Source organism: Bacillus sp. CPT56D-587-MTF, from assembly GCF_058792335.1.
In genome coordinates, this window is sequence record NZ_JBYTEF010000001.1 from 3656163 (window position 1) to 4117535 (window position 461373).

Annotated in this window: 469 protein-coding genes, 1 tRNA gene, 35 pseudogenes, 5 riboswitches and 7 other annotated features (2 of these 517 running past the window's edge); of the genes and pseudogenes, 127 read left to right on the forward strand and 378 right to left on the reverse strand. The window is 36.1% G+C overall.

The genetic code is table 11. The annotated features are described in order from the left end of the window. A pseudogene (locus tag AC3WVZ_RS18700) lies at nt 1-1075 on the forward strand (IS1182-like element ISBth7 family transposase) (its annotated part extends 295 nt beyond the left edge of the window); the annotation flags it as partial. Nucleotides 1076-1198: 123 nt separating this feature from the next. On the opposite strand, the gene AC3WVZ_RS18705 reads toward AC3WVZ_RS18700, so the two are convergent. The 3 genes from AC3WVZ_RS18705 to AC3WVZ_RS18715 all read right to left on the reverse strand — a co-directional run bounded on the left by AC3WVZ_RS18705 (nt 1199) and on the right by AC3WVZ_RS18715 (nt 3364). Beyond that, complete coding sequence (locus AC3WVZ_RS18705; protein WP_000552081.1) at nt 1199-2374, reverse strand: acetyl-CoA C-acetyltransferase; 1176 nt, start codon at nt 2372-2374, stop codon at nt 1199-1201. Nucleotides 2375-2513: 139 nt separating this feature from the next. Then, nucleotides 2514-2963, reverse strand: a complete 450-nt coding sequence (locus AC3WVZ_RS18710; RefSeq protein ID WP_000540529.1) for an NUDIX hydrolase — start codon at nt 2961-2963, stop codon at nt 2514-2516. A gap of 107 nt (nt 2964-3070) precedes the next feature. After that, nucleotides 3071-3364, reverse strand: a complete 294-nt coding sequence (locus AC3WVZ_RS18715; protein ID WP_088350511.1) for a DUF3928 family protein — start codon at nt 3362-3364, stop codon at nt 3071-3073. Between the two features lie 175 nt (nt 3365-3539). Between AC3WVZ_RS18715 and AC3WVZ_RS18720 the strand changes: the two genes are divergently transcribed. Beyond that, on the forward strand, nt 3540-4157 hold the full coding sequence (locus AC3WVZ_RS18720) for an ImmA/IrrE family metallo-endopeptidase (protein ID WP_000371608.1): 618 nt from the start codon (nt 3540-3542) through the stop codon (nt 4155-4157). Between the two features lie 15 nt (nt 4158-4172). Here the strand turns inward: AC3WVZ_RS18720 and AC3WVZ_RS18725 are convergent. The 4 genes and pseudogenes from AC3WVZ_RS18725 to AC3WVZ_RS18740 all read right to left on the reverse strand — a co-directional run bounded on the left by AC3WVZ_RS18725 (nt 4173) and on the right by AC3WVZ_RS18740 (nt 6328). Then, nucleotides 4173-4432: pseudogene (locus AC3WVZ_RS18725) on the reverse strand (DNA-binding protein). Nucleotides 4433-4453: 21 nt separating this feature from the next. Continuing rightward, a complete protein-coding gene (locus AC3WVZ_RS18730; RefSeq protein WP_002183912.1) occupies nt 4454-5212 on the reverse strand; it encodes a DUF1129 domain-containing protein in 759 nt (252 codons plus the stop codon). A 19-nt stretch (nt 5213-5231) separates the two neighbouring features. Further along, complete coding sequence (locus AC3WVZ_RS18735; protein WP_000952885.1) at nt 5232-5996, reverse strand: DUF1129 domain-containing protein; 765 nt, start codon at nt 5994-5996, stop codon at nt 5232-5234. Further along, nucleotides 5996-6328, reverse strand: a complete 333-nt coding sequence (locus tag AC3WVZ_RS18740) for a PadR family transcriptional regulator (protein ID WP_000107982.1) — start codon at nt 6326-6328, stop codon at nt 5996-5998. Before AC3WVZ_RS18740 ends, AC3WVZ_RS18735 begins: the two co-directional genes overlap by 1 nt. Before the next feature lie 196 nt (nt 6329-6524). On the opposite strand from AC3WVZ_RS18740, the gene AC3WVZ_RS18745 reads away from it, so the two are divergent. Next, complete coding sequence (locus AC3WVZ_RS18745) at nt 6525-7301, forward strand: 3-hydroxybutyrate dehydrogenase (protein ID WP_000258428.1); 777 nt, start codon at nt 6525-6527, stop codon at nt 7299-7301. Nucleotides 7302-7330: 29 nt separating this feature from the next. Here the strand turns inward: AC3WVZ_RS18745 and AC3WVZ_RS18750 are convergent, their stop codons facing one another. The 4 genes from AC3WVZ_RS18750 to AC3WVZ_RS18765 all read right to left on the reverse strand — a co-directional run bounded on the left by AC3WVZ_RS18750 (nt 7331) and on the right by AC3WVZ_RS18765 (nt 10966). Then, nucleotides 7331-7492, reverse strand: coding sequence for a YvrJ family protein (locus tag AC3WVZ_RS18750; RefSeq protein WP_000393335.1), 162 nt, complete (start codon nt 7490-7492; stop codon nt 7331-7333). Nucleotides 7493-7559: 67 nt separating this feature from the next. Continuing rightward, nucleotides 7560-8621, reverse strand: a complete 1062-nt coding sequence (gene mtnA, locus AC3WVZ_RS18755) for an S-methyl-5-thioribose-1-phosphate isomerase (RefSeq protein ID WP_000104604.1) — start codon at nt 8619-8621, stop codon at nt 7560-7562. Further along, the gene (gene mtnK, locus AC3WVZ_RS18760; RefSeq protein WP_000542687.1) at nt 8618-9799 is read right to left on the reverse strand and encodes an S-methyl-5-thioribose kinase; all 1182 of its coding nucleotides are present in this window, start codon (nt 9797-9799) and stop codon (nt 8618-8620) included. Before mtnK ends, mtnA begins: the two co-directional genes overlap by 4 nt. A 90-nt stretch (nt 9800-9889) precedes the next feature. Further along, nucleotides 9890-10031, reverse strand: a riboswitch (SAM riboswitch). Nucleotides 10032-10102: 71 nt separating this feature from the next. After that, nucleotides 10103-10966, reverse strand: coding sequence for a carbon-nitrogen family hydrolase (locus AC3WVZ_RS18765; RefSeq protein WP_002204714.1), 864 nt, complete (start codon nt 10964-10966; stop codon nt 10103-10105). Nucleotides 10967-10980: 14 nt separating this feature from the next. Between AC3WVZ_RS18765 and AC3WVZ_RS18770 the strand changes: the two genes are divergently transcribed. The 6 genes from AC3WVZ_RS18770 to AC3WVZ_RS18795 all read left to right on the forward strand — a co-directional run bounded on the left by AC3WVZ_RS18770 (nt 10981) and on the right by AC3WVZ_RS18795 (nt 15981). Next, a complete protein-coding gene (locus AC3WVZ_RS18770) occupies nt 10981-12159 on the forward strand; it encodes a pyridoxal phosphate-dependent aminotransferase (RefSeq protein ID WP_229173946.1) in 1179 nt (392 codons plus the stop codon). A gap of 64 nt (nt 12160-12223) precedes the next feature. After that, nucleotides 12224-12329, forward strand: a riboswitch (SAM riboswitch). A gap of 64 nt (nt 12330-12393) precedes the next feature. Next, entirely contained in the window at nt 12394-13638 is a 1245-nt protein-coding gene (gene mtnW / locus AC3WVZ_RS18775) for a 2,3-diketo-5-methylthiopentyl-1-phosphate enolase (protein WP_000014181.1), read from the forward strand. After that, complete coding sequence (locus AC3WVZ_RS18780; protein WP_000027461.1) at nt 13635-14294, forward strand: 2-hydroxy-3-keto-5-methylthiopentenyl-1-phosphate phosphatase; 660 nt, start codon at nt 13635-13637, stop codon at nt 14292-14294. The genes mtnW and AC3WVZ_RS18780 overlap by 4 nt, the downstream gene beginning before the upstream one ends. After that, nucleotides 14291-14929, forward strand: coding sequence for a methylthioribulose 1-phosphate dehydratase (locus AC3WVZ_RS18785; RefSeq protein WP_000811341.1), 639 nt, complete (start codon nt 14291-14293; stop codon nt 14927-14929). Before AC3WVZ_RS18780 ends, AC3WVZ_RS18785 begins: the two co-directional genes overlap by 4 nt. Further along, on the forward strand, nt 14907-15419 hold the full coding sequence (locus AC3WVZ_RS18790) for a 1,2-dihydroxy-3-keto-5-methylthiopentene dioxygenase (RefSeq protein ID WP_000057314.1): 513 nt from the start codon (nt 14907-14909) through the stop codon (nt 15417-15419). The genes AC3WVZ_RS18785 and AC3WVZ_RS18790 overlap by 23 nt, the downstream gene beginning before the upstream one ends. A 286-nt stretch (nt 15420-15705) precedes the next feature. Next, on the forward strand, nt 15706-15981 hold the full coding sequence (locus AC3WVZ_RS18795) for a hypothetical protein (protein WP_000054659.1): 276 nt from the start codon (nt 15706-15708) through the stop codon (nt 15979-15981). Between the two features lie 144 nt (nt 15982-16125). Here the strand turns inward: AC3WVZ_RS18795 and AC3WVZ_RS18800 are convergent. The 5 genes and pseudogenes from AC3WVZ_RS18800 to AC3WVZ_RS18820 all read right to left on the reverse strand — a co-directional run. Further along, a pseudogene (locus AC3WVZ_RS18800) lies at nt 16126-17495 on the reverse strand (IS1182-like element ISBth7 family transposase); the annotation flags it as partial. Nucleotides 17496-17618: 123 nt separating this feature from the next. Further along, nucleotides 17619-17951 carry a DUF3909 family protein gene (locus tag AC3WVZ_RS18805; protein WP_000365619.1) on the reverse strand — a complete coding sequence of 111 codons (333 nt, stop codon included), beginning with the start codon at nt 17949-17951 and terminating at the stop codon, nt 17619-17621. A gap of 5 nt (nt 17952-17956) precedes the next feature. After that, nucleotides 17957-18835 carry an NAD(P)-dependent oxidoreductase gene (locus tag AC3WVZ_RS18810; RefSeq protein ID WP_000400431.1) on the reverse strand — a complete coding sequence of 293 codons (879 nt, stop codon included), beginning with the start codon at nt 18833-18835 and terminating at the stop codon, nt 17957-17959. A gap of 4 nt (nt 18836-18839) precedes the next feature. Beyond that, a complete protein-coding gene (locus AC3WVZ_RS18815) occupies nt 18840-19976 on the reverse strand; it encodes a serine hydrolase (protein ID WP_142408325.1) in 1137 nt (378 codons plus the stop codon). Between the two features lie 90 nt (nt 19977-20066). Further along, nucleotides 20067-21359, reverse strand: a complete 1293-nt coding sequence (locus tag AC3WVZ_RS18820) for a GGDEF domain-containing protein (protein ID WP_001023185.1) — start codon at nt 21357-21359, stop codon at nt 20067-20069. Between the two features lie 327 nt (nt 21360-21686). Here AC3WVZ_RS18820 and AC3WVZ_RS18825 point away from each other — a divergent pair, with 327 nt between their 5' ends. The 3 genes from AC3WVZ_RS18825 to AC3WVZ_RS18835 all read left to right on the forward strand — a co-directional run bounded on the left by AC3WVZ_RS18825 (nt 21687) and on the right by AC3WVZ_RS18835 (nt 23316). Further along, complete coding sequence (locus AC3WVZ_RS18825) at nt 21687-22304, forward strand: nitroreductase family protein (RefSeq protein ID WP_233935247.1); 618 nt, start codon at nt 21687-21689, stop codon at nt 22302-22304. A gap of 234 nt (nt 22305-22538) precedes the next feature. Then, entirely contained in the window at nt 22539-22757 is a 219-nt protein-coding gene (locus AC3WVZ_RS18830; protein ID WP_000100485.1) for a hypothetical protein, read from the forward strand. A gap of 196 nt (nt 22758-22953) precedes the next feature. Then, a complete protein-coding gene (locus tag AC3WVZ_RS18835; protein ID WP_000468041.1) occupies nt 22954-23316 on the forward strand; it encodes a DUF3915 domain-containing protein in 363 nt (120 codons plus the stop codon). Between the two features lie 97 nt (nt 23317-23413). Here AC3WVZ_RS18835 and ptsP read toward each other — a convergent pair whose 3' ends face one another. The 4 genes from ptsP to glcT all read right to left on the reverse strand — a co-directional run bounded on the left by ptsP (nt 23414) and on the right by glcT (nt 28776). Beyond that, entirely contained in the window at nt 23414-25126 is a 1713-nt protein-coding gene (gene ptsP / locus AC3WVZ_RS18840; RefSeq protein WP_233935248.1) for a phosphoenolpyruvate--protein phosphotransferase, read from the reverse strand. Next, the gene (gene ptsH, locus AC3WVZ_RS18845) at nt 25126-25389 is read right to left on the reverse strand and encodes a phosphocarrier protein HPr (RefSeq protein ID WP_000411080.1); all 264 of its coding nucleotides are present in this window, start codon (nt 25387-25389) and stop codon (nt 25126-25128) included. The genes ptsP and ptsH overlap by 1 nt, the downstream gene beginning before the upstream one ends. A gap of 135 nt (nt 25390-25524) precedes the next feature. Then, nucleotides 25525-27588 carry a PTS glucose transporter subunit IIABC gene (ptsG, locus tag AC3WVZ_RS18850; RefSeq protein WP_000473178.1) on the reverse strand — a complete coding sequence of 688 codons (2064 nt, stop codon included), beginning with the start codon at nt 27586-27588 and terminating at the stop codon, nt 25525-25527. A gap of 339 nt (nt 27589-27927) precedes the next feature. Further along, entirely contained in the window at nt 27928-28776 is an 849-nt protein-coding gene (gene glcT / locus AC3WVZ_RS18855) for a glucose PTS transporter transcription antiterminator GlcT (RefSeq protein ID WP_233935249.1), read from the reverse strand. A gap of 165 nt (nt 28777-28941) precedes the next feature. Here glcT and AC3WVZ_RS18860 point away from each other — a divergent pair, with 165 nt between their 5' ends. Then, the gene (locus AC3WVZ_RS18860) at nt 28942-29748 is read left to right on the forward strand and encodes a Cof-type HAD-IIB family hydrolase (RefSeq protein ID WP_000594243.1); all 807 of its coding nucleotides are present in this window, start codon (nt 28942-28944) and stop codon (nt 29746-29748) included. Between the two features lie 73 nt (nt 29749-29821). Here AC3WVZ_RS18860 and AC3WVZ_RS18865 read toward each other — a convergent pair whose 3' ends face one another. The 6 genes from AC3WVZ_RS18865 to AC3WVZ_RS18890 all read right to left on the reverse strand — a co-directional run bounded on the left by AC3WVZ_RS18865 (nt 29822) and on the right by AC3WVZ_RS18890 (nt 35085). Further along, nucleotides 29822-30553 carry a GntR family transcriptional regulator gene (locus AC3WVZ_RS18865; protein ID WP_014894892.1) on the reverse strand — a complete coding sequence of 244 codons (732 nt, stop codon included), beginning with the start codon at nt 30551-30553 and terminating at the stop codon, nt 29822-29824. Beyond that, nucleotides 30483-31271 (reverse strand): glucosamine-6-phosphate deaminase, encoded by a 789-nt coding sequence (gene nagB, locus AC3WVZ_RS18870; protein WP_001024210.1) that lies wholly within the window; start codon nt 31269-31271, stop codon nt 30483-30485. Before nagB ends, AC3WVZ_RS18865 begins: the two co-directional genes overlap by 71 nt. Nucleotides 31272-31275: 4 nt before the next feature. After that, complete coding sequence (gene nagA, locus AC3WVZ_RS18875) at nt 31276-32418, reverse strand: N-acetylglucosamine-6-phosphate deacetylase (protein ID WP_002179749.1); 1143 nt, start codon at nt 32416-32418, stop codon at nt 31276-31278. Nucleotides 32419-32629: 211 nt separating this feature from the next. Further along, a complete protein-coding gene (locus AC3WVZ_RS18880) occupies nt 32630-33532 on the reverse strand; it encodes a ComEC/Rec2 family competence protein (protein WP_001214826.1) in 903 nt (300 codons plus the stop codon). Between the two features lie 78 nt (nt 33533-33610). Continuing rightward, on the reverse strand, nt 33611-34183 hold the full coding sequence (scpB, locus tag AC3WVZ_RS18885; protein WP_000375168.1) for a segregation/condensation protein ScpB: 573 nt from the start codon (nt 34181-34183) through the stop codon (nt 33611-33613). Between the two features lie 158 nt (nt 34184-34341). Next, nucleotides 34342-35085, reverse strand: a complete 744-nt coding sequence (locus tag AC3WVZ_RS18890) for a segregation/condensation protein A (protein WP_001199753.1) — start codon at nt 35083-35085, stop codon at nt 34342-34344. Nucleotides 35086-35254: 169 nt separating this feature from the next. Here AC3WVZ_RS18890 and AC3WVZ_RS18895 point away from each other — a divergent pair, with 169 nt between their 5' ends. After that, the gene (locus AC3WVZ_RS18895) at nt 35255-35350 is read left to right on the forward strand and encodes a YjcZ family sporulation protein (protein WP_000510194.1); all 96 of its coding nucleotides are present in this window, start codon (nt 35255-35257) and stop codon (nt 35348-35350) included. A 99-nt stretch (nt 35351-35449) separates the two neighbouring features. Next, a complete protein-coding gene (locus AC3WVZ_RS18900) occupies nt 35450-35968 on the forward strand; it encodes a DUF309 domain-containing protein (protein ID WP_000283597.1) in 519 nt (172 codons plus the stop codon). Between the two features lie 20 nt (nt 35969-35988). On the opposite strand, the gene ribT is transcribed toward AC3WVZ_RS18900, so the two are convergent. Beyond that, entirely contained in the window at nt 35989-36357 is a 369-nt protein-coding gene (gene ribT / locus AC3WVZ_RS18905) for a GNAT family N-acetyltransferase RibT (RefSeq protein WP_000908401.1), read from the reverse strand. Nucleotides 36358-36909: 552 nt separating this feature from the next. Between ribT and AC3WVZ_RS18910 the strand changes: the two are divergent. Then, nucleotides 36910-38279: pseudogene (locus AC3WVZ_RS18910) on the forward strand (IS1182-like element ISBth7 family transposase); the annotation flags it as partial. Nucleotides 38280-38405: 126 nt separating this feature from the next. Here the strand turns inward: AC3WVZ_RS18910 and AC3WVZ_RS18915 are convergent. Then, complete coding sequence (locus AC3WVZ_RS18915; protein WP_000853782.1) at nt 38406-38843, reverse strand: peptidylprolyl isomerase; 438 nt, start codon at nt 38841-38843, stop codon at nt 38406-38408. Nucleotides 38844-39030: 187 nt separating this feature from the next. Between AC3WVZ_RS18915 and AC3WVZ_RS18920 the strand changes: the two genes are divergently transcribed. After that, a complete protein-coding gene (locus AC3WVZ_RS18920) occupies nt 39031-39897 on the forward strand; it encodes a DUF1002 domain-containing protein (RefSeq protein ID WP_000850515.1) in 867 nt (288 codons plus the stop codon). Nucleotides 39898-39928: 31 nt separating this feature from the next. Here the strand turns inward: AC3WVZ_RS18920 and AC3WVZ_RS18925 are convergent, their stop codons facing one another. The 14 genes from AC3WVZ_RS18925 to dacF all read right to left on the reverse strand — a co-directional run bounded on the left by AC3WVZ_RS18925 (nt 39929) and on the right by dacF (nt 50547). Next, the gene (locus AC3WVZ_RS18925; RefSeq protein WP_002026273.1) at nt 39929-40732 is read right to left on the reverse strand and encodes a Cof-type HAD-IIB family hydrolase; all 804 of its coding nucleotides are present in this window, start codon (nt 40730-40732) and stop codon (nt 39929-39931) included. A gap of 97 nt (nt 40733-40829) precedes the next feature. Further along, entirely contained in the window at nt 40830-42302 is a 1473-nt protein-coding gene (spoVAF, locus tag AC3WVZ_RS18930; protein ID WP_000165595.1) for a spore germination protein SpoVAF, read from the reverse strand. Then, on the reverse strand, nt 42289-42858 hold the full coding sequence (spoVAEA, locus tag AC3WVZ_RS18935; RefSeq protein WP_001254415.1) for a stage V sporulation protein SpoVABEA: 570 nt from the start codon (nt 42856-42858) through the stop codon (nt 42289-42291). Before spoVAEA ends, spoVAF begins: the two co-directional genes overlap by 14 nt. Before the next feature lie 5 nt (nt 42859-42863). Beyond that, nucleotides 42864-43214, reverse strand: coding sequence for a stage V sporulation protein AE (gene spoVAE / locus AC3WVZ_RS18940; RefSeq protein WP_233935251.1), 351 nt, complete (start codon nt 43212-43214; stop codon nt 42864-42866). A 3-nt stretch (nt 43215-43217) separates the two neighbouring features. Further along, the gene (spoVAD, locus tag AC3WVZ_RS18945; protein WP_233935253.1) at nt 43218-44234 is read right to left on the reverse strand and encodes a stage V sporulation protein AD; all 1017 of its coding nucleotides are present in this window, start codon (nt 44232-44234) and stop codon (nt 43218-43220) included. Nucleotides 44235-44246: 12 nt separating this feature from the next. Further along, nucleotides 44247-44705, reverse strand: coding sequence for a stage V sporulation protein AC (gene spoVAC / locus AC3WVZ_RS18950; protein WP_233935256.1), 459 nt, complete (start codon nt 44703-44705; stop codon nt 44247-44249). A 14-nt stretch (nt 44706-44719) separates the two neighbouring features. Further along, nucleotides 44720-45136 carry a stage V sporulation protein SpoVAB gene (spoVAB, locus tag AC3WVZ_RS18955; RefSeq protein WP_000572936.1) on the reverse strand — a complete coding sequence of 139 codons (417 nt, stop codon included), beginning with the start codon at nt 45134-45136 and terminating at the stop codon, nt 44720-44722. Beyond that, nucleotides 45129-45749, reverse strand: coding sequence for a stage V sporulation protein AA (locus AC3WVZ_RS18960; protein WP_492310906.1), 621 nt, complete (start codon nt 45747-45749; stop codon nt 45129-45131). The genes spoVAB and AC3WVZ_RS18960 overlap by 8 nt, the downstream gene beginning before the upstream one ends. A gap of 115 nt (nt 45750-45864) precedes the next feature. After that, on the reverse strand, nt 45865-45963 hold the full coding sequence (locus AC3WVZ_RS18965; RefSeq protein ID WP_000016828.1) for a methionine/alanine import family NSS transporter small subunit: 99 nt from the start codon (nt 45961-45963) through the stop codon (nt 45865-45867). Then, the gene (locus tag AC3WVZ_RS18970; RefSeq protein WP_233935257.1) at nt 45963-47489 is read right to left on the reverse strand and encodes a sodium-dependent transporter; all 1527 of its coding nucleotides are present in this window, start codon (nt 47487-47489) and stop codon (nt 45963-45965) included. Before AC3WVZ_RS18970 ends, AC3WVZ_RS18965 begins: the two co-directional genes overlap by 1 nt. A gap of 135 nt (nt 47490-47624) precedes the next feature. Next, a complete protein-coding gene (sigF, locus tag AC3WVZ_RS18975) occupies nt 47625-48383 on the reverse strand; it encodes an RNA polymerase sporulation sigma factor SigF (protein WP_000350729.1) in 759 nt (252 codons plus the stop codon). 12 nt (nt 48384-48395) lie between these two features. Further along, nucleotides 48396-48836 (reverse strand): anti-sigma F factor, encoded by a 441-nt coding sequence (gene spoIIAB, locus AC3WVZ_RS18980; protein WP_001243398.1) that lies wholly within the window; start codon nt 48834-48836, stop codon nt 48396-48398. Beyond that, the gene (spoIIAA, locus tag AC3WVZ_RS18985) at nt 48837-49187 is read right to left on the reverse strand and encodes an anti-sigma F factor antagonist (protein WP_000059135.1); all 351 of its coding nucleotides are present in this window, start codon (nt 49185-49187) and stop codon (nt 48837-48839) included. It abuts the gene before it with no gap. 169 nt (nt 49188-49356) lie between these two features. After that, nucleotides 49357-50547: a serine-type D-Ala-D-Ala carboxypeptidase DacF gene (dacF, locus tag AC3WVZ_RS18990; RefSeq protein WP_000831998.1), complete on the reverse strand. Its 1191-nt coding sequence runs from the start codon at nt 50545-50547 to the stop codon at nt 49357-49359. 166 nt (nt 50548-50713) lie between these two features. On the opposite strand from dacF, the gene AC3WVZ_RS18995 reads away from it, so the two are divergent. The 5 genes and pseudogenes from AC3WVZ_RS18995 to AC3WVZ_RS19015 form a co-directional block, all read left to right on the forward strand. Further along, entirely contained in the window at nt 50714-51133 is a 420-nt protein-coding gene (locus AC3WVZ_RS18995) for a GntR family transcriptional regulator (RefSeq protein ID WP_000548045.1), read from the forward strand. Continuing rightward, nucleotides 51099-51980 (forward strand): ABC transporter ATP-binding protein, encoded by an 882-nt coding sequence (locus AC3WVZ_RS19000; RefSeq protein ID WP_000922164.1) that lies wholly within the window; start codon nt 51099-51101, stop codon nt 51978-51980. The genes AC3WVZ_RS18995 and AC3WVZ_RS19000 overlap by 35 nt, the downstream gene beginning before the upstream one ends. Beyond that, entirely contained in the window at nt 51970-53037 is a 1068-nt protein-coding gene (locus AC3WVZ_RS19005) for an ABC transporter permease (protein WP_233935259.1), read from the forward strand. Before AC3WVZ_RS19000 ends, AC3WVZ_RS19005 begins: the two co-directional genes overlap by 11 nt. Nucleotides 53038-53049: 12 nt before the next feature. Then, entirely contained in the window at nt 53050-54135 is a 1086-nt protein-coding gene (locus AC3WVZ_RS19010; protein ID WP_233935260.1) for an ABC-2 transporter permease, read from the forward strand. Nucleotides 54136-54259: 124 nt separating this feature from the next. After that, nucleotides 54260-55629: pseudogene (locus AC3WVZ_RS19015) on the forward strand (IS1182-like element ISBth7 family transposase); the annotation flags it as partial. A 118-nt stretch (nt 55630-55747) separates the two neighbouring features. Here the strand turns inward: AC3WVZ_RS19015 and AC3WVZ_RS19020 are convergent. Continuing rightward, complete coding sequence (locus AC3WVZ_RS19020) at nt 55748-56293, reverse strand: hypothetical protein (protein ID WP_074047448.1); 546 nt, start codon at nt 56291-56293, stop codon at nt 55748-55750. Nucleotides 56294-56392: 99 nt separating this feature from the next. Next, nucleotides 56393-56812, reverse strand: a complete 420-nt coding sequence (locus AC3WVZ_RS19025; protein ID WP_001003307.1) for a MarR family winged helix-turn-helix transcriptional regulator — start codon at nt 56810-56812, stop codon at nt 56393-56395. Nucleotides 56813-56971: 159 nt separating this feature from the next. On the opposite strand from AC3WVZ_RS19025, the gene AC3WVZ_RS19030 reads away from it, so the two are divergent. Beyond that, on the forward strand, nt 56972-57643 hold the full coding sequence (locus tag AC3WVZ_RS19030; RefSeq protein WP_001161449.1) for an SIMPL domain-containing protein: 672 nt from the start codon (nt 56972-56974) through the stop codon (nt 57641-57643). 134 nt (nt 57644-57777) lie between these two features. Further along, on the forward strand, nt 57778-59067 hold the full coding sequence (locus AC3WVZ_RS19035; protein WP_233935262.1) for an NCS2 family permease: 1290 nt from the start codon (nt 57778-57780) through the stop codon (nt 59065-59067). Between the two features lie 32 nt (nt 59068-59099). Here AC3WVZ_RS19035 and corA read toward each other — a convergent pair whose 3' ends face one another. The 10 genes and pseudogenes from corA to spoIIM all read right to left on the reverse strand — a co-directional run bounded on the left by corA (nt 59100) and on the right by spoIIM (nt 68699). Further along, nucleotides 59100-60062, reverse strand: coding sequence for a magnesium/cobalt transporter CorA (corA, locus tag AC3WVZ_RS19040; protein ID WP_002026281.1), 963 nt, complete (start codon nt 60060-60062; stop codon nt 59100-59102). A gap of 60 nt (nt 60063-60122) precedes the next feature. Then, nucleotides 60123-61427: a pyrimidine-nucleoside phosphorylase gene (locus AC3WVZ_RS19045; RefSeq protein ID WP_001243069.1), complete on the reverse strand. Its 1305-nt coding sequence runs from the start codon at nt 61425-61427 to the stop codon at nt 60123-60125. 7 nt (nt 61428-61434) lie between these two features. Beyond that, entirely contained in the window at nt 61435-62256 is an 822-nt protein-coding gene (locus tag AC3WVZ_RS19050; RefSeq protein WP_001078446.1) for a purine-nucleoside phosphorylase, read from the reverse strand. A 12-nt stretch (nt 62257-62268) separates the two neighbouring features. Then, a complete protein-coding gene (gene deoB, locus AC3WVZ_RS19055) occupies nt 62269-63453 on the reverse strand; it encodes a phosphopentomutase (RefSeq protein ID WP_001046079.1) in 1185 nt (394 codons plus the stop codon). A gap of 450 nt (nt 63454-63903) precedes the next feature. Next, a pseudogene (locus AC3WVZ_RS19060) lies at nt 63904-65273 on the reverse strand (IS1182-like element ISBth7 family transposase); the annotation flags it as partial. Nucleotides 65274-65399: 126 nt separating this feature from the next. Continuing rightward, nucleotides 65400-66140, reverse strand: coding sequence for a FixH family protein (locus tag AC3WVZ_RS19065; RefSeq protein ID WP_233935263.1), 741 nt, complete (start codon nt 66138-66140; stop codon nt 65400-65402). Between the two features lie 147 nt (nt 66141-66287). After that, nucleotides 66288-67178, reverse strand: a complete 891-nt coding sequence (xerD, locus tag AC3WVZ_RS19070) for a site-specific tyrosine recombinase XerD (RefSeq protein ID WP_000390088.1) — start codon at nt 67176-67178, stop codon at nt 66288-66290. Between the two features lie 6 nt (nt 67179-67184). After that, nucleotides 67185-67415: a YqzK family protein gene (locus tag AC3WVZ_RS19075; RefSeq protein ID WP_001250432.1), complete on the reverse strand. Its 231-nt coding sequence runs from the start codon at nt 67413-67415 to the stop codon at nt 67185-67187. A 103-nt stretch (nt 67416-67518) separates the two neighbouring features. Then, on the reverse strand, nt 67519-67974 hold the full coding sequence (gene fur / locus AC3WVZ_RS19080) for a ferric iron uptake transcriptional regulator (protein ID WP_000392657.1): 456 nt from the start codon (nt 67972-67974) through the stop codon (nt 67519-67521). A gap of 107 nt (nt 67975-68081) precedes the next feature. Next, nucleotides 68082-68699 (reverse strand): stage II sporulation protein M, encoded by a 618-nt coding sequence (gene spoIIM, locus AC3WVZ_RS19085; protein ID WP_013142149.1) that lies wholly within the window; start codon nt 68697-68699, stop codon nt 68082-68084. A 155-nt stretch (nt 68700-68854) separates the two neighbouring features. On the opposite strand from spoIIM, the gene AC3WVZ_RS19090 reads away from it, so the two are divergent. Then, on the forward strand, nt 68855-69406 hold the full coding sequence (locus tag AC3WVZ_RS19090; RefSeq protein WP_000803479.1) for a GNAT family N-acetyltransferase: 552 nt from the start codon (nt 68855-68857) through the stop codon (nt 69404-69406). Between the two features lie 121 nt (nt 69407-69527). Here the strand turns inward: AC3WVZ_RS19090 and AC3WVZ_RS19095 are convergent. Together AC3WVZ_RS19095 and AC3WVZ_RS19100 are read right to left on the reverse strand one after the other, a co-directional pair. Next, a pseudogene (locus AC3WVZ_RS19095) lies at nt 69528-70897 on the reverse strand (IS1182-like element ISBth7 family transposase); the annotation flags it as partial. Nucleotides 70898-71021: 124 nt separating this feature from the next. After that, nucleotides 71022-71561, reverse strand: coding sequence for an NUDIX hydrolase (locus AC3WVZ_RS19100; RefSeq protein ID WP_000067042.1), 540 nt, complete (start codon nt 71559-71561; stop codon nt 71022-71024). Between the two features lie 74 nt (nt 71562-71635). On the opposite strand from AC3WVZ_RS19100, the gene mciZ reads away from it, so the two are divergent. Together mciZ and AC3WVZ_RS19110 are read left to right on the forward strand one after the other, a co-directional pair. Further along, nucleotides 71636-71770, forward strand: coding sequence for a Z-ring formation inhibitor MciZ (gene mciZ / locus AC3WVZ_RS19105; RefSeq protein WP_000870302.1), 135 nt, complete (start codon nt 71636-71638; stop codon nt 71768-71770). A 92-nt stretch (nt 71771-71862) separates the two neighbouring features. Next, the gene (locus AC3WVZ_RS19110; RefSeq protein ID WP_000747210.1) at nt 71863-72777 is read left to right on the forward strand and encodes an aldo/keto reductase; all 915 of its coding nucleotides are present in this window, start codon (nt 71863-71865) and stop codon (nt 72775-72777) included. A gap of 58 nt (nt 72778-72835) precedes the next feature. Here the strand turns inward: AC3WVZ_RS19110 and AC3WVZ_RS19115 are convergent, their stop codons facing one another. The 3 genes and pseudogenes from AC3WVZ_RS19115 to AC3WVZ_RS19125 form a co-directional block, all read right to left on the reverse strand. Then, the gene (locus tag AC3WVZ_RS19115) at nt 72836-73663 is read right to left on the reverse strand and encodes an aldo/keto reductase (RefSeq protein WP_000547993.1); all 828 of its coding nucleotides are present in this window, start codon (nt 73661-73663) and stop codon (nt 72836-72838) included. A gap of 127 nt (nt 73664-73790) precedes the next feature. Next, nucleotides 73791-74245 (reverse strand): annotated as a pseudogene (locus tag AC3WVZ_RS19120) (GrpB family protein). Nucleotides 74246-74312: 67 nt separating this feature from the next. After that, complete coding sequence (locus tag AC3WVZ_RS19125; RefSeq protein WP_000727561.1) at nt 74313-74576, reverse strand: YqkE family protein; 264 nt, start codon at nt 74574-74576, stop codon at nt 74313-74315. Nucleotides 74577-74776: 200 nt separating this feature from the next. Between AC3WVZ_RS19125 and AC3WVZ_RS19130 the strand changes: the two genes are divergently transcribed. Continuing rightward, entirely contained in the window at nt 74777-76366 is a 1590-nt protein-coding gene (locus tag AC3WVZ_RS19130) for a bifunctional metallophosphatase/5'-nucleotidase (RefSeq protein ID WP_000265551.1), read from the forward strand. 124 nt (nt 76367-76490) lie between these two features. Here the strand turns inward: AC3WVZ_RS19130 and AC3WVZ_RS19135 are convergent, their stop codons facing one another. Then, a complete protein-coding gene (locus tag AC3WVZ_RS19135; protein ID WP_000151931.1) occupies nt 76491-76967 on the reverse strand; it encodes a ribbon-helix-helix domain-containing protein in 477 nt (158 codons plus the stop codon). 121 nt (nt 76968-77088) lie between these two features. Here AC3WVZ_RS19135 and AC3WVZ_RS19140 point away from each other — a divergent pair, with 121 nt between their 5' ends. From AC3WVZ_RS19140 to AC3WVZ_RS19150, 3 genes and pseudogenes are all read left to right on the forward strand, one after another. After that, the gene (locus tag AC3WVZ_RS19140; RefSeq protein ID WP_000898969.1) at nt 77089-78087 is read left to right on the forward strand and encodes an alpha/beta fold hydrolase; all 999 of its coding nucleotides are present in this window, start codon (nt 77089-77091) and stop codon (nt 78085-78087) included. A gap of 131 nt (nt 78088-78218) precedes the next feature. Beyond that, nucleotides 78219-79538, forward strand: a complete 1320-nt coding sequence (locus AC3WVZ_RS19145; RefSeq protein ID WP_000994817.1) for a Na+/H+ antiporter family protein — start codon at nt 78219-78221, stop codon at nt 79536-79538. 125 nt (nt 79539-79663) lie between these two features. Beyond that, nucleotides 79664-81033 (forward strand): annotated as a pseudogene (locus tag AC3WVZ_RS19150) (IS1182-like element ISBth7 family transposase); the annotation flags it as partial. A 118-nt stretch (nt 81034-81151) separates the two neighbouring features. Here the strand turns inward: AC3WVZ_RS19150 and AC3WVZ_RS19155 are convergent. Together AC3WVZ_RS19155 and AC3WVZ_RS19160 are read right to left on the reverse strand one after the other, a co-directional pair. Then, nucleotides 81152-82015 carry a LacI family DNA-binding transcriptional regulator gene (locus tag AC3WVZ_RS19155; protein WP_233935265.1) on the reverse strand — a complete coding sequence of 288 codons (864 nt, stop codon included), beginning with the start codon at nt 82013-82015 and terminating at the stop codon, nt 81152-81154. 99 nt (nt 82016-82114) lie between these two features. Continuing rightward, the gene (locus AC3WVZ_RS19160; protein WP_000902429.1) at nt 82115-82597 is read right to left on the reverse strand and encodes a GNAT family N-acetyltransferase; all 483 of its coding nucleotides are present in this window, start codon (nt 82595-82597) and stop codon (nt 82115-82117) included. A gap of 81 nt (nt 82598-82678) precedes the next feature. Between AC3WVZ_RS19160 and AC3WVZ_RS19165 the strand changes: the two genes are divergently transcribed. Further along, complete coding sequence (locus AC3WVZ_RS19165) at nt 82679-83605, forward strand: alpha/beta hydrolase (protein ID WP_000819235.1); 927 nt, start codon at nt 82679-82681, stop codon at nt 83603-83605. Between the two features lie 9 nt (nt 83606-83614). Here the strand turns inward: AC3WVZ_RS19165 and AC3WVZ_RS19170 are convergent, their stop codons facing one another. After that, the gene (locus tag AC3WVZ_RS19170) at nt 83615-83860 is read right to left on the reverse strand and encodes a DUF2552 family protein (RefSeq protein ID WP_000360793.1); all 246 of its coding nucleotides are present in this window, start codon (nt 83858-83860) and stop codon (nt 83615-83617) included. Nucleotides 83861-83999: 139 nt separating this feature from the next. On the opposite strand from AC3WVZ_RS19170, the gene AC3WVZ_RS19175 reads away from it, so the two are divergent. The 5 genes from AC3WVZ_RS19175 to ribH all read left to right on the forward strand — a co-directional run bounded on the left by AC3WVZ_RS19175 (nt 84000) and on the right by ribH (nt 88270). Next, nucleotides 84000-84206: a CDGSH iron-sulfur domain-containing protein gene (locus AC3WVZ_RS19175; protein WP_001151582.1), complete on the forward strand. Its 207-nt coding sequence runs from the start codon at nt 84000-84002 to the stop codon at nt 84204-84206. Nucleotides 84207-84396: 190 nt separating this feature from the next. Then, nucleotides 84397-84540: riboswitch (FMN riboswitch) on the forward strand. Between the two features lie 305 nt (nt 84541-84845). Continuing rightward, nucleotides 84846-85958 (forward strand): bifunctional diaminohydroxyphosphoribosylaminopyrimidine deaminase/5-amino-6-(5-phosphoribosylamino)uracil reductase RibD, encoded by a 1113-nt coding sequence (gene ribD / locus AC3WVZ_RS19180; protein WP_000131986.1) that lies wholly within the window; start codon nt 84846-84848, stop codon nt 85956-85958. Further along, nucleotides 85940-86584, forward strand: a complete 645-nt coding sequence (gene ribE, locus AC3WVZ_RS19185) for a riboflavin synthase subunit alpha (RefSeq protein ID WP_000493908.1) — start codon at nt 85940-85942, stop codon at nt 86582-86584. The genes ribD and ribE overlap by 19 nt, the downstream gene beginning before the upstream one ends. A 12-nt stretch (nt 86585-86596) precedes the next feature. Beyond that, complete coding sequence (gene ribBA / locus AC3WVZ_RS19190) at nt 86597-87790, forward strand: bifunctional 3,4-dihydroxy-2-butanone 4-phosphate synthase/GTP cyclohydrolase II (protein ID WP_000468976.1); 1194 nt, start codon at nt 86597-86599, stop codon at nt 87788-87790. An 18-nt stretch (nt 87791-87808) separates the two neighbouring features. Further along, nucleotides 87809-88270 carry a 6,7-dimethyl-8-ribityllumazine synthase gene (ribH, locus tag AC3WVZ_RS19195; protein WP_233935266.1) on the forward strand — a complete coding sequence of 154 codons (462 nt, stop codon included), beginning with the start codon at nt 87809-87811 and terminating at the stop codon, nt 88268-88270. A 22-nt stretch (nt 88271-88292) separates the two neighbouring features. Here the strand turns inward: ribH and AC3WVZ_RS19200 are convergent, their stop codons facing one another. From AC3WVZ_RS19200 to AC3WVZ_RS19235, 8 genes are all read right to left on the reverse strand, one after another. Continuing rightward, nucleotides 88293-88613: a hypothetical protein gene (locus tag AC3WVZ_RS19200; protein WP_000280032.1), complete on the reverse strand. Its 321-nt coding sequence runs from the start codon at nt 88611-88613 to the stop codon at nt 88293-88295. Nucleotides 88614-88795: 182 nt separating this feature from the next. Beyond that, a complete protein-coding gene (gene bioB / locus AC3WVZ_RS19205; protein ID WP_000815856.1) occupies nt 88796-89794 on the reverse strand; it encodes a biotin synthase in 999 nt (332 codons plus the stop codon). 1 nt (nt 89795) lies between these two features. Next, the gene (bioC, locus tag AC3WVZ_RS19210; protein ID WP_088343911.1) at nt 89796-90605 is read right to left on the reverse strand and encodes a malonyl-ACP O-methyltransferase BioC; all 810 of its coding nucleotides are present in this window, start codon (nt 90603-90605) and stop codon (nt 89796-89798) included. Further along, complete coding sequence (locus AC3WVZ_RS19215) at nt 90571-91311, reverse strand: alpha/beta fold hydrolase (RefSeq protein ID WP_001004172.1); 741 nt, start codon at nt 91309-91311, stop codon at nt 90571-90573. Before AC3WVZ_RS19215 ends, bioC begins: the two co-directional genes overlap by 35 nt. Continuing rightward, nucleotides 91308-92495, reverse strand: coding sequence for an 8-amino-7-oxononanoate synthase (gene bioF, locus AC3WVZ_RS19220; RefSeq protein WP_001077294.1), 1188 nt, complete (start codon nt 92493-92495; stop codon nt 91308-91310). The genes AC3WVZ_RS19215 and bioF overlap by 4 nt, the downstream gene beginning before the upstream one ends. Then, nucleotides 92461-93189, reverse strand: coding sequence for a dethiobiotin synthase (gene bioD, locus AC3WVZ_RS19225; protein WP_233935268.1), 729 nt, complete (start codon nt 93187-93189; stop codon nt 92461-92463). Before bioD ends, bioF begins: the two co-directional genes overlap by 35 nt. Beyond that, entirely contained in the window at nt 93189-94622 is a 1434-nt protein-coding gene (gene bioA, locus AC3WVZ_RS19230; protein WP_233935270.1) for an adenosylmethionine--8-amino-7-oxononanoate transaminase, read from the reverse strand. Before bioA ends, bioD begins: the two co-directional genes overlap by 1 nt. A gap of 77 nt (nt 94623-94699) precedes the next feature. Next, entirely contained in the window at nt 94700-95056 is a 357-nt protein-coding gene (locus tag AC3WVZ_RS19235; RefSeq protein ID WP_233935271.1) for a hypothetical protein, read from the reverse strand. 143 nt (nt 95057-95199) lie between these two features. Further along, nucleotides 95200-95420 (forward strand) — a binding site (T-box leader). 278 nt (nt 95421-95698) lie between these two features. Here AC3WVZ_RS19235 and nhaC point away from each other — a divergent pair. Then, a complete protein-coding gene (nhaC, locus tag AC3WVZ_RS19240; RefSeq protein ID WP_000253736.1) occupies nt 95699-97072 on the forward strand; it encodes a Na+/H+ antiporter NhaC in 1374 nt (457 codons plus the stop codon). 48 nt (nt 97073-97120) lie between these two features. Here nhaC and cpdB read toward each other — a convergent pair whose 3' ends face one another. Then, nucleotides 97121-99382, reverse strand: coding sequence for a bifunctional 2',3'-cyclic-nucleotide 2'-phosphodiesterase/3'-nucleotidase (cpdB, locus tag AC3WVZ_RS19245; protein WP_233935273.1), 2262 nt, complete (start codon nt 99380-99382; stop codon nt 97121-97123). Nucleotides 99383-99747: 365 nt separating this feature from the next. On the opposite strand from cpdB, the gene AC3WVZ_RS19250 reads away from it, so the two are divergent. Together AC3WVZ_RS19250 and AC3WVZ_RS19255 are read left to right on the forward strand one after the other, a co-directional pair. After that, nucleotides 99748-100527, forward strand: a complete 780-nt coding sequence (locus AC3WVZ_RS19250) for a GDSL-type esterase/lipase family protein (RefSeq protein WP_233935274.1) — start codon at nt 99748-99750, stop codon at nt 100525-100527. A 72-nt stretch (nt 100528-100599) separates the two neighbouring features. Next, complete coding sequence (locus tag AC3WVZ_RS19255; RefSeq protein ID WP_233935276.1) at nt 100600-101046, forward strand: MarR family winged helix-turn-helix transcriptional regulator; 447 nt, start codon at nt 100600-100602, stop codon at nt 101044-101046. Between the two features lie 24 nt (nt 101047-101070). On the opposite strand, the gene AC3WVZ_RS19260 is transcribed toward AC3WVZ_RS19255, so the two are convergent. From AC3WVZ_RS19260 to argC, 7 genes are all read right to left on the reverse strand, one after another. After that, nucleotides 101071-101286 (reverse strand): hypothetical protein, encoded by a 216-nt coding sequence (locus tag AC3WVZ_RS19260; RefSeq protein ID WP_000291956.1) that lies wholly within the window; start codon nt 101284-101286, stop codon nt 101071-101073. Between the two features lie 57 nt (nt 101287-101343). Then, the gene (locus tag AC3WVZ_RS19265) at nt 101344-101904 is read right to left on the reverse strand and encodes a DUF2062 domain-containing protein (protein ID WP_002005691.1); all 561 of its coding nucleotides are present in this window, start codon (nt 101902-101904) and stop codon (nt 101344-101346) included. A 138-nt stretch (nt 101905-102042) separates the two neighbouring features. Continuing rightward, nucleotides 102043-102993: an ornithine carbamoyltransferase gene (gene argF / locus AC3WVZ_RS19270; protein ID WP_233935277.1), complete on the reverse strand. Its 951-nt coding sequence runs from the start codon at nt 102991-102993 to the stop codon at nt 102043-102045. Nucleotides 102994-103005: 12 nt separating this feature from the next. Continuing rightward, nucleotides 103006-104166 carry an acetylornithine transaminase gene (gene argD, locus AC3WVZ_RS19275; protein WP_233935278.1) on the reverse strand — a complete coding sequence of 387 codons (1161 nt, stop codon included), beginning with the start codon at nt 104164-104166 and terminating at the stop codon, nt 103006-103008. Continuing rightward, nucleotides 104163-104930 carry an acetylglutamate kinase gene (argB, locus tag AC3WVZ_RS19280; protein ID WP_233935280.1) on the reverse strand — a complete coding sequence of 256 codons (768 nt, stop codon included), beginning with the start codon at nt 104928-104930 and terminating at the stop codon, nt 104163-104165. Before argB ends, argD begins: the two co-directional genes overlap by 4 nt. A gap of 11 nt (nt 104931-104941) precedes the next feature. Further along, on the reverse strand, nt 104942-106165 hold the full coding sequence (gene argJ, locus AC3WVZ_RS19285; protein ID WP_233935281.1) for a bifunctional glutamate N-acetyltransferase/amino-acid acetyltransferase ArgJ: 1224 nt from the start codon (nt 106163-106165) through the stop codon (nt 104942-104944). A gap of 10 nt (nt 106166-106175) precedes the next feature. After that, nucleotides 106176-107213: an N-acetyl-gamma-glutamyl-phosphate reductase gene (gene argC, locus AC3WVZ_RS19290; RefSeq protein ID WP_063220771.1), complete on the reverse strand. Its 1038-nt coding sequence runs from the start codon at nt 107211-107213 to the stop codon at nt 106176-106178. Nucleotides 107214-107437: 224 nt separating this feature from the next. Here argC and AC3WVZ_RS19295 point away from each other — a divergent pair, with 224 nt between their 5' ends. Then, the gene (locus AC3WVZ_RS19295) at nt 107438-107626 is read left to right on the forward strand and encodes a YqzH family protein (RefSeq protein ID WP_167316589.1); all 189 of its coding nucleotides are present in this window, start codon (nt 107438-107440) and stop codon (nt 107624-107626) included. A gap of 29 nt (nt 107627-107655) precedes the next feature. Here AC3WVZ_RS19295 and AC3WVZ_RS19300 read toward each other — a convergent pair whose 3' ends face one another. Beyond that, complete coding sequence (locus AC3WVZ_RS19300; RefSeq protein WP_233935283.1) at nt 107656-108450, reverse strand: SDR family NAD(P)-dependent oxidoreductase; 795 nt, start codon at nt 108448-108450, stop codon at nt 107656-107658. 9 nt (nt 108451-108459) lie between these two features. Next, entirely contained in the window at nt 108460-109413 is a 954-nt protein-coding gene (locus tag AC3WVZ_RS19305; RefSeq protein ID WP_000125119.1) for an MBL fold metallo-hydrolase, read from the reverse strand. Nucleotides 109414-109578: 165 nt separating this feature from the next. Here AC3WVZ_RS19305 and proI point away from each other — a divergent pair, with 165 nt between their 5' ends. Then, complete coding sequence (proI, locus tag AC3WVZ_RS19310) at nt 109579-110418, forward strand: pyrroline-5-carboxylate reductase ProI (protein ID WP_000027249.1); 840 nt, start codon at nt 109579-109581, stop codon at nt 110416-110418. Between the two features lie 46 nt (nt 110419-110464). On the opposite strand, the gene sdaAA is transcribed toward proI, so the two are convergent. From sdaAA to rnz, 3 genes are all read right to left on the reverse strand, one after another. Beyond that, nucleotides 110465-111343 carry an L-serine ammonia-lyase, iron-sulfur-dependent, subunit alpha gene (gene sdaAA / locus AC3WVZ_RS19315; RefSeq protein WP_000489461.1) on the reverse strand — a complete coding sequence of 293 codons (879 nt, stop codon included), beginning with the start codon at nt 111341-111343 and terminating at the stop codon, nt 110465-110467. Nucleotides 111344-111361: 18 nt separating this feature from the next. After that, nucleotides 111362-112021: an L-serine ammonia-lyase, iron-sulfur-dependent subunit beta gene (sdaAB, locus tag AC3WVZ_RS19320; protein WP_000877445.1), complete on the reverse strand. Its 660-nt coding sequence runs from the start codon at nt 112019-112021 to the stop codon at nt 111362-111364. A 745-nt stretch (nt 112022-112766) separates the two neighbouring features. After that, the gene (gene rnz, locus AC3WVZ_RS19325) at nt 112767-113690 is read right to left on the reverse strand and encodes a ribonuclease Z (RefSeq protein ID WP_059303462.1); all 924 of its coding nucleotides are present in this window, start codon (nt 113688-113690) and stop codon (nt 112767-112769) included. Between the two features lie 189 nt (nt 113691-113879). Between rnz and AC3WVZ_RS19330 the strand changes: the two genes are divergently transcribed. Further along, on the forward strand, nt 113880-114131 hold the full coding sequence (locus AC3WVZ_RS19330) for a DUF3932 family protein (RefSeq protein WP_000656490.1): 252 nt from the start codon (nt 113880-113882) through the stop codon (nt 114129-114131). 32 nt (nt 114132-114163) lie between these two features. Here the strand turns inward: AC3WVZ_RS19330 and AC3WVZ_RS19335 are convergent. The 4 genes and pseudogenes from AC3WVZ_RS19335 to AC3WVZ_RS19350 all read right to left on the reverse strand — a co-directional run. Further along, a pseudogene (locus AC3WVZ_RS19335) lies at nt 114164-114298 on the reverse strand (DNA polymerase IV); the annotation flags it as partial. A gap of 58 nt (nt 114299-114356) precedes the next feature. After that, a complete protein-coding gene (locus AC3WVZ_RS19340) occupies nt 114357-115595 on the reverse strand; it encodes a DNA polymerase IV (protein ID WP_001208858.1) in 1239 nt (412 codons plus the stop codon). Nucleotides 115596-116042: 447 nt separating this feature from the next. Next, complete coding sequence (locus tag AC3WVZ_RS19345; RefSeq protein ID WP_000609803.1) at nt 116043-117161, reverse strand: tripeptidase T; 1119 nt, start codon at nt 117159-117161, stop codon at nt 116043-116045. Between the two features lie 127 nt (nt 117162-117288). Then, on the reverse strand, nt 117289-117834 hold the full coding sequence (locus AC3WVZ_RS19350) for a GNAT family N-acetyltransferase (RefSeq protein ID WP_233935284.1): 546 nt from the start codon (nt 117832-117834) through the stop codon (nt 117289-117291). 189 nt (nt 117835-118023) lie between these two features. On the opposite strand from AC3WVZ_RS19350, the gene prli42 reads away from it, so the two are divergent. Continuing rightward, nucleotides 118024-118116, forward strand: coding sequence for a stressosome-associated protein Prli42 (gene prli42, locus AC3WVZ_RS19355; protein ID WP_000549040.1), 93 nt, complete (start codon nt 118024-118026; stop codon nt 118114-118116). A gap of 72 nt (nt 118117-118188) precedes the next feature. Here prli42 and AC3WVZ_RS19360 read toward each other — a convergent pair whose 3' ends face one another. The 20 genes and pseudogenes from AC3WVZ_RS19360 to AC3WVZ_RS19455 all read right to left on the reverse strand — a co-directional run bounded on the left by AC3WVZ_RS19360 (nt 118189) and on the right by AC3WVZ_RS19455 (nt 138412). After that, complete coding sequence (locus AC3WVZ_RS19360; RefSeq protein WP_000281167.1) at nt 118189-118428, reverse strand: DUF3894 domain-containing protein; 240 nt, start codon at nt 118426-118428, stop codon at nt 118189-118191. A 66-nt stretch (nt 118429-118494) separates the two neighbouring features. Beyond that, a complete protein-coding gene (locus AC3WVZ_RS19365; RefSeq protein WP_001146566.1) occupies nt 118495-119055 on the reverse strand; it encodes a L,D-transpeptidase in 561 nt (186 codons plus the stop codon). 16 nt (nt 119056-119071) lie between these two features. Next, complete coding sequence (locus tag AC3WVZ_RS19370; protein WP_000472671.1) at nt 119072-120040, reverse strand: aromatic acid exporter family protein; 969 nt, start codon at nt 120038-120040, stop codon at nt 119072-119074. 100 nt (nt 120041-120140) lie between these two features. Then, nucleotides 120141-120863 carry an amino acid ABC transporter ATP-binding protein gene (locus AC3WVZ_RS19375; RefSeq protein WP_233935286.1) on the reverse strand — a complete coding sequence of 241 codons (723 nt, stop codon included), beginning with the start codon at nt 120861-120863 and terminating at the stop codon, nt 120141-120143. Continuing rightward, nucleotides 120856-121515, reverse strand: coding sequence for an amino acid ABC transporter permease (locus AC3WVZ_RS19380; RefSeq protein ID WP_001046916.1), 660 nt, complete (start codon nt 121513-121515; stop codon nt 120856-120858). Before AC3WVZ_RS19380 ends, AC3WVZ_RS19375 begins: the two co-directional genes overlap by 8 nt. A 36-nt stretch (nt 121516-121551) precedes the next feature. Continuing rightward, nucleotides 121552-122331 carry a transporter substrate-binding domain-containing protein gene (locus AC3WVZ_RS19385; RefSeq protein ID WP_233935287.1) on the reverse strand — a complete coding sequence of 260 codons (780 nt, stop codon included), beginning with the start codon at nt 122329-122331 and terminating at the stop codon, nt 121552-121554. Nucleotides 122332-122583: 252 nt separating this feature from the next. Continuing rightward, nucleotides 122584-122997 carry a BrxA/BrxB family bacilliredoxin gene (locus AC3WVZ_RS19390; RefSeq protein WP_001979317.1) on the reverse strand — a complete coding sequence of 138 codons (414 nt, stop codon included), beginning with the start codon at nt 122995-122997 and terminating at the stop codon, nt 122584-122586. A 147-nt stretch (nt 122998-123144) separates the two neighbouring features. Beyond that, nucleotides 123145-123549, reverse strand: a pseudogene (locus AC3WVZ_RS19395) (YjdF family protein); the annotation flags it as partial. Nucleotides 123550-123670: 121 nt separating this feature from the next. Next, a complete protein-coding gene (locus AC3WVZ_RS19400; RefSeq protein WP_000542536.1) occupies nt 123671-124135 on the reverse strand; it encodes an NUDIX hydrolase in 465 nt (154 codons plus the stop codon). A 70-nt stretch (nt 124136-124205) separates the two neighbouring features. Next, nucleotides 124206-124910, reverse strand: a complete 705-nt coding sequence (locus AC3WVZ_RS19405) for a DUF421 domain-containing protein (RefSeq protein ID WP_000550974.1) — start codon at nt 124908-124910, stop codon at nt 124206-124208. Nucleotides 124911-125018: 108 nt separating this feature from the next. Then, a complete protein-coding gene (locus tag AC3WVZ_RS19410; RefSeq protein WP_000831181.1) occupies nt 125019-126197 on the reverse strand; it encodes an FtsW/RodA/SpoVE family cell cycle protein in 1179 nt (392 codons plus the stop codon). A gap of 436 nt (nt 126198-126633) precedes the next feature. After that, nucleotides 126634-128003: pseudogene (locus AC3WVZ_RS19415) on the reverse strand (IS1182-like element ISBth7 family transposase); the annotation flags it as partial. A gap of 128 nt (nt 128004-128131) precedes the next feature. After that, nucleotides 128132-129451 (reverse strand): dihydrolipoamide acetyltransferase family protein, encoded by a 1320-nt coding sequence (locus tag AC3WVZ_RS19420; RefSeq protein WP_000257660.1) that lies wholly within the window; start codon nt 129449-129451, stop codon nt 128132-128134. 15 nt (nt 129452-129466) lie between these two features. Next, nucleotides 129467-130450, reverse strand: a complete 984-nt coding sequence (gene bfmBAB, locus AC3WVZ_RS19425; RefSeq protein ID WP_000290071.1) for a 3-methyl-2-oxobutanoate dehydrogenase subunit beta — start codon at nt 130448-130450, stop codon at nt 129467-129469. Nucleotides 130451-130463: 13 nt separating this feature from the next. Beyond that, nucleotides 130464-131465, reverse strand: a complete 1002-nt coding sequence (bfmBAA, locus tag AC3WVZ_RS19430; RefSeq protein WP_000852551.1) for a 3-methyl-2-oxobutanoate dehydrogenase subunit alpha — start codon at nt 131463-131465, stop codon at nt 130464-130466. 27 nt (nt 131466-131492) lie between these two features. Then, a complete protein-coding gene (lpdA, locus tag AC3WVZ_RS19435; protein ID WP_001051289.1) occupies nt 131493-132914 on the reverse strand; it encodes a dihydrolipoyl dehydrogenase in 1422 nt (473 codons plus the stop codon). Between the two features lie 4 nt (nt 132915-132918). Next, nucleotides 132919-134022, reverse strand: coding sequence for a butyrate kinase (gene buk / locus AC3WVZ_RS19440; RefSeq protein ID WP_000115781.1), 1104 nt, complete (start codon nt 134020-134022; stop codon nt 132919-132921). Between the two features lie 87 nt (nt 134023-134109). Further along, a complete protein-coding gene (locus AC3WVZ_RS19445; RefSeq protein WP_000171355.1) occupies nt 134110-135210 on the reverse strand; it encodes a leucine dehydrogenase in 1101 nt (366 codons plus the stop codon). A gap of 34 nt (nt 135211-135244) precedes the next feature. Further along, a complete protein-coding gene (gene yqiS / locus AC3WVZ_RS19450) occupies nt 135245-136144 on the reverse strand; it encodes a phosphate butyryltransferase (protein ID WP_000764678.1) in 900 nt (299 codons plus the stop codon). 195 nt (nt 136145-136339) lie between these two features. Then, nucleotides 136340-138412 (reverse strand): sigma-54 interaction domain-containing protein, encoded by a 2073-nt coding sequence (locus AC3WVZ_RS19455; RefSeq protein ID WP_233935289.1) that lies wholly within the window; start codon nt 138410-138412, stop codon nt 136340-136342. A gap of 137 nt (nt 138413-138549) precedes the next feature. Between AC3WVZ_RS19455 and AC3WVZ_RS19460 the strand changes: the two genes are divergently transcribed. Then, a complete protein-coding gene (locus tag AC3WVZ_RS19460; protein ID WP_001190211.1) occupies nt 138550-138783 on the forward strand; it encodes a DUF2627 domain-containing protein in 234 nt (77 codons plus the stop codon). Nucleotides 138784-138832: 49 nt separating this feature from the next. Here the strand turns inward: AC3WVZ_RS19460 and AC3WVZ_RS19465 are convergent, their stop codons facing one another. Further along, nucleotides 138833-139561 carry a glycerophosphodiester phosphodiesterase gene (locus AC3WVZ_RS19465; RefSeq protein ID WP_000172575.1) on the reverse strand — a complete coding sequence of 243 codons (729 nt, stop codon included), beginning with the start codon at nt 139559-139561 and terminating at the stop codon, nt 138833-138835. A 50-nt stretch (nt 139562-139611) separates the two neighbouring features. Here AC3WVZ_RS19465 and AC3WVZ_RS19470 point away from each other — a divergent pair, with 50 nt between their 5' ends. Continuing rightward, entirely contained in the window at nt 139612-139758 is a 147-nt protein-coding gene (locus AC3WVZ_RS19470; RefSeq protein ID WP_001247671.1) for a YycC family protein, read from the forward strand. A 241-nt stretch (nt 139759-139999) separates the two neighbouring features. On the opposite strand, the gene AC3WVZ_RS19475 is transcribed toward AC3WVZ_RS19470, so the two are convergent. From AC3WVZ_RS19475 to accB, 15 genes are all read right to left on the reverse strand, one after another. After that, the gene (locus AC3WVZ_RS19475) at nt 140000-140563 is read right to left on the reverse strand and encodes a PRK06770 family protein (protein ID WP_233935290.1); all 564 of its coding nucleotides are present in this window, start codon (nt 140561-140563) and stop codon (nt 140000-140002) included. A gap of 252 nt (nt 140564-140815) precedes the next feature. Beyond that, entirely contained in the window at nt 140816-141610 is a 795-nt protein-coding gene (spo0A, locus tag AC3WVZ_RS19480) for a sporulation transcription factor Spo0A (protein ID WP_011110369.1), read from the reverse strand. Nucleotides 141611-141900: 290 nt separating this feature from the next. Continuing rightward, the gene (spoIVB, locus tag AC3WVZ_RS19485) at nt 141901-143199 is read right to left on the reverse strand and encodes a SpoIVB peptidase (protein ID WP_002000940.1); all 1299 of its coding nucleotides are present in this window, start codon (nt 143197-143199) and stop codon (nt 141901-141903) included. Between the two features lie 118 nt (nt 143200-143317). Then, entirely contained in the window at nt 143318-145057 is a 1740-nt protein-coding gene (gene recN / locus AC3WVZ_RS19490) for a DNA repair protein RecN (protein WP_000947768.1), read from the reverse strand. A gap of 264 nt (nt 145058-145321) precedes the next feature. Next, nucleotides 145322-145771, reverse strand: a complete 450-nt coding sequence (argR, locus tag AC3WVZ_RS19495; protein ID WP_001032580.1) for an arginine repressor ArgR — start codon at nt 145769-145771, stop codon at nt 145322-145324. Nucleotides 145772-145913: 142 nt separating this feature from the next. Next, nucleotides 145914-146753, reverse strand: a complete 840-nt coding sequence (locus tag AC3WVZ_RS19500; RefSeq protein ID WP_000111875.1) for a TlyA family rRNA (cytidine-2'-O)-methyltransferase — start codon at nt 146751-146753, stop codon at nt 145914-145916. 3 nt (nt 146754-146756) lie between these two features. Beyond that, nucleotides 146757-148649 (reverse strand): 1-deoxy-D-xylulose-5-phosphate synthase, encoded by a 1893-nt coding sequence (gene dxs, locus AC3WVZ_RS19505; protein ID WP_233935292.1) that lies wholly within the window; start codon nt 148647-148649, stop codon nt 146757-146759. A gap of 301 nt (nt 148650-148950) precedes the next feature. Next, a complete protein-coding gene (ispA, locus tag AC3WVZ_RS19510) occupies nt 148951-149841 on the reverse strand; it encodes a (2E,6E)-farnesyl diphosphate synthase (protein ID WP_233935294.1) in 891 nt (296 codons plus the stop codon). Beyond that, nucleotides 149841-150071 (reverse strand): exodeoxyribonuclease VII small subunit, encoded by a 231-nt coding sequence (gene xseB / locus AC3WVZ_RS19515; RefSeq protein ID WP_000428423.1) that lies wholly within the window; start codon nt 150069-150071, stop codon nt 149841-149843. The genes ispA and xseB overlap by 1 nt, the downstream gene beginning before the upstream one ends. Next, the gene (xseA, locus tag AC3WVZ_RS19520) at nt 150061-151419 is read right to left on the reverse strand and encodes an exodeoxyribonuclease VII large subunit (protein WP_233935296.1); all 1359 of its coding nucleotides are present in this window, start codon (nt 151417-151419) and stop codon (nt 150061-150063) included. Before xseA ends, xseB begins: the two co-directional genes overlap by 11 nt. Nucleotides 151420-151445: 26 nt before the next feature. Continuing rightward, complete coding sequence (folD, locus tag AC3WVZ_RS19525) at nt 151446-152306, reverse strand: bifunctional methylenetetrahydrofolate dehydrogenase/methenyltetrahydrofolate cyclohydrolase FolD (protein WP_000226732.1); 861 nt, start codon at nt 152304-152306, stop codon at nt 151446-151448. Nucleotides 152307-152329: 23 nt separating this feature from the next. Next, on the reverse strand, nt 152330-152722 hold the full coding sequence (gene nusB, locus AC3WVZ_RS19530) for a N utilization substance protein NusB (protein WP_000830247.1): 393 nt from the start codon (nt 152720-152722) through the stop codon (nt 152330-152332). Between the two features lie 346 nt (nt 152723-153068). Next, on the reverse strand, nt 153069-153461 hold the full coding sequence (locus AC3WVZ_RS19535) for an Asp23/Gls24 family envelope stress response protein (protein WP_000807630.1): 393 nt from the start codon (nt 153459-153461) through the stop codon (nt 153069-153071). Nucleotides 153462-153483: 22 nt separating this feature from the next. After that, a complete protein-coding gene (gene accC, locus AC3WVZ_RS19540; RefSeq protein ID WP_000592871.1) occupies nt 153484-154836 on the reverse strand; it encodes an acetyl-CoA carboxylase biotin carboxylase subunit in 1353 nt (450 codons plus the stop codon). Nucleotides 154837-154852: 16 nt separating this feature from the next. Then, nucleotides 154853-155341, reverse strand: coding sequence for an acetyl-CoA carboxylase biotin carboxyl carrier protein (gene accB, locus AC3WVZ_RS19545; protein WP_000472866.1), 489 nt, complete (start codon nt 155339-155341; stop codon nt 154853-154855). A 469-nt stretch (nt 155342-155810) separates the two neighbouring features. Here accB and AC3WVZ_RS19550 point away from each other — a divergent pair, with 469 nt between their 5' ends. Continuing rightward, nucleotides 155811-156005, forward strand: coding sequence for a hypothetical protein (locus tag AC3WVZ_RS19550; protein WP_002179810.1), 195 nt, complete (start codon nt 155811-155813; stop codon nt 156003-156005). A 113-nt stretch (nt 156006-156118) separates the two neighbouring features. On the opposite strand, the gene AC3WVZ_RS19555 is transcribed toward AC3WVZ_RS19550, so the two are convergent. Genes AC3WVZ_RS19555 through AC3WVZ_RS19595 form a run of 9 tightly spaced genes read right to left on the reverse strand, consistent with a single transcriptional unit; the run spans nt 156119 to nt 161628 of the window. Continuing rightward, nucleotides 156119-156763, reverse strand: a complete 645-nt coding sequence (locus AC3WVZ_RS19555; RefSeq protein ID WP_000914710.1) for a SpoIIIAH-like family protein — start codon at nt 156761-156763, stop codon at nt 156119-156121. 15 nt (nt 156764-156778) lie between these two features. Continuing rightward, entirely contained in the window at nt 156779-157441 is a 663-nt protein-coding gene (gene spoIIIAG, locus AC3WVZ_RS19560) for a stage III sporulation protein AG (protein WP_000368880.1), read from the reverse strand. Then, nucleotides 157431-158063, reverse strand: coding sequence for a stage III sporulation protein AF (gene spoIIIAF / locus AC3WVZ_RS19565; RefSeq protein ID WP_001161052.1), 633 nt, complete (start codon nt 158061-158063; stop codon nt 157431-157433). The genes spoIIIAG and spoIIIAF overlap by 11 nt, the downstream gene beginning before the upstream one ends. Before the next feature lie 12 nt (nt 158064-158075). Beyond that, nucleotides 158076-159248, reverse strand: coding sequence for a stage III sporulation protein AE (spoIIIAE, locus tag AC3WVZ_RS19570; protein WP_000946110.1), 1173 nt, complete (start codon nt 159246-159248; stop codon nt 158076-158078). A 10-nt stretch (nt 159249-159258) separates the two neighbouring features. Continuing rightward, nucleotides 159259-159642, reverse strand: coding sequence for a stage III sporulation protein AD (spoIIIAD, locus tag AC3WVZ_RS19575; RefSeq protein WP_077393170.1), 384 nt, complete (start codon nt 159640-159642; stop codon nt 159259-159261). A gap of 23 nt (nt 159643-159665) precedes the next feature. Then, nucleotides 159666-159869, reverse strand: coding sequence for a stage III sporulation protein AC (spoIIIAC, locus tag AC3WVZ_RS19580; protein ID WP_000020914.1), 204 nt, complete (start codon nt 159867-159869; stop codon nt 159666-159668). Between the two features lie 14 nt (nt 159870-159883). Beyond that, on the reverse strand, nt 159884-160399 hold the full coding sequence (spoIIIAB, locus tag AC3WVZ_RS19585; protein ID WP_000238702.1) for a stage III sporulation protein SpoIIIAB: 516 nt from the start codon (nt 160397-160399) through the stop codon (nt 159884-159886). Then, nucleotides 160393-161319, reverse strand: coding sequence for a stage III sporulation protein AA (spoIIIAA, locus tag AC3WVZ_RS19590; RefSeq protein WP_000665905.1), 927 nt, complete (start codon nt 161317-161319; stop codon nt 160393-160395). The genes spoIIIAB and spoIIIAA overlap by 7 nt, the downstream gene beginning before the upstream one ends. A 27-nt stretch (nt 161320-161346) precedes the next feature. Further along, nucleotides 161347-161628 (reverse strand): YqhV family protein, encoded by a 282-nt coding sequence (locus AC3WVZ_RS19595; protein ID WP_000816050.1) that lies wholly within the window; start codon nt 161626-161628, stop codon nt 161347-161349. Nucleotides 161629-161819: 191 nt separating this feature from the next. Between AC3WVZ_RS19595 and AC3WVZ_RS19600 the strand changes: the two are divergent. The 4 genes and pseudogenes from AC3WVZ_RS19600 to AC3WVZ_RS19615 form a co-directional block, all read left to right on the forward strand. Beyond that, nucleotides 161820-162140, forward strand: a pseudogene (locus AC3WVZ_RS19600) (GNAT family N-acetyltransferase); the annotation flags it as partial. Between the two features lie 102 nt (nt 162141-162242). Further along, nucleotides 162243-163646, forward strand: coding sequence for an IS66 family transposase (gene tnpC, locus AC3WVZ_RS19605; protein WP_100910632.1), 1404 nt, complete (start codon nt 162243-162245; stop codon nt 163644-163646). Nucleotides 163647-163762: 116 nt separating this feature from the next. Continuing rightward, nucleotides 163763-164029, forward strand: a pseudogene (locus tag AC3WVZ_RS19610) (GNAT family N-acetyltransferase); the annotation flags it as partial. Continuing rightward, nucleotides 164010-164330 carry a hypothetical protein gene (locus tag AC3WVZ_RS19615; protein ID WP_000645569.1) on the forward strand — a complete coding sequence of 107 codons (321 nt, stop codon included), beginning with the start codon at nt 164010-164012 and terminating at the stop codon, nt 164328-164330. The pseudogene AC3WVZ_RS19610 and the gene AC3WVZ_RS19615, both read left to right, overlap by 20 nt. A gap of 35 nt (nt 164331-164365) precedes the next feature. On the opposite strand, the gene efp is transcribed toward AC3WVZ_RS19615, so the two are convergent. The 4 genes and pseudogenes from efp to AC3WVZ_RS19635 all read right to left on the reverse strand — a co-directional run bounded on the left by efp (nt 164366) and on the right by AC3WVZ_RS19635 (nt 166963). Continuing rightward, nucleotides 164366-164923, reverse strand: a complete 558-nt coding sequence (efp, locus tag AC3WVZ_RS19620) for an elongation factor P (RefSeq protein ID WP_000626516.1) — start codon at nt 164921-164923, stop codon at nt 164366-164368. Between the two features lie 21 nt (nt 164924-164944). Then, nucleotides 164945-165977: pseudogene (pepQ, locus tag AC3WVZ_RS19625) on the reverse strand (Xaa-Pro dipeptidase). Between the two features lie 4 nt (nt 165978-165981). Further along, nucleotides 165982-166422 carry a type II 3-dehydroquinate dehydratase gene (gene aroQ / locus AC3WVZ_RS19630; protein WP_000735140.1) on the reverse strand — a complete coding sequence of 147 codons (441 nt, stop codon included), beginning with the start codon at nt 166420-166422 and terminating at the stop codon, nt 165982-165984. Nucleotides 166423-166474: 52 nt separating this feature from the next. Continuing rightward, complete coding sequence (locus tag AC3WVZ_RS19635; protein ID WP_000076881.1) at nt 166475-166963, reverse strand: YqhR family membrane protein; 489 nt, start codon at nt 166961-166963, stop codon at nt 166475-166477. Nucleotides 166964-167207: 244 nt separating this feature from the next. On the opposite strand from AC3WVZ_RS19635, the gene AC3WVZ_RS19640 reads away from it, so the two are divergent. After that, nucleotides 167208-168128, forward strand: coding sequence for a DUF1385 domain-containing protein (locus tag AC3WVZ_RS19640; RefSeq protein WP_000807121.1), 921 nt, complete (start codon nt 167208-167210; stop codon nt 168126-168128). Between the two features lie 79 nt (nt 168129-168207). Further along, on the forward strand, nt 168208-168609 hold the full coding sequence (locus tag AC3WVZ_RS19645; protein WP_001014463.1) for an SA1362 family protein: 402 nt from the start codon (nt 168208-168210) through the stop codon (nt 168607-168609). On the opposite strand, the gene AC3WVZ_RS19650 is transcribed toward AC3WVZ_RS19645, so the two are convergent. From AC3WVZ_RS19650 to splB, 3 genes are all read right to left on the reverse strand, one after another. After that, a complete protein-coding gene (locus AC3WVZ_RS19650; RefSeq protein ID WP_025687934.1) occupies nt 168606-169268 on the reverse strand; it encodes an HAD family hydrolase in 663 nt (220 codons plus the stop codon). The two genes, AC3WVZ_RS19645 and AC3WVZ_RS19650, sit on opposite strands and share 4 nt — an antisense overlap. Before the next feature lie 54 nt (nt 169269-169322). Then, on the reverse strand, nt 169323-169751 hold the full coding sequence (gene mntR, locus AC3WVZ_RS19655) for a transcriptional regulator MntR (RefSeq protein WP_001143085.1): 429 nt from the start codon (nt 169749-169751) through the stop codon (nt 169323-169325). Nucleotides 169752-169895: 144 nt separating this feature from the next. Beyond that, entirely contained in the window at nt 169896-170921 is a 1026-nt protein-coding gene (splB, locus tag AC3WVZ_RS19660; protein ID WP_000802107.1) for a spore photoproduct lyase, read from the reverse strand. Between the two features lie 157 nt (nt 170922-171078). Here splB and AC3WVZ_RS19665 point away from each other — a divergent pair, with 157 nt between their 5' ends. From AC3WVZ_RS19665 to AC3WVZ_RS19675, 3 genes are all read left to right on the forward strand, one after another. Next, the gene (locus AC3WVZ_RS19665; RefSeq protein WP_000556078.1) at nt 171079-171396 is read left to right on the forward strand and encodes a PadR family transcriptional regulator; all 318 of its coding nucleotides are present in this window, start codon (nt 171079-171081) and stop codon (nt 171394-171396) included. A 5-nt stretch (nt 171397-171401) separates the two neighbouring features. Next, nucleotides 171402-172073, forward strand: a complete 672-nt coding sequence (locus AC3WVZ_RS19670; RefSeq protein WP_000993581.1) for a DUF1129 family protein — start codon at nt 171402-171404, stop codon at nt 172071-172073. 201 nt (nt 172074-172274) lie between these two features. Next, nucleotides 172275-173117, forward strand: coding sequence for a hypothetical protein (locus tag AC3WVZ_RS19675; protein ID WP_000111898.1), 843 nt, complete (start codon nt 172275-172277; stop codon nt 173115-173117). 28 nt (nt 173118-173145) lie between these two features. Here AC3WVZ_RS19675 and AC3WVZ_RS19680 read toward each other — a convergent pair whose 3' ends face one another. Continuing rightward, nucleotides 173146-173982 carry a lipoate--protein ligase family protein gene (locus tag AC3WVZ_RS19680; RefSeq protein WP_233935298.1) on the reverse strand — a complete coding sequence of 279 codons (837 nt, stop codon included), beginning with the start codon at nt 173980-173982 and terminating at the stop codon, nt 173146-173148. Nucleotides 173983-174152: 170 nt separating this feature from the next. Between AC3WVZ_RS19680 and AC3WVZ_RS19685 the strand changes: the two genes are divergently transcribed. Further along, nucleotides 174153-174536: a rhodanese-like domain-containing protein gene (locus AC3WVZ_RS19685; protein ID WP_000108653.1), complete on the forward strand. Its 384-nt coding sequence runs from the start codon at nt 174153-174155 to the stop codon at nt 174534-174536. A 40-nt stretch (nt 174537-174576) separates the two neighbouring features. On the opposite strand, the gene AC3WVZ_RS19690 is transcribed toward AC3WVZ_RS19685, so the two are convergent. Continuing rightward, entirely contained in the window at nt 174577-175113 is a 537-nt protein-coding gene (locus AC3WVZ_RS19690; RefSeq protein ID WP_033666640.1) for a hypothetical protein, read from the reverse strand. Nucleotides 175114-175427: 314 nt separating this feature from the next. Here AC3WVZ_RS19690 and AC3WVZ_RS19695 point away from each other — a divergent pair, with 314 nt between their 5' ends. The 5 genes from AC3WVZ_RS19695 to AC3WVZ_RS19715 all read left to right on the forward strand — a co-directional run bounded on the left by AC3WVZ_RS19695 (nt 175428) and on the right by AC3WVZ_RS19715 (nt 178076). Next, nucleotides 175428-176405: a LacI family DNA-binding transcriptional regulator gene (locus AC3WVZ_RS19695; RefSeq protein WP_001273985.1), complete on the forward strand. Its 978-nt coding sequence runs from the start codon at nt 175428-175430 to the stop codon at nt 176403-176405. Between the two features lie 96 nt (nt 176406-176501). Continuing rightward, nucleotides 176502-177083, forward strand: a complete 582-nt coding sequence (locus AC3WVZ_RS19700; protein ID WP_233935299.1) for a TetR/AcrR family transcriptional regulator — start codon at nt 176502-176504, stop codon at nt 177081-177083. A gap of 71 nt (nt 177084-177154) precedes the next feature. Further along, entirely contained in the window at nt 177155-177487 is a 333-nt protein-coding gene (locus AC3WVZ_RS19705) for a DMT family transporter (RefSeq protein WP_000312339.1), read from the forward strand. Nucleotide 177488: 1 nt separating this feature from the next. Beyond that, nucleotides 177489-177803 carry a DMT family transporter gene (locus AC3WVZ_RS19710; protein WP_000312623.1) on the forward strand — a complete coding sequence of 105 codons (315 nt, stop codon included), beginning with the start codon at nt 177489-177491 and terminating at the stop codon, nt 177801-177803. Between the two features lie 15 nt (nt 177804-177818). Next, nucleotides 177819-178076 (forward strand): DUF3975 family protein, encoded by a 258-nt coding sequence (locus tag AC3WVZ_RS19715; RefSeq protein WP_000265429.1) that lies wholly within the window; start codon nt 177819-177821, stop codon nt 178074-178076. 16 nt (nt 178077-178092) lie between these two features. Here AC3WVZ_RS19715 and AC3WVZ_RS19720 read toward each other — a convergent pair. The 6 genes and pseudogenes from AC3WVZ_RS19720 to gcvT form a co-directional block, all read right to left on the reverse strand. Beyond that, a pseudogene (locus AC3WVZ_RS19720) lies at nt 178093-178280 on the reverse strand (hypothetical protein). A 291-nt stretch (nt 178281-178571) separates the two neighbouring features. Then, on the reverse strand, nt 178572-178763 hold the full coding sequence (locus tag AC3WVZ_RS19725) for a hypothetical protein (protein WP_000535933.1): 192 nt from the start codon (nt 178761-178763) through the stop codon (nt 178572-178574). A 70-nt stretch (nt 178764-178833) separates the two neighbouring features. Then, nucleotides 178834-179037 carry a DUF3929 family protein gene (locus AC3WVZ_RS19730; RefSeq protein ID WP_000262496.1) on the reverse strand — a complete coding sequence of 68 codons (204 nt, stop codon included), beginning with the start codon at nt 179035-179037 and terminating at the stop codon, nt 178834-178836. 442 nt (nt 179038-179479) lie between these two features. Beyond that, on the reverse strand, nt 179480-180955 hold the full coding sequence (gene gcvPB / locus AC3WVZ_RS19735) for an aminomethyl-transferring glycine dehydrogenase subunit 2 (RefSeq protein WP_000795703.1): 1476 nt from the start codon (nt 180953-180955) through the stop codon (nt 179480-179482). Further along, the gene (gene gcvPA / locus AC3WVZ_RS19740; protein ID WP_000903229.1) at nt 180952-182295 is read right to left on the reverse strand and encodes an aminomethyl-transferring glycine dehydrogenase subunit 1; all 1344 of its coding nucleotides are present in this window, start codon (nt 182293-182295) and stop codon (nt 180952-180954) included. Before gcvPA ends, gcvPB begins: the two co-directional genes overlap by 4 nt. 20 nt (nt 182296-182315) lie before the next feature. Continuing rightward, nucleotides 182316-183416: a glycine cleavage system aminomethyltransferase GcvT gene (gcvT, locus tag AC3WVZ_RS19745; RefSeq protein WP_000631769.1), complete on the reverse strand. Its 1101-nt coding sequence runs from the start codon at nt 183414-183416 to the stop codon at nt 182316-182318. Between the two features lie 390 nt (nt 183417-183806). Between gcvT and AC3WVZ_RS19750 the strand changes: the two genes are divergently transcribed. Further along, nucleotides 183807-185489, forward strand: coding sequence for a DEAD/DEAH box helicase (locus AC3WVZ_RS19750; protein ID WP_001100040.1), 1683 nt, complete (start codon nt 183807-183809; stop codon nt 185487-185489). Beyond that, nucleotides 185476-186273: a YqhG family protein gene (locus AC3WVZ_RS19755; RefSeq protein WP_001183964.1), complete on the forward strand. Its 798-nt coding sequence runs from the start codon at nt 185476-185478 to the stop codon at nt 186271-186273. The genes AC3WVZ_RS19750 and AC3WVZ_RS19755 overlap by 14 nt, the downstream gene beginning before the upstream one ends. 35 nt (nt 186274-186308) lie before the next feature. On the opposite strand, the gene AC3WVZ_RS19760 is transcribed toward AC3WVZ_RS19755, so the two are convergent. Both AC3WVZ_RS19760 and AC3WVZ_RS19765 read right to left on the reverse strand, forming a co-directional pair. Further along, entirely contained in the window at nt 186309-186440 is a 132-nt protein-coding gene (locus AC3WVZ_RS19760) for a hypothetical protein (protein WP_000064668.1), read from the reverse strand. Nucleotides 186441-186537: 97 nt separating this feature from the next. Next, nucleotides 186538-186765, reverse strand: a complete 228-nt coding sequence (locus tag AC3WVZ_RS19765; RefSeq protein ID WP_000032702.1) for a hypothetical protein — start codon at nt 186763-186765, stop codon at nt 186538-186540. 73 nt (nt 186766-186838) lie between these two features. Here AC3WVZ_RS19765 and AC3WVZ_RS19770 point away from each other — a divergent pair, with 73 nt between their 5' ends. Beyond that, entirely contained in the window at nt 186839-186955 is a 117-nt protein-coding gene (locus AC3WVZ_RS19770) for a hypothetical protein (protein ID WP_001987222.1), read from the forward strand. A gap of 140 nt (nt 186956-187095) precedes the next feature. Continuing rightward, nucleotides 187096-187728, forward strand: coding sequence for a VC0807 family protein (locus AC3WVZ_RS19775; RefSeq protein WP_233935300.1), 633 nt, complete (start codon nt 187096-187098; stop codon nt 187726-187728). 445 nt (nt 187729-188173) lie between these two features. Here the strand turns inward: AC3WVZ_RS19775 and AC3WVZ_RS19780 are convergent, their stop codons facing one another. The 4 genes and pseudogenes from AC3WVZ_RS19780 to AC3WVZ_RS19795 all read right to left on the reverse strand — a co-directional run. Next, nucleotides 188174-188767: a hypothetical protein gene (locus AC3WVZ_RS19780; RefSeq protein WP_000034918.1), complete on the reverse strand. Its 594-nt coding sequence runs from the start codon at nt 188765-188767 to the stop codon at nt 188174-188176. 5 nt (nt 188768-188772) lie between these two features. Next, nucleotides 188773-189045, reverse strand: a complete 273-nt coding sequence (locus AC3WVZ_RS19785) for an Ada metal-binding domain-containing protein (RefSeq protein WP_000335142.1) — start codon at nt 189043-189045, stop codon at nt 188773-188775. A 139-nt stretch (nt 189046-189184) separates the two neighbouring features. After that, complete coding sequence (locus tag AC3WVZ_RS19790) at nt 189185-189289, reverse strand: MGMT family protein (protein WP_077393201.1); 105 nt, start codon at nt 189287-189289, stop codon at nt 189185-189187. A 169-nt stretch (nt 189290-189458) separates the two neighbouring features. Beyond that, nucleotides 189459-189632 (reverse strand): annotated as a pseudogene (locus AC3WVZ_RS19795) (Ada metal-binding domain-containing protein); the annotation flags it as partial. Between the two features lie 148 nt (nt 189633-189780). Here AC3WVZ_RS19795 and AC3WVZ_RS19800 point away from each other — a divergent pair. Both AC3WVZ_RS19800 and AC3WVZ_RS19805 read left to right on the forward strand, forming a co-directional pair. Then, nucleotides 189781-190887: a DNA glycosylase gene (locus AC3WVZ_RS19800; RefSeq protein WP_142408060.1), complete on the forward strand. Its 1107-nt coding sequence runs from the start codon at nt 189781-189783 to the stop codon at nt 190885-190887. Nucleotides 190888-190928: 41 nt separating this feature from the next. After that, entirely contained in the window at nt 190929-191621 is a 693-nt protein-coding gene (locus tag AC3WVZ_RS19805) for a DNA alkylation repair protein (RefSeq protein WP_233935302.1), read from the forward strand. Between the two features lie 64 nt (nt 191622-191685). Here the strand turns inward: AC3WVZ_RS19805 and AC3WVZ_RS19810 are convergent, their stop codons facing one another. From AC3WVZ_RS19810 to AC3WVZ_RS19855, 10 genes are all read right to left on the reverse strand, one after another. Further along, on the reverse strand, nt 191686-192957 hold the full coding sequence (locus AC3WVZ_RS19810; protein ID WP_000278929.1) for an ATP-grasp domain-containing protein: 1272 nt from the start codon (nt 192955-192957) through the stop codon (nt 191686-191688). Nucleotides 192958-192971: 14 nt separating this feature from the next. Beyond that, on the reverse strand, nt 192972-194216 hold the full coding sequence (locus AC3WVZ_RS19815; protein WP_000655288.1) for an MFS transporter: 1245 nt from the start codon (nt 194214-194216) through the stop codon (nt 192972-192974). Between the two features lie 119 nt (nt 194217-194335). Then, nucleotides 194336-195154, reverse strand: coding sequence for an SPL family radical SAM protein (locus AC3WVZ_RS19820; protein ID WP_000151596.1), 819 nt, complete (start codon nt 195152-195154; stop codon nt 194336-194338). Nucleotides 195155-195253: 99 nt separating this feature from the next. Then, entirely contained in the window at nt 195254-195967 is a 714-nt protein-coding gene (locus tag AC3WVZ_RS19825; RefSeq protein ID WP_001283443.1) for a 2OG-Fe(II) oxygenase, read from the reverse strand. Continuing rightward, a complete protein-coding gene (locus AC3WVZ_RS19830; RefSeq protein WP_233935303.1) occupies nt 195960-196508 on the reverse strand; it encodes a methylated-DNA--[protein]-cysteine S-methyltransferase in 549 nt (182 codons plus the stop codon). The genes AC3WVZ_RS19825 and AC3WVZ_RS19830 overlap by 8 nt, the downstream gene beginning before the upstream one ends. Beyond that, complete coding sequence (locus AC3WVZ_RS19835; protein ID WP_000876844.1) at nt 196498-197148, reverse strand: bifunctional transcriptional activator/DNA repair enzyme AdaA; 651 nt, start codon at nt 197146-197148, stop codon at nt 196498-196500. The genes AC3WVZ_RS19830 and AC3WVZ_RS19835 overlap by 11 nt, the downstream gene beginning before the upstream one ends. A gap of 254 nt (nt 197149-197402) precedes the next feature. Continuing rightward, a complete protein-coding gene (locus AC3WVZ_RS19840; RefSeq protein ID WP_142408063.1) occupies nt 197403-198650 on the reverse strand; it encodes an ATP-grasp domain-containing protein in 1248 nt (415 codons plus the stop codon). After that, nucleotides 198644-199579, reverse strand: coding sequence for an alpha/beta hydrolase (locus AC3WVZ_RS19845; protein WP_000687286.1), 936 nt, complete (start codon nt 199577-199579; stop codon nt 198644-198646). Before AC3WVZ_RS19845 ends, AC3WVZ_RS19840 begins: the two co-directional genes overlap by 7 nt. A gap of 413 nt (nt 199580-199992) precedes the next feature. Continuing rightward, nucleotides 199993-201423 (reverse strand): iron-containing redox enzyme family protein, encoded by a 1431-nt coding sequence (locus AC3WVZ_RS19850; RefSeq protein WP_100650930.1) that lies wholly within the window; start codon nt 201421-201423, stop codon nt 199993-199995. A 10-nt stretch (nt 201424-201433) separates the two neighbouring features. Then, nucleotides 201434-202309, reverse strand: coding sequence for a 50S ribosomal protein L11 methyltransferase (locus tag AC3WVZ_RS19855; RefSeq protein WP_000562119.1), 876 nt, complete (start codon nt 202307-202309; stop codon nt 201434-201436). Between the two features lie 525 nt (nt 202310-202834). Between AC3WVZ_RS19855 and AC3WVZ_RS19860 the strand changes: the two genes are divergently transcribed. Together AC3WVZ_RS19860 and AC3WVZ_RS19865 are read left to right on the forward strand one after the other, a co-directional pair. Then, nucleotides 202835-203698, forward strand: a complete 864-nt coding sequence (locus tag AC3WVZ_RS19860) for a helix-turn-helix domain-containing protein (protein WP_233935304.1) — start codon at nt 202835-202837, stop codon at nt 203696-203698. A gap of 247 nt (nt 203699-203945) precedes the next feature. Continuing rightward, a pseudogene (locus tag AC3WVZ_RS19865) lies at nt 203946-204050 on the forward strand (IS3 family transposase); the annotation flags it as partial. Nucleotides 204051-204313: 263 nt separating this feature from the next. On the opposite strand, the gene AC3WVZ_RS19870 reads toward AC3WVZ_RS19865, so the two are convergent. The 10 genes from AC3WVZ_RS19870 to comGA form a co-directional block, all read right to left on the reverse strand. Continuing rightward, entirely contained in the window at nt 204314-204514 is a 201-nt protein-coding gene (locus AC3WVZ_RS19870) for a YqzE family protein (protein WP_000106083.1), read from the reverse strand. 38 nt (nt 204515-204552) lie between these two features. After that, complete coding sequence (locus AC3WVZ_RS19875; RefSeq protein WP_000836646.1) at nt 204553-205050, reverse strand: shikimate kinase; 498 nt, start codon at nt 205048-205050, stop codon at nt 204553-204555. Between the two features lie 115 nt (nt 205051-205165). After that, entirely contained in the window at nt 205166-205816 is a 651-nt protein-coding gene (locus tag AC3WVZ_RS19880) for a 2OG-Fe(II) oxygenase (RefSeq protein WP_000183857.1), read from the reverse strand. A gap of 174 nt (nt 205817-205990) precedes the next feature. Then, a complete protein-coding gene (comGG, locus tag AC3WVZ_RS19885; RefSeq protein WP_001231316.1) occupies nt 205991-206362 on the reverse strand; it encodes a competence type IV pilus minor pilin ComGG in 372 nt (123 codons plus the stop codon). Continuing rightward, nucleotides 206359-206829 carry a competence type IV pilus minor pilin ComGF gene (gene comGF / locus AC3WVZ_RS19890; RefSeq protein WP_000923096.1) on the reverse strand — a complete coding sequence of 157 codons (471 nt, stop codon included), beginning with the start codon at nt 206827-206829 and terminating at the stop codon, nt 206359-206361. Before comGF ends, comGG begins: the two co-directional genes overlap by 4 nt. Then, a complete protein-coding gene (locus tag AC3WVZ_RS19895; RefSeq protein WP_000829469.1) occupies nt 206799-207101 on the reverse strand; it encodes a hypothetical protein in 303 nt (100 codons plus the stop codon). Before AC3WVZ_RS19895 ends, comGF begins: the two co-directional genes overlap by 31 nt. After that, complete coding sequence (comGD, locus tag AC3WVZ_RS19900) at nt 207094-207549, reverse strand: competence type IV pilus minor pilin ComGD (RefSeq protein WP_233935305.1); 456 nt, start codon at nt 207547-207549, stop codon at nt 207094-207096. The genes AC3WVZ_RS19895 and comGD overlap by 8 nt, the downstream gene beginning before the upstream one ends. Continuing rightward, on the reverse strand, nt 207546-207845 hold the full coding sequence (gene comGC / locus AC3WVZ_RS19905; protein ID WP_001178687.1) for a competence type IV pilus major pilin ComGC: 300 nt from the start codon (nt 207843-207845) through the stop codon (nt 207546-207548). Before comGC ends, comGD begins: the two co-directional genes overlap by 4 nt. A gap of 11 nt (nt 207846-207856) precedes the next feature. After that, a complete protein-coding gene (gene comGB, locus AC3WVZ_RS19910; RefSeq protein ID WP_282082057.1) occupies nt 207857-208894 on the reverse strand; it encodes a competence type IV pilus assembly protein ComGB in 1038 nt (345 codons plus the stop codon). Further along, nucleotides 208881-209924: a competence type IV pilus ATPase ComGA gene (gene comGA / locus AC3WVZ_RS19915; RefSeq protein ID WP_001013170.1), complete on the reverse strand. Its 1044-nt coding sequence runs from the start codon at nt 209922-209924 to the stop codon at nt 208881-208883. Before comGA ends, comGB begins: the two co-directional genes overlap by 14 nt. A gap of 205 nt (nt 209925-210129) precedes the next feature. Here comGA and AC3WVZ_RS19920 point away from each other — a divergent pair, with 205 nt between their 5' ends. The 3 genes from AC3WVZ_RS19920 to AC3WVZ_RS19930 all read left to right on the forward strand — a co-directional run bounded on the left by AC3WVZ_RS19920 (nt 210130) and on the right by AC3WVZ_RS19930 (nt 212695). Then, nucleotides 210130-210825, forward strand: a complete 696-nt coding sequence (locus AC3WVZ_RS19920; protein ID WP_000434125.1) for a helix-turn-helix transcriptional regulator — start codon at nt 210130-210132, stop codon at nt 210823-210825. Between the two features lie 125 nt (nt 210826-210950). Further along, a complete protein-coding gene (locus AC3WVZ_RS19925) occupies nt 210951-211193 on the forward strand; it encodes a DUF2626 domain-containing protein (RefSeq protein WP_000440716.1) in 243 nt (80 codons plus the stop codon). Nucleotides 211194-211300: 107 nt separating this feature from the next. After that, nucleotides 211301-212695, forward strand: coding sequence for an L-cystine transporter (locus AC3WVZ_RS19930; protein WP_233935307.1), 1395 nt, complete (start codon nt 211301-211303; stop codon nt 212693-212695). 78 nt (nt 212696-212773) lie between these two features. On the opposite strand, the gene AC3WVZ_RS19935 is transcribed toward AC3WVZ_RS19930, so the two are convergent. Beyond that, on the reverse strand, nt 212774-213166 hold the full coding sequence (locus AC3WVZ_RS19935; protein WP_065211831.1) for a hypothetical protein: 393 nt from the start codon (nt 213164-213166) through the stop codon (nt 212774-212776). A gap of 87 nt (nt 213167-213253) precedes the next feature. After that, on the reverse strand, nt 213254-213469 hold the full coding sequence (locus AC3WVZ_RS19940) for a DUF3912 family protein (protein WP_001008327.1): 216 nt from the start codon (nt 213467-213469) through the stop codon (nt 213254-213256). Between the two features lie 252 nt (nt 213470-213721). Between AC3WVZ_RS19940 and AC3WVZ_RS19945 the strand changes: the two genes are divergently transcribed. Further along, nucleotides 213722-214033, forward strand: coding sequence for a hypothetical protein (locus AC3WVZ_RS19945; RefSeq protein WP_001093237.1), 312 nt, complete (start codon nt 213722-213724; stop codon nt 214031-214033). Nucleotides 214034-214067: 34 nt separating this feature from the next. Here the strand turns inward: AC3WVZ_RS19945 and AC3WVZ_RS19950 are convergent, their stop codons facing one another. The 6 genes from AC3WVZ_RS19950 to AC3WVZ_RS19975 all read right to left on the reverse strand — a co-directional run bounded on the left by AC3WVZ_RS19950 (nt 214068) and on the right by AC3WVZ_RS19975 (nt 221868). Then, the gene (locus AC3WVZ_RS19950) at nt 214068-214556 is read right to left on the reverse strand and encodes a hypothetical protein (RefSeq protein ID WP_000764267.1); all 489 of its coding nucleotides are present in this window, start codon (nt 214554-214556) and stop codon (nt 214068-214070) included. Nucleotides 214557-214635: 79 nt separating this feature from the next. After that, the gene (locus AC3WVZ_RS19955; protein ID WP_001012342.1) at nt 214636-215010 is read right to left on the reverse strand and encodes a nucleoside 2-deoxyribosyltransferase; all 375 of its coding nucleotides are present in this window, start codon (nt 215008-215010) and stop codon (nt 214636-214638) included. 95 nt (nt 215011-215105) lie between these two features. Continuing rightward, nucleotides 215106-215366 (reverse strand): DUF3966 domain-containing protein, encoded by a 261-nt coding sequence (locus tag AC3WVZ_RS19960; protein WP_001250699.1) that lies wholly within the window; start codon nt 215364-215366, stop codon nt 215106-215108. Between the two features lie 194 nt (nt 215367-215560). After that, nucleotides 215561-216619, reverse strand: coding sequence for an undecaprenyldiphospho-muramoylpentapeptide beta-N-acetylglucosaminyltransferase (murG, locus tag AC3WVZ_RS19965; RefSeq protein WP_000724775.1), 1059 nt, complete (start codon nt 216617-216619; stop codon nt 215561-215563). An 18-nt stretch (nt 216620-216637) separates the two neighbouring features. Then, on the reverse strand, nt 216638-220036 hold the full coding sequence (gene metH / locus AC3WVZ_RS19970; protein ID WP_063220087.1) for a methionine synthase: 3399 nt from the start codon (nt 220034-220036) through the stop codon (nt 216638-216640). Next, on the reverse strand, nt 220036-221868 hold the full coding sequence (locus AC3WVZ_RS19975; protein WP_233935308.1) for a bifunctional homocysteine S-methyltransferase/methylenetetrahydrofolate reductase: 1833 nt from the start codon (nt 221866-221868) through the stop codon (nt 220036-220038). Before AC3WVZ_RS19975 ends, metH begins: the two co-directional genes overlap by 1 nt. 70 nt (nt 221869-221938) lie before the next feature. After that, nucleotides 221939-222048, reverse strand: a riboswitch (SAM riboswitch). Between the two features lie 203 nt (nt 222049-222251). Then, a riboswitch (SAM riboswitch) is annotated at nt 222252-222362 on the forward strand. A 94-nt stretch (nt 222363-222456) separates the two neighbouring features. Between AC3WVZ_RS19975 and metI the strand changes: the two genes are divergently transcribed. The 5 genes and pseudogenes from metI to AC3WVZ_RS20000 all read left to right on the forward strand — a co-directional run. Further along, on the forward strand, nt 222457-223569 hold the full coding sequence (metI, locus tag AC3WVZ_RS19980; protein WP_000103897.1) for a cystathionine gamma-synthase/O-acetylhomoserine thiolyase: 1113 nt from the start codon (nt 222457-222459) through the stop codon (nt 223567-223569). Further along, nucleotides 223566-224729 (forward strand): cystathionine beta-lyase, encoded by a 1164-nt coding sequence (gene metC, locus AC3WVZ_RS19985; RefSeq protein WP_000122299.1) that lies wholly within the window; start codon nt 223566-223568, stop codon nt 224727-224729. The genes metI and metC overlap by 4 nt, the downstream gene beginning before the upstream one ends. Before the next feature lie 167 nt (nt 224730-224896). Continuing rightward, nucleotides 224897-225409, forward strand: coding sequence for a cysteine hydrolase family protein (locus AC3WVZ_RS19990; protein WP_000379155.1), 513 nt, complete (start codon nt 224897-224899; stop codon nt 225407-225409). A 433-nt stretch (nt 225410-225842) separates the two neighbouring features. Then, nucleotides 225843-226133: an ArsR/SmtB family transcription factor gene (locus AC3WVZ_RS19995; RefSeq protein WP_000894377.1), complete on the forward strand. Its 291-nt coding sequence runs from the start codon at nt 225843-225845 to the stop codon at nt 226131-226133. Nucleotides 226134-226378: 245 nt separating this feature from the next. After that, nucleotides 226379-227748 (forward strand): annotated as a pseudogene (locus AC3WVZ_RS20000) (IS1182-like element ISBth7 family transposase); the annotation flags it as partial. 131 nt (nt 227749-227879) lie between these two features. Here the strand turns inward: AC3WVZ_RS20000 and AC3WVZ_RS20005 are convergent. Then, nucleotides 227880-228992, reverse strand: a complete 1113-nt coding sequence (locus tag AC3WVZ_RS20005; RefSeq protein ID WP_000525153.1) for a class I SAM-dependent methyltransferase — start codon at nt 228990-228992, stop codon at nt 227880-227882. A gap of 9 nt (nt 228993-229001) precedes the next feature. Further along, nucleotides 229002-229631, reverse strand: a complete 630-nt coding sequence (locus tag AC3WVZ_RS20010) for an MBL fold metallo-hydrolase (RefSeq protein ID WP_199669653.1) — start codon at nt 229629-229631, stop codon at nt 229002-229004. 170 nt (nt 229632-229801) lie between these two features. Between AC3WVZ_RS20010 and AC3WVZ_RS20015 the strand changes: the two genes are divergently transcribed. Further along, nucleotides 229802-229975 carry a DUF2759 domain-containing protein gene (locus AC3WVZ_RS20015; RefSeq protein ID WP_000524852.1) on the forward strand — a complete coding sequence of 58 codons (174 nt, stop codon included), beginning with the start codon at nt 229802-229804 and terminating at the stop codon, nt 229973-229975. Between the two features lie 80 nt (nt 229976-230055). On the opposite strand, the gene glcK is transcribed toward AC3WVZ_RS20015, so the two are convergent. The 14 genes from glcK to AC3WVZ_RS20085 form a co-directional block, all read right to left on the reverse strand. Further along, nucleotides 230056-231039 (reverse strand): glucokinase, encoded by a 984-nt coding sequence (glcK, locus tag AC3WVZ_RS20020; protein ID WP_000391701.1) that lies wholly within the window; start codon nt 231037-231039, stop codon nt 230056-230058. Between the two features lie 19 nt (nt 231040-231058). Further along, nucleotides 231059-231259: a YqgQ family protein gene (locus tag AC3WVZ_RS20025; protein ID WP_000253699.1), complete on the reverse strand. Its 201-nt coding sequence runs from the start codon at nt 231257-231259 to the stop codon at nt 231059-231061. Between the two features lie 103 nt (nt 231260-231362). Next, nucleotides 231363-231941: a 5-formyltetrahydrofolate cyclo-ligase gene (locus AC3WVZ_RS20030; protein WP_000642751.1), complete on the reverse strand. Its 579-nt coding sequence runs from the start codon at nt 231939-231941 to the stop codon at nt 231363-231365. Between the two features lie 104 nt (nt 231942-232045). Beyond that, the gene (gene rpmG / locus AC3WVZ_RS20035; protein ID WP_001265616.1) at nt 232046-232195 is read right to left on the reverse strand and encodes a 50S ribosomal protein L33; all 150 of its coding nucleotides are present in this window, start codon (nt 232193-232195) and stop codon (nt 232046-232048) included. 69 nt (nt 232196-232264) lie between these two features. Further along, nucleotides 232265-234619 (reverse strand): sugar phosphate nucleotidyltransferase, encoded by a 2355-nt coding sequence (locus AC3WVZ_RS20040; protein ID WP_233935309.1) that lies wholly within the window; start codon nt 234617-234619, stop codon nt 232265-232267. 340 nt (nt 234620-234959) lie between these two features. Further along, nucleotides 234960-235616, reverse strand: a complete 657-nt coding sequence (phoU, locus tag AC3WVZ_RS20045) for a phosphate signaling complex protein PhoU (RefSeq protein ID WP_000251240.1) — start codon at nt 235614-235616, stop codon at nt 234960-234962. A 291-nt stretch (nt 235617-235907) separates the two neighbouring features. Continuing rightward, entirely contained in the window at nt 235908-236723 is an 816-nt protein-coding gene (pstB, locus tag AC3WVZ_RS20050) for a phosphate ABC transporter ATP-binding protein (RefSeq protein ID WP_000226686.1), read from the reverse strand. A gap of 28 nt (nt 236724-236751) precedes the next feature. Further along, on the reverse strand, nt 236752-237618 hold the full coding sequence (pstA, locus tag AC3WVZ_RS20055; RefSeq protein WP_001242555.1) for a phosphate ABC transporter permease PstA: 867 nt from the start codon (nt 237616-237618) through the stop codon (nt 236752-236754). A 1-nt stretch (nt 237619) separates the two neighbouring features. Next, a complete protein-coding gene (gene pstC / locus AC3WVZ_RS20060) occupies nt 237620-238570 on the reverse strand; it encodes a phosphate ABC transporter permease subunit PstC (RefSeq protein WP_000940918.1) in 951 nt (316 codons plus the stop codon). A gap of 27 nt (nt 238571-238597) precedes the next feature. Further along, nucleotides 238598-239515: a PstS family phosphate ABC transporter substrate-binding protein gene (locus tag AC3WVZ_RS20065; protein WP_233935310.1), complete on the reverse strand. Its 918-nt coding sequence runs from the start codon at nt 239513-239515 to the stop codon at nt 238598-238600. A gap of 332 nt (nt 239516-239847) precedes the next feature. After that, on the reverse strand, nt 239848-241974 hold the full coding sequence (locus tag AC3WVZ_RS20070; RefSeq protein WP_000038975.1) for a peptidoglycan D,D-transpeptidase FtsI family protein: 2127 nt from the start codon (nt 241972-241974) through the stop codon (nt 239848-239850). 109 nt (nt 241975-242083) lie between these two features. Next, nucleotides 242084-243361 (reverse strand): MFS transporter, encoded by a 1278-nt coding sequence (locus AC3WVZ_RS20075; protein ID WP_000871380.1) that lies wholly within the window; start codon nt 243359-243361, stop codon nt 242084-242086. A gap of 116 nt (nt 243362-243477) precedes the next feature. Then, entirely contained in the window at nt 243478-244089 is a 612-nt protein-coding gene (gene sodA / locus AC3WVZ_RS20080) for a superoxide dismutase [Mn] (protein WP_001052031.1), read from the reverse strand. A 221-nt stretch (nt 244090-244310) separates the two neighbouring features. Then, nucleotides 244311-244384: transfer RNA gene (locus tag AC3WVZ_RS20085), tRNA-Ile, on the reverse strand. A gap of 241 nt (nt 244385-244625) precedes the next feature. Between AC3WVZ_RS20085 and yqgB the strand changes: the two genes are divergently transcribed. From yqgB to ispG, 3 genes are all read left to right on the forward strand, one after another. After that, nucleotides 244626-245384 (forward strand): protein YqgB, encoded by a 759-nt coding sequence (gene yqgB, locus AC3WVZ_RS20090; protein WP_000021898.1) that lies wholly within the window; start codon nt 244626-244628, stop codon nt 245382-245384. Nucleotides 245385-245448: 64 nt separating this feature from the next. Further along, nucleotides 245449-245814 carry a protein YqfZ gene (gene yqfZ, locus AC3WVZ_RS20095; RefSeq protein WP_000825414.1) on the forward strand — a complete coding sequence of 122 codons (366 nt, stop codon included), beginning with the start codon at nt 245449-245451 and terminating at the stop codon, nt 245812-245814. Nucleotides 245815-245978: 164 nt separating this feature from the next. Next, entirely contained in the window at nt 245979-247082 is a 1104-nt protein-coding gene (gene ispG, locus AC3WVZ_RS20100) for a flavodoxin-dependent (E)-4-hydroxy-3-methylbut-2-enyl-diphosphate synthase (RefSeq protein WP_153577907.1), read from the forward strand. A 79-nt stretch (nt 247083-247161) separates the two neighbouring features. Here ispG and AC3WVZ_RS20105 read toward each other — a convergent pair whose 3' ends face one another. The 4 genes from AC3WVZ_RS20105 to AC3WVZ_RS20120 all read right to left on the reverse strand — a co-directional run bounded on the left by AC3WVZ_RS20105 (nt 247162) and on the right by AC3WVZ_RS20120 (nt 250251). After that, a complete protein-coding gene (locus AC3WVZ_RS20105; protein ID WP_001054516.1) occupies nt 247162-247575 on the reverse strand; it encodes a Fur family transcriptional regulator in 414 nt (137 codons plus the stop codon). Between the two features lie 13 nt (nt 247576-247588). Next, nucleotides 247589-248422 (reverse strand): metal ABC transporter permease, encoded by an 834-nt coding sequence (locus AC3WVZ_RS20110; RefSeq protein ID WP_000613815.1) that lies wholly within the window; start codon nt 248420-248422, stop codon nt 247589-247591. Then, a complete protein-coding gene (locus AC3WVZ_RS20115) occupies nt 248422-249192 on the reverse strand; it encodes a metal ABC transporter ATP-binding protein (protein WP_001059662.1) in 771 nt (256 codons plus the stop codon). Before AC3WVZ_RS20115 ends, AC3WVZ_RS20110 begins: the two co-directional genes overlap by 1 nt. Before the next feature lie 180 nt (nt 249193-249372). Next, entirely contained in the window at nt 249373-250251 is an 879-nt protein-coding gene (locus AC3WVZ_RS20120; RefSeq protein WP_142408071.1) for a YitT family protein, read from the reverse strand. 149 nt (nt 250252-250400) lie between these two features. Between AC3WVZ_RS20120 and AC3WVZ_RS20125 the strand changes: the two genes are divergently transcribed. Continuing rightward, on the forward strand, nt 250401-250655 hold the full coding sequence (locus AC3WVZ_RS20125; RefSeq protein ID WP_001048954.1) for a DUF2624 domain-containing protein: 255 nt from the start codon (nt 250401-250403) through the stop codon (nt 250653-250655). Between the two features lie 18 nt (nt 250656-250673). On the opposite strand, the gene AC3WVZ_RS20130 is transcribed toward AC3WVZ_RS20125, so the two are convergent. Together AC3WVZ_RS20130 and AC3WVZ_RS20135 are read right to left on the reverse strand one after the other, a co-directional pair. Continuing rightward, on the reverse strand, nt 250674-251570 hold the full coding sequence (locus AC3WVZ_RS20130) for a deoxyribonuclease IV (RefSeq protein ID WP_000912460.1): 897 nt from the start codon (nt 251568-251570) through the stop codon (nt 250674-250676). A 168-nt stretch (nt 251571-251738) separates the two neighbouring features. After that, nucleotides 251739-253049: a DEAD/DEAH box helicase gene (locus AC3WVZ_RS20135; RefSeq protein ID WP_000194017.1), complete on the reverse strand. Its 1311-nt coding sequence runs from the start codon at nt 253047-253049 to the stop codon at nt 251739-251741. Between the two features lie 181 nt (nt 253050-253230). Between AC3WVZ_RS20135 and AC3WVZ_RS20140 the strand changes: the two genes are divergently transcribed. Then, nucleotides 253231-253965, forward strand: coding sequence for a YqfQ family protein (locus AC3WVZ_RS20140; protein WP_233935311.1), 735 nt, complete (start codon nt 253231-253233; stop codon nt 253963-253965). An 89-nt stretch (nt 253966-254054) separates the two neighbouring features. Beyond that, complete coding sequence (locus tag AC3WVZ_RS20145) at nt 254055-255005, forward strand: 4-hydroxy-3-methylbut-2-enyl diphosphate reductase (protein ID WP_000706662.1); 951 nt, start codon at nt 254055-254057, stop codon at nt 255003-255005. 40 nt (nt 255006-255045) lie between these two features. Here AC3WVZ_RS20145 and AC3WVZ_RS20150 read toward each other — a convergent pair whose 3' ends face one another. The 26 genes from AC3WVZ_RS20150 to grpE all read right to left on the reverse strand — a co-directional run bounded on the left by AC3WVZ_RS20150 (nt 255046) and on the right by grpE (nt 280307). After that, entirely contained in the window at nt 255046-256167 is a 1122-nt protein-coding gene (locus AC3WVZ_RS20150; RefSeq protein WP_000036244.1) for a Nif3-like dinuclear metal center hexameric protein, read from the reverse strand. Continuing rightward, entirely contained in the window at nt 256164-256871 is a 708-nt protein-coding gene (locus AC3WVZ_RS20155; protein WP_001006542.1) for a tRNA (adenine(22)-N(1))-methyltransferase, read from the reverse strand. Before AC3WVZ_RS20155 ends, AC3WVZ_RS20150 begins: the two co-directional genes overlap by 4 nt. A gap of 165 nt (nt 256872-257036) precedes the next feature. After that, complete coding sequence (cccA, locus tag AC3WVZ_RS20160) at nt 257037-257393, reverse strand: cytochrome c550 (RefSeq protein WP_000828141.1); 357 nt, start codon at nt 257391-257393, stop codon at nt 257037-257039. A 386-nt stretch (nt 257394-257779) separates the two neighbouring features. Beyond that, complete coding sequence (rpoD, locus tag AC3WVZ_RS20165) at nt 257780-258907, reverse strand: RNA polymerase sigma factor RpoD (protein ID WP_000764065.1); 1128 nt, start codon at nt 258905-258907, stop codon at nt 257780-257782. 59 nt (nt 258908-258966) lie between these two features. Then, on the reverse strand, nt 258967-260763 hold the full coding sequence (gene dnaG / locus AC3WVZ_RS20170) for a DNA primase (RefSeq protein WP_000528221.1): 1797 nt from the start codon (nt 260761-260763) through the stop codon (nt 258967-258969). Nucleotides 260764-260844: 81 nt separating this feature from the next. Further along, complete coding sequence (locus tag AC3WVZ_RS20175) at nt 260845-260988, reverse strand: hypothetical protein (RefSeq protein WP_233935312.1); 144 nt, start codon at nt 260986-260988, stop codon at nt 260845-260847. Nucleotides 260989-261623: 635 nt separating this feature from the next. Then, nucleotides 261624-262436, reverse strand: coding sequence for a pyruvate, water dikinase regulatory protein (locus AC3WVZ_RS20180; RefSeq protein WP_000368944.1), 813 nt, complete (start codon nt 262434-262436; stop codon nt 261624-261626). A gap of 29 nt (nt 262437-262465) precedes the next feature. After that, nucleotides 262466-263098 (reverse strand): transcriptional regulator CcpN, encoded by a 633-nt coding sequence (gene ccpN, locus AC3WVZ_RS20185; RefSeq protein WP_233936593.1) that lies wholly within the window; start codon nt 263096-263098, stop codon nt 262466-262468. A gap of 107 nt (nt 263099-263205) precedes the next feature. Then, nucleotides 263206-263952, reverse strand: a complete 747-nt coding sequence (gene recO / locus AC3WVZ_RS20190) for a DNA repair protein RecO (RefSeq protein ID WP_000487009.1) — start codon at nt 263950-263952, stop codon at nt 263206-263208. 33 nt (nt 263953-263985) lie between these two features. Then, a complete protein-coding gene (locus AC3WVZ_RS20195) occupies nt 263986-264129 on the reverse strand; it encodes a YqzL family protein (RefSeq protein ID WP_000883924.1) in 144 nt (47 codons plus the stop codon). Between the two features lie 176 nt (nt 264130-264305). Further along, the gene (era, locus tag AC3WVZ_RS20200) at nt 264306-265211 is read right to left on the reverse strand and encodes a GTPase Era (RefSeq protein WP_001080230.1); all 906 of its coding nucleotides are present in this window, start codon (nt 265209-265211) and stop codon (nt 264306-264308) included. Continuing rightward, nucleotides 265204-265602 (reverse strand): cytidine deaminase, encoded by a 399-nt coding sequence (locus AC3WVZ_RS20205; RefSeq protein ID WP_001086283.1) that lies wholly within the window; start codon nt 265600-265602, stop codon nt 265204-265206. The genes era and AC3WVZ_RS20205 overlap by 8 nt, the downstream gene beginning before the upstream one ends. A 99-nt stretch (nt 265603-265701) precedes the next feature. Then, a complete protein-coding gene (locus AC3WVZ_RS20210; RefSeq protein ID WP_000715464.1) occupies nt 265702-266055 on the reverse strand; it encodes a diacylglycerol kinase family protein in 354 nt (117 codons plus the stop codon). Beyond that, the gene (ybeY, locus tag AC3WVZ_RS20215; protein ID WP_001050397.1) at nt 266052-266522 is read right to left on the reverse strand and encodes an rRNA maturation RNase YbeY; all 471 of its coding nucleotides are present in this window, start codon (nt 266520-266522) and stop codon (nt 266052-266054) included. Before ybeY ends, AC3WVZ_RS20210 begins: the two co-directional genes overlap by 4 nt. Next, on the reverse strand, nt 266519-268663 hold the full coding sequence (locus AC3WVZ_RS20220; RefSeq protein ID WP_000091510.1) for an HD family phosphohydrolase: 2145 nt from the start codon (nt 268661-268663) through the stop codon (nt 266519-266521). The genes ybeY and AC3WVZ_RS20220 overlap by 4 nt, the downstream gene beginning before the upstream one ends. A gap of 194 nt (nt 268664-268857) precedes the next feature. After that, the gene (locus tag AC3WVZ_RS20225; protein WP_000840501.1) at nt 268858-269817 is read right to left on the reverse strand and encodes a PhoH family protein; all 960 of its coding nucleotides are present in this window, start codon (nt 269815-269817) and stop codon (nt 268858-268860) included. A 3-nt stretch (nt 269818-269820) separates the two neighbouring features. Continuing rightward, nucleotides 269821-271020: a sporulation protein YqfD gene (gene yqfD, locus AC3WVZ_RS20230; protein ID WP_000792498.1), complete on the reverse strand. Its 1200-nt coding sequence runs from the start codon at nt 271018-271020 to the stop codon at nt 269821-269823. Between the two features lie 161 nt (nt 271021-271181). After that, complete coding sequence (yqfC, locus tag AC3WVZ_RS20235) at nt 271182-271475, reverse strand: sporulation protein YqfC (RefSeq protein ID WP_000732269.1); 294 nt, start codon at nt 271473-271475, stop codon at nt 271182-271184. 919 nt (nt 271476-272394) lie between these two features. Then, nucleotides 272395-272838, reverse strand: coding sequence for a GatB/YqeY domain-containing protein (locus AC3WVZ_RS20240; RefSeq protein WP_000054562.1), 444 nt, complete (start codon nt 272836-272838; stop codon nt 272395-272397). A 15-nt stretch (nt 272839-272853) separates the two neighbouring features. After that, nucleotides 272854-273027 carry a 30S ribosomal protein S21 gene (gene rpsU, locus AC3WVZ_RS20245; protein WP_000048061.1) on the reverse strand — a complete coding sequence of 58 codons (174 nt, stop codon included), beginning with the start codon at nt 273025-273027 and terminating at the stop codon, nt 272854-272856. 320 nt (nt 273028-273347) lie between these two features. Next, nucleotides 273348-274700 (reverse strand): tRNA (N(6)-L-threonylcarbamoyladenosine(37)-C(2))-methylthiotransferase MtaB, encoded by a 1353-nt coding sequence (gene mtaB, locus AC3WVZ_RS20250; RefSeq protein WP_000108680.1) that lies wholly within the window; start codon nt 274698-274700, stop codon nt 273348-273350. A gap of 6 nt (nt 274701-274706) precedes the next feature. Beyond that, complete coding sequence (locus AC3WVZ_RS20255) at nt 274707-275456, reverse strand: 16S rRNA (uracil(1498)-N(3))-methyltransferase (RefSeq protein WP_001190154.1); 750 nt, start codon at nt 275454-275456, stop codon at nt 274707-274709. Between the two features lie 144 nt (nt 275457-275600). Further along, nucleotides 275601-276539: a 50S ribosomal protein L11 methyltransferase gene (gene prmA / locus AC3WVZ_RS20260; protein WP_233935313.1), complete on the reverse strand. Its 939-nt coding sequence runs from the start codon at nt 276537-276539 to the stop codon at nt 275601-275603. A 28-nt stretch (nt 276540-276567) separates the two neighbouring features. After that, entirely contained in the window at nt 276568-277683 is a 1116-nt protein-coding gene (gene dnaJ, locus AC3WVZ_RS20265; RefSeq protein ID WP_000043946.1) for a molecular chaperone DnaJ, read from the reverse strand. Nucleotides 277684-277887: 204 nt separating this feature from the next. Then, on the reverse strand, nt 277888-279714 hold the full coding sequence (dnaK, locus tag AC3WVZ_RS20270) for a chaperone protein DnaK (RefSeq protein ID WP_233935314.1): 1827 nt from the start codon (nt 279712-279714) through the stop codon (nt 277888-277890). A gap of 26 nt (nt 279715-279740) precedes the next feature. Then, the gene (grpE, locus tag AC3WVZ_RS20275) at nt 279741-280307 is read right to left on the reverse strand and encodes a nucleotide exchange factor GrpE (protein ID WP_000392711.1); all 567 of its coding nucleotides are present in this window, start codon (nt 280305-280307) and stop codon (nt 279741-279743) included. 296 nt (nt 280308-280603) lie between these two features. Here grpE and AC3WVZ_RS20280 point away from each other — a divergent pair, with 296 nt between their 5' ends. Beyond that, nucleotides 280604-281791: an IS110 family RNA-guided transposase gene (locus tag AC3WVZ_RS20280; protein ID WP_078187060.1), complete on the forward strand. Its 1188-nt coding sequence runs from the start codon at nt 280604-280606 to the stop codon at nt 281789-281791. A 216-nt stretch (nt 281792-282007) separates the two neighbouring features. Here the strand turns inward: AC3WVZ_RS20280 and hrcA are convergent, their stop codons facing one another. The 6 genes from hrcA to gpr all read right to left on the reverse strand — a co-directional run bounded on the left by hrcA (nt 282008) and on the right by gpr (nt 288353). Further along, nucleotides 282008-283024, reverse strand: a complete 1017-nt coding sequence (hrcA, locus tag AC3WVZ_RS20285; protein WP_000954941.1) for a heat-inducible transcriptional repressor HrcA — start codon at nt 283022-283024, stop codon at nt 282008-282010. A 133-nt stretch (nt 283025-283157) separates the two neighbouring features. Then, nucleotides 283158-284297, reverse strand: a complete 1140-nt coding sequence (hemW, locus tag AC3WVZ_RS20290) for a radical SAM family heme chaperone HemW (RefSeq protein ID WP_233935316.1) — start codon at nt 284295-284297, stop codon at nt 283158-283160. Between the two features lie 51 nt (nt 284298-284348). Then, on the reverse strand, nt 284349-284723 hold the full coding sequence (locus tag AC3WVZ_RS20295; RefSeq protein WP_001293539.1) for a winged helix-turn-helix transcriptional regulator: 375 nt from the start codon (nt 284721-284723) through the stop codon (nt 284349-284351). A gap of 130 nt (nt 284724-284853) precedes the next feature. Further along, on the reverse strand, nt 284854-286677 hold the full coding sequence (gene lepA, locus AC3WVZ_RS20300; RefSeq protein ID WP_001030951.1) for an elongation factor 4: 1824 nt from the start codon (nt 286675-286677) through the stop codon (nt 284854-284856). A 210-nt stretch (nt 286678-286887) separates the two neighbouring features. Continuing rightward, a complete protein-coding gene (locus tag AC3WVZ_RS20305) occupies nt 286888-287253 on the reverse strand; it encodes a YqxA family protein (RefSeq protein ID WP_001215037.1) in 366 nt (121 codons plus the stop codon). Next, nucleotides 287250-288353 carry a GPR endopeptidase gene (gpr, locus tag AC3WVZ_RS20310; protein ID WP_000662618.1) on the reverse strand — a complete coding sequence of 368 codons (1104 nt, stop codon included), beginning with the start codon at nt 288351-288353 and terminating at the stop codon, nt 287250-287252. Before gpr ends, AC3WVZ_RS20305 begins: the two co-directional genes overlap by 4 nt. A 180-nt stretch (nt 288354-288533) precedes the next feature. Between gpr and rpsT the strand changes: the two genes are divergently transcribed. After that, complete coding sequence (gene rpsT, locus AC3WVZ_RS20315; RefSeq protein WP_001274011.1) at nt 288534-288791, forward strand: 30S ribosomal protein S20; 258 nt, start codon at nt 288534-288536, stop codon at nt 288789-288791. A 42-nt stretch (nt 288792-288833) separates the two neighbouring features. On the opposite strand, the gene holA is transcribed toward rpsT, so the two are convergent. Further along, nucleotides 288834-289841: a DNA polymerase III subunit delta gene (gene holA, locus AC3WVZ_RS20320; RefSeq protein WP_233935317.1), complete on the reverse strand. Its 1008-nt coding sequence runs from the start codon at nt 289839-289841 to the stop codon at nt 288834-288836. A 346-nt stretch (nt 289842-290187) separates the two neighbouring features. On the opposite strand from holA, the gene AC3WVZ_RS20325 reads away from it, so the two are divergent. Next, nucleotides 290188-290322 carry a YqzM family protein gene (locus AC3WVZ_RS20325; RefSeq protein ID WP_000997609.1) on the forward strand — a complete coding sequence of 45 codons (135 nt, stop codon included), beginning with the start codon at nt 290188-290190 and terminating at the stop codon, nt 290320-290322. 31 nt (nt 290323-290353) lie between these two features. Here AC3WVZ_RS20325 and AC3WVZ_RS20330 read toward each other — a convergent pair whose 3' ends face one another. The 3 genes from AC3WVZ_RS20330 to AC3WVZ_RS20340 all read right to left on the reverse strand — a co-directional run bounded on the left by AC3WVZ_RS20330 (nt 290354) and on the right by AC3WVZ_RS20340 (nt 293910). After that, nucleotides 290354-292675, reverse strand: coding sequence for a DNA internalization-related competence protein ComEC/Rec2 (locus AC3WVZ_RS20330; RefSeq protein ID WP_065382139.1), 2322 nt, complete (start codon nt 292673-292675; stop codon nt 290354-290356). A 14-nt stretch (nt 292676-292689) separates the two neighbouring features. Continuing rightward, entirely contained in the window at nt 292690-293247 is a 558-nt protein-coding gene (locus AC3WVZ_RS20335) for a ComE operon protein 2 (RefSeq protein ID WP_000439770.1), read from the reverse strand. Nucleotides 293248-293310: 63 nt separating this feature from the next. Further along, complete coding sequence (locus AC3WVZ_RS20340; RefSeq protein WP_000989932.1) at nt 293311-293910, reverse strand: helix-hairpin-helix domain-containing protein; 600 nt, start codon at nt 293908-293910, stop codon at nt 293311-293313. A gap of 77 nt (nt 293911-293987) precedes the next feature. On the opposite strand from AC3WVZ_RS20340, the gene comER reads away from it, so the two are divergent. Then, nucleotides 293988-294815 (forward strand): late competence protein ComER, encoded by an 828-nt coding sequence (gene comER / locus AC3WVZ_RS20345; protein ID WP_001020554.1) that lies wholly within the window; start codon nt 293988-293990, stop codon nt 294813-294815. 171 nt (nt 294816-294986) lie between these two features. Here the strand turns inward: comER and AC3WVZ_RS20350 are convergent, their stop codons facing one another. From AC3WVZ_RS20350 to AC3WVZ_RS20385, 8 genes are all read right to left on the reverse strand, one after another. Beyond that, nucleotides 294987-295736 (reverse strand): class I SAM-dependent DNA methyltransferase, encoded by a 750-nt coding sequence (locus AC3WVZ_RS20350; protein ID WP_233935319.1) that lies wholly within the window; start codon nt 295734-295736, stop codon nt 294987-294989. After that, entirely contained in the window at nt 295733-296089 is a 357-nt protein-coding gene (gene rsfS, locus AC3WVZ_RS20355; RefSeq protein WP_000998173.1) for a ribosome silencing factor, read from the reverse strand. The genes AC3WVZ_RS20350 and rsfS overlap by 4 nt, the downstream gene beginning before the upstream one ends. Continuing rightward, nucleotides 296086-296655: a bis(5'-nucleosyl)-tetraphosphatase (symmetrical) YqeK gene (gene yqeK / locus AC3WVZ_RS20360; RefSeq protein ID WP_001078477.1), complete on the reverse strand. Its 570-nt coding sequence runs from the start codon at nt 296653-296655 to the stop codon at nt 296086-296088. Before yqeK ends, rsfS begins: the two co-directional genes overlap by 4 nt. Continuing rightward, nucleotides 296645-297214: a nicotinate-nucleotide adenylyltransferase gene (nadD, locus tag AC3WVZ_RS20365; protein WP_001226046.1), complete on the reverse strand. Its 570-nt coding sequence runs from the start codon at nt 297212-297214 to the stop codon at nt 296645-296647. The genes yqeK and nadD overlap by 11 nt, the downstream gene beginning before the upstream one ends. A gap of 137 nt (nt 297215-297351) precedes the next feature. Beyond that, nucleotides 297352-297645, reverse strand: coding sequence for a ribosome assembly RNA-binding protein YhbY (gene yhbY, locus AC3WVZ_RS20370; RefSeq protein WP_142408075.1), 294 nt, complete (start codon nt 297643-297645; stop codon nt 297352-297354). A 5-nt stretch (nt 297646-297650) separates the two neighbouring features. Further along, nucleotides 297651-298484: a shikimate dehydrogenase gene (gene aroE, locus AC3WVZ_RS20375; RefSeq protein ID WP_000812076.1), complete on the reverse strand. Its 834-nt coding sequence runs from the start codon at nt 298482-298484 to the stop codon at nt 297651-297653. Between the two features lie 15 nt (nt 298485-298499). After that, nucleotides 298500-299606 carry a ribosome biogenesis GTPase YqeH gene (yqeH, locus tag AC3WVZ_RS20380; protein ID WP_000140799.1) on the reverse strand — a complete coding sequence of 369 codons (1107 nt, stop codon included), beginning with the start codon at nt 299604-299606 and terminating at the stop codon, nt 298500-298502. 3 nt (nt 299607-299609) lie between these two features. Continuing rightward, nucleotides 299610-300122: a YqeG family HAD IIIA-type phosphatase gene (locus AC3WVZ_RS20385; protein WP_000765314.1), complete on the reverse strand. Its 513-nt coding sequence runs from the start codon at nt 300120-300122 to the stop codon at nt 299610-299612. A gap of 246 nt (nt 300123-300368) precedes the next feature. Here AC3WVZ_RS20385 and AC3WVZ_RS20390 point away from each other — a divergent pair, with 246 nt between their 5' ends. Continuing rightward, entirely contained in the window at nt 300369-300524 is a 156-nt protein-coding gene (locus tag AC3WVZ_RS20390) for a sporulation histidine kinase inhibitor Sda (protein ID WP_000850094.1), read from the forward strand. A gap of 185 nt (nt 300525-300709) precedes the next feature. Here the strand turns inward: AC3WVZ_RS20390 and AC3WVZ_RS20395 are convergent, their stop codons facing one another. Both AC3WVZ_RS20395 and sigK read right to left on the reverse strand, forming a co-directional pair. After that, complete coding sequence (locus AC3WVZ_RS20395) at nt 300710-301498, reverse strand: phosphatidylserine decarboxylase (RefSeq protein ID WP_001255003.1); 789 nt, start codon at nt 301496-301498, stop codon at nt 300710-300712. A gap of 289 nt (nt 301499-301787) precedes the next feature. Next, entirely contained in the window at nt 301788-302501 is a 714-nt protein-coding gene (gene sigK / locus AC3WVZ_RS20400; RefSeq protein WP_000051382.1) for an RNA polymerase sporulation sigma factor SigK, read from the reverse strand. Between the two features lie 152 nt (nt 302502-302653). Between sigK and AC3WVZ_RS20405 the strand changes: the two genes are divergently transcribed. Next, nucleotides 302654-303574, forward strand: coding sequence for a hypothetical protein (locus AC3WVZ_RS20405; protein WP_233935320.1), 921 nt, complete (start codon nt 302654-302656; stop codon nt 303572-303574). Between the two features lie 43 nt (nt 303575-303617). Here AC3WVZ_RS20405 and AC3WVZ_RS20410 read toward each other — a convergent pair. The 4 genes and pseudogenes from AC3WVZ_RS20410 to AC3WVZ_RS20425 all read right to left on the reverse strand — a co-directional run bounded on the left by AC3WVZ_RS20410 (nt 303618) and on the right by AC3WVZ_RS20425 (nt 307760). Continuing rightward, nucleotides 303618-305114: pseudogene (locus AC3WVZ_RS20410) on the reverse strand (YcdB/YcdC domain-containing protein). Nucleotides 305115-305201: 87 nt separating this feature from the next. Continuing rightward, a protein-coding gene (locus AC3WVZ_RS20415) for an IS1182-like element ISBth7 family transposase (protein WP_425594305.1) occupies nt 305202-306664 on the reverse strand; the annotation gives its coding sequence in 2 pieces (ribosomal slippage) (nt 305202-306103 and nt 306103-306664; 1464 coding nt in all). A gap of 124 nt (nt 306665-306788) precedes the next feature. Next, nucleotides 306789-306938: a 50S ribosomal protein L33 gene (gene rpmG / locus AC3WVZ_RS20420; protein ID WP_001265617.1), complete on the reverse strand. Its 150-nt coding sequence runs from the start codon at nt 306936-306938 to the stop codon at nt 306789-306791. A gap of 195 nt (nt 306939-307133) precedes the next feature. Further along, nucleotides 307134-307760 (reverse strand): nitroreductase family protein, encoded by a 627-nt coding sequence (locus tag AC3WVZ_RS20425; RefSeq protein ID WP_000245983.1) that lies wholly within the window; start codon nt 307758-307760, stop codon nt 307134-307136. Nucleotides 307761-308109: 349 nt separating this feature from the next. Between AC3WVZ_RS20425 and AC3WVZ_RS20430 the strand changes: the two genes are divergently transcribed. After that, nucleotides 308110-308760: a GTP pyrophosphokinase gene (locus AC3WVZ_RS20430; RefSeq protein ID WP_000456230.1), complete on the forward strand. Its 651-nt coding sequence runs from the start codon at nt 308110-308112 to the stop codon at nt 308758-308760. A gap of 77 nt (nt 308761-308837) precedes the next feature. On the opposite strand, the gene AC3WVZ_RS20435 is transcribed toward AC3WVZ_RS20430, so the two are convergent. Then, nucleotides 308838-309305, reverse strand: a complete 468-nt coding sequence (locus AC3WVZ_RS20435; protein ID WP_000792894.1) for a hypothetical protein — start codon at nt 309303-309305, stop codon at nt 308838-308840. 54 nt (nt 309306-309359) lie between these two features. Then, nucleotides 309360-310740: pseudogene (locus tag AC3WVZ_RS20440) on the reverse strand (alkaline phosphatase). A gap of 261 nt (nt 310741-311001) precedes the next feature. Here AC3WVZ_RS20440 and AC3WVZ_RS20445 point away from each other — a divergent pair. Continuing rightward, on the forward strand, nt 311002-311835 hold the full coding sequence (locus AC3WVZ_RS20445; RefSeq protein ID WP_000706687.1) for a GNAT family N-acetyltransferase: 834 nt from the start codon (nt 311002-311004) through the stop codon (nt 311833-311835). Between the two features lie 15 nt (nt 311836-311850). Continuing rightward, nucleotides 311851-312726, forward strand: coding sequence for an alpha/beta fold hydrolase (locus AC3WVZ_RS20450; protein WP_233935322.1), 876 nt, complete (start codon nt 311851-311853; stop codon nt 312724-312726). Nucleotides 312727-312767: 41 nt separating this feature from the next. Here AC3WVZ_RS20450 and AC3WVZ_RS20455 read toward each other — a convergent pair whose 3' ends face one another. Beyond that, nucleotides 312768-313268 carry a DoxX family protein gene (locus tag AC3WVZ_RS20455; protein ID WP_000236592.1) on the reverse strand — a complete coding sequence of 167 codons (501 nt, stop codon included), beginning with the start codon at nt 313266-313268 and terminating at the stop codon, nt 312768-312770. Between the two features lie 263 nt (nt 313269-313531). Next, nucleotides 313532-313717, reverse strand: a pseudogene (locus AC3WVZ_RS20460) (delta-aminolevulinic acid dehydratase); the annotation flags it as partial. Nucleotides 313718-313820: 103 nt separating this feature from the next. Between AC3WVZ_RS20460 and tnpC (AC3WVZ_RS20465) the strand changes: the two are divergent. Continuing rightward, a complete protein-coding gene (gene tnpC, locus AC3WVZ_RS20465) occupies nt 313821-315224 on the forward strand; it encodes an IS66 family transposase (protein WP_100910632.1) in 1404 nt (467 codons plus the stop codon). Between the two features lie 97 nt (nt 315225-315321). Here the strand turns inward: tnpC (AC3WVZ_RS20465) and AC3WVZ_RS20470 are convergent. Together AC3WVZ_RS20470 and AC3WVZ_RS20475 are read right to left on the reverse strand one after the other, a co-directional pair. After that, nucleotides 315322-315699 (reverse strand): annotated as a pseudogene (locus AC3WVZ_RS20470) (delta-aminolevulinic acid dehydratase); the annotation flags it as partial. 18 nt (nt 315700-315717) lie between these two features. Then, the gene (locus AC3WVZ_RS20475) at nt 315718-316320 is read right to left on the reverse strand and encodes a histidine phosphatase family protein (protein ID WP_000706238.1); all 603 of its coding nucleotides are present in this window, start codon (nt 316318-316320) and stop codon (nt 315718-315720) included. A 168-nt stretch (nt 316321-316488) separates the two neighbouring features. Between AC3WVZ_RS20475 and AC3WVZ_RS20480 the strand changes: the two genes are divergently transcribed. Both AC3WVZ_RS20480 and AC3WVZ_RS20485 read left to right on the forward strand, forming a co-directional pair. Continuing rightward, nucleotides 316489-316827: a hypothetical protein gene (locus AC3WVZ_RS20480; RefSeq protein ID WP_000871150.1), complete on the forward strand. Its 339-nt coding sequence runs from the start codon at nt 316489-316491 to the stop codon at nt 316825-316827. 69 nt (nt 316828-316896) lie between these two features. Further along, complete coding sequence (locus AC3WVZ_RS20485) at nt 316897-317019, forward strand: DUF4023 domain-containing protein (protein WP_000071866.1); 123 nt, start codon at nt 316897-316899, stop codon at nt 317017-317019. 39 nt (nt 317020-317058) lie between these two features. Here the strand turns inward: AC3WVZ_RS20485 and AC3WVZ_RS20490 are convergent, their stop codons facing one another. Then, entirely contained in the window at nt 317059-318297 is a 1239-nt protein-coding gene (locus AC3WVZ_RS20490) for an eIF2A-related protein (RefSeq protein ID WP_000825713.1), read from the reverse strand. Nucleotides 318298-318525: 228 nt separating this feature from the next. Here AC3WVZ_RS20490 and AC3WVZ_RS20495 point away from each other — a divergent pair. The 3 genes and pseudogenes from AC3WVZ_RS20495 to AC3WVZ_RS20505 all read left to right on the forward strand — a co-directional run bounded on the left by AC3WVZ_RS20495 (nt 318526) and on the right by AC3WVZ_RS20505 (nt 324225). Further along, nucleotides 318526-321285, forward strand: a pseudogene (locus AC3WVZ_RS20495) (S8 family serine peptidase). A 220-nt stretch (nt 321286-321505) separates the two neighbouring features. Then, nucleotides 321506-321734, forward strand: a binding site (T-box leader). Nucleotides 321735-321784: 50 nt separating this feature from the next. After that, nucleotides 321785-322012: a binding site (T-box leader), on the forward strand. A 163-nt stretch (nt 322013-322175) separates the two neighbouring features. Next, the gene (locus AC3WVZ_RS20500) at nt 322176-323930 is read left to right on the forward strand and encodes an aromatic amino acid hydroxylase (protein WP_000163188.1); all 1755 of its coding nucleotides are present in this window, start codon (nt 322176-322178) and stop codon (nt 323928-323930) included. Further along, the gene (locus AC3WVZ_RS20505; protein ID WP_000979553.1) at nt 323911-324225 is read left to right on the forward strand and encodes a 4a-hydroxytetrahydrobiopterin dehydratase; all 315 of its coding nucleotides are present in this window, start codon (nt 323911-323913) and stop codon (nt 324223-324225) included. The genes AC3WVZ_RS20500 and AC3WVZ_RS20505 overlap by 20 nt, the downstream gene beginning before the upstream one ends. 122 nt (nt 324226-324347) lie before the next feature. On the opposite strand, the pseudogene AC3WVZ_RS20510 reads toward AC3WVZ_RS20505, so the two are convergent. From AC3WVZ_RS20510 to AC3WVZ_RS20520, 3 genes and pseudogenes are all read right to left on the reverse strand, one after another. After that, nucleotides 324348-325717: pseudogene (locus AC3WVZ_RS20510) on the reverse strand (IS1182-like element ISBth7 family transposase); the annotation flags it as partial. 28 nt (nt 325718-325745) lie between these two features. Further along, nucleotides 325746-326651, reverse strand: coding sequence for a VOC family protein (locus AC3WVZ_RS20515; protein WP_233935324.1), 906 nt, complete (start codon nt 326649-326651; stop codon nt 325746-325748). Nucleotides 326652-326673: 22 nt separating this feature from the next. Further along, nucleotides 326674-327078: a DoxX family protein gene (locus AC3WVZ_RS20520; protein WP_001071553.1), complete on the reverse strand. Its 405-nt coding sequence runs from the start codon at nt 327076-327078 to the stop codon at nt 326674-326676. 156 nt (nt 327079-327234) lie between these two features. Between AC3WVZ_RS20520 and AC3WVZ_RS20525 the strand changes: the two genes are divergently transcribed. Further along, nucleotides 327235-327780, forward strand: a complete 546-nt coding sequence (locus tag AC3WVZ_RS20525; RefSeq protein ID WP_233935325.1) for a helix-turn-helix domain-containing protein — start codon at nt 327235-327237, stop codon at nt 327778-327780. A gap of 140 nt (nt 327781-327920) precedes the next feature. After that, nucleotides 327921-329290, forward strand: a pseudogene (locus tag AC3WVZ_RS20530) (IS1182-like element ISBth7 family transposase); the annotation flags it as partial. Between the two features lie 125 nt (nt 329291-329415). On the opposite strand, the gene AC3WVZ_RS20535 reads toward AC3WVZ_RS20530, so the two are convergent. The 13 genes from AC3WVZ_RS20535 to AC3WVZ_RS20595 all read right to left on the reverse strand — a co-directional run bounded on the left by AC3WVZ_RS20535 (nt 329416) and on the right by AC3WVZ_RS20595 (nt 341431). Beyond that, on the reverse strand, nt 329416-329793 hold the full coding sequence (locus AC3WVZ_RS20535; protein WP_000111564.1) for a hotdog family protein: 378 nt from the start codon (nt 329791-329793) through the stop codon (nt 329416-329418). Nucleotides 329794-329914: 121 nt separating this feature from the next. Continuing rightward, nucleotides 329915-330373: a GNAT family N-acetyltransferase gene (locus tag AC3WVZ_RS20540; RefSeq protein WP_000276127.1), complete on the reverse strand. Its 459-nt coding sequence runs from the start codon at nt 330371-330373 to the stop codon at nt 329915-329917. Between the two features lie 70 nt (nt 330374-330443). Next, nucleotides 330444-330983, reverse strand: coding sequence for a GNAT family N-acetyltransferase (locus tag AC3WVZ_RS20545; RefSeq protein WP_002024815.1), 540 nt, complete (start codon nt 330981-330983; stop codon nt 330444-330446). 428 nt (nt 330984-331411) lie between these two features. After that, nucleotides 331412-331807, reverse strand: a complete 396-nt coding sequence (locus AC3WVZ_RS20550; RefSeq protein ID WP_001192766.1) for an ankyrin repeat domain-containing protein — start codon at nt 331805-331807, stop codon at nt 331412-331414. After that, on the reverse strand, nt 331774-332592 hold the full coding sequence (locus tag AC3WVZ_RS20555; protein ID WP_000626552.1) for an ABC transporter ATP-binding protein: 819 nt from the start codon (nt 332590-332592) through the stop codon (nt 331774-331776). The genes AC3WVZ_RS20550 and AC3WVZ_RS20555 overlap by 34 nt, the downstream gene beginning before the upstream one ends. Further along, nucleotides 332579-333607, reverse strand: a complete 1029-nt coding sequence (locus AC3WVZ_RS20560; protein ID WP_233935326.1) for a FecCD family ABC transporter permease — start codon at nt 333605-333607, stop codon at nt 332579-332581. The genes AC3WVZ_RS20555 and AC3WVZ_RS20560 overlap by 14 nt, the downstream gene beginning before the upstream one ends. Before the next feature lie 5 nt (nt 333608-333612). Then, a complete protein-coding gene (locus AC3WVZ_RS20565; protein WP_142408079.1) occupies nt 333613-334560 on the reverse strand; it encodes an ABC transporter substrate-binding protein in 948 nt (315 codons plus the stop codon). A 157-nt stretch (nt 334561-334717) separates the two neighbouring features. Beyond that, the gene (locus AC3WVZ_RS20570) at nt 334718-334945 is read right to left on the reverse strand and encodes a YrhC family protein (protein WP_000661263.1); all 228 of its coding nucleotides are present in this window, start codon (nt 334943-334945) and stop codon (nt 334718-334720) included. Between the two features lie 126 nt (nt 334946-335071). Further along, nucleotides 335072-337675 (reverse strand): bifunctional acetaldehyde-CoA/alcohol dehydrogenase, encoded by a 2604-nt coding sequence (adhE, locus tag AC3WVZ_RS20575; RefSeq protein ID WP_233935328.1) that lies wholly within the window; start codon nt 337673-337675, stop codon nt 335072-335074. Nucleotides 337676-337939: 264 nt separating this feature from the next. Next, nucleotides 337940-339073, reverse strand: coding sequence for a bifunctional cystathionine gamma-lyase/homocysteine desulfhydrase (locus AC3WVZ_RS20580; RefSeq protein ID WP_065211819.1), 1134 nt, complete (start codon nt 339071-339073; stop codon nt 337940-337942). A 3-nt stretch (nt 339074-339076) separates the two neighbouring features. Further along, the gene (locus tag AC3WVZ_RS20585; protein WP_001103874.1) at nt 339077-340000 is read right to left on the reverse strand and encodes an O-acetylserine dependent cystathionine beta-synthase; all 924 of its coding nucleotides are present in this window, start codon (nt 339998-340000) and stop codon (nt 339077-339079) included. 82 nt (nt 340001-340082) lie between these two features. Then, nucleotides 340083-340778 (reverse strand): 5'-methylthioadenosine/S-adenosylhomocysteine nucleosidase, encoded by a 696-nt coding sequence (mtnN, locus tag AC3WVZ_RS20590; protein ID WP_001217024.1) that lies wholly within the window; start codon nt 340776-340778, stop codon nt 340083-340085. 14 nt (nt 340779-340792) lie between these two features. Further along, nucleotides 340793-341431 (reverse strand): class I SAM-dependent DNA methyltransferase, encoded by a 639-nt coding sequence (locus tag AC3WVZ_RS20595; protein WP_000536320.1) that lies wholly within the window; start codon nt 341429-341431, stop codon nt 340793-340795. A gap of 136 nt (nt 341432-341567) precedes the next feature. Between AC3WVZ_RS20595 and AC3WVZ_RS20600 the strand changes: the two genes are divergently transcribed. Both AC3WVZ_RS20600 and AC3WVZ_RS20605 read left to right on the forward strand, forming a co-directional pair. Further along, on the forward strand, nt 341568-341783 hold the full coding sequence (locus tag AC3WVZ_RS20600; RefSeq protein WP_000010984.1) for a YrzA family protein: 216 nt from the start codon (nt 341568-341570) through the stop codon (nt 341781-341783). Between the two features lie 134 nt (nt 341784-341917). Beyond that, nucleotides 341918-343287 (forward strand): annotated as a pseudogene (locus AC3WVZ_RS20605) (IS1182-like element ISBth7 family transposase); the annotation flags it as partial. A gap of 125 nt (nt 343288-343412) precedes the next feature. Here AC3WVZ_RS20605 and AC3WVZ_RS20610 read toward each other — a convergent pair. The 3 genes from AC3WVZ_RS20610 to AC3WVZ_RS20620 form a co-directional block, all read right to left on the reverse strand. Further along, complete coding sequence (locus AC3WVZ_RS20610; RefSeq protein WP_233935330.1) at nt 343413-344054, reverse strand: YrrS family protein; 642 nt, start codon at nt 344052-344054, stop codon at nt 343413-343415. Between the two features lie 116 nt (nt 344055-344170). Then, complete coding sequence (locus AC3WVZ_RS20615; protein ID WP_000695148.1) at nt 344171-345925, reverse strand: peptidoglycan D,D-transpeptidase FtsI family protein; 1755 nt, start codon at nt 345923-345925, stop codon at nt 344171-344173. Between the two features lie 87 nt (nt 345926-346012). Beyond that, entirely contained in the window at nt 346013-346693 is a 681-nt protein-coding gene (locus AC3WVZ_RS20620) for a hypothetical protein (RefSeq protein ID WP_000680871.1), read from the reverse strand. Nucleotides 346694-347074: 381 nt separating this feature from the next. On the opposite strand from AC3WVZ_RS20620, the pseudogene AC3WVZ_RS20625 reads away from it, so the two are divergent. Next, nucleotides 347075-348443: pseudogene (locus AC3WVZ_RS20625) on the forward strand (IS1182-like element ISBth7 family transposase); the annotation flags it as partial. A gap of 127 nt (nt 348444-348570) precedes the next feature. Here the strand turns inward: AC3WVZ_RS20625 and greA are convergent. The 10 genes from greA to alaS all read right to left on the reverse strand — a co-directional run bounded on the left by greA (nt 348571) and on the right by alaS (nt 358050). Continuing rightward, nucleotides 348571-349047, reverse strand: a complete 477-nt coding sequence (gene greA / locus AC3WVZ_RS20630) for a transcription elongation factor GreA (protein WP_000102591.1) — start codon at nt 349045-349047, stop codon at nt 348571-348573. A gap of 278 nt (nt 349048-349325) precedes the next feature. Further along, nucleotides 349326-349964 (reverse strand): uridine kinase, encoded by a 639-nt coding sequence (gene udk / locus AC3WVZ_RS20635; protein ID WP_000537078.1) that lies wholly within the window; start codon nt 349962-349964, stop codon nt 349326-349328. Nucleotides 349965-349981: 17 nt separating this feature from the next. After that, on the reverse strand, nt 349982-351262 hold the full coding sequence (locus tag AC3WVZ_RS20640; RefSeq protein ID WP_000217974.1) for a peptidase U32 family protein: 1281 nt from the start codon (nt 351260-351262) through the stop codon (nt 349982-349984). Nucleotides 351263-351280: 18 nt separating this feature from the next. Beyond that, a complete protein-coding gene (locus tag AC3WVZ_RS20645) occupies nt 351281-352210 on the reverse strand; it encodes a peptidase U32 family protein (protein ID WP_000742801.1) in 930 nt (309 codons plus the stop codon). 7 nt (nt 352211-352217) lie between these two features. Next, entirely contained in the window at nt 352218-352859 is a 642-nt protein-coding gene (locus AC3WVZ_RS20650; RefSeq protein ID WP_000389102.1) for an O-methyltransferase, read from the reverse strand. Between the two features lie 203 nt (nt 352860-353062). Continuing rightward, complete coding sequence (mltG, locus tag AC3WVZ_RS20655; RefSeq protein ID WP_000572139.1) at nt 353063-354133, reverse strand: endolytic transglycosylase MltG; 1071 nt, start codon at nt 354131-354133, stop codon at nt 353063-353065. 223 nt (nt 354134-354356) lie between these two features. Continuing rightward, nucleotides 354357-354635, reverse strand: coding sequence for a DUF1292 domain-containing protein (locus tag AC3WVZ_RS20660; RefSeq protein ID WP_000392730.1), 279 nt, complete (start codon nt 354633-354635; stop codon nt 354357-354359). A 12-nt stretch (nt 354636-354647) separates the two neighbouring features. Beyond that, complete coding sequence (ruvX, locus tag AC3WVZ_RS20665) at nt 354648-355061, reverse strand: Holliday junction resolvase RuvX (protein ID WP_001221192.1); 414 nt, start codon at nt 355059-355061, stop codon at nt 354648-354650. 3 nt (nt 355062-355064) lie between these two features. Continuing rightward, nucleotides 355065-355331, reverse strand: a complete 267-nt coding sequence (locus AC3WVZ_RS20670; RefSeq protein WP_000348590.1) for an IreB family regulatory phosphoprotein — start codon at nt 355329-355331, stop codon at nt 355065-355067. A gap of 76 nt (nt 355332-355407) precedes the next feature. Beyond that, nucleotides 355408-358050, reverse strand: a complete 2643-nt coding sequence (alaS, locus tag AC3WVZ_RS20675; RefSeq protein WP_000811825.1) for an alanine--tRNA ligase — start codon at nt 358048-358050, stop codon at nt 355408-355410. A 40-nt stretch (nt 358051-358090) separates the two neighbouring features. Continuing rightward, nucleotides 358091-358310, reverse strand: a binding site (T-box leader). A 241-nt stretch (nt 358311-358551) separates the two neighbouring features. Between alaS and AC3WVZ_RS20680 the strand changes: the two genes are divergently transcribed. Then, nucleotides 358552-358896 carry a PH domain-containing protein gene (locus AC3WVZ_RS20680; protein WP_000209577.1) on the forward strand — a complete coding sequence of 115 codons (345 nt, stop codon included), beginning with the start codon at nt 358552-358554 and terminating at the stop codon, nt 358894-358896. A gap of 44 nt (nt 358897-358940) precedes the next feature. On the opposite strand, the gene AC3WVZ_RS20685 is transcribed toward AC3WVZ_RS20680, so the two are convergent. Continuing rightward, nucleotides 358941-360008 (reverse strand): AI-2E family transporter, encoded by a 1068-nt coding sequence (locus AC3WVZ_RS20685; protein ID WP_000793128.1) that lies wholly within the window; start codon nt 360006-360008, stop codon nt 358941-358943. 176 nt (nt 360009-360184) lie between these two features. Between AC3WVZ_RS20685 and AC3WVZ_RS20690 the strand changes: the two genes are divergently transcribed. After that, a complete protein-coding gene (locus AC3WVZ_RS20690) occupies nt 360185-360397 on the forward strand; it encodes a hypothetical protein (RefSeq protein ID WP_000242535.1) in 213 nt (70 codons plus the stop codon). A gap of 46 nt (nt 360398-360443) precedes the next feature. On the opposite strand, the gene AC3WVZ_RS20695 is transcribed toward AC3WVZ_RS20690, so the two are convergent. From AC3WVZ_RS20695 to cymR, 7 genes are all read right to left on the reverse strand, one after another. Continuing rightward, nucleotides 360444-360572, reverse strand: a complete 129-nt coding sequence (locus tag AC3WVZ_RS20695; protein ID WP_001053553.1) for a YrzQ family protein — start codon at nt 360570-360572, stop codon at nt 360444-360446. Between the two features lie 18 nt (nt 360573-360590). Further along, nucleotides 360591-360779 carry a YrzR-like zinc ribbon domain gene (locus AC3WVZ_RS20700; protein ID WP_000469281.1) on the reverse strand — a complete coding sequence of 63 codons (189 nt, stop codon included), beginning with the start codon at nt 360777-360779 and terminating at the stop codon, nt 360591-360593. Nucleotides 360780-360906: 127 nt separating this feature from the next. Further along, nucleotides 360907-363243: an SF1B family DNA helicase RecD2 gene (recD2, locus tag AC3WVZ_RS20705; RefSeq protein WP_000528082.1), complete on the reverse strand. Its 2337-nt coding sequence runs from the start codon at nt 363241-363243 to the stop codon at nt 360907-360909. Nucleotides 363244-363338: 95 nt separating this feature from the next. Next, the gene (locus AC3WVZ_RS20710) at nt 363339-363998 is read right to left on the reverse strand and encodes a tetratricopeptide repeat protein (RefSeq protein WP_233935331.1); all 660 of its coding nucleotides are present in this window, start codon (nt 363996-363998) and stop codon (nt 363339-363341) included. Nucleotides 363999-364107: 109 nt separating this feature from the next. After that, nucleotides 364108-365223, reverse strand: coding sequence for a tRNA 2-thiouridine(34) synthase MnmA (mnmA, locus tag AC3WVZ_RS20715; RefSeq protein WP_001038010.1), 1116 nt, complete (start codon nt 365221-365223; stop codon nt 364108-364110). Nucleotides 365224-365239: 16 nt separating this feature from the next. Beyond that, a complete protein-coding gene (locus AC3WVZ_RS20720) occupies nt 365240-366385 on the reverse strand; it encodes a cysteine desulfurase family protein (RefSeq protein WP_000439897.1) in 1146 nt (381 codons plus the stop codon). A gap of 35 nt (nt 366386-366420) precedes the next feature. Further along, nucleotides 366421-366837: a cysteine metabolism transcriptional regulator CymR gene (gene cymR, locus AC3WVZ_RS20725; RefSeq protein WP_000704116.1), complete on the reverse strand. Its 417-nt coding sequence runs from the start codon at nt 366835-366837 to the stop codon at nt 366421-366423. A gap of 293 nt (nt 366838-367130) precedes the next feature. On the opposite strand from cymR, the gene AC3WVZ_RS20730 reads away from it, so the two are divergent. Both AC3WVZ_RS20730 and AC3WVZ_RS20735 read left to right on the forward strand, forming a co-directional pair. Next, nucleotides 367131-368417 carry a replication-associated recombination protein A gene (locus AC3WVZ_RS20730; RefSeq protein WP_000812943.1) on the forward strand — a complete coding sequence of 429 codons (1287 nt, stop codon included), beginning with the start codon at nt 367131-367133 and terminating at the stop codon, nt 368415-368417. Nucleotides 368418-368454: 37 nt separating this feature from the next. Continuing rightward, nucleotides 368455-369096: an RsfA family transcriptional regulator gene (locus AC3WVZ_RS20735; RefSeq protein ID WP_000857713.1), complete on the forward strand. Its 642-nt coding sequence runs from the start codon at nt 368455-368457 to the stop codon at nt 369094-369096. Nucleotides 369097-369759: 663 nt separating this feature from the next. Here AC3WVZ_RS20735 and AC3WVZ_RS20740 read toward each other — a convergent pair. From AC3WVZ_RS20740 to AC3WVZ_RS20800, 13 genes and pseudogenes are all read right to left on the reverse strand, one after another. Beyond that, nucleotides 369760-371129: pseudogene (locus AC3WVZ_RS20740) on the reverse strand (IS1182-like element ISBth7 family transposase); the annotation flags it as partial. Between the two features lie 134 nt (nt 371130-371263). Then, on the reverse strand, nt 371264-372031 hold the full coding sequence (locus AC3WVZ_RS20745; RefSeq protein WP_000903177.1) for a tRNA threonylcarbamoyladenosine dehydratase: 768 nt from the start codon (nt 372029-372031) through the stop codon (nt 371264-371266). A gap of 496 nt (nt 372032-372527) precedes the next feature. Then, nucleotides 372528-374303: an aspartate--tRNA ligase gene (gene aspS, locus AC3WVZ_RS20750; RefSeq protein ID WP_000840892.1), complete on the reverse strand. Its 1776-nt coding sequence runs from the start codon at nt 374301-374303 to the stop codon at nt 372528-372530. Nucleotides 374304-374315: 12 nt separating this feature from the next. Continuing rightward, nucleotides 374316-375587 (reverse strand): histidine--tRNA ligase, encoded by a 1272-nt coding sequence (hisS, locus tag AC3WVZ_RS20755; RefSeq protein ID WP_000027084.1) that lies wholly within the window; start codon nt 375585-375587, stop codon nt 374316-374318. Between the two features lie 69 nt (nt 375588-375656). Then, nucleotides 375657-375887: a binding site (T-box leader), on the reverse strand. A 54-nt stretch (nt 375888-375941) separates the two neighbouring features. Further along, complete coding sequence (locus AC3WVZ_RS20760; RefSeq protein ID WP_001242605.1) at nt 375942-376118, reverse strand: hypothetical protein; 177 nt, start codon at nt 376116-376118, stop codon at nt 375942-375944. Nucleotides 376119-376368: 250 nt separating this feature from the next. After that, nucleotides 376369-377738 (reverse strand): annotated as a pseudogene (locus AC3WVZ_RS20765) (IS1182-like element ISBth7 family transposase); the annotation flags it as partial. Nucleotides 377739-377877: 139 nt separating this feature from the next. Continuing rightward, nucleotides 377878-378318 (reverse strand): D-tyrosyl-tRNA(Tyr) deacylase, encoded by a 441-nt coding sequence (locus tag AC3WVZ_RS20770; protein ID WP_001266965.1) that lies wholly within the window; start codon nt 378316-378318, stop codon nt 377878-377880. Nucleotides 378319-378334: 16 nt separating this feature from the next. Continuing rightward, nucleotides 378335-380518: a GTP diphosphokinase gene (gene relA / locus AC3WVZ_RS20775; RefSeq protein ID WP_001262795.1), complete on the reverse strand. Its 2184-nt coding sequence runs from the start codon at nt 380516-380518 to the stop codon at nt 378335-378337. A gap of 210 nt (nt 380519-380728) precedes the next feature. After that, a complete protein-coding gene (locus AC3WVZ_RS20780) occupies nt 380729-381241 on the reverse strand; it encodes an adenine phosphoribosyltransferase (RefSeq protein ID WP_000346215.1) in 513 nt (170 codons plus the stop codon). A 47-nt stretch (nt 381242-381288) separates the two neighbouring features. Next, nucleotides 381289-383628, reverse strand: a complete 2340-nt coding sequence (recJ, locus tag AC3WVZ_RS20785; RefSeq protein ID WP_000941229.1) for a single-stranded-DNA-specific exonuclease RecJ — start codon at nt 383626-383628, stop codon at nt 381289-381291. Nucleotides 383629-383729: 101 nt separating this feature from the next. Further along, the gene (locus tag AC3WVZ_RS20790; protein ID WP_233935332.1) at nt 383730-384623 is read right to left on the reverse strand and encodes a cation diffusion facilitator family transporter; all 894 of its coding nucleotides are present in this window, start codon (nt 384621-384623) and stop codon (nt 383730-383732) included. A gap of 156 nt (nt 384624-384779) precedes the next feature. Next, nucleotides 384780-387044 (reverse strand): protein translocase subunit SecDF, encoded by a 2265-nt coding sequence (secDF, locus tag AC3WVZ_RS20795; protein WP_001119067.1) that lies wholly within the window; start codon nt 387042-387044, stop codon nt 384780-384782. A 269-nt stretch (nt 387045-387313) separates the two neighbouring features. Next, nucleotides 387314-387598 (reverse strand): post-transcriptional regulator, encoded by a 285-nt coding sequence (locus tag AC3WVZ_RS20800; protein WP_000886980.1) that lies wholly within the window; start codon nt 387596-387598, stop codon nt 387314-387316. Nucleotides 387599-387784: 186 nt separating this feature from the next. On the opposite strand from AC3WVZ_RS20800, the gene spoVB reads away from it, so the two are divergent. Then, nucleotides 387785-389344 carry a stage V sporulation protein B gene (gene spoVB, locus AC3WVZ_RS20805; protein WP_000198301.1) on the forward strand — a complete coding sequence of 520 codons (1560 nt, stop codon included), beginning with the start codon at nt 387785-387787 and terminating at the stop codon, nt 389342-389344. Between the two features lie 80 nt (nt 389345-389424). Here the strand turns inward: spoVB and AC3WVZ_RS20810 are convergent, their stop codons facing one another. Continuing rightward, a complete protein-coding gene (locus AC3WVZ_RS20810) occupies nt 389425-390072 on the reverse strand; it encodes a DUF421 domain-containing protein (RefSeq protein ID WP_000454833.1) in 648 nt (215 codons plus the stop codon). A gap of 103 nt (nt 390073-390175) precedes the next feature. Between AC3WVZ_RS20810 and AC3WVZ_RS20815 the strand changes: the two genes are divergently transcribed. Continuing rightward, nucleotides 390176-390559, forward strand: coding sequence for a TIGR04086 family membrane protein (locus AC3WVZ_RS20815; protein WP_000349148.1), 384 nt, complete (start codon nt 390176-390178; stop codon nt 390557-390559). Nucleotides 390560-390595: 36 nt separating this feature from the next. Here the strand turns inward: AC3WVZ_RS20815 and yajC are convergent, their stop codons facing one another. The 6 genes from yajC to ruvA are packed head-to-tail and all read right to left on the reverse strand — an operon-like array spanning nt 390596 to nt 394929. Further along, nucleotides 390596-390856 carry a preprotein translocase subunit YajC gene (gene yajC, locus AC3WVZ_RS20820; protein WP_000991115.1) on the reverse strand — a complete coding sequence of 87 codons (261 nt, stop codon included), beginning with the start codon at nt 390854-390856 and terminating at the stop codon, nt 390596-390598. Nucleotides 390857-390883: 27 nt separating this feature from the next. Further along, nucleotides 390884-392023, reverse strand: coding sequence for a tRNA guanosine(34) transglycosylase Tgt (tgt, locus tag AC3WVZ_RS20825; RefSeq protein ID WP_000125365.1), 1140 nt, complete (start codon nt 392021-392023; stop codon nt 390884-390886). A 12-nt stretch (nt 392024-392035) separates the two neighbouring features. Continuing rightward, complete coding sequence (gene queA, locus AC3WVZ_RS20830) at nt 392036-393088, reverse strand: tRNA preQ1(34) S-adenosylmethionine ribosyltransferase-isomerase QueA (RefSeq protein WP_000354014.1); 1053 nt, start codon at nt 393086-393088, stop codon at nt 392036-392038. Between the two features lie 19 nt (nt 393089-393107). After that, a complete protein-coding gene (locus AC3WVZ_RS20835; protein WP_000138162.1) occupies nt 393108-393308 on the reverse strand; it encodes a DUF2905 domain-containing protein in 201 nt (66 codons plus the stop codon). Next, the gene (ruvB, locus tag AC3WVZ_RS20840; RefSeq protein WP_000344449.1) at nt 393305-394306 is read right to left on the reverse strand and encodes a Holliday junction branch migration DNA helicase RuvB; all 1002 of its coding nucleotides are present in this window, start codon (nt 394304-394306) and stop codon (nt 393305-393307) included. The genes AC3WVZ_RS20835 and ruvB overlap by 4 nt, the downstream gene beginning before the upstream one ends. Nucleotides 394307-394311: 5 nt before the next feature. Then, nucleotides 394312-394929 carry a Holliday junction DNA helicase RuvA gene (gene ruvA, locus AC3WVZ_RS20845; RefSeq protein ID WP_000464511.1) on the reverse strand — a complete coding sequence of 206 codons (618 nt, stop codon included), beginning with the start codon at nt 394927-394929 and terminating at the stop codon, nt 394312-394314. Nucleotides 394930-395117: 188 nt separating this feature from the next. Between ruvA and AC3WVZ_RS20850 the strand changes: the two genes are divergently transcribed. Further along, nucleotides 395118-396029 carry an ABC transporter substrate-binding protein gene (locus AC3WVZ_RS20850; RefSeq protein ID WP_233935334.1) on the forward strand — a complete coding sequence of 304 codons (912 nt, stop codon included), beginning with the start codon at nt 395118-395120 and terminating at the stop codon, nt 396027-396029. 14 nt (nt 396030-396043) lie between these two features. Here AC3WVZ_RS20850 and AC3WVZ_RS20855 read toward each other — a convergent pair whose 3' ends face one another. Further along, the gene (locus AC3WVZ_RS20855) at nt 396044-396574 is read right to left on the reverse strand and encodes a BofC C-terminal domain-containing protein (protein ID WP_000871192.1); all 531 of its coding nucleotides are present in this window, start codon (nt 396572-396574) and stop codon (nt 396044-396046) included. 429 nt (nt 396575-397003) lie between these two features. On the opposite strand from AC3WVZ_RS20855, the gene AC3WVZ_RS20860 reads away from it, so the two are divergent. Then, nucleotides 397004-397438 carry a branched-chain amino acid ABC transporter substrate-binding protein gene (locus AC3WVZ_RS20860; protein WP_065211818.1) on the forward strand — a complete coding sequence of 145 codons (435 nt, stop codon included), beginning with the start codon at nt 397004-397006 and terminating at the stop codon, nt 397436-397438. Between the two features lie 33 nt (nt 397439-397471). Here the strand turns inward: AC3WVZ_RS20860 and AC3WVZ_RS20865 are convergent, their stop codons facing one another. Beyond that, nucleotides 397472-398116, reverse strand: a complete 645-nt coding sequence (locus AC3WVZ_RS20865) for a YhcN/YlaJ family sporulation lipoprotein (RefSeq protein ID WP_001093536.1) — start codon at nt 398114-398116, stop codon at nt 397472-397474. Between the two features lie 240 nt (nt 398117-398356). On the opposite strand from AC3WVZ_RS20865, the pseudogene AC3WVZ_RS20870 reads away from it, so the two are divergent. Then, nucleotides 398357-399726 (forward strand): annotated as a pseudogene (locus AC3WVZ_RS20870) (IS1182-like element ISBth7 family transposase); the annotation flags it as partial. Nucleotides 399727-401510: 1784 nt separating this feature from the next. On the opposite strand, the pseudogene safA reads toward AC3WVZ_RS20870, so the two are convergent. From safA to nadB, 4 genes and pseudogenes are all read right to left on the reverse strand, one after another. Beyond that, nucleotides 401511-401667: pseudogene (gene safA / locus AC3WVZ_RS20875) on the reverse strand (SafA/ExsA family spore coat assembly protein); the annotation flags it as partial. 225 nt (nt 401668-401892) lie between these two features. Beyond that, a complete protein-coding gene (gene nadA / locus AC3WVZ_RS20880; protein WP_100650950.1) occupies nt 401893-402999 on the reverse strand; it encodes a quinolinate synthase NadA in 1107 nt (368 codons plus the stop codon). A gap of 29 nt (nt 403000-403028) precedes the next feature. Then, nucleotides 403029-403862: a carboxylating nicotinate-nucleotide diphosphorylase gene (gene nadC, locus AC3WVZ_RS20885; RefSeq protein WP_017673424.1), complete on the reverse strand. Its 834-nt coding sequence runs from the start codon at nt 403860-403862 to the stop codon at nt 403029-403031. Between the two features lie 19 nt (nt 403863-403881). Further along, a complete protein-coding gene (nadB, locus tag AC3WVZ_RS20890) occupies nt 403882-405411 on the reverse strand; it encodes an L-aspartate oxidase (RefSeq protein ID WP_233935337.1) in 1530 nt (509 codons plus the stop codon). 151 nt (nt 405412-405562) lie between these two features. On the opposite strand from nadB, the gene AC3WVZ_RS20895 reads away from it, so the two are divergent. The 3 genes from AC3WVZ_RS20895 (at nt 405563) to AC3WVZ_RS20905 (ending at nt 407974) form a co-directional block, all read left to right on the forward strand. Continuing rightward, nucleotides 405563-406705 carry an IscS subfamily cysteine desulfurase gene (locus AC3WVZ_RS20895; RefSeq protein WP_000973778.1) on the forward strand — a complete coding sequence of 381 codons (1143 nt, stop codon included), beginning with the start codon at nt 405563-405565 and terminating at the stop codon, nt 406703-406705. Beyond that, nucleotides 406705-407247: a transcription repressor NadR gene (locus AC3WVZ_RS20900; RefSeq protein WP_000812275.1), complete on the forward strand. Its 543-nt coding sequence runs from the start codon at nt 406705-406707 to the stop codon at nt 407245-407247. The genes AC3WVZ_RS20895 and AC3WVZ_RS20900 overlap by 1 nt, the downstream gene beginning before the upstream one ends. A gap of 79 nt (nt 407248-407326) precedes the next feature. Continuing rightward, nucleotides 407327-407974 (forward strand): MOSC domain-containing protein, encoded by a 648-nt coding sequence (locus tag AC3WVZ_RS20905; RefSeq protein WP_000510677.1) that lies wholly within the window; start codon nt 407327-407329, stop codon nt 407972-407974. A gap of 104 nt (nt 407975-408078) precedes the next feature. Here the strand turns inward: AC3WVZ_RS20905 and pheA are convergent, their stop codons facing one another. The 20 genes and pseudogenes from pheA to radC form a co-directional block, all read right to left on the reverse strand. Further along, nucleotides 408079-408930: a prephenate dehydratase gene (gene pheA / locus AC3WVZ_RS20910; RefSeq protein ID WP_000621705.1), complete on the reverse strand. Its 852-nt coding sequence runs from the start codon at nt 408928-408930 to the stop codon at nt 408079-408081. Between the two features lie 96 nt (nt 408931-409026). Then, on the reverse strand, nt 409027-410940 hold the full coding sequence (locus AC3WVZ_RS20915; RefSeq protein ID WP_065211816.1) for an ABC transporter permease: 1914 nt from the start codon (nt 410938-410940) through the stop codon (nt 409027-409029). Nucleotides 410941-410989: 49 nt separating this feature from the next. Continuing rightward, nucleotides 410990-412912, reverse strand: coding sequence for an ABC transporter permease (locus AC3WVZ_RS20920; protein WP_233935338.1), 1923 nt, complete (start codon nt 412910-412912; stop codon nt 410990-410992). Beyond that, nucleotides 412887-413663, reverse strand: coding sequence for an ABC transporter ATP-binding protein (locus AC3WVZ_RS20925; protein ID WP_233935339.1), 777 nt, complete (start codon nt 413661-413663; stop codon nt 412887-412889). The genes AC3WVZ_RS20920 and AC3WVZ_RS20925 overlap by 26 nt, the downstream gene beginning before the upstream one ends. A 93-nt stretch (nt 413664-413756) precedes the next feature. Next, nucleotides 413757-414839, reverse strand: coding sequence for a HAMP domain-containing histidine kinase (locus AC3WVZ_RS20930; protein ID WP_000865411.1), 1083 nt, complete (start codon nt 414837-414839; stop codon nt 413757-413759). Then, nucleotides 414829-415536 carry a response regulator transcription factor gene (locus AC3WVZ_RS20935; protein ID WP_000276723.1) on the reverse strand — a complete coding sequence of 236 codons (708 nt, stop codon included), beginning with the start codon at nt 415534-415536 and terminating at the stop codon, nt 414829-414831. Before AC3WVZ_RS20935 ends, AC3WVZ_RS20930 begins: the two co-directional genes overlap by 11 nt. A gap of 139 nt (nt 415537-415675) precedes the next feature. Continuing rightward, nucleotides 415676-416962, reverse strand: a complete 1287-nt coding sequence (gene obgE / locus AC3WVZ_RS20940; RefSeq protein ID WP_000497128.1) for a GTPase ObgE — start codon at nt 416960-416962, stop codon at nt 415676-415678. Then, nucleotides 416962-417510, reverse strand: a complete 549-nt coding sequence (locus tag AC3WVZ_RS20945) for a sporulation initiation phosphotransferase B (protein WP_001003584.1) — start codon at nt 417508-417510, stop codon at nt 416962-416964. Before AC3WVZ_RS20945 ends, obgE begins: the two co-directional genes overlap by 1 nt. Before the next feature lie 63 nt (nt 417511-417573). Further along, complete coding sequence (gene rpmA, locus AC3WVZ_RS20950; protein WP_000944958.1) at nt 417574-417864, reverse strand: 50S ribosomal protein L27; 291 nt, start codon at nt 417862-417864, stop codon at nt 417574-417576. Nucleotides 417865-417867: 3 nt separating this feature from the next. Next, nucleotides 417868-418212 (reverse strand): ribosomal-processing cysteine protease Prp, encoded by a 345-nt coding sequence (locus AC3WVZ_RS20955; protein WP_001973720.1) that lies wholly within the window; start codon nt 418210-418212, stop codon nt 417868-417870. 11 nt (nt 418213-418223) lie between these two features. Beyond that, nucleotides 418224-418532: a 50S ribosomal protein L21 gene (rplU, locus tag AC3WVZ_RS20960; RefSeq protein WP_000270907.1), complete on the reverse strand. Its 309-nt coding sequence runs from the start codon at nt 418530-418532 to the stop codon at nt 418224-418226. Between the two features lie 14 nt (nt 418533-418546). Then, nucleotides 418547-418624, reverse strand: a sequence feature (ribosomal protein L21 leader region). Nucleotides 418625-418701: 77 nt separating this feature from the next. Next, nucleotides 418702-420090 (reverse strand): Rne/Rng family ribonuclease, encoded by a 1389-nt coding sequence (locus AC3WVZ_RS20965; RefSeq protein WP_065211815.1) that lies wholly within the window; start codon nt 420088-420090, stop codon nt 418702-418704. Between the two features lie 67 nt (nt 420091-420157). After that, the gene (gene spoIVFB, locus AC3WVZ_RS20970) at nt 420158-421018 is read right to left on the reverse strand and encodes a stage IV sporulation intramembrane metalloprotease SpoIVFB (protein WP_000599058.1); all 861 of its coding nucleotides are present in this window, start codon (nt 421016-421018) and stop codon (nt 420158-420160) included. Beyond that, entirely contained in the window at nt 421011-421757 is a 747-nt protein-coding gene (gene spoIVFA, locus AC3WVZ_RS20975; RefSeq protein WP_000797471.1) for a stage IV sporulation protein SpoIVFA, read from the reverse strand. The genes spoIVFB and spoIVFA overlap by 8 nt, the downstream gene beginning before the upstream one ends. A gap of 133 nt (nt 421758-421890) precedes the next feature. Then, nucleotides 421891-422688: a septum site-determining protein MinD gene (minD, locus tag AC3WVZ_RS20980; RefSeq protein ID WP_000503309.1), complete on the reverse strand. Its 798-nt coding sequence runs from the start codon at nt 422686-422688 to the stop codon at nt 421891-421893. 2 nt (nt 422689-422690) lie between these two features. Continuing rightward, nucleotides 422691-423377 (reverse strand): septum site-determining protein MinC, encoded by a 687-nt coding sequence (gene minC / locus AC3WVZ_RS20985; RefSeq protein ID WP_000391521.1) that lies wholly within the window; start codon nt 423375-423377, stop codon nt 422691-422693. Nucleotides 423378-423412: 35 nt separating this feature from the next. Beyond that, nucleotides 423413-423958 carry a rod shape-determining protein MreD gene (mreD, locus tag AC3WVZ_RS20990; protein WP_233935340.1) on the reverse strand — a complete coding sequence of 182 codons (546 nt, stop codon included), beginning with the start codon at nt 423956-423958 and terminating at the stop codon, nt 423413-423415. Between the two features lie 14 nt (nt 423959-423972). Beyond that, nucleotides 423973-424824 carry a rod shape-determining protein MreC gene (gene mreC, locus AC3WVZ_RS20995; RefSeq protein WP_001135488.1) on the reverse strand — a complete coding sequence of 284 codons (852 nt, stop codon included), beginning with the start codon at nt 424822-424824 and terminating at the stop codon, nt 423973-423975. Nucleotides 424825-424865: 41 nt separating this feature from the next. Further along, nucleotides 424866-425885, reverse strand: coding sequence for a cell shape-determining protein MreB (mreB, locus tag AC3WVZ_RS21000; RefSeq protein ID WP_000466736.1), 1020 nt, complete (start codon nt 425883-425885; stop codon nt 424866-424868). Nucleotides 425886-426042: 157 nt separating this feature from the next. Further along, nucleotides 426043-426348, reverse strand: a pseudogene (radC, locus tag AC3WVZ_RS21005) (RadC family protein); the annotation flags it as partial. A gap of 206 nt (nt 426349-426554) precedes the next feature. Here radC and AC3WVZ_RS21010 point away from each other — a divergent pair. Next, nucleotides 426555-427388 carry a helix-turn-helix domain-containing protein gene (locus AC3WVZ_RS21010; protein ID WP_233935341.1) on the forward strand — a complete coding sequence of 278 codons (834 nt, stop codon included), beginning with the start codon at nt 426555-426557 and terminating at the stop codon, nt 427386-427388. Between the two features lie 16 nt (nt 427389-427404). Here AC3WVZ_RS21010 and AC3WVZ_RS21015 read toward each other — a convergent pair whose 3' ends face one another. Both AC3WVZ_RS21015 and AC3WVZ_RS21020 read right to left on the reverse strand, forming a co-directional pair. Then, nucleotides 427405-427698, reverse strand: a complete 294-nt coding sequence (locus tag AC3WVZ_RS21015) for a YolD-like family protein (protein WP_000100793.1) — start codon at nt 427696-427698, stop codon at nt 427405-427407. Between the two features lie 23 nt (nt 427699-427721). Beyond that, nucleotides 427722-427940 (reverse strand): hypothetical protein, encoded by a 219-nt coding sequence (locus AC3WVZ_RS21020; protein ID WP_001108466.1) that lies wholly within the window; start codon nt 427938-427940, stop codon nt 427722-427724. Nucleotides 427941-428080: 140 nt separating this feature from the next. On the opposite strand from AC3WVZ_RS21020, the gene AC3WVZ_RS21025 reads away from it, so the two are divergent. Further along, nucleotides 428081-429664, forward strand: coding sequence for an HNH endonuclease (locus AC3WVZ_RS21025; RefSeq protein ID WP_233935342.1), 1584 nt, complete (start codon nt 428081-428083; stop codon nt 429662-429664). A 12-nt stretch (nt 429665-429676) separates the two neighbouring features. Further along, nucleotides 429677-430135, forward strand: coding sequence for an SMI1/KNR4 family protein (locus tag AC3WVZ_RS21030; protein ID WP_001060041.1), 459 nt, complete (start codon nt 429677-429679; stop codon nt 430133-430135). 158 nt (nt 430136-430293) lie between these two features. Here AC3WVZ_RS21030 and AC3WVZ_RS21035 read toward each other — a convergent pair whose 3' ends face one another. Beyond that, complete coding sequence (locus AC3WVZ_RS21035) at nt 430294-430425, reverse strand: hypothetical protein (protein ID WP_000724416.1); 132 nt, start codon at nt 430423-430425, stop codon at nt 430294-430296. Further along, nucleotides 430422-431534 (reverse strand): response regulator aspartate phosphatase, encoded by a 1113-nt coding sequence (locus AC3WVZ_RS21040; protein ID WP_233935343.1) that lies wholly within the window; start codon nt 431532-431534, stop codon nt 430422-430424. Before AC3WVZ_RS21040 ends, AC3WVZ_RS21035 begins: the two co-directional genes overlap by 4 nt. A gap of 951 nt (nt 431535-432485) precedes the next feature. Here AC3WVZ_RS21040 and AC3WVZ_RS21045 point away from each other — a divergent pair. Then, nucleotides 432486-432767 (forward strand): annotated as a pseudogene (locus tag AC3WVZ_RS21045) (glycosyltransferase family 2 protein); the annotation flags it as partial. Nucleotides 432768-432960: 193 nt separating this feature from the next. Beyond that, nucleotides 432961-433425, forward strand: coding sequence for a hypothetical protein (locus AC3WVZ_RS21050; RefSeq protein WP_001010967.1), 465 nt, complete (start codon nt 432961-432963; stop codon nt 433423-433425). A 187-nt stretch (nt 433426-433612) separates the two neighbouring features. On the opposite strand, the gene AC3WVZ_RS21055 is transcribed toward AC3WVZ_RS21050, so the two are convergent. From AC3WVZ_RS21055 to AC3WVZ_RS21125, 15 genes are all read right to left on the reverse strand, one after another. Next, nucleotides 433613-433873, reverse strand: coding sequence for a hypothetical protein (locus AC3WVZ_RS21055; protein WP_233935344.1), 261 nt, complete (start codon nt 433871-433873; stop codon nt 433613-433615). 37 nt (nt 433874-433910) lie between these two features. Then, a complete protein-coding gene (locus AC3WVZ_RS21060) occupies nt 433911-434447 on the reverse strand; it encodes a dUTP diphosphatase (protein ID WP_233935346.1) in 537 nt (178 codons plus the stop codon). Between the two features lie 124 nt (nt 434448-434571). Then, entirely contained in the window at nt 434572-435006 is a 435-nt protein-coding gene (locus AC3WVZ_RS21065) for a hypothetical protein (RefSeq protein ID WP_233935347.1), read from the reverse strand. Between the two features lie 38 nt (nt 435007-435044). Next, nucleotides 435045-435599, reverse strand: coding sequence for a hypothetical protein (locus AC3WVZ_RS21070; RefSeq protein ID WP_233935349.1), 555 nt, complete (start codon nt 435597-435599; stop codon nt 435045-435047). A gap of 23 nt (nt 435600-435622) precedes the next feature. Next, the gene (locus AC3WVZ_RS21075; RefSeq protein WP_162279778.1) at nt 435623-435853 is read right to left on the reverse strand and encodes a hypothetical protein; all 231 of its coding nucleotides are present in this window, start codon (nt 435851-435853) and stop codon (nt 435623-435625) included. Continuing rightward, complete coding sequence (locus AC3WVZ_RS21080; RefSeq protein ID WP_233935350.1) at nt 435846-436325, reverse strand: hypothetical protein; 480 nt, start codon at nt 436323-436325, stop codon at nt 435846-435848. Before AC3WVZ_RS21080 ends, AC3WVZ_RS21075 begins: the two co-directional genes overlap by 8 nt. 11 nt (nt 436326-436336) lie before the next feature. Further along, the gene (locus tag AC3WVZ_RS21085; protein WP_233935352.1) at nt 436337-437257 is read right to left on the reverse strand and encodes a DnaD domain protein; all 921 of its coding nucleotides are present in this window, start codon (nt 437255-437257) and stop codon (nt 436337-436339) included. A gap of 94 nt (nt 437258-437351) precedes the next feature. Beyond that, on the reverse strand, nt 437352-437690 hold the full coding sequence (locus tag AC3WVZ_RS21090) for a hypothetical protein (protein ID WP_000536404.1): 339 nt from the start codon (nt 437688-437690) through the stop codon (nt 437352-437354). Nucleotides 437691-437837: 147 nt separating this feature from the next. After that, a complete protein-coding gene (locus AC3WVZ_RS21095; protein WP_233935353.1) occupies nt 437838-438551 on the reverse strand; it encodes a hypothetical protein in 714 nt (237 codons plus the stop codon). An 18-nt stretch (nt 438552-438569) separates the two neighbouring features. Continuing rightward, on the reverse strand, nt 438570-438995 hold the full coding sequence (locus AC3WVZ_RS21100) for a replication terminator protein (protein ID WP_233935355.1): 426 nt from the start codon (nt 438993-438995) through the stop codon (nt 438570-438572). Nucleotides 438996-439021: 26 nt separating this feature from the next. Next, nucleotides 439022-439210: a hypothetical protein gene (locus AC3WVZ_RS21105; protein ID WP_001187283.1), complete on the reverse strand. Its 189-nt coding sequence runs from the start codon at nt 439208-439210 to the stop codon at nt 439022-439024. A gap of 11 nt (nt 439211-439221) precedes the next feature. After that, nucleotides 439222-439977 carry a Rha family transcriptional regulator gene (locus tag AC3WVZ_RS21110; protein WP_233935356.1) on the reverse strand — a complete coding sequence of 252 codons (756 nt, stop codon included), beginning with the start codon at nt 439975-439977 and terminating at the stop codon, nt 439222-439224. Nucleotides 439978-439993: 16 nt separating this feature from the next. Continuing rightward, nucleotides 439994-440152: a DUF6906 family protein gene (locus AC3WVZ_RS21115; RefSeq protein WP_000788391.1), complete on the reverse strand. Its 159-nt coding sequence runs from the start codon at nt 440150-440152 to the stop codon at nt 439994-439996. Nucleotides 440153-440154: 2 nt separating this feature from the next. Beyond that, on the reverse strand, nt 440155-440289 hold the full coding sequence (locus tag AC3WVZ_RS21120; protein ID WP_256703125.1) for a hypothetical protein: 135 nt from the start codon (nt 440287-440289) through the stop codon (nt 440155-440157). Then, nucleotides 440267-440521, reverse strand: coding sequence for a helix-turn-helix transcriptional regulator (locus tag AC3WVZ_RS21125; RefSeq protein WP_098424648.1), 255 nt, complete (start codon nt 440519-440521; stop codon nt 440267-440269). Before AC3WVZ_RS21125 ends, AC3WVZ_RS21120 begins: the two co-directional genes overlap by 23 nt. A 170-nt stretch (nt 440522-440691) precedes the next feature. Between AC3WVZ_RS21125 and AC3WVZ_RS21130 the strand changes: the two genes are divergently transcribed. Together AC3WVZ_RS21130 and AC3WVZ_RS21135 are read left to right on the forward strand one after the other, a co-directional pair. Next, a complete protein-coding gene (locus AC3WVZ_RS21130; protein WP_000806799.1) occupies nt 440692-441378 on the forward strand; it encodes a helix-turn-helix domain-containing protein in 687 nt (228 codons plus the stop codon). 84 nt (nt 441379-441462) lie between these two features. Next, nucleotides 441463-442860 carry a recombinase family protein gene (locus tag AC3WVZ_RS21135; RefSeq protein WP_233935357.1) on the forward strand — a complete coding sequence of 466 codons (1398 nt, stop codon included), beginning with the start codon at nt 441463-441465 and terminating at the stop codon, nt 442858-442860. 15 nt (nt 442861-442875) lie between these two features. On the opposite strand, the pseudogene AC3WVZ_RS21140 reads toward AC3WVZ_RS21135, so the two are convergent. From AC3WVZ_RS21140 to hemA, 13 genes and pseudogenes are all read right to left on the reverse strand, one after another. Next, a pseudogene (locus AC3WVZ_RS21140) lies at nt 442876-443262 on the reverse strand (UPF0758 domain-containing protein); the annotation flags it as partial. Nucleotides 443263-443308: 46 nt separating this feature from the next. Continuing rightward, complete coding sequence (locus AC3WVZ_RS21145) at nt 443309-443884, reverse strand: Maf family protein (protein ID WP_001226290.1); 576 nt, start codon at nt 443882-443884, stop codon at nt 443309-443311. 232 nt (nt 443885-444116) lie between these two features. Beyond that, nucleotides 444117-445067: a stage II sporulation protein B gene (locus tag AC3WVZ_RS21150; protein ID WP_000361009.1), complete on the reverse strand. Its 951-nt coding sequence runs from the start codon at nt 445065-445067 to the stop codon at nt 444117-444119. A 165-nt stretch (nt 445068-445232) separates the two neighbouring features. Beyond that, nucleotides 445233-446534: a bifunctional folylpolyglutamate synthase/dihydrofolate synthase gene (locus AC3WVZ_RS21155; protein WP_065211814.1), complete on the reverse strand. Its 1302-nt coding sequence runs from the start codon at nt 446532-446534 to the stop codon at nt 445233-445235. A gap of 93 nt (nt 446535-446627) precedes the next feature. Next, nucleotides 446628-449273, reverse strand: coding sequence for a valine--tRNA ligase (locus AC3WVZ_RS21160; RefSeq protein WP_000072244.1), 2646 nt, complete (start codon nt 449271-449273; stop codon nt 446628-446630). A 37-nt stretch (nt 449274-449310) separates the two neighbouring features. Further along, nucleotides 449311-449542, reverse strand: a binding site (T-box leader). Nucleotides 449543-449792: 250 nt separating this feature from the next. Beyond that, complete coding sequence (gene ysxE / locus AC3WVZ_RS21165; protein ID WP_000350658.1) at nt 449793-450818, reverse strand: spore coat protein YsxE; 1026 nt, start codon at nt 450816-450818, stop codon at nt 449793-449795. A 66-nt stretch (nt 450819-450884) separates the two neighbouring features. Next, a complete protein-coding gene (gene spoVID, locus AC3WVZ_RS21170) occupies nt 450885-451895 on the reverse strand; it encodes a stage VI sporulation protein D (RefSeq protein ID WP_233935359.1) in 1011 nt (336 codons plus the stop codon). 80 nt (nt 451896-451975) lie between these two features. Then, entirely contained in the window at nt 451976-453262 is a 1287-nt protein-coding gene (gene hemL, locus AC3WVZ_RS21175) for a glutamate-1-semialdehyde 2,1-aminomutase (RefSeq protein ID WP_000712942.1), read from the reverse strand. Further along, entirely contained in the window at nt 453262-454251 is a 990-nt protein-coding gene (gene hemB, locus AC3WVZ_RS21180; RefSeq protein WP_233935360.1) for a porphobilinogen synthase, read from the reverse strand. The genes hemL and hemB overlap by 1 nt, the downstream gene beginning before the upstream one ends. A 20-nt stretch (nt 454252-454271) precedes the next feature. Continuing rightward, on the reverse strand, nt 454272-455024 hold the full coding sequence (hemD, locus tag AC3WVZ_RS21185) for a uroporphyrinogen-III synthase (RefSeq protein WP_233935362.1): 753 nt from the start codon (nt 455022-455024) through the stop codon (nt 454272-454274). Nucleotides 455025-455026: 2 nt separating this feature from the next. Beyond that, the gene (gene hemC / locus AC3WVZ_RS21190) at nt 455027-455956 is read right to left on the reverse strand and encodes a hydroxymethylbilane synthase (RefSeq protein ID WP_001226407.1); all 930 of its coding nucleotides are present in this window, start codon (nt 455954-455956) and stop codon (nt 455027-455029) included. A 15-nt stretch (nt 455957-455971) separates the two neighbouring features. Continuing rightward, a complete protein-coding gene (locus AC3WVZ_RS21195) occupies nt 455972-456805 on the reverse strand; it encodes a cytochrome c biogenesis protein (RefSeq protein WP_000007721.1) in 834 nt (277 codons plus the stop codon). A gap of 17 nt (nt 456806-456822) precedes the next feature. Next, the gene (gene hemA / locus AC3WVZ_RS21200; protein ID WP_233935363.1) at nt 456823-458157 is read right to left on the reverse strand and encodes a glutamyl-tRNA reductase; all 1335 of its coding nucleotides are present in this window, start codon (nt 458155-458157) and stop codon (nt 456823-456825) included. A gap of 416 nt (nt 458158-458573) precedes the next feature. On the opposite strand from hemA, the gene AC3WVZ_RS21205 reads away from it, so the two are divergent. Further along, nucleotides 458574-459023, forward strand: a complete 450-nt coding sequence (locus AC3WVZ_RS21205) for a MarR family winged helix-turn-helix transcriptional regulator (protein WP_233935365.1) — start codon at nt 458574-458576, stop codon at nt 459021-459023. Nucleotides 459024-459025: 2 nt separating this feature from the next. Then, nucleotides 459026-459442 carry an organic hydroperoxide resistance protein gene (locus AC3WVZ_RS21210; protein ID WP_000359781.1) on the forward strand — a complete coding sequence of 139 codons (417 nt, stop codon included), beginning with the start codon at nt 459026-459028 and terminating at the stop codon, nt 459440-459442. Between the two features lie 33 nt (nt 459443-459475). Here the strand turns inward: AC3WVZ_RS21210 and ysxC are convergent, their stop codons facing one another. Together ysxC and lon are read right to left on the reverse strand one after the other, a co-directional pair. Continuing rightward, nucleotides 459476-460072, reverse strand: a complete 597-nt coding sequence (ysxC, locus tag AC3WVZ_RS21215) for a ribosome biogenesis GTP-binding protein YsxC (protein WP_000869116.1) — start codon at nt 460070-460072, stop codon at nt 459476-459478. Then, nucleotides 460069-461373, reverse strand: partial view of an endopeptidase La gene (gene lon, locus AC3WVZ_RS21220; RefSeq protein ID WP_233935366.1) — the 3' portion only. The gene runs 1026 nt beyond the window's last position; 1305 of the gene's 2331 nt are visible here — the last part of the coding sequence; its start codon lies off the right edge, out of view; the stop codon is at nt 460069-460071. Before lon ends, ysxC begins: the two co-directional genes overlap by 4 nt.

A 461373-nucleotide genomic window follows, 5' to 3' on the forward strand; every position in this document is an offset into this window, starting at 1 on the left:
ATACTATTCCGGATCACTCTACAATCAGTTGGAATCGTCGTACTCGTTTTATTCATACAAATATTTTCGAAGAAATTTTTGATGAGATTGTGAGACAAGCGACGGAGCACCGGATGGTAGGAGGACGTGCACTGATGACAGATTCTACACATATTAAGGCCAATGCCAATAAAAATAAATTTGTACATAAATATAAAAAAGAAAAAGCAAAGTTTTATATAGACGAGCTAGAAGCTGCGGTAATCGAAGATCGTGAGGTACATGGAAAAAAGAATTAAAACCTAGAAAGGAAAGTGATACCCCTACCAAAAAAACTCGTATAAGTACAACGGATCCAGATAGTGGATTTTTAATGAGAGATGGAAAACCAAATGGTTTTCATTTCTTGGATCATCGTACGACTGATGCGAAGTACAATATTATTACAGATACCTATGTAACGGCTGGAAATATGGCAGATTCCGAGCCGTATTTAGCACGCCTCCAAGCTCAGATTGATAAATTCGACTTCAAAGTAGAAGCTGTTGCCCTTGATGCTGGCTATTTTACAGGATATATCTGTAAGAAACTATCAGAACGGAATATATTTATGGTGATGGGGTATCGCCGATTTGGAAAACGGAATAAAGAAGTACCGAAAAGCCAATTTAAATATGTAGAAGAAATGAATGTTTTCGCTTGTCCGATGGGATGTATTCTAGAATATGTAACAACTGATCGTGAAGGATACCGTCAATACAAATCGAATCCAGAAGACTGCGCTGTTTGTCCGTTACGTGAGGTGTGCTTTTCAAAGAAACAAAAACAAAAAGTTATCACTCATCATGTGTGGGAGAAATATAAGGATATTGCTAGAAAAAACAAGCTAACAGCTACAGGGAAAAGGTTGTATAAAGTACGCTGTTCCACTATAGAGCGAAGCTTTGCAGACGCCAAAGAACTACATGGCTACCGCTATGCCCGGTTTCGAGGGCTGAAGTCTGTCCAAATGCAAGCTTATCTCACCGCAGCTTGTCAAAACATGAAAAAAATAGCCCTCCACCTGACCAAAAAGGGTCAGGTGGAGGGCTATTTTTTAAAATTCTATTATTTTATGTTGTTTTTATTCGCTAAAATCAAAAAAGATTCCAGAGTGTTGGGAACCCTAAAGGGTTTCCCAACACTCTGAAAAAAAGAAGCAGCAATAGCTGCTTCTTTTTTATAGTGCTTCTATAAATAAGGCAACCCCGATACCGCCACCGACGCATAAAGAGGCAATTCCTTTTTCTAACCCACGTCTTTTTAATTCGTGAATTAAACTTACTGTAATACGAGCCCCTGTACAACCAATTGGATGCCCAAGTCCTACGCCACTACCGTTTACGTTCACTTTTTCACGGTCTAAGCCTAACTCTTTCTCTACAGCTAAATATTGAGCCGCGAAAGCTTCATTAATTTCAAGTAAATCTGCATCTTCCAATGACCAATCTACTTTTTCTAAACCTTTACGAATTGCTGGTGCTGGTCCAATACCCATAATTTTTGGATCTACTCCAGCTACTGAATATCCAACAATTCTAGCTAACGGTTGTAAACCTTTTTCTTTCGCTTTTTCTTCGCTCATTAATACTAGAACTGCACTCCCGTCATTAAGGCCAGATGCATTTCCAGCAGTCACTGATCCATCTTTACGGAACGCCGGCTTCAATCCAGCTAATTTTTCAGCTGTAATATCTGCACGTGGATGTTCATCCTTCGAAAATACAACTTCTTTTCTACGCTCTTTTATTGTAATAGGAACAATTTGATCGTCAAAGTATCCAGACTCGATTGCCTTCAGTGCCAATGTATGACTGCGAAGAGCAACTTCATCTTGTTCCTCTCTTGTAATTTCATATTGTTTAACTAAATTTTCCGCTGTTTCACCCATCATAATATGGTGAATCGGATCTTCTAACACTTCCCACACCGTATCACGAATTTCTCCGTGCTGTAGACGTTGTCCCCAGCGGTGCTGTTTCAATGCATAAGGGCTCGAACTCATCGCTTCTACCCCACCTGCAACAACAACATCACTTACACCTAATTGGATTTGCATTGCAGCTGACATAATTGCTTGCATACCTGAAGAACATTGACGTTGGATTGTATATCCCGTAACTGTGTCAGGAAATCCTGCCGCTAATGCAGCTGTTCTCGCCGTATTTGCTTCATCAGTTCTTTGAATACAATGACCTAAAATTACTTCATCAACTTCATGTGGTTCTACCCCGCCTCGTTTTACAGCTTCCTGAAGTACAGGAACAGCTAATTCTACTGGCGTTACATTTTTTAGCGCTCCTCCAAAAGTTCCAATTGGCGAACGAACTGCAGCTGTAATAACAACATTATGCATTTTGCACTTGCCCCTCTCTTATGTACCCTAGTCAGTTTTTAGGTGAAATTCCATAAGATGTATATCTATAACTATCATACTATAAACATACTAAAAAATCAAAATATTTAATATAATAAAAATAGAAGGAATTAACCTTCTATTCTGTCAGCGCATATAAAAACTTTTGTAAAATTTTCTCTGTCGTTTCATTCAATTTTGGCAACTTATCTACTGGAAAATATTGAAGTTTTAACCCTTCATGATCGAGCTTTAATTCCCCGCTCACATGATGTGCCTGATACAGATGAATAACATTGAAAATTTCATCGCCATTCGGATAACGGAAATATACTTCTTTTCCTGATAGAACACCAAGAAATTGCATTATTTTTGCAGTTAACCCCGTTTCCTCAAATAACTCTCTACGTGCAGTTTCTTCTGTCGTTTCGCCCAGTTCCATCGCCCCACCAGGTACACCCCAATCATATGTATCTGAACGATATTGAAGCAATACTTCTTGATTATCGTTTAATATAATAATTGCTGATCCTACGAGAATAAGCGGCCTTGTACCAACGACTTTTCGTAACTCTTCAATATACCCCATATGTAAATTCCCCTTTCCCTAACCTCCCTTATCATAACAAAATTTTGCTCTTTTTGTTCATGTAATTTTAAAGAAAAAAAGAAGCTTTCGCCTCCTTTTTTTCACCTTTATTTCTTAAAACTTTCATATTTTACAGCTTCAAAAGCTTCCTCAATTTCATCATTACGATAATGGACATATGTAAAACGCCCCAATTCTACTAATCTTGCTATTTCCTGTAACGCTTTATGCTGCTCATATGTTTCTTTCAGCTTAATATGTACATAAAACTTCATTAACGGATGTTCATATAAAGATTCTCCCACCTCTACATATACATCTTCCACCCCTTGTACAACTCTTACATAACTTGCAAATTGATAAAGAGCTTCTCTGTCTGAAACGATTTTTAATGTATACATATATTCTCCCCCTTTTCTTTACTATATCAAAAAGATGATCACACTACGTTATAGAACTATGAAATTTTTTCGACTTGTCATCTATATATTCAATAAAAAAGGCGTTTATCCATACATGACATCTTTTCCCCACATATATTATAGGAAGAACTTTTTTTCAGTTGAGGTGTTCCTTATGGATCCATACGTCAATATATGTATTTGTATTACTCCCGGCGCCGATATTTCTGATGACCGCATCGCAAAAGATTTAGCTGTTGCAGAATCAATTTGGCACCCCATTACATTTCAAATTCAAGAAGTAATTGTATTAAATGAACTTTTCCGTTTTTTTGACCGTGAAATCAGTTATAAAAATTCCATTCAAAGTCAAGAAAAGCTGGCATCCTTTTTCCAAACATGTGTAAATGAAGCTCCTGAATGCGACCTTTATATTTGTTATATTGGCAGTGATTATTTCAAAGAAACAGCAGTAATTGCCTGCGCTTACTCTTTAGCAAAACAGCAGCAACTTACCGGATATATCGTTTTAACAAACTCGGCTGCTCCTATGAAAAATATATATACGCTTGCTCACGAAATCGGTCATATTTTATTTACAAGACGTGTTCACGGAAAACTTACTCACGCAGATCCTCATTCCCCAACTGGCTCGGAGCACCATCCTTCTCCAACCAATCTTATGTATCCGATAGTCCCGCGCCCTGAAAATGTTCCTATTCAGTCTCTATTGACGAACGAACAAAAAACACTCTCTTTACAAAGCTCTTTATTGCAAAGAAAAAAACAGTAACCCTCATGTTACTGTTTAAAAGAACTTATTCCAATCAACAAAACAAATCCCGGCTGCTAGAAATAAAAATAGACAACTAAATGTAAATGTAATCCCTCTAAAAATCCCTATATAATATTTCTTTGGAAATAATTTTTGGTATATCCAGAGCAGCCTTTTTCCTATTAAACTAAAAAGATAGATATAAACTTATCACCTAATAAAATATTAAAATAGGCATCATGTATTTCTTTTGATAAAAACAGTATGGTTGATCTGAGAAATCCCCTCCTCATATACATAACTCTCCTACTTGTTTATTTGTATACTTCTCTTTTTTCTAATTTTATCTGAATTTGTAAAAGCATATAAATAGCAATGAAAAGAATTATTTGTTGTACATACATTCCGATAACGCTTGATACATCTATCATTCCAAATGCATATTCTAATGCAATTGGAACTAGTAAATATGACAAAGTAAACCAACCACCAAATTTAATATTTATAACAGCCGCTAAAAGAACTACTCCACCAACAAGGATGAAACTGTCTGTACTAGTAAACTTAATAAATGTTGTACCATAAAACTTATTTAATAATGCAATACTAAAAATTGATAAGAACCATACCGCACCACTTATATATATAATTAAAAATTCAATTCTTTTACGCTTAAATGATGCTGTTCTCATCCCCCATATTAATACAATAATTCCTGCAAAAATCATAATCGGATAGCCAATTAACTCAATTAAAGAATAAGACAAACGATGGTCGGTTTCACTAAAGAATACGCTCTTCATCATCGTAAAAGCCAATAAATTTACAATAAAGTAAAGCAATAATTTATAATTACCTTTTCTATCTATACCCATCTCTTTTGCAAGTTGATTAGCATACTCTTTTGGCGAATCACCAAATATATCACTTACCGTTTTTCCTTCTTTCTCACCTTCAATTAAATGAAGTTCTGCATCTTCTAAAAAAGCGTCAACATCTTCTTCTTTAATTCCTTTCGTTATTAAATACACTTTCGTATCAATTAAAAACTTTTCTCCTTCTTTAGAAATCATCATGATAATCCCTCCCTTATTAAACCGTCTCTCTTCTATTCGTCTTCATCATAATTTCAAGGAAAATTAAAATAAACAAACTTCCGTATAAACATATAATTTGAAATAACATTGGAACAAGGTCTTCCGTTGTAAATGTTTTAAACACTAACATAATTGAAAGTGGAATGATTAAATATAAGTTTTTAAACCATCCTTCAAAATATATATTTATAGCTACTGTGATGATAAAAATCCCACCAGCCACTATATAACTTTGCACTTCGGTGAATGTGAGCATTTTTGTCGGATATATCACGTCTAATATCGTAACAGCTCCTAATAAAAACATTGGAGCGATCATAACTAAAGACCACATAGAAAACCATGTTTTTGTAAAACTTGTTACGAAGGCCATTTTGCGAAGTAGAAAATTAGGACCTATAACAACTAAAATCAATGAAAAACTATAACCGATACACTGAATAAGTGAAATCTGTAACATTCCATGATTCACTATTAAGATAGAAGCAATAATCCAAAACGATACGATATTCATTACTGTAAAACCAATTTGCTTCCACGTTTCCTGTCTATCTCTTTCCATTACTTTGACAAGTTCATTTGCATATTCTTTCGGTGAGCTTCCGAAAATATCTTCTACACTTTTCCCATCACTCTCACCCTCAATTAAATGGAGTTCCGCATCTTCTATAAAATTTTCAATATCGCTTTCTTTCACACTCTTTGCCGTCAAAAATAATCTCATATCTAACAAAAACTTTCGCGCTTCACTTGATAGCATTATTTTCTCCTTCCCTTCCCTTCAAGTAGACGTTCTACACTACTTTGCATCGTTTCCCAGCGATCCATAAATTCATCAAGTGCTTCCTCGCCTTTTTCTGTTAATGTATAATATTTTCTCTTTGGACCAGATGGAGATTCCTTCATTACGCTTGTTATTAGTCCTTCTTTTTGCATTCGTATTAATAACGGATAAATACTTCCCTCACTCGCCATTGTAAAACCATACTTCGCTAGCTTTTCACTCATTTCATAACCGTATATTTCGCCTTCAGAAATAATAGCAAGTAAGCATCCTTCTAAAATCCCTTTCAGCATTTGACTTGTCGACATAATTCAAATCCTCCTACTATCTTGCTTTACAAGATAGATAAGCGTAAGTATCTTGCTTTACAAAATAGTATAGCAAAGACTATTTTGCAAAACAAGATAGCTAACGATATTTTTTCCAAATGTTTGCAGGAATTTCATTATAGCTTCTCTAAATAGAGCACTATGAAAACTTTATTATGAAGGGATGTTTTTCATCATGGTTACAAATCGAGTTGTCTTTTTAACAGGTGCTGCAAGTGGCATTGGTTATGAAATGGGAAAGGCTTTTGCAAAAGAAGGTGCAAAAGTTGTGATTACCGATCGGCTTGAAGAACGTGCAAAAGAAGCTGCTGAACAATTACAAAATGAAGGTTTTCAAGCTATCGGTTTAAAATGTGACGTTACATCTGAAGAGGAAATTACAGCAGCAATTTCTCAAACAGTTGATCATTTCGGTTCATTACATATATTAATTAACAACGCAGGAATGCAACACGTTTCACCCATTGAAGACTTTCCAACTGAAAAGTTCGAGCTACTAATTCAAATTATGCAAATTGCTCCGTTTATTGCAATTAAGCATGCCTTTCCGATTATGAAACAACAAAAATATGGTCGTATTATTAATGTCGCTTCCATTAACGGCCTTGTCGGGTTTGCTGGAAAAGCTGCCTACAATAGTGCAAAACATGGCGTAATTGGATTAACAAAAGTTGCCGCTTTAGAAGGTGCTACGCATGGTATTACTGTTAATGCCCTTTGCCCTGGTTATGTTGATACCCCCCTTGTACGTAATCAACTACAAGACTTAGCTACTACACGAAATGTACCACTTGAAAATGTTTTAGAAGATGTTATTTATCCACTCGTTCCACAAAAGCGCTTATTACAAGTACAAGAAATTGCAGATTATGCGATGTTTTTAGCGAGTGAAAAAGCTAAAGGTATAACTGGTCAAGCTGTCGTTATCGATGGTGGTTATACCGCTCAATAAAAATAAAGTTTGCTCAAGAAGAGCAAACTTTATTTTTTATCCCGAGGATCTTCGTACTTTATTAATTGCCGCGGGAGCTTCTCAATTGCAACAATTACCCCCTCTAATTTACTTTCAATACGGTGGAGTAAATATAATGTTACAACAATCGGAAACCCTACATTACCTATCATCTTGATCCACTCTTCCACCCTCTTCCCCTCCTTTCATTATATAAGTAAGAGAAAACACTGCATTTAGGCATAAAAAAACAAGCTATTATGTATTAGCTTGTTTTTCAAATAATGATGCAATTTCTCGTTTATAGTCCCCGCGTATAATACCTTTCTCAGTAATAATTCCTGTAATTAATTCATTCGGTGTTATGTCAAATGCTGGATTATAAACATCCGTTCCAATTGGTGCTACTTGTTTTCCAAAGATTTTCGTAACTTCTGTTTCATCTCTTTCTTCAATAATAATTTCGGCTCCAGTTTCTTTCGTAACATCAAATGTTGACAGTGGCGCAGCAACGTAAAATGGGATATTAAAGTACTTTGCTAAAATAGCTAAATTCATTGTCCCTATTTTATTGGCTGTATCTCCATTTGCGACAATTCGATCCGCCCCCACAATAATTGCGTTTATTTCTTTCGTTTGAATAGCATGAGCTGCAGTATTATCTGTTATAAGGGTCACATCAATATTTGCTTGCTTCAATTCCCACGTCGTTAAGCGACCACCTTGTAAAACTGGTCTCGTTTCACACGCATATGCATGTAAACGCACACCTTTCTCTTTTCCAATATAAAAGGGAGCTAATGCAGTTCCATATCTGGCAGTTGCGATACTTCCAGCGTTACAGATTGTTAAAATATTATCGCCATCTTTAAAACATGTTAACGCATATTCCCCAATATTTCGACACACCTCTTCATCTTCCTGTTGAATGCGAAGCGCTTCTTCTTCTAATATTTTTTGCGCTTCTTTTATTGTAGTAATCTCTCGAATAGATTCTCTCATACGATCAATTGCCCAAAATAAATTTACTGCCGTTGGGCGTGATGTCCCTAAATAGTTACAGTCTCTATTAAACTTCTTTTGAAATTCTTCGATATGTAAAGTATTATATTTTTTCGCTGCAAGCGCCAAGCCAAATGCAGCTACAATTCCAATTGCAGGCGCTCCGCGTACTTCTAACATTATGATACTTTTCCAAACCTCTTCAATAGTCGTTAATGTTTTGTATTCTGTGCTATGTGGCAATTTCGTTTGATTTAATACCGCAATTGCATCCCCTTTCCAACTTACAGATCTCGGAACCGTAACGATTGTACTCATGCTTTTACACCCCTTGAAACTGTCTGTTGAAATAATGTTCGAAACAGTTGAATATCAGCACTTTTAGATTCATATTTTATTAGTTCTTTTCCTAAGGATAGCGCTTGTTTCTTAGCTTGAATTCTTGTTTCTTTATTTTCTATTTCATCTAAATCTGCTACATGAGCTAAACCAATTGTTCTACGAATTAGTTCACATCCGGCAAATCCAACAGCATCAGTAAAGATATTTTGCAAAATAATTGGTAACCATTGTTTTTCTTTCGTATATGCTTCTACACCTTCTCCAATCCATAACTTTGTAAAAGTCTCTACAAAATAACTCCACGTCTTTTCTATATGGAAAAATAGTACACTTCTCTTTTCTTCTTCTCTAGATAACGCATTTAATAATAGATTTGCAATAAATTGACCTATGTCAAACCCAAATGGGCCATATGTCGCAAATTCTGGATCAATCACTTTCGTTTCAGAAGGTGACGAAAAAATACTACCAGTATGTAAATCACCATGAATAAGAGTTTCTTTTCTTGTTAAGAACTTATATTTATATTGTGCTACTTTTAGTTTTAAAGTTTTATCACTCCAAAGTTCATCAACCACGAGCTGTAAATCTGGCTCATAATCATTTGTATCATAATGCCCAAACGGATCTGTAAACACTAAATCCTCTGTAATTTTACATAGGTCCGGATTTACAAAGGTACCTTCTAGTATCCTCTTCTCTTCTGACTGTAAACCAAAATCTGAAGTGTAAAATAAAACATGTGCTAGAAAACGACCAATATGCTGGGATAAAAGCGGATATTCTTCTCCGTCTATTAATCCTTTTCTTGTAATTGTTAGTCTTGATAAGTCTTCTATTACCGTTATCGCTAACTCTTCGTCATGACTGTACACTACTGGAACATAATCCGGTACATACTGCGCAAAAATTTGTAATGCCTTGCTTTCAATCGTTGCTCTTTTTATAGACAATGGCCAGCTTTCACCAACTACTTTCGCATAAGGCAGTGCTTGTTTTATTATAATGGATTTCTCTCCATCATCTAATTTGAACACGTAATTTAAGTTTCCATCTCCAATTTCATGACAAATGACATTTGCCTTCTCTTCAAAATAGCCATAATCTTTCGCATATTGTACAGCTGTTATTTCTGTTAATGAATAATATCCCATCTTCTTCTCCCCCTTTTTAAATTCAGAGGTTTTTCTAACATAGAAAAACCTCTTTCCACTAAGAAAGAGGTTTGAAGTTTATCTTCTCTCCTCTTATCTGCCAGAAAGTTTTACTTTCTGCTGGAATTAGCACCGTGCCTTTTGGCGTAATAAACGCCCCATTTCACAATGGTATTACGGTCGGTTGCTGGGCTTCATCGGGCCAAATCCCTCCACCTGCTCTTGATAAGAGTTGTATAATTTTTTGAATTTTTAACTTTATGTTGAAGACTATACCAAGAATAAAAATCACTTGTCAACATTTTATTTGTATAATTCTGGACGGCGATCCGCAAAAACTGGAATTCCTTTACGTACTTCTTTAATTTTCTCGAATTCAAGCTCTCCAAATAAAATTGATTCCTCTTCATTCGCCTCTACTACAACTTCACCCCAAGGATCCACAATTAAAGAATGACCTGCAAACACATTATTCGGATCCTTCCCTGCTCTATTACACGCAACAACATAACACTGATTTTCAACTGCTCTTGCTTGCAATAGCAAACGCCAATGTGCTAAACGAACTAATGGCCATTCAGCTACAACAAATAATACTTTTGCCCCTTTAGCAGTATGAACACGCATCCACTCTGGAAAACGAATATCATAACAAATTGTTCCAGCGCATTCAACATCATCTAGCTTAAATTCGCCCGTACCATTACCAGCTATTAAATATTTATGTTCATCCATAAGCTGAAATAAATGTACTTTACTATATTCGTTGACTAACTGTCCTTCATTATTTACAACATACATCGTATTTGTAACGCCTTGCTCTGTTTGCTTTGCTATGGACCCACCAACAATATGTACATCATATCGCTTCGCCCATTCTATTAACTTTTCTTTCGTTTCCACTCCATCCCTATCTGCAATTTCAGAAAGTCTCGTTAAATCATATCCTGTTGTCCATAGTTCTGGTAAGACGATAACATCTGGCCTTTCCTTCATAGCTTCACTTATTTTATTTTTAGCATTCTCAATATTTTTTTCTACATCTCCAAAAACAATATCCATTTGAATACATGCGACTTTCATTTTTTCAGCCCCATTCTTATTTTTCTCTTTACAAAATACTGGAAAGATTATATCATTTGTCACTAGAATTGTAACAACTTTCAAAAGAGGTGGAAAGTATGAAATTATTTCAACCTTCTGAGATAGTAACATCATTGCCAACACAATTTTTCGCTTCACTTGTTGCAAAAGTTAACAAAGTCGTTGCAGCTGGTCACGATGTTATTAATCTAGGTCAAGGTAATCCAGATCAACCAACACCGCAGCATATCGTAAAAGCTTTACAAGATGCTGCCGAAAAGACCATTCATCATAAATATCCGCCATTTCGCGGACATGAAAGCTTAAAGGAAGCCGTGGCTACATTCTATAAACGTGAATATGGCGTCGAATTAAACCCAAAAACTGAAGTTGCTATTTTGTTTGGTGGGAAGGCTGGACTAGTAGAATTACCGATTTGTTTTACAAATCCTGGTGATACGATTCTCGTTCCGGATCCAGGTTATCCAGATTATTTATCAGGGGTTGCTTTAGCAAAAGCACACTTTGAAAGAATGCCACTTATTGCAGAAAATAACTTTTTACCAGATTATACGAACATTGATGCCTCTATTGCAGAGCGTGCAAAATTAATGTTTTTAAACTATCCAAATAATCCTACCGGTGCTACTGCATCAAAAGATTTTTTTGATGAAACCATTCACTTTGCTAATAAACATAATATATTAGTTGTTCACGATTTTGCTTATGGCGCTATCGGATTTGATGGTCAAAAACCTGTTAGTTTCTTGCAAGCAGATGGTGCGAAAGATATAGGAATTGAAATTTACACATTATCAAAAACTTTCAATATGGCTGGCTGGCGCATCGCTTTTGCTGTAGGGAATGAAAGTGTGATTGAAACAATTAACCTATTACAAGATCATATGTATGTTAGTATATTCGGTGCAGTTCAAGATGCCGCTCGAGAAGCGCTATTAAGTTCACATTCTTGTGTAATAGACCTTGTAAATAGTTACGAATCTCGAAGAAACGCTCTTATTTCAGCCTGTCACTCAATTGGTTGGAATGTAGACATTCCAACAGGATCGTTCTTTGCATGGCTTCCCGTTCCAAAAGGATACACCTCTGAGCAATTTTCTGATATTTTACTAGAAAAAGCACATGTCGCAGTTGCTCCTGGTGTCGGATTTGGTGAGCATGGCGAAGGGTATGTCCGTGTTGGTCTCTTGCATACAGAAGATAGATTACGAGAAGCCATTAATCGAATTGATAAATTAAATTTTTTCAAAAAGTAATTGACAACACGAAAAATATCTGACAAAATTCAGTTATCTTAAAAATTTAAACATTTCTAAATACTTCTTATCAAGAGCAGGTGGAGGGACGAGCCCGACGAAACCCGGCAACCGATCTACAATTGTAGACACGGTGCTAATTCTCGCAGCATTACGCTGACAGATAAGGAGCTGGTTGTAAAAAAACCTCTCCTTAGCTGAGAGGTTTTTTTATTTAACTAGGAGGTTATAACAATGAGCGGAATTATAGCGACGTATTTAATCCATGATGATTCACATAACTTAGAAAAAAAAGCTGAGCAAATTGCACTCGGTTTAACAATTGGCTCTTGGACTCATTTGCCACACTTATTGCAAGAACAATTAAAGCAGCATAAAGGCAACGTCATTCATGTTGAGGAATTAGCTGAACATGAACATACCAATTCGTATTTACGTAAAAAAGTAAAACGCGGAATTATTAAAATCGAATATCCGCTATTAAACTTCAGTCCAGATTTACCAGCGATTTTAACGACTACATTTGGAAAGCTATCACTTGATGGCGAAGTAAAATTAATTGACTTAACTTTTTCAGACGAGTTAAAAAAACATTTTCCTGGTCCAAAATTCGGGATAGATGGTATTCGAAATCTTTTACAAGTGCATGATCGTCCCCTTTTAATGAGTATTTTTAAAGGAATGATTGGACGAAACATTGGGTATTTAAAAACGCAATTACGCGATCAAGCAATTGGTGGTGTAGATATAGTAAAAGATGATGAAATATTATTTGAAAATGCATTAACACCACTTACGAAACGCATTGTATCTGGAAAAGAAGTTTTACAATCCGTATATGAAACATACGGACATAAAACGTTATATGCCGTAAATTTAACAGGACGAACTTTTGATTTAAAAGAAAATGCTAAACGTGCAGTGCAAGCTGGAGCTGATATTCTATTATTTAACGTATTTGCTTACGGACTAGATGTACTACAATCACTTGCAGAAGATGATGAAATCCCAGTTCCTATTATGGCACATCCTGCTGTAAGTGGTGCTTATTCAGCATCCAAGTTATATGGAGTTTCATCTCCATTATTACTTGGAAAGCTACTACGTTATGCTGGGGCTGACTTTTCATTATTCCCATCTCCATACGGAAGTGTTGCGCTAGAAAAAGAGGAGGCTCTTGCTATCTCAAAATATTTAACTGAAGACGATGCATCTTTCAAGAAGAGCTTTTCTGTTCCGTCTGCTGGTATTCATCCTGGTTTCGTTCCCTTTATTGTACGAGATTTCGGTAAAGATGTTGTTATTAATGCTGGCGGCGGGATACACGGACATCCAAATGGAGCGCAAGGCGGCGGTAAAGCTTTCCGTACTGCAATTGATGCTACTTTGCAAAATAAACCACTCCATGAAGTAGACGACATAAATTTGCATAGTGCACTACAAATATGGGGAAATCCCTCTTATGAGGTGAAATTATGAGTATTCAAGTATTTTGTGATTTCGATGGCACGATTACAAATAATGATAACATTATGTCCATTATGGAAAAATTCGCACCACCAGAAGCCGAAGAAGTAAAGAATAAAATTTTATCACAAGAACTATCCATTCAAGAAGGTGTTTCTCAATTATTTCAATTAATACCTACTAATCTGCACGATGATATTATTCAATTTTTAATAGAAACTGCTGAAATCCGTAGTGGTTTTCATGAGTTTATACAATTCGTAAAGGAAAATAACATTTCTTTTTACGTGATATCAGGTGGAATGGATTTCTTCGTCTATCCACTCTTACAAGGAATCATTCCAAAAGAGCAAATTTATTGTAATGAAACAGACTTTTCAGCAGAGTTTATTACAGTTAAATGGCCTCATTCTTGTGATGATCATTGTCAAAATCATTGCGGATTATGTAAATCATCATTAATCCGTAAATTAAGTGATACAGATGACTTTCATATTGTAATTGGAGATTCTATTACTGATTTACAAGCCGCGAAACAAGCTGATAAAGTATTCGCTCGCGATTTTCTTATTACAAAGTGTGAAGAAAATCATATTGCTTATACACCGTTTGAAACATTTCAAGATGTGCAAGCTGAATTAAAACTTTTGTTGGAGGTGAAGGCATGAAACAACTTTTTCGTCAATGGTATGACTTAAGCGAGATAAAAAAAGAGTTAACAACACGAAATTGGTTCCCAGCAACAAGTGGTAATATTTCTATAAAGGTTAGTCATGAACCACTTACTTTTCTTATTACGGCAAGCGGTAAAGATAAAACAAAAACCACTCCAGATGATTTTCTATTAGTAGATCATGTAGGAGTTCCCGTTTTAGAGACTGAATTACGCCCTTCAGCAGAAACAATATTGCATACACACATTTATAACAATACGAATGCCGGTTGCGTACTTCATGTTCATACAACCGATAATAATGTCATCACAAATTTATATAGTGATGCAGTCACCCTTCAAAATCAAGAAATTATTAAAGCTCTCGATATTTGGGAAGAAGGTGCAACCATTCACATTCCTATTATCGAAAACCATGCCCATATCCCAACACTTGGAGAAAACTTCCGAAAGCATATACAAGGAGATTCGGGTGCAGTATTAATCCGTAACCACGGTATTACCGTATGGGGCCGAGATAGCTTTGATGCAAAGAAGAGATTAGAAGCTTATGAGTTTTTATTCCAATTTCATATAAAACTATTATCAATTCAAGGAGGCGTTTCTAATGGCGCAAATTCGTATTCATGAAGTAAATACTCGTATTGAAAATGAAGTGGAAGTATCTAAATTTCTACAAGAGGAAGGCGTTTTATATGAGAAATGGAATATTTCTAAACTTCCTACTCATTTAAATGAAAATTATTCGTTAACAGATGAAAACAAAGCTGAAATATTAGCTATTTTTTCAAAAGAAATCGCTGATGTTTCAGCACGTCGAGGTTATAAAGCACATGATGTAATCTCACTTTCAAGTAGCACACCTAACCTTGACGAATTATTAATTAATTTCCAAAAGGAACACCATCATACAGATGACGAAGTTCGCTTTATCGTCAGTGGTCACGGCATTTTCGCTATTGAAGGTAAAGATGGGAAATTCTTTGATGTTGAACTTGAGCCAGGCGATTTAATATCTGTTCCTGAAAATGCAAGACATTATTTTACCTTGCAAGATGATCGCCAAGTTGTAGCTATTCGTATTTTTGTGACAACTGAAGGCTGGGTTCCAATCTATTAAGGTAGTTAGTTGAATAAAAGGACTTGGACCCCCTTTTCCAAACTTTTATTCACTCTACATATATACATCCTCCTATGGAACAGACTTATTTCATTTTGAAATAAGTCTGATTTTTTATTTACTTGAAAGTACCATTTCATCACAAATTTACACCTTAATTTTTCAAGTGCATTTTTCGAACATTTTTTGAACATTTATTGAATTTTTTCTGAAAATTCTGTTTTATATGTGATATACTACAATTAACTTAGAAGGAAAATAATATCGCAAACAGAGGGGGATAATCATGAGCTTACTTATCGCACTTATACTTGGAGTTACATGTGGAGCATTTCCTGTTATTTTAGGAGCTATTATGGAAGAGTTAGAAATTGGTGTTTTAGGATTTGTCGCATCTTGTGTAAGCGCTTTATTATTTGGTTTATTCGGCGCTATTCCTGTTTCAATTCTGTGTGCTTTTTATATAATACGCCATGCTCGTACAAAACAATTTGGTCCTAATCACATCGCACAAATTATCCCGTTCCCGGTTGAACGATGCCGACGCGCTTCTAACTTATAATTATAAAAATTAAAGATGACTAAATAAAAGTCCTCAAATGAGGACTTTTATTCAGAGTGTTGGGAAACCCTTTAGGGTTCCCAACACTCTGGAATCTTTTTTGATTTTAGCGAATAAAAACAACATAAAATAATAGAATTTTAAAAAATAGCCCTCCACCTGACCCTTTTTGGTCAGGTGGAGGGCTATTTTTTTCATGTTTTGACAAGCTGCGGTGAGATAAGCTTGCATTTGGACAGACTTCAGCCCTCGAAACCGGGCATAGCGGTAGCCATGTAGTTCTTTGGCGTCTGCAAAGCTTCGCTCTATAGTGGAACAGCGTACTTTATACAACCTTTTCCCTGTAGCTGTTAGCTTGTTTTTTCTAGCAATATCCTTATATTTCTCCCACACATGATGAGTGATAACTTTTTGTTTTTGTTTCTTTGAAAAGCACACCTCACGTAACGGACAAACAGCGCAGTCTTCTGGATTCGATTTGTATTGACGGTATCCTTCACGATCAGTTGTTACATATTCTAGAATACATCCCATCGGACAAGCGAAAACATTCATTTCTTCTACATATTTAAATTGGCTTTTCGGTACTTCTTTATTCCGTTTTCCAAATCGGCGATACCCCATCACCATAAATATATTCCGTTCTGATAGTTTCTTACAGATATATCCTGTAAAATAGCCAGCATCAAGGGCAACAGCTTCTACTTTGAAGTCGAATTTATCAATCTGAGCTTGGAGGCGTGCTAAATACGGCTCGGAATCTGCCATATTTCCAGCCGTTACATAGGTATCTGTAATAATATTGTACTTCGCATCAGTCGTACGATGATCCAAGAAATGAAAACCATTTGGTTTTCCATCTCTCATTAAAAATCCACTATCTGGATCCGTTGTACTTATACGAGTTTTTTTGGTAGGGGTATCACTTTCCTTTCTAGGTTTTAATTCTTTTTTCCATGTACCTCACGATCTTCGATTACCGCAGCTTCTAGCTCGTCTATATAAAACTTTGCTTTTTCTTTTTTATATTTATGTACAAATTTATTTTTATTGGCATTGGCCTTAATATGTGTAGAATCTGTCATCAGTGCACGTCCTCCTACCATCCGGTGCTCCGTCGCTTGTCTCACAATCTCATCAAAAATTTCTTCGAAAATATTTGTATGAATAAAACGAGTACGACGATTCCAACTGATTGTAGAGTGATCCGGAATAGTATCCGATAGAGAAAACCCTAAAAACCAACGGTAGGCAATATTCGTTTTAATTTCCTTTTCCAATTGACGCTCAGAACGAATACCGTAAAAATATCCAATAAACATCATCTTAAATAAAACAATAGGATGAATGGACGGGCGTCCATTGTTTTCACAGTAATAAGGGCGTAACTTCTCTTCAATAAAATCAAAACTAATTGTCGCTTCAATTGCACGAAGGAAATGATCTTGTGGAACCAACTCTTCTACAGAAACAGATACACGCTCATCACGATGATTTTTTAAAGCACCCATCATAAAAAATCTCTCCTTTTCCTCTTTTTTATCAGTGTTGACACATAAAAAGAGGTTCAGACACAAAAACAGGCTGTGGAGAAGACTTTCTCCACAGCCTGAATAAAAGTCCTCAAATGAGGACTTTTATTTATTTTCTTCTAGAAATTGAAACAATTCTTGTAGATGTAGGGCATCTTCGCCATAGCTAACAGATACATGAAATATACCATCAATCTCAGCTTGCATATAAAGATCCACTCCATCACGATCATATTTCAATGCCAAATAAAACTCCATTTCTTCTAACATCTTTTTTGAGGTTCGAATTACATAATGTCCCTTCTCATCTCTTCCATATTCAAATTCTGGTTCAAAATCATATTTTTGTTTAAAAGCTTCTTTTTGTTTTTCATTAATTTGCATACAAGTAGCTCGCTGTACAGTATCAATCATCTCATCAAACTTTTGAAGGTCCACCTCGTTTACCCCCTTATATATTTTTTATATAATACTTGTGTTCCACTATTTTCTTCGCCATCCTTAATTAACTCTTCATACAATTCTTTCGCCAAACTTAAGCCTGGGACTGGTAATTGTAATTTTTCTGCTTCCTCTAAAGCAATTTTCATATCTTTCATAAAATGCTTTACATAAAATCCTGGCTCAAAGTCTCCTTTTAACATTCGAGGAGCTAAATTACTTAATGACCAGCTACCTGCTGCCCCTGTTGAAATACTCTCTAACACTTTATCTGGATTCAGTCCAGCCTTCTTCGCGTAAGCGACAGCCTCACATACTCCAATCATATTGGAAGCAATCGCAATTTGATTGCACATTTTTGTATGTTGTCCACTCCCAGCTGGTCCTTGTAATTGAATGTTTGTTCCTAACTTTTCAAGTAAAGGTAAGCATCTATCATATATTTCTTTCTCCCCACCTACCATAATTGCGAGTTTTGCTTCTTTCGCACCAACATCTCCTCCTGAGACAGGTGCATCTAACGTATATATATTTTTGCTTTTTGCAACTTCATTAATCCGTTTTGCTAAAGTAGGTGTAGATGTCGTAAAGTCAATTGCTATCGTACCTTCTTTTGCATGTTCTATAATTCCTTCTATACCAAAATACACTTCTTCTACATCATGTGGATATCCAACCATTGTCATTACAATATCAACTTGCTTCACTAACTCTTTTGGCGTATTACACCAATTTGCACCATCTTGCACTAAAGAATCTGTTTTTGCTTTCGTTCTATTATATACATATACTTTATGACCATCTTGCATTAAGTGATAAACCATACTTTTTCCCATTACGCCAATACCAATGAAACCTATTGATAAAGTTTTATGTTCCATTTTCTCATCCCCTTTGTCCTAATAAATCATTTACCATCTTTCGGAACTCTTTATTAAAGTCATCATCCATACTATTTTTCACATTTGAAAATAAAATAACAAAAGTTCCTTTTTCTTTATTAAAATTATTGAAAGTGTTCCAACCAGATAATACACCATGATTATGAAAATAATCTGGATATATATAAAAACTAAATGCATATTTCCGTTCTGCTGAAGGTGAAAACATTGCTTGTATACTTTGTTCAGAAAGAAGTTTTCCATTTATAATTGCTTCGTCTAATTTCTTCATATCTCCAACTGTCGTATACATCTCACCACAACCATATAGCCAATCCATGCCTAACTTCTGCGCTGGTACAAGCTCTTGATCTTTTTTCACATAACCCTTTGTAAAATTTTTATCTCCAGGTACCATATTTCCCATACCGGATTCATGCATATCTGCTTTTACAAATATGTTTTCTTTTATGTAATCTCCTAAAGGTTTTTTCGATATATGTTCTATTATATAAGCAAGCACCATATAATTATAATCTGTATATCTCCAACCTGTTCCTGCAGGAAATTCTAAATTTTGACGTCCAATCCAATTAATTAATTGTAAGCGGGAAGCCGCATTAATATTGCCTTTTGCGTGTTCAGGTAAACCAGAGGTATGCGTTAATAAATGATATAGCGTAATATTTTTATTCTCCGGAAATGAAGGAATATATTTATTTACATTATCTTGAATATTCAATTTCCCTTGTTCTTGCAGCTGTAAAATAGATGTGGCAACGACTGTTTTCGTAATAGAACCGATACGATATTTTGTTTGAGGCGTATTTTCTATTTTATTTTGAACATCAGCATACCCATATCCTTTATTCAATATAACATGCTCTTTATCTGTTACCAAAACTGTTCCATTGAATTGCTTTCCGACTAAATATTGATCTAATTTTTGAGATATGCTAGCATAATCAATTTGTTGCTCTTCTTTTTCTTCTATATTCCCTTGTACTTCCGATTCAATAGTAGGATTCACTTTAGTTGTTAATACAGTGTTTTCCTTTATATTGGGGCTAACAAGAAAATAGTATACTCCGCCGCCAACTATAGCAGACAGTGAAGCCACCACCATTACTTTTTTTATCATATTGATCCTCCATAATTCCTTCGCTAAAAATTGTCCCCCTATTCTATTATCAAACAATAAAAAAAAATCGCAACAATTTGTTGCGAAAAATCACATTTTTTCTTTTCTATACACACATACTTGATTCTTTCCATTTTTTTTCGCTTCATATAATGCAATATCCGCTCGTTGCATTAATTCTTCTCTTGTAGTTCCTTGTTCATATAACGCAACCCCAAAGCTAGCTGTTAACTTCGAAATTCCAGTGAATTGCTTTGTTTCAATGAAGAATCGTAATGATTCCGCAACTTGAAATGCTTCCTTTTCTACTGTATTTGTCACTAATATAATGAATTCTTCCCCTCCCCATCTTGCAAATACATGTTGCTGCTCCACTTTAGATTTCATAAGCTCTGCAAGTTGTATTAATGCCAAATCGCCAAAATCATGACCATATGTGTCATTAACTGTTTTAAAATTATCTATATCAAATAAAATAATTGCTATTTTCTCATCATTACGTATTACCTTTTCCCATTCTACCTCTAGTATTTGTTGAAACTTTAAACGATTATAAATCTCTGTCAATGAATCTATCATAGCAAGTCTTTCTTGTTCTTGATAGATTTCATCTAATTCTGTAATTTCCGTGCACTTTACAATAAATCTTGATAAATCTTCTGGCAATGGTGTCGCACGTAATAGAAAAGTAGATACTGCCCCTTCATAATTTGACATCTTAATTCTTCTACCGCTTGATAAAGTATCGTCTAACCATGTTATATCATGCGTCGTCGAGTAGTATCCATTTTCTCTAATAAAATGTTCAGCAAATACTAAATGTTGCTCGCGATAGGCAAACAAATTTTCATATCCGAAAAACGTTAAAAAATTTGTATTACAATCAACAATTTCATCATCTTCTACTATAAATAATAAATCATTTTGAAAATCAAACATCGTTTGAAGCAGTTCCTGTTGTAAACTAACTTGCCTTACTAAAGAAAGTTGATACAAACTCTTATTCACTTCTTCTAACACTGCTTGCGGAGTTACAGGGGCTATTACAATATTACGTATTCCTAATGCAAGTACATCTGTAAATTCCTTTGTTATTTGTTGATCCCAAATGACAATGAATGTACTTTGCGAGGTATACATATTCTTTATATATTTTATTTGAGAATAATCTGTTACATACATAATTATAATGTGCGGTTTCGTTCTTTGAAATAATAGTTCGCCCTCTTCAAAACTATTTGCTATAAACATACATTTTGGATGGATATTTTCTATCGTTTGTTGATGTTTACATCCATTTTCTATATAAAGGACATTTAACTGCAGATCTTGTAACACATTTTGGAAAACCGTATTCTCTAATAAAAAATGTAGTATGTTCATCACTAGTCTTCACTCACTTCATATATCTTGTTCTACTGAATTCCTCACAAACATTTCTAAAAGACTGTTCTCCAATAAACTTTAATTTATGAGAAATACATATTAACAAGCTAATTGAGAATGTTATCTTCCCTTTTCACTCTATAAATTCCTTTTTTAGTGTATGATTATAGGAATTATATCGTTTGTATGAATGCCCTAGCTTATTTCTTAAAACTTGACAATTAAAATAAAGATATTATATTCTTAAATTCGATAACTTACAAAATGTAAGTAATATACATTGCGTTTTCCCGATAATTTTATATACAATTTGGAGGATATATTATGACAAACGACAACTTTATTAACGTTCTATATGAACGCACATCTACACGTGCATTCAACCCAAATAAAGAAATCTCATCTACAGAATTACATGAGATTTTAAAAGCAGCAGCACAAGCACCTTCCGCTTGGAACTTACAACACTGGAAATTCCTTGTTTTTCAAGGTGAAGATGTACAAAAACGATTACACCCAATAGCTTATAACCAACAACAAATTCTTGATGCTTCTGCAGTAGTCGCTATTTTAGGTGATTTAGAAGCTTATAAAAATGTTGAGCCAGTATATGGTCCAATTGTAGAACAAGGATTTATGAAAGAAGAAGCAAAAGAACGCTTAGCTAAAAATATTGAATCTGCATATGCTCGTGAACAATTCCCAAGAGATGCTGCCTTTTCAAATGCATCTTTAGCAGCAATGCAACTTATGCTTGCAGCTAAAGCAACTGGTTGGGATACTTGTGCTATTGGTGGCTTCAATCCACAAGCACTGACAGACGAATTTAACGTTTCATCTCGTTACGTTCCAATTATGCTTATTACAATTGGGGAATCAACTTTAAAAGGCCACCCTGCACCTCGCATGAGCGTAGAGCAAGTAAGCGAGTGGGCAAAATAATAAAAAACGAAGGCAACTACATTGCCTTCGTTTTTTTATTCCCTGTCATATTTTTGTAATATTACTACAAATCATTCGACATTTATACTTATGGAAAAGTATATTCTATTCCCTTCTCATAAATAAACATGACGTTTCATGTCGAATTTTGTTAAGACGTTGAAATATACCCGTGTATTTTTGTTACAATTTTGATACAATGATAACAAATAGATAACAAGAGAGGGATTTTCATTGAGTTCATACGGAAGCTTTATCGCACTTTTATGTTACATAGTAACTGTACTGCTTCTATATTTTATTGGTGATGCCGCAAACATCTCCATTTTACAATTTCCAAAAGAAGAAGCATTCCAATTAGAATCAGAAAAACATACTGCTCGATCCATTGTACCACTACTCCTAGCTCTTCCTGTATATATCATCGTTTTATATAAAAGTAAAAAAGTGTAAAGGCTACCCATTTCATTTATTTCAGTGGTTTTTACATTTTTTTGTTATATTCCCCCTATTTTAAACATCATTCCATACTAAACACCCAGCTAGTCATTTAAAATGAGAAAATCCCCTAGAAAAAATTCCACTCTCTGTCCAGTCACTAACTACCGAACTTACATAGATTATAAGTGTGAAGGGGGTGATGAGGATTATGTTTGGATCATTTGGATGCTGTGATAACTTTAGAGAATGTCATCATCATGAAAGAGAGCGCGACCATCGCGAGAAAGAGAGAGAGAGAGAGGTTAGACCACAACAACCAGCTGTATGTAACGTACTTGCTAGCATTTCAGTTGGAACAGAACTTTCTCTTTTAAGCATTAGAGGTAATGGTACTTTCAACAATGTAATTTTTGAAGGTTTCGCTAACGGTGTTGCTCTTTTCTCTGCTTTAGCTCGTAATGACAAAGACAACAAAGATAACAATAAAGACGATAAGAACAATCAAAATCGAAATACTTTTACTGGTATTTTACGTGTATGCCCAACTGATATCGTTGCAATCGCTATCTAATTCTGTCTCTTATCCTCGATAGTAAGCAAATAAGATTTACTTTTCTCATAGAAAAAACCTGAGACCGATTTCAAATCGACTCAGGTTTTTTTATTAATTATATGCTTTTAACTAGTTCAACAACTTCTTCAGCAGTTGACAGCATTAATGCTTTTTCTGCTAATGTTTCCATTTCTGCTTTTGACAACTTGCTTAGCTGTGTTCTTGCAGGAAGAATAGATGTTGCACTCATACTGAACTCATCTAAACCTAATCCTAATAATAATGGGATAGCAAGTGAATCGCCCGCCATCTCACCACACATACCAGCCCATTTGCCTTCTTTATGAGCAGCATCGATAACCATTTTTACAAGACGTAAAATAGATGGGTTATATGGTTGGTATAAGTATGATACTTGTTCGTTCATACGGTCTGCAGCCATTGTGTATTGGATTAAATCATTTGTTCCGATAGAGAAGAAGTCAACTTCTTTCGCGAATTGATCTGCTAATACTGCTGAAGCTGGGATTTCAACCATCATACCAACTTCAATAGAATCAGAAACAGTTGTACCCGCTTCTACAAGTTTCGCTTTCTCTTCTAATAAAATCGCTTTCGCTTGACGGAACTCATCAAGAGTTGCAATCATTGGGAACATAATTTTTAAGTTACCGTATACGCTAGCACGAAGTAATGCACGAAGTTGTGTACGGAACACATCTTGCTCATCAAGACATAAGCGAATTGCACGGTATCCTAAGAATGGGTTCATTTCTTTTGGTAAATGTAAGTATGGAAGCTCTTTATCTCCACCGATGTCAAGTGTACGAACAACGACTGGTTGCCCTTCTTTTACACCTTCAAGAACTGCTTTATACGCTTCGAACTGCTCTTCTTCTGTTGGAAGATTGTCACGGCCCATGTATAAGAATTCTGTACGGTATAAGCCAACGCCTTCTCCGCCATTATCGATAATACCTTGTACATCATTTGGTGTTCCGATATTTGCAACAAGCTCAACGTGATGTCCGTCACTTGTTACAGTAGCTTGGTCTTTTAATTTAGCCCATTCAGCTTTTTGCTCTTCAAATTTCGCTTTCTTTTCTTCAAACGAACGAAGAGTTTCTTCTGATGGGTTTACAATTACTTCTCCATCTAAACCGTCAATGATAACGATATCGCCGTTTTGGATTTTCTCCATAACAACTTTCGTACCAACAACAGCTGGAATTTCCATAGAACGAGCCATAATTGCAGAGTGAGATGTACGTCCACCGATATCAGTAGTGAAACCTTTTGCATACTTACGGTTTAACTGAGCTGTATCAGATGGTGTTAAATCTTCAGCAATGATGATTACCTCTTCAGAAATTGTACCAGGATTTGAGAAGTTAATTCCTAGTAAATGTGCAAGAACGCGTTTTGTTACGTCACGAATGTCCGCAGCACGTTCTTTCATATATTCGTTATCCATGTTTTCAAACATAGAAATAAACATTGATGCAACTTCATCCATTGCAAATTCAGCATTTACTTTTTCGCTATTTACTTTATCTTTTACTGGGTTTACTAGTTCTGGATCATTTAACACTAATAAATGTGCTTCAAAGATCGCAGCTTTGTCAGCACCTAGCTCAGCAAATGCGTGGTCCTTAATAGCTTCTAATTCAGTTTTTGCTTTCTCAAGCGCAGCGTCTAAGCGTGCAATTTCTGCAGCTTCGTTTGTAATTGATTTTTTTTCGATGTTAAATTCAGGATTTTCAAGTCTGAAAGCCTTTGCAATAGCAATCCCACTTGATGCAGCGATCCCTTGAATGTTAAGAGTCATTATTCTCCTAATCCTTCGTTTTTCATAGTTTCTTCGATAGCTGCTAGTGCTTGAGCTGCATCATCACCATTTGCAGTGATTTTAATTTCTGCGTTTTGTTGAATGCCTAAAGACATAACGCCCATGATTGATTTTAAGTTAACGTTCTTTCCGTTATACTCTAAGTTAATGTCAGAACCGAATTTGCTTGCAGTGTTTACAAGTAGAGTCGCTGGACGAGCATGAATTCCTGAGTCGCTAGTTACTTTAAAGATTTTTTCCATGATAATTTATCTCCTTTAAATTACAGTATTTTTTAGTTGTATAGACGTGAGTACTACATCATCTATTGTATATAATAGGCGATGTTCGGTCAACCACATCGCCTATTATAATTATAAACATTTTGCGTCAAATTCCTACTGAATGTCAATAATAGCGGTTTCGCCCTTCTTAACATTTCCATCTTTTTTCAATTCGACTTGTTGCCCTTGTTGTAAGTTTGTAAAGACAATTGGTGTAATGATAGATGGTGCATTTTCTTTTACAAATGCAAGATCTACTTTTAATAATGGTTGGCCTTGTTTCACCTTGTCGCCTTGTGCTACAAGCGCTTCAAAACCTTCACCATTTAATTTTACAGTATCAATACCGAAGTGAATTAAAATTTCTTTTCCGCCTTCTGATTGAATACCAATCGCATGTTTTGTAGGGAATACATTGACAATCTCACCGTTCACTGGAGAAACTACTGTTCCTTCAGTTGGCTCAATTGCAAATCCGTCTCCCATCATTTTTCCTGAGAATACTTGGTCAGGTACTTCTGTAATTGGTAAGATTTTCCCTTCGATTGGTGATACAATTGTTTCATTTTCATCAACTTTTTGAGGAGTTTCTTCCACTTTTACAGGTTCTTCTTTTTCAACATGAGGTGTACGACCTGACATAATATCATGAATTTGTGATTTTAATGTGTCAGATTTCGGTCCGAAAATAGCTTGAATGTTATTTCCAACTTCAAGTACACCAGCTGCTCCAAGTTCTTTTAAGCGGTCTTTGTTTACATTCTTTTGTTCGTTAACTTGAACACGTAAACGAGTAATACAAGCATCTAAAGAAGCAATGTTTTCTTTACCACCAAGTGCTACTAATACTTCACGAGGGAGTTCGCCTGCTTCTGCTTTTCCTGCGCCGTCATTTGCATTTGCCACTTCACGACCAGGTGTTTTTAGATTCCATTTACGAATTGCAAAGCGGAATCCGAAGTAGTAAATAACTGCTAGTACAAGACCAACAATAATTACCCACCACCATGCTGTACGGCCTGGTAGTACACCGAATAATAGGAAGTCAATTAAACCACCAGAGAATGTCATACCAATTTTAACACCTAAAATTTGCATTGTCATAAATGATAGACCAGCAAATACAGCGTGAATTCCGAATAATACTGGCGCTACGAATAAGAATGAAAATTCAAGTGGCTCTGTAATACCTGTTAAGAAAGATGTTAATGCTGCAGAACCTAAAATACCTGCTGCTAATTTTTTATTTTCTGGACGTGCTTCATGGTACATTGCTAAAGCTGCTGCTGGAAGACCGAACATCATGAACGGATACTTACCAGTTGTAAATGTCCCTGCTGTTAATTCTACACCGTCTTTTAACTGTGCCATAAAGATTTTTTGGTCACCACGGATTAATTCGCCAGCTGCATTTGTATACTGACCGAATTCGAACCAGAACGGTGAATAGAAAATGTGATGTAATCCAAATGGAATTAATGAACGTTCAATTAAACCGAATATAAATGCTGCAATTGTTCTATTTGCATCAATCATTTGATGTGAGAACGTGTTTAAGCCACCTTGAATGTATGGCCAAACGAAGCACATGATAATACCTACTATTAAAGAGAATGTTGCAGTTGCGATCGGTACGAAACGCTTACCTGCAAAGAAACCTAAGTATGATGGTAATTCAATGTTGAAGTATTTATTATAGCAATATGCCGCTACTATACCGACGATAATACCACCAAATACCCCTGTTTGTAGCGTTGGAATACCTAATACGTTTGCATACGCTGGATCTGCAAATCCAATTTTTACTGGGTCTGCTCCAGAACTTGTTACTTTCACTAGCTTATCTACTTCTAAGAACACACTCATCGTTTTGTTCATAATTAAGTAGCCGACGAATGCTGCTAAACCAGCTACTCCGTCTCCACCAGCTAAACCAATTGCTACCCCAACTGCGAATAATAATGCAAGGTTAGCGAAAATAATATCACCAGATTGTTCCATAATTTTTGCAACCATTACGAACCAATCTGCTTTTAAAGCAGGAATAACATTTGTTAACTGTGGATTTTGAAATGCATTACCAAATCCAAGTAAAATACCTGCCGCCGGTAAAATCGCTACTGGAAGCATTAACGCTTTTCCGACTTTTTGAAGAACACCAAAGATCTTCTTAAACATGGAAACCCTTCCTCTCTTATCTATATTGATACCTTCCGACAAACGCCAAAAAGACATGAGGAAAAAAAGATAGAACGATAGCTATACAAAGGGTAGTATATCCCTTTCTCTAGCTTACATTCCTTACTTTTCTCCACTCATGCCTGATCGAATCAGTAACACGTGTCAAAAATAGGTTTACGTATAAGTTCACTATAATTAAGGCAAACGTTTTCGTTACTCACCTTAATGTGTTTGTCGAAATTTGTATAACTTTGCAATAGTTATTATACATAACTATTGTAAGCGATTCAATCATTTTTTTTAACGTTTTCATTTTAGACAAAAATATATGGCTTTTTACACATGCTCTGCCTTTACTAAGCGTTGCAAGTGCATCGTTAAATAAATACTTTCAGCTTCATATACAGGTAGTTGCAACTCTTTTTGCATGACCTTAACTAGCTTCCAAGCCAAGTTATAGCAAGCTGGATACTCCGCCTTTAATAAATCAGCAAAACTTTGCGATTCCTCTACTTTTTCTCCTTTTTTCACCCTCTCAATAGCATATTGAAGATGACGAATAAGACGTAAATAATGAATGCTCTCTTGATCTAATGTAATTTGTAAGTTTGTCTCAATTAAAGATACAAGTTGTGCAATGAGACGGGAGTTTTGATTAACTGAAGATAAATCAGAATTTGTAAGCGAACTGTAAATGTGAAGTGCAATAAAACCAATTTCTCCTTCTGGCAATGTAATTTGCAAACGAGAATTTAAAAGTTCTACAACACCTTTCGCAATTTCATATTCCTTTGGATAGAGCATTTTTGTTTCAACTAAAAAAGGGTTATCAATTGTAAGTCCTTGTTTTAACCTTTTAATCGCAAATGAAATATGATCTGTTAACGCAATATGAATATGTTCATTTAGTGGCGATTTCGCTTTCCCTTGAATGTACAGCATAATATCGTTCATCAATTCAATTAATTTTTCACTAATATGCGGCACTAATAATTTGTATTGTTCACGATCACGTTCATTTTTTAAGACAAACATCTTTTCGATTTGTTCTTGCTCCAATACATCTTTCGCTTTTTTCCCAAATCCAATTCCTTTACCAATCACTACTACTTCCTCGTGTTCCGGATGGCTAGCAATGATGACATTATTATTTAAAACTTTTTTAATTTCTAGATAATTACTCATATAACACCACCCTCGTACTTAAATAGCCTACTTTTATGTTACAGAATATTCTTCTTTGTCGTCAATGTAAAACATCTGCCATTTAATAAAAATTCATTTTTTAGACATGTTTATATATGATGCGTATAATGTAAGAGCAACTGTACATAGAAAGGAGATAACAGCATGATTAAAATGTTTGTAAGTGATATCGATGGTACAATGATGCAACACGGAGGTCTTATTGACGAACAAGATGTTGCGGCACTGCGCAGCCTTGCCGAGCAAAATGTTATTCTTTGCTTCGCTTCCGGAAGACTTGATAATGAAATTGCAGACTTAATGAAAGCTGTAAATACAAATTTTCATCGCATTAGTGTAAATGGTGTTTTTGTATATACACATGAAAATAAACAACTATTATCTGCAACTTTTGATTCCAGCATACTTCCCGATTTGTTAGCTATGACGAATGAAGATCCTTATTTCCGTTATGTAAGTGATGAGCATAATTATTACATTGAAGAGAAAACACCTTTCATTCAAGAACTTGAACAACAAGTAACTATGACTTCTGTTGAAGAACCAAACTTACTACAGAAGATTGATGATACAATTTTCCCAAATAAAATTTCTGTCGGTGGAACAAAGGAGAGCTTACAACTCCTTCAGAAAAAAATTGATGAAAAATTCCACGGGAAAGTTAGTACTTTCATCTCAGCAGAACAATGTTTAGATGTAATGCCACCGAATGTTAGTAAAGGCTCTGCCATTTCTGTTTTATTAAATGAGTTTCAAATAAAACCTGAGGAAATTGCTTGTATAGGGGATTCTTATAATGACATTCCTATGTTTTCTTTAACTCCTCACAGTTTTGCTATGTCGCAAGCAGATGATGCAGTAAAAAAACACGCTCACTATGTAGTAAATCACGTCAAAGATGCTGTTAACCACGTAATTGCTCATAATAAAAATACGACTCATTCCTTATAAGGATGAGTCGTATTTTTATTTCTTTACATGTTAACCATTTTCAATTCCACTGTACTTCACAAACTGAAATATACTATTTGTTACGTGCGATATTCGTAATAAATTTATAACGATCTCCACGATAAATACATTTCACGTACTCTAGCGGTATCTCACCTTCTGAATATGACCATTGACGCATTACAAGTACAGGCGCCTTTTTAGGAATATGCAGATGTTCAGCTTCATTTTCCGTCGCAACGGAAGCTTCAATTGACTGAGTAGCGCTAACAAGTTTAAAGCCCAGTTTTTTCTCTAAATGTTCATATAAAGATTGTTGCAATATCTCTTCGTTAATATCTTTTACAAGAGCTGGCGACAAATATGTCGTCTCAAAAGCAATCGGTTCATCATCAGCTAAGCGAATACGCCTCACTTCATAAACCGATTCCCCCTCCTGTATTCTCAACCGGTCTGCTATTTTAGCAGTAGCTGGAACTAGGCGGAAACTAAGTAATTGACTACTTGGGTTCATCCCACGAGAAATCATGTCTTCTGTGAATCCCGTCATTCCTTGCAATTTTTGTTCCACTTTCGGAAGTTGGACAAATGTTCCAATTCCACGCTTCCGATATAAATAGCCTTGTTCCACTAAATTATTAATCGCCTGTCTGATTGTCATTCGACTCACTTCGAACTTATCACAAAGTTCATTCTCAGATGGGATTTTATCTCCCGGCTTCCATTCGCCGTCCTCAATTAGCTGTTTCACCCACTCTTGAATCTGATAATAGATCGGAAATGGTGAATACTTGTCGATGTTCATCAGCAATCGCCTCACTGCATAAAGATAGAGCTTCTTGATCAGCGATTACGGTTACATTCGGATGACGTTGTAAAACTGTAGCCGGACACTCTTCACTATATTCACCTTGCAATAATTCTTTAACAGCTTCTGCCTTTTTAGAACCCATAGCAACAAGTAGAACTTGTTTCGCTTTCATAATGCTTCCAATTCCCATTGTAATCGCATGAGTTGGCACATCTTCTTCTTTTTCGAAGAATCGAAGGTTTGCTTGGCGTGTAGATTCTGTTAATTCAACAATGTTTGTTGGAGAATTAAACGGTGTTCCTGGCTCATTAAATCCGATGTGACCGTTTTCACCGATTCCAAGAATCTGTAGGTCAACTGGGTTAGCAGCTAGAATGCTCTCGTAACGTTTGCACTCTTCCTCTAAATCACTTGCCATCCCGTTTGGTACATAAGTTTGTTTAAATGGAAGATGATCAAACAACTGTTCTTGCATGAAATAGTGATAGCTGTTTTTATCTTCATGTGGTAAATTTACGTACTCATCTAAGTTTACAGTGGTTACACGGCTTGTATCAAGTTTATTTTTTCGCATTTCTGCATAAATACCTAATGGAGAGCTTCCTGTAGCCATTCCTAATGTTGGATTTTCTTTTGTTTTTACAACTTCTTCAATTAATTTATAACCTGCTTCTGCTAATTCTTCTGGAGTTTTTACAACAAGAATATTCATTTAATTACTTCCCTTCCTTCATATGAATTCCTAAACGAACCGTATCATATACATGTAAATCTTCATTCATCACAACAAAGTCTGCATCTTTTCCTACCGCTAATGCACCTTTATTATTTAATCCAAACTCTTCTGCTTGGTTAACTGATGTCATAAGTACTGCATCTTCGATTGAACAACCTGTAAATTCAATTACATTTCGGAAAGCTTGATCCATTTTTAGAATACTACCAGCTAACGTTCCATCTTCTAATCGAGCACTACCATCTTTTACATGTACTGGCTGTCCGCCAAGCTCATATAATCCATCTTCAAGACCTTTTGCACGCATTGCGTCAGTAATAACACTTACTTTTTTCGGTCCTTTTAACTTATATGCTAATTTCACCATGTCAGGGTGAATATGAATACCATCTGTAATTACTTCAACCATTACATCTGGATTTAATAACACATGACCCACAACTCCTGGTTCACGGTGATGTAATCCACGCATTTGATTGTATAAATGTGTCGCATGTGTAATCTTTCTATTTTTTAGTTGCGCATCAATTGCATCTGTATGTCCCATTGTGCCAACTACACCAGTTTCAGCAAGATATTGTTCAAACTCTAATGCTCCCTCTTCTTCTGGTGCATATGTTACTAATTTAATTAAGTTCCCACTTGCTTCTTGCCATTGTTTAAATTGCTCAATATTTGCAGGAACGATATGTTCAAGTGGCTGTGCACCTGCACGTTTCTTTGAAACATAAGGTCCTTCTAAATGAATATATTCGAAATGCGCTCCTTTTTCTTTTGCTTCTTTCGCAGCAGTTAACGCTGCTTCAATTGCCTCTGGAGCTTGTGTCATTGTTGTTGGGAAGTAAGTTGTAACCCCTTCTTTTAACATTTCTTTACCTAGAGTTACTAACCCATCGCTATTTGCATCCATCGCATCAATATCGTATCCACCATGAATATGAACATCGATCATACCTGGAATTATAATCTTCCCTGTAGCATCAAAAACAGTTTCATTTTCTTGTGGTACATATTGAGCCATCAAACCAATTTCTTTAATGGTTTCTGCGTAACGAATAAATCCGTTTTCCACTATTTCTTGACCTGTGTAAATTTTGGCATTGATGACAATTTGCGTTTTCATTTTCATCGATCCTTTCCCATGAATTACCTACTTGTTATTATTACCTTATTCGCCTAGTTCCATCTTAATATACGCACGAGTAGTTGTCTATACATTCTAATGAAATTTCCTTTTTATTCAACAGAAAAGGAAATTTCTTACGTCTCTTATAATTATAATATATATTATTCATTTTTCCAAAAAGGGACAGTATCGCCCCCTAATATAGAAATCACTTCAACAATGGCATTAATCCGCTAGATTCTAACATAATATGTTCACCATCTGTTTCCATTTCTACTGTACGTTTATTCGTTCTATATACCATTATACCGTGCCTTTTTAAGCGTTTCACTACACTTTGGTGAGGATGTCCATACGGATTATTACTCCCGTACGATAGAATAGCAAACTGCGGTTCCACTTTTTTTATAAACGTTTCACTTGTTGAAGTATATGAGCCATGATGCCCCACTTTTAACACATCTGCATGGACATCAAATTGTTTTAATATTTCATGTTCTGTCCGTACATCCGCGTCACCCATTAATAAAAAATCCGCTTTTCCATATCGCACCTTTAAAACAATTGAGGATTCATTATTTTCATCTTTTGATTTCCCGTTGTTTAATACTTGTATAGAAACATGTGGATCCAGCGGTATATATTGTCCTTCCTTTACTGAAACGAAAGGTATCCCTCTTTTTTTTATATTATTCCGATACGTATGATAAGTAAGAGAACTATATGTTTTTCCGCTATCTAGTATAAGCGATACCGGCATTTGCTCTACAATTGGAATTAACCCCCCTATATGATCCATATCGGGATGCGTACTGACAATTACATCTAAATGATTAATCCCTTTCTCAATTAATTTCTGAATAATAACCTCTCCTGCTTCATAAGGTCCTCCATCAATTAACATTGTTTGTCCATTTGGCATTATAATAAGTGTTGCGTCACCTTGCCCCACTTTTAAAAAGCTCACTTTCATTTTACTAAGATGTTGCCGATGCATATGTAAAGGAGACGTAGTATGAATGGACATCATATACCTTTTAGCTGATGCGCTATTTAAAGAAAAACATAATAAAACAGAAACTAATAATAAAATAATCCGCATACCTCTCATAACTCGTCTCCTTTTTTCATTTAGTATGGCACTGTAAATAATTGATATACAAAAAAAGCTTAGCAAAATGCTAAGCTTTTATTTCGATATCTCTTGTAAGGAACCGAAGAATAAATCTGCTTCATTCATTTGTTCATTCTCTTCAGAAAGCGGTGGTAAATCATCTAATGTTTTCAATCCAAATGTGTCTAAAAATTCTTTTGTTGTTCCGTATAAAATAGGACGCCCTGGTCCTTCTGCTCTTCCCATTTCTTTTATAAGTAAATGTGAAACCAACGTTTGTAACGCCTTATCAGTTTTAACTCCTCTAATCTCTTCCATTTCAGTCCTTGTGATTGGTTGGCGATATGCAACAATCGCTAACGTTTCGAGGGCAGCTTGTGAGAGTGAAGCAGCTGTTGGTGTATCTATTAATTTTTGATAATATGAAGCATGTTCTTTCTTTGTAGCAAAACGATATACTTTTGCATACTGTACAATTTGCAAACCACGGTTTGCACCTTCACATTCTTGTTGCATTTCTTCTAAAATATTAATTGCTTCATTCATTTCAATTTCAAGAACTTTCGCTATTTGTTCTGGATAAATCCCTTCATCACCAGAAACAAATAAAAGGCCTTCAATAATTGACTTTTGTTCTTTCCTATCCATTTCACGAGCTCCTTCCTTCTATTTTCTCATAAAAATACACATCAAAAAACCGAATCACAATTAATGCGTTCGGTTCAATATTTTTTCTCTTGTTCCAAACGATACATTAAAACATAGCATGAGATAAAATGTTGCTATCCCATTTTCACATACTGGCTCTATGCAGATTTATTAGAGCTTGATACGAAAATTTCATCAAAATTATGTTCTTGCTCAATTATGATTTGTTGGTTTTTCATAAGTTCCAGAACTGCTAAAAATGTTACAACCATTATTTCACGTTCATCATCAACAAACAAATCATAAAAACTTTGGCGACCACCCTTTATTTTTAACTGTTTTAAAATATCAGTCATTCGCTGTTCAATTGGTATTTCTTGACGAGTAATACGTGTTGTTACAGGTTTTTTTGCCTTTTTACGGCGCATTAATTTTTGAAATGCTGCTAGCATATCATATAACGTAACATCAAGAGGTAAGCTTGTCTCCTCTTCTTGTTGCAACGATGTAAAGTCAATTGGTGGACGTGTATATAGCTGTGCTCTTTCTTGTTCTCTTTCTTTTAACTCAGTAGCAACTTGCTTATATTTCTTATATTCAATTAACCTCTCCATCAATTCTTGACGAGGATCATCTATAAAATCATCACCGTTATCAAGTACATCTTCTTCATGTTTCGGCAACAACATCTTACTTTTAATTTGTAATAACGTTGCAGCCATTACTAAATACTCACTTGCAACATCTAATTGAAGTTCTTTCATCGTATGCACATAAGATAAATATTGCTCTGTAATATCTGCTACAGGAATATTATATATATCAATTTCATAACGATGTATTAAATGTAACAATAGATCTAACGGCCCTTCAAAAGCCTCTACTTTAAAATTATATTGCACAAAGCATCCCACCACATTTTTTCTATAACAACATAAGTATAGAGCATACTCATGTTCTATCCAACCTTTTTAAGAAATTTAATTAAAAATAGACCGATGCCTATGTCATCATGCCCACCACTTCATATGATAACAGTGTAGTAAGAACAATGTAGGAGGTCAAAAAACTATGGGTCACGTTGATTGTGGTTTTAGCGGTGGGTTCGCATTACTTGTTGTACTGTTTATTTTACTAATTATTGTAGGAGCAGCTTGCTTCTGCTAATATGAACAATAACGGCTAGGGGGAAACCTCCTAGTCGTTTATTGTTCATATTTCTATGATACACTTATATGTATAACCGTTAGATAGGAGCGAGAAAACATGTATCCTACCGAATACATACAATTTTTAATTCATTTCCATGGAGATTATGACTATTTTGAATGCCACGAAATACTAGAAGAGTATTGGAAGACAAAACCAAGAGGTAATCGTGATCATTACTTAGTTGGTCTCATTCAAATTGCAGTTTCTTTATACCACCAAAGACGTGCTAATTGGAATGGTTCTACAAAAATGATGAAAAGCGCAATTACAATTTTAGAAAAAAGCGGTGTGCCTTTACAACGTTTAGGAATTAATCAAGTACAACTTCTTTCCTTGCTCAATGAAAGATTGCAATCTATCCATAAAAAAGAACGTTTTGTACCTTTATTTTTACCCTTATCAGATTCATCGTTAGAGAAGCAGTGCATAGAGTTATGTCAAAAACAAAACCTCTCTTGGAAAGACTTGAATGCTATCCCAGGTGAATATATTATAAACAAGCACACTTTGCGTGATCGCACAGAGGTCATTACTGAACGAAACGAACAATTACAAAAAAGAAAGCAGAGATAATAAACTACTTATCTCTGCTTTCACGAATGTATATTTTGTTCTAGCCCTTTACATTTTTCGCAAAAACTTGCTGTTTGCTCATTTCCGCAAATTGTAAACTCAAGAAATTTACTCTTTAACTCTTGAACCATCTTCGTCCCAATCCCCACATGACGATGAGACGGGTTCACACTCAAATGCTGAATTTCTAATACTTGATTCTCTTTTTTTACAATCCCCATTATTCCAACAAAATCTTCATTTTCTTTCCACAAATACAATTGCCAATCATCTTTTGCTTCATATTCTTTCATTGTCAATTGTAATGTTTTCACATCTTTTTCAGTTGGCATAAACGAAAGAAGCCCCATTGCAATTTTTTCATAACTTTTTTTAAAACGAATTAACATAACCCTTATCCCTTCTTACAAAAGTTACAAACTAGTAATCCCCTCAATCACTCTTTTCATATCACATTCATTTTACAATATTTTCAACAGAGTGAGAAGAGTCTAAAACAACTTGATAATCATACAAAGCGAAAAGAAGAAAGTCAAATCTATGTTTCAGCACTATTCCTTTAATAAATAGAGTTAAAAAAAGAAAATTTTATATGGAATGGAAAGAAACATATCATTCAACAGCACTTCATTTATAGTTACTCTAAAGCAGCACAATTCTAGCAAAATTAATATAACAAAAAATATTTATTGAAACATATAATGTAATGTATTCTATGTAATTGGTTAAAGGTTTGTTCTCACAAACAATATATTTTAGCAACAATACTACTTGTATGATGAGCTGTAGAAGTAGTACTCAATCTCATTAAAAATAAAAAAGAGAGCAAAAGCTCTCTTTTTCCAGGCTGTGGAGAAAGTCTTCTCCACAGCCTGTTTTTGTGTCTGAACCTCTTTTTATGTGTCAACACTGATAAAAAAGAGGAAAAGGAGAGATTTTTTATGATGGGTGCTTTAAAAAATCATCGTGATGAGCGTGTATCTGTTTCTGTAGAAGAGTTGGTTCCACAAGATCATTTCCTTCGTGCAATTGAAGCGACAATTAGTTTTGATTTTATTGAAGAGAAGTTACGCCCTTATTACTGTGAAAACAATGGACGCCCGTCCATTCATCCTATTGTTTTATTTAAGATGATGTTTATTGGATATTTTTACGGTATTCGTTCTGAGCGTCAATTGGAAAAGGAAATTAAAACGAATATTGCCTACCGTTGGTTTTTAGGGTTTTCTCTATCGGATACTATTCCGGATCACTCTACAATCAGTTGGAATCGTCGTACTCGTTTTATTCATACAAATATTTTCGAAGAAATTTTTGATGAGATTGTGAGACAAGCGACGGAGCACCGGATGGTAGGAGGACGTGCACTGATGACAGATTCTACACATATTAAGGCCAATGCCAATAAAAATAAATTTGTACATAAATATAAAAAAGAAAAAGCAAAGTTTTATATAGACGAGCTAGAAGCTGCGGTAATCGAAGATCGTGAGGTACATGGAAAAAAGAATTAAAACCTAGAAAGGAAAGTGATACCCCTACCAAAAAAACTCGTATAAGTACAACGGATCCAGATAGTGGATTTTTAATGAGAGATGGAAAACCAAATGGTTTTCATTTCTTGGATCATCGTACGACTGATGCGAAGTACAATATTATTACAGATACCTATGTAACGGCTGGAAATATGGCAGATTCCGAGCCGTATTTAGCACGCCTCCAAGCTCAGATTGATAAATTCGACTTCAAAGTAGAAGCTGTTGCCCTTGATGCTGGCTATTTTACAGGATATATCTGTAAGAAACTATCAGAACGGAATATATTTATGGTGATGGGGTATCGCCGATTTGGAAAACGGAATAAAGAAGTACCGAAAAGCCAATTTAAATATGTAGAAGAAATGAATGTTTTCGCTTGTCCGATGGGATGTATTCTAGAATATGTAACAACTGATCGTGAAGGATACCGTCAATACAAATCGAATCCAGAAGACTGCGCTGTTTGTCCGTTACGTGAGGTGTGCTTTTCAAAGAAACAAAAACAAAAAGTTATCACTCATCATGTGTGGGAGAAATATAAGGATATTGCTAGAAAAAACAAGCTAACAGCTACAGGGAAAAGGTTGTATAAAGTACGCTGTTCCACTATAGAGCGAAGCTTTGCAGACGCCAAAGAACTACATGGCTACCGCTATGCCCGGTTTCGAGGGCTGAAGTCTGTCCAAATGCAAGCTTATCTCACCGCAGCTTGTCAAAACATGAAAAAAATAGCCCTCCACCTGACCAAAAAGGGTCAGGTGGAGGGCTATTTTTTAAAATTCTATTATTTTATGTTGTTTTTATTCGCTAAAATCAAAAAAGATTCCAGAGTGTTGGGAACCCTAAAGGGTTTCCCAACACTCTGAAAAAAGAGAGCAAAAGCTCTCTTTTTCCTTACCTTATTCTTCCCAAACTTTAACTTCTTTCATTACATCGCCTTGACGCATTTTTAATACTGTTTCAATACCGCTTGTTGCTTTACCGAATACAGTATGAACACCATCTAAATGCGGCTGTGGCTCATGAACGATAAAGAATTGGCTACCGCCTGTGTTACGGCCAGCGTGAGCCATAGAAAGTGATCCTACAAGGTGTCTATGAGGGTTTCCATCAGTTTCACATGGAATAGAGTAACCTGGACCACCTGCACCTGTACCTGTTGGGTCTCCACCTTGGCTTACGAAGCCAGGAATAACACGGTGGAATGTAACACCGTCATAAAATCCTTGCTCTGCTAATTTTTTAAAGTTTTCTACTGTTTTCGGTGCTTCTTCTGGGAAAAATTCCAAGTCGATTTTTTCACCGTTTTCCATTAATATGTATCCTAAAGTTTTCATACGTATATGTCTCCTTTCAACTATCTCAGCACTATATTACCACATTCATGACTAGAAACAAAAAGAATCCGACAATCTAGATACTTCTTTTTTGAAATGTGGAAAAAGCTAGGTGACAAATAAGAAATATATACTATAATAACTTTGTTGCCCGAAAATTTTAGAAAGAGAAAGGGAGCGATTTTTCGTGAAAACGAAATTATTAGCTCTGCTATTAGCTGTAACGGTATTTATGATGCCAACAGCTTCATTTGCAGACATCATTGAGGGAGAATCAATTGTTACATTAGGAGAGAACTTATCCGAACAACAAAAACAAGATCTGTTAAAAGAAATGAAAGCACCAAAAGATGCTACAATTATCACTGTATCTAATGCGGAAGAACATAAATTTCTAGAAGGCATTGTTCCAAAAGCACAAATTGGTACGAGAGCAATTTCTTCTTCTATGATTACATACACAAAACCAGGATCTGGTCTTATTGTACGATCAAAGAACATTAACTGGGTAACAGATGCAATGTACACTAACGCTTTGATTACAGCAGGTGTAAAAGATGCAGAAATTCAAATTACTGCACCTTTTAAAGTTTCAGGAACTGCAGCTTTAACTGGATTAATGAAAGCATACGAAACTGCGTCCAATAAACAAATTCCTGAAGAAGTTAAAAAAGTAGCGAATGAAGAAATGGTACAAACAGCCCAGCTTGGTGATAAAATTGGTGAAGAAAAAGCAGTTCAACTTGTTGCAAAAATTAAAGAAGAAATTGCAAAAGAACAGCCAAAAACAACAGAAGATTTACGTTCATTAATTAAAAAAATTGCTGATCAACTCGGCATTACATTGACAGATGAACAGTTAGATAACTTAGTATCGTTATTTGATAAAATGAAAAATCTTAATATCGATTGGAATCAAGTTGGTAGTCAATTAAACAAAGCAAAAGAACACGTTTCTGCCTTCTTAGGTTCTGAAGAAGGACAAAGTTTTCTAGATAAAGTGAAAGATTTCTTCTCAAGTATCATTGATTTTGTTAAATCTTTATTCAAGTAAAAAAGAAGCCCGCCAGTGACGGGCTTCTTTTTTATACAAGTAACGGTAATTTCATAACAGCCTCTTCAACCGAACGCACTATATGATTTGCTTTCTCCTTTACATATGGATGGGCATGATGAAGAGTAAATGAATGCGGGGTTACTTCAAACATAGAAATATCATTGAAAGAATCTCCAATACAAGCAACTTCATTTGCTTCAATTTGCAAATGATCCATTAGTCGCTTTAGAGCACTCCCCTTACTCACGCCTCTTGGCATAATATCAACATAGCGTTTACCTGATATAAAAACTTCCGCTTCGCCTTGAAACGTATCTCGTAGCTCTTGATCTAACGTCACAATTTTCTCTTCTTCTCCAAAAACAAACAATTTTGCAGGGTGTACAGTCTTACCAAACTCTTCTTCTAACGCTTCAATTTCAGCGATATGCACGCCCATATACGCTTCAAAATTATGGTGATGTTCATTCTTCCTTTTTGTATATCGCTGCTCGTTTGCACAAACAATATCCGCTAGTCCTTTTTTATGTATATATCGATATATTTCCTGGGCAACCACATTTTCAAAACTCGATTCATGAAATAAATTTCCATCCGGAAGCAACATTGTCGCTCCATTTAAGCCAGTTGTGTAATATGGGAATGAAAACCTTTTTACAACTTCATCAATTCTGTGTGTAAAGCGGCCAGAGGCAAAACAAATATTTGTCCCTTTCTCAGCTAACCAACACAGCGCACGTTCATCTTCTTTTTGCATATGATTCACATCGTAAACGAGCGTGTCATCTAAATCACTTACAAATAATTTAATCATGTCCTCTTCCCCTTCCATACACAATATCTACTCTAAGTGTACACAAAAAATGTTTGATTTTTGTTAAAAAATAATAAATTTTTGCTAAAAAAAATAAACGGGTGTATAATCCCGTTTATTTTTGTCTTTTTACATTTTGAGGTCTTACAATACTTGGTCGTACTTTTAAACTAGACATCGTTGGACGGAGTAAAATTTTTGTTAATGCGCCCCAATCAAATGGTAAAAACGGCCATAAATAAGGTGTTTGTAAACTTTTTATAGACGTTAAAAATAAAATTAATATCGTCATACCAATTACAAATCCCATCTCATGGAAGAGGCCTGTTAAAATAATAACAAACAATTTCCCAACCTTATTCCCTAATCCTAATTCATAACTCGGTGTTGCATATGCACCAATCATCGAAACTGCTACATACAAAATTACTTCTGGCACAAACAAACCTACATCAATTGCAATTTGACCAATTAATATAGCGGAAATCAACCCTGCTGCAGACGATAACGGCGTTGGAGTATGAATGGCTGCCATCCTTAAAAACTCAAGTCCGACCTCTGCCATTAACACCTGTAATAAAATTGGTAAATGCGTCATCTTAGTCGGTCCAATAAAAGCAAGATTTGCTGGCAAAAGAGTTGGATCAAATACAAACACTAACCAAAATGGTAATAAAAATAACGAGAATATAACACCTAAAAAGCGCACCCAGCGTAAAAATGTACCGACAGCTGGATTTTGTCTAAACTCTTCCGCGTGCTGTAAATGATGAAAATATGTTGTCGGTGTAATCATAGCACTTGGCGATGTGTCAACAAGTACTAACACATGTCCTTCTAGTAGATGATTTGCTGCTACATCTGGCCTTTCTGTATATCGAATAAGTGGAAATGGGTTATAGCTTTGCTTTACAACAAATTCTTCTACTGTTTTATCCGCCATCGTAATTCCATCTACATCGATGTTATTTAATTCTTGTTTTATAATCTTTACTAAATCTGGATTTGCAACATCTTGAACGTATGTAATGCAAATATCCGTTTGTGATCTATCTCCTACTCGAACCATTTCATTTCGAAGACGTGGATCTCGAATTCTTCTACGGATTAATGCTGTATTTACAACGATATTTTCAACAAATCCATCCCTTGCACCGCGTACTACCTTTTCGGTATCTGGTTCTGTCGGCGTTCGCCCTGGATAACTACGAACATCGATTGCAAACGCTTCCGTTTCACCTTCCACAAATATCACGATGAGTCCTGATAATACTTGGAGCATTACCTCATCCATCGTTTTCACTTTACTTACTTGTTGATGGATTAAGCGATTCTCTAAAAGCTTCACTGTATCTTCTTCTACATCCCTTATCTCATTTGTATCCACCGCTTCTTCTAAAATAGGGATAATATAATTTGTATCACAAAGTCCGTTTACAAATAACACACCAATTTCTTTATTCAAAATTTGAAATTTACGAATGCCAACATCGTATGTAACGCCTAGCCCAACTGTCTGCTTTAAATAATTTTCATTGTCACTTATGAAAGTTGATATAGGGATATCCACTTTTTTAGGCTTCGTCATAAAAACCACTCCTTTCCAAAATTAATTGAATTGCTTTCTTCGTAATAGGTGATCCCCTCTCCCATTCATCATTTCCACACATCTTACCAATGTCACCGACTCCAACGATGACAGGAACATTCAAGTCATCTAAACAATAAATTGTATCTCCGCTAATTCTGCCAATTTCGCCATCTGGAAGTCCAAATTTATCAACACCGTATTCGGTTAAATTCCCATTCCGATCTACACTTACATCTACACGTGCCCATTCCCAATGATGCGTATTAGACGCTACCGCTAAAATACCGAGCACATCAATTTGTTTATGGGTAGCCACATATTTTAAAGCCTTTTCACCAGATCCTTCTCCAATAAATCCACTGTCATCAAACATGACAAATACAGGGTCATATGGCGTTTGCATAATAAGCTCAACAACTTTTTTCCCTGTCAATTTGGTTGGATTACTTTGTGATGCTGAAATACACCTTCCCCCAAATTCCTTCGTTAAAAGCTCAATTGTCCGCTTTGCATATTCATCTCCATCTGTGACCAAAACAACCCTTCGTCTCATTTGATTTATCCTTTCGGTTTACATATAAGTGCTATAAAAAACGAAAACAATATCGCTGCGGAAATGCCCGCAGACGTTAAACTAAACATGCCAATACCAATTCCTAAATATCCATGTTTTTCTGCTGCATGCATTGCTCCGTGCAATAGTGAATGTCCAAAACTTGTAATAGGGACTGTTGCTCCAGCACCTGCAAACTTTATTAGTTTATCGTACAATCCAAATCCATCTAAAATTGCTCCGATGACTACAAAAGTTGCCATTAAATGAGCTGGTGTTAACTTTACGAAATCTATCAATAGTTGCCCAATTAAACAAATAACTCCACCTACAAGAAATGCATATATAAAATCCACAATTCACTCTCCTTTAACTCTCTCAAATACGACACCATGTGCAATTGTTGGAATCGTTTCCTTCTGTTGCATCATCATCGGGCTTAATAATGCACCAGTCGCAACGACAAAAATTCGTTGTAAATCCCCTTTTTGCATCTCGTGTAATAAATGACCATATGTGACAACTGCTGAACAAGCGCAACCACTACCACCTGCAAACACTTCTTCTTGACTTGATTCATAAATCATCAATCCACAATCATTGTATATATGCCCAAGATCATAACCTTCCTCAAGTAAAAGTTGTTTCGCAATTGGCGTCCCAACAGCTGATAAATCACCCGTAACAATCAAATCATAATCATCGGCACTTCTTCTTAAATCTTCAAAATGTTGTTGAATTGTATGAGCTGCTGCTGGAGCCATCGCTGCCCCCATATCCAAAGGATTTGTAATTCCTAAATCTTGCACTTTTCCAATTGTAGCCGACGTAATTTTAATTGCACTTTTTTCATTGCTAATTAATATAGATCCTGCACCAGTCACAGTTGAATTTGCTGTCCCTGGCTTTTGTCCACCGTACTCTGTTGGATAGCGAAATTGTCTTTCAGCCGTTGCATTATGACTACTTACTGTGGCTAAGACACGATTTGCAAATCCACCGTCTATAAAAGCTGAGCCAACTGCTAAAGTCTCCATAGACGTCGCACAAGCGCTAAACATTCCTAAAAAAGGAATGCCCCACTTACGCGCAACATAATTTGCTGTCACTGTTTGATTTAATAAATCTCCCGCTAAAAAGAAATCAATTTGCGATGTTTTTATATTCCCTTTTTGCACTGCTTGTTGAATTGAGTCTGACATTAATCTTCGTTCGGCAAGCTCCCAATTTTCTTCTCCACAATGCAAGTCACCATATGAAATATCAAATTTTTTCCCGAGAGGGCCCTCAGCTTCTTTCGGACCGACAGCAGTACCCGTTGCATTCACATATATATCATTTTGAAATACCCACGTTTGTTTTCCGGTCAACCTCATACTAGCCCTCCTTTAAGACATAAAAATTTTAAAGGTATACCTTATTAACCCAATGATATATGCACCAACAACCCCAAATACAATCACACTTCCTGCCAGTTTAAACATATTTGTAGCAATCCCTAGAACAACCCCTTCGCTCTTATGTTCTAAGGCAGCGCTCGCCATAGAATTTGCAAATCCTGTTACCGGTACCGCTGATCCTGCTCCAGCAAATTGACCGATTTTATCATATACACCACACCCTGTTAAAATCGCGGATAATAAAACAAGGGTTGCAACAGTTGGGTTTCCTGCCTCTTGTTCACTGAAGTGAAAATAATGTATATAAAATTTCATCAATACTTCTCCAACTGTGCAAATGAGTCCACCTACAAGAAATGCTTTGATACAATTTAGTAAATAGTTTGGCTTTGGATGATACTCCTTCACTTTATTTATGTAACCATCCTTCAATTTCTGACTTGTCATTTATATACTGCCTCCTACTTTACGAAATAAATCCAGTGAAACAACGATCCTATTACTTTTCCAAGTACAAGAGCAACGAGTAAAACAATAATCTTCCCCTCTACCCCTACTCGTTTCGCTAAAATAGGCAGAACATTTAACACCTCTGTTAATGCCGCAGCAAGCATTCCGATGAATGTGCCACAAAATATCCCTAATATAACGAGCCAATACTGCGACGTTTGAAATGTAATGTTTTTCAAACTGCACCAAGCCCCTGTTAAAGTACCTGCAATGACTGCCCACTCAAAATATTGAATATGCTTTCCACTTCTCGTTAATTGGGCTAAACGGGGGATTATACCAAGTACAGCTAAAAATGCGACATATCCGCTACCTACCGCAATCCCTCCAGCTAAACCAATTAAAATAACAAATCCAGACTCAATCATCGGCAAGTTGTTTCATATTATCCTTGTTTTCATTAACGATTACATACTGATCAAGTGACTGTTGGTATTGAAACATCTCAACTTCTAACGGACTCGGCTCTTCATTAATTCGCTTTTGAAATACATGATTAAAAAATAAAACCATCCCTAAGCCAAGACCTAAAGAATAAGGGATTTGAAATAAAAGTGGTTGCGCATTAAATTCTCCAGTAATCATGTAATATAACCGTTGATGTACTTGTTGCATACTTACATCTTCATGGAAATAAATAATCGCAAGGGCCGCTCCAATGAACAGTAACAGCCATACAAGCCCGAAAAAAATTGAGTGTGTCTTCTTTTTTTCGTATATAATTTCAACAAGAGTTTGTCCAGAACCGAGTAAATTAATTTGTACATGAGATGCTTTCTGTTGAATAATCTCAATTACTTTCATAACATCAATTACAACATGCGTCTTATCATGCGCTGTTATTTTGTAAACTATCTCATTTTGTAACAACTCAACTACGGAAGAATCTCCGGCAAGTTGAGCAACATCGCCCAGCTTTACTTCATAAGTAGGAGAAACTTTTAAACGATTGCGCATTTTAATATAAATCGTTTGTTCCAACTTTCATTCACCCCTTCACTCTTCCTCGTAGTTATAGTATGGTTATTGAATTTTTTTCTAATACAATTTTTTCATAAAAAAACATCTGCACCATTTCGGTACAGATGTTTTTTACTTATGCCTTTTTCTTAAATAAGTTTACAATACTTAATGCAAGCCCTCCCCAAATGACTACTATTCCAATAACCATCATCATAATCGCTGATCCACTCATTATGAAACACCTCGATCTTTCCATTCTTTTTCAAGCTTGGCAGAATCCGAATGAATTTGTGCATCCCATTTTTTCAGGCCAATGATTATTGCAACTATGAGGAATGCTGCTGCTATCGACCAACCATACGTTACAACAAACTCAGTCGGATAATCTCCGTAGTTCTTTTTAATATTTTGGATTGTACCATCAATTAGCATATACCCTAACATAAGCGGAGTAATAACGAGTAAACTCACTCTCCAAAACGTTCCTAATTTAATATCAGATACAAAGTTTGCATGATTTTGATAAACTGGTAAACGGCGTAAAATGAGCCCTATCGTAACTACTTCCGCAAGTGCAATTGTAATTAATCCGAAATTATTAGCGAAATAGTCGACAACATCTAAGAACATAAGTCCACCACGTGTTGCAAAAACAAGAGAAACTAACACGAGAAGGGTTCCCATAATTCCAATAGTTTTTTCCCGACTTAAACTGAATTTTTCAGATACAGCGGCAAAGCATACTTCCGCGAGTGAAATAAGTGATGTAATTCCAGCAACCGTTAACGATAAGAAAAATAAAACACCAAACAACGGTGACATCGGCAATTCATTAATAATTTGGGGAAATACTACGAACGCAAGCCCAACGCCAGCACTTGCTACTTTATCAACCGGTACTCCCATATTATTTGCCATAAATCCAAGAGCTGCAAAGACCCCAATACCTGCTAATAATTCAAATCCTGAGTTTGCAAATCCAGTAATAAAGGCATTATTTGTTGTATCCGAGTTTTTCGGTAAATAACTAGAATACGTAATCATAATTCCAAATGCTAAAGATAAACTAAAGAATATTTGACCGTAAGCAGCAAGCCATACTTTCCCATCAAAAATACGACTCCAATCTGGTTTAAAGAATGCATCTAGTCCTTGCATAGCACCTTCCATCGTCACTGCACGAACAACGATAATAAGGAACATAACAACTAATAAAGGAATAAATATACGGTTAACAACTTCGATTCTTTTTTTAACTCCTTTAAATGCAACGCCAAGCACAATAATCCAAACGAGAGCTAACGGAATTAATACTTCTGGTACAAGTCCTCCAAATTGTCCTGGCTTATCTGCAACATGTAAGTACTCTTTAAATAAAAATGATTGCGTGTCTTTTCCCCATGCTCCAGTAATTGCAAAGTATGTATACGATATAGACCAAGCAATAATCACTGCATAATATGTTGAAACAATAAATGTTACGCACATTTGCCACCATCCAATAAATTCTGCACGCGGGCTAATACGGAAAAATGTAAGTGGTGCTGAGCCACGATGACGATGACCAAGGGCAAACTCAAACGCTAACAATGAAATACCAGTCGTTAATAATGCAAATAAATACGGTAAAAAGAATGCTCCTCCTCCATTTTCATACGCTGTATAAGGAAAACGCCATATGTTTCCTAATCCAACGGCAGATCCGACCGCTGCGAAAATAAATCCAGCTCTCGTTCCCCATTGTTGCCTCGTTTCCATGTTTCCTTCCCCCTTTATGACAAGTTCATACTTGGATTATATTTTAAATTGACTAAATTATCAATAAATTCTGTTAATTTTTGCGAAAATTAACATCTCTCTCCTATTAACGGCATAAAAAAATCGAATAGACAATTATTCGTCTATTCGATCTTTCATCTGTTTTAATATTTTCTTTTCAAGTCTTGAAACTTGTACTTGCGAAATGCCTATGCGCTCGGCTACTTCTGACTGTGTTTGATCTTTATAGTAACGCAAGTATACAATTAAGCGCTCTCGTTCATCTAGTTCTCTAATCGCTTCTTTTAAAGCAATTTTATCGAACCATTTCGTTTCAGATTGATCTGCAATTTGATCTAAAATAGTGATTGGATCTCCATCGTTTTCATATACAGTTTCATGTATAGATGAAGGGGCCCGGCTCGCTTCTTGTGCTAGAACAACTTCCTCTGGCGTTAGTTCTAGTGCCTCTGCCACTTCATTAATCGTTGGAGCCCTTCCGAATTCTTTCGAAAGCTCATCTCTCATCTTTCGAATTTTGTTTCCTGTTTCTTTTAAAGACCTACTAACTTTCACTGATCCATCATCGCGTAAGAAACGTTGTATTTCACCAATAATCATTGGAACTGCATATGTTGAAAATTTCACGTCGAAAGATAAATCAAATTTATCTACCGATTTCAAGAGCCCAATACATCCAATTTGAAATAGGTCGTCTGGTTCGTATCCTCGATTAAGAAACCGCTGTACAACCGACCAAACGAGGCGCATATTACTTTGAACGATTGTATCTCTCGCTTGTTGATCTCCATCTTGACTTTTTTGAATTAACGCTTTTAGCTCGTGGTCCTTTAACTGAGGTTTCTTCTTCTCATTTTTGACCTCTATGTCCATAGGCTATTCTCCTTAATTGCATAGAGCGTTACTATTTGATAAGTATTTTGTCAAATGGATTGTTGTCCCGAAAGATTCGTTTGAAATAACTTCTACTTCATCCATAAAATTTTCCATGATAGTAAATCCCATTCCGGAACGCTCTAATTCAGGTTTAGTTGTAAAAAGGGGTTGTCTCGCTTCATCTAAGTTAAAGATTCCAATCCCTTCATCTCGAATCGTGAGTTTCACCATTGCTTCTTCCAAAATTACAGAAATATAAACAATACCTTCTGCATTTCCTTCGTATCCATGAATAATTGCATTTGTAACCGCTTCTGACACAACTGTTTTAATCTCCGTTAATTCTTCCATCGTTGGATCTAGTTGTGCAATGAAAGCCGCCACTGTAACGCGAGCGAATGATTCATTTTGACTTAATGCTGAAAATTGAAGGTTCATTTCATTTCTCATCTATGCCACCCCCAACGTCGCGAGCGCGTGCGCTTCACTTTCTTCTAAGCGAACGATTTTGAATAAGCCCGACATTTCAAATAAACGCTTAACAGGCGGTGAAATTGCACAAACAACCATTTCTCCACCTAATCCCTTTACGTGTTTATATCGGCCTAATATAACACCTAGACCAGAACTATCCATAAACGATAAGTTCTCTAGGCTCAAAACAATATGATGAACACCATGTGTCTCAATCATATCTGTTACTTTCGTTCGCAACTCTTCAGCCGTATGATGATCTAATTCACCCTCTAGTCTCACACATAGGACGTCACGTTTTACTTCTAATTGCATGGAAAGACTCACACGATTTCCTCCTTATGCTCAAACTTTACTTATTCACATACATAAAGATTTTCGTGATACAAAATAAGAATCCTTCCTGCTGACAAAAGAAGAACTATTTCGTCATAAAGTGAAACCTTTCAGCATTATTCACTTACATACGAATAGAAAAGCGGCAAAATATTTGCCGCTATTTTGATGTTGAAAACATCCCAAAACTTCTTTTAAATAACTCCCACCAGCTCGCTGCAGCAACATCTTCTTTTGCTACAATTGTTTGTTTTAATAAAACATCTTTATCTTTTTTAATAACAAGTGTACCAAGCGCGTCACCTTTTTTAATCGGTGCTTTTACTTTCTTTTCAGCAATTACTTCTTGTTTTACCTTGTCCATATTCTCGCCCTTCTTCATAAGAAGAGAAACATTATCTGACGCAACTAAATCTACTTTTTCTTTTTTCCCTTTTCCTACTTGAACTGTCTTAATTTTTTCGCCGCGCGTATACAATTTCTTTGTCATATATTGTCCAAATGCATAGTCAAGAAGCTTCGTCACTTGGTTGTTCCGTTCTTTTGATGTTGGTGCTCCCATGACAACTGAAATGACACGCATGCCATTTTTTTCAGCCGATGCTGTTAAACAATATTTCGCTTCTGTCGTAAAACCTGTTTTTACTCCATCTACGCCAGGATAAAAACGTACTAGTTTATTCGTATTAACGAGCCAAAACTTTTTATCCGTATCTTCACGTAAATAATCTTCGTACTTACCTGTGTATTTACGAATAAGTGGATACTTCATCAATTCTCTCGCCATTATAGCCATATCATTTGCTGTCGAATAATGGTCTTTGGCCGGAAGACCTGTTGGATTTTGAAAATGTGTATTTTTCAGCCCTAAATCTTTCGCCTTTTTGTTCATCATATTTACAAATCCTTCTTCTGAACCTGCGATGTGCTCGGCTACTGCAACAGATGCGTCATTTCCAGATGCAATTGCAATACCCTTTAACATCTCATTTACAGTCATCTCTTCCCCAGGTTCTAAAAAGATTTGCGATCCACCCATTGAAGCTGCATGTTCACTCGCTCTAACTTTATCGGTCAGTTTTAGTTTTCCTTTTTCAACTTGTTCCATAATTAAAAGCATTGTCATAATCTTTGTCATACTAGCAGGTGGTAATTTTTCATTTGGGTTTTTATCAAATAAAACTTTACCTGTATCTTGCTCAATTACGATTGCTGACGACGCTTGTTCCGCTAACTTCGGCGTTGTTTCTTCTGTTTTCTCCTGCTTCGTTTTTTCAGATTGCGCAAAACTCACTGAAGTTCCAGAAAGCAATAACATGAAACAAACAAGTATTCCAAAAACTCGCTTCATGACTAACCCTCCATTCTATATCAGACCTATTTTTTCCAATTCTCCTTTTTTTAATACCAATTTTTTCTATTATTTTCAGTTGACAAATACATTCGTCCCCTATATTCTATTAAGTGTATTACATATAGTAGTACACTTAATACATATGAGGAAGGAGACATTGCTCTTGCATATTCAACTTGACCCAAGAAGCAACACTCCGATATGGGAACAAATTGTTCAAAATATAAAAGAACTCGTATTGAAAAGCATGTTGGCTCCCAGTGATAAACTTCCTTCTGTACGCGAACTCGCTTCTTTACTCGTTATAAATCCAAATACAGTGAGTAAAGCGTATCAAGAGTTAGAGCGACAAGGAATTATTGAAACGTTACGAGGAAAAGGAACATTTGTATCCCAATCGATTACCCCAACATTAGACGAAAGGAAAATCGCTATGGTTGAAAAGCAATTTCATCAATTACTATTAGAAGCCTCTTATCTTGGTGTTACGAAAGATAAAATTCATGATTGGATAGATTCATACTATAAAGAGATTGGAGGAAATACGGATGCTGAAAGTGACAAGCTTGAAGAAAACAATTGATACTCAAACAATTTTAGACGATGTTTCTTTCACATTACAAAAAGGTAGTATCATCGGGTTACTTGGAAGAAACGGCGCGGGAAAAACAACTTTATTACGAACGATGGTCGGCATTTTAGACCCAGACGAGGGAACTGTTACATATGAGGATATCGACATTCATAAGAATCCTGAAACGAAACAAAAAATCGTATATGTTCCGGATTCTACTAACATACTGAACGGTTATACAGTAAAAGAAATCGTGAAGTTTTATAAAGCAGTTTATACAGCTTTTGATGAACCATATTTCTATGAACTACTAGAACATTTCAACTTACCAAATAAACGAATTCGTAGTTATTCAAAAGGAATGAAAGCACTGCTTGCCATCATTTTAGCTGTTGCTGCAAAAGCAGAATATATTATTTTAGATGAACCAACAAACGGACTTGATCCTATCGTTAAAAGACAGATTTTACAGTTTCTCGTTGGAGAAGTTGCAGAAAAAGAAATTACCATTTTCATCTCTACCCATCATTTAGATGAAGTGGAACAAATTGCAGATACAATCATTATGTTAAAAGGACATACTGTAGCATCTATTACGTCACTAGACGATGCAAAATCACAATTTGCAAAAATACAAGTAGCTTACGAGCGTTCATTACCTCAAAAACTAGAAAACTTAAGCAATATTAAAATATTAAATCAAACAGGAAAAGTATATACAATCTTAATTGAAGGAAATGTGGCTACAACACTCGAGAAGTTTTATAAAGAACAACCACTGCTCATTGAAGAATTAACAATGTCACTTGAAGATGTCTTCGTTACGACACTGGAGGAGGATGGATATGTTTCATAAAGCGTTATGGATGTGGAATTGGAAGCGTGGGAAATATGCTGCGTTACTTTTTCTCTTCAGTTCACTTTATTTTTTATCTTTCGAATACTATCAAGCAGCAGAAACTCAACAGTCTCTCTTTCTCCATCCAGAAAAAATAGGTGAAGAAAAGTTCTACTATCATTATTCTTTTTATTCTTCTAATAGCTTTTGGTTAAGTATTATTACAATTATCCTATCCTGTATATTAATTGGCTGGGAGCGAAGTAATCAAAATGGAGATTCACTTATGACATTTCCATTTAAAAGACGTGATATGTTCTTATCGAAGTGGGTTTTCGGTGGATTTTTCATTGTACTATCATTTCTAATCAATTGGGGTCTTATGTATTTTATTTATAAATCTACGATTCACTTTGAATATCAATCTTTCGAACCGTTTCATCGATATTTCTTGTATGCAATTTTCACATATATCGCTATCTATACTGTCTCTTTATGTATAGGTACATTTACTGGCAGTATTATTTCACAAAGCATCTTCAGCATTACTTTTTGCATAATGGGAATGGGAATCTTTTCACTCTTACTCCTTTTCTTTACAGCTCATGCTGAGGCAATACAAGGGAATAAAAGTTATACGAATTTCGAAAACATTTATAAATTCAATAAAAAGACCAACATTTCAAGCGCTATATTAGACTTTTCAATTAGTTATAATTACCACCCTACTGTCCAATCAGATGAAGATCATGGAAAAGTAATACAAAGGGGACCCACTTTTCATAGTTACTACTCTGCAAAAGTAATACTTGTTCCTATCTTCTATACTATTTCCAGCTTACTAATTGGTATGTTTCTTTATGCACGATCACCTAATGAACATAATAAGAAAATTTTCCTTTTCCCAAAATACAACTCACTCTGGATGTGGGGTACTACCTTGTATTTTGCATTAATAGGTGGGCAAATGTTAAAACGTTTTGATTTATTATTTAGTTACTATGTTGGGTTCTTTTTATTTGGAATCGTCACTTATTTTATATTATCACGTCTTACAAACTATAAAGTTTTTTAAAGGAGAGATCCTATGTTTCAAAAAGCATTATGGGTGCATACCTACAAACAAAGTAAATATATTATTTGGCTATTTTGGTTAGTAAGTTTTTATGTACTATCATATAAATACTATTTAGCAGCTGCCGAGCAATTAAAATATTTTCATGAACATAATGAATGGAAATATATATACCGATATAATTATCAACTTTCACTTCCCGATGCTATTATGGTTCAAGGAGGACTCCTTATTATATTAGCCTGCATTCTTATTGGATGGGAACGTCAAAATCAATCAAGTGACATTTTATGGTCTATGCCATTTAAACGAACACATCTCTTCATAACGAAATGGCTTTTTGGTGTGTGTAATATTGTAGCTATCGTTATACTAAATTGGGGACTTTTTGCTATTATGAAAAAGACAACCTTTCATAATAAGTATCAAATATTTTCACCATTTCATACTTACTTCTTGTACATGGTTATCATCTTAGTTGCTATATATACACTTGCATTATGCATAGGAACAATTGCTGGTAATATGATTTCACAAGGATTCTTCAGTGTTGCTATACTTGGATTCCCTTTTATTTTGCCGACTCTAATTGCCGGAGCTATTTCTATTCATACGGTTGGACTTACTTCCAATCATACCGTCTATACGGAGGAAAATGTAGATCGTTACGGTTCAGGAATAGAAAAAGTGAGTATTTTAGCGCCAGTTCGCGGATTCAATATTAATTTTAATTACGATCCTCAACGTGCTTATACTGATCAACAAGGCGTACGTCATGATGAACCTAATTTTACATATATTCCTTCAGCAACAAAACTTACCGGTCCAATCGCAAATATGCTTATTCTATTCCCTTTAGGAATGTACTTATATACAAGATTACCTAATGAACAAAATGGAAACTTTCTATTATATCCGAAGCTTAAAACACTATGTATGATATGTTGTGTAATCTTTATTGGAATGTTTGGAGGAATGGCAGCGGGCGGAAGTCATTCTATCGTAAATTATTATATTGGTTTTATAGGGACCAGTACGATAGTCTACCTACTATTATCTCGCTTATTAAAATTAAAATTTTCTTGGCGTGTAAAATAACCTCCTCTTTAAGAGGAGGTTATTTTCAGGCTGTGGAGAAAGTCTTCTCCACAGCCTGTTTTTGTGTCTGAACCTCTTTTTATGTGTCAACACTGATAAAAAAGAGGAAAAGGAGAGATTTTTTATGATGGGTGCTTTAAAAAATCATCGTGATGAGCGTGTATCTGTTTCTGTAGAAGAGTTGGTTCCACAAGATCATTTCCTTCGTGCAATTGAAGCGACAATTAGTTTTGATTTTATTGAAGAGAAGTTACGCCCTTATTACTGTGAAAACAATGGACGCCCGTCCATTCATCCTATTGTTTTATTTAAGATGATGTTTATTGGATATTTTTACGGTATTCGTTCTGAGCGTCAATTGGAAAAGGAAATTAAAACGAATATTGCCTACCGTTGGTTTTTAGGGTTTTCTCTATCGGATACTATTCCGGATCACTCTACAATCAGTTGGAATCGTCGTACTCGTTTTATTCATACAAATATTTTCGAAGAAATTTTTGATGAGATTGTGAGACAAGCGACGGAGCACCGGATGGTAGGAGGACGTGCACTGATGACAGATTCTACACATATTAAGGCCAATGCCAATAAAAATAAATTTGTACATAAATATAAAAAAGAAAAAGCAAAGTTTTATATAGACGAGCTAGAAGCTGCGGTAATCGAAGATCGTGAGGTACATGGAAAAAAGAATTAAAACCTAGAAAGGAAAGTGATACCCCTACCAAAAAAACTCGTATAAGTACAACGGATCCAGATAGTGGATTTTTAATGAGAGATGGAAAACCAAATGGTTTTCATTTCTTGGATCATCGTACGACTGATGCGAAGTACAATATTATTACAGATACCTATGTAACGGCTGGAAATATGGCAGATTCCGAGCCGTATTTAGCACGCCTCCAAGCTCAGATTGATAAATTCGACTTCAAAGTAGAAGCTGTTGCCCTTGATGCTGGCTATTTTACAGGATATATCTGTAAGAAACTATCAGAACGGAATATATTTATGGTGATGGGGTATCGCCGATTTGGAAAACGGAATAAAGAAGTACCGAAAAGCCAATTTAAATATGTAGAAGAAATGAATGTTTTCGCTTGTCCGATGGGATGTATTCTAGAATATGTAACAACTGATCGTGAAGGATACCGTCAATACAAATCGAATCCAGAAGACTGCGCTGTTTGTCCGTTACGTGAGGTGTGCTTTTCAAAGAAACAAAAACAAAAAGTTATCACTCATCATGTGTGGGAGAAATATAAGGATATTGCTAGAAAAAACAAGCTAACAGCTACAGGGAAAAGGTTGTATAAAGTACGCTGTTCCACTATAGAGCGAAGCTTTGCAGACGCCAAAGAACTACATGGCTACCGCTATGCCCGGTTTCGAGGGCTGAAGTCTGTCCAAATGCAAGCTTATCTCACCGCAGCTTGTCAAAACATGAAAAAAATAGCCCTCCACCTGACCAAAAAGGGTCAGGTGGAGGGCTATTTTTTAAAATTCTATTATTTTATGTTGTTTTTATTCGCTAAAATCAAAAAAGATTCCAGAGTGTTGGGAACCCTAAAGGGTTTCCCAACACTCTGAAAATAACCTCCTCTTTAAGAGGAGGTTATTTTAAATTCTCTCTCCTATCCCCATACACCATCTCTTCTTTCATTCCAAATCCATCACCATTTTGCACAATTTGCTCTGTCGGGGCAACTACACTTTCGGCAATTTTCCATTCCCCACGCTCTTTTACGAATACTTGTAGAAAATAGTTCATGCCATCTAATTGATATGCATTTTCTTTTTTCACATTATAGTGAATCGCAATGTAGTACACTTGAATGTTTTCTTTCCCTATTTTTGATACGTATTGCGATAGTCTCGGTATATAAAGTGCTGCTTTCAGAAAAGATAGTTGCTTCGCTTTAACAAGCGATGAACTTGTTACATTACGTAATGTGTCCCGATTACGAATATTATCGCTATGGTGGAATAATACTGCGTTTTGCATAGAACGAACCCATAATTTCGAATATAAGACTGTATTATCATTTTCAATGTACTTCACTTCTTTTCGCACTACTTGGATAGGCGTATCTGCGTACGTGAATGTTTGAAAACAGAAAAAACCACCAAATAAAATGGTAAGTGCAGCAATATATTTCATAATCTTTCCTCCGATCTTTTAATTAAAGTATCGGAGTTTCAAAATATTTTTATTCAAAAGAAAAAGGATAGGAATGCTTTCGCTTCCTATCCTCATTTATTATAATACGCGGCCAAATAGTTCTAAGACCATTTCTATTTCTTGGTCGCTCCAACCTTTAAATCTCTCTTTATAATATTCTTTACGCACAGCTTCAAGTTTTTCAGTTACTTCTCTTCCGTGCTCTGTAATTTCTAAGTACACGATTCGACGATCTGAATTAGAACGTTTTCTTTCTACTAATCCTTTTCGTACGAGACGATCTGTAACAGCTGTAATATGACTGGAGGTTACGTTTACTTCACTCGCAATTTGCGAAGCCATCTGTGGACTGTTTAAAAATAACGCACGTAATACAGAAAATTCATTATATGGCATATGTTCTGCAAAACGTGTATTAATATCATTTTGTAATAAACGTATCATTTTTCGAAATGATGCAGATAAATCTAAAATCAGCGTTTCTCTTTTTTCGTTCAATAGCCTCGTCCCTTTTTTATCATATTTACACATATTATAATCTATAAATACCTATGTTGTATATGCTTTCTTTCCTCAACATTCTCATTTATGTAACTTTTTTCATATAAATTTCTTTTTTGTTCACACATATACATATAAAAAGGATGGTGATGGAAAATGCAGGGTGGAATGAATCCTTATTTACACAACGTACGCACTGCTAATACTGGTAAAGAAGCTACTATTACTGTACAAGGAGAAGGTGTTGTAAAAGCAAAACCGAATGTTGTTATATTAACACTCGGCATTCGAACAGATGATAAAAATGTAAAACAGGCTCAAGAAGAAAATGCAGTGCAATCCAAACAATTGCTGGATGCACTTAAACAGCTTGGTATTGCCGATAAAGATATAGAGACGATTTCTTATACAATTACTCCTCAATACGAATATGTAAATGATAAAGCCTTGCTGCAAGGATACCGCGTGGAGCATTTGTATGAAATTACCGTTTTAAATGTACAAAAAGCTGGGGAAGTATATGATATAGCCGTTTCAAATGGTGCAAATGTAGCAAAAGGTTTACGTTTCCGAGTATCTCATCCAAATAAATATTATGAGCAAGCTCTCATTCAAGCTCTGCACCAAGCAGTAGAAAAAGCTCGTGCTATTGCGAGTACATATAATTTAAATATTAATCCTGTTCCCCTCTCATTCGTTGAAGAATCTGCCCAATTACCAAGGGAGGTTACGTCTTATGCTACTTTACATGCGCAAGCAGCCCCGCCTATTCAATCGGGAGAGTTAGAAATTATTTCAACAATACGGGCAATTTTTACGTATTTATAAATAATTTCATTTATAAGTAAACGTTATCATTTTCCTTGTTGTAAAAACATGATGTTCTGATATAATAAAGGACGGTGAGCTCTTACGAAAGAGATATCACGGGTGGGAGAGGGATATGAAAAAGAAGGTTTAACATGAAAGGAATACTTGAAAGAACATTTAAATTAGGTTTACACGAAACATCACCAAAACAAGAAGTTTTAGCTGGAGTTACGTCATTTTTCACGATCGTATATATTATGATTGTAAATGCATCAATTTTATCCGATGCTGGCATTCCTCTTGAAGCTGGAATTTTAGCAACTGTTTTCAGTTCATTTGTCGGATGTCTACTCATGGCATTTTGGGCAAATGCACCTGCTATTCTTGTCCCTGGTATGGGTGTAAATGCATTCTTCACGTACACAGCTGTGCATACGCTTGGACTAACTTGGCAAGAAGCATTGGCTGCTGTCTTTATCTCTGGTATTATTTTTGCAATTGCCGCTTTTACACCAATCGCTCGCGTGCTATCAGTATCAATTCCAAAGTCATTAAAGGAAGCAATTACTGTCGGCATCGGATTATTTTTAGCGTTTATCGGATTGCAAAAAGGTGGCTTAGTCGTTTCGAACCCAAATACTGCTGTTGCAATGGGTAAATTAAGTAACCCTGTCGTTCTTGCGACCGTGCTTACTCTTATCATTGCACTTGTACTATTTATTCGTAACGTACGTGGAAACTTTTTATGGACGATTGCAATAGGAACTGGTATTGCATGGCTATTTGGCCTTGTTGATACAAGTCAAATCGGAAATAGTTCATTCTCATTCGCTAATTACGGGGATGTGTTTGGAGCTATGTCATTTGGCAAACTTTCTTCCTTACCGTTTTGGATTGCAACATTCTCCTTAAGCATGGTGCTTATTTTTGAGAACATGGGACTTCTGCACGGTTTATTAGAAGATGACCGTAAATTCCCACGTGCTTACCAAGCCAATGCAATTTCAGCAATGACATGTGGTCTATTTGGCACAAGCCCTACCGTATCAACAGTAGAGAGTGCCGCAGGTATTACTGCAGGCGGAAAGACAGGTCTGACGTCTATCGTTACGGGGTTGTTATTCTTTGCATCATTGTTTGCACTTCCGTTTGTCAAACTAATTCCTGATAGTGCCATTGCACCAATCTTAATTATTATTGGCAGCCTGATGATTACAAGCATTCAGCAAATTCCTCTGAACGATTTTTCAGAAGGATTTCCAGCGTTCTTAATTATCGTCATGATCCCGCTCACATATAGTATCGCTGATGGCATTGCGTTCGGATTTATTGCTTACCCTATCTTAAAAGTTGCTCTTGGAAAGCGTAAAGAAGTCGCACCATCTATGTATATCATTACATGCTTATTCTTAGCTATGTTTGTATTACATGCTATTGGTTGAAAAAAAACACCGAGGAAATCCTCGGTGTTTTTTTACTTAAACCATCCTTTTTTATAAAACCAGGCCATCATTCCGCCGCCAATTAATGCCATTAGAAGAAGACAAATAAAATAACTATATTGTCCACCAAGCTCTGGCATATGCGTAAAGTTCATTCCATATACTCCCGCAATAAATGTTAATGGCATGAAAATAGTCGAGAATACAGTTAATGTTTTCATAATGTTATTCATATGATGTGAGTTTAATGAAAAATAACTATCCCGAATATCCGCCGTTAACTCTCGACTTGCCTCAATCATTTCCGTAAGTTTAAGTAAATGATCATGTATATCTTTAAAATAAATCTCATGATCACTTATACCGTAAAAACGAGTGGAATTCAAAATACGATACAATAAATCACGCATTGGAATAATTGTACGTCTTAACTTAGATAAATCTGCCCTAATATCAAATACTTCTTCTAGTACGGCTCCTGCTGTCTCACCTGTTAAATTATCATCAATCGCATTTAAATGATCTTCAATGTAATATACAGGTGCGAAATAATCATCTACAATTTGATCAGTGATCGTATGTGCTACATGTAAAGGTCCTTTCTTAATCCGCCTCTTCTCACCAAGTGTTTTCCATACTCTTTCAATTGCATTATTATGAGAAAAATGGAAAGAAACAATATAGCGATCACTAACAAACAAATCAATTTCATGTGGTTCTAGCCCATCTTCTCCAAACGCGTGAAGAACTAAAAAGTTATATCCATCATAAAAATCAACTTTTGGCCTCTGTACGTATTCTAGACAGTCTTCAATTGCAAGGGGATGGAACTTAAAATGGTCTTGCAGAATATATGTATACTCTTCTTTCGTTGGCTTATATAAATCTAGCCAATACCATACAATATGGTCTTTCTTTGTTTCTTCTAAAGAAACATCATATAATACTTCATCTGTTTTTGTTACTGCACAAATTCTAATCATAATTTCACCCATTATTATTATAAACAAAAAATAGTAAAAAAAGCCAAGGAGAAATCTCCTCAGCTTTTTTTATTACTTCGTTACGATACCGTGTACTAAAGTTGGTGCATCTACGTGTTCTTTAGAGATCTTCATGTTCTCATAAATTTTCGCTTTTACATCTTCAACATTTTCGCGGTTTGCGTAAATTGTAACGAGAGATTCACCTTGCTTCACGCTATCGCCTACTTTTTTGCGCAGCATTAGACCAACTGCTAAATCAATTTCAGACTCTTTCGTTGCACGTCCTGCTCCTAAAAGCATTGCTGCTGTTCCGATTTCGTCTGCAACGATTTCTGATACATATCCGTCTTCTTTCGCTTCCACTTCAATTTTAAATTGTGCTTGTGGCAATTTAGAAGGGTCATCAACAACAGATGCGTCACCGCCTTGCGCTGATAAGAACGTTTTAAATGATTCTAGCGCTTTTCCGTTGTTCATTACTTCAATTAGCTTTTCACGTGCATCTTCTAAAGATGAAGCTTGTCCAGCAAGGTACACCATTTGACTTCCAAGTGTTAAACATAGCTCTTCTAAATCTTTCGGCCCTTTACCTTGTAATGTATCAATTGCTTCTTGAACTTCTAATGCGTTACCGATAGCTTCACCGAGTGGTTGACTCATATCAGAAATAACTGCCATCGTATTACGACCAACGTTATTACCGATACGTACCATTGCTTCTGCTAAACGTTTTGCATCTTCATCCGTTTTCATAAATGCACCTGCTCCAGTTTTTACATCAAGAACAATTGCATCTGCACCAGCAGCAATTTTTTTACTCATAATCGAACTTGCAATAAGCGGAATTGAGTTTACTGTTGCTGTTACATCACGAAGTGCATATAGCTTTTTATCAGCAGGTGTTAAGTTACCACTTTGGCCGATAACAGCGATTTTGTTTTCATTTACAAGACGCATGAATTCATCGTTTTCAATTTCCACATGGAATCCTGGAACTGCTTCTAATTTATCAATTGTACCACCAGTATGTCCTAAACCGCGTCCAGACATTTTCGCTACTGGTACATCTAAAGCAGCTACTAATGGACCTAATACAAGTGTCGTTGTATCACCAACACCACCTGTTGAATGCTTATCTACTTTTACACCTTCAATAGCCGATAAGTCGATTGTATCACCGCTATTTACCATTGCCATCGTTAAATCAGCACGCTCTTGATCGTTCATATCTTGGAAGAAAATTGCCATTGCAAGTGAACTTACTTGATAATCAGGAATATCACCATTCGTATATCCTTCAACAATAAAGTTAATTTCTTCTGTCGTTAATGCATGTCCGTCACGTTTTTTTGCAATTAGGTCCACCATTCTCATCGTGAAGTCACCCCTTCATTTGTTTTACGATTGCTTTTACTAATGCTAAGAAGTTAGCTTTAACACGTTCTGTCGTTTCAATTACTTCATCGTGGTGAAGTGGTTGATCTAAAATACCAGCTGCCATATTTGAAATACAAGAAATACCTAATACTTTCATACCAGCGTGACGCGCTACAATTACTTCAGGTACTGTTGACATACCAACTGCATCTCCGCCAAGTGTACGAAGCATACGAATTTCAGCAGGTGTTTCATATACAGGACCTGTCATTCCTACGTATACACCTTCTTGTACTTTAATATTTAAGTCTGCTGCAACTTGTTTCGCCATTTCGCGAAGTTCTACTGTATATGATGTAGACATATCAGGGAAACGTACGCCCATTTCAGAATCATTCGGTCCGATTAATGGATTCGTACCCATGAAGTTAATGTGGTCTGAAATTAACATAAGATCGCCTGGCTCAAATGATGTATTTACACCACCAGCTGCGTTTGTTACAACTACTGTTTCTACACCTAGTTCTTTCATAACACGAACTGGGAATGTTACTTTTTGCATGTCGTATCCTTCATAGAAGTGGAAACGTCCTTGCATTGCTACTACTGTTACACCTTGAAGTGTACCAAATACTAGTTGACCTGCATGGCCTTCTACAGTTGATACTGGGAATTCAGGGATTTCACTGTAAGGTACTGTTACTGCATTCTCAATTTCGTCTGCTAATACACCTAGTCCTGATCCAAGGATTAGTCCTACTTGTGGTGTCTCTTGAAATTTCTCTTTTAAGTATGAAGCTGATTTTGTAATAAGTTCACGATTCATTTGTTTATCCCCCTATTTCTTTAGCTCGTTTAAGAAGCTTGTTCCGTATTCTGGCATTTTCACACCGAAGTTTTCTGCTACTGTTGCACCAATATCAGCAAATGTTTGACGAAGTGGTAACTCTTGTCCGCCTTCTTTCATGCTTGGGCTATATGCTAATAATGGTACATATTCACGTGTATGGTCAGTACCAGGGTGAATTGGATCATTACCGTGGTCTGCTGTAATTAATAATAGATCATCTTCTTTTAGTTTTGCGAATACTTCTGGAAGACGTGCATCATATTCTTGCAGAGCTTCTCCGTATCCTTGTGGATCACGGCGGTGGCCGAATAATGCATCAAAGTCAACTAAGTTTAAGAAGCTAAGACCTGTAAAGTCCATATTTAATGTATCTACAAGCTTATCCATTCCATCCATGTTAGACTTCGTACGAAGTGATTCAGTTACCCCTTCACCATCATAAATATCAGAGATTTTACCAATAGCAATTACATCGTAGTCACTATCTTTTAATTCGTTCATTACTGTACGGCCGAATGGTTTTAATGCATAGTCATGACGATTTGGTGTACGTGTAAAGTTTCCAGGTTCACCAACGAATGGACGAGCAATAACACGACCTACCATGTATTTCTCATCTAATGTTAATTCACGTGCAATTTTACAGATTTTATATAACTCATCAAGTGGCACTACTTCTTCGTGTGCTGCAATTTGCAATACGCTATCAGCAGAAGTATAAACGATTAAAGAGCCTGTTTCCATTTGCTCTTGACCAAGTTCATCAAGAATCTCAGTTCCAGAAGCTGGCTTATTACCGATAATTTTACGGCCTGTTTTTTCTTCTAATTCATCAAGTAATTCTTTCGGAAATCCTTCTGGGAACACTTGGAATGGTGTATCAATGTAAAGGCCCATGATTTCCCAGTGACCTGTCATTGTATCTTTACCAGTAGATTTCTCTTGCATTTTTGTGTAATATCCAAGTGGTTTCTCTACTTTAGAGATACCTTTCATTTCTCGAATGTTACCAAGACCTAATTTCACCATGTTAGGCATTTGTAACCCATTCATATGTTCAGCAATGTGACCAATTGTGTCAGATCCTAGATCACCAAATTGCTCAGCATCTGGTGCTTCACCGATTCCCACAGAGTCCATTACGACTAGGAATATACGTTTATATTTATTCATAACTGCGACCTCCTATAAGTTCAGTTCTACTTCTTGTAGTATGTTCAAAACGCTATAAAGTGAAACTGTTATCCAAAAGAATTCTCATTGTCAAACAGTACTTCTTTAAATCATTTTCTAACCTATTTCGTTTACTTGAAACGATTCAAAAACATTTCTAGTTTTTTCTAAGTCAGATGTCAGACATCTGATACTGATATCATAACATGTTTACGCTTTCTTTTTAATACATTTTCGTAGAATTTCTCATTTTCTTCACACTTCTATTGTAATCCATTCTGCAACGAAGTGCTAATTTTTTTATGATTTATTTCTTCATATTAAAAATAAAAAGTAGCTCTAAAGAGCTACTTTTTATCAGAGTGTTGGGAAACCCTTTAGGGTTCCCAACACTCTGGAATCTTTTTTGATTTTAGCGAATAAAAACAACATAAAATAATAGAATTTTAAAAAATAGCCCTCCACCTGACCCTTTTTGGTCAGGTGGAGGGCTATTTTTTTCATGTTTTGACAAGCTGCGGTGAGATAAGCTTGCATTTGGACAGACTTCAGCCCTCGAAACCGGGCATAGCGGTAGCCATGTAGTTCTTTGGCGTCTGCAAAGCTTCGCTCTATAGTGGAACAGCGTACTTTATACAACCTTTTCCCTGTAGCTGTTAGCTTGTTTTTTCTAGCAATATCCTTATATTTCTCCCACACATGATGAGTGATAACTTTTTGTTTTTGTTTCTTTGAAAAGCACACCTCACGTAACGGACAAACAGCGCAGTCTTCTGGATTCGATTTGTATTGACGGTATCCTTCACGATCAGTTGTTACATATTCTAGAATACATCCCATCGGACAAGCGAAAACATTCATTTCTTCTACATATTTAAATTGGCTTTTCGGTACTTCTTTATTCCGTTTTCCAAATCGGCGATACCCCATCACCATAAATATATTCCGTTCTGATAGTTTCTTACAGATATATCCTGTAAAATAGCCAGCATCAAGGGCAACAGCTTCTACTTTGAAGTCGAATTTATCAATCTGAGCTTGGAGGCGTGCTAAATACGGCTCGGAATCTGCCATATTTCCAGCCGTTACATAGGTATCTGTAATAATATTGTACTTCGCATCAGTCGTACGATGATCCAAGAAATGAAAACCATTTGGTTTTCCATCTCTCATTAAAAATCCACTATCTGGATCCGTTGTACTTATACGAGTTTTTTTGGTAGGGGTATCACTTTCCTTTCTAGGTTTTAATTCTTTTTTCCATGTACCTCACGATCTTCGATTACCGCAGCTTCTAGCTCGTCTATATAAAACTTTGCTTTTTCTTTTTTATATTTATGTACAAATTTATTTTTATTGGCATTGGCCTTAATATGTGTAGAATCTGTCATCAGTGCACGTCCTCCTACCATCCGGTGCTCCGTCGCTTGTCTCACAATCTCATCAAAAATTTCTTCGAAAATATTTGTATGAATAAAACGAGTACGACGATTCCAACTGATTGTAGAGTGATCCGGAATAGTATCCGATAGAGAAAACCCTAAAAACCAACGGTAGGCAATATTCGTTTTAATTTCCTTTTCCAATTGACGCTCAGAACGAATACCGTAAAAATATCCAATAAACATCATCTTAAATAAAACAATAGGATGAATGGACGGGCGTCCATTGTTTTCACAGTAATAAGGGCGTAACTTCTCTTCAATAAAATCAAAACTAATTGTCGCTTCAATTGCACGAAGGAAATGATCTTGTGGAACCAACTCTTCTACAGAAACAGATACACGCTCATCACGATGATTTTTTAAAGCACCCATCATAAAAAATCTCTCCTTTTCCTCTTTTTTATCAGTGTTGACACATAAAAAGAGGTTCAGACACAAAAACAGGCTGTGGAGAAGACTTTCTCCACAGCCTGATAAAAAGTAGCTCTAAAGAGCTACTTTTTATTTTACTTCTATTGTTTCTTCTTTATGTTCATGCAATTCGCCTTTTCTTACATGTACTTTCACTTTGTAAGCACCGTTCTCTTTGAAAGTATGTTTCGTTTCATACTCTCCTTTATTCCCTTCTTTCGCTGGAATAAATTCGTGTTTTTCAACACCATCTTTCCAAATCTCTAGTTGTACTTCAGCACCAGTTAATGCTTCTTCTTTTTGCTTTAAATGAACTTTCATTGTAGATTCAGCATTTGCCTTTATGTCTCCAGCCATAAGATGGATTATTGTGTCACTTTTATGATCTCCATGTCCTGCACTGTGATCACTATTTTCTTTTTTCGCATCTTCTACTTTCGCATTTCCTACAGCAACTTTCACTTCTGGCATAACGTGCATTTCACGTGCATTTGTGTGAGCAATAATATGGTATACTCCATCCGTTTCGAATGTTTTCTCTACTGCATAAACACCTTTTCCTTTATGCTTACCATCTAACATCTCGTGCTTTTCGTCGCCATCTTTCCAAATTTCAAACTTTACATCATCGGCATCCGTTACTTTTTCTTTCCCTTGTGTAACAAGTGCTTGTACTTCTGTTTTTTCACCTGGTTTAATTTCTTTCGGATTTGTTTGGACTGCTACTTTTACAGCTTCAAGTTTCTGTTCTTTTTTCGGTTCTTCTTTGTTTGTATTACAGCCAGCCAACGCTAGCATCGCGATAAATAAAGTTATAATCAGTTTTTTCATCATCATTTCCTCCTTTATACTTTATTTAGTATAGAGGAAATACATTGTAATATTCTAGTCTTCTGCTGAAAACAATATACGAAATGTTTGTGAAGTTTCTGTGAAACGGTCTTCCCCTCTTAATCTATGAAAAAAAGAGCATAGTAACTATGCTCTCGGATGAAACTGTTTATATACATCTTTTAATCTAGTTTTTGAAACGTGCGTATAGATTTGCGTAGTTGAAATATCTGCATGTCCAAGCATTTCTTGTACAGCACGTAAATCTGCTCCATTTTCTAATAAGTGCGTAGCAAACGAGTGACGCAACGTATGAGGTGTAAGTTCTTTTTCAATATTTGCCTCTTTCGCTAATCGTTTTAATATTTTCCAAAATCCTTGTCTTGATAATCGATTACCATGATGGTTTAAAAAGAGTGCATCTACTACTTTTTTCCCCATTAATTCTCTTCTTCCTTTTTCAATATACTTTTGAATCGCTTCCGTTGCTAAACTTCCTAGTGGAATAATTCTTTCTTTATTCCCTTTCCCTATGCAACGAACAAATCCCATCGTTAAATGTACATCTTCTAAATTGAGTGCAATCAATTCTGAAACACGAAGTCCTGTCGCATACAGTAACTCTAGCATCGCCTTATCACGAATACCAAAAGCACTTGTCATTTTTGGTGTTTGAAGTAACGCCTCTACTTCATCAACTGATAATACCTTTGGTAATTTCCGTTCCCCTTGTGGCGTTTCAATATGTACGGATGGATCATGTTCTACCGCTCGTTCACGAAGTAAAAATTGGTGGAACGAACGAATTGATGCGATATGACGCGCCAATGTTTTCGAAGATTTTCCGTTCTCTTTTAAATACTGCAAAAAGTTAACAATGTGTAAACGGGTCACTTCATGAAAAGTTTTCGTCTGTTCCACATTTTGCAAATACTTTACGTAGCTTTTTAAATCCCGTTCATAAGATACTACTGTATTCTTTGCTAATCCTTTTTCGACAACCATATAATGAATAAAATCTTTTAATTGATCTTCCACTCTACACTACTCCCCATTTTCATAGAAAAACATCATTCTATTTACGAAAGCATCCTTTGCCGGTTCTTCATTCCCTGATACTTTTTCTACAGTCTCTTCTTTAGGTTTTTCATAACGATGATAGCTTTCATATTCTTCATTTATCCATAGTATAGCGAAATAAAACAAAATCGTACAACTTGTAAATAATAAAAATACTTTTATTCCATCAAAAGTTAATTTTAAAGCTCGGCGCATTGTAAATTCCTCCAAAATATAAGTTATTACAACATATGCCAAGCTTTCACCAATTTATACCTTATTCAAATAAAAAACCTCTTCCTAGATAAATAGGAAAAGGTTATTTTTCATCCGTTTCATTTTCTTGACAATTTTTACAAATCCCATGGAATGTTAAACGATGATCTTTCACCTTAAAGCTCCAGTCTCGTTCTACTTTCCTTTCCACTTCACCAAGTAAATCTTCTTGTATTTCTTGTACAGCACCACATTGTGTACAAATCAAATGATGGTGGAAACGCTGCGCACCTTCTTGGCGTAAGTCATAGCGTGAAACACCGTCTCCGAAGTTAATCTTATCGACAACTTTTAACTCAGATAATAGTTCTAAAGTTCGATAGACGGTTGCTAATCCGATCTCTGGCGACTTTTCTTTTACAAGGAGGTAAACATCTTCTGCGCTTAAATGATCTTCTTCATTTTCTAGCAGCACACGAACTGTTGCTTCACGTTGCGGTGTTAATTTGTAGCTCGCTGCATGTAATTGCTTCTTAATTCGTTCAATTCTTTCTTCCATTCGGTACTACTCCCTCCTCGCCACTCTTACACCATTATATCAGAAGAAGGGCTTCTGTCAAAAGAAAAAACAATAAAAACAAATTGATAATTATTCTCAAAAAGTATTTATTTTTTATTAATAGCCTCAACGACTTCTTTCATTAAAACTGGTGATGCGTAAGCCTCCACACTAGAAGCAAGTGCTAACACCACTCCAATTACGAGAAAGAAGCATGTATAACGGATTAATAATGGTAATAGTGGCTCGGTTATTTTTCTAATAAATTGATGCCTAATCATCCGTAAAGAAAAACTTGCAGCAATGGTTGTCATAACGAGAAAGACTGGAATGATAATTAAATTTTGTGGCAAAACAGATACAAATGCTAATAATAGTCCATTCCATCCATGCTGACTTACTAAAAAACCAACTGTAAATCCAACGACAACTCCTTTTACAAATAATAAAATAAAAATAAGTGGTAATCCAATAATTGAAATTCCTAAAATCCAAATAAATCCGATGTATTTTAATTGCGAAAAGTAACTTTCTCGAAACATTTCGCCCGCAATGGCAAATTCTCCTTTAGAGACTTGTCCAAAAAAACGTTGTAAATAAAATGATAAATCTTGTTTTTGATTGATTTGTAAACTATTCACGAGAATGGCTCCGAATATTACTCCCATCAATAATAAAACAGCGTTAAATATATATAATGAAGAGTTTTCCTGTATGTGAGACATTACACGGTCTTGCCAATTTTTTCGCCACATTTTTCTTCCCTCCGTTCACACTCTTATTAAAAATGTATGAAAGAAAGAAAAAAGTATGACGAATTAACATTGAAATTCCGCTCTACTTTGCTAAACTAAAAAGTAGAGAATAGGAGGGATTTCTCTTGAAACCATTATTATTAGATTTTCCAACATTATTTCAAACTGAACGCTTGCAAGTTCGTAAACCATTTCCAGGTGATGGTGCAGAAGTATATGAAGCAATCCAAGCTTCTCTAGAAGACTTAGTACCGTGGATACCAATTAACGCTGAAACAGAAGAGAGTGCTGAAGAAATTGTTCGCGAAGCTCACGGACAGTTTTTACTTCGTGAAACACTTGATTTTCACTTATACGATAAAGTATCTGGTACATTCATCGGAGCAATTACACTAAAGCCTGAAAACTGGGATATTCCAAAGTTTTCACTTCACTTCTGGCTACATAGTGCCTATACAAAACAAGGCTATATGACCGAAGCGGTTAAAGGTGCAATTCAGTTCGCCTTTGATAAACTAGGCGCTAGAAGAATTGAAATTCGTACTGATGCAACAAATATAAATGCATGTAGCTTAGCAGAACGTCTAGAATTCATTCTAGAAGGGACAATGGAAAATGATTTCCTAGCACCAGATGGTAGCTTACGTGATGCACGTGTATATGCAAAAATCAATTAAAAAACACTCGCCTTTGGCGAGTGTTTATTCAGAGTGTTGGGAAACCCTTTAGGGTTCCCAACACTCTGGAATCTTTTTTGATTTTAGCGAATAAAAACAACATAAAATAATAGAATTTTAAAAAATAGCCCTCCACCTGACCCTTTTTGGTCAGGTGGAGGGCTATTTTTTTCATGTTTTGACAAGCTGCGGTGAGATAAGCTTGCATTTGGACAGACTTCAGCCCTCGAAACCGGGCATAGCGGTAGCCATGTAGTTCTTTGGCGTCTGCAAAGCTTCGCTCTATAGTGGAACAGCGTACTTTATACAACCTTTTCCCTGTAGCTGTTAGCTTGTTTTTTCTAGCAATATCCTTATATTTCTCCCACACATGATGAGTGATAACTTTTTGTTTTTGTTTCTTTGAAAAGCACACCTCACGTAACGGACAAACAGCGCAGTCTTCTGGATTCGATTTGTATTGACGGTATCCTTCACGATCAGTTGTTACATATTCTAGAATACATCCCATCGGACAAGCGAAAACATTCATTTCTTCTACATATTTAAATTGGCTTTTCGGTACTTCTTTATTCCGTTTTCCAAATCGGCGATACCCCATCACCATAAATATATTCCGTTCTGATAGTTTCTTACAGATATATCCTGTAAAATAGCCAGCATCAAGGGCAACAGCTTCTACTTTGAAGTCGAATTTATCAATCTGAGCTTGGAGGCGTGCTAAATACGGCTCGGAATCTGCCATATTTCCAGCCGTTACATAGGTATCTGTAATAATATTGTACTTCGCATCAGTCGTACGATGATCCAAGAAATGAAAACCATTTGGTTTTCCATCTCTCATTAAAAATCCACTATCTGGATCCGTTGTACTTATACGAGTTTTTTTGGTAGGGGTATCACTTTCCTTTCTAGGTTTTAATTCTTTTTTCCATGTACCTCACGATCTTCGATTACCGCAGCTTCTAGCTCGTCTATATAAAACTTTGCTTTTTCTTTTTTATATTTATGTACAAATTTATTTTTATTGGCATTGGCCTTAATATGTGTAGAATCTGTCATCAGTGCACGTCCTCCTACCATCCGGTGCTCCGTCGCTTGTCTCACAATCTCATCAAAAATTTCTTCGAAAATATTTGTATGAATAAAACGAGTACGACGATTCCAACTGATTGTAGAGTGATCCGGAATAGTATCCGATAGAGAAAACCCTAAAAACCAACGGTAGGCAATATTCGTTTTAATTTCCTTTTCCAATTGACGCTCAGAACGAATACCGTAAAAATATCCAATAAACATCATCTTAAATAAAACAATAGGATGAATGGACGGGCGTCCATTGTTTTCACAGTAATAAGGGCGTAACTTCTCTTCAATAAAATCAAAACTAATTGTCGCTTCAATTGCACGAAGGAAATGTTCTTGTGGAACCAACTCTTCTACAGAAACAGATACACGCTCATCACGATGATTTTTTAAAGCACCCATCATAAAAAATCTCTCCTTTTCCTCTTTTTTATCAGTGTTGACACATAAAAAGAGGTTCAGACACAAAAACAGGCTGTGGAGAAGACTTTCTCCACAGCCTGAAAAAACACTCGCCTTTGGCGAGTGTTTATTTTTGTAGTTGTAAATATTGTACTGCAAACATCGTCTTCGCATCATGAATACGAAGATCTTTCATAAGAGTAATCGCTTCTTCTAACGATACTTCCATTAATTCCACAAACTCATCTTCATCTAACTCAGCTTTATTTTCTTTTCTTGTCAAACCTGTCGCTTTATATACATATAAAATTTCATCTGCGAATCCTGGAGATGTATAGAAAGAAGTAATGAGCTCCATATTTTCACATACATATCCTGTTTCCTCTTCTAGTTCACGAACTGCTGTTACCTCAGGTTTTTCACCAGGTTCTAACTTGCCAGCCGGAATTTCTATAATCGCCTTTTCAAGTGCTTTACGATACTGCTCAACAAGCACAATTTTCCCCTCATCAGTAATAGCAATAATAGCAACTGCACCAGGGTGATTTACAATTTCACGTTTACTCATTGCTCCATTTGGTAATACTACATCATCAACACGAACTTTTATAACTCTACCATCAAAAATTGGCTCAGTTTTTACTGTTCTCTCTGCAAGATTACTCATACTACTTCATCTCCCTGTTCTATTTCCTATTCTTTCCTCATACATTTTACCACATTGAAAGGAGCGTGATAGAAATGAAAGTTTATATTTTACCAAATCGCGTCACTTTAGTCGGAAAAGCATGGCAAATTCGCCATAAGCTAAAGCAATATAGCAAAGAGTATACAACTGTACAAGAGTGGATTACAGCAAATAAAGTGAAACATTAATCATGCTTTTACGGGCAGTTAATGCGAAGCGGAAAGTAAACGTTTGTCAACCTCTTTTCCCTCTCGTACAATAAAGGTAAGGAGGTTGACCTATGAAAAAACGTCAATTAGGAAACTCAGATTTGTTTGTTACAGAAATGGGCCTTGGCTGTATGTCTCTCGGTACATCTGAAACAGAAGCTATGCATATTATCGATGAAGCGATCGATTTAGGAATTAATTTTTTTGATACAGCAGATTTATATGATTACGGATTAAATGAAGAATTTGTTGGAAAAGCCTTGAAGGGAAGAAGAGACCAAATTGTACTTACAACGAAGGTTGGAAATCGTTGGACAGAAGAAAAAAATGGCTGGTCTTGGGATCCTTCTAAAGCTTACATAAAGACTGAAGTAAAGGAAAGTTTACGTAGACTTCAAACTGATTATATTGACCTTTACCAACTTCATGGCGGAACAATTGAAGATCCAATAGATGAAACAATTGAAGCTTTTGAAGAATTGAAAAAGGAAGGTATTATTCGCCATTACGGTATTTCTTCTATACGCCCAAATGTCGTTCGTGAATATGCAAAACGCTCAAACATCGTTAGTGTACTAATGGAATATAACCTTTTAAATCGTCGTCCAGAAGAATGGTTCCCCCTTCTAAATGAACACCAAATTAGCGTCATTGCCCGCGGGCCACTTGCAAAAGGAATTTTAACTGACAATAATGCAAGAAAGATAGAAAGAGTAAAGGAAAAGGATTATCTCTCTTATTCTTACGATGAATTACATGCAACTCTAGCAAGTGTAAAAGAAATGATTGGAGAACGCTCTTTAACAGGAACAGCTATTCAATATTGCTTACATAATAAGACTGTTGCAGCTGTTATACCTGGTGCAAGCTCTCTTCAACAATTACAGGAAAATATACGAGCTAGTCAACAGTTACCTTTAACGAAAGAAGAATATATACAACTTCAAAAGATTGTTAAATATGACACATATGCTTTGCATCGTTAAAAATATCGAATTACCGATAAAACAGAAGACTGTCTCCAGTATTAGGAGACAGTCTTTTTTATAACGTATCATATTTATCAGGATTCGTTCCTACATGTAAATCACGATTCAACGTGTTAATTTGACGTATCTCTTCTTCAGTTAGTGCAAAATCAGAAATAGTAAAGTTTTCTTTAATACGAGATGGTGTAACAGATTTAGGAATTGTAACAATCCCGCTTTGAATATCCCACCTTAATATAACTTGTGCAGGTGTTTTTTCATATTTGTTAGCAATAGCCTGAATGATTGGATGCTGGAATACTTCTCCGCCCCTCATTAACGGACTCCATGCTTCCATTTGAATTTGCTCATCTTGACAATAATTTCGCAACTCAAATTGCGTCAACATCGGATGAAGTTCCACTTGGTTTACCATCGGCTTCACTTTGCAATTTGGTAATAATAGTTCTAAATGATGTTTATGAAAATTAGAAACACCAATCGCACGCACTTTACCTTCTTCATACAATTTCTCTAAAGCTCGGTACGTATCAACATACTTCCCTCTTACCGGCCAATGTATTAAATATAAATCTACATAGTCCATTTGTAATTTTTTCAAACTCTTTTCAAACGCCTCGAGTGTCTCCTCATATCCTTGATCGTCGTTCCATACTTTTGTTGTAATAAATATATCTTCTCTTGGAATTCCTGATTCACGTATCGCCTCTCCGACACCGCTTTCATTTTCATATACAGTTGCTGTATCAATCGAACGGTATCCAACTTCTAACGCTGTTTTTACTGCTTGCTTTACTTCGTCTCCTTCTTTCGCTTTATATACGCCTAGACCAATCATCGGCATTTTCACGCCATTATGAAGTGTAGTTGTTGGAATATGCACAGTCGTCTCCCTTTCATTGTTACATTTTTTATAAGCCACAATTTTATTTCAACAAGATTCATCCCAAAAGTCAAAACATACGTACAGTTTACATAACACTTTTATATAGCTAAAAAATAGCGTGAACTCATTCATTCACGTTATTTTTTCTCCATTCTTTCGCTTTTTCATCCACATTGCGCACAAACTCATTTTTTCCTTCCGTATATAACTCGCCATCATATAATCACGAAATGCTAAATGCCTTACTATCTCTGGATTTCCTTTTTCAAACACGTGTAAATGATACGAACGTTTTTCTTCAGTTCCATGAATAAAATATCGGCGTCTTGAAATACCATTTTCCCCTTTTACGATGTAACCAAGCTCTATAAATCGTTCATTCCACCCATCTACTCTTTCGATATTTTCTACTTCCATGATCATATCAATAATAGGTTTAGCTGCCAGTCCGGGAACTGACGTACTTCCAATATGATAAATTTTTACCGTTTCTGGCATCGCTGATTTTAATCTTTTAGCCTCCATTTGAAATTTTTCACTCCAATGGTTTTCATGTGGAACAACGACAATTTTTCTCATTCTAACTCCCCTTTTCTTACAAGCTCGTCAAAAAATGATCAGTGGTATTTCACTGATCATTTTTTTATTATTTAAAGTCTTTCCAAGTAAGGTTACTTTCACTTAGCAGTTCTTCAAATGATTTATTCTTTTCACGTTCTTTTTGTTCTTGGCGCTTTCTTTCCAGTTCAGCTGCCTCTTTTTCCTCTTCCCTCACTTGCAACTCTTTCTTCTTACTCTTTAATTGTTGCATGAGTGAATCATTTAATTGATCGCCTAATGTAAGTGTTTCTTTCTTTGGTTGATTCACTTGTGATTGTCTTTGCATTTGTCTTTGTTTCTTTTTCTTCATGCTACTCACCTTTTACTTTTTTCTCCATTATAGTAGATACACAATGAAATCGACAATAAAAAAGGGTCTTTACTCTATTATTCACTTTTTGTAAATATGTTAATTTTTCGAAAAGACTAAATTTTTATGTAGCTATAATCCTATGAATCTATTAAAATTATGTCGTATGATGTCAGATTATAAAAAAGGAGAATTATATTATGTGGAAAAAAATTATTCCTGCCGTTGCTGTTTTAAGCACCATTACTTTTTCAAGCGTATTTGCCGCTCCCCCATCTCAGAATCCAGCTGAACAAAACCGCTACATAGACGTACAAATGCTTGGTATTAATGATCTCCATGGACAACTAGATACTGTTAAAAAAATCAATAATAAAGAAGCTGGTGGCGCTGATTACTTAGCTACTTATTTAAAAGAACATAAAAAACAAAACCCTAATACACTTCTCGTACATGCTGGTGATATCGTCGGAGCTAGTCCACCAGTTTCAGCATTATTACAAGATGAACCGACGATTGAATTTTTAAATGACTTAAAATTTGATGTCGGTACAATCGGGAACCATGAATTTGATGAAGGCATTGATGAAATGAAACGTCTCATTTACGGTGGATATCATGAAAAAACAGGAAATTTCAAAGGGGCTAACTTCCCCTATGTAGCTGCTAATTTCTATAACAAATCAACTGGCCGCTTATTTTTACCACCATTTACTGTAAAAATGGTAGATGGTGTTCCTGTAGGATTCATTGGGGTTGTTACAACTGATACACCAAATGTCGTTATGCCTACGATGCTTAACAATGTACAAATTACTGATGAAGTAGAAGCAATTAATAAATCAACACAACAATTAAAACGCCTCGGCGTTAAATCTATCGTCGTTCTTGCTCATGTCGGTGGAACAACCGATGAGTCTGGGGTAACAAATGGCGATCTTACTCGAATTGCAAATGAAACAGACCCAGAAGTTGATGTTATTTTCGGTGGACATAGTCATACGTATGTAAATGGTACAGTAAACAATAAACTAATTGTCCAAGCAAATTCATACGGAATGGCTTTCTCAGACGTCGATGTAACAATTGATCGTAAAACAAAGGATATTGTAAAGAAAAAAGCTGAAGTTGTTACAACGTATCATGAAGGTGTAGAACCTGATAAACAAGTAAAGAAAAAACTAGATCAATATAAAGAAAAAATCGCACCACTTGTAAATGAAGTGGTCGGAAAATCTACAGCACCTATCGACCGTAAACAAAATGATGCTGGTGAGTCCACTCTTGGAAATTTAGTTGCCGATGCTCAGCGTCAAACGATGCAAACTCAAATCTCCCTCATGAATCCTGGTGGCATTCGTAATGACTTAGATGCTGGTGATATTACGTGGGGTGAGTTATACGGCATTCAACCTTTTGGAAATCAATTGATTAAAGTAGATTTAACAGGTCAAGACATTCGCGATATTTTAAATCAGCAATGGCAAAAAGGAACAACAAGAATGCTTCAAATTTCAGGTATTCAATATACGTGGGATGCAAATAAACCAAACGGTGAAAAAGTTACAAATATACGTTTAACAAACGGAGAAGAATTATCTCCATCTACAACGTATAGCGTAGTTGCAAATGCCTTCTTAGCTTCTGGCGGTGATGGATTCGTATCATTTAAAAATGGTAAAAATGCAGAAACTGGGCCAAACGACTTTGAAGCGTTAGTCAATTACGTAAAACAATTAAAAGAACCAATTCAGCCAGTTATTGATGGAAGAATTCAAAAAGTAAATTAAGTGTTTCTCTAATAATAAATTTCATTTTTCACGTATAAAGGATTTGTACTGATTCTCTATTTTATACGTAATATACATCATAAAAAGGATACTCGTTCTTCTAATGAACATAGTATCCTTTTCTTTAGTTATCAAAATGTGATGTTTTGTCAACTTCATATTGCTGTAAAAATTGTTGCAACGCCTCTTCTACAAGTTTAGATTTTTGAATTCCTTTCGATTCTGATATAAGGTCCAATCTTGCTAATATTTCTGTATTAATAGAAAAGGTTCGTCTCTTTTTCTCTGTACTTTTACTCACAATTGGTGCAATTACTTCTTCTCTTTTTCTTAATAACTCATAAATGCTTTGTAATTGCTCATAAATTAATAATTGATAATCTGTTTTCTCATATTGAAGGGCGGTCGCTTCTTGGAGTTGTAAGTGACGTGGTTCTTCTCCATCTCCTACAAAAATACGTTTCTTCTGCTCTCCATCATATTCGTATCCAATCAATCTTAATTTCTTCGATAATGTATACGGGCTTATTTCAAGACGTTTTGCTATAATAGCGATGGATTCACGTCTATTTAAACCATCTATAATTTCTCCAATCGTCACAATTTCCCTCCTCCCGTGTTGAAATGACACTAGTATGGTATGTTACAATGATTTTCTAACAGTATATGCAAAATGAATAGCCTGTGCGATTCATACGATTTCACAAAAGGAGGTTTTCAATATGCTTTTTCGTAGCTACACCCCTCAGTTCTATAACGAAAACAAACAACTCATTCCTAATAGTATCGCTACGATAGAAAGCGTTATGATTAATAATCGAAAACAAACTCTCCTTATGCGTGGACAAAACGTAGAGCAACCTATTTTATTATGCTGTCATGGCGGACCTGGGATGGCACAAATCGGATTTATTCGCCATTTTCAAAAAGAATTAGAGAAGCAATTTATTGTTATTAATTGGGATCAGCGCGGAGCTGGTAAATCCTTTTCAATGAAAGATTTCGGAGCAAATTTCACAATCGAACAATTCGTTTCCGATGCAAAAGAAGTGATTCAATATGTACTTAAAAAGTTCAACAAACAAAAACTATTTCTCGCTGGTCATTCTTGGGGAAGTATTATTGGGCTTAACATAGCACATCAATATCCAAAGTATATCGAGGCTTACATCGGTATTGGGCAAATTGTACATATGAAACAAAATGAAGAATTGCTATATCAACATTTAATTCATTCTGCAAAAAAACATGATCATAAAAAAGCATTAGCTTCCCTTTTAAAATTAGGCAAACCACCATTTTTAGATACGAGACGTCTCATTATTCAAAGAAAGTGGCTTGGCACATTTGGAGGCGCAATCCAAAACGGATCTTCCTTTTCTTTCATACGAAAAGGTTTCTTTTCTCCCGAATATACGCTATTAGATTGGTTCAAGTTTCTCGCAGGAAATTTAAAATCTGGAATTTTATGGGAAGAAATGCTGACAATCGATTTCTTTTCTTCTATCTCAAGTTTATCTATTCCAGTTTATTTTTGTTCTGGTCGCTATGATTATCAAACTCCTTATGCACTCGTTCAGGAATATTGCGATATTATTGAAGCGCCTATAAAAAAGATGATTTGGTTCCCAAATTCAGCACATTCTCCTGATTTAGAAGAACCAGAATTATTCGCTAATTCTTTACAATCAATTAAACAAGAGCTAGCTTTTCAGCATTAGTAACAAAAGGCTCTTTTACATTTCATAGAAAACATTTTATAATAATATGTCGCAAGTATGTATAAACATAGCAAAATGTTTCATATTTACTTGTCTTAACAGAATAAAAATTTAGGGAGATTACATTTATTATGAACGCTGTACTCGTCGCAGTAGCAATTATGCTATTGCTTAGTTTGTTACGTGTCCAGGTCATTGTCGCCATCATTGTTGGAGCTTTAACAGGCGGACTTATCGGCGGACTCGGTATTTCAGAAACGATTAACACTTTTACAACTGGTCTTGGAAACAGTGCTCCAATCGCTTTAAGTTATGCAATGCTTGGTGGTTTCGCTATTTCCCTTTCCAAAACAGGACTTCCAGATGCTATGATTCAAACTGCATTAAAATGGATTGGCAATGAACAAGACACGAAAAAACAAGTTTATTCTAAAATACTTATTTTATTCATTATTTTAACGATGGCTTGTTTCTCACAAAATGTGATTCCTGTTCACATTGCTTTCATCCCCATCTTAATTCCAGCACTTTTAAAAGTATTAAATGAGCTGAGAGTGGATCGCAGACTTGTCACATGTATTATTACATTTGGATTGATTACTCCTTATATGTGGATCCCTGCAGGGTTCGGAAAAATTTATCATGACGTATTGCAAACCAACGCTGCGCAAAGCGGCCTTACATTTGATGTCACACTTATTCCAAAAGCAATGACTATTCCAGCAATCGGTATGATTATTGGATTATGTGTAGCGGTATTCATTACGTACCGAAAACCTCGTACGTATGAAACAGAACAAATTCATACTACCGAAAATGAAATCGTTCCCTATACAAAACGTAGCATTACTTTCGGGTTATTATCTATCATTGCTACATTAACTGTTCAATTAACAACAGAATCAATGATTTTCGGTGCTTTAGCAGGTATTATCGTCTTATCAGTTAGTGGCAGTCTACCACTTAAAGAAGCAGATGCGATATTAACAAGCGGAATGCGTATGATGTCCTTTATTGGCTTTGTTATGATTGCTGCCGCTGGATTCGGCGCTGTTCTTCGAAAAACAGGACATGTTGAATCTCTAGTGCAAACGAGTGCACATATAATCGGAAATAACAAACCACTCGCTGCATTTCTTATGCTCGTTATTGGACTTCTCGTTACGATGGGAATTGGTTCATCCTTTTCAACCATCCCTATCTTAACAACCATTTTTGTACCTCTTTGCATTCAGCTTGGATTTAGTCCAATGGCCACAATTGCAATTATCGGTACAGCCGGAGCACTAGGTGACGCAGGATCTCCAGCATCGGATAGTACCCTTGGACCAACATCCGGTTTAAATGCTGATGGTCAGCACCATCATATATGGGATACATGTGTACCCACTTTTCTACATTACAATATACCGTTACTTATATTTGGCTTTATTGCCGCAATTACATTATAAAAAGGTGCGTATAAAACGCACCTTTTACAGGCTGTGGAGAAAGTCTTCTCCACAGCCTGTTTTTGTGTCTGAACCTCTTTTTATGTGTCAACACTGATAAAAAAGAGGAAAAGGAGAGATTTTTTATGATGGGTGCTTTAAAAAATCATCGTGATGAGCGTGTATCTGTTTCTGTAGAAGAGTTGGTTCCACAAGATCATTTCCTTCGTGCAATTGAAGCGACAATTAGTTTTGATTTTATTGAAGAGAAGTTACGCCCTTATTACTGTGAAAACAATGGACGCCCGTCCATTCATCCTATTGTTTTATTTAAGATGATGTTTATTGGATATTTTTACGGTATTCGTTCTGAGCGTCAATTGGAAAAGGAAATTAAAACGAATATTGCCTACCGTTGGTTTTTAGGGTTTTCTCTATCGGATACTATTCCGGATCACTCTACAATCAGTTGGAATCGTCGTACTCGTTTTATTCATACAAATATTTTCGAAGAAATTTTTGATGAGATTGTGAGACAAGCGACGGAGCACCGGATGGTAGGAGGACGTGCACTGATGACAGATTCTACACATATTAAGGCCAATGCCAATAAAAATAAATTTGTACATAAATATAAAAAAGAAAAAGCAAAGTTTTATATAGACGAGCTAGAAGCTGCGGTAATCGAAGATCGTGAGGTACATGGAAAAAAGAATTAAAACCTAGAAAGGAAAGTGATACCCCTACCAAAAAAACTCGTATAAGTACAACGGATCCAGATAGTGGATTTTTAATGAGAGATGGAAAACCAAATGGTTTTCATTTCTTGGATCATCGTACGACTGATGCGAAGTACAATATTATTACAGATACCTATGTAACGGCTGGAAATATGGCAGATTCCGAGCCGTATTTAGCACGCCTCCAAGCTCAGATTGATAAATTCGACTTCAAAGTAGAAGCTGTTGCCCTTGATGCTGGCTATTTTACAGGATATATCTGTAAGAAACTATCAGAACGGAATATATTTATGGTGATGGGGTATCGCCGATTTGGAAAACGGAATAAAGAAGTACCGAAAAGCCAATTTAAATATGTAGAAGAAATGAATGTTTTCGCTTGTCCGATGGGATGTATTCTAGAATATGTAACAACTGATCGTGAAGGATACCGTCAATACAAATCGAATCCAGAAGACTGCGCTGTTTGTCCGTTACGTGAGGTGTGCTTTTCAAAGAAACAAAAACAAAAAGTTATCACTCATCATGTGTGGGAGAAATATAAGGATATTGCTAGAAAAAACAAGCTAACAGCTACAGGGAAAAGGTTGTATAAAGTACGCTGTTCCACTATAGAGCGAAGCTTTGCAGACGCCAAAGAACTACATGGCTACCGCTATGCCCGGTTTCGAGGGCTGAAGTCTGTCCAAATGCAAGCTTATCTCACCGCAGCTTGTCAAAACATGAAAAAAATAGCCCTCCACCTGACCAAAAAGGGTCAGGTGGAGGGCTATTTTTTAAAATTCTATTATTTTATGTTGTTTTTATTCGCTAAAATCAAAAAAGATTCCAGAGTGTTGGGAACCCTAAAGGGTTTCCCAACACTCTGAAAAAGGTGCGTATAAAACGCACCTTTTACTTTTTTATTTTTCCTTTTAATTGTTGAAAAGCTACTTTTCCGTTATCTTTGACATAGCTTTCAATTGTCGGTAGTGATGAACCTATCCATTCACACTCTATACTCCCATTCGGTCCAACAATTTTTAATTTATCTGGTATATGTATATTTAGAAATCTCGCTGACCGAATTAACTCAATAGCAACCTGATCACTTGAGGCTACAATTCCATCTATATACGGATTGTTTTGCAATAATGTAATAAATTGTTTATTTGTATACCCTTGTACACATTCTTCTCGATAAGAGATTCCTTCATCCCAAACAGTGTCTAAAAACCCTGCTATATGATCTTCCATTTCTTCACTTTCTTCTCCCTCACCGAAATATGCAAGAAAGTGACACCCTTTCTCTTTTAATAAAGAAACAGCTCTCTGTCCACTTTCATAATAATTTCCATGTGATTGTTGCTCATCGATCACAACAAATGGAAATGGAATTTCTCCTACACTTTTAAAAACTGCTCTCGTCAAAATAACACCTGCAATGTTATTTTGCTTCAGCATATGTATGTATCTATCTTTATTCTCTATATTACAAATAATGATTTGATAGCCTTCTTTATATGCTATTTCCTCAATACAATGTAGCAAAGTGATGTTTGATTGGTTACATAAATTATCTACAAGTAATGCAATTATCGTTGAACTCTCTTTAAATAGTGGCTTCGCTGCACTGTTTGGCCTATAACGTAATTCTTCAATTGCTTCCTTTACTTGTTTTACTGTGTCCTCATGAACGTATCCTTTTTCATTAATAACTCGTGAAACGGTTGCGACTGAAACACCTGCCAATTTTGCAACATCACGTATAGTTGCCACATCGTCACCCCTTAATATGGTAATAGATTACAATTTTACGGTAACCTAAATTACACTATCCGTCAAGATTAATAACTCATATTTCTGAAAATTGTTACATCATTTCACTAAACGATACTCCAACTGAATTTCATGTAAAATTGGGATATTATCATATCCCATACGTGGAATTTCTTTCTTTATTTTTCGTGCCTCCTCTACCGCATTCACATATAAATTAGTCATTACAAAATTACGTTTTTGGTAAAATCGTAACGCATTCATATTATCATTTGTTGTAATAAGCCAAACCTGTCTGCACCGTTCTTCTTCTGCAACTTGTAATACACAATCCACAAGTTTCGTCCCTATTCCTTTTCTTTCTTCAAAGCTATCTAGCGATACAATTTCGCATATATTTCCGGTCACTTCATACGTTATAATTCCGATTATTCTGTCATCTGAGAGCGCAACAAATCCTGGCAACTCTTCTAACTGATGTTCCTTACCACGTGAAACCATCAATGAACTTCCCCAGTTCTCACACATGAACATTCGGATTGTTTCTTTCATCGCTGGCGTAATTTTTTGTATATGCAGCATTTCCTATTTCTCCCCTTTTATATCATTGTGATACAATATAAGTGTATCACATGTAACGGTATTTGGAGGATGAGGTAAAGTATGAAACGTTTTTTTGCAGCACTGTTTACTATACTAGGTGCAATAACTGCCCTTGGGATTTTCTTTACAAATAAAGTGATGTACTTAAAGAAAAAAACAGAGGAAGAAGTACTCGAAAGAGAAACGAAAAAACATTTTCGTATAGAGGATTTTGATGCTCTTCATAAAGAAGAAATTCATATCCCTTCACAATTCGGATACGACCTTCACGGATATTACATTCCTGCTGGTCATTCCACCAATAAGTTTATGGTTTTTTGCCACGGTGTAACTGTAAATAAAATAAACTCTGTAAAATATGCAAACTTATTCTTAAAAAGGGGATATAACGTCCTCATTTACGATCATCGTCGTCATGGTAAAACTGGCGGAAAAACAACAAGCTATGGATACTATGAAAAACATGATTTAAAATCCGTAGTTGACTGGCTAAAAAACCGTTTTGGCACCAATATTACACTTGGTATTCATGGTGAATCTATGGGAGCTGCAACACTTCTTCAATACGCAGGACTTGTAGAAGATGGTGCTGATTTCTATATTGCAGATTGTCCTTTCTCTGATTTTCAAGGACAATTACAGCACCGTTTAAAGGTTGAATTCCATTTACCAAAATGGCCTTTATTACCTTTAGCAAACGCATTTTTGAAAGTTCGTGACGGTTATACAATTCGTGAAGTTTCACCAATCGACTGTATAAAAAACATTAACAATCCCGTTCTCTTTATTCATAGTAAAGATGACGACTATATTTTAGCTGATATGACAAAAGCATTATATGAAGCGAAAGAAAATAATAAGCAGCTTTATATTGCAGAACACGGTGCACACGCTTGCTCTTATAACGAAAATAAAGAAGAGTACGAAGCAGCCGTCGATCAATTTTTAAACACATATGTGAAAGAAACAAAAAACAGGCTTGCATAAGCCTGTTTTTTATTGCGCTAAAACGTCTGTAACTTGTTCCATATTTTCAGAAATCCATTGCATTGCATCATCTAACGTTGGGAATTCTGTCGTTTGAAATGTTACTTCATCTTGAAGTAACCAAACATCCTTTGCCTCTTGCCCTACACCTGCAATGGACCAATGTAACAAACTATATGGATGATTATCATTCAAAAATGATGCCCACGTGCGCTCATTTGCAATGTTTCGTAATGTATGTAATTGTTTATCCATCTCTCGTCACCTTACTCTAGTCAGTTATGAAAACTATTATAACACTCTCTTCTTTCTCAAACAAAGTGCTCTTTTTATATTGTCAAGCACTTCCCTTGATTATATGATGAAATTAAGCGTTTGGAAAGGAGGGATAACGTTGGCAAAAGTACAAATTAAAGTAAATGATAATGGCTCTTTTCGCGTTACAGGGGACGTGGAATTAGTCGACTCACAAGGGAATGTATTCCCAGCAAAACCGGCATTTTCTTTATGCCGTTGTGGTTTATCAAAAAATATGCCTTATTGCGACGCTTCGCATAAAGGTAAATTCGAATCTGTTGTTAGAGCACCAGAGGCAGAATAATTTTACATGTGACATGCACATTTTTTTGTGCATGTTTTTTCTTTTTAGCAACTCCGTTATATCCCTTCTCCTTACAACATTTCTAATACTTTTATTTCCATTCCAGCCTGCATATATTTTCACACAATTCTTCACATTCGAATATTTTTTACTAGCCTTTTATTTTTTTTGTGCTATAATTTGAGCAAACAGCATCCTTCGGGGTCGGGTGAAATTCCCAACCGGCGGTGATGAAGTGAAAACTTCTAAGTCCGTGACCCGTTTTCAACTCGAAAACGGTGGATCTAGTGAAACTCTAGGGCCGACAGTATAGTCTGGATGGGAGAAGGATATGTTTCTAGTTTTTTATATAGTGAATACACTTTTATTTCAGTATGCATATTTTTAAAGATTCATTTTGATTCTTTATATATGTTTAATTTTCTATACTTATTTTTTATGCTGAAATAAAAAGAGACAACTAGCGTTTAAAAATTTGATATTTTGCTAGGTTTTTTCCTTATGCAGAAATATCAATTATCGTTAGGTTTCTTTCCTATGCTTTCGTATTCAAACTATATTTCTAGAAATCACGTCTCCCAAACCCCAAGGATATTAAATCCTTGGGGTTTTTTGATTTTTTTAGGAGAGGTGAAGAAAATGACAGATCAAGAATATATGAGGATTGCCCTGCAGTTAGCAGAAGGGACATCAGGACAAACAAGTCCAAATCCTATGGTTGGTGCTGTTGTTGTAAAAGATGGAAACATTGTTGGTATGGGGGCTCATTTACGAGCTGGTGAAGAACACGCAGAAGTTCATGCCCTTCAAATGGCTGGTCAGAACGCCAAAGACGCTACCGTTTATGTAACACTGGAACCGTGTAGCCACTTTGGAAAAACACCACCTTGTTGTGAATTGCTCATCGAAAAAGGAGTTAAGCGTGTTGTAATTGCTACTCTCGATTGTAATCCGCTCGTTTCTGGTAACGGAAAAAGAAGATTAGAGGAAGCTAGAATTGAAGTAACGACCGGTGTTCTTGAAGCAGAAGCAGTTTTATTAAATCGCTACTTTTTTCACTACATGAAAACGAAGCGCCCTTTTGTAACAATCAAAACAGCGATGAGCTTAGATGGAAAAACAGCAACTGTAACTGGTGAAAGTAAGTGGATTACAGGTGAAGAAGCACGTGCTGATGTTCACCAATATCGCCATACACATGATGCAATTCTTGTTGGAGTGAATACAGTTATAGCTGATAATCCTCATTTAACAACAAGAATTCCAAATGGTGGGAAACATCCTATTCGCGTTGTTTTAGATACCCATTTACGAACGCCACCATCTTCTCATGTTATAACAGATGGTTTAGCACCGACATGGATTATTGTCGGTAAGGATGTAAAGGAAGAGAAGATATCTTCTTATGAATCTAAAAATATAGCTATATTCCAAATGGAAACGAAACATATAGAAATCGAGGACCTTCTTTCCTTTCTTGGAGAGAAACAAATTCTTTCTCTATTCGTTGAAGGTGGCCAATCGATTCATGCAAGTTTCTTAAAAACAAACAATTTTAATGAAATTGTAACCTATATAAGTCCGAAATTAATTGGTGGGAAAGATGCTCCTACTTTATTTGGAGGAAATGGTTTTTCAAAATTACAAAATGCGCTTTCCTTGAAAATTCAAGAGATGAAACAAATTGGTGATGATATAAAAATCGTTGCGAATGCCCGAAACGAGGTGACGAAATGTTTACAGGAATTGTAGAAGAATTAGGAACGATAGCAAACATGCAACAAAGCGGAGAAGCGATGAAATTAACGATTCATGCAAAAAAAATTTTATCAGATGTTCACTTAGGTGATAGTATCGCGGTTAACGGTATTTGCTTAACTGTAACAAGCTTTACAACTACTTCATTTACAGTTGATGCAATGCCTGAAACGATGCAGTCGACATCACTTCGCATGCTTAAACCGCACTCTAAAGTAAATTTAGAGCGCGCAATGGCTGCAAACGGACGATTCGGTGGACATTTCGTTTCAGGACATATTGATGGAATCGGAACGATTTTAAATAAAAAACAACATTACAATGCCGTCTATTACAAAATAGCAATTTCTGATGAACTACTGCGCTATTGTTTGCAGAAAGGGTCCATTGCTGTTGATGGAACGAGTTTAACGATATTTGATATAGACGAATCTTCCATAACGATTTCACTCATCCCGCACACAGTAAGCGAATCTGTCATTGGAGCAAAAAATGCCGGAGATATCGTAAACATTGAGTGTGACATGATTGGTAAATATATTGAACGCTTTATTACTAAACCTACAAAACGAGTAGGTTCAATGACCGAAAGCTTTTTACAAGAAAACGGATTTCTATAAGGGGGAAGCACAATGTTTCATCGTATTGAAGAAGCTCTAGAAGATTTAAAAAAAGGTAAAGTCGTTATCGTATGTGATGATGAAAACCGAGAAAATGAAGGCGATTTTATTGCTTTAGCAGAGTACATTACACCAGAAACAATTAATTTTATGATTACACATGGCCGTGGTCTCGTTTGTGTACCGATTACGGAAGGGTACGCAGAACGTCTACAATTAGAACCAATGGTATCTCATAATACAGATTCACATCATACTGCGTTTACAGTGAGCATTGACCATGTCTCTACAACAACAGGGATTAGCGCTCACGAACGTGCAACTACGATACAAGAATTGTTAAACCCCGCATCAAAAGGTGCTGATTTCAATCGACCTGGACATATCTTTCCATTAATTGCGAAAGAAGGCGGTGTCCTGCGTCGTGCAGGTCATACAGAAGCTGCTGTTGATTTAGCAAAGCTATGCGGTGCCGAACCAGCTGGAGTTATTTGCGAGATTATAAATGAGGACGGCACGATGGCACGTGTACCTGATTTAATAGAATGCGCAAAACAATTTGATATAAAAATGATTACAATAGAAGATTTAATTGCTTACCGCCGCCATCATGAAACACTTGTGACGAGAGAAGTGGAAATTACATTACCTACAGATTTCGGTACTTTCCACGCAATTGGCTATTCTAACTCATTAGATACGAAAGAACATATCGCACTTGTAAAAGGTGATATTTCAACAGGTGAACCGGTACTTGTACGTGTTCATTCTGAATGCTTAACAGGAGATGTATTCGGTTCACATCGCTGCGATTGCGGACCACAACTCCATGCAGCACTTGCTCAAATTGAGCGTGAAGGAAAAGGTGTTCTTCTTTATATGAGGCAAGAAGGAAGAGGCATTGGGCTTCTTAATAAGCTTCGTGCTTATAAATTACAAGAAGAAGGATTTGATACTGTAGAAGCAAATGAAAAACTCGGCTTCCCTGCTGATCTTCGTGATTACGGTATCGGTGCTCAAATATTAAAAGATTTAGGTTTACAGAGTTTACGATTATTAACGAATAACCCAAGAAAAATTGCTGGCTTACAAGGTTACGATTTAGAAGTAGTCGAGCGTGTACCGTTGCAAATGCCAGCAAAAGAAGAGAATAAATCGTATTTACAAACGAAAGTAAACAAATTAGGACACTTACTAAACTTATAATTAAAGGAGAGATTTATTATGGTATTCGAAGGTCATTTAGTTGGTACAGGATTAAAAGTTGGAGTTGTTGTTGGACGTTTTAACGAATTTATTACAAGTAAGTTACTTGGCGGCGCTTTAGACGGATTAAAGCGTCACGGTGTAGAAGAAAATGATATTGATGTTGCTTGGGTTCCTGGTGCATTTGAAATTCCTTTAATCGCTAAAAAGATGGCTAGTAGCGGAAAGTATGATGCTGTTATTACATTAGGTACTGTAATCCGAGGTGCTACAACTCACTACGATTACGTTTGTACTGAAGTAGCAAAAGGTGTTGCGTCTTTATCACTACAAATGGACATCCCAGTTATTTTCGGCGTATTAACGACAGAAACAATTGAACAAGCGATTGAACGCGCAGGTACGAAAGCTGGTAATAAAGGATATGAATCAGCTGTTGCTGCAATTGAAATGGCTCACTTATCAAAACAATGGGCATAAAAAAAGAGGCTGCGGCCTCTTTTTATTTTTTCACCTTTTTTTGTACATCTTTTATTAATTCATTCATCGTTTTTCCTTCTGTTTTTATATGAAGAGCTTGTGCCGTTCTCCATACATTCTCTCTTTTTTTCGCTTCTTCTATAATAGTAATTTCTTTTCTAACTTCCTTTAAATCTTTTCCTTCCGTTTTCAATCCAAAATGTTCAGCTTTCGTTCGAAAGTGTTGTTCGATTCTTTGTTGCATTTCTTTTTGTTCAGGATTTTCAGCAGCCTTAACTGGATCAGAACTTATTGCTTTTATTAAAATTAAACAAGTCATAATCGCTAATATGTATTTGTACATGTAAAATCCTCCAACCCAATATAAATTACATATTTACTATGTACAACTAGGGCTTGGAAAATTCGTCCACAAAAATTCTTTTTTTCGCTTAAAAACCAATAATATCAAGCGTTTACAACTATTTATTACATTTTATTTACAAAAAAAGCAAACCCTTTTACAAGTTTGCTTTTTCATCTATCTTATAATGCACATTCTTCAATCTCAAATCCTAAATCTGCAATCATACCCCAGTCCGCAGTCGGCTCTTGTCCAGCTGTCGTTAAGTAGTCCCCGACAAAAATAGAGTTTGCTGCAAATAAACCGATTGGCTGTACAGAACGTAAATTGATTTCACGTCCTCCTGAAATACGAATTTCTTTTGTTGGGTTTACAAAACGCATCATTGCCAGTACTTTTAAACATTCTACTGGAGTTAACTCTTTTTGTCCTTCAAGAGGTGTCCCCTTTACAGCAACAAGGAAATTACAAGGGATAGAATCTGCATCTATACGTTGTAATTCAAATGCAATTTCAGCACGCTCTTCAATTGTTTCTCCCATGCCAAAAATCGCTCCCGAGCATGGGGAAATGCCCGCTTGTTTTGCTTTTTGAACTGTATCAACACGATCATCATACGTATGAGTTGAACAAATACTATCGTAATTATTTGCATGTGTATTTAAGTTGTGGTTATAACGATGCACGCCTGCTTCCGCTAAACGTCCTGCTTGATCTTCATTTAAGAAACCTAAACAACAACAAATCTTCAAGTCTGTCGTTTCACGAATTTCCTTAACTGCTCCAATTACGTGATTTACCTCTTTATCCGTCGGACGACGACCAGACGCTACAATACAATATGTACCTGCTTTACGGCGTATTGCTTCATGTGCCCCTTCTACAATCTTCTCCTGCGTTAACCATGCATATTTATCAATCGGTGCTTCTGAAATAATAGACTGTGAGCAATATCCACAATCTTCAGGACATAATCCAGATTTCGTATTAATAATCATATTCAATTTTACTTTCTTACCAAAGTGATGATGGCGAATAATGTAAGCCGCATTCATAATTTCTAAAACTTCGGTATCATCAGCTTCTAATATCGCTATTGCATCTTCTTTCGTAATCATCTTCTCTTCCACTACGTCGTATGCAAGCTTTTTCCAATCCCTTTTTGTTTGTACTTGTTTCATTTCATCTCTTCCCCTCTTTTGTTATATGTATAAATAAAGCATGATACGTTGCCATTATCCCTTCATTTCCCGTGAAGTCTCTTTCGTATATGCGTAGCATCGCACGAAAGAGTGAGGGACTTTGACAATATGATCCTTCATTGCTATTAGTTGCTCCTACTTTTCGAATAGAATGCAGAAACTCCTTAACTTCTGTAAAACTCTCTATGTAACATGTTTCAGAAACATGCACATCCCCTGTTTCTATCTTACATATATGAAGCAACTGATTTTTTGAATAAAAACGTTGACCAATCGATGTTTCATTTTTTATATTTCTTTCTTCTTTCGCACGTTGGAACGAAGCATGCAATTCTTGAAACGTTTCATGTCCAAACGTTGAAAAGAGTAATATCCCATCTATAGACAAATGTTGAAATAAATTTCTTAACACTTGTTGTAAATTATTTAACCATTGAAATGTAGCATTTGAAATAATGACATCATATGATTCTTCTAATCGTAATCGCTCAATATCTTCACAGTGAAACGTTACATTTTTTACATTTTGTCTAGTTTGCGCAATCGCAATCATACTTTCAGCAAAATCAACTGCTGTAATATGTGCTTTCGGAAATAACTTTGATAATTGCTCTGTTACATACCCCGTCCCGCATCCCAGTTCTAAAATGCGTATTGATGCCGTTTCACTATATCGTTCCTTTAAGATTGAAAGTAATGAATGTGCCATCTTTTTTTGTACATTTGCATATCGATCGTAAGATACGGCTGCCCCATTAAACCGTTTTTGTAGTAACGTTTTGTTGATCATGTCGTATCCCCTCTACAAATTGAATTATCTCATTTGCGCAATATTCAAAATTTGTCACACATAATGCATGCCCTGCTTCACTTACTACTTTCAGCTCGCTGCTGCTATTTTCCGTCATACTACGTGCCGCAGACAATGGGCATATTACATCCTGTTCTCCGTGAATAAGTAGTATAGGTACTTTAATTTCTTTTAGTTCTTCTCTCATATCTGTTTCTATTAAATAATCCAAACCTAGTTGTAAAGACTGAATAGAATCACCTTTAAAACGGTCTACAATGTCTTCAAAGTTTTTATTCTCTTTTAGCTCATCTTTCGTAAACATATTTTCATAAAACCGCTTGAGCGTATCTTCTTTCCTTCTCGCCAAATTCCTTTTCAGCCGTTCTACATGCAAAGCATTCCATCCGTTACTGTAATCGCTCGTATTTGTAAATTTAGCAGTACCACCAATTAATACGATGCCTTTTGCCTGAATCTTTTTATAAGCTTCAACTGCTGCTAACGCTCCTAGTGACCATCCAACCAATATTACGTTGTCATTATGCGCTACATCTATAATTCGTTCCGCAAATTCACTTCGTTCTTTCACATTACGCCAATCTATGCATTGAACAGAATATCCTTTAAAATACGGAAGTACTAAATCCCAAATATTCTCTTCCATTCCCCATCCGGGGATAAAAATAATCTTTAGCTCATTCATACGAAAAGCTCCTCTTCTTTCGCAATGTGGATAATTCGGTCAATAGCCCATTTTAAATCAGCTATTGTATGTTGCGATGTAACTGCAAAGCGAATTCGAGAACTATGAACCGGCACAGTTGGCGGACGAATTGCAATAGCCGCAATCCCTGCCTCTTGCAACCTTTTACTAAACCGTAAAGCATGTTCATTTGAACCGACTACAATCGGTACAATATGAGTTGAACTATTCCCAATATCAAAACCAGCATCCCTTAATTTAGTTCTGAAGTATTCTCCGTTTGCTATAAGGTTCTCTCTTCTTTCGTTATCTTCTTTTACAATTTCAATTGCTTTTTGCACCGCTCCTAACGTACTTGGTGGTAAAGCTGTAGTAAAAATAAAGCTTCTCATCATATTTTGTAAATACTCTATATAAATTTCATCACCTGTCAAATACGCACCATAACACCCTAAAGCCTTGCTAAACGTCCCCATATGTATATCAATTTTTTGAGCAAGATTTTTTTCTATATGAGATAACCCAGCTCCGCCGATTCCATATATTCCACTCGCATGTGCTTCATCGACTATAATGATTGCCCCGTATTTCTCTTTCAGCTGTACTAAATCTCTCAAATACGCAGTATCACCATCCATACTAAAAACGGTATCTGTTACGATTAATTTCCTTTTTTCAGGCGAAGCCATTTTCAACAACTTCTCTAAATGATCCAAATCATTATGACGATACCTTTTATGCTCTGCCCCGCTTAATATGATTCCATCAACAATACTTGCGTGATTTAACTTATCACTAAAAACAATATCGTGCCGAGAGGCTAAAGAAGATATGGCACCTATATTTGCCGTATATCCACTATTTACAATTAAAGCTCTTTCAGTACCTTTCCAGTCACATATGCTTCTCTCAACCTCTTCATATAATGGATGATTTCCTACAACGAGACGAGAGGCAGTCGCTCCAGTTCCATATCTTTTTGTACAGGCAATAGCAGCTTCTTTTAACCTTTCATCTCCAGCTAACCCTAAATAATTATTTGACGCTAAATTTAACATCCTTTTTTTATCTCGAATAAGCCAAGTCTCTTCTGCCTTCTCTGTTACATATAAATCACGATACTGCCCTTGCTCATGTAATTGTTGTAATTTAGATTGAAGGTGCGCCCGCCACGTTTGATTCATTTTGGATAAACTCCTCTAATTTTGAAATCATAGTATGTTCTTTTGCAGATTCTAATACTTCTTCTTTCGTAAACTCACCTGCAAAGAATGGCAATAATCCTAAAACTGGTACCCCGCTCAGCTCTTCAATCATCTCTTTATTTTCTTGCACTCTTTCCATTTCACATTCTTTGCAACCTGATAAAATGACACCCACTACGGTTAAACCATGCGCCTTTGCGTAAGCAATCGTTAACACTGTATGATTTACTGTTCCTAATGTAGGACGAGCTACTACAATAAGAGGCAACTGTAATTCTTTTGCAAAATCAATTACTAAAGCATCTTCTGTATATGGGACAGCAAGCCCACCTGCCCCTTCTACAAATAAGCTATTAAACTCTTTTAATAGTTCATTATAGTAATCAGTAATTTCTTTTAACTTTACTACTCTTCCAGCTCTTTTCATGGCAAGTCTCGGAGCAAGTGGTTCTTCAATAGAATAAGGGCAAATTTCATTTTCTGGTGTCGGTACACCTGATAATGCTTTTAACCTTGCCGCATCTCCCTCAGGGTTTGATGCAACATGCCCACTTTGCAACGGTTTATATACTCCGATGTTATATCCCAATTCTCTAAATACACCGGCTAATGCACCGGCAACGACAGTTTTCCCCACTTCAGTATCTGTTGCTGTTATAAAAAAACCACTCATTATTCTCCCTCCGTAACATCCGAGATTGCCTTATATAAAATGCGTAACATATCATCAATCTCTTCAAAAGTAGAAGCAAGTGGTGGCATAAATACAATCGTGTTACCTAGCGGTCGTAAAATCATACCCAGCTCTCTTGAGCGTTTACATACTTGAACACCGACTCTTTCTGTCCAGTCAAACGCTTCTTTCGTTTTCTTATTCTTCACAAGCTCAATACCAACCATTAATCCGCACTGACGAATATCACCTACATGTTTATACGCAAAGAGCTTTTCTAATTGCGCTGTCACATAATCCGTTTTACGTGCCACTTCTTCTATTAAATTTGTTTTTTCATATAGTTCTAGATTCGCGATTGCTACGGTACACCCTAACGGATTACCTGTGTAGCTATGTCCATGGAAAAATGTTTTTTGTTCTTCATATTCTCCTAAGAAGGCATTATATATTTCATCTGTCGTTACCGTAACTGCAATTGGTAAATATCCACCTGTTAAACCTTTCCCAGCAGTTAAAATGTCTGGCGTCACATTTTCATGTTCACACGCAAACATTTTCCCTGTACGCCCAAATCCAGTCGCTACCTCATCTGTAATAAATAATACATTGTACTTTGTACATAAATCGCGCAGTCCTTTTAAATATCCTTTTGGCATTGTAATCATTCCGCCAGCACCTTGCATTAATGGCTCTACAATGATGGCAGCTACTTCTTCATGCTTTTCTTTCAACAATTCTTCCATTTCTTCTAAATGTATTTTTACAATTTCCTCCTTATTATTTCCGTAAGGAGAACGATATGTATATGGATACGGCATTTTAATCGCATCAAATAAGAGCGAACTATACACTTGGTGAAACAAGTCTATTGCTCCTACTGAAACAGCTCCAATTGTATCACCATGATATGCTTCTTTTAATGTAACGAATCTTTGTTTCTTTGGTTTCCCTTTATGCTGCCAATATTGGAAAGCCATCTTAATTGCAATTTCAACAGCGGTAGAACCTGAATCAGAATAGAATACCTTCTTCAATCCATCTGGTACAACCTCAATAATTTTTTCTGCTAATAAAATAGATGGAACGTTAGCAAGTCCTAACATAGTAGAATGAGCAATTTTATTTAATTGCTCACGAATTGCTTCATCTAATTCCGGTACTTGATGTCCGTGAACATTTAACCATATAGATGAAACACCATCCCAATATTCATTACCATTTACATCGTATAGTTTTCTTCCCTCTCCACGTTCAATAATGACAGGATCTTCTTCTAAATAATCTTTCATTTGTGTAAATGGGTGCCATACGTAAGCTTTATTTTTCTCTGCTAATTCTTCATATGTATAAGATGATTTTTCAATCGTTCTACTATTTATTGTCACAATTGTCACCCCTAATGTTAACTTGTTTATAAATATAGTTAACATTAAATCCGAATGACTGTCAATTATTTTAAAATCAAATAGTTCTTAAAAAAGAACAACTTATCCTACGATAAGTTGTTCTACTTTCCATGCTGTATCTTTCCAATTTCTAAAATAATTTCTTCATCTTTTTTCCCCTCTGTATCAATTCCAAGTTGCTTAGCGTGCTCAGTTAATAAATCATGACGCTTCTCAAATCTAGCGGTATTTACTTCTTTCGTAACCTCTTCTTTTGTTTTCCCCTCAGTAGAAACTCCTAGTTTTTCTGCTGCTTTTTCCATTGATTTCTTCTCTTCTATTTCTTTTACTTTCTTCACTTCTGACTGTTGTATTTGCTTTTGTTTCAACTGCTCTGATTCAGCCGCAAAAACTGTGTAAATTCCAGCACTTCCTCCAATAACTAATAAAGTGGTAAAAAGAATTATTTTTTTCTTCACTCTTTCCTCCCCCTTTCAAATTCATTATAACGTACATTTTTACAGCGTTAAAAACAATTATCCTTTATTTCCCTAAAAAAACATTTAATATTTTTATTGACATGTAAGATGAAAATATGATAAAAATTTAACTAACATCATATGAATCGGCGTTGATAGGATTTAGTAGTATTTCGATTTCTGATTTCAGAGAGCTGGTGGTCGGTGCGAACCAGTACAGAGCGAATTATGAATTACCCCCTGGAGCTTCTTTTACGAAACGTGAGGAGTAGTGAAAGACGGTTATAGACCGTTATGTCTAAAGAGTGGTGAAACGACACTGTTTCACAATTTAGGGTGGTACCGCGAATTTTTCGTCCCTGCATATATTGCAGGGGCGTTTTTTATTTTATAAGCGCATATCATATGACCCTTTATTTTGTGACGCATTCATTTCACAAGCTAGGGTGGTACCGCGATTTCTTCGTCCCTGCATAATTATATGCAGGGACGTTTTTTTATCCAATCATTTCCGTATCATATAGAAGGACTAACAATTACCGGTAATTTGTCACAAAATTCTAAATTTTAGAAGGAAATATACAATATTGGCGAATTTTATATAAAAAAGAGCTATTTCACATTACTTAGGAGGGGAAAACAATGGTTTCAAAAATTGAGTCTGTTCTTTTAACAATTTTTATCTTTTTCTGTATTGGTTTTAGTGTTATTCAATTAGAAGTTTCACCACACATTCCAATTTTATTTGGTATCGTTCTTTTATTAGCATTTGGATTCCTGAAGAGAATCTCTTGGTCTACTATGGAGAAAGGGATGATTAGTAGTATTTCAGCTGGTATTCCATCTATATTTATTTTCTTACTTGTAGGCGTATTAATTAGCGTTTGGATTGCAGCTGGAACTATTCCCACTTTAATGGTATACGGCTTCCAACTTGTATCTCCAAAAATTTTCGTTCCAACTGTTTTTGTTGTTTGTGCAATTGTTGGAACGAGTATCGGTAGTGCTTTTACAACTGCTGCAACTGTAGGACTTGCCTTTATGGGAATGGGTACTGCCCTTGGATACGATCCAGCTCTTATTGCTGGTGCAATTATTTCTGGTGCATTCTTCGGAGATAAAATGTCTCCTTTATCTGATACAACAAACTTAGCGCCTGCTGTAACAGGTGTAGATTTATTTGAACATATTCGTAACATGCTTTGGACAACAGTGCCAGCTTTCATTATTGCTTTTATCGCATTTTTCATTTTAGGAAGCGGATCTGGTGGAAACGTTGATTTCTCAGCATTTATTAACACACTAGAAAAAAATGCAACGATTTCTATCGTTACACTGATTCCTATTTTATTACTGTTCCTATTCGCATTTAAAAAGGTACCCGCAGTTCCAACATTACTTGCAGGAATTGTGGTAGGGATTATTATTCTCTTTATTTTTAAACCTAGCACTTCTTTAGCTGATTTAATAAAAATTATGCAAGACGGTTACGTTTCTAAAACTGGTATCAAAGACATTGACAGCTTATTATCTCGCGGTGGCCTGCAAAGTATGATGATGTCAATTGCTCTTATTTTCCTAGCTCTTTGTATGGGAGGATTATTACAAGGAATGGGTATTATAGCGCAGCTGATGAATATTATCTCTAGCTTCGTAAAAACTAGTACACGCTTAATTATTTCTACTGCTTCAACTGCAATTGGTGTAAACTTCTTACTTGGTGAGCAGTACTTATCCATCGTTTTAACAGGACAAGCATTTGCTAATAAATACGATGAAGTCGGTTTAGAACGTCGTAATTTATCACGAGTATTAGAAGATGCTGGTACAGTAATTAATCCACTCGTACCATGGGGTGTAAGTGGCGTATTCTTAACAAACGTTCTTAGCGTTCCAACATTCGATTACCTGCCATACGCAATCTTCTGTTTAGCATGTCCAGTCGTAACCATTATTGTCGGCTTTACTGGATTCGGTCTTTCATGGAAAAAAGAAAAAGCAGTACCAGTTTCATAATATAACAAAAAGGATTACCAAATCGGTAATCCTTTTTATATTTCTTGACTATCTATTCGCTTTCTTTCTTCTAAATAACAGAAGTAATCCCGCTCCAACAAACGCAAGACCAGCTCCAATTGTAGAAGCAATACTTGCACCTGTTTTCGGTAAATCACGTTCATCTTTTTCAGCTTCTTTATTTTCACTTACAGTTGTTGTTTCTTTTGTATTTTGATCATCTGTTGTAGTTTGTCCAGATCCAGTATTGTTTCCATCTTGCTTTGGTTCATTACCATTATTACCTTCTTCTGTTGGCGGTGTTGTTGGGTTTCCTTCACCAGTTTCTTTATCATCATTTTTCTTCGTTATATCAATTGCATATTTCGCAAATTCATTTTCAGATGGTCCAACATATGAAATCTTTCCATCTTTCTTTATATACTTTTGTGCATTTGGTGAAGAATCAAATGTTGTATTTAATTTATCTGCAACAATCGGTTTAAATGTCCAATTTTGATCAGCTGCTGGATCAATATCTTTTATTTTTTGCATATACTTCACAATGATTTGACGTGTTTCATCTTGTGATTGGTATACAACTTCCCCTTTACTTACACCCGGGAACGTCTGGCTACTTCCACGATAGTTATTTGTAGCAACGATGAACTCTTGATTGTCAGCTACTGGCTTACCTTCATATGTCATATTTACAATACGATTCGCATTTGCATTTACAACTTTTCCATCTTTATCGTATTTCGCCGGTTGTGTTACATCAATTTCGTATTTTAAGCCATCTAAAATATCGAAATTATATGTAGGATAGCCTATATTTACTAACGGCTGTTCTTCTGTTTTCTTTGGATTAATTTGATTAAACTGACCTGCAGACATTTCAAGCCATTCTTTCACTTGTGCCCCATTTACTTTTACAGCATATAACGTATTTGGATATACATATAAATCTGCAACGTTTTTAATTGCTAACGTTCCAGCTGGAATATCAGTATAATATGTCGCACCGTTTCGGCCACCTGCTTTAAATGGTGCGCCTGCAGATAAAACCGGAATATCTTTAATCTTTTCGTACTCTGGTTTTTTAAGTTCTTGTTCTACATACCATTTTTGCGCATTTGTCACAATTTGTACAGAAGGATCATCTTGTACTAATGAAAAATAACTATTAATTGGTGCTTTCGTTTCACCTACATGTGTATTTACATATTCGATTGTCTTTTCATGTTCATCTTTAATTTCATTAACTAATTTTTGATCAGATTCTACTAATGGGGTACCTTTACTATTAGCAATCGGGCGAAGTTGTGGCTTAGATTGATCTTTTTGCACTTCCCATTTTCCGTTTACCTTTTTCAATTGCATATCAATAATACCTAAGTTACTACCAAAAACACCCGGCATTACAACTGGAACACCATTAAATACATCCTGCACTTCAGTATGTGAATGTCCCATTAATACTGCATCTACGCCAGGAACTTGTGTTGCTAAATGATATGATGCATTTTCCATTTTATTCGCTTCTTTATATTCGCTCTTATCGACGCCTGAATGAGCCAATGCAACGATAATATCTGCACCCTCATCTTGCATTTTTTTCACCATTATTTTTGCTGTTGCGACGATGTCTTTCGCTTTTACTTTTCCTTCTAAATTCGCTTTATCCCAGTTCATGATTTGTGGTGGAACAAATCCCATTACACCAATTTTCACTATTTGTTTTTGGCCTGCTTCATCCACTACTTCTTTCTTTAAAATATGATATGGTTTAAAATAATTTTCATCGTTCTCTTCCTTATCATCATGGTCATCTTTATATACATTGGAGTTAATAACCGGGAAATCCGTTTTTTCAATCACTTTGTTTAAATAGTCTAAACCGTAGTTAAATTCATGATTCCCAAGAGAGATGACGTCATACTTCATTAAATTCATTACACGATATAATGGATGTGTATAACTAGGATCCACAGGATTCTTCGGATCTTTTATTTTATTTGCTACATAATCTCCAAGCGGTGTCCCTTGTAATGCATCTCCATCATCAAATAGGACAGAGTTTTTCGCTTCTTCACGTGCTTTATTAACGAGTGTTGCCGTTTGTACGAGACCTACTTTATTATCTGTTTTCGTTTGATAATAATCGTAATTCATTAAGTTAACGTGAATATCTGATGTTTCTAGAATTCGTAAGTTAACTGTACTCTCCCCAGCGTTCTCATCTGCATGAGCTGTTGTTGGCATTACTTGCGGTGCTATAACACCAATCGCAAGAGTTGCTCCAGCTAGCATTTTTTTTGACTTTTTCACAAAAAATCCCCCTTATACAATTACCAGAAATAATGAAATGAATCCCTATCTGTCTCTAACCACATACCTTTTTTCTTCTATTAGAGACACAATTTTCATTTCACCCTGCGCTAACGAGTAGTCCCCTTAAACGCCCGATTGATGAAGACTAACAATTAATAGGACATAAAGCTCCCACTAATTAAAATTTCACCTTATCTGACATTATCATATATAAAGTTCTTTCCTATCGTCAATATTTTTTGACAAACTTCAACAAATTTTCTGTAAAGTTATTATAAACTTTTCATAAACATATAATATGCCCTTACATTGCTAATACTGCTGAATATGATACAATTACCAATTACAAGGAGGATGAATTTATGAAAAAAGTCATCTTAACAATTGTTTGTCTCCTCCTTCTGATCATTTCTTATTCTTATTTTGAAAAGAACGACGAGACAAAACAAAATGAACCCGAAGAAAAAACAGAAAAAACATCTACTCCAAGTTGGATTGATAAGCAAACAAACGATTCCTTTTATCATCTCGTACTAGGTGATTCGCTCGCCAAAGGATATGGATCAACACAAGGTGGATTTGCTGAATTAGCCTCTAAACAAATAGAAGCACAAATTCATAAACCAATTACTGTAGAAAACCTTGGGATAAACGGTCTTACAACAGATCGTCTCGCTAAAAAAGTTCAATCAGAAGATGTAAAGCAAAAAATTAGAGCAGCAAATATCATTACAATTAATATTGGGGGAAATAATTTATTTCGCTTAAATCGTGATGTCGGTGTTATAGACGGTATTAAAATGTTAAATAAAGAAAAAGCTCATTTTGAAGCGGATGTAAAAAATATTGTAAAGACAGTCCGAGATCAAAATCCGGATGCTTTACTCATTCTTTCTGAACTCTATAACCCGTTACAACTCGATGACTCCATCGCAAGTTATGCAGATATGTTTTTAGATGGCTGGAATGAATCTGTTTATTCCATTTCCAAAACAAATCAACCATCTATCGTTTTACCAATTCGCAAATTAATATCGAATGATAAAAAAGAGTTATTATTTGACCAAGTACACCCAAATGATAACGGCTATGCAATTATTGCCAATACATTTACAAAGCAAGTGTTATCCTACAAATATTAAAGCGACCATGAAACAATTCTATTTTTATAACATGTCTTTTTTGTTACAATGATAGTGGAAGGGGGCCTTTATATGGAATCACGCGAGTGGGAACGTATTGTTGATCATCTTCTTTCGCTAGTGCCTCTTTTTTATCGCAAATTTATGCTTCCTGGAGAATTTTCTTCTCAAAGACATATGCCGCCATCACATACACAAGTATTACTGCTTTTGCATGAAAACGGCACATTAGCAGTTTCCGAAATCGGCAAGCGGCTAGCGATTTCACGGCCTAACATGACACCTCTATTAAACAAACTTATTCAAGAAGAACTAATAGAGCGTCATTATAGCGAAAAAGATCGACGGGTCATTTTAATTTCCCTAACAGCTGAAGGGAAATTATTAGTAAATCAGTATCAGCAATTCATTTTAGACAAACTAAAAGAAAATTTCCAAACATTATCTGAGGAAGAGCGCGAAAGGCTCATTCATTCTCTTCAAACCATTCAAAATTTAATTTTGAAAACAAACGTATAAAGCTGCTTCTAAATAGAAGCAGCTTTATGATTCGTAATAGTTACCATAGTACACATTGGAATATGGCCATGTTGTTAAATATGGTTTTTTTTCCTGTGTAGGCTGTTGTTGTGGTAATTGTGGTATTTGTGATAATTGCTGTAATTGTTGTTGCCGATATAATTCGTATTGTCTACTCGTATCATAAACCGGATAGTAATTTACATATGGATATACTTGAGGTACGTAATAATAATACATTATCCTCTCCTCCTTTTTCTTAAACATATTCAAAGGAGAAAATGGATGTGACATTGTTTATAATTGTACAAGTGGTTCTCTCACTCGTTTCTTCCTTTTCTTCAAGCGTAACTTACGGTTCTTTTCGTATAAATAATGCACAACGAAATACGAAATGAGACCAAACACAACTCCTAAAATCGTCATTCCAATTAATACATACACTTCACTTTGTAATAAGCTCTTTAATATCGTAAAAATGTGACTTGAAAACAAGTCCGATATCGTAAATGGTTCATGATGAATTTTCTGTACATGAAATGGATAAATCATTTTTCCTAGCGCATACGCAAGCGGAAATAAAAATACTGGGAGAAACGATATTTTCCCAATAATATTGCCAATAACTGCCGCAGGAAAAGATCCCTTTGCTAACCTGACGATTGGATAAAATATTACATATACGAGCGATGCCGTATAAATGACTAACATTTCTAAGCCGAATCCTATAGCAAACCCTAACGATACTTTCTTTGCGCCTTCTGGCGATCGAAGCAACTTATAATATTGAAACTTTAATATTCTCCACATCCGCTGAAAAAACGAATATGTTTTCTTAGTTGTTTTCACCCTCATCATCTCTTTAACTATATTTTTATATGTAGTATGTCCTTACACACTCTGAAAAACAAATTTAGTTTTCTCTTTTATTATAAATGATATCGAAATGGTTAACTAAATATACATATGACATTTTAATATAAAAAAACCTCCCTTTTAGGAATGCTCTTCTACATTTTTAAATAAACTCACTAATAACGCTTTTTGAGCATGCAATCGATTACCAGCTTGCTCAAAGACGATAGACTGCGGTCCATCTATAATTTCTCCTGTTACTTCTTCTTCACGATGGGCAGGTAAACAGTGTAAGAAACGATATGTTTGCTTCGCATGCTTAGCAAGTTCGTTATTGATTTGGTATGGCTGAAATAAAGTATATTTCTCTTCTTCGCCCTCTTGCCCCATGCTCATCCAAACGTCAGTATAAATGAAATCAGCTTCATTCACTGCTAATTCAGGATCATGCAAAACTTCAATTTCAGCTCCTGTTTTCTTGGCAATCGCTAACGCTTTTTTTACAATCTCTTCATTAGGTTCATATCCTACAGGCGTTGCAACAGTCATATGCATTCCGACTTTTGCACTCGCTAGCAACAATGAATGACATACATTATTTCCGTCACCTACGTAAGCCAATTTTATTCCTTTAAATGTATTTGTTTCTTCATATATCGTCATGAGGTCTGCCAATGCTTGACAAGGATGATGATCATCCGTTAAACCGTTAATAACAGGAATACTTGATTCTTTTGCAAGCTCTTCTACATCCGCGTGCGAGAATGTACGTATCATAATCCCGTCAATATACTGCGATAATACTTTCGCAGTATCTGAAACAGTTTCTCCTCTTCCCATTTGCATCTCTTTTCCACTTAAAAACATACCATGTCCCCCGAGTTGTACCATTCCCGCTTCAAAAGATACACGAGTACGAGTTGAATGCTTATCAAAAATAAGCCCTAATATTTTGCCTTGTAATAAAGGCTCTTGCTTATTCTTTTTTAAATATATAGCGAACTCAATTAAAGAAATAATTTCTTCTTTCGTTAATTCTTCTAGTGTTAAAAGATCTTTCGTATTTAATTTCGGTACTTGTACAGTTGACATGAAACTTCCCCCTTATATGATTGATACGTTTTTTGTACAAACTACTTTTTTTATTATATATACTGCCTGTTCTAACTCTTCATTCGTGACAATGAGTGGCGGTAATAGTCTTATAACATTAGGGCCTGCTTGTAATACGAGAAGCCCTTCGTTTTCTAGTTGTTCTATAAAACTTGCAACTTCATGCTTACACTCAATCCCAATCATAAGCCCCTTACCACGTATATTTTGAATACATTCGACATGCTGTAATTCCTCTTGCAACTTCTCTAATACGTACTCGCCCTTTTCTTGTACTTCTTTTAAAAACGATGGTTTTTTACTCACTTGCAATACTTCTTTCGCTGCAGCCATCGCGATGTAATTCCCGCCAAAAGTTGAACCGTGTGATCCTGCAGTAAACGACGTTCCGAGCTCTTTCCGGCCAATCATCGCTCCGACAGGAACCCCATTCCCAAGTGCCTTTGCAACGGTAACGATATCAGGCTCTATTCGCACTTGTTCATAAGCGAATAGTGTTCCAGTTCTTCCTATCCCCGTTTGTACTTCGTCTATAATAAATAAGGAACCGAACTTATTACATAATGCTTCAATCTCTTTCAAAAAAGATAGATCGGCAGGTATTACTCCTCCCTCTCCTTGAACAACTTCTACCATTACCGCCGCAACTTCTTCATTCATTACTTCCTCTAATGCTTTAATATCATTAAAAGGGATATGTAAAAAAGATGGAAGTAATGGACCAAATCCTTCTTTTACCTTATCTTGGCCTGTTGCACTCATCGTTCCAAATGTTCTACCGTGAAAAGACTGCTGGCATGTTACGACGAGAGATTTTCCAGTATGCTTACGTGCTAACTTTAAAGCCGCTTCATTTGCCTCTGCCCCACTATTACAGAAAAACACATAATCTAATGCTCTATTTTCTGTTAATAATGACGCAACTTCTTCTTGTAAGCTGTTTGTAAACAGGTTAGATATATGCCATATATCATCAAGTTGCTCTTGTACACCTTTGAGAACAGTAGGGTGACAATGTCCTAAATTACATACGCCAATTCCTGATGTGAAATCTAAATATTCCTTACCGTTATTATCAATAACTTTCGTTCCAGTTCCCTTTACAAACTCAATAGTTCTTCTGCCATACGTTTGAAAAAGATGACTCGTCATGCAATACTCACGCCTTTCGTTACCGTCGTTCCAATACACTCTCCCGTAACCTCAGTAAAATCTTTTGTACCATTCACAATACTTATCTTTTGCACTCCCATTTTTAATGATGCTAGTGCCGCCTGTACTTTCGGAATCATCCCACCTGTAATAACACCTGTTTCTATAAAAGTTGCAATTTCAGATTCATCCGTTTCCTTTACCAAATTCCCTTCATGTAATATTCCATCTACATCCGTAATAAAAACAAGCTCTTTTGCCCCTAACGCGGCCGCAATCCCAGCCGCAGCATTGTCCGCATTTATGTTATAAATTTCATTACCATTTACCCCGATTGGAGCAATAACAGGAATATACTCCATATTTATTAATCCTTTTAATAAAGCTGTTTCTACATAACTTACTTCCCCTACATATCCTATCTCTTCGCTGACAGGTTGAACTTGAAGTAAATTGCCGTCACACCCTGAACAACCTACCGCAATTAAATTATGCTTTTGTAAATTCATTACGAGTTTTCTATTCGTACTTCCGCATAGCACCATTTGAACAACATCCATAACTTCTTTTGGTGTTACGCGTAATCCATCTCTTTTTTCTACGTTGATGTTACAATCTTTTAATTTGGCATCAATTTCTGGCCCACCACCATGAACAATCACTACTTTATACTTCTGTTGCAATTTCTTTATACATTCAAAAAACACATCATTTAATTGATTCAACATACTACCGCCGCATTTCACTACCATATAATCGCTCATCTTCTCTCTCCTTATGTACGATAACAAGCATTTATTTTCACATATTCATAGCTTAAGTCACAGCCCCAAGCTGATCCTGTCTCTTCACCTAAGTGTAAGTACACATTAATCACTATTTCATCTTCTTGTAATCTCTCTTTCATTTCTTCTTCAGAAAATATTTGAGGCTCACTATTTTTTAATACCGATATAGATTGAAGAGTAATGTCAATTGTGTTCGTATTAATAACTACTTCACTTTGTCCAATACTGCTAATAATTCGCCCCCAGTTTGGGTCTTCACCATGTATTGCTGTTTTCACAAGACTCGAACCGACTATTTGCTTTGCAATTTTTTTTGCCTCTTTATTCGTTTGAGCTCCTAGCACATTTACTTCTATTAACTTCGTAGCGCCTTCACCATCTTGCGCAATTTTTTTTGCTAAATCTTCACATACCTTCTGTAAAGTACATACGAAAGTTTCCCAATCTGTATGTTCCATATTTATCGGGCTTGTTTCTGATAATCCACTTGCCATAACGATGACCATATCATTCGTAGAAGTATCTCCATCTACCGTAATTTGATTAAATGTATGATTCGTAATTTGGGATAATGCTGTTTGCAATACGTCATGCTCTATATGAGCATCTGTCGTAATAAAACTAAGCATCGTTGCCATATTCGGATGAATCATCCCTGAACCCTTTGCAACACCCGCAATCGCCACTTTCTTCCCATCAATAATCATTTCATAGCAAGTTTCTTTCGTGATAAGATCCGTCGTTAAAATTGCTTCAGAAAAAGAATACGCTCCACTTTCTTCCTTCGTCGGTATAAGAGTTGCAATCCCCTTTCGAATTATATCCATCGGCAGTGGAACACCAATTACACCTGTTGAAGCTACTGCAACGTAATTTTCTTTCACTCCAAAATGTTCCGCCCCTAACGCGCGCATCTCGTATGCGTCTTGTAATCCTTGCATTCCAGTACAAGCATTTGCATTTCCACTATTAACGATAATTGCTTGTAACTTCCCTTCTGCCGTTATACTATCCTTCGTTACTTGCAAAGGGGCTGCTTGTATTTGATTCGTTGTATACACAGCGGCACATGATGCTGGTACGTCACAAACGATTGCCCCTAAATCCTTTTTCTCCTTTTTCAGACCATTTACAGTACCAATTGCCGAAAAGCCTTTAGGCGTTACAATTGAACCATTTTCTAATTTTGTAATAGACGCTACTTTAATCATCATGTCCCCCTTATAGATAAAGCGGCATATGTTGTAAACCTGTTGTCTCTTCTAGTCCCGCTATTATGTTTGCATTTTGAATCGCTTGCCCAGCCGCGCCTTTCATCATATTGTCTATAACAGAAACGACTGTAACTCTTTCAGTTCTTTCATCGTAAGCTATGCCAATATCACAATAATTTGAGCCTCTCACTTCTTTTGGACTTGGAAATTTCCCTTGCGTACAAATTCGGATGAAAGGCGATTGTTCATACGTTTCTTCATACAATTTTTGAAGTTGCTTTATTTCCATCTTTTGTTTTACTTTTGCATAAAGTGTAATCATAATTCCTCGTGATATCGGTATTAAATGTGTGCTAAATGTAATTGGCTGTGATCCATTATTCCATTCTGTAAGCATTTGCTCAATCTCTGGAACGTGCTGATGCTCATTCACTTTATAAATGTGCAAGTTATCATATAGCTCAGGAAAGTGAGTCATTGTTGTTGGTGTTTTACCTGCTCCTGATACCCCTGATTTCGCATCAATAATAATCGAATCTTCTTCAATCATGCCGCTACGTACTAACGGCGCTATCGCTAGCAATGTGGCTGTAGCAAAACATCCTGGGTTTGCAATTAAATTTGCCTTTTGAATCTCAGTCCTTTTCCATTCACTTAACCCATACACTGCTTTTCTAAGAATTTCTTCTTTCGCTGCTGGCCTTTTATACCACAGTTCATATGACGAAGGATCTATCATACGAAAGTCTCCAGATAGGTCAATTACTTTTAAACCTTCTGCTACTAACTTGGGAGTTAACTCCGCTGATACTCCTGCTGGTGTTGCTAGAAATACGATTTCTGCTTCTTTCCCTATTGTCTTCACATCAATTTCTTGTAACGTATGAAAAAGGACATTTCGAAGATGCGGATATACATTTGTTATACACTCACCAACTTGCGAAAAAGAATGAAGAGATGCTATAGAAAAATATGGATGTTGTTCTAATAAACGAATTAATTCAATGCCCCCATATCCAGTGGCTCCAATAATTGCGACTTTCATAAGTTCCTCCTCAAATCGATTCTTTAAATTAAGTATGATTATAATATTGTATATTTATAGAGTCAATTAAATATTTATAAATTTTTAAATCTAAAAAAACTTAATTTTATTAGAAAAATAATATACTCAACCGAATTTTTATACAAAAATAGTGCATAGTAGTTTTTTTATTTCACTTCAAGTACAATAAAACAATACATACGTACATACAGGCGGGAAAAAATATGAACGAAAAATTAATTGAGAAAATGATTATAAAAAGTTTTCAGCAATATCAATGCAGTCCAATATCAAAAGAAGATCAGGAAATGCTAGTGAAACATATTCAAACGGTGGCTCATTCAAATATTGAAATTGATTTATACGAGGAGATTGAGGATATTGTTTATGATTATGTGACTGGAAAACAATAAAAAATAGGAGATTTCCATGTGGAAATCTCCTATTTTTTACTTAATGATTTACCTGCTACACGTTCAAATAAACCTGGGAATAAAGCATAAAGTTTTGGACCAATTCCCATCCACTTCGGTAAGTTTACTTCACGTTTTTTCGTGTGCATCGACTTTACGATTTGTTCTGCTACGTATGTTGGTTTTAACATGTAACGTCCCATATTCTTTACATATGTACCAGATTGATCCGCTATTTCAAAAAAGTTTGTATCTATCGGACCTGGATTAATTGCTGTAACATAAATATCTGTATTCGCTAATTCCATGCGTAAACTATTCGTAAATCCTAATACAGCATGTTTCGTTGCTGCATACGCACTTGATTTCGGAGTTGCAATTTTTCCGGCAAGTGAAGCAATATTAATAATATGTCCTTCGTTCTTGTTTACCATATAAGGTAGTACCGCTTTCGTACATGCTACTAATCCAAATACATTTACTTGGAACATATCTTTTACTTCACCCATTGACGCATCTTCAAACGTTTTAAAAATACCAAATCCCGCATTGTTTACTAATATATCAATACGTCCCACTTCTTGTAATACCTTTGAAAAAACAGACTGTGCTTCCATCTCTTCACTTACATCTAATACATAATAATAGCAAGGCGTATTATAAGTTTCTTTAATTTTGTCTACTAACGCTTGTAGTTTCTCTTCTGTTCGAGCCATTAATACTGGAGTCGCTCCCTGTGCTGCAACTTGCATTGCAACTTGCTCACCAATCCCACTAGAAGCACCTGTAATGACGATTACTTTATTTTGTAAACGTCCTGTCATTGCTGCCACCTACTTTGCATAATAAATCAATTGTTGCGATGACTCATCAATCATCACTTGTTGATTATATGCTAAATAGTCCAATTGTCCAACCGTTTCTGAAATAGTAAGTGGTAATTGTTCTTTATATAATACCGGAAATAGTTTTACACATACTTCAAATGCTGTCATTGGTTTTTCCTTTAATAATTCAAGCACTTTAAAAGCACGTGTTTCTTGCTTTTGTAATCTCGTTTCAATAAGTTGTTTCACATTTAGAACATCTTCCCCATGCCCTGATAAAATGCGTGAAATATTCATTTCGCTTAAACGCTGTAATGTTTGATTATATTGTAGTAATGGGCGTGCCCGCTCTGTTTGCCCTTCATATGGCGGTTCTAGTATTGGATTCGAAGAAATATGACTAATGAGAGCATCTCCACCAATTAATATTCCATCAGATTCTCTATATAAAGAAATATGAGTAGAAGCATGACCTGGTGTTTCAAGTACTGTAAATCCAGGCAAAGAATCAATACGATCTCCTTCTCTCACAGTATGCGTTAACGATCTATTACAAGAATATTTAAGTGTCCTCGTCGTCAATAACGACTCGTCTTTCAAAAATGCTGCTGGCACACCAAACTGTAAGGCCGTCTCTCTAAAAAATTCATGATACCGCTTTAAAAATTCTGGATTTTGTGTAATCCAAGGCTCATTCCAAGGATGTCCAATAATATTCGTCTTCTCAGAAAATATATTTAAAAGTCCACAATGATCTGCATGATGATGCGTAATGACTACTGTTTCAATATCTTCTATCGTATGTCCTAATGCACCTAATTGACTTTCTAACGCATTCCTTGCCTCTTCTGTATTCGTCCCTGTATCAATTAATGTTAATGTCTCCCCCTCAACTAAAAACACATTCACAGTTTCCACTGCAAATGGTACAGGAATCTCCATTCGGTGAATCGCCGTCATGCTTAGCCCCCCTGTCTCTTTCCGGTTCAAAAATGAATACTTCTTCAGTTTACAACTTCTATATATATTTGTCATTATTTTCAGATAAAAAGAGGTGTTTCCTATAAAAAAACGAATGTATGTACATTTATAAGAATTTCTAACCAAAATTAAAGGAGGAACATCATGTCTATTCAAAACATTTCCTTTCTCGGTGCAGGCTCTATTGCCGAAGCTATTATTGGTGGCTTGTTACATGCAAATGTCGTTAAAGGTGAACAAATTACTGTAAGTAATCGTTCTAACGAGACAAGATTACAAGAGCTACATAAAAAATACGGTGTCAAAGGTACTCATAATAAAAAAGAATTACTTACTGATGCAAATATTCTTTTTCTAGCAATGAAACCAAAGGATGTTGCAGAGGCGCTTACCCCTTTTAAAGAATACATAAATAATAACGTGCTTATTATTTCATTACTAGCAGGTGTTTCTACTGACTCAATTAGAAAACTACTTCAAAAAGACGTTCCAATTATTCGTGCAATGCCAAATACATCCGCAGCCATTTTAAAATCAGCTACCGCTATCTCCCCTTCAAAACATGCAACAGCGGAGCATATTCGCACTGCAACATCTTTATTTGAAACAATTGGTCTCGTCTCTGTTGTAGAGGAAGAAGATATGCATGCTGTCACTGCATTATCCGGAAGTGGACCTGCTTATATTTATTACGTAGTGGAAGCTATGGAAGAAGCTGCAAAAAAAATTGGTTTAAAAGAAGATGTTGCAAAATCACTTATTCTTCAAACGATGATTGGTGCTGCTGAAATGCTAAAAGCAAGTGACAAACACCCTTCTATTTTGAGAAAGGAAATTACTTCTCCTGGTGGAACTACCGAAGCAGGTATTGAAGTATTACAAGAACATAAATTTCAACAAGCACTTATTTCTTGTATTACACAGGCAACGAAACGATCACATAATCTTGGAAAAACATTAGAACAACTAACAAAAGAAAAATAGAAAAAGGAGCTCAAGTTTATTTGAGCTCCTTTTTCTATAATTACACTTAGTTATTGTTCTTCCCAAAAATCTCTTCTTGCAGGCGACGACCAGTCGGCGTTGCTGCAAGTCCACCTTCTGCTGTTTCACGAAGTGCTACTGGCATCGTTTGTCCGATTCTAAACATTGCCTCAATTACTTCATCACATGGAATTGTACTCGTTACACCAGCTAATGCTAAATCTGCTGAAATCATCGCATTCGCAGCTCCTGCTGCATTACGTTTTACACAAGGTACTTCTACAAGTCCTGCAACAGGATCACACACTAAACCAAGCATGTTCTTTAATGAAATTGCCATCGCTGTAGCTGCTTGATCTTGTGTTCCACCAGCCATCTCAACTGCGGCTGCAGCCGCCATTCCACTTGCTGAACCAACTTCAGCTTGGCATCCTCCCGCTGCACCAGAAATACAAGCGTTATTCGCAACAACCATACCGAAAGCTCCTGCTGTAAATAAGAATTCAATCATTTCTTCACGTGTAGGCTGCAATTTTTCTCTTAGTGCAAATAGTACACCTGGCACTGTTCCAGCAGACCCTGCTGTTGGTGTTGCACAAATAATTCCCATCGCCGCGTTTACTTCATTTGTTGCAACAGCTTTGCTTACTGCGTCCAAAATCGTATCTCCTGATAAGCCTTTTCCACTCTTCATATACGCTTGAACTTTTACAGCATCTCCACCAGTTAAACCAGTTGGTGATTTCACGCCGCGAATACCACGTTCTACTGCTTGCTCCATCACTACTAAGTTCTTTTCCATACCAGCAATTACTTCTTCACGTGAAATACTTCTTGTTTCCATTTCACATTGAATCATAATTTCTGCGATTTTTACATTTTGTTCTTTAGCTTGCGCCACTAGTTCCGCTGCGTTCCGAAACATGGTGTGTCCCCCCTGCAATTATTCCATAATAGTTACTTGACAAATATTTTGTTGCGCTTTTATTTCTTCAATCACTTCATCTGCTAATAATTCATCTGTTTCAATGACCATAAGCGCTCTTCTTCCTTTTTCTTTACGAGAAACACTCATTGTACTAATGTTAATCTCATGTTTCGCAAGGATTGAAGCTACCGCTGCAATAGCACCGAAGCGATCGTTATTTACAATAAGTAGTGCTGGGCTCGTGCCTGATAATTGAAGATCGAATCCGTTTAATTCTACAACTTCAATTTTACCGCCACCAATTGAGCAAGCAACAACTTCAATTTCATCTTCACCTTTATACAAACGAATTCTCGCTGTATTTGGGTGAGGTGCATTGGCATCTTCTTCAATGAATTCCACTTCAATTTCGCGCTCTTTTGCTATTTCTAGCGCCTCTGGAATACGTAAGTCATCTGTTTCAAATCCTAATATTCCACCGATTAGTGCTACATCCGTACCATGCCCTCGATACGTCTTTGCAAATGATCCATATAACGAAATGCTTACTCTTTCTGGTTCATGACGAAACAGCTGGCGAGCAACTTGCCCCATTCTTGCTGCGCCTGCTGTATGTGAACTTGATGGTCCAATCATAACTGGACCGATAATATCAAATACTGAGCGATACTTCATCATAACTCCCCCTAAACCTCTATGAAAAAATTTTTTACTATTCTATTAAGCTACCGAATTGGTTGCTTTTCCAGTTGCATCACGAATTTGTTCCGATGTACGAATTGAATCGTTTTTAAATAACAGTGAAGCAATATATCCTGAAATAATACTAGTTATCATAATAAATAAGAAACTTAGCATTATCTTCATTTAAAAATAATATAAGCTAATCCACAATAAAGTCTGGTAGCAATCCAAAGTTTAACATAGAACCTCTTACAAGGATAGCATAAACAAGTGAAACCCCCATTGCTTTCATACCCTTTGATACTTTAAAGCTGAAAGGTGAAAAAAGACTTAGTATAAATAATAGTAATATCCTTCTTATTTATAATTTCCATATTGCTCTCTCACAATTTACTCAACTTCATTCGTTACGACAAATGGCTAAATCGCATGTGACCTTAAAATAAATTATTATCTGCCCTCATTATAGCTTGTTTTTAATAAAACGCTTACTTTTAATGAATTTTAAAAGTTCTGAATAACAATCTGTTTTTGCTATTTGTACTACTCGTATGTCGTCTGACTTATATAACAGTTTTTCTAAACAATCGATACTATGTTGTTTCATCTTATATCTTTACATCATTAAAACTTTCTGTTTCATCCTATATAAGCATAAAATGATAACAGTTTTATTTTATTTTTTTTTAGAAATAAAAAAAACAGCAACCTTTCGTCGCCATTTTTTATATCATTATTATCTTTCTACCGGAAATGATTTCAAATCCGTAGCTATTTCTGTATTAGAAAATAGCTCTCTTGCCTCTTTCAATAATTCCTTATATGTATCCCCTTGATAACGAGAACTAATATGAGTCAATATTAATCGTTTTGCATTTGCCTGAAGTGCAATACTCGCAGCTTGCTTAGATGTGGAATGAAAATAATCATAAGCTTGTTGTTCATCTTCTGCCGCAAAAGTGGCTTCATGAACAAGTACGTCAGCGTCTTGTGCCAGCTCTCTACTCGCTTCACAAAATCTTGTATCACCTAAAATGGTAATAATTCTTCCTTTTTGAGGTGGGCCGATAAAATCTTTTCCGTTTAGTATCGCACCATTTTCCAATTCTACCACTTCTCCATCTTTTAAACGTTTAAAGAGTGGACCTGGTTTCACACCCATCTCCAGCAATTTATCGACTAAAAGGGCGCCTTGTATATCTTTCTCTATAATACGATACCCAAAACATTCAATACCGTGTGACAATCTTTTCGTTTCCACATGAAATTCATTATCTTCAAACACAGTACCTTCTTCTGTTATCTCAACAATTTCAAGCGGATATTTTACATGTGTCGTACTTACTGATAATGCTACTTCAATAAATTGTTTAATTCCTTTTGGTCCATACACTGTTAGAGGTGTAGTCCCTCCTTGGAACGAACGGCTTCCTAATAAACCAGGCAATCCAAAAATATGATCACCATGTAAATGCGTAATAAATATTTTTTCAATGCGGCGTGGACGTACTGATGTATGTAATATTTGATGTTGCGTCGCCTCGCCACAATCAAATAACCAAGTCTGTCCTCGTTCTTCTAACAATTGCAAAGCAATTGCTGAAACGTTCCTTCCTTTCGAAGGAACACCTGCACCAGTTCCTAAAAATACAAATTCCACTTTCTTTCCTCCAGCTCTTTATATAATCTACCTTTCATCTTACGGAATGTTATTTCAAATGGCAAATCGAATTTACATAACCAATCATCTAGACAACTATATATCACGAACGTTATACTCAAAAAACTTAGCAATCGTTCGTGTTTTATGTTAAAATGCTTATACTACATTTTAAGGGAGCGTTTTATTATGAAAGAAGCATTTCGTTTACAAACTGATTTTTCATCTTCATTTGATCGCTGGGTAAGTTCTTTCGTGTCTGATCACCCAGCACAATTAGAATGGACGACTTTGAAAGAATTAATCCATGAATATACAACAACACATACAAATGACTCGTTACCAACATATATTTCTTCAGCTTTCACATATTACGCACAACGCGTTTCAACAGCAAATAACTCAGAGATTGTTATTTTTGAAAATCATACAATCTCTTAATCTATCGTAAAAAGCACTGGTTACAGTGCTTTTTATTTATACTTATTTAGCAAATCGGCATATTCCGTCAAAAAATTTGTATACATACTTAAATCAAATTCATCTAAAATTATCTTTTTACTTGAGTTATTATTAAATAATTGTTTTGCTTGTAGTGCAAAAACGACACTTTCTATTTTTATAAAAATAGAAAGTGTCATGATATTTACAGCTTCATGACACCTTCTACATAAACTTATTTTCTAATTTTTGCTGAAACGACTTCTCTTGCTTACGTAGTAGTTGACTACCTCGTTGTAAAATCGGTGTTCCATACTTATCGTTAATTTGATCAATGACAGCAAGTAGTGGTTCTTTTTTCGCATCCTCTTCAAATGAAAATAAATCTAATTGTTTCACCGATTCTGTCTTCCACTCTATTTCAGTAGCTGTAACACCTAGTAAACGAACGGAATCACCATCCCAATGTTGCTTCCATAAACGGGATGCTGCTTGAAAAATATCGCGTTCTTCCCAAATTGCATTTTTCAATTGCTTACTCCGTGTTACTGTTCGCCTATCATGGTATTTAATCATAATTTGAATATTATAGCTGACAAGGGTTCGCTTTTGTAATCTTTTACTCACTGATTTTGATAACCGTTCTAACATATCAAGTAATTCTTTCTCTTCATCCATATCCTTTGAAAAAGTCATCGAGTTACCGACACTTTTATGTTGGCCCATTTGACTCGGATCCACTTCCCTATCATCCGTACCTTTTGCACGCTTTTGTAAATCAATACCGTGCTTGCCAATTTTAGCGCGAATGATATGCTCGTCTCCCTTCGCTAACTGTTCAATTGTATGTATATGAATTTCATTTAATTTTTCAGCTGTTTTTTCTCCAATCCCATGCATTGCTTCAACTGAAAGTGGCCAAATCATTTCTGGAATATCACGTTTTCGAAGTACGGTAATACCGAGAGGTTTTTTCATATCAGAAGCTGTTTTTGCTAGGAAAAGATTTGGAGCGATTCCGATACTACACGGAAGCTGCAACTCTGTTAATAGTGCTTGTTGAATCATCTTTGCTATTTCAAGAGGCGAACCAAGTGCGTAGCAATCTGTAATATCTAAATATCCTTCATCTATTGAGACTGGTTGTATCTTTTCTGTAAAACGAGAAAGGACTTGAAACATTTGAAATGAAGCTTCGCGATATAATGTGAAATTAGGACGCCTTACAACTAATTGCGGGCATAACCTTTTCGCTTCCCAAAGGGGCATCGTCGTACGTATTCCGTATTCTCTCGCCTCATAACTACATGTTATAATAATTCCTTTTCTCTCTTTTTCATTTCCAGCAACCGCTAATGGCTTTCCTTGTAATGATGGATCATGAGCAATTTCAACAGATGCGAAAAAGCAATTCATATCTACATGTAAAATAACACGACCATTTTTCGGATACATTTCTCGCATAGTACTCACTCCCTAATCAGAACGTTCGTTCTTTTATTATATCAAATTTTGCACAATAGTTATAATAATTACTTGTTCTTTTTTATAATCGATATAAATCGAAACTTTAATCAACTCTCACTAATCGGACTTTTACGGGCAGCAGGGCCCCCACCTAACTTCTTTACTTTCGCTGAATTTTGAGGTAGTGGTCTTACTGTCCGGCAAATAGCGGGATAAACTCAACTATACATTCCCTGTAGTTATATTAATCATTGCAATTAATTATTTACTACTTCCGATTTTCAATATGAATACGTTAAGGTTATTCCCTCGTCTAGTACATATAGCAACAACGTATATACTTCCATAGTTTTTCTTATATTCGCTTATACGTCTTGTCAAAGCAATCGAATCAAAATAAAAAGCGTGTAAATCATAATTGATTTACACGCTTTTTCTATTCCATTACTTCGCTACTTCTTCAATAATTGCAACAACTAATTCTGCTGTTTTTGCTAATTCTTCAACAGGAATCTTCTCGTTTGTTGTATGAATTTCTTCATAACCAACCGCTAAGTTAACTGTTGGGATACCATGTCCTGCAATTACGTTTGCATCACTTCCGCCACCACTTTGATGAAGAGAAGGTGTACGACCAATTTTTTCAGCTGCACGTTTTGCAACTTCTACAACGTGATCGCCATCAGCAAATTTAAATCCTGGGTACATAACGTTTACTTCGACGTCTGCATGACCGCCCATTTCTTTTGCAGTTGTTTCAAATGCTTCTTTCATTTTCGCAACTTGTGCTTCCATTTTCTCATTAATTAAAGAACGAGCTTCTGCAAAGATTTGTACATGATCGCAAACGATATTCGTTTGTGTACCACCTTCAAAACGTCCAATATTTGCAGTCGTTTCAGAGTCAATGCGACCAAGTGGCATCTTCGCAATTGCTTTCGCTGCGATAGTAATTGCAGATACACCTTTCTCCGGCGCTACACCAGCGTGAGCTGTTTTCCCGCGAATAATTGCGTTCACTTTCGCTTGTGTTGGAGCTGCAACAACGATTTCACCAACTTTTCCATCGCTATCTAATGCGTAGCCATATTTCGCTGTAATACGCTCACGGTCTAATGCTTTTGCACCAACAAGACCTGATTCTTCTCCGACTGTAATAATAAATTCTATTTTACCATGAGGGATATTTTTCTCTTTTAAAACACGGATTGCTTCGAACATTGATGCTAATCCAGCTTTATCATCCGCACCTAAAATTGTTGTACCATCTGATACGATATATCCATCTTTAATAGAAGGCTTAATTCCATTACCAGGAACTACTGTATCCATATGAGAAGTAAAGTAAATTGTATCAACACCATCTTTTGTTGCTGGTAAAGTACAAATTAAGTTACCTGCACCATGACCAGTTACAGCCATTGTGTCATCTTCAAATACTTCTACACCTAAATCTGTAAATTTCTTCGTTAATACTTTGCAGATTTCTGCTTCAAATTTCGTTTCAGAATCTACTTGTACTAATTCCATAAATTCATTTACTAAACGTTCTTGATTAATCATAAGACTGCGCCTCCTGCACTACCATTATGTATGTAACACTATTAATTATAACAGAATTTCGCAAAAGTTTCGAAATACAAGACAAAAAACAGATGGTTTACATGTCTAGATAACCATCTGCTTTCTATTACTCATTTAACAATACCCAGCGCATATGATCTTCCCACACGCCATTTACCATTAACATCTTCCTAGACACGCCTTCATATTGAAAACCTATCTTTGTTACTACTTGTATAGATGCTAAATTACGAGGCATAATCGGAGCTTCTATACGATGTAACTGAAATTCCCCAAAAGCAACTTGAATTGCTTTTCTAAGCGCTTCTGTCGTATACCCTTTGTTTAACTCTGCTTTATCTAATTTATAACTGAGTACACAAGATTGATAAATGCCACGAACGATTAAATTAAATGAAATACACCCAATTATTTTCGTATCATCACCCTTTTTAAAAATCCATAGTCTGATGATTTTCCCTTCTTCGAACTCTTTTCTATCCTTTTGCAACTTTTTCTTTTGATAATCTAGCGTAAAAAAATCATCCGGTCTATACTCTCCCCAAGCTTTTAAAAATTCACGATTTCTGTCGTAATATTGAAGAACTGTTTCAGCATACGACTCATCAATTTCCCTTAAGTATAAACGATCTGTTTCGTATATTTTCATCATCGTATCTCCATTCTTCAGCTTGCCCAACTAAAAATTAACAATATACCCTTTTACTATATTCTCTATACACACTCAAATTTCCTGTTATATTTTGCAATCCCCTCCCGAATTTTGTCCTCACTCTCCCCTTGTCCATAATTTCATTTCTCGTTACAATGAAATTGTACTGATTTGCAAGGAGGTATAACGATGCATAAAAAAGCTCAAAAAGTTATGGTTTATGTGATGCTGATTTCTATGCTTGTAACAACATTACTTGCTGGCGCGAGTATGTTTTGGTAAAAAGGGCGATGTGTTCGTCCTTTTTTTACTTTTTACACATGACAAAATAAACCATCTCGACATCGAGATGGTTTATTTTATATAAAACACAATCGCTACAATACTAAAGGAAAATGACATTACAAGTGCTATTACAAAACTTGTATATTGTTTCTGCTGAAATGCTCCAATAACAAAAGTTAGATTAAGTAATGCCATACATACAATCGCTACAAGATAAGAACATATATTAAAAGTTGCCAATATGAATGTAATAACAAATAGAAATCCCATAAAAAACTGCATATACGAAAGTTTTGGATTCAAGTACATATGAGCAACCCCTTTATCTAATTTTATCTTTCTATATTCTCATTAACGCACGGTTATGTACACATGTCAAGACAACTTATTATAATAGAAAAAGCCAACCTTTTCGTTGGCTTTTTCATATGCAACGGCTCCTTTTTCTTTTGCCAATTGCTGAAATGATTTTTTCGATTTCACAATCCATACTTTCGTTCCAATTGGAATGCGATCAAACAAATATTCCACATCGTTTTTCTTCATTCTTATACACCCTTGTGAAATATACTTTCCAATTGAACTCGGTTGGTTTGTTCCATGTATTCCATATTTACTTCCATCAGTTCCTCTTGCATTAAATCCAATCCACCTTGACCCAAGTGGATTTTTTGGCGACCCACCTGGAATATCCTTCGCAATATAATACGGATCCTTCGCTTTCATTACAACATCAAAAGTTCCTTCTGGAGTTAATTCATTCGTTTTCCCTGTCGCTACTGGAAAAACCTTTTGAATCTTTCCATCGTCAATGTAAGCTAATTTATTCGTTGCTTTATTTACAATAATAAAAGGATCTCCGGCACGTGGATTATCCCCAAGAGGCCAAATCGGCGATAAAGAAAGACATAATATGATAGAGAGAAGATACGGCATAGATAATTCCTACCTTCTATATAAGTTCTTTTATATTATCCTTTCCCTTAAAGCGACTTTTAATGAGTAAATATTGTTCCATTTCATACACAAGTTGAACAAGTTTCGCACGTATCTCAAATTCTTCGCGTGTAGCTGGTAATGGCATGTCTCTAAATAATTCCCTCATTTCTTGAAGCTGCCTTAAGGAAATAACGCCAGTACTCTCAGGGCTAATAGCATTACCAATGTTTTCAACAACATCTGCAATCATATCAGCTTGTTCATATGTCCATGATAAAGAAGCTGCTAGTGGTATCATTCGCTCTAAAATTTCGAATTGTTGCATACGCATATTAAAATAACGATAGTAATAATCATCTTCTCGCATAAATGCATTCTCAAGTTTTTTAAACGATAAATCTCTTGCTTCATTTAACATATTCTCGGTTTCAATGAGTTCTGCCCCACTCCAACTACTTTCTCGATTTCGTAAATACACAACCATTTCAAACAAAATCGTTTTAAAATTGCTCTCTATTTTATCCTGATACTCTTTTAGCTTATTTTCACTACTCGGCATATACATATTTACTAATAACGCCACGCTAATCCCTATCGTTAATATAGCAATTTCATTTCCAACTATAAGCCATGTAATTTGCTTCAATGAATATAGATGCATAACAATAACTGAACTCGTGACAATGCCTTCTTGAATTTTAAGCATTACTGCAGTCGGAATAAATGTAAGTAACAATATGCTAATTGCAAGTGGTGTATAGCCGATCGTTTCAAAAATACAAAACGCGAATACCATTGATAATACACAAGCTAGAAAACGATGTAACGACACTTGAAGCGATTTGCGCTTCGTATTTTGTACACATAAAATAACTAAAATACCTGCTGAACTATAAAATTCCAACCCTAATAACTGAGCAATAAAAACTGCCGCGCCTGTCCCTATTGCTGTTTTTACTGTACGGTATCCAATTTTAAACATATCATTACTCCTATATGTATAAACGTATTTACAGCTAGTATAAAAAAAGGATGACACAATGTCATCCTTTTCTACTTATTATTCACATAACCTTTTCATATTACAATATTTTTTGTAAAAATTGTTGCGCACGTTCACTTTTCGGCGCTGCAAAAAATTCTTCTGGCGCACTATCTTCTACAAGCTTTCCTCCGTCCAAGAAAAGAACACGATCTGCCACTTCTTTTGCAAAGCCCATTTCATGTGTAACGATAGCCATCGTCATTCCTGTCGTAACTAACGATTTCATGACTTCTAACACTTCTTTCACCATCTCTGGATCTAGCGCCGATGTCGGTTCATCAAATAACATAACTTCGGGTTCCATTGCTAACGCTCTTGCAATTGCTACACGTTGCTTTTGTCCTCCCGAAAGACGATTTGGATACGTATCTTTTTTATCTACTAGTCCAACCTTTTCTAAAAATTTCTCAGCTTTCTTTTCAGCTTCTTGCTTCGTTACCCCTTTTACATTGGTAGGAGCATACGTAATATTTTCTAATACAGTCATATGAGGAAATAAGTGAAAATGTTGAAATACCATACCGACATTTTCACGAACATGCATAACATTCGTTTTCGGATTCGTTACTTCTTCCGTTCCAATCCAAATGTGACCATCCGTTGGTGCTTCTAACATATTCATACAACGTAAAAATGTTGATTTTCCTGATCCAGAAGGTCCTATAATTGCAACTACTTCCCCTTTTTCAATCGTTGTTGTAATTCCTTTTAATACTTCGTTTTTACCAAATGATTTATGAAGGTTTTCAATTTTAATCACTTTTCTTCATTCTCCCTTCAATTGCCTTCCCGACTAATGTAAGAATAATGACTAACATATAATAAATCAGTCCAACAAAAAGTAATGGTTCAAGATATTTAAATGTCTCACCGCCTACGATGTAAGCACGACGCATTAAATCAGTCGCGCCTATTACTGTTACTACAGCCGATTCTTTCGTAAGTGTCGCAAATTCGTTCACAAGCGCTGGTAATATATTTTTTAATGCTTGAGGGAAAATAATATTTCTCATCATTTTTCCGTATGGTACCCCTAAAGCCATTGCTGCTTCTGTTTGTCCTTTATCCACCGCTTGAATACCAGCACGAATTACTTCTGACATGTATGCACCTGAATTCAAGCTAAATGCAAGTACAGCAGCTAAGAATGCTGGTATTTCATAACCAATTATTTGCGGGACACCGAAATAAATAATCATTAATTGCAATACAAGGGGTGTACCACGAAAAATTGATGTATAAAAATCTGCTGCTATATTTAATGCTCGTATTCTAGCAATTTTACAAAGTGCTAATAGCGTTCCTAAAATAAATCCTGCTAAAGCTGATACTGCTACAATTTTCAAAGTAACTTCTAAACCTTTTAGTATATATGGTATCGAAGGCGTAATCGCCGAAAAATCTAAGTTCATTCTTTTCATTCCTCTCACAGAAAAGTGAAAGGCAGCTTATTTTCCGCTGCCAAACCATTTCTTCACTAATTTATCCATTTCTCCATTTTCTTGCATTTTTTTAATTACTTTATTAAATTCAGCTGTTTTATCACTGTTTTTCGGAAGGGCAATTGCTGCTCCAACTTCTTCTGGCGCTTCTTTAATTTCAACTCCTTGTAAATCTTTCATTTTCTCTAAATAATTTTTAGCAACTGTGTCTTCTATAATTGCAGCGTCAAAACGACCAGCTTTAATTTCTTGTACGATTTCTGGTATACGGTCACGTCCCTCAACCTGGAAATCTACTTGTTTTTTAAATTCTGCTGCTTTCTCTTCTTGAATAGACCCTGTTTGTACTCCTACTTTTTTCCCTTTTAAATCCTCTACAGATTTAATGTTAGAATCCTTTTTAGAAACGACCATATTTTTCGCAACAAAATAAATATCTGTAAAATCAACATTATTTTTACGCTCTGCAGTTGGCGTCATGCCTGCCATTACGAAATCAACTTTTCCTGAACTAAGAGATGCTAATAAACCACCAAAATCCATATCTTTCACTTTCACTTCATACCCAAGTTCTTTTCCGATATATTTAGCAACATCAACATCAAAGCCGATAATTTCATCGCTCTTTGACGCATCTACATATTCATAAGGTTTATAATCTGCTGAAGTTCCCATTACGAGTACTTTTTTATTTCCTTTTGTTTCTTTCGATTCCCCATTACTACAAGCGCTGAATATACTTACAATTAAAATAAGTGCAAACAATATTGATACTAACTTCTTCATCTTTCTTCCCCCTAATGATGTATATTTAAAAGTTTAATAGAATATTTATTCGATGTTTGTATTGTATCAGCACTTTTATTTTTATGCAATATATAAAATAAAAATAAATAACAAAACAATATAAATGCTATTTTTTATGTATAAAATGGTGCATAAAATAACACAACTATGCATATTCCATAAATTTTAATAATAAATAAAAAAGGCGGCACATCCACTTGATTGTGGACGTGCCGCCTTTTCTCTTATTTTTTATAGTTCTTCACAATTCTCTTCAAAATATGATTGTAGTTTCGCAATAACTTGCATCGGTTCATGACCTTCAATTTCATGACGCTCTACCATCGTTACAATTTTTCCATCTTTTAATAAAGCAAATGATGGAGAAGAAGGTGGGTACCCTTCGAAATATTCACGCGCTCTTGCTGTCGCTTCTTTATCTTGACCTGCAAACACCGTTACAAGGTGGTTAGGACGTTTATCATAATGTACGGAATGCGCAGCAGCAGGACGAGCAATACCACCTGCACAACCACATACAGAGTTTACCATTACAAGTGTTGTTCCATTTCTTTTAAACGCTTCTTCTACCGCTTCTGGCGTCGTCAATTCTGTATATCCAGCAGAGACAATCTCTTCACGCGCTTGGCGGACAACATCATTCATAAAAAAGTTAAAATTAATCACTCTTTTCCCTCCTCTAAAACTACCTATTTGTATCTTACCAGTTAATGTTTATGAAATACAAGTAAGTTTACTTGTATTTAAGTATAGAAAAGGTGTTAGAGCTCTTGCTCTAACACCTTTTCTATAATGACCACGATGTTTTTGCTTTGCTTTTTGTACTTTCATTAAACGTCTTCTTTCTTTTTCAGCTTCTCGCTTCTCTTTAGACTGCACTTTCTTTTCTTGTTTATGCAATTCATAAGATAAACTAATCGCCTCTTGCGCCTTAGTAAAACGTTTAATATTTATTTCTTTTGCTGCTTGTCGTATGATACGCTTTATGTTTTTAGGACGCTGTTTTTCTTTAACTTCTACACCACATTTTGCAAAGTGCTGAAAATGCTCTAAAAGTGAACCATTCACAAACATAAGCACTTCTTCATCTGACGGTTCCGCCCCAAAAATATACCTCGCCCCATACAATTTCCTTTGTTCTTTACATGTAATGATTCCAACAAAAAATTGGCCATCGTGATATACTGTCAAATCCATTGACAGCCCCTCCTTTAAAAGATTAGAAATACAGGACATCCCGGAGGGGAAGGTTACTGACATGAAATCATGCGTCTGGACTACCAACCAGAACTGTGTTTTTGTATTTCTTTCACTATGATTATATCTTTTTTTCCATAATCTTCATATATTCAGCAATCATTTTTTTATGCGATCCTACAATATAGTCAGGTAGTTCTGTTACTGAAAAGAATTTAAGCTGAACTGCTTCTTCTTTATTCATAACAAAATCCCCTTCGTATTCATCTGTATAATAGGCGGTTGTTACAGATTGAAATTCATCACCGTTTGCTAATTTTGTAAAGTAGTTCGCTCCAGAAAATACATTGATTAGTCGCAAGTTCTTCACTTTTATTCCTGTCTCTTCATATACTTCACGATAAGCTGTTTCTTCTGGTGATTCACTAAGCTCCATTAGCCCGCCAGGTAGCCCCCATTTTCCGTACGGCTCTGTCCGCTGCTGCAATAAAACATATCCATTTTCATTTATAATGAGTACAACAGCACCAACTAAAATTAAAGGGCGATGACCAACTATTTTTCGTAATTCTTCTACATATCCCACCGTATCGCCTCCTTTTTCGTTGTCCACACTATTGTATCATATGTTCGAAACGACAAAATGCGTATATTTTTCATTTTTTTAACAAAATATTTATTTTATGTGATTCATCTACTGTAGCTAACATAATAGATTCCACTTCTGTACTCTCCTCTAGAAATTCTCTCGCCCAAGCTTCTGTTTTTCCTAATAATGCAAGAACATCTTTCTGTATCCTCCCATCCTTTACTAATACAAAAGAAACTGGAGATTTTTTTCCCGCCACTTTAAGATCAAGCCGCGAAACTGCTTCATATTCTGGATACCGAAATATAGAAACGACACCGTTTGCTTCCCATAATGCTAATTTAATCGTTTGAATATCGCTCACATTTCGCATACGAAGTTCCGAAAACAAATATTCCACGGTAATTCTCGCCTTTTTCAAATTGCTAAAATCAATGGAACCATTATGTATAAGAATGATAGGTGCTGGCTCTAAAAAACGTCTCCATCTATCCCATTTCAGCATTAAAACTGAGCTTATAATATGAAGTACAACGAGTATGAACGTTGTAATCATCGAGCCCAGTAACCCTACTTTTTCATCAGACAATGCGTTAGAAATATTCCCACCAAGCAATAACACTAATACAACATCTAAAAAACGAAGTTGTGCGATAGACCTTTGTCCCATCGCTTTCGCAACTAATATTAAAAATATGTATGCTATAATAGCCCGAATAACCCATTCACTACTAGAAAGATGCCGTGCTCCTTCAAAAATATGCATATGCATCACTTTGCACTCCTTACCCGTCTCAAACTGCTAACCTGTTTTAGTTTGCAACGTTTATGAGCATATATGTAAAAAAAGCTGGTTCGTTTAAAAACGAACCAGCTTTTTTTACTTAACTGAAAACATATATTTTTTATACGTTTTCCGTACCGATAGTATGAGCCCCATCATAATCATATTCGAGAATAAGGAACTTCCCCCATACGATAAGAAAGGTAATGCAATACCTTTTACAGGCATTAATCCAACGATCATACCGATGTTTTGGAATATTTGAACTGTTAATATACCGATCGATCCAGCGCATAATAATGTACCAAATAAATTATCAGCGGAATAACCAATAATAATTGTTCGATATAGTAGTAATAGGAACAAGAAGACAACTAAGGCTGCTACGATAAATCCACCTTCTTCGGCAATTGTAGCGAAAATAAAGTCAGTATGCTTCTCTGGGATATAGACGCTTCCTCCCCCAAACCCTTTACCTTCCATTCCTCCACTACCTACAGCTAAAATCGATTGTTGCGTTTGATAACCTTGATCTGCATTTTCAAATGGATTTAACCAACCTACAATACGCGACTGTTGGTGAGGTTTTAGTAAAGTAACTAAATTATTATAGAAAAAATCTTGATACTTAAAGAAAATAAATATTAAAGCAGATAATATGGTCAACGGAATAACTGTACATAATGCTATCAATTTCTTTTGAATACCTGACATAAATAGAATACATGCAATAGCAGCAGCATATAAGAACACCATACCTGTATCAGGTTGACTATATACAACCGCCATAGGTGGAAGTGACACTAGCATAATTTTACCTACTAGCTTTAAATCTGTTTGGAATGTCCTTGCCATATACTGTGCATTATGTTTTACTGCTATACTCGCTACTACAAGTAGCAATGCAATTTTGAAAAACTCAGACGGCTGAATTTGTCCAAATACTGGGAAAACAAACCATCTTTTTGCACCTAATTTTTCAGGTGTAAAACCTGATGGTGGTAATACTTTCAAAAGAATAAGTGAAGCAAACCCAGCAATATAAAGCGGCCAAGATAATTTTTGTAACTGATCTAAATCAATGCTTGCAACAAGAAGTAACAATACAACCCCAATTATGTAGTTAACACCTTGTTTCATAGCAAAGTTTGCAGCTCCATACTGTCCCGTTTGCTGACTGCTATATATAGCAGCTATACTCGTCACACATAGTGCACACAAAATTAAAATTAATTTTACATCTAAACTTTTTAGAAACTCGGTACTTCTTTTCATGACATCCTCCTGAAACATTGTTACGGCAAAAATAAAAAACCAGGAGTCAACATTCTTCATGTTTTGACGACTGATTACACATTATCTATAAAACACTTATATAGAATAACTCTCTTTTTCATACAATACAATATATTATACTACAGTTTCATCAGTAAGATTTGCCAAAAAAATTATTCTTTTCTTATTTTATATCCATATACCATATATCAGCAATGTATTTTCGTAAATTCCTAATACATAATCGTTTATTGTAAGATTACTGGGAAAGATATTTATACATATAGTAGGATGTAGATGAAGAAATAAGATAATAAAAAGCTCGCATAAGCGAGCTTTTTATTCAGAGTGTTGGGAAACCCTTTAGGGTTCCCAACACTCTGGAATCTTTTTTGATTTTAGCGAATAAAAACAACATAAAATAATAGAATTTTAAAAAATAGCCCTCCACCTGACCCTTTTTGGTCAGGTGGAGGGCTATTTTTTTCATGTTTTGACAAGCTGCGGTGAGATAAGCTTGCATTTGGACAGACTTCAGCCCTCGAAACCGGGCATAGCGGTAGCCATGTAGTTCTTTGGCGTCTGCAAAGCTTCGCTCTATAGTGGAACAGCGTACTTTATACAACCTTTTCCCTGTAGCTGTTAGCTTGTTTTTTCTAGCAATATCCTTATATTTCTCCCACACATGATGAGTGATAACTTTTTGTTTTTGTTTCTTTGAAAAGCACACCTCACGTAACGGACAAACAGCGCAGTCTTCTGGATTCGATTTGTATTGACGGTATCCTTCACGATCAGTTGTTACATATTCTAGAATACATCCCATCGGACAAGCGAAAACATTCATTTCTTCTACATATTTAAATTGGCTTTTCGGTACTTCTTTATTCCGTTTTCCAAATCGGCGATACCCCATCACCATAAATATATTCCGTTCTGATAGTTTCTTACAGATATATCCTGTAAAATAGCCAGCATCAAGGGCAACAGCTTCTACTTTGAAGTCGAATTTATCAATCTGAGCTTGGAGGCGTGCTAAATACGGCTCGGAATCTGCCATATTTCCAGCCGTTACATAGGTATCTGTAATAATATTGTACTTCGCATCAGTCGTACGATGATCCAAGAAATGAAAACCATTTGGTTTTCCATCTCTCATTAAAAATCCACTATCTGGATCCGTTGTACTTATACGAGTTTTTTTGGTAGGGGTATCACTTTCCTTTCTAGGTTTTAATTCTTTTTTCCATGTACCTCACGATCTTCGATTACCGCAGCTTCTAGCTCGTCTATATAAAACTTTGCTTTTTCTTTTTTATATTTATGTACAAATTTATTTTTATTGGCATTGGCCTTAATATGTGTAGAATCTGTCATCAGTGCACGTCCTCCTACCATCCGGTGCTCCGTCGCTTGTCTCACAATCTCATCAAAAATTTCTTCGAAAATATTTGTATGAATAAAACGAGTACGACGATTCCAACTGATTGTAGAGTGATCCGGAATAGTATCCGATAGAGAAAACCCTAAAAACCAACGGTAGGCAATATTCGTTTTAATTTCCTTTTCCAATTGACGCTCAGAACGAATACCGTAAAAATATCCAATAAACATCATCTTAAATAAAACAATAGGATGAATGGACGGGCGTCCATTGTTTTCACAGTAATAAGGGCGTAACTTCTCTTCAATAAAATCAAAACTAATTGTCGCTTCAATTGCACGAAGGAAATGATCTTGTGGAACCAACTCTTCTACAGAAACAGATACACGCTCATCACGATGATTTTTTAAAGCACCCATCATAAAAAATCTCTCCTTTTCCTCTTTTTTATCAGTGTTGACACATAAAAAGAGGTTCAGACACAAAAACAGGCTGTGGAGAAGACTTTCTCCACAGCCTGAATAAAAAGCTCGCATAAGCGAGCTTTTTATTAATATACAGATGTATTATTTTCTGACATGTTTTCTAAAATTTCTTTAACACGCCCTAAGAACTTACCACAAATTAAACCATCAAGTACTCGGTGATCAAGTGATAAACATAAGTTAACCATGTCACGAGCACCGAACATACCATTATCCATAATTACTGGGCGCTTTACAATTGATTCAACTTGTAAAATAGCCGCTTGTGGGTAATTAATAATACCCATAGATTGAACAGAACCGAATGATCCTGTGTTATTAATTGTAAATGTTCCACCTTGCATTTCGTCTGCTTTTAACGATTTCGTACGTACTTTTCCTGCAAGTTCTGTAATTTCACGAGCGATACCTTTAATTGTTTTCTCGTCCGCTTGCTTAATTACTGGTACAAATAGTTCTTCCTCTGTTGCAACAGCGATAGAAAGGTTAATATCTTTCTTCTGAACAATTTTATCGCCAGCCCACATTGAATTAATTTGAGGATACTCTTTTAACGCTTGTGCTACTGCTTTTACGAAGAAAGCAAAGAACGTTAAGTTAAAGCCTTCACGCTTCTTAAAGTCACCTTTAATTGAGTTACGGTATGACACAAGGTTTGTCACATCTACTTCAATCATCATCCAAGCATGTGGTGCTTCATGTTTACTACGTAACATGTTTGCTGCGATTGCTTTACGCACACCTGTTACTGGAATTTCGATATCTCCAGGCATTGTAGGTACAGAAACTGGTTTCGCAGCTTCTACTTTTTGCGCTACTGGTGCTGCTTTTGGTGCTTCTGGGCGAGCTTCTACTACTGCCGCTACAGCTTCCTCTTTCTTCGCTGCACCTGCTTGCGGAATATTTCCAGATTCCACTAGCTTTAAAATATCTTTACGAGTGATACGGCCGTTTGCTCCCGTACCTTCTACTAGATCTAAATCAACGTTATGCTCACCCGCAAGTTTTAACACAGCTGGTGAAAAACGTGGTTTTCCATCAGTTGGTTGTTTTACTTTCGGTGCTTTTTCAGACGTAGCTACTTCTGCCTTTGGTTCTTCTTTCGTTTTTTCTTCAACAGCTGTTGCTGCTACTTCATCTGCGCCTTCTACTTGAATCACACAAACTACTTCACCTACAGCTAACGTATCACCTTCACCAGCGATTAACTCTTTTACAATCCCCGTGAAAGAAGATGGTACTTCAGCATTTACTTTATCAGTCATTACTTCTGCAAGCGGATCATACTTGTTTACGTGATCGCCAACATTAACGAGCCATTTACTAATTGTGCCCTCTGTAACGCTCTCCCCGAGCTGAGGCATTGTAATATTTTCTACAGCCATGTATAGTCCCCCCGATTAAAATTCCGCAAGTTCACGCATTGCTTTTTCAACTTTATCTGGATTTACCATAAAGAATTTTTCCATTGTTGGTGCATATGGCATTGCTGGAACGTCTGGACCTGCAAGACGTGCGATTGGCGCATCTAAATCAAATAGACAGTTTTCAGCAATAATTGCTGCCACTTCACTCATAATGCTTCCTTCTTTATTGTCTTCTGTTACAAGAAGAACTTTACCTGTTTTAGAAGCTGCTTCAATGATTGCTTCTTTATCTAATGGATATACAGTACGTAAATCAAGAATGTGTGCAGAGATGCCATCTTGTGCTAATTTTTCAGCCGCTTGAAGAGCAAAATGAACACATAATCCGTACGTGATAACTGTAATATCATCACCTTCACGTTTTACATCTGCTTTTCCGATTGGTAATACGTAGTCATCCTCCGGCACTTCACCTTTAATTAAACGATATGCACGTTTATGTTCGAAGAATAATACTGGATCTTCATCACGAATGGCTGCTTTTAATAAGCCTTTTGCATCATATGGTGTAGAAGGGATAACGATTTTTAAACCTGGTTGGTTTGCAAACATCGCTTCTACAGATTGTGAATGATACAATGCACCGTGAACACCCCCGCCAAATGGTGCACGAATTGTAACTGGACAAGTCCAATCATTATTAGAACGATAACGAATTTTTGCTGCCTCAGAAACAATTTGGTTTACTGCTGGCATGATGAAATCAGCAAACTGCATTTCAGCGATTGGACGCATACCATACATTGCCGCACCAATTGCTACCCCAGCAATTGCAGATTCTGCAAGCGGTGCATCAAGCGCACGATCTTCACCAAATTGATCATACAAACCGTGTGTCGCTTTAAACACGCCACCTTTTTTACCAACATCTTCTCCTAAAACGAATACTTTCTCATCGCGTTCCATTTCTTCGCGCATTGCTAATGTAATAGCATCAATATAAGACATTACAGCCATGAAACGTTCCCCCCTATTCTGCGTATACGTGCTTCAATGCATCTTCAGGTGCTGCATACGGAGCATTTTCTGCATATTCTGTTGCTTCATTTACGATATGCATAATTTCGTCTAACATTTGTTTTTCCGATTCCTCAGTTAATACACCAGCTTCTTTTAAATAAGCCGCGAATGTTATAATTGAATCTTTTTTCTTTGCTTCTTCTACTTCCTCTTTATCACGATAAACACGATCATCATCGTCACTAGAATGTGCTGTTAAACGATATGATACTGTTTCAATTAAAGTTGGGCCTTCACCACGGCGACCGCGATCTGCTGCTTCTTTTACAGCTTTATATACTGCAAGCGGATCGTTTCCGTCTATTGTATATCCAGGCATACCGTAACCAATCGCACGATCTGATACGTTTTTACATGCTAATTGTTTTTCAACTGGAATAGAGATTGCATATTTGTTATTTTCACACATAAAAATAACAGGTAGTTTGTGTACACCAGCAAAGTTTGCCCCTTCATGGAAGTCACCTTGGTTTGAAGAACCTTCTCCAAATGTAACGAACGTTACTAAATCTTTCTTCTCCATTTTTCCAGCTAATGCAATACCAACTGCATGTGGTACTTGCGTTGTTACTGGAGATGAACCTGTAACAATACGATTTTTCTTTTGACCGAAGTGACCAGGCATTTGACGACCACCAGAGTTTGGATCTCCAGCTTTCGCGAAAGCAGACAACATAAGCTCTTTAGCTGTCATACCAAATGCTAGTACAACACCCATATCACGGTAGTATGGTAATGCATAATCTTTCTCTCTATCAAGAGCGAACGCCGCTCCAACTTGTGCAGCCTCTTGTCCTTGACAAGAAATTACGAATGGAATTTTACCAGCACGGTTTAATAACCACATACGTTCGTCGATTTTACGTGCAAGTAACATCGTACGGAACATTTCTAATACTTGCTCATCACTTAAGCCAAGCTCTTCATGGCGCTTTTCTTTTACTTCTGCCATTTTTCATAACCTCCTAAATCCACATTTTTATGCGTGTAACGCTCTTCCATCTACAGCAAGTGCTGCTTCACCAATCGCCTCAGATAATGATGGATGCGGATGAATTGTATGTGCTACTTCCCAAGGTGTTGCATCAAGTACTCTTGCAAGACCCGCTTCAGAAATCATATCTGTTACATGCGGTCCAATCATATGAACACCAAGAATGTCATTTGTCTCTTCATCAACTACAAGTTTTACGAAACCATCTGATTCTCCGTATACAAGTGCTTTTCCGATTGCGCGGAATGAGAACTTACCTACTTTTAACTTATAGCCTTTTTCTTTCGCTTCTTGTTCTGTTAAACCGACAGAAGCAACTTCCGGACTGCTATATACGCATTTTGATACCATAGAGTAATCGATTGGTGTAACTTCTTTCCCTGCAATATGTTCTACTGCAGCAATTCCTTCGTGAGAAGCAACGTGAGCGAGTTGCAGGCCACCGATTACATCTCCAATTGCGTAAATATGCGATTCTTTCGTTTGATAAAACTCATTTGTTTGAATGTATCCTTTTTCCACAACGATATCTGTATTCTCTAAGCCAATATTTTGCGTATTCGCTTGTCTTCCTACAGATACAAGCATTTTTTCTGCTTTAAATTCTTTATTTTCACCGTTGTGTTCAGCTTGGATTGTTACTCCATTATCTTTTACCAATGTTTCTGGTAATACTTTTGCACCAGTTACCACTTTAATACCTTTTTTCTTGAATAGACGTTGCATTTCTTTTGAAACGTCTTGATCTTCTAGTGGTAATATCGTTTTCGCATACTCTAATACTGTAACTTCTACACCGAAGTCAGCAAGCATAGATGCCCACTCAATACCGATTACACCGCCACCAACGATAATAATCGAACTAGGAAGCGTTTCCATTTTTAGAGCATGATCTGAAGACATTACGTACTCTCCGTCTAATTCTAAACCTGGTAATGAATTTGGACGAGAACCTGTTGCAATAAGTACATTTTTTGGAATTAACATTTCATTCTCTTCTCCACTTGCAAGTTCAACTGAAATTGTCCCTGGCATCGGAGAGAAAATAGATGGGCCAAGAATACGGCCAATACCTTCAAACACATCAATTTTACCTTGTTTCATTAAATGTTGAACGCCTTTATGAAGCTGCGTTACTATCTTCTCTTTACGCTCTTGTACTTTCGCAAAGTTTAGTTCTACATTGCTTGCAATAACTCCGAACTCTTCGCTTTTTTTAGCAGTTGCATATACTTCCGCACTACGTAAAAGAGCTTTACTAGGAATACATCCTTTGTGTAAACAAGTACCACCAAGATTTTCTTTTTCGACTAGTGCAGTTTTTAACCCTAGTTGTGATGCACGAATTGCAGCAACATATCCACCAGTACCGCCGCCAACGATGACTAAATCATATTCTTTTGCCATTATCTCAACCCCTAGCTACCGTTTCTTTTTCACGTACAACGTATTCTTTTGGAGCTTCTTCTTCACGTAATACACGAAGTGCTCCTTCTGCTAACGCTTCTAACTCATCTTCGCCTGGATGTACGATAACATCTGCAATCCAGTCCACTCGCTCTTTTATTTCATCGACAAGAATTTTACTGTATGCCAGTCCACCAGTTAATACGATTGCATCGATTTTCCCGTGAAGTACAGCGCTAGCTCCGCCAATCTCTTTTGCAACTTGATATGCCATTGCTTTATAAATAAGAGTTGCTTCAGGATCACCTTTTTCAACCATTTGCTCTACTTTAATCGCATCATTTGTACCGATTAAACTTACAAGTCCACCTTGTCCGACAAGTTTTTTAATCATTTCATCACGGTAATACTCACCAGAGAAACACATTTCTACTAGTTGCCCTACTGGTACTGTACCAGCGCGCTCTGGACTAAATGGTCCTTCTCCGTTTAAACCGTTATTCACATCGATTACTCTTCCTTTTTTATGAGCACCAACTGTAATACCGCCACCCATATGTGTAACTAATAAATTTAAATCCTCGTATTTGTGATTTAACTGTTCAGCTACTTTACGAGCAACTGCTTTTTGATTTAATGCATGGAAGATACTTTTGCGTTCCATACCAGCAATGCCACTTATACGAGCAACCGGCTCCATCTCATCTACAACGACAGGATCTACAATGAATGCAGGAATGTTTAATCCAGAAGCAATTTCATATGCTAAAATGCCTCCAAGGTTTGAAGCGTGATGACCGCTAAAGCCATTTTTCAAATCTTCTAACATCGCATCGTTTACTGTATACGTACCGCCTTCGATTGGACGAAGTAATCCACCACGCCCACAAACAGCGTTTAATTTTGAAATGTTAATACCATGAGAATGTAGAACTTCTAAAATCGTTTCTTTTCGAAACTCATATTGGTCGATAATTCTCTTATATTTTCCAATCTGTTCTACGTCATGACGAATCGTTTCTTCTAGAACGGGTCTTTCATTATCAAAAACACCAATTTTTGTGGATGTACTACCTGGGTTAATAACAAGAATTCGATTTACAGACAATGTTGCTACCTCCACTAATAAATTCAAAAGGAAGTGGAAACCTCATAAGAGGTAACCACACCTTTTGTAAAAGTTATATATGAATGATTAGCGACGGCTAATAATATCGTGACCGTTGCGTAAGTAAGTGCTACGAGAATTCTTCAAGCTTGCAATGCGCTCTTCAGCTAGACGATCTGCCGCTACATAAGTTGCTATGCCATCGCGTTTTGAAATTTCGATTACTTTTGCAATCGTGTCATAAATAGACTCAACACGTTTTAGTGCACGTTCTCTATTGTATCCATATAATTCGTCTGCTACGTTAATTACGCCACCTGCATTAATTACATAATCTGGTGCGTATACAATACCCATTTCATGAATGATGTCACCATGACGATCTTCTTTTAATTGGTTATTTGCAGAACCTGCGATTACTTTTGCTTTAAGTTGTGGAATAGTTTCATCATTAACTGTTGCGCCTAGTGCACATGGTGCGTAAATATCGCATTCAACACCGTAAATTTCATTTGGTTCAACTGCTGATGCACCGAATTCTTCTACAGCACGTTGTACAGCTTCTTTATTAATATCTGTAACGATTAATTTTGCTCCTTCAGCGTGTAAATGTTTGCATAGGTGATATGCTACGTTACCAACGCCTTGAACAGCAATTACTTTTCCTTCTAAATTGTCAGTACCGAAAGCTTCTTTTGCAGCTGCTTTCATACCACGGTAAACACCGTATGCAGTTACCGGAGATGGGTTACCAGAAGAACCGAATGATGGTGAGATACCTGTTACAAAGTCAGTTTCTTCATGGATAATATCCATATCATCTACTGTTGTACCAACATCTTCAGCTGTAATGTAACGTCCGTTTAATCCTTGGATATAACGTCCTAGTGCACGGAACATTGCTTCGCTCTTATCTTTACGAGGATCACCGATAATTACTGTTTTCGCACCACCTAAGTTTAAACCAGCTGCTGCGTTTTTGTATGTCATCCCTTTTGCAAGACGCAATGCATCTTCAATCGCCGCTTCTTCAGAATCATATGTCCACATTCTTGTTCCACCAAGAGCCGGTCCAAGTGTTGTATCATGAATTGCAATAATTGCTTTTAAACCAGATTCTTTATCTTGACAAAATACTACTTGCTCATAATCATATTTTTCTAAGTATTCGAAGATTTCTAATGTCATTGTCGTTTCCCCCTAATGTTTTACCCTTTTTGGTTTATTTTGAAGCAGTCGCAACTGCCAATGCTAATGAATATACTTTTGTTTCTGCTGAATCAGCACGAGATGTTAAAACGATCGGTGCTTTTGCGCCAGCAATCATTGCTCCTACTTTTGCATCCGCAAAGTATACGAGTGATTTATATAGCACATTTCCAGCTTCAATCGTTGGGACGAGTAAAATATCTGCCTTACCTGCTACATCACTTACTATGCCTTTATGCTCTGCTGCAATTTGTGATACTGCATTATCTAAAGCAAGTGGTCCATCAACGATACAATCTTTAATTTGTCCGCGGCGATTCATTTGTGTTAACATCGCTGCATCAATTGTCGCCTGCATCGCTGGATTCACAACTTCTACTGCTGCAATTGGTGCCACTTTTGGCAAGTCGATTCCTATTGCCCGGGCAACTTCTACAGTATTTTGTATAATAGCAGCTTTTTGTGTTACATCAGGTGCGATGTTCATCGCTGCATCTGTAACGAAAATAAGACGATCGTAATTTGGAACTTCAAATGCTGCTACATGTGAAAGTACGCTACCTTTACGTAGGCCCCACTCTTTGTTTAACACAGCCTTCAAAATATTCGCTGTTGGGATGTTCCCCTTCATAAGCACGTCTGCTTCACCATTTCTCACAGCTTTAACAGAAAGTTCTGCAGCCTCTGCACTAGACATTGCTGCAATCACTTGAACATGTTCTGAAGTTTGTAAACCATGTTCTTGTAGCATCCCCATTATTTTTTCTTGATTTCCATATAGACGAAATTGAGCTAACTGTAATTTAATTGCTTTCGCTACAGCTTCAATTACTTCATGATCTTCAGCTACTGCTACAGCTACAGTTTTTTTAGGCTGCCCTGCTGCTTGATCAATTAAGTATTCTAACTTCATATTTTGTAATCAACCCTTTCCGTCGTCCCTCGTCTATTTATAAAGCAAATACCGTGCCAACTTTTAAAAGTGGTCTTACCAATAATGAAAACGCATTCAAAATGCAGTAAAATCAATACTTTGGAAAATAACAAAAGATTCTGTCTTATTTTGTCGCTTTTTGTATACCATGCAATAAATTGCACGGTACGCAATTTATTGCATGCTATTTTTTGCATGGTCATACTTTTCTAGCTTGTAATATAAATTTCGAACGGAAATTCCTAACGCTTTTGCAGTTTGCGTTTTATTCCCATCAAATCTCTCCAAATATTCATGAATAATATTCCCTTCAAACTCTGTCACTAAATGTTCAAGTGGCTTTTCTTCTAATTCAGGTAATAAATGAGATTGCTTTGACTCCACCTGCTCTTCGTTATGTAATGGCGGTAAATGGTGTACATCAATATAGGTCTCGTTATAATTCATAAAGATAATAGCTCTTCCCAGAATATTTTCAAGTTCCCTCACATTCCCTGGCCATTCGTATGATTGTAAATATAAAATGACTGAATCAGTGAGCCCTTCTACATTACGACCGTAATCTTGATTAATTTTTTGAATCAATCTGTCCGCAATTGTCGGTATATCTCCTTTACGTTGACGAAGAGATGGAATTTGAATTGGGATTTTATTTAATCGATAATATAAATCCTCCCTAAACTTCCCTTCTAGAATAGCCTTTTCTAAATTCACATGCGTCGCTGCAATTACTCGAACATTAATAGGTATCGCTTTCGTTCCACCAACTTTTACAATTTCTTTTTCCTGCAGTACACGAAGGAGTTTCGCTTGTGTATTTGCAGATAACTCCCCTATTTCATCTAAAAAAATACTACCGTTATTTGCTTCCTCAAAGAACCCACGTTTCCCGCCTCTTTTCGCTCCAGAAAACGCCCCTTCCTCATAACCAAATAATTCACTTTCTAACAACGTCTCCGAAATGGCCGCACAGTTTACACGGACGAACTTATTGTATTTTCGATTACTTCCATTATGGATTGCATGTGCAAACAATTCTTTACCAGTCCCAGATTCACCGCGTAACAGCACTGTTGCTGGTGTATTTGCTCCTAGCTTCGCCTGTTCGATAGCTGCCGTTGTTTCATCTGAATTCCCGACAATATCATCAAATGAATATTTCGCTTCTAATGTGCGAATAATTTGCCTTGCTCTATTCAATTCATTTGTTAACTTTTGAATTTCCGACACGTCACGGATAACGCCGACGCTTCCTTTCAATATTCCATCCACAATGACTGGTGCCACGTTTACAATTACATCGCGCTTTTTTTGCCCAATCTTCATATGTATTCCGCGCACCGCACGACGCGTTCGAAGTACTTTCATATGCATACTTTCGCCTTCTACAATATCAGTTGTAGCAGGCTTCCCAATAATATCTTCTTCTGTTAAACCCGTTAATTTCGTATATGCCGGGTTAATGACTAAACCTCTTCCTTTTTCATCCACAACCGAAATTGCTTCTTCAGATGAGTTAATAATTGCCTCTAATAGTGTTTGAATCTCCTTTAAATCTGTAACTTCTTCCGCTAAATCTACAACTTCTGTTATATCTTTAAAAATTGCAAATGCCCCTTGTACCTCTCCGCCCTCTTTTAATATCGGTATACGCGTTGTAATAATTTTCTTTCCATTCTCTAATGTTAGTTCATAATTTACCTCTATTTGTTTCGTACGTATAATGCGAAGTAATTTACTAGTTGGAATGACTTCTAAAATATATTTTCCTATCGCCTCTTCTTTTTTATATCCGATAATACGCTCTGCACTTTTATTAAAAAGACGAACTTGTCCCTCTCGATCAATTACAATCATGCCGTCATGTGTAGAATTTAAAATTAATTCTCCTTGTTGCGTTTGTTCCTCTAATCGCCCAATCAGCCCTTCCTTCTCATGCGCTAATCCTGTAACAATTTTTGCGATATCACCTGGTATAAGAAGAGTGTCTTTTTTCTTTTTTTCCAATAAAACCTTATGCACATCATCTTCACCTGTCATATCAAATATTACATCGATATGCATAGAAAGAAATGGAGTTACACTTTCTCCAATTGCAATCCCGTATTCCTTAGCAATTTGTAGTCCTTTTGCCAACGGATTTATATCAATAATCCCTATAATTTGAAATATATTCGAACTTTGTAACAGATTCAGCAGTGCGCTCCCGCCTTCACCTGCACCAACAATTAATACTTTTTGTTTCATATATCCCACTTCCTCTCGAAGTAACTCTGCAAATTTTTTCACACCTTTATCTTACTCGTTCAGCACCCTCTTGACAAACCCCCTTTTCTTATAACATCATTAAAATATACGAAATAATCTGAAAAGGAGCGTTATGTATGCAGCGTTACGTTGCTCTACTATTAGCACTCATCCCTATTTCATTAGCTGTGTTTGGTATAAAGTTAATGAGAGATACTGTATTCGGGATTCTATTTCCACCAATCTCTATACTGTGGTTACAATTTTTAATCGGCGCTCTCTGCTTCGGGCTCGGGTTTTATATCTTCGGTGGCTTCGTCTTGCACCGAGACCGTAAACGAAATAAAGTACAAGCTCGCTTTAGAAGATAGGAATGCCCCACTATTTATAAATAAAAAAATGAGACCGTTACACGCGGTCTCATTTTTTTATTGGCATTAACGTTCTGGCCGTTTCAGGGTAATCAGTAATAATCGCCGATATATTCATATCAAAATATTTACGCATAAGCGTTTCTTCATTAATTGTATAAGGGCGAACCTCTACACCACTTTCCATCGTTAGTTCGGCAATAGCATCTTGAAGGTAACGATAATTCGGATGTACTGCTGTAGCCCCCATTTTTTTCGCGTATGCCCACGGACTATGCAAACCTTCGCGATATAAAATTGCTGTTTGAATATCAGGAGCCATCATATGGCACCGTTTCATACTGTAGTGATTAAACGAAGAAAATATAACACGATCCTCTAGACTAAATTTCCGTACAAGCGTTATAACTTCTTCCTCTAAACCTCTGTATGGAATTTTATTATTTTTAAGTTCAATATTAAGTAGCAAACTCGTTTGTGCAAGCCATTCTAATACCTCTTCTAAAAGTGGTATTTTACAAAAACCTACTTTATCACCAAATTTATAACTTGCATCTAACTTGCATAAGTCCTCATATACATAATTCCGAACCGCACCTTTTCCATTTGTTGTCCGGTCCACCGTTTCATCATGAATGACGACAACTTTTCCGTCTTTCGTTAATTGAACATCAAGTTCAATTCCATCCGCTCTAAAAGACTCAGCCGCTTCAAATGAAATCATTGTATTTTCTGGGTACGTTCCAGCCGCACCACGATGTGCAAATATAAGAGTCATCCTCACTCCCCCAATCTTATGCTATACTATACGAAAAAGGAGGTACTTCTATGAGACCATTACAAATCTCTCCAGATACTGCAGTCCGCTTATCAAAAGCACTAGGTGTTCCACTTGAACAACTCATGCATATGCCGCAGCACATTTTAATTCAAAAGCTAGTTGAATTAGAAAAACAAAATAAAGACGAAGAATAATACAGTCCTGTTTTGCAGGACTTTTTATTATTTTCTATTATATCACGGATGCCTTTCCTACTAAAATCCTTTAACAGATGTACTACGATGTGATTTAGCCGTTCCTTCATCATTTAATAATGAATCACATCTTTTCTTTTTTGTTACACGTCATAAAGAAAGCAGACCATTTATTTATAAGTCCCATTACGTCCTTAAAACACGATAATAAAAAAACTAGAGAAGTCCTTTATATTATTTTTTATTGAACGTGCGGAGCATCCCCTGATTCGTATAGTTCTTTCGCTTTTTCCTCCCCGAATGTAGTTAAAATATAATGTTGCTCTTCTAACGCATCCATTGCTCTAGTTACTTTACAAACGCTATCTTCTTGAGCATCCGAGAAATAATTGTGATCTTCTAAAATTTTACTAAAATCTTTTTCCGCCCATCTATCAGCAATTGCTAAAAGTTCATTTTTCTTCGTAAAGCTACTCTTATTTATAATTTCTTTTAATTTTTCAGCATTACTTTGAATCATTGGGATAGAGCCCGATTTTCGTTCTGCCACCACTTTTTGATGAGTCATGCGATGCATCGCTGTAATGACTTCGCTTTCAGTAGAATTTTCAGTAACATACACATCAACAAAGACCCCATCCACCTCTCTACCTACTATTGTTTGGTCTTCTTTTTTATCTATTTGAGCGCTCACTTCTTTATCTACTGGATTATCTGCAAGTTCTAACATTCCAAATGTAACTGCAATAGCAAGAACTCCCATAGCTGCTACTATTCCTAGCCAAGTTGAAATTTTATTTTCCATTCCCCTTCTCCCTATCTATATCTATTTTATTGCCTTATAAAAAACTCACTTACATGTAATATTACTAAAAATAGGTTTTATTTCCCATGATATCAAATAATCTCTTTTTCTCAACAAAATAAAAAGACCAACGAATTATAACATTCATTGGTCTTTCATTAAAAAGTTTATTGGCTTTAAAATTAACATCGAGCATAGCGTTCCAGCATACATCGGTTTTACTAAAACGAAAACCCATTGCTACTTCTACTCTCAGCTAGCTTTATGTTCAAGTCTCAGCTTATCCGCAACCATTGCGATAAACTCAGAGTTCGTAGGTTTTGCTTTTGACATGGATACTGTATAACCGAATAAGGACGAAATAGAATCAATATTCCCACGGCTCCAAGCTACTTCAATCGCGTGACGAATTGCGCGCTCCACACGGCTTGCTGTTGTATTATATTTCTTTGCGATATCTGGATACAATACTTTCGTAATCGATCCTAATAATTCGATATCGTTGTATACCATGGAGATTGCTTCTCGTAAATACATATATCCTTTAATATGAGCGGGTACACCAATTTCATGAATGATACTCGTAATACTCGCATCTAAGTTTTTCGGTTTTCCATCTACTGTTGTTGCTGATCGGAATGATGGTAGTGGACGTTTAATCATAGCGTTTGCTTTACCACTCACTTGACGAATATGACTCGTTAAATTCTCCATATCAAATGGTTTTAATATGAAATATGAGGCACCTAAGTCAACTGCTTTTTTCGTCACATCTTCTTGGCCAAATGCTGTCAACATAATTACGCTAGGCTGTTTTAACCTTTCAATATGTCGCATTTTCTCCAATACAGCTAAACCATCTAAGTGTGGCATAATAATGTCTAAAACGAGTACATCAGGTTGCTTATCTGTTAATAAGTTTAAACACTCTTGACCATTATAAGCAGTACCGATTACTTCCATATCATCTTGAGCGGCTACATAGCTCTCTAACATTGATACTAGTTCTTTATTATCATCCACAAGACATACTTTAATTTTCTCCACAGCTTTTCCTCCCTTACCGAATCGATTCTCCGACATGTGTATCCTTCTAGGCTACATGAATTGTTCGACAATTGTGTGAAAATTCCCTTTTAAAGTTTCTTACTTTCCGATAAAATCACAAAAAAATATGTTTATCGTTCATTTATTCCCTTTCGCAACACATTCCATCATAGAAATACAACGAAACGTTCAACCCTTTCCTTTTATTTTACAACAAAAAACACCTCTTGCGGAGCTTTTACAAAATTTCAACGAATTTTTCAACAGAAAAAGCGAGCTAATAATATATATTAGCTCGCTTTTTTCTCTTGATCATAAATATTAATTCCAGCTTGATGTAACATCCATTCAATATGAACACCATATCCTGATGTTGGATCATTTACAAATACATGTGTAACAGCACCAATTACTTTTCCATTTTGTACAATTGGACTTCCGCTCATTCCTTGTACGATACCGCCCGTTTTCGCTAATAGACGTTTATCTGTTACTTTTATTACCATACCCTTTGTGGCTGGGAATTTTTGCTGCACTGTACTAACGACTTCAATATCAAACGCTTCTACTTTATCTTGATCAATAACTGTTAATATTTTTGCCGGTCCTTCTTTTACTTGATGAGATAATGCGATAGGCATTGCTTTATCCATTATACCGTTTTTCATATTCGTATTTAATTTTCCAAAAATACCATATGGACTATTAATTGTAATATTGCCAATCACTTCACGGTCTGGTGAGAATCTCGCTAATTTCTCCCCTGGATTCCCATGACTACCTCTTTCAATTGATGTAACTGTCGAGCGCATAATTTGTCCATCTTCGACTTGAATCGGCTTTTTCGTATCATTATCAGAAATAACATGACCAAGTGCCCCATATTTCATAGAATCTGGATGAACAAATGTCATCGTTCCAATTCCAGCTGCCGAATCACGGATATACAAGCCAATTCGATAAGACGATTCACCGTTGTCTTTTTGTGGAGTTAGCTTCGTACGAATATATTTTCCATCTCTTAACAATACAAGATTAAGCGGTTCACCTGTTTCTCCACTATTATGAATAAACGGTGCTACATCACTCATTCTTTCAATTGTTTTACCATTAATTTCAGTAATCATATCTCCAATTTGTACACCTGCTGTTTCACCAGGAGATATTTTACCTTTTTCAGTTTGAATTAAATGATGGCCTACAACAAGTACACCTTTTGTATTTAATTTCACACCAATTGATTGTCCACCTGGAATCACTTTAAAATCTTTTAACACTTTCACATTTACTTTTTTTACTGGAAAACCAGCAAGCTGAAATACCATATCAGCTTCACCATTTTGATGAGAATTTACCATAAGTCCTTGTTTTTGTTCATTCGAACTCACTGTAAATACATGACGATTTGTGGATGAAGCTTTGAAAACTGGTAATGATGATATTTCTGATTGTTGTCCTTCAAAAACAACAAGTTGTTTCGGTGATGAAATAAACGTTCGAAGCGGTTTAAAACATCCAATAAAAACTAAAGAAACAAGGAGACAAAGACCTATTATTTTTCGAAATTTTTCTAATTTCAACTTGTTCACTCTCCTCGCTCCTACCCCACATTCAGCCTCTTGGCTTCACTTTTTAATCTCTCCTTGCAGTGCTTTATTTATAACCGGAAGAATTAAGAAATCGTCATTTGAGAAAAAAAGCTATCCATTACTGGATAGCCTCTGCTGTCTGTTTAAAATGATGCGCTTGCGTAAGTAATTCTTTCGCATGCTCTGTCGTTAAATCTGTGATTTCCACACCAGAAATCATTCGAGCTATTTCTGTTACTTTATCCTCCATAGTTAAAACAGTAACCGATGTAATTGTCCGATCATTCGCTACTTGTTTTCGAATAAATAAATGTGAATCGGCCATTGAAGCTACTTGAGGTAAGTGCGTAATACAAAGTACTTGCGAGTTTACTGATACTCGATAAATTTTTTCCGCAATAGCCTGTGCGACCCGGCCACTTACACCCGTATCCACTTCATCAAAAATAACAGATGCAACCCCTTGATGCTTAGAAAAAATGCTTTTTAAAGCTAAAATGATACGAGATAACTCTCCGCCAGATGCAACCTTTGAAAGTGGTTTTAGCGGCTCTCCTGGGTTCGTTGAAATATAAAATTCCACATGATCGTAACCATCCGCCGTAAGTCTTACCGGCGCACCTTCCACAAGGGGCTCTTCTACATTTCCTTCTCTCTTCATAATTCTCACTTCAAATTTCGTTTTTTCCATATATAATTCTTTTAATTCCTGATGAATTGCATTTGTAAGGTGTTCTGCAAGCTCATGACGCATATTACTTAACAACGTTGCTTCTTTCAGAATAACACTTTCTAATTCCTTCAACTGTTTCTTCGTCGTTTCAATATGAACGTCTTTATTTTCAATCGTAAAAATTTCCTGTTCAATTTTATCAGCATACGCTAAAATCTCTTCTACAGTATTTCCATATTTTCTCTTTAGCATACGAATTTCATTCAAACGTGTTTCGATTTCATCTAAACGATTTGGATCATATTCCATCATATCGAGCTTTTCTCTCAGTTGATAGGCAACCTCTTCTAATAAGTAATAGCTATTTGCAATTGAATCATGATTCTCCTGATACACTTCATCTAAATGTGTAATACTTTCCATTTGCCCCATTGCACTTCTTACATTATCTAACCCTTGTCCGTCGGCACTTAACGAACGATATGCATCACCTAACGCTTTATAAATCTTTTCAAAATTAGAAATTTGCAATCGTTCCTCAGTTAATTCATTTTCTTCATCCATCTTTAAATCCGCCTTGCGAATTTCTTCATGCTGAAATTGAATTAAATCTAAGCGATGTGCCATTTGTTGCTCATTTTCACTTAACGATTTCAATTGTTTTTTTAATTTTTCATAGTCAGCGTATACGTTTTGATATATGTCTAATTGTTTAACGATTCGATCCCCATCAAAGTGATCAAGCATAAACAGATGTCGTTCTTCATTCATTAAATCTTGCGTTTCGTGCTGTCCATGAATATCAACAAGTGTTTTCCCAATTTCTTTTAATATGCTAAGTGTAACAAGCTTCCCATTTACACGACATACACTCTTCCCGTTCGCAGCAATATCACGCTTTAAAATAATCATGCCATCTTCTATTTCTATATCTAACTCTTCTGCCTTTTCAATACATGGATGCTTCTCATCTTCAACATAAAATAGCCCTTCAATCTCAGCCTTCTCTGTTCCATATCGAACAAATTCTGCTGACCCACGGCCACCTACAAGTAAACTAATTGCATCAATAATAATCGATTTTCCGGCCCCTGTTTCACCGCTTAAAACCGTTAAACCTTTTTGAAAAGAAATATTTAATGCTTCAATAATAGCAAAGTTTCTAATCGATAATTCCGATAACAATGCCCCATTCACCTCGTTATAAAATAATCCCTTACTAAAGGATTTTCTCAGTTCTTCATTCAAATAATCATGCTATATATTTGTATGTATATACTCTTCTAACCCGCTTCATTGTACCAAACATTTGTTTTACGGGTCAATCCATCTATTTTCTAACTTTATGCAAACAAAATATTATATTACAATTGAAAATTCATATTTTTAACCAATAAAAATATCTTGTTCACTTTCCACTTTACGATGGAAAGCAAACAAGATTTTTTGTTACAACATATTTAAGAAACGATCAGAGACAACACCTGTATCGTCAGGTGTACGGCAAATAATTAAGCAAGTATCATCACCACAGATGGTTCCGATGATCTCATCCCACTCTAAATGATCAATAAGTGCTCCAAGTGAATGAGCGTTACCAGGCAATGTTTTTAGCACAAGCATATGTCCTGCCGTGTCTAATTTTACAAATGAATCCACTAGATTTCGTTTTAATTTTTGTAACGGGTTAAATCGTTGATCTGCTGGCAAGCTATATTTATAGCGCCCATCATGTAATGGCACCTTCACTAAGTGCAGTTCTTTAATATCGCGCGATACTGTTGCTTGCGTTACATTAAATCCCTCATTACGTAAAATATCAACTAATTCATCTTGTGTTTCAATTTCTTTGTTTGCAATAATTTCCCTGATTTTAATATGGCGCTGACCTTTATTCATACATTTGCACCTCACACTATCTCTTACCATAGTTTAAACATTGGTATACTTCACTTATTTATGTTAACTTATAATTCGTTTCTTGTACACAATTGTTTTTACAATCATTATACAATTACAGCAAAAAGAGGAACAACATATGTTATTCCCCTTTCCCTTTTTGTTTTAGAACTTCATGCGCTTCTGTAACAACTTGCTCTATAGAAATCGGAGAATGATTTTCGCCATTCTCACGTTCACCATGCCATTTCAGATGAATTAAAAATTCAATATTACCATCCCCACCCGTAATTGGTGAGAATGTTAAACCTTCCACATCATAGCCTTCTTTTAAAGCAAACTCGACAATCATTTCTACAACAGCTTCATGTACTTTTCTATCACGAACGATACCTTTTTTCCCAACTTGCTCTCTTCCAGCTTCAAACTGCGGTTTAATTAACGCTGCTACATCTCCGTTAGGCATAAGCATTGTTTTTAAAACTGGCAGTATAAGCTTTAATGATATAAATGAAACATCAATACTTGCAAATTGAGGTAAACCACGTTCTAAGTCTGCTGGTGTCACGTAACGGAAGTTTGTTCGTTCCATTACAACAACACGCTCATCTTGACGTAATTTCCACGCTAGTTGATTGTATCCTACATCTAATGCATAAGATAATTTCGCTCCATTTTGAAGCGCGCAATCTGTAAAGCCACCAGTTGATGAACCAATATCTATCATAACTTTATCTTGTAAATCAAGATGAAATGTCTCTAATGCCTTTTCAAGTTTATAACCACCACGACTTACATACGGCATAACTTGTCCCTTCACCGTAATCTCAGTATCTTGCGAGATTTTCTCTCCTGGCTTATCAAGTCTCATCTCATTTGCATATACGAGTCCGGCCATAATGGCGCGCTTTGCTTTCTCCCGCGTTTCTATAAGTCCTCGCTCTACTAATAGTACATCTACTCTTTCTTTTTTTACGCTCATTTGTTACGCCCTTTTTTGTTTTGATGGAATCATTGTATGAATACGGTCTACAACAGCATCTGTCGTTAAACCAATTTCTTCTAATAATTTTGTTACACTTCCGTGCTCTATGAAGCGATCTGGAATACCCATTCGTTCAACTAATGCACTATGGTAACCATTTTCAGATGCAAATTCAACTACTCCTGTTCCAAAACCACCGATTAAACAAGCTTCTTCAATCGTTAAAATCGGTATATTCTTTCCTAGAAGATCATGTAAATATGCTTCATCCATTGGTTTAATAAAGCGAGCATTCACTACTTTCACTGAAACCCCAGCTTTTTCAAGACGCTCAGCTGCTTCCATTGCCATTGGTATTGTCGTACCAAACGTTAAAATAGCTGCTTGTGTACCCTCTTTTAACGTCTCCCACGTACCGATTGGAATCGCCTTTAATTCTTCATCCATATGAACGCCAAGTCCATTACCGCGCGCATAACGCAATGCGATTGGTCCATCTTCATATTGCATCGCCGTATAAACTAAATGTTGACCTTCATTTTCATCTTTCGGCATCATAAGCACCATATTCGGCAAGTGACGTAAGAATGAGATATCCAATACGCCTTGATGCGTTTCACCATCTGCTCCTACTAATCCCGAACGATCTATTCCGATGAAAACATTTAAATTTTGGCGGCATATATCATGAACAACTTGGTCATATGCTCTTTGTAAAAATGTTGAATAAATCGCTAAGAATGGTTTCATTCCTTGCGTTGCCATACCTGCTGCCATTGTTGTAGCATGCTGTTCTGCAATACCTACATCAATCATACGATCTGGGAATTCTTTTTGGAATTTCTCAAGTTTTGATCCAACAGGCATTGCAGGTGTAATTGCTACGATACGCTCATCTGCTCTCGCTAGCTTAAGTACTGTTTCACTAACGACAGCACTCCATGCTGGTGCAACTTCTTTCGGCTTAACGAAGTCACCTGATTCAATTTTATAAGGTCCTGTTCCATGCCAAGTTCCAATAACGTCACTCTCAGCCGGTTTATAACCTTTTCCTTTTTTTGTAATAACGTGAACGAGTACTGGGCCTTTTGTTTTCTTTGCATATTGCAACGTTTCGAATAACTTTTCATAATCATGCCCATCGACTGGACCTAAATATGTAAAGCCTAACTCTTCGAAAAAGACACCAGATACTAGTAAATATTTAAGACTATCTTTTATTTTCTCTGCTGTCGCAGCCACTTTCCCGCCAACTGCTGGAATTTTCTTTAATATATACTCTAATTCATCTTTTACCCAGTGATATTTTCCTGCGGTACGTAAACGACCGAGCACATTATGAAGCGCACCAACGTTTGGTGCAATTGACATTTCATTATCATTCAAAATAACAATCATGTCTGTTTTTTCATGTCCAATATGGTTCAATGCCTCTAAAGCCATTCCGCCTGTTAAAGCACCATCTCCAATAATTGGTATAACATATTCTTTCGTTTTCTTTAAATCACGTGCCAGAGCCATTCCCATTGCAGCCGATAACGAAGTCGAGCTATGACCAGTTTCCCATACATCGTGCTCACTCTCACAACGTTTCGGGAAACCACATAGACCTTGATATTGCCTTAATGTGCCAAACTCTTTCGCACGTCCAGTTAAAATTTTATGTACATAGGATTGATGTCCTACATCCCATAAAAATTTATCTTGCGGGCTATCAAATAATTTGTGCAGAGCAATTGTGAGTTCTACTACACCTAAATTAGGTGCAATATGTCCACCTGTTTGAGAGAGCTCTTCAATTAAAAACTTACGAATATCCTCACTCAATCCCTCTAGTTCACTGATAGACATATCTTTCAAAAAACTAGGGTTTTGAATTTGCGTTAGATCCACATGGATCACTCACTTTCATTTCATAATCTGTCAACATGTCAAATATTATAAAAAACATTTACACAAAACAAGAAATTCTCTTTTCTATTTTTCGTCTTGTCCCGCTATTAACCAGTCTATTGCGCCTTAATCCTATTATAAACCATATTTCTTTAGGCGATGAAAAAAATAGCCGCTAACACGAAGTGATAACGGCAATGTAATCTACATATATTTTTGCCAATAACAAGAAAAGAAAAACCTTTTCCTACATTTATATCATAAAATGATGAATGACTCAACAAATGAAAACGCTGTTATATTAGTTATTACGTTTTGCAATCAAATCGCAAATAGATAGTAAATATTCATCTTGTAATTGCAAGGAGCTAATCGCACCTTTTGCTTCTGCAATTGTTTCTTCTAAAATATCCTTTGCTCTATCTACAGTAAACAACGTCGTATATGTGCTCTTTTCATTAGAAAGATCACTACCAATCGGTTTTCCAATCTCTTCTTCAGTTCCTTCGACATCTAAAATATCATCTCGAATTTGGAAAGCTAGACCGATATATTTGGCAAACGTAAGCAACTTTTCTTCTTGCTCTTCTGTCGCATCAGAAAGTATCGCACCCGCAAGTACAGCAAATTCAAGTAGTTTTCCGGTCTTATGTTTATGGATGTACTCCAATTCATCAATCGTAAGGCGTTTCCCTTCCGCTTCCATATCTGCCACTTGTCCGCCAACCATTCCTTCTGGTCCTGCTGCTTTTGCGAGTTCAAGTACAAGTCTTATTTTTTTTTCAGCAGAAATTTCTTTTTGCTCATATGCCATAATAACTTGAAAAGCGTATGTCAATAAGCCATCTCCTGCTAAAACTGCCATCGCTTCACCAAATACTTTGTGATTTGTGGGCTTTCCTCTTCTTAAATCATCATCATCCATACAAGGTAAATCATCATGAACTAACGAATATGTATGAATCATTTCAAGAGCACAAGCTGCACCTACTCCAAGATTTCTTTCTTTCCCAAACGCTTGTAATGTTGCAAACAAAAGTAACGGGCGGAGACGTTTTCCACCCGCTTCCAAAGAATATGCCATCGCTTCACGAAGTACATTTGGACATTGTAATCCATTTGCATAGCTTACAAGTTTTTCTTCTACGAAAGTTTTACTTTCTTTCAAAAAAGTATCAAAAGCAATCGTCACTATGCTTCATCTCCTAAAGCAGTAAACGGTTCAAGCTCTCCATCTTCCCCAAGAATAACTGCCATTTGTTCTTGTACATTCTTCAACTTCTCATCACAAAGCTTAGATAATTCCATACCTTCTTTAAAATAAGAAATCGCTTCTTCTAAAGGTACGTCACCTTGTTCTAGCTTAGAAACAAGATGCTCAAGTTGCGAAATTGCCTCTTCAAAGCTTAATTTATTTTCCATTATTCAATTCACGCTCCTCTATGCCTGATACGCTACAATCTAGTATTCCATCTTGTAATTGAACTGAAACAGCATCTCCAAGGCTTACATCTTTCACACTTTTTAACACTTGCTTCTCTTCATCATATACAAGCCCGTACCCTCTCATCATTACTTTAAGCGGACTTAACGCTTCAAGTTTTTGAGCAGCTCTTACAAAGGCAAATTCTTTCGTTTGAAGTAACGTTTGCATTTCACGTTGTAATTGCTTTTGTAACGTTTCCACAGCTACCTTCGTTTGCATAATTTTTTGAGATGGGTGGTGCTTCTCTAAATAAAATGAAAGTTGCTTTAACTGATTCACCTTTTTATCAATATAGCGCTCTTTCGCTAAAACAAGCTGTTCTAGCGCTCTATCTAATTGCTCTTCCTTTTGCTCATATACTTGTCTTGGATAACGGAACGCATACGATTTTTGCAACACTTGTAGTTTTTCTTCTTTTTTATGTACTAACTCTCTCATTGCTCTTTGCAATCTCAGAGTTCTTTGTAATACCTTTTCTTGTAACTCTATAATGTTAGGTGCTGCCAACTCAGCTGCTGCGGTTGGTGTTGGCGCGCGTAAATCTGCAACAAAATCTGCAATTGTAAAATCTGTTTCATGGCCTACTGCCGAAATAATAGGAATTTCACTCTTAAAGATTGCTCTTGCAACCATTTCCTCATTGAAAGCCCATAATTCCTCAATAGAACCTCCACCACGACCAACGATTAGTACATCTATCTCTCCCATTTCATTCGCTGTACGAATCGCTTGTACAATCGAGGGAGCCGCTGACTCCCCTTGTACAAGTACCGGAAATACAATAACAGTCCCAATTGGATAACGACGTTTAATCGTTGTTATAATATCACGAATCGCTGCTCCTGTTGGCGACGTAATCACACCTATTGTTTTAGCGTAAGGAGGAATCGCTTTTTTATAAACTTGAGAAAAAAGTCCTTCCTCTTCTAAACGAACTTTTAACTGTTCGTACGCTAAATGTAAATTTCCGACTCCGTCAGGCTGCATGTCTTGAATATAAATTTGATAAGAACCACTCGCCTCGTAAACAGAGATTTTTCCTTTCACGAGTACCTTCATCCCATTTTCAGGTTTGAATTTAATATTACGATTATGGCCCGCAAACATAACCGCTGCGATTCTTGCATTTTCATCTTTCAATGTAAAATACATGTGGCCACGGCTATGATTTTTAAAGTTGGAAATTTCACCTTTTAACCAAACAGACTGCAAATGCGGATCATATTCTATTTTTGTTTTTATATAGCGTGTTAACGCTGTAACGGTTAAATATTGCTTCTCCATTTCTCTCTCCTCATAGCCGACTCAAATTATTTACAAACGACACCTGCACGTTTGGCAGATTCAACAGTATTATGAAGAAGCATTGTGATTGTCATTGGACCAACACCCTTTGGCACAGGTGTAATGTAACCCGCAACATCTAACACGTTGTCAAAGTCAACATCACCACAAAGTTTTCCTGTTTCTAAACGGTTAACACCAACGTCAATTACAACCGCCCCTTCTTTAATATAATCCGCTGTTATCATTTTAGGTCGTCCAACAGCTACGATTAAAATATCAGCTAACTTCGATAACTCTTTCATATTTTGCGTCTTAGAATGACAATATGTGACAGTGGCATTTTCATTTAAAAACAATTGCCCCACTGGTTTACCGACAATATTACTTCTTCCAATTACTACTACATGTTTTCCAGAAATATCAAGATTTGTTTCTTTTACTAATTCTACAATACCATGCGGTGTACATGGAAGGAATGTATCTTGTCCCGTCATCATACGTCCCACGCTGATTGGGTGAAATCCGTCTACATCCTTTTCTGGTGAAATTCTTTCAATGATAGCTTTTTCTTCAATATGTTTTGGTAAAGGTAATTGCACTAATATGCCATTAATACGGTCATCGCCATTTAAGCGATCGATTTCAGCAAGCAAACGTTCCTCAGTAATTGTTTCAGGAAGTTCAATTAGCTCTGAGTAAATCCCTACTTGTTCACAGCCTTTTTCTTTTCCTTTCACATAAGAACGAGATGCTGGATCTTCTCCAACTAAAATAACTGCTAATCCTGGTACAATACCTTGCTCTTTCAACTTCACAACTTCTTCTGTTAATTGTGCTCGTTTTTTCTCCGCAACTTCATTTCCTTTGATGATTACTGCTACCATTTTAAGATTCCCCCTTAAAGAATTTACAGTGTATCTTTTATATTAGATAAAACGCCGTTAATAAAACGACGAGATTCCTCATCCCCAAATGTTTTAGCAATTTCAATTGCTTCGTTAATTGTTACGTTGTGTGGAATTTCTTCCATGTATTTCATTTCATACACAGCTACACGTAAAATACTGCGATCAACAATACTAATACGCTCAAGCTTCCACTTTTTTAAATTTTGACGAATCGCTTCATCGATTGCTTCTTTATTTTCTACAAAACCTACTACAAGTGACTCTAGAAACTCATTTGTTTCTTCGCCTTCATCTAGCGTGTTTTCCACTGCTACTTTCGGTTCTAATTCACCTGTAATATCCATTTGGTATAATGCTTGCATTGCTCTTTCTCTAGCCGTCCTACGTTTCATTGTAACTCTCCTTTATGCTTCAAGTCTTTCCTTATACTTTGTTATATTATTATAATTTATAAGCCGTCAATTCACTTACTCTTACAGTTTTCATTGATTTTCCAACCTTATAATACAATGATAATAACACAATTTATCGTTTCACACACGGGTTACAAGGCTGAAAAATAATAAAAAGATTAACTTCAAGTTCCATATCTTATCACAATGTACGTTTTTTGGAAAAACGACACATTTTCTTGTTTATTTCTTATTTTTTGAAATAGTATAATAATTAGAGGGTTGTAATTTGTGAAGAAATGAAACGATAAAAAAGATGCCTATGTTACTAGGCACCTTTTCATTCTTACACTGGTTCGATTTCTGTTTTTTGTGTTTCGAATGTTACGCCAACGATGTGAACATTCACTTCTTTTGGCTCAAGTCCTGTCATTGTAAAGAGTGCTTGGCGAATATTGTCTTGAATCTTTTGTGCAACAACTGGAATTGCTACACCAAAATACATTACAACATAAAGGTCAACGATAATATCTTCGTTTGCTAATTCAACCTTTACACCTTTACCATGATTTTTCTTACCTAACTTCTCAACAACATCTGTAGCAAAATTACCGCGCATTGCCGCTACACCTTCTACTTCAGCAGCTGCAATACCTGCAATTACTTCAATTACTTCTGGTGCAATTTCTACTTTACCAAGAGTTGTATCTTGACCCATATCTAACATATGTTCAGCCATGAAAAAAACCTCCTTTAATGTATCACTGCGTCACAAGTTCATGCTCTTCCAAAAATTTCGTATTAAACTCACCTTTTACAAAATCAGGATGATCTAGCAATTGCAAATGGAACGGGATTGTTGTATGTACGCCTTCAATGACAAATTCACTAAGTGCGCGCTTCATTTTTGCAATTGCCTCTTCACGTGTTTTTCCGTGAACAATTAATTTAGCAACCATCGAATCATAGAAAGGTGGGATTGAATATCCCGGATATACAGCTGAATCGACGCGAATACCAAATCCTCCTGGTGGTAAGTACATTTCTACTTTACCTGGAGATGGCATAAATTTTTTGGCAGGGTTTTCCGCATTAATTCGACATTCAATTGCCCAACCATTAAATTGTACTTCTTCTTGCTGTAACGATAACTTTTCTCCTGAAGCAACAAGAATTTGTTCTTTAATTAAGTCCATTCCTGTTACCATTTCAGTAACCGGATGCTCAACCTGAATTCTCGTATTCATCTCCATGAAGTAAAAGGTTTTCGTTTTATATTCATAAATAAACTCAACCGTACCAGCACCTGTATAATCAACCGCTACCGCCGCTTTAACTGCCGCTTCACCCATCTGCTTGCGAATCTCTTCATCAAGTGCAGGTGATGGACTTTCTTCTAATAGTTTTTGCAAACGGCGCTGAATTGTACAATCACGCTCTCCTAAATGAATGGCATTTCCGTGTGTATCTGCCATTATTTGAATCTCAACATGGCGGAAATCTTCAACGTACTTTTCTAAGTATACACCAGGGTTCCCAAAAGCGGTACTAGCTTCTTGCTGTGTAATTTGAATTCCTTTTATAAGCTCTTCTTCATGGCGTGCAACACGAATACCTTTTCCACCGCCACCTGCAGTCGCTTTAATAATAACTGGATATCCAATTTGATTAGCAAGCTCAATTGCTTCTTCGGTATTTTTAATAATCCCTTGTGAACCTGGTACAATCGGAACCCCTGCTTCTTTCATTGTATCACGAGCAACGTCTTTTGTGCCCATCTTTGAAATAGCTTCTGGACTTGGACCGATAAAAATCAAGTTACATTCACGGCATAACTCTGCGAAATCTGCATTCTCTGCTAAAAATCCGTATCCCGGATGAATAGCATCGCAGCCTGTTAACTTCGCAACGCTAATAATGTTTGTCAAATTTAAATAGCTTTCTTTCGAAATCGTTGGTCCTACACAATACGCCTCGTCTGCAATCTGTACGTGAAGTGACTCTTTATCTGCTTCTGAATAAATTGCAACTGTTTCAATATCCATTTCTTTACAAGCACGAATAATTCGTACAGCAATTTCCCCACGATTGGCTATTAATACTTTTTTTATCATCACAAAGACTCCCTTATTACGCTTTTACAAGAAATAGCGGTTGTCCATATTCAACAAGCTGTCCGTTATTAACAAGAATTTCAACAATTTCGCCCTCTACATCAGCATCAATTTCGTTAAATAACTTCATAGCCTCGACAATACATACGATAGAATCTTTCGATACTCTATCCCCAACACTTACATATGGAGGTGTATCAGGCGAAGAAGAAGAATAGAATGTACCTACCATCGGTGATGTGATTTTATGTAGGTTTTCATTTTGAACAACCTTCTTCTCTTCTTGTTTTGGCACTTCTGCTTGCGCTGCTGCTACTGTCGTTTCAACTTCAACAGGCGCTACTGGTTGCATAGCTTGTTTTGCTGCAGGTGCTTGCACAGCAACAACTTCATTACCACGCTTTTTCATTTTGATTGTTGTACCGTCTTTTTTGTATTCAAATTCATCAATATTAGAGCTATCAATTAATTTAATTAATTCACGAACTTCTTGAATTTTAAACATGTAAAATCCACTCCCATACTCTTGTTTGTCCCGTTTTTACAGATTCTCGTCACGAAAACTAGATTGACTGTAAAAATACGATGTACTCTATTAGAAAATATATTTCATTAACTAATAGAAATATTTACTATTTCCATCTTACGATAAATTTTTTAAACATTCCAATTTATATTTCTTTATAATAAATCGAAATTCCTGTAAAAATATTATTCCAATAAAAATTTAATACCTAGTAATAATACCAAGTTTCACATGAAATTGGCAAGACCACTTCTTAAAAAACATTCACTACTTTTGCAAAACGTTACAAAGCAAACATGCCATTCCCTCCTCACTCTTCACCACACCTATAGTCAATAACATATTTTTACCAAATATTATTTTTTTGTTTACACGCCGTTCATCATTCCTTCATATAAGAATAGTATGTTCAAAGTGTAGAAAATATATTGTGTTGAGGTGTGGAAATATGATATGGCTCATTCTCTTTTTACCTGCCGTAATCGTTTGGGCATGCGTTCTTTTCATCCACGTCAAATCTGGAAAAAGTAATCATCAGTACCATGAACCATTAATCTTTTACTCACAACGTGTTTCTCCATTCCGAGTTGAACATAGTAAAAATAATTACAAAGACGACATAGAAAAAAGCTATCGAAAATGATAGCTTTTTTCTATTCACACATTTACTTGCATACTCTATTTTACTATTTGCATACCCTTTGCTTAGTAAAAGATAATAATCCGCAGGGAAATCCCTACGGATTAAAGTTTCACTTATTTCGCTGGTGGATCAAATTTCACACCTACATCTTTTGATCCGCCTTCACTTCTTACAAGTTGAATAATTTTATTTGCTTCTTTCTGTGAATGTTTTGCCGCTTTAACCGTTACTCTAATATCAGTGCCATCAGCTCTTACAAGAGCATCTGGATATCCTCCTTGAGATTTAATTACTGTCTCAAGTAATTCTTGCTTCGTTTCCATTGTCGTAATGGCATCAAAATTTTCTTTCGCTTTATTCTTTTCTGTTGCTGAAGCTTTTGTTGAACTCATCACTTCTTGTAATTTTGCTTTTTGTTCACTACGCTGATCTTCCATTTGCATACGTAAAGCTGTGAAATTCTCATCACTTGATTGAACTGATACATTGCCCTCTTTTTTACTTGTTTCTTTTTTTGCATTTTCTTTTTTGTCTGTTTCTTTATTTGTTGTTTCCTTGCTTGTATTTTCTTTTTTCGGAGTTTCTTTAGGCGCTTCGTTTGTTACTGCTTTATCAGTACCTTGTTTTTCTTGTCCAATCTTTTCACCTGTTGCCGGCGATGCTGTATTCATTTTGTCAGGAGTTGTCACGTAATACACAGATAGTACAACAACTAAACTTAACATCGTTAATAACCAAACTGTTTGTTTTTTTAACACTTTATTTCCTCCCTATCAATTTTTCGGTGAAACTGAAACGCGATGGGCCGGTACATCTAGCAGCCTTATCACAGCTTCTTTTACCATTGCTTTAACTTGTATATTATCCACTCCCTTTGCTACGACAAGAACACCACGTACTTTCGGCTTCTCTGTTCGTAAAACAACAGGAGTTTCTTTATCCCCTTCACGTATAATGACAGTCTTTTCATCAAGAGACTCGTCCTCTACTTCTCTCTTACCGCCTGTTTTATCTGTTTCACCTGTTGTTTGTGAGCGTTTCACTGTATTTTTTTCTAAAATTTTTTCTTCAGATGAATCTAAATTCACTTTAATCGTTACGTCTTTTACTCCTGCTATTTCTTCTAAAGCAGTTTTTAATTCTTGTTCATACGCTTTTTCATATTTTTCTACATTTGACATATTATCATTATTTTTTTGTCCAAAAGTTGGTACATCTTTTTCCTGATTTTGAGTTTTTTGTTCTTTAAATACAGGTACTTCTTCTTTTTTACTTGAAAAAAAACTACTAGAAAACATAAGCAAAATTCCAAGTATGAGTAGGACAAGTAAGAACTTAGGTGTTACCTTTCTTCCCTTCTCATTACTTTCTTTTTCATCTCCATTCAATAAGTTTCGAAAAAATGAGAACTTCGAATTTTTATCTTTATTGTCCATTTACTCTACCTGTCCTCCCTTCCATTTGAACTTGGATTTGTTTATTCTCTAGTTGCCACCTGCTTGAAAAGAAGTCTTTCATTTCTACATTCGTTTCCTCTACTTTTTTCGGTGGTTCTTTCGTGTTAATTTCAACTGGTTTTACTGTTTCGATTGCATCATTTTTACTACGTTCTTTTTCTTTTAACGTCACAACAACAGATTGAATATCTTTCGCTGACTTTACTTCCGCTGTGCTTTCCGCTGCGACTATTTGTATTTCAGAGACTGACATACCATACTGTTTCTCAAACTCTTTTCCTACTTCTTTTTTCATTTTGGTAGCCATCTCTTCTAAACTATATGCACGTGTTAGAGCTTGTATTTCTTTTTTCTTCGAATCTATTGAATTTTTTACAGATCCTTCTGCTACGTACTTTTCTTCATTAAAATTTGCAATTACTTCATTTACATCTGTCTGCAATAGTTTAAAAAGGGGTGTTAAAATTAATACGACTAACAAAAGACTTACAACGAATTTAACGTATTTTTGCAAATTCGAATTTGGAAGAATAAGATGAAGCATTGTCGCTAAGAGCAAAAAAACGATAATATTTCTGATCCACTCTGTAACAAATTGCATACTCTTCACCTCCTACCGCATCATAAGTGTAATATTCCCCGCAGCAATAATAATTGTAATACTTAAAAAGAACATAAATGATACGATAGCTAAGCAAGCAAATACGTAAATGATGCTTCGTCCAATAATGTCTAAGCATTGAATAATTGCTCCGCCGCCAACCGGTTGCAATACTGCTGCTGCGAATTTATAAATAAATGCGATACAGAAAATTTGAATCGCTGGAAAAGCAACAATTAAACATAAAATGACGAGCCCAATAATTCCGACTGTGTTTTTCAATAATCCTGATGCGCTAATAACAGTATCTGCCGCTTCTGTAAACATCCTTCCGACTACTGGAATGAAGTTCCCTGTTACAAATTTAGCAGTTTTCACAGCTATTCCATCAGCAACGGCTGTTGCTGTTCCTTGTACAGATAATACTCCTAAAAAAATCGTTAAGAAAATACCGATAATCCCAACGCTAACGTTTTGCAGAAGCTTGGACAATTTCGTCACTTTATATTGATCACTCATTGTACTTACAATACTTAATATCGTTGCCAGTAATAAAAGCGGTAGAACGATATAATTCATAAGAAGCCCGCTTGTATTCATTAAGAAAATGATAATCGGATGAAAGAAAGATACAGATACAACCCCGCCACCAGTCGCTATAAGCGCCAATAAAATTGGCAATAGCGCTAATATGAAATCTACCATTGTTTGTATCGTTTCTCTTGCATATGTCATAACGACATAAAAACTATTTAAAGCAAAAATAATAAGTACCATATATACAACAGCATCAGCAATTTTACTTACACTACTTTTTGAAAAAGCGGATTGCAGTGATTGCAACAATGCACTAAAGATTGTGAGCATAATGAGTGTGCCAAGCAGTTTTCCATTAGCTGCAAGCTCATGAAATAAATATTTTAATAACCCTATCATCCACTCTTTTAGAGAGAATTCTTTTTCTCCCTTTACAAACTCCATAAAACTCCCTTTTTGACTCTCTGGCAAATAGCCTCCATATTTTGTAACAAGCCCGTCCCAAAATTGCTTCACATCTTCAATTCCGAGCTTATCCAATTGTTGATCAACGACGTTTGTTTCTACAGGAGAAGCTTGTACAACAACCGGTAAAGAAAAGAAAAGGAAGCAAGCAAATAGCAGCTTAGCTCCAAACCTCCTCAACATTCACTCCCCCTTATCCCGTCGGTAAAAATCCGAGAATAGTTTCAATTACAACCGTCAAAATAGGAATTGCCATAACGAGAATTAAGATTTTCCCAGCAAGTTCAATTTTCGAAGCGATGGCACCTTGACCAGCATCTTTTGTAATTTGAGCTCCAAACTCGGCAATATAAGCAATTCCAATAATCTTTAGTAACGTTTCCACGTAGACGTTACTAACTTTCGCTTCACTCGCTACTCTCTCAATCATTTGTAAAATAGAATGAATTTGATCGATTAAAATTAGAAACATCACGCTACCTACGAACACAATAAATAAAGATGTAATACTAGATTTATGCTGGTTCAAAACAGCAGCTAAAAACGTAGCAACGAGGCCTAATCCGACAATTTGTATAATTTCGATTCGAACCGCCTCCTTTACTGGAAGAGAAAGACACTTTTAATCTTGTCGAATAGCGTATTAATTAAAAATGCAACATGAAATAAAATGACGACAAAACCGACAAGGATAACCCAATTTGCAATATCCTCACGCTTCAATTCTTTTAGTACAGTATGAATGAAAGCTAAAACAATGCCGATTCCGGCGATTTGAAATATTAATCCAACATCAATGGACATCGCCTTTCTCCCCCCTATAGCAGTAAAATTACAATTAGTAGCCCTGCTAGTACCCCTAAGCTCTTAATCATTTTTTCGTATTGCAGTTGTAAAGCTTTCGCTTCCTCTTCTTCTCTCTCCAAATGTGTAATACATAGGCGAATATGTTTTTGTTGTGATTCACGATCATGTTGCCCGAGCGTTTCACCAAATTGCTGCAGTATTTCATACTCGGTTTGTTGAAAAGCCGTCAACTTCCAATTCTCTTTCAAACTATCTATCCAAGCTTCCCTTACCGTTTGTTCTCCACTTTCTAGTTTTTTAGCGAAACTTTGAAATATCCAATTTAATGGCTTTGGCATTTGTTTAACTAATCGCTCGGCAGCCTCAGATAAAGGTGTGTGTCCATACATAATTTCTGCCTCTAATGATTGAAGTGCCGATTTTAATAACCTAAGTTGCCTCGGCCTCTCACTGTATCTTTTAGCGTACGAAAACCCGAAAAAGGTGCTGACCGCAACGATTAACACTGCACCAAATATTTTCACCATACGCCCTCAGCCTTTCTATTTGATAACACTGGTTTTCCATATTTATCTTTCACCTGCATAACCGTTCCTGGACCCCTCGCTTTTGACAACTCCACAAACCTATCAAATATACCAAGCTCTAGCACTGCCTTGAGCGATGGACGTCTCACAACATCCTCATAGGAAAATCCGTGTGCGCTTATAAAAAGCTGAACACCTGCATGCACTGCCTCCATAATTGCTTCACTATCTTCTTTACGGCCAATTTCATCTACGATCAAAATATCAGGACTCATAGAACGAATCATCATCATCATTCCTTCTGCCTTTGGACATGCGTCTAACACATCGACTCGGGTACCAAAATCATATTGCGGGATTCCTTTCACACAGCCAGCAATTTCTGAACGTTCATCAACGATCCCCACTTTACAGGAAGGAATTTCCGAAGCACTTACCCCTTGACTCATGCAACGTGCTACATCTCTTAAAAGTGTCGTTTTTCCCGTTTGGGGAGGGCCAATTACCATCGTGTTTAACCACCTTTTTTCATACAAATATGGCAATAGCGGTTCAGCAATCCCTATTTTTTGACGAGCAATACGAATATTAAAGGAAGAGACATCACGAATCATTTTCACTGCGCTTTTTTCTGTAATGACTTTTCCTGCTAACCCGATTCTATGCCCCCCGCGAAGCGTCACATACCCACGTTTTAATTCCTCTTCCATCGTATAAATTGAGAATTGACTTAATTTATTCAATAAGTAAATAGCATCCTCTGCAGTAGTGATATAGTCATAAAAAAACACCTTTCCGTGTGCAATACACTCTAGCGGCCTTCCAATTCGAACACGAATTTCCTCTAAAGCATCGTATTGCTTACATTCTTCAATTAAGTACTTCATCGTTTTTGGTAAAACTTCTAATACCTCTTTCATCGGCTTCTCCCCACTATACTCGACTTACTATTTCAGTAATGCGATAAAAATACAGCAAATTCCAAGCGCTAGAAAAAAGAGCTTCAAGAAAGAAATTTCACTTGCTACACTCGCTATCCCAATTGTCATTGTTAAAATTAATACGGTAGGTCCAACAAACGCCAACATACCATTTATAAACAACGCTTTCTTCGCATCATTCACATAAAGCATAAGCAAAGCAGCAAATATCTCCGCACTACCTGAAAATAATCGAAGTGCCCCCATAACAAGCACGGATGTTTCCATTGCCGCTAGCCACTGTTTCATTCTTCCACCTTCTCCCGTAACAGTTACTAACTTCGTATTCTAAAAAAGAATATATTTGTACAACCATATGCAGAGGTTGTCTATTTCAGAAGTAAAAACATAATTTTTCTCTAAAGTCTGAATTAGAATCTGAATATTCATATTATTTTATGGTATATTATGGTATATTTAGTTTGAAAGGGGTTTAAACCATGCAGCACATCACTTTATTACCACTAGATTTATGCTATACAAATGTGATTTTCGAGCTATCAAGTGATCCACATATAAAAAATGCATTGGGGATAACGGTAGAAAACATCGAAGACACGAAAACATTTCTTCTTTTCGCAATAGAAGAAGAGCGTCAAAAGAAATCCTTATCGAGAATGATTGTGAATGAAGAAAATGAAATAATTGGCCTCACCACACTTAAACATATTAATAATGAAAAAAAGCAATCTCACATTGGTAGTTGGATTGGCTATCCATACTGGGGAAAAGGCTATAACGAGGCTGCTAAAAAAGAAATCGTAACTACTCAGCCACCTTTCGGTGTCTTTTTTAAATTTTACTAGTTTCATATGCCTCCCATTTGTAAATACTGAGTATATCAAACAGGGGAGGTGAATCTTATGGTCGATCGAAAAATTATTTTAGATACATATAAAAAAGGACCTGAAGCTGTTATTTCTTTATTTGAAGAAACATTTTCTAAGTTAGAAAAACGTATACAAGAACTAGAAAATGCTTCAAAAAAAAACTCCAAAAATAGTCATAAGCCACCTTCTACAGATGGTTTGGGTAAGCCCGTTACAAAAAGTTTGCGCAAACCGTCTCATCGTCAAACGGGTGGCCAGTTGGGCCACAAGGGACATACTCTTGGTTTGACAGCGACTCCAGATCATACGATTACACATTCTCCTACATATTGTACTTGTTGTCATACTTCCTTGAACCACGAGCCTGTAAAAGGGTATCGCATTCGCCAAGTGTATGACTTACCACCTATTCAGATCGAAGTGACAGAACATAAAGTAGAACAGAAAGAATGCCCACATTGCCATTCTATCCAAGAAGCCCAATTTCCTTCGACAGTATCTCGTCCTGTTCAATATGGTCCAAATATAAAAAGACTGATTCCCTATTTAACGCATTATCAATGCATTTCTTTGAAGCGAACAAAAGAATTCTTTCAGGATTGTTTTGGACATTCTATAAGCGAAGGAACCCTGGTAAATCATACACAGGCTTTCGCTTCTCAATTGCAGCCATTCATAAAAGAAGTAAAGGAAAAGATTCTGCAGTCTCCTGTTGTCCATTTTGATGAAACTGGTATGCGTGTAGAAAACAAAACACAATGGTTACATACTGCCAGTACACCGGAGGTGACATTGCAACATATTCATCAAAAACGTGGAAAAGAAGCAATGGATGCTGGAGAAATCTTGCCATCTTTTTCTGGAATTGCGATGCATGATGGTTGGAAATCGTATGATGCGTATACAGATTGTCGTCACGTTTTATGTAATGCCCATCTCTTACGAGATTTACAAGGAATTATAGATAGTACTGGAGAACAATGGGCACAACAGATGCAGAAATTTCTAACGCAAGCGTTGACGATGAAAAAGCAATCCGAAGGTACCATGCCAAAAGCGACGCAAAAGAATCTGTTTATTATGTATCAATCCATATTGAAAGAACAACAGATTCTTTCCACGAAACAAAAGAAGAAAGGAAAGCAGACGCCTTCTCAAAATTTATGGAATCGCTTCGTCAAGTATTCTGACAGAATTCTAGCGTTTTTAGAACATCCAGCCATTCCATTTGATAACAATCAAGCAGAACGGGATATTCGGATGACGAAAGTAAAACAGAAAGTGTCTGGGACTTTCCGAAGTAAGAAAGGCGCAGAATCTTTTTGTCAGATACGAAGCTTTATGAGTACCATGAAAAAACAAAAACAATCGGTCTTACAAGCGATAAACCAAGTCATAGAAACTAGAACGGTTCCTTGGAATAACACGACTTCATAAGAGAATTTCTCTATTTGGCATAGATTCTTTCTCTGATTGGAGTATTTTCTTTTCATGTTTTCGAATCGGAAACATGTATTTGGCCTGTTTTTTTATTTGAAGAAGCTGAGTAGTTACAAGAAATCTTTAAAATCGCCTTTTTAGACTTACAACTTTCCTACGTATTTGCTGGTGCTAAAACGAATAATATCCGCTCACTAAAAGCACAAGAAAAACTACCCTATATTTCATTGCATGTGGAAAACAAGTTTCCAGACGAACACGCTGCACTAGAGAACGAAGTAAGGTCACCTTGCTCTCTGCATGTCGTGTCACGTGAAAATTTTTTAAACTGGTTGAAATTACAGAATGAGGAGGAAAAATATGAAGGCATTGAAAATTAGTTTAACCGTTGTAGTAGAATTAGCTCTTATTTATCTTTTTTCATTATTAGTCGGTTGGTCATTTATAGAGACCTTTTTCCTTGGTAGTTTAGCAATATTTGCAATTATGTGGTTAATTATTATGAGTAACCATAGAAATAACATTACAGATCACGCAATAAGCAAAACATTAACTGGCGTTGAGACTGGCGAAATAAAACCATTTAAAATTGTTTTGACTCCATCTATTATGGGTACTCTTTCACTTGTTTTAGTCAGTTTTATAGTAACAGCTATTTACTATCTACCCTATTTCCTATAAAAAAACACTCGTGAATTATCACGAGTGTTTTTTTACTATGCACGAGAAACGTATTTACCTTCACCAGTGTTGATGATAAGCATTTCGCCTTCGTTAATGAAGATTGGTACTTGTACAACAAGACCAGTTTCTAATGTAGCTGGTTTTGTTACGTTAGAAGCAGTATCACCTTTAATACCAGGCTCTGTTTCTGTAACTTGTAATTCAACTGTGTTTGGAAGTTCAACACCAAGTACTTCGCCTTGGTAAGTCATAATTGCTACTTCCATGTTTTCTTTTAGGAATTTAAGCTCGCGCTCGATTTGTTTTTCACCAAGTTCGATTTGCTCATAAGTTCCGTTATCCATAAATACGTGAGCCTCACCGCTTGCGTATAAGTATTGCATACGACGGTTTTCGATGTGTGCTTTTTCTACTTTCTCACCTGCACGGAATGTTTTCTCTTGAACAGAACCTGTGCGAAGATTACGTAGTTTAGAACGAACGAATGCAGCACCTTTACCTGGCTTTACGTGTTGGAAATCAAGTACTTGCCAAAGGGCATTGTCCACTGAAATTGTTAAACCTGTACGAAAATCGTTTACTGAAATCATGTAAAAAAATCCTCCTGTGTATTACAAAATAATAAGTTCTTTTGGTGATTTCGTAATTACTTCATTACCTTCACTTGTCACAATGATATCATCTTCAATACGTACGCCGCCAATACCTGGAATATAAATACCTGGCTCTACTGTTACAGCCATACCTGGTTCAAGTACTGTATCAGAACGGAACGCTAAACCTGGTGCTTCATGGATTTCAAGACCTATTCCATGACCAGTAGAGTGTCCAAAGTATTCACCATATCCTTTTTCCGTTATGTAGTCACGCGTTAGCGCATCAGCCTCGCGACCTGTTAAACCAGCTTTAATACCGTTCACACCACGTAGTTGTGCTTCTAAAACGATATTATAAATTTCTTTTAATTTATCAGATGGTTCACCGACTGCAATCGTACGAGTAATATCAGAACAATATCCTTTGTAATAAGCGCCGAAGTCTAATGTAACGAAATCTCCTGTTTCTATCACTTTTTCAGATGCCACGCCGTGCGGTAATGCCGAACGAAGAAGATGTTGCTCCTTGTTTTCTCATGAAAAATTCAAGTTCATTTGACACTTCAATTTCAGATACTCCCGGGCGAATGAATGATAGAATATGCTCAAAGGCAGCATCTGCAATCTGTGCAGCTTCCTTTAATATCTTAATCTCTGAATCAGTCTTTATCAAGCGTAACTTTTCTACAAGTCCAGAAGTCGGGATAAATTCAGCATCAATCGCTTCCTTATGCACTGAATAAGAACTATATGTAAGAGTATCTTGCTCAAAACCAAGTTTTTGAATTCCAAGCTCTTTCACTTGCTTTGCCACTTCATCAATGATCAATCCTGCGTGCTGTACAACCTCATATCCAACCGCTTGTTTACTTGCCTGCTCGACGTAACGGAAATCTGTAATAAATTGAGCACGATCTTTTGAAATAAGAACAACGCCTGCTGTTCCTGTGAAGTTAGCCATATATCTACGACTATGTTCATTTGTTAACAAAATACCGTCAATGCCAGCCTCATCAAATGCACTTCGTAATCTTTCAATTTTCTCCATTACTTTATGCCTCCCTCAATTTCTCCATTAATGCAAATAACGCTAACTTATAGCCATAAAAACCAAATCCTACAATTTGACCTGCACAAACAGCTGCCGTCACAGATTCATGACGGAACGATTCACGCTGATGAATGTTAGAAATATGTACTTCAATAACAGGAATCGAAATGCTCGCAATGGCATCACGAATCGCATAGCTATAATGCGTAAATGCTCCCGGATTTAAAATGATCCCTTCATATATATCTTCCGCTTCATGAATAATGTCGATAATGGCACCTTCATGATTCGATTGGAAACATTCTAACTCCACTCCCATTGTTTCTGCTTCTTGCTTCATATCTGCTTCAAGTGTCGCTAGCGTGCCCTTTCCATATACATTTACCTCACGAACACCGAGGCGATTTAGGTTAGGACCGTTTACGAGGAGTAACTTTTTCATATTCTTAAAACTCCTTAATATTAAATATCTATACAATATTTTAACATAGGAGTTACTTATTTGAATAGTTCGTCTTCTCTTGCCCTTCTTGTTCTGCTTTATTGCTATTCACTGCGTAAGAAACAGAATATGCTATAAACACACCATACAATATAAAAATACATATTGTCGTCACAATTGTCTCTTTTGGTAAATGGAGCGCACTTTTAATAACAGGAGCCATTAAACCCATCCCCAAAAACAGTAGTGCCCACCAAAATAGCCCATAAATAATTCCCGCTATAATCCCTTCAAACTTCGCAAAAAATGCTTTATACAAAAAGGCGATCAAAATTGAAAGAAGTCCCATACACACTATTCCGAACACATTGCCCCATACCCCCTCTTTCCAACTTCCAAACGCAAATGGTAAAAGGAAATAATTCGGTCCCGCCTCCGTGAATGAAAATATATGAAGGAAATACCAGATCCCGCCCCAAAAGATTCCACCAAACAAACCAATCTGCACAAAATTCCTTGTTCCTAATTGTTCTTGACTCACATCGACACCTCCGCTCAATAGTATGCCCGAAACTATTTTGAAGCATGTTTAAATCCTGCGAAATTTGTCTATAAAAAGAATAAGAAATGTCCGACTCTCATAACATTTTCCCTTGTCATCTACTTGTATTTGCCGATAAAATAAAGGAAACTCGGTGATTGTCTTATTTCAAAACGACAGAACCCAGTATGACAATTGCCTCTTTTTCTACATAAGAGAGAAACAAATACAGGTTGGTGTTAACATGGCAGAAGAGTCAAAACAAATATATGGCGGGCAAGCGGTCATAGAAGGAGTTATGTTTGGCGGTAGAGAATATACTGTTACAGCGGTTCGTCGTAAAGATAAATCGATTGAATTTTATCGATTACCACGCGTTCGTAATAAAGTACTATCTACCCTAAAAAAAATTCCATTTTTACGAGGGATTGCCGCTATTGTGGATGCAAGTGCGAATGGAGCAAAGCATTTAAACTTCGCTTCAGAACGATTTGACGTCCACCCAGAAGATGATGAACAAATTGCAAATAAAAAAGAAGAACAATCAAAATTAACGATGGTATTAGGAGTTGCAGCTGTTGGCGTTTTATCTTTTATATTCGGTAAAGTCATTTTCACAGCAGTTCCTGCACTATTAGCTGAATTAACGAGACCGATTTTCCCATCTCATACTGGGCAAATCATTGTCGAAAGTGTCATTAAGCTCATGCTATTATTGAGCTATATATACTTTATTTCTTTAACCCCACTTATTAAGCGGGTATTTCAGTATCACGGTGCAGAGCATAAGGTAATCAATGCTTACGAGAATAACCTTCCTCTGACTGTAGAAAACGTTCAAAAGCAAACTCGTCTCCATTATAGATGCGGCAGTAGCTTTATTATATTTACAGTCATTATTGGAATGTTCGTTTATTTCCTAGTCCCTACAGATCCTCTTTGGGCACGAGTTATAAACAGAATTTTATTAATTCCAGTTGTACTTGGTATTTCTTTTGAAGTATTGCAATTTACAAATCGATTACGAGACATTCCCGTATTACGCGTACTTGGATATCCTGGATTATGGCTACAACTATTAACAACGAAAGAACCAACAGATGATCAAGTGGAAGTAGCAATTGCATCGTTTGAAGAATTATTACGTTTAGAGAACAAACAATAATTATTTAAAAATGGTGTTCAACTCCTTTCCTCATCGTTAATATACTAATTTCAATATATGTTTTTAGGAGGTGTCCCTTATGAACGGTCGTTCGTTTACTTTCGCTATATTTGTGCTTATTATCGGATTGGCAATATTCGGCCTTGTTTCATCTGTTATTACAAATCCCATGGGTGTATTAAGAAATATCGGGTACATGTTACTTGTTGTCGGTATCTTTTACTTGCTATACAAGATGTTTACAAATTCCAGTGGTTCCGCAAATTCGCAAAGCTCATATAAGCGTGCGGCAAAACAATCGAACCGCAAACATGGGAAACAAAATGTAGCACCCCTAGGCAATTCTTTCTTTAAGTCAAATACTTCTAATGACAAAAGTAAAAAAGGGAATTCTTCCACTTTGAAACGAAAAAGAAAACAGTCTCATTTAACTGTCATTGAAGGCAAAAAAAGCAAAAAGAAAGACCGTGCTTCCTTTTAGGAAATACGGTCTTTTTTTATACTTTGAAGCACTTCTTTTAAACTTTTCTCTCTCATACTTTCAATTCGAAGATGATGATTTTCAAACGGTAAATTCCGTGTCACATCATTAGGTACCACAACGCACGTTAATCCCGCTGCAACTGCTGCTCTCAATCCATTTAATGAGTCTTCAAATACAACAGCTTCAGATGGCTTAATTCCTAATTCTTCTATTGCAACTCGATAAAGAGCTGGATCTGGTTTTACCTTCTCAACATCTTCTCTCGTTTTAATTACTTCAAAATATTCTCGAATTTGTAGCTCTTCTAAAAAATGAATAACCCATTCTCTAGAAGAACTAGAAGCTAGTGCGATTTTTAATCCCATTTCTTTCGCTTCTTCTAAATATTCTTTTACCCCGTCACGAGCTTCTGGTATTCTCATTTTCTCTTTATGTAAAGTTGCCACTTTTTCTTTTAATACACTTTTGTTAAACTTCTCTTTTAATTGATCATTTAGATATGTATAAAGTACCTCATCTGTTGTTCCAATGCATTTCGCAAATTCCTCTAAAGGTAGTTCCCCGCCGTATTCACGAACAGCATCTCTGAAAGAGTGAAACCATATCGTTTCTGTGTCCACAATTAATCCATCAAAATCAAAAATAATTGCTTTCATAATTCTCCCATCCTTTTCGAATTGAAATAAAAAAGGAAACGCCATACGTTCCCCTTAATTACTTTTCTCTTCATTTGCTCTTTGAACACCGCGAAGTGTTTCCACTCGGACTGTATCTTGTTCAAAGTATTGCACTAAATCACCAATGCGATCAATCGCTTCCCAACTTAAATGATGTTCAATTCCTTCTACATCATTGTAAATTTTACTTTCATCCACACCGATAATACGCATAAATTGCTCTAGCAAGTCATGACGATATACGAGACGTTCTCCGATTTTTTTACCTTTTGTTGTTAATACAAGCCCTCTATATTTTTCATAAATTAGATATTCATCTTTGTCTAATTTTTGCACCATTTTTGTTACAGAGGATGGATGTACACTAAGCGCTTCAGCAATATCAGATACGCGGGCGTAACCCTTTTCATCAATCAACAAATAAATTTGTTCAATATAATCTTCCATACTAGGGGTAGGCATCGGTTTCCTCCATCCAAGTTCATTTTGCTTATTCCGTACGAAGCAATCAATAAAATGATACACCAGAAAGAATAACGTGACAAGTTGAAAACGAGCCTAAATATATAAAACAAAAAAGAATCTGTATTTGCATACAGACCCCCCTTAAGTAAAATATTGTATTTCTGCATTAGGAAAAAATTCATTTATATAACCTCTTATCGTTTCTTCCAATACTGCTGCATCATCCTTTTTATATACATATTTTCCGATGCCATATCGTCCCCATTTATACTTCCGCTTCTCTTCATCCATTTCAAGCTTCGTATTTGGATAACGCTCTTGAATAACCTTTTTCGCTGGTTTCGTAAAACGATGCTGAATTAATTCAAACGTTAAATTTGGTATCGTCATATCTTTCAGCGCATTGTACAGTCGCTCAAATAGTTCACGATATCCTTCTTCCCATCCTTCATGCATATAAAGTGGCGCGACTATAAAACCAAGTGGATAACCTGCACCTGCTACTTTACGTGCCGCCTCAATTCGCTCCTCAAATGGCGATGTCCCTGGTTCAAAATTTTTAATTACATATCGTGAATTTATACTAAATCTGAAACGAGTTTTCCCATTATGCTTTGCATCTAATAAATGATCAACGTGCGAATATTTCGTGACGAAACGTAAGCGCCCATATTCACTTTCTCCAATGAATTCAATCGCCCGCTTTAATGCATGTGTTAAATGATCAATCCCAACAATGTCTGATGTACACGCTGCTTCAAATCTTGTTATTTCAGGTGCCCTTTCATCCATATATTGCTTTGCCTTCTCAAATATTTCATCAAGATTGACATACACACGAACGTAAGGCTTACTCCCAAGTGTTGTTTGCAAATAGCAATAATGACAATGTCCCATACACCCTGTTGCGAGCGGAATTGCATATTCAGCTGACGGTTTTGACGTATCAAACTTTAGCGTCTTCCTTACTCCAACGACAAGTGTAGCCTTTGCATTACGATACTTTTGCAAATCATTTTCTCCTGGCAAATTTCTAATTTGATTATGTGATGTCGTTTCACGAATTTCTAATCCCATCTTCGTAAACTTCTCATAAAGCTCTTTTCCAAGCGGATATTCAAGTGCCTTTGGTTCAAAGTAAACGAGTTTTGGCATAAATGGTTTCATGTGCTTCCCTCCCTCTCGTTAGTATGGGAAACGTTGAAAAATTAACACGCATTAAAGTTTTCCACTTCAGTAACTTGCATTGCAAGTTACTGAATGTTATAATTTGGATAACAGCTACCTTGCAACGCAAGTTACCTGAGTAAAAGGTGGTGAAATCATGCACAGCCAAATGTTAAAAGGTGTATTAGAAGGTTGCATCCTATACATCATTTCACAAGAAGAAGTGTACGGATATGAACTGAGCACAAAATTAAATAAACACGGATTTACATTCGTAAGCGAAGGAAGCATCTATCCGTTATTATTACGTATGCAAAAAGAAAAATTGATCGAAGGCACATTAAAAGCTTCCTCACTCGGTCCAAAGCGAAAATATTATCACATAACCGATAAAGGATTAGAGCAGCTTGAAGAATTTAAACAAAGCTGGGGAATGGTTTCAACTACGGTAAATAACTTATTACAGGGGGAGTGATAGGGATGAATGCACAAGACATGATTGAATTGAATAATAAAAAACGTGAGCTTCTAACACCTGAAAATGAAGTTGCTTATAGCGATATGTTAGTTTATCTTCGTTTATCTAACGTGCCAGAGCAACAAATGGAAGAACTGTTACTAGAAATATTAGATCACCTCATCGAAGCACAAGCAGAAAATAAAAACGCTTATGACATCTTTGGAGATAATTTACAATCTTATTGCGATGAACTTATATCAGCTTTACCAACTCAAACAAAGTTAGAAAAAGCCTCTTTAATTGGATTTTCTATTAGCTTACTTCTTGCTATACAGTTTGGCATAAATGCAATTATTTCATTTTTTATGTTTTTCTTTGAAAAAAACAATACATTATCAAGTCCGCCTTTTAGCATCCTTGGAACTACTTTGTCTGTTTCAATAATTATACTAGGTATACTATTTATTTTATATTTATTAAAGCGTTACTCCTTTAATCAGAAAATGAATTGGAAAAGAAGAATTCTATTTGGATTCGCATTTGCTACTCCATTTTGTTCCGCTGTATTCTTAAATATTTATTTCCAAAAGCAACCTTATCTCATTTATCATCTAAACTTTTGGCAAAATGCTTTAATTGCTATCTTATTTTTTATTTTATATAAATTACTATATAAAAAATCAAATTTTTAACAGCCCTTCAAAAGGCTGTTTTTTCTTCTGTCTAATTTTACAAATTGAAAAATTTCATAAAGAAAATAAGAAAAATGCAAAATAATTAAAGTTAATTGTTGACGTGATGCTTTTATTATCGGTATCATAAATCTTCGTGAGCAATTATTTTTCGTTATACGATTTTTTTATTATTACTGAATTTTTGAGAGGAGAAATTAGATGTCAGTTAAGAAGAAAACGCAAGTACGCACCGGCAAAATGGTACGTGAACTAATGTTAGCAGACGAAGATGTAAATGCTTCGCTAATTATGGTATATAGTGAAAACGGTGTAAACGCAGAAATTAAAATCGAGGGCTTAACGCCGAAATGTAACGAAGAATTATTTTTGAGCGGAAACGTGGATTGGAACAAGAGTGTTATTTATAAAATTGTTGATTTCACTGGAAACGCTGAAGTTGGTAAAGTTACATTAACAGCGATGAACAAAAACAATGTTTCTCTAGAAATTGAACGCGTTATGTGGAGTAAAGAAAATAAAGAAGCTGCCGAGCAAGAAGAAACACAGGTAGAAGCAGCACCGAAAAAGGAAGTAGTTGTAGAAGCTCCAAAAGCAATTACGCCTGCTCCTAAGCCTGTTACGCGTGTGGAAACACCTGCTATGGCACCTAAGCCTACTCCGGTACCGACACCGAAGCCAGTAAGCGTAGAAGCAGCTGTAGAACTAGTTACTCCAGCGCCTGTGAAAAAAGCGGTCCCTACTCCAGTTACAAAGCAAGAGACAGCACCGGTTGCTCCTGCAAAACCGAAGCAGCCTGCTTTGACTGAAACAAATTCAAAACTACAAGAAAATTATGTTAAACTCGTGAAAAAGACAATTGAAGTTTGTCAAGATTACGAGCTTGGCATCGACATAGATGATTCTATTGAAAGCTTAAAAGAAGAACTACAAAGCCAAGGTATTAGCGTTACATTTGACAAAGAAATTATGGACGTTGTAAATCGCCTTCGTTCTTTACAAGATAAAGGAATCAAAGTAGAAAAAGTACTTAATTTACTATAAAAAAATAAGAGGTGGCAATTGCCATCTCTTATTTTTTATAATTCCACTCATTACTTTCATACTTTTCTTTCGCTAACGTTTGAACTTCATGTAACTGTTCTTCTGTTAATTCATATGGAACAAGTTCTACATTCAATCCTTTTTCAAAGCCAACTTCAAACGCTTTAATTAACTGTTCTATCGTAAATGTACGGTCTGTTAATTCATTAATTGCTACTGCTTTAGAAGAGAACATACTCTTCATACGTTCCTTCACACGTTCATTTGGGAATAAAAATAGATCATATAGTTCATCTAAATCCATTTCTAATGGAATCGATCCATGCTGTAAAATAACACCTTTTTGACGTGTTTGAGCACTACCAGCAATTTTTCGTCCTTCCACTACAATTTCATACCAAGATGGTGCATCAAAACATACGCCGGAACGTGGATTTTTTAAATTTTCACGATCTGCTTCTGTTTTTGGAACTGCATAATATGCTTCTAACCCTAATGCCTTAAAACCATCTAATAAGCCTTGCGAAATAACACGATACGCTTCTGTAACTGTTTTCGGCATATTCGGATGATCTTCAGACACAATAACACTATACGTTAACTCTTTGTCATGTAGTACACCCCTGCCGCCTGTTTGACGACGAACGAATCCATATTTCTTTTCGTTAACTACATCCATATTAATATCTTTTTCAACACGTTGAAAATACCCAACTGTTAATGTTGGTACCTCCCATTCATAAAAACGAATTGTTGGTGGCATTTTCTTTTCACTTTGCCAATTTAATAAACATTCATCTAACGCCATATTAAATGCCGGTGAACATTGACCAGAGTTAATATAACACCATTTTTCTTTTCCCATCCTGCACCTCATATAACCAATTATTTTTCACATTCTCTAGTCTACCAAATTCGACAAAATTTGTGAAAGAATACGAAATTTCTTCTTATATGCAAATGAATCTGTTGCATAAATACATAAGGGCATTATAATATTGAAAGTAGGATAAGAAAAAAGGGAGCGATAGAATCGTGTCAACAACTTGGATTATTTTATTAGCCGTAATCGTAGCATTTATCGGCTACACTGTATGGATGTACTTCTATCAGAAAAAATTAATTAAAACTCTTACAGAAGAAGAATTTCGCGCTGGCTACCGTAAAGCACAGCTTATCGATATTCGTGAAGCAGACGAATATAACGCAGGGCATATTTTAGGTGCACGTAACATTCCGTTATCACAAATTCGCCTTCGCCATAAAGAACTTCGTCAAGATCAACCTGTTTACTTATATTGCCAAAGCGGATTCCGTACAGGTCGTGCAGCGCAATACTTAAAAAAACAAGGCTACAAAGATTTCTACCAATTACAAGGCGGATTTAAATCTTGGACAGGCAAAATTAAAAAGAAATAATAACATACAAAAAACTAGCTGAATAAATCAGCTAGTTTTTTCATTTCATCTTATTCGCAATGTATAATAAATTCTGCTTGATTACCTTTTCATCGTTCTCTTCTACATTCCGATACAGCAGTTGATATTCAATTCCTTTCTCTTTCCATATAAGCGTAGCAAATTCGTCACCACGTTCATAATCATCTTTATTTTTAAAATAAGCAGACGTTCCATTATTCAGTTTCATTTGTTCTTGAAATCGCTTCTCTTCCACAAGATCTGGAAAACTATAAGGAAAGTTCGCGACATTTAACTCAATATACTCATTTCTACCTGGTTCTTTCTGTTTATATTTAATCGTTAAGACAGTGTTCTTTTTCCCAAGCGTTCTTACTTCCCCCTTCACATCACTTGTAATATCGTACGGTAAAAACGTTGGAACTTTAAACTTCACCGGAAAATATTTTGGAAGTTCCTTTAGCGGAATAGGATCCGTAACACGATCCATAGCTCCTCCCGTTGTTCCCACAAAGTGTTTTTCTTCTTGCATCGTTTGCTGAAACGAACACGAACTAAGCACGAAACTAGAAAACACGAAACAAATGATTCTTTTTTTCAATTTGTTTCCGCCCTTTCATATCGCTCTCTTAACGAACGAAGCGTTGATATTCTCTTCATATTCGCTTTGTCACCAAACTCCACCTTTGAAAACTTTCCACGTTATTCTCACACATTTTGACAACACTTTTTGCAAACAAAAAAGACCCCTATCATTCTTACGCCCAAGTGAAAAGGTTACGCGAATAAAAAGAAGTCTTATTAATACCATAGTTTGTGAAAAGCTTTTCAGGTCAAGATTTTTTCTTCCTTATTATTTTCCCTTTATAATAAGGGAAAGAGGTGATACATATGGCCAATATAAAACAAATTGCTAAAACTGCTGGTGTATCGATATCAACTGTTTCTCGTGTCCTGAATAATCACCCTTACGTAAAAGAAGAAAAGCGTAAGCGTGTTCTAGATGCTGTTGAAGAATTAAACTACGCAAAAAATATAAATGCTGTCCATTTAATAAGAGGGAAAACATATACAATTGGCGTTATGCTTCCTTTCATTAACCTCCCCTACTTCAGTACGATTATTGAAGGAATCGGAAACGAAGCGTTATTAGCTGGGTATCATATTAATTTATGTCAAACGAATTACGATAGCATTGAAGAAATTCGTGTTCTTGAAATGATGAAAATGAAACAATTTGATGGGATGATTATTTGCTCCCGAACGAGCTCTTGGGAACAAATCGAACCTTTTGCAAAATTTGCCCCTATTATTTCATGTGAAAAAATGAAGCATCCCCTCATTTCATCCATCTACGTAGATCATTATGAAGGTTTCCGTCTTGGTACTGCCTATTTACTAAGTAGAGGCCATGAAAAAATCGGAATTTGTTTAGCAAGAAAAACAAGTGTAAATTCCATGGAGCGCGAAAAAGCGTTCGCCGATACACTTCGTAACGAAGGGAAAACGTTGCATCCTGAATGGATTTTCCACCAATGCTATACAATGCAGGACGGAGCACAAATACTCCATCGTATTTTAAATATGAAAAATCGTCCAACTGCTATTTTCACAGCGAACGATCAAGTTGCAGCTGGTTTATTAACAGAGGCTCGAAAACATGGTATTCGAGTACCTGAAGACCTTGCTATCCTTGGATTTGATAATCATGAAATTTCAAAGGCATTAGAAATTTCCACAATTGAACATCCCGGTCTCGCAATGGGCTCACATGCTTTTTCTTTATTCCATAAGCAGATCCAAAGCGAGCAAATTGTCGGCAGTGCAAAAGAACTTTCATTCCATTTAATTGAGCGAGAGACTGTCTAAAAAGAGCGTTACTTATAACGCTCTTTCTCAGATCTTCACCTATTGACATTATATTTCCCATCTCATATAATGAACCTAACGAACGGTAGGTAGGGGATGAAAATGACAGCAAACCGCATTAAAGCTGTAGCACTTTCTCATTTCGCACGCTACGGCTATGAAGGAACTTCATTGGCAAATATTGCTCAAGAAGTTGGGATTAAAAAACCATCGATTTACGCACACTTTAAAGGAAAAGAAGAGCTATATTTCATATGCTTAGAATCTGCTCTTCAAAAAGATTTGCAGAGCTTCACAGGCGATATCGAAAGCTTTTCCAATTCGTCCACTGAAGAATTGCTTTTAAAATTATTAAAAGGGTATGCAAAACGATTTGGTGAAAGTGAAGACTCAATGTTTTGGTTACGAACTTCTTATTTTCCGCCTGATGCATTTCGCGAACAAATTATTAATAAAGCAAATGTACACATTGAAAACGTCGGAAAACTTTTATTCCCTGTATTTAAAAGAGCAAGCGAACAAGATGAGCTGCATAACATTGAAGTAAAAGACGCCTTAGAGGCTTTTCTATGCTTACTCGACGGTCTTATGGTTGAACTATTATACGCAGGTTTAAATCGTTTTGAGACACGTTTAGACGCTTCTTGGAAAGTATTTTGGCGCGGACTTTCAAACTGACGGATTGCTCCTTTGCAATGCGTCGTTTTTAAGCCCTTTACCTAACGACTGGTAGGAAGGAGAAATGACATATGGCTTGGATTTATGTAATCATCGCTGGTATTATTGAAATATTTTGGGTGATTGGACTAAAAAAAGCAGAGGCACCACTTGAATGGGCTGGTGTTGCTCTATTAATTACAATTAGTTTCGTCTTATTATTTAGAGCTTATAAAGATTTACCTGTCGGCACTGTATACGCAGTCTTTACAGGAATCGGAGCTGGTGGAATCGTTCTTACAGAGATTTTCATCTTCGGAGAACCTTTCTCTATCGTAAAAGTTTTATTAATCGGTTTAATCTTCTTCGGAGTAATTGGTTTAAAACGAGTAACAGAAGAAAAAGAAGCGAAGGAGGCCGCATAAAATGGCTTGGGTATTTTTAATTCTAGCTGGTATTTGTGAAATTATTGGTGTACTCTTTATGAAAGTAGCCACTGAAAAGAAAGGCTGGGCACCAAAAGTTATTTTAATCGCTAACTTCGGCGTAAGCTTCTTCTTCTTATCTCTTGCGATGAACACATTACCGATGGGAACTGCTTACGCAATTTGGACTGGAATCGGAACTGCCGGAAGTGCACTTCTAGGCATTCTCATTTTCCGAGAATCAGCGGATTGGCGTCGTCTTGCTTTCTTAAGCTGTATTCTATGCGGCGCTGTTGGCTTAAAACTATTAAGCTAACGAGAGGTGAATGTCATGTGGAAAGAACAAGGAAAGAAAATATTAGCATGGATCACACTTGGTATCGTCATTCTATTACAAATAAGTTTTCATATAATAGAATCATTGTTTCATAAAGTATTATCCATTCTCACATTCCTTCCTAACATGACAATTGAAATGATATCAATTGTTTGGTCCATTATCGCCTCCATTGCAATCGTCATTATATGGAGTATCGCCAAACTATGGAATAAGTTATTAAAAAAGGACAGTACTTCTGAAAAAGAGTAACTGTCCTTTTTTATATTCATTCAGACTTTCTGTAGAAGTTAGATGTGATAAGACAAAACAGACCAACTATGGCAATACTTATACCAACCCTTTTAGTAAACTTGGAAATAACGGTGGTATATCCGAGTAAACATTTGCTAATATGAGACCGATTGAAAATAAAAATATTCCTATTCTATATAACCATTTTCTTTTGTTCATCATTCTCCCCTCCTAACATTTTTCATACACTCCTTTCTTTTGGACATACTACCTAAAAAAAGGAGTGAATAATATGCAAAATTCTATACATAAGCAAATCCTATTTTTATTTTTCCTATTTCTTATTCTCATCATCGTTTTCAGCTTTATATTACATACTCCGAAAGATGTGCCAAATAGCGTTTCTTTTTATAAACTACTGCTCTCGTATTGTCGTTATTGAAGAAGGTGCCTTTTTGAAATTTCCCCAAGAAAAAAAGACCAACATTTTCCTGTTGGTCTTTCGTATATGTATCACTTTTCAAAGCGATCTAACATCTCGTCTCTCATTCCGAAACTTACTACTGCAATTCCTATATACATAAACAGAAGGAATGCCGGATGAACTGTGTTGTACCAGCTGCTGTCAACAATTAAGTAAATCGTTAATGCCACAACAAGAACAAACGCTAAGATAAACATATAAAAGTGTCTTGTACTACCCATGATAAACTCCTCTCTTCTCACTTCACCATTCAACAGTTTATTTTATCGAATAATTCGATATGACTCAAGGTTAACTTTCTGTTATGTAATCAAGTTCTACCTTTACAATGTCCTCACATGCTATTGAAATGATTGTTCCTTGTTTATCAATCGCCGTCACTTCTCTATTATCCATTACACGATTTGCTACTCTTTCTAACACTTTTCCTTGGTCTCGATAGCAAAATTCTTTTACATCTTTAATTGTTTCTCCATTTTCTAAATGGTATACCATTCTATAACATCGATATCCCACACTTTCACCCCCGTCTTGTTCGTTTTTTCACATATACATAAAAATGAGTAATCTTTGCCTCATCACATCTTCTTAATTTCAATAAAATTCTAACAAAAATAAATACTTTTATCAAACCGACTTTTTCAACAAAACTACCTATAAAACTACACCTTTACACCATTAGGAAACAAAAAATATATTTTTTTAACATTTTCTTCACTATTTCTGCATAAAGTGAAACTTTAATCAGTGGGGATTTTTGTTCATCCCCACTGATTATTAGTTGAACCAATCGGGCATTTACGGACAGTTTATCTCCCACCTGACTTCTTTGCACCAGCTAAGTTTTGAGTTGGAAGTTTACAGTCCGTTAATGCGGGACAAATTATCCATACAAAAAAAGAACCCGCCTCAGCGAGTTCTTCTTTTGTTATTCTAATCAAACTTGTACAGGAGCTGGCTTTGCATAACGTAAAACTGGTTTACGTGCAGCCATCGTTTCGTCTAAACGTTTAATGACTGTCGTATGCGGTGCTTCTTGTACAACTTCTGGATTTTCTTCTACTTCTTTAGCGATTTGAATCATCTTATCAATGAAACCATCTAATGTTTCTTTTGATTCTGTTTCTGTCGGCTCAATCATAATACATTCTTCCACATTTAATGGGAAGTAAATTGTTGGTGGATGGTAACCAAAATCAAGCAGACGTTTTGCAATATCTAATGTACGTACACCAAGTTTCTTTTGACGACGACCTGATAATACAAATTCATGCTTACAATGTCTATCGAATGGAAGATCATAGAATGGCGCTAATCTTCTCATCATATAGTTCGCATTTAATACAGCATACTCCGTTACTGCACGCAAACCATCTGGACCCATAGAGCGAATATACGTGTATGCACGAACGTTAATTCCGAAGTTACCATAGAATGGTTTCACACGACCAATTGCTTCTGGGCGGTCGTAGTTGAAGTGATAACCACTTTCCGTTTTCTCTAAAATCGGTTTTGGTAAGTACGGAATTAAATCAGCTTTCACACCTACTGGACCAGAACCTGGGCCACCACCGCCGTGAGGACCTGTAAATGTTTTATGAAGGTTTAAATGCACAACGTCAAATCCCATATCTCCTGGGCGTGCTTGGCTTAATACCGCATTTAAGTTTGCACCATCATAGTATAATTTACCGCCTGCATTATGGACGATTTCTGCCATTTCTAAAATATTTTCTTCGAATAGACCTAATGTATTAGGATTTGTTAACATAAGTGCTGCTGTTTCTTCGTTTACAACACGTTTTAAGTCTTCTAAGTCAACAAGGCCATTTTCATTTGATTTTACTGTAATTGTTTCAAAACCAGCTACAGTTGCAGATGCTGGGTTCGTTCCGTGAGCAGAGTCAGGTACAATTACTTTCGTACGGTTAAAGTCACCATTCGCTTCATGGTATGCACGAATTAACATTAAACCTGTCCATTCTCCGTGTGCACCAGCTGCTGGTTGTAAAGTAACAGTATCCATACCTGTAATTTCAATTAAATGCTCTTGTAAGTCGTACATTAATTCCATTGCACCTTGTACTGTCTTTTCATCTTGCAGTGGATGAATATTTGCAAATCCTGCGAAACGAGCTACACTCTCATTAATTTTCGGATTATATTTCATCGTACAAGATCCAAGTGGATAGAATCCAGAATCAACACCGTGGTTACGGTTTGAAAGTGCTGTATAGTGGCGCATAATATCAAGTTCAGATACTTCTGGTAGCTCTGCATCTTCTACTCGAATATAATCGCTCTCAAACACATCTTCTAGTTTCACTTCTTCTACATCTAATTTGGGTAAGCTATATCCTATGCGTCCTTCTTTACTCACTTCAAAGATAAGTGCTTGGTCTTGGTTCTTCATTGGATAGCCCCCATTTCGTTTACAAGTGTGTCAATTTCCTCTTTTGTACGAAGCTCAGTTACTGCTACAAGCATATGGTTTTCATGCTCTTTATAATCACGTCCTAGATCGTAACCACCGATCATATTCTTTTGTAATAATGCATCGTTTACTTCTTTCACTGGACGTTTGCAATCTACAACAAACTCATTGAAGAATGGTCCAGCAAATGTTACTGTGAAGCCTTTCGCTTCAAATTGACGTTTTGCATACTGTGCTTTAGAAATGTTTTGACGTGCCATTTCTTTCACACCTTGTTTGCCAAGTGCCGTCATTGCAACAGAAGCTGCTAATGCATTTAACGCTTGGTTTGAACAAATGTTAGATGTCGCTTTATCACGACGAATATGCTGTTCACGTGCTTGTAACGTTAATACAAATCCACGTTTACCATCTGAATCTACAGTTTGTCCAACAAGACGTCCTGGAATTTTACGCATAAATGCTTTCGTTGTTGCAAAGTAACCACAGTGCGGTCCACCAAACTGCGTTGGAATACCGAATGGTTGTGCATCACCGATTACAATATCAGCACCAAATTTCCCTGGTGGTGTTAATGCGCCTAATGATAATGGATTTGAAGAAACGATAAATAATGATTTTTGTTGATGAACGATTTTTTCAATATCAGCTAATTTTTCAACTTGTCCGAAGAAGTTTGGATATTGAACGATTACACAAGCAACTGTATCATCTACTTCACTTTGTAATACGTCTAAATCTGTTACACCATCTTTATGATTAATTTCAACAACTTCAAGATTTTGACCTTTTGCATACGTTTCAAGTACTGCTCTTGATTCTGGATGAACCGCGCTAGATACAAGAATTTTCTTTTTGCGAGTATGGCCAGCTGCTAACATTGCCGCTTCAGCTAAAGCTGTACCCCCGTCATACATAGAAGAGTTTGCTACATCCATTCCTGTTAATTCACAAATCATTGTTTGGAATTCAAAGATTGCTTGTAATTCCCCTTGTGAAATTTCCGGTTGGTATGGTGTATAAGCTGTATAAAATTCTGAGCGAGAAATAACATGATCTACAATTACTGGAGCATAATGATCGTATACGCCTGCTCCTAAGAAAGAAGCGTATTCTTTTAAGTTAGCATTTTTATTAGCCATTTGAGATAGCTCTTTTAAAAGCTCTGGCTCTGATTTTGCTTCTTTAATTTTTAAATCCCCTTTAAAACGAACACTCTCTGGAATATCAGAGAATAATTCATCGATCGTTTGAACGCCGATCGTTTGTAACATTTCTTTTTTGTCTTCTTCTGTCATTGGAAGATAACGATGCAACATGAAATCTACCCCTCTCCCCGTTACTTTGAACGTTTGTAAAATGGTGTTGGAACAACTACTGCTTTGACGCGTTTATTACGAATTTCAATTTCTACTTCTGTATCAACTGCTGCGTATTTTACATCAATTAGTGCTAAACCAATGCTTTTCTTTAACGTTGGAGATTGTGTACCACTTGTTACTTCCCCAATTTTTTCTTCACCAATAAATACAGGGTAATGCGTACGAGGAATTCCACGTTCGATTACTTCGATGCCGACTAATTTACGAGGCGCACCGTTTTCTTTTTGCTCTTTTAACGTTGCTTTTCCAAAGAAGTCTGCTTCTTTATTTGTTTTTACCGCAAAGCCAATTCCAGCCTCAATCGGTGTAATATCTTTTGATAATTCTTGTCCATAAAGTGGTAATGTTGCTTCGAATCGAAGTGTATCACGAGCACCTAAACCACATGCTTTTAAGCCCTCTTCTGCTCCAACTTCAAGAAGTTTCTCCCAAAGTTTTGCAGCATCTTCACTCTTACAGTAAATTTCGAATCCATCTTCACCTGTGTAACCTGTACGAGATACAAGTGCTGGAATTCCATCTACAAGAATATCGTTTTTAAATTTAAAGAACTTAATTTCTTTCAAATCTTCTGACACAACTTTTTGTAAAATGCCTTCTGCTTTTGGTCCTTGAATTGCAAGCTGTGCAACTTCACTAGAAACATTGACTACTGTCGCATCGCCAATTACATGACTTGCTAACCATTCGTAATCTTTCTCGATATTTGATGCATTGATTACTAATAAATAGTCTTCTTCACCACGTTTGTAGATTAATAAATCATCTACTGTACCACCATTTTCGTAGCACATAGCTGTATATTGTGCGCCCCCTACCTTTAAGGTAGATACGTCATTTGTAACAACACGTTGTAAAAATGCTAAACTATCTACACCTTTTACTTCAACTTCTCCCATATGAGACACATCGAACAAACCTGCAGCTGTACGTACAGCTTCGTGTTCTTCTTTAATGCTTGAAAATTGAACTGGTAATTCCCAACCACCGAAGTCGATTGTTTTCCCACCATACTTCGCGTATACATCAAATAACGGTGTACGTTGTAATGTAATCATGCTCTCTCCCCCTTATGCTTTGACAAATCAATAAAAGTTGCTTCCCTTTTCTAAACATTTTCATTCTGAAAAGATAGGATATACGGAATCTCATTATATTTTTTTATGAAAGCGTAAATAAAAAATCACTTTCTTGGATAAAATACGAAAGATTCCACACATTTCACACCATTATCCTAACATCATTCGCTATATTTCATCAATATTCTAGCATAAAAAATAATTTAGAATTTTTTATGTTAAAACACAATAAATACAGCTTTTGAGATTTAATACTTTATTATTGTCTATCATATAGCCTTTAATAACGATAATTATGCCTTCTTTTAAGGTAAATCATCATACATTAAAAAATAATTACTTTAGTTTATAAAAGGTGGGAGAGTTGTAATGAATGTCGATATTTCCGTAGATCGGACGTGGCAAAACAATTTTTTAAATAGAATTGACGAAGATGGTCCTTGGACAAACTGGGATTTATATCACTTAGCTTATGAAACAGAAAAATCGTTACTTGTTCCTACTTTTGATGGACTACAAGCACCGAAACATTTATCCCATTTCACACCGCTTCCGCATCAATTAGAAGTCGCTCAAAATGTGATTGAACAAATGAATGGTAAAGCGATTCTAGCAGATGAAGTAGGCCTTGGAAAAACAATCGAAGCTGGACTTATTTTGAAAGAATACATGGTCCGCGGGCTCGTGAAAAAGGTACTTATACTTGTCCCAGCTTCTCTCGTATCACAATGGGCATACGAGCTGAATACAAAGTTTTTCATTCCCGCTGTAGCACAAAAGAAAAGCTACTCATGGGAACAAGCTGACGTAATCGTATCATCAATTGATACTGCGAAACGTTCACCACATCGCGATATCGTGTTGAACTTAGAATATGACCTTATTATTATCGATGAAGCACATAAACTGAAAAATAATAAAACAAAAAACTATGAATTTGCACAACGATTAAAAAAGAAGTTTTGTTTATTACTAACCGCTACTCCTGTTCAAAATAAGATTGATGAAATTTTTAACCTTGTTTCTTTATTAAAACCAGGACATTTAGGCAATCAATCCAACTTTGAAGAATATTACGCTTCCAAAAATCGCTCAGCCGAATCAGATGAAGACTTAAAAGCTCTCATTAATAAAGTAATGGTGCGAAATAGACGACATAATACCGGTATCGATTGGCCGAAGAGACATGTACGTACAATTTTTGTTGAGTTTAATGAACAAGAACAAGCTCTATATAATGATATCGAAAATTGGCGAGGACAAGACGCCTTCACATCTGCTTTCTCATCGTTAACGTTAAAACGGGAAGCGTGTAGTAGTCGTGAGGCTGTTTACTATTCATTGAAAAAGCATGTAGAAAAAAGACAGAAAGAAAATGAACATTATATAAAAGATCCACATATCGATGTGCTAATGGACAAAATTAATCATATTCCTTTCAACTCGAAAGCAACTAAAGCTCTAGAGCTTATAAAAGAAATTGACGATAAAGTCGTCATTTTCACGGAATACCGAGCATCACAGATGTACTTACAATGGTTTTTACAACAACACGGTATTTCTTCTGTCCCATTCCGCGGCGGATTTAAACGCGGGAAAAAAGATTGGATGAAGGAACTTTTCCAAAATCGTGCCCAAGTGTTAATTGCAACGGAAGCTGGCGGAGAAGGCATTAACTTACAGTTTTGTAGCCATATGATCAATTATGATTTGCCATGGAATCCAATGCGTCTTGAGCAAAGAATCGGACGTATTCACCGTCTCGGTCAAAAGAATGATGTTCATATTTATAACTTAGCTACAAAGCATACTGTTGAAGAACATATTCTGAAACTGTTATATGAAAAAATCAACTTATTCGAGCGTGTTATCGGTGAACTCGATGAAATTTTAACGAGAATTAATATGAAAAACATCGACGCGCACATTCAAGAAATTTTCGCGCAATCAAAAAGCGAAGGTGAAATTAGAATTAAGATGGAAAACTTAACATCTATAATCGACTTTGCGAAACGAAATGAAGCTGAGGTGCAAGGCTATGCAGCAACATGAAATTCATAATTACTTATACAATTTCTTTGAGGCGAATAACTGTGAAATTTTAGAACGTTCTCCTCATTTATTAGATGTACAGTTAACAATTGAGATGGATAAATTATTAATGAATCGCCCTTTTTATTGGCACTATCTTGAGAAAACAGGAGGCGTACCGAATCCGATGCGCCTTACTCTTATTACAAATCCAGAAAATGAAGAAAATGATGGTGAGCTTATTCACTACGGTTCACCACGTCTACATCAAATTTTCCAAACGACAAAAGAATTAGGCTCTTACATACGTTTATATGAGGATGTAAGACATAATGGGGCAACACATACACCGCTCCACCCTTGGCTCGGTATTAATATAAAAGTTTCCTATCAATGTGATCGAAAAAAAGACATCCTTCACTCGATTGGCATTCATCTCATTTCTGGAACAATGATGGCAAACTTTCATGAAACATTAACAAACATTAAACTTACACCAAAAATACCTGATTTTTGTTTTACGCTCTCGCCCATCATTAAACCTCAAAGTGGTTTACAACGTATAGAAGACGCTTTAAAAAATATAATTGCAGAAGATGACCATACATGGGCAAAAGAAGCAAGAGTGCGTTGGAATCATGATTTAGACCTTTTAAACCGTTTTTATGAAGAAAGTGACGAACTTCCTGAGAGCTATGAAATTGAAAAACAAGCTCTGCAAGAACAGTATGAACCACGTATTACAGTGCAAATTATTAACGGTGGACTCTTTTATGTTACCGCGAATCATTTTCTATCAAAATAAAGCTCCTTCTGCTTTAGAAGGAGCTTTATTTCGAGTTACTCTCTATCCTCATTACGCTCTTGTTGTTTTTGCTTTGCCATGCGTTTTTGATACGCACGATCCTTCGCGCTCACATGATTTGCATCAGTTGGAAGATTTTCTTTCGAACGTCCAATTCCATTGCTCATCTTTCCCACTCCTTTTTACGTTTTTCAGAATACATGTTTATTTTCAGCTAGAGTTACAATCCTTATACAAAAAAATAAGAGCAGCCATTGGCCACTCTTACTCGCTCACATATTTTTGAAACATATCATGGATGCCTTTATTTACTAGGTTCGAGATCTGCTCGTCAGATTTATTCGGATAACGATCACGCAATCTGATAGATGCCTTCACCATTAAATTTTCTAATACAGAACGGCCACCTTCTCCATAAATAATTTCAGCATATTTAACAAGCCTTCCATCCTCTACTGTTGCTGGATTATGATTGAAGAAAAATTTACTCATTGTCTCCACCTCTCTCTTTTGATAACGTTTACATTTATATAGATTATTTATGTTATTTATTTCACAATATTGTATGCATGTATATTTAATTAGTTTCATTATAAAGCAACATATCGATAGTAAATATGTGATTTTCCGTCCATTTTGTGAACAAATTAAAAATGAAAGCGTTTCCTTTATTATATACTAAAAAAACTTACTACGCTAGGGGCAATTTTTTCAATCTACTAACCCCTCGAAAATTGATATATTTTTTCTTTTCCCATTAAACCTTATACAATTTTCAGAAATTATATTATAAAATATATGTATGACTTAAGGAGGCTTTGTATGAATCAAAATAAAAAAGCTATATTAGATCTTGTCTTTTATCTCGTAATCCCATTCCTCATTTGGAAATTTGCAAAACCTTATATCGATCCTTATTACGCGATGTTACTTTCCTCTGTTCCGGGGATTATTTATACACTGTATACCTTTAAAAAAGAAAAACAGTTTAACGTGACAGGGTTCTTTATTTTAATTACACTCATTTCTAATACAACGGTAGATTTATTATCTGGTTCAGCTGAACGAATGTTGTGGAATGATGCATATTATCACATCGTACTCGGTATTATCGTCATCTGTACAATTTTCATAAAAAAACCACTCATGTTATATTTCGCTGCGGATATTGCAGCGCTGCAAGGCCATGACCGCGATAAAAGTCGTGAACTGTATCGTGATAGTCGTATATATCCAGCACTGCAATATTTAACGTTATTTTTCGGGCTGCAATTTATATTAAAAAGCTTTTTAAAAATTTATTTCATCTCTGTTTTTGGTGTAGATGGCTATGGTGAAATGAGAGCGATTATGACCGCTGTAGGCGGGGGCATTTCTATTTGTATCGGAATAGGATTTGTATGGGTGAACAATAAAATACATGCCGTTACTGAGGAAAAAGAGTCTGTACAATAGAAAAAAAACTAGTTCCTTATTGGAGGCCACAGAAAAACATATGTGTAACGAATAGAGATGACTTTCCGTTCAAGTTTGAACAGAAAGTCATCTCTTTCTTATTATTTTTTATTCTTTTTCTTTCATTATAAAAATAGTCTTATTTGGCAAAATTCCTTTTTTGAAGCTTTTTTCATACCCTATAAATTCTCCATTCTATTTCCATGTTACGATATATTCTTTTTTCATCAGAAAATAGAATTTTTGCAATTCCGTCTTGTAAATTTACCCTATCATCCACTATGTGCTTCGCAAATTTTTTCTATTGGAGGCACTTTTTTATAACCATCAACACATTTTCCTTTTCCACTATTTACAAATTGTAACGTTTAATAATTATTTAAAATTATAACAGATTAATTATTTATTTTAATAATTTATTATAACGATTTTTCATTTTTCATTTTTATTTATATGTGATATTACTTTCAAAATTTTTATGAATCTTTCCATTTTCTATATACCACATTCCGCCGTAGGGTAGACTACCACGCATTCCTTCAAGAATAGATAGTCCATCAATTGACTCTCCTGCAAATTTTAACATGTGAGGGGTGGCTAATGATGAGAAACTAAAGGTTCTTTGTGCATTCCAATTTGTATCTTTATATAATCGACGACACATTTGAATCCAGCCTAACAAAGTCCCTGTAACAATCCATGCATCAGGTTCCCCATTTGTGAAACGTATTGCTGGACGTAACCATGAAGCAGCCTCTTCAGGCCAGTCTACTATATTTAGTACATAGCCTCCCTTTCCTTCGCTTCCTCCTTTTGTTTCCCATAATTCAGCTATAGCATAGGCTATCTCTTTCGAGACATTATCTCTCCCATGACCAATTGTAATGGATTCAATTGGTGGATGGACGGAGGTAAGTAAATTCATCAACGTACCCATTTCTATTTCTTTTTGTGGAATTAGAGATTTCAATTGTTTTAAAATTGATTTTTCTGTATTCTCAATCAAAGGAGAAAAAGAGTAACGTTTTATCTTAGACATTCTTATCATTCCTTTTTTTTAGTGTTTTTCCACTGCGCATATTTTTCTGGTAAACAAACTGCGCATGGACGATATCCAGCTGCAATTGCTGTTTTTTCATCAGAAAAAAATACTCGGTATTTTATATATCCTCCCTGCGCAATTGCACGTAACGCTGAGGGGCAATCTAGTTTTCCATATAACTTGCCTCGGCGGTATCCCCCTAGAGTCCCAGGTATATCACTAGTATAAATATCTCTATTTGAATCCATAAGAATATATATTTTTTTCTTGCACATGTAACAAACCACTCTTCTAATTTAATGTTTTTTGTATTTTTCGTAAAAATTCCACTACTTATTATTCCGTTCCAGATCTAACAGCGCCTCCTTCATTGTTCCCCTCCTCTATACCTTGTTAATGAACCATTTGTTCCGACTACATGGTGACCAGTACTGGATTTTCTCCAATGGCGCGAACGGTATAAGGTTTTTTAATACGGTTTGCTATGTCTGTATATGAGTATGTTTTCCCATAACGTATTTTATTTTGGACATTCGATTAATTCCTCGGCATATAGCTTTAACTTTTCATCTTTTTGAATTAGAACATCATTTAGAAGTCTCGTTTCAATCCAATTTGTAAGCTTATACAAAGATTCATTAAGTGAGCCAACATAACTCTCTTTTAGTAGTGGCAATATACATACTCCATTTGGAATACGTGACTTACAGGATGAAAGACAAATAAGCTTTGTTGTTTTTATTGCGTAATAAAATTCCCCATTGTATGATGCATCATTTTGTATGATAGCCCACCATCTCTCATCAGTTAAATTGATTTCGTCTATTGCATTTACAACTGTTGGCTTATTTTGTTTTCTCATGTAATCACCTCCATGGAAAACTAGTATAAACCCAGAATTCATCATTTGTACGGATTTGGGAATATAAGAGCAAGATTACAAAATCAAATAAAAGAAATTTATGATAAAAATATATTAGAGTTATGTATGAAAAAACAGGAGGAATTTGATGAAAAAGTATATTAACAATACTGAATGGGATGCTCCATATTTTATAGGTGATATAACTAGTAAAATATATTGCTTTCCATGGTGTGAAAATGTACAAAAAGAACAAAATATCACAGTATTCAAATCTAGAAAAGAGGTTATGCATTCTGGCTATCTCCCTTGTAAAAATTGTTGTTCCATTCTCCCACATGGTTCTTGGCAAGATTTTGAGCAAGAGATAAAATTATTCGTGCCTAAGGAATTTGCTTTCAAAGAGAACTTACAATACCTACAACGTTCTCCAAATGAATGTATGTATGACATTAAAGATGATAAGATCTATCGTATATTATCTATAGAACAAGAAAAACCATTAATTGAAATTAGCGCGGACGAAGAAGATAATCTTGTTATACGCTTTATAAATAATACAGTTATACAACCAAAATGGATTCGTGCGACGGTTGCTAGTTTTGTACGTGAATGGTTTGATTTAGACACTAATCTATCTCCCTTTTATGTTTTAGCTGAAAAAGATAAATTATTAAATACGCCTATCAAAGAGCACTATGGCTTACGTAATATGGGAATTCCCGATTTATTTGAAGCCTTATGTTGGGGAATTCTTGGACAGCAAATCACCCTCACCTATGCGTATACATTGAAAAGACGTTTAGTAGAAAATTTTGGTGAACATGTGGAATGGAATGGAAATAAATATTTGATTTTCCCACTGCCACAAAAGATTGCTAAATTGACTGTCGAAGATTTACTTCCATTAAAAATGACCATAAAGAAATGTGAGTATTTGATTGGTGTTGCACAACTTATGGTAGACGGAAAATTAACAAAACAATCCTTGTTACATACTAATGACCATAAAAAAGCTGAAAAACTTTTAGTTAGAATTCGTGGTACTGGTCCATGGACAGCGAATTACGTTCTAATGCGATGCTTGCGGTTTCCTACTGCTTTTCCAATCGATGATGTCGGTTTGCATAATGTAATTAAGCTACTCACAGGATCTGAAACAAAACCAACAAAAAAAGAAATTAAAGAATATGCTACCACTTGGACAAATTGGGAATCCTATGCAACGTTTTATTTATGGAGAACCCTATATTGATATATCATTTTCTACCATAGTTAAATATCAGGAGGATACGGATGAAAAATACAATTAGAACACAAATTTTTGAACTTATCGATCCAGAATATCAAAAATTTTCAGCAGCACTCATACCTAATATTGATAATGTTTTGGGTGTTCGACTACCCGAATTACGTAAAATAGCAAAGAAGATTGCAAAGGATGATTGGCGTACTTATCTAAAAACAGCCGAAGATGAATATTTTGAGGAAATTATGTTACAAGGTATGGTTATTGGCTATGTTAAAACGGATATTAATGACCAATTATCTTATGTAGCTTCTTTCATACCCAAAATAGATAATTGGTCAGTTTGCGATAGTTTCTGCATAGGACTTGAATTTACCAAAGAACATAGAGAGGCTGTATGGGAATTTTTACAGTCTTATCTTTCATCAAAAAATGAATATGAAGTTCGATTTGGCGTAGTTATGCTTTTAGACTTTTATATTGAAAATGGATATATTAGTAAAGTTCTAACTCTACTCGATAACACAAAACATAATGGTTTTTACGCAAAAATGGCTATTGCTTGGGCGGTGTCTATCTGCTATATAAAGTTCCCCGATTTAACATTGGACTATTTAAAACATAATACTCTCGATGATTTCACTTATAATAAAGCTTTGCAAAAAATTACAGAATCTTATCGTGTAGATAAAGAAACGAAAGCTCTCATTCGTAGTATGAAACGGAAACAATTTAAATAAATTAAAAATAATGACTGCAAAAAAACACAGAAAAAGCATTTTTCCTGTGTTTTTTATTTTCTTTTTATTCTGTTTTCTTGCAATGGACAAAAGAAGGTTTCCATTCTGACAAGTCTTGATAAACAAACGTTATATTGTCACATATTTTATCTGCGACTTCATACATATGTTCTATATCATTAGCCGTAAATAATATAGATCCTTTGCGTTGAGTGCTATCCACAATAGCTGGTATGATATCGCCCTCTTTTACTAATAGATCAATTAATACAACCTCGGACATGTTAGCTAACTCTTTATACTTGATTTCTTTTAAGCAACCTGGTTTTGGAATCAAGCTTAAAGACATGGCTTGACATTTTGAAGGTACACATCTAAATTCATCTATAGTCTCAGTAGCTAACGTATCAAAATAGTATCCAAATTGAGATATGCCCGTTGTTAGCTCCACCATTTTCCAAATATTTCCGCCACCTATTCTAACTTGAGACTCTATGATTCTTGGTTTATTGTGTTTGTCTATCTTTATTTCTGTATGAGTAATGCCGTTTTCCATTTGCATGTCGTCCAAAAATAGCATTACTTTCTCCATAATTAATTGTTTTTGAGATTCGTCTATAGGTGCTGGCATAATAGTATAGTTTATTATAAACGTATCTTCTTTAAATACTTCAGCTGATATAGCTAGTATAGAATGTTTTTTGTTATAAGAAACGGTTTCGACCGTATAAACTACATCACCTTCAATGTACTCTTCTACTAAAACCGGTAGTTGAATACCGTTATCTTTAATAAATACTCCTACATCATCTCCTGTATCTAGCTTGGATACTCCTTTACCACCTGCGCCAATCGGAGGCTTTATTATAATACTATCTTTTTTGTTCAAAAATTCATCAATGTCTTCAATAGTATTGCAAACTTTCGAGTCTATCGAAAAGTTTTTGCCTGCTAGCATTTCACGCATCATGTCTTTATTGCGCGTTATCAAATTGGCATTGTAAGAAGGTCCTTTAACATTAAAAATCTTTGCGATTATGCAAGCCGTATCTAAGGCTGTTTCGTTGAAAGATATAACCACATCAAATGGTTTCTCTTTGAATAATTCTTCAGCATAGTATACAGACAAGGGTATGTTTGTTGTGTCTATTTCTTTTTTATAGTAACACTTTTCTAAGATAGTTCCATCGAAATATATATGTTTAGCGTAAGATCCTATATATGAAACAGTATATCCACTGTCTAAAGCATCTTGTATTGGCTTTGTCCATCCCCCTATAAATAAAATGTGTGGTGTAGTATATTCAATGTCATTTCCTTTTGATACCTTATACATCATAATCATCTCCTCTAAAATGAACTCGTATATTCAATGTCATTTCCTTTTGATACGCCACGTCTTAACAAGGCCACTAAACACAATGTTGTTCCGAATCCTCCTATGAATAACGTAGTTTGAAGCCCAAATATAGAAACTAAAAATGCACTAGCAAAACTTCCTAATGCCCAAGCCCCCCAATTCAGCGTACGTTGTACAGCATTTACTCGGCCTAGCATGTGATTTGGTGAGGCAAGTTGTCGTATGGTTGCAGCGTAAGGGCCAAATACACCTTCTCCCATACCATGTATGATACTTGCAGCTACTATACCGTAAACGGTTCCCATATATCCCATTATCGGTATAAAGGCCAAACCAGTAACTGATACAGTAGCGCTATAAATAAGCATTTTTGTATTATTAATTTGTTGACTTTTTTTCATGAGAACCGTATTGCCTATTAAAAATCCCACTGCTGCTGAGCCTACAACAAACCCTATTTCAAGTTCAGATAGACCCATTACCTTATACAGGAATATTACTAAAATACTATTTAGTATGTATTTAAAAAAACCGTAAACAGCGCCACAGGTTACAATTGGTTCCAATACAGGGTGTTTTTTAAAATATACCAAGCCTTCATATATGTTTTGGTATATGGATTTTATATTTACGTCTTTTAAAGATCCATCTGTATGTGGTTTAAACTTTGAAATAAATAGTACAAATGCAAAACAAACAAAATACGTTACTGCGTCAATAGTGAAAGAGCCTGTTAATCCAAATAGAGTAATGATGATTCCTGCTAGCATAGGACCAATTACTACAGAAAGAGACTCCGAAAGAGCTAGTTGGGCATTTCCTTTTTTTAACTTGTCTTTATCTGTTACTATTTCCGGTAAGAAAGAAGGAACAGCAATGTTATAAAATGTAGTAAATATTCCATTTAAAAACATGATAAAAACTAATAAAGGGAACGTTAAAATATTTGTTACAGTCAGTATGAATACTGATAAAAATAATACTCCTTGACATATACTACAAATTAGCAAAACATTTTTTCTATGAAAGATATCTATCAAAGCACCGGCTACTAACCCGAAAATTAGGTAGGGTACAAATATAACCCCACGAAGCATGGCAGCATTTGCCTCGCTTGTTTGTAGCACCTCTAATGCAAAAAGAGGTAAAGCTACCATTGTAAGCTGGGTACCTAACAAACTTATTGATTGTCCTAGCCAAAGTTTGTGAAAATTAAAACGTTTGCTATCTTTCATAATAACCCCCCCATTAATTAATATTATAAACTACTAGGTTTACGATATAAGTAAGATCAGGCAAGACCTATTTTTTATCTAATGTCTATACCACAAAAAATTTGAAACCTATTATAACGTTAGGGCTCGAAACCCTTCTGGCTAATGAAAAGTTCATCTTCCGAAAAATACTGCCGCATTCGTTTATAAACCAATTGATAGACGGATGGATGATACCATTCTTCCATTTTTATACTTCTATATAAGGCTTGTAAGCCCATCCTGCTTGTTCGTTTACCACCGCTGCCGTCCCCCATAAAGTAATCGTCAATACATACTCGGTTAACCAAGGGGCGCAATATTTCTGCAAACCGCTCGCTACTTGGTAATATGGGTGCGATGGCAACCTGTGCAGGAATACCGAGTTCAGCAAGCAGTTGGAGTGTTTTAAGTCTTGCTGGAATAGGGGGAGCATATGGCGTAAAATGCTTGCGAATATCTTCCCTATCGGTCTCTACTGTCATACTCACTCGAACTTTTGTTCCTAACTGTTGCAGCATCTTTATATCCCTGCGGACAAGTGGGCTACGTGTTTGAACAAGCAAGAAGTCCGGGGGATTATCCACCATAATTTCCAGTAAAGACTGCGTAATTTTCTCCTTGTGTTCGATTGGTTGATAAGGGTCCGTACTGGATGACATGAAGATGGTGACTGGACCTTTGGCCTTAGCTCTAAGCAATTCTTTTTGGAATGTGAGTGCAGCATCTTTTTTAATATCTACCCATGTCCCCCATTCCGAGTTACGGAAAATGGAGACAGGCATTTGCCGCACATAGCAATACGAGCAGGCGAACACACATCCCGTATAGGGATTCAACGAATGACTATAACCGGACAAAAAACCAGTTCCCTTATTCAGCAGTGTTTTGGGCGTTTTATATAAATATTCGATTGTCATCCCCAATCACCTACTAAATCATATCTGGCGTATGGATTGAAGAAGAAGCAGCAATTCAGGATTGTTACATGCTTATAAAGATGTAATTTGAGTTTGGGTTTACTTCGCATCATGAAATATAACCCCCAGGCTATACCGCATTCCCGAATTGACGGTACCAACGCCGTGTCGCAGAGCCACCTTGTAATATCCACGCGCACCCAATACCGGTCGATATTGAGTTGGAAAAATGAGACCTTCACCTCGATTAAGCGTAATGACATGACCTCTGCTCTGTGCCCGTGGTCGTTGTTCAACGAGTAAAAATTCACCGCCTGTATAGTCTTCGTTCTGTTGGTTCAGAGTAAACACAACTTGAAAAGGGAAGAAGATATCCCCGTACAAATCCTGATGGAGGCAATTGTAGCCCCCTGCTTCGTATTTCAAAATTAGCGGGGTAGGTCGTTTCTGCCCCGCCTGGTGACATTGATCAAGAAACATTTCCAGGGTTTCTGGGTATTCGGGTGATTTATTTAACTGTTCCAGCCAACGATTTGCCGCTTTGGCTAACTCTGGGTACAAGTTATCACGGATTTGTTGTAACTGATCAGGAAGAGGCGTATGATAATATTTGTACTCCCCGATTCCAAAACGATATCGTTTCATGTCGATGGTCTTGCGATATAGTGATTCGTCTTCATAGTCTTGGATTAGACATGCACATGATTCCGCATTTAGAAGGGACGGCAGCTTGGCGTACCCCTGTGTGTCAAGCATTTGATGTAGCTCAGCCCAATTGAGTTTGGCTAAAGATACTATATGCTGGTCAGACATGTTGCAACTCCTTCCCACTGTTTGTAAAGCCTCGTTCAAGTTCCAGCAATTGCGTTTTCATTTCCATTCCGCCACGATAGCCCGTTAGCGATCCATTTTTTCCGATAACACGATGGCATGGAACAGTAATGAGGATTGGGTTCGCTCCAATAGCCCTCCCAATGGCCCGAACTGCAGTCGGTTTTTGAATTTGTTGAGCAATATCCGAGTAAGATCGAGTTTGGCCGTACGGAATATCACATAGTGCCTTCCATACCGCTTCCTGAAAAGGTGTGCCGTGATAAAAGATTGGAATGGTGAACCGATTAATCTTGCCTTGAAAATATTCAACAAACTCATCTGCAAAGGGTTGCAATTTTTCGTCATCTTGAATCAGGTCGTTTCCAGGAAAGTAATGATTTGCCCATTTCACCAATTCTTCGAATGGCTGATTTTGCGACCCAACAAAACATAGGCCATTATTTGTTGTGGCAATGTACATCTTCCAGTCTTCATAAGAAAACAAGGACCAATAGAGAGAACTTCCTTTTTTAGATGCCATTTGAAAACACCTCCTTCAAGTATTGTTTTTGCTGTCTACGGTAAGTTTCCGGCGTTTGTCCGGTTTTCTTCTTAAACAGCGTGATAAAATATGGTGTATTGGAAAGTCCGACAGACTCACCAACTTTAGAAACTGGGTCATCCAAAGTAGTCAATAACATTTTCGCCTTCTCTATTCGAACATGTTGGATGTAGTCCACTGGGGTCATGCCCTTGATTTTTTTAAAAGTTCTGTGCAAGTGATAAGGGGTTCCATGACTCAGAAGCGCAAGGACTTCAAGCGTCAATTTTTCATCGTAGTGGCTATCCACATATTCAGTTACGAAGGCAATCCACTCTTCATCGGGCATTCTTTGCCCGGTTGGCTTGCACCGTTTGCAGGGACGAAAATTTGCGGCTAGTGCTTGTTTAGTATTTTCAAAAAAGCCAATGTTTTCTCTTTTTGGTACCCTTGATTTACAAGAAGGGCGACAAAAAATCCCTGTTGTTTTCACTGCATAAAAAAAATGTCCGTCATAAGAAGCATCATTATCAACAACAGCCTGCCATTGTTCATCAGAAACAGGGATGGGTAGAAATGGATTGTCAGAGTCTGGTTGTTGATTAGTTTGGTTCGGATTCATTTTCCAATTGTATTTCATTTTGAATCACCTCTAGATTCAGTATAAACCTCTAAATCCTGTATTGTAAGCATTTCGAAATGTAATAGCAAGATAACGAAATTACAATGGCGAGTTGTTGCGTAATTATATGTATCCTGATTCATATGATTGGAGAAGATGAAAAACCAATGAAGCCAAGTATCAGGTTTGAATTTAACTCGTCACAAATATACACTCGGAGCAGATCATTTGTTGTATCATTAAAACCACCCGCTCATGACGGGTGGTTTTGATTAATTTAAGGCTTTGTCTACAGCGTTCACTATACTTATATAGTCTGATTCAATTTGTCCCTTGTCTTTGTGACACAGTGCAACAAATCCGATAGAGAAGCTATCAAATAAGTCTTTTGTTTGCTCTATATATTGCCCTTCTTGTATATTCATAGAAGAAAAGTGATAACTAGGTAAGTTTTTTATATCTTCTAACACTGAAATATCTTTAACAAATCCAGATTTCTTACATACTAAAAATACAATGGTTACATTTGTATTTAACGTATAGTCTTTTGATACTTCTTCATAGCAACCTGCCAGATATCGCACTGTTTTGTCTAGTGGACTATCACCTGTTGCTATTCTACAAAAATTAGGGTGACCTCCCCCATGTAGCCTTGCTCCTACCTCAATCAATCTCGGTCCGTCTTCAGTTAACATAAGCTCAAGGTGTGATGGCCCAAATTTTATACCAATTGCGTCTAGAGCTTGTTTAGCGTATTCTACTATATTTTCATAGTCTATCTCTTCTGCAGAAACCCACTCCATATAGTCATATATCGCCATTAAATTTCCATTATCAATCTTTTTATATCTACATATATCGCACACTACATGATTACCTTCATAACTGAAAAAATCAACTACGTATTCGACGCCTACTACGTATTCTTGTACTACTAACTCTTCATTTACTATATCTAATTTATTCATTTTTCCAAGAAGGTCATTAAAGACTCCTTTCCAGTCATCTCCATTTTTAACCCTCGTTACTCCATCTGTACCAGCACTTTTAGGGGGCTTTATTACAATATCCTTGTTTTTGATTATTTCTAACCAGTTCTCAACCTCAGTGATGTCATTTGTACATATCTGATTTATGGTTGATAAATTATTCGACACTAAAGCCTTGTGCATGTTCCCTTTATGTCTTCTTACTTCTATTAAGTGCTTATCATTTGAAAATGATGGAGTTATTATACTTGCCAAGGTTTCTGCCAGTTCAACACCAGGCTCAGCCCCTGCGATTATACACTTTGGATTTAATTTTTTAATAGTATCTACTAGCTTGTTTATATCACCATCATTAACAATAACATCAAAAAATTCATGTAGTTTTAAAGATGATTTATAGTTTTCTAACGGTTCTACTGTAGACATCAATGCAATAGGACACAGGCCAAAAGATTTTAGCGCTTCTGCGTACAAGGCTCCTGATGAATATGGATCAACAACTATAATTACATCTTTATTTGTAGTTAACATGTTAAATCATAGGCTTTTTTACAAAACCTTATCCATGAGTCATGAACGTCAGGCGATACCCCTCTAGCCCTTACCGCTGCATGCGTTAGTCCTTTTTCAATAACAAGCTCGGATTGTATATTATTTTCTTGTAGTCTGTTATGGTATTCCACACTGTCTATTAATAATGAGTCAACTTCAGCTCCCATGATATAGGCAGGCGGTAGGTTATGAAATTTTCCGTTTATTAAAGGTGAAACGAATACGTTAATCAGTTCATCCTGGTTTGCGTAACATGACGTATAAAATTCCATTTCTCCACCTGTAAGTAAAGGTGCATCCTCGCCACCGTGTTTCCATCTATGAAAATCTAATAGAGGACTTATTAGTGCCTGTCCTGAAATTAAAGGACCATTTCTGTCCCTACATAACATGCACAGGGAAACTATCATATTAGCCCCAGAACTTTCGCCGCATAATACTATATTTCCTTTTAAATTCAGCACTTCTTTATTGAGAGATATATAGTTAATAATGTCATAACAATCTTCTAATGCAGATGGGAACTTACTTTCTGGAGACATTCTAAAATCTGCTGCTATTGTGACCAATCCTGTATTACTGCAGAGCTCAGCAACAAGTTTATCGTGAGTCTCTAAATTCCCTAATACAAACCCGCCCCCTCTGATGTATACCAAAATCCCATCTTTTTTAATATTCTTTGGTGTATATATCCGCATTTTTTTTTCTACGTTAAAGTGTGGGACGATAACGTCTCTGCTGCTTACATCTGTAACCTCAGGCACCGGAAATGCCTCCCCCAATTCGGAGTAAAGAGCTCTCTGTATACTTACATCTTTTTTGTAAGAATCTGGAGGGTATACTGAATTTACTTTATCAATAAACTCAGATATTCCAGGTGCGTATTGTGGTTTAGAGTCGATTTTCATGTTTTACATTCCTTCTTTCTTAAATTTATATTTTCAAATAGTGTTTCTTACACACAATATTAGTTAATGTGATACCAATAATTTCACTTAAATCTAAATATTTATATTAGAACTTGTAAAACTAACTGGCCAATTATTGCCATTGTAATCAGCCACAACGGTAATCTTTTTCATGCTTTTGATGTAAACAACCCCTACAAAGTTGCACGTTTCTAGTTTATTTATCACCAAATTATGCCATATACATCTTCTTTTGTTGTCTTAATCAATCTTGCACAAATGAATTGGTCCACCTCTGTGTTTACATTGATTGTTAATAATCTTAGGTTTATCACCTAGTATTTCACAGTAGACTCCTTTGTTTTCATCCGGAAAAGAAATATGAAAATTCTGTATATTACCTCTAAATATTTTTACAGCCATTGGTTCAAATCACCTATCGAATATATTTCGTATTCGCATTCATCAGAAACAATTAAAGCACCGTGTAACCTATTTGCCTTGATTATAGTACCTTCGTTTGCTTTGAGTATAGTTGATTTACCAAATCCATTTAGAAACTCCATTTCGCCAGAGACGATATGACATAGCTCGTCGTTATCATGTGTATGTGTTATAGATAATTCACCCTTAGGTTCAACAAACCGTCCAACTGTAACTTTACCACTACTGCAACCTTCTTTTACCTTCGTGAAAATGATATCATGGGCATTTTTGTAGTATGATGCCTTATCTTTCCATTCTATTTGATCAGCAAAGTCCTTTTCTGCTAATTCGCCTAAAAATCTCGCTTCTTCAAATCCTCTTACAATTTCAACGGCAGCTGTTGTGCCGTATTTTTCTATAGCTGGTTTAACAAGATCATCAAACGCCGTTTTACTATGATGAGTATCAATATGGCAATGTTCCTTAAAATAATTTTCAAACATATTTGGTAGTGCATCTTTTAAGGCATCTAACCAAATCTTACAGCTAACTATAAACGACGTTTCTGCCAAAAATATTGCACCTATGTACCTAAATATATTTCTTTTATTTCTTGTAATCATATTGTAGTAGTTTGCTAAAAGTAGACTAGTATTAAGATAGTATTGCCAATAATAATGCGGTACATTGTTTAGACCTGCTGACTCAAGCGTTTTTTCAAATAATGTAGAATGTCTTTGTTTGTGATCTCCATAGCCTAATTCGTCTATTATTATACGAAATAATGCGCTCCCCATTTCCCCATAATTACCTGATGAATATCTAGCCATAGGAGATGATTCTATTAAAAAGTCTGGGGCTAGCTGCAGTAGCCAATCTTGTGCTGCATTTTTTTTATCGATACTATTTTTAATACTCTCCGCAGAATCCATGGTCTTTTGGTCATACATAGAATTAATATAGTCGTTAAAATAATCTTCAACTAATTTTAGATTCCAATTATCTGACACTTTAATTTCATCATTCAAAAACGAGAATAAATAATTTTCAAGATACGGTATGGCAACACCAGCTGCAGCCAATCTTTTATCATCATAAAAATCGTTGAAGTCTGTATAGCATAAATCACCTTTAGTAGGAAGGTATAAAAAGCTAGTATCATTCATAGAAAATAAAGCTCTATTTGCTGCAAAAGAAGAATACGAAAGCATATCTTTAAGCTCCAACGGTTCATCAAAGTTTATATGCTTTAGAACATGTGGTCTTATGCGTCTACCATAGAAATTTTCTTCATATCTATTGTCATTATCGTAGAACAAAGTGGAATTGCAAAAATATAACAATGCATCCTTTGCTAGCGCTTTGTCTCCAAAATTATCAGTAATTTTTGGTTCTAGTACAGATTTTTTATATTCCATAATAACACTCCTAGTTTTGTATAATAGTTATCTTATTATTTAAATCGACCATTAATTTGTAGCTATTATTTTTAGATAGAAAAATAGGTTTTTCAAAAGGATGAAAAGCTTGATGCCAATGAGATACATCACTTACGTCATTGGAAACACGGACTCCATTAAAGTCCATAACAAAGTAAGATAAAACACCGTGACAAACTGAATCCACACTTGGATTTATATCTATATGCGTGACTTTAACATCGCCCTGTTTAAAATCATATGGGCGCAATACAAAGGTTTCTGACATGGATTCAAAGTTATATACACTAGCTTTTACTGGGAAGTAACATTGTGAACTATACTGATTAATAGACGATAAATCGAACCCTAATATGTCATCCTGTACACTGTTTAGGCCAAACATATCTTCGCTGTTTACAAGACATCCATATTGTGTAACAAGTCCTGGAAGAACAATTGTTTTATCGTTTGAAATGCGTTGGATATCTTTGGATATTTCACGATAACCTTCTCCAATAACCCCACAATCGAACGTTTCAGTAAATATAATATCTGGTGAAAAATCCAATATCTTTTTATCAATTAATTCAGATGATTTCATGTTTACAACGGTCACAATATCAGAAAATCCTGCTTTATCTATGTTATACTGCGCTAGTTCGGCTAGTTCTTCATTCACTTCACAAGTTACTACCTTTTTTGCTCCTTGTCTTGCAAAAAGGAGAGCTATCAACCCTGCACCTGTACCGATTTCAAAAACCGTTTTACCTTCCACATCCATCCTAGAAATTCCTTCAAATATAGTATTGTTTCTTATCCTATCCGATAACATAGAGAAATGCCACGTTGGAAAAGTACGATTCTTACTTATGGTCGCGATCATGTTTAAAACTACCTCCTTTTGTTTTTTGCATTATTCTAATAATTATGATAAATTAATATAAACTATTATTTTAAAAAACAAATTCAAACTCAAATTCAGCTACATATTTAACCTTAAATCTTCAGTTTCAAGGTTGAATATATTATTTTTTCACAAAATATCTATTTTATTTATCCATCGATTTTTGTAGTTGCAAATATTTCGGGCATATCTGCTAGATTTTCGTTTTCAATTGTATTACTAGCGCCTAAGATTGCTACCAAACAAAGAATTAATGCTACCTTTTTCATCGATTTCCTCCTGCAAAGTTAATTTGTACGTCCGAAATAGTTGAAGGTTATTATTCTTATAATCTACCTTTTATGACCAGTTCTCCTATAGTGCTCGCAAAGTATACTAGGAGAATGAATTGTTAACTTAAAACAAACTGTAGTTGGTGGTTTCGGAAGTACATTTTTATAATAAACCACTCTTAAACTCAGTTTTATGCAAATTCTGCATATTTCTAATAGGAGAGTGAAATAAATGAACATTGCTTCTCACGGAAAAGCAATTCGTAGAATAAGAAAAATAAGGGGACTATCACAATCTGAACTAGGGGATGGGATTGGAGGACAATCTTTCATAAGTAGAATCGAACATGGATTAGTCTTACCGTCAATCGATACTTTATTAATAATTGCCAATCGTTTGGAAGTTCCCCTCGAATACTTACTGGAAAGCTTTCGTACTGAAAATTTTCAACATATTACAAATAAAAAGAAAGAATTACGCTATTTAGTCGGGCAAGGTTTGTATCCTGAAGCTCTCCAAATTAGCAAAAATGAGCTCAAAGCTTACAATTCCGATGTTGACTATGTTTGCTTCTTGAAATGGGTGGAAGCAATTTCCGAGTATAAATTAGGAAAAATACGGTACCAACAATGTATAGCAAAGCTACAAGAAATACTAGAAAGTAAAGACACTTACTTTTCAGACCGAAATTTATTTTTAGATGTACAGAGCTCGATTGCTACGGTTTACTTAAGCGCTGGAATGCTCCAACAAGCCATTAAAAACTATGAGAAAATTATAGAGGACAATTTTATATACACTGATGAAAATTTCAAGGTAATTGTTCTATATAATTATGCAAATGCTCTTAAAAGAAACGAATTATTTAAGAAGGGGATAGAAATATCAGAAAAAGCTATTTCTATGGCAAAAATATCTGGTAAGTCCGTTGTAATCGGACCACTTTACTACATTTTGGGTGAATGTAAAGAAGGGTTTCATTTTGATGAAATCAAAGCTTGTTTCGATAAAGCGATATATTTTTTTAAGGCCTATGATAGATTAGACCTAATTGAAATAATGAAAAAAGAGCATAAGAAATACTATGACGAATAAATAGTCTCGTAGAAAGCTATATTTGAACTGGATTGTTGGAAACGAACATATCCCGAACTCATCCAATCCAATGCCCCTAGAAAGTTCTTCCGTTCGAGAGCCCAAGTTTCCAGACCCACTCTCTCAAATGGTATGTATGCGATATTGTGTCACCATGCCTAATACGAGATTCGTTACGTAACTATCGAATGAAAACATTTTATTAGTATATGATAGCGGATATTATACTATTCTTAATTCATCTTAAGAATTTAAAGATTATATGAAATACTATAACCAGCATAGATATCAGTGAAATTTAAAGAAGATGATTCCTGTTGGATACAGAAACCATCTTCTTACTGCCGCCTAACTTTTTTTATTGTCCTTTACAAAGGACCCAGATTAAATAAATACATAACTTTTCATATAGCCATTAATCTTGTTTAATTTCATTGGCATAGATAATATTTTCCCATATAAAAAACCTTCTATAGCAAATAGAAAAGCCGCTAAAAATAATATCCCGAGGAATTTTTTCAGTAGCTTTCCTTATTGCACTAGGAATTTTTCATCCCATATACTTATCACAAAAGGATCCAATATATTTTCACCGTAAAAACTCGTAAAAAATAATTAACTTGATTTTTTTCTTTTACTTTTTACATTTCGGTAAAACAAAGCAGCACTCAGCGGCATAACACCAAACCACTTATTCATAAATGGCTCTTTTTCAGCACGGCGTTGTTCTTTCTTTTGTTTTCGATCTTCTTTTGGAGCATCCATATACGACACAAACTGCTGCGTCACAAAGCGAACATAATCATTAGTAGACATATTATCATCACCTCTACTTGATTAGTATGTCCACTTTTTTATACATTAATCTTTTCCTTTAATTCATTCATAATTTGCTTTACAGACTTATTTGTCGTATCGATATGAATGTGAGCCTCTTCATAATAAGCTCGGCGTGATTCAAATTTCGTTACAAATGCATCTATATCTTTCTTTTGAAATAGTGGACGTGTCGTATCTTCACTAAGCCTTTCTGCAATTACATGCGGATCACAATATAAATACACGACAGTTCCGTTCTCTTTCATCCACTTGCGATTTTCTGCTCGTTCAATAATTCCCCCACCAGTTGTAATAATGACATTATGGACTGGTAGCGCACGTAACATTTCGCTTTCATATTCCCGAAAAGCCATTTCGCCTTCTTCGGCAAAAATATTTCGAATTGCCTTCTCTTGCTTCTCTTCAATTTTTTGATCAGTATCTACAACATCTATTTGAAGTTCTTTACTTAACGCTTTTCCAATTGTTGTTTTCCCTGCTCCCATATAGCCGGTTATGTATATAGATTTCATTTTCTGTCCTCTCAATCGTCATTTATTAATTGTTATTATAACGAAAGATGCTACTTTGTTTAATAAAAAAACGTTTTGTTCTTATACTATGAAGAACAAAACGTAACATTCGCTTTTACTTATAAGTACCTCTTCTCACCCACTGCGTTGCAATCCATTTCTCGCCTTTCGTTACAGGTGCCCCTCCGTGTAACGTAAGCTCATTTAGTGATTGATCTTGATAAAAATACTCAAAGTATACTGCCATTCCTTTTCTAGGATGTACAGAAAGATTTAATTTCGGGAAGTACGTTTCCCCGCCTTCTTCTACATCATTTAAGTACATTACAAGCGTACTAATACGATTGTTAGCAGCTGATCTACTATGTTCCGCAAAATAATCATAGTGTGCTTTATATTGTTGATCCACTTCATAATTTAAAATGTGTAATCCTTCACCATGCGACGCAGGAACATTCATGATAGATGAAATTCGTTTTTCAATCTTTGAAGTAAGTTCATTGTCTTCCAAAAATGCACCGCTACTTGTTCGAATATCATTTACATCACGTGATGAACCAATTTTAGAACGCTCCATTTTATTTTTAGACATTTCAATCAATTCATCACACTCTTCATCACTTAGTACATTTGCTAATACGACAATAAGAGGTTCTTCAAATTTTGAAATAATGTGTATTTCTCTATCTTCTGTCATAATCGTATTTCCTTTATGATCAAAAATAGTTTGTTCCTTATTTTCACCTATTTGATTGTTGTTTGTCATTTCCCTATTCTCCCTAAAAATAATGATTGGATAGCATGAATATATCATATTCTTTCTACCTTTCTCTTTTTTGAGAAAATTTAAACTTTTAATCATTATATTTATCCATTTCTTCTAAAAAATCAATTTAATTTACAATAGGAAACCTTGGTTTATTTACATATATTTTACATATTATCCTTCTATCCAATCGACTATTTTCCCATCCTTTTTTCTATACCGAAAACCTACCGTATAGAAAGCTTCCTGTTTGAGTGTGCACTGCAACGTAACGAGAATTAAATCATTTTCAAAGACATAATTTCCACTCGCTTCTCCCTTTTCATACTGAAAGAAAAATGTACCTTCTTTTTCTTTTTGCTGTAAATCTTTTTTTATATCTGTAATAGATCGGTTAAGTAATTCATCCAATAAAAACTTTTGTTCTATTTCTATATAAAATTTTTTATCTGTAAACAACATATTTGTTTCGTATATAAAAAAAGAAGTTAATAAAATAAGAAAGATAATCGTTCCAGGCATTGTAAATCCATTTTGCTTTCTCATACGTTTATTCCTATTTCGCTATATCGCATAACTACACCTTCATATATTTTCCCACTAGTATCTTTCACATTTATAATGAGTACATGAGGTGTTAGTTTGTAAGAAACCGTTCCAATATTTTGTAAAACAACTTCCCTCCCGCGCCTATTTACCTTTCTTATAAGACGACTATTCTCTTTTTCATACGATACTTCACTCCCATTACGCGATCGGAATCGTAAAATACTTTCTCCATTTTCAAATGCTAGCTGTTCTCCAGATGATACTTCACGAAACTCCAATTGCATTTGCCCTAAATACACATCCCACTCCCAATCATTTAACCCTTTCAACTGTTTATTTTCCATTTCAATGAAATGTAGGCGGGGAAAGAGCAAAAAAAATATTGATAATAGAAACAGACATACAATCATTTCTATTAATGAAAAACCAAATTCTAATTTATTTTTTCTCCTACATAAAAGCATTGTTCCATCATTCTGTCTTTCACATCTCTCCACACAGTACAAACTTCATTGCCTCCCCAATATGTGTAATACACAATTCCATTTATATTCTTTTCTATTATTCGCTTGTCTTCATTTCCATACATATATATAGCTGCTTCTTTTTTTAATAATCCAGTTGCCTTATAACGAATTTGTATATTTTTTCTTTCTTGCATAACTAATACTGTTTGCGGTAGTAGTAACGATACAGCCATCATTAAAACACTTAACGATACAATCATTTCAGCCATTATGGATCCTTTTTGACATTTCACGATACGTAAATCTCCCTCTTCCAAGCTGAAATACAATTTCATATTTATAATTTCGATACGAAATTATAATCGTACCACCTCTATTAATATTTCCACTTGGATTATATGTCATCGGATTTGGAAACGTATGCAAATCAATTTGTATATCTTCTTCATACTCTCGCTTGACGATATAATACTTTGTACCTGACTCTTTTATAACATACATATTTCTATCTTTATGCCAACGTAATGTATAGTGCTTTTGACGGTTTATCGCTAATTGCTGCATATACAAAATATCATTTGAAAACTGTCTCAAAAATTGTTCAACTTTTTGTCGCTCGTATAAGGAATGAACACTAAAATACGTAACTATACTTAATACAGAAATAGCAAATAAAACGAGTAACATTTCTAAAAAAGTAAACCCCTGTTGTTTCACAATGCCCTAATTGATACTGCGCCATCATCTGAAATATGAATAGATTCGCCATTCGGGCACTTATCAGTTGTAATATACTTTTCATCTGTCAGTTCTTTTAACGATGGAATTTTATTATGTTGTAATTGATATACTTGTATTTGCGCTTCTATAGATTTCACGTAAGCTGCACAACCTTTTCCTTGGACCGATGAGCGCTGTGTAACTACATTCGGAATAATTAATAGTAATAATATAGTTATGACAACCATTACTAATAGCATCTCTAACAGAGTAAACCCTTCCTCATTCTGCATACAAATGCCCCCTAAATAGAATTCATCATTTGAAACATCGGCATAATCATCGCTAAGTACATAAGGACAACGATTCCTCCAATACATGTAAATAAAATAGGCTGAATGATAACTAACATATGTTTAATTTTCCGTTCCATCTTTTCCATAATAAGATCGCTATAGTCACCTAATTCAATCCCTAAATTGCCGTTTGCTTGTCCATGCGTAATAACATAAGAAAGTTCTTTCTCGTAATACCCACTTTTAGCAATGATAGAATGTAACTGTTCTCCTCCAATTAATTGTCTTTCAATCCGGCTCGCTTCATATTTAAAGAACGGATGATATCTTTGCTCCATCATTATTGTTAAAGCTTCACATACTGATAGTCCACCATTTAATAAACCACTCAACTGAGTAGCAAAATAATGTGAATGCTTTAAAATAAGAAATGTTTTGATGAGGGGAATACGAAGCATAATTTTTACCTGTCTAATATGTGGAAGTTTCCTAAAATACAACATGTATAAAATACCTCCAATACTAACAGTTAAAATAGCGGTTAAAATAATGTAAGGTAGCAGTTTTATTGCACTTAAAATTTGTTCTGTAAGTAGTGGTGTATTAGAACCGAACGAACTATAAACCATTTCAACCTGAGGTAATAAAATGAGTTTAAAAATAAAGAGCATGATTAGTAGAAAAAACATCAAAAACATAGGATACTGCATTATTTTCATCATGTCTCTCCTATACTTATCTTTCTTATAAAGAAGTGCACTTCCTTGTTGCAAAGCAAAAGAAATATCACCATGTTGCTCGGCATAAAATAAATAACTTAACATGTCCTGATGAAACTTTAACTGATGAAAAGAATCGTGTAGACTTTTCCCATCTTTTAACCCCTCAATCATGCGCTGCAATTGTACTTTCTTTTCTACAGGTAATTGAAGCTGTAAAAATTCTAATGCTTGTAAAAGAGAGTAGCCTTTTTCTAATAATTCTCCTAAACGTTTCAACAATACTACTTGATCACTTAAACTCCAAGTTTTCTTAAACATAAACATCTTCTTCTAAAAAACCTAAAGCATATCCTTTTCGTATTGACGATTCTAAAGTCTCATGTTTGTAAGTAACACATTCTCCACCAGCTTCTTTAAGCGCTTGTTTTAACTCATATCCATATAGTAGCTCATATATGCTAGCCTGCCTTACTTGCCTCATTGATTTACATAAAGTTGAGCACTTTCCTCTGCAAAACGGACACTTCAATTCGACAAGTCGCTGTGCAGCTACAGCCAATAAAGACTGTTCAATCTCTTGCCTCGTTATACCATAATCCATGAAGCGAATGATTGCTCCTTTCGCATCATTCGTATGGAGTGTTGTCATTACTAAATGTCCTGTCAAACTTGCTCTTATAGCTATTTTTGCTGTTTCTTCATCACGGATTTCACCGACTAAAATAATATCTGGATCATGACGTAAAATAGCCTTTAATCCTGTTTCATATGTGAGACCCGCTTTTTCATTTATTTGAATTTGTAATACATCGTCACTTCTTTTTTCAACCGGATCTTCAAGTGTAATGATGCGACGTGTTTTCTTTTTTCTAATTACCTCTAATAATGCATACATTGTCGTCGTCTTCCCAGATCCAGTCGGTCCAGTAAACACAAGTAGCCCCTGTGAATAGCGTAAAAACGAGAGTAGTTTTGCTGCCGTACTTGGAAATAACGAAAGATGTGATAAGGGCTGAACAGATGCTTGTAAATGAAGGCGAATAACGAGACTTTCTTGATATACTGTTGGAAGTGTTGAAAGGCGTAAATACACTTCTTGTCCATCAATTTGCAAATACAACGAACCATTCTGTGGCTTCCGTTTCTCTCCTATGTCCATAGATGCTAAAAATTTGAAATGTGAGACAAGTTTTTCTCCAAACTCCTTTTCAATACACTGTCTCGTCATTAAATCTTTTCCTATACGTAGTTGCACCGCTACATCCTTCTGCCGGGGCACAATATGTAAATCTGACGCTTGTACCCTACACGCTTCTTTTAAAATTGCATTCGCAAAAATTTCAATCCCATTCATCACTTTTCCCTCCTCACTATGTATATAGCATGAAAACATGCGCAATAAAAATTTGGACTTTTGTATTTTCAATAGAGAAAAAAGGAAAAATATGTTTGTGAAATTATGAACAATTTCCGAATTATTGTCTGAAATTACCTATACTCATGTTTATCTGTATTATAATGTTATTATCTTGGATAAAGTGATAAAGGTGGAGATCCTCATGGAACAAGCTTTAAAAATTACAGGTGTATTATCTGACCCAACTCGTTATTACATTTATAAATATATTTCGCAAAAACATAGTTACGTAACGGTACAAGAAATTGCAGATGAGTTTGACATTCATCCAAACGTAGCGCGTTTACATTTATCTAAATTAGAAGATGTTCATATGCTAAAATCGGAAACGAAGAAAACTGGAAAAGGCGGACGACCGAGCAGATTGTATGTCTTATCTGAAGATGTTATCCAATTACAATTTCCATTCCGTGATTATCAATTGTTAGCAAGAATCGCATTTAATTCTTTACTTAGTCTTGGTGCTGCTGGTGAGAAAGCGCTATACGAAACAGGAAAACAATTCGGAGCTGAATTAATGCAACAACATATGCAACGTTTAAATGTGAGTGAAGATGCTTTAACAGTGGAACAAAAAGTTCAAATTGCAAAAGAAGCTTTCTCAACAGCTGGCTTATCACCTGCATTTGAATTAAGTGCAGATGGAACAAAAATTTTCTATGATGTACACAATTGTCCATTTAAAGAAGTTGCTGTTCATCATCCAACTGAAATTTGTAACATGCACGGAGATATGATGAAAGGGATTTTTGAAATCCTATTCCCTAACATGGAATTAACTCGAAATGATAGTCTATTAGATGGATGTAAATCTTGTAATTATAAACTAACAATTTAATTTTTCATATAAAAAGAAGCCAATAATAATTGGCTTCTTTTTATATGAACGAATATTTACAATAGTAAGAAAAATAAACTATAATGAGGTGAGGTTTACTTTTTTTAGAAAAGGAGGGAGATGGCATGGAGCGCATGTTTCGCGTTCTCGGCTTTTGGACTGGAATTTTCTCGGTTATGTTTTACGTAGGGGATATGCAACCGGCCGCACTACTATTTTTAGGACAAACAGGTTTCTTCGTACTTTTAAGCTATTTAAAATTAACAGAGCGTATGTATATATACGTATTTGGGGCATATTTAACTGTTTTCTTCATAGGATTTACATACTACACGACATTCTTACTTGTGCCTGGGGCTGGACATTAAAAGATGGCATTTTGCCATCTTTTTTTTAATCCCGGAATTTCCTAGTTGACTTATAGGTTTTATTACCTTATATTCTATATAACAGATTGGAATTAGGGGGAATCAACATGAATACACTGCTTGTCGGAATTAACGTTGCAGTCATGCTCATCTTAGTTGGCGTATTATATTATATGCAACGTAAGCATGTATCTTTTAATAAACGTGTATTTACCGCTTTAGGAGTCGGAATTTTATTCGGTCTTATATTACAATTTATTTATGAGCCAACTTCTAAAGTAATTATTGAATCAAATACTTGGTTTGGCTTAATCGGTAACGGTTATGTAAAATTACTTCAAATGATCGTTATGCCACTTATTTTAGTATCTATTATTTCAGCATTTACAAAATTACAGTTAACGAAAAACCTTGGTAAAATTAGTGGCCTTATTATCGGTATTTTAATTCTTACTACAGGAATCGCTGCAGCTGTCGGTATCGCTGCAAGTGCAGGATTTGATGTATCTGCAACCGGCCTACAACAAGGTGATGCAGAATCTGCTCGTCTGAAACTAGTTGAAGAAAGATTTACTTCTATTGAAAAGACAACAATTCCAGATAAATTATTAGAGCTATTACCTACAAATCCGTTTCTTGATTTAACAGGTGCTCGTCCAACATCAACAATTTCTGTCGTAATATTTGCAGCCTTTATCGGCATTGCCTTTATAGGTGTAAAACGAAAATATTCAGAACAAGCAGAGCTATTTAAGAAGATGCTTGATGCTGTATATGCAATCGTAATGCGTATGGTAACATTAATTTTACGCCTTACTCCATACGGCGTATTAGCTCTTATGGCAAAAACAGTTGCTGGTAGCGACATAAATGCTATTTTAAAACTTGGCAACTTCGTGTTAGCGTCTTACGTAGCACTTATCGTAATGTTCGTTATCCACTTATTATTAATTGCGCTATCTGGTTTAAATCCAATTCAATATTTAAAAAAGGTGTTCCCTGTATTAACATTTGCATTCACATCTCGCTCTAGTGCTGGTGCGATGCCATTAAATATTGAAGCTCAAAAAGAAAAGCTTGGTATTTCCGAAGGAATTGCAAACTTCGCAGCTTCATTTGGGGTATCTATCGGACAAAACGGTTGCGCAGGTATTTATCCAGCAATGCTTGCAATGATGGTCGCTCCAACTGTAGGAATTGATCCATTACAACCACAATTTATTTTAACTTTAATCGCTGTTGTTGCTATTAGCTCATTCGGTGTTGCCGGAGTTGGTGGCGGCGCAACATTCGCAGCTTTAATCGTACTATCTACAATGAACTTACCAATCGGTATTGTTGCTCTAGTTATCTCGGTTGAGCCATTAATCGATATGGGGCGTACAGCTCTTAACGTAAGTGGCTCTATGACAGCAGGTCTTATTTCAAGTAAATGGCTTGGTGAATTAGATCAAGATACGTACAATCAAGATGATACAAAAACTGGTGAAATTGCTTCATAATGAAAAAAGACGCTAACATACAATTGTTAGCGTCTTTTTTATTCCGTCCCCTCTTTATAGATTTTATCTTGAGAATTATCACTCTAAGTATTCTTCTAGTTGCTCTTTTAACTCTTCCTCAATCTCATAACAAGATTCATCAGCGAGTTCTCCTACTTTCTTACTCCCCAAAATGTTTGATTGAATTGGCATTCCTAAAAAGATTCTTTCACATTTCCAAATTGGAATATTATGAAATCCAATCAGCTCTTTTTCTTCATCTAATATAGCTATAGCAACTGATGAATAATAACCCACCTCAAAGGGATTCTCTTTTTCTCTTGCAAATCCCATATCTAATTCCATGTGTTTTTCTATGTATAAACGTGAATACTCTTTATGCAGTTTAAGTGATATTCGCTCTATTTCCTTCTCCATACATTGAATGTTCTCTTTTAACTCCAACGTAAACTCCTGTTCTTTATATTTCATTTTCGCCTCCTTAAACATAGAAAAAGAGAATACAATAACATATCCTCTTTCCTCAAATATATTTCATTATCTCACAGCCCGTCCTTTTCACAAATAACCATTTTGTTCGCACCATTTATGAAATTGTCCTACGTCTACTCCAACTAACACGATATCCTTTAGCTCTACATCAATGACTTGTTCTCCAATTACAATAGCAAACTGCGATGCTAATTTTGTCTCATTTTTCTTTACAATTCCAATTCGGTTCCGATGCGGTCCATCTTTTATATATGCTTTTTGTCCTACAATATCAAAGTTCAAAATTCTCACCTCTTTTACTGCGCTCAAATTGGAAATACGATCTCCACCTCGGAAAATTTCCTTTCATTGCACTATTTCTCTATATATATGACGAAACAATAAAAGAGTCCTTCCTTCTTTACAATTATTTTTTCTTTGTTTCATTTTTGTGATTGAAACGTAAAGTTTATAATAAAATACACTTGGAAGCGCTTTCTATGTAATTTTTTATGTTATAATATATAAGTAGAACTTCGTAAAGAGGGTTAAAAAATGAATACAAAAATGATTAAAAAAGTAATTGAAGCATTAAAAGTATATGGCTTTCAGGATGTATCATTCTGTGACAAAACGAAGCAATTTTTATTTCATAACGAAACCGATATTATGAGCGGCTATGCAGAAATAACATATAGTAGTCAATTTGAAAAATTCAACGTACAAATTCATCCAATTGAAACGCATCACCAAGCAGAGTTACAAGAGATTGAAAGACATATACAAGCTTGTATAAGAAAAGTGGAATATTTAAACGCACTTCTTACCGGGCAGACAAAACTAGATGATAAAATTATTATTATGTGAAAAAAGAACGTGATCCAATCACGTTCTTTTTTCATTATACGTTCATCTTTTCCTTTAGTTGTAATCCTGTAACAGATTCTAATACATCCATCGATTCTCCAAATGTCATATCAAAAATTGTCTTGTCCTCTATGTATGGAAACTGTCTGAAACGCTTTTCTAACACTTTCACAGCATCTGATGTAAAGTTTGCACTATCAATGCCAAATTCTGTTTCAAGAAGAACGATCCAATCTAACACATGAAAACCTAATCCATTGACGAATGAAATCAATTTTTCTTCTGGGTTTGAAGATAAGAATACTTGGCGTTCCATCTCACTAAAAAGTTCTTCTCCTAAGATTTCAGCTAACTCATCATCATGTTCACGTTCAACAAGTTCTTCGTAGCCGTAATCATCCACAAGCTCTTCTACTTCTTCACTATCCTGACAAAGCAATTGACTAAGAAGTGCCTCTTTCTTAAATTCACTATTTTGTACGACTTCTAAAAAGCTCGTTTCCCATCCATTTTCTAATTTCATATTATGTACTCCTTTATATACGTTTCTTATCATCACTGTACCCAAAAGATCACTTTTATAACCTTTTAGGTAGTTACTATTATTTCATATGATTCATAACATAAGATGCAAACTCAGCTACATCTCCTTCAAAAATATTTATTTCTGGCAAGTGATAGAACGTTGTTTGGAGCGGGCTTCCTGCATGATATACATATATCGTTTTCTCTAGTGCAATCGCCATTCCAAACTCTGTATGGCTCCCATTTCCGCCATCTAATATAAGTAAAAATACATCCGCTTCTTTTACAGCATTTTGTTCTGCCTGACCAATTTCTCTTAATTGTTCTTCATTTGCTGCTTTTTCGTTTTTGGTCCAATCATATGTATGGTGCCATCCTGCATGTTTCAGTTCATTTGCTACGGAACGTACAAGATGTTTATTTTGGAAACCTGAGGCGATATAAAAATTCATTTATATACACTCCTTCATTATGTATGGGGAAACTCCTTTTTAGCGTTATTTGTTATAGCTACAATAAAGAACAACTTCAAAAAAAATCCCCATCTTTAAAACTTATTTGCGTTTAAATGATGGGATGCTTCATGGTCTTCTTTTATTTTTTGTTTTTTATAACTTTCATCAGCTAACATTTCTAGTTCAGCTGTTATCTCCGACTTTTCAAGCTCTCTTTCTTGCGAAAATTTCCTTGAAATATAAACAATAACACTACCAACGTACAACACAAAGCATATAATAAGTGCAGTATTTTCATAGAGACTTAGCTCCAACACAGTCACTCCTAATCCATTCGTATTTTCACGCCTCATTAATTGGAATTTCCCTATTAACCCATTTGTTATCCCGCTATTTGAGGGCAGTAAGACTCCCTCCTCAAAATTCAGTAACAGTAAAGAAGTTAGATGTGGGATGCACCCAACTGATTAAAGTTTCACTTTATTGTAACATAAAAATATCAATTCTTGGAATCTTTCACCCTACTAAAAGAGGCATGATTATTTCATCATGCCTCTGAAATATTTTGAATGATTGTTTTAATTGCTTCTTTTCCATTATATTTTTTTAGTGCTATTTTATACTTCTCATTATTTTGATTTAATTCTTCGACATACTTTATAAGAGATTTTACATTTACATCTTCTTCATATAATACGGAGGCATATCCTTGTCTTTCAAAGGACTCTGCATTTAATATTTGATCTCCACGGCTTGCAAATTTCGATAATGGAATTAAAACCATCGGCTTTTGTAATGTTAAAAATTCAAAAATTGCGTTGGAGCCCGCGCGTGAAATAACAAAATCTGTTACCGCTAATATATCTGGCAGTTCTCCATGTACATATTCAAATTGTCTATATCCTTCTTTATTTTGTAAACTTTCATCAAGGTTACCTTTTCCGCAAAGGTGAACAATTTGATACTTTTTAAGAAGTTCTGGTAATGCTTCTCGAGCCGTATCATTAATTTTTTTCGCGCCCAAGCTGCCTCCCATAATCGTAATAACTGGCTTTTTACGTGAAAAACCTAAAAACGCTAAACCTTTTTCACGATTTCCCTTCAGCACTTCTTCACGTACAGGAGACCCCGTATATATTACTTTTTCTTTCGGTAAATGTTTCGCTGCTTCTTCAAATGTAACAAATATTTTCGAAGCAAAACGAAGCGCAATTTTATTTGCTAGTCCTGGCGTCATATCAGATTCATGTAATAAAACTGGTACTCTATTTAGCCATCCGCCAATTACGACTGGTACAGATACGAAACCGCCTTTTGAAAAAATCACATCTGGTTTTAGTTTTCGAATTCTTACATACGCATCCATAACACCCTTCATTACAAGAAAAGGATCTTTTATATTTTTTAAATCAAAATAACGACGTAGCTTTCCACTCGAAATACTATAGTAGGGAATGCCTTCCTTTTCTATAATCGTTTTCTCAATACCTTGGTGAGAACCAATATAAGAGATATCCCAGTTGTCTTCCTGTAAATATGGGATAATGGCTAAATTAGGTGTTACATGTCCTGCCGAACCGCCACCTGTAAAGACTATTTTCTTCATACGTCTCCCCCTTCTAGACTATAATACACTAAAATATCTTGCCTCAGGGTGAGAAAATACCATAGCCGTTACGGACGCTTCTGGCTCCATCATGAATCCTTCTGTTAATGAAATACCTATTTCCTCTGGATGAATTAAGCGAAATAGCTTTTCTTGATCTGCAAGTTCTGGACACGCCGGATAACCAAATGACACTCGTATTCCTCTATATTTCGTACGGAAACGTTCTTCCATCGTCAGTTCAGGTGAGTCCGGAATGCCCCAGCGGTCACGAATGAGCATATGTGTTTTTTCAGCAAGTCCTTCCGCTAATTCAAGCGCTAACGATTGAATGGCATGACTACGTAGGTAATCACCTTTCGCCTTCCACTCTTCAGCAATATCCCGAACTCCTTCCCCAACCGTAACAGATAAGAAAGCAACATAGTCCATCTCATCTCCTATTGGGCGCAAATAATCACCTAAAGTACGATAGGGAGCCTTTCCTTGTCTAGGGAATGTGAAACGCTCTATAACACGCGTATGATCTTCTGGATCATATATTACAATGTTTTGTCCGTCACTTTGCGCTGGGAAAAATTGATACACTGCTTTCGGCTTTAACCAAGATTGTCCTTCCTGCAATAATTCATCTATTAAATCATTTAATTCATGTGCTCTCTTATCTCCCTCTTTCAAAAGCTTCTTCACATTTCCTTTTAATCCAAGGTGATGCCCAAGTAGCATTTGTCTATTCAGAAATGGTGCGAGATGAAGGGCTGGAACATCTCGTAATACAATTCGTTTTGTTGAATCAGGCACCATAACCTCTGATTTTGGTAATGGCTCAATTACTGCTGGAATTTCTACTTTCTTCTCCTCTTTTTTTACGATATGAAGATGACGTTCTTTTTTATCCTGCTTCATCTTCTCACGCTCTTCTTCTTTTTGAAGCTTATTAATAATATCGAGCCCCGTCATCGCATCACTCGCATAACAAACGAGTCCTTTATATGATGGTGAAATCCGATTATCTGTAAACTTTCTCGTTAACGCTGCACCACCTACAACAATGGGCACATCAATATTTGCCGCTTTTAAATCTTCAGCAGTCGTTACCATTTGTTGCGCTGATTTTACTAATAAACCTGAAAGGCCTATAATGTCCGGCTTCTTTTCTTGTACTTCTTGAACAATTCGATCCGAACGTACATTAATTCCTAAATTAATAATCTCATATCCGTTATTCGCTAAAATAATTTCAACGAGATTTTTCCCAATATCATGCACGTCACCTTTTACAGTTGCTAACAATACTTTCCCTTTTTTCGCACTATCACTAGATTCCATATGTGGCTCTAAATAGCTTACAGCGGCTTTCATACTTTCGGCACTTTGCAATACTTCAGCAACAATAAGTTCATTATTATTAAATAGTCGTCCTACCTCGTCCATCCCTGTCATAAGCGGACCGTTAATAATATCAAGAGGTTTTCTTCCTTCTTCAAGTGCAAGACTTAAATCCTCGTGTAATCCTTGTTTCGTACCTTCTACAATATAATTTGCTAGTCTTTCATCAAGCGTTAACGTTTCTTGCACAACGACATCTTTCTTTTTAGCAACTCGGTAAAAGTTTGTAAATTCTTCTAACGTCTCTTTCGTCGTTTCAAACAGTAATGCATCTGCAAGGCGTTTTTCTTCCTCTGGAATCGACGCATAGCGTTCTAATTTTTCCGTATTCACAATCGCGTAATCTAATCCTGCTTTCGTAGCATGATATAAAAAGACTGAATTTAATACTTCACGTCCAGCCGGTGGTAAACCAAATGATATGTTACTTACACCTAAAATCGTTAAACACTCTGGTAACGCTTCTTTAATAAGGCGAATTCCTTCTATAGTCGCTGCCGCTGAGCCAATATATTCTTCATCACCTGTCCCTACTGGAAACACAAGTGCATCAAAAATAATATCTGACGGGCGTATCCCATACTTCTTTGTAAGTAATTCATAGCTTCTTTTCGCAATTTCTATCTTTCGTTCCGCACTAACCGCCATACCGTCTTCATCAATTGTTCCTACAACTATAGCGGCACCATACTTTTGAAGAAGCGGTGTCACTTTTTTAAATCGTTCTTCTCCATCTTCTAAATTAATTGAATTAATAACAGCTTTTCCTTGAATATAAGTAAGAGCTCGCTCCATCACATTTTCATCTGTTGAATCAATCATAATCGGTACTTTTAAAACTTTCGTAACTTCTGCTAAGAAGTTTTCCATATCTTCTATTTCATCGCGATCAGGATCTGCCATACAAATGTCAATAATATGAGCATTTTTCTTCACTTGCGCTCTTGCCACTTCAGCAGCCTCTTCAAATTTCCCTTCTGCTACTAAGCGTTTAAATTTACGTGACCCAATAACATTCGTTCTTTCACCTACAAATAACGGTCTCATAGACTCATCATATTGCAGTGCTTCTAATCCACTAATTCCATGTCCTTCTCTCTCATGATGGTCACGAGGCCTAAGAGATGCTAGCGCGGATTTCATTGCTTTTATATGTTCTGGTGTCGTGCCACAACAACCACCAATAATATTAACCCATCCTTCTTCAGCAAATCGCTTCACCTTTTCAGCAAGAGAAGATGGAGATTCATGGTAATGTCCATCTTCATCAGGAAGACCTGCATTTGGATAACAAGAAATGTAACACTCCGATAAATCAGATAGTGAACGAATATGGTCCCTCATAAACTCCGGACCAGTCGCACAGTTTAACCCAACAGATAATGGTTTCATATGTTCTACTGATAAATAAAAAGCTTCAATTGTTTGCCCAGCCAGAGTCGTTCCCATTGGCTCAATCGTTCCTGAAATCATAATAGGAACCGTTTTTTTCAGTTCTTCAAAAGCGGCTTGAATTCCAATATAAGCTGCTTTCACGTTACGCATATCTTGACTCGTCTCAACGAGTAATACATCAACTGCTCCTTTTAATAATCCTCGTGCCTGCCTTGTATAAGCCTCAATCAATTCTTCAAAAGTCACACCACCTGTAACACTAATTGCTTTCGTTGTTGGTCCCATCGCTCCCGCAACATATACTTCCTTCCCGCTTTCTTTAACAGCTTGCTTCGCCAAAAGTGCTGCCTTTTCATTTAGTTTTTCATCTAAATGAGACAGATCATAATCACTTAGTACAATATTCGTTGCCCCAAATGTATTTGTTTCAATAATATCCGCTCCAGCTTCAATATAAGCTTTATGAATCTTTAAAATAACGTCTGGTCTTGTTTCCACTAAATATTCATTACAGCCCTCGTACTCTTCTCCTCCGAAATCTTCAGCAGTTAAATCCTCTTGCTGAATCATTGTCCCCATTGCACCATCTAATATTAAAATGCTATTTTTTAATTTTTCTTCTATACACTTCATCAATTAATACCTTCTTTCACTTCTTGCTTTTCTCTTACATATTTAACAAGATGTTCTGTAATTTCATACTTTAAAAATGGTGTAGTAAGATAAATACCATTAAAATATTTCATCGCTGCGTCGACCAATTCTTGTGAAATGCGGATCCCTTCCTCAATTGCTGCCTCTTTCGTTTCATGTCCATCCATTCTCTCTCTTATTTCTTCAGGAAGAGTAATACCCGGCACCTCAAAATGAAGAAAATCTGCATTCCGCTTACTTACTAACGGCATAATTCCAATAAAAATAGGTTGTTCCAAATGCTTTGTCGCTTCATACACTTCTTCAATTAACTTGATATCGTAAATTGGCTGAGTTAAAAAATACTCCGCTCCAGCATCTATTTTTCGTTCCATTCGCTTAACCGCTGCTTTTAAGTGCCTCACGTGAGGATTAAATGCGCCGCCTACAGAAAACCTTGTCGCCGGTCCAATTGATTTCCCTAAAATTGAACGTCCATCGTTCATTTCTTTAATCATTTTAATAAGCTCAATAGAGGATAAATCATATACAGAAGTGGCACCGGGAAAATCACCAACGCGCGCTGGATCACCAGTTAAAGCTAACACTTCTTCCATCCCTAACGCCGATAAACCTAACAAATGAGATTGTAGTCCAATGACGTTATGATCTCTACACGTTAAATGCGTCAATACTGGGATATCATGCTTCGTTAATAACGCACCCATCGCCATATTAGAAACACGAGGCGATGCTAATGAATTATCTGCTAGAGTAATAGCATCTGCTCCCGCTCTTTTTAACGCTCTTGCTCCTTCAAAAAAACGCTGTGTATCTAACGTTTTCGGTGGATCTAATTCCACTACAACTGTCGTTTGTTTTTTCGCTTTCTCTGCTAGAGTGACGTGAGCCTTCGAACGTTTCTCATGCGTATGAACGACTTTCGGCCTTTGAATCGTGTCTTTTTCTATTACAGGGGTAATATTCGCAACAGCGCGCTTCATACTTTGAATATGTTCTGGAGTCGTACCACAACAACCACCCAATAACCGAATACCTTGCTCAATAAATCTCGGTGTCATCGCTTCAAAATAAGCTGGGCTTCCCTCATATACGTAACGTCCATCCACATAATTCGGGAGGCCTGCATTTGGGTATGCTGATAAATAGCCATTTTGAGGAATCGATATCATTTTGAAAGCTTCCGTCATATGAAGCGGCCCTAGTTGACAATTCAATCCAACAACATTTGCACCGTAATCTATAAGTTGCTTTAATATTTCATTGACATCATTTCCATTTTGAGTCGTACCTGCTTCATGTAACGCTAATTGCGCAACAATTGGAATATTCGTTTGCTTACGCAATACTTTAACGGCATGAAGTAATTCAAATTCATCGTAAAAAGTTTCTAATAGTAATCCATCAACCTGTTCTTCTAGTAAAGCCCCTGCCTGTTCAAGTAACATAAACTCTCTTTCCATATCAGTCGTTGTAACAGCTCCGATATGTTTCATACCACCAATTGTTCCTAAAATTGCATTTTTATCTGTCACAGATGCTTTCGCCAGTTTTACTGCCGCTCTATTAATTTCTGTAACTTGATTTTCTAAACCATACATACGTAATTTCGCCTCATTTGCTCCATACGTATTCGTTTGAATTACATCTGCTCCAGCAGCTACATATTGTTTATGAATCGATATAATTAAGTCTGGATCAGATACATTCAATTCTTCAAAGCTACTTTGCAAACCATGTGAATGCAATAACGTCCCAACCGCACCATCACCTATTACAATTCCTTTTGATAATAAATCTAGTAATTTCACGACTCTCCCTCATTTCTATCAATATAAAAACCCCCTCTTCACTTTGAAGAGGGGGACATAATCGTTCCTCCTCTTATTATGCAAAACATTCGTTTTGCAGGTATTAGCACCGTTTCAAACATTTCGTTTGAAGGTTGCCGGGTTTCACAGGGCCTTTCCCTCCACCGCTCTCAATAAGAGTTGTCTTTATTATTTTATTTATGTAGCTAAAAGGAAATGCGTTCCCCTTTTAACAATGTTTGTTAATTTTTTAATAAATTTAGCATGCACAAAAGTAAAAGTCAATGACACTTGCGGAAAAATAAAAATTATTTAAAATAAAGTTGCAATTCAGTTATATTTTATTGTAAAGTTAAAAACATAATAAAAATTTCATACGAACATTCTTATCTAGAGAGGTAGAGGGACTGGCCCTGTGACGCCTCAGCAACCATTAACATTTTGTTAATAAGGTGCTAATTCCAGCAAATTGTGAAAGATTTGACAGATGAGAAGAAGACTCTATTCAAACCGAAAGCCTTCTTCTTAGAAGGCTTTTTTTATTTTATATTCACTTAATGTTTCAATTTAAAAAGGAGGAATTTTCATATGTCAACAATCGAAACAAAACTAGCACAAATCGGAAATCGCAGTGAAACTACAACCGGAACGGTTAATCCACCAGTTTATTTCTCAACCGCTTATCGTCACGAAGGAATTGGTAAATCTACTGGCTTTGACTATTCACGAACTGGCAATCCAACTCGAGGTCTTTTAGAACAGGCGATCGCAGACTTAGAATATGGCGAACAAGGTTATGCCTGTAGTTCAGGGATGGCGGCTGTTCTCCTCGTCCTTTCTCTATTCCGCTCTGGAGACGAACTTATTGTATCTGAAGATTTATACGGGGGAACGTATCGATTATTTTCTGAGCATGAAAAAAAGTGGAATGTTCGATGTAGATACGTAAATACACAGTCTATTAAACAAATTGAGCAAGCTATCACAACTGAAACGAAGGCTATTTTCATAGAAACTCCAACTAATCCATTAATGCAAGTTACTGATATTGCTGCTGTCGCAACTGTAGCGAAAAGGAACGGACTACTCCTTATTGTAGACAACACTTTCTACACACCTTATATACAGCAACCATTAACAGAAGGTGCTGACATTGTACTTCATAGCGCAACGAAATATTTAGGGGGACATAACGATGTACTAAGCGGGCTTGTCGTTGCAAAAGGAAAGGAACTTTGCGAGGAAATCGCTCATTATCATAATGCATCAGGTGCAGTTTTAAGCCCATTTGACTCATGGTTATTAATTCGCGGTATGAAAACGTTAGCGCTTCGCATGAGGCAACATGAAGAAAATGCGAAAGCAGTTGTTGCGTATTTAAATGATGAAGACGGGGTGACAGATGTATTTTATCCAGGAAGAGGCGGCATGATCTCATTCCGCCTTAAAGATGAAGCTTGGATTAATCCATTCTTACAATCTTTATCCTTAATTACATTTGCCGAAAGTCTTGGTGGTGTAGAAAGTTTAATGACTTATCCAGCAACGCAAACACATGCTGATATTCCTGAAGAAATTAGAACAGCAAACGGCGTATGCAATCGTCTTCTTCGATTCTCAGTTGGCATTGAAAATAGTAACGATTTAATTCAAGACTTAAAGCAAGCAATTAAACTCGTAAAAGAAGGTGTAAGAATATGAGCTATTCTATAGATACACTCTTACTACACAACCAATATAAACACGACTCGCAAACAGGCGCTGTGAACGTTCCTATTTATAACACATCAACTTTTCACCAGTTTGATGTAGATACGTTCGGAAAATATGACTATAGCAGGTCAGGAAATCCAACTCGTGAAGCTCTTGAAGATATCATTGCTTTATTAGAAGGCGGAACAAAAGGATTCGCCTTTGCATCAGGCATTGCAGCGATTTCCACTGCATTCCTCCTTCTTTCACAAGGTGATCACGTACTCATTTCAGAAGATGTGTACGGAGGCACTTACCGAGTGATAACTGAGGTACTCTCCCGTTACGGTGTTTCACATACATTTGTTGATATGACCAATTTAGAAGAAATAAAACAAAACATTAAACCAAATACAAAGCTCTTTTATGTAGAAACACCTTCTAACCCACTTTTAAAAGTGACAGATATTCGCGAGGTTTCTAAACTCGCAAAATCTATTGGGGCTCTTACTTTTGTTGATAATACATTTTTGACACCACTATTCCAAAAACCACTTGAACTTGGAGCTGATGTCGTTCTTCATAGTGCTACAAAATTTATTGCTGGTCATAGTGATGTTACTGCCGGATTAGCAGTAGTAAAAGATTCAGAACTCGCTCAAAAGCTTGGATTTTTACAAAATGCATTCGGTGCTATTTTAGGACCTCAAGATTGTTCTCTCGTACTTCGCGGTCTAAAAACATTGCATGTACGCCTCGAACATTCAGCTAAAAATGCCAATAAAATCGCACATTATTTACAAGAGCACTCTAAAGTAAAAAATGTCTATTATCCGGGATTACAAACTCATCTCGGATTTGATATTCAACAATCTCAAGCAACATCAGCTGGAGCGGTCTTATCGTTTACTTTGCAGTCAGAAGATGCACTCCGCAAATTTTTATCAAAAGTAAAATTGCCTGTTTTTGCAGTTAGTTTAGGAGCTGTAGAGTCAATTCTTTCTTATCCAGCAAAAATGTCACATGCAGCACTGTCGCAAGAAGCTCGTGATAAAAGAGGAATCTCTAATTCATTACTTCGGTTATCAGTCGGTCTTGAAAATGTTAACGATTTAATATCCGATTTTGAAAATGCCCTTTCTTATGTAGAAGAACCTGTAAATGCATAGAGAAAAAGAAGATATGAGATTAGGTTTTCATATCTTCTTTTTATGCGGTTTAGCTATATTCATTTGAATTTCTTCTTTTCTTATAGTCCATAAAAAATAAAAGTATATCATCTATTTCTAAATAATGGATTAATTGATATATTAAGAAATAAAAAGGGGTGAAAATAATGGATACTTGTGCAGATATTTTAATCGTTATCGATTTACAAAATGGCGTATGTTATAGCGAGGAGCATTTATTTGATTTACAGAACTTACTAAAAAAAGTAAATAAAAGAATTTCTTCATATAGAAAATTAAATAAACCAATCCTTTTTGTTCAACATTGTGATGATGATTTAGTACCCGAGAAAGAACTTTGGGCTATTCATACCGATCTAGATGTTCAAGAACAAGATTTTTTTGTAAGAAAAACACATGCAAATTCATTTTATAAAACAAACTTAAAAGAAATTTTAGATCAATTATCTGTAAATCGCATTGAATTTTGTGGCGCCCAAACAGAGTACTGTATGGATGCAACGATTAAGTTTGCCCACGGACTAGGATACGAAAACTTTATGGGACAGAAAACAACCTCTACGTTGAATAATCCTTTTATGTCCGCAAAAGAGACAATTGATTTTTATGAGAACATATGGAATCACAGATTTTTAACGTTGCTAAAAGATGAATTTTAGAATAAATGACTAATGACTTGATCATCCTAAGATTTATCAGCCGTAATCAAATATTTCATTATCACCATAAAGAAGCGAATGACATTCAGCTTCTTTTCTTTTAACCTGTTTTATATTCTATATATATCATTATAATTCCTTTGTCATATTATTTTAAAAATTTAGTATATTCATTTGAAAGAATAAGAAAATCATGATAAAATTGTGTTACAAATATATCTATATCTTTCAATTTTTAAAACGCATCGAAATTTTCACCCAAAAATGTCATTTTACAAAAACATGCTAATTTACCTATTTTATTTACATCCGGGTCTCTTTTCTTACAATTTCTTTACTTTAGGACTTTTTTTCTGCAACAACTATTTTCTTTTCTTTAAATTTTTGGTATGTATAGTATGGTATAATAGCTCACACGGAGGTGGAAAAGAACATGTTAGAAACCTTTCAAAAAGAATTAGAACTATATGAAAGTAATGCAGAATTATTAAAAGTGCTAGCTCATCCTGTTCGTTTATGTATCGTAAAAGGATTAATCGAGCGCGGTCCAAGCAACGTTTCTACAATGTATACTGGCTTAAACATGCCACAATCTACAATTTCACAGCATTTAGCAAAATTAAAAAGCGCTAAAATCGTTTCTAGTGAAAGAAAAGGATTGGAAATTTATTACAAAGTAGAGAATGAAACAATCATTCAACTCGTTCGCGTATTATTAGGTTAGGGACTAATAATCGAAGAAAAAGAACGTATTCTATATTTTTTATCTCATATCTTTAATATAAATATATATCATGAGAGGAAATATATAATACTACATAAGTCGTATTAAAAAACAAGACACAGTATATACTGTGTCTTGTTTTTTATACAGGCTGTGGAGAAAGTCTTCTCCACAGCCTGTTTTTGTGTCTGAACCTCTTTTTATGTGTCAACACTGATAAAAAAGAGGAAAAGGAGAGATTTTTTATGATGGGTGCTTTAAAAAATCATCGTGATGAGCGTGTATCTGTTTCTGTAGAAGAGTTGGTTCCACAAGATCATTTCCTTCGTGCAATTGAAGCGACAATTAGTTTTGATTTTATTGAAGAGAAGTTACGCCCTTATTACTGTGAAAACAATGGACGCCCGTCCATTCATCCTATTGTTTTATTTAAGATGATGTTTATTGGATATTTTTACGGTATTCGTTCTGAGCGTCAATTGGAAAAGGAAATTAAAACGAATATTGCCTACCGTTGGTTTTTAGGGTTTTCTCTATCGGATACTATTCCGGATCACTCTACAATCAGTTGGAATCGTCGTACTCGTTTTATTCATACAAATATTTTCGAAGAAATTTTTGATGAGATTGTGAGACAAGCGACGGAGCACCGGATGGTAGGAGGACGTGCACTGATGACAGATTCTACACATATTAAGGCCAATGCCAATAAAAATAAATTTGTACATAAATATAAAAAAGAAAAAGCAAAGTTTTATATAGACGAGCTAGAAGCTGCGGTAATCGAAGATCGTGAGGTACATGGAAAAAAGAATTAAAACCTAGAAAGGAAAGTGATACCCCTACCAAAAAAACTCGTATAAGTACAACGGATCCAGATAGTGGATTTTTAATGAGAGATGGAAAACCAAATGGTTTTCATTTCTTGGATCATCGTACGACTGATGCGAAGTACAATATTATTACAGATACCTATGTAACGGCTGGAAATATGGCAGATTCCGAGCCGTATTTAGCACGCCTCCAAGCTCAGATTGATAAATTCGACTTCAAAGTAGAAGCTGTTGCCCTTGATGCTGGCTATTTTACAGGATATATCTGTAAGAAACTATCAGAACGGAATATATTTATGGTGATGGGGTATCGCCGATTTGGAAAACGGAATAAAGAAGTACCGAAAAGCCAATTTAAATATGTAGAAGAAATGAATGTTTTCGCTTGTCCGATGGGATGTATTCTAGAATATGTAACAACTGATCGTGAAGGATACCGTCAATACAAATCGAATCCAGAAGACTGCGCTGTTTGTCCGTTACGTGAGGTGTGCTTTTCAAAGAAACAAAAACAAAAAGTTATCACTCATCATGTGTGGGAGAAATATAAGGATATTGCTAGAAAAAACAAGCTAACAGCTACAGGGAAAAGGTTGTATAAAGTACGCTGTTCCACTATAGAGCGAAGCTTTGCAGACGCCAAAGAACTACATGGCTACCGCTATGCCCGGTTTCGAGGGCTGAAGTCTGTCCAAATGCAAGCTTATCTCACCGCAGCTTGTCAAAACATGAAAAAAATAGCCCTCCACCTGACCAAAAAGGGTCAGGTGGAGGGCTATTTTTTAAAATTCTATTATTTTATGTTGTTTTTATTCGCTAAAATCAAAAAAGATTCCAGAGTGTTGGGAACCCTAAAGGGTTTCCCAACACTCTGATTAAAAAACAAGACACAGTATATACTGTGTCTTGTTTTTTATATTGTTACATACCGATCCAAATGTAAATGTTGCATATCTTTTGTATGTATAACAACATCAAACGAACTCCCTACTCCTCCATTTAAAATCATAGAACGAACTGCTCGATTTTGTTTTTGCGTTTCAGAAAAAGGATTCGTATCTTGATGGCTCGTAAGCTGTTCTAATATCCCTGCAGCTAACAAGAACTCAGATTGTTTCTTATGCCATACTGCACTCATTCCTTGCATACTAAACATCTCCTTTAGCTCGTCCCAATGAACATGAGTAGTAAGATCCATTTCACCTGGATGCGCTAGTGGGTTACGCATTAGCTTATGCTGATAATATCCTCGCAAACTTCCTTCGCGGTGTGCTGGATGCATCCATTCTTCTTTTGTGTATCCGTAATCAACTGTAATACATATACCTTTTTGAAACCATTTCGAAATTTCTTTTATATACTCCTCCATAACTATTGGTACTTCAAAACGTTGCCCTTCAGCAATATGAATATTATATTTCAATAAATAGCGACCAATTCTTTTATTTAACGGCCTACATACTTCTGAAAGGTTTCCTTCCTCTGTATATGTAATACGTACTTCATACAATATACCATTTCTTTTCTCAATTACTTCAACAGGAAATGCATCAAACAACTCATTCGAAAAAAGAATTCCCTCGAAAGAATCTCCCATTTCACTATAGGAGGTATAGTACGATACATTAGAAAATGAGCCAAGTTGCTCCTGCTGTAATTTCCTATGAAAAGGGCTCACTTCAATCATTGAATAGTTTAAATTAATAAAGGTGTTTGGAGATAATTGCTTCCATTCTTGTAAAACATCATAGGCAAACTTCCCTGTTCCCCCACCAACCTCACAAATATTCGAAGCAACTTCACCATTTTCAACAAGACGAATAAAAAGTTTAGCAAAAGTTTTTGCAAAAACAGAGGATACATTGCTACTTGTAAAAAAATCCCCTTGTCTTCCAATCTTTTCACGTTCTTTCATATAATATCCATGACCCTCCGTATACAATACAAGGTTCATATACGTACTATATGAAATTGAATAATCCTTTTCTTTCCCCATCCATTCTCTTAAAATGAGCTCCATTCCCATAATGACTCCTTATTGTAAAAACGGATTATTTTCTTTTTCAAAGCCAATGCTTGTTTCTGGACCATGTCCACATAACACCGCTGTTTCATCTGGTAATACAAATAATTTCTCTTCAATACTTCCAATTAATTCAGCAAAACTTCCACCAGGCAAATCTGTTCTTCCAATGCTCATTTGGAACAATACATCTCCTGAAAATACAGCATTCGCTTCTTTACTATAATAAGAAATACTTCCTGGAGAATGTCCTGGTGTCTCAAAAATTTCAAAATTAAATAATCCAATTGTTAATGTACCTTCTGCATCAATAATATGATCCGCTGGTTTTGCTGTAATACTGCGGTTCATCATAAAAATTTGAGAGCCGTTTACAGTTGCATCTCCTAACCAATCTGCTTCTTCTTTATGTACGTACACAGGAATATAAAAAGCGTCTCTTACGGCATCAACAGCACCGATATGATCAAAGTGAGCATGTGTTAATAAAACAGCCAATGGTTTTAATTGTTCTTCTTGTAAATATGTAACGAGCTTTTCACCTTCATGACCAGGGTCAAAGATAATGCACTCTTTTTGATCGTTCATTAAAATATAAGCATTTGTTTGTAATGGGCCTAACGGCATTTGTATCCATTTCATATGAAAATCTCCTCCAGTTATTAAACTTACTTTTAATGATACAACATTTCTTTCTCTGAGGAAAAGAAAGGATGCTATCTCGACAATCATTTTTAAAACATGTACAATATAAAAGAGTAAATATTCCAAAAACTCATAATAAGAAATGGGTAGACAGAGGAGGATATTGTATGGGCCTTGTTATTATTTTTACACTTGTCACTCTGTTAGCTGTATTTGCTACGCTTAGAACACTTCGTGAAAAAAACTTTTTCGCGAGCGGCTTTGCAATTGCAACTGTACTCGTTTTCGGATGGTTTACGATCATGACTGTTCTATATAACGGGTATCCACCAGCAGCTTAATTCGTTTACACTTTATTCTTCATCGAGATTTTACACAAAAAGAGGAAGGGTTCCCCCTTCCTCTTTTCATATTTCACAACTTATATCATCTTCGCTTCGTATTTGTGCTTTTTTACAAGCCAAGCTCCTCCGATAACACCTGCATCATTACCAAGTGTTGCAATAGCTAACTTCGTGCTCTTTACAGCACGTGAGAAAGCGTATTGCTCGAAATAGCGTTGAATTGGCTCTAATAGCGCATCTCCAGCTTTAGACACGCCTCCACCAATAACAATTTTCTCTGGGTTCAATGTACTAGAAAGGTTCGCTACAGCTAATCCTAAATAAGAAGCTACTTTTTCTACTACTTCACCTGCTAATTCATCACCTTGTCCAAGTGCTTCAAAGACATCTTTTGATGTAATACGTCCTTCTTCAGCTAACATAGAGCGCAACATGCTCTCTTTATTAGTCTCTTGTATTTTTTGCATAGCAACACGTACAATACCTGTCGCAGATGCTACTGTTTCTAAGCAACCAGACTTCCCGCAATTACATGGGAAAGCATTTTCTGTAACGACTGTAATATGTCCAATCTCACCAGCAGCACCACTCACGCCGTGTACAATCTCACCATTGGCGATTACACCACCACCAACGCCCGTACCAAGTGTCATACAGATTAAATCTTTTGCACCTTCACCAGCACCTTTCCACATTTCACCAAGCGCTGCTAAGTTTGCATCATTATCAATAACAACAGGTAATCCTGTTTCTACTTCTAATAAATCTTTTAGCGGATAGTTTTTCCATCCTAAATTAACCGCTTCATAAATCATTCCAGACGCCACATGTACAGGACCAGGAGCTCCCATACCAATACCAATTAATTTGCTCTTCAATTCGCCTAATTCTTCTAGCTTTTTATCAATTGCTTTCGCAACATCAAGTGTAATATGTTTTCCTTGCTCACCTGTATTCGTAGGGATTTCCCACTTATGTAAAATTTCACCGTACACATTAATAAATGCTAATTTAATCGTTGTACCACCAAGGTCAACACCAACTAACCATTTCTCTTCCATGTTGCTTACCTACCTTTATCTAATTCTTATTTAGCTCTTTTTGAATTTCTTGCTTCAATAAAAATAAAGCTGTTTGATAGTCTTGTGGATCGATTAGCTGTGATTGATTTAATTCACGCAATTCATCTTGCATTAATTGTAAATCTGCAATTCGATCTCCCGTATAAATAATCGTACCAAATTTCTTTAGCAATTGCTGAATATCATAAATAGATACCATTTCATCACCCTCTATGCTCACTTACTATAAAAAATTATAATAAGAAAACGTTCACATATTTTATTATAATCAAGAAGAAAAAGTCTCGTCAATTTTTATTTGTCTATACAAGCTTATTTGTAAGCAGTGTTCCTTTTTCTGTAATAATTTTTTCTATGTTTTTATCAAATGGCTCTACCGGAATGTGTTTTACCATTTGAAAATCATACGCTAATGACAGCGTTTTCCCTTTATAATGCACGAGATAACGATCATAATAGCCACCGCCGTACCCAATTCGCTCTCCTCGTTCTGTATAAGCTACGCCTGGGACAATTTGAAGATCAATTTCATCCATATTCACTTCTTCCGTAAGCCCGGGAATCGGTTCACGTAAATTCATATACACCGTTTCTAATTGATCAAAATTATTAATTTGCCGGAAGGACATCGTTCTTGTTCCTTTATTACACTTAGGAACTACAACTTTCTTTCCTTCTTCCCAAGCTTTTTCGATAATAGGATATGTATTCACTTCATTTTCCATTGAAAGAGTAATTCCAATTGTTTTAGCTTCAACCCACTCTTTTTGCGCATACAACGAAAATGCAATCTGTTCTGATAAAGTTGTATACTGTTCTTCTGATAAAGAATTCATGTGTTCTATTATTTGTTTACGCAAACGTACTTTCTCTGCTTTCACACATTCTCCCCCTTACAGTGACACTTTACTCTATACTGATAGTGTATCACTTTTAACATAGGAATCGAATAAAAAAAGAAACAGTAGGAAAATATTCCTACTGCTTACTTTGTTTCACGGTGTAACGTAGACTTCTTGTCACGCTTGCAATACTTTTTAAGCTCGATACGCTCAGCGTTGTTACGTTTATTTTTCTTTGAGATATAGTTACGATCTCCGCATTCTGTACATGCTAGAGTAATATTCACACGCATTCTTATTTCCCTCCAGTACTAATAACTTAAATCAGACTATACTATAATACCACTTTTAAAATAAAAATTCTACACCTTTTGATATTGTCTAATTTTTTCTATAAGATTTTTCATATTTTCCCTTGCTATTACTAGGTTTCTAGCATGTGAATACACCAAAAATTTTGGTTGTTTTGTGTCAGAAACGATATAAGACCACTCTTTTTCAGTATATTTGAACTGTACTCCTTCAAATATACCTTCTCCCTTCCTTTCTATATCATCCAATAATTTCCTCATAATTCCCCCTTTTTCATTCCATGAACATACCACTTCATCATAAAGTAAATAGAGCGGAGGTGATTGCTCTACTATGCTGAGAAACGTTTTTCCTTGCAATGCTATTAGCTCGAATAATTTTCCAATCCGATATAAAATATCTCGCTTCCACCTTACTTGAAACGACTTTCTTTCATCCTGCGTATAAAATAGAAGATAACATTCTCCTAACTTCAAAGACATTGGGTAAATATTTCCTGTCGATTCGAGTAAGAAATCTGGAATATCTACCTCTTCCAAATCTGTACCTTGGTAAATATTACTATATTTATCGTATAACTCGAAATGATTTCCTTGCTCAGAAAACATAAGAGCCATATTCGCTTTACTTGATTTCATCAAAGCTTTCACATGATCTTTTTGTTCGCTTGCATAAATCCATGTAACTGTACAACCAAGTCTTTGTAGAAAGAGCATAAGTAAATGTTGCAACGTATCATTTCTCTTATTAATAAGAAGATGAAACTTCTGCATCTGTATTTTCTCGATATCAATATGCCCCAATATAACTTCTATATACTCATTCATAGAAACATGAACGAGCTTATTTCGCCCCATCTCTTTCTCATGCACGTAATAAAACAATTCGGACATATATACTTGTTCTATCTCTTTTTGCTGCTTATACGTTAACGGCATGCCAGCTTGACCATACAACTTTATAACAATCTCATTCTCATTCTCCACTTGAATGAAAACCCCACCTGCACATTGCAAATGATGAACACTATATTGAAAAAGTGACTCGTTCATTTCTTTACATTCCATCGTATGAATCCCTATACCATGAATAGCATGTAAAAATAAATTTTTATAAGAGGTTGTTTCTATATTTTCTTGACTTCCAATTAATATACTTTCTCCTTTTTTAAAAAGAGAACCATACGCCATCGCAATCTTCACGATAAACTGGGGAGTAATTTCAACATTCCCTCTTCCTACAATGCGGCTTTTTTGTAACCACCCTGCACTCATTTCACTCTCTTGAATACCAGCCGCTCCTACTATCGAATGACTATCAATCGCCTTATAAGGCCATAGTTTTCCTTTTTGCTTAATTACCGTACTTCTTCCGATGTGACAGTGATCCGCTACAACACTTTTTTGAAACAGTGTAACATCATCTTCAACTATTGTACGCTCTCCTATTGTCGTTTCTAATAGTTCACAATACTTCCCAATGTGGGCATTTGCAAAAACAATACTTTTTTGAAGATGAGAATAATTTGAAACGATACTATTTTTCCCAATAATAGAATATGGCTCAATTACAGCTCCTGTACCAATCTTTGCTCCTTCTCCAATAAAAGAGGGGCCATGAATTTTCGTCCCTTTACCAATCGTCACCCCTTCCCCCATCCATACCATCGGTAATACTTCTGTATAAGGAATAGGTACTTGTAACTTTTTCGTTAACAAATCAAATTGTGCTTGTCGATATTGATTAAATGTGCCGATATCTAACCAATAACCTTCTGACAAATATGCGAATAACACATTTTTGTTTGCCAATAACGGAAACACATCATGACTGAAATCAAAAAATTGCCTAGGCGGTATGTAAGAAAAGACTTCTGGCTCCATAATATATATGCCTGTATTCACAACATTAGATACTACCTCATTCCAGCCCGGCTTTTCTATATATCGTGTAACCTCCTGGTCTTTATTCATTACAACCAATCCAAATGAGAGTGGATTTTCTACTTCTTTCACAAACATTGTTACCATTCTTTTCTTTTGTTCATGAAACCTAATTCCTTCTGATAATTGAAAGTCAGTTAATGCATCCCCGCTTATCACAACAAATGTTTCATCTAAAAATTGTTCTGCTTGTTTAATACTCCCTGCTGTGCCAAGCGGAGGAGAGTCTTCAAAATAATACAAGTTAACTCCCCATTTACTACCGTCACCAAAATATTGCTTAATGGTCGTACTCATATATTGAACAGTAATTGCAATTTCACGAATACCATGCTGGCGTAATAACTCAATATTATATTCTAAAACTGGTTTTTCTAATAATGGTAACATCGGCTTTGGAGTATTACATGTTAATGGTCTAAGGCGCCTTCCTTTTCCTCCAGCTAAAATAACCCCCTTCATATACTTCAGCCTCCACTTATATAATGTTCAGTAACTCCATATACCATATGTATATTCCCTATCCCACATGAACTAGCAGCATAAACTTGATTAGTTAAACACATCCTCATTGAGAAGACTATATAATTAAATTTCTAACCTATAAAAACGTACATTTCAAACAACAAGAAAGCGCTTACTATAAATTGGTAAATAATACTTATTAACGACAAACATATATACTAATTTTTCCATTACATTATGATACATCTTATCATCATAAACTAAAGGAAACAACGAGCTTTTTTTGTCATGTTTTGACTAAAAAAAGCAGGTGATTTCTCATCACCTACTTTCATTCCTACTCATTCAATAAATAATGCTTTCCTTTTACTAAATAAAAGACATTTTCAGCAATATTTGTAATATGATCTGCTACACGCTCAATATATCTCGCGACAAATGATAATTGTGTAATTTGCGTAATTGCTTCTGGTTGTTCCGGAACTGAAGATATAAACTCACGAATTGCTTTTCCATATATTTCATCAACGGAATCATCCATTTCAGCAATTTGTTTCGCAAAAGTTAAATTTTCTTGTTCATATGCTTCTAACGCTAAATGCAACATCTCATTTGCAACCGCAAACATTTCATCTAGGTTGTGCAAACTAACAGCCACTTCTTTTTCCCCAAGACGAATTGTAGCCTTTGCAATATTAACAGCATGATCTGCAATGCGCTCTAAATCTGTCGCTGTTTTAATTGAAATAAAAATCCTTCTTAAGTCACTTGCTACAGGTTGCTGCTTCGTAATGAGCATAAGCGCAAGATCGTTTATTTCCTCTTCTAAATTATCCATGCGGTAATCACCATCAATGACCTCTAACGCTTTCTCTACATCTCTTGTATGCAGACCTTCCATAGCAATCAATAAAGCCGCATTTGCTAATTCTCCAAGCTCAATCACCTTTTGCTGTAACGCTTTTAAATCACCTTGAAACTGTTCTCTTACCATTTTTCTTCCCCCTCAATATTATGTGCCATTATATAAAAGTGAAACTTTAATCAACCCTCATCAATCGGGATTTGATAGGCAGCAAGATCCCCTCCCTAACTTCTTTGCTTTCGCTAAATTTTAAGGTGGGGGTCTTACTGCCCGCAAATAGCGGGGTAAATCTCCTACATAGCCTCTTACGCTTATAATAAAACTTAAGATAAGGAGAAGTATTACTTCTTTATTAACAGTAAGATAAAATAAGAAATGCCCTCTGTTAAGAGGGCATTTGCTCTTAGCTTTGAAACGATATCAACCAAAGCGACCTGTAATATAATCTTCTGTACGCTTATCTGAAGGAGTCGTAAATAATTTGTTTGTATCTGTATACTCCACAACTTCCCCGCTTAAGAAGAAAGCTGTTTTGTCTGAAATACGCGCTGCTTGTTGCATATTATGCGTTACGATAACAATACTAAAATCTTTCTTTAGCTCTTGAATTAATTCTTCTACTTTTAATGTTGAAATTGGGTCTAATGCCGATGTTGGCTCATCCATTAAAATAACGTCTGGCTCAATAGCTAAGCAGCGTGCGATGCATAGACGCTGTTGCTGTCCACCAGATAAACCGTATGCATTATCGTGCAAACGATCTTTTAACTCATCCCAAATCGCTGCTCCACGTAAACTTTTTTCAACAATTTCATCTAATGTCTTTTTGTCACGAATACCATGGATTTTTGGACCGTATGTTACATTCTCATAAATAGATTTTGGAAATGGATTTGGCTTTTGGAACACCATTCCTACATGCGTTCTTAATTCTTCAACTGGATATGATTTATCAAATATATTGCGTTCTCTATACTCAATTACACCTGTAGTTCGAACGATCGGTACTAACTCTACCATGCGATTTAATGTTTTTAAGTACGTTGATTTACCACAGCCACTTGGACCGATAATGGCTGTAACTTCATTCTCATGAATACTTAAATTAATATCTTTTAAAGCATGGTCTTCCCCGTACCATAAATTTAAGTTTTTCGTATCAAATACTACCTTCTTTGGCGCAGTCTCGATTTTCTCTTCGTTTTTCACCTGTACATTTACTACTGTTGCTACCATTTGAATTCCCCTTTCATCCACTTCCAATTTATTTTCGATTTCGTAACCATAAAACAAATATATTGATAAATAGCAACAAACCTAACAAAACAATCATCCCAGCTGCTGCTACATACTGAAATTCTTCTTGTGGCCTACTCATCCAATTAAAAATTTGAATTGGTAGAACTGTAAATCTATCAAACATACTAAATGGAACATAATTTGCAAACGCAAGTGCCCCAATAACTAATAGTGGTGCAGCCTCTCCAATTGCTCTTGATATCGCTAACGTACAGCCCGTTATAATCCCTGGGAAAGCATATGGCAATACAATTTGATACATCGTTTGCCACTTCGTAGCACCTAATCCGTAAGAACCCTCTAATAAAACACTTGGTACTGATCGAATTGCTTCTTGACTCGCCACAACAACTGTTGGTAAAACGAGTAGACTCATCGTCAATGCTGCTGCAACTATACTCTCTCCTAAATGAAGAGCATATACAAAAATAGTTAAACCAAGCAATCCAAATACAACGGATGGTACTCCTGCTAACGTTTGATTATTAATCTCTATTATTTTTTTAAATATAGATTCCTTCGCATATTGCTCTAAATAAAGTGCTGTTCCAACTCCAAATATAAAAGAAACAGGTATAACAATACTCATAAATAATATTGTCCCTGACAAAGCTGCAGCAATACCAGCTTCTTTCGGATTACGTGAAGCGAAATTTGTAAAGAAATCTATTGAAAGATAACTTATACCTTTTTCAACAATTTGAAACAGTAACAAAAACAAAATTACGATTGAAAATAAAATTGCTATATAAAATAACAATTTGTAAATTCGATCTTTTAAAAAGCGTGATGCCATATTTTTTTGTATTTTTTTATGATTCAACATTCGCATATTATGTCATCCTCCTAAAACGGCGCATAATTGACTGCGAAATGATGTTCATAATAAAGGTAAACAAAAATAATGTTGCACCTACAGCATACATGCTGTAATACGTAATCGTTCCATGCGGAGCATCACCTAAACTTACTTGCACAATATAGGCTGTTAACGTTTGAATAGAATGTGTCGGATCAAGCGATACATTTGGTGTGGATCCTGCTGCAATTACAACGATCATCGTTTCACCAATCGCACGAGAAGCTGCTAATATAATTGCTGCCATAATCCCTGTAAAAGCGGACGGAAACACCACTTGTTTTACCATTTCAAACCGCGTCGCTCCGAGTGCTAATGAAGCTTCTTTCGTCCCTTTCGCCACAGCTCTCATCGCATCTTCAGATAGAGATGCAATTGTAGGCATCATCATAAATCCGATAACGATTCCTGGACTAATCGCATTAAAAAACTGTAAATCTGGTATAATCCTTTGTAAAAGCGGTGTAACAACTGTTAATGCAAAAAAACCATATACAATTGTTGGGATACCTGCTAATAGCTCTAACATCGGCTTTAATATTTTCCGTGCACTATTTGAAGCATATTCGCTTAAAAATACGGCACACGCTAAACCGATAGGAATTGCTACAAACATAGCAATTGCTGTTACAAGGAACGTTCCACATATAAGTGGTAATATACCGAATTTAGGGTCTTCAAAAAATGGTAACCATTCTTTCTCCGTCAAAAAGGAGTATAATGATATTTTTTGAAAAAACATGATTGTTTCATTAGAGAGCGTAAAAACAATGCCGAGTGTCGTCACAATAGAAACACTAGCAATTATTTTTAGTAATAAAGGTACTATTCGATTGATTCGCTGCGTTTTTTTTCTTTGTTTTGTATTTCTTTCAATCAAATGTTGTACAGAAAATGTAATTTGACTTTTGTCATTATGAGCCAAAGATGAAAACCCCTTTCCACCCTGACATTACCTTTTTATTTCTGTTAACATACGCAGCTGTTCATTGTATTTTTCTTTTCTTAATTTTACATATCCGACCTCTTCAGCAAGGTTACCGACATGCTGAATCATATACTCAACATAGTTTGCTACATTCATTTTATTTCGGATAGATGCATTATTCACATAAGTAAGTAGCGGCCTAGATAACGGCTCATACTTACCTGATTGAATGGTCTCTTTCGTCGGAAATACACCATTTACTTTTATTGCTTTCACCTTATCTCGATTAGCCATATAATAAGCATATCCTACAAAAGCAATGGCATGTTTATCATTCATTACCCCTTGCATAATAACTTGATCATCTTCAGACAAAGAGACTTTTTTTACAATGCGATGATTTTGTAAGATGACATTTTGAAAATAATCATACGTACCAGAGTCTACGCCTGGTGCATAAAACTTCACTTGTTCACGTGGCCATGTTGAATGAATTTGTGACCATCGCTTCTCTCTTCCATCTTCACTCCAAAGTAGCCGTAACTCGTCTACTGACATATCGTCTACCCATGTATTATGGCGATTCACAACAATCGTAAGACCGTCGTTAGCAACCTCAAAAGGTGTGAACTGAATAGAGTTTTTCTTCATTTCATTTTTCTCGACTTGTTTCATTACTCTCGAAGCATTATTTATATCTACTTCTCCTTTACTGAAACGATTAAATCCTCCCCCAGTTCCAGAAATACTGATGGAAATTTTCACGTCTGGATGCACCTTTGTATATTCCTCCGCTACTGCTTCTATAATAGGAAAAACCGTTGAGGATCCATCAACTCTCACTTCTCCCGTATCATTTAAAGCAAATGCAGTAGACATTTCAAAACAGAGGAACCATATTGATAATACGAAAACTTTAATCGGTGTACGCATCCATTTCACGTGTTCTTCCTCCTAGAAGTAACCGAAAATAACAGGATTACAGATATAAGAATACTGCTAAACTATTAATTCGGTTTTAATTGTTTGTAAAAGTTTTGTAAAGTTCCACATAAATCAACATACGGTACAATTTCAATTCAGTAGTAGCTATTCATTTCCTCTGATGATTTCCCTATAAAATATTTATCCCCTATCCCACCATATACAAGTATCATTTATACGGCCGCGTTTTTTTCAATGTTGTATACTTGTCCACATTTATTACACGATATGCATAAACCATAAAAAAAAGCACACTATCTTTTCAGATAGTGTGCTTTTTTACAACTTTTTTATTCATCATCTTGCTCTTTATTTTTATTGTCTTTATCATCTTTTGGAGCTTCACCATTTACTTCTTTGTTTTTTAAATCAAAGTAAGCGTCCATAATTTCACGACCAATATATCCATTAATACCAGTCTTATCATCATGTACCCACGGAACGACAACAGAGAATGCTACTTCTGGATCTTCAAGTGGCGCATAACCTACTAATGTTAAGTTATATGTTTCCACACGTTCACCGTTTGCCTTTCTACCAATCTCTTTATCTCCGCCATACACAGTTTGCGCGGTACCTGTCTTCCCTGCCGCTTTATATTTTGCACCTGTAAAGTATTTTGTAGCTGTACCACCTGAATCATTATAAACTTGTCTAAATCCTTCTTGAACACGTTTAATTTGCGATTCTGGCATATCAACACGATTTAATACTTTCGGTTCCATAGATTGAACAACTTTCCCAACTTCATCCGGTTTCACTGCCGGTTGACGAATTTCTTTTACAACTTGTGGTTGCATACGATATCCGCCATTGGCAATCGTCGAAATATATTGCGCTAATTGAAGCGGTGTATACGTATCATACTGTCCAATTGATAAATCTAGTAAGAAACCTGGTTGACTACTTCTACCCATCTGACCAGCAGATTCATTCGGTAAATCAATTCCTGTTTTTACACCAAGTCCAAACTGTCCGAAATAATAACGCATCGTATCAAATGCTTTTTGAGGTATATCTAACGTACCACCTCTCACATATGGAACACCGGCGATATTCATCGCTGTTTTAAACATATAAACGTTAGAAGACATTTTTAAAGCTGTAAGGTCATTAATGTATCCCATCGTTTTCCAAGACGACTTCGTAGGTGTACCTTTTAATTTAATTGGTTCATCCAATTGCACCGATCCTGGTTGAATCGCACCAGTTTGATATCCAGTAAGTACTGTTGCACCTTTTACAGTTGATCCCATCGGATAAGAACTTGTCATGGTACCTAATGCAAAGTCATTTACTTTCGTTTGACCATCTTCGTTAACTAATTGTTTCCCCGCCATAGATAAAACTTCGCCATTTTTTGGGTTCATCATTACAACGAATGCGCGATCTAAAAGAGGTTCGCTTCCTTTAAACCTCATTAAATTCTTCGCAAGAATATCTTCCACGCGCTTTTGTAATTCCATATCAATTGTTAAGTTCAGGTCATTACCACTTTGTCCTTTTGATACATTAATCGTTTCTAAAATATTACCGTTTTTATCTGTAACATTTCTAACTTCTGCTTTCGTACCGTGTAGGCTATCTTCATACTGTTGCTCAAGATAACTTTTTCCTACTCGGTCATTTCGATTATAATCACGAACAAGATAGTAATCTAGTCTTTCTCTAGGTAAGCCTTCATCAGATGTCGACACCCCACCAAGTACACTTCGGAATAAATCATCGTACGTATATTTTCGATCCCAATCAACATTCGTATCTACACCTGGTAATGCTGCTAGGTTTTCACTAATAATCGAATATTCCTTTTCTGTAGCATCCTTTTTAATAACTTGAGGTGTCATTGCATATCCGCCGTCCATCTTACTTTTAATCGCTAGTATTTCTAGATCTTTTGCGGATAATTGATTAATCTCTTCTTCTGTTACACGACTTCGCTGACGCTCGTCTAATTCTTTATCATCAATTTTTTTATCTTTAAACTCTTGACGATCTTTATTCGTAATTTTTTCTTTAGCTTCCTCTTTATGCATAGCAAGCCAATAATCCTTTTTATCGCGATCCGTTAATTTATCTGTCGGTACTTCAATCAAATCTGCTAGCTTTTTCGCTGTTTCTAAGCGATCTTCTGCAGTTGATCCTTTCATTTTTGTAAATGTAATAGTACGAATGGCTACATTATCTACTACAGCTCGCCCATAACGGTCAAATATTTTCCCACGCGGTACAGGATTACTTATCGTTGAGTTTTCTTTCTTCTCCACTTCATTCTTATATTCTTCACCACGAACAATTTGTACATATCCGAGCCTTACAATAACCGCGGAGAACATTAAAAACACGCAGAAAAACAGCACGTTTAACCGAAAAGGAACGTGGGTCTTTTTCTTATTTTGCTTCTGTTTCTTGCTCATACAAACCCCCTCTACCAACAGCTATGTAATGTGAAAGGGACACCTTCATACAGGTGTCCTCACTGCTGTCTTACATCTTTTTCTATTCTAGCATAAAACAAACGAGAAGTTAACCTTCTGGTTCAGTTTGGTTTTGCGCGTTCCCTTGCGTTACAACACTTGCTTTACTCGCATTTCCCTCATCATATTTGACATTTTTAACTGCAAAATAAATAAGAAAATGTCCAGCACCTAAAATACATAATAAGTAAGGTAAACTTTTTTCAGGTGGAAAGAATAGTACAGCACATAAAAAACTTAAAATGGAACAGATTCTTCCGGCGTTTAACCATAGCTCCCGAACAACGACATATTCCACACGCCATTCTCTCGCATTTTTCGCTCTACCAATTACGTCATATGTCATTGATCCGTACGGAACAAGTAATATAGGATATGCAATTGCAATACATGCCGCATAAATAAGTAATTTCGTGTATGTAACATTGAAAATAACTAAAAAGACGACAGCATATAAAATAATGCCTCCAAGTAAAATTGCTTTTTTTCGCCACTCCTTCTTTAACATACGAGCAACTAAGTAGTAACATACAAAGGATACAGCAGAGTTCACTAAACTGTATTTCCCTAATGCAAACTCACTATTAGTTGCTAAATAAACATATACTGAAATGACAAAAATAAACGTTCCTTCTCTCAATCCTTGGAAAAAATGAGCTCGTGTAATCTTTCCCCAATTTTTATCAATCCGTCGTTCTTTCAATACTTGCACGATTTCATAACGCCCTTCACATTCTCTTTTAGATAAAAAGAAGCTTAAGACGACAGCAATTGCAAATAGAACTAATGAAAGAAAGAATATAACAGTATAGCCACTCCATTTCTCCATACGTGAAATTGTATATCCTGCTGCTATTGGTCCAATCATTCCAGAGAAGGATGTAAGAAGTCCAAGAAACCCATTAAAGAAATCTCTTGTTTCTGGTTCTGTAATTTCAAATGTCAATAAGTTAAAAGCCAACCAGTAAAAACCGTATCCTACTCCTAAAAGAGCCCCCATTAATAAAATATACTGAGAAGCACTTTTCCCTGCTATTAAGACAACAATAAAAAAAATTGCGAGCGTCCCTACTCCTATTCGTAATAAAATCGAGCGATCGATACGTTTCGCTAATTTCCCCCCTACAAGAAATGTGAGAGGCTGTAATACCACGCTGGCTAAATTATACAAGCCAAGATTCACATAATTTTGTGTTTGTTTCCATAAATAAATATTTACAAACGTATTCGATAAAGAAATTGCGAGCGTGTATAAACCTCCTATAAGGAGCAATAACACTAAATCCCGATTCACTTCAACGTCACCAATTATATGTTTCCATTTCATACACAACTCTCCTTTACTTCATGTTCTAGTCTTCCAAAGACAAGCCCAATTATGTAAAAGGAAAGCATAGAAAAAAGCTAGGAGCTCTCCCCTAGCTTTTTCTATATTTATTACGATTATTTTGCTTCTTGGTAACGTTTTTCAGCAGCGTTCCAATCTACAACGTTCCAGAATGCGCCGATGTAGTCTGGACGACGGTTTTGGTAGTTTAAGTAGTAAGCATGCTCCCAAACATCTAAACCGATAACTGGAGTTTTACCTTCAGTTAAAGGAGAATCTTGGTTTGGAGTGCTTGTTACTTCTAACTCACCATTGTTTACTACTAACCAAGCCCAACCAGAACCGAAGCGAGTTGCGCCAGCTTTTGCGAATTCTTCTTTGAATGCATCGAAGCTACCGAATTTTGCTTCAATTGCAGTTGCAAGTTCACCTACAGGTTGTCCTCCGCCGTTTGGAGATAGGATTGTCCAGAAGAATGTATGGTTAGCATGTCCGCCACCATTGTTACGTACTGCTGTACGGATTGCTTCTGGTACTTCGTTTAAGTTTGCAACTAATTCTTCTACGCTTTTGTCAGCTAATTCTGCATGACCTTCTAAAGCAGCGTTTAAGTTTGTAATGTACGTGTTGTGATGTTTTGTATGATGGATGTTCATTGTTTCTTTGTCAAAGTGAGGCTCTAAAGCATCATACGCATAAGGTAAATTTGGTAATTCGTGTTTTGCCATTGTTATATTCCTCCCAGTTTATGTATTGCCACTTAAGTGACATACAACTTCATTCTACCCTAATTGCCATAGGGTGCAAACAAATAAATCACATTGTCTTGCTATCATTAAAGTAGCAAAATTCCCACTTCTTTTCAATTAAAATGCTCATATATTCCGTAAAAAAAGCTTCCTTCTACAAGGAAGCTTCCTGCTAACATAATAAACATGCGAAATGGATATGGACCCTGTAGGACTCGAACCTACGACCGGACGGTTATGAGCCGTCTGCTCTAACCAGCTGAGCTAAGGGTCCACAATTATGTATGTAACAACATATCAAATAGAGGAATTCCTATCGGATATGCTCTTTAAGAAATGTAAGATAAATTTACCATATAGAAAAGAAAAGTGTCAATTGTATTTTTCTTATTTAAAAGAAGAAAGTTAATAAAAGAAATTTAGTTATCTCCACTATATGTAAATATAATATATCTTGAGATTCTCTAGATTCCTACGTTACAATGATTTTATACATACATAAAGGAAGTGAATCTATGTCCATATTTACCCAATTCGTAAAAAGCATATACTCGCCTAAAGATATGGCGCTATTCCGTTTTCAAAAAATCGGTAAAACCATTTTGTATATTATGCTACTTTGCTTAATTACTACTATTCCAAGAACTTTTTTGTACGGTAGTTTTATCCAGGATGGTGTTGGCATGGTAAATCAAGTCATCGATAAAGATTTACCTGATTTTAAAATCGAAAATGGCGAACTAAAAGCCGATATTGATCAACCTATTGAAAAAGAAGAAGGAAATACACTTTTCGTATTTGATCCAAATTCAACAGACCTAGAAAAATATCAAAATAAAACAGGTTTATTTGTTTTAAAAGATAAAGTAGTCTCTATGGGAAATGGTCAAACACAAACGTATTCTTATAACGATTTGTTAGGTGCATCTCTTGAGAAAAAAGATCTACAAGAATTTATTTCTTTATTCGATAATATTTATCCAATTTTATTATTTGTTATTGGATTCTTAGTGTACCTATTCCAATTATTCATCACTTTTGTAGGCGTGACTTTACTTGCGTTCATCGGTTCTGCTATGAGCGGTCAACGTAAACTATCCTATAAACAAGTTTGGACACTAACTGCATACAGCTACACGATCCCAACCATTTTCTTCATGATTATGGATTTATTCAAAATCGTCGTACCTGGAGCAACGTTCATTTATATCGCTGTTGTTTTAATCGTTCTATACTTAACGATTAAAGAGGTACCCAAACCGAAAGAAAAATAAAAAATGCCTAAATAGGCATTTTTTTTTTGGACAAGCATATATTCCTAGCAAAGGAGTGAAGAATATGAAGAGATTAGGTATATTCCTATTCGTGCTTGTTCTCGGTTATATATTTTATTACGATATAAAAATCGGTACTTTACCGATGTTAAGTTCATATAAAAAAACAACTGCTGCTCAAACAATTAAAAAAGAAAACACAGACAGTCAACAAAATAAAGCGAACAAAACAGAAAAAGAAACGGATGTATCTTATAAAACAATTGAAGTAAAAACTGGTGAGACAGTTCTTTCTATTACAGAACAAATTAACAAGAAAAAAATTCCTTCCATAGAAAAAGTCATTGACGACTTTAAACAATTAAACAAAAGTACATCTGCTACAAAAATACAAATTGGAAAGTCTTATAAATTCCCGTTATATCAATAAGCTATCACTTAATCCTTGTCAATTACATAAAGGCGCTGATACAATAGTAAAAGTGAAACCGAGTACTTCGGTTTCTATAGCCCTATATCACGTATACTATCATTGATATGAGGGACTAAATAAGAAACTTCTTTTATAAGGAGAGCGATCTATTCGTGAATGAAATGACTCATCGTACAAAAACACGTCCAGTTAAAGTCGGTAATTTAACAATCGGCGGTAATAATGAATTAATTATACAAAGTATGACAACAACAAAAACACATGATGTTGAAGCAACAGTTGCTGAAATCAAGCGTTTAGAAGAAGCCGGCTGTCAAGTCGTCCGCGTTGCCGTTCCAGATGAACGCGCAGCAGATGCTATTGCTGATATAAAAAAACAAATCAACATTCCACTTGTTGCTGATATTCATTTTGATTATCGCCTTGCTTTAAAAGCAATTGAAGGTGGCATCGATAAAGTACGTATCAATCCAGGTAATATTGGTCGTCGCCATAAAGTAGAAGCTGTTGTAAATGCAGCAAAAGAGCGCGGTATTCCAATCCGTATCGGTGTAAACGCTGGTTCATTGGAGCGACACATTTTAGAAAAGTACGGGTACCCAACTGCAGATGGTATGGTTGAGAGCGCGCTACATCATATTAAAATTTTAGAGGACTTAGATTTCCACGATATTATCGTATCTATGAAAGCCTCTGATGTTAACTTAGCAATCGAGGCATACGAGAAAGCTGCTCGTGCTTTTGATTATCCATTACATTTAGGTATTACAGAATCTGGAACATTGTTTGCCGGAACTGTAAAAAGTGCTGCTGGTCTTGGAGCAATCTTAAATAAAGGCATCGGAAATACACTACGTATTTCATTAAGTGCTGATCCAGTTGAAGAAGTAAAAGTTGCTCGCGAATTATTAAAATCATTCGGTCTTGCGTCTAATGCAGCAACACTTATCTCTTGTCCAACTTGTGGTCGTATTGAAATCGATTTAATTAGCATTGCTAACGAAGTGGAAGAATACATTTCTACACTTCAAGTACCAATTAAAGTTGCAGTACTTGGTTGCGCTGTAAATGGCCCTGGTGAAGCTCGTGAAGCTGATATCGGTATTGCCGGTGCACGTGGAGAGGGATTATTATTCCGTAAAGGGCAAGTCGTTCGTAAAGTACCAGAAGAAACAATGGTAGAAGAACTGAAAAAAGAAATCGACGTAATTGCTGCTGAAATGGCTGCTGAACGAGAAAAAGAAAAAGAGACACAAGAACAATAAAAAGAAGGTTGCCACAATATTTGTGGGCAACCTTCTTTTCTACGTAAAAAAGCTCGTCAGTTACATAACCGACGAGCTTTTACTTTGCACATTTTGGACAACGACCATATATTTCAAACTTATGACCCGTTACTTCATAACCAGTAAAATCTTTATTCATAAAATCCATTGGGCAGGAAGTAATCTCTTTCGTCCCCCCACAATCCAAACAAATAAAATGATGATGATGTTCCATAATAGAACAAGTAAAACGAAAATGTTTTTCGCCATTTAATTCCGTTTGTTCTAAAACACCAATCTCAGCAAAAACTGTTAAGTTACGATAAATCGTATCAAAACTAAGCCCTGGATAATCGTCTTTCATATGTTCTAAAACGTCTTTCGCAGTTAAATAACGATTATGTGCTGCAAATAATCTGAGCATCTCTTCTCTTTTTCCAGTATGTTTATATCCTTTTTCTTTCATTAGGCGTAAAGCTTCTGTTAGATTCATACCTATCCCTACTTTATGCAGTTTTTTTCTTCTTCCATAAAATCGCACCGATTAAAATAAGAACTGCTATCATAACAATTGTACCACCTGGCGCTAGATCAAGTTGATACGAAGCAAACATTCCACCAATTACTGCAATTTCACCAAATAAAATGGAAAAGAAAATTGTTTGTTTAAATCCTTTAGCAATACGAATACTTGCTGCAACTGGTAATGTCATTAATGATGATACGAGAAGAACCCCCACTACACGCATTGATACTGCAATGACAAGAGCAACTAATATAATGAAAATAAAGTGAATCCATTTCGCTCTTAAACCAGTTGATACTGCGTATTCCTCATCAAATGATAATAGAAACAGCTCTTTATATAATAAAATAATTGTCGCAACAACAACAATTGCTACAATCCCAATAATAATTAAATCTGTACTTGTTACAGCACTGACACTACCAAATAAATAACTAAATAAGTCTGTGTTAAATCCATTTGCAAGTGAAATGAAAATAACTCCAACCCCCATCCCTGCCGAAAGGATAATTGGAATTGCTAATTCTTGATAGTGCTTATATACAGTTCGTAACTTTTCGATTAGTAGCGCTCCACCAATCGAGAAAATCATCCCCATATATAAGGGGTTTAAAAATCCACCTGTAAAAATGGTTTTTTCAAGTAATAAACTTGCTGCAATACCCGATAACGTCACGTGACTTAATGCATCCGCAATAAGAGATAAACGACGAATAACAACAAACACACCAATTAGCGGTGCAACAAGTCCAATTAAAATACCTGCGTATAAAGAATTACGTAAAAAGTCATATTGTAAAAAATCTTGTATCATTATATCCTCCCGTGATGCTCATGTTCGTGTTCTAAACGATGAACATGATGTCCATATAAGACGGACATTTCTGCATCTTCTAACTCTCGGAACTTCTCTACATTTCCATGGAAATGTAGATGTTGGTTTAGGCATGCAACATGTGTTACTTTTTCAGTAACAGCTCCCATATCATGAGTAACAAGAATTAATGTGATCCCGAGCCTTTTGTTTAAATCCTCTAATATTTCGTAAAAACTTTCCACATTTTTCACATCGATTCCAACAGTAGGCTCGTCCAAAATAAGCAATTCAGGATCACTAACGAGCGCACGAGCAATAAATACACGCTGTTGCTGTCCACCAGAAAGCTCTCCAATGTTACGACCTTGAAACTCACTCATCCCTACATCAGCAATTGCTTTTTCTACCTTTTTTTTATCCTCTTTTGTAAAAAAGCGAAAAAGCCCTTTTTTCGAAACAAGTCCCATTGAGACAACTTCAGAAACAGTTGCTGGAAAACCAGAATTGAAACTATTTGCCTTTTGGGATACATAACCAACTTTGTTCCATTCCTTAAACTTCTTACTATCAACGCCAAACACGCGTATGCTTCCTTCTTTTGGCTTTAAAACGCCTAATAAACACTTAAGTAAAGTTGATTTACCTGAACCATTCGGTCCCACTAAACCTAAAAAAGCTCCCTTCGGAACTTGCAAATTAATATTTTCTAACACATTCCGATCTTCATATCGGAATGTTAAACCTTCAATTTCTAATATATTATTCATAGCATCTCACCTATTTTAATTCAGAATGATTCCGATTTATATCTATTTGAATTATAGTACAGCTTATTATAGTTGTAAACCAATCTGCCTAAAATATATCTATTTTTTCAAGAAACCTTACTATTATAACAAAAAGCAGAGAAAAATTCTCTGCTTTCAAAAAATATTCCTATAAACTTTTTAGTGAATAGCCGATTTAAACTTACCACCATTTGTCTCTTGCGTGCTCATAATCGTAACAAATGCATTTTCATCAATTTCATGCACAATTGACTTTAATTTCGTCACTTCTAGACGCGTTACAACTGCATAAATAACTTCTTTTTCTTTATCCGTGTAACCACCTTTCGCTACAAGCTTTGTCGTTCCACGGCCAAGACGATGCAAAATCGCGTTTGATACTTCCTCATATTGATCAGATACAATTAAAACCGCCTTCGTTTCATCTAGCCCTTGAATTACTGTATCGATTGTTTTAAATGCGATATAGTACGTCATAACAGAATACATCGCTTGTTCCACACCAAACACAAATGCTGCCCATGCAAAAATAAATAAGTTCACAAACATTACGAATTCACCAACAGAGAACGGTAGTTTCTTCGTTAATAAAATCCCCATAATTTCAGTTCCATCTAACGACCCACCATGACGAATTACAAGTCCTACACCAAGACCTAAAATAAGCCCACCAAACACTGTCGCTAAAATAGGTTCTGTTGTAAATGGTGGCACCGCATGTAACGTTGACTCAATGAAAGCTAACGCTACAATACCAAATGTCGAAGATAACATAAATGTTTTTCCAATTTGCTTATAACCGGAATACATAAATGGGATATTGAGAACAACGACTAAAGTAGAAAAACTTAACCACCAAATGTTAGGAGTAAGATAATCTAATATAAGAGAAATACCAATAATTCCACCATCAATAATTTTATTTGGCATTAAAAATAGTTCAATCGCCACCGCCGCGCATGCTGCTCCAAAAATAATCATAACTAAACGATAAATGAGATGAATAATACTTTCTTTTCGATGTTGCTTTTGCTCCATAAGCCCTCCCTGTACTCTTTTTCTGTAGTTTCGTCCTTATATTATAACATACGCTTCTTTTCCTCATGAAAAAAGAAACTCCATACGAATATGTACAAGCTACATGCTCATATATTTCGATAGAAGAACGCGTGAAGGAGGATAATAAGATGAACCTCATTAAACAAATTGTTAATAAAAAATTAAATCATATTTCTACAAAAGAGTTATTAAAATATAGCAAAGAATACGAAGTTCCTATTACAGCCGCACAAGCTGACCAAATCGTTTTACTTATGAAGGGTAAAAATATTAATATTTACGATAACAACGAGCGACTAGAGCTCTTAAAACAGATCGCAAAAGTAACTTCCCCTGCCACTGCCCAACAAGTAAATACATTATTTCAGCAACTACTAAAATAAGGAGGGGATTTCCCCTCCTTATTGCGCTTTAATTTTTTCAAGAAGCCCTTCATCAAAAGTGCCGTTTTTCAGCATTTCGATTTCCAATTTATATGGGGGCTTCTTATCTTTTTTATCTTCCCCTACATACGGTGTTTCAAGAATTTTTGGTACATGCATTAACTGTGGATGATGTACAATGTGATGCAATGCTTTATACCCAATGTGACCAAATCCAATGTTTTCATGACGGTCTTTTCCTGCTCCGCGTACATTTTTACTATCATTAATATGAAGTACTTGTAAACGATCTATACCAACGATCTTATCAAATTCGTTTAATACGCCGTCAAAGTCATTTACAATATCATATCCTGCATCGTGCGTATGACACGTATCAAAGCATACGGATAGCTTTTCATTATATTTTACACCATCAATAATCTTTGCAATTTCTTCAAAGCTACGACCGCATTCTGTTCCTTTTCCTGCCATCGTCTCTAACGCAATGTTAACCGTCTGTTCTGGCGTTAACACTTCATTAAGCCCTTTAATAATTTGTTGAATACCAGCATCTGCTCCAGCACCAACGTGCGCTCCTGGGTGAAGAACAATTTGTTTCGCTACACCTAATGCCGATGTTCTTTCAATTTCCATGCGAAGAAAGTCTACGCCTAATTGGAATGTTTCTGGCTTCGTCGTATTCCCAACATTAATAATATACGGCGCATGGACGATAATTTCCTCAATTCCGTTCAGCTCCATATGTTTTCTTCCTGCTTCTATGTTCAATTCTTCAATTGGTTTTCTTCGTGTATTTTGCGGTGCACCTGTATAAATCATAAACGTTGTTGCACCGTATGAAACAGCCTCTTCACTTGCTGCTAATAACATTTTCTTACCACTCATAGAAACATGAGATCCAATCTTTAACATACAATCACCTCTTCAATATACAATAGATATAATGATAGCATAATTTGTAGAAATATGTAGTGAATTGTTTGTTCACAAAAGACGCACTACACAAATTCATATGACTATTTAGACAGACTATACTCTTCATTTAAATTAGCGGGATTAAAAAAAGATAAGGGAAACCCCTTATCTTTTTTTATTGCTATATTTTCTCTTCACTTTGTCACGTTCTGTTGCAAGTTTACGTTTATAGTTTGGTTTTACTTTTTTCGGTTTTTTAATAACTTTCGTTGCCATAACATCAAGTTCGTCATTTGGTTTTTTACGGCTCTTACGACGACGACGCTCACCTAAATCTGCCCACTCATCTCCACGTAAATCTACATGTTTAAACTCGATATGACGTTGTTTTTCTAAGCTATCTAACGCTTCTTCGTTTGCTGGATCATAAATCGTCACTGCAATACCAGAATGCCCCGCACGTGCTGTTCTTCCAACGCGGTGAACGAAGAAATCTAAATCTGATGGTAGCTCATAGTTAATAACATGGCTAATCCCTTCAATATCAATACCACGTGCTGCTAAATCAGTCGCAACAATATATTGGAATTCAAGGTCACGAATTTGTTTCATCATTTTTTTACGATCACGTGGTGATAAATCCCCATGAATTCGTCCAACTTTTAAGCCACGTTCCATTAATCCATCAGCAACTTGGTCTGCCATCTTTTTCGTATTCGTGAAAACAACTGCTAAATACGGTTTAAATTGAAGTAGCATTTTATGCACTAAATCAATTTTATTACGATGTTTAGAAGGCACTAAATAGTGTTCAATGTTTCCAGCTGCAACTTGTTTTGGATTGATATGAATATGCTCTGGATTCTCCATATATTTCTTCAGAAACGGTTTTAGTTTTTGAGGAATTGTTGCAGAGAAAACTAACATTTGCAAGTTTTTAGGCATGCGTGCTGCAATTTTGTCTACATCATGAATGAATCCCATATCAAGCATTAAGTCTGCTTCATCGACAATAATCGTATTTGCTTTATGAACAAATAATGCTTGTTCTTCAACTAAGTCTTTAATACGTCCTGGTGTCCCAACTACGATATGAGGTTGTTTTTTCAATTTCTCAATTGAACGTTGTTTATCAGTTCCACCAATTAAACAACGTGCTGTAATCATTTGGTCTTCCGCACAAAACTTTGTTAATTTCACGATTTCTTCGTAAATTTGTTGTGCTAACTCACGAGTAGGCGCTGTAATAACAAGTTGTACTTCTTCACGACTTGCATTAATTCTGTTTAATGTAGGAAGTAAGTATGCATGTGTTTTCCCAGAACCTGTTTGGGATTGTCCAATTACACTTACACCTTTTTTCACGACTGGGAAAATTTTCTGCTGAATTCCTGTCGGCTCTGTAAAGCGTAGTTCACGAACTGCATCTATTAAAAATGGTTTAAAATCATACTGTGTAAAAGTTTGTTGTGTCATAAGTTACACCTTCTTTCTAAAATTTCTACTGCGCGCACAAATCAGTCAAGTCTACATTATATCGAAATCTACAAGTAAAATCCATCTTTAGTTTAGGTTTTCACTTCAAAAACTAACCTTCTTCCCTTTTATTGCATATTGTATGTGTATATACCTAACTGAAGAAAGGAGGATTTCTCACATGTTTCCGAAATCCCCTACAAGGCAAATGTATCCGAATCCAGGGCAGCAACCTTATACACCATATCCAATTCCACAACTACCACCAATGGCACAAAAAAAGAAAGGTTTTCTTGCTAAGCTTTTTAAAAAACACGATCCAACCGAGCCTTTTATGCAAATGGTTCCACCTTACCGACAAATGGAAGGGCAACCGATGATGCATCAGCAACCACCACCGCCCCAATATCAACAGCATTATCCGCAGCAATACCAACAACAATATCCGCAGCAACATCCACAATATCAACCATACATGCAGCAATATCCTGAGCAAATGATACCGCCTCAAATGTATGAATCAACTGAAACGCGCGGGGGCACAACTACAGCTGCGGCAACAGCAAGCAGTGGCATCGGCAGTTTTTTTTCGAACTTAATTTCAAATCCAACTAATATGATAAATAACATCGAAAAAGTATCCCAAGTCGTTCAATCTGTAGGTCCTGTCGTCGAACAGTACGGTCCTATTATGCGTAGTCTACCAAGCATTGTTAAAATCCTCACCTCTGGAAAAAGCACGGAAGAAAATCAAACGGAAAATGTAACAGAGCCAGTTGAAGTAGAAAGTCCGCCTCCTGCACCTCAAAAAAAGAAACGAAAACGAAAGAAAATAGTGATTGAACCTGTAATAGAAAAAGAGTTACCGAAAGAACCAGTTCAACAAACAGCAACAAAACCAAAACTATATGTGTAACAATCCTTTGTTTTCTATCCACTCCTCCTTTATAATGTAAAAGACTATGCACAAAAGTATCCCTTGTTTAGAAGGAGAGGATTACTCATATGAAAATTGTTAAAATTTCCCCTCGTGGTTATTGCTACGGTGTTGTCGATGCAATGGTAATTGCACGTAACGCCGCATTAGATAAATCATTGCCGAGACCCATTTATATTTTAGGTATGATTGTTCACAATAAACATGTTACAGACGCTTTTGAAGAAGATGGAATCATCACATTAGACGGTCCAAGTCGCTTAGAAATTTTAGATAAAATTGATTCTGGTACTGTTATTTTCACTGCACACGGTGTTTCTCCAGAAGTTAAACAACGCGCAAAAGAAAAAGGTTTAACAACAATCGATGCTACTTGCCCAGATGTTACCAAGACGCATGACCTTATCGAAGCTAAGAAAGCGGAAGGGTATCATGTCATTTATATCGGTAAAAAAAATCATCCAGAGCCAGAAGGCGCAGTTGGTATTGCACCTGACATCGTTCACCTTATCGAAAGAGCCGATGATTTAAAAACATTAGAAATCCCAACAGATAAAATTTTAGTAACAAATCAAACAACGATGAGTCAATGGGATGTTCAACATTTAATGGAGGACATTCAAAAAAAATTCCCAACAGCAGAATTCCATAAAGAAATTTGTTTAGCAACTCAAGTTCGCCAAGAAGCTGTCGCTAAACAAGCTGATGTTGCAGACTTAACAATTGTTGTTGGTGATCCGAAAAGTAACAATTCAAATCGCTTAGCACAAGTATCACAAGAAATCGCGGGTACAAAAGCATATCGAGTTGCTGATGTAAGCGAAATTCAATTAGAGTGGCTACAAGGTGTAGAAAACGTAGCTGTTACAGCAGGTGCTTCTACTCCAACGCCAATTACGAAAGAAGTTATCGCTTTCTTAGAGCAATATAACCCAATGAATCCCGCTACATGGGAAAGAGTTCGAAAAGTACCGTTACAAAAAATATTACCTCGCGTGAAAGTGAAAAAAGAACAATAATAAAAACCGTTGCTTGCATGAGCAACGGTTTTTATTTTTCTTATACAAATATAAATGGATCTGTATGTAACTGCGAAGCATGAATGTGTACATTGAGTTTCTTTGCATCCACTTTTTCTTGTAATTGCTTTTGTACACCTTGTTTCATTACTTTTTCAACATTATGTCCTGGGTCAACTATATTTAAACCGAGCATCATCGCATCATGAGCAACATGATAGTACATGTCACCAGTTACATATACATCTGCTCCTTTAAATTTCGCTTGGTTTATATATTTATTACCATCTCCACCAAGTACAGCTACTTTACGCACTTTATCGTCTAACTTACCGACAACTCTTGCGCCCTTCACGTCTAATGATTGTTTCACATGTTCTGCAAATTGACCAAGCGTCATTTCTTCTTGTAAGTATCCTATTTTTCCTAGGCCTAACGTTTCACCTTTATTATCAAGCGGATACACATCGTATGCTACTTCTTCATAAGGGTGCGCCGTTACCATTGCTTTAATCACTTTCCGCTGTAATGAAACTGGAATAATCGTTTCGATTCGCACTTCTTTTACACGTTCTAACTGTCCAGTTTCCCCGATATAAGGATTTGTCCCCTCTTGAGGTACAAATGTGCCTGTACCCTCGCTACTAAACGTACAGTGGCTATAATTGCCGATATGACCAGCACCTGCGTCTCCTAATGCATTCCTTACTTCTTCTGCATGAGTGACTGGCACAAACACAACAACTTTTTTCATTTCTTCTGCATATGTCGGTGCCAAAACTTCTGTATTTTGCAATCCTAACGCCTCAGCAAGTAAATCATTTACCCCGCCCTTAGCAACATCCACATTTGTATGCGCTGCATAGATTGCAATATCATTTTTAATACACTTTTCAATAATTTTCCCATACGCCTTATCTGTATGAATCGCTTTTAACGGGTTAAAAATTAAAGGATGATGAGCAATAATGACATTTGCCCCTAATTGAATTGCTTCATCCACAACTTCTTCCGTTACATCTAACGCAATCAATACGTGCCGCACGGGTTTATTAAGCGCTCCAATCTGCAGTCCAATCTTATCTCCTTCCATCGCCAAATGCTTCGGATACATACTTTCAAATAAAGAAATAATTTCATGGCCATTTGGAATTTTACTCATGATAAAACCTCCCCTATCATTTTCATTTTCGCTTCTACTTCCCCACGCTTCGCCTTTGTTTCTTCAGAATCAGCCGCACGTTCTAACTGTTTTAAAATATTTTGGAAGTTTTTTAATTCTCCTTCCCATTTTTCAACGAAGGCTTCACTTTTTTCTGTTATTAAAAATGGTCCCATAAACAATTCAGCTTGTTTATTTTCAGAGTAAGGCGCTGCAACATTTCCTCGCTCCCCTACTAAAATTTCGTAAATTTTCCCATCTTCTTTTACGATTTTTTCATGGATAAGCTCCCAACCATTCTCAATAAACCATTCACGAATATGATGCGCTGCAATATTAGGCTGTAAAATTAAACGTGTTACACCTTCTAATTTTTCTTTACCACTTTCTAAAATGTCACGAATTAACGCTCCGCCCATTCCGGCAACCGTAATTACATCTACTTCTCCTGGTGCGATAACAGCTAATCCATTCCCTTTACGCACATCTACTTTATCTTGTAAACCACTTTCAGCTACAGTTGCTTGCGCAGAGCGAAATGGTCCATCTACAACCTCTCCTGCAACTGCTTTTGTAGCAATATTATTTATAATTGTATAACACGGTAAATACGCATGATCCGATCCAATATCAGCGACTGTAGATCCTACTGGTATTTCACGTACAACTTCTTCTAATCGTTTTGAAAGCTTTACTTCATTCATGTATTTCCATTACTCCTTCTCTTGTCAGTCTGTCTCCATGATAATGAATTTATAGTAGTTGTTGCAAGCCCATAACAACAATTCACTGCTCTATCATTCATCGTATTTTAGAAAATATAGAAAAACAAGCCCTTTGCATAAGCAAAAGGCTTGTCATACGGAACTTTATTTTTTCTTCGATAACCAATCAGCTACTTTAGCGGCTTGATCAGCTGGAACTATATTGGCAGGCATATTGCCTTTTCCTTTCGAAAGAATTTCTTTAATTTCATCCTTTGAAAGTTTCCCACCAATTTTTTGCAAGTTAGGTCCAACTGCCCCTTGTAACTGATCACCATGGCAGCTCGTACAGCTTTGCTTCACAATATCTTCTGGTTTTGATGCCGTTTGTGCTGGCTTCCCGCCATTTTTTGCATCAGCTAACTCTTTAGATTTATTTAGCCCCTGAAATGAAAATACAAACATAACGATAATACCCAATGCTGCAATAAGAGCGAACGGAATCAGCGGATTACGTTTCATATCTCTTCTCCCCCCTCTATACCCCTAAATAGTTAGATGATTCAGTCATTTCCATTGTACTTGAAAACGCTCTATCAGAAAAGAGTAAACTACCACTTGTTAAAAATATTCCATAAATTCAGTTTATTGTTTTTTATTGTCATATCGCTTATTATTTCGATAATTATTAACGTTTCTCATCATATTTTTCGCTTTTCTACATATATTTTTGTATAAAATAAACAAAATTAATCGAAAAATCGAAAAATGAGCATTTGCAAATCAAAAGACAATTCTGTAAAATAAATTACAAGAAATTGTAATCGTTGCCGATAGCTAAATTTTAACAAAAATTAACAAAATAAAAAAGTTTACTTCACAATGGTGAAGTAAACTTAAAAAATAACCTATTCTAAGAAATCCTTAAGACGCTTACTACGGCTTGGATGTCTTAATTTGCGAAGTGCTTTTGCTTCAATTTGACGGATACGCTCTCTCGTTACGCCAAATACTTTCCCAACTTCTTCAAGCGTACGAGTTCGTCCATCATCTAAACCGAAACGAAGACGTAGAACATTTTCTTCACGATCTGTTAGCGTATCTAACACATCTTCTAATTGTTCTTTTAGCAATTCATAGGCTGCATGGTCCGCAGGCGATGTTGCTTCTTGGTCTTCAATAAAGTCACCTAAATGAGAGTCATCTTCTTCACCAATTGGTGTTTCAAGAGAAACTGGCTCCTGTGCAATTTTTAAGATTTCACGTACTTTTTCTGGAGCAAGATCCATTTCTTCACCAATCTCTTCAGGAGACGGTTCACGACCTAAATCTTGTAATAATTGGCGTTGTACACGAATTAACTTGTTAATCGTTTCAACCATATGGACTGGAATACGAATTGTTCGCGCTTGGTCTGCAATGGCACGTGTAATAGCTTGGCGAATCCACCAAGTTGCATACGTACTAAATTTGAAACCTTTACGATAATCGAACTTTTCAACAGCTTTAATTAGACCCATATTACCTTCTTGAATTAAGTCTAAGAAAAGCATACCACGGCCTACATAGCGCTTTGCAATACTTACTACAAGACGTAAGTTTGCTTCTGCAAGACGACGTTTTGCTTCTTCATCGCCTTCTTCAATACGCGTTGCAAGTCGAATTTCTTCTTCTGCAGATAGTAAGTCTACACGACCAATTTCTTTTAAATACATACGAACAGGATCGTTGATTTTAACCCCTGGTGGTACACTTAAATCATTGAGGTCAAACTCTTCTTCTGTTTTTGAAATTTGGCGATTATTAGGGCCTTCTTCGTTGTCATTATCACCAACTAAGTCAATGCCTTGTTCACCTAAATATTCATAGTATTCATCCATTTGATCGGATTCAATTTCAAATCCATTCATGCGTTCTGCAATCTCTTCATATGTAAGAACGCCACGTTTTTTTCCGAGCTCAGTGAGTTGTTCTTTCACTTGCTCAAGGGTCATTTCAGTTTCAATTTGTTTAGAACGAGCTGGTTTGTCAGCCATCTGTTCCCCTCCTTACGCGAGATACAAACATTCATTATACTAAAACTTTATCAAAAAAGCTATTTTCTCGCTTTTTGATTTTGTAAATATGCTACATAATATTTAGCAGCCTCTACAGGATCTGTTTTTTCCATTTGTTTCACTTTAAAGATGATCTCCATCTTTTCAAGTTTTTCCTGATGCCGCCTAAGCGTCTCCAAATGGCCTTGTAACACTTCTTCTGTGTATTCTGGATTAATAAATTCATCCGTCGAAATATCAGTGATAATATTTTTCAACTTTTCATCAGAGAGCCAACTTAAAAATGTTCCGACTGAAGGTTCATTTCCCTTTTCATAATATGCGTATAGTTCATATAAAATCCCTTTATGTTCTTCTGTATGAAAATCTTCTATATGGGATTCCATACGAACAGCTACTTCTGCACTTTGCAACATATGGTAAATAATTTCTCTTTCCGCTCTTTCAAAACCTGTTAACTTCGGTTTTGTTTGAACGACTTGAGACGGTTTAGCAACCTGCTTTATTTGTTTTTGCTGTACCTTTTGTTCTTTGCGATATTGGTGCAATTGATTCAAAAGTGTTTCCATTGAATACGAAAATTCTTGCGATAATGACTTCAAATATGACTCTGCCTGCATCGCATCTTGTAACAACGATAACTCTTTTAAAACACTTTTCACATATTCTTCTTTGCCAGACTCATCTTGCAAATTTTTCCCTAAACGCAAATAATTTATTTTAAAACCAACAAAACTCACACTTGATTTCACAAGATTTTCAAAAGCGGTAGTCCCATATTGTTGCACATATTCATCAGGATCAAGCTTATCTGGCAAGGATGTGACTTTCACTTGGCAACCAACTTTTAGCAATAATTGCCCTGCTTTCATCGTCGCTTCTCGCCCTGCTTTATCACCATCATAGCAAAGAACAACAGTTTCAACGTTACGTCGCAGAAGTTTTGCTTGTTCTTCAGTTAAAGCTGTTCCCATTGTCGCAACAGCTTCTTCCACACCACTTTTTACCGCAGCTAGTACATCGGCATATCCTTCAAAAAGAACCACTTGCCCACGCTTTCTAATAAACGGTCTTGCTTGGTGGAAGTTATACAACAATTTACTTTTGTGAAAAATCGGTGTTTCAGGGCTATTTAAATATTTCGGAGTGTCATCCCCTAACGCCCTTCCACTAAACGCTATCACCTTACCTTGTAACGTATAGATCGGGAACATAACTCTTCCACGGAAGCGATCGTAATGACTACCATCCTTCTCACTTCTTATTAGAAGGCCAGCTTGTTCCATACTAGACAGCGATAAACCTCTTTTTTGTAAAATTTTCGTCGCCGCATCCCAAGCAGGTGATGCATAACCAATTTCAAACTTCTCAATCATCTCTTTCGTAATACCACGGTTTAATAAATATGAAAGTGCTTCATTTCCCTCTTCCGTATTTACTAATAAATGATGATAATACTTTTTCAATAATTCATGAGCTTGTTGCATGATGACAGTGTCATCAGATATGTCTTCTTGTTGTCCTTGTCCTGATGTGTACTCTGCAACCGCAATTCCATTTCTTTCGCCTAGCTTTTGAACAGCCTCGGTAAAAGCCAGTCCTTCCATTTTCATTAGAAAGGAAAATACATTTCCACCTTCTCCACATCCGAAGCAATGAAAAATTTGCTTATCAGATGAAACAGAGAATGAAGGAGAATTCTCACCATGAAATGGACAAAGGCCGAAATAGTTACGCCCCTGTTTTCTAAGTTGAACGTATTCACCAATGACTTCTACAATATCGGATGATGTCCGAATCTGTTCAACAACTTCTTCGGGAATTCTGTTCCCCATAACTCCATCTCCGTGTCGTATTTTGTATTCGATATAAATTAAAAAATTCCTTTATAATTCGACAATATTTTTCTAAACTTGTTAGAAAGTGTTGCCGATTACATTGTATAAACGATTTTGAATCTTTCCTATAGGTCCTTTATCTGCATAAATCGCATATACATACTTGCTATATAAAATTGTATACATTTGCTCATCTGTTACAAATGTATCTCTTAGAAACAATACATATACACCTTTTTCCAAGAAGAGTAGCAAGCCACATATACTGTTTGATCTTGAGATCTGTAACTTTTTCATGTTGATCCATATAACAATCAACTCCATTTTGTTCAGTATCTACAATGATCCAATTGCCTTGCTATTTCCTTAAAGGATGAGCATATGATGCGACAAACAAAATTCCGACATGAAATTCCGCTCCAACTTGCACAATTTCAGCCTTCACGGGATATACATCTACACCAACTAATATGTTGTTGATGTTTTGCATATTTCTGTATTCTACATCCCTTCTGTGAATCCTTCCATAATGTGCGTTTTCTTGTATAGATTTTGTCGATTTAACGTAATTACATGTCTTTTTCGTAAATCCTATCCCTAGTTTATTCTGAAAAATTAAAGTCTAAACGTAAAATATAGGTTTTTATCACAATTTTTTATTATAATATATTTTCTTCAACTACGCTACATATCCCTTTATTTTTTCATCTTACATTTCAGGATGACAAACTCACACCTTGAATATACTAAAAGACAAAGGAGTATAAGTATAACCATTACACTACAATCTATTACAAAATCCATAGGTATCATATTTCACACGAGCGAAAAAAGCACATTCACCTTTGGTAAATGTGCTAAAACATTTTTTGGTTTTGCACTGCATTCACAATAATATTTGCTGTTTCTTCAATCGCTTTATTCGATACATCGATTACTTGGCAATTTATTTTACTAATTACTTCCTCAAAATGATCAATTTCTTCTTGAATACGATTAATATTTGCATATGTTGCTCCATCACTTAATCCAAGTGATTTTAATCGTTCTTTTCGAATATGATTTAACTTATCTGGCGTAATTTTCAAACCGAAACATTTTTCTTTTGCCACTTGATATAGTTCTTCAGGTGGGTCAACTTCTGGCACGAGTGGTACATTCGCAACTTTCAAGCGTTTGTTATGAGCTAAATATTGGGAAAGTGGTGTTTTTGATGTACGCGAAACACCAATCAACACGATATCTGCTTTTAAAATACCTCGTGCATCTCTGCCGTCATCATACTTCACAGCAAACTCAATCGCTTCAATCTTTTTAAAGTATTCTTCATCTAACCTACGGACAACACCTGGCTCATATCTCGGCACTTGCCCCGTAATTTCTTCAATTTGATCAATAAGAGGGCCGATAATATCGTATGCCTCTACCCCTTCTTTTGCAGCCTCTGTTACTAAATACTGGCGCATATCAGGCTTAACTAACGTAAAACATATAAGTGCTTGATTACTCTTAGCAATCGAAATCACTTCTTTTAATGTCCCTGTATCTTCTACATACGGTACACGTCTAATATCAGGAGCAAATGGGAATTGCCCCATTGCTGCTCGAACAACCAAATCAGCCGTTTCCCCTACAGAGTCAGATACGACATATACGATTTTATTATCCATTACATTACCTCACTTTAAACAAATTACACTTATTCGTTATTTACTAAATTTACAAACGCACGTGTAATATTTGTTTTTGTAATTCGCCCAATCACTTCTAAACCTTGTTTCGTATCTTTTACAACTGGCATTGCATCAATCTGTCTTTCTATTAATTCCATCGCAATATCATATAAAGAATCCTCTCTACGACACATCGCAATGTTTGGCATCCTTGTCATGATAATATTAACCGGAAGAGAGGTTAAATCCTGCTTTCCTAAGCTCGCTCTTAATAAATCTTTACGAGACACAACACCAACTAATAGAGTCATCCGATCTACAACGAACAATGTACCAACGTCCTCTAAAAACATCGTACAAATTGCATCGTATACGGAAACATTTTTATCAATTACAACCGGTCTAGATTGATAATCTTGTACTTTAATTTTCTTAACAGCTTCAGATAATAGCTGCCCCCCAGTTTTACCCGTATAAAAATAACCTACGCGTGGACGTGCTTCTAAATAACCAGCCATCGTTAAAATTGCTAAGTCTGGTCTTAGCGTCGCACGTGTTAGACCCAATTGCGCTGCAATTGATTCCCCTGTAATAGGACCGTGATCTTTTACAATCTGAATGATATGTTCTTGCCGTTTATTCAGCTCTATGATAATCACCACCTTTAATGCACAACGAAAAAAGTTATACTATCTCTTAAATATTATATACTAAATATGCTATTCGAAAAAGAAAGTATGTAAAAAGGACCGTATACGGCCCAAAATTATATTTGAAACTTATCAAGTTGTTCTAAAAAACGTCTTGATTTCAAATAAATTCCGCAATATTCATCATAATATGTATTCAATACTAAACGCATTTGTTTTTTTGTGCTATCCTTTACCGATACATTTCCGAGCCTATGTAAATCGAAATGGAAGAAAAGACGTAATAATTTATGAACAGCTTCTCCTACCGGTATACGATATGGGTCTTGCTCTGCATGACGTGAGCACAGAAAACCGCCTTCCCTGACGGAGAAGGCGACAAAGTCTGTTTCTTGATGACAAATCGCACATGTATCAAAGTACGGGCGCATCCCTAATACCGGAAGCATTTTCGTTTGATAAATTAATGATAATACTTCTGGATCAACACCCTCACACATATAATGCAACGTTTGATATAACATTTCAAATAAATACGGATTATGTTTTTTATCTTCTGTTGCTTTATCAGTTAACTCAACAATAAATGATGCATAAGCAGTTAAAAATATATCCTCGCGAATTTCTTTCATAGTTGAAATAATCTCGCCTTGTTGCAATGTTCCAAGCCCAGATCCCATTTGAATTAGAAAATGGCCATGTGTCATTAATTGCGACACAGATGCTAATCGGCTTTTCGGTTTTTTTGCCCCTCTTGCCATTGCACTTACCTTACCAAGTTCTCTTGAGAATATTGTAACAATTTTGTTCGTTTCTCCGTAATCTGTCGTACGGATAACGATGCCCTCAACTTTTTGAAACATGTTCGTCACCATCCAAGGTTTGAACAAAACGGGTCAAGAAATTGGAGAGTCTAGATGCGCTAGCTCCTCTTCATGTTGATCCATCTCATCGTTTACGTCTTTTTCCATTTCTTTCAAAAGCAAGTACGTTTCAATGCTTCCTGTTTTGGAGAAAAACTTCCAGGTAAAATCTAGCATAAGAATCCACCTTTCTCAATAAGCGTAGCCTATAAACCAATTTCCTTTGTTGTTATTAAATTGACCCATTTTGTCCATTTTCATGTGAGAAAAATTTTTCCTAATTTATCAAAGTTCATAAAAACCAATAATCAGTGGATGAACCAACCATCCACTGATTACAACTTTACTCTATTTTAGTACTCATCCTCGCGGAAACCTAGGTCACGAAGCTGAGACATTTTATTACGCCAATCTTTTTGCACTTTTACCCATACTTCTAAAAATACTTTAGAACCAAGTAGCGCTTCAATATCAAAACGAGCTCGCTTACCAACTTCTTTTAACATTTTTCCTTGTTTTCCGATGATGATTCCTTTTTGTGATGCACGTTCAACAACAATCGTTGCATTTATATAAACTGCCCCGCCCTCACGCTTTTGAATCGCATCGATAACAACAGCCACAGAATGCGGCACTTCTTCACGTGTTAAATGTAGTACTTTCTCACGAATAAGCTCTGCAATAATAAATCTCTCCGGATGATCCGTTACTTGATTCTCTGGATAGTATTGTGGTCCTTCTGGTAAATACTTTTTAATTGTTCCAATTAAAGCGTCCACATTATTACCGTCTAACGCAGAAATTGGTACAATCTCTGCAAATTCATGTAGTTTACGATATTGATCAATTAACTCTAGTAATTGCTCTGGATGAAGTTGGTCAATTTTATTAATGACTAAAAATACTGGTTGTTTCGTTTCTTTTAATTTCTCAATGATGAATTCCTCACCACGGCCAAATCCTTCAACTGCATTAACCATAAACAGAACAATATCAACTTCTTTTAATGTCGTTTGCGCCATCTTTACCATGAAGTCGCCTAATTTATGTTTAGGTTTATGTATTCCTGGTGTATCAATGAAAATAACTTGTGCATCATTTTCTGTATATACACCTTGAATTTTATTACGAGTCGTTTGTGGCTTATCACTCATAATAGCAATTTTCTGGCCGATAATACGGTTTAAAAATGTAGATTTTCCAACATTCGGTCTGCCAATAATAGAGACAAAACCTGATTTATAACCTTTTCTATTCATGTAAATCCTCCGCTAAAAATGCTCCTGGTAACAATTCTCCGACTGTCGTCTCTTGAACATCACCATGTAAGTTTGATAAGTATACTTTCGTATCCTGTTTACATAATTCTACCATAACTTGTCGACATGCTCCACAAGGAGGTACTGGACGCTTTGTATCTGCTACAACCGCAATGGCTACAAATTCGTTATCCCCTTCAGAAACCGCCTTAAATAAAGCTGTTCTTTCAGCACAATTACATAAGCCATATGATGCATTCTCAACATTACATCCACGATACACTTTTCCATCGCGCGTTAATAATGCTGCACCTACTTGAAATTTAGAATATGGTACGTACGCTTGTTTACGCGCTTCGATTGCTTCTAGAATTAATTGTTTACTATTCATATTCCCGCATCCTTCCTGTTCACAGCTATGAAGAGATACACTCTCTCATTAAAGGCCCTTACGGCACTTCCAAAGCTTAATAAAAGCTTCGGAATGCAACTATACCATATACGGTAAAAAGATAATAGCACCAATTATAACAGCTATAATTGCAAACAATAAAACCGCTCCTGCCGCAACATCCTTTGCAATTTTTGCAAACGGATGAATATCGGCAGTCGCTAAATCTACCGTTTTTTCCACAGCCGTATTTACCATCTCTAAACTCATTACACTCCCTATTACAATAAGTAATATCATCCACTCTATTTTCGTAATATGGAAATAAAAGCCGCAGCATATAACAATGACTGCGGCTAAATAATGGATTTTCATATTTCGTTCATGACGAAAACAAAAGAATATACCAGCTATAGCATATCCAAAACTATCTATAAGTTTTCCTTTTTTCATCGTCCTAATCCAAAAGCTTCTAAAATTTCTTTTTGTCTTCCGAACATTTCTTTTTCATCTTCTTCTGTCATGTGATCATAACCAAGTAAATGTAAAAAGCCATGTAACGCCAAAAATCCAAGTTCACGATCGAAAGAATGTCCGTACTCTTCAGCTTGCTCTTTCGCCCTTGGAATAGAGATAATAAGATCCCCTAACATGCGCGGCATCTCTGCACCAACAATCTCCATTTCTCCTTCTCCCATCTCTTCCATGGCAAAGGATATTACATCTGTAGGTTGATCTTTATCTCGGTAATCACGATTAATTTCTCTAATGCGCTCATTATCTACAAATGTCACCGATACCTCCGCACCATCCTCGATATTTTCCATTTGAGCTGCTTTTTCTAACACTTCACGAATTAAACTCATATACTCTTCTTTTACTTCTTCTGTTTCATCAATAAAATCAATTAACAAATTCATTCTTTCTCCTTTTCTTCCGGAGGTTCCGGATATGTAATACGCGAATGGAAAATACCATTTAACGTTTCACACAACGTTTTTCCAACGATTTGTAGTTCCTTAAACGTCAAATCACATTCACTAAATTGACCGTCTTGCAGTCGATCTTTAATAATACTTTGCACCAAATTATTAATTTGTTCTGGCGTTGGGTGATTCATAGAACGTACCGCAGCTTCTACACTATCAGCAATACCAACAATTGCCGATTCTTTCGAAGTTGCTTTTGAACCTGGATAACGGAACATCTCTTCTGTATATTTTTCTTTATCTTCTTTAATAGCTTTATAATAAAAATATTTCAGTAACGTTGTACCGTGATGTTGCCCAGCGATATCAATAATTTCTTGTGGAATATGATATTCTTCGAGCATTCTTACTCCATCCGTTACGTGAGCAATTATAATATCTTTACTCGTTACAGGATCTAATTTATCATGCGGGTTTTTAATTCCCATTTGGTTTTCAATAAAGAATTGCGGTTGTACTGTTTTTCCTACATCATGATAATATGCCCCTACACGCGCTAATACACCATTTGCCCCAACTGCTTCACAAGCAGCCTCAGAAAGATTCGCTACCATTACACTATGATGATATGTCCCTGGCGCTTCTAACAAAATTCTGCGTAAAAGCGGATGATTTGGACTTGATAGTTCCATAAGCTTCATACTTGATACGATTCCAAGTCCACTTTCTAAATATGGTAAAATCCCCATAGCCAAAACGGATGATATAATCCCTGAAAGTGAAGCCATTAATAATTGCGTACCAATTTCAAGAGGCGAAAAATTCCCATTACGTAATAATAAAAGCGCCGCCAATACGACTACATTTAATACAGAAACGAGTATACCAGCTTGTAAAATCATTGTACGACGATTTTTTTCTCGCAAGAAAATACTAACCGATAACGAACTTAACAATACGTAAATCCCTACACTATAATTTAATGTACTCGTTACTCCTTCATTAAACATAATACTTCCGCATACAGAAAAAATCATACTCGTTAAAAAGACAAATCGATCACCAATCATTAGTTTTACAAGTATTGTTCCCATCGCAACTGGGACAACATATGCAATCCCTGCGTATTCAAGTTTTTGAAACAAACTAATGATTTTCATTAAGACGATTGTGATAGACAAAATTGTAATATACGCTAAAACATACGGTCTATCTTCTCTTTTTCTCTTTAAAAATAATTCAAATTGTTTATGCATAAAGTATAGTAACACACCAATGAGTACCGCTAATCCAACATAAGGTTGAAAACCGTTCCCTTTTTCTAACAAACCAACTAATTTCAACTGATTATACACATCACTTGAAATTGTTTCACCTTCTCTAACAAGAACTTGTCCTTGAAGAATATAAACAGGTGGAACTAAATCTTCCTCTGCTTTTCTCTTCTCTTTCGTTAAGATTGGGTCATAAAAATAGTTAGCTGAAATTGCATATCTTCCTAGCGCCTTAATTGATTCTTTTAAACCATTATCAACATTAACACTATTCATCTCACTTACATATCGTTCTTTCGCATCTTTCAATTCGTCCATTTTAATATGCTCAGTCATGATACTATTAATCGCTGTGACCGCAGCATCTTTCGCTAATACTAATTGGCTCGGATCTGCATTAATCAAATTCAGTAAGTTTGAATCAGATAACTCTTTCGTTAAGTCAGCGGGTAGTTTCTTTTTTAACTTGTCCACTTTCTCAGCATCAGTCATCTTTTTTTGATCATCCGGTCCAACAGCTTTAATCTCTTGCACCACTTCATCCACTTTAGCAAAGACGTCATTCACAATATCAACTTTGTTTTGTTTATACTCACTTTTATATGTATATTGATCTTCAACTTTTGTAGCGGCTTCTTTTTTCTTTTTATCCGTTGTAACTTTATCTTCGATTTTTATAGGAGAATGGATTGTCTTTTTCGCAATAGAATACATATTAACATCTAATTGTTCTGGTTTTACATTATTCATAAGCGCAAAAAACAGCACTGCTCCTAACACAACGTAAGAAATCCAACTTAGTTTTTTCGAATGTTGTAAATTACGAAACCACTTAGAAATTTCTTGAGATCTTGACATGATTTCAATACCTTCTCCTCTCCAGAAATAAAGTGAAACTATTTATAGCTTTCATTTCTTCTACCAAACGATACTTTGAGGCAATATTTTATACACTAGTACCAATAGTTTATTTTCCTTATCTTTCATGATAGTAAAAAATATGACGTTCGCCAACCTTATCATACAAAAAGAAATGATCCTGACAAATAGGATCATTCCATTTTATCATATGCCTCAATAATACGTTGCACCAATGGATGTCTCACAACGTCCGTTTGTTCTAATGTAATAAATGACAGACCTGATACACCAGATAAAATATTAGCAGCTATAGATAGCCCTGATTTTACCCCTTTTGGCAAGTCTACTTGTGAAGGGTCCCCTGTAATAACCATTTTAGAACTAAAACCTAATCTTGTTAAAAACATTTTTATTTGAGCACCCGTTGTATTTTGAGCCTCATCTAAAATAACAAATGAATCATCAAGCGTACGCCCCCTCATATAAGCAAGCGGAGCTATTTCAATTACTCCTCGCTCCATCATACGCTGCGTATATTCTTGTCCAAGAATATCATGTAAAGCATCATATAACGGGCGTAAGTATGGATCTACCTTCTCTTTCAAATCCCCTGGTAAAAAACCTAAATTTTCTCCAGCTTCTACAGCAGGTCTTGTTAAAATAATTTTCTTTACATATCCTTGTTTTAAAGCCCTCACAGCCATTACTACAGCTAAATATGTTTTTCCAGTTCCTGCAGGCCCTATCCCAAAGACAATATCATTCTTCTTCATCGCATGAATATATCTTCTTTGCCCCATTGTTTTTACACGAATGGATTTACCTTTTGCAGTCTTGAAAATTTCTTCCTCATATAACTCTTCAAATTGAGCAATTTTCCCTTGTTGTGCAAGCTGAATCGCATACGCAACATCTCTCTCTGAAATTGATATACTTTTACGAATTACAACAAGTAATTGCTGTAAGATTTTTTCTACGAGTGCCACCGTTTCAACTGCCCCAGATACATGAACAGTTTCTCCTCTAGTTACGATCGATACATTCAGTTCTCGTTCAATTACTTTTAAATGCGCATCATTAACTCCAAAAAGAGCGATTGCTTCGTTAGCATTTTCCAATTGTTGGTTCATTTCTACTAATTGTTCTGCCATTACTCAGTCTCCTTGAATATCGGATTCGGATATTGGTTGTGGCTCTGCAATATTTTCAACCACAGTATAATGCAATGTAACTTTTAGTTGATCCGCCTCAACCTCTTTACTCAAAATCTTATCACTTACAATCATAGCATGTTCATCCAATTTTTTCTTTAGTTCTTTTTCGGCCATCTCCTTCGCTACTTTCAGCGCTTGCTTTTCTGTATATTCTCGATTCGCTTCTTCCTCTTCTCTCACAACATCTTTTTCATATGCAATCGGCAGTGTAAAACCAAATAATTTCACATCATGCTTTACACTTTCAGTACGAGAGCGTTTATACTTATCATGCTGAAATCCCCATATTTTTATTTTCGTATCCCCGAATTTAAGAAAATGTTCATTGTATACATTACCAGTATACACTTGGAATTGCGTCTTTAACGGGACATCCACCTTAGATGTATACCACGTTTCGCCATATACAATACCTTTCGCTGAAACAATCGTCGGACTTTCCTCATTACCATATATTCCCGATACGAGAATCTGTCCTTTTTCTACATGATCATTTTTCAGTACAACCGGCTTTCCAACTTCTACAAACGTTTTTGTAATAATCGCTTCTTTTTTTGCTACTAAATTTTGCGGCCTTTGTTCCTTTTCTTTCTTCGGTTCGTTTTTTTCAACAATTTTAAAATGATAAGTCGTTCCCCTTACTTCTAGTCCCGCCCAAGTAATGGCATTAATATTATCTGTCAAATGGCGTTGTACATCTTCTACATTCGGCATTTGAAATTGTAGCTTCCCTTTTTTAATACCCATTTTATCCAATTCTTTCATCAATATATATTCTGTTTCAGGTTTAGCTCCTGTAATTTCAATTTTCCAAACCATATTTGACATTGCAATCACACCAAAAAAGAAAATTAAAAAACCAATTAAAAATCCACTGTTTTTAATTAAACGTTTATTCCAAAAAGGAAAACCATAACGTCCAATAAAATATAATTTACATTCATTTTTTCTATAAATTGGTTTTATTTTTTTCACATCGCGTAACAACATACAAAAAACTAACGTTTCATCAGCTATCTTTTTAACATCCCAAACTAATAAATTCCTCCGTACACATTCATTAACAAACCGTTCCGCTCCTCTACCTTCAATTCGCACTTTTACATATCCAAGCCACTTTATAAACCATTTATTTTTCATTTACCACCTTCACTACCTTTCTAAAAGTAGATATACTACTTTTTATTTGAAGCATTAAAATAGCTCGTACTAAAATAAAACAGAGTAAAACTGTAATCAGTCTCTATCAACGGAACTTTTACAGGATAAAGAAGAAAAACTTCACAAATGGAAGTTTCACTTCAATCACCTTTTTTTTCATTTTCTAAAAATGTTACTTGCTCAATTATCCCCTCGAGTAAAAGCTCTTCTGGAAGAATCGTTTTAATAACAAAGGATTGTCCTTTAATTAATAATTGACCGTGTTTTAAAAGCAATCGCACTTCTTTATCTGAAAACACTAATAACCCCCGATGATTTTCTATATAAATATGTATTTGCCCAACAAGAGTAATCCGAGGTAGATCCATTAATACATCCACTGGTAGGTCTACTTGTTTTGTCAACCAATTTTTCATTTGTTCTAATTTCTTCATCTCGAAAGACCCCCTCTCATCCCATATATATGTATTTCTTCACAAGTGCCTATCGTGTTATAACGACTTCACTAACATAACTATATTCTGCAAGAGTTCATATCATGTTAATTAAAACAGTCGCTATATGAAATCATATTTGTCAGGACAATGATGGATCAGAGGATGTTACCTTTAATAATAGAAGTATTAATACAAGAATATGCGCCCCTACAGGATATCAGTACAAGTTACATTAAGAAATTGAGCCTAGCGAGAAGTGGGAAACTTGAAAAAACCTGTTACAATTCGTTCTGGACGTGACATACTGACCATAGAATAAGTAGTTGTCATTTATTGGACAACTGAGATAAAGTAAAACTATAATCAATCCTCACCAATCGGGCTACCCGTTAATGCGGGATAAAATCAAAAAAAAAGAAAATTTCTTCACTCTGAATGTTACGTTGTAAGTAAGAATATTTTATAGATGGTTGTTATATGAATTTCAAAAAATATTAGGGTTCATTAAAAAATGAATTAATAAATGAGGAAATACGAAAGGAAATCGGCTTTGGTCAAGAAGTTTTGAATGTTATAAAACAAGTTACCGACAGTAATATCCAGCCATTTTATGCAACTGATGCAAAATCTAAAATAGTTAGAATCTCTTTCGTTACCTTTGAGGATTATGCTGAAGAGCAAGCTATAAAACTTCAATCTGAGTTTCAGAAGGCTCGGTACTTAGCTTTTATTCGCGAAAGAAGTTTTAGTCAAGGAAGTAAGAATAGGTGTAGAATCGGAATTATACAAGGAAATAATAAATTGAAACTTTAACTAGAGGGGTTTCTATCACTTACAGAAACGCTTTTTAAGCAATATAGCGTTTCTCCTTAATAAGAACAATAAAAAAACGTCTCATACGAAATGAGACGTTTTTTTATGCTAATAGCTGGATAACCAGCTTATTCACAAGTGATCCGTCTGTTTTACCTTTTACTTTCGGCATAACAGCAGTCATCACCTTACCCATATCTGCTTTAGAAGTCGCACCAACTTCAGAAATAACTTGCTTGATTACATCAACTAGTTCTTCTTCAGTTAATTGCTCTGGCAAATATGCGCTTAAAATCTGAATTTCACTTTGCAGTTTATTAACAAGGTCTTCACGACCAGCTTTTTTAAATTCAAGGAGGGAGTCCTTATACTGTTTTACTTCACGAGCTAAAACTGTTATTTCCTCTTCTTCAGTAAGAGTATGTTGCAGTTTAATACCTTCATTTTGTAAAGCAGCCTTAACCATACGAATAACGGTTAATTTTTCTTTTTGTTTATTCTTCATCGCTTGTTTCATATCATCGTTTAAACGACCGAGAAGACTCATAACTTACACCCTCTCTTAGAATTTACGCTTTCTTGCCGCTTCAGATTTCTTCTTACGTTTTACACTTGGTTTTTCATAAAACTCGCGCTTTCTTGCTTCAGCAAGTGTACCAGTTTTAGAAACCGATCTTTTAAAACGGCGAAGTGCATCCTCCAAAGACTCGTTTTTACGAACGACTGTTTTTGACATTCTCTTTCCCTCCCTCCGAAACATCACACTTACATACTAACTTCAGCATGCAAAAAGAAACACTTCTTCAGCATGTCTTTTACGATTATAATACATTTTATCACTTCAGGTCAACTATTTGGCAGAATAAAAGAAGAATAGAAGCATTTCCTTTTCAAAAGTTATGCAAATAACTAGTATCCTTCACTGATGAAGACAACTATATTTTTATCATTTCATCTTTTTTCATACAGGGATGCATGAAACGCCTCCCCACCTTCTATTACTTAACCGCTTCAAATAAAGAAAGCATGCAAACCGTTTCCGGTTGCACGCTCTTTTTATGCGCTAGCTGATTCTTTTTTCACATCATCTTCAAGAACACGAACAAATTGCGCTTCGTTATATGGATAACCAGCTTTCGTAATTTTCACTTTCACTAGCTTACCAATTAATTCTTCTGATCCTTCAAATACAATTTTCAAGTAGTTATCTGTATAACCTACATATAACCCTTCACGGTCGCCCTCTTTAAATTGCTCTTCCGGAATGATTTCAAGCACTTCACCTTCAAACGCTGATGCGTACTCTTTCGCTAATTGATTAGATAGCTCAATTAAACGATGAACACGATCGTTCTTCACATCTTCAGGAACTTGATCTTCCATGCGCGCTGCAGGTGTTCCTGTACGTTTTGAGTAAGGGAACACATGTAACTCAGAGAAGCGGTTCTCTTTAATGAAATTGTATGTTTCCATGAATTCTTCTTCTGTTTCACCTGGGAAACCAACGATTACGTCAGATGTAATCGCAAGGCCTGGTAACGCTTCTTTCAAACGATCTAAACGCTCTTGGAAGAATTCCATCGTATATTTACGACGCATACGTTTTAATACAGTATTAGAGCCAGATTGCAACGGAATATGCAAGTGGCGTACAACTACTTCAGATTTATCTAACACTTCAATTACTTCATCTGAAATTTGACTCGCTTCAATAGAAGAAATACGAAGACGTTTTAATCCGCCTACTTCCGCTTCCATATCACGAAGTAATCCAGCTAAGTTATAATCTTTTATGTCTTCGCCGTATCCACCTGTATGAATACCCGTTAATACGATTTCTTTATAGCCTGCATCCACTAATTGTTGCGCTTGTTTAATAACTTCTTTTCCATCACGAGAACGCATTAAACCGCGCGCCCAAGGAATGATACAGAATGTACAGAAGTTATTGCAACCCTCTTGTATTTTTAAAGACGCACGTGTACGATCCGTGAAATAAGGTACATCAAGTTCTTCGTACACACGTGTTTTCATAATATTGCGGACAGCATTAATTGGCTGACGCTCTTTACGGAATTCTTCGATGTAACCTAACATCTTTTCACGATCCTGTGTACCAACTACAATATCCACACCCGGGATCGCCATAATTTCAGCTGGAGATGTTTGTGCATAACATCCCGTTACACAAATAACTGCATCTGGATTTTGACGCACAGCACGTCTGATTACTTGACGGCTTTTTTTGTCCCCAGTATTCGTTACTGTACATGTGTTAATAACATATACATCAGCTTTCTTTTCATATTCTGTTCTTTCATAACCACCTTGTTTAAACAATTGCCAAATGGCTTCTGTTTCATAGTGGTTTACTTTACAACCTAACGTATGGAACGCAACAGTTGACATTGATCATCACCCCATCAATTCAAAATGATACGAAGCAGCACTTAACGCGTATAACGGCGCCGTTTCTGTTCTTAAAATTCTTGGTCCTAAACTACATGGTACAAATTTATGTTCACGAAGCGCTGTAATCTCTTCCTCAGCTAAACCGCCTTCTGGGCCAAATACAATCAATAGCTTTTGACCTGGTTTCATTGTCGTTAAAGCTTTCGCAAAATTAGATTTCTCGCCTTGTTTTGCTTCCTCTTCGTAAGCAACAAGACAAGCATCATACTCACCACTCATTGAAAGCAATTGCTTAAATGATGCTGGAGCATGTACTTCTGGAATTTCACTTCTATGTGATTGTTCCGCAGCTTCTTTCACAATTTTTCTTAAACGCTCAACTTTTTTATCAGCTTTTTTCGCATCCCATTTTACGATAGAGCGAGATGCTTGAAATGGTAAGAATGCAGCTGCCCCAAGCTCAGTTCCTTTTTGAAAAATTAACTCTAGCTTGTCTCCTTTTGGCAGTCCACTTGCAATCGTCACGAAAACAGGAAGTTCACTTGACGCCTCTACCCATTCTACAATAGCCGTATTAATAAATTCACTGGTAATTTCATCAATTGAACATACTGCTGTTTTTCCATTTACACAGCAATAAATATGATCACCAGCTGACATACGCATCACTCTTGCGATATGATGTACGTCATCACCTACAATGCGAATACTTGTCTCATTTACATATTTCTCTTCTACAAAATAACGTTGCATATAATCACCTTAGTAGAGTTTCGTTCCTTTCGTAAGTCAACACTTACGAAAAGAACGAAACGTTATCATTTTTCATATAACAAACGGCAAGTCCCTCACCTTATAGTGAGAGACTCCCCTTTTCATTATAGACTAAAATCTATATTACGCATTTCGTGCAATAATTGCTACCCAATCTTCCATTCGTAACACTTCTTCAATTGTAAATCCAGCTTTTTCTAGCGCCTCAGAAATTACTTTTTCCTTCGCAGCAATAATGCCCGATGTAATAAATAATCCACCTGACTTCACAACTCTTGCTGCATCTTCAGGGAATACTAGAATAATTTCTGCTAATAAGTTAGCTACGATTAAATCAACAGGACCTTCAATACCTTCTAAAAGACTATTTTGTCCAACAGACACAATATCATCTGTTTTATTTAAACGTACATTCATTTCTGCACTTTCAACCGCAACCGGATCTAAATCATACGCTTGAACAGAAGACGCACCTAATTTTGCTGCTGCAATACTAAGTACACCAGAACCTGTTCCTACATCAATAATAGCGTCACCTGGCTGTACTGTTTTTTCTAAAGCACGGATACACATCGTTGTTGTTGGATGAGTTCCTGTACCAAACGCCATACCCGGGTCTAATTCAATGATTTTTTCATCAGGAGAAGATGGTGTATATTCTTCCCAAGTCGGTACGATTGTGAATGTATCAGAAATTTGTACTGGATGGTAATATTTTTTCCAAGCAGTAGCCCAATCTTCTTCATTGACTTCGTTAACGGTAATATTTCCAGTACCAATTTCGATGTCGTAAGATGGAAGCACATCAATAGATGATTTTACACCTGCAATCGTTTCATGTAAAGAATCGGTTTGCGGGAAATATGCTTTTATTAATACACCTTCCGCCGGATATTCATCTGGATTCAATGCATAAATTTCACCATATTGTTGCTCGCGCTCTTTCGTTAACTCCGCTGGATCCTCAATCGCAACTCCGCTAGCACCAGCTTCATGTAAAATATGAGAGACAGCTTCTACTGCTTCTTCTGTTGTATGAATACTAATTTCTGACCATTTCACAATTTACCAACTCCATTTTTTATTTCCATTATTCCCCTTTGAAAGCACGTTTAAGCTTTCCGAATAAACTATCATCCTGCTCTTCTTGTCCTGCAAATTCACGTAATAAATCTTTTTGCTGTGAAGTCAATTTCGTCGGTACAACAACACGAACGACTACATATTGATCTCCTTGACCGTATCCACGTACGTTCGGAGCACCTTTTCCTTTTAAGCGGAACTCTGTTCCAGTTTGTGTTCCTGCTGGGATTTTCAGCTTCACTTTACCATGAACAGTAGGGACTTCCACTTCAGCACCAAGTGCCATTTGTGCAAATGTTAATGGCATTTCGCAAATAATGTGGTCTCCTTCACGCTCGAAGAATTCATGATTTCTTACATGAACAACAACATATAAGTCTCCTGCTGGTCCGCCATTTACGCCGGCTTCACCTTTTCCAGACACACGAATTTGTTGACCATTATCAATACCCGCTGGAATTTTAACATTAATTTTTTTACGTTTACGAACTTTACCTGAACCGTGACATGTCGTACATTTTTCTTTAATAATTTGTCCAGTTCCTGAACAATGACCACAAGCTTGACGGTTTACGATACGACCAAACGGTGTGTTTTGTTCAACACTCACTTGACCAGAACCTGAACAATGTTTACATGTTTCTTTTGAAGTTCCTGGTTTTGCTCCACTACCTTTACAAGTATCACATGGATCTTCTACTGGAATTTCTACATTTAATTCCTTACCAAAAATAGCTTCTTCAAAATCTAAAGTGACTTGATATTGTAAGTCAGCGCCTTGGCGCGGAGCATTTGGATCACGACGTCTGCCGCCGCCACCGCCAAAGAAAGAACTAAATATATCTTCAAAACCGAAGCCACCACCGAAGTCTCCTCCGCCGCCAAATCCACCGAATCCTTGATTTGCACCAGCATGACCAAATTGATCGTACTGCGCACGCTTTTGATCATCACTTAACACTTCGTATGCTTCTTGTACTTCTTTAAACTTTTCAATTGCATTTTCTTCTTTACTTACGTCTGGATGGTATTTTTTAGCCAAACGACGATACGCTTTTTTTATTTCATCTGTTGAAGCGCCCTTGCTAAGTCCAAGGACCTCATAATAGTCTCGTTTACTCATAAATTTACAACCCCCGAATCTTTCACATAAACGTAATTTTAACACCGAAAGAAAGTGCTTTGCAACAAAGTTTCCTCACTTACAGTATGCAAAGCGAAAAACTTAAGATCCTCACACATCGCTTCTCATTCGTGAAAAAAGCCAAAGTCAAGGCACGCTTGACTTTGACTTTTTGTCATCTTACTTATTATGTTTACAGTTGAATTACTTGTCTTCTTTTACTTCTTCAAACTCAGCGTCAACTACATTGTCTTTCTTCGCGCCAGCGTCTTGTGCACCTTCTGCTTGACCAGCAGCTGCCTGAGCTTGCTCGTATAATTTAACAGTTAATTGTTGTACGATTTCTTGTAAAGCATCTTTTTTCGCACGAATTTCTTCAAGCTCGTTTTTCTCGATTGCAGCTTGTAATGCTTCTTTCGCTTCTGTTGCTTTTGCAACTTCAGCTGCATCTACTTTACCTTCTAAATCTTTTACAACTTTGTCTGTTTGGAATACAAGTTGGTCAGCTTCATTACGAAGTTCAACTTCTTCCTTACGTTTTTGGTCAGCGTCAGCATTTGCTTCCGCTTCTTGTACCATACGTTCTACTTCTTCATCAGAAAGACCTGAAGAAGATTGGATTGTAATAGCTTGCTCTTTGCTTGTTCCTAAGTCTTTCGCACGTACGTTAACGATACCGTTCGCATCAATATCGAATGTTACTTCGATTTGTGGAATACCACGTGGTGCTGGTGGAAGGTCAGTTAATTGGAAACGACCTAACGTTTTGTTGTCAGCTGACATCGGACGCTCACCTTGTAATACGTGAATGTCTACTGCTGGTTGATTATCAGCAGCTGTCGAGAATACTTGTGACTTACTTGTTGGAATTGTAGTGTTACGCTCGATTAATTTCGTGAACACGCCACCCATAGTTTCAATACCTAAAGAAAGTGGAGTTACGTCTAATAATAGAACGCCTTCTACATCACCAGTAAGTACGCCACCTTGAACTGCAGCACCTAATGCTACAACTTCATCAGGGTTTACACCTTTATATGGCTCTTTACCAGTTTCACGTTTAATAGCTTCTTGTACAGCTGGGATACGAGTAGATCCACCAACAAGAATAACTTTATCTAATTCGCTTGGAGCAATACCAGCGTCTTTTAATGCACGACGAGTTGGCTCTAATGTTCTTTCAACAAGACCTGCTGAAAGCTCTTCGAATTTCGCTCTTGTTAACGTTAATTCTAAGTGTAATGGACCAGCAGCTCCAGCACTAATGAATGGTAATGAAATTTGAGTTTGTGTTACACCAGAAAGATCTTTTTTCGCTTTTTCAGCTGCATCTTTCAAGCGTTGAAGCGCCATTTTATCTTGGCTTAAATCAATGTTATTTTCTTTTTTGAACTCAGCTACTAAGTGATCGATGATAACTTGGTCAAAGTCATCGCCACCAAGACGGTTGTCACCAGCAGTTGAAATAACTTCGAATGTGCCGTCTGCTAACTCAAGGATAGATACGTCAAATGTACCGCCACCTAAGTCATATACTAAGATTTTTTGTTCTTCGTCTTGTTTTTCTAAACCGTAAGCAAGTGCTGCTGCTGTTGGCTCGTTAATGATACGCTCAACTTCTAAACCAGCGATACGACCAGCATCTTTCGTTGCTTGACGCTCTGCATCGTTGAAGTATGCAGGTACTGTAATAACAGCTTTCGTTACTGTTTCACCTAAGTATGCTTCAGCAGAAGCTTTTAAATTTTGTAAAATGATTGCAGAAATTTCTTGAGGTGTATAATCTTTACCTTCAACTTCTACTTTGTAGTCTGTACCCATATGACGTTTAACAGACATGATTGTATTTGGGTTTGTAATTGCTTGGCGCTTTGCAACTTCCCCAACTTGACGTTCTTCATTTTTGAAAGCTACAACAGAAGGTGTTGTACGGTTCCCTTCTGGATTTGGGATAACCTTTGGTTCTCCACCTTCCATAACAGCTACACAAGAGTTTGTTGTACCTAAGTCAATACCGATAATTTTACTCATGGCGAATCCTCCTAGTTTTATGTAAATTATTGATTTACTTTTACCATTGATGGGCGAATCACACGGTCTTTTAATTTATAACCTTTTTGGAATTCTTCCACAACCGCGTTTGATTCAAATTCACTATCTTCCACTTGCATAATAGCTTGGTGTTCATTAGGATCAAACTGTTTACCAACAGCTTCAATCACTTCCACACCTTCTTTAGTCAGCGCTTCTAACAATTGACGATGCACCATCTCCATACCTTGTAACAATGATTTCGTTTGCTCATCAGTCGCTTCCACTTGCATTGCTCTTTCAAAATTATCAAGAGCTGGCAAGATGTCTGAAACTAGACTTTGTGCTCTATATTTTTCAGCAGCCTGTTTATCCATTTGGACACGGCGCTTATAATTTTCAAAATCAGCTTGTAGACGTAATGTGCGACCTTCCGTTTCCGTTAGTTTCGCTTGTAACTCATCTACTTTTTCTTGTAAAAGAGCAGCCTCACTTTTTTCTTCTACAGTTTCTTCACTGTTTTCTGGCGTGACAGCTTCTTCAACTTGCGCTTCTTTTACTTCTTCTACCACTTGTTCGTTACGCTCTTCCACAATATTCACCTCCTTGTATGTTTAAGTTAGGTTTTTAGGAAAGGGATTTACCTATAAACCCAAGGGTATTTTAACTATTGTAAGATACTCTTACTTGTAGATAGAGTGTTGCCGTTCACCTCCCTGAATCGTTGTATTCGTCTTGGAGACTGGTACCTCTATCTAATAAGTAGTTTACGAATGAGTTGGATGTTGCTGACCGTTGGTCATTCTTCGTATCTCTAACAAGGCAGTAACGCTTATTAGATTAGAGGATGTACAACTATCTTATAGCTATAAAATAAGGAGTGAACCTCATGTACTATGTCGGAATTGATATTGCCAAATTTAAACACTATGCTTCCATCATTGATCAAACAGGAAAAGCACTAACTAGACCCATTTCGTTTCAAAATCATACGGATGGTGGAAATAAACTTTTAGCCTGGATACATCAATACGTGGATAACCCTACCGATGTATTAATTGGAATGGAGGCAACCGGACACTATTGGCTAGCCCTCTATTCGTTTCTTTTAGAAAAAGGGTTTTCAGTCATTGTATTAAATCCTCTTCAAACCAATGCTTGGAGAAAGGGAACAGAAATTCGAAAGCGTAAAACAGATTCCATTGATGCAACCTTAATTGCAGACGTAATTCGCTTTGGAAGATTTACAGAAACCGCTTTAGCTGATGAAACAATGCTGGCATTAAAACAACTAAGTCGTTTCAGATATTCGCTTGTACATAGCGTGAGTGATTTAAAACGAAAAGCCATTGTGGTATTAGATCAAACATTTCCGGAATACCATACGGTATTCTCTGATATTTTTGGAAAAACATCCTCCGAAATTTTAATGGAATATACCACTCCCAGCGATTTTGAAAATGTCTCAATTGAACAACTAACTGAACTTATGGAAAAAGCTAGTCGGAAAAGAATTGGCGAAAATAAGGCGAAACAACTCCTACAAATCGCGTCCCAGTCCTTTGGTGTAAGATTTTGTAAAGATGCTTTTTCATTTCAATTAAAAATGTTACTCGAACAAATCAAATTTATTGAAGAGCAAATTAAGCATTGTGAACACCAGATGGGAGAGTATTTAGTTGAACTGGACACCCCTATCACAACCATACCTGGGATTGGCCCCATTTTAGGTGCCACAATTCTAAGTGAAATTGGTAATATTCATCGTTTTGATAAACCAGCTAAGCTTGTTGCCTATGCAGGAATTGATGCTTCCATTTCACAATCTGGGCAATATGAAGCATCAAAAGGTAGCATGTCTAAACGTGGCTCTTCACACTTACGACGTGCCTTATTTCAAGCTGCCATATCCGCCTATCGATGTGACCCAGTGTTACAAGCGTTTTATAAAAAAAAGAAAGCACAAGGAAAGCATTATTATGTTTGTATTGGCGCAGTAGCTAGGAAATTGTGTTACATTATTTATGCCATTTTAAAAAGTAATAAACCATATGAAATTCCACCACATATAGAATAAGTTATATACCACTCTCTATTTTTTCAGCCTTTCGATAAAGGCTTATTTCCTATGCTTTTTAAATTGAATACCCATATTTTCACTTTAATTTACAGTTGACTTTTCATAGTTGGTCTTAAAAGGTATTAGGTATCATGCATAGCATGATTACCTAAGCATTATATATTACACACAGCAATGAAAATTTCATCACTTGAGCGAATGTATTACTCTCATTTACTTTTTAAGCCCATCAGTAAATTGTCTCGTAAATAACTGTAACAAACTAATTACACGAGAATATTGCATTCTCGTAGGACCTAAAATAGCAATTGTTCCAAGTTGCTCTTCGCCGATCGAATATGTTGCAGAAATTAAACTACAATCCTCCATAGCCGTCGAAGAGTTTTCCCTACCAATTTTCACTTGAATCCCGACTTGTTTATGACGCAAAATGTCATAAAATTCGGCTTCATTATCAATCATGGTAAGTAAAGATCTAACCTTTTGAATGTCATGGAACTCTGGCTGCGAAAGCATATTTGCTTTTCCTCCAAAGTATATCTTTTCCGATAACGGAACTTGAAATGTACCATCCAACATTTTTATTGCACTATCGTAATTATGAACATACCCACGTAAAACTGTAACAATTTCCTTAAAGATTTTATTATGAAGTTCTTCCATCGGTACGCCAGATAGCTTTTCATTTAAAATATTAACCATTTTTTCTAAATCTGATAAATCAACAGATTCCGGAACGGTAATCGTTTTACTTTGTACATGCCCTGTATCGGTTACAATAATAGCGACTGCAGTTTGACGATCAAGCGGCACAATTTGTACATTTTTAAGTTTATTTGTACTTAACTTCGGTCCAAGAACAATTGCCGTATAATTCGTAAGTTCTGATAAAATTTGAGCAGATTGCTGTGCAATTTTTTCCGCTTCAAAAATTCTTTCAGCAAATAAATCTTTAATTTGTACAATTTCAGCGTTCGGTAAGTTTTGCGGCGCTAAAAGATGGTCTACATAAAATCGGTAGCCTTTCTCAGAAGGAACACGTCCAGAAGAACTGTGCGTTTTTTCAATAAAGCCTAATTCTTCTAAGTCCGCCATTTCATTTCGAATAGTAGCTGAACTAAATGTGATTTCATCTTTTTTAGCCAACGTTCTAGACCCAACGGGCTGCGCTGATCCAATAAAGTCATCAATAATTGTTTGTAAAATTAAGAGCTGACGTTCCGTAAGCATCTCATCATCACCTCTGTTAGCACTCTTTGTCTTTGAGTGCTAAATCTATTAATAACTTACCAAAATTGACATTCAATTGTCAACGGAAACGTCACGAAATAATGAAACTTTTTCACGCCTATGGAACATTTAATTAGTCAATCAAAAATGATTGGAATACTTCATTCCCTAATAATTTTCCTTTTCGCGTTAAACGCACATGTCCATCTTCCTCTTCAAGCAATCCCTGCTCTTGGTTGCTTTGTAACTGCTTCGCGAAAACTTGATCCATCTCTACATTAAATTTATTGCGGAACGCCGTTTTAGAAACACCTTTTGTTTTTCGAAGCCCTAAGAACAGCTCTTCTTCCATTCTTTCTTTCTCCGTCACTTTGTGAACATCTAAATACGGAAATCCTGTTTCATCAATTTTATTAAAATATTGCTTCAGAGGACCAACATTTTGAATACGTTCTCCGTTCACATAACTATGAGCTCCAGCTCCAAATCCATAATACTCTTCATTATTCCAGTATGTGAGATTATGTCTACTTTTATTGTCACCTTTTGAGAAATTACTAATTTCATACTGGTTATAACCGTGTTTCTCCATTTCATCCATTACTATTTCATACATTTTCGCTTCATGGTCTTCACCCGGAAGACGTAATTTTCCTTTGTTCATTAAGTTATAAAACACTGTTTTTGGCTCCACAATTAATGAATATGCCGAGAAATGTTGTACACCAAGCGTAAAAGCAATATCTAATGTTTCTTTTACATCTTCTATCGTCTGTCCTGGCAAAGCATAAATAATATCTACATTAATATTTTTAAAGCCTACTTCCTGTGCCTCTCGAATCGCGAGGAATGCATCTTCCCTCGTATGCTTGCGCCCGATCTTCTCAAGAAGTTCATCACGGAACGTTTGCACACCAAAACTAATTCGATTTACTCCACCTTCTAGCAGTACATTTAGCTTCTCTTTCGGTAAATCTCCTGGATTCGCTTCAAATGTTAATTCACAATTCGGGGCGAACGGACGCAAATGACGATTAATAATCTCGAGTAATTTTTTTGTCTGTTCCATATTTAACGCTGTCGGAGTTCCCCCACCCACAAAAATCGTTTTCATACTATCAAATGGAACTTTTTGAACCGTATTTATTATTCCCTTCTCTAAATAATCTAAATATTGATCAACCGGTTGGCGTTCAATAAACACTTTATTAAAATCACAATAGTGACAAATGTGCTGACAAAACGGAATATGAATGTATGCAGCTTGTACCAAATATAACTCCTACCTTTCTAAAAAGAAAACCTCCGCACTCCGGAGGGTTCTCTACTTCTCTAACGTATTACGAATTTGTTCCATTCGCATTTTTCCCCAATCATACATCATTTCAACGATCGGTAAAAGTGACATGCCTAGTTCCGTCATATAATACTCAACGCGAGGAGGAATTTCGGGATATACTGTCCGATCAACAATCCCATCTTCCATTAACTCTTTTAATTGGTTCGACAAAACTTTATGAGAAATGCTTGGGAATAACCGTTGTAATTCACTGAAACGATGCGGCCCTTCCACACCAAGATGCCACAGTATCACAACTTTCCACTTTCCACTAATAATAGAAAGCGTCAATTCCTTTTCACAATTAAAATTACCATTTTGTATTTTATCTTGAATATCTTTTCGAATATTTTCGGACATTAACAATCTCCTAACTCTATATGAACTAAAAAGCTCTCTCATTATTGTAAATGAGAGCTGCTCAGATGTCTAAAAAGTAATTATACAGAAAAAAGAAGCCGCACAAACGACTTCTTTTTTATTTCAAATATTAGTTGTCATCCATTTTCAGTACAGCCATGAATGCCTCTTGCGGTACTTCTACAGAGCCAACAGACTTCATACGTTTTTTACCTTCTTTTTGCTTATCAAGAAGTTTACGCTTACGAGAAATGTCACCGCCGTAACATTTTGCAAGTACGTTTTTACGCATCGCTTTAATTGTAGAACGTGCTACAACTTTATTTCCGATAGTCGCCTGAATTGGCACTTCGAACTGTTGTCTCGGAATTAATTCTTTTAATTTCTCTACGATTACTTTACCACGGTCATACGCTGAATCACGGTGTACGATAAATGATAAAGCATCCACTTGTTCATTATTTAAAAGAATATCCATTTTCACAAGTTTAGATGGCTTATAGCCAATTAACTCGTAGTCAAATGATGCATACCCTTTCGTATTTGATTTCAATTGATCGAAGAAGTCATATACGATTTCTGATAACGGGATTTCATATGTTAATGTAACACGCGTTTCATCTAAATATTGCATATCAATAAACGTTCCACGTTTACCTTGGCAAATCTCCATTACAGCTCCAACATAGTCATTCGGAACCATAATTGAAGCCTTCACAAACGGCTCTTCTACACGATCGATAGACTGTGGATCTGGCATATTAGATGGGTTATCAACAATAACATCTTCACCGTTAGTTAAATAAACTTTATAAATAACGCTTGGCGCTGTTGTAATTAAGTCAATCTTAAATTCACGTTCAATACGTTCTTGAATGATTTCCATGTGAAGAAGCCCTAAGAAACCACAACGGAAACCAAATCCTAGCGCTTGAGATGTTTCTGGTTCAAACTCAAGAGCAGAATCGTTTAACTCTAATTTTTCTAATGCATCACGTAAATCGTTATAACGAGCAGAGTCAATTGGATACAGACCACAGAATACCATCGGGTTTAACTTACGGTAACCTGCTAACGGCTCTGCAGCTGGACGTTTCGCATGTGTAATCGTATCACCAACACGTGTGTCACCAACATTTTTAATCGATGCTGCTAAGAAACCTACATCACCTACTGTTAACTCGTCACGTTGCGTAGTTTTCGGTGTAAATACACCTACTTCTGTTACTTCAAATTCTTTACCCGTTGCCATCATACGTACTTTATCGCCAACTTTTACTGTTCCATTTACAACACGGATATAAGCAATTACACCGCGGTACGGATCATATAAAGAGTCGAAAATCATACATTGTAATGGCTCTTCTGAATCACCCGACGGAGCTGGTACTTTTTCAACAATTTGTTCTAAAATTTCTTCAATACCAATTCCAGCTTTCGCAGAAGCAAGTACCGCTTCTGATGCATCTAAACCAATTACATCTTCTACCTCTTGACGTACACGTTCTGGATCCGCACTCGGTAAGTCGATTTTATTAATAACTGGTAAAATTTCCAAATTATTATCAAGCGCTAAGTATACGTTTGCTAACGTTTGCGCTTCAATACCTTGCGCTGCATCTACTACAAGAATCGCGCCTTCACAAGCCGCTAAACTACGAGATACTTCGTACGTAAAGTCGACGTGTCCTGGTGTATCAATTAAATGAAGAATATACTCTTCACCATCTTTTGCTTTATAGTTTAATTGTACTGCGTTTAATTTGATTGTAATACCACGCTCACGCTCTAAATCCATAGAGTCAAGCAACTGAGCTTTCATTTCACGTTGTGTTAACGCGTTTGTTTTCTCTAAAATACGGTCTGCTAACGTTGATTTTCCGTGGTCAATATGAGCAATAATAGAGAAATTACGAATTTTGGACTGTCTTTTTGCTCTTTCTTCTTTATTCATCTATGTTCTCAACTCCTAATAGTCTCGCCAATATACACTAGCACTGATTATATCAATAGAGCAACAAAGATTCAATGAAAACTCGTGCTGCTTACGATACAAATCATTCTATCTATATCTTATGCGAATAAACCATAAGAGACAAACCCTTTTCAAATTTTAAAACGGCTGTCTTACAAACCAGTAAAACAACCGCCTCCCATGTTACTCTTAGCTAAAAATTCCTTTTATTTTCCCAACAACGATATCCGTTCCGAACTTCGTCATTTCATAAGCTACACTAGCTACTGCCATCCCAATTCCTTCTACAACATTAAAACTTCTTAAACGTTCTAACTGTTGTTGTTTTTCTGAGGCCGAAAACGAGCTACCCAAAATTTCTGATTCAGCACCTGTACTTTCTGTCCCTGTCATATGAGCTATTTGTTCATATGACAGTTGCTGATAGCCTTTCATACTTTTCAAACCATGATTAGCAAGTGCCACTCCTGCTATCATCATAAGTAAACATAAAGCCACACTACATATACACAAAAGCGTAAAGCGACTCAAACGATAATCATCTGTTCCCCTCAATGTGTATATGCTCCCGTATTATCTTGATCAATTTGATGATGCAGCGCCGCATTTAAACCACTCGCTATTACATTCGCCATATCCTCAATAAAAGTATCTACTTCTTTTGGGGTTACCATTAAATTATGACCAAGAGGAGATAGCACTTCATAAATCAGCCTTCTTTTTTCTTCTTCTTCTAACGTACCAACAGCACCTAAAAACATATTTCTGCTCTTTTCATCCGGCATATCTTCTTCCGTTAATTTTTTCTTTTCTCCAAATGAAAATCCCGCTGGTAACAAAGAGCGTGAAGGTTTATTTCCTTCTTTCATCTCTCGGCCGAAATGTTTCAAAATAAAATCAATCGTATCACTTGTAATCGAAACAGCATCGACCACAGTCGGAACACCAATCGCGATTACAGGGATACCTAATGTGTCTTTACTTAGTTCTTTACGTTTATTCCCAACCCCCGATCCGGGATGAATTCCAGTATCAGAAATTTGTATCGTGCTATTTACTCGTTCAATAGAACGGGCAGCTAATGCGTCAATCGCAATTACAAAGTCCGGGTTCGTCTTCTCAATAATCCCATAAATAACATCGCTCGTTTCGATCCCTGTAATTCCCATTACCCCCGGCCGAATTGCACTAACAGGCCTAAACCCTTCTTCTACACTTTCAGGCTGTAATTGAAACAAATGTCTCGTTACTAATACATTTTCTACAACTATCGGTCCAAGAGCATCTGGTGTTACATTCCAATTCCCAAGACCTACAATTAAACAGCTTGCTTCTTTTGTAACGCCAACCTCTTCTAAGAAATTAGAAAATTCTTTTGCAAAAATACGCTCCACTTTTTGTTGAAGTTCTGTATCTTGCTGACGTATACCTTGAACTTCAAGCGTTAAATAATTTCCAGGCTTTTTACCCATCGCTTCAGAGGCAGCTTCATCAATTGTTACTTTTGTAATTATAGTCCCCTCTTCTTCTCTCTCTTTTACAATAACTCCCTGTATCCCTTTTTGTTCCTCTTGGCTTTCTTGCAACATTTGATGGGCTTCTACAGCAAGGTCAGTTCTAATGCTATATTTACTTAAATCTAATGGTTCTTTCATCGTATCTCCTCCGTAATTCATAGTAAATATCGTTAGATTTCCCAAAGTTATATAAGGTCATTCTTTCCTTTACGTGAAATTTCATGGATATACTATTGCAATTCTCTTCACCGTTTGATAGAATATCACTTGTTCTATGTAAGAATCGAGTCATTCGATTGCACCAGGGAGGTGAAAAGTATGGCAAACATCAAATCTGCTATCAAACGCGCTAAACTTAGCGAAGAGCGTCGTGCACATAACGCTTCTATCAAGTCTGACATGCGTTCTGCTGTTAAAACTGTAGAAGCTTTAGTTACTAATAACGATCTTGAAAATGCTAAAGAAGCTTTCAAAACTGCTTCTAAAAAACTTGACAAAGCAGCTCGTAAAGGTCTTATCCACCAAAACGCTGCAGCTCGTCAAAAATCTCGCTTAGCGAAACAAGTAAACGCGTAAGGCGTTTAAAAAACGATCCATTTGGATCGTTTTTTTGTGTCATCACATATGATTTAATCGCATTAAGAAAAACTCGAGCACAAGTTTCTTATCCATCTTTCCCGCCTTCATACTATAATCAGCTTCCGCTAATTCTATAATCACTTTTTTTAATTCTTCAAAAGAGAAAAACTTCGTTTGATTCATTGCCAACTTCACGCGATACGGATGTACACCAATATGAGACGCAATTTGATTTTGTCCATAACCACGTTGCTGTAGCTCTTTCACTTGATACAACAAGCGGAATTGACTCACTAATAACGCAAGCAATTTAATCGGCTCTTCCTGCTGCGTAAATAATCCATCCAAAATTTGCATTGCACCTGCAATATCTTTTTTCACCACTTTTTCTGTCAAAGCGAATACATTTTGCTCAACGGATTTTGGTACAAGCTCTGCAACAAGTTTCGTCGTAATCTCTCCGCCCATACCGACGTATAACGTTAACTTGTCCATTTCCTTCGCCAACATTGTTACATTACTTCCCACAAGCTCTAGCAACAAACTAACAGCCGCGTTATCAATATGCACATGCACTTCATCTGCACGAGCAACAATCCACTTCTGAACATCCTGTATTTGCATCGCATTTGCTTCTACTACATCTGCTGTTTTCTTTAATAGTTTTGTAATTTTTTTTCGCTCATCAAGTTTTTCGTAAGGCGCAACAAAAACAAGAATAGAAAATGGAGAAGGTTCACCAATGTATTCTTCTAAAATTTTTATATTTTGCTCTAACTTTTCTTTTTGAGAAGTCAAAAATAGCGGTGATTTTATTAACAGTACTTTCCGTTCTCCGAAGAAAGGAAGCGTACGCGCATCCTCAACCACATCTTCTAAATACGCTTCTTCTAAATCGTATGTCACAACATTAAACTCTCGATCTTCTTCAAGTGCTTCTGTCGTAATAAGCTTTATCGTTTCATTTATAAAAAAAGCTTCCGTTCCATATAGTAAATATAACGGAGCAAACTGTTTCTTTTTAATTTTTTTATGTATATCACTCATACTTTTTCCTACTCCCTAACTTGGCAATATATATTTATACTAATGCCCTAGCTTTTGTTTTACAAGTACAAAGGAACAGGCTTTATAACCCGTCCCTTTATTTATATTAAACGCCACGCAATAAGCCCCGGGTTTCTTATTGGTGTGCGGTAATCACCTTCCCTTTATTATTCGCAATAAAAATTTGAGTATAAGTGCCAACTGTTAACATGCTTGGAAACGAAAAACTCACATTACTTCATGATTTAAAAGTAGCAAAAAAGCTCGTTTTCTCTTCATATGGAAATTGTAGATTTTTTTCTGACAATATTTTATACTAAAGTGGAATGTTGGGGAGGGATTCTAAATGAATGATTTTGAACAAAACGTTCAAAGTAAACGCAATGACGCTATTGATTCAGGGGTAGGATTTATCGTCTCATTTGGTTTTTTCGCAACACTTTTCATCATTGCAACTGTTATTAAATTTATCGGTTCTTAAAGACTGCCACTTCATGGCAGTCTTCTCTTTTTCATCTATTATGTGTTTTATCATATGTGATTTTACTTTTAAAGGTTCCATTTTCCCCTTTAAAAACATAGGAAATAGCACCTTGCTTGTCCGTGCGCCATATCGCACTCCCCATCTTCTCAAAACGCTCTATCACTTCTTTATGCGGGTGTCCATACCTATTCTGCTTACCAACAGATATAATCGCTACACGAGGCTGTATGACGTTCAAAAAAGGCTCTATAGATGACGTATTACTCCCATGATGAGCAACTTTTAAAACATCCACTTGTAAATCTGGATATGCCTCTACTAAAATCTTTTCCCCTTCTTCTTCCAAATCGCCTGTAAATAGCCACTTCAACCCTCCAAATTTTGCCCATATTACAATTGAAGCGTTATTTTCGCTTTTTTCTTTTCCTTTTGGAGCTAAAACGAAAAATTCCGCTTCATTTACACTCCAACTCGCCCCTTCCCCCACTTCAGTTATTTTCATTTCCTTTTCTAATGCCTGTTTCTTGACTACTTTTTCTAATACTGCATCTTTTCCCTTTCGGCCAAATACCACTTCTTTTACAGGTATATGTGATAATAATTCTTGCGCAGCACCTATATGATCTGCATCTCCATGCGTTACGATTAATTTATCAATTGTTTTAATACCTTCTTTTTGTAAAAAGGGTATTAAAACATCATTCCCAACAGAAAATTCATGCTTTTTTTGTTGCCATTCTTCCTTATTCACACGAAGCGTTCCACCTGTATCAATAAGATAAATCCCTTTATCATACGGAAGGCGAATTAATATTGCATCACCTTGTCCAACATCAATAAATGTTACACTTCCACTTCCCCTAAAATATGGATATACATAATGACATGTGCTAATAAAAATAAATACACTCGCAACTATACAAACCATTTTTTTCGGCGCTCTTCTTTCCCAAACCATCAATATACTGACAATACTCGCGCAATATACAGCTACAAGATTGAAGGGCGTTTCCCCGAAGATAAGCTGGGTAAATGGTAAACTTTCACAATAACTTAGAAAATCATTAGACATACTCAAGCCTATTGATAATACATCCGCAAATCCTTTTGCGAGAAACGGGACAATTGGCATACACAGTAAAATAATAATGCTACATGGTAATACAATGATAGATAAAAACGGAACGTATAAGAGATTGAGGAGAATGCTATATGGAGAAAAATAACCAAAGTGATATAACAAAATCGGAGTACTAACGAGCTGTGAAATGATAGAAATATAAATAGAATTTCGGATTACTCCGTTGCTACTCCCTAACAATAACGGAGCAGACAAAAGTAAAGCGAAGCTACCTACAAAAGAAAACTGAAATCCAATATTAAAAACAAGATAAGGGTCATATATAAGCATACATATAGCTGTTACACTTAAAGCATCTAAACTAGATAAACGAATCGAGCACATAAAAGCAATCAACATCAAAACCCCTGTTATAGAAGCTCTTATAACAGAGGGTGAAGCCCCTGCTAAAACCATATACAAAGGAATACAAATGATAAGGCAAATTGTTGCTACCTCCCTCGTCGCACCGCTTCTTAGCAAAATAAAATATACTATCACCATCAACAATACAATGTGTGAACCTGAAATTGCTAACAAATGTACAAGGCCAAATTGTTGATATTGCTCTTCCACTTCAAACGTCATTTGTTGTCTATCACCAAAGAGTAATGCATTCATAAAAGCACCTGATTGCTCTGGAAACATTTCTGTAACTTTCGAGATTGCTTGTTGCCTTAAAAGAAGAATCCATTGCGTGAGCGACAATGATGTTTTATAGCATTCAGAAATATATGTAGCCTCAAATGTGAAATGAATATGTTGCTTGTATAAATAATCACGGTAATTAAAACCATGAAAATTCCGAGCTGTTTCCGGTTCTTTCCTCTCACCCTCGAATACACATGATATCCCTGCGTATAATTGTTGCATTTTTTTCTTTTCCAAAGCTGATTTTATTCTATAACTTAACTGCACTATATTTTTATTCTGATCTTCAAATTGAAAAGATAGGCGATCCCCATTAACAAGCGGTGTGTTTTGTATAACCCCTCTTGTAACTGCATAGGGCTTCCCTAGAGGCTTATTCCATACTTGAACATAGGAAGTGTATATAACGCTACTAAAGCACGCTACAATACAAAAAATGAAGGTTTTACGCGAAGTGCGATATAAACAGAAGAAAACATTTAAAAAGAGGCAAAAAACTATCAATAAAAGTGACGAGGAAAAGGCAATTGCAATCCCTATTATAAACGAGATTGCAACATACCCCCATTGTTCTTGCAACTTATACTCACTCCTTATAGCATCATTTTTGCTTTCGTGAATACATGCTGTAATTCTTCCATTGATAAATTATCTTTTTCTAAAGACACAAATAATTCTTTCAACTCTGTATAACGTTTTTGATCCTCTAATGCAGCAATATCATATTCTAGCGGAACGTGTTTCACTGTTACATTCGCTTGTTCAAATAACTCTATGGCGTATGGATGATTTTTATAATCCTGCGCATAATAAACCGCTGTAATACCACTTTGAATAATTGCCTTACAACATTGTAAACAAGGGAAATGCGTAACGTAAATTTCTGCTTCCTCTGTTTTCGCACCAAACTTGGCACATTGTAATAAAGCATTCATTTCGGCATGAATTGTCCGAACACAATGATTATCGATTACGTAACAACCATCATCTATACAATGTACGCCACCTTTAATTGAACCATTATATCCACCAGCAATAATTCGTTTATCGCGAACGATTGTCGCTCCTACCGCAAGCCTTGTACATGTACTACGCAAAGATAGTAGATGGCTTTGCGTCATAAAATATTGATCCCATGAAATTCGTTCCATATTTTTCACCTACTTTTTTGTCTACTTGTAGTGTAGCGAAAGAAGAAAAACTTCGTCAATCTTTTACGGAATAATAATTTGATCTTTTATCTTTTCAAGAGACTTCGCACCAATCCCATCAATCTCTAATAAATCTTCTATTTTCTGAAACGGACCATGTTCTTCTCGATATTTCAAAATACTTTCTGCCTTTCGAGAGCCAATCCCTGTAATTTTTTCTAGTTGTTCTTTCGCCGCTGTATTTATTCGAATCTTGCCATCTTCCTTAGAAGAAGTAAGCACCCCTTGTTCTGATTCATTTTTACTCGGTATATAAAGAAGCATTTGATCTTGTACAATTTGTGCTAAATTCACTTTTTTCATATCTACTTCTGATAAAAAACCACCAGCCTTTTGAACCGCATCCTTTACGCGATCTCCTTCCTTCATTTCATATACCCCTTCTTTACTAACCGCTCCTTTCACATCAATTATAATTGTTCTTTTCTGTTCCTTTGTATCCGATATTTTCGGTTTACCCTTTTTTTCGATCTCCTTCTCTTGTACATTCATTGTAATAGGCATTCGTTCTACACTCTGATTCGTTTTCCAAAAAACAAGAAAAAGTAAAGTTCCAATAATAGCTACTAAACCTAACCACTTTTTCGGAAAATCCCACATCATTTTACACCTCTAATCATAAATTTATAACATCATTCATATTGTTTAGGAGAAAGCTGTTACGAAGGAGGGATGAAACTTTGAACATAGGAATTATAGGGACAGGAAACATGGGGAATATACTAATCGATGCATTTTTAGAAACCCGTGCTGTCAAACCTTCGTGCCTTACAATCATTAATCGGACGCCTGCAAAAGCATATCATATAAAAGAAAAATACCCTTCTGTTCATATAGCAAAAACAATCCCGGAAGTAATCGAACAATCACAACTTATTTTTATTTGTGTCAAGCCGATAGATATATACCCTATCCTAAAAAAATACGCTGAACATTTTTCTGATGAAACGTGCTTAGTTTCTATTACAAGTCCAATATCTCCATCACAATTAGAGACTCTCGTACCTTGCCACGTCGCGCGTATCATTCCAAGTATCACAAATCGCGCGCTCTCTGGCGCCTCACTATTTACATTTGGAGATAATTGCTCTGAAGAATGGCAACAAAAACTACTTCGTCTATTCAAAAACATTTCTACACCTCTTGTAATAGAAGAAGATATAACGCGCGTTTCATCTGATATAGCAAGTTGCGGTCCTGCTTTCTTTAGTTATTTACTACAATGCTTCATTAACGCTGCTGTAGATAAAACAAATATTACACACGAAGAGGCTACTACTTTAGTAAGTGAAATGGTCGTGGGGATGGGGAAATTACTTGAAAAAGAAATCTTCACATTACCTACCTTACAAGAAAAGGTTTGCGTGAAAGGCGGCGTTACTGGGGAGGGCATTCGGGTTTTAGAAGAGCACGTTGGAGATATGTTCCATAAGTTAATCGAGCGAACACATGAAAAATTTGATGAAGATTTAGAATGCGTTGATCAGCAATTCAATAAACACACATAATAAATACGTCATTTTCATTCCAAATCCTTTTTATAAATACTTACTTTTTTACAATACATTTTCACTTCAACTACTATTCCCACACTTTACGCATACAATCTTCAGATTATGCTAGAACTAAAAATACATCTTCTTTATAAAACAAAAGCAACCTTCTCGGTTGCTTTTGTTTTATCCGTTTTTCTTCGCCATGAAGAAAATACGCTCTGTTTGTTCTGTAACTTCAAGTCGCTCAAAATCACCTGTTACACGAAGCACTGTAAAACCTGCTTCTTCAAGCCATTTCGTTAACTCTTCCACTTGATATGCACGTTGCACGTGACATTCGTCCAACCGATGGTACACATCTTCTTCCGGATCTTGAACAAAGAATGTTAAATCATGCTCTACACTATTTGATTCTTCACCAGGGAAGCAATTCCAAATAAGAGATATTTCTTCTCCATTCACTGTATACGTTTCATTTTGAAATACATGATGTATTTTATATAAAGAATGTACATCAAATAAAAACAAACCATCTTGACGTAAATGATGAAATACTCTTCTAAATGTTTCTTGTACTCCATCTTCTTGCAATACATAATTTAATGAATCACAAAAGATGGTTACACAATCAAACTCACCTGGAACATCAAGCTCTCGCATGTCTTGTTGATAAAAAGGAATAAAGTATCCCTCTCCTCCTAGTTTTTGCTGAGCGACTGTTAACATTTCTTCTGAAAGATCGACACCTATTAAATCGTAACCCTTTTGCACAAGCGGCAGGGTTACATTACCTGTACCGCATGCTACATCAAGAATTTTTGCCTCTTTCATATCTGCCTGCTGTAAACTTTCCTCTGTAAATTCCACCCATTTATCATAAGGGACATCATTCATTAGTTCGTCGTACAACAATGCAAATTGTTCGTATTTCATTGGCCTAACTCTTCTGTAATATCTTCACGTGGCACATCGCCCCATAGACGCTCTAAATTATAGTGATTACGCTCATCTTTATGGAATACATGAGCAACTACATCTCCAAGATCAACTAATACCCAACGTGCTTCGTCAAACCCTTCCATACGTTGTACGTCGATTTGGAACTCATGTGCTTTTGATTTAATTTCACGTGCAATTGCTTGCACTTGTTTGTCTGAATTCCCGTGACAAATAATGAAATAATCTGCAATTGGTGAAATACCTTGCATATTTAGGACAACCATATCTTCTGCTCTCTTATCATCAGCTGCTTTTGCCGCTAATACTAATAAATCTTTATCGTTCATTTACTCATTTCCTCCTTGATAACTGCATTGTATGTTTGGAATGTTAATGGATAAATCGTCTGATCTTTTTCCATTAAAAATTGAATTGTTCTCTTTAACGCAAATAATAAAGCTTGATTTATATCCGTATATGCGAGTTTACGAGCCTCTTCCACTCCTGGAAACTTTCGCCCAGGTTCAATGTAATCAGCTACATAAATCACTTTATCTAACATCGTCATATTCTCATGACCACTTGTATGATATGTAATAGCTTGCAAAATTTCAGAATCCGTAATGCCTACTTCTTTTTCTACTAAGTATGCCCCAACAGGTGCATGCCATAACTCTTTGTTATAGCAAAGTAAATCTTTCGGCAAATCTTCACGTTTAATAATCTCTTCCATCTCTGAAATTGCTCTACATTTCGCATAATCATGGAATATAGCTGCCATCTCTGCTTTTTTTTCGTCCACACCGTATAACTTAGCAAGCTCAATCGCTGTCTCCATTACACCAATTGTGTGTATATAACGTTTTTCATGCATTTGTTGTTTGACAATATGCAGTGCATTCTCACGATTCATACAACCCATTCCTCTCGATATATACCTGTACTTTTTCGGGAAGTAAATATTTACACGTTTTCTTCTCCTTATATCTCTCACGTAATAAGGATGAAGAAACTGCAAATTCCGGAATTTCCACTGTAGTAATCTTATATGGTGTATGCAATGTATACCCAGGTCTTGCAACTCCAACAAACGTTACAAGATTAAATAAAGCTTCAATGTTATACCACTTCGGTAAATACTCAACCATATCCCCACCAATAATAAAGTGAAACTGCACATCCGGATACTTCTTCGTCAATTGTAACATAGTGTCATACGTATAAGATGGGCCCTTCCTACTTAGCTCTTCTAAACAAATAGAAAAGTGCTCTTCTGCCTCAGTCGCGAGCTCTAACATATGTAAACGACTTTCTACACTTGTAATATTCCGCCCTTGTTTATGTGGCGGAATCTGGTTTGGCAAGAACCATACTTCTTCCAAGTTCAAAGCGTGATATACTTCATTTGCAATTAGCAAATGTCCATAGTGAGGCGGATCAAATGTACCGCCAATGATGCCAATTTTTCTCAAAAGAAACGCCCCTTCCTTTTACATACAGCAACTCTCCTCGGTTAGGAATGAAGAGAGTTGCTATTAATAAAAGTTCAATTGGTTTCGCTCTCTACATCATTACGCATAAACGATAAAAATAGCGCATGCTAGTCTTTTTATCGAGGAAGCTTAATTTGTTTATTTTCTCTTGATTCTTTGTATAAAACGATTGTGCTTCCAATTACTTGAACGATTTCAGCACGTGCACCTTTTGAAAGTTCTTCCGCAACCTCACGGCGATCAAATTCACAGTTTTGTAATACACTTACTTTAAATAACTCGCGAGCTTCTAAAGTATCTGCGATTTGTTTAATCATATTTTCATTTACTCCGCCTTTTCCTACTTGAAAAATTGGTGTTAAATGATGTGCTTGTGCACGTAAAAATCTTTTTTGTTTTCCTGTTAACATATATGTTAGCCTCCAAGCTTTTCTATAACTAATTGTTTCATTCTCTCGATATTTGGCGTGCGTCCTGTCCACATTTCAAATGCAAGTGCTCCTTGATAAACAAACATATCAATACCATTTTGAATGATTGCACCTTGCTCTTTTGCCTCACATAAAATTTTCGTTTCAAATGGATTATAAATTATATCTGATACAATCGTTCCTTTTTTTAACGAACAAATTTGTAATGGCGTATGTTCTACGTGTGGATGCATACCTATCGTTGTCGTCTGAATGATAATATCATAATTTCCTTGTTCTTCTGTCGCTTTTTCTAACGACAAAGCAACAGAATTAACATCGGCCGTACGTGCAGCAATAAGTTCCTTTGCCTTATCTACTGTACGATTGGCTACATCAATCTCTTTTACACCTACATCAGCAAGAGAAAAATAAATAGCTCGGCTAGCACCACCTGAACCAAGTAACAAAATACGTTTCCCTTGAAGTGGTTCATTACTAATTGACTGCAGCGCTCGAACAAAACCAATCCCGTCTGTGTTATAGCCAATTAATCTTCCATCCTTATGAACCACTGTATTTACTGCACCGATTTTCCTTGCCAATGGGTCAATCTCATCCAAATACTCCATAATAGCAACCTTGTGCGGAGTTGTTACATTAAATCCTGAAATACCTAATGCTTTTAAACCTCTTACTGCTTCCCCTAGCAATTCCTCTTCAACAAGGAACGCATGATAATGGGCATCCATATTCAAGTGTTCAAATGCATCGTTATGCATAACGGGTGATAATGAATGTCCAATTGGATTTCCGATTACACCATATAATTGTTTCATAAATCCCTCTCCATATTAAATTAAAGATTTACGTAGTGAAACACTTACTCCTTTTGGTACGTGTGCAACAATTTTTGCTCCTGGTTCGTTCACAGTAACCCATCCTAATCCAGAGAATACAACATCCGTTTTAGGTTCACGAATATTAAATTCGTATTTCACTAGCTCAGGCATATTTGCTAATTCTTCTGGCGTTGGTGGGCTTAGTAAATCCCCGGCATGATTTTTATATAATTCATCTGCTTTCTCAAGCTTTGTACGATGGATTGTTAAGCGATTCGAGAAGTGACAAGTAAATGCACGACGACCACCACTTACATAATCAAAACGTGCCAATCCACTAAAGAATAACGTTTGTTCTTCATTTAATTGGAATACCATCGGCTTAATTTCTTTTGTTGGTGTAATAAGCTTTAAGCTTTGCTTTCCAACATAATGAGCCATTTGGTGGTGGTTAATAATACCTGGCGTATCATATAAAGAAGACTCTTCGTCCAATGGAATATCAATTAAATCAAGTGTTGTTCCTGGGAAATGAGATGTTGTAATTACATTTTCAGTCTCATCACTAAATTCTTTAATCATACGATTAATAAATGTCGATTTCCCTACATTCGTACATCCAACAACATAAACATCTTTGCCGCCGCGATAATACTCAATAGCATCTGCTAGTTCAGCGATTCCTTGTCCCTTCGCTGCACTAATTAAAAAGACATCTTCTGGTTTTAATCCTAGCTGCTTTGCACTATAGCGCATCCAATGTTTTACTTTATCATGTTTTACTGACTTTGGAATTAAATCAGCTTTATTTCCAACAAGTAATACTTTATTATTCCCTACGAAACGATGTAAGCCAGGTAACCAGCTACCATTAAAATCAAAAATATCTACAATTTTGACTACTAATGCATCTGATTTTCCAATTCCATTTAAAATGCGTAGGAAGTCATCATCTGTTAACGATACATCTTGAATTTCATTGTAATGCTTCAAGCGAAAACAACGTTGACAAATAACTTGTTCTTTCTCTAAAGATGAGGCAGGAGCATACCCCACTTCGTTTTTATTTTCTGTTTGAATTTCTACACCGCAACCAATACATTTAATTGTTTCAGTCAAACTTTATTCCTCCCAGTTAATTAAACCTTTTTTCTTCATATTTTTCATAATTCTTCGTTCAATTTTTCGATTAAAGCGCGTTACTAATCCGTCCGTTTGTGCTACCGGTACAACTAAAATTGTATGAAGGCCTACTCGGTTGCCACCAAGCACGTCCGTCAGTAACTGATCTCCAATTACTACAACTTCATCTGGCTGCAAACGCATCTCTTGTATCGCACGTTTAAATGCGCGAACAAATGGTTTACGTGCACTATGAATAAATGGAATACCTAATGGATCAGCAAAATCTTTTACACGTTGCTCATTATTATTTGAAACGACCGTTACTTGAATGCCTTGCTCTTTCATTTCCAAGAACCATTTTTCAAGTTGCGGTGTTGCATTGGGACGATCCCATTCAATTAAAGTGTTATCTAAGTCAGTAATAACGCCTTTAATCCCACGTTTTTTTAAATCTTCTGGTTGAACATGATATACATTTTTCACATATTCATTTGGTAAAAATAGTTTCAATTTCTTTCACCTCTTTGAGGATTTTTCATAAAATTTTTCGACAACATTTTTCGATATATAACCTGTGGATAAAATTGTACACATTTTCCACATTAATTTTTCAGTTAATTTGGAATTTACTAACAAACTATACACACTTTATCCACCTAGGTATGTGGATAACCACTCGTTTGTGACTGTCATATTTTTTTGGTACATTAAATGCATCAACGAATCAATCCTTATATTATTAGGAGGTGACTCACCTTGAAAACAAAACATATGGAACAGTTATCCACTGAGTTACTCACTGAGTCTTATTATAAAGCAAAAGAACTAAAATTAAATCCCGACTTCATTTTACTTATAAAACAAGAAATCATTAGACGCTCATTAGAGGACAAGCTTGTCAAATCATCTTGATTACATATAAAGTGAAAGTTTAATCAGCCCTTACCAATTAAACAGTTAAAGGATAATTTATTGGATGCCCTGTAAAAAGAGCCATCCTACGATGGCTCTCGAATAAACAAGTACTCCCATCTAGGGGATTTCATCATTAAGTATCTTTGCCCATAACTCTTACTTACGGTTATAAAAGCTTTTCTTTATTTATGAGCTAAGCGAGTAGCTATTTTTTGACCAAGACGAAGCTCTTGTCCACTCTTTAATTCCTGCACTACTTCTATCATATCTTTTTCAAACAATAACACAACTGTTGAACCAAATGTAAAGTATGCCATTTCTTCACCTTTTTGAACAGTGTCTCTCTCATGCAAAAGCTCAATACTATTAACAAACATGGCACCTACTTTTACAAGAGCCATATGCTCGCCATCACTGCTTACTTCTGTAACAGAACGATAATTTTTTGACAGTGGTTCTTTCCCGTATTCCATACCAGCTGCATTTACCGGATATGATTTTCTACCGAGTACAAATCTTTCAGTCACAGAACCAGAAAGCGGACTATGAATGCGATGATAATGACTTGGACTCAAATAAATTACCATATATGTACCGCCTGCATATCGCGTTGCACGTTCTTCATTACCTAGCATATCCACAATTGAATAGCGCTTTCCTTTAATATCAAATGTTTTTGTATCCTCAATAGGACCTTGATCTGCAAAAACACCATCAACAGGACTAACGATACTCGATGCATCTGTATCAATACTACGCTTTCCTTCTTTTAGCTTACGCGTAAATAATTCATGCAATGTTCTATATTCCTTCAAACCCTTTTCCATCTCATCTTGATTAATTTGAAAAACTTTCGCATACGATGGAATAATGATAGAGCTCAAACGAGATTGTGCAAATTTACGTAATATATAAGAAGTAAAGCGACCATTTGTAAGTTCTATCATAAGTCGATATAATGTACGTCGCAAATTGCGAAACCCCCTAATCAGTCTATAACTTTAGTTTTCCCTTCTTTTCTTTCTATATCATATGTAAAATTGGTTCTTATTCCCACATATCATATAAAGCAGCCTTATTATACATACAGAAAACTAAGTATGGTATTATTCTTAAATTATTTAGCACCTTCTAATATTACAGATAGAATCCGTCATTTTCAACAGTGAACATGTATTTCTTCTTAGCATAACGCGTTTTCTTTTCTTATTTACAATAAGAAAAGCAGCCCATTTTAAATATGGCTGCTTCTAATACACTTTACTCTTTCGCTTTTTTCTCTTTCTCTGCCCTTACAAACTCGTGGAACATTTTCATTAAAGCACGCTTTTCAATCCGTGATACGTAGCTTCTAGAAATACCAAGCGCCTTAGCGATTTCCCGCTGTGTTTTCTCCTTATCTAGCCCAAGTCCAAAACGTTTCACAATCACTTCTTTTTCTCTTTCGTCTAAAATATCGATATACTCTTTAATTTTTTCTAACTCCATACTAAGCTGAATCATATCAATTACATCTTCAGACTCTGATTTTAATATATCAATAAGCGATATTTCATTGCCCTCTTTATCTTGCCCGATCGGATCATGAAGTGAAACATCTTTTTTCGTTTTCTTTAGTACACGTAAATGCATCAAAATTTCATTTTCAATACAGCGTGCTGCATACGTCGCAAGCTTCGTTCCCTTTCCAGCAGAATAGCTCTCGATCGCTTTAATGAGCCCGATCGTACCAATTGAAATTAAATCTTCTGCATCTTCTCCTGTGTTCTCAAATTTTTTAACGATATGAGCTACAAGCCGTAAATTATGTTCAATTAAAAGATTTCTCGCTTGAGCATCACCTTGCTCCATTAACTCTAAGTACTTTCTCTCATCATCTGATGATAACGGCTGCGGGAACGCATTATTCTTCACATAAGAAACAAAGACAAACACTTCTCGAACCATATATCCAATTGCGGCGAATAGACTCAAACCTTTCACCTCCGCCAAAATAGTGGTCTTTATTATGTGTATGTGGGCGTGAGGTTGTTTGTGTCTGTACAGTTTATTTATAAAACTCAACACTTCCAACATTTAAAATAATTTATTGTTATATTATAATTATATAAAATTGTTATTTATATATGAATATGCTATTAAAGGGGACATTATTCATGATTACATTAGAACGATTATTAAATGTAACAATTTATTTAGGAGTATTTTTACTTTTCATTTCGTTCATTACTTTTGTTATTAAAAGAGGGCCTGATTTATTATTTTTTCAATTTGGAATTTCTTTATTTTTTGGAGCTCAAATTATAACTGGAATAAAATTTTTTCATAACTATGGTTTCTCGTTTCACTCAAAACTAGAATTACTTATCTTTATTTTCTATGTAATTGGAATTATTACATGTATACTATTGTTCTTTCATTTTCAAAATCTGTATCGAATTTTTTTATTAATTTGTAGTTTTTTATTTTTAACTGGATCCAATTATTACTTTAAAGAAACATTAAATTTTAGTAAAAAAATTCCAAAGCAACATAAAACTTTTTTAAGTACACAAGAAGACTCTTTTCCAAAAGAAGTCCGTAAATTTTCAGAGGATTACAATAACATAATAAGGAATGACTTTTATGAAATACCGATGATTCCTACTGAATTACAGATTACAAGCAAAAAAGATTCTTCCCATAGTACATCTTTCTTAGTTGAACTTCATAATAGCGAGAATGAAATTACTGATGACTCTGTACAATTAAATCCATCAGACCGTTTTTATGTGCTGTTAAATACACAAAAAACAAAAATATCAAAAATAGTATATGAAGGGCAGAATTTTTTCACATTTACAGTCACACTAAAGGCTCTTAATTTACAGCAAGAACCAGAAATTCATAATAAGTTTTTAGAAATAGATAAACGTAGAGCGATAAATCTTCTTAATTTTGAAATTAAAGCCCATACTAAAGAATGGAAAGTAATATTTAAAAGTGATAGTTCTCATTCCAATCTTCCTATCACATTTACTTTTGAAAAGCGAACAGGCAAATTATAAAAATAAAAAGAGTTATTTTTCAAAGAAAATAACTCTTTTTATTTTACTTACTCCAAATCTTTCTCCCAGTTTGGGCATCAATATAACGAATTTCCCGACTACAATCAAAAGGTTCTTTATATTTTTCATCTGTCGTTTGTTTGTACAGTAGTTTGTATTTCGTTTCCTCTGCATCATGATCTACAAACCATTCTAATTTAACTCGGATAGCCGCTCTGTATATTTCTAACGCTTTTTCTTTTGTTACTTTTGGTGTTGTTTCATATGTAAGTAATTTTTTTATAAAGTTGCTAGACTCCCCCGAGTAGTGCATAACAGCACCATTTTCTGCATTGATGTTGATCATAAATTGGTTATACTCTGCCCGAATATCATTTATATATACAGAAAAGATAAATCTTTCAATCCCATCTTCTTCTGCTTCCCGTTCCTCCCAAAGACGCAGATATTGTTTGATATCTGGAATAACTCGTTCTAAAAATTGAAGTGCTTTTTGTAAACATTCCTCTCTAGACAGTATTTGCTTTACTTCTTTATCATCTGTCAGTTTTATAAAACCAGTTAATTCATTGGTTAATTTATCAATTGTAACGCTAACTAAATTATTATATTTCAACATCGGTAAATGCTTGTTAAAGAATTCATTCATTAAATATGGATTCTTTTCTTCTTTCTGTTTTTGTAATTCCTCTTTCGGAACAAATTTCATCCTTATTTCATCATCATTTTCCGTCTCAACTACTTTTGTAAAACTTTCTTTATCCCAGTCAAATAAATCGAATACATCATCTTGTTGGCTACCCTTTTTTTATTTTCTAACAGCCACTGTTGGCGGTAATTTATAATGATCTCGTCCAAATAAATCTTTACCTGTACTTGCATCAATAAATACATGACTAGGTTCTGGTACATACACAAGGTGGTACCCTTTTACTTCTTCTCCATTTTCATATTTACATAAAGAATGTGTTAAATCTACAAATACAAGCCTCATATCTTGTTTGGCCTTTAAGTTGTCTAAAACGATATTCTCCTCAACAATCTCACTTGGCCATAACGGCTTTTCTTTTATGCTTTCTCGTCCGTTATAATGAAAATTCACAACATTCCCTGAAGGATGCACTTGCACCACACATCCTGTATCCGGTAATGGATATCCATTTACTTCTTGCATATAATTTATTTCTTTCCAGCCACGCCAATCATCCTGGATAGTTACATATGTATAAAACTCTAATCCTTCTTCCACATGTTTTTTTATAAATACATTTGCAATCTCTCTTACCCTATTCTCCTCTATAACTTCCTTATCACTCGAAAAATAATTTCCATCATCTATCCTAAATTCAATTAAATTACCAGTATGTCTATTCAATGTAATTTGTATCGTTCTCTCCTGATCCTCTTTATGCTCCCACCATAATAGATGATACGGGTCATCAACCCCTTCTTGATCATCTACAACAAGACTATATTCATCTGGAATGTTAATAATATGAGCCACTCGCTCTTTTCTTTCCTTATCTTTTTGATTCATCATACCGCTCCCTTTATTACATTTTAAGGTAATTATAACAAACAAAACCAAGGAACTATAAAAAAAAGACTAGAGATATCTCTAGTCTTTTCAGAGTGTTGGGAAACCCTTTAGGGTTCCCAACACTCTGGAATCTTTTTTGATTTTAGCGAATAAAAACAACATAAAATAATAGAATTTTAAAAAATAGCCCTCCACCTGACCCTTTTTGGTCAGGTGGAGGGCTATTTTTTTCATGTTTTGACAAGCTGCGGTGAGATAAGCTTGCATTTGGACAGACTTCAGCCCTCGAAACCGGGCATAGCGGTAGCCATGTAGTTCTTTGGCGTCTGCAAAGCTTCGCTCTATAGTGGAACAGCGTACTTTATACAACCTTTTCCCTGTAGCTGTTAGCTTGTTTTTTCTAGCAATATCCTTATATTTCTCCCACACATGATGAGTGATAACTTTTTGTTTTTGTTTCTTTGAAAAGCACACCTCACGTAACGGACAAACAGCGCAGTCTTCTGGATTCGATTTGTATTGACGGTATCCTTCACGATCAGTTGTTACATATTCTAGAATACATCCCATCGGACAAGCGAAAACATTCATTTCTTCTACATATTTAAATTGGCTTTTCGGTACTTCTTTATTCCGTTTTCCAAATCGGCGATACCCCATCACCATAAATATATTCCGTTCTGATAGTTTCTTACAGATATATCCTGTAAAATAGCCAGCATCAAGGGCAACAGCTTCTACTTTGAAGTCGAATTTATCAATCTGAGCTTGGAGGCGTGCTAAATACGGCTCGGAATCTGCCATATTTCCAGCCGTTACATAGGTATCTGTAATAATATTGTACTTCGCATCAGTCGTACGATGATCCAAGAAATGAAAACCATTTGGTTTTCCATCTCTCATTAAAAATCCACTATCTGGATCCGTTGTACTTATACGAGTTTTTTTGGTAGGGGTATCACTTTCCTTTCTAGGTTTTAATTCTTTTTTCCATGTACCTCACGATCTTCGATTACCGCAGCTTCTAGCTCGTCTATATAAAACTTTGCTTTTTCTTTTTTATATTTATGTACAAATTTATTTTTATTGGCATTGGCCTTAATATGTGTAGAATCTGTCATCAGTGCACGTCCTCCTACCATCCGGTGCTCCGTCGCTTGTCTCACAATCTCATCAAAAATTTCTTCGAAAATATTTGTATGAATAAAACGAGTACGACGATTCCAACTGATTGTAGAGTGATCCGGAATAGTATCCGATAGAGAAAACCCTAAAAACCAACGGTAGGCAATATTCGTTTTAATTTCCTTTTCCAATTGACGCTCAGAACGAATACCGTAAAAATATCCAATAAACATCATCTTAAATAAAACAATAGGATGAATGGACGGGCGTCCATTGTTTTCACAGTAATAAGGGCGTAACTTCTCTTCAATAAAATCAAAACTAATTGTCGCTTCAATTGCACGAAGGAAATGATCTTGTGGAACCAACTCTTCTACAGAAACAGATACACGCTCATCACGATGATTTTTTAAAGCACCCATCATAAAAAATCTCTCCTTTTCCTCTTTTTTATCAGTGTTGACACATAAAAAGAGGTTCAGACACAAAAACAGGCTGTGGAGAAGACTTTCTCCACAGCCTGAAAAGACTAGAGATATCTCTAGTCTTTTACTTCGTCTCACGATGTAACGTTACTCGCTTTAATCGTGGACAATATTTTTTTAGTTCGATGCGTTCTGGATTGTTTCGTTTATTTTTCTTAGAAATGTAATTACGATCGCCGCACTCCGTACAAGCTAATGTAATATTTACACGCATATTTAATTCTCCTTTCTTTCAAAGATCGCAACTAAAACGTAATGATTACGATTTATATATTATAAAACTTCATTCTATTTGTCAATTGCAAAAACAAGAAGATTCCATTTAGAATCCCCTTGTTTTTATAGTTAAATCAATTTTCTCCCGCATTAACGGGCAGTAAGACCCCCACTAATTAAAAGTTTCACGTTATTAAAACGATTCGTATGTAACAAATTCACTAATCGGCTTTCGATATCCTCGTGGGCGAGTTTTAGTCATATCACTTTTTCCGATCGTAATCATTAAAACAGGTACTATATGCTCCGGCATATTTAATTCACTTTGTACTGCTTTTTCATCGAAACCAATCATTGGACATGTATCATAGCCATAATATTTAGCTGCGTACATAAAAGTCATCGCGCTTAACGAAGCATTTCTAATCGCTTCATCCTCCATGAAACGCTCTCCTTTTCCTTCATATAAACCTTTCGTTTGCCTAATTGTATCTTCATATTCACATTCATCAATCATTTTTAAAACTTTCATACCGAAGTAAATATTTTCAACATTTTGGTATGCTTTTTTATCACCACAAACGAGCACTACCGCTGATGCACTCGATACTTTATATTGACCGAAAGCTAATTCTTTTAATCTTTCTTTTCGCTCTTGATCACGAATTACAACATAATGTGTGTGCTGCAAATTATAGCAAGATGGAGAAAGCTTAGTTAACTCAAATATTTTTTTAAAATCCTCATTAGGGATTTCTATACCTTGTATAAATTTCATTGCAGAACGTCTAGCAATTGCTAATTCTTCAAAGTTCACCATATATCCTCCTCAATAACTATAAATTCAAATATACATTAATTTATACAAATAGATAAATCAAATAAAAACACTTTAAATCCGAATAATAATTATGATTAACAGCAAAAAAGACAAAAAGCTGAAACAATTAGTTCATACGAAATTCACACGAATCTATTACTATAGAAACTGTACATAGTGAACTTATTAACAATCACGTTTATTTATATAAAATCTTACTCGAAAGGAGTTGAAAGTATGAAAACTAAATATCGCTTTATGATCTCATCATTTGCTGCTTGCGCTTATATGATTTGGTATTTAGTATAATAACGACCTCACTTGCAAATAGGAAAAGGTGTGTATATAAATGGAATATAATCAATCAACAGTTAACTACTGGAAAGCTTTTGTATTACCATATACATTTGCTTTAGAAGAGTTAAAAACTAAATTTGAAATTATGAACCGGGAAGCTCAATTTCTAGAGGATTACAACCCGTTTGAACATATAAAAACAAGACTAAAACAACCTGAAAGTATTATTAAAAAACTAGAGCGCAAAAGCTTATTACCAACAGTTGAAAACGCTCAAACACATTTACAAGATATTATTGGTATTCGTATTACATGTTGCTTCGTAGAAGATATCTATCATTTGAAAGAAGTCATTCAAAAACGCGAAGATATGGAAGTCATAGAAGTAAAAGATTATATCGCTAACCCAAAACGAAACGGATATAAAAGTTTACACATGATTATTAAATACCCTTTATCACTAAATTCTGGTACAAAAGATGTATTTGCAGAAATTCAGTTACGTACACTAGCAATGGACTTTTGGGCAAGTTTAGAACACAAACTTTATTATAAATATGAAGGGAAAATACCGGAGTATTTAAAAGATGAACTACATGATGCAGCAATGAAAGCTGAAGATCTTGATAATAAAATGGCCACAATCCGTCAAGATATTGATGATATTGAGGCATGCTCAAATCAAATTATGCTACCACTATAAAAAAAGGTTCTCGCCAATGAGAACCTTTTTTCTACCATTTTGGGAAGTACGACTCCTACACTTATTAAAGTTTCACGTTATTTTTTCTCTATTGTTCGAACCTCTTCAATCTTCCATTTATCCTCTTCTTTTCCAAGGGCATACTGTACTTTTTTTTGAAGAGTGATACTGTCGTCTACTTCCTTTTCTTTCGTTTCAACAATAACATACCCTACTTTACTAACTTTCATATCTATATGTTCCAATTCAATTTTCTTATTTCCCTTTTGAAATGCGGCTTCTTTTTGTGTTTTTAAGTCTTCAGCACTAGGCATCTTCTTTGAAAATAACTCCATATGTTCTGCAAGATTTTTTTCATTCGTCGTTCGCACAAATGTATGAATAACATCTTGAATAGATCTCTCTTCTTCTTTTGTTATTTGTACCTTTTCCTCAGTTTTTTTAGTAGTAGATTTTTGTTCTACATTATTCTCTTCTTGTTGACATCCAACTAGTAATACTACAAATACTAAAAGGAATCTTAATTTCCTAAATAAATTTTTCATATTCCCAACTCCTAAAAAGAAAAGTGAGGCATTTCGCCTCACTTTCGCTCTTAATTAGCGTCTTCCTTTATTCGGATCGCCGCCGCCAACAATATCAAAGACACGTTTCGCTATATTTGTATTCTCTTGAACGCCAGAGAACAAGTATTTACCTGGACCAAATGCATATACGTTCACATCTTCCCCTGTATGTCCACCCGTTGTCCAGCCTGTAACCGAGCGCTTATTGAAAATATCTTCAATTGCATTATCAATCTTTGTTACATCTTTTGAAGGAGCTATATCATTTACAGCTTGAATTTCTTCTGGAGTTAATTGTAAATCAATATACTTTTTCAATGTTTCTTCTACATTTGCACCTTTTGCAATCTCATTTGCCATAAAGTCTGGTGTACGCTTTGCAGCTTTAATTGGATCTACTTTAAAGTTATACTCGCCATTGGCACCTAAAGATAATCCACCAGTAGCGTGATCTGCCGTTGCAACAACTAACGTATTTTTATCTTTTTTCGCAAACTCAATCGCTGCTTTGAAAGCTTTTTCGAAGTCTTCCATTTCACTCATTGCACCAACAATATCATTATCATGTCCAGTCGATTTGACTTCCTTCCACCATTAAGAAGAAACCATTTTTATTTTTGTTCAAACGCTCAATTGCTGCATTAGTCATTTCTTCTAATGAAGGTGTTTTCTCATTACGGTCAATCATTTTATCTAATCCACCTGGTGCAAATAAACCAAGAATTTGATCATTTTTATCATTTAACAATTGATCTCGATCCGTTACATAGCTATAACCAGATTTCTTGAACTCTTCTGTAAGATTACGATCTTTTCTAACAAAGTTCTTTACGCCGCCGCCAAGCATAACATCTACTTTATGCTTCCCTTTAATTTTCTCATCAAAATAATCATTTGCAATTGCGTCCATATTTTTACGGCTAATGTCATGCGCACCGAAAGCAGCTGGTGTTGCATGTGTAATTTCAGAAGTTGCAACGAGTCCCGTTGATTTCCCTTTTTCTTTCGCTTGCTCAAGAACTGTTTTCACTTCCGCTTTATCATTATCAACTGCAATTGCAGCATTATATGTTTTAATCCCTGCTGACATAGCTGTTGCTGCCGATGCAGAGTCTGTAATATTTTCATGTTCATCTTCTGGGTATGTTTTTTGTGTTCCTACAAGATGCTTATCAAATTCTGTAGATTCCATTTCAAAGGTTTTTGGATTATCTTTCATATAACGGTGAGCCGTCATATATGAAGGGCCCATACCATCCCCAATTAATACGATAACATTTTTAATCTTTGCATTGCTTCCGTTCTCATCTGCATTAACCTCACTAGAACGAGTAAAATTCCATGTTGCTACCGAAGTAACTGCTAATGATGCCACAACTGCAAATGGCCATGCTTTTTTCACAAACTTTTTCACTGTCTTGTCCCCCTAATTAGGTTATTCATTTCCCACTATCAAATTTAATGGAAGACTATTAAGAGAAAATTAGCTGTATGTAAATTTTTTGTTAACTTATGTAAATATCAGTTATAATTTGTATAACTTTGTCTTTTTGTATCAATCATCCCGCCCTTTACAATTTAAATATAAACAAGTTGGATTTCATTTAACGTAAATCTCTTTTTTTACATTTTGACTCTATTTTTATGAAAATAAATAGAAATGCGGTGAGCCTTTATGAAAATAGTAAAGCTAAATGAGTCTTTTATTTTTGAATTACTTAATCTTTGCAAATCTGTTGGATGGTTACACGATGAAATTTTTATGAAAAAACAATTCGAAATGTATCTTTCTATCGGCACACTTGTAGGTTACATTCATGAAAACAAACTCATTGCGACTGGAGGAGTATTTCCCTTTCCAAGTAACTTCGCTTCCATTGGTATGTTAATCGTTCACCCTAATTTTCAAGGACGCGGATTAGGGCGCATGTTGCTAAATCATTGCTTGGAACAAATTCATCCAAAACAACCCATTGCACTTATTGCGACAAAAGCTGGCGAACCTCTATACACATCATGTGGATTTCAAACAGCAACAACGATTCATCGTTTTGAAAAGCAGACTATTAAGACGTATCCTTCTCACTTACAACAAGTACAAGAAGAGGACCTTATATCTCTTACTTCTCTGGATCAAATTGCAACTGGTATGAATCGTTCTCTACTTTACTCTTTGCTATTACCAAGGGCCGTATACTCTTTTAAAATTGAAAGAAATAACTGTATAGAAGCTTTTTCATTATGCATACAAAAGGGCAATATATTATGTATCAATCCACTTATCGCCAAGCAAGAAGAAGATGCTATCCAATTATTAAAAAAGATATGTGAATGTTGGAATGGTATAGTACGAATTGATGTTCCACACTCACAATTTACATTTCGTCAATTTCTTCAAACAGAAAATTTCCAAGAAACGCTCCTTTCACCTCTTATGATAAAAAATGGTAGCCAACTTCCTGGAAATCGTAATATGCTATTTGCTATGATAGATACAGCGTTATGTTAGAAAGGAGACACCTAATTGAAGCGATTTAGCTATTTTATGGTAGGTTGTCTTACTCTTACACTATTAGTAGGATGTAGTGCAGCAGAAAAGCCAGTAGAACAAGTTAAAAATACAATTACAGCGAAACTAGCTACCGAGGAAAAAATGGTAGAAATAGATGGTCAAACCATTTACTTTAAAAAGATTGGTAATGAAAAACCACCTTTACTTATGATTCATGGCTTTGGAGGGTCATCAGATGGTTTTCAAAAGATTTACTCCGATTTAGCAAAAGATCATACAATTATTTCTGTAGATGCTTTAGGATTCGGGCGCTCATCTAAGCCAATGGATTTTTATTATTCTTTTCCAACTCATGCAAATTTGTATTATAAATTAATGAAAAAACTAGGGTATGATTCATTCGCAATACTGGGGCATTCCATGGGGGGAGAAATTTCTCTAAATTTAACATATTTATATCCTGAAGCAGTTTCTCACCTTATTTTAACTGATGCTACAGGTGGCCCTCATACATTCGTTAATAAACAAGGCTCACCAAAACCACAATTGTCGACTGATTTAAATGCCGTTTCTTCTATTACAGATTATGATGAAAGCAAAGTGAAATTCAAACGTAATGATGAAGAGCATTATAATAAAATGAAATTATGGCCTAGACGTCTTAAAATTAATGCAAATGAAATAAAACAGCCAACTTTAATTATATGGGGCAGAAATGATAGTAGCGTTTCCTGGAAAGAAGGAGAAACGTATCATCAATTCTTAAAAAATAGCACTTTACATATTATTGAAAAAGGTTATCATGCACCATTTCGCCAAGAACCACAAGAATTTGTCGGGTATGTAAAAGATTTCTTTAAGAACAATCCGATTAAAGTTGAAAAATAACATAAACGGGTATCTCAAAATGAGATACCCGTTTTCATATATTAAGCAGCTTGCTTTTGGCGTTTTGGAGTTTTTGATCCTAATACTTTCGGGATAACGAAGCCATCCATTCCAAATTTCCCAGCGTTCATACCGGAAACAAGAACAAACATAGATAAGATAACCATCTCAGGGTTCACACCAATTGACCCACTAAACATATAGGAAAAGTTCATTACAAGACCAAAAAAGACCGCTGTTTTTGTTAAACAGCCTACAATTAAACCAATTCCGACTAAAATTTCTCCCCATGTTACAAGTGTATTAAACAAATCTACATTTGGAATTGCAAATTCTTGTAAGAATGATGCCCACCAAGATTGAACAGCCGGTTGTGCACCTTTAGATTTTTCAATTGCCCCTTGCAAATAACCTGTTGCATCGAATCCTTTTCCTTGTAGTTTACCGATTCCAGCCATTAACCATGTGTAACCAAGATATACTCGAATTACTGCTAATGCAAAAGAAACTGCTTTGTTTTCTCTTAAAAATTGAATAACCATATCTTCCTCCTAAAGTTGTAATTAAGTTAGTTACAGATAATATAATAACATTAGTTACTTATTTTTTAAACGTTAATTATGAATAATCTGTGACATGCGTATGAAACATTAAAAACTAACGTTTATATAGTAACTTTTATTACCTGTAAAAACTTGAACATATCATACCACAAGTGATAACCATTTTCATTGAAAAAAATGTAAAAAAATGTGAGTTAAATGTGAAACACGTTTATTCGAATATAGAATAAACGTGTTTCACACTAATTATAGAATCGAAATGTATGTGTCTCCTCATCAATTAAACTCGCTTCTTGAAAGGCTTCTTCTAACGTTTTCCCATGGTTAATAACCCCATAAAATAAGCGTATAGTAAACATAAGTGCTGCATTTCCATCTACATAATCAATCGATCCAATATATGATTTCGCACCACTATGTAAAAAAGACGTAACTACTCAGCCACCTTTCGGTGTCTTTTTTAAATTTTACTAGTTTCATATGCCTCCCATTTGTAAATACTGAGTATATCAAACAGGGGAGGTGAATCTTATGGTCGATCGAAAAATTATTTTAGATACATATAAAAAAGGACCTGAAGCTGTTATTTCTTTATTTGAAGAAACATTTTCTAAGTTAGAAAAACGTATACAAGAACTAGAAAATGCTTCAAAAAAAAACTCCAAAAATAGTCATAAGCCACCTTCTACAGATGGTTTGGGTAAGCCCGTTACAAAAAGTTTGCGCAAACCGTCTCATCGTCAAACGGGTGGCCAGTTGGGCCACAAGGGACATACTCTTGGTTTGACAGCGACTCCAGATCATACGATTACACATTCTCCTACATATTGTACTTGTTGTCATACTTCCTTGAACCACGAGCCTGTAAAAGGGTATCGCATTCGCCAAGTGTATGACTTACCACCTATTCAGATCGAAGTGACAGAACATAAAGTAGAACAGAAAGAATGCCCACATTGCCATTCTATCCAAGAAGCCCAATTTCCTTCGACAGTATCTCGTCCTGTTCAATATGGTCCAAATATAAAAAGACTGATTCCCTATTTAACGCATTATCAATGCATTTCTTTGAAGCGAACAAAAGAATTCTTTCAGGATTGTTTTGGACATTCTATAAGCGAAGGAACCCTGGTAAATCATACACAGGCTTTCGCTTCTCAATTGCAGCCATTCATAAAAGAAGTAAAGGAAAAGATTCTGCAGTCTCCTGTTGTCCATTTTGATGAAACTGGTATGCGTGTAGAAAACAAAACACAATGGTTACATACTGCCAGTACACCGGAGGTGACATTGCAACATATTCATCAAAAACGTGGAAAAGAAGCAATGGATGCTGGAGAAATCTTGCCATCTTTTTCTGGAATTGCGATGCATGATGGTTGGAAATCGTATGATGCGTATACAGATTGTCGTCACGTTTTATGTAATGCCCATCTCTTACGAGATTTACAAGGAATTATAGATAGTACTGGAGAACAATGGGCACAACAGATGCAGAAATTTCTAACGCAAGCGTTGACGATGAAAAAGCAATCCGAAGGTACCATGCCAAAAGCGACGCAAAAGAATCTGTTTATTATGTATCAATCCATATTGAAAGAACAACAGATTCTTTCCACGAAACAAAAGAAGAAAGGAAAGCAGACGCCTTCTCAAAATTTATGGAATCGCTTCGTCAAGTATTCTGACAGAATTCTAGCGTTTTTAGAACATCCAGCCATTCCATTTGATAACAATCAAGCAGAACGGGATATTCGGATGACGAAAGTAAAACAGAAAGTGTCTGGGACTTTCCGAAGTAAGAAAGGCGCAGAATCTTTTTGTCAGATACGAAGCTTTATGAGTACCATGAAAAAACAAAAACAATCGGTCTTACAAGCGATAAACCAAGTCATAGAAACTAGAACGGTTCCTTGGAATAACACGACTTCATAAGAGAATTTCTCTATTTGGCATAGATTCTTTCTCTGATTGGAGTATTTTCTTTTCATGTTTTCGAATCGGAAACATGTATTTGGCCTGTTTTTTTATTTGAAGAAGCTGAGTAGTTACAAAAAGACTTTGCTAGATTTTGCTCCCCTAACGTGCACCCGCTATTTACAATATGTGTATTATGCAATTTTGCATATTTATAAATTTCTTCTGTACCAAAATACCCTCTCGGTTCATCTTGTTCATATACTTCTTCGCCTAACTCTTCCATGACAAACTTCCCTTCTTCACCATGAAAGCAAAAAATAATATAATTAATATCGTTAAATAAGTTCTTTCCAGAAAGAACTTCCACAAAATCTTTCGGTCTACCAATCCAATATGTCACAACCCTTGCACCAAAATATTCAAGAGATGCTCGGATTGATTGCGCCTCTAAATCCGAATTAAAACCAACTACTAGTGCAACATTCAACATACAACCCCCATCCTATAATCAGCCCTTATCAATCAGAATTTTATGGGATAAATCCATTTCATATATGCCCGTTTCTTTCAAAAAATCTGATCTAGTTAAAACGACTTTCTGTAAATATTGCCTATATGCTGTAATTGTTCCATCGTGAGATACAATGCAAATTCTTTCCGCACCCAGTTCATAACACCAAAGAAGAAATTTATCTACTATTTGCTGAAAACTATTCTCTGAAATAGTGTTTATACCTTCCTTCCATAACTGATTATTTGAGCTTTTCTCTATCGAAAAATGCGGAAATAACTTTGTTATCATTCCCTGATCTACTATATAATCGCACGGTAATGTTCTCGCTTCTTCTCGATAAGGAAAAATACGCGGAGATACATATGGATGAACGATTTTTTGACAAGCAACTTTCGCACTCCATATTGTCGCCGTTTGCAAAGTTCTAAGTGTAGGACTAGCAATTAATATATCCGCCTCTTGTAATGGCACATTGCATTGAAGTAATTTAGCCTGATTCCTTCCTTCATCCGTCAATGGCGGATGAAGCACTTTTAAACTTGATGGCAAATCCCTTGTATGTTCTCCTTCCCCGTGCCGAACAAAGACAATTTTCATCCCCTTCCTCCTCTCATTATGAAATCCTCTTACATATTTCTTCCCTATCTCATACTTTATTCCTGCTATATGAAAACCAATATGTAAAAAACATTTGACATGAAACTTTGTAAAATATTACAATATTATATGTAAAAAACTTTTTACACAGAAAGGAGAATTACATATATGAAATGGATAATTGTCTTTATTGGAATGATTGTATGGGGATATATAAACGGCTTCTTTAGTAGTGATAAAACTGCTAATCCTTGGATTACAGATGATGAACGTGAAACAAAAATTAAGCAAAAAGCAATTACGGCAAGCTGGTCCGGTGTTTTTATGTTTTGTACCATTAGCCTCTTAAATAAATGGTTAGGTTTAAGCACAAACGATAAATCACCGTACTTACCAGACACTATCGCAGCTATTTTAAAAGAAAATGTAGAGTTACAAGTTTTACTCATGCTATTTGTTATGTATGGAATATTTTACTTACATTATCGAAGAAAATTAAGTGCCTAACTTCTAACTCATGATTATCCTCCTAAATGGTTATAGTAATCATGACAAAATGAAAGGAGAGATATAAACATGAGTAACTCGAATGAATTTTTAGATACACTACATGAAAAACAAGCAAAAGATGAACAAAATAGAAAGCGCCAAGGGAACGGAAACCCAGCGAAAAAAAAGCCAAATAAAACACATAAATAACAGTAAAAAACTGCCTAAAACAATCTTTTAGGCAGTTCTTTATTCTTCTTTTACCGAGATAACATTTCCCCAATTCCATTTCTCATAATACCATTCTGGTACATCTATATTTTCAATCCACTTCATTTCATGCTTTCCATCCTTATGAGCAAGCCATACATCCGCTTTCTTACGGTCTGAACGTATCCATATTAATTGATTACTCTTATTCATGAAGAGCGGATGATAATCTCCTTGCCTATGAGGTAGCTTTGTGATTCGATGTTGTTCGTCGCTTGTACTATCGATCTCATATAAAGATGGTAGTGGTCTTTTTTCTGGTGGAGTTTCTATTCCCGCCTCTTTTGCTCGTGAAACGATAATTACGTTATCATTCTTCCATGTAAAATCCCAATCGACATATCCTTTCGGTGTAAATGTGTTCTGCTGAAGTGCTGGCAATTCTTTCACTTTCAAATGTTTATTCTCTAATGCAACTCTCCCGCTTCCTTCAATATAGGCCAATATATTGTTGGCTGGCGCCCATTTGAACCATTGTGTGTTTAATAACATTTGATCTACCTTTTCAAAACGACTACCATCTGCACGAACTAAGCAAAGCGTATTGCTATCAGCTGACCATGAAGCTGTCGGTACTGCTAAAAATGAAATCCACTTTTGATCTGGCGACCACTGAAAGCCACTTGCAACTAATGCTAGGAAATCATCATGTTCATTTGGTAATGCATACAAATGCTTCATTTTGTGAGGATTCATATGTGCATCTTTTTGCACTTCATATAGCTGAGCCCCTGTCCATCCTGTTGGAAGTAAGTGTGCTTCAGAGGATACAAAAAACTTCTTTCCATCAGGATACCATGCATAATCTCCTACACCTGCCGATACATTTTCAAAATCTGTATTCTTTTTTTCTACATCAAATGTATGTAATGTACCTGTAAATATAAATGCAATTATATTTTCTGTTGGTGACCATTGATAATTCGATGCTTCTGAGTGAAACGGCGTAACTTTCTTTCCATCTTTCAACCGATATAACTCAAGAATACTTTGTTTCTTCCCTTTTACATACGCTAGCCACTCCCCATCATATGACCACTTCGGCCCTGTTATGTACTCTCCTTTTGTAATCTGTATTTCTTTCCCATCAACTTTAATCCAAAGATTATGATGACGAATAAAAGCAACTTTCACACTATTATTTTCTGCACTAGTAATAGTGATAGAACATAAAAACATAAACAACACTACACTACTACGTACTATTAGCCTTTTCATACCATCACTCCATTTCCCTCATAGCATTCCTCACTTTATCCCTACAATATGTGAAAAATATCGATTCGACATAATCAGAAAAAATTTCCCAAGAAATTTTCAATCCATAGAGGATTGGTATGAATTATGTCGAAAGTATAGTTTAGCCAACATTTATATGTATAATTTCTAACTAAAATGCAAGATTTTATTTCTGAATATTGGCACTTTTTATTAGGGGGAGTATCAATGAAAAAAACTACATCTACACTATTAAGCATGGCGCTTGTCTTTTCTAGTTTTGGAGCTTTAAGTGCTCATGCTGAATCACTACAAAAGGAGAAGCAATTTAGTCCACAATTAAAAACAACGATTGAACAGTGGTGAGAACATAAAATCGCTCAAAATGTTGAAACGAAAACAACAAAAGAAATATCAGTAATTGTAGAATTACAACATGCACCTCTCGCTGCTCAAAGTAATATTCAGCATGCTCCAGATTTACAAAATAGTAATGCACAGTCTTATCATGCTGAGCTCAAAAAAGCACAAGAAGATACGACTAAGAAAATAAAAGAAAAAGCACCTGGTGCAAAAATTAAAGAAGTGTATAATACGTTATTTTCCGGATTCTCTATTTCAATTCCTGGAGATCAAATTACCTCTCTTGCCTCTTTACCTGAAGTAAAAGCAGTCTATCCGAACTTAACATATAAATTGCATGAAACATCAAAAAGTGCTACTAACGAAGAAGCACCAAATATCGGTGGACCGACAATTGGTGCACCTGAAGCGTGGAATTTAAAAGATCCATTTGGCAAACCGCTTGATGGAAAAGGCATGAAAGTAGCCATTATCGACTCTGGCGTAGACTATACACACCCTGACCTAAAGGCAAATTATATCGGTGGATATGACACGGTTGATGAAGATAACGATCCAATGGATGGTAACGTACATGGTACTCATGTAGCTGGAATTATTGCGGGTAACGGAAAAATTAAAGGCGTTGCTCCAAACGCTTCTATTCTAGCCTATCGTGTAATGAATGACGGTGGAACTGGTACAACAGATGATATTATCCAAGGAATTGAGCGAGCAATTCAAGATGGTGCGGATGTGTTAAACCTCTCCCTTGGGCAGGATTTAAATGTACCTGATCAGCCTGTAACATTAACGTTAGAACGGGCAGCGAAACTTGGTGTTACTGCTGTCGTTTCAAATGGAAATGACGGACCAAAACCTTGGTCTGTTGATGCTCCCGGTAACGCAAGTAGTGTCATTTCTGTTGGAGCATCTACGGTTTCTATCCCGTTTCCAACATTCCAAGTAACTGGTTCCAGCAAAACATATCAAGGGTTACCATTATCAAAATCCGATTTTCCAATAGGAAATGATTCTCCTCTTGTATATGTTGGTTATGGCAATCCAAGTGATTATGCAAAACAAGATGTGAAAGGGAAATTCGCACTTATTTTACAAGGTACTTCTAGTACATTAGTAAAAGCAGAACAAGCGAAGCAAGCTGGTGCACTTGGTGTGTTATTAATCTCTAGCGAAAAAGAAATTAATATGATGCCGGAATATTTTTCACGTGAACATCTAGCTGTCCCAGTAATGCAATTATCAAATACAAATGGGGAAGAATTAAAAACTTTAATTACAAAACGAAAGAAAAATATAAAAATTGGACAACCAAAGCAAACAGAACTTATCGGTAACTTTAGTTCAAGAGGACCATCACAAGGAAGTTGGCTAATAAAGCCTGATGTTGTTGCACCTGGAGTACAAATTACTAGTACAGTACCGCGAGGCGGCTATGAATCGCATAACGGAACAAGTATGGCTGCTCCGCAAGTAGCTGGAGCGGTTGCCCTCTTGCGTCAAATGCATCCTGATTGGACGACAGAACAATTGAAAGCGGCTCTTGCTAACAATGCAAAAACATTACATGATGTCAATGAAAATACATACCCTGTTATGGCACAAGGATCAGGTTTAATTAACATTCCGAAAGCAGCTCAAACAAATGTATTAGTAAAACCTAACAATGTCAGCTTTGGTCTTATTAAGCCAAATAGCGGAAAAGTAAAACTGACGCAAAATGTTACATTACAAAACCTTTCTAGTAAAAAGAAAAGTTTTTCAACTCGTGTGGAGTTACTAGATGCAAACACAAACACAAACACAAAAGTAAAAGCTTCTGTCCCTTCATCGATTAGCATTCAACCGAATAGTAGTACCGAAAAACCATTTACTATCACTGTAGATAGCTCACTACCACAAGGTGTGTATACTGGAAATGTATATGTAAAAGAACAAGGGGCAAAAGAAGAAATTCGAATTCCATTCACATTTAGTATCGATCCTAAAGATTATAAACGTATCGATGGACTTGAAATTATTAATTCTACTTTTAGCCCAAATGGCGACCAAGTACTAGATGATAATCTCATCAACTACTATTTAGTTGCGCCTGTGGATGATGTAACATTGCATGCAAATTTAGTTACGAAAGAACGTGTAACGTATCAAGGGATTATCCATCAAGCTAAAAATGCAACTCCTGGATACAAACCTTTCAAATGGAATGGTACAACAACCGATGGAACTCCTTTAGCTGACGGGCTATATCAAATCGAAGCAGTTGCTTCTAATTCTGGCGGAGAAACAAAACAAACAGCTGCTGTATTTCTTGATCGAACTGCACCTAAGTTAACATACGAAGTTGACCAAGAAAATCTCGTAATTAGAGGAAAAGTTGATGATATTCTACTAGATTGGATGTCAGAATCTGGTTGGATAGCACCTGGTATTCCAGTGAGAATGCAATATGAAATTAACGGAAATGGTGTATGGGACCAGGCATTCCTGAACCCTTGGGAGAAAAGCTATGACATTTATTTCGATCGTACTCAATTACAAGAAGGAAAAAATACTATTCACATTGTAGCAACTGATGCAGCTGGCAATACCTCTAATTTAACTGTTAATTTAGAAGTGAAATAAAGTGAAACTTTAATCAGTAGAGATTTCGTTCATCCCCACTGATTATTACCCTTCACCAATCGGGAGTTACGGGCAGTTAATCTCCCATCTCACTTCTTTGCTCCAACCGAATTTTGAGGTAGGAATTTTACTGCTCATTAACACGAGATAAAAAATTTTTGTTGACAATTTTTTTAATATAGTTTTATAATACAAAACATAGTTTAGTTGAACGAATTATATATCGGCTTTGAAGGAATACTAGTAGCGACTTATATCACTGTCTCAGAGAACTGATGGTTGGTGCGAATCAGTACATATACAAGCGTGAATTACAATTCTGGAGCTTCTTTCCCGTAATGCTTTTTATGCATGAAGAGAAAGACGGATCTTTCCGTTATCGTAAAGTGAGTGGTAAACAATTAGTTGTTTACAAATAGGGTGGTACCGCGATTTTTATCGTCCCTATCGGATTTTCCGATAGGGACTTTTTTGCGTCCATCCTATTACACAATTTCATATATACGCGTTGAAAGAATCGCAGTAGTATCTTATATCCCTGTTACAGAGAGCTAATGGTCGGTGGAAATTAGCACATATATAAGTATGAATTACAATTCTGGAGCTTCTTTTTCGTAGTGCTTTTATGCATGAAGGAAAAGACGGAATTTTTCCGTTATCATTAATTGAGATGTAAGTATATTTTCACTTACAAATAGGGTGGTACCGCGATTCTTTCGCCCCTATCGGATTTTCCGATAGGGGCTTTTTCTATTTCTCACAGAAACAGATGTTAAATAATTCCGAATCTTATGATAAAATTTTATAAGCGCTTACAAATAATGAAGGGAGGTGATACAAGCTATACGAGATCGATATTCAATTTTATAGAAAAAAAGGAGGATGTCTAAATGACAAAGAAAACAGAAATTCCATCGCATTTAAAACCATTCGTATCCACACAACATTATGATCAATACACACCGGTGAATCACGCTGTGTGGCGTTACATTATGAGACAAAATCATAGCTTCTTAAAAGACGTTGCTCATCCAGCCTATGTGAACGGACTACAATCATCTGGTATTAATATAGATGCAATTCCAAAAGTAGAAGAAATGAATGAGTGTTTGGCACCAAGTGGCTGGGGCGCTGTAACGATTGACGGACTTATTCCCGGCGTAGCATTCTTCGATTTTCAAGGACACGGATTACTACCGATCGCAACAGATATTCGGAAAGTAGAAAATATCGAGTACACACCAGCTCCAGATATCGTACACGAAGCCGCAGGACACGCACCGATTTTACTTGATCCTACATATGCAAAATATGTGAAACGTTTTGGGCAAATTGGTGCAAAAGCTTTCTCTACAAAAGAAGAACATGATGCATTTGAAGCTGTTCGTACATTAACGATAGTGAAAGAAAGCCCTACTTCTACTCCTGATGAAGTTAAGGCTGCTGAAAATGCTGTAATTGAAAAACAAAACTTAGTTTCTGGTTTATCAGAAGCTGAACAAATTTCACGTCTTTTCTGGTGGACAGTAGAATATGGATTGATTGGAAATATAGATGATCCAAAGATATATGGTGCTGGTCTCCTTTCTTCTGTTGGCGAAAGCAAACATTGCTTAACAGACGCTGTAGAAAAGGTTCCATTTTCTATCGAAGCATGTATAGGGACAACTTATGACGTAACAAAAATGCAACCACAACTATTTGTTTGTGAATCCTTTGAAGAATTAACAGATGCGCTTGAAACATTTTCTAAAACAATGGCCTTTAAAACAGGTGGAAAAGAAGGTTTAGAAAAAGCAATTCGCTCTGAGAACTATGCAACAGCTGAGCTAAATAGTGGATTACAAATTACAGGTACATTTAGCGAGACAATTGAAAACGATGCAGGGGAATTAATTTACATGCGAACAAATTCGCCAACGGCATTAGCGCTTCATAATAAACAGTTAGCAAATCATTCTACTTCTGTACACAGTGACGGATTTGGAACACCGATTGGATTACTCACTGAAAATATTGCATTAGAAAATTGTACAGACGAACAACTACAATCATTAGGAATTACAATTGGAACTATCGCTGAGTTTACTTTTGCAAGTGGTATTCATGTAAAAGGAACAGTAACAGATATTGTAAAAAACGATAAGAAAATTGCTCTTATTTCCTTTATCGATTGCACAGTTACTTATAACGCCCGCGTTTTATTTGATGCTTCATGGGGCGCATTTGATATGGCTGTTGGCTCACAAATCACTTCAGTATTCCCAGGTGCCGCAGATGCCGCAGCATTTTTCCCAATGGATGAAGAAGTTCACGAAATTCCTGCTCCACTTGTACTGAATGAACTTGAACGTATGTATCAAACAGTTCGAGATATTCGAAGTGAGGGGATTTTACACGACGCGCATATCGATCAATTAGTAGCAATTCAAGAAGTATTAAATAAATTTTATGCGAAAGAATGGTTGCTGCGCCTTGAAGTATTAGAGTTACTTTTAGAGCATAACAAAGGGCATGAAACATCGGCAGCATTACTACATCAACTTTCTACTTTCACAACTGACGAAGCTGTAACACGCCTTATTAACAATGGTCTTGCGTTACTTCCAGTAAAGGATGTGAAAAATGATGCTAAGATTAACTGAAGAACAAGTTCACGAAGAATTATTGAAGGTAGATAAATGGATGGTAAAAGATGAGAAATGGATTGAACGAAAATATATGTTTTCCGACTACTTAAAAGGAGTCGAATTTGTCTCTGAAGCCGCCAAACTATCAGAAGAACATAATCACCATCCATTTATCCTTATCCAGTATAAAGCAGTTATTATTACTTTGTCATCTTGGAATGCAAAAGGTTTAACGAAACTAGATTTTGAGCTTGCAAAACAATTTGATGAACTATTTTTACAAAACGAAAAAGCAATTATAAGAAAATAAAAGGAGAAGCCTTTTTAGGCTTCTCCTTTTCAGAGTGTTGGGAAACCCTTTAGGGTTCCCAACACTCTGGAATCTTTTTTGATTTTAGCGAATAAAAACAACATAAAATAATAGAATTTTAAAAAATAGCCCTCCACCTGACCCTTTTTGGTCAGGTGGAGGGCTATTTTTTTCATGTTTTGACAAGCTGCGGTGAGATAAGCTTGCATTTGGACAGACTTCAGCCCTCGAAACCGGGCATAGCGGTAGCCATGTAGTTCTTTGGCGTCTGCAAAGCTTCGCTCTATAGTGGAACAGCGTACTTTATACAACCTTTTCCCTGTAGCTGTTAGCTTGTTTTTTCTAGCAATATCCTTATATTTCTCCCACACATGATGAGTGATAACTTTTTGTTTTTGTTTCTTTGAAAAGCACACCTCACGTAACGGACAAACAGCGCAGTCTTCTGGATTCGATTTGTATTGACGGTATCCTTCACGATCAGTTGTTACATATTCTAGAATACATCCCATCGGACAAGCGAAAACATTCATTTCTTCTACATATTTAAATTGGCTTTTCGGTACTTCTTTATTCCGTTTTCCAAATCGGCGATACCCCATCACCATAAATATATTCCGTTCTGATAGTTTCTTACAGATATATCCTGTAAAATAGCCAGCATCAAGGGCAACAGCTTCTACTTTGAAGTCGAATTTATCAATCTGAGCTTGGAGGCGTGCTAAATACGGCTCGGAATCTGCCATATTTCCAGCCGTTACATAGGTATCTGTAATAATATTGTACTTCGCATCAGTCGTACGATGATCCAAGAAATGAAAACCATTTGGTTTTCCATCTCTCATTAAAAATCCACTATCTGGATCCGTTGTACTTATACGAGTTTTTTTGGTAGGGGTATCACTTTCCTTTCTAGGTTTTAATTCTTTTTTCCATGTACCTCACGATCTTCGATTACCGCAGCTTCTAGCTCGTCTATATAAAACTTTGCTTTTTCTTTTTTATATTTATGTACAAATTTATTTTTATTGGCATTGGCCTTAATATGTGTAGAATCTGTCATCAGTGCACGTCCTCCTACCATCCGGTGCTCCGTCGCTTGTCTCACAATCTCATCAAAAATTTCTTCGAAAATATTTGTATGAATAAAACGAGTACGACGATTCCAACTGATTGTAGAGTGATCCGGAATAGTATCCGATAGAGAAAACCCTAAAAACCAACGGTAGGCAATATTCGTTTTAATTTCCTTTTCCAATTGACGCTCAGAACGAATACCGTAAAAATATCCAATAAACATCATCTTAAATAAAACAATAGGATGAATGGACGGGCGTCCATTGTTTTCACAGTAATAAGGGCGTAACTTCTCTTCAATAAAATCAAAACTAATTGTCGCTTCAATTGCACGAAGGAAATGATCTTGTGGAACCAACTCTTCTACAGAAACAGATACACGCTCATCACGATGATTTTTTAAAGCACCCATCATAAAAAATCTCTCCTTTTCCTCTTTTTTATCAGTGTTGACACATAAAAAGAGGTTCAGACACAAAAACAGGCTGTGGAGAAGACTTTCTCCACAGCCTGAAAAGGATACAATGTCCAAATGGATCCTCGACTTGTAATATTCCATCTTTGTACGTAGCAATCTTGCCAATATTTTTTAAGCTTTCACATACTTGCTCTTTTTGTTTTTCATTCGCTAGTACAACTGTGAAATATTTCAAACCAACAGAACCTGGCATTTGCGGTGGTACCCCTTCACCTTGCCATGTATTTAAACCGATATGATGATGATAACCACCTGCAGATACGAACAATGCTCCATTACGAGCTGGAATCGTTACTTCAAAACCAAGACCATCAACATAGAAACGTTTCGCTTCCTCTAAATCAGCTACATGAAAATGAATATGCCCCATCACAGTACCAGCTGGAAAGCCATTCCATGTACTTCCTTGCTGTAATAATTCTTCACCAGCTAACGGGTTACTAACAAATGGGAGTTCTCCATTCTCATCACGCCAAACTTCTTTTTGTCGATCATGATAAATTTCAATCCCGTTTCCATCTGGATCAGCTAAATAAAGAGCTTCACTAAAGTAATGATCGGCTCCGCCATGTAGTGGATATACCATCTCTACAAGATGACGAAGAACATTCGCTAAATCCTGTCTACTTGGTAATAAAATTGCATAATGATATAACCCTGTTCTTCCTCTTTGCTTCGGAAAAGCTTCTTTCTTTTCTTCAATGATAAGAAGTGGTTCATCATTTTCATTCCCAAATGTAACGACTGCTTCTTCTTCTCTTAGCACCTTCATACTTAGTACTTCCGTATAAAACTCTAGTGATTTCTTTACATTAGATACGTATAAATGAACAACATCAAGTGTTGTATCGGGATGAAGTTGAAAACTCATCTTGTTAGCCCCCCCATTTAAATTAGTTCTTTTTTGACATTTTTTCTTTTAAGAAATTATCTACAAAACCATCAGCTTTTGCAACAAATAAGTATGCACCCATTGCTAATAATGCAAGTTCTAATTCGAAACCAGGATTTTTTCCATCTCCCAATAAACCAGCTGACCATTTCACTTTTACGATTGCTCCAACCATAACAAGTGCAAATAATAATCCAATATATCTTACACCTAAACCTAGAATTAATAATAGACCTCCAACTAATTCAAACGTTGCTACACCGTATGCAAGTCCTCCTGGTAAACCAATACTTGTAAACCATCCTGCAATATTGTCAATTCCTGATTGGAATTTTGTTAAACCGTGCATGAAGAATGTTACCCCTAACACGATACGAATAATTAAGTTACCAATATGTTGATTCATTTCATTCTCTCCTTTATAGTTTTCTTATACAAAACTTTTATTTACATTACAAAACATGCACTAATTTTTTTTATTCGTCAATTCATTTTCACTGGGAAAAAATATATTTTTTTTGCTATGATACAAATAGTTGTTTACAAAAAGGAGCTTGATTTTATGAATATTGGTTCTGCAATACGTGAAATTCGTCAACGTAGAGGCATAACAATTGCACAAATTTGCGAGGGAACAGGTCTTTCTAAAGGATTTATGAGTCAGGTTGAAAATAATAAAACATCACCATCTATCTCAACTTTAGAAACGATCTCCAATTTTTTAAACGTTCCCCTTCCCTATTTATTGTTAGAGCAAAAAGATCGATTAAAAATTGTCAAAAAAGAAGAACGGAAATACAGTGTATACGGCAAAGATGAGCAAAGAATTGAACATGTTGCGGAGCAAGGGGGCCTTCGCCTATCTTTAGTAGAAATCCCTACTGGATTCCCGAAAGAAAACTCACCAAATGCCCATGAAGGGGAAGAATGTCACCTTGTATTACGCGGAAAACTAGAAGTTCAGCACGGTGAAGATATTGCAATTGTAGAAGAAGGTGATTCTTTCTCATGGAATGCATGCGTTTCTCATATTGTTCGTAATATAGGAGAAGAAACTGCATTATTACTCATCTCTAGTTATGCGGAAAATCGAAAACGTGTTTATTAAATAATAAAAAAAAGAAGCCTGTTAAACAGGCTTCTTTTTTATCAGGCTGTGGAGAAAGTCTTCTCCACAGCCTGTTTTTGTGTCTGAACCTCTTTTTATGTGTCAACACTGATAAAAAAGAGGAAAAGGAGAGATTTTTTATGATGGGTGCTTTAAAAAATCATCGTGATGAGCGTGTATCTGTTTCTGTAGAAGAGTTGGTTCCACAAGATCATTTCCTTCGTGCAATTGAAGCGACAATTAGTTTTGATTTTATTGAAGAGAAGTTACGCCCTTATTACTGTGAAAACAATGGACGCCCGTCCATTCATCCTATTGTTTTATTTAAGATGATGTTTATTGGATATTTTTACGGTATTCGTTCTGAGCGTCAATTGGAAAAGGAAATTAAAACGAATATTGCCTACCGTTGGTTTTTAGGGTTTTCTCTATCGGATACTATTCCGGATCACTCTACAATCAGTTGGAATCGTCGTACTCGTTTTATTCATACAAATATTTTCGAAGAAATTTTTGATGAGATTGTGAGACAAGCGACGGAGCACCGGATGGTAGGAGGACGTGCACTGATGACAGATTCTACACATATTAAGGCCAATGCCAATAAAAATAAATTTGTACATAAATATAAAAAAGAAAAAGCAAAGTTTTATATAGACGAGCTAGAAGCTGCGGTAATCGAAGATCGTGAGGTACATGGAAAAAAGAATTAAAACCTAGAAAGGAAAGTGATACCCCTACCAAAAAAACTCGTATAAGTACAACGGATCCAGATAGTGGATTTTTAATGAGAGATGGAAAACCAAATGGTTTTCATTTCTTGGATCATCGTACGACTGATGCGAAGTACAATATTATTACAGATACCTATGTAACGGCTGGAAATATGGCAGATTCCGAGCCGTATTTAGCACGCCTCCAAGCTCAGATTGATAAATTCGACTTCAAAGTAGAAGCTGTTGCCCTTGATGCTGGCTATTTTACAGGATATATCTGTAAGAAACTATCAGAACGGAATATATTTATGGTGATGGGGTATCGCCGATTTGGAAAACGGAATAAAGAAGTACCGAAAAGCCAATTTAAATATGTAGAAGAAATGAATGTTTTCGCTTGTCCGATGGGATGTATTCTAGAATATGTAACAACTGATCGTGAAGGATACCGTCAATACAAATCGAATCCAGAAGACTGCGCTGTTTGTCCGTTACGTGAGGTGTGCTTTTCAAAGAAACAAAAACAAAAAGTTATCACTCATCATGTGTGGGAGAAATATAAGGATATTGCTAGAAAAAACAAGCTAACAGCTACAGGGAAAAGGTTGTATAAAGTACGCTGTTCCACTATAGAGCGAAGCTTTGCAGACGCCAAAGAACTACATGGCTACCGCTATGCCCGGTTTCGAGGGCTGAAGTCTGTCCAAATGCAAGCTTATCTCACCGCAGCTTGTCAAAACATGAAAAAAATAGCCCTCCACCTGACCAAAAAGGGTCAGGTGGAGGGCTATTTTTTAAAATTCTATTATTTTATGTTGTTTTTATTCGCTAAAATCAAAAAAGATTCCAGAGTGTTGGGAACCCTAAAGGGTTTCCCAACACTCTGAAAAAAAAGAAGCCTGTTAAACAGGCTTCTTTTTTATCCCCTTATAATTCCATAACTTGTCCCAACTAGTACAGTCTTTTCATGCTGATTGCGATAAACTGACTCGATTGAAACTTTTTTATAGCCTTCCATTTGCTCAACATTTGTTAAAGTTAGTTCACAAGTGATCGTATCTCCTGTGAAAACTGGTCTAATAAACTCACTTACTAATTCTCTTGCTATGTAATGTAACTCTTCTCCCACTTTCGTCCCAATGCTAGCAGTCAATAAACCATGAACCATTAATCTTCCATTTTCATCGTATTCCACATGGTGTCTACCTTTATCACCGGTAATATTTGCAAATTCAAAAACTTCTTCCTCAGTAAATCTTCTTTCATATTTAAATACATCCCCAGCTTTTACACTCATTTTTATCCCCCTAATAATAAACAGAATTTTCTTTTATTTTATCATAAAACGAGCCTCAATCCATTCTCTATTATCAAAAGTCTCAAAATTACCTCGCTATACTTTTTTACTTTCCATTCATTTATCGGTGACCATCTCTTTTCGCGACTTGGTATCCATAATACGCACATGTTCCATTTCTCGATAGCTCTCTAACTTCAAATCCACAACTTCTATAAAAATCAAAATTGTTCGCTGATGTATGCGCAAACCAATCACCGTGGGGAAGTTTTTGCAGGCAAAGAGCTACAAGCTTCTTACCTAATCCCTTCCCTCTATATTCACACTTCACAACTAAATTTACTATGTTCGCAATCATAATTCCATCAGAAATGACTCTAACCATCGCAACCATCTCTTCCTCATCCCAAATTGTGAAAGCCCATGTTGAATTTTCGAATGCTATCGTAAATTTTTCAATTTGCCAAGAAGGGATATTATCATTACTCCAACCAGCATCTTCAAACAAAGCTTTAATTGCATATGCTGGTACGCTACTCGTTCCCTCACGAATAATAAGTCCATTATGATAAATGTACATGTAACCCCTCCCTTTATTTTCATATACCATTCTTCAAAAAATGCAATTTACCTTTAAAAAAGTAATTTTTTCATCCAACACGCTTAATAGAATAAACTAGAACATCGATTCCATGAAATGACGTTGTTTTCTCATAGCTGAGCCCGGTTTTTCTAGCAACAAATATTGAGGCGGGATGATTCGGATTAATAAGAGAAATTAATTTATTCATTCGTAATGCTTGGAAACCATAGTCACGAAATGCTGCCGCCGCTTCTTTTGCATACCCTTTTCCCCAATACTGAGGAAGTAACCAATAACCAATTTCAATTTCCTCTTTTCCATCTATCTTCTGCTTTACCAGCCCTGCATGACCAATTCTTGTTCCCGTTTCCTTTTCAATCAATACAAATAAACCGAGACCGTTTTTATAGCTAGGAATCACCCATTCCTCCAGACTTTTTTTACACTGCATATATGTTTTTAACGTCCCATTTCCAATATAACGCATTACCTTCTCGTTCCCCCACAGTGAAGCGTAGAACTGTAAATCATCCATTGTATATTTGCGAATTTGTAAACGTTCTGTATGAAACATGCTGGCACTCCTTTCCACTAATTTTTTCTTCATTTCACGATCACGTTTTGTGTGTATACGAAATGTTACTATTTATTATAAAGTGAAACTTTAATCAGTGGGAAATTTTGTTCATCCCCACTGATTATTAGCCTTCACCAACCAGGCGTTTACGGGCAGTGTATCTCCCGTCTAACTTCTTTGCTTTAGCCGAATTTTTAGGCGGGAGTCTTACTGACTGGAAAATAGTGGGATAAATGAACCAACAATAAAATACAGAATATTCATTCTCAATAACTAAAAAAAGCAGTAGACAAATATTGTCCACTGCATCCATATCATAACTAGCATAAAGAAAACTACAATTGAGGGGGGTGTAGGATTTTCAAATATACTAGATACTTATCCCGTTCTAACGGACGGTAAACTTTCCAATTGTTTCAAGTGAAAAGTTTACCGCACATAAGAACTTCCTTCGTTCATTAAGATAGTATTGCTAAATAATCATATACACGCTTAGATTTCTCTCCACCCATTCGTGCATGTTGAAGAAGAGAAATACCATGAGGGCCAGATGCACGCAATGCTTCTGGTTGAGCTACTAAAATAGCTTGTACAACTTCTAATTCACCAAGCATAGCTGCTGCAAAAATATCCATCCGAGCACCCTTTTCTAGTAAATAAAGAGCAATATCTTTACGACCTACATGTGCCGATGCGCCTAACGCACTTTCCCAATCTGATCCACCCCAATTATAAGAAGCGTGAAGTAAGCTTGGTGATTCAACCAATAGCTCTTGTACTTTCTCTAAATCCCCGTGAGCTGCCATAACAAATTCTCTTACTAATTCAGTGGTAATACGCTCTTCTGTTTGCATCGCTCTTCTCCCCTTTTAGAAATTCGTTTCGGTGTAAAAAAAGGCTTGTCACTTCCCTGAAAAATATCTACATCTATGCCAAATACATGTTGAAACATTTCATGGCATAGTACTTCTTCTGGTATACCATCATACTGAATCTTTCCTCGCTTTAATACAAGTAAACGATCACTATATTGAGCAGCTTGGTTAATGTCATGTAAAACCATTATAATTGTCATTCCAAACTCCTCATTTAATCGTTTCACAAGTTCCATTACTTCCAACTGGTGAACGATATCTAAAAAAGTTGTTGGTTCATCCAATAATAAGACATTTGTACGTTGCGCTAGCGTCATCGCAATCCAAGCACGTTGCCGTTCCCCTCCTGATAAAGAATGTAAAAGACGATATTCATACCCTTCAAGATTTGTAACAGACAATGCCCAATCAACAATTTCTTCATCTTCTTTATTTAAGCGGCTACTCCATGATTTATGTGGACCTCTTCCGAACTCAATTAGTTCTTTCACTGTTAAGTCTAATTGATGATCATGCATTTGTGGTAACATTGCTAATTGCTTCGCTACATCAGCACTCTTCATCATATGAATATTTTTCCCATCTAAAATGATGTCCCCTTCGCTTTGTTTCAGTAGCCTTGCTATTAAACGAAGCAAAGTAGATTTTCCCGATCCATTCGGACCAATTAAACTAACGATTTCTCCAACCTTAATATGTACATTCATATTTTGCATTTGAAATCTTTCAGAGTGTGCGTAAAACACTTTGTTAACGGAAATCACTTTGTTTTCCTCCTCTATGAATTAAATATAAGAAGAACGGACCACCTAAGAAGGACAGTAAAATACCAACAGGCAATTCGATTGGGTCAAACCAACTTCGAGCTATTGCATCCGCAAAAACAAGTAATACCCCGCCGCCAAGGCATGATAAAGGTAGCAAATATCTATAATCATTTCCAACTAATAAACGTAGCATATGTGGTACGACAAGACCGACAAATCCAATAAGACCAGACACACTTACTGCAATTCCAGCTAATAATGTACTTACTACGATTAAATAAAACCGACTTTTTTCCACATTATGTCCTAATAACTTTGCCATTTCATCTCCAAGCATTAACACTCGAATATGCTTAATACCAAAGAAAGCTAATATAATGGCGAATATTGCATAATAAATAATCATGTTTAAATGTGCCCAACTTACACCACCAATACCGCCCGCTAACCACGGTAACACCGATTGTACTTTGTCACTATGTAATAACATTAATGCTGACGTTGCTGCACCAATTAATGCATTGATCGACACCCCTACTAAGACGATCCTTGAAGGTGGTGCCCCTTTTTGCCATGATAAAGCATAAATAACCATCGCTGTTATGAAAGCTCCTAAAAACGCCCCTAGTGGTAAAAAAGCTAGATGCTGTGGGAATAAAATCATGATGACAATTGCTACAAAGCCTGCTCCAGATGAAACTCCGATAATACCAGGATCTGCAAGAGGGTTTCTCATAACCCCTTGTAGCAGTGTACCAGATGCAGCTAAACATGTTCCTACTATAAACCCAATAAGCACTCTCGGTATGCGAAGATCCCATACAATTCGATGAACTGTCGAACCTTCCTCTTGTATACCTGTTAAAATATCTCGTATAGAAAAGGATAAACTTCCTGCGAAAAGACCGTACAAGAGACCTAGGATTGTTAATATAACTAAAGTAACTGCTATTATCCATCTTTTTTTCGCAAAAGGATGTTCCGTTTCTCTTACTACTTCACTACTTTCCATACGTATCATTTCCTTACATCTTGTATACTTTTATACATAAAGTCCATTGCTTCTGTAACTTTTGTACCAGGATTAGATCCAAATAAATCAGGTGGCAAAATAACTACGCGGTTTTGTTTTACTGCCTCTAAATTTTTCCACGCTTCATTTTTCATCATTTCGCCTTCGAATGCTTTTTTCACACTTTTTGGATCTCCGTGTGTAATTAAATAAATCACATCTGGATTCGCCTCAATAATACGTTCTACACTTAGCTGTGCATATTGCGGATATTCTTTCGTTTCTGGAAAATCAGAAGCAATATTTTTTCCGCCTGTTTTTTCTAAAATATCACCTGATAAAGATGTTGGTAATGCCGCTAAATAAGTACCTGGTGCGCCATACACTAGCAATGCTTTCACATCGCTCTTTTTCTCATATTTCTTCATTTGATCATTCATTTTTTGATTAATTTCTTTTGCTTTATCTTCTTTCTTCATTACCGTTCCATATAATTCAATATTCTTTTGAATATCTTGTACAGAATTCGCAGAAGAAATGATAACTTGCGTTCCTTGTCCTTCAACCGTTGGCACATTCTTTTGGAATCCATTGTTAGCAACAAGTACATCGGGCTTTAAACTAGCAATTTGCTCAAAATTCGGTTGATGTGCATTCCCAATTACTTGTGCTTTGTTTAACTCCTCTGGAAGAGTTAATTTCGTATCCGGGCGACCTACTATTTTTCCACCTAAAGCATGAATAATATCCATGTCCCCCATACTTAATGTTGCAAAACTTTCTGGCACTTTATCGAATGTTACCTTTCTTCCTGATAGGTCGGTAATTTCGATTTTCTCTTTTCCTTTTTCTGTTTTGGTTGCAGACGCTTTTTCGTCCCCTTTGGCACTGCAACCTATTAACAAGAAAAAAATAGATAAAATCGCTGTAAATAGCGTAATAGATTTTTTCATTCCTTCACCTCTAATTGATAATGATAATCATTAACTACTATTCTACTTTAATTGATAAGGATTATCATTGTCAACATGAAACGCATACATTTTTCTACAAAAAACAAAAAGCGTGACAAAAAGATTTTTTCTTTTCGCCGCCCTCTAGTTAACAATATTATTCACATTCATTTTCCTCTAGCTGGTCACGCATCACTTTCACACGCTGAAAGAAAAAGAACGATAAACTTAAAAATATAACGATGCTCCCCATCATAACAAAAAATTGGATTGTCTCTTTTGCTCCATTCGGAATCAACAAGCCAACCATTAACAATGTACTTACAGCGAGAAGAATTTGTCCGAACCGAGTATAGTCTTCTATTTTTCCTTTTAATTCTTTCATTATATTCTCACTCCTCCATTTCACTGTATCATATTCTATGAAACTGAAAGACCAGTAAATACAGGCATTCTGGGAGATGTTTTCCAATAAAAAAAGAGCCGCTTTACTGCGGCTCTTTTTTAATCATTATTCACCTTTATATGCTTCCATATAAATTTCTTTCAGTTCTGAAATAAGCGGCAACTTTGGATTAGCAGTTGTACATTGATCTTCAAAAGCTCTTTCTGCTAATACTCCAACAACCTCTTCAAATTGCTCTTTATCTACTCCTTGTCCTGCAATACTCATATTAATATTTAAGCTTTTTCCAAGCTCAATAATTGCTTTGACGAGTGATTCCACCCCTTCTGCTGCCGAGCTTGCTGGAAGCCCGAGCATTCTCGCTATATGTGCATATCTTTCATCTGCCACAAAGTGCTCATATTTTGAGAACAATGCGTGTTTTCTTGGCTTAATAGCATTATAGCGGACTACATGCGGCATTAGAATGGCATTTGCGCGTCCGTGCGGAATATGGAATTCTGGTCCAATTTTATGTGCTAAGCTGTGATTAATACCGAGGAAAGCATTTGCAAATGCCATACCTGCAATTGCAGAAGCGTTATGCATTTTTTCTCTTGCTTCTTCATCATTTCCATCTTTATATGCTCTCGGTAAATATTTGAATACGAGATCAATAGCTTTTAATGCTAATCCATCTGTATAGTCATTTGCCATAACAGACACATACGCCTCAATTGCATGTGTTAAAACATCCATACCAGTATCTGCTGTTACATGTGGTGGTACTGTCATTACAAATTGCGGATCAACAATTGCTACATCTGGTGTTAATTCATAATCTGCAAGCGGATACTTTATATTATTTTTCTTATCTGTAATAACCGCAAATGGTGTCACTTCTGATCCCGTTCCTGATGTCGTTGGAATCGCAACAAACTGCGCCTTATTTCCTAATTCCGGATATTTACATGTACGTTTTCTTATATCTAAAAACTTCTGTTTAATGCCATAGAATGTCGTTTCTGGATGCTCATAGAATAACCACATTCCTTTTGCTGCATCCATAGCTGAACCACCACCAAGTGCGATAATTACATCTGGCTTAAAGCTTCTCATCATTTCCGCACCTTTAAAAACAGTTTCATCTGATGGATCTGGTTCGACCTCAAAGAAAACTTCAACTTTCACATCATTTGCATGCTTGTTTAAATAGTGCGCGACTGTATCGACATAGCCATGTTCAACCATTCCAGGGTCCGTTACAATAAATGCACGTGAAATGTTAGGCATATTTGCTAAATAAGCTGTAGCATGTTTTTCAAAATAAATTTTTGGTGGCAATTTGAACCACTGCATATTCTTTTTTCTATTTGCCAGCCTTTTTATATTTAATAAATGAGTGGCTGTTACATTTTGGGAAACTGAATTCTTTCCGTATGAACCACAACCAAGTGTAAGTGATGGAATAAATCCATTATATATATCCCCTATTCCACCTTGTGATGAAGGTGCATTTACAATGAGACGGCAAGCTTTCATACGTAACCCAAATTGCTTTTGCACATCTTTATTTGTAGAATGGATAACTGCTGAATGTCCTAAACCACCTAGGTTCAACATTTCTTCGCAATATGTAAATCCTTCTTCTAATGAATTCGCCTTCACACAAGCTAATACTGGACTCAGTTTCTCACGAGATAACGGATATGCTGCTCCGATACCTTGAATTTCAGCTACAAGCATTTTTGTATGTTCAGGAACAGTAATCCCAACTAAATCGGCAATATACTGTGCTGATTTCCCTACAATATCACTATTTACTGCACATGTATTTTCATTTATAACAAGCTTTTCTAATTTTTTTCTTTCTTCTTCTGTTACAAAGTAACAATTGTTTTCAATCATTTCTGTTTTAACATCATCATAGATTTCTTTATCGACAATGATTGCTTGTTCCGATGCACAAATCATACCGTTATCAAATGTTTTCGATAAAATTAAATCATTAACAGCTCGTTTTACATGTGCTGATTTTTCTATATAACACGGTACATTACCAGGCCCAACGCCTAACGCTGGTTTTCCAGTAGAGTAAGCTGATTTCACCATACCAGCGCCTCCAGTTGCTAGAACGAGTGCTACACCATCATGGTTCATTAATTGTTTCGTCGCTTCAACAGACGGTCCTTCAATCCATTGAATACAGTGTTTTGGTGCACCAGCTTTCATCGCTGCATCATATACTGTTTTCGCCGCTGCCACAGAACATTTTTGTGCGGAAGGATGAAACGCGAAAATAATTGGATTTCTTGTTTTTATCGCAATTAACGCTTTAAACATTGTTGTCGACGTTGGATTCGTTACTGGCGTTACCCCAGCTACTACACCGACAGGTTCCGCGATTTCTATTATTTCTTCATGAGAATCTTCGTGAATAATTCCTACCGTTTTATCCTGCTTTATACTATGCCAAATATATTCAGTGGCAAAAATATTTTTAATGCATTTGTCTTCATATACACCACGGCCAGTTTCTTCAACTGCTAATTTTGCTAGCGGCATATGTTGATCAACACCTGCTAATGCCATTTCATGAACAATGTTGTCAATTTCCTCTTGTGTAAAACTTTCTAATGCTTGTAAAGCTTGTTGACCATTATTTACTAGCGTATCAATCATCTTTTTTACTTCCTGCATTTCATTTACAACTTTCTCTTTGACTACCATGTAAATTTCCTCCTATTCTACTATCACGGTCCTTATATGTCCCTATAGGTCAAAATAAGTCCCAATTAACATAAAAAAATAGAGATGCTTTCCTACATGAATTTCATTGTTTGTGAAATGTTTCACAAGTTTGTTCGTGAGTAACATTTCCTGAATTCAATATACATGAAATCATTTCGTTTGTGTATGTCTATTTTGTGAAATGTTTCACAAAATAATGTAATAAAAAAACGCACTGCTAATATAGAGCAGTGCGTTTTTTTATTATGCTAGCGCTTGTGCTAAATCTTCAATTAAATCTTCACCATCTTCAATACCGACAGAAATACGAATTAATGTATCTGTAATTCCTAATTCTTCGCGGCGATCAGCTGGGATTGATGCATGTGTCATTTGAGATGGAATAGAAATTAAACTTTCTACTGCTCCTAAACTTTCAGCAAGTGTAAAGTACTGCAATTTCTCAAGTACTTTATTTAATGTCTCTTCACTATCTACATCAAATGAGATAATAGCACCAAATCCATTTGCTTGTTCTGTTGCTAATTCGTGGTTTTGATGTGATTCAAGACCTGGGTAATATACTTTATTTACTTTTGGATGATTATTTAAGAACTCAGCAATAGCGCGTGAATTCGTTTCATGTTCTTCCATACGAATTCCTAACGTTTTTAAACCACGAAGTAGTAAGAAGCTGTCTTGTGGCCCAAGAATACCTCCTGTTGAGTTTTGTACAAAGTGAAGATCTTCTGCTAGTTGTGGGCTATTTACAACTACTAGACCTGCAACTACGTCACTATGACCTCCTAAATATTTCGTTGCACTATGAAGCACAATATCTGCTCCTAAAGAAATCGGCGACTGCCAATATGGCGTCATGAATGTGTTATCAATAATTGTTAATAAGTCTTTCTCTTTAGCAAGAGTAGATATTTTCTTAATATCAGTAATTTTTAGTAGTGGGTTCGTTGGTGTTTCTACATAAATTGCTTTCGTATTTGGACGAATCGCTTCTTCAACTTCCTCTAAGTTTGTTGTATCTACAAATGTATGCTCAATACCGAAACGGTTTAATACTTTCGTAATAACGCGGTATGTTCCGCCATACACATCATCTGTTAAAATAACGTGGTCACCTTTTGAGAACAACATAATTGTCGCTGTAATAGCAGCCATTCCTGAACCAAATGCAAATCCAGCATGCCCATTTTCTAATACAGCAATCATTTCTTCTAAAGCTGCACGTGTTGGGTTACCTGTACGTGAATATTCATATCCTTGATGCTTACCAACTGCTTCTTGTTTGTACGTACTTGTTTGATAAATCGGTACGTTTACAGATCCAGTTGAAGGTTCTCCTATGCGAATACCATGAATTAACTTTGTCTTTGCTCTCATTTTTTATTCCCATCCTTTGTATATGTCTTTACTTAAATAGCGCTCACTGCTATCTGGAAAAATGGTTACAATATTTGTACCTGGTGCTGCCTTCTCTGCCTCAAGTAAGCTCGCATGAAATGCTGCTCCTGAAGAGCTTCCAACGAGAAGTCCTTCTTTTTGCGCTAATTCTTTCACTCGTAAAAATGCATTTCGATCAGAAATCGTATGAATTTCATCAAAATAAGATGTCTTCAAAAATGGGGGGATAAATTCCAGTCCAATTCCTTCGGTCTCATGTGAACCAGCCTTACCACCATTTAAAATAGATCCTTCTGGCTCTACGATAACTGTTTTAATATCTATATTTTTTTCTTTCAAGTAAGATGCAGTCCCCATAAACGTACCGCCAGTTCCTGCTCCAGCAACAAATATGTTAATCTCTCCATTCAATGCGTCCCACAGTTCAGGTCCTAATGTTTTAAAATATGCACGAGGATTTGCCTCATTTGCGAACTGACTTGGAGAGTATGAATTCGGTATTTCATTTACTAACTCTTTTGCTTTAGCAATTGCACCGGTCATTCCTTGCTCAGTCGGTGTATGCACGACAGTTGCACCTAGTGCTTTCATTAATTCTTGTTTTTCAATACTAAATTTCTCTGGTACACAAACAATAACACGTAAATCATGTTCTAATGCTGCAAGTGCCAGTCCAATACCAGTATTCCCAGCAGTCGGTTCAATAATTGTTCCACCCTGGGTAACAAGCCCTTTTTCTAGCGCATCTTCGATTAATTCTCTTCCTAAACGATCCTTAACGCTTCCGCCTGGATTATAAAATTCAAGCTTTGCAAATAAACGGACCCCTATTGGAAGTGAAAAACGAGTAATTTCTACAATTGGTGTATGACCAATTAACTCATGAACTCCACGATATACATTCATCGTGTTCTCCCCCTTGTTTGCCAATAAAGAAAAGGCAACTGTATGTATTTTCTTTATATGAGACAGTTGCCTTTTTGTTACATTACTTTAACTCTTCTAACACTTTTACGATAAAGTTTGTAGAATGAAGAGCTGCTTGATCTAAAAACTGATCAAATGAAACATTTGATTCTTTACCAGCAATATCAGAAAGTGCGCGAATGATAACAAACGGAATTTCATATTGGTGGCATACTTGTGCAACAGCTGCTGCTTCCATTTCTACCGCATAAAGATTTTCAAATTTATCACGGATGGCTGCAACGCGATTCGGATCACTCATAAATGAATCACCTGTTGCAATCATACCTTTTACAACTTGAATATTTTCTTCAGCCTGCATACATTTCTCAGCTAATGCAACTAACGCCTCATCAGCTTTAAATCCAGGCGGCATTCCTGGTACTTGACCATATTCATAGTTAAATGCTGTTACATCTACGTCATGGTGACGAACTTCAGTGGAAATAACTACATCACCAACGTTTAGAGAATGATGGAATCCACCAGCTGAACCAGTATTAATTACTTTTTCAGGCTTATATTTTTCTAATAAAATTGTCGTTGACATCGCTGCGTTTACTTTACCAATACCAGACTTTAACAAGATTACTTCATGCCCTGCTAATAGCCCTTTCGTAAATTCACAACCAGCAACCGTTTCTGTTTCTGCTTGTTCTAATTTGTCACGTAAAATACGTACTTCTTCTTCCATTGCTCCAATTACAGCAATTCTCAATCTAATCCCTCTTTCTATTGCTTAGTTGCCTCCATTACCCAAACGAAATGATTTAATCTCGTGAAAGTTACATGGAAGCCATTGTTTTCAAAAATAGTCTGCATAACTGGAATACGTGTATAGTATTCCGTTTGCAAATCGTTTGCTAACTGATGGAAACCTCTTTCTTTTGCTGTTTCAACAGTTTTATCATATGCATCTTGATCTGCAAATATCGTATCAGCAAACACTATTTTACCACCTTTGTTTAGCAATTGACTATACTTCGCAATCGCTACATTTTTTTCATCATCTGTTAAATGATGAAATGCATAGGTGCTTACAATGGTATCAATTGAATTTGGAACTTCAAACGAAAGAAAATCACCCTCTGTAATTGAAAATTCTTTTGGCAATTTCTCTTTTGCAATCATGCGCATTTCACGCGACGGTTCTATACCGTAAACTGTGCGGCCAGCAAGTAATAATTTATTTGTTAAATTACCTGTACCGACACCAAATTCTAATACATTACCAAATGACTTGTTAACTACATCCTCTAGAATGTCCTCATAATGAGCGAAAACTTCTTTATATTGTATATCTTCGCCTTGTACAAATGAGTCGTACGTATGAGCCCACTCATCAAATAAACCATTAAATTCTGTACCCATAAAAATTCCCCTTTTTCTTATCGGTTTTATCAGTATGATATTCCCTCTTTCTAAAAATGTCAATTGAAATGTACATGGTATTTCCTTCTTTTCTTTGTTACACTATAGTTGATTACATAGGAGAGGGGCCGTCTTCATGTCATTTACCTTTGAAATGTTAGAAGATAAAGTAGAGTTTTTTGAAGCGGGAGACTTAGCTTCTTTAGAACGAAAAATTAGTGAACAAATTGATAATAATAAAGCACTTATGCTTGAAGTTCATCACATCTCTCATCAAATGGTTATGGATCCTGAAAGCAAAAGACCGTATTATAGCGCGGTTGTTCATTTTAAATTAAAGAAATTGCGTTAACAAAAAAGAGAAGCTCCTAAGGAGCTTCTCTTTTTTCAGGCTGTGGAGAAAGTCTTCTCCACAGCCTGTTTTTGTGTCTGAACCTCTTTTTATGTGTCAACACTGATAAAAAAGAGGAAAAGGAGAGATTTTTTATGATGGGTGCTTTAAAAAATCATCGTGATGAGCGTGTATCTGTTTCTGTAGAAGAGTTGGTTCCACAAGATCATTTCCTTCGTGCAATTGAAGCGACAATTAGTTTTGATTTTATTGAAGAGAAGTTACGCCCTTATTACTGTGAAAACAATGGACGCCCGTCCATTCATCCTATTGTTTTATTTAAGATGATGTTTATTGGATATTTTTACGGTATTCGTTCTGAGCGTCAATTGGAAAAGGAAATTAAAACGAATATTGCCTACCGTTGGTTTTTAGGGTTTTCTCTATCGGATACTATTCCGGATCACTCTACAATCAGTTGGAATCGTCGTACTCGTTTTATTCATACAAATATTTTCGAAGAAATTTTTGATGAGATTGTGAGACAAGCGACGGAGCACCGGATGGTAGGAGGACGTGCACTGATGACAGATTCTACACATATTAAGGCCAATGCCAATAAAAATAAATTTGTACATAAATATAAAAAAGAAAAAGCAAAGTTTTATATAGACGAGCTAGAAGCTGCGGTAATCGAAGATCGTGAGGTACATGGAAAAAAGAATTAAAACCTAGAAAGGAAAGTGATACCCCTACCAAAAAAACTCGTATAAGTACAACGGATCCAGATAGTGGATTTTTAATGAGAGATGGAAAACCAAATGGTTTTCATTTCTTGGATCATCGTACGACTGATGCGAAGTACAATATTATTACAGATACCTATGTAACGGCTGGAAATATGGCAGATTCCGAGCCGTATTTAGCACGCCTCCAAGCTCAGATTGATAAATTCGACTTCAAAGTAGAAGCTGTTGCCCTTGATGCTGGCTATTTTACAGGATATATCTGTAAGAAACTATCAGAACGGAATATATTTATGGTGATGGGGTATCGCCGATTTGGAAAACGGAATAAAGAAGTACCGAAAAGCCAATTTAAATATGTAGAAGAAATGAATGTTTTCGCTTGTCCGATGGGATGTATTCTAGAATATGTAACAACTGATCGTGAAGGATACCGTCAATACAAATCGAATCCAGAAGACTGCGCTGTTTGTCCGTTACGTGAGGTGTGCTTTTCAAAGAAACAAAAACAAAAAGTTATCACTCATCATGTGTGGGAGAAATATAAGGATATTGCTAGAAAAAACAAGCTAACAGCTACAGGGAAAAGGTTGTATAAAGTACGCTGTTCCACTATAGAGCGAAGCTTTGCAGACGCCAAAGAACTACATGGCTACCGCTATGCCCGGTTTCGAGGGCTGAAGTCTGTCCAAATGCAAGCTTATCTCACCGCAGCTTGTCAAAACATGAAAAAAATAGCCCTCCACCTGACCAAAAAGGGTCAGGTGGAGGGCTATTTTTTAAAATTCTATTATTTTATGTTGTTTTTATTCGCTAAAATCAAAAAAGATTCCAGAGTGTTGGGAACCCTAAAGGGTTTCCCAACACTCTGAAAAAAGAGAAGCTCCTAAGGAGCTTCTCTTTTTTAGTTTAGAGTTTGAACAAGTACTGGTTTCCAGCCCTCATTGTCTACCCAATCAATATTTACGTAATATCTTTTCCCACTTTGCTTATCTTGAACATCACCATAAGCTTTGCTCTTTCCAGTTTTGTCTCTTCCAACAAAATGGAATACTAATTGCTCTTTCGGTATCTCAACACCTGCAGCAATTGCACTTTGCATCTCATTCCAATCTGATGACCCTTGTTTAAACGTCATCGCCGGTGATGAACCTTGTTCTGTTCCTACAGCTTTCCAAGAAGGTTTTGTGTAAGCCTCTTTTGCCTTAGATACAGTTTTTTCAGCTGATACTTTCTCGTTAGCTTTCGCTTCTTCTTCAGCCTTTAGCTTCTCTTCTTCAGCTTTTTTCTTAGCTTCTGCTTGCTCTTGTTCTTTTTCTTTTTTCTTAGCAGATTCTTTATCTTCTGATTTTCCAGCTTTCTCATTCTTTGTTGTTTGTTGAGAGACTTTCTTATCAGTAGAAGATGCTTGCTCTTTCGTACTAGGAACGAACAATTGATATGCTACAATAGCTACTAATAGTAATACAATAGCGCTTGCAATATTTAAAACACCGTTTTGACGACGTTTTTGTTGTTTCTGTTGGAATCTTGATCCTCCTGCCATTCTCCAAACCTCCATGCAGTTTTTCCTAATTGCTATTGTAACATTAAATCTAGAAAGGTTGAACATTTACAATGATATTTTCATGAAATGAAGACATTTCACTATAAATTGCAAGATTACTTTTCATTCTCCAATTGATAGATTGCTCCCACCATATCTTTAAAAGTAGGTGTAACTTTATTCACTTTGCTATCAGTCTCTAGATCAACAACAACTAAAGCATATCTTGGATTCTCATACGGAAAATAACCTGCAAACCAGCGATTCACCCTCGTCCCTTTCCCTGTTTGCGCTGTCCCGGATTTTCCAGCAACACTTAGTGGCAACGAACGGAATGCTGTTCCTGTTCCTTTCTCCCTTGTTACAACGCCTCTTAATAACTCTTGTAATGTTTTCACTGTTTCATACGAAAGCTGTTTTCCATTTAACGTATGGCTCTCAAATGTAAAAAAATCCGCTCCATTTTTATATACTATTTTTTCAACAGCTTTCACTTCCATCTTTTCTCCATTCCTCGCAATCGTCGCCATCATATTTGCAATTGCTAGAGGTGATATACGTACATCTTTCTGTCCAATCGCTGTTTGTTCTACCGCTTTTTTATTACTTTTATTTTCTTCATTCCCCCAAATAGTAGTGCCTTTCTCTTCTGGCATTTGCTCAAAATGAGGTGTATGAAATACAGAACCTTTCCATCCAACCTTTTCATTTGCTCCTAGAGCTGCTACGTATGTTTCTAACACCGTCCTATCCTTTTGTAATAGCTCGTTACCTAACTCGGAAAATGTCCTGTTACAGCTCCTAGCAAAGCTCTCTTTAAAGTTAAGCGTACCCATCCTAACTTGCGGGTCGTTTTCACCATATAAATCTTTATTACAGTTAAATGTCCGATTAAACAAATTTACTTTTTGATCAATGACTGCAGCTGCAACTACTGTTTTAAAAACAGAGCCTGGAAAATGTGGCGTTAACATTTGATTTTCAAGTGTAGTTTTATATAAATTCTCATCCCTTACTTGTAAAGACGGCTTACTAACCATCGCTAATATTTCATTTGTCTTTACATCAAGTAATACTAATCCCCCCTTCTTTATTTCGTTTGCTTCAATCACTTCTTCTGCTTTTTGCTGCAACTCTTTATGTAAAGTAGTTTGAATCCTAACTGGATAAAATGGATTTCCTGGTGAAGTGTATTTCGCTTGCTTTCCGAAAATTGGTTCTCCTTGCCGATCTACTTGATATAATACTTTTGCCTCTCCATCAGTCAATAGAAATTCATCAAATGATTGCTGTAATCCTGAAATACCTATCGGCGTTTGTTTTGAAATTTTTTTCAATTCTCCATATCGCTTTTGAAATTCCCTTTCGTTCTCCCCTACATCACCAATTAAATGACTTATCTCTCCAGTTTGTTTTAATCGCACTTCAGCTGCTACAATACCTAATACATGTAATTCATTTACCTTCTCCATCTGCTCTCGTGTCACTCGAAATGGAGCAGTTTCTCCTTGTAGGGTAAATGCATTTTTGTTATTTTTCATTTGTCTTCTAATCTCTTGTCTCGACACACCAATGATATGCGCGATTTTCTCTAACATGTCATTTTTTATTTGTAAAAATGGAAAAATAATTAAAACAGGATATTTTTCCTCACCTATTTCTTTACCATTACGATCTATAAACTGCCCACGTCCATCGTCTACTGTAATGGATTGTGTGCGTTGCGTAACACTTTTTTCAATTAAATTTATTTTGCGATCAGTAAATGATTCTGTATCTATAATTTGAATTTGGATTAAACGACAAAGCAATAAAAACATAACGCTCATAAAACAAATTAAAACAATTGTAATTCTCCGTTTTATTTTCATAAAAAACACCTCGTCTATTGTAGTTTAGACGAGGTACTATTTTATTTATACAAGCTCCAAAACAAAAATAGATATTATATAAAGCTATTATTGTTTTTTTGGCTTCTCTAAAAATTTCGTAAGAAGCGATTTAAATTCAGTTTCATTCACTCCAGTGTTTTTAGCAACTTCAATTACAGTAGTTGTTACATTAGCCGCTACTTTTAAATAGTCCTTACTGAAATTATCCATTTCATTTCTTTTTTCTTTTGCATTCTCAACTGTTACAGAATCAATACAAGTAATCATCTTATCTACAATATGTAAATAATTATTTTGTGCATCTATTATTTTTTGAACGTCATCTTTATTACTTACTTTCGATTGTTTTAAATATGTATATGCTTGATTCACTTCATCTTTTAAAATTTTATCATTATTTTTCGCCTGTTCTTGTAACATATTCTTCATATCATCTATTGTTTTTTGATCCATCGAATCTCGCAATAAATAATCTGGATTCCCAATCGCATAATCGTACTTAATCGTTACATCTTGAAATATTTTCATCACAATAGCTAATTGATACGCTACATCAAAATCATTGAATTCCTTTTTATCTTGTGGATTTGCTAAGGCTTTTGAACTCTCAGTTGCTTTAATATCCTGTTTTTCTTCTTGCTTCACTTTTTCTCCCTTTGATGATGTAGTTTCCTCTTTCGTTCCGCAGGCAGCAAGTCCTAATATAGAGATACTACAAACCAATCCTGTAAAGATTTTATGTTTCATAATTAGCCCCTTTTCCCTTTTGAAACCTATATTCTCCAATTATGATATCAAAGTTTAAAATGTTTTTTTGACATTTTTTGTCGAATCACTCTAAGGTTTACACAATTTTTTCTATTCTACAGATAAAGTGAAACTTTAATTAGCCCTCACCAAGCGGGCGTTTACGAGCAGTCCGACGCCCACCTAACTTCTTTACTTCCGCTGAAGTTTGAGATAGTGGTCTTACTGCCTGGCAAATAGCGGGATAAAAAAAAGATTCTCCCGATAGGAGAATCTTTTTTTTCAGGCTGTGGAGAAAGTCTTCTCCACAGCCTGTTTTTGTGTCTGAACCTCTTTTTATGTGTCAACACTGATAAAAAAGAGGAAAAGGAGAGATTTTTTATGATGGGTGCTTTAAAAAATCATCGTGATGAGCGTGTATCTGTTTCTGTAGAAGAGTTGGTTCCACAAGATCATTTCCTTCGTGCAATTGAAGCGACAATTAGTTTTGATTTTATTGAAGAGAAGTTACGCCCTTATTACTGTGAAAACAATGGACGCCCGTCCATTCATCCTATTGTTTTATTTAAGATGATGTTTATTGGATATTTTTACGGTATTCGTTCTGAGCGTCAATTGGAAAAGGAAATTAAAACGAATATTGCCTACCGTTGGTTTTTAGGGTTTTCTCTATCGGATACTATTCCGGATCACTCTACAATCAGTTGGAATCGTCGTACTCGTTTTATTCATACAAATATTTTCGAAGAAATTTTTGATGAGATTGTGAGACAAGCGACGGAGCACCGGATGGTAGGAGGACGTGCACTGATGACAGATTCTACACATATTAAGGCCAATGCCAATAAAAATAAATTTGTACATAAATATAAAAAAGAAAAAGCAAAGTTTTATATAGACGAGCTAGAAGCTGCGGTAATCGAAGATCGTGAGGTACATGGAAAAAAGAATTAAAACCTAGAAAGGAAAGTGATACCCCTACCAAAAAAACTCGTATAAGTACAACGGATCCAGATAGTGGATTTTTAATGAGAGATGGAAAACCAAATGGTTTTCATTTCTTGGATCATCGTACGACTGATGCGAAGTACAATATTATTACAGATACCTATGTAACGGCTGGAAATATGGCAGATTCCGAGCCGTATTTAGCACGCCTCCAAGCTCAGATTGATAAATTCGACTTCAAAGTAGAAGCTGTTGCCCTTGATGCTGGCTATTTTACAGGATATATCTGTAAGAAACTATCAGAACGGAATATATTTATGGTGATGGGGTATCGCCGATTTGGAAAACGGAATAAAGAAGTACCGAAAAGCCAATTTAAATATGTAGAAGAAATGAATGTTTCGCTTGTCCGATGGGATGTATTCTAGAATATGTAACAACTGATCGTGAAGGATACCGTCAATACAAATCGAATCCAGAAGACTGCGCTGTTTGTCCGTTACGTGAGGTGTGCTTTTCAAAGAAACAAAAACAAAAAGTTATCACTCATCATGTGTGGGAGAAATATAAGGATATTGCTAGAAAAAACAAGCTAACAGCTACAGGGAAAAGGTTGTATAAAGTACGCTGTTCCACTATAGAGCGAAGCTTTGCAGACGCCAAAGAACTACATGGCTACCGCTATGCCCGGTTTCGAGGGCTGAAGTCTGTCCAAATGCAAGCTTATCTCACCGCAGCTTGTCAAAACATGAAAAAAATAGCCCTCCACCTGACCAAAAAGGGTCAGGTGGAGGGCTATTTTTTAAAATTCTATTATTTTATGTTGTTTTTATTCGCTAAAATCAAAAAAGATTCCAGAGTGTTGGGAACCCTAAAGGGTTTCCCAACACTCTGAAAAAAAAGATTCTCCCGATAGGAGAATCTTTTTTTTATTTTACAGAGACAATCTCTACTTGCATTTCTCCGCCTGGTGTTTGGATTGTTACTTTCTCACCAATTTGCTTACCTAATAAGCTTTTTGCGATTGGAGAATCGTTAGAAATTCTTCCTTCAAATGGGTCAGCTTCCGCGCTACCTACGATTGTGTACGCTTCTTCATCTCCATTTGGTAATTCTTTAAATGTTACTGTTTTACCTAATGTAACAACAGTAGATACTTCGCCAGTATCTTTAATGATAACTGCGTTACGAATCATATTTTCTAATTGTGTAATACGTCCTTCTACGAACGCTTGCTCATCTTTCGCTGCATCGTACTCAGAGTTCTCAGAAAGGTCCCCGAAGCTACGTGCGATTTTAATACGTTCTACTACTTCTTTACGTCTTACTGTTTTTAATTGCTCAAGTTCGTTCTCTAGTTTTTGCTTACCCTCTTGCGTCATAGGGTATGTTTTTTCTGTTGACATATTTTCCACTCCTTTTATATACCAATCCCCCGAAAAAAAGAGGAGTTCCATATGAAAACTCCTCCGCTTCCATTGTTAGCGGAGGTTTCTAGTACCCTTGCACTAGCGGAGTTGTCACATACAACCCCGTATTTCCAATTCTTCTTTATATAAAGAAGATATGTATGGAAAGTTGATATAAATATGCCCTCACCTATATATAGATGAGGTTGCATGTTTCATTGTATTCGATAGGAAGGGAAAAAATCCCTTCCTACCGTATATCTTTTACTATGCTATTACAAATTTACTTTTTGTTCAAGAATTGTTGCAATTTTTGTCACCATAATATCAATTGCAACGTGGTTTTGTCCACCTTCAGGGATAATAATATCCGCAAATTTCTTAGAAGGCTCAATAAATTGATTGTGCATTGGACGTACAACATTTACGTACTGATCAATAACTGAATCCATCGTACGACCGCGCTCTTTAATATCACGCTGCATGCGACGCAGAATACGAAGGTCAGCATCCGTATCAACGAATAATTTAATGTCCATTAACTCGCAAAGACGTGGGTCTTCTAAAATAAGAATTCCTTCTAAAATAATTACATCTTTCGGCTCAACTGGAATAATTTCTTCTGAACGCGTATGCAATGTATAGTCATATACAGGCTTATCAATTTGCTCATATGCAAGCAACTGCTGCAAATGTTCAATTAACAGATCATTATCAAACGCAAGCGGATGATCATAATTTGTTTTTAAACGCTCTTCCATTGGTAAATGGCTTTGATCTTTGTAATAATAATCTTGCTCTAAGATTAAAATAGAATGACCTTTAAAATGGTCAAAAATCGCTTTCGTTACACTCGTTTTACCTGATCCCGAACCACCAGCAATTCCAATTACAACAGGCTTATTCGTCCCCATTCGACTATCACTCTTTCTTATTGAAGTATGCTTTTGCGCATCATATTATTCACATACACTCGTTGATCCACTTTGAATTTCACGATTTGCAACGGATGTCTCGCTGCATCTAATTCGTTTCCATCCTCATCCCAAATTTTCTCCACCGTTTGCGTAAAGTTTTCTATTTCTGGTCCAAAGAACTCCACTTCATGTCCTGGTTTGAAATGATTACGTTGCTCAATCGTTACGATGCCCGTTTCTTCATTATAATCTAACACTAAACCAGCAAAATCATACGTTGTTTTCTTACTATGATTTCCAAACATTTGCTCTTGATGTCCTGGAACCCCTTCAAAGAATGCAGGAGCTGTATCACGATTTGCACATTTATCAAGCTCATCTAACCATTCTTGTTTAAACTCAAAGTTATCTGGATCCGCACAATAAGCATCAATTACTTTACGATATACAGTTGCTACAGTCGCTACGTAATGGATTGATTTCATACGTCCTTCTACCTTTAAGCTATCGATTCCGATTTCAATCATTTTCGGAATTGATAAAATTAAATTTAAATCTTTTGGACTCATCGCAAAGTGAGCATCTCCTTCTTGGAATAGAGGAAGCTCTTTTGCATCTTTATGTTGTGATACTGTTTGAACTAAATCATAATCCCAGCGGCAAGATTGGCAACAACCACCACGATTAGAATCACGCGCTGTCATATGGTTACTTAATGTGCATCTTCCTGAATATGCGATACACATTGCACCATGTACGAATGCTTCAATTTCAATATCCACTTTTTCTTTAATTTCTTTCATTTCTTCATAGCTTGCTTCACGAGCTAATACAAGACGATGTAAACCTTCTTCTTTCCAATACTGTGCTGCTTTCCAGTTGGATAGTGATTGCTGTGTGCTTAAATGCACCTCAACAGAAGGCGCTACGCGTTTACAAGTCTCAATGATAAGCGGATCAGCAACGATAATTCCCGTTACGCCAGCTTTTTCAATCCCTTTTAAATATTCCTCTAGCCCGTCCATATTTTCATTATGTGCAAAGATATTTGTTGTTACGTATATTTTTGCTCCATACTTCTTTGCAAACTCAACGCCTTCTGCCATTTCTTCTAGCGTAAAGTTACCTGCATTCGAACGAAGACCAAATTCTTGTCCACCTAAATATACAGCATCTGCCCCGTAATGGATAGCTACTTTTAATTTTTCTAAGTTACCCGCAGGGATTAACAGTTCAGGTTTCTTCACAATAACACGTTTGCCATCGATCACTCGTGAAATTTCTTGTACAGTCATTTCCTACACCCTCCTCGTTTAGTAAACCGTTTCTTTAAAGAAGAATCCTGTATCTAACGGACGATTTACTGGTTGCATTTCTTCTATTTCTTTATATAGATCATCTTTCACGTCATAATATGCATCACGATCTTCTACGCATAAATCAATCGCTTGACGATATTTCTTCGTTACTTCAATAATGTATTCAGAGCTTTTTAGTACACCGTCGATTTTTAAGCTATCAACTTCAGCTTCGATTAGTTCCTCTAATTCATCGATGAAACAAATATCGTTCGGACTCATAATGTGAGTACCATTTTCATCTTCATAAATTGGATATTTATTGTTACGCTCTGGGTCATATAAGAACATATTCTCTTCATATTTTTTCTTTTCAATGTCAAGATTACGTCCTTGATACTCAAAGTAGTTTCCTACTAATGAACGCTTCGATTGGAACATACAAGTCATACCGTGAATTTGTACTTCTAGTTCCACTTCAGCATTTTCTTTTAAATCAACAATTTCATCTAAGCTCAGCTCACGAGCTAATACAGCGCGCTTCGCTCCTCTTTGTCCCCAGTAGTTACAAGTGAACCAGTTTGTTGCTGTCGTTTCTGTATTCCAGTGCAACTGCATATTTGGTGCTACTTCGCGAACAGCCATTAATACCGCTGGATCTCCGAAAACAATTGCATCTACATTTACTTCGTTTAAAAATGAAACGTAATCTGTTAATTCTTCTACTTTATCGTTGTGGAACATAGCGTTCATGGCTACGTATACTTTCACACCATTTTCATGTGCAATCTTCACAGTTTGTTTTACATCTTCACGTGAAAACTCCCCTGCTAAACGTAAACCAAACTTTTGCTCACCGATCATTACCGCATCTGCTCCTGCTTTCGCAAGAGGTTCGATATCCGCCACCGCTCTTGGCGTTACTAACAATTCAGGTTTCTTCATACCTTGGTCACCCTCTCTTTTTACTAACAGCTACTCCATCACCAATTGGGAAAATCGTTGTATCATATCCTTCATGATTCATAAGCCACTCATTGTACGTCTTAATACGACGGATTAAACCACGTGTACGTCTGTTTTCAATTTTCTCTTTTGTCGTTACAAGACCGTGGTACATAACATTATCTGAAATAATTACTCCACCAGGATTTAATAACGGTTCATATAAGTCAAAAAAGCGACGATACTGTCCTTTTGCTGCATCAATAAAAATAACGTCAAATGTCCCGTGTTCTTTTACTTGTTCACCTGTCTCTAACGCATCACCGTAAATAACTGAAATACGATCTGTTACTGGGGAACGTTCTATATATTCAAGTGCTTTTTCATATCTCTCACGATTGCGCTCAACTGTCACAATACGTGAATTTGGAATAGCTTGCATCATACGAATACTAGAATAACCGATTGCTGTTCCAAGTTCTAAAATGCTTTTCGGTCCAATTAAACGTAAAAATTGCAGCATAAATTCCATTCCAAGTCGATCCATAATCGGCACATGATTTTCTGTTGCATATTCTTCCATTTCAAGAATTAATTTATCTTTCGGATCAATAAATGATAATAGGTACTCGTTAACTGCATCCTCCATAAATGGTCCTCCTTATTTACATGGAGAAGTGCCTCTATGACGTCTTTTCACACATAGAATGCAATAAAAATACAAGCCAGCTTTACCCTTAGCTTGTACGTCCCGTTTTGATATTAAAAACGATTCTTCTGCCAGTTTTTAACCCGATATATTTTACCACAAAAAAGAGGGATGTGCGACTTTTTTCGCTATCCCTCCCCATTTCACTGTTTTTTCGTAATGTATTTTTGCTTTAATGCATTATGCTCTTCTAATGTTTTCGCATAATACACTTCACCACTTGGTGCAGCTAAGAAATAATAATAATCTGTTTGCGCAGGTTCTAACGCAGCTTCCACTGAATGTTTACCAGAGTTTGCGATCGGCCCTACCGGCAATCCTTTTACAACATACGTATTATACGGTGAGTTGACCTTTAAATCTTCGTATAATACACGTTGTTTATGCTTTCCAAGTGCATATAATACCGTTGGATCCGTTTGAAGTGGCATACCTTTTGTTAAACGATTATAAAAGACACTAGAGATCTTTTGACGATCTGTAAAACCAGTTGCCTCTTCTTCAATAAGTGAAGATAATGTTAAAAGCTGATGAACATCCCAATTCTTCGCTTTCATTTTCGCCTCATTTTGAACAATGATTGCATTTGTTTTCTCAAGCATTGGAATTACAATTTCTTCTAACGTCGTATCTTTCTTATAAAACGAATACGTTGCAGGATATAAATAACCTTCTAATGGGTATTTAATATTACTATCAAAGATTTTATCCGTTAATAACTTCGGATACTTTTGCTGCATTTTTTGAATAAATGCTTTATCGTTTAATTGACGCGTAACATCATCTTTATTCCACTTTAGTTCTGTCGCAATCGTTTCTGCAATTTCAGTTACTTGCGCCCCTTCTTTAATCGTCACTTTATAAAGAGCTGGACGATGCACGTTGCCAGATGACATTTGTTCGATCACATCTTCAGCATTCATTGAAGGATTTAATAAATATGTACCTGCTTGTAAACTTTTCGATTTAGCCTTTGTATAAAAACTAAAAACTGTACCGTTTTTTACAGCGCCTTTTTCTTCTAAAATTTCTCCAATTTTACTTGTAGATGATCCTTTCGGAATTTCTACTTCAATCTCTTTTTTATTCCCGCTATCAACTGGTCCTAATGCAGATGAAATATACGCATAGACTGAACCACAAACTAAAAGCAATGCAATAATCGAAAATAAAAAGATGCGTCTACGCTTCTTTTTCACTTGATTCTCTATCAAAACATTTCCTCCTTACTTAATTGTAGACCGTATGTACACCTTTCTATACAGCACGATGTAAAAACGCAACAAATTCACTTATCTTTTTTAATTGATACTTTATTTTTCTACAATCCGTCTCATTATACTACAAAGACTTACACAGTTTCGACAAAAAATCTTTCATTTTACATATAAATACAAAAAAAGATGGACTGTATGTCGTCCATCTTTTCAGTACTTATTATTCAGCTTCTTGCTCATCAGCAATAGTGTTAAACGTTTCTTGTACCATTTCCCACTCTTCTTCTGATTCGATTGGAAGTAAAACTCCGCCCTCTTCTTCATTTTGCTCATAAGCCATTGCATCATAAATTGGGTCTCCATCTTCATCTACTTCACCGATTGGAGAGAAGATTACGTATGATTTTTTACCAAATTTGTCAGCATCAAAAGTGAAAATAATTTCACATAAATGTTCGTTACCTTTTTCGTCTACAATTGTAATTTGACGTTCTTCCATTTTGGTCACCTCTTATTTTCTATCTAAAAATCCTTGTAAGATTACGACTGCAGCCATCTTATCGATTACTTGTTTTCGCTTCTTACGACTTACATCAGCTGAAATGAGTAGACGTTCCGCTGCCATCGTTGACAAACGCTCGTCCCACATTACAACGTCTAATTGTAACAGCTCTCGTAGGTTTTCTGCAAATTGTTGGCACGCTTCACCACGTGGGCCAATTGTACCATTCATATTTTTAGGTAAACCTACTACTATTTTGTCCACATTGTACTGCTTTACTAACTCAGAAATACGATCAAAACCAAAGTGACCTCGTTCTTCGTTAATCTTAATTGTTTCTAATCCTTGTGCTGTCCAGCCCATCTCGTCGCTAATTGCAACTCCGACTGTTTTTGTACCTACATCTAAACCTAATATCCGCATAAACTACTCCTCACGATGATGTTTCAAGTAAGACTTCACAAGCTCTTCAATTAACTCATCACGTTCAAGCTTGCGAATGATGCTACGTGCATCTTTATGGCGAGGTATGTATGCTGGGTCTCCACTTAATAAATAACCGACGATTTGGTTAATCGGATTATAGCCTTTTTCTTGAAGTGCATCATACACAGTTAAAAGTACATCATTTACATGGACACTCTGTTTTTCATCTTGAATGCTAAACTTCATTGTTTTATCAAAACCGTCCATTTCAAGCACCTCACTTATATAGTAAGTATAGGGAGAAGAACTTCTCCTCTCCCTACCATTGTACACTACTATCTCTTTATTTTGAAACAGATTTAACGTACTCTTGTACAAATGCTAAAGCTTCTTCGACTTGAGCTGGGTTTTTACCGCCTGCTTGTGCCATATCAGGACGGCCACCACCGCCACCGCCGCAACGAGAAGCTACTTCTTTCACAAGTTTACCAGCATGGTAACCTTGGCTAATTAAGTCTTTCGTTACACCTGCTAGGATGTTTACTTTATCGTCATTAACAGACGCTAATACAACAACTGCTGATTCTAATTTATTTTTCAGATCATCCATCATCGTACGTAAGTTGTTCATATCTGCAACATTTACTTTCGCTGCTAATACATTCACACCATCAACTGTCATTACAGAATCAGTTAAGTTTCCAGCTTCGATATTGCTTAATTTCGCAGCAAGAGATTCATTTTCTTTTTGCAGTTGTTTCACTTCAGCAAATAGACCATCAACTCTTGTTAAAATATCTTTCGGATTTGTTTTCATTTTTCCTGCTGCTTCTTTTAATAAACCTACTTGATCGTTCATTAATTCGTATGCAGACTTACCAGTTACTGCTTCAATACGACGAGTTCCTGCACCAATACCAGACTCAGCAACGATTTTGAAAATACCGATAGAAGCTGTATTATCAACGTGACAACCACCACAAAGCTCTAAGCTGTAATCGCCAACTTGTACAACGCGTACAACATCTCCGTATTTTTCACCGAATAATGCCATTGCGCCCATTTCTTTCGCTTCTTCGATTGCTTTTTGAGAAATCTCAACATCAATACTTTCCCAAATTTTTTCGTTTACCATACGCTCAATTTTTTCTAATTCGTCAGCTTGTACTTGACCGAAATGAGAGAAGTCAAAACGTAGACGTTCAGAAGTTACAAGAGAACCTGCTTGGTTAACGTGTGTTCCAAGTACGTCTTTTAATGCTTGGTGTAGTAAGTGAGTTGCTGTATGATTTTTTACAACGCTACTACGGTTTTTCGTATCGATAATAGCTTTTACAGCCGCATCTTTCGTTAATGTACCTTCTTCAACAACAACTTTATGCAAGTTTTGGCCGTTTGGTGCTTTTTGTACGTCTTTTACAAGAACTTTCACACCATCTGCAAGAAGGTAACCACGGTCTGCAATTTGTCCACCACTCTCAGCATAGAATGGTGTTACATCAAGAATTAACTGTCCTTCTTCACCAGCTTGTAAGCTGTCTGTGTATTCGCCGTTTTTCACAAGTGCAACAACGTTACTTTCTGTTGCAACTGTACCGTAACCAACGAATTCGCTCGCTACTTTAATTTCTCCAAGGACACCACCTTGAACTTGCATGGAATCAACGTCTTGACGAGCAGCACGTGCACGCTCACGTTGTTTTTCCATTTCATTTTCAAAACCTTCATGATCAACTGTCATGCCAGCTTCTTCTGCATATTCTTCTGTTAATTCAATTGGGAAACCGTATGTGTCATATAGACGGAACGCATCTACTCCAGAAATAACAGTTGTTTTTTCTTCTTTTGCTTTTGCAATTACTTCAGCTAAAATCGCTTCACCATCATGAAGTGTTTCATGGAAACGCTCTTCTTCGTTCTTCACAACTTTCGCAATGAAATCTTTCTTTTCAAGTACTTCTGGATAGAAGTCTTTCATTACTTCTCCAACAACCGGTACTAATTCAAACATAAATGGACGGTTGATGTTTAATTTCTTCGAATAACGAACAGCGCGGCGTAATAAACGACGTAATACATAACCACGGCCTTCGTTAGATGGAAGAGCACCGTCACCAACAGCGAATGTTACTGTACGGATATGGTCAGCAATTACTTTGAATGCCATATCTTTTTCTAAATCGCCATTACGATATTTTTCACCAGAAATTGTTTCTGTTGCACCAATCATCGGCATGAATAGGTCTGTATCAAAGTTCGTAGGTACATCTTGAACGATAGATGTCATACGCTCTAGACCCATCCCTGTATCAATGTTTTTCTTAGGAAGTGGTGTATATGAACCGTCTGGATTATGGTTAAATTGAGAGAATACAAGGTTCCATACTTCTAAGTAACGCTCGTTTTCTCCGCCTGGATATAATTCTGGGTCACTAAAGTCATTACCGTAAGCTTCTCCGCGGTCATAGAAAATCTCTGTATTCGGTCCACTTGGCCCTTCACCGATATCCCAGAAGTTTTCTTCTAAGCGGATAATACGCTCTTTTGGAACGCCCATTTTCTCATTCCAAATTGTGAATGCTTCTTCATCTTCTGGATGGATTGTAACTGATAGTAATTCTTTATCGAATCCGATCCATTTGTCGCTCGTTAAGAATTCCCAAGCCCATGTAATTGCTTCTTCTTTGAAGTAATCACCAATTGAGAAGTTTCCTAACATTTCAAAGAATGTATGGTGACGAGCTGTTTTCCCTACGTTTTCAATATCGTTTGTACGAATTGATTTTTGAGCATTTGTAATACGTGGATTTTGTGGGATTACACGTCCATCAAAATATTTTTTTAATGTAGCTACACCACTATTAATCCATAGAAGAGATGGATCTTCATGTGGAACTAGTGATGCACTAGGTTCTACTGCATGTCCTTTTTCTTGGAAAAAGTCTAAAAACATTTGACGAATTTGTGCGCCTGTTAGTTGTTTCATTGTATTTTCCTCCTTAAATATAAAAAACTCCCGTCCCTATAAAAGGGACGAGAGTTAACTCGCGATACCACCCTAATTATGAATTGATTACAATAACAATCAATTCATCACCTCATGGTGCCGTAACGTGGCAAGACGGCAGTGATTAGCTGCTCTCAGGATTAGCTTTCTGTTACCCTTCATTTAAAGCTTCTTTCAGCCATATGGAAGCTTCTCTCTATAAATGGACTGTAACGTACTTGTTCCGTCATTGATTTAATGTATTATATGACTAAATATAATAGAATTCTCTTAAGTTTGTCAATGTAGATAATCATTTATATTGTATTAATTGCTTATTTATCATAGGTATTCTACTATTCATTCTTAACAGCCTTTTCATATATTATGCGTTTATTAACAAATCGGAATCTCCTTATAAGAATGATTTATAAAAATTTCTAAATATTACTTTTTTTGCTATAATTAAATTATTGTTAATAAAATAAAGGAGCGATTACAATGACAACCTTACTTAGCAAAGCTAAAAACATATTAGCGACTGACGAAACGATATTATTTTACGCAGCATGTTCATTAGACATATTTATTTATCGTTCCGTCGCAAGGCCAGGATTGCTAATTTTAACGAACAAAAGACTATTCTTTTATGGGCCAGATGTAAGTAAGAATCCAATATTTGAAGAGTACTCTTTCGCAAAAATTTCTAATCTAAAAGAACAAAAGCGTCTTTTCAACAATCAAATTATATTTATGTATGATAACGAATGGAAAAAAATAAAACATATTCAAACAAATGATGTGAGCTCCCTCATTCAAAAAATACACGAGCAACTTTCTAAATAAATATATGATTAGCCCTCTATTTCTTACATAGAGGGCTTCTATACTTACACATCTTCTTTTTTCAAGAGCGGTCTCACATGAACAATGACAGTGCGAATAACTGCTAAAATCGGAACCGATATTAGCAATCCTACAATCCCAGCTACCTCTCCCCCAACTAGTAAGGCAAGCATAATAATAACGGGATGCATACGAAGTGACTTACCAACGATGTAAGGCGATAAAATGTTACTCTCCACAAATTGCAAAATCGCAATCGTGATCCCCGCCTTAATAAGTAAACTCGTTGATACTGTTGCTGCAATCATTAACGTCGGGATCGCTCCTAAAATAGGACCGAAGTATGGGATTATATCCGTTACCCCAATAATAATGCCAAGCAATAATGGATATTTCATACCGATAAACCAAAAAGAAAGAGCTGATACTCCCCCTAATACTAAACAAACAAATAACTGTCCTCGAATATAGCTTCCAAGTGACTTATCAATTTCTTTCGCAAGCATTTGCCCCGTACCTCGCCATTTACTTGGGACTAGTTTCCAAAAGATATGATAAAACTCACCATAATCTTTTAATATGTAAAATACAATAAACGGTATTAAGAAAATAATGAGCAATGAATCGAGTACACCACGAGCTGTACTCATCACTTTATTTAAAAGCGCTTGAATCTTCGTTTCCACACCCACAAAAAGTTGCTTCACCTTTTCATGAATGAACGAAGGGAAATTCGCTGTTTGTTCTGTAACGCCATCCATCCACGAATCGTACATCTTTGTAAACTGGGGAAATTGTTCATTAATCTCTTGTAACTGTTTAATAACAACTGGTGTTCCTTTATAAATCCCATAACCAATTCCGCCAAAGAAAAGGATATAAATGAGCAAAATGGCAAGTGTACGGGGCATCCCTTCCTTATGAATTTTTTCAATTAAAGGGTGCAATAAATACGCAATAAAACACGCGATAAGAAACGGCGTGATTGCTACTTTAAATACAAAAATAATCGGTGCCCATAGCGGCTTAATTTTTAAAAAGACGAGCAGACAAAGAAAAACAAGTAACAATAATCCTAAACGATATATCCAAATGATTTTAAGATTCTTCACATGAAAAACCTCCTCCACCTTTATTTTGAAAATAAATGGGGTAGGTTATGTGCGAAACTTTTAAAATCTTTTCATACGGACCATACTGTTTTTTAAAGACGTACATATAAATAACATAACAAGGACAACCACCCCTGAGAATACAGCATGAATTAATATAATCAGGAGGGCTAATTATGGTTTTGTTTATGCTTGGATTATCAGCACTTTTTATGATTCTTGAATGGATTTGTATCGGGTTCGGTATTTGGAAGGGGTTCTTTATTCATTCCTCACGTAAAGAAAAAGCGAAGCAATTATGGCAGTATGGAATACTTGGCGTTGGCTGCTACGGTCTATCTTATCTTTTCTCAGAGATCGGACTTTTTTATTTGCATATGGGTGCATAAAAAAACTCCCTTGTCTACAAGGGAGTTTTTCAATTTATCGAAATGATTATAAGTAAGACTTAATCATCTTACGTGCTTTTTTCATATTGCGTTTTGAAAATACATCTTGTTTACGAGCATATTGATATGCTGCAGCTCCAACACCTAATGCGATTAATGAATTGCGTAGATTCAAAGTAAATCCCCCTTTTCGTTATCCGATCGTTCTTTCATTCTCATCAAATAAATCATCAAGAGAGCTTAATGAACCGTCTTCCTCAACTTGATGTGTATGGATTTTCCCCTTTGAAACCGATAATTCGATATAACAATTCCAGCAATAAAATTGGTTGACACCTATTTTTCCAATGTCTTTCCCTTTGCAATTTGGACAAATGAACATATGGCTTTCATCTCCTTACAGTCTCCCAGATTCTATTCGCCATTATGTCCAAACTGCATTCATTTATACATTACTGGAGCCTTTCAACGCTATGCGTTTGAAAGTTTCACTATATAATTTCACCTTGTTACATGAAATCATACGGTGAAATGTTTTCCACGTCCATTTCCTCGCCATTAACTGTGACCATCTGTACTTCTCCTTGTGATTCTTGCAAGCGACTAGCTAAAGTTGTTTGACGCATTGCATCATCAAGGCGATTTACACCAGATTGGAAAGCTGCTTCCTCCCCGCAAATAATAAGGAACTTCTTACTTCTTGTAATACCCGTGTAAATTAAATTACGACGTAACATACGGTTGTAACTTTTCACGATTGGCATAATAACAATCGGAAATTCACTACCTTGTGATTTATGAATGGAACAACAATATGCATGCGTAATTTGATTTAAATCGGGCTTCGTATACGTTACCTCAATTCCATCAAATGAAACGATAATCATATCTTGTTGCTCAACGTTTTCTTTTGCATAAAACACCGAAACAATTTCCCCAATATCACCATTAAACACTTGGCTCTCCGGCTGATTCACGAGTTGCAGTACTTTATCACCTCTTCGGTACACAACATCACCGTAAGCAATTTCTTTACTCTTTTCCCTCTTCGGATTAAATACTTGTTGCAGCGCTTCGTTTAATACATTAATACCAGCAGGCCCGCGGTACATCGGTGCTAATACTTGAACATCCCTTGCACTAAAGCCTTTTGTTTTAGCATTTTCGCAAACTTTTTTCACAACCTCAACAATTTGAGCCCCTGTACAGCTGATAAACGAACGATCTTTTTTGTTTTGCGCTAAATCTGGTGGTAGAGTTCCATTTTTTATCGCATGGGCAAGTTGAATCACTGATGAGCCTTCCGCTTGACGATAAATTTCAGTAAGCTTCACTGTCGGAACTGCGCCTGCATTTAATAAATCTTTTAATACTTGTCCAGGTCCTACAGATGGCAACTGATCTTCATCACCTACAACGATAACTTGAATATTCGTCGGCAACGACTTAAATAGCTGATTTGCAAGCCAAATATCAACCATTGAAAATTCATCGATAATAAGGAGCTTACCTTGGACAGGATCCGTTTCATTACGCTGGAAAGATCCTTCTGGCGTCCAACCAAGTAAACGGTGAATTGTGCAAGCTGGAAGTCCTGTCGATTCACTCATCCGCTTCGCTGCTCTTCCTGTTGGAGCTGTTAATAGTATTGGAAATGGATTATCATCACTGTATTCATTCGGATTTAACGATAATCCGTGAAGTGACGCATACATTTCAACAATCCCTTTAATAACTGTTGTTTTCCCTGTTCCTGGTCCACCTGTCAATAACATCATCGGTTTATGAAGTGCCGTTTGAATTGCTTCTTGCTGAAACGGTGCATATTGTACGTTCAGTTGTTCTTCAATTTCACCTAACGTTTTTAACACTTCCGCTTCTGGAAATGAAGGTGTTTCTTCTTGATTCATAAGCCTGCGAATAGACTTTACAACACCTTTTTCAGAGTAGAATAACGTCGCTAAATACACTCGTTCTTCTTCTATGATGACTTTCCCTTCACTTTGCATCGTTTCAATACAACCTATAATATCTTCCTCAGTCACTCTTCCTTCTTGATTGTTTAAAAGTGACATCGTTTCTCTTACAAGTTGATCTTTCCTCATATAAACATGACCAAGTTGTAATGAGACATTCTCTAATGTGTAAAAACATCCCGCTCGTACACGGTCGTCATGATTACCCGATATCCCTAACGCACGCCCTATATCATCCGCTCTTCCAAAACCAATCCCGTCCACTTCTTCAATAAGTTGATACGGATTATTACGAATCACTTCTAATGTCATCTCTTTATATTGCTGGTAAATCTTAATAGAAAGTTTCGTTCCAAAACCGTAGCCATTTAAAAAGCTCATTACTTTCTCTAATCCTTGATGTTCAACAATTGTCTCATATATTTCCTGAGCCTTTTGTTTATTAACAACACCATTTAACGCCTCAGGGTCATCCATAATTTTAGAAATAGCATGTTCTCCGAGATGGTCCACAATTTTTTCAGCTGTACGTTTTCCTATCCCTTTAAATAAATCACTCGCTAAATATTGCACCATACCTGCTTTTGTTTGCGGCAATTCTTTTTTAAATGTTTCAACCATATATTGTTTTCCATACTTTGGATGGTCCTTAAAATGACCTGTCAATGTAAACACTTCATCTTCATGCATGCGGGGAAAATGACCGTTTATCATTACTTTCTTTTCGTCATACGTTTCATTCGTTTCAATGACTTTCATACTGACAACGGAATAGAGGTTTTCTTCGTTGTGGAAAATGGTATGAAGAACTTGCGCTTTTATAAACTTTTTCTCTTCCTCAAACAAATCCATTGCATGTTGATTTCCCATCTTTCCTCTCCTTTCCGATATTTTCACTTTAATGAGCAGTACATCCCCCACCTTTTTAGATGAGGGATAACTACCCATTAAACTATATTTTTATCTTATTCAGCTTCTTGCTCTAATAAACGAACGCCATTACCCGCTAAAAAGTGATCTGGCTGAATTTCAGTTGCTTTCTTAAATAAAGCGAGAGCCTTCTCATTATTTTCCTCAAATACGTACGCAACACCTAAATTGTAATGCGCATCTGCATGCTCTTCATCCATTTCTAATACCTTTTCAAAATAAGATTTCGCCTCTTGAACATGTTCTAATCGCGCGAAGCAAAGTCCGCACTGGAATACAGCTTCTACATCGTTTTCATCTAATTCTGTTGCTCTTTGTAAGAATGGTAGTGCAAGACGATCATTTCCAAGCTGTACATGTGTGATACCTAACATAAATGTTACATCAGCTGATTGTAATCCAGCTTGCATTGCTTGTTCAAATACAGCTTTCGCCTCAGTAAATTGCTCTTGGCCATAATATACATTTCCTAAACCATAATAGGCAGCTGCAGATTTATCATCTAACTCTAGTGCGCGTTTATAAAATAAAATCGCTCGCTCGCTATCACCTAATACGTCTAATAAATTTGCAAAATTAATGTATCCAAGCGCATCTTTCGGATTTTCTTCGATTGCTTCTGTAAAATTTTTAGCTGCTTCTTCCCAGTTTCCTTCTTGCATATATTGAATACCTGTTTCAAGTTTGTTTGACATGTCCTTCACCTCTACAACAAATTATAACAAAGAATGTATTTTCCAAGCGAACGAAAATTCGCTTTATGTAAAAGAAACCTCTAACCGCTAATCGGCAGAGGCTTCTCGTTTATCCTAAATAATCCAATTTCTTACCACTACGGTATACTTCATCAATTGTAGCACCGCCTAAGCACTCATCTCCATCATAGAAAACGACTGCTTGTCCTGGTGTAATTGCACGAATTGGCTCATCACAAAGAATACGAACTGTATTTTCATCAACGATTTGAACCGTTACTTTATTGTCTTCTTGACGATAACGGAATTTCGCCGTGCACTTAAATTCTGTTTCTTTTTCTTTGTTACTTACCCATCCTACATTCGTAGCAATAACTTCATCACCATATAGAAGTTCGTTATGGAATCCTTGATCAACATATAAAATGTTTTCTTTTAGATTTTTCCCAACAGCAAACCATGGATCACCATTACCACCAATTCCAAGGCCATGACGTTGTCCAATTGTATAATACATTAAACCGTCATGCTTCCCTTTCACTTCACCAGATAATGTTTGCATTACACCTGGTTGTGCCGGTAAGTAGTTACTTAAAAAATCTTTAAAGTTACGCTCACCAATGAAGCAAATACCTGTACTATCTTTTTTCGCCGCTGTCGCTAAGCCAGCTTCTTTCGCCATTTCACGAATTTGCGGTTTCTTTAATTCACCTAACGGGAACATTGTTTTTGATAATTGCTCTTGGCTTAATTGATTTAAGAAATATGTTTGATCTTTATTGTCATCAACGCCGCGAAGCATTTTATATTCGCCGTCCATATAAGCAACGCGTGCATAATGGCCTGTTGCCACATAATCCGCACCAAGCGCAATTGCATGCTCTAAAAATGCTTTAAATTTAATTTCTTTATTACACATTACATCTGGGTTTGGTGTACGACCAGCTCGATACTCATCTAAGAAGTACGTAAATACTTTATCCCAGTATTGTTTTTCAAAGTTTACTGCATAATACGGAATACCAATTTGGTTACACACTTCAATTACATCATTGTAATCTTCTGTTGCTGTGCAGACACCATTCTCATCTGTATCATCCCAGTTTTTCATAAAAATTCCGATTACATCATAACCTTGCTCTTTTAATAAAAGTGCTGCTACAGATGAATCGACGCCACCGGACATTCCGATGACAACGCGTGTTTCGTGAGGTAGTTTGTTCATCATGTCACCTCCCATGCTAATTTTGTGTTAATCGCTTCACGATTTTCACTGTTTCGTACGCCGCTTTTTCAATTTGCTCTTTCGTATTTCCAAGTCCAAAACTAAAGCGTACGGATGAACGTATTTGATCGGAGTCTTTTCCAAACATCGCTACTAATACATGTGATGGATCAATCGAACCAGCTGTACAAGCAGAACCGCTTGATACTGCAATGCCAGCAAGGTCTAAGTTCACAAGAAATGGTTCAATGTTCATTCCTGTAAAACTTACATTAAGTACATGCGGTAAGCGATGTTCTAAGTTTCCGTTTACCTCGAAAGTAATGCCTTCATTTTTGAAGACAGATACCATTATATCTTTAAACTCTTCATATTGGGCATTTTTTTGCTCACGAGTTTTTTCAGCTATAAGAATTGCATGCTGAAGCCCAGCAATACTAGGCACATTTTCCGTACCAGCACGGCGTTTTCTTTCTTGCTCTCCGCCTATTAATAACGGTTCAAATTTCACATTTGCACCAGCGTATAAGAACCCTACACCTTTTGGCCCATTAATTTTATGAGCTGAAATTGATAATAAATCAATTCCAAACTCTTTCACATTAATTTCTACTAAACCGTAAGCTTGTACCGCATCTGTATGGAAATAAGCTTGATGATCTTTTAGCAACTTTCCTATTTCCACAATTGGTTGCATTGTCCCTACTTCATTATTCCCAAACATAACAGATACAAGAATCGTCTCTTCTGTTAATGCCTTTTGTATGTCAGAAACTTGAATAAGCCCTGTTTCATCGACAGGTAAATATGTCACTTCAAACCCTTCACGCTCTAACAATTCGCACGTATGCAAAATCGCATGATGTTCAATTTGCGTCGTTATTATGTGGTTACCTTTATGACGGTTCGCACGTGCTACACCGATAAGCGCTAAATTATCAGCTTCTGTACCACCGCTCGTAAATATAATTTCATTCGGATTCGCATGAATGCTGCGTGCACACACTCGTCTCGCCTCATCTACTACATGGCGAGTTTGACGTCCATAAAAGTGAATACTAGACGGGTTCCCGAATATTTCTGTCATATATGGAATCATCTTTTCGACCACTTCTGGGTGAGTCGGAGATGTCGCAGCATGATCTAAGTAAATGCGTTCCATTAAATCTCCTTCTTTCCAAATCGTTTCACAAGGAATTAAATGTAAAACATATAGCCCCCGTGATTTTCTTCCTCATAACGTACTAAATCTTCTAACGTTGTACTATCTAACACTTCTTGCACCGCATCACGAACACGCATCCATAACTGGCGCTGTGCTGGCTCTTCTTCTTCTATCATTTCTACAACACTAATCGGTCCCTCTAATACACGGATTACATCCCCAGCTGTAATGTTAGCCGGTTGATCAGATAATACATATCCGCCGTATGCCCCGCGCGTACTCTTTACAAGACGAGCGTTACGAAGTGGTGAAATTAATTGCTCTAAGTAATGCTCGGATAAGTCATGCGCCTGCGCAATTGATTTTAATGAAATCGGACCTTCACCAAACTTTTTTGCAAGATCAATCATAATTGTTAAGCCATAGCGGCCTTTTGTTGAAATCTTCATCTATTTTGCACCTCTTTTCAAATTTTCACTTCTATTGGTTATATCTTATTTATAAAAAGAACACAATTTAAAATCCTATGAAATTATAGCATAATATAGTATTATAAGAAATTTCAACTTGTGTATCAAAATGATAACATAAAATCACATTGAAAAACTCGGAAATTATTACAATTGAAAGAAAAATGAAAATATTAACCTTCATTTTTCCCATAAAACAGCATCCTATTTCAAATTCCGTAGAAAAAAATGATACGATAGAACGAGATTATATATTAAGGGAGACGGTCCAAATGAAACAACCACTCGCACATCGAATGCGCCCTACAAATATTCAAGAAATTATTGGGCAACAACATTTAGTTGGTGAAGGAAAGATTTTATGGCGAATGGTCCAAGCCAATCATTTTCAATCTATGATTTTATACGGTCCTCCAGGTACAGGAAAAACATCCATTGCCAGTGCAATTGCAGGAAGTACCGGTACCCCGTTTCGTCTATTGAACGCTGTTACTCACAATAAAAAAGATATGGAAGTTGTCGTACAAGAAGCGAAGATGCATCGACACCTCGTTTTAATTTTAGATGAAGTTCACCGTCTAGATAAAGCAAAGCAAGACTTTCTATTACCTCACTTAGAAAGCGGACTTCTTACTTTAATTGGTGCTACGACAAGTAATCCATTCCATGCAATAAACTCCGCTATTCGAAGCAGGTGTCAAATTTTCGAATTACACGCACTAACAGAAGAAGATATTTTAATTGGGTTAAAAAGAGCTTTAGAAGATAAAGAAAAAGGGCTTGGAGAATATGCAGTAACGGTAACAGATGAAGCACTACATCACTTTGCAAACGCCTCTGGTGGTGATATGCGTTCCGCTTATAACGCACTTGAGCTTGCTGTATTATCTAGCTTTACTACAGACGATCAAGCGGCTGAAATCACACTCGAGATTGCAGAAGAATGCTTACAAAAGAAGAGCTTCGTCCACGACAAAGGCGGCGATGCTCATTATGATGTATTATCAGCATTTCAAAAATCAGTGCGCGGAAGTGATGTAAATGCAGCACTCCATTATTTAGCACGCCTTATTGAAGCAGGTGATTTACAAAGCATTGGCAGACGCCTTCTTATTATGGCTTATGAAGATATTGGACTTGCTAGCCCACAAGCTGGACCACGTACACTAGCTGCAATTGAATCAGCTGAACGAGTTGGATTCCCAGAAGCACGCATCCCACTTGCAAATGCCGTTATCGAGCTATGCTTATCACCAAAATCAAATTCAGCTTATAAAGCACTTGATGCTGCATTACACGATTTACGCAACGGTCAAACAGGTGACATTCCAAGCCATTTAAAAGATAGTCATTACAAAGGCGCAGAATCACTTGGAAGAGGCATTGGATATTTATATCCGCACGACCATCCAAACGGCTGGGTAAGGCAACAATACTTACCTGATAAAATAAAAAGCAAGCAATATTATAAACCGAAAACGACAGGAAAATTTGAGCAAGCACTTTCTACTGTTTATGAAAGATTACAAACTTCGAATAAAACGAAAAATAAAGGGTAACATAAACGAAAACGTCACCATTATGGAGGCTTCGCTTATGAAAACACGTCAAGATGCATGGACAAAAGAAGATGATCTCCTTTTAGCAGAAACTGTTTTACGACATATTCGCAGCGGAAGTACACAAATAAAAGCATTTGATGAAGTTGGCGATGCGTTGAACCGGACTTCAGCAGCTTGCGGCTTTAGATGGAATGCTGAAGTAAGACCGAATTACGAAGATGCGGTGCAGCTTGCAAAAAAACAACGTAAAGAATTAAAACGTTCTGAAGCTAATATAGAAAAAAATCGGTTCACGAAAACGAAACAACTCGTAATTGACGCCGATTTTTCAGAAGATATTACGCCAAGTAAACAAGATCTTACAATGCAAAATGTCATTTCATTTTTACAAAATTTAGAACATAACAATCCTTCACTTGCAAAGTTGCAAACTGAAAATGATGTATTACAAGCTCAACTCACCTCTCTGCAAAAAACGAATCATGAACTTGAAACGAAATTAGCGGTACTCACAAAAAAACAACAAGCAATCGAAGAAGATTACGCGATGCTTGTTCGAATTATGGATCGTGCTCGAAAACTTGTTTCAGTCGAAGAGCAAGAAGAGCAAATTGCCCCGATTTTCAAAACCGATCAAAATGGGAATTTAGATATTATTTATTCTGCAGAGAATTAAAAACAGGGATGTCACTTTTTTAACTGAGTGACATCCCTGTTTGTTTTCGGTGAACCATATATAGATATCGGTAAATGAAATTATATTAACGGTTTTTCGAATATATCTATCACAACTTGCAATATATCAACGATTTTTCAAATATATCTATCACAACTTGCAATATATCAACGATTTTTCAAATATATCTATCACAACTTACAATATATCAACGATTCAATAAAGGATATCGATTTAACGACAAAGATTGACAATAACATTCCTCCTTGTCATACAAGGAAACTCCTAAAACAGATTAGATATTTTTTACTAAAATGTTATTATAAACATATACCTTTAAAGGGAGATGGTTGCTATTTCATTAATAATCTTCAAAATAACTCTTGGCCTTCTCGTCCTAACTTTAGCTCTTTTCACCATTAACAGTCTAAAAAAGACATCCGCCTATAAATCAGATAAATATGATTATTGCTTACTAACCTTACTTACATTTGAACTAGTAGTGATGCAAATATTCATATTTCTTTAATACATATAAAAAAGCATATATCCAAAATGGATATATGCTTTTCAGAGTGTTGGGAAACCCTTTAGGGTTCCCAACACTCTGGAATCTTTTTTGATTTTAGCGAATAAAAACAACATAAAATAATAGAATTTTAAAAAATAGCCCTCCACCTGACCCTTTTTGGTCAGGTGGAGGGCTATTTTTTTCATGTTTTGACAAGCTGCGGTGAGATAAGCTTGCATTTGGACAGACTTCAGCCCTCGAAACCGGGCATAGCGGTAGCCATGTAGTTCTTTGGCGTCTGCAAAGCTTCGCTCTATAGTGGAACAGCGTACTTTATACAACCTTTTCCCTGTAGCTGTTAGCTTGTTTTTTCTAGCAATATCCTTATATTTCTCCCACACATGATGAGTGATAACTTTTTGTTTTTGTTTCTTTGAAAAGCACACCTCACGTAACGGACAAACAGCGCAGTCTTCTGGATTCGATTTGTATTGACGGTATCCTTCACGATCAGTTGTTACATATTCTAGAATACATCCCATCGGACAAGCGAAAACATTCATTTCTTCTACATATTTAAATTGGCTTTTCGGTACTTCTTTATTCCGTTTTCCAAATCGGCGATACCCCATCACCATAAATATATTCCGTTCTGATAGTTTCTTACAGATATATCCTGTAAAATAGCCAGCATCAAGGGCAACAGCTTCTACTTTGAAGTCGAATTTATCAATCTGAGCTTGGAGGCGTGCTAAATACGGCTCGGAATCTGCCATATTTCCAGCCGTTACATAGGTATCTGTAATAATATTGTACTTCGCATCAGTCGTACGATGATCCAAGAAATGAAAACCATTTGGTTTTCCATCTCTCATTAAAAATCCACTATCTGGATCCGTTGTACTTATACGAGTTTTTTTGGTAGGGGTATCACTTTCCTTTCTAGGTTTTAATTCTTTTTTCCATGTACCTCACGATCTTCGATTACCGCAGCTTCTAGCTCGTCTATATAAAACTTTGCTTTTTCTTTTTTATATTTATGTACAAATTTATTTTTATTGGCATTGGCCTTAATATGTGTAGAATCTGTCATCAGTGCACGTCCTCCTACCATCCGGTGCTCCGTCGCTTGTCTCACAATCTCATCAAAAATTTCTTCGAAAATATTTGTATGAATAAAACGAGTACGACGATTCCAACTGATTGTAGAGTGATCCGGAATAGTATCCGATAGAGAAAACCCTAAAAACCAACGGTAGGCAATATTCGTTTTAATTTCCTTTTCCAATTGACGCTCAGAACGAATACCGTAAAAATATCCAATAAACATCATCTTAAATAAAACAATAGGATGAATGGACGGGCGTCCATTGTTTTCACAGTAATAAGGGCGTAACTTCTCTTCAATAAAATCAAAACTAATTGTCGCTTCAATTGCACGAAGGAAATGATCTTGTGGAACCAACTCTTCTACAGAAACAGATACACGCTCATCACGATGATTTTTTAAAGCACCCATCATAAAAAATCTCTCCTTTTCCTCTTTTTTATCAGTGTTGACACATAAAAAGAGGTTCAGACACAAAAACAGGCTGTGGAGAAGACTTTCTCCACAGCCTGAAAAGCATATATCCAAAATGGATATATGCTTTTCTTTTATTCTTGCCCTACACGTTTCACTTCTACGTTTTTAATGCGTTCACGTACAACGTGACTTGCCATAATTAAGCCTGCCACAGATGGTACGAATGCATTTGATGAAGGCGGTAATTTCGCTTTACGAATTTTTGCATTTTCGTCTGGTACGATTTCTTTACGTACCTCTTCACGAATTACGATTGGGTTTTCGTCAGAGAAGACAACTTTTACACCTTTTTTAATACCCTCTTTACGAAGCTTCGTACGAATGACTTTCGCAATTGGATCTGTATGTGTTTTAGAAATGTCCGCAATACGGAAACGAGTTGGATCCATTTTATTCGCTGCACCCATACTTGAGATAATTTTAATTTTACGACGTAAACATTGTTTAATTAAATGGATTTTGAACGTAATCGTATCAGATGCATCCACTACGAAATCTAAACCGTGCTTAAAGAACTCTTCATATGTTTCATCTGTATAAAACATTTCAAGTCCAATTACTTCACACTCTGGGTTAATGTCTGCGATACGCTCTTTCATTAATTCTACTTTTGAACGTCCTACAGTAGATACTAAAGCGTGAATTTGACGGTTTACGTTTGTAATATCTACAACGTCTTTATCAACTAATACAAGACGTCCAACGCCAGAACGTGCTAACGCTTCAGCTGCAAAAGAGCCTACGCCGCCAATTCCTAAAATACCGACTGTACTATTTTTTAATATTTCAAGTCCTTCTTTACCGAAGGCTAATTCATTACGTGAAAATTGATGTAACATTCAGCTCTACACTCCTATTACAAAAATGGTCTACCATGTATTCTAGCGTTTTTCCGACTATTTGTATAGAAAAAGTTATAGAATTCCTAAAAATACATATTTCGAGAATGAAAACATAGACCAGAATTTTATTTCTTCCTAAATACACGTTTAAAAAAGAGGATTTAGAGAACCGAGCAGATCGAGGCGCTGAAGCCAGGAGGAGCGCAGTGTAGAAACACTACTCGAGCACCGGACTGGCGAAGCAACGATGAGATGCGACAGTTATCTGAACCAGACTTTTTAAACTTCCTTTCAATACAGGTTTAAAAAGGAGGATTTAGAGAACCGAGCAGATCGAGGCGCTGAAGCCAGGAGGAGCGCAGTGTAGAAACACTACTCGAGCACCGGACTGGCGAAGCAACGATGAGATGCGACAGTTATCTAAACCGGACTTTTTAAACAACCTCTCAAAAAAAGTCTAGACGGTTATAGTATAACCATCTAGACCCTATTCTTACTTCTCTTCTTTCAAGCTTAATTTTAAGTTCAGTTCTTCAAGTTGCGATTCTGCAACTGGGCTTGGAGCTTCTGTTAATAAGCAGCTTGCGCTTGCTGTTTTCGGGAATGCAATTGTATCACGAAGGTTCGTACGGCCTGCAAGTAACATAACAAGACGATCTAAACCTAATGCGATTCCGCCGTGTGGTGGTGTACCGTATTCGAATGCTTCTAATAAGAATCCGAATTGCTCTTGCGCTTCTTCTTGTGAGAATCCAAGTGCTTTGAACATTTTTTCTTGTACGTCACGCTCGTAAATACGAAGTGATCCACCACCAAGCTCATAACCGTTTAATACAAGGTCATATGCTTGTGCACGTGCTTTTTCTGGTGCTGTTTCTAGTAACTCAACGTCTTCACGGAATGGCATTGTGAATGGGTGGTGAGCTGCGAAGTAACGATCTGCATCTTCATCGTACTCAAGTAGTGGCCAATCAGTTACCCATAGGAAGTTAAATTTACTTTCATCAATTAACTCAAGCTCTTTACCTAGACGTAAACGAAGTGCGCCTAAGCTATCTGCAACAACGCTCTTCTTATCTGCTACGAATAGTAATAAGTCGCCAGCAGTAGCTTCTAATGTGCTCATTAACACATTTGCATCTTCTTCACCGAAGAATTTCGCAATCGGTCCTTTTAGGCCGTCTTCTTCAACTTTAAGCCAAGCTAGACCTTTTGCACCGTATACTTTCACGAATTCAGTTAATGCATCGATGTCTTTACGAGAATATTTACTTGCAGCACCTTTTGCATTAATTGCTTTTACTTGTCCGCCGCTTTCTACAGCACTTGTAAACACTTTAAAGCCACAATCTGCTGCAAACTCAGATAAGTCTGTTAGTTCCATTTCAAAGCGTGTATCTGGCTTATCAGAACCGTAGCGAGCCATTGCATCAGCATATTTCATACGAGGGAATGGTGCACTCACTTCTACACCTTTTGCATCCTTCATAACTTTCGTCATCATACGCTCCATCATATCTAAAATTTCATCTTGTGTTAAGAATGAAGCTTCGATATCGATTTGCGTGAATTCTGGTTGACGATCCGCACGTAAATCTTCATCACGGAAACAACGTGCTACTTGATAGTAACGCTCAAATCCGCCGACCATAAGAAGCTGTTTAAATAACTGTGGTGACTGTGGTAATGCATAGAATTCACCATCATGTACACGACTTGGCACTAAATAGTCACGAGCTCCTTCTGGCGTGCTTTTCGTTAAAATTGGTGTTTCTACTTCTAAGAACTCTTCTGTATCTAAGAAGTTACGAATTGTTTTTGTTACATCGTGACGCATTTTGAATGTGTTGAACATTACAGGACGACGTAAGTCTAAATAACGATATTTTAAACGCACATCTTCTGATGCATCTGTATCATCAGCAATGATAATTGGCGTTGTTTTCGCTGCATTTAGTACATTTACTTTTGTTGCTTGTACTTCAATACGACCAGTTGCCATATTGTCATTAATTGCGCCTTCACCACGTTCAACAACTGTACCTTCTACGTGTAATACGTATTCGCTACGAATTGTTTCTGCTACTTCTAACGCTTCTTTTGATGTTTCTGGGTTAAATACAACTTGTACGATACCTGTACGGTCACGTAAATCGATAAAGATTAATCCACCTAAGTCACGGCGTTTTTGTACCCAACCTTTTAATTGAACTGTTTGTCCAACAGCTTCTACTGTTACTTTTCCACATGCATGTGTTCTTTCAGCCACTGTAAGTTCCCCCTATATTAATTTCTCTGCTACGTATGAAGCAAATACATCTAACGCTACTTCTTCTTGTTCACCTGTTGCCATATCTTTTAAGTTAATGATGCCTTTATCTAGCTCATCTTCTCCTAATACAGCTACAAATTTCGCCTTTAGACGATCTGCTGATTTAAATTGCGCTTTCATTTTGCGATCTAAATAATCTTTTTCAACTGACAATCCAGCTTTACGAAGATCGAACGCAACTTTTGCAGCATGGTCTTTCGCTTTTTCGCCAAGCGCTACAACGTAACAATCAATGCTATGTTCAAGTGGTAATTCAATGTTTTCAGCTTTTAGCGCCATAATTAAACGTTCAATACTCATTGCAAAACCGATACCTGGCATTTCTGGTCCACCGATTTCTTGTACAAGTCCGTTATAACGGCCACCACCGCTTAATGTAGTGATCGCACCGAAACCTTCTGCCTCACTCATAATTTCAAAAACAGTGTGTTGATAGTAGTCTAAACCACGCACTAAGTTCGGATCTTTTTCAAATGGAACATCCATCATCGTTAATAGTTCTTGAACTTTGTCATAGTATACTGCTGAATCTTCGTTTAAGTATTCTGTAATAGATGGTGCTGTTCCCATTAATTCATGGTTACGGTCTTTCTTACAGTCTAAAATTCGAAGTGGGTTCTTTTCTAAGCGAGATTGACAGTCAGAACAGAATTCGCCGATACGTGGCTCAAAGTGTGCGATTAATGCATCACGGTGTGCTTGACGACTCGCTGCGTCACCTAAACTGTTTAATACAACTTTAATATTTTTTAAGCCCATGCCGCGGTAAAATTCAACAGCAAGTGCAATTACTTCTGCATCAATTGCAGGGTCATTACTGCCGATTGCTTCGATACCGAATTGTACGAATTGACGATAGCGACCTGCTTGTGGTCTTTCATAACGGAACATTTGACCGATATAGTATAATTTCGTTGGTTGTGTCGCATCACCAAACATTTTATTTTCAACGTAAGAACGTACAACAGGTGCAGTACCTTCTGGACGTAATGTTAAGCTACGCTCTCCACGATCTTGGAATGAGTACATTTCTTTTTGTACGATATCTGTCGTATCACCAACACCGCGTAAAAATAGCTCAGTGTGTTCAAAAATTGGTGTACGAATTTCTTTATAATTGTAACGACGGCAAATTTCGCGTGCTTGCCCTTCGATATACTGCCATAACTCAACAGTGCCTGGAAGAATATCTTGCGTTCCGCGTGGGATTTGAATAGACATATTCAGTTCCTCCTCAAATTGTTTTAATCTTAATAAAAATAAAAAAACTCCCGCCTCTACTGTTTAAACAGTAGGGACGAGAGTATTATACCCGTGGTGCCACCCTAATTGAAGCACGTATGCTTCCACTTTTTTAATAACGCTTAAATATGCGTTCATCCCTACTAAGCATATATGCCGTTCAAGTTGAAACCTCTAGAGTGTCATTCAATCAGTCATCATGCAGAAATGTTTTCAGCCTAAGACATTCCTTCTCTTTCCATGTGTGTCTCATTTACTCTTCTCTATCAACGGTTATATTCATATGTAAATATAAAATTACTATACGTTTGTTAAGTAGGATTGTCAAGTGCTCTAAGAACGTTCAATCTGCTTCTTTAAACGCTTTACATCTTGAAGAGAAATCCCAAACTCCGAAGCAAGCTCCATTGAAGTATTGTTTTGCTCTTTTGAAATAAAATCATGAAAATTCACGTTAAACAGTTGATTTGCACCATTTGTAACAGAATGCCCTTTTTCATTCATACGCATACGTATATCCCTCACATTCAATATGGATGTTTTACTTTTTATTGTTCCATATTGATGAGAGAGTTATACATAACCGAAACTGCTATTGATTCCAAATAAATGAACAAAACATACAACAATGTATAAAAAAGAGAGGATTATATAATCCTCTCTTTTTTCAGAGTGTTGGGAAACCCTTTAGGGTTCCCAACACTCTGGAATCTTTTTTGATTTTAGCGAATAAAAACAACATAAAATAATAGAATTTTAAAAAATAGCCCTCCACCTGACCCTTTTTGGTCAGGTGGAGGGCTATTTTTTTCATGTTTTGACAAGCTGCGGTGAGATAAGCTTGCATTTGGACAGACTTCAGCCCTCGAAACCGGGCATAGCGGTAGCCATGTAGTTCTTTGGCGTCTGCAAAGCTTCGCTCTATAGTGGAACAGCGTACTTTATACAACCTTTTCCCTGTAGCTGTTAGCTTGTTTTTTCTAGCAATATCCTTATATTTCTCCCACACATGATGAGTGATAACTTTTTGTTTTTGTTTCTTTGAAAAGCACACCTCACGTAACGGACAAACAGCGCAGTCTTCTGGATTCGATTTGTATTGACGGTATCCTTCACGATCAGTTGTTACATATTCTAGAATACATCCCATCGGACAAGCGAAAACATTCATTTCTTCTACATATTTAAATTGGCTTTTCGGTACTTCTTTATTCCGTTTTCCAAATCGGCGATACCCCATCACCATAAATATATTCCGTTCTGATAGTTTCTTACAGATATATCCTGTAAAATAGCCAGCATCAAGGGCAACAGCTTCTACTTTGAAGTCGAATTTATCAATCTGAGCTTGGAGGCGTGCTAAATACGGCTCGGAATCTGCCATATTTCCAGCCGTTACATAGGTATCTGTAATAATATTGTACTTCGCATCAGTCGTACGATGATCCAAGAAATGAAAACCATTTGGTTTTCCATCTCTCATTAAAAATCCACTATCTGGATCCGTTGTACTTATACGAGTTTTTTTGGTAGGGGTATCACTTTCCTTTCTAGGTTTTAATTCTTTTTTCCATGTACCTCACGATCTTCGATTACCGCAGCTTCTAGCTCGTCTATATAAAACTTTGCTTTTTCTTTTTTATATTTATGTACAAATTTATTTTTATTGGCATTGGCCTTAATATGTGTAGAATCTGTCATCAGTGCACGTCCTCCTACCATCCGGTGCTCCGTCGCTTGTCTCACAATCTCATCAAAAATTTCTTCGAAAATATTTGTATGAATAAAACGAGTACGACGATTCCAACTGATTGTAGAGTGATCCGGAATAGTATCCGATAGAGAAAACCCTAAAAACCAACGGTAGGCAATATTCGTTTTAATTTCCTTTTCCAATTGACGCTCAGAACGAATACCGTAAAAATATCCAATAAACATCATCTTAAATAAAACAATAGGATGAATGGACGGGCGTCCATTGTTTTCACAGTAATAAGGGCGTAACTTCTCTTCAATAAAATCAAAACTAATTGTCGCTTCAATTGCACGAAGGAAATGATCTTGTGGAACCAACTCTTCTACAGAAACAGATACACGCTCATCACGATGATTTTTTAAAGCACCCATCATAAAAAATCTCTCCTTTTCCTCTTTTTTATCAGTGTTGACACATAAAAAGAGGTTCAGACACAAAAACAGGCTGTGGAGAAGACTTTCTCCACAGCCTGAAAAAAGAGAGGATTATATAATCCTCTCTTTTTTATGAACACTATTTACTTTCTACAATTAAGGTCACCGGACCATCATTGATTAAAGAAACGTCCATCATTGCTCCAAACTTCCCTGTTTCCACATGTAATCCTTGTTTACGAACTTCTTCATTAAAGAAATCGTATAAACGCTCTGCATAATCAGGTTTCGCAGCATCCATAAAGTTTGGACGTCTGCCCTTGCGGCAATCTCCGTATAATGTGAATTGCGAAATAGATAGAACTTGTCCTTCTACATCAAGTACAGAATGATTCATCTTTCCGCTCTCATCTTCAAAAATACGTAAGTTTGCAATTTTTTCCGCAATGTAAGTTGCATCTTTTTCTGTATCTTCGTGCGTAATGCCAACTAGTAATGTTAAACCGAACGGAATTTGTCCTACGATCTCACCGTCTACTGTGACAGACGCTTTCTTTGATCGTTGTAAAACAACTCTCATCTTTCTACACTCCCTATTAATGCATCATGCGTCGTACTGCATAAATTTCTGGAACGCGTTTAATGCGTTCTACTACTTTTTTCAAGTGTTGTAAGTTACGAATCGAGATTGACATATTAATTGTTGCCATCTTATTACGGTCACTTCTACCAGAAACAGCTGAAATGTATGTTTTCGTCTCTGTAACAGCTTGCAGTACTTCATTTAATAAACCGCGGCGATCGTAACCTGAAATTTCAATATCAACGTTATACTCAATTTCTTTTTCAGGGCTACCTTCCCACTCTACCTCTAATAATCGTTCTACAGCTTCTTCTGTATGAACATTTACACAATCACGGCGGTGAATTGATACACCTCGGCCTTTCGTAATATACCCAACGATATCATCGCCCGGAACTGGGTTACAGCATTTCGATAAACGGATTAATAAATTATCAGCACCGCTTACCTTTACACCAGAATCCCATTTTCGAATTTTCATCGGTTTACGGACTTCTTTAACTTCAACAATTTCTTCTTCTTCGCGTTGTTTGCGGAACTTGTCCGTTAGTCGCGTAACAATTTGCGAAGCTGTAATTCCGCTATATCCAACTGCTGCAAACATATCTTCTTCATTTGCAAAGTTAAATTTCTCAGCGACGCGTTTTAAGTTATCCGGCGCCAATACTTCTTTCATCTCATACTCTAGACCACGTACTTCCTTTTCAACAAGTTCACGGCCTTTTTCAATATTTTCGTCTCTACGTTGTTTCTTAAAGAATTGACGAATTTTATTTTTCGCATGAGATGTTTGAGCAAGTTTTACCCAATCCTGGCTTGGGCCATATGAATGTTTCGACGTTAAAATTTCAATGATGTCGCCTGTTTTTAATTTATAATCCAGCGTCACCATTTTCCCGTTTACTTTTGCACCAATTGTTTTATTCCCAATTTCCGAATGGACACGATACGCGAAATCAATCGGAACAGATCCAAGTGGTAATTCCATTACATCGCCTTTCGGTGTAAAGACGAATACCATGTCAGAGAATAAATCAATTTTTAATGACTCCATAAATTCTTCTGCATTAGAAGCTTCATTTTGCCATTCTAATATTTGACGGAACCATGTGAGTTTCTTCTCTAATGTACCTGTTGTTTCTGCTGTTTTTCCTTCTTTGTATGCCCAGTGTGCCGCGATCCCGAATTCTGCAATTTCGTGCATTTCTTTCGTACGAATTTGCACTTCAAGTGGATCACCTTTCGGTCCAATTACAGTCGTATGAAGAGATTGATATAGATTTGCTTTTGGCATTGCAATATAATCTTTAAAACGACCTGGCATCGGCTTCCAGCACGTATGAATAATTCCAAGCACAGCATAACAATCTTTAATACTATTTACAACGACACGTACAGCTAATAAATCGTAAATTTCATTGAACTGCTTATTTTGCAGTGCCATTTTACGATAAATACTGTAAATATGTTTCGGTCTTCCAGAAATCTCAGGTTGAATTGCAACTTCTTTTAATTTCTCACGAATACCAGTCATTACTTCGTCTAAATATTCTTCACGTTCTGCACGTTTACGCTTCATTAAATTTACAATACGATAATATTGTTGTGGATTTAAATAGCGAAGTGACGTATCCTCTAGCTCCCATTTAATAGTACTAATTCCGAGTCTATGTGCCAAAGGTGCAAAGATTTCTAACGTTTCATTCGCTATGCGACGCTGCTTCTCTTGAGGCAAATGTTTCAATGTACGCATGTTATGAAGACGATCAGCTAGTTTAATTAAAATAACTCGAATATCTTGAGCCATTGCAATAAACATTTTGCGATGGTTTTCTGCTTGTTGTTGTTCGTGAGATTTATATTTGATCTTCCCAAGCTTTGTAACGCCATCAACAAGCATAGCAATTTCTTTGTTAAATTCCCGTTCAATATCTTCTAACGTAATCTCTGTATCTTCCACTACATCATGTAAGAAACCTGCTGATACCGTAGCTGGATCCATGTGTAAATCAACTAAAATACCTGCAACTTGAATCGGATGAATAATATACGGTTCACCCGATTTTCTATATTGTTCGCTATGCGCATCACGTGCATATTCATAGGCACGTGCCACTAGCTCAATATCTTCATCCGCTAAATATTGACTTGCTTTCTCGAGTACCTGTTCAGCTGTTAGTACCTGCTCATTTGCCATCGAATCACCTTTTATTGAAAATTGACTTTATCTTTATTTAATAGAATAAATTATATTCTATCATTATAACCCAATGATTGTGAATTGTGAAAAGGAAAAGATTTTACTGACATTTCACCATAATTTTTTGTTCAATTATACAAAAGTACCCGCTCCTCTCCAAGAGATTCACGGGTACTTTTTATCACCGTAGTTTTACCTATATAGTGATTAGTATTTTTCTAATACTAATACATCGTAACCATCTAACATTTTACGACCATCTAAGTAAGTAAGTTCTACTAAGAATGCAATTCCTGCTACAACTCCGCCTAGCTCTTCAACTAACTTAATTGTCGCTTCGATTGTTCCACCTGTAGCTAATAGATCATCTGTAATTAATACGCGTTGACCTGGCTTAATTGCATCTTTATGGATTGTTAAAACGTCTTTACCATATTCTTTACCGTAGTCAACTGTAATTACTTCACGTGGTAATTTTCCTAATTTACGAACTGGCGCAAATCCTACTTCTAACGCATAAGAAACTGGGCAACCGATAATGAAACCACGAGCTTCTGGTCCTACTACAACATCGATATCTCTTTCTTTTGCGTACTCAACGATTGCATCTGTTGCTGCTTTGTATGCTTTACCGTCATTCATTAAAGGTGTAATGTCTTTAAACACAATACCTTCTTTCGGATAATCCGGTACAATTGCGATATGTTGCTTGAAATCCATATTTCTGAATCCTCCTCAGATCTAAAAGGTTTGTAAATACAAATCCTTTACCCTAACTGTTCTACTTCTTTATGATTACGAATCGTTTCAAACCATGTATATAGTTGCTGATATGTGCTATAAACCAATTCTTTTTCTAATTGTAAGTGGTTCATTTTCTCACGATATGTGTTCGATTCAATTAAATCACGCTTTTGTTTTTTGTCTGCCATAAAAATGACGCCATCTTTTATTGTAACAAATTCTAACTCAAAAAACACCTGTGTCATGAAATTTACTGTATCTTTTGACCAACCTTTATGACGACATAGTTGTTCTCCATATTGTCTTAAAGAAAATGGTGTTTTTTGGCTTAAGAAAGAATAGTACCATTTAAAGTGTTCTCTCGTCGGAACTGTACTAAATAAGTGGTTATTCTCTTGATAAAATAGCGTATAAATTCGCGCTGGGAATCCTACCTTAAATAGCTCACGTAATTCATCTGTTCCTTTTGGTAAATCAAGTAACACGATATATTGATCATCTAAATGCGTTACTTCTGAAGCATGCATGAGCTTTTCTTTATAGCTCTCTAAAGAAAATTTATTCAATACCTCTTCAGAAAAATACACCATTGTTATTTTTTCTTTCGGAAGTTCTGCTAAATTTGCTTCTGCATTACGCATACTACGCCAATCAAATAATTGCCACGCCTCTACAGCAATATCTTGTACCATTAGTTGTGGCTTCTTAAAGTTATTCCATTCATTAATAGACGCTTCTCCTATTACAGATACTTTTGCAACTGGAGAGATTTCTTTCGCATATGCACCAAAGCCAAATCCAATTGTATCCAGTGTTGCTTGTCCATCACGAAGAGCCATTTTTAAATGAGAGCCATCTGATCCGATTGCGCGAATGCTTTCTAACTCTGCATCTTTTACTGCAATACGTGGTTTCGGATTTCCAACACCAAACGGGGCTAGTTTTTGCATATCTTCAATTGCCGCTAGCGTTACATCCTCTACTTTACAAAAAACATCAACTGCTGTAATTGGAATAAAATCTTCTTCTGTTAAAATCGCATCTGCTTGTTCATTTAAGCGGCGACGTAATTCATCTACATCATTCATATGTAGCGTCATTCCCGCTGCCATCGGATGCCCTCCGAAGTGTGGTAATAACTCTCTACAATCTGATAAATTTGCAAACAAATCAAATCCTGCAATACTACGTGCTGAGCCTTTTGCTGTTTCTTTTATAGGATCAATGCTTAATACAATCGTCGGACGATAAAAACGTTCAACTAATTTCGAAGCAACAATTCCAATTACCCCTGGGTTCCAGCCTTCTTTCGCAAGTACTAATACTTTATTTTCTTCTGGTGGGAAGTTATTTTCCACTTCAGCGATAGCCTCTTCTGTAATTTGCTTTACAATATCTTTTCGCAGTTTGTTCAGCTCATCAATTTCTTCAGCTAGCTCTTTCGCTTCCTCTGGATCATCTGATAATAAAAGGTGTACAGCCGGCGCAGCATCTTCTAAACGCCCAACCGCATTAATACGAGGTGCAATTGAGAAACCAATACTCTCTTCGGTAATTTCACTTTGCGAAACGTTAGCAACTTTAAACAATGCCTTCAAACCAATATTTCTCGTCATACGCATATGTTTTAAACCGCGTTTCACTAGCAACCTATTTTCACCATGAAGTGATACTAAATCGGCTACTGTACCAATTACTGCGATCTCTAATAAATGTTCTGGTACACGGCCTAATAGTGCATGCGCAACTTTAAACGCAACACCTACACCAGCTAAATAGTGAAACGGATATACACCGCCATCTAATTTCGGATGTATAATCGCAAGTGCTTCTGGCAATTCTGGCGGTGGCTCATGGTGATCTGTAATAATTAGATCTATTCCAAGCTCTTTCGCTACATTCGCTTCATGTACCGCTGCAATACCAGTATCGACAGTAATAATTAGCGAGAACCCTGCGCTATGCGCCCAACGAAATGCTTCTTCGTTCGGTCCATACCCTTCTGTAAAACGATTTGGAATGTAAAATTCTACTTCTGCACCTAATTCTTGAAGAGCAAGATATAAAACTGTCGTACTACTTACTCCGTCCGCATCGTAATCACCAAATATTAATATTTGCTCTCCATTTTGAATCGCCTTATTTACACGTTCTACCGTTCTATCCATTCCTTCTAATAAAAATGGATCATGAAATTCTTGATTTTCTGTATTTAAAAAATCTAAAATCTTATCTTCTGTATCGAGTCCTCTACCGAGGAATAACGAAACGACAAGTGGCGATAACTGTAATTTACTTGCTAATTCACTCACTCGCTCGTCATTATATTCTTTTTCTTTCCAACGCGTCTTCGGTTGTAACACGAAATCACCCCTTAACCTGTTCATTATACAAGACAGATTAAGGGGTGACAATATAATGCAAACTACGATGCAATATCTATATACTAAAATGTTAATGATGTTTAATTTGGAGAATACGGATTTATATGTACGAATACATTTTGTACATTATCTTGTTTCATAAGTATTTCTTTCACATGTTTTCCAATACGGTGTCCTTCTTCTACAGTAATGTATGGATCTACGGACACTTTAATATCGACAATAACATAATGACCATGCTCCCGTGCATATAAAGAACCAATTTTTTTCACACCATCTACTTGAAGAACTGCTTCTCTAAGCGGAATAACATCCTCCTCATGAAGAACATGGTCAAGCGTTGCATGAATTGCTTCCGCTCCAATGCTCCATGCCATTTTTACAACAAGAAGTGAAACAACTAATCCCGCAATTGGATCAGCGTATACAAGCCAGTCTATACCAAGCTTACCACCTATTATAGCTGCACAAATACCGATTAAAGCTGCAATTGAAGAAAATACATCCGAACGGTGCTCATATGCATTTGCAATAATTGCATCACTGTTTACTCTTTTCCCTAATCGGAATTTATATTGAAACATTCCTTCTTTCACGACGATTGAAAGAACAACAGCAAATATCGTAATTCCTTTCGGCGGTTCTAGTTCTTGCGAAAAAGCTTTTATAGACGAAATCGCGATTTCAAGTCCCACAATAAATAATAATACCGCAACAATAATCGCTGAAATCGATTCCGCTTTACCATGACCATACGGATGATCCTCATCAGGTGGCTGCTTTGCCGCTCGCAATCCAAAAAGTACAGCTAGCGAACCTATTACATCTGATGCAGAATGCACGGCATCCGCTAATAGCGCTTTACTGTTCCCAATATAACCAATTACCGCCTTTACAATCGCTAATATAATATTACCAACGATCCCGGCAATAGCACCAAACTCGGCCTGTTTAAAACGTTCATCTTTTTCCATAATTAAAATCCCTTCTTTTCTTAACCTATCTTTTTATTTTAACAAAAACAGCGATAACACCACCACTTTCTTCCATCTTCTTTCTGTTAAAAAGTTGCTATCTTATTGTATCCACAAACGAAAAAAGAGATGCCTCATAAAGAGACATCATCTTTTCTATACTTGCGGTTCAGATTCTACTTTCTCAACCTTCTTCTTGTTTCTTCCCTTTTTCAAACGACGGTTTTCAAGCATTAACCAAATTTGAGAGGCAACGAAAACAGAAGAGTACGTACCTACAATTAATCCAACAAGTAGCGCAAACGAGAAGTTACGTAGTGACTCACTACCGAAGATAAGCAGTGCAATTACTGGGAATAACACTGTTAATACGGTGTTAATCGAGCGACCAAGCGTTTGGCGAATACTTGCATTTACGATTTCTTCTAGATCTTTTATATCGCGCACTCGTTTTTTCTGTTTGTATAATTCACGGTTTCTATCAAATGTAACAATCGAGTCATTAATAGAATAACCGATGATTGTTAGTACTGCAGCAATAAACGTTAAGTCTACCTCTAGTTGGAAAATACTAAACATAACAATCATAACGAATGCGTCATGTAATAATGCAAGTACTGCAGATAACGCATACGTAAATCGGAAACGAATACTTACGTATAAAATGATAACCGCAGAAGCAATCAGTACTGCGATAAATGCATTTCGTGCAATTTCTTTACCGATTGTCGGTGAAACTGTACTTACGTTTGGATCTGTACCATATTTATCGTGGAAGAATGTTTTTGTTTTCGCAATTTCATCTTTTGATAAAACACCTAATGTACGAACTGCGAAACCTTTATTGTCATCTCCAGTCGGTACAATATTTTCTTCCTTCACATCAATGTTCAATTCTTTAAAATCTTTATGAACATCAGACACAGTAACGGCTTGTTTTGATTGCAAGTCGATACGTGTACCACTCGCAAAGTCAATACCAAGATTCAATTTGAAAATTGGTAAGATAATTGCACCCGCAATTACAACTACAATCGAGAAGATAAGGAATTTATGACCGATATTTACGAAATTAATACGATCAAATCTTGTTGGCGGATGTACTACACCTTTTGTTAATGGAATAATATCCTTTTGTTTCACACCAAAATATCCTGGTTTTTTATCAAAGTAACGGCTCTTTACAAGTAGACCTAGTAAGAAACGAGTACCGAATACGTTCGTAATAAAACCAACTAAAATACTTACGATTAAACTTGTTGCAAATCCTTTTACAGAGCTATTACCATAAACGAATAACACACCAGCTGCTGCAAGAGTCGTAACGTTTGCATCTAGAATTGTTGCTAATGAACGATGGTTACCAGCACGGAATGCCGACATCATTGACTTACCGATTTTCAGCTCTTCTTTCAGTCTCTCGTACGTAATAATATTCGCATCAACTGCGATACCTACTCCGAGCACTAACGCTGCAATACCTGGCAACGTAAGAACTGCATGCATCCAGTTAAAGACAAGTAATGTAACGAAAATGTATAAACCTAACATAATAACCGCTACAAGTCCTGGTAAACGGTAGAATACAAGCATAAATAAGAAAATAAGAGCGATACCAATCGCACTAGCGAAAATCGTTTGCTCTAACGCTTGTTGACCAAATTTCGCTCCAACAGATGTTGAATACATTTCTTTTAAATCAACAGGAAGTGCACCTGCATTTAATAAAGATGAAAGTTGTTTCGCACTTTCAACTGTGAAGTTTCCACCTACGATAGATACTTCAGCTTGGTTAAATACTTGGTTTACTGTTGCTGCTGATAAGAATTTCGGATTCGGTTTTGCAGATTCTGCTTTATACGAATCTTTTCCTTCTTCAAAGTCAAGCCAAATTACCATTAAATTCGTTGGTGGTGGCATTTTAGAAATTTTTTCAGTTACTTCACGGAATTTTTCAGCACTTTTTAGTGTAAGACCTACGCTCGCACGGCCTTGCTCATCAAATGTTTGCTTCGCTCCGCCGCCTTTTAAATCCGTTCCATCCATAAGAAGGTTATCATCCACATCACGGAATGTTAATTTCGCTTGTGTTGATAACATTTCACGTGCTTTTTGCTGATCTTGTACACCAGCAAGCTGTACACGAATTCGATCTTGCCCTTCGATTTGAATGTTCGGCTCACTTACACCGAGAACATTGACACGATTTTCAAGAGCACCTACTGTACTTACAAGTACATCTCGATCGATTTTATCACCTTTTTTGGCTGGTTTTACTTCATACAGAATTTCAAAACCACCGCGAAGGTCTAGTCCTAGACTAATTCCTTTTGCTATGTCTTTTCCTGCCGCACCAATTACTCCACCGATTAATAAGACGATGAGGAAAAAGGCGGCAATTCTCGTACCACGCTTTGCCATATGTACCCTCTTTCTGCTACTAACACTTTCAATAAATCTCTTACGATTCACTGCTATACGTGTGCATACGCCTAGTTAGTAGACTTCCTTTCTATAATTTTTGCTAGTTCATCACTAGCTCTATAGGTAAGCTTTTACACTACCTACACTTCCATCATTTATTTTCCTCTTCACTACCTCCTTTATATATAATCTTAGACATAATTATTTCCTCTTTATCAATACATATCATTATACTGCAAAAGGAAGAACAAACCAATTGCAGTCGGTTATTTATTTTCGTACTCATCAAATGACCAAAGTGGCGCTTGGTAAGCTTCAACAGTTAAATATGTCATATATTCATTAGCTGTTACTGTTAATACGTCATTAACTAATTCATACAATCTAACATCGCTGTCTATCTTCTTCCACTTTTTCACTTTAAGAAACTTCCAAATGTCATCATCTGTCACTCGGTCGTAACCGAACATTTGAAACTCTTCTACTTTACTTTCTAAAACGACTTGTAACTGTCCGCGGTATGATTCTACCAAAGCCTCTCTATCTAACATCTATAAACATCTCCTTCTTATTTCAGCACGAAAAAGTCGCTTTAATCCCGCTCTAATGGACAGCAATAACTACTTTCAAGAGCACTATCATACTTCACTCTCTTAAATGCTTGTCATTCTTGTCTCGTACGTGCATATAAATTATTGTAAATCATTCCATTGATTTTGAGAAGGTAGGAGAAGAACATGACGAGACAAAGCTTTTTAAAAGGCGCATTTATTTTAATGATAGCCGGCTTTATTACAAAAATACTCGGCTTTATCAACCGCATAGTAATGGCACGTATTTTAGGAGAAGAAGGCGTTGGTCTTTATATGATGGCCGTTCCTACATTCATTTTAGCAATTACATTGACACAAATTGGTCTTCCTGTCGCAATCGCAAAATTTGTAGCAGAAGCGGAAGCTGTGAACGATAAACAAAGAGTTAAAAAAATATTAACCGTATCACTAGCTGTTACATCCGTTATTAGTATCATTTTAACAATCGGAATTATGTTCCTCACACCTATTTTAGCAAAAACATTATTAACCGACGAAAGAACCTACTATCCATTAATGGCCATTTTGCCCGTTGTTCCTGTTATTGCTGTTTCTTCTGTGTTGCGTGGTTACTTTCAAGGGAAACAAAATATGAAACCTAGCGCTTATGCGCAAGTTCTAGAACAAGTCGTCCGCATTACCATTATCGCTATATGCATTCAATTATTTTTACCTTACGGCATAGAATATGCTGCAGCCGGCGCTATGTTATCAGCTGTTCTCGGTGAAGTTGCATCCTTATTATTTTTACTCACGTTATTTCAGCGAGAAAAACATTTATCAATACGCTCTGGATTTTTCACTACTGTAAAGGAAAGCAAAGGGACATTTTATTCTCTGATGGATATTGCCCTTCCAACTACAGGAAGTCGTTTAATCGGCTCCGTTTCATATTTTTTTGAACCTATTGTCGTTATGCAAAGCTTAGCAATCGCTGGTGTCGCTGCTTCTGTTGCAACCCAGCAATACGGTATATTAAACGGTTATGCATTCCCGCTCCTATCACTACCTGCCTTTATTACATACGCTCTCTCTACAGCGCTCGTTCCTTCTATTAGTGAAGCAATGGCAAAAAGACAACATAAATTAGTAGAGCACCGTTTACAACAAGCACTTCGAATTTCATTAATTACCGGCGGATGGTCTGTCGTTATATTATACGTATTCGCTTCTCCCGTTTTAACTCTTATGTATGGATCAGACAGCGCAACAGCATTCATTCAACTTCTTGCGCCTTGCTTTTTATTTCATTATTTCCAAAGTCCACTTACCTCTGTTTTGCAAGCTTTAAACTTAGCAAGAGCCGCAATGATGAATACATTTATTGGTGCCATCGTGAAATTAATCGTTATTTTTGTACTAGCATCAAGGCCAGAGTTTCAAATGATGGGGGTTGCACTTGCTATTGCTGCAAATATTGTAACAGTAACATTTCTTCACTACGCTACTGTTTTAAAAAAGATTACATTTACCATTTACGCAAAAGACTATATTTTCGGCGGACTTGCCATCGGTATCGCAGGCGCCTTCGGTTTTTATCTTCATAAATATATTATTTTCTCTCATTCCCTTGGCATACAAACATTATGGGAAATCACTTTAACAACAATTGTTTATATCGTACTTCTCTTCACTTTCAAACTCATTCGAAAAGAAGAGTTAAGTCGTCTCCCTATCATTCGTAAGCTTTCATTTTTGAAATAAGGTGAAACTTTAAACAGTGGGGTAATCTCCACTGATTATTAGTTATACTAATCATCCTTACTCTTCCAAAGGATAAGTCTCTAATTTTCTTTTACATCAACAAAAAATTGTCCATTTTGAAAACTACAGTATAAAATTTGTGTTATATCGTTATAACCTAAGTTTTTTAATTTCTCAATAAGCCATTCATCTGTATGCTCAATCATTTGTAAATGACTAGATTGAATTTCTCCATCAATAATAAGAGGAAGCGTAAACTGCAATGTATCTTGTTTATTTTTTTGTTTTTGAAAGACAGATAACTTCCCAGACGGTTCCAAAATAGCATATTCTACATCCCGAATATCTCCAACTCCTTGTTCCCTTAATTGCATCATTAAATCATCAATATTATATCGTTGGTTTCTCATCTTTTTTTCATCAATCTTTCCTGCATTAATAATAATTGCTGGTTCACCTTCTATTAAATGCCGAAATCGTTGAAACTTTAATGAAATGACTGACAAAATGATTTGTATGCACATAAGAAAAGTCATCGGAACTAATTGATGCAAAAGTGATTTATCGGTATTTTCAATTGCTACTACAGCCATTTCTCCAAGCATAATAAATACGACTAAATCTAATACACTTAGCTCTCCTATCTCACGTTTACCCATAAGACGAAAAATAATTAAGATGATGATATACAAAAGCATTGTCCGTCCAATTACCGATATCCATTCCATTTCTACATCTCCTTTTTTACGTATAGACTCCCCTATAAAAAAGAAACTAGTCTAACTTGAGCAAAAGGAAAATATGCTTGTATTAAAAAGGGGAAATGCATAAATGGATGGAACGAAAAAATTATCAACTGCAATTGGCTTCGGTATTGTTACGCTACTAATTCTCGCATCTATTACTAGTATGATTATGGCTCTTTTATTAAAGTTTACGAATATAAATGAAGGGACATTAACCGTTACTATTTTTATACTCGCTCTTTTATCTATGCTTATGTCTGGATTTACTGCCGGCAAAAAGGCTCAAGGAAAAGGTTGGCTAGTAGGTTTCACAACAGGGCTCACGTTCACTATACTCGTCTTTCTAGTTAACTATTTAGGCTTTTCTCAAACCTTATCGAACTCACAATTACTATATCAATTAGCATTAATGGGGGCGAGTACACTCGGTGGTATTTTCGGTGTAAATATGTCAAAGCAAAGTAACTAAAAAAGGCCCTGCACATTTCATGCAGGGCCTTCCACATTAGTTTTTCACAACTTCACGAATCGCATTGCGATCGAAAGTTAAGTGTGAACCACCAGATTTAATAACGATTTTTGTCTCATCTACTGATTCGATTGTACCGTGTAAACCACCGATTGTTACGATAGCATCACCTTTTGCTAACTCACTTTGCATTTGAGCAACTGCTTTTTGACGTTTTTGTTGCGGGCGAATTAATAAGAAATAGAAAATCGCAAACATCGCAACGATCATAACGATATTCATCATACCTGCATTCATCTTTTGTTCCTCCTTTTAAATTATGTATTAGAAGTTTTTAGCATTCGGTTTATTAAAGCCATACTGTTCAAAGAACTCTTCGCGGAAATCGCCAAGACGGTCTTCACGAATAGCTTGTCTCACCTGCTCCATTAAGTTTAACAGAAAATGAAGGTTGTGATAAGACGTTAAACGAATTCCGAACGTTTCATCACATTTCATTAAGTGACGAATGTACGCACGTGAGTAGTTTTTACATGTGTAGCAATCACAGTTTGGATCAAGCGGACCGAAGTCTCTTGCGAATTTCGCATTTTTTACAACAAGGCGACCTTCACTTGTCATACATGTACCATTTCGAGCGATACGAGTTGGAAGTACACAGTCAAACATATCAATACCACGAATTGCGCCATCGATTAACGAGTCAGGAGAACCTACACCCATTAAGTAACGAGGCTTATTATCTGGAAGAAGTGGTGTTGTAAACTCAAGAACACGGTTCATAATATCTTTCGGTTCACCAACAGATAAACCACCTACAGCGTAACCAGGGAAGTCCATTGAAACAAGATCTTTCGCACTTTGACGACGAAGCTCTTCGTACTCCCCGCCCTGTACAATACCGAATAAACCTTGATCTTGCGGACGTTCATGCGCTTTTAAGCAACGTTCTGCCCAGCGGCTCGTACGCTCTACAGATTTCTTCATATATTCAAAAGTAGCTGGGAATGGTGGACACTCATCAAATGCCATCATAATATCTGAACCTAATGCATTTTGGATTTCCATCGCTTTTTCTGGTGATAAGAATAATTTATCTCCATTTAAGTGATTACGGAAGTGAACGCCTTCCTCTTCAATACGACGGAAGTCACTTAAACTGAATACTTGGAAACCACCAGAGTCTGTTAAGATTGCACGATCCCAGTTCATAAATTTATGCAAGCCGCCTGCTTCACGAATAATTTCATGACCTGGACGTAGCCATAAATGATACGTATTACTTAAAATAATACCAGAATCCATTGCTTTTAATTCTTCTGGTGACATTGTCTTAACTGTTGCAAGTGTACCAACTGGCATAAATGTTGGTGTATCAAATGAACCGTGCGGCGTATGCACACGACCTAAACGGGCACCCGTTTGTTTACATGTCTTAATAAATTCATAACGAATTGCTGTCATAACTTACTCCTTTTATTTGTTTCTCATTTTAGCGTGAGATGCAACGAACATTGCATCACCGAAGCTAAAGAAACGATATTTTTCTTTTACTGCTTCATTATAAGCATGAAGTACATTATCTCTATTTGCAAATGCACTTACAAGCATAATTAATGTTGATTTCGGTAAATGGAAGTTTGTAATTAAACCATCAATTGCTTTAAATTCATATCCCGGATACATGAAAATATCTGTCCATCCAGAAGCGGCGCAGAGCTTACCGTCATGATCTGTTGCAATTGTTTCTAACGTACGAGTTGATGTCGTACCTACAGTAATAATACGTCCACCATTCTCTTTCACACGATTTAATAATGCCGCTGTCTCTTCAGACATATGATAATATTCTGCGTGCATATGGTGTTCTTCAATCGTGTCTGCAGAAACTGGTCTAAATGTTCCAAGTCCTACGTGAAGTGTAATGAATGCTAACTGAACGCCTTTTTGCTTTAACTTCTCAAGTAACTCTTCTGTAAAGTGAAGTCCCGCAGTCGGCGCTGCTGCTGAACCGATTTCTTTCGCATATACTGTTTGATAGCGATCGCGATCTTCCAGCGTCTCTTTAATATATGGAGGAAGCGGCATTTCCCCAAGTTCATCTAAAATTTCATAGAAGATGCCATCATATGAAAATTCAAGCTGGCGTCCACCTTGATCTGCAGTTCCTGTGCAAGTTGCTTTTAATTTCCCTTCGCCAAAAGAAATAACAGTTCCTTCTTTTACACGTTTCGCTGGCTTTACAAGCGTTTCCCACTTATCACCTTCTTCTTGTTTTAAAAGAAGTACTTCAATGTGCGCGCCTGTATCTTCTTTCACACCGTGCAAACGAGCAGGCATAACTTTCGTTTCATTTAAAACTAAGCAATCCCCCTCATGTAAGTAAGAAAGAATATCCGTAAAATGTTTATGCTCAATATCACCTGTTTCACGGTCTAACACCATTAATCTTGATGTTTCACGATCTTCTAACGGGACTTGTGCAATAAGTTCTTCTGGTAAATGAAAATCAAACAGATTTATATCCATAGCTATATCCACCTATTTCTTATTTAAATCGATTTATTATATACATAATAAAAGATAATACAATACTTAACACAATACATGTAATGATAGGAAAATAAAAGGTAACGTTTCCTTTTTTCACAAAAATATCGCCTGGAAGCCTTCCAATGAACTTCCAAGCTAATCCAACAACGATGAGTAAGATCCCGGCTGTAATAAGCAGCTTTGGCATCTCCGTCATACTTTTGGTATCTCCATTCCGAAATGTTCATACGCAAGCGGCGTTACAATTCGGCCCCTTGGCGTTCGTTGTAAAAAGCCAATTTGTAATAAATACGGCTCATACACATCTTCAATCGTATGAGATTCTTCTCCAATTGTTGCTGAAACCGTTTCTAATCCAACTGGACCGCCACGGAATTTCTCAATAATACCAAGCAGTAATTTATGATCAATATGATCTAGACCTAATTTATCTACTTGCAGCAATTCTAATGCCATTTGTGTAATTTCCATCGTAACCGTTCCGTTACCACGAACTTGCGCGAAATCACGTACACGTCTTAAAAGACGATTCGCAATACGAGGTGTACCACGAGCACGTCTTGCAATTTCTAATGCAGCTAACGAATCGATTTCAACTTCAAATACTTCTGCTGTACGTTCAACAATCGCAGAAAGCTGATCTACTGTGTAGTACTCTAACCTTGAAAGTACACCGAAGCGGTCACGAAGCGGTGCCGATAATGCTCCAGCACGTGTTGTTGCTCCAACTAATGTAAATGGCGGTAAATCTAGGCGTACAGAACGTGCTGAAGGCCCTTTTCCAATTACAATATCAAGGCAAAAGTCTTCCATCGCAGGATACAATACTTCTTCAATTGATCTATGCAAACGATGAATTTCATCAATAAATAATACATCCCCTGGCTGAAGCGCTGTTAATACAGCAGCTAAATCTCCTGGTCTTTCAATTGCGGGACCTGAAGTTGTTCTAACATTAACGCCCATCTCATTGGCAATAATATTCGCAAGCGTCGTTTTACCAAGACCTGGTGGTCCATATAAAAGCACGTGATCTAACGTTTCTTCACGCATTTTCGCCGCTTCAATAAATACTTCTAAATTATGTTTTGCTTTATCTTGGCCAATATACTGACGGAGCGTCTGTGGCCGTAATGAATATTCTAAATCCGCATCTTCATATGCAGATTCCCCTGAAAGGAGACGTTCGTCCATTATACTCACCTCTTACCATTTAGTAAAAGACTAAGTGCCTTTTTAATATACTGATCCGTCGTTAATGATTCTTTTAATAACTCTGGTACAACACGAGAAACTTCGCGTTCTGCGTATCCAAGTGCGCGGAGAGCTTCCAGTGCCTCATCAAGCTCAGCTGATGAACCTTTCTTCTCATCAAAACGTTCTGTGTCTGAGAATAAATCAACAAATGCATCTGGTACGACATCTGCTAGTTTTCCTTTTAAATCTAAAATCATTTGGCGTGCTGTTTTCTTTCCGACGCCTGGGAATTTCACTAAAAACTTCTCATCTTCATGCTCAATCGCTTGAACGACCTGTCCTGTTTGACCAGAAGCTAAAATTGCAAGAGCTCCTTTTGGCCCAATGCCAGACACGCCTAACAACTTTGTAAATAATAAACGCTCTTCACGTGTTTTAAACCCGTAAAGTGCCATAATATCTTCTCTCACATAATGATATGTATAGACACGGATTTCTTGCTTACTTCTTTGAAATACATACGGATTTGGTGTGAAAATTTGATAACCAATTCCATTATGATCAATTACGACATATTCCGGCCCTACATACTCCACGTAACCTGTAACATATTCAAACAAAATACGATCTCTCCCTCTTAAATCATGTATTCCATTTTAACATATTTAATGATAGAAAAGCGAGACTGCCCCAACAAATGTTCTCCACTTGAAACTTCTGTTATTTTCCATTGACAGAAAGGTTAAAGCACCTTAATATACAGAAGTTGATAATGATTATCAATACTAATTAAAGGGGTTACATCAGGATGAAACGTAAGCTATTTATTTTATTTACTATTATGCTCGTTGTTCTTTCTATCGTTGGCTGTTCTTCTCAAAAAGAAGAATCGAAGGCAAAAGAACAACCGAAAACAAAAGTTGTAAAACATGCTAAAGGTGAAGCTACAATTCCAGTAAATCCAAAGAGAATTGTTGACTTATCTGAATCAACAGAAGAACTATTACTTCTTGGACACAAACCTGTTGGTACAGCAAATACATATAAAGATAAAATCCAAAATCACTTAACAGACAAGTTAGATGGAGTAAAAGCAGTAGGTTGGTACTGGGCACCTAAAGTTGATTTAGAAGCTGTTACTGCTTTAAAACCAGACTTAATTATTTTAAACAACCGTCAATTAAAAATTTATGATCAACTAGAAAAGGTTGCACCTACAGTTGTTCTAGAAACAAACTTAGAAGACTGGCGTGGTAAGTTTAAAGAAGTAGGTAAGCTATTTGACGAAGAGAAGAAAGCAGACTCTTTATCTAAAAAAATTAAAGAGAAAACAAAAGATGAGAACTTTATGTTCGTTGCAGTTACACCACAAAACTTCCGTGTATACGGTAGCTTCGGATACGGTGACATCATCTTTAATGACTTAAAACTTCCAGCAACAAAAGGTACGGATTTAAAACAAACGATGGCGCAAGTATCACTAGAAGGTCTAGTTGCATTCCAGCCTGACCAAATGTTTATTGTAAACTTCGGCGGCGAAGCTGATAAAGTTTACGAAGACTACAAAAACAGTGCCGTTTGGAAAGACAATAAAGCAGTTAAAAATAATCACGTATATGAAGTATCAAATGAAGTCTTCAATACGAAAGCATTCAATCCAATCGGAAAAGATATGCTAATTGATGAAATCGCAAAAGAAATTTTAGCTAAAAACAAATAAGAAAAAAAAGCAGCTCACCATGAGCTGCTTTTTTTCTTACTTTGAACTGCGTATTGCTTCATTTTTTCAATCGTCTTCACAAAACCTTCTTTTGATTTAATACGAATGCCACGTTTCAATTTCGCACGTTCATAGCTCTCAAGCTTTTTCATATCAATTTGAAAGAAAGAATGGATCGCATTATCACTTTTCGGTACACCTTTGAAAATTTGTAATATCCCTTCCTCTGAAACACCAAAATACCCGCTCGTTTTCAATAACGGAGAAATATCATCAACTTTCTTTTGCAATACAATTTGTACATCATCACGATCAACGAGCTGCCATTCTTTATACTGCTGTAAAAACTTTTCTAAATCCGTCACTTTTTCTGTAAGTATTTCTTCGCTTACTTCGCCATCAACATACATACGCTCTAATAAAATTGTAACCTCAGGTTCTTTTTTCGTTACTTCTGGTACTGGCCCTTCCGCCTTCACATTCGTTCCATAAACGAAACAAAACATCATAACGAAAGCTTGCATCGCAATCAGTATCCATTTCATTTCCGTTCACCTCTTTTAGGCAAGATCATACTTTCATTAGTAGTTTTTCCGGAAATGGGGGTTTTATCCATATTACATTTCTTTCGAAAAATAAAAAATGCAGATAAGGGTTTACCTCATCTGCATGTATCATTTACTTTTATATAAAATGAAAGACGCCTGCAAAGCAGGCGTCTTGATGCGTTTACGGCGAGAGACCAGGCGACCACATTCGCGTGTTTAGCACTTAAGCATATCTCTCGTCTTACGTAAATTAGCTCATCGCTTTGCTAATATAACATTAATAAAGTATAAGTGCAACATGTTTATAAAAATATTTTATTTCCTCTTTCATCCAAATTATTTTATGTAAATTATAAATTGATAATTGCAATATATATGTTACAATTAATGTGACAGCGAAATCATAATAAGCAGGGGATGAATATTATGAAAAAAATAAAGGATGAACGCCTCATTCTTCAAATGTTAAAAAACATACGTATTGTCTTTCTTTTTCAATACATTGGCGTAGTTGGAATTTTAGGCTATATCGGTTTCACTGAAGGCATTGATCAAATTACGAAATCTCCATTGTGGCTATTATTTATGTTTACAAGTATTTTACTTGCTTATTTACAGTTAAGTGTTTCAATCGATGTAGAAGAAGGCGAAAAGGAAATACAGTTAACTCCTTATTACAAACTTGTCTTCCACTCCCTTATTGTAGGAATCGTTACGGCTATTATTTATATTACTTTCAGTCCAGAAAGACCTCTATTTGAAGCTATTTCAACAGGTAGTATTCTTTTCATATGCTTTTTAGTTTCTTATTCCGTTAGTTATTTTATTAAAAAACGTCGCTTACAAGACAACGATGAATAAAGAGGAAGGGCTATCCCTTCCTCTTTTGTTTTGTTATCGCACTGTACCAGTTAAACCGTAACGAATGTCTCGGAACATATTCACTATGTCACGATTAAAATCGTTTGTAACTGTACCGTTACGTAGACGCGTACTCATTGCATCGACACGAGTAAACATATCATTTCTTACAGAAACATATACGTTTCTGTTTCCAACTTCATTTGCAACAGCTTGACGAATTTCGTTAGCCATCGCCGTTTCATTTGTCACTGTGTTACGTGGTTTTACCGCAATCGCTACATCGTTTCCATATACAACTGTAGACACACGGTCTACGTTATTCATACGTTTCACACGATTTGTTATTCTTTCAGCTGTTTTACCATCATTGTTAATGTATGAATTGTTCATTGTAATATTACGAGTTGGATGCGGATTAGCAATTTGTCCATTGTAATTTACATCTCGATAATAATTGTATCCTGTATCGTTACGACCATTTCTATATGTTACATAATCTGTATAACGATCATTACGTGTCACATTATCACGATACTGGTGTGTATCATTATAAGATGTACGCTCGTAATTGTAGTTACGTCCATCCATTGCATTGTTATCTTTCGGTGTACCACATGCAGCTAATGCACTGGTAACTAACAAAGAAGCAGCAATCACTTTTACTTTCGTATTCAATACAAAAACCCCCTCTGTTAGAATGAGCTTCTCTACTGAAAAGCTCCCTCTTATGATGAGTAACCGAGAAGGTTTTTACACTGTTAATATTTCACTGGGAATTTTCTAGCACTTCATAAAAAAACTTCATTTTCTTAATTAACAGGCTGTGGAGAAAGTCTTCTCCACAGCCTGTTTTTGTGTCTGAACCTCTTTTTATGTGTCAACACTGATAAAAAAGAGGAAAAGGAGAGATTTTTTATGATGGGTGCTTTAAAAAATCATCGTGATGAGCGTGTATCTGTTTCTGTAGAAGAGTTGGTTCCACAAGATCATTTCCTTCGTGCAATTGAAGCGACAATTAGTTTTGATTTTATTGAAGAGAAGTTACGCCCTTATTACTGTGAAAACAATGGACGCCCGTCCATTCATCCTATTGTTTTATTTAAGATGATGTTTATTGGATATTTTTACGGTATTCGTTCTGAGCGTCAATTGGAAAAGGAAATTAAAACGAATATTGCCTACCGTTGGTTTTTAGGGTTTTCTCTATCGGATACTATTCCGGATCACTCTACAATCAGTTGGAATCGTCGTACTCGTTTTATTCATACAAATATTTTCGAAGAAATTTTTGATGAGATTGTGAGACAAGCGACGGAGCACCGGATGGTAGGAGGACGTGCACTGATGACAGATTCTACACATATTAAGGCCAATGCCAATAAAAATAAATTTGTACATAAATATAAAAAAGAAAAAGCAAAGTTTTATATAGACGAGCTAGAAGCTGCGGTAATCGAAGATCGTGAGGTACATGGAAAAAAGAATTAAAACCTAGAAAGGAAAGTGATACCCCTACCAAAAAAACTCGTATAAGTACAACGGATCCAGATAGTGGATTTTTAATGAGAGATGGAAAACCAAATGGTTTTCATTTCTTGGATCATCGTACGACTGATGCGAAGTACAATATTATTACAGATACCTATGTAACGGCTGGAAATATGGCAGATTCCGAGCCGTATTTAGCACGCCTCCAAGCTCAGATTGATAAATTCGACTTCAAAGTAGAAGCTGTTGCCCTTGATGCTGGCTATTTTACAGGATATATCTGTAAGAAACTATCAGAACGGAATATATTTATGGTGATGGGGTATCGCCGATTTGGAAAACGGAATAAAGAAGTACCGAAAAGCCAATTTAAATATGTAGAAGAAATGAATGTTTTCGCTTGTCCGATGGGATGTATTCTAGAATATGTAACAACTGATCGTGAAGGATACCGTCAATACAAATCGAATCCAGAAGACTGCGCTGTTTGTCCGTTACGTGAGGTGTGCTTTTCAAAGAAACAAAAACAAAAAGTTATCACTCATCATGTGTGGGAGAAATATAAGGATATTGCTAGAAAAAACAAGCTAACAGCTACAGGGAAAAGGTTGTATAAAGTACGCTGTTCCACTATAGAGCGAAGCTTTGCAGACGCCAAAGAACTACATGGCTACCGCTATGCCCGGTTTCGAGGGCTGAAGTCTGTCCAAATGCAAGCTTATCTCACCGCAGCTTGTCAAAACATGAAAAAAATAGCCCTCCACCTGACCAAAAAGGGTCAGGTGGAGGGCTATTTTTTAAAATTCTATTATTTTATGTTGTTTTTATTCGCTAAAATCAAAAAAGATTCCAGAGTGTTGGGAACCCTAAAGGGTTTCCCAACACTCTGTAAAAAAGGCGGGAATACTCCCGCCTTTTTAAACTTCTTCTTCGTCCTCTTCTTCTGAAACGGGCTCTCCAAATACATTCGGTGGATCTGGTTGATAATACATCGTTCCTGGCTGTGGTGCATATGCAGACTGAGTTGGTTGGTAATATAAAGGATTCGCATATTGCGGACCGCCTGGTTGTGGACTATATAGTCTACTTTCTCCTCCGCATCCACAATCTTCCTCACCCTGCACAAGCGGCGGCATATTATTATCCATTGGCATCATATTCTGGTTGGGCATAGACGTATATTGCGGTCCAAACGGCGCTCCTTGCTGATATGGCATTTGATATGGATTTGGTTGTTGATAATACGGATTCGGCGGCATCATGGGCTGTTGATACGGCATTTGATAGGGCATCATATTGGGTGGTTGATTGTTATCCATAATCGGCATCATATTCGGCATTTGATTGTTATCCATAATCGGCATTATATTCGGCATTTGATTGTTATCCATAATCGGCATCATATTCGGCATTTGATTGTTATCCATAATCGGCATCATATTCGGCATTTGATTGTTATCCATAATCGGCATCATATTCGGCATTTGATTGTTATCCATAATCGGCATCATATTCGGCATTTGATTGTTATCCATAATCGGCATCATATTCGGCATTTGATTGTTATCCATAATCGGCATTATATTCGGCGGCTGGTTGTTATCCATAATTGGCATTATATTCGGTGGCTGGTTGTTATCCATGATTGGCATTATATTCGGTGGCTGGCTGTTATCCATGATTGGCATTATATTCGGTGGCTGGTTGTTATCCATGATTGGCATTTGAATATTTGGCGGTATGACTTGTGGAATCACTACATTTTCTTTCGATACATTTGGCGATACTATATTCCCTACGTTTTCTTTTTTCACTTGCGGTGACACTATATTCCCTACATTTTCTTTTTTCACTTGCGGTGACACTATATTCCCTACATTTTCTTTTTTCACTTGCGGCGATACTATATTTCCTACATTTTCTTTTTTCACTTGCGGCGATACTATATTTCCTACATTTTCTTTCTTCACTTGCGGCGATACTATATTTCCTACATTTTCTTTCTTCACTTGCGGCGATACTATATTGTTTTTTTTCGTTTGCGGAGAAATGATATTGTTAGGTTTCATTTTACTAATTTGAGGAGCAATTAACTCGCTTCCTTTTTTTATTACATCTGAAATTTTATATTCTTTTTTCGGTTTTATTGGTGGTTGTGGCGGCTGCGGTAATACATTTACCGAAAACTTCGTGTTTTCTTTTTCCGCCGGTTTTTGTTTTTCTATCACAGGTGGTTTTTGAATAACAGACGGTTTTTCTTTTTGAATTGGCTGTTCTTTTTGCACCTCTTTTTGCGGTTTCACCTGTACTTCTTTTTGTGGCTTTACCTGCATCTCCTTCTGTGGTTTCACCTGTACTTCTTTTTGCGGCTTTACCTGCATCTCCTTCTGCGGTTTTACTTGCACTTCTTTTTGTGTTTGTTGCATAGCTGGCTGCTGTGTAATTGGTGCTGATTGATACGTAACTTCTTCTTCATCTTCTATTCCAAGCGGAGTTGGTGTTGCTGCAAATTCTTTTTGCTGCACTTCTTTTACGTATTGCTTTGGAGGCGCTGAACCTGCTCCAGCCTGTTGTTTCATGTGAACACTCTTGGATGGCACTTTAATTTTCATACCTGGCATAATTAAATCTGGATTACTAAATTGTGTATTTGTTTTTTTCAACGTGTCAAAATCCACTCCGTACTTTTTCGCAATTTTCCAAAGAGTATCCCCTTTTTGCACGATATGAATTTTCAAATTTTCCCCCTCCTGTATAACTTATCTATAAGTAACAAATCTCATGAAGTAACTCTTTCTAAATAACATTAACTTCTTTTCACTTTTATCACTTCTTCGATTTTCAATATCATTCGAAGCGGAATAAGCATAAAGAACCACAATGATTTCTTCAAAACAATGTATGCCCATTTCGTTCTCGTTATGATTATATGTATGAAAAAAAGCAACGGGAATACCGTTGCTTTACACACGCTCTAACATACGATTTAATGCAAGAACCGCTTCTGTCGTTACTTGTTTATCTACGCTAATAACGTTAATTTCTTCTCCTCTTTCTATCGTTTCAAGTGTCCATAACAAGTGAGGCAGATCAATTCGGTTCATCGTTAAGCACGGACACATAAATGGATTAAGTGAAACAATTTCTTTATCTGGATGTTGCTGAATAATTCGGTTCACTAAATTCATTTCTGTACCAATCGCCCATTTGCTACCAGATGGCGCTGATTCAATCATATCAATAATATATTTCGTTGAGCCTGCATAATCTGAAGCAGCTACAACTTCATAGCAACATTCTGGATGTACAATAATATTCATATCAGGATGATTTTTTCGTACGCTCTCAATGTTCTTCACTGTAAAATTTTGATGAACAGAACAATGCCCTTTCCATAAAATCACTTGAATTTCTTCTATATCCCCATCGTACTCTAATGAATCTGTGTGTGGGTCCCATACTGCCATTTTATCTAACGGGATACCTAAATCGTACGCTGTATTTCTCCCTAAATGTTGGTCTGGTAAAAAGACAAGACGTTCTTTTTGAGTAAACGCCCAAGATACCATTTGCTTTGCATTAGAAGATGTTACTGTTGCTCCTCCGTTACGACCACAAAACGCTTTAATTGCAGCTGTAGAGTTCACATATGTTAACGGAATCATCGTATCTCCAAATAATTTCGTGAGCTCTTTCCATGCTCTTTCTGTTTGTTCAATATCTGCCATATCCGCCATCGAACAACCTGCACGCATATCTGGTAAGATGACAACTTGATCATCTGTCGTTAACATATCTGCTGTTTCCGCCATAAAGTGCACCCCGCAAAACACAATATATTTTGCGTCTTTATTGCTCGCTGCAACTTGTGCAAGCTGAAGTGAATCTCCTGCTGCATCTGAAAATTGTACCACTTCATCTTTTTGATAATGATGCCCTGGAATGAATAACATTTTCCCCATTTTCTCTTTAATTTCACGAACACGCTTTTCCATATCTTCCGTTGACATCGTGTAATAACGCTCTGGTAACATCGTTTCAATTGGCTGTACTTGTTCTAAAATACTCATATACGTTTCTCCCCTCTAAGCCACTTTCCTTATCCTTCAATATTGAAACTAATATCAAGTGCTTTCACTGAATGTGTTAACGCTCCAAGTGAAATATAATCTACCCCTGTTTTTCCGTATTTCGGTAAATCTTCAATTGTGATGCCCCCTGAAGCTTCTGTAACGATAGCACTTGGTACAATTTTTGAAAACTCCCGGATTTCATCTGGCGTACGATTATCGAACATAATAATATCAGCACCAGCAGCAACAGCCTCTCTCACCTGTTCCTCAGTTTCTGTTTCTACTTCTACTTTCACCATATGTCCTAACTTCTCTTTCACTGATGTAACAGCTTTTGTAATAGAACCAGCAAACACAATATGATTGTCTTTAATCATGACACCATCATATAAACCGAAGCGATGATTAAATCCACCGCCGCACACGACTGCATGCTTATCAAACATACGTAGTCCTGGCATCGTTTTTCGCGTATCACAAATGCGAGTATGACTGCTATCTAAAGCAAGAACCGCTTTACGCGTCATCGTCGCTATTCCGCTCATACGCTGAATAACATTTAATATAACGCGCTCTGCTGTTAATAACGATGCAATTGGACCTTGCACAGTTGCAATGATTTCGCCTTTTTCTACAAGGTCCCCATCTTTTTTATGAAGCTCTACTTCAATTCTCTCATCAATTAATTTAAATCCTGATTCAATTACTAAACGTCCTGCAAAGACCCCTGTATCCTTCGCAAGAAACGTTCCTTTCGAAAGCAAGTTATCTGGAAAAATAAGCTGAGATGTTACATCTCTTTCCCCTATATCTTCTAAAAAAAATCGATTTAATGCTTCTTTAACTTTTATCGTGTTCATAAAGCCCCTCTTCCCCTCATTACACAAGTTGTCGTTTTCTCTTTACTCGAACAATCTCTTTCTTTCCTATATTTCTATCTGGATAATCACTCCGGTAATGCCCGCCAATACTTTCTTCTCTTTGCAAGGCTGACACAACTATAAGCTCACAAACCGTTAACATATTAATAAGCGTTATCTCTTCATTCGTAAGAACATCATGTTGTAATATCATATTTCGAACACCATACTTACTAAGCCATCTCTTCGCATAAGATAAACTTTGCTCTGTTCGCACAATCCCAACATATTTCATCATGCATTTTTGTATTTCTTCTTTCGTCGGTAAATGATTCAGAATGATAAACTTTGCTTCCTTTTCGGCTAGCATGTTCACCTTTTCTTTTGTCTCTCTAGATAAAATGTGTCGTCCGATTCTTTTTCCAAACACAAGACCTTCTAATAATGAATTACTCGCTAATCTATTTGCACCATGAACCCCGTTACAAGCTACTTCACCGACTGCGTATAAGTTCGGAATAGACGTCTCTCCATCACAGTTCGTTTTCACGCCGCCCATGTGAAAATGAGTACCAGGCACGACTGGAATAAGTTTTTTATTTATATCGACTCCATTTGTTTTACATATCGATGACACGGTCGGAAAGCGTTGTTCAAAGTTTTGAATCATTTCGATGTTTAAGTACACTTTTTCACCCGCAAGTAGCTGTTCATGAATAGCCCTTGCGACTACATCACGAGGCGCTAAATCCTGTTCGGAATGTATATCCATCATAAAACGCTGCCCTTTTCCATTTACAAGGACAGCTCCTTCTCCGCGAACAGCTTCGGACACAAGACCAGAACAACGCCCACCCGCGTATAACATCGTCGGATGAAATTGTATAAACTCTAAATCTACAAGCTCTCCGCCTGCACGGTACACCATTGCAAGTCCATCGCCTGTAATCGTCTCATCATTAGAAGTAAAGGCGTATAAACCGCCAATACCGCCTGAAGCTAACACCGTATAATCTGCATTGTAACGTTTCAATTCTCCTTTATTGTTGCGAGTTAAAGCCCCAACACATTTATCTTTTTCTATAATAAAATCGAGCACCATTTCCTGTTCCACTACCGTAACGTATGGAGCTACTTCTTGAATAAGATGCTCTAATAAATTCTTTCCTGTTGCATCGCCACCTGCATGTAAAATACGACGTTTTCGATGCGCTCCTTCTTTTCCAAGATGAGGACCTGTTTCATCTCCATCAAATTTCATTCCATTTTCAATAAGGTTATTAATTTCTTTCGGTCCTTCCTCGACTAAATAACGGACCACTTCTTCATTGTTATAATGACACCCTGCTACTAGCGTATCTTCAAAATGATCATTAGGATTGTCGTATGTAGCTACCGCTGCGGCAATTCCACCTTGAGCTAAATGTGTATTATTATTACGTTTCGTCTCCTTTGTGATAATAATCACATTCTTTTCGTGACAAATCTCTTTTGCAACACGAAGTGCCGCAACGCCACTTCCAATAATTAAGACATCTGCGCTTGGCATAATTGTTGCCTCCTACTTTACACTTTTCAACTGTCTTGACACCTATATTTACATAGTTTTAAAATAATGACAAGAGTTTTTTTTAATTCTTATTTTCACTACCATTTAAAAAGTAAAAGAAATGTAACTCTTACTAGAGAGAGGAACTTACATGATGATATATCTTGACTATGCAGCTACTACACCTATGAGCGAGGAAGCGTTACAAACATATATGAAAGCAGCATCGCAATACTTCGGAAATGAACAAAGTTTACATGATATTGGAGGAACGGCTTCTTCTTTATTACAAGTTTGCCGAAAAACATTTGCGGAAATGATTGGAGGAAAAGAACAAGGAGTATTTTTCACAAGTGGTGGATCGGAATCGAACTATCTTGCGATCCAATCACTTCTAAATGCCCGAAATAAGAAGCATATTATTACGACACCTATGGAACATGCATCCATTCGAAGTTATTTTCAATCTCTAAAATCAAAAGGCTATACGATCACTGAAATTCCTGTTGATAAAAATGGACTCATTTGTTTAGTAGATTTAGAGGCAGCTATTACGGAAGATACTGTGCTAGCAAGTATACAGCATGGAAACTCTGAAATCGGAACCGTTCAAAACATTACAGAAATCGGGGCACTTTTAAAAAAATATAATGTTTTATTTCATACGGATTGTGTGCAAACGTTTGGTAAACTGCCTATCCATGTTTTTGAGATGGGGGTTGATAGTCTTTCTGTTTCAGCACATAAAATATACGGACCAAAAGGTGTCGGCGCTTGCTACATAAATCCGCAAACTCGCTGGGAACAAGTATTTCCAGGAACTTCTCACGAAAAAGGATTTCGCCCAGGTACAGTGAACGTTCCCGGCATCGCATCTTTTTTAACAGCTGCTGAAAATATATTAAAAACTCAATGGGAAGAAAGTTTACGTTTTAAAGAGTTACGATCCTACTTTTTAGAGCAAATACAAACACTTCCACTAGAAATTACAGTAGAAGGTCATTCTACTTCTTGTTTACCACATATTGTTGGGGTTACAATAAAAGGAATAGAAGGTCAATATACTATGCTAGAATGTAATCGCCATGGTATCGCCATTTCCACCGGAAGTGCTTGCCAAGTCGGCAAACAAGAACCTTCGAAAACTATGCTTGCAATTGGAAAAACGTATGAAGAGGCAAAACAATATGTCCGCTTCTCTTTCGGACAACAAACAACGAAAGATCAAATTGATACTACTATTCATGCACTACACACAATTGGAAATCAATTTTATAGAGGTGTTAAATCATAATGAAACAAAATGAACAAAAAAAGATTTTAGGTGAAGAAAGACGACAACTTATCCTCCAGTGGCTTCTTGCTGCAAATGAACCGTTATCGGGGAATGAACTATCGAAAAAGACGAACGTAAGTAGACAAGTTATCGTGCAAGATATTTCCTTGCTTAAAGCACGAAACGAACCAATTATTGCAACTGCTCAAGGCTATTTATATTTAAAGCCACAAGAGAAACAACAAACTTTTGAACGCGTAATCGTATGCCAACATAAACCAGCAGAAGTACGTCAGGAACTTACAATGCTTGTTGACCATGGCGTTACGATTAAAGACGTAAAAGTTGAGCATCCTGTATACGGTGACTTAACAGCCTCCATTATGGTAAGCAATCGCTTTGATGTAGAGCAATATTTACAAAAAATCGAAAACACAAATGCTTCCTATCTTTCACAACTAACAGATGGTATTCACTTACATACAATCGAGGCAGATTCTAAAGAAAAATTAGATGCTGCTTGTGAGGCGTTAGATAAAGCAGGATTTCTCGTTTATTAATGTAAAGCACAGAGTTTTTATCATTCTCTGTGCTTTTTTAATGCTATAATATTGTAATCAATCGTAAAGGAGATCAAATATGGGAATTGAACTCGTTCACTTTAGCATTGGCAAACCGAAACAAATGAAATATGGCGAAGATAAAGAAATGATTACCGGTATATGTAAAGAACTTACCGAAGAAGCTTTCCTATCAAAAGATGGCTTCCTTGGTGATGATGTAGCAGATTTAAAACACCACGGTGGACCTGATCGCGCAGTTTGTGTGTACTCACACGAGCATTACGCACTATGGGAAAAAGAATTTCAAACAACACTTCCAGCTTCCGCATTTGGCGAAAACATTACCGTAACAAATATGTTAGAGCATGACGTATGCATCGGAGATACATATCAACTAGGCGAAGCAATCATTCAAGTAACGCAAGCTCGCGTACCTTGTAGCACAATTTCAAAACGTCTTGGCATCCCTGGCATACTGCCGCGTATTGTAGCAACTGGATTTACTGGCTACCTATGCCGCGTTCTTCAAGAAGGTACTGTACGTAAAGATTCAAAAATTACATTACTAGAACGTCCATCAAGCAATGTTTCTGTTTTATTCTCTAACGAAATTTATTTTCATAATAGAAAAGATAAAGATGGCATCGAGAAGATTCTTGCTGTTCCAGAACTAGCTGATATTTGGCGTGGTCAATTAGAAGATCGTCTTGCGAAGTTAAAATAAAGAACCCACCTTCTGCAGGTGGGATTTTATTAATCTATTAAAAAATATATTAGGCAATGAAATGATATTGACGATTAGACAAACACCAACATTCCATCTACATCTTACAACCAATAAGAAGAATAACTCCCCAGCACAGTAACAGAAAAACCGAGTGCTTCAAGTTCCATCGTTACGCCTGGCAATAATACGTCATCGTATGCTTTATCGACATCGATTAAGAAAAAGTAATTTCCAAGACCTGTTTTCATCGGACGCGATTCGATTTTTGATAAGTTTAATTTTCTCCATGCGAAAGCTGATAACACTTGATATAGGGCACCTGCATAATCTGCAGGTAACGTTATCATAAGCGTCGTTTTCTCTCCGCGGTTCTCTCCGTTATTCGGGAGTACTGCTTTCTTTTTCTTATGGAGTACTAAGAAACGTGTATGATTATTTTTATGCGTATGAATACTACGTCTCACAATTGTTAATCCGTATTTTTCTGCAGCCGCTTCATTTGCAATAGCGGCAATTTTCTCTTCAGGATGTTCTTTCACATATTGTGCAGCAGCACTTGTAGATGTCATATCTCGAACAGTTACTCCTTTTAATTCTTCATTTAAAAATTTATGGCACTGTGCAATGGCATGCGGATGAGAATGCACTGCATATACTTCTTCCCACACTTCTGCATACTGCGGATGTACAAGTAAATGCTGCTGAATTGGTACTGTAATTTCTCCTACAATGGAAAGCGGCTGCTCATGTACAAGGTAATCAACCGTTATATTCACTGAACCTTCTATTGCATTTTCTAACGGTACAACTGCGAAGTCTACATTTTCATTTGCAGCTGCATCTATACAATCTGGAATCGTTCGATACGGTACATGCTCTGCTTCCGGAAAAAAACGACTCACCGCCATATTTGTAAATGTTGCTTCTGGTCCTAAATATCCTACTCGAATCATCGTCTTTTCCCCTCTTTTTCGTTTTCTTACTGTTATACCATACTTTTTTATATTCTTCTATGTAAATTTCGAATATTTAAAAAAGACTAGCATTCGCTAGTCTAAATGTTTCTTATACTCTCTTTGAGCGAAGAAGAAATAAATGATACATGCTGCGATATAAAACAGAATGAACAAACCTACTTTTCTTAATGATCCATCCATAAAAAGCGTATTATGAAACGTATATAATGCAACTGCACTATGCATACTCCCTACTATAATTGGCGCAAAAAATAGCATACATAATTGCCAACGAGAAATTTTCCATACTTCTTCCTTCGTCATTCCAAGTTTAGAGAGTGCACCATACTGCTTTCGGTCCGATGCAATATTATGGAACCATTTAAAATACACGATACTACATGAAGTGAGAAAGAATAATATACTAATAAATGAGCCTACAAATAGAGTAATATCGCCGACTTCTTTCATATTTACATACAACTCCATATTGCTTCGAAATGCATTATTATTATCTTGTTTTATATGTCTCCGTAAATCTTCATTTAATTTCTTCGTCTTTTCGATATTTGATAATGTGTAGCCTCTATATATCATTTTTTCAGAATCAGGAACCTGATTTGCTATACTGTCAAAATCTTCATCATTCATAACGAAGAACAGACCATTAATGTACGAAGGGTGATGGTTAAATTGAACCCCTTCTTTCTGACCGTTAAATACGAATTGATATGGTTGATTCATTACTTGCAATTGAATCTCTTTTTGATTATATACATTCGAATTATTGTATTTATTATAATAAACGAGTGTCACTGTACCTTTTTTAGGACGATACGTTTTCTGTCTTTGTTTCCTTGCTTCTTGGTTATATTCACTTTCTTTTATAAGCGGTACTATTGTTGTTTCTCCCTTATTAGACTGAAAGGATGCATAAACTCCAACAAAACTCATATATTGAAAATCATCATACTCATAGTGATGCAGTAATTTTTCAACCGCACCTTCCTCAAAGACTTCATGAGTAGAAATACCTTTTTCTATGTACGAAAACGAGTGTACCCCTCCAGTTCGCCACATATCTTGCATGCTAGAAAAATATAAGAACACCGTACCTGTTGCTGTAACTACAAACGTCGTTGCCATAGACATCAGAAAGAAAAAGCGACTATTTTCCTTCATTCGATGTGACAATTGATTCACTATAAATAAATACGGATATGTATACATAATCTTTTTATTTCGCTTTATCATTTCTAACACTTGGGTAGCTCCATGTGTAAAAGAAAAGTACGTTCCAAAAAAGACAAGTATAGACACAGGGAAAAAGTATATTGCTATCGTAGTCATCGTCACTTGTAGCGCCAACGCATACCCGCCCACTAAACAAGCAAAACCGAATAAACAAAGCCACTTTGATGTTTTCTTCTCTTTTTTATCTGTTCGAAATTCTTTCAATAACCGAATGATTTTTATATTCCATATACGTAAAGCACTTATAAAAGATAACAAAATAAAAACGACCATATATGTAATAAATGTTACACCAATCGCCCTTACGTCAAATATCACAGGGAGTTCTTTCGGAAGCCTCAGTAACATACTAAATACCATAAAAAAGAGTTTTAAAAATATCATACCGAGCACAATACCGAAAATATTCGCGAAGACCCCGATTAAAATTTGTTCGGTCATAATCATTCCTATTACGTTAGATTTCGTTGCTCCCATTAACATATATAACCCTAATTCTTTCTTACGTGCTTCTATGAAAATAGAAGTAGAGTACAAAATAAATATGACGAAAAAAGAAATGATTATAACATTACATATGATAAGTCCCCAACGTACGTTTTGATACCACATCGTCTCTTGCATATACGGATGCACAATGACAGACATATATGCGTAAGAAGCAAATATTGCAAAACAACTACTTAAGAAAAACACTTTATAATTACGCCAATTTCCTTTTATATTTTGCAGCGCTAGTTGCCAAATGTTCATCTATCGTCCTCCTGTAACTTACTACATAGGCAAAAAGCTAGAGGTTCCCCTAGCTTTTTACGTGTTTTAAATATCCTCTTTGCGCGATCATAAAGTAAATGGCAGAAGCTAAAATGTATGCTCCAATTACAAGCGCACCTGATTTCCATAAATCAATATAAAGCATTTTCCCTAACGTATGAAGAGCAACTCCACTATGAATGGAACCGATTAAAATTGGGATAAAGAAGATAACTCCCATTTGTCGAATCGCAATTTTGCGAATGTCTTTATCTGTCATACCGATTCTCTTTAACGATTTAAATTGAATACGATCTTGTTCTTTATCGTTAAACCATTTAAAGTATGTCATACTACAAGCGAAGAAGAAGAACAGTACCGCTACGAAGAAACCGATGAACATTGTAATTGCTCCACCTTCTCTTATATCCTTATACGCAAACACTGAATTTCTCAATTCTCCTTGCTTTTCTGGTGCAATTTCATTTTTCAAATCTAATACAAGATTTTCTGTATTTTTCCAATCCTCGATATAATAACCGTAATATTTCGTCTTTTCTTCATCTGGTACGAGTTTTGCATATTTCTCAAAATCTTGATCATTTACAATAAGATATTCACTATCATTAAAAACAGAATACTGCGTTGGATTATTTAATTGAACAGACTGCTTTTGCCCGTTAATTGTAAATTCATACGGTTTCGTACGATCTATCTTCATCAGTTCATTTGACATATCAACCATAACCATCGTTGCACTACCTGGTGCATTATGAACTTCTGTAGGTTGCTCTCTCTTTTGTTTGCGCACTTCTGCATTATATTCTTTTTCTGAAATAATCGTCATCGGTACTTCATGTTCACTATTAAACAACGTTATTTTCTGTGTTGCCGGTAGTTTAACGTAGGTTACTTTTCGCGCATCTTCAAACCCGTGTCTCTTCACAAGCTCCTGTACCTTTTCTTCATTAATAAGATTATGCGTATTTAACCCCTTTTCCTCATATGAAATAGCATGTGGTGTAAGTTCTACCGTTTTCGCACTCATATTTTCAAAATATACGTACAGTGTACCTACTGCTGAAGATACTACCGCCGTAATAATAGAAATTACAAATAGAAAACGAGCATTATCTTTCATTTTATAAATAAGATTGCTAAGAACAAACATATTTGGATACGTATAGAAAGATTGCTTTCTTTTTTGTAATGCTTTTAATACAACTGTACTACCTTGTGTAAATAATAAATACGTTCCGCCAATTGTCAGTCCTACCACCGGTAAAAAGAGGATGAGGAAATTCAGAAACGTTACTTGGAAGCTAAGTACATATGCAACAATAATACATCCTATACCAACTACACATAACCATGTAAATGCAAACGGCTCTACTTTTTGCTTTCTAGCTTCTCTTAATAAGTCAATAATTTGCAAGCGTCCTACCGTCCAAACGCTAAACAATGATAGGATTAAAAATAGGATAAAGTATACGCCAGCTGTAATAAGAACTGCTTTACTATTCCAAACAAGTGGAAGTGTCTTATCTATTTTCAATAATACGCTTAACGCTTGGAAAAATAATTTTGAACAAAGCATTCCAACCCCAATACCAATTACAATTGCAATACTACCTAACATCAGTTGCTCTAATATAATCATTCGGCCGAGCTGCGATTTCGTTCCGCCTATTAATGTTAGTAGACCAAACTCTTTTTTTCTTGCTCGTAAAAACGTTGAATTTGCATATAAAATAAAGAGTGCCGAGAAGATGACCACAATATAATTCATCGATTCTAATCCTTTTGTGATCATCTTTCTCATACTAATATTACCGCTTACGACATCTGGATGATAAATAAAAGAAGCATACATGAAAAATACGACAATCGATAAACAACTACTTATAAGAAACGCTTTATAGTTACGCCAATTTCCTTTTACGTTATTAAGCGCGAGCTGGCGAAAGTTCATGATATTCTCCTCCTAGCATCGCAAGTACGTCCAGAATTTCTTGGAAAAAGGCTTGTTTCGTTCTTCCTTTATGTATTTCCGAGAAAAATTCCCCATCGCGTATGAAAAGGATACGTTCACAATAACTAGCCGCTACTGGATCGTGCGTAACCATTGCAATCGTTACTTTCTTTTGCTCGTGTAAATCTTGCAGAGCGCCCATTAGCGATTTCGCTGACTTCGAGCCTAAGTTTCCAGTTGGCTCATCTGCTAAAATTAACGTCGGTTCATGAATGATTGCTCTCGCTGCTGCTGCACGTTGTTGTTGTCCCCCAGATACTTCGTATACTTTTTTATTTAAAATTTCTTCGATGTTTAAAAACTTCGCAATTTCCAGTACTTTCGCATCGATTTCATTTACAGATTTCTTCGCCATTACAAGAGGTAAAATAATATTTTCTTTAATCGATAGCGTATCAAGTAAATTAAAATCTTGAAAGATGAACCCTAAATGTGTACGGCGAAACTCCGCTAATTTTGCAGCACGCATTTGATTAATTTCTTCACCATTTACAAGCACATGACCTGAAGTTTGCTTATCAATTGTTGCTAATAAATTTAAAAGCGTCGTTTTCCCGCTTCCTGAAGGACCCATAATCCCTACAAATTCGCCTTCTTCTATTTTAAAATTTATATCGTTTAAAGCAGTCGTCGCTACTGAACCTTTTGATTGGTACACCTTCGTTAATCCTTTTACTTCAAGAACACTCATTTCTAATCCCCCTACGTGTTTTCTTCTTACATTTACTATAAGAAAAATAAGAAAAAGAAACGAGTGATTTCCCTTACAAAACGTTTTGTTATCTTACAGTTTTGTCATTTTTCTCATCAATGTATGATATTCTTCATCTTTTGCAAATTGGAACGTGAATGTTGTCCCTTCTCCTTCAGCCGATTGAACATACATTCCATGATGTAAATTATCGCAAATTTCCTTCGTAATATATAAACCCATTCCAGTCGCTTCTCTCGTTTTACGGCCATTTACCCCCGTAAAGAATGGATCAAATATACGCTTTACATCTTGCTCTGGAATACCGATTCCATTGTCCTTAATATGTAATAACACCTTTTGGTCTTTCTCTTCAATTTGAAATTGAATTTCTTTCTTCTCTGCCGCTGAAATTTTCGTATACTTAATTGCGTTTACAACGATTTGACCTATAGCAATACTTAGCCATTTTCTATCAGAGGCAACCATACAAGTATCTTCTTCAAACATCACTTTCGGAAATACAGACGATTGAATGAAGGATTTCCGATTTTCATTAATAATACCTCGCACGACATCTATAACATTTACTACTTCTACCTTATAATCTTTCGCAAACTGCTCTAGTCTTGCCATATGTAACGCTAAATCTAAACCATTTAGTATACGGTTATTTTCTTCACGAATACTTTCAACTGTTGCTCTTGCCTCACGATGCTCTTTGCCAAACTTTTGCAGCAATAATTCAATAACAGATACTGGTGTTTTCATTTGGTGAATCCATTGGTTCATAAATATCATTTGCTGTTGCTCTTTCGCATGCTGTTTATGAACTTCATTCATATATTGCTGTCTTAATAACGTAAAAGATTCAACGACCATTTCTTGCTCTGATGTATAAGATTCATCAATAAGTAAAGAGTCATGTAATGTATTTCCACCAGTAACATACTTTTCGATCCTCTTTAAAAACACACTCCGTTTTCGGTAATCGTAAATGAGGTATACAGTAAACACAACTGTTCCTAATAAAAGTCCATATAACCACGTACTCCAATCAATGGATCGCTTTTCTAAAAGACTTTGCAACTGTAAAACGAGCCCAAATAAACAAAGGCTAACAATATAAGAAAGAATTAAAGAAAAGCGGTCCATGAGGTAATTTTTAACCTTCATGCCCTTCGCCCCACTCCGTAAGAAGCGCATAACCATATCCACGTTTCGTTACAATTGCATTTTTAATGCCTAACTCCTCTAGTTTCTTCCTTACACGTTTTACATTTACGGTTAATGTATTATCATCCACAAATGCTACTTCATCCCATAGAGCTTCTAACAGTTCTTCGCGCGTTACATATTGATTCACCTGTTTCATTAAACACTCTAATAAGTAAAACTCATTTTTTGTCAGTTCAGTTTGTTGTCCTTGCCACTCAACAATATGCTGAGACGGGAATAACAACAGTCCATTTACACCTAAACAATCACTCTCAGCAGCAGAAGCATACTCTCCGTAACCACGGCGAAGCGCACTCTTCACCTTTGCCATTACGATATCTAAATGGAATGGCTTCGTAATATAATCATCGCCGCCATTTTCAATCGCCATTACTTGGTCCATTTCTCCTGTTCTTGCAGAAACAAAAATAATTGGCGCATTCGATACAGTACGAATTTGACGACACCAATAAAAACCGTCAAAGTACGGTAAATTAATATCAAGTAACACGAGATGAGGATTCACTTTTACAAACTCATCTTTTATTTGACGTAAATCACTTGCTCTAAATGATTGATAGCCATATCTTTCTAAATGCTCTTCTAATATTCCCGCGATTTTCTCATCATCTTCTACAATTAATATTTTATACATGTTCGTTTTCTCCCCATAAAAAATTCTTCTAAAAACCACTCCCTTTTTATTATAAATTGAAAATTTAATTAGTGGGGATTTTTTCCTATATAAATCCGATTTTTACGATATAAAAAAAGACTGCCGTATTTCGGCAGTCTTAATCGATAAATTCAAATTCATATTCAAGAATTTTTACAATATCTCCGTCTTTTGCACCACGTGCACGAAGCGCTTCATCAATACCCATTCCGCGCATTTGACGAGCGAAACGACGTACAGATTCATCACGTGAGAAGTCTGTCATCTTGAATGTTTTCTCGATATCGTAACCAGAGATAACAAACGTGCCATCACTTTCACGTGTAATTTCAAATTTAACACCTTCAGTATCAAATTTGTACATTACACTTGTATCAGACTCATCCGCAACTTCATGTATTGGGAATTCTGGTGTTGTTTCTATTAAGTTCGCTACTTCAAACAGTAAGTCACGAACACCTTGTCTTGTTACAGCTGAGATTGGGAAGATTTTTACTTCGTCTCCCACTTTCTCTTTAAATGCTTGTAAGTTTTCTTCTGCATCTGGCATATCCATTTTGTTTGCAACAACAACTTGCGGACGCTCAGTTAAGCGAAGATTGTATTCTTTCAATTCATTATTAATCGTTACGTAATCTTCATATGGATCACGGCCTTCTAAACCAGACATATCAATAACATGCACGATTACACGTGTACGCTCAATATGACGTAAGAATTGGTGTCCAAGTCCGACGCCAGCATGTGCGCCTTCAATTAGTCCTGGAAGGTCAGCCATAACGAAGCTGCGGTTATCACCAGTTTCAACAACACCAAGATTCGGAACGATTGTTGTGAAGTGATACTCTGCAATTTTCGGACGCGCTGATGATACAACAGATAATAATGTAGATTTACCTACACTTGGGAATCCAACAAGTCCAACGTCTGCTAGTACTTTAAGTTCTAGAATAACATCACGCTCTTGACCTGGTTCCCCGTTCTCAGCGATTTCTGGCGCTGGGTTCGTAGCTGTTGCGAAACGTGAGTTACCACGGCCACCACGGCCACCTTTTGCAATTACAGCAGTTTGTCCATGCGTTACTAAATCGGCAAGAATTTGACCAGTTTTTTCATCTTTTACTACTGTTCCTGGCGGAACCTTTACAAGTAAATCTTCAGATTTACGTCCGTGCTGACCTTTACTCATTCCGTGCTGACCGCGATCAGCTTTGAAATGACGTTGGTAGCGGAAGTCCATTAATGTACGTAAGCCTTCCTCAACTACGAAAACAACATCTGCACCTTTACCTCCGTCGCCACCTGCTGGGCCACCTTTTGGTACATACTTCTCACGACGATACGCAACCATACCATTACCACCGTCGCCGCCTTTTACATATATCTTGACCTGATCTACAAACATTATTTCACCACACTTTTTTCAATTGGTTGTAATATAACTGAGACTTCTTCGTCTCGCACTGTATAAGAAATGGAATACCATTTATTGTTTTGGGTCGCAAGCCAATTCTGTAGTTCTTCTACACTCGTTAGCTTACCACGAAAATCAAAAAAGAAACGAGCATTATCCGCGTCACATTCAATTGTGATACAAACATAATTTTCAACATATACGTCTAAACTATGCTGAAGCATCGAGAAAAATTGATTCGTCCATGTACATACAGTCTCATCTAAGTGAGATAAGTTATGTAATTTCCCTAATACTTCGTACTCCAATAAGCACGGCTGCTGTTTCCAATTATATGTTAAAATCCACTCTGAAAATAAAGGCATTGATAGCCCCATCAGATTGGATTCTTGTCTCGCTTCTTGGACAAAACGATCGATGAGACTATGAATTTCTTCCACTTTTCCAAGGGAAAGGTTTCCTTTCACCATCTGCATACGATTGAGCCAATCATGTCTTGAATGGCGCAATGCATCTATAATTGTCCATTTTTCATTCATTTAGATACCCCTTAATATAGAAAAACTCTAACCTGCACTCAGGTTAGAGTTTTCCGTGAGTTCTTATGCTTCTTGAGCAACAGGATATACGCTCACTTGTTTGCGGTCACGACCAAGACGCTCAAAGCGTACTACGCCGTCAACTTTCGCGTATAAAGTGTCATCGCCACCACGACCAACGTTAACACCTGGATAAATTTTTGTACCGCGTTGACGGTAAAGAATTGAACCACCTGTAACCGTTTGACCATCTGCGCGTTTAGCACCAAGACGTTTTGACTGAGAGTCACGACCGTTCTTTGTACTACCTACACCTTTCTTAGATGCGAAAAACTGAAGATCTAATCTTAACATACGTTACACCTCCTGCACTTTTTCTATTAAACGGATATACTTTCCGTAATCAAGTTCGATCGTCTTAAGCGAAACAACTAATCCTTCTAAAAGCGTTTGTGCTTTTTCTGCTGCATGAACGTCTAAATCATTAGGCAATTCATACGTTAAGAATCCGCCATCACTTCCGAGTTCAATAGTTGCTTGCACATTACAAAGTTCTTCCACTGCATTTATAGAACCAAACACAACCGCTGTAGTTCCAGCACAGACAAGGTCTTGTCCATGTGGCGCATAATCGGCATGTCCAGTCATTTTAAATGATTGGATACTTCCTAATTTCGTGCGACTTATCGTAATTTTAATCATGTTAACCAGAATTAAGCGTTGATAGCTTCAACAACTAGCTTAGTGTAAGGTTGACGATGACCTTGTTTCTTACGATTGTTCTTTTTCGCTTTGTATTTGAAAACGATGATTTTCTTAGCGCGACCTTGTTTTTCAACTTTCGCAGTAACTGTTGCACCTTCTACAACTGGGCTACCAACTTTAACGTTTTCGCCACCAACGAAAAGAACTTTGTCAAAAGTAACAGTTTCACCAGCTTCAACATCTAATTTTTCAATGTAGATTGCTTGACCAGCTTCAACTTTAATTTGTTTTCCACCTGTTTCGATAATTGCGTACATACTTGCACCTCCTCTTAATTACTAAGACTCGCCAAAAACGAGGTAGACATAAATGCCTTTAGGGAACCTGTCTTGTGCGGTTGTAGCATATAGCCGTTTAGGTGCTATAAACTATAACATAAAGATGTTATCATGAATCATAGACGGTTGTCAATAAATGTTCTGCTAACTATTTTTTCCGTTCTACAATTTCTTTTTTACTTCCAAAACGAACGATAGCATACTTTTCGATAATATCATCTTTGAAATAAATTTCAAATGGAACATTTTTTTGTAATCCTTTTTGCAAAAACTGTTTTTGCAGTTCTTTAGGCGCAGCGATTAATACTGCTTCATCTTCTATATTGCCATATGTGATTAGTTCTCTCTCTAACTCATACGCAATTGTTTCATGCGACATCACATAACCCGTCGCTTTGCAAGGTACACACTCTTTTAATAATACGTCCCGTAAAGAATGCTTTTTACGTTTACGTGTCATTTCCAAAATCCCTAGCTCCGTAAAGCCGAGCACCCTTGTATATGTTCGGTCATCTTGCATAGCAGCTATGAGACATTCTCTTACCTTTTCTTTATCTTCTCTTTTTTTCATATTAATAAAATCAATTAATATCATACCACCAATATCACGAAGTCTTAATTGGCGTGCAATTTCTTCAGCGGCTAGCTCATTTGTGCGAAGTACTGTATCTTGTAAATTTTGTTTTCCCGTAAACTTGCCCGTATTCACATCAATTACAGTCATCGTCTCCATTTGTTCTACAATTAAATAAGCACCATTTGGAAGCCAAACAATTTTTTGGAGTGCTTTCTCAATCTCACGCTCTATTCCAAAATGGTTAAACATCGAAGACTTTTCATTATAAAAAGATACTTTTTCTTTTCCAACTTTGTCTTCTAATTCCTTTACTATACTTCTTGTATCTACAACTACTTTTTCAATTGTTTCAATTGGGTTCTCTTGAAATACACGATCTAAAAAGGTCGCCGGTCGATGAAGTAATAACGGCACCTTTCCTTGACCCTCTTTTCTTTTTAACTCTTCATACAACTGTTGTAATCCTTGCATTTCAGCTTGTATTTCTTCAATTGCTCCTTTTTCAGAAGCAGAACGGAAAATGTACCCCCCCGTTCCCTCTATTTCAATTTGGAGTAACTGTTGTCTTCTTTTATTATTTTTTATTTTTCGAGAAACAGCGCGCATCTCATCAAACGGCATATAAACGACATATTTCCCGGTAAATTCTATATTCGCTGTCAATTTAGGCCCTTTCGTATCAATTGCCTCTTTCACAACTTGTACGAGTATCGCTTGCCCTTCATGTATACGATAAGAAGATGGTACATCATCGTATGAAAGGTAAGCATGTTTTTCTAAACCGATGTTTACAAAAGCTGCATTCATTCCAGCAATTGTTCTTACGACACGTCCAACATAAATATGCCCAACAATCTCTTGCTCTTCATTACGTTTCCATAAAAACTCAACAATCTTTTTCTTCTCTTCAATTGCAACGCGCTTTTCCGAACCAGCGTAATTCACATATAACGTTTTCAAAATTATTTCCTCACTTTATAATCTTCTTTGCTTTTACAATAATAAAAGGTTAGTGCTATCGTCAACACTAACCGATTAATTCTTCAACTGATGAAGTTGTTCGTTTTTCAGTAAAATATGCATAGAGCAATTCATTTTCATCCAATGTGTAATGCTCTTTATATTTTCCACGGACGATAATAGAATGCTTATATCCTCTACGAAATTTTGTGAAGATCGTATATAAACGATCTTCCGTTTGCACTTCAATAGGTGCAATCTTTTCGATTCCTCTTTTGTTTCCATAATAACGTTCTAATAAAAAACGCATAAATGCATACCGTCTTTGTTTCCACTCTTGATATAATGACACTGCTAAAAATATGAGTAGTACCCACATCATAATATTGTTACTATTCCAAAGTAACTGCCATCCTAATATTACACTAAAAAAAACACATGACAATTGCATCATCTTTTCATGTGCTTGTAAATAAGGGAAACGATATGATAATACATTAAACAATACTTTCCCGCCATCTAACGGCCAAATAGGAAGTAAATTGAATGCTAAAATAATTATATTATTCCACATGAAGAAATAATATAAATCTGCATTCAGCCAACCAGCTTTGAACAACATATAACCTACCAGCATCATCCAAACATGTTGAATCGGTCCTGCAATTACGACAACAAGTTCCTCTTTCAATGACTTATTACCATGTTCCTCAAGCTCGGCAACGCCACCAAACGGCAAAAGCTGAATTCTTTTTATACGCCAATTATAGTGTGCTGCTGCAAAAGCATGCCCAAGTTCATGAATAAGAACAATACAAAATAACAGTAGTAACTCTTTAAAACGCGCAGTAAAAATACCAATGACAATAATAACCCAAAATAATGGATGCACGGAAATTTTCGTTAAAACGTCCCTATATTTAATCAAATGATATCACCTGGATCGGATCAATAAATTTCTCATTCTTTTTTATCGCGAAATAAAACTTTCCATTTTTATCATTTGTATCATTACTCACCGTTCCAATTTTTTGTTTCTTTGAAACGTAATCATATAATTTCACTGACATATCGTTTAAGTTTGCATACCATGACTCCGTACCATCTGCATGTTGAATTTGAACTGTATTTCCAAGTTCCTCTTTCTTGCCTGCAAAAACAACTAACCCTTCATTTACTGACTCCACTTTTGCATTTGTAGCTGTTTGGACAAATACACCTTGGCCATTTTTTTGAAACCCTTGCATTACCTTTCCAGAAGCAGGAATTGCATAATCTTTTTGCTGAATACTTCCTTCTTTTTTCTCGTTCGGCGAATAGAATACAAGCGGTTTTCCAAATTGCTTTTCGTACCATTTCGCTACAGTAGCAAACTGAAATTCCTCTTTCATCACTTTTTCTGTAACAGCTTTAGCTCCATTGAATGAAGAAGGAGCATTCTTATATAAAATAGCAACCGAAAGAACTAATATTGCTGATAATAAAACTTTGAAGAAAAAGACTTCCTTTCGAAATAAAGGATGCATTTCCTTTTCTCCATCTTCAATAAATACTGCTTCACTATCAAAATTCCCTCCGTTAAAATACTGCTCTTCCTCCATCCTTTCTTGCTCGGCCTTCCTTTTTGCAATCCGCTTTTTAATTTCTTCTACGCGTCTATTCTTCATACTGTCTCCTTTCTTTCGTTAAGCTAATTTCATTAGAAACAGTTGTATACAGTTTGTACATATGTATGAGCTAAGAAAGAAAGATATTCGTGTGAAGAAAAAAGAAAGCACCTCGCATATGTGCGAAGTGCTCTTAACGGATTCCAAAGAAGTTTTTCACCTTTGCAAATACCGATACCTTTTCTTGTTCAAATGCTTGTAATGGTACATTCTCACCTAACAAGCGTCTTGCAATATTACGATAAGCCAACGCTGCTTTTCCGCTTGGTTGCAACGCCACAGGTTCACCTGTATTTGTAGCTCGAATAACTTCATCGTCATCTTCGACAACACCAAGAAGCTCGATTGACAATGTACGTACAATTTCATCAACATCTAACATATCCTGTTCATGAAGCATATGACTACGTACACGGTTAATAACAAGTTTGGGTGGTTCAATATCCTCTTTTTCTAAAAGCCCAATAATACGATCCGCATCGCGCATTGAGGATACTTCTGGAGTCGTAACAACGATTGCTTTATCCGCACCAGCTACCGCATTTTTAAATCCCTGCTCAATCCCCGCAGGACAATCGATTAATATGTAATCATAATCTTGACGTAATACTTGTATTAATTCATCCATTTGTTCAGGTGTTACCGCTGATTTATCACTCGTTTGTGCTGCAGGTAATAAATAAAGATCATCAAAACGTTTGTCTTTAATAAGAGCCTGAGGTAAACGGCAACGCCCTTCAACGACATCAACAAGATCAAATACAATACGATTTTCCAGCCCCATTACTACGTCTAAATTTCGAAGACCGATATCTGTGTCAATTAAGCACACTTTCTTTCCAGATAACGCTAGGGCCGTACCAATGTTCGCAGATGTAGTAGTTTTACCTACTCCGCCTTTTCCAGATGTAATTACTATTGCCTCTCCCACAGCTATACAATTCCCCTTTCTAACTTTGTTAAATTAGGTCTAAGATGAGTGAGAAGTTGCAGGCGATCGACAACAATGTGATTGTTCTCATTAATATACGCACATTCTGCCGCCTCCGCTCCGTCTTCTTTCTCTTCCGGAGCCCGCATTGCCACATCACTAATTCGAAGTTGCATCGGGTTCATAACAGATGCAGCGATTACAGCATCCGAATCCCCATAATACCCAGCATGTGCAATTCCTCTTAATGATCCTACGACAAAAATATTCCCCCCAGCGATAACCGTTCCGCCTGGATTAACATCTCCAATTAACAACAAATTTCCTTTTACATGTAAAACTTGTCCAGAGCGAACAATTTTGGAAATAGGGACAATTTCTGTTTCTTCTTTCCAAGCTATTGCTTCTGCTTTAGTGATAACATCACTTTCAATTGAATCCACAACAAGATTCTTTTTATTACGAATTAACGTACGAATCTCTTCTTGTTGGACTTCTGTTAAATAACGATTTCCTACTTTCACATGCACTTCAATTAAAGAGCGCCCATCACCATCGTAGTAATGTGTAGAAAGTTTTTCGTCTAATTCCATCAATAATTCTGAGAATGAACAACAATCATCTAAATGAAGCGTTATCCCATCTTTTGTCCCTTTTATCGTTACATTTTGTTGCTTTTTTTCTTCCACTAAAGTTCACCCCACCGATTCAATTCGACATAAAATTAGAAAATCCTTTTTTCTTTTTCTTCAATCGCTTTTGAAAGACGCACTATATATCGTCTCAGTGGGAAACAAACTATCAATAAGAAAATAGCATTTAACAATAAAGTAGAAAGGAGACGATCTGTGAAAAAGACATACGCTGGCATATGAGTACGTCCTAATAAAGTTAAGAATCCATACACATAATACTCTAGTGCTACAACGCTAGCTAATATGATAGAAACAACAATAAATAAATTCAATTGTAGTACTTTCATCACACTATATACTAAATAAGCTAAAATCGGATAAGCAAAAATATATATCCCGACAAGTTCTGTGTATACGGTATCAAATAAGAAGCCAAATAATAGTCCGTAATAAATCCCTTGGACCGGACTATAATACACTGTAATAAAACATAAGACGATTATAAAGAAATGCGGTGCTGCTATGCTGTCTTTCCAAAATACATCCGTTGGAACAACAGTAGCAAACATATTTTCAAATAGAAACACAAAAAGGAGCAAAAGAGGAAGAGCTGCTCTTTTTAATATCTTCATCATCTCTTCTTCTCCTCCTATTCTAATGGCGCTGAAGGTGTTGCACGTTTAGCAACCGTAATATGCTCTACGTCATTTAAATCAGCGGCAGGTTTTACATAAGCTGTTTTTGTTAAGCCATATGCATCCGGCTGAACTTCAACGATTTTTCCAATTACAAGACCTTTCGGGAAAATATCACCCAGTCCAGATGTTACAACTAGTTGATCTTTCTCTACCGGTGCATCAGAGCCAATCTTTGTGAAAAGAAGTAATTGCTTTTCTTTGTCATAACCTTCAATCAATCCAAAGATTTTCTCTTGCCCTTGTACAATAGCAGAAACGCGATTTGTTCGGCTCATAGAACTTAGTAATTCTACTGATGATGTAAACTGAGATACACTTTTCACTCTTCCAACTAACCCTTGTGAAGTTACTACAGCCATATCTTTTTTAATTCCTTGCTGTGCCCCTTTATCAATTCCAATTAAATCGTACCATTTATCTGGATTACGAGAAACAACAGTAGCTGGAATTTCAGTATACCCGCTATTTAACTCTTTTTTACCAGTTAGCTCTTGTAACTTCTTGTTATCATCTTCTAATTGTTTTACTTTCCCTGATAGACCTGCATAATTATCTAATTTTGCTTTTAATTCTTTATTCTCTTCATACGTGCGCTTTACATCCTCTACATTTTCGAAGAATCCAGCTACGTATTTCGCTGGCTTTTGGAATACACGTTCTACAACACCGACAGTATCTTTAACAAACTGCTCTGGCCATGTTAAACTGTTCCGTTCTTTCAATGAGATTCCAATCAATGCCACGAGAAGAATAATACTAACCAACAAAACAATTAATCTTTTGTTTAAGAAAAACTGTGGCACGTTCACACCCTCTTAATTTCACTGATTTTTATTTTGCAATATTATCGAGCAGCAGTTTTGAAAAGATCGATATTGTCTAATGCTTTACCTGTTCCAATTGCTACGCAATCTAATGGATCTTCTGCAACAAGAACTGGCATTTTCGTTTCTTCACTAATTACTTTATCTAAATTACGTAGTAATGCCCCGCCACCTGTTAATACGATACCGCGGTCCATAATATCAGCCGCTAATTCAGGTGGAGTTTTTTCTAACGTATTTTTAACTGATTCTACAATCGCATCTACTGTATCTTTTAATGCATCTGCAATTTCTTCTGGCTGAATTAGTACTGTTTTTGGTAAACCACTTACTAAATCACGACCGCGAATTTCCATAGGCTCGATACCTTCTGGCTCGCCTGCAGAACCAATTTCTAATTTTAATGCTTCAGCTGTTCTTTCACCGATCATTAAGTTATAGCTTTTCTTAATGTACTGAATGATTGAATCGTCCATATCATCACCAGCAACACGGACTGACTGGCTTGTTACAATACCACCTAGAGAAATAATTGCAACTTCTGTTGTACCGCCACCGATATCAACAACCATACTACCAGTTGGTTCCCAAACAGGTAAGTTTGCACCAATTGCTGCTGCAAATGGCTCTTCGATAGGATAAGCATCACGAGCACCCGCTTGACGAGTCGCATCGATTACTGCACGTCTTTCTACAGCTGTAATACCAGATGGTACACATACCATTACATACGGCTTACGTGAGAAGAAACCGTTTGATTTTTGAGCTTGTTGAATGTAATATTTCATCATTGTTGCAGTTGTTTCATAATCAGCAATTACACCGTCTTTCATCGGGCGAAGTGCCACAACGTTCCCTGGTGTACGACCAATCATTTGTTTTGCATCGCTACCTACAGCAACGATTTGTTTCGTATCAGTTTGTAACGCAACTACTGAAGGTTCACGTAAAACTACACCTTTTCCTTTTACATATACAAGCGTGTTCGCAGTTCCTAAGTCTATTCCAAGATCGCGAGTAAATCCACCAAATCCAAACATATTATTTATCTTCCTTTCTTGTTTTCACGGACTCATTTTTTCTTACTTTATATTATAAAAACAGTACGTTTTTTATATCTTTATCCTTTTTGTAGATAAATTTCTACAAAAAACTCATAAATCACATTATAAAACAAAATAAGTAAAAAGCATAGTCTTAAATATGACCTTTTTCCTTTAAACTCACGAATTTATGGTCACCTATTATAATATGATCAAGCACTTCAATTCCGATAATCTGGCCGCATTCTACTAAGCGTTTTGTTACTGCAATATCTTCACGGCTCGGCGTGGGATCTCCTGAGGGATGGTTATGAAGACATATGATAGAGGCTGCTGCACGACGGAAGGCTTCTTTAAAAACTTCCCTCGGGTGTACAATTGACGTGTTTAAACTTCCAATAAAGATCGTTTGCCTATGTATAACTTGATTTTTTGTATTTAAATATAAACATATAAAGTTCACGTAAATACGAAAAATTACAAAACAAAAGAGCACAGCGTGTATAAGTAGTGCTACCAACACTCTTATACCGTTCACCTGAGCTGACCAGGTAAACACTTGCTATACTCTCATAAGTTATTGTACATCATGCAGGGTCTATTAAGCAACGTTTACCAAATTATTGGTGACGTTGCTTTTTTGTTTCCTAGAAGGAGACTTATAATATGGAAAAGAAATGCATAGATGTTATAGCAAGTGAAGAATCATTCCGTAACTTATCACCATTTATAGAATTAGAAGAATTGAACAAAACTATACGTACATATAGAGACATTATCCGTATGTCTATTAAGCGTACAGACGTAAAATCTAAACTAATTGCATTACTTGAAATTTTAAAGCGCTACAGCTGCAAATATGTAGGTGTTAGTTTCCTATGTAAAAATTCAATTGCTCACATGATGGAAGTTTCATATAAAACTGTACAACGTTTAATGAAGAAGCTTGTGGATCTAGAGATGATTAAACAGGTGGCAATGAAACGTAAAAAAGATATGCTTCAAACTTCTAACGCTATTATTATTCAACCTATTGCGGAAGAAGTGTCCAACAAGACACAAGGTGAAAGTCCTACAAAGTGTCCTACCATTAAAACAAAACCTGTTTCCTTAAAACAAAATATAGAAGATATAAACAAACGTAATAGTAATGAGAATAGCAATACTCCAGAAGAGAATATGGAACAAACTGACTTTGTTGCTCATTGGGTACCAGAGCGTTTTATTTCTTTAGTTGGCTCTTTTTACAGTGAATCTAAAACAATTCAAGAACTGTGGAAGGTCGTAAGACAGTGTAATAAAATCGTTAACCATACAACAGGTGATAAAGCATTTACTAAAGACCAGGAACTTACTATTGGCTTACAAGCTATCAAAGAATTTGTTATGAAAATTAAAGCGGGAACAAAAATGAACAAGGGTAAATTCGCTTATTTCAACGGAATTGTAAACAACTTAATGGACAAGTTCTACTTTGATAAAGAATTTATGGCCATATAAAAAACACCTAGCTAAATTAACTAGGCGTTTCAATTTTCAAAATATCCATGAATTGAATTTTATGTATTATATTCGGGCCATTACTCACTACAATTCTACCCATTTGTTGTTCAAGTTTAACAATTTTCCCTTGAATGATATCTGGTTCTTTATATTTTCGATACACTGTAAACACTAATTCTATATCATCCTGTACTGCCAATTGTATTAGTTCAGCAGCTTCTTGTTGCTCGAATTCATCCATGTATGGTCTAGGTTCCTTTTTTGAAGTACTCTTCTTCTTTGGTGGTTTCGGAATTGCTGTTGACATGTAATATCACCTCATTAAACGTTTTAAGCGTATTGATAGTTATTTCTTACTTTATCAACTGATAGTATATTGGCTAATTTCAACGTTCTAACTTGTTGTTTTTTCATGCAATAAACCAATATACGATTTTCATATATCTTTCTAACAATAACAGTTCTTTGAGAGAAATCTCCTGAACCGTTTAAATAAATTAATTCAATTGGTATTTTTTGATTAAACGAGCATGTAAGTAAATAATTCATAAGATGACCTCCCAAAAGAACATTTGTTCGTAAATAAATATTAGAACAATAGTTCTGTTTTGTCAATGAATCAGAAACCAACATTTACAGTTATTACGTAAAATTGGTATGATTTACTTATTAAAAAAGGGGGGAGATTTTTGAGTTTAAACATGTATTTAGGGGAAGTACATAACCAAACACAAAGTATGAATGCTGTATGTACCGCTACCATTCAAGGTATGGAACAAGTTATTCAATCGATTGATGCTTTTACAAGTGATACCGTTCTACAAGGGCAAACTTACGATAGTGCAAAAGCGTTTTTTGCAGAAACTTTTCGCCCTTTAGCACAAGGAATCATTTACTTATGTGAAGAATTAATCCGTCAGAACGATGCCTTTCCAAGTCAATTTCAATCACAGGTAGCTTCAACAGATGTTATTGAACAAGAAATATTAGAACAAATTCGAGAAATTGATCGAATGATAGCAAGTACGGAAGCACTCAATCAAGCTATGCCAATCTCGGGCATGGACGCTATGGTAAATCTTTTTGCTGTCATGAGGCGTAAACTGCAAGAAAAATTAGAACACCTATATGAATTTAATCAAACATCTAGCGATAACTATAATACAGCAATTCAATTAGCCGCTAGCATTGCGACGGGTCTTGCTGAAGTCCAAAGTGGGAAAGGTTTCAGTCCAGCAAGTGGCACATTTAGTACACAAGGATTAAATATGGAGTGGGCGAATTCAATTCAATCGATTACAGAAGATAGGAAGCGTCAGGCTGATAATTCAATTGAAGAAGGTGCAATGTGTGGCAAAATCCCACCACAATCAGAACAATCCTTTTGGGATAGAAATAAAAAGGATTTGAACGATGCCTGGACTGGTATTTCCACTGGGGTAGTAGATGGCGTTGTAGACGCATGGGACGGATTTGTTGCTTTGGGAGATAAAGAGACTTGGTTGAATATGCGGGATGCGATTGTAAACTATGAAGAAACACTTCCTGCTGCATGGAATGCTTTATCAGATTCATTCATGAATGAATTTTGGAATGGGGATATGGAAAGTAGAGAACATTATGCAGCTTATGCAGTCACCTCGCTACTCACAGGTTTTATTGGCAGCAAGGGTCTGGATAAATTTGGACAAGTAGGAAAAGTAGCAGCTGTTACAAGTCTTACAAAAGGAAAATCTCTTCTAACAAACTCCTCTGCATACAGAAATGCATTGCATATATTAAATAACTATGAATTCATACCTGGAATTTCTTTCTCATATGCAGGAGTTGGAAGTATCCAACAGTATTTGCAGAAAGCAGCTCCATATACTTATGAAGGTCCAAATGGTCCTAAGACAATAAGATTAAGAAAAGGTGAGTTGGCAGGAGACAAACATCCTGTTACAGGTATTCCATATGATGCAGATGGGTTCCCTATTTTTAAATCTAAGGGTGAGGTAATCCTAAAAGAGGCAGACTTCAAAAAATCTAGAACAACACATTTTAGAAAATGTAGTAAAGCATTATACGAACAAATAATAAAAGACCCTGATTTAGCTTCAAAATTTACGAAAGAAGAAATTCAAATGTTTAAACAAGGTGAAACACCAAAGCATTACACGTGGCATCACCATCAAGATACTGGTAGAATGCAACTTGTAGATTATCAGATACATCACGATACTGGCCATACAGGTGGGTATAGAATTTGGGGAAAAGATAGCGATAAATAAGGAGTGGCAAAAATGAACAATATTACATGGTCCTTTATGAGTAAAACACCAGTTACAGACGAAGAAATCCAAAAGGTAGAACAATATTTTAATATTAAATTACCTAACGATTTTGTTGCGTGCGTGAAGAAATATGACGGGGGATACCCTAACCCAAAAGTATTTGATGTACCAGGACAAGATGAAAATGTATTCAGTGACCTCTTAACTCTTCATATAGAAGATAAATATTCGATTGTCCAAAACTATGAAGGTATAAAAGATAGATTAGTTGATAAAGTATACCCTTTTGCTAGAGACCCGTTTGGTAACCTTCTATGCTTTGATTACCGAAATAATCCCGAAGCTCCAACCGTTGTATTTTGGGACCACGAGGAAGAAGAGATGGAAGAAGCAATTTACCCTGTTTGTTCCTCTTTTACAGAATTGCTTAATAGCTTACGTGCTTTTGAAGACGAAGAAGATGAATAAATTACTAAAAAGAAAAGGCACTCTTAATGAGTGCCCTTCTTCGACTTGAAACCACTTTAATTTTAATAACATCATCTGACTTGAAAAATGTATCAGGAAAATCTGATCCATTGCTATTTTATCATATTTAGTTGTGGTGTTTATTGAGAAATATAAAATCAACCACCACCATCGCCATGTTCCATTAATGTATGAACATGACTGTGATCTTTCTCGGTAGGACTGTATATACCAATTACTAGCGTAAACGCTGCCATAATTCCTAGTACCCTAATCGTTATTTTCTTCATTTTAACGCCCCCTTATCAAAAGATTTTTGTCTTGATTGTGAGCTTGCATAAAAATATTGACTTGCTTTAGTATGTTGCTTTTCTTCATAAAACTTGATTGCTAGCTTTTCCTCATATTCCTGAAGGTACTCATATAATTCTTCTCTTTCAAAATAAGAAATCCCTTTAAGAACAACCTCTTCTAATTCTTCGGCAGAAGCATTGTCATTCAACGCTTTTAAAATTGCGAAATGATGTTGGTATCCCTCAATTTGTAAATCATTACAAATTGCATACCCTTTTTCAATAAGCTCAGTAGCGCTTTCGTATTCTTTTAATTTGTAATGTTCTTTTGCTTTGACATATATAGCCTTATAATGATTTGGCGATTTTTCAACAACTTCCGAAAGATAACGAAGAGCTAACGTAGATAGATTTTGATTAGAATACATCCACCCTAAGTTATGTCGAGCCATAATAATAAATTTCTCTTCCCCGATTTTTTGGAAGCGATCCATTGCAGCTGCAAAGTGCTCTTCAGCTAGCGACCATTCTTTTAGATTTATACAAGATAACCCTAGCATATTATCGCAAAATGCCACGTTCGCTTCATAACCTTCATGTTTTAAAAACATATCTTTTGCTTTCGTTACTTCTTTGATAGCTTGAAGAGCTTGTTGGTTGTCATAGTAGGAATACCCTAATTTATAGTAGAATTCAGCTTTTTCTAGTTCGTCAGGGATATATTGAAGTAAAGATTCTGCTTTATAATAATGATCTTTTGCCAAAATATGATTTCCGATTGCATCAGCATGAATTGCTTTAAAGAAATGATAATAATATGTTAGGAAGTTATCAGTAGGCATATCAAATGATTCAATTGTATCAAAACTATCTTTAGATACACCTAAATTATCTATCAAATAATTGTACCTAAAATCTAATAGGGAATAGTAAAGTAGTAATTTTTGATCTTGTAATGATTCTTTTTCTTCATTTTTTAACTGTTGAATCATGCTATCAATCTGTTCTTTCATACGGTGTGCATTATCAATGTTTCTTGATCTGATTTCTGCATACCACTCATTTAATAGTTGTGTAATCTTCTCGCTCCTAGTAGAAGTAAACATAAAATCCCTCCTCCTTTATATATCTTCATTTAATGATAACAGAAAATTACAAAAAAAGGATTAACATATTTCCGTTTCTATTTTCTGAACAATTAACAGAATATTACATACATTCGGGTGGATAGGTATTATTTACAGAAATATGTTTAAACGGGTATAATCTAACTAATTTAAGGGGGGGACAATCATTGAAGGTTATTCAGTCTATATTTAGGGGCTTCCGTTTAATAAGTAGAGTTATAAATCCGATATTAAAGGCATTATCTAAAAGTAAATTTAAAATTTCATAAAAATAAAAATCCCCTTCTGCATATAATTGCAAAAGGGGATTTTTCAGGTTAATTTACGGATACTTACCATAAATATAAAATAAGAAATGGTGTATTTTTAGATTACCAGTTACCGATACAACAGTCAATATATGAGTACTAGCATTAAAAAATTAACTGATATTTATTTTTTGATAAAACTATTCTTTTGTAAAAAAACATTTAACATGTACATTTATCAGTTAATAATAAGTTCTATCCTTCACTAATACTGGGTATACTATTTATACATCTAGAGAATCACCACATGAGGCACCTTCAACTAGGGAAGGTGCCTTTTTATATTTTAAACATATATGAGATAATTTCTACATACATTAAATTACTCTTTTAGTGTTATACAAAATTTCTTCTCCACAGGAAAGTACTCCAGACCATCACCCTGGAGTACTTTTTTATTTTACAAATTATATACTACGCTGTTTTCATATTACATCATGTTGCTACATACACTGCAATTAACACGTTCCTTTTTTATATAGTAAGCATCCTATGTAATCAGAGCACTCCACAAGAGTACTCTGATTTTTATTGTTCATATTTATTCCTGTCGTTACATATGATACTATTGACAAACCAAATGAGAGATATATCTTTATAATGTTAAAAAAGGAGCGTTCCTCGACATTGGTCACCTCATCCATTTATCGTTTACATGTATCCTGCTTTCATTTTAAAATTCTTTTACAGTCCCTGGAATACTGCTATGAAAAACCGAAAATTACAAATTGGGCCTACTCTTTCTAAACATAGCATCCAGCATGGCTTAGGTACTCATCATCTGGCAACACTAGATAAATTAGAAAAAAATTATATACACTTTACAACCTCAACTACTGATCTTCGGTTAAACCCGGAATATCAAGTTTTATTTCCAGATTTATGTTTTCCTAACTTACAGTAATGTCCTAAAAAAAACATTCATATATATTTATCAGACGCACTTTGAAATCCCAGAGTATCGAATACTTTTATGAGTCGACTGACCAACAATATTCGATTTATCTTTAAAAATTTATTAAAAATAACTTAGATACAAAAAAGCTACATTTTATATAGGATAAAAAATTTTTTTACGCAAAGGAGCTTGATTATTTGTGAATTTCCAAAATGATAACAACTCTAACATTCACAAACCTTGCACTTGTCCATCCCCCACGGCTAACAGTTTAAATGTTGTTCAAACTACCCCATCAATAGTTTCTGTAAATTCCGCGATTCCACTAGATACCGTGGTAAATTCTAATGGTACGGCAATCTCGTTTACACCACCAACAACTGTTTTACTTGAAGGTGGAAGAACCTATTTAGCAATCTATGAAGTGCAAGTTATCATTCAACCAGGAGGTAATTCGGCAGGTATCACTATGTATCTGAATAATAATCCAATCATTGGATCTGGTACTTCTCTGGGATATACTGCAGGATTCACTTCTGTATCAGCACCCGCTATTTTCACTACACCTTCAGGTATAACAAGTACTCTTACTGTTAATGTAGGACCATATTCTAATACATTAAATACGTTGGGCTTGACTCTTGCTGTTGTAGCATTAACATAGTTAAATCTAATACTTTCTAAAATAAATTTCTTTGTCCTTTAACTGCGGTTTGGAGTTAACCTCTTAGAACTCACTATAACTATATATAGAAAAAGATTATTATCTAGATCAATAGTATTGGGTGACTCGGCTGACACAATTGCTGAGTCACCCATTTTTTATAATAAATTAACGCTTTGGTTAAAATTTATTTGTTTTTATTGACAAAATATAAGAACACTTCTTCCATCTCCTTAATGTTCTCTTCAATGTTGCCTTCAGCATTATTTATATAAGCTAAAGCTTCTGTTTGTGGTTCTGTTCCATCTCCATTGGCTACAAGATTGTCATAAGGAACTTCGTATTCATCTATCATCGTTATTATTTCAGGATGTAAATCTTTCGCCTTGCTATTATACTTATCAAACTGTCTTAATTTTTGTTTCAGTTCGTAAGGTATGGTCTTCATTTTTTCACCTACTTTTCTACAAAATTCAAATTTGGTCTTAATATCCGCTAACAAGACGATTAAAGTTTTCCTGATTTTTTTCTTTATACATTCTCACAACGTCATCCCATGTAAAACCTGCAAATTCAATAATTTTATAGAATAAATCCATCATCATTATTAATGGTCTTTTTGCGCCAATAGAGTCTTTGTATTCGGCTTTTCCAATAAGATGATTTGCATTCTTATCCATATGGAAGAACGCTTTATTAAAACCGTTTATTTTAGTTTCTGTAATATAAATTGTTCGAAGTAGATTTTTGATTTTAAAGTCCATAGCAACCGACAACCAAAAATGCAAAATATCAACCATTTCTTCTAAAAATGTATCTTTAGGTTGTTCAAATTTTGCGGACCACATTTTAAAAGAATTTGTTGCATTCCAGGCTTCATTCACTTCATTTTTCAGTGCATAAACCTTGTTATACAGCATGTCATAGCGATCATAATTTTCTTTATGATTCGCTATGATATCCTTATCTAAAACCCTTTGCATTTGGAATAGTTCCGTTAAATCTATAAATCGATTTTTCATGTGATTTCTCTCCTACTCTTGAAATTTATTTATCTGAACGTTTTCTTTTGTTAAACTTATCTACCAATCTAAAAGCGATCATAACTATCAATATACAGAATATTGAAACCACAAATCCCATGATTTAACCAGCCATATCTTCAGCAAAGAATAGAATTTCTAAATTCTCTATCACAACCTCATATATTTGATGCGAGTTCATAATTTGTACAGTCGCTCTATCGGCTATTACGTGTAAAACACGAGATACATACACATCATCAGTTACAACATCACCAGAACGATACTCATTCGGCTTACGTCCCTTTTGAGAAAATACACGTCTTAAACTTTCTTTGTTGATCTCTTCTACTGTTGCATATCTACATTTATTTGCATGATTGTAGTCCCAATCACCATGTATCGCTCCTTCACATCCCCATGTTCCCCATAACTCTACTTTGTTGTTAAATGTATCTTTAATCACTCGTTTCACTTGTGTAATAAGTTTGTTATCCTTCAATTCGCATACAACCCATTGACCAGCAGTTACTTTCTTTTCATCAATTTGTAAATTCATTTCCTATCTCTCCTTAATTAAAGATTTATGAATTCAAACTAATTTGCTATATAAGTTAACTTCCTGTGCTTCATTCGTTCTTCTCTCGATGGAATAACTATCTTGGACCAATAAGATCTTTCTTTTCCCTTTCTTCCACGCTCAGATGCTGACAAAATTGGTGTTGAAATTGCCTCTTCTAAATCCCATTTATATCTCTTCACACGATCATATAAAGTTTTATAACTTATTCCATTCTCCTCAGCACGTTTCACCTGTTCTTCAGTAAAAGTAGGCGCCTTTTGAGGATTCTTCTCTTTCGCTCTTGCTATTATTTCATCCTGAGTAAGTGGTGGGATTGTTATAGCATCAACTAAACTCCATCCTCTTTTTCTCCTAGCGGAAAATGTTTGCCTACTGATTCCATTCTTTAAACTAATATTTTTAATTTTCGTCCATTCTGATGGCTCTTTTTGAGTAGGTATTGTGATTGCTTTTTCTTTATCCCAACATCCTCTTCGCACTCTATAATCTAATGATTTTCGTCTTATTCCATTCTTTTCTGCGATGGCATATTCTTCTGGAGTTATATAATAATCATATGGATTCCACATAAATATCTTCTCCTATTCAATTGTTAGTTCAGTTCCTGAATTTCTTTTAACGATCTATTAGAAACTTCAATACTACGAATCTTAAAACTATAGTTTTTACGATATTTTCCACGGATTTTTAATGCCGCTTCTTCCTTCGTTTCAGCTTCACAAAATTCTAATTTGAATCCTGATTCTGTAACAATATCCACCATGTATGTATCTATAAGTGGCTCATAAATAAAATCATGATCTATTGTGATTTGTTCAGTCATTTAACTCACCTTCTATCGGTGAAAGTGTAATAATCATTTGTTGCTCTAACACGTTTCCTATCACAGCATTCATCCATAGATTAGGATTCATTTTTCTCATTAAAAATTCGATGACTACGATTAACTCTTCGGTAGATAAGTAAACAAATTCACCTAATGGTTCTTGATTGAACTTGCCACCTCGTTTTTCAATCGTTAGAGCTACTTCTTTGTCAATCACGTACCTTTTTGCATTTACTAAATCAAAATAACGTACTTTTTCGCGACCGAATCCTTTTATTAATTCCTTTAGAACATCATGAATGACACGAAAATCTAACACTTTTACTTTCTGTTCAAGCTGCTCTCTACACTGCTTACATAAAGTCCTCTCCAAACCAGAAATATATATTTTACTCATATCAGACTCAGGAAAAGGATTTTCGCATCCGTAACACTCTTCTCCAATTACATCTTCAAATGGATTTAGCATGTGAATCGCTCCTATGATTTATATTTGTTTAGCACTTCTTGCAATTTCTCACGCTCTTCATCAATAGATTGCGAGTTTTGCTTTTCGATTTCTTTTTTAGTTGGCTCAACATCTTCACGTAACCATTCTGGAACAATTTCTTTTCTATTTGAACGACCTGGTCCCGAACCATTCAATCGCTTGTTCTTACTCATTTCAAAGCGTCTATCTAATGCAGCAACATCATCTAATGTTTTTACTTTTTGCTTTTCCCAGCTTTTCAAAATAGCCTTAATATAATTCCATTTTGGTTTATTTTCATCAATGGCTTTGTGAGCAGCATGTTTAATTAACTCGCTACCAAACGAATCACAAAACTCTCCTAATTCCGTAATAGCAATTTCACTTAACGGAATTCCTTCACCTTTTAAAAAGTTATAACTGACATTAAATTCTTCATCGACTAATACATGTGATTTCGATTCTTTATTATCATCATGATAATAATTAGTATTTTGTATATTAGTATTTAATTTATTAGTACTTAGTATATTAGTATTTAGTAGTGTCGGATTTTCCACATGTAGGTTTCCCACAAGTGGTTTTTCCACATGTGGAATTTCCATAAGTGGCTCTTCCTCATGTGGCTTCCCCGTATCTGGTGTTTCATAAATTTCAGTTTCCCAATTTGTTATCTTCTTGCTCTTTTCATCACGAACAGGATAACGCTTTATATATCCTAGCGCTTTTAACTCTTTAAACCCTGAACGTAACGAGTCTTCCCCGTCCTTAGCGTGTTGAGATAACTCACTTATATGAAAAGTCCAATTATCAGGTAATGTAAGTGCATAAGCTAAAATCCCTTTTGCCTTCCAAGACAACCTTTCATCCTTTAAACCGGTATTATTTATGACAGAATAATTGCTGTCTTTTTTCACTCGGATAATTCCCATAAAAGCCACCTCATAAATTCTCAAGAACTATATTTAATGCTATACTTATAAAGTAATATTTTTTCTAATAGGACCCGTTGCAGCGGGTTCTTTTTTATGAATTACGTCGAATACTATCGACAACTTCTTTTCTTCCTCCCACTTCTTCCAAACGATCTGCTACTTCTAAAACCTTTTTTCTTTCTTTAGAAGAATCATTTTTTATTTTTTTGAAGTACATAGCTGATAACTCCTTTGAAATTTCTAAATCTCTGCTATTTTGCTTTTGATATAAATCATGAAGTTCAACATAAGCAATTTTGTCGCCGTTTCTATTGGCTTGCTCCATTTGTTTATATAAAAGTTGTCTGTTCTGTATACATTCCTTACGCTCTTTTTCTAATTCTGATGCCATCATCAAATGTTCTGGAAGAACTCTGTTTTCGGTTCCCATTGTTTAAACGCTCCCTTTCTAAACGATCACTTTCATCAAACTTTCGTTCAATGAAAGTACCGCCTTTATAAACTCCATACGCAAGTATCGCAATCCCTAATCCAAAGATACAGACATTCGTTGTACTTTCTACCGTTATAATGTCCATTAGGCTAAGATAAACACCTTTTTAGATTCCACTTCTTGCGATAATGCTTTATTTAGGTACTCTTTAATGTTATTCATTGCTTCTAATTTCCAAGCCCCACCGTCTGCTTCAAACAAACCACAACGAGCACCTTCACGCATTCTAAACACAAACTTACTTTCTGGTTGTTCTACTTCAACAAACGTTCGATATGGGCTTAATTGCACTGGATTAGGTACTTTCGCATTCCCTCTACTAGCAACTCCTGTTTTCACCGTTACAGCTTGTGATACACCATCATCTCCAATTTCCTTTACATCATTTTCTACGACAGTACCTACTACCTGTAAAACAATGTCTCGATGATTGTTTTGTACAAAACCTGATTGCAATGCAATATTAAATTCTTCTCTGTCATAAAAGCTTCCAAAATTAAAACGTGGAATAGATGCTTGTGCTTGGATATAAGTACTTCTAGCCTTATCCCCATTAACAGCAGTAAAGCAACTCACCGTTGTTGGGTTTACAATATGAATCATTACAGGTTCAGTTGTGTCAAACTCTGATTTCACATAACCTACTAAACCAGATAAACTACGAACAATAATTTCCGCTGGTGTTGGTTCTTGCACAAGATGTAATCGTTGTGTTGAATATGTCTGTTCACCGATTTTGTGTGTTTCAATTGTTCCAATCTCTAATACCTTTTCAATTGCTTCTCTTGTCATAGTCATTTTTTATTTCCCCTTTACTTAATTAGATTTAGTTTTCAAATAATCGATTACTACTGTTTGCTTATCAGCAGCCTGATTTTGTTCTACTTCTTCTACAGGTTGTCCAACATCTGTTTTCACATCACCCTGTAGATCCATATAAAACTGTCCTTGGATTCCAGAAGCTAGCTCTTGACCAACTAGGTTTCCGTTTTGATCCATATCTAATAGAATCTTAGACTCTACCGCTTCTGTTGGTGCTAGTTTCGAAGTGGCTTGAACCTGACAATTCCATACATCGCGTTTTTTATCACCAGCAAACGAAAGTGTTAAAACAATCTTTCTTGCTTTTTTCGGATCAGTATTTAAATCCGCCATATTTTCCATTACACGCTCAAACTCTTGATGAAATCTTTCAGCAAGTGCTCCATCAGCAAATGTATTTAAATCAATCATGACTTCCATTACTTTGCTCACCTAAACCTTTCTTATTAAAATTCAACATCCACTTGAATATCGATGTTCATAGGTAGTTCTTGAGCTACAATAATTGAATTAGGACTCGTTCCTTTTTTAATCAACTTTTGAACTCCTTCTTTTGCGGCATCCTTTGTTTTGTATCCAAAAACATTTGGTGTACTGGATAAACTCGTAACAATTACTAAAATTTGTTGTTGCATGATTGCTCCTCCTACTGAACTTCCGCCATATTTATTTGTGCATTTGTAGCTGTAATTTCTTCTTCTAAAATAATTGGAAGTGAATATTCTTCATTAATGATTTGAATCGCTCTATCTAAATGATGACGTTTAATAGCTTTATAACTACTAATTCCAAACTCTCTATGTAATTGACTATAAATATCGCTATACACTTTTTTTCTAAGGCTAACATCCCTATAAGCATTAGATTCCTTACCACCTAATAGAAGAACACCTAACTTTCTTACAACCTTTGATACTTCATCACATTCGATAGCATATAAAGGAGCGTTTTCTCTTAAATCCTTCACATCTGATTTAATATCTTGAATTTCTTGTTTTTGACCTTCTAAAACATTAAATGTGAGTTTCAGAATACTCATCGGATCTTTAGGAAGTTGTTGCTGATTTTGTATGTGTTGTTTCATTCGTTTAAACTCTTCAATAAACTTAATTTTCATTTGAACAGCTTCTTTTGTGTTGTAACTCATTGCAACCAGCGTGAAAGCTTCTTCTGTTAACTTGTACTTAAGGTATTTTCGCCCACGCTCATTTTCATAATTTGACTCGTGAAAATTTACGAGTGAAAATTCAGGGCCCGCATATTCAATTTGTTTTCTAATATCTTTCAATACATTGTCATGTGTCTTTTCAAACATTTCAGCAATCATTAAACTATCTGTTACTACTTTTCCGTTGTTTTCAAATACTAATGCATGTTCGTTTGCTGCTGTTAATTTAGCCATGCTACGTTCCTCCTAATTAATATACTTTTGGAATTACTTTAGTTGTATTTGTATAACGATGTAATAAATGTAATTCGTTACTTACTTTTTTAAAGATTAACCAATGTTCAGGATTTAAATTGTATGATTCGATATGCATTTTTTCCTTTTTTGTCGGATTTTTACCGTTTTTCATGATTAGTCACCTTCCTTATCTAGTTTTTCTTTACGTTCTTCTTCTAAAATACGAGGGATAGATGTTTTCATGAAAAATTCCACCATTCTTAACTTTGTTTCTTCACTTGGTGGATTATCCAATACAGTTCGTTCCATTAATAGCACCATCCGTCTCCGAAACTTCATGTTTCATGAAGTTTGTCGGTAAAAAAATTTCTTCAATACCTTTGCCTAACTTTTGAGCGATCAAGAACATTTCATTGGCTTTAAATTGAGTAACTCCATGCTCTTTATTAACATATGTTCTTTTATCAGTTCCTATTAAATTAGCCATATCTTGTTGTGTTAACCTATTATACATACGCAATGATACTAGTTTGTCTTGCAAAATAATCCACCTCACTTTCGACAACTTCATATTACATGAAGTTATGACATAATTCAACAATTATTTTCATATTTTATGAAATTTATTATTTATTTTCTTGTTATATGAAATTTCTAGTTTAAAACTTCATGAAATATGATATAATGAAATAAGAAAAGAGGTGTAACTTCATGAAACAAGATGTTTCTAAATATGTTGGTCAACAAATTAAAAACTTTAGGAAACTAAAGAAAATGACACAAAAAGAATTAGGTTTACAAATAGGAAAAAAACATAATACAATTTCATCTTATGAAAATGGCACAAATGAACCCGAACAAGATGTGCTATTCGCAATTGCACAAGCATTAGATATATCAATTAATGATCTGTTTCCGTCTACAAATGAGGTGTATAAGACTAATAATCAAATTATTTCTTTAGTAAATGAATCTGATTACACTTATTTCCCAACTTCAATTTCAGCTGGTTTACCTATACAAGTTGACGGAATGACAGAAATGGATTTGGAAACTATACGTATTCCTGATTCATTAATGGGGAAATGGGCAGGTAGAGAAGATATTTTTATGACTCGTGTTAATGGTGATTCAATGAATAAAGTCATACCTCATTCTTCTTTAATTGCCGTAAAAGAAGTGACATTAGAAGAACTTTATGATAATGACATGGTTGTTTTTAGTAACGGTTGTGATTATTGTGTAAAGCGTTTCTTTAATGACAAGGATAATAAACGTTTAATATTCCGACCAGATTCTTATGATAATTGTTTCTTTGATTACACAGTATCTTACGAAGATGCCACGAATATAAAAATACACGGTAAAGTAGTAATGTACTTCGTTTCATTAGACTAATACAAAAAGTAATTAAATCCTTAGCGCTAGGAATTTAATGGACAGCCCGTACAGCTGTCCTATTTTTTAAAAGGAGAGATAATAGTGACTGTTGGGATTTATATAAGAGTAAGTACAGAGGAACAAGCACGAGATGGTTTTTCTATCTCAGCTCAACGCGAGAAATTAAAAGCATATTGTGTAGCACAAGACTGGGATAATTTTAAGTTTTATGTGGATGAAGGTGTATCAGCAAAGGATACCAATCGACCACAATTAAGTATTTTATTAAATCATATTCAGCAAGGCTTAATCACTACTGTTCTTGTTTATCGTTTAGATCGTTTAACTCGTTCTGTTATGGATTTGTACAAGTTACTTGATACATTTGATAAATATAACTGTGCTTTTAAATCTGCAACAGAGGTGTATGATACTTCTACAGCAATGGGACGAATGTTCATTACAATTGTTGCTGCACTTGCTCAATGGGAACGAGAAAATTTAGGTGAACGTGTACGAATGGGGCAATTAGAAAAAGCTAGACAAGGAGAATATTCAGCAAAAGCTCCTTTTGGATTCAATAAAAATAAACATAACAAACTTGTAATAAATGAGATTGAGAGTAAAGTGGTTTTAGATATGGTAAGAAAAATCGAAGAAGGTTACTCTATCAGACAGCTCGCCATCTATCTAGACAGCTATGTTAAGCCTATAAGGGGCTACAAATGGCATATACGTACCATATTAGATATTCTTTCTAATAACGCCATGTACGGGGCTATAAAGTGGTCTAACGAAATAATTGAAGGTGCACATGAAGGAATCCTTACTAAGGAGCGGTTTATACAATTACAAAAAATATTATCTAGCAGACAAAACATTAAAAAGAGACAAACACATTCAATTTTTATATATCAAATGAAATTAATATGCCCTAATTGTGGGAATCGTTTAAGTAGTGAACGATCCAGATATTACAGAAAAAAAGATGAGCAACATGTGGAGTGTAATCAATATCGATGCCAGTCGTGCGCACTGAATAAACATACAACTAAACCTTTTGCTACTAGTGAAAGAAAGGTAGAATCTGCATTAATGAATTACATTTCAAATTTACAATTTGAACAAGTACCTAAAATAAATAATGAAAATAACGAATTAGAAATACTAAAAAAACAAGTTAAAAAAGTGGAAAAACAAAGAGAAAAATACCAAAAGGCTTGGTCAAACGACTTAATGACAGACGATGAATTTACAGAACGGATGAATGAAACAAAAATAATATTGAATTCTGCTAAAAAAAAGTTACAAACTTTAGAGGTGAATAACCATCAAGAGATAGATGTAGATGTGATAAAAGAAAAAGTGAATAATATCAAAAAGAATTGGTTTCATCTATCTCCTGATGAAAAGAAACAATTTATGAGTATGTTTATAGAGAATATCAAAATTGATAAAAAAGACGGAGTTACAGAAGTATTAGATATAGAATTTTATTAGTGTTTATGTTACATTTACACAAACAAAATGCTCTTGTTGTAAAAAACGCATTTCTTCCATCATGTATTTCGCACAATCTTCTGGACTTCGAATACTATATCTATTTTGATATTCTAAACGTACCATTCTTCTGCCTAGTTCAAAGGCTGCCATAAGTTGCGATGCCTTTGAAATCCCAATACCATGTATACTAATTAGCTCTTCTAATGTTGCATCTTTCAACATACGTAAGCCATCAAATTGATGTAAAATTTTATCTGACAACTTTAAAACTGTTTCTTCTTTAGAACCTGTTCTGAGTAACACTGCGAGAAGCTCTCGATTTGATAAACTTCCAGCACCTTCTAACAATAAACGCTCCCGTGGCTGTTCTTCTCTTACAACATCACGAATACCGTTCATCTCTCCACCCCTTTATTTGTTCTCTCAAAGAAAACCCCATGCAATTTTACGCATGGGTTACATCAATATCAAATTGTTTTAATTCCCGAACGAGACGTGCAATTGGTAAGCCAACTACACTATAGTAGTCCCCTTGAATATTTTGAACGAAAATAGATCCTTTACCTTGAATCCCATAACTACCGGCTTTATCAAAAGGTTCTTTCGACGCGACGTATGTATCAATTTCCTCTTCTGTTAACTCCCAAAATGTAACTTCTGTACGCTCATAAAAAGTAACCGTTTTTTCTTTTGCTATAATTGCAACACCTGTATACACTTCATGTGTTTTCCCTGATAGTAATTGCAACATCTCTTTCGCCTCATCCTCATTAGAAGGCTTACCAAGAATACGCGACTCATATGTAACAATTGTATCTGCACCTAACACAATGTGATCACTATTATTTTCTGCCACCGCTGATGCTTTTTGCAAGGCAAGCGACATTACAATATCAGAAGGCGATGAATATGCACCAATTGTTTCCTCTACTTCACTTACAACGATTTCAAATGGCACACTAGCTAACTCAAGCAATTCCTTCCTCCGAGGTGACCCTGAAGCTAAAATTATTTTTCTCATATTTTCTCCTTCCTTTCTCACATGAAGCAGAACAATTTATATTAATCGTATCAAAGGAATAGTTTGCCCACAAATGAAAGAAATATTAATTTCTCTAACTAAAATAACACTTCTTTATTGCATACGATTATATTCCTGTCATAGAGAAAGCACTTTGCTCTAAATTCAAAAGAAAAGAAAGAAGTACATGTACTTCTTTCTTACTCATTTTATTATCCTATCATTTCACTTTCTACGAAACAATTTTTTCATACGAGAGTAAACCATCAATAATAACTTGATTTAATTTCGCCAAAGATTCCTTATCCATCTTCCCATCTTTTACTGTTTGTACAGCTACCGACGTATACATATACAGTTTCTTTGCTTCTTCTTGTTTCATACTTTTCCCTTCTTTTTCAACCTTTTTCCATTCTTTTTCAATTACTTCTATATCTTTTGCGCTGCTTTTTCCACCAACTTGTACGCTAGAAGCATATTTTGCTAAATGAGTGTATAATGGCTGCACTTTTGTTAAAAATGTTCCTACTTCTTTATCATCTTTCAGCAATGCTTTATCTGTTATATCCCAGTTCTTTTTTAAAACGGAGACACCATCATTTTTATACTTAGTCATTAATTGATTTATAGACTGTTCATCGCTAGCAATACCAACAACTATTGCATACTTATCACCGCTCGGTCTCAAAGCACCAATGCCCCCATTGCCTTTCCATTCTTCAAGAGCTGCCTGTCCCTTTTCTTCAGAAGAATAAAGCCCCCCTTGAACAAAAAATAATTTCATTGGATCCAATGAAGTTCCTGCTTGTGCTTTTTGTTTTTCTTCTTTCGGTGCTGGTGTTTGTTCTGCCGTTCCACCCACCTTTGATTCTCCATTTCCAGTCGGCCTTGAAGCTGTCACTTCACTTCCTCCTGTCGTTCCTTGTCCAGTAAGTAAATGAAGCATCCCCATTCCAAACGCCGTACCGATAATGATTGCAGTTGCAACGATTACAATTAATGTATTACTCCACTTCTTTCGGTATTTTTCCACAGACATTGATTTCGCTTTTTGAAACGGAACAACATTTTTCGGTCGTTCACTTTCTACTACCATCCATTCAAATTCATCTTTCTTTTTTTCCTCATACTTCGCTTCTGTTCCATTCACTTTCACTGAGATCGTTCGTGATTGCTTGTCCATACACTCACACCTCACCTCTTATCGTTGTCCGCATCATATCATATTCATTTCATAAAAAAACGAGATATTTGTCAGAGGAATTCGCCAAATAACCCTATATATTTATCTTATATGTATGCATTTGACTTCATTTGTAGAACAAAAAAACTAGATAGCAAAGACTATCTAGTTTTTCTCGCAAATATATTTTCGTACTTCAGAAATGAAATAAAGAGAACCTGTTATGATAAAAACATCATTTTCTGCTATCATTTCAACTTTTGTATCAATTGCCTCTTTCCAATTTTCAAAAACTAATTTTGATTCTTTCTGTGAATATGATGCAAGCTTATCAGCAGAAATAGCACGATCAAAGGCGAATGTTGTAAAAATAATTTCATCTGCAATGGTTTCTAATTGGCCTACCATGTTATGTAATTGTTTATCACCAAGGGCAGTAAATAACACTATTACATTTTTATCTTTGTAATGCGCTTCTACTGTTTTCACAAGGCTTTCGATACCTTCTGGATTATGAGCACCATCTATAATAATATCTGGATTACTTTGCAGTTTTTCAAAGCGCCCCACCCAATACGCTTCCTGTAATCCAGTTCTTATTTCTTCTTCCTCAATTAAAAATGATAAGTATGTTTTTACATACATGACTGCCATAAGCGCAAGTGCTGCGTTTCCTACTTGGTGGCTGCCTTTCATTGTGATTCGCACATCTTCAAAAGAGGCGAAAGGACAAGTGAAATCGAACTGTTCTCCATCTTCACTAGACTGTTTATGTAATGCTGTAAAATGGTTGCCCATCTCGTATAAGTTTGCATGATTTTCCTTTGCAACATTTTGAATGACTTGCAAAGCTTCTTCATCTTGTACACCAGTAATTACCGGCACGCCAGACTTAATAATCCCCGCCTTTTCATATGCAATTTCTCCTAGTGTATTTCCTAAAATATGCATATGATCGTGACCGATATTCGTAATAATCGTGAGAACAGGGTGTATAACATTGGTAGAATCAAAACGTCCACCAAGCCCTGTTTCAAATAAAACAACATCACAGAAATTGAATTTGCCGAAATAGCAAATCGCCATAACAGTAATAATTTCAAACTCTGTCGCTTCCCCTAAATCCGTTTCATCTAGTTTTTCCACGACTAGTTTTACCAGCTTTACAAGTTCAGTAATCTCTTCGTCTGCAATTGGTGTTCCATTCACACTAATGCGTTCATTAAATGATTCGATGTAAGGAGAGGTAAACGTTCCTACCTTATATTTCGCGCCTTCTAACATGTAACGCATATATGTTAACGTTGAACCTTTTCCATTTGTACCAGCAAGATGAACACATTTTATATGACGCTCTGGATTTCCGAGCTCTTCTAGCATCCAATTCATTCTTTCTAATCCTGGTTTAATACCAAATTTCAATCGGCTATGAATCCACCCTATCGCTTCTTCGTATGTATGTATCACGTATGCTTTTCCCCTTTCAAAAGACAACTTTCATAGTTCTATTATACGCAAAGAAAAGAGACTCACCAATATAGTGAGTCTCTAAAAATATTTTTACTTTTCAAGATCTGCTAGACGTTGACGAACTGCTTCGCGTTTTTCTAGGTAATCTTGCTCTTTCGCACGCTCTCCTTCAATAACCGCTGCAGGAGCTTTCGCTACGAAACCTTGGTTAGAAAGTTTCTTCTGTACACGTTCTACTTCTTTATCGAACTTCTCAAGTTCTTTCTCAAGACGAGCTCTCTCTTCATCAAGATTGATAAGATCAGCTAACGGTAAGAATAACTCTGCACCTGATACGATTGCAGTCATTGCTTTTTCTGGCGCTTGTAAGTCCGTTTGAATTGTTAATTCGCTTGGGTTACAGAAACGCTCAATGTAAGAGCTGTTTTTCGTAAGTTGAGCAAGTACAGCCTCATCTTTTGCTTTAATTTGCATTTGAACTTTTTTGCTCATTGGCGTATTTACTTCTGCACGGATGTTACGAACAGAGCGAATGATATCAACTAGAAGGTGCATTTCTGCCGCAGCCTCCGTATCTTGTAAATCTTCGCGAACTGTTGGCCACGCAGCTACTGTAATAGACTCGCCTTCATGCGGTAAATGTTGCCAAATTTTCTCTGTTACGAATGGCATGAATGGGTGTAATAGACGCATTGTTTGATCTAATACGTAAGCTAAAATAGAACGAGTTGTTTTCTTAGCTGCTTCATCTTCACCGTATAGTGGAAGTTTCGCCATTTCAATATACCAATCACAGAAATCGTCCCAAATGAAGTTGTATAATGAACGACCAGCTTCACCGAACTCATATTTATCCATGTTACGTGTTACGCTTTCGATTGTTTCGTTTAAGCGAGTTAAGATCCACTTATCCGCAACTGATTTTTCACCAGTTAAATCGATTTCTTCATACTTCATATCATCCATGTTCATTAATACGAAACGTGATGCGTTCCAAATTTTATTAATGAAGTTCCAAGTAGATTCTACTTTTTCCATGCTGAAACGTAAATCTTGACCTGGTGCACTTCCTGTTGATAAGAAGAAACGCATTGCATCTGCACCGTACTTCTCGATAACATCCATTGGATCAATACCGTTACCAAGAGATTTACTCATTTTACGACCTTGCTCGTCACGAACTAAACCGTGAATTAATACATCTTTAAATGGACGCTCGCCTGTAAACTCTAAACCTTGGAAAATCATACGAGATACCCAGAAGAAGATGATATCATAACCCGTTACTAGTGCATCTGTTGAATAGTAACGTTTGAAGTCTGCTGAATCTTCATTTGGCCAACCAAGTGTGGAGAATGGCCATAATGCTGAACTGAACCATGTATCAAGTACATCGTTATCTTGATTCCAGTTTTCAATATCTGCTGGTGCTTCTGTACCTACGTATACTTCACCAGTTTCTTTATGGTACCAAGCTGGAATACGGTGTCCCCACCATAATTGACGAGAAATACACCAGTCATGAATATTTTCCATCCAACGTAAATATGTGTTTTCAAAACGCTCTGGTACGAACGTTACTTTTTCTTCTTCTTTTTGTTGAAGCGCTACTGCTTTTTCAGCAAGTGGAGCCATTTTTACGAACCACTGTGTTGATAAATAAGGCTCAACAACCGCACCGCTACGCTCACTATGACCTACTGAATGCATATGTGGCTCGATTTCTACTAATACGCCAGCTTCTTGTAAGTCTTTTACTAATTCTTTACGGCATTCGAAACGATCCATACCGTTATACTTACCAGCTTTTTCGTTCATCGATCCATCTTCGTTCATTACTAAGATGCGTGGTAAGTCATGACGGTTACCTACTTCAAAGTCATTCGGGTCATGAGCTGGCGTAATTTTTACAACGCCCGTTCCGAAATCTTTTTCTACGTACTCATCAGCAATAATCGGAATCTCACGGCCTACGATTGGAAGTGTAACTGTTTTTCCGATTAAATGTTTGTAACGATCGTCTTCCGGATGAACTGCTACTGCTGTATCACCAAGCATCGTTTCTGGACGAGTAGTAGCAAGACGAATGTGACCAGAACCATCTGTTAACGGATAGTTCATATGGTAGAATGCACCTTGAACTTCTTTATGAATTACTTCAATATCAGAAAGAGCTGTACGTGTTGCTGGATCCCAGTTGATGATATATTCACCACGGTAAATTAAGCCTTTTTCGTATAATTGAACGAATACTTTATTAACCGCATCTGATAAACCTTTGTCTAATGTGAAGCGTTCACGAGAATAGTCTAGTCCTAAACCAACTTTCCCCCATTGTTGACGAATGTGAGAAGCGTACTCTTCTTTCCACTCCCAAGCTTTTTCAAGGAATTTTTCACGGCCAAGATCGTAACGTGAAATACCTTCTTCACGAAGTTTTCCTTCTACTTTCGCTTGTGTTGCGATACCAGCATGGTCCATTCCTGGAAGCCATAGTACATCGTATCCTTGCATACGCTTCGTACGAGTTAAAATATCTTGAAGAGTTGTATCCCAAGCATGACCTAAGTGTAACTTACCAGTTACGTTTGGAGGTGGAATTACAATTGTATACGGTTGTTTCTTCTCGTCTCCTGTTGCTTCAAAATATTTGCCTTCAAGCCACCATTGATAAAGGCCTTCTTCAACGGACATATGATCATATTTAGTTGGTAAATTCTTTTCCGTGTTTGACATTATTTTCCCTCCTTAAAATAAAAAATGTCCCTCATCCAAAAAGGACGAGGGACATCGCGGTACCACCTTTATTTACAAACAAATTCATAATTTGCTTATACTCTTAATTTGATAACGGACAAATCCGTCTTTTCCTAATAAGAACTATTCCGTTCAGAAAAGATGCTCCAGGGCTACCTTCTAACATAACTATCTAGAGAATCTCCCAGCTAATGATTCTCCTCTCTGAAGACGTTTCATGTTATACTCTTCCCCTTCAAGGCATTTATATGATTGTTAATTATTATATACAATAGTGTAAAAAACGAAACCTTATTCGTCAAGATAAATTTAAAACTACAGCTTTTGGTGCCAAAAAGAAGATAAGTAGAATCCTCTACTTCTCTTCTTTACCCCGCTATTTGTGGGCAGTAAGACCTCCACCTCAAAACTCAGCTGAAGCAAAGAAGTTAGATGGGAGCCCTGGTGCCCGTAAACGCCCAATTAGTGAAGGCTAATCATCAGCGGGGAATGTTTACTTTATCCGTTCCCTTGCTGGGCAGCTTGTAATTGTGACAGGAAATATTCTATATTGCTAACGAGCCAATGCGATTGTTGCAAACTCTTTACTCCGCGCAGTTCATTTTCCTCGTTACGATTATCTCTTCTTTTCTTATAAGACTGGATTTGCCGAATAAATTGCGATGGATACGTCATATACGCAAACATAAGTAGTTGCTCTTCTTTCGTAAAAGGGAAATTTTTTTGATACATTTGAAACCATTCAAACCGATCACTTCTTGCGATTGGATATGTGTTTAAAGACCGTGAATAAAAACCTACTATATCTTGCACAGGCGTTGCAAACTTCGATTTTTCTAAACTAATAAAATAGCCATTCCGTTCATAGTCAAATAAAAAATGATTCAGTGACACATTACCATGCACAAAAGTAATACGCGTTTTCTCCTTTTCTTTCATCGCATCGTTCCACTCATTTAATTGCTTCGTTGCAAATTCACGCGCTCTCATTACATGATGATAGTACGTACAATATTGCAATTCAAACGGGGACATATACCATTTTGATTCAGATTCTACGAGAAACTCTTCTAACATCTCACCATCATTTTCCCAACGATCGGATATACTTGTATAATGTTTTTCTAAATCTTCTTCCGTATACGTTTCTTCCTTCACAGTTTTTTGATGCAACGTTCCAAGTGTCTGAAACATTTTATGGTATTGATCATTGTCCTCACCGTTTCCTTCTGCACGTTCTAACCAAGGCATTAAATAATAATTATACGTCCCGTCACTTAAAATATAACTTCCATCCGTCGCATGATATATAGGTACATAATTTGAAAAACCTTTCTCCTTCAAATATTGAATATGATGCAGAAAGTTATTCCGCTCTAACTTTCTGCCTTCTATTTTCTTGAGTGCATATGGACCTTGATTCGTATAAATTTTCATTACATTTCCGTGCTCTTCCATATGCTGCGTATCTAATCTATATTGCCTCACGATAGGTTCATAGTGATTTCGCAACTCAATATCCATACGAATAACCCTTTCTATTCAAAACATAGCCTCTAAGAAAGGAAGTGAGTGAAAACACTCACTTCCTTATTTCGCCTTTACCCTTGAAACGGGAATATAAATAATTTGCCCCGTATTTAAAAATATATCTTCTGTTTGATTGACACGGTATAAATTTTGTACAGACGTTTCATAACGGTCTGCAATAGATTCAATTGTATCCCCTTCTTGCACGAAATACATTCTTAACTTTGTAAATTCTTCTTCCGGTTCTTTCGTAAATAATTTTGTTAAATAAAGCGCATTTTCATCTCGCTGTGAGTACTCTTCTTCTTGTTCTTCCTGCTTTTTCGCTTTTTCTTTCTTGAAATCTTTTCGTCCGAACAGTTCAAATTGCGGCGTTGTTTCTTGCCCCTCTTCACGCTCCACAAATTCATGTTCCTCTATCTTCTCTTCTTCTAATTCCTGCTCTTTTCTTTCCTCTAATTGGAACGGTTCAAATGCGTAATCTTCCCACTCATCTGATTCCTTATATGCTGGTTCTTCTACATGCGGCGCCGGTCTATTTTCGTCCTCTTGCGCTGAATCTTCTTCTAACTCGGCATACACCGTTTCTTCCTCTTCAGCTTCATCCTCGTTTCTCTCTTCATCACACAAACCGCTAATAGATATATCCGCTAATAATTGTAAGCAACCATTTTCCTTTAATTCATAATCAAATTCCTCAATTGATACATATAGCTCTTCAATTACTTTCACTCGATTTCTCGGAATTGATATTTCAAGCGGAAAGGAATGAACAAGTTCATTAACCCCATCTTCCCTTGTTTCTACATAATCAATTGACTTTGCTGGCGATAGTTCTCTTAATGAATACGCCGAATCATCTTTTCGTGCAACATACTCTCCCGTTAAATCTAATTGCCCTCTCACGATTACTTCATGATCAAGCTCTTCTATCTCAACGTCTGGATCTAACGAAATTGACAAAAGTTCTTCGACTTCCTGTCCCTTTTGGAACCAAACAGATTCTTTTAATGAAAATCGTAACGAATGATCTGTAGCCACTTCTTTTCCCCCTCCCAAACTATATGTCATTACAGATTTATGTGTGGGAAGCTTACTTTATGAATAAAAAAAATCGCCCCCCTTATCGAGAGCGATTTTTCTCTAATACATTATTTTAATTTTGACATTGCAATTTCAGCTGCTGCAATCGTCGCTTCAATATCTGCATCACTATGTGCTGTCGATAAGAATAAACCTTCGAATTGAGATGGTGGTAAGAATACACCTTGTTCTACCATTTCACGATAGTAAGCCGCAAAGAATTCTAAGTTTGAAGATTTTGCTGCATCGTAATTAATAACGGGTTCATCTGTAAAGAAAATACCAATCATAGAGCCTGCACGGTTAATATGATGCGGAATGCCATGTTTTTCAGCTGCTTTACGTAATCCAGCTTCTAACATTTCAGCTTTACGCTCAAATTCTACATATGATTCTGGCGTTAACTGTACTAACGTTTCATAACCTGCCGCCATTGCAAGTGGATTACCTGATAAAGTACCAGCTTGGTAAATCGGTCCGCTTGGCGCAACTTGGCGCATAATTTCCGCTTTACCACCGTATGCTCCTACCGGTAAACCACCACCGATTACTTTACCTAGGCATGTTAAATCAGGCGTTACGCCATAATAACCTTGGCCACAATTATAAGCTACTCGGAACCCTGTCATTACTTCATCAAAAATAAGCAATGCACCGTTTTGTTCTGTTACTTCACGAAGACCTTCTAAAAATCCAGGCTGCGGAGGAACAACCCCCATATTTCCTGCTACTGGTTCTACAATTACACAAGCAATATCATCACCGAATTGTTCAAACGCGTATTTTACGCTTTCTAAATCGTTATAAGCTACTGTAATCGTATTTTTCGCTACACCTTCTGGTACACCAGGACTATCTGGTAAACCTAAAGTCGCCACACCAGAACCAGCTTTAATTAATAACGAATCACCATGACCGTGGTAACAACCAATAAATTTCAAGATTTTATTACGACCTGTATAACCACGAGCTAAACGTAGTGCACTCATTGTTGCTTCCGTTCCAGAGTTAACCATACGCACAATCTCAATTGATGGCACGCGCTCAATAACAAGTTTTGCTAATTTATTTTCAATTTCTGTTGGTGCACCGAAGCTTGTACCTCTTTCAGCAACAGATTTTAACGCTTCTACAACACGATCATTTGCATGACCATGAATTAAAGGACCCCATGATAATACGTAGTCGATGTATTCATTCCCATCGATATCATATACTTTAGAGCCTTTTCCACGCTCCATAAACAACGGATTCATCCCAACAGACTTAAAGGCACGAACCGGGCTATTTACGCCACCAGGCATTAAGTCTTGCGCCTCTTCAAACGCTGCAATTGACTTATCAAACTTTTTCATTATTTAGCGCCTCCTTCTTGTAACCATCTTGCTGCATCTTTTGCATGATACGTAATAATTAAATCTGCCCCTGCACGTTTCATACTAATTAATTTTTCAAGAACAACTTCTTTTTCATTAATCCAACCATTTTCCGCTGCCGCTTTAATCATCGAATATTCACCACTTACATTATAAGCGACAACTGGTAAATTAAAGTTATTTTTCACATCACGAACGATATCTAAGTAAGAAAGAGCTGGTTTTACGATTAAGAAATCTGCACCTTCCATTACATCTGATTCTGCTTCACGGAATGCTTCCATACGGTTTGACGGATCCATTTGATATGTTTTACGGTCACCAAATTGCGGTGCACCGTGCGCAGCATCACGGAATGGTCCATAAAATGCTGATGAATATTTCACAGCGTACGACATAACTGGCACGTGTCCAAAACCATTTTCGTCTAATGCATGACGAATTGCTGTTACGAAGCCGTCCATCATGTTTGATGGCGCAATAATATCCGCTCCTGCTTTCGCTTGACTTACAGCTGTTTTCGCAAGAACTGCAAGAGACTCGTCATTTAAAATAATCCCATCTTCAATTACACCGCAATGACCATGGCTTGTAAATTGACATAAACATGTATCTGCAACTACTACTAGCTCAGGGAAATCACCTTTAATTTGCTGAATAGCACGTTGTACAATTCCATGATCACAATATGCTGATGATCCAACTTCATCCTTTTCAGCAGGTAAACCAAATACAATAACAGAACGAATACCTAAATCAACAACTTCTTGCATTTCAGCTTGCAATAAATCTAAAGACATTTGATATACGCCCGGCATAGAAGGAACTTCATTACGAACATTTTCACCTTCTAATACAAAAATAGGGTAAATAAAATCTTCCGTATGTAAAAACGTTTCACGCACAAGTGCACGCATGCCCCCGCTTTGTCTTAAACGACGATGACGATTAAATTGTAAAGAGTTCATAGATTTCTATCCCCATTCTTTCATTTTATAGATTCACAAACATATTGTAGTAATGCTTCTACAGTGTACTCTTTCGGCACAATAACAGACGGAAAATAAAGACTTGCCTCTTTTTCCGTAATAGGTCCTATACAAGCAATTGTACATTTTTTTGTCCATTCTCTCCAGTTTGTACCCTCAAGTAAACGAACAAAACTAGTAACAGTTGAAGGGCTCGTAAATGTAATAATGTCTACTTTCCCTAACTTCAATGCTGCTATAAGTTCTTGCTTTTTTTCTATATTCACTTTCGTACCGTATACGATTAGCTCATCTAGAGAAACACCAATTTCCCGAAGTGCAACCGGAATTACCTCTCTTGCTAAATTCCCTTTCGGAAATAAAATACGTTCGTTTCCACTTAATTCTTTTAGAAACTCTTCTGCAAATGCTTCTGCAACAAATGAAGTCGGAACAAAATGAACTTGATAGCCCCTTTTTTCTAACTCTAATTTTGTTTTCACACCTACCGCAGCGATTCTAATGGTTAACGGTAGTTTCTTTTTTAGACTATCTAGAAAAAAAGCTACACCATTTCTGCTCGTAAAAATAACCCAGTCGTATGAATGTAGCTGCTCTTCAATATGTTGAATTTGCCTATGAGACATACCTTCCATACGCAAAAGCGGAATTTCCACTGGAATTCCGCTCTTTTCTTTCACTGCTACACTCATTTGTTTCGCTTGATGCTGGGCACGTGTAATCAATACCGTTTTTCCAGCGAGAGCGTTCATATTTATTGTTGCTCCTTATTTGCAGCAAGAATGAGTTCTTTGGCGCCTTGTTTAATTAAACGGTCCGCGGCCTCTAACCCTACTTCCTCAGGGTTAGTACCCACTACTGTCTCTTTTAATAAAACAGAGCCATCCATAGAGCCGACAAGAGCTGTTAATTCGATTGCATCGTTTTCTGTAAGGGTTGCATATCCAGCAATTGGAACTTGGCATCCACCTTCAAGTTTATGAAGAAATACTCGCTCCGCTGCCACTGTTCTTTCTGTTATCGTATCATTAATATGCGCTAACAACTGCAATAAATCCTTATCATCCTCACGACACTCAATCGCTAATGCACCTTGTCCTACAGCAGGTACACATAACGTATCATCTAAATGTTCTGTAATAACATCATTATCCCAGCCCATTCTTTGTAATCCAGCTGTCGCTAAAATAATCGCATCGTAATCTTCTTCTTTTAATTTACGTAAACGTGTATCGATATTCCCGCGAATCCACTTCACTTGTAAATCTGGTCTCGCAGCGAGTAGCTGTGCACTACGTCTTAAACTACTCGTACCTAAAATAGCACCTTCCGCTAACTCTTTAAACGATGCTCCATTTTTTGAGATAAAAGCATCACGAGGGTCAACACGCTTTGGTGTACAGCCAATCATTAAACCTTCTGGAAGTACGGCCGGCATATCTTTCATACTATGTACAGCCATATCGATTTCTTTCGTAAGTAGCGCATGTTCAATCTCTTTCACAAACAAGCCTTTTCCGCCTACTTTTGAAAGAGTAACATCTAAAATAACATCACCTTTTGTGACAATTTCTTTCACTTCAAATTCATATGGTAGACCTAGGGCTTTTAACTGATCAATAAACCAGTTTGTTTGCGTTAATGCTAGTTTACTCTTTCGTGATCCTACAATAATTTTGCGCATAATTCTCTCTCCTCATTATAAATACCAAAAGTGGAAATTGGACAAACTGCTTAATAGAAAAATGTTTACTAGCATTACGAGAAACGATCCGATATTCCACTGTACAATTTTCTTACCTTGCAACACATCTGCCGCTCGTAAATATAAACCTGTGCAATACACAAATAGAACGACAAAAGATCCGATTACTTTCGTATCATACCAATGGAAATTATCCAATTTTGTATATCCCCATATACATCCTAATAAAATTGCTAGTAAGAAAAATGGAACAGAAAATAAATTTAATCCGTAAGACATAGATTCTAGCTTCGGTAAATTCCCTAACCTTCTTAATCTCGCATTCCATTTTTTCTTTTTTAATAGGCGATATTGCAATAAATACATAATAGAAAAAATGAACGATACAGTAAACGTTGCGTAAGAAATAATTGCCATACCGACATGCACGTATACAAGTTCTGAAACTAATTGTTCCGCAAGTACTGGCGACATCTTTCCGAGCGGTGTAAAAATAGAAAAAGCGCTTACGCCAAATGCTACAACATTTGTAAAAAAGACTAAAAAGTCAATTCTCATAAATCGATTAATAACTAACGACATCGTAATCAATAACCAAACATAAAAATAAATCCCTGATAATAAAGTTAAAATAGGATTCGTTTCTGAATCTGTAGCTCTAAGCAACATAAAAATAGACTGCAGGACCCATACAATCGCAAGTAACCAAAAAGCAAATCGGTTCGCCTTTCGGTTACTTTGGAAATAATCTATAAAATATAAACTAATGCTACAAGCATATAAAATAATTGCAATATGATAAATAATACTGTTATTAAAAAAACTCATCCGATCATCCTTCCAAATTATAAAGATGGAACGGATGGTGTCCACACTCTTTTATGTTCTACTTCTTCCGCACGACTCTCTACTTCTTCCGTTTCTAAATCAAAAATCTTTGCAAATAACGCTAATTTTTCGCTCGCTCCCTCTTCAGCAGCTATTTCTTTCGCTACTAAAATTGGGTCTTTTAATAATTGATTAATAATACTTTTCGTATGCTTACTAATAACTTTTTTCTCACGATCACTAAGGTTTGGTATTTTTCGCTCTAGGCTTACCATCGTTTCACTTTGGATTGCAAGTGCCTTATCACGAAGAGCTGATATTAATGGAACAACACCAAGTGTACTTAACCACGTTTTAAATAGAACAATTTCCTCTTCAATCATAAATTGAATTTTCTCTGCCTCTTTCAAACGCTCAGCACGGTTTGCCTCCACTACTCCTTGTAAATCATCAATATCATACAAGAAAGAACCTTCTAGCTCATCAATCGCTGGATCAATATCACGCGGCACTGCAATGTCAACCATAAATAATGGACGACCAGAGCGCATTTTCTCCACCTTTGTCATCATCTCTTTCGTAATGACATACTCAGATGCACCAGTTGAACTAATTAAAATATCTGCTTCTAATAATGCACATTGTAATTCGCTTAACGATTTTGCATGTCCCATATATTTCTCAGCCATTACTTCTGCTTTCGAAAGCGTCCTATTCATAACTGTTACTTTACGAGCACCACTTCCATATAAGTTTTGTAGTGCAAGTTCGCCCATTTTACCAGCACCAAGAATAAGCACATGACAATCTGTTAACTCGCCAAATATTTTCTTTCCAAGCTCAACAGCAGCATAACTAACAGACATTGCACTTTCCCCGATTGTTGTTTCTGAGTGGGCACGTTTTGCTAATGTAATGACTTGCTTAAACAATTCATTAAAAATTGTGCCTGTTGCTTTAACTTGTTGCGCTTCTAAAAAGCTATCTTTTATTTGACCTAAAATCTGCGTTTCTCCGACTACCATTGAATCTAAACCGCACGTTACGCGGAATAAATGATCTATTGCGCCATCTTGTTCAAAAATAGTTAAATATGGCGCGACTTCTTCTATTTCAAGCTGAAACCAATCAGCTAAAAATTTCTTAATATAATACCGTCCCGTGTGTAATTGATCGACAACAGCATAAATCTCAGTGCGATTACAAGTTGACACAATGACATTCTCTAACACGCTCTTTTGATTTTGTAATGTAGTCATCGCTCGCTCTAGTTCTACTGCCTGAAATGTGAGTTTCTCACGAAATTCTACAGGGGCTGTTCGATAATTTACACTAACAACAAGAATATGCACGCAGCATGTCCCCCTTCACCCGTTTTATCACTTTATCTACTATCATAATACAACTTTCCTCTTATGAATCTGACAATCGTGTGAACAACCGATTATTTTTTAATTATTCTCCGTATGTAATAAAGGAGATTCAGTAACACTAATAAAAAAATTTCTACTTTATAATGATTATAAATTAATAACTCTATTTGTACGTTACCAAAAAAAGCCCTCATAATCAAGTGATGGAAACTATTCCATATAAATTATAACATCATCTTCCCTATCTTCTTTCATCATGAAGGAAAATATGTATGATTGTTCCAAAATGTAACAAAGACTTTCTCAATAAAATGTATTTGACATTGCACTTCTTTTTCGTTATATTAGTTTTACAAAATTAAATTGTGAACAACTTAATTAGAAGGGAGTTATTTATGACAGAAGACTCTTTGCATCTAGATAACCAACTTTGTTTTTCTATTTACGCCTGCTCTAGAGAGGTTACTCGTTTTTATCGACCTTATTTAGAAGAAATGGGTATTACGTATCCCCAGTACATTACTTTACTCGTACTATGGGAGCAAGATGGACTAACAGTAAAAGAAATTGGAGAACGTCTATTTTTAGATTCTGGTACGTTAACACCTATGTTAAAACGTATGGAATCATTAAAACTTGTAAAACGTGTTCGTTCCAAAGAAGACGAGCGAAAAGTTTGTATTGAATTAACAGAACAGGGCAAAGATTTAAAGGAAAAGGCTTGTTCATTACCGACAACGATGGCTACAAACTTAGGAATTACAGAGCAAGAATATCGCTCTTTATTAATTCAACTAAATAAACTGATTGACACAATGAAAACAATTAATGATGGAGGGGAATAAATATGGATAAATTATATACTGCTTCAGTAACAGCAACAGGTGGAAGAAATGGGAAAGTAGTTTCAGATGATGGCATATTAAATCTTGATGTAAAAATGCCGAAAGCACTAGGTGGTGCAGGCGGAGAAGCAACAAATCCAGAACAACTATTTGCAGCTGGTTATGCAGCTTGTTTCGATAGTGCATTACAACTTGTCATTCGTACAAAACGTGTGAAAGTAGAAAGTACAGAAGTAACTGCTCACGTTTCTATCGGAAAAGATACAGATGGTGGTTTCGGCCTATCTGCTGTACTTGATGTACATGTGGCTGGCGTTTCACATAGCGAAGCACAAGAACTTGTAGAAGCGGCTCACGGTGTATGTCCTTACTCGAAAGCAACACGAGGAAATATTGAAGTTACATTAAACGTACGCTAAAAAATTTAGCAAAACAAAAACGCGCGACATTCGTCACGCGTTTTTTGTTTTTGTAAATTTATGAATTGCTTTCCACGCTTCTTCTTTTCCAAGTCCTGTTTCAGAAGAGAATAGAACAATTTCATCGCCAATTTCAACAGCAAGCGTTTCTTTTACAACTTTTAAATGCTTTTGCCATTTCCCTTTCGGAATTTTATCGGCTTTCGTCGCAATAATAATTGTTGGGATTTCATAATGCTTTAAGAAATCATACATCATCACGTCATCACTTGTTGGTTGGTGACGTAAATCAACTACTAATACAGCTGCGTCTAATTGTTCACGCGTTGTAAAGTACGTTTCAATCATTTTCCCCCATGCAGCGCGCTCCGATTTAGATACTTTCGCATATCCATAACCTGGAACGTCAACAAAGTGCATCATCTCATTGATTAAGAAAAAGTTCAGCGTTTGCGTTTTTCCTGGTTTAGAAGAAATACGTACTAACTTTTTACGATTTAAAATTTTATTAATAAAGGAAGACTTCCCCACATTTGAACGACCTGCTAATGCAATTTCTGGTAAATCACTGTCTGGATATTGTTCTGGTTTAACAGCACTAATTACAATATCTGCTTTTGTTACTTTCATTGTTTCACTCCTACTAATGCGTGCTCCAATACTTCATCTAAATGAGATGCAAGCACAAACGTAAGGTTTTCTTTTACGCTCTCTGGAATATCATCTAAATCTTTCTCGTTTTCTGCTGGCAAAATAATTTTTGTTAAGCCTGCGCGGTGAGCACTTAATGTTTTTTCTTTTAAACCACCAATTGGTAATACACGACCACGAAGTGTAATTTCACCTGTCATACCGACTTCTTTACTTACAGGAATACCTGTTAGCGCAGAAATAAGTGCCGTTGCCATCGTAATACCTGCTGACGGTCCGTCTTTTGGAACTGCTCCTTCTGGAACGTGAATATGAATATCATTTTTCTCATGGAAATTCGGATCGATCTGAAGCTCTTCTGCACGAGAACGTATATAACTAAACGCAGCTTGTGCTGATTCTTTCATAACATCCCCAAGTTTCCCTGTTAAAATTAGTTTCCCTTTTCCTGGCGCTACAGAAACTTCAATGGCGAGTGTATCGCCGCCTGCTGCTGTGTAAGCTAGACCTGTTGCCATACCAACTTGGTCTGTTTTTTCAGCTTGCCCATAACGGAATATGTGTTTACCAAGTAAATCAACAATCTTTTTCTCTGTCACAACGATACGTTTACGTTCTGCTGTAACGATAATCTTCGCTACTTTACGGCAAACTTTTGCAATTTGGCGCTCTAGCGTACGAACACCAGCCTCACGTGTATAATAACGAATAATCTCAAGCAGCGCTTCATCACGCACTTGTAAATTACCTTTTCGTAAGCCATGTTCTTTTAATTGTTTCGGCAATAAATGCTCACGAGCAATGTGTACTTTTTCAAGTTCTGTATAGCCAGCAATCGAAATGATTTCCATACGGTCAAGTAATGGACCTGGAATACTTGAAAGTGTATTAGCAGTTGCTACAAACATAACTTTTGATAGATCATATGGTTCTTCAATGTAATGATCACTGAAGTTATGGTTTTGTTCTGGATCTAATACTTCAAGTAATGCCGCTGATGGATCTCCACGGAAATCGTTAGACATTTTATCAATCTCATCTAATAAGAAGACTGGATTAACTGTTTTCGCCTTTTTCATACCTTGAATAATGCGTCCTGGCATTGCTCCAACATATGTACGGCGGTGACCACGAATTTCAGATTCATCACGCACACCACCAAGAGATACACGGACGAAGTTACGATTCAATGATGTTGCAATTGAACGCGCTAACGAAGTTTTGCCGACCCCAGGAGGGCCTACTAAACAAAGGATAGGTCCTTTTAATGAATTCGTTAA

Coding starts and splice junctions, on each gene's coding strand:
- AC3WVZ_RS18705 (WP_000552081.1), bottom strand. CDS start 2,374: ATGCATAATGTTGTTATTACAGCTGCAGTTCGTTCGCCAATTGGAACT.
- AC3WVZ_RS18710 (WP_000540529.1), bottom strand. CDS start 2,963: ATGGGGTATATTGAAGAGTTACGAAAAGTCGTTGGTACAAGGCCGCTT.
- AC3WVZ_RS18715 (WP_088350511.1), bottom strand. CDS start 3,364: ATGTATACATTAAAAATCGTTTCAGACAGAGAAGCTCTTTATCAATTT.
- AC3WVZ_RS18720 (WP_000371608.1), top strand. CDS start 3,540: ATGGATCCATACGTCAATATATGTATTTGTATTACTCCCGGCGCCGAT.
- AC3WVZ_RS18730 (WP_002183912.1), bottom strand. CDS start 5,212: ATGATTTCTAAAGAAGGAGAAAAGTTTTTAATTGATACGAAAGTGTAT.
- AC3WVZ_RS18735 (WP_000952885.1), bottom strand. CDS start 5,996: ATGCTATCAAGTGAAGCGCGAAAGTTTTTGTTAGATATGAGATTATTT.
- AC3WVZ_RS18740 (WP_000107982.1), bottom strand. CDS start 6,328: ATGTCGACAAGTCAAATGCTGAAAGGGATTTTAGAAGGATGCTTACTT.
- AC3WVZ_RS18745 (WP_000258428.1), top strand. CDS start 6,525: ATGGTTACAAATCGAGTTGTCTTTTTAACAGGTGCTGCAAGTGGCATT.
- mtnA (WP_000104604.1), bottom strand. CDS start 8,621: ATGAGTACAATCGTTACGGTTCCGAGATCTGTAAGTTGGAAAGGGGAT.
- mtnK (WP_000542687.1), bottom strand. CDS start 9,799: ATGGGATATTATTCATTAACAGAAATAACAGCTGTACAATATGCGAAA.
- AC3WVZ_RS18770 (WP_229173946.1), top strand. CDS start 10,981: ATGAAATTATTTCAACCTTCTGAGATAGTAACATCATTGCCAACACAA.
- mtnW (WP_000014181.1), top strand. CDS start 12,394: ATGAGCGGAATTATAGCGACGTATTTAATCCATGATGATTCACATAAC.
- AC3WVZ_RS18780 (WP_000027461.1), top strand. CDS start 13,635: ATGAGTATTCAAGTATTTTGTGATTTCGATGGCACGATTACAAATAAT.
- AC3WVZ_RS18785 (WP_000811341.1), top strand. CDS start 14,291: ATGAAACAACTTTTTCGTCAATGGTATGACTTAAGCGAGATAAAAAAA.
- AC3WVZ_RS18790 (WP_000057314.1), top strand. CDS start 14,907: ATGGCGCAAATTCGTATTCATGAAGTAAATACTCGTATTGAAAATGAA.
- AC3WVZ_RS18795 (WP_000054659.1), top strand. CDS start 15,706: ATGAGCTTACTTATCGCACTTATACTTGGAGTTACATGTGGAGCATTT.
- AC3WVZ_RS18810 (WP_000400431.1), bottom strand. CDS start 18,835: ATGGAACATAAAACTTTATCAATAGGTTTCATTGGTATTGGCGTAATG.
- AC3WVZ_RS18815 (WP_142408325.1), bottom strand. CDS start 19,976: ATGATAAAAAAAGTAATGGTGGTGGCTTCACTGTCTGCTATAGTTGGC.
- AC3WVZ_RS18820 (WP_001023185.1), bottom strand. CDS start 21,359: ATGAACATACTACATTTTTTATTAGAGAATACGGTTTTCCAAAATGTG.
- AC3WVZ_RS18825 (WP_233935247.1), top strand. CDS start 21,687: ATGACAAACGACAACTTTATTAACGTTCTATATGAACGCACATCTACA.
- AC3WVZ_RS18835 (WP_000468041.1), top strand. CDS start 22,954: ATGTTTGGATCATTTGGATGCTGTGATAACTTTAGAGAATGTCATCAT.
- ptsP (WP_233935248.1), bottom strand. CDS start 25,126: ATGACTCTTAACATTCAAGGGATCGCTGCATCAAGTGGGATTGCTATT.
- ptsH (WP_000411080.1), bottom strand. CDS start 25,389: ATGGAAAAAATCTTTAAAGTAACTAGCGACTCAGGAATTCATGCTCGT.
- ptsG (WP_000473178.1), bottom strand. CDS start 27,588: ATGTTTAAGAAGATCTTTGGTGTTCTTCAAAAAGTCGGAAAAGCGTTA.
- glcT (WP_233935249.1), bottom strand. CDS start 28,776: ATGAGTAATTATCTAGAAATTAAAAAAGTTTTAAATAATAATGTCATC.
- AC3WVZ_RS18860 (WP_000594243.1), top strand. CDS start 28,942: ATGATTAAAATGTTTGTAAGTGATATCGATGGTACAATGATGCAACAC.
- AC3WVZ_RS18865 (WP_014894892.1), bottom strand. CDS start 30,553: ATGAACATCGACAAGTATTCACCATTTCCGATCTATTATCAGATTCAA.
- nagB (WP_001024210.1), bottom strand. CDS start 31,271: ATGAATATTCTTGTTGTAAAAACTCCAGAAGAATTAGCAGAAGCAGGT.
- nagA (WP_002179749.1), bottom strand. CDS start 32,418: ATGAAAACGCAAATTGTCATCAATGCCAAAATTTACACAGGTCAAGAA.
- AC3WVZ_RS18880 (WP_001214826.1), bottom strand. CDS start 33,532: ATGAGAGGTATGCGGATTATTTTATTATTAGTTTCTGTTTTATTATGT.
- scpB (WP_000375168.1), bottom strand. CDS start 34,183: ATGGATAGGAAAGAACAAAAGTCAATTATTGAAGGCCTTTTATTTGTT.
- AC3WVZ_RS18895 (WP_000510194.1), top strand. CDS start 35,255: ATGGGTCACGTTGATTGTGGTTTTAGCGGTGGGTTCGCATTACTTGTT.
- AC3WVZ_RS18900 (WP_000283597.1), top strand. CDS start 35,450: ATGTATCCTACCGAATACATACAATTTTTAATTCATTTCCATGGAGAT.
- ribT (WP_000908401.1), bottom strand. CDS start 36,357: ATGTTAATTCGTTTTAAAAAAAGTTATGAAAAAATTGCAATGGGGCTT.
- AC3WVZ_RS18915 (WP_000853782.1), bottom strand. CDS start 38,843: ATGAAAACTTTAGGATACATATTAATGGAAAACGGTGAAAAAATCGAC.
- AC3WVZ_RS18925 (WP_002026273.1), bottom strand. CDS start 40,732: ATGGAAGGGGAAGAGGACATGATTAAATTATTTGTAAGTGATTTAGAT.
- spoVAF (WP_000165595.1), bottom strand. CDS start 42,302: ATGACGAAGCCTAAAAAAGTGGATATCCCTATATCAACTTTCATAAGT.
- spoVAEA (WP_001254415.1), bottom strand. CDS start 42,858: ATGAGACGAAGGGTTGTTTTGGTCACAGATGGAGATGAATATGCAAAG.
- spoVAD (WP_233935253.1), bottom strand. CDS start 44,234: ATGAGGTTGACCGGAAAACAAACGTGGGTATTTCAAAATGATATATAT.
- spoVAC (WP_233935256.1), bottom strand. CDS start 44,705: ATGACAAGTCAGAAATTGAAGGATGGTTACATAAATAAAGTGAAGGAG.
- spoVAB (WP_000572936.1), bottom strand. CDS start 45,136: ATGATTGAGTCTGGATTTGTTATTTTAATTGGTTTAGCTGGAGGGATT.
- AC3WVZ_RS18965 (WP_000016828.1), bottom strand. CDS start 45,963: ATGAGTGGATCAGCGATTATGATGATGGTTATTGGAATAGTAGTCATT.
- AC3WVZ_RS18970 (WP_233935257.1), bottom strand. CDS start 47,489: ATGGAAACGAGGCAACAATGGGGAACGAGAGCTGGATTTATTTTCGCA.
- sigF (WP_000350729.1), bottom strand. CDS start 48,383: ATGGACATAGAGGTCAAAAATGAGAAGAAGAAACCTCAGTTAAAGGAC.
- spoIIAB (WP_001243398.1), bottom strand. CDS start 48,836: ATGAGAAATGAAATGAACCTTCAATTTTCAGCATTAAGTCAAAATGAA.
- dacF (WP_000831998.1), bottom strand. CDS start 50,547: ATGAAGCGAGTTTTTGGAATACTTGTTTGTTTCATGTTATTGCTTTCT.
- AC3WVZ_RS19000 (WP_000922164.1), top strand. CDS start 51,099: ATGCTGAAAGTGACAAGCTTGAAGAAAACAATTGATACTCAAACAATT.
- AC3WVZ_RS19005 (WP_233935259.1), top strand. CDS start 51,970: ATGTTTCATAAAGCGTTATGGATGTGGAATTGGAAGCGTGGGAAATAT.
- AC3WVZ_RS19010 (WP_233935260.1), top strand. CDS start 53,050: ATGTTTCAAAAAGCATTATGGGTGCATACCTACAAACAAAGTAAATAT.
- AC3WVZ_RS19020 (WP_074047448.1), bottom strand. CDS start 56,293: ATGAAATATATTGCTGCACTTACCATTTTATTTGGTGGTTTTTTCTGT.
- AC3WVZ_RS19030 (WP_001161449.1), top strand. CDS start 56,972: ATGCAGGGTGGAATGAATCCTTATTTACACAACGTACGCACTGCTAAT.
- AC3WVZ_RS19035 (WP_233935262.1), top strand. CDS start 57,778: ATGAAAGGAATACTTGAAAGAACATTTAAATTAGGTTTACACGAAACA.
- corA (WP_002026281.1), bottom strand. CDS start 60,062: ATGGGTGAAATTATGATTAGAATTTGTGCAGTAACAAAAACAGATGAA.
- AC3WVZ_RS19045 (WP_001243069.1), bottom strand. CDS start 61,427: ATGAGAATGGTGGACCTAATTGCAAAAAAACGTGACGGACATGCATTA.
- AC3WVZ_RS19050 (WP_001078446.1), bottom strand. CDS start 62,256: ATGAATCGTGAACTTATTACAAAATCAGCTTCATACTTAAAAGAGAAA.
- deoB (WP_001046079.1), bottom strand. CDS start 63,453: ATGAATAAATATAAACGTATATTCCTAGTCGTAATGGACTCTGTGGGA.
- AC3WVZ_RS19065 (WP_233935263.1), bottom strand. CDS start 66,140: ATGAAAAAACTGATTATAACTTTATTTATCGCGATGCTAGCGTTGGCT.
- AC3WVZ_RS19075 (WP_001250432.1), bottom strand. CDS start 67,415: ATGCGCCGAGCTTTAAAATTAACTTTTGATGGAATAAAAGTATTTTTA.
- fur (WP_000392657.1), bottom strand. CDS start 67,974: ATGGAAGAAAGAATTGAACGAATTAAGAAGCAATTACATGCAGCGAGC.
- spoIIM (WP_013142149.1), bottom strand. CDS start 68,699: ATGTCTCACATACAGGAAAACTCTTCATTATATATATTTAACGCTGTT.
- AC3WVZ_RS19100 (WP_000067042.1), bottom strand. CDS start 71,561: ATGAGTAATCTTGCAGAGAGAACAGTAAAAACTGAGCCAATTTTTGAT.
- mciZ (WP_000870302.1), top strand. CDS start 71,636: ATGAAAGTTTATATTTTACCAAATCGCGTCACTTTAGTCGGAAAAGCA.
- AC3WVZ_RS19110 (WP_000747210.1), top strand. CDS start 71,863: ATGAAAAAACGTCAATTAGGAAACTCAGATTTGTTTGTTACAGAAATG.
- AC3WVZ_RS19125 (WP_000727561.1), bottom strand. CDS start 74,576: ATGAAGAAAAAGAAACAAAGACAAATGCAAAGACAATCACAAGTGAAT.
- AC3WVZ_RS19130 (WP_000265551.1), top strand. CDS start 74,777: ATGTGGAAAAAAATTATTCCTGCCGTTGCTGTTTTAAGCACCATTACT.
- AC3WVZ_RS19140 (WP_000898969.1), top strand. CDS start 77,089: ATGCTTTTTCGTAGCTACACCCCTCAGTTCTATAACGAAAACAAACAA.
- AC3WVZ_RS19145 (WP_000994817.1), top strand. CDS start 78,219: ATGAACGCTGTACTCGTCGCAGTAGCAATTATGCTATTGCTTAGTTTG.
- AC3WVZ_RS19160 (WP_000902429.1), bottom strand. CDS start 82,597: ATGCTGCATATACAAAAAATTACGCCAGCGATGAAAGAAACAATCCGA.
- AC3WVZ_RS19165 (WP_000819235.1), top strand. CDS start 82,679: ATGAAACGTTTTTTTGCAGCACTGTTTACTATACTAGGTGCAATAACT.
- AC3WVZ_RS19170 (WP_000360793.1), bottom strand. CDS start 83,860: ATGGATAAACAATTACATACATTACGAAACATTGCAAATGAGCGCACG.
- ribD (WP_000131986.1), top strand. CDS start 84,846: ATGACAGATCAAGAATATATGAGGATTGCCCTGCAGTTAGCAGAAGGG.
- ribE (WP_000493908.1), top strand. CDS start 85,940: ATGTTTACAGGAATTGTAGAAGAATTAGGAACGATAGCAAACATGCAA.
- ribBA (WP_000468976.1), top strand. CDS start 86,597: ATGTTTCATCGTATTGAAGAAGCTCTAGAAGATTTAAAAAAAGGTAAA.
- ribH (WP_233935266.1), top strand. CDS start 87,809: ATGGTATTCGAAGGTCATTTAGTTGGTACAGGATTAAAAGTTGGAGTT.
- AC3WVZ_RS19200 (WP_000280032.1), bottom strand. CDS start 88,613: ATGTACAAATACATATTAGCGATTATGACTTGTTTAATTTTAATAAAA.
- bioB (WP_000815856.1), bottom strand. CDS start 89,794: ATGAAACAAGTACAAACAAAAAGGGATTGGAAAAAGCTTGCATACGAC.
- bioC (WP_088343911.1), bottom strand. CDS start 90,605: ATGATCAACAAAACGTTACTACAAAAACGGTTTAATGGGGCAGCCGTA.
- AC3WVZ_RS19215 (WP_001004172.1), bottom strand. CDS start 91,311: ATGAATGAGCTAAAGATTATTTTTATCCCCGGATGGGGAATGGAAGAG.
- bioF (WP_001077294.1), bottom strand. CDS start 92,495: ATGAATCAAACGTGGCGGGCGCACCTTCAATCTAAATTACAACAATTA.
- bioD (WP_233935268.1), bottom strand. CDS start 93,189: ATGAGTGGTTTTTTTATAACAGCAACAGATACTGAAGTGGGGAAAACT.
- bioA (WP_233935270.1), bottom strand. CDS start 94,622: ATGTTAACTATATTTATAAACAAGTTAACATTAGGGGTGACAATTGTG.
- nhaC (WP_000253736.1), top strand. CDS start 95,699: ATGGTTTCAAAAATTGAGTCTGTTCTTTTAACAATTTTTATCTTTTTC.
- AC3WVZ_RS19250 (WP_233935274.1), top strand. CDS start 99,748: ATGAAAAAAGTCATCTTAACAATTGTTTGTCTCCTCCTTCTGATCATT.
- AC3WVZ_RS19255 (WP_233935276.1), top strand. CDS start 100,600: ATGGAATCACGCGAGTGGGAACGTATTGTTGATCATCTTCTTTCGCTA.
- AC3WVZ_RS19260 (WP_000291956.1), bottom strand. CDS start 101,286: ATGTATTATTATTACGTACCTCAAGTATATCCATATGTAAATTACTAT.
- AC3WVZ_RS19265 (WP_002005691.1), bottom strand. CDS start 101,904: ATGATGAGGGTGAAAACAACTAAGAAAACATATTCGTTTTTTCAGCGG.
- argF (WP_233935277.1), bottom strand. CDS start 102,993: ATGTCAACTGTACAAGTACCGAAATTAAATACGAAAGATCTTTTAACA.
- argD (WP_233935278.1), bottom strand. CDS start 104,166: ATGACGAGTCATCTTTTTCAAACGTATGGCAGAAGAACTATTGAGTTT.
- argB (WP_233935280.1), bottom strand. CDS start 104,930: ATGAGCGATTATATGGTAGTGAAATGCGGCGGTAGTATGTTGAATCAA.
- argJ (WP_233935281.1), bottom strand. CDS start 106,165: ATGATTAAAGTAGCGTCTATTACAAAATTAGAAAATGGTTCAATTGTA.
- argC (WP_063220771.1), bottom strand. CDS start 107,213: ATGAAAGTCGCAATTATTGGAGCCACTGGATATGGGGGCATTGAATTA.
- AC3WVZ_RS19295 (WP_167316589.1), top strand. CDS start 107,438: ATGAACGAAAAATTAATTGAGAAAATGATTATAAAAAGTTTTCAGCAA.
- AC3WVZ_RS19300 (WP_233935283.1), bottom strand. CDS start 108,450: ATGACAGGACGTTTACAAAATAAAGTAATCGTCATTACAGGTGCTTCT.
- AC3WVZ_RS19305 (WP_000125119.1), bottom strand. CDS start 109,413: ATGACGGCGATTCACCGAATGGAGATTCCTGTACCATTTGCAGTGGAA.
- proI (WP_000027249.1), top strand. CDS start 109,579: ATGTCTATTCAAAACATTTCCTTTCTCGGTGCAGGCTCTATTGCCGAA.
- sdaAA (WP_000489461.1), bottom strand. CDS start 111,343: ATGTTTCGGAACGCAGCGGAACTAGTGGCGCAAGCTAAAGAACAAAAT.
- sdaAB (WP_000877445.1), bottom strand. CDS start 112,021: ATGAAGTATCGCTCAGTATTTGATATTATCGGTCCAGTTATGATTGGA.
- AC3WVZ_RS19330 (WP_000656490.1), top strand. CDS start 113,880: ATGAAAGAAGCATTTCGTTTACAAACTGATTTTTCATCTTCATTTGAT.
- AC3WVZ_RS19340 (WP_001208858.1), bottom strand. CDS start 115,595: ATGCGAGAAATGTATCCGAAAAATGGTCGTGTTATTTTACATGTAGAT.
- AC3WVZ_RS19345 (WP_000609803.1), bottom strand. CDS start 117,161: ATGATTAATCAAGAACGTTTAGTAAATGAATTTATGGAATTAGTACAA.
- AC3WVZ_RS19350 (WP_233935284.1), bottom strand. CDS start 117,834: ATGATGAAAATATACGAAACAGATCGTTTATACTTAAGGGAAATTGAT.
- prli42 (WP_000549040.1), top strand. CDS start 118,024: ATGCATAAAAAAGCTCAAAAAGTTATGGTTTATGTGATGCTGATTTCT.
- AC3WVZ_RS19360 (WP_000281167.1), bottom strand. CDS start 118,428: ATGTACTTGAATCCAAAACTTTCGTATATGCAGTTTTTTATGGGATTT.
- AC3WVZ_RS19365 (WP_001146566.1), bottom strand. CDS start 119,055: ATGCCGTATCTTCTCTCTATCATATTATGTCTTTCTTTATCGCCGATT.
- AC3WVZ_RS19370 (WP_000472671.1), bottom strand. CDS start 120,040: ATGTTTAAAATTGGATACCGTACAGTAAAAACAGCAATAGGGACAGGC.
- AC3WVZ_RS19380 (WP_001046916.1), bottom strand. CDS start 121,515: ATGAACTTAGATTTTTCGGCGATTACGCCTTCGATACCATATATACTA.
- AC3WVZ_RS19385 (WP_233935287.1), bottom strand. CDS start 122,331: ATGAAGAAGTTAGTATCAATATTGTTTGCACTTATTTTAATTGTAAGT.
- AC3WVZ_RS19390 (WP_001979317.1), bottom strand. CDS start 122,997: ATGAATGATGTTGTCCGCCAAGCGCGTGAAGAGATTGTCTCTGCTGGA.
- AC3WVZ_RS19405 (WP_000550974.1), bottom strand. CDS start 124,910: ATGCATATGCATATTTTTGAAGGAGCACGGCATCTTTCTAGTAGTGAA.
- AC3WVZ_RS19410 (WP_000831181.1), bottom strand. CDS start 126,197: ATGAAAAGAAGTACCGAGTTTCTAAAAAGTTTAGATGTAAAATTAATT.
- AC3WVZ_RS19420 (WP_000257660.1), bottom strand. CDS start 129,451: ATGGCTGTAGAAAATATTACAATGCCTCAGCTCGGGGAGAGCGTTACA.
- bfmBAB (WP_000290071.1), bottom strand. CDS start 130,450: ATGGCTGTAATGTCTTATATTGATGCTATTACATTAGCAATGCGCGAA.
- bfmBAA (WP_000852551.1), bottom strand. CDS start 131,465: ATGGCAGAAGTAAAAGAAAAGCGCCATGAAGAGCTTGGCTTAAGTGAT.
- lpdA (WP_001051289.1), bottom strand. CDS start 132,914: ATGGCAAAAGAATATGATTTAGTCATCGTTGGCGGCGGTACTGGTGGA.
- AC3WVZ_RS19445 (WP_000171355.1), bottom strand. CDS start 135,210: ATGACATTAGAAATCTTCGAATACTTAGAAAAATATGATTATGAGCAA.
- yqiS (WP_000764678.1), bottom strand. CDS start 136,144: ATGAAGTTAGAATACTTAATTGATCAAGCAGCAGGGCAGCCTAAAAAA.
- AC3WVZ_RS19455 (WP_233935289.1), bottom strand. CDS start 138,412: ATGAAACAAAAAGTATTAATTGTTGGTGCAGGTGAAGGCGGGAGCGCA.
- AC3WVZ_RS19460 (WP_001190211.1), top strand. CDS start 138,550: ATGCAGCGTTACGTTGCTCTACTATTAGCACTCATCCCTATTTCATTA.
- AC3WVZ_RS19465 (WP_000172575.1), bottom strand. CDS start 139,561: ATGACTCTTATATTTGCACATCGTGGTGCGGCTGGAACGTACCCAGAA.
- AC3WVZ_RS19470 (WP_001247671.1), top strand. CDS start 139,612: ATGAGACCATTACAAATCTCTCCAGATACTGCAGTCCGCTTATCAAAA.
- AC3WVZ_RS19475 (WP_233935290.1), bottom strand. CDS start 140,563: ATGGAAAATAAAATTTCAACTTGGCTAGGAATAGTAGCAGCTATGGGA.
- argR (WP_001032580.1), bottom strand. CDS start 145,771: ATGAATAAAGGTCAGCGCCATATTAAAATCAGGGAAATTATTGCAAAC.
- AC3WVZ_RS19500 (WP_000111875.1), bottom strand. CDS start 146,753: ATGAGCGTAAAAAAAGAAAGAGTAGATGTACTATTAGTAGAGCGAGGA.
- xseB (WP_000428423.1), bottom strand. CDS start 150,071: ATGGAAAATAAATTAAGCTTTGAAGAGGCAATTTCGCAACTTGAGCAT.
- xseA (WP_233935296.1), bottom strand. CDS start 151,419: ATGGAGAAGCAATATTTAACCGTTACAGCGTTAACACGCTATATAAAA.
- folD (WP_000226732.1), bottom strand. CDS start 152,306: ATGGTAGCAGTAATCATCAAAGGAAATGAAGTTGCGGAGAAAAAACGA.
- nusB (WP_000830247.1), bottom strand. CDS start 152,722: ATGAAACGTAGGACGGCTAGAGAAAGAGCAATGCAAGCATTATACCAA.
- AC3WVZ_RS19535 (WP_000807630.1), bottom strand. CDS start 153,461: ATGGCTGAACATATGTTAGATATGGGTCAAGATACAACTCTTGGTAAA.
- accC (WP_000592871.1), bottom strand. CDS start 154,836: ATGATAAAAAAAGTATTAATAGCCAATCGTGGGGAAATTGCTGTACGA.
- accB (WP_000472866.1), bottom strand. CDS start 155,341: ATGTTTAAAATTCAAGAAGTTCGTGAATTAATTAAATTAATTGATAGC.
- AC3WVZ_RS19550 (WP_002179810.1), top strand. CDS start 155,811: ATGATATGGCTCATTCTCTTTTTACCTGCCGTAATCGTTTGGGCATGC.
- spoIIIAG (WP_000368880.1), bottom strand. CDS start 157,441: ATGGACAATAAAGATAAAAATTCGAAGTTCTCATTTTTTCGAAACTTA.
- spoIIIAF (WP_001161052.1), bottom strand. CDS start 158,063: ATGCAATTTGTTACAGAGTGGATCAGAAATATTATCGTTTTTTTGCTC.
- spoIIIAE (WP_000946110.1), bottom strand. CDS start 159,248: ATGTTGAGGAGGTTTGGAGCTAAGCTGCTATTTGCTTGCTTCCTTTTC.
- spoIIIAC (WP_000020914.1), bottom strand. CDS start 159,869: ATGTCCATTGATGTTGGATTAATATTTCAAATCGCCGGAATCGGCATT.
- spoIIIAB (WP_000238702.1), bottom strand. CDS start 160,399: ATGGTGAAAATATTTGGTGCAGTGTTAATCGTTGCGGTCAGCACCTTT.
- spoIIIAA (WP_000665905.1), bottom strand. CDS start 161,319: ATGAAAGAGGTATTAGAAGTTTTACCAAAAACGATGAAGTACTTAATT.
- AC3WVZ_RS19595 (WP_000816050.1), bottom strand. CDS start 161,628: ATGAAACAGTGGCTAGCGGCAATGGAAACATCCGTGCTTGTTATGGGG.
- tnpC (WP_100910632.1), top strand. CDS start 162,243: ATGGTCGATCGAAAAATTATTTTAGATACATATAAAAAAGGACCTGAA.
- AC3WVZ_RS19615 (WP_000645569.1), top strand. CDS start 164,010: ATGAAGGCATTGAAAATTAGTTTAACCGTTGTAGTAGAATTAGCTCTT.
- efp (WP_000626516.1), bottom strand. CDS start 164,923: ATGATTTCAGTAAACGATTTTCGTACAGGTTTAACAATTTCAGTGGAC.
- aroQ (WP_000735140.1), bottom strand. CDS start 166,422: ATGAAAAAGTTACTCCTCGTAAACGGTCCTAACCTAAATCGCCTCGGT.
- AC3WVZ_RS19640 (WP_000807121.1), top strand. CDS start 167,208: ATGGCAGAAGAGTCAAAACAAATATATGGCGGGCAAGCGGTCATAGAA.
- AC3WVZ_RS19645 (WP_001014463.1), top strand. CDS start 168,208: ATGAACGGTCGTTCGTTTACTTTCGCTATATTTGTGCTTATTATCGGA.
- AC3WVZ_RS19650 (WP_025687934.1), bottom strand. CDS start 169,268: ATGAAAGCAATTATTTTTGATTTTGATGGATTAATTGTGGACACAGAA.
- mntR (WP_001143085.1), bottom strand. CDS start 169,751: ATGCCTACCCCTAGTATGGAAGATTATATTGAACAAATTTATTTGTTG.
- splB (WP_000802107.1), bottom strand. CDS start 170,921: ATGAAACCATTTATGCCAAAACTCGTTTACTTTGAACCAAAGGCACTT.
- AC3WVZ_RS19665 (WP_000556078.1), top strand. CDS start 171,079: ATGCACAGCCAAATGTTAAAAGGTGTATTAGAAGGTTGCATCCTATAC.
- AC3WVZ_RS19670 (WP_000993581.1), top strand. CDS start 171,402: ATGAATGCACAAGACATGATTGAATTGAATAATAAAAAACGTGAGCTT.
- AC3WVZ_RS19675 (WP_000111898.1), top strand. CDS start 172,275: ATGTCAGTTAAGAAGAAAACGCAAGTACGCACCGGCAAAATGGTACGT.
- AC3WVZ_RS19680 (WP_233935298.1), bottom strand. CDS start 173,982: ATGGGAAAAGAAAAATGGTGTTATATTAACTCTGGTCAATGTTCACCG.
- AC3WVZ_RS19695 (WP_001273985.1), top strand. CDS start 175,428: ATGGCCAATATAAAACAAATTGCTAAAACTGCTGGTGTATCGATATCA.
- AC3WVZ_RS19700 (WP_233935299.1), top strand. CDS start 176,502: ATGAAAATGACAGCAAACCGCATTAAAGCTGTAGCACTTTCTCATTTC.
- AC3WVZ_RS19705 (WP_000312339.1), top strand. CDS start 177,155: ATGGCTTGGATTTATGTAATCATCGCTGGTATTATTGAAATATTTTGG.
- AC3WVZ_RS19710 (WP_000312623.1), top strand. CDS start 177,489: ATGGCTTGGGTATTTTTAATTCTAGCTGGTATTTGTGAAATTATTGGT.
- AC3WVZ_RS19715 (WP_000265429.1), top strand. CDS start 177,819: ATGTGGAAAGAACAAGGAAAGAAAATATTAGCATGGATCACACTTGGT.
- AC3WVZ_RS19725 (WP_000535933.1), bottom strand. CDS start 178,763: ATGGGTAGTACAAGACACTTTTATATGTTTATCTTAGCGTTTGTTCTT.
- AC3WVZ_RS19730 (WP_000262496.1), bottom strand. CDS start 179,037: ATGGTATACCATTTAGAAAATGGAGAAACAATTAAAGATGTAAAAGAA.
- gcvPB (WP_000795703.1), bottom strand. CDS start 180,955: ATGAAGAACCAAGACCAAGCACTTATCTTTGAAGTGAGTAAAGAAGGA.
- gcvPA (WP_000903229.1), bottom strand. CDS start 182,295: ATGTTGCATCGTTATCTTCCAATGACAGAAGAAGACAAAAAAGAAATG.
- gcvT (WP_000631769.1), bottom strand. CDS start 183,416: ATGATTACATTACAACGTACACCGTTATTTGATGTATACGCGAAGTAT.
- AC3WVZ_RS19750 (WP_001100040.1), top strand. CDS start 183,807: ATGAATGTCGATATTTCCGTAGATCGGACGTGGCAAAACAATTTTTTA.
- AC3WVZ_RS19755 (WP_001183964.1), top strand. CDS start 185,476: ATGCAGCAACATGAAATTCATAATTACTTATACAATTTCTTTGAGGCG.
- AC3WVZ_RS19760 (WP_000064668.1), bottom strand. CDS start 186,440: ATGAGCAATGGAATTGGACGTTCGAAAGAAAATCTTCCAACTGATGCA.
- AC3WVZ_RS19765 (WP_000032702.1), bottom strand. CDS start 186,765: ATGAGTAAATTTTTCTTCAATCATAATCCAGCAACAGTAGAGGATGGA.
- AC3WVZ_RS19770 (WP_001987222.1), top strand. CDS start 186,839: ATGCATGTATATTTAATTAGTTTCATTATAAAGCAACATATCGATAGT.
- AC3WVZ_RS19775 (WP_233935300.1), top strand. CDS start 187,096: ATGAATCAAAATAAAAAAGCTATATTAGATCTTGTCTTTTATCTCGTA.
- AC3WVZ_RS19780 (WP_000034918.1), bottom strand. CDS start 188,767: ATGTCTAAGATAAAACGTTACTCTTTTTCTCCTTTGATTGAGAATACA.
- AC3WVZ_RS19785 (WP_000335142.1), bottom strand. CDS start 189,045: ATGTGCAAGAAAAAAATATATATTCTTATGGATTCAAATAGAGATATT.
- AC3WVZ_RS19800 (WP_142408060.1), top strand. CDS start 189,781: ATGAAAAAGTATATTAACAATACTGAATGGGATGCTCCATATTTTATA.
- AC3WVZ_RS19805 (WP_233935302.1), top strand. CDS start 190,929: ATGAAAAATACAATTAGAACACAAATTTTTGAACTTATCGATCCAGAA.
- AC3WVZ_RS19810 (WP_000278929.1), bottom strand. CDS start 192,957: ATGTATAAGGTATCAAAAGGAAATGACATTGAATATACTACACCACAC.
- AC3WVZ_RS19815 (WP_000655288.1), bottom strand. CDS start 194,216: ATGAAAGATAGCAAACGTTTTAATTTTCACAAACTTTGGCTAGGACAA.
- AC3WVZ_RS19820 (WP_000151596.1), bottom strand. CDS start 195,154: ATGACAATCGAATATTTATATAAAACGCCCAAAACACTGCTGAATAAG.
- AC3WVZ_RS19825 (WP_001283443.1), bottom strand. CDS start 195,967: ATGTCTGACCAGCATATAGTATCTTTAGCCAAACTCAATTGGGCTGAG.
- AC3WVZ_RS19830 (WP_233935303.1), bottom strand. CDS start 196,508: ATGGCATCTAAAAAAGGAAGTTCTCTCTATTGGTCCTTGTTTTCTTAT.
- AC3WVZ_RS19835 (WP_000876844.1), bottom strand. CDS start 197,148: ATGAAATACAATTGGAAAATGAATCCGAACCAAACTAATCAACAACCA.
- AC3WVZ_RS19840 (WP_142408063.1), bottom strand. CDS start 198,650: ATGTTAACTACAAATAAAGATGTAATTATAGTTGTTGATCCATATTCA.
- AC3WVZ_RS19845 (WP_000687286.1), bottom strand. CDS start 199,579: ATGAAAATCGACTCTAAACCACAATACGCACCTGGAATATCTGAGTTT.
- AC3WVZ_RS19850 (WP_100650930.1), bottom strand. CDS start 201,423: ATGGAATATAAAAAATCTGTACTAGAACCAAAAATTACTGATAATTTT.
- AC3WVZ_RS19855 (WP_000562119.1), bottom strand. CDS start 202,309: ATGATCGCGACCATAAGTAAGAATCGTACTTTTCCAACGTGGCATTTC.
- AC3WVZ_RS19860 (WP_233935304.1), top strand. CDS start 202,835: ATGAACATTGCTTCTCACGGAAAAGCAATTCGTAGAATAAGAAAAATA.
- AC3WVZ_RS19870 (WP_000106083.1), bottom strand. CDS start 204,514: ATGTCTACTAATGATTATGTTCGCTTTGTGACGCAGCAGTTTGTGTCG.
- AC3WVZ_RS19875 (WP_000836646.1), bottom strand. CDS start 205,050: ATGAAATCTATATACATAACCGGCTATATGGGAGCAGGGAAAACAACA.
- AC3WVZ_RS19880 (WP_000183857.1), bottom strand. CDS start 205,816: ATGACAAACAACAATCAAATAGGTGAAAATAAGGAACAAACTATTTTT.
- comGG (WP_001231316.1), bottom strand. CDS start 206,362: ATGAGAAAGCAAAATGGATTTACAATGCCTGGAACGATTATCTTTCTT.
- comGF (WP_000923096.1), bottom strand. CDS start 206,829: ATGCTTTTATGTAGGAGAAAAAATAAATTAGAATTTGGTTTTTCATTA.
- AC3WVZ_RS19895 (WP_000829469.1), bottom strand. CDS start 207,101: ATGGCTGAAATGATTGTATCGTTAAGTGTTTTAATGATGGCTGTATCG.
- comGC (WP_001178687.1), bottom strand. CDS start 207,845: ATGCAGAATGAGGAAGGGTTTACTCTGTTAGAGATGCTATTAGTAATG.
- comGB (WP_282082057.1), bottom strand. CDS start 208,894: ATGTTTATGTTTAAGAAAACTTGGAGTTTAAGTGATCAAGTAGTATTG.
- comGA (WP_001013170.1), bottom strand. CDS start 209,924: ATGAATGGGATTGAAATTTTTGCGAATGCAATTTTAAAAGAAGCGTGT.
- AC3WVZ_RS19920 (WP_000434125.1), top strand. CDS start 210,130: ATGGAACAAGCTTTAAAAATTACAGGTGTATTATCTGACCCAACTCGT.
- AC3WVZ_RS19925 (WP_000440716.1), top strand. CDS start 210,951: ATGGAGCGCATGTTTCGCGTTCTCGGCTTTTGGACTGGAATTTTCTCG.
- AC3WVZ_RS19930 (WP_233935307.1), top strand. CDS start 211,301: ATGAATACACTGCTTGTCGGAATTAACGTTGCAGTCATGCTCATCTTA.
- AC3WVZ_RS19935 (WP_065211831.1), bottom strand. CDS start 213,166: ATGAAATATAAAGAACAGGAGTTTACGTTGGAGTTAAAAGAGAACATT.
- AC3WVZ_RS19945 (WP_001093237.1), top strand. CDS start 213,722: ATGAATACAAAAATGATTAAAAAAGTAATTGAAGCATTAAAAGTATAT.
- AC3WVZ_RS19950 (WP_000764267.1), bottom strand. CDS start 214,556: ATGAAATTAGAAAATGGATGGGAAACGAGCTTTTTAGAAGTCGTACAA.
- AC3WVZ_RS19955 (WP_001012342.1), bottom strand. CDS start 215,010: ATGAATTTTTATATCGCCTCAGGTTTCCAAAATAAACATCTTGTACGT.
- AC3WVZ_RS19960 (WP_001250699.1), bottom strand. CDS start 215,366: ATGAGGCGTGAAAATACGAATGGATTAGGAGTGACTGTGTTGGAGCTA.
- murG (WP_000724775.1), bottom strand. CDS start 216,619: ATGAAGAAAATAGTCTTTACAGGTGGCGGTTCGGCAGGACATGTAACA.
- metH (WP_063220087.1), bottom strand. CDS start 220,036: ATGAAGTGTATAGAAGAAAAATTAAAAAATAGCATTTTAATATTAGAT.
- metI (WP_000103897.1), top strand. CDS start 222,457: ATGTCAACAATCGAAACAAAACTAGCACAAATCGGAAATCGCAGTGAA.
- metC (WP_000122299.1), top strand. CDS start 223,566: ATGAGCTATTCTATAGATACACTCTTACTACACAACCAATATAAACAC.
- AC3WVZ_RS19990 (WP_000379155.1), top strand. CDS start 224,897: ATGGATACTTGTGCAGATATTTTAATCGTTATCGATTTACAAAATGGC.
- AC3WVZ_RS19995 (WP_000894377.1), top strand. CDS start 225,843: ATGTTAGAAACCTTTCAAAAAGAATTAGAACTATATGAAAGTAATGCA.
- AC3WVZ_RS20005 (WP_000525153.1), bottom strand. CDS start 228,992: ATGGGAATGGAGCTCATTTTAAGAGAATGGATGGGGAAAGAAAAGGAT.
- AC3WVZ_RS20010 (WP_199669653.1), bottom strand. CDS start 229,631: ATGAAATGGATACAAATGCCGTTAGGCCCATTACAAACAAATGCTTAT.
- AC3WVZ_RS20015 (WP_000524852.1), top strand. CDS start 229,802: ATGGGCCTTGTTATTATTTTTACACTTGTCACTCTGTTAGCTGTATTT.
- glcK (WP_000391701.1), bottom strand. CDS start 231,039: ATGGAAGAGAAATGGTTAGTTGGTGTTGACCTTGGTGGTACAACGATT.
- AC3WVZ_RS20025 (WP_000253699.1), bottom strand. CDS start 231,259: ATGGTATCTATTTATGATATTCAGCAATTGCTAAAGAAATTTGGTACG.
- rpmG (WP_001265616.1), bottom strand. CDS start 232,195: ATGCGTGTGAATATTACTCTAGCATGTACAGAATGCGGAGATCGTAAC.
- AC3WVZ_RS20040 (WP_233935309.1), bottom strand. CDS start 234,619: ATGAAGGGGGTTATTTTAGCTGGAGGAAAAGGAAGGCGCCTTAGACCA.
- phoU (WP_000251240.1), bottom strand. CDS start 235,616: ATGGTAAGAGAACAGTTTCAAGGTGATTTAAAAGCGTTACAGCAAAAG.
- pstB (WP_000226686.1), bottom strand. CDS start 236,723: ATGGTAGCAACAGTAGTAAATGTACAGGTGAAAAACGAAGAGAAAATC.
- pstA (WP_001242555.1), bottom strand. CDS start 237,618: ATGCGAATGTTGAATCATAAAAAAATACAAAAAAATATGGCATCACGC.
- AC3WVZ_RS20070 (WP_000038975.1), bottom strand. CDS start 241,974: ATGAGCAAGAAACAGAAGCAAAATAAGAAAAAGACCCACGTTCCTTTT.
- AC3WVZ_RS20075 (WP_000871380.1), bottom strand. CDS start 243,361: ATGAAATGGAAACATATAATTGGTGACGTTGAAGTGAATCGGGATTTA.
- sodA (WP_001052031.1), bottom strand. CDS start 244,089: ATGGCAAAACACGAATTACCAAATTTACCTTATGCGTATGATGCTTTA.
- yqgB (WP_000021898.1), top strand. CDS start 244,626: ATGTCCATATTTACCCAATTCGTAAAAAGCATATACTCGCCTAAAGAT.
- yqfZ (WP_000825414.1), top strand. CDS start 245,449: ATGAAGAGATTAGGTATATTCCTATTCGTGCTTGTTCTCGGTTATATA.
- ispG (WP_153577907.1), top strand. CDS start 245,979: ATGACTCATCGTACAAAAACACGTCCAGTTAAAGTCGGTAATTTAACA.
- AC3WVZ_RS20105 (WP_001054516.1), bottom strand. CDS start 247,575: ATGAATCTAACAGAAGCTTTACGCCTAATGAAAGAAAAAGGATATAAA.
- AC3WVZ_RS20110 (WP_000613815.1), bottom strand. CDS start 248,422: ATGATACAAGATTTTTTACAATATGACTTTTTACGTAATTCTTTATAC.
- AC3WVZ_RS20115 (WP_001059662.1), bottom strand. CDS start 249,192: ATGAATAATATATTAGAAATTGAAGGTTTAACATTCCGATATGAAGAT.
- AC3WVZ_RS20120 (WP_142408071.1), bottom strand. CDS start 250,251: ATGGAGCAAAAGCAACATCGAAAAGAAAGTATTATTCATCTCATTTAT.
- AC3WVZ_RS20125 (WP_001048954.1), top strand. CDS start 250,401: ATGAACCTCATTAAACAAATTGTTAATAAAAAATTAAATCATATTTCT.
- AC3WVZ_RS20130 (WP_000912460.1), bottom strand. CDS start 251,570: ATGTTAAAGATTGGATCTCATGTTTCTATGAGTGGTAAGAAAATGTTA.
- AC3WVZ_RS20135 (WP_000194017.1), bottom strand. CDS start 253,049: ATGACACAACAAACTTTTACACAGTATGATTTTAAACCATTTTTAATA.
- AC3WVZ_RS20140 (WP_233935311.1), top strand. CDS start 253,231: ATGTTTCCGAAATCCCCTACAAGGCAAATGTATCCGAATCCAGGGCAG.
- AC3WVZ_RS20145 (WP_000706662.1), top strand. CDS start 254,055: ATGAAAATTGTTAAAATTTCCCCTCGTGGTTATTGCTACGGTGTTGTC.
- AC3WVZ_RS20150 (WP_000036244.1), bottom strand. CDS start 256,167: ATGAGTAAAATTCCAAATGGCCATGAAATTATTTCTTTATTTGAAAGT.
- AC3WVZ_RS20155 (WP_001006542.1), bottom strand. CDS start 256,871: ATGAATGAAGTAAAGCTTTCAAAACGATTAGAAGAAGTTGTACGTGAA.
- cccA (WP_000828141.1), bottom strand. CDS start 257,393: ATGAAACGTAATCCGCTGATTCCGTTCGCTCTTATTGCAGCATTGGGT.
- rpoD (WP_000764065.1), bottom strand. CDS start 258,907: ATGGCTGACAAACCAGCTCGTTCTAAACAAATTGAAACTGAAATGACC.
- dnaG (WP_000528221.1), bottom strand. CDS start 260,763: ATGGGGAACAGAATTCCCGAAGAAGTTGTTGAACAGATTCGGACATCA.
- AC3WVZ_RS20180 (WP_000368944.1), bottom strand. CDS start 262,436: ATGGATAATAAAATCGTATATGTCGTATCTGACTCTGTAGGGGAAACG.
- recO (WP_000487009.1), bottom strand. CDS start 263,952: ATGTTTCAAAAAGTTGAGGGCATCGTTATCCGTACGACAGATTACGGA.
- AC3WVZ_RS20195 (WP_000883924.1), bottom strand. CDS start 264,129: ATGCTAGATTTTACCTGGAAGTTTTTCTCCAAAACAGGAAGCATTGAA.
- era (WP_001080230.1), bottom strand. CDS start 265,211: ATGAATAGAAAAGGTTATAAATCAGGTTTTGTCTCTATTATTGGCAGA.
- AC3WVZ_RS20205 (WP_001086283.1), bottom strand. CDS start 265,602: ATGAATAGTAAACAATTAATTCTAGAAGCAATCGAAGCGCGTAAACAA.
- AC3WVZ_RS20210 (WP_000715464.1), bottom strand. CDS start 266,055: ATGAAAAAAGGAAAACTTATAGATAGTTTTGGATATGCTATAGCTGGT.
- ybeY (WP_001050397.1), bottom strand. CDS start 266,522: ATGAATTTGTTAATTGATTTTATTGATGAAACAGAAGAAGTAAAAGAA.
- AC3WVZ_RS20220 (WP_000091510.1), bottom strand. CDS start 268,663: ATGTCAAGATCTCAAGAAATTTCTAAGTGGTTTCGTAATTTACAACAT.
- AC3WVZ_RS20225 (WP_000840501.1), bottom strand. CDS start 269,817: ATGGCAGAACAATTAGTAGAAATGAACCAACAATTGGAAAATGCTAAC.
- yqfD (WP_000792498.1), bottom strand. CDS start 271,020: ATGAAAAATAAATGGTTTATAAAGTGGCTTGGATATGTAAAAGTGCGA.
- yqfC (WP_000732269.1), bottom strand. CDS start 271,475: ATGAAGAAATTAGAACAAATGAAAAATTGGTTGACAAAACAAGTAGAC.
- AC3WVZ_RS20240 (WP_000054562.1), bottom strand. CDS start 272,838: ATGAGTCTTCTCGGTCGTTTAAACGATGATATGAAACAAGCGATGAAG.
- rpsU (WP_000048061.1), bottom strand. CDS start 273,027: ATGTCAAAAACAGTCGTTCGTAAAAACGAGTCTTTGGAGGATGCACTT.
- mtaB (WP_000108680.1), bottom strand. CDS start 274,700: ATGTCAACTGTTGCGTTCCATACGTTAGGTTGTAAAGTAAACCACTAT.
- AC3WVZ_RS20255 (WP_001190154.1), bottom strand. CDS start 275,456: ATGCAACGTTATTTTGTAGAAGAGAAATATGTAAATGAGACAAGTATT.
- dnaJ (WP_000043946.1), bottom strand. CDS start 277,683: ATGAGTAAACGAGACTATTATGAGGTCCTTGGACTTAGCAAGGGCGCT.
- dnaK (WP_233935314.1), bottom strand. CDS start 279,714: ATGAGTAAAATTATCGGTATTGACTTAGGTACAACAAACTCTTGTGTA.
- AC3WVZ_RS20280 (WP_078187060.1), top strand. CDS start 280,604: ATGTACTATGTCGGAATTGATATTGCCAAATTTAAACACTATGCTTCC.
- hrcA (WP_000954941.1), bottom strand. CDS start 283,024: ATGCTTACGGAACGTCAGCTCTTAATTTTACAAACAATTATTGATGAC.
- AC3WVZ_RS20295 (WP_001293539.1), bottom strand. CDS start 284,723: ATGTCCGAAAATATTCGAAAAGATATTCAAGATAAAATACAAAATGGT.
- lepA (WP_001030951.1), bottom strand. CDS start 286,677: ATGAATAAAGAAGAAAGAGCAAAAAGACAGTCCAAAATTCGTAATTTC.
- gpr (WP_000662618.1), bottom strand. CDS start 288,353: ATGAAAGAACCATTAGATTTAAGTAAATATAGCATTAGAACTGACCTT.
- rpsT (WP_001274011.1), top strand. CDS start 288,534: ATGGCAAACATCAAATCTGCTATCAAACGCGCTAAACTTAGCGAAGAG.
- holA (WP_233935317.1), bottom strand. CDS start 289,841: ATGAGTGATATACATAAAAAAATTAAAAAGAAACAGTTTGCTCCGTTA.
- AC3WVZ_RS20325 (WP_000997609.1), top strand. CDS start 290,188: ATGAATGATTTTGAACAAAACGTTCAAAGTAAACGCAATGACGCTATT.
- AC3WVZ_RS20335 (WP_000439770.1), bottom strand. CDS start 293,247: ATGGAACGAATTTCATGGGATCAATATTTTATGACGCAAAGCCATCTA.
- AC3WVZ_RS20340 (WP_000989932.1), bottom strand. CDS start 293,910: ATGATGTGGGATTTTCCGAAAAAGTGGTTAGGTTTAGTAGCTATTATT.
- AC3WVZ_RS20350 (WP_233935319.1), bottom strand. CDS start 295,736: ATGAAATACGAACAATTTGCATTGTTGTACGACGAACTAATGAATGAT.
- rsfS (WP_000998173.1), bottom strand. CDS start 296,089: ATGAACGATAAAGATTTATTAGTATTAGCGGCAAAAGCAGCTGATGAT.
- yqeK (WP_001078477.1), bottom strand. CDS start 296,655: ATGAATCGTGAGAATGCACTGCATATTGTCAAACAACAAATGCATGAA.
- yhbY (WP_142408075.1), bottom strand. CDS start 297,645: ATGTTAACAGGAAAACAAAAAAGATTTTTACGTGCACAAGCACATCAT.
- aroE (WP_000812076.1), bottom strand. CDS start 298,484: ATGAAACAATTATATGGTGTAATCGGAAATCCAATTGGACATTCATTA.
- AC3WVZ_RS20405 (WP_233935320.1), top strand. CDS start 302,654: ATGAATATGCTATTAAAGGGGACATTATTCATGATTACATTAGAACGA.
- rpmG (WP_001265617.1), bottom strand. CDS start 306,938: ATGCGTGTAAATATTACATTAGCTTGTACGGAGTGCGGCGATCGTAAT.
- AC3WVZ_RS20425 (WP_000245983.1), bottom strand. CDS start 307,760: ATGGTGAACTTTGAAGAATTAGCAATTGCTAGACGTTCTGCAATGAAA.
- AC3WVZ_RS20430 (WP_000456230.1), top strand. CDS start 308,110: ATGGAATATAATCAATCAACAGTTAACTACTGGAAAGCTTTTGTATTA.
- AC3WVZ_RS20435 (WP_000792894.1), bottom strand. CDS start 309,305: ATGAAAAATTTATTTAGGAAATTAAGATTCCTTTTAGTATTTGTAGTA.
- AC3WVZ_RS20445 (WP_000706687.1), top strand. CDS start 311,002: ATGAAAATAGTAAAGCTAAATGAGTCTTTTATTTTTGAATTACTTAAT.
- AC3WVZ_RS20455 (WP_000236592.1), bottom strand. CDS start 313,268: ATGGTTATTCAATTTTTAAGAGAAAACAAAGCAGTTTCTTTTGCATTA.
- tnpC (WP_100910632.1), top strand. CDS start 313,821: ATGGTCGATCGAAAAATTATTTTAGATACATATAAAAAAGGACCTGAA.
- AC3WVZ_RS20475 (WP_000706238.1), bottom strand. CDS start 316,320: ATGAAAATTGTCTTTGTTCGGCACGGGGAAGGAGAACATACAAGGGAT.
- AC3WVZ_RS20480 (WP_000871150.1), top strand. CDS start 316,489: ATGAAATGGATAATTGTCTTTATTGGAATGATTGTATGGGGATATATA.
- AC3WVZ_RS20485 (WP_000071866.1), top strand. CDS start 316,897: ATGAGTAACTCGAATGAATTTTTAGATACACTACATGAAAAACAAGCA.
- AC3WVZ_RS20490 (WP_000825713.1), bottom strand. CDS start 318,297: ATGAAAAGGCTAATAGTACGTAGTAGTGTAGTGTTGTTTATGTTTTTA.
- AC3WVZ_RS20500 (WP_000163188.1), top strand. CDS start 322,176: ATGACAAAGAAAACAGAAATTCCATCGCATTTAAAACCATTCGTATCC.
- AC3WVZ_RS20505 (WP_000979553.1), top strand. CDS start 323,911: ATGATGCTAAGATTAACTGAAGAACAAGTTCACGAAGAATTATTGAAG.
- AC3WVZ_RS20515 (WP_233935324.1), bottom strand. CDS start 326,651: ATGAGTTTTCAACTTCATCCCGATACAACACTTGATGTTGTTCATTTA.
- AC3WVZ_RS20520 (WP_001071553.1), bottom strand. CDS start 327,078: ATGAATCAACATATTGGTAACTTAATTATTCGTATCGTGTTAGGGGTA.
- AC3WVZ_RS20525 (WP_233935325.1), top strand. CDS start 327,235: ATGAATATTGGTTCTGCAATACGTGAAATTCGTCAACGTAGAGGCATA.
- AC3WVZ_RS20535 (WP_000111564.1), bottom strand. CDS start 329,793: ATGAGTGTAAAAGCTGGGGATGTATTTAAATATGAAAGAAGATTTACT.
- AC3WVZ_RS20540 (WP_000276127.1), bottom strand. CDS start 330,373: ATGTACATTTATCATAATGGACTTATTATTCGTGAGGGAACGAGTAGC.
- AC3WVZ_RS20545 (WP_002024815.1), bottom strand. CDS start 330,983: ATGAAGAAAAAATTAGTGGAAAGGAGTGCCAGCATGTTTCATACAGAA.
- AC3WVZ_RS20550 (WP_001192766.1), bottom strand. CDS start 331,807: ATGCAAACAGAAGAGCGTATTACCACTGAATTAGTAAGAGAATTTGTT.
- AC3WVZ_RS20560 (WP_233935326.1), bottom strand. CDS start 333,607: ATGGAAAGTAGTGAAGTAGTAAGAGAAACGGAACATCCTTTTGCGAAA.
- AC3WVZ_RS20565 (WP_142408079.1), bottom strand. CDS start 334,560: ATGAAAAAATCTATTACGCTATTTACAGCGATTTTATCTATTTTTTTC.
- AC3WVZ_RS20570 (WP_000661263.1), bottom strand. CDS start 334,945: ATGAAAGAATTAAAAGGAAAAATAGAAGACTATACTCGGTTCGGACAA.
- adhE (WP_233935328.1), bottom strand. CDS start 337,675: ATGGTAGTCAAAGAGAAAGTTGTAAATGAAATGCAGGAAGTAAAAAAG.
- AC3WVZ_RS20580 (WP_065211819.1), bottom strand. CDS start 339,073: ATGAGAGCAAAGACAAAGTTAATTCATGGTATTCGCATAGGAGAACCT.
- AC3WVZ_RS20585 (WP_001103874.1), bottom strand. CDS start 340,000: ATGAATGTATATCGTGGAGTTCATGAGTTAATTGGTCATACACCAATT.
- AC3WVZ_RS20595 (WP_000536320.1), bottom strand. CDS start 341,431: ATGGGTACAGAATTTAATGGTTTATTTGATGAGTGGGCTCATACGTAC.
- AC3WVZ_RS20600 (WP_000010984.1), top strand. CDS start 341,568: ATGTCATTTACCTTTGAAATGTTAGAAGATAAAGTAGAGTTTTTTGAA.
- AC3WVZ_RS20610 (WP_233935330.1), bottom strand. CDS start 344,054: ATGGCAGGAGGATCAAGATTCCAACAGAAACAACAAAAACGTCGTCAA.
- AC3WVZ_RS20615 (WP_000695148.1), bottom strand. CDS start 345,925: ATGAAAATAAAACGGAGAATTACAATTGTTTTAATTTGTTTTATGAGC.
- AC3WVZ_RS20620 (WP_000680871.1), bottom strand. CDS start 346,693: ATGAAACATAAAATCTTTACAGGATTGGTTTGTAGTATCTCTATATTA.
- greA (WP_000102591.1), bottom strand. CDS start 349,047: ATGTCAACAGAAAAAACATACCCTATGACGCAAGAGGGTAAGCAAAAA.
- udk (WP_000537078.1), bottom strand. CDS start 349,964: ATGGGGACGAATAAGCCTGTTGTAATTGGAATTGCTGGTGGTTCGGGA.
- AC3WVZ_RS20640 (WP_000217974.1), bottom strand. CDS start 351,262: ATGACTGTACAAGAAATTTCACGAGTGATCGATGGCAAACGTGTTATT.
- AC3WVZ_RS20645 (WP_000742801.1), bottom strand. CDS start 352,210: ATGAAGAAACCTGAATTGTTAGTAACGCCAAGAGCGGTGGCGGATATC.
- AC3WVZ_RS20650 (WP_000389102.1), bottom strand. CDS start 352,859: ATGGAGGATGCAGTTAACGAGTACCTATTATCATTTATTGATCCGAAA.
- AC3WVZ_RS20660 (WP_000392730.1), bottom strand. CDS start 354,635: ATGGAAGAACGTCAAATTACAATTGTAGACGAAAAAGGTAACGAACAT.
- ruvX (WP_001221192.1), bottom strand. CDS start 355,061: ATGCGGATATTAGGTTTAGATGTAGGTACAAAAACAGTCGGAGTTGCA.
- AC3WVZ_RS20670 (WP_000348590.1), bottom strand. CDS start 355,331: ATGGACGGTTTTGATAAAACAATGAAGTTTAGCATTCAAGATGAAAAA.
- alaS (WP_000811825.1), bottom strand. CDS start 358,050: ATGAAACAACTAACAGGCGCACAAATTCGTCAAATGTTTTTAGACTTT.
- AC3WVZ_RS20680 (WP_000209577.1), top strand. CDS start 358,552: ATGACAACCTTACTTAGCAAAGCTAAAAACATATTAGCGACTGACGAA.
- AC3WVZ_RS20690 (WP_000242535.1), top strand. CDS start 360,185: ATGGTTTTGTTTATGCTTGGATTATCAGCACTTTTTATGATTCTTGAA.
- AC3WVZ_RS20700 (WP_000469281.1), bottom strand. CDS start 360,779: ATGTTCATTTGTCCAAATTGCAAAGGGAAAGACATTGGAAAAATAGGT.
- recD2 (WP_000528082.1), bottom strand. CDS start 363,243: ATGGGAAATCAACATGCAATGGATTTGTTTGAGGAAGAGAAAAAGTTT.
- AC3WVZ_RS20710 (WP_233935331.1), bottom strand. CDS start 363,998: ATGTCAAACAAACTTGAAACAGGTATTCAATATATGCAAGAAGGAAAC.
- mnmA (WP_001038010.1), bottom strand. CDS start 365,223: ATGAACAAACTACCTCACGAAACACGCGTTGTCATCGGAATGTCCGGT.
- AC3WVZ_RS20720 (WP_000439897.1), bottom strand. CDS start 366,385: ATGGAACGCATTTACTTAGATCATGCTGCGACATCTCCGACTCACCCA.
- cymR (WP_000704116.1), bottom strand. CDS start 366,837: ATGAAGATTTCAACAAAAGGCCGCTATGGCTTAACAATTATGATTGAT.
- AC3WVZ_RS20730 (WP_000812943.1), top strand. CDS start 367,131: ATGAAACAACCACTCGCACATCGAATGCGCCCTACAAATATTCAAGAA.
- AC3WVZ_RS20735 (WP_000857713.1), top strand. CDS start 368,455: ATGAAAACACGTCAAGATGCATGGACAAAAGAAGATGATCTCCTTTTA.
- AC3WVZ_RS20745 (WP_000903177.1), bottom strand. CDS start 372,031: ATGTTACATCAATTTTCACGTAATGAATTAGCCTTCGGTAAAGAAGGA.
- hisS (WP_000027084.1), bottom strand. CDS start 375,587: ATGTCTATTCAAATCCCACGCGGAACGCAAGATATTCTTCCAGGCACT.
- AC3WVZ_RS20760 (WP_001242605.1), bottom strand. CDS start 376,118: ATGCGTATGAATGAAAAAGGGCATTCTGTTACAAATGGTGCAAATCAA.
- AC3WVZ_RS20770 (WP_001266965.1), bottom strand. CDS start 378,318: ATGAGAGTTGTTTTACAACGATCAAAGAAAGCGTCTGTCACAGTAGAC.
- relA (WP_001262795.1), bottom strand. CDS start 380,518: ATGGCAAATGAGCAGGTACTAACAGCTGAACAGGTACTCGAGAAAGCA.
- AC3WVZ_RS20780 (WP_000346215.1), bottom strand. CDS start 381,241: ATGGATTTCAAGCAACATATCGCAATTGTACCGGATTATCCGAAAGAA.
- AC3WVZ_RS20790 (WP_233935332.1), bottom strand. CDS start 384,623: ATGGAAAAAGATGAACGTTTTAAACAGGCCGAGTTTGGTGCTATTGCC.
- secDF (WP_001119067.1), bottom strand. CDS start 387,044: ATGGCAAAGCGTGGTACGAGAATTGCCGCCTTTTTCCTCATCGTCTTA.
- AC3WVZ_RS20800 (WP_000886980.1), bottom strand. CDS start 387,598: ATGTTAGATAGAGAGGCTTTGGTAGAATCATACCGCGGACAGTTACAA.
- spoVB (WP_000198301.1), top strand. CDS start 387,785: ATGACGAGACAAAGCTTTTTAAAAGGCGCATTTATTTTAATGATAGCC.
- AC3WVZ_RS20810 (WP_000454833.1), bottom strand. CDS start 390,072: ATGGAATGGATATCGGTAATTGGACGGACAATGCTTTTGTATATCATC.
- AC3WVZ_RS20815 (WP_000349148.1), top strand. CDS start 390,176: ATGGATGGAACGAAAAAATTATCAACTGCAATTGGCTTCGGTATTGTT.
- yajC (WP_000991115.1), bottom strand. CDS start 390,856: ATGAATGCAGGTATGATGAATATCGTTATGATCGTTGCGATGTTTGCG.
- tgt (WP_000125365.1), bottom strand. CDS start 392,023: ATGACAGCAATTCGTTATGAATTTATTAAGACATGTAAACAAACGGGT.
- queA (WP_000354014.1), bottom strand. CDS start 393,088: ATGGATATAAATCTGTTTGATTTTCATTTACCAGAAGAACTTATTGCA.
- AC3WVZ_RS20835 (WP_000138162.1), bottom strand. CDS start 393,308: ATGACGGAGATGCCAAAGCTGCTTATTACAGCCGGGATCTTACTCATC.
- ruvB (WP_000344449.1), bottom strand. CDS start 394,306: ATGGACGAACGTCTCCTTTCAGGGGAATCTGCATATGAAGATGCGGAT.
- AC3WVZ_RS20850 (WP_233935334.1), top strand. CDS start 395,118: ATGAAACGTAAGCTATTTATTTTATTTACTATTATGCTCGTTGTTCTT.
- AC3WVZ_RS20855 (WP_000871192.1), bottom strand. CDS start 396,574: ATGAAATGGATACTGATTGCGATGCAAGCTTTCGTTATGATGTTTTGT.
- AC3WVZ_RS20860 (WP_065211818.1), top strand. CDS start 397,004: ATGAAAAAAATAAAGGATGAACGCCTCATTCTTCAAATGTTAAAAAAC.
- nadA (WP_100650950.1), bottom strand. CDS start 402,999: ATGAGTATTTTAGAACAAGTACAGCCAATTGAAACGATGTTACCAGAG.
- nadC (WP_017673424.1), bottom strand. CDS start 403,862: ATGAACACGATAAAAGTTAAAGAAGCATTAAATCGATTTTTTTTAGAA.
- nadB (WP_233935337.1), bottom strand. CDS start 405,411: ATGCCAAGCGCAGATGTCTTAATTATTGGAAGTGGCGTTGCGGCACTT.
- AC3WVZ_RS20895 (WP_000973778.1), top strand. CDS start 405,563: ATGATGATATATCTTGACTATGCAGCTACTACACCTATGAGCGAGGAA.
- AC3WVZ_RS20900 (WP_000812275.1), top strand. CDS start 406,705: ATGAAACAAAATGAACAAAAAAAGATTTTAGGTGAAGAAAGACGACAA.
- AC3WVZ_RS20905 (WP_000510677.1), top strand. CDS start 407,327: ATGGGAATTGAACTCGTTCACTTTAGCATTGGCAAACCGAAACAAATG.
- pheA (WP_000621705.1), bottom strand. CDS start 408,930: ATGATTCGAGTAGGATATTTAGGACCAGAAGCAACATTTACAAATATG.
- AC3WVZ_RS20915 (WP_065211816.1), bottom strand. CDS start 410,940: ATGAACATTTGGCAACTAGCGCTGCAAAATATAAAAGGAAATTGGCGT.
- AC3WVZ_RS20920 (WP_233935338.1), bottom strand. CDS start 412,912: ATGAACTTTCGCCAGCTCGCGCTTAATAACGTAAAAGGAAATTGGCGT.
- AC3WVZ_RS20925 (WP_233935339.1), bottom strand. CDS start 413,663: ATGAGTGTTCTTGAAGTAAAAGGATTAACGAAGGTGTACCAATCAAAA.
- AC3WVZ_RS20930 (WP_000865411.1), bottom strand. CDS start 414,839: ATGAAGGTTAAAAATTACCTCATGGACCGCTTTTCTTTAATTCTTTCT.
- AC3WVZ_RS20935 (WP_000276723.1), bottom strand. CDS start 415,536: ATGTATAAAATATTAATTGTAGAAGATGATGAGAAAATCGCGGGAATA.
- obgE (WP_000497128.1), bottom strand. CDS start 416,962: ATGTTTGTAGATCAGGTCAAGATATATGTAAAAGGCGGCGACGGTGGT.
- AC3WVZ_RS20945 (WP_001003584.1), bottom strand. CDS start 417,510: ATGAATGAAAAATGGACAATTATAGATGCATTGCGCCATTCAAGACAT.
- rpmA (WP_000944958.1), bottom strand. CDS start 417,864: ATGTTAAGATTAGATCTTCAGTTTTTCGCATCTAAGAAAGGTGTAGGT.
- AC3WVZ_RS20955 (WP_001973720.1), bottom strand. CDS start 418,212: ATGATTAAAATTACGATAAGTCGCACGAAATTAGGAAGTATCCAATCA.
- rplU (WP_000270907.1), bottom strand. CDS start 418,532: ATGTACGCAATTATCGAAACAGGTGGAAAACAAATTAAAGTTGAAGCT.
- spoIVFA (WP_000797471.1), bottom strand. CDS start 421,757: ATGAAGAATAGACGCGTAGAAGAAATTAAAAAGCGGATTGCAAAAAGG.
- mreD (WP_233935340.1), bottom strand. CDS start 423,958: ATGATGAAGATATTAAAAAGAGCAGCTCTTCCTCTTTTGCTCCTTTTT.
- mreB (WP_000466736.1), bottom strand. CDS start 425,885: ATGTTTGGATTTGGTGGATTTACTCGCGATCTTGGAATAGACTTAGGA.
- AC3WVZ_RS21010 (WP_233935341.1), top strand. CDS start 426,555: ATGGAAAAGAAATGCATAGATGTTATAGCAAGTGAAGAATCATTCCGT.
- AC3WVZ_RS21015 (WP_000100793.1), bottom strand. CDS start 427,698: ATGTCAACAGCAATTCCGAAACCACCAAAGAAGAAGAGTACTTCAAAA.
- AC3WVZ_RS21020 (WP_001108466.1), bottom strand. CDS start 427,940: ATGAATTATTTACTTACATGCTCGTTTAATCAAAAAATACCAATTGAA.
- AC3WVZ_RS21030 (WP_001060041.1), top strand. CDS start 429,677: ATGAACAATATTACATGGTCCTTTATGAGTAAAACACCAGTTACAGAC.
- AC3WVZ_RS21035 (WP_000724416.1), bottom strand. CDS start 430,425: ATGAAGAAAATAACGATTAGGGTACTAGGAATTATGGCAGCGTTTACG.
- AC3WVZ_RS21040 (WP_233935343.1), bottom strand. CDS start 431,534: ATGTTTACTTCTACTAGGAGCGAGAAGATTACACAACTATTAAATGAG.
- AC3WVZ_RS21055 (WP_233935344.1), bottom strand. CDS start 433,873: ATGAAGACCATACCTTACGAACTGAAACAAAAATTAAGACAGTTTGAT.
- AC3WVZ_RS21060 (WP_233935346.1), bottom strand. CDS start 434,447: ATGAAAAATCGATTTATAGATTTAACGGAACTATTCCAAATGCAAAGG.
- AC3WVZ_RS21065 (WP_233935347.1), bottom strand. CDS start 435,006: ATGAATTTACAAATTGATGAAAAGAAAGTAACTGCTGGTCAATGGGTT.
- AC3WVZ_RS21070 (WP_233935349.1), bottom strand. CDS start 435,599: ATGTGGAATCCATATGATTATTATATAACTCCAGAAGAATATGCCATC.
- AC3WVZ_RS21075 (WP_162279778.1), bottom strand. CDS start 435,853: ATGACTGAACAAATCACAATAGATCATGATTTTATTTATGAGCCACTT.
- AC3WVZ_RS21080 (WP_233935350.1), bottom strand. CDS start 436,325: ATGCTAAATCCATTTGAAGATGTAATTGGAGAAGAGTGTTACGGATGC.
- AC3WVZ_RS21085 (WP_233935352.1), bottom strand. CDS start 437,257: ATGGGAATTATCCGAGTGAAAAAAGACAGCAATTATTCTGTCATAAAT.
- AC3WVZ_RS21090 (WP_000536404.1), bottom strand. CDS start 437,690: ATGGGAACCGAAAACAGAGTTCTTCCAGAACATTTGATGATGGCATCA.
- AC3WVZ_RS21095 (WP_233935353.1), bottom strand. CDS start 438,551: ATGACTATGACAAGAGAAGCAATTGAAAAGGTATTAGAGATTGGAACA.
- AC3WVZ_RS21100 (WP_233935355.1), bottom strand. CDS start 438,995: ATGGAAGTCATGATTGATTTAAATACATTTGCTGATGGAGCACTTGCT.
- AC3WVZ_RS21105 (WP_001187283.1), bottom strand. CDS start 439,210: ATGCAACAACAAATTTTAGTAATTGTTACGAGTTTATCCAGTACACCA.
- AC3WVZ_RS21110 (WP_233935356.1), bottom strand. CDS start 439,977: ATGGCTAAATTAACAGCAGCAAACGAACATGCATTAGTATTTGAAAAC.
- AC3WVZ_RS21115 (WP_000788391.1), bottom strand. CDS start 440,152: ATGAAAAACGGTAAAAATCCGACAAAAAAGGAAAAAATGCATATCGAA.
- AC3WVZ_RS21120 (WP_256703125.1), bottom strand. CDS start 440,289: ATGGAACGAACTGTATTGGATAATCCACCAAGTGAAGAAACAAAGTTA.
- AC3WVZ_RS21130 (WP_000806799.1), top strand. CDS start 440,692: ATGAAACAAGATGTTTCTAAATATGTTGGTCAACAAATTAAAAACTTT.
- AC3WVZ_RS21145 (WP_001226290.1), bottom strand. CDS start 443,884: ATGAGAAAAATAATTTTAGCTTCAGGGTCACCTCGGAGGAAGGAATTG.
- AC3WVZ_RS21150 (WP_000361009.1), bottom strand. CDS start 445,067: ATGGACAAGCAATCACGAACGATCTCAGTGAAAGTGAATGGAACAGAA.
- AC3WVZ_RS21160 (WP_000072244.1), bottom strand. CDS start 449,273: ATGTCAAACACGGAAAAGAATTTACCAACTAAATATGATCATATGTCC.
- ysxE (WP_000350658.1), bottom strand. CDS start 450,818: ATGGATATTGAGTTGCGAAATCACTATGAACCTATCGTGAGGCAATAT.
- spoVID (WP_233935359.1), bottom strand. CDS start 451,895: ATGACATATAGTTTGGGAGGGGGAAAAGAAGTGGCTACAGATCATTCG.
- hemL (WP_000712942.1), bottom strand. CDS start 453,262: ATGAAAAAGTTTGATAAGTCAATTGCAGCGTTTGAAGAGGCGCAAGAC.
- hemB (WP_233935360.1), bottom strand. CDS start 454,251: ATGAACTCTTTACAATTTAATCGTCATCGTCGTTTAAGACAAAGCGGG.
- hemD (WP_233935362.1), bottom strand. CDS start 455,024: ATGAACGCTCTCGCTGGAAAAACGGTATTGATTACACGTGCCCAGCAT.
- hemC (WP_001226407.1), bottom strand. CDS start 455,956: ATGCGCAAAATTATTGTAGGATCACGAAAGAGTAAACTAGCATTAACG.
- AC3WVZ_RS21195 (WP_000007721.1), bottom strand. CDS start 456,805: ATGAGTTTTTTTAATAACAGTATTATTTATCATATTGCAATTATTTTA.
- AC3WVZ_RS21205 (WP_233935365.1), top strand. CDS start 458,574: ATGACAGAAGACTCTTTGCATCTAGATAACCAACTTTGTTTTTCTATT.
- AC3WVZ_RS21210 (WP_000359781.1), top strand. CDS start 459,026: ATGGATAAATTATATACTGCTTCAGTAACAGCAACAGGTGGAAGAAAT.
- ysxC (WP_000869116.1), bottom strand. CDS start 460,072: ATGAAAGTAACAAAAGCAGATATTGTAATTAGTGCTGTTAAACCAGAA.